Origin of the sequence: Methylophilus sp. Leaf414, from assembly GCF_001425425.1 — a bacterium.
In the GTDB taxonomy this organism is placed as follows: Bacteria; Pseudomonadota; Gammaproteobacteria; order Burkholderiales; family Methylophilaceae; genus Methylophilus.
On sequence record NZ_LMQQ01000004.1, the window covers coordinates 1 to 461373 of the forward strand.

At 48.7% G+C, this 461373-nt stretch carries 399 protein-coding genes and 1 riboswitch; of the genes, 228 read left to right on the forward strand and 171 right to left on the reverse strand.

Going from position 1 to position 461373, the window contains the following annotated elements:
* The first annotated feature begins 504 nt into the window (after positions 1–504).
* The 14 genes from ispD (at position 505) to ASG24_RS09170 (ending at position 13210) form a co-directional block, all read left to right on the forward strand.
* Positions 505–1236 carry a 2-C-methyl-D-erythritol 4-phosphate cytidylyltransferase gene (gene ispD / locus ASG24_RS09105; protein WP_055870525.1) on the forward strand — a complete coding sequence of 244 codons (732 nt, stop codon included), beginning with the start codon at positions 505–507 and terminating at the stop codon, positions 1234–1236.
* A complete protein-coding gene (gene ispF / locus ASG24_RS09110; RefSeq protein WP_055870528.1) occupies positions 1233–1718 on the forward strand; it encodes a 2-C-methyl-D-erythritol 2,4-cyclodiphosphate synthase in 486 nt (161 codons plus the stop codon). The genes ispD and ispF overlap by 4 nt, the downstream gene beginning before the upstream one ends.
* An 8-nt stretch (positions 1719–1726) precedes the next feature.
* Positions 1727–3550, forward strand: coding sequence for an ABC transporter ATP-binding protein (locus ASG24_RS09115; protein ID WP_369814183.1), 1824 nt, complete (start codon positions 1727–1729; stop codon positions 3548–3550).
* 187 nt (positions 3551–3737) lie between these two features.
* The gene (gspG, locus tag ASG24_RS09120) at positions 3738–4160 is read left to right on the forward strand and encodes a type II secretion system major pseudopilin GspG (RefSeq protein ID WP_082488064.1); all 423 of its coding nucleotides are present in this window, start codon (positions 3738–3740) and stop codon (positions 4158–4160) included.
* A gap of 5 nt (positions 4161–4165) precedes the next feature.
* The gene (locus ASG24_RS09125; protein WP_055870533.1) at positions 4166–5341 is read left to right on the forward strand and encodes a type II secretion system F family protein; all 1176 of its coding nucleotides are present in this window, start codon (positions 4166–4168) and stop codon (positions 5339–5341) included.
* The gene (locus ASG24_RS09130) at positions 5338–7023 is read left to right on the forward strand and encodes a GspE/PulE family protein (protein WP_055829979.1); all 1686 of its coding nucleotides are present in this window, start codon (positions 5338–5340) and stop codon (positions 7021–7023) included. The genes ASG24_RS09125 and ASG24_RS09130 overlap by 4 nt, the downstream gene beginning before the upstream one ends.
* Entirely contained in the window at positions 7004–7855 is an 852-nt protein-coding gene (locus ASG24_RS09135) for a hypothetical protein (protein ID WP_055870536.1), read from the forward strand. The genes ASG24_RS09130 and ASG24_RS09135 overlap by 20 nt, the downstream gene beginning before the upstream one ends.
* On the forward strand, positions 7845–8474 hold the full coding sequence (locus ASG24_RS09140; protein WP_055870541.1) for a hypothetical protein: 630 nt from the start codon (positions 7845–7847) through the stop codon (positions 8472–8474). The genes ASG24_RS09135 and ASG24_RS09140 overlap by 11 nt, the downstream gene beginning before the upstream one ends.
* The gene (locus tag ASG24_RS09145; RefSeq protein WP_055870544.1) at positions 8471–9103 is read left to right on the forward strand and encodes a hypothetical protein; all 633 of its coding nucleotides are present in this window, start codon (positions 8471–8473) and stop codon (positions 9101–9103) included. The genes ASG24_RS09140 and ASG24_RS09145 overlap by 4 nt, the downstream gene beginning before the upstream one ends.
* The gene (locus tag ASG24_RS09150; protein WP_235562370.1) at positions 9087–9743 is read left to right on the forward strand and encodes a hypothetical protein; all 657 of its coding nucleotides are present in this window, start codon (positions 9087–9089) and stop codon (positions 9741–9743) included. Before ASG24_RS09145 ends, ASG24_RS09150 begins: the two co-directional genes overlap by 17 nt.
* Positions 9744–9746: 3 nt before the next feature.
* Positions 9747–11795: a secretin N-terminal domain-containing protein gene (locus ASG24_RS09155; RefSeq protein WP_055870550.1), complete on the forward strand. Its 2049-nt coding sequence runs from the start codon at positions 9747–9749 to the stop codon at positions 11793–11795.
* Positions 11795–12319, forward strand: coding sequence for a type II secretion system protein (locus ASG24_RS09160; protein ID WP_055870553.1), 525 nt, complete (start codon positions 11795–11797; stop codon positions 12317–12319). The genes ASG24_RS09155 and ASG24_RS09160 overlap by 1 nt, the downstream gene beginning before the upstream one ends.
* Positions 12306–12704, forward strand: coding sequence for a type IV pilin protein (locus ASG24_RS09165; protein ID WP_055870556.1), 399 nt, complete (start codon positions 12306–12308; stop codon positions 12702–12704). Before ASG24_RS09160 ends, ASG24_RS09165 begins: the two co-directional genes overlap by 14 nt.
* A gap of 17 nt (positions 12705–12721) precedes the next feature.
* Entirely contained in the window at positions 12722–13210 is a 489-nt protein-coding gene (locus ASG24_RS09170) for a type II secretion system protein (RefSeq protein ID WP_055871999.1), read from the forward strand.
* A 3-nt stretch (positions 13211–13213) separates the two neighbouring features.
* Here ASG24_RS09170 and ASG24_RS09175 read toward each other — a convergent pair whose 3' ends face one another.
* Positions 13214–13852: a lytic transglycosylase domain-containing protein gene (locus ASG24_RS09175; RefSeq protein ID WP_055870559.1), complete on the reverse strand. Its 639-nt coding sequence runs from the start codon at positions 13850–13852 to the stop codon at positions 13214–13216.
* A gap of 270 nt (positions 13853–14122) precedes the next feature.
* Here ASG24_RS09175 and epsA point away from each other — a divergent pair, with 270 nt between their 5' ends.
* From epsA to ASG24_RS09200, 5 genes are all read left to right on the forward strand, one after another.
* Positions 14123–14953: an XrtB/PEP-CTERM-associated transcriptional regulator EpsA gene (gene epsA, locus ASG24_RS09180; protein ID WP_055872002.1), complete on the forward strand. Its 831-nt coding sequence runs from the start codon at positions 14123–14125 to the stop codon at positions 14951–14953.
* 262 nt (positions 14954–15215) lie between these two features.
* Positions 15216–16034 carry a PEP-CTERM sorting domain-containing protein gene (locus ASG24_RS14825; RefSeq protein WP_235562371.1) on the forward strand — a complete coding sequence of 273 codons (819 nt, stop codon included), beginning with the start codon at positions 15216–15218 and terminating at the stop codon, positions 16032–16034.
* A 71-nt stretch (positions 16035–16105) separates the two neighbouring features.
* Positions 16106–17575, forward strand: coding sequence for a hypothetical protein (locus ASG24_RS09190; RefSeq protein ID WP_235562372.1), 1470 nt, complete (start codon positions 16106–16108; stop codon positions 17573–17575).
* Between the two features lie 234 nt (positions 17576–17809).
* Positions 17810–19390, forward strand: a complete 1581-nt coding sequence (locus tag ASG24_RS09195) for a ShlB/FhaC/HecB family hemolysin secretion/activation protein (protein ID WP_235562373.1) — start codon at positions 17810–17812, stop codon at positions 19388–19390.
* A 27-nt stretch (positions 19391–19417) separates the two neighbouring features.
* Entirely contained in the window at positions 19418–29410 is a 9993-nt protein-coding gene (locus ASG24_RS09200; RefSeq protein ID WP_055870565.1) for a filamentous haemagglutinin family protein, read from the forward strand.
* 89 nt (positions 29411–29499) lie between these two features.
* On the opposite strand, the gene ASG24_RS09205 is transcribed toward ASG24_RS09200, so the two are convergent.
* Positions 29500–30573 carry an alpha/beta hydrolase gene (locus ASG24_RS09205; RefSeq protein WP_235562374.1) on the reverse strand — a complete coding sequence of 358 codons (1074 nt, stop codon included), beginning with the start codon at positions 30571–30573 and terminating at the stop codon, positions 29500–29502.
* 367 nt (positions 30574–30940) lie between these two features.
* Here ASG24_RS09205 and ASG24_RS09210 point away from each other — a divergent pair, with 367 nt between their 5' ends.
* From ASG24_RS09210 to ASG24_RS09265, 12 genes are all read left to right on the forward strand, one after another.
* Positions 30941–33982 (forward strand): ExeM/NucH family extracellular endonuclease, encoded by a 3042-nt coding sequence (locus tag ASG24_RS09210; protein ID WP_055870570.1) that lies wholly within the window; start codon positions 30941–30943, stop codon positions 33980–33982.
* Between the two features lie 104 nt (positions 33983–34086).
* Positions 34087–34854: a PEP-CTERM sorting domain-containing protein gene (locus ASG24_RS09215; protein ID WP_055870572.1), complete on the forward strand. Its 768-nt coding sequence runs from the start codon at positions 34087–34089 to the stop codon at positions 34852–34854.
* A gap of 48 nt (positions 34855–34902) precedes the next feature.
* Positions 34903–37200, forward strand: coding sequence for a 5'-nucleotidase C-terminal domain-containing protein (locus tag ASG24_RS09220; protein WP_055870576.1), 2298 nt, complete (start codon positions 34903–34905; stop codon positions 37198–37200).
* 32 nt (positions 37201–37232) lie between these two features.
* The gene (locus tag ASG24_RS09225) at positions 37233–37754 is read left to right on the forward strand and encodes a PEP-CTERM sorting domain-containing protein (RefSeq protein WP_235562375.1); all 522 of its coding nucleotides are present in this window, start codon (positions 37233–37235) and stop codon (positions 37752–37754) included.
* 179 nt (positions 37755–37933) lie between these two features.
* On the forward strand, positions 37934–39613 hold the full coding sequence (locus ASG24_RS09230) for a MotA/TolQ/ExbB proton channel family protein (protein WP_055872011.1): 1680 nt from the start codon (positions 37934–37936) through the stop codon (positions 39611–39613).
* Between the two features lie 9 nt (positions 39614–39622).
* Positions 39623–40033: a biopolymer transporter ExbD gene (locus tag ASG24_RS09235; protein ID WP_055829947.1), complete on the forward strand. Its 411-nt coding sequence runs from the start codon at positions 39623–39625 to the stop codon at positions 40031–40033.
* A gap of 2 nt (positions 40034–40035) precedes the next feature.
* A complete protein-coding gene (locus ASG24_RS09240) occupies positions 40036–40440 on the forward strand; it encodes a biopolymer transporter ExbD (protein ID WP_055829945.1) in 405 nt (134 codons plus the stop codon).
* Between the two features lie 3 nt (positions 40441–40443).
* A complete protein-coding gene (locus ASG24_RS09245; RefSeq protein WP_055870579.1) occupies positions 40444–41148 on the forward strand; it encodes a TonB C-terminal domain-containing protein in 705 nt (234 codons plus the stop codon).
* 52 nt (positions 41149–41200) lie between these two features.
* Positions 41201–42853, forward strand: coding sequence for a putative porin (locus ASG24_RS09250; RefSeq protein ID WP_055872012.1), 1653 nt, complete (start codon positions 41201–41203; stop codon positions 42851–42853).
* 9 nt (positions 42854–42862) lie between these two features.
* Positions 42863–43534, forward strand: a complete 672-nt coding sequence (locus ASG24_RS09255; protein ID WP_055870583.1) for a hypothetical protein — start codon at positions 42863–42865, stop codon at positions 43532–43534.
* Between the two features lie 48 nt (positions 43535–43582).
* Positions 43583–44269, forward strand: coding sequence for a CAAX prenyl protease-related protein (locus tag ASG24_RS09260; RefSeq protein ID WP_055870585.1), 687 nt, complete (start codon positions 43583–43585; stop codon positions 44267–44269).
* Between the two features lie 135 nt (positions 44270–44404).
* Positions 44405–45379, forward strand: coding sequence for an EpsD family peptidyl-prolyl cis-trans isomerase (locus ASG24_RS09265; protein WP_055870588.1), 975 nt, complete (start codon positions 44405–44407; stop codon positions 45377–45379).
* 199 nt (positions 45380–45578) lie between these two features.
* Here ASG24_RS09265 and ASG24_RS09270 read toward each other — a convergent pair whose 3' ends face one another.
* From ASG24_RS09270 to ASG24_RS09290, 5 genes are read right to left on the reverse strand one after another with little or no spacing between them, the layout of a single operon-like run.
* Positions 45579–47009, reverse strand: a complete 1431-nt coding sequence (locus tag ASG24_RS09270) for a DUF4350 domain-containing protein (RefSeq protein ID WP_235562376.1) — start codon at positions 47007–47009, stop codon at positions 45579–45581.
* Complete coding sequence (locus tag ASG24_RS09275) at positions 47002–47748, reverse strand: ABC transporter permease (protein WP_055870594.1); 747 nt, start codon at positions 47746–47748, stop codon at positions 47002–47004. The genes ASG24_RS09270 and ASG24_RS09275 overlap by 8 nt, the downstream gene beginning before the upstream one ends.
* A 22-nt stretch (positions 47749–47770) precedes the next feature.
* Entirely contained in the window at positions 47771–48403 is a 633-nt protein-coding gene (locus ASG24_RS09280) for a response regulator transcription factor (protein WP_055829931.1), read from the reverse strand.
* A gap of 6 nt (positions 48404–48409) precedes the next feature.
* Entirely contained in the window at positions 48410–48763 is a 354-nt protein-coding gene (locus tag ASG24_RS09285; RefSeq protein WP_055829929.1) for a hypothetical protein, read from the reverse strand.
* Entirely contained in the window at positions 48750–50189 is a 1440-nt protein-coding gene (locus tag ASG24_RS09290) for a sensor histidine kinase (RefSeq protein ID WP_082488066.1), read from the reverse strand. The genes ASG24_RS09285 and ASG24_RS09290 overlap by 14 nt, the downstream gene beginning before the upstream one ends.
* Before the next feature lie 266 nt (positions 50190–50455).
* Between ASG24_RS09290 and ASG24_RS09295 the strand changes: the two genes are divergently transcribed.
* The 17 genes from ASG24_RS09295 to ASG24_RS09375 all read left to right on the forward strand — a co-directional run bounded on the left by ASG24_RS09295 (position 50456) and on the right by ASG24_RS09375 (position 65991).
* Positions 50456–52252 carry a methanol/ethanol family PQQ-dependent dehydrogenase gene (locus tag ASG24_RS09295; RefSeq protein ID WP_055829926.1) on the forward strand — a complete coding sequence of 599 codons (1797 nt, stop codon included), beginning with the start codon at positions 50456–50458 and terminating at the stop codon, positions 52250–52252.
* Between the two features lie 94 nt (positions 52253–52346).
* Positions 52347–53189 (forward strand): methanol oxidation system protein MoxJ, encoded by an 843-nt coding sequence (gene moxJ / locus ASG24_RS09300; RefSeq protein WP_055829924.1) that lies wholly within the window; start codon positions 52347–52349, stop codon positions 53187–53189.
* Between the two features lie 20 nt (positions 53190–53209).
* Complete coding sequence (gene moxG, locus ASG24_RS09305; RefSeq protein ID WP_229006867.1) at positions 53210–53818, forward strand: cytochrome c(L), periplasmic; 609 nt, start codon at positions 53210–53212, stop codon at positions 53816–53818.
* Between the two features lie 83 nt (positions 53819–53901).
* On the forward strand, positions 53902–54177 hold the full coding sequence (locus ASG24_RS09310; RefSeq protein WP_055870596.1) for a methanol dehydrogenase [cytochrome c] subunit: 276 nt from the start codon (positions 53902–53904) through the stop codon (positions 54175–54177).
* 283 nt (positions 54178–54460) lie between these two features.
* On the forward strand, positions 54461–55480 hold the full coding sequence (locus tag ASG24_RS09315; RefSeq protein ID WP_055870599.1) for a MoxR family ATPase: 1020 nt from the start codon (positions 54461–54463) through the stop codon (positions 55478–55480).
* Between the two features lie 33 nt (positions 55481–55513).
* Positions 55514–56455: a DUF58 domain-containing protein gene (locus ASG24_RS09320; RefSeq protein WP_235562377.1), complete on the forward strand. Its 942-nt coding sequence runs from the start codon at positions 55514–55516 to the stop codon at positions 56453–56455.
* Positions 56452–57366: a hypothetical protein gene (locus ASG24_RS09325; RefSeq protein WP_055870602.1), complete on the forward strand. Its 915-nt coding sequence runs from the start codon at positions 56452–56454 to the stop codon at positions 57364–57366. Before ASG24_RS09320 ends, ASG24_RS09325 begins: the two co-directional genes overlap by 4 nt.
* A 2-nt stretch (positions 57367–57368) precedes the next feature.
* Positions 57369–58400 carry a VWA domain-containing protein gene (locus ASG24_RS09330; protein ID WP_055870605.1) on the forward strand — a complete coding sequence of 344 codons (1032 nt, stop codon included), beginning with the start codon at positions 57369–57371 and terminating at the stop codon, positions 58398–58400.
* Complete coding sequence (locus tag ASG24_RS09335; RefSeq protein WP_055870609.1) at positions 58397–58999, forward strand: hypothetical protein; 603 nt, start codon at positions 58397–58399, stop codon at positions 58997–58999. The genes ASG24_RS09330 and ASG24_RS09335 overlap by 4 nt, the downstream gene beginning before the upstream one ends.
* A complete protein-coding gene (locus tag ASG24_RS09340; protein ID WP_055870612.1) occupies positions 59000–60091 on the forward strand; it encodes a vWA domain-containing protein in 1092 nt (363 codons plus the stop codon).
* A 21-nt stretch (positions 60092–60112) separates the two neighbouring features.
* A complete protein-coding gene (locus ASG24_RS09345) occupies positions 60113–60706 on the forward strand; it encodes an SRPBCC family protein (protein ID WP_055870615.1) in 594 nt (197 codons plus the stop codon).
* Between the two features lie 9 nt (positions 60707–60715).
* A complete protein-coding gene (locus ASG24_RS09350; protein ID WP_055870618.1) occupies positions 60716–61147 on the forward strand; it encodes a hypothetical protein in 432 nt (143 codons plus the stop codon).
* Positions 61086–61484, forward strand: a complete 399-nt coding sequence (locus ASG24_RS09355) for a thioredoxin family protein (RefSeq protein ID WP_235562378.1) — start codon at positions 61086–61088, stop codon at positions 61482–61484. The genes ASG24_RS09350 and ASG24_RS09355 overlap by 62 nt, the downstream gene beginning before the upstream one ends.
* A gap of 124 nt (positions 61485–61608) precedes the next feature.
* Positions 61609–62562 carry a YncE family protein gene (locus ASG24_RS09360; RefSeq protein ID WP_235562379.1) on the forward strand — a complete coding sequence of 318 codons (954 nt, stop codon included), beginning with the start codon at positions 61609–61611 and terminating at the stop codon, positions 62560–62562.
* A gap of 219 nt (positions 62563–62781) precedes the next feature.
* A complete protein-coding gene (locus ASG24_RS09365) occupies positions 62782–63744 on the forward strand; it encodes a beta-propeller fold lactonase family protein (RefSeq protein WP_055870627.1) in 963 nt (320 codons plus the stop codon).
* Between the two features lie 232 nt (positions 63745–63976).
* A complete protein-coding gene (locus ASG24_RS09370) occupies positions 63977–65356 on the forward strand; it encodes an ATP-binding protein (protein ID WP_055870630.1) in 1380 nt (459 codons plus the stop codon).
* Positions 65353–65991, forward strand: a complete 639-nt coding sequence (locus tag ASG24_RS09375) for a response regulator transcription factor (RefSeq protein ID WP_055829898.1) — start codon at positions 65353–65355, stop codon at positions 65989–65991. The genes ASG24_RS09370 and ASG24_RS09375 overlap by 4 nt, the downstream gene beginning before the upstream one ends.
* A 54-nt stretch (positions 65992–66045) precedes the next feature.
* Here the strand turns inward: ASG24_RS09375 and ASG24_RS09380 are convergent, their stop codons facing one another.
* Entirely contained in the window at positions 66046–66942 is an 897-nt protein-coding gene (locus ASG24_RS09380) for a LysR substrate-binding domain-containing protein (protein WP_055870633.1), read from the reverse strand.
* Between the two features lie 172 nt (positions 66943–67114).
* On the opposite strand from ASG24_RS09380, the gene ASG24_RS09385 reads away from it, so the two are divergent.
* From ASG24_RS09385 to ASG24_RS09395, 3 genes are all read left to right on the forward strand, one after another.
* Positions 67115–67807: a type 1 glutamine amidotransferase domain-containing protein gene (locus tag ASG24_RS09385; protein WP_055870637.1), complete on the forward strand. Its 693-nt coding sequence runs from the start codon at positions 67115–67117 to the stop codon at positions 67805–67807.
* On the forward strand, positions 67804–68097 hold the full coding sequence (locus ASG24_RS09390) for a DUF1330 domain-containing protein (protein ID WP_055870640.1): 294 nt from the start codon (positions 67804–67806) through the stop codon (positions 68095–68097). The genes ASG24_RS09385 and ASG24_RS09390 overlap by 4 nt, the downstream gene beginning before the upstream one ends.
* Before the next feature lie 75 nt (positions 68098–68172).
* Positions 68173–69039, forward strand: coding sequence for a DMT family transporter (locus ASG24_RS09395; RefSeq protein ID WP_055870644.1), 867 nt, complete (start codon positions 68173–68175; stop codon positions 69037–69039).
* A gap of 42 nt (positions 69040–69081) precedes the next feature.
* Here the strand turns inward: ASG24_RS09395 and ASG24_RS09400 are convergent, their stop codons facing one another.
* Positions 69082–70416, reverse strand: a complete 1335-nt coding sequence (locus tag ASG24_RS09400; RefSeq protein WP_055829888.1) for a Y-family DNA polymerase — start codon at positions 70414–70416, stop codon at positions 69082–69084.
* A 133-nt stretch (positions 70417–70549) separates the two neighbouring features.
* On the opposite strand from ASG24_RS09400, the gene pqqA (ASG24_RS14440) reads away from it, so the two are divergent.
* A complete protein-coding gene (gene pqqA, locus ASG24_RS14440; protein WP_081624291.1) occupies positions 70550–70621 on the forward strand; it encodes a pyrroloquinoline quinone precursor peptide PqqA in 72 nt (23 codons plus the stop codon).
* Positions 70622–70688: 67 nt separating this feature from the next.
* Here the strand turns inward: pqqA (ASG24_RS14440) and ASG24_RS09405 are convergent, their stop codons facing one another.
* Positions 70689–71315, reverse strand: coding sequence for a LexA family transcriptional regulator (locus tag ASG24_RS09405; RefSeq protein WP_055870648.1), 627 nt, complete (start codon positions 71313–71315; stop codon positions 70689–70691).
* A 178-nt stretch (positions 71316–71493) separates the two neighbouring features.
* Between ASG24_RS09405 and ASG24_RS09410 the strand changes: the two genes are divergently transcribed.
* Positions 71494–72309 (forward strand): sulfite exporter TauE/SafE family protein, encoded by an 816-nt coding sequence (locus ASG24_RS09410; RefSeq protein ID WP_055872015.1) that lies wholly within the window; start codon positions 71494–71496, stop codon positions 72307–72309.
* An 82-nt stretch (positions 72310–72391) separates the two neighbouring features.
* Here the strand turns inward: ASG24_RS09410 and pqqA (ASG24_RS14895) are convergent, their stop codons facing one another.
* Positions 72392–72463, reverse strand: coding sequence for a pyrroloquinoline quinone precursor peptide PqqA (gene pqqA, locus ASG24_RS14895; protein WP_081624291.1), 72 nt, complete (start codon positions 72461–72463; stop codon positions 72392–72394).
* Positions 72464–72671: 208 nt separating this feature from the next.
* On the opposite strand from pqqA (ASG24_RS14895), the gene ASG24_RS09415 reads away from it, so the two are divergent.
* From ASG24_RS09415 to ASG24_RS09430, 4 genes are all read left to right on the forward strand, one after another.
* Complete coding sequence (locus tag ASG24_RS09415; RefSeq protein WP_055870651.1) at positions 72672–73328, forward strand: YoaK family protein; 657 nt, start codon at positions 72672–72674, stop codon at positions 73326–73328.
* A 91-nt stretch (positions 73329–73419) separates the two neighbouring features.
* The gene (locus ASG24_RS09420; RefSeq protein ID WP_055870654.1) at positions 73420–75054 is read left to right on the forward strand and encodes an alpha-D-glucose phosphate-specific phosphoglucomutase; all 1635 of its coding nucleotides are present in this window, start codon (positions 73420–73422) and stop codon (positions 75052–75054) included.
* 35 nt (positions 75055–75089) lie between these two features.
* Entirely contained in the window at positions 75090–76643 is a 1554-nt protein-coding gene (locus ASG24_RS09425; protein WP_055870656.1) for a M48 family metalloprotease, read from the forward strand.
* Positions 76644–76665: 22 nt separating this feature from the next.
* Positions 76666–77031, forward strand: a complete 366-nt coding sequence (locus tag ASG24_RS09430) for a putative quinol monooxygenase (RefSeq protein WP_055870661.1) — start codon at positions 76666–76668, stop codon at positions 77029–77031.
* On the opposite strand, the gene ASG24_RS09435 is transcribed toward ASG24_RS09430, so the two are convergent.
* Genes ASG24_RS09435 through iscX form a run of 3 tightly spaced genes read right to left on the reverse strand, consistent with a single transcriptional unit; the run spans position 77028 to position 79198 of the window.
* The gene (locus tag ASG24_RS09435; protein ID WP_055870664.1) at positions 77028–77576 is read right to left on the reverse strand and encodes a TIGR02281 family clan AA aspartic protease; all 549 of its coding nucleotides are present in this window, start codon (positions 77574–77576) and stop codon (positions 77028–77030) included. The two genes, ASG24_RS09430 and ASG24_RS09435, sit on opposite strands and share 4 nt — an antisense overlap.
* Positions 77577–77593: 17 nt before the next feature.
* Positions 77594–79003: a phosphomannomutase/phosphoglucomutase gene (locus ASG24_RS09440; RefSeq protein ID WP_055870667.1), complete on the reverse strand. Its 1410-nt coding sequence runs from the start codon at positions 79001–79003 to the stop codon at positions 77594–77596.
* Positions 79004–79198 carry a Fe-S cluster assembly protein IscX gene (iscX, locus tag ASG24_RS09445; protein WP_055829873.1) on the reverse strand — a complete coding sequence of 65 codons (195 nt, stop codon included), beginning with the start codon at positions 79196–79198 and terminating at the stop codon, positions 79004–79006.
* A 179-nt stretch (positions 79199–79377) separates the two neighbouring features.
* Here iscX and ASG24_RS09450 point away from each other — a divergent pair, with 179 nt between their 5' ends.
* The 8 genes from ASG24_RS09450 (at position 79378) to ASG24_RS09485 (ending at position 88001) form a co-directional block, all read left to right on the forward strand.
* Positions 79378–81453 carry an AsmA family protein gene (locus tag ASG24_RS09450; RefSeq protein WP_055870670.1) on the forward strand — a complete coding sequence of 692 codons (2076 nt, stop codon included), beginning with the start codon at positions 79378–79380 and terminating at the stop codon, positions 81451–81453.
* Between the two features lie 406 nt (positions 81454–81859).
* Positions 81860–83107: a serine hydroxymethyltransferase gene (glyA, locus tag ASG24_RS09455; RefSeq protein ID WP_055870673.1), complete on the forward strand. Its 1248-nt coding sequence runs from the start codon at positions 81860–81862 to the stop codon at positions 83105–83107.
* A gap of 27 nt (positions 83108–83134) precedes the next feature.
* Positions 83135–83584: a transcriptional regulator NrdR gene (gene nrdR, locus ASG24_RS09460; RefSeq protein ID WP_055870676.1), complete on the forward strand. Its 450-nt coding sequence runs from the start codon at positions 83135–83137 to the stop codon at positions 83582–83584.
* A gap of 31 nt (positions 83585–83615) precedes the next feature.
* Positions 83616–83993, forward strand: a complete 378-nt coding sequence (locus ASG24_RS09465; RefSeq protein ID WP_055870679.1) for a hypothetical protein — start codon at positions 83616–83618, stop codon at positions 83991–83993.
* Between the two features lie 107 nt (positions 83994–84100).
* Positions 84101–85189 (forward strand): bifunctional diaminohydroxyphosphoribosylaminopyrimidine deaminase/5-amino-6-(5-phosphoribosylamino)uracil reductase RibD, encoded by a 1089-nt coding sequence (ribD, locus tag ASG24_RS09470; RefSeq protein ID WP_055872016.1) that lies wholly within the window; start codon positions 84101–84103, stop codon positions 85187–85189.
* A gap of 29 nt (positions 85190–85218) precedes the next feature.
* Entirely contained in the window at positions 85219–86019 is an 801-nt protein-coding gene (locus ASG24_RS09475; RefSeq protein ID WP_055829863.1) for a TatD family hydrolase, read from the forward strand.
* Between the two features lie 273 nt (positions 86020–86292).
* The gene (mtnA, locus tag ASG24_RS09480; RefSeq protein ID WP_055870682.1) at positions 86293–87363 is read left to right on the forward strand and encodes an S-methyl-5-thioribose-1-phosphate isomerase; all 1071 of its coding nucleotides are present in this window, start codon (positions 86293–86295) and stop codon (positions 87361–87363) included.
* Positions 87360–88001, forward strand: coding sequence for a class II aldolase/adducin family protein (locus tag ASG24_RS09485; protein ID WP_055870684.1), 642 nt, complete (start codon positions 87360–87362; stop codon positions 87999–88001). The genes mtnA and ASG24_RS09485 overlap by 4 nt, the downstream gene beginning before the upstream one ends.
* Positions 88002–88045: 44 nt before the next feature.
* On the opposite strand, the gene ASG24_RS09490 is transcribed toward ASG24_RS09485, so the two are convergent.
* The 5 genes from ASG24_RS09490 to ASG24_RS09510 all read right to left on the reverse strand — a co-directional run bounded on the left by ASG24_RS09490 (position 88046) and on the right by ASG24_RS09510 (position 93448).
* A complete protein-coding gene (locus ASG24_RS09490; RefSeq protein WP_235562380.1) occupies positions 88046–88507 on the reverse strand; it encodes a hypothetical protein in 462 nt (153 codons plus the stop codon).
* Between the two features lie 167 nt (positions 88508–88674).
* Complete coding sequence (locus ASG24_RS09495) at positions 88675–89079, reverse strand: GNAT family N-acetyltransferase (protein ID WP_235562381.1); 405 nt, start codon at positions 89077–89079, stop codon at positions 88675–88677.
* A 143-nt stretch (positions 89080–89222) separates the two neighbouring features.
* Positions 89223–89954, reverse strand: coding sequence for an arginyltransferase (locus tag ASG24_RS09500; RefSeq protein ID WP_055870689.1), 732 nt, complete (start codon positions 89952–89954; stop codon positions 89223–89225).
* A 15-nt stretch (positions 89955–89969) separates the two neighbouring features.
* Positions 89970–90656 (reverse strand): leucyl/phenylalanyl-tRNA--protein transferase, encoded by a 687-nt coding sequence (gene aat / locus ASG24_RS09505; RefSeq protein ID WP_055870691.1) that lies wholly within the window; start codon positions 90654–90656, stop codon positions 89970–89972.
* Positions 90657–90661: 5 nt separating this feature from the next.
* Positions 90662–93448 carry an EAL domain-containing protein gene (locus ASG24_RS09510; RefSeq protein ID WP_156376547.1) on the reverse strand — a complete coding sequence of 929 codons (2787 nt, stop codon included), beginning with the start codon at positions 93446–93448 and terminating at the stop codon, positions 90662–90664.
* Positions 93449–93687: 239 nt separating this feature from the next.
* On the opposite strand from ASG24_RS09510, the gene ASG24_RS09515 reads away from it, so the two are divergent.
* The gene (locus ASG24_RS09515; RefSeq protein WP_055870693.1) at positions 93688–95874 is read left to right on the forward strand and encodes a YgiQ family radical SAM protein; all 2187 of its coding nucleotides are present in this window, start codon (positions 93688–93690) and stop codon (positions 95872–95874) included.
* 30 nt (positions 95875–95904) lie between these two features.
* Here ASG24_RS09515 and ASG24_RS09520 read toward each other — a convergent pair whose 3' ends face one another.
* Positions 95905–96948, reverse strand: coding sequence for a DUF2235 domain-containing protein (locus ASG24_RS09520; protein ID WP_055870695.1), 1044 nt, complete (start codon positions 96946–96948; stop codon positions 95905–95907).
* A 273-nt stretch (positions 96949–97221) separates the two neighbouring features.
* Here ASG24_RS09520 and ASG24_RS09525 point away from each other — a divergent pair, with 273 nt between their 5' ends.
* Positions 97222–98070: a TraB/GumN family protein gene (locus ASG24_RS09525; protein ID WP_200937003.1), complete on the forward strand. Its 849-nt coding sequence runs from the start codon at positions 97222–97224 to the stop codon at positions 98068–98070.
* Between the two features lie 14 nt (positions 98071–98084).
* Here the strand turns inward: ASG24_RS09525 and ASG24_RS09530 are convergent, their stop codons facing one another.
* The 6 genes from ASG24_RS09530 to ASG24_RS09555 all read right to left on the reverse strand — a co-directional run bounded on the left by ASG24_RS09530 (position 98085) and on the right by ASG24_RS09555 (position 102184).
* Complete coding sequence (locus ASG24_RS09530; RefSeq protein ID WP_055870701.1) at positions 98085–98564, reverse strand: hypothetical protein; 480 nt, start codon at positions 98562–98564, stop codon at positions 98085–98087.
* Positions 98564–100009: a phosphatidylserine/phosphatidylglycerophosphate/cardiolipin synthase family protein gene (locus tag ASG24_RS09535; protein ID WP_235562382.1), complete on the reverse strand. Its 1446-nt coding sequence runs from the start codon at positions 100007–100009 to the stop codon at positions 98564–98566. Before ASG24_RS09535 ends, ASG24_RS09530 begins: the two co-directional genes overlap by 1 nt.
* A gap of 46 nt (positions 100010–100055) precedes the next feature.
* Positions 100056–100436 carry a response regulator gene (locus ASG24_RS09540; protein ID WP_055829838.1) on the reverse strand — a complete coding sequence of 127 codons (381 nt, stop codon included), beginning with the start codon at positions 100434–100436 and terminating at the stop codon, positions 100056–100058.
* 160 nt (positions 100437–100596) lie between these two features.
* Positions 100597–101229: a response regulator transcription factor gene (locus ASG24_RS09545; protein WP_055829836.1), complete on the reverse strand. Its 633-nt coding sequence runs from the start codon at positions 101227–101229 to the stop codon at positions 100597–100599.
* Positions 101230–101240: 11 nt separating this feature from the next.
* Positions 101241–101744, reverse strand: coding sequence for a hypothetical protein (locus ASG24_RS09550; RefSeq protein ID WP_055829833.1), 504 nt, complete (start codon positions 101742–101744; stop codon positions 101241–101243).
* A 23-nt stretch (positions 101745–101767) separates the two neighbouring features.
* Positions 101768–102184: a hypothetical protein gene (locus tag ASG24_RS09555; RefSeq protein WP_055829831.1), complete on the reverse strand. Its 417-nt coding sequence runs from the start codon at positions 102182–102184 to the stop codon at positions 101768–101770.
* A 389-nt stretch (positions 102185–102573) separates the two neighbouring features.
* On the opposite strand from ASG24_RS09555, the gene ASG24_RS09560 reads away from it, so the two are divergent.
* The 3 genes from ASG24_RS09560 to ASG24_RS09570 all read left to right on the forward strand — a co-directional run bounded on the left by ASG24_RS09560 (position 102574) and on the right by ASG24_RS09570 (position 105223).
* Positions 102574–104004 carry a CHASE3 domain-containing protein gene (locus tag ASG24_RS09560; RefSeq protein ID WP_055872018.1) on the forward strand — a complete coding sequence of 477 codons (1431 nt, stop codon included), beginning with the start codon at positions 102574–102576 and terminating at the stop codon, positions 104002–104004.
* Between the two features lie 149 nt (positions 104005–104153).
* On the forward strand, positions 104154–104672 hold the full coding sequence (locus tag ASG24_RS09565; protein WP_055870708.1) for a BON domain-containing protein: 519 nt from the start codon (positions 104154–104156) through the stop codon (positions 104670–104672).
* Between the two features lie 143 nt (positions 104673–104815).
* Positions 104816–105223, forward strand: coding sequence for a BON domain-containing protein (locus ASG24_RS09570; RefSeq protein WP_055870711.1), 408 nt, complete (start codon positions 104816–104818; stop codon positions 105221–105223).
* Between the two features lie 45 nt (positions 105224–105268).
* Here ASG24_RS09570 and ASG24_RS09575 read toward each other — a convergent pair whose 3' ends face one another.
* Positions 105269–105796, reverse strand: a complete 528-nt coding sequence (locus ASG24_RS09575; RefSeq protein ID WP_055870714.1) for a lipocalin family protein — start codon at positions 105794–105796, stop codon at positions 105269–105271.
* A gap of 146 nt (positions 105797–105942) precedes the next feature.
* On the opposite strand from ASG24_RS09575, the gene ASG24_RS09580 reads away from it, so the two are divergent.
* On the forward strand, positions 105943–106371 hold the full coding sequence (locus ASG24_RS09580) for a glycine zipper domain-containing protein (protein ID WP_055829822.1): 429 nt from the start codon (positions 105943–105945) through the stop codon (positions 106369–106371).
* 58 nt (positions 106372–106429) lie between these two features.
* Here ASG24_RS09580 and sugE (ASG24_RS09585) read toward each other — a convergent pair whose 3' ends face one another.
* A complete protein-coding gene (gene sugE, locus ASG24_RS09585) occupies positions 106430–106744 on the reverse strand; it encodes a quaternary ammonium compound efflux SMR transporter SugE (RefSeq protein WP_055829820.1) in 315 nt (104 codons plus the stop codon).
* Positions 106745–106782: 38 nt separating this feature from the next.
* The gene (locus tag ASG24_RS09590) at positions 106783–107496 is read right to left on the reverse strand and encodes a pseudouridine synthase (protein ID WP_055870716.1); all 714 of its coding nucleotides are present in this window, start codon (positions 107494–107496) and stop codon (positions 106783–106785) included.
* 89 nt (positions 107497–107585) lie between these two features.
* On the opposite strand from ASG24_RS09590, the gene ASG24_RS09595 reads away from it, so the two are divergent.
* A complete protein-coding gene (locus ASG24_RS09595) occupies positions 107586–108377 on the forward strand; it encodes an RNA methyltransferase (RefSeq protein WP_055870720.1) in 792 nt (263 codons plus the stop codon).
* Between the two features lie 23 nt (positions 108378–108400).
* Here ASG24_RS09595 and hslO read toward each other — a convergent pair whose 3' ends face one another.
* The 4 genes from hslO to ASG24_RS09615 all read right to left on the reverse strand — a co-directional run bounded on the left by hslO (position 108401) and on the right by ASG24_RS09615 (position 112793).
* The gene (gene hslO, locus ASG24_RS09600; protein ID WP_055870723.1) at positions 108401–109261 is read right to left on the reverse strand and encodes an Hsp33 family molecular chaperone HslO; all 861 of its coding nucleotides are present in this window, start codon (positions 109259–109261) and stop codon (positions 108401–108403) included.
* Between the two features lie 84 nt (positions 109262–109345).
* Complete coding sequence (locus ASG24_RS09605) at positions 109346–111529, reverse strand: TonB-dependent siderophore receptor (RefSeq protein ID WP_235562383.1); 2184 nt, start codon at positions 111527–111529, stop codon at positions 109346–109348.
* 86 nt (positions 111530–111615) lie between these two features.
* Entirely contained in the window at positions 111616–112485 is an 870-nt protein-coding gene (gene gluQRS, locus ASG24_RS09610; RefSeq protein WP_055870728.1) for a tRNA glutamyl-Q(34) synthetase GluQRS, read from the reverse strand.
* The gene (locus ASG24_RS09615) at positions 112485–112793 is read right to left on the reverse strand and encodes a DUF3301 domain-containing protein (protein WP_055829802.1); all 309 of its coding nucleotides are present in this window, start codon (positions 112791–112793) and stop codon (positions 112485–112487) included. Before ASG24_RS09615 ends, gluQRS begins: the two co-directional genes overlap by 1 nt.
* Before the next feature lie 100 nt (positions 112794–112893).
* On the opposite strand from ASG24_RS09615, the gene ASG24_RS09620 reads away from it, so the two are divergent.
* From ASG24_RS09620 to ASG24_RS14670, 6 genes are all read left to right on the forward strand, one after another.
* A complete protein-coding gene (locus ASG24_RS09620) occupies positions 112894–113568 on the forward strand; it encodes a hypothetical protein (RefSeq protein WP_055829800.1) in 675 nt (224 codons plus the stop codon).
* Positions 113569–113767: 199 nt separating this feature from the next.
* Entirely contained in the window at positions 113768–114958 is a 1191-nt protein-coding gene (locus tag ASG24_RS09625) for an ammonium transporter (protein WP_055829798.1), read from the forward strand.
* A gap of 274 nt (positions 114959–115232) precedes the next feature.
* The gene (locus ASG24_RS09630) at positions 115233–115691 is read left to right on the forward strand and encodes a (2Fe-2S)-binding protein (RefSeq protein ID WP_055829796.1); all 459 of its coding nucleotides are present in this window, start codon (positions 115233–115235) and stop codon (positions 115689–115691) included.
* Between the two features lie 2 nt (positions 115692–115693).
* Positions 115694–117910 carry a xanthine dehydrogenase family protein molybdopterin-binding subunit gene (locus ASG24_RS09635; protein WP_055870734.1) on the forward strand — a complete coding sequence of 739 codons (2217 nt, stop codon included), beginning with the start codon at positions 115694–115696 and terminating at the stop codon, positions 117908–117910.
* A gap of 5 nt (positions 117911–117915) precedes the next feature.
* A complete protein-coding gene (locus ASG24_RS09640) occupies positions 117916–119196 on the forward strand; it encodes a cytochrome c (RefSeq protein WP_055870737.1) in 1281 nt (426 codons plus the stop codon).
* A 170-nt stretch (positions 119197–119366) separates the two neighbouring features.
* A complete protein-coding gene (locus tag ASG24_RS14670) occupies positions 119367–119510 on the forward strand; it encodes a hypothetical protein (RefSeq protein WP_156376548.1) in 144 nt (47 codons plus the stop codon).
* Positions 119511–119604: 94 nt separating this feature from the next.
* On the opposite strand, the gene ASG24_RS09645 is transcribed toward ASG24_RS14670, so the two are convergent.
* Both ASG24_RS09645 and ASG24_RS09650 read right to left on the reverse strand, forming a co-directional pair.
* On the reverse strand, positions 119605–120084 hold the full coding sequence (locus ASG24_RS09645; RefSeq protein WP_055870740.1) for an acyloxyacyl hydrolase: 480 nt from the start codon (positions 120082–120084) through the stop codon (positions 119605–119607).
* Between the two features lie 37 nt (positions 120085–120121).
* Positions 120122–120598, reverse strand: coding sequence for a CBS domain-containing protein (locus ASG24_RS09650; protein WP_055870741.1), 477 nt, complete (start codon positions 120596–120598; stop codon positions 120122–120124).
* Between the two features lie 239 nt (positions 120599–120837).
* Here ASG24_RS09650 and ASG24_RS09655 point away from each other — a divergent pair, with 239 nt between their 5' ends.
* Entirely contained in the window at positions 120838–121491 is a 654-nt protein-coding gene (locus ASG24_RS09655; RefSeq protein ID WP_055870744.1) for an HAD family phosphatase, read from the forward strand.
* Between the two features lie 28 nt (positions 121492–121519).
* Here the strand turns inward: ASG24_RS09655 and ASG24_RS09660 are convergent, their stop codons facing one another.
* From ASG24_RS09660 to ASG24_RS09675, 4 genes are read right to left on the reverse strand one after another with little or no spacing between them, the layout of a single operon-like run.
* A complete protein-coding gene (locus ASG24_RS09660; protein ID WP_055870747.1) occupies positions 121520–122377 on the reverse strand; it encodes an alpha/beta fold hydrolase in 858 nt (285 codons plus the stop codon).
* Positions 122378–122436: 59 nt separating this feature from the next.
* On the reverse strand, positions 122437–123705 hold the full coding sequence (gene fabF, locus ASG24_RS09665) for a beta-ketoacyl-ACP synthase II (protein WP_055870749.1): 1269 nt from the start codon (positions 123703–123705) through the stop codon (positions 122437–122439).
* A 37-nt stretch (positions 123706–123742) separates the two neighbouring features.
* Positions 123743–125167, reverse strand: a complete 1425-nt coding sequence (locus ASG24_RS09670) for an MFS transporter (protein WP_055870752.1) — start codon at positions 125165–125167, stop codon at positions 123743–123745.
* A gap of 57 nt (positions 125168–125224) precedes the next feature.
* Positions 125225–126130 carry an alpha/beta fold hydrolase gene (locus ASG24_RS09675; protein ID WP_055870755.1) on the reverse strand — a complete coding sequence of 302 codons (906 nt, stop codon included), beginning with the start codon at positions 126128–126130 and terminating at the stop codon, positions 125225–125227.
* A gap of 139 nt (positions 126131–126269) precedes the next feature.
* Here ASG24_RS09675 and ASG24_RS09680 point away from each other — a divergent pair, with 139 nt between their 5' ends.
* Positions 126270–126881 (forward strand): TetR/AcrR family transcriptional regulator, encoded by a 612-nt coding sequence (locus tag ASG24_RS09680; protein WP_055870758.1) that lies wholly within the window; start codon positions 126270–126272, stop codon positions 126879–126881.
* A gap of 196 nt (positions 126882–127077) precedes the next feature.
* On the opposite strand, the gene ASG24_RS09685 is transcribed toward ASG24_RS09680, so the two are convergent.
* The gene (locus ASG24_RS09685; protein WP_055870761.1) at positions 127078–128184 is read right to left on the reverse strand and encodes an NADH:flavin oxidoreductase/NADH oxidase; all 1107 of its coding nucleotides are present in this window, start codon (positions 128182–128184) and stop codon (positions 127078–127080) included.
* A 33-nt stretch (positions 128185–128217) separates the two neighbouring features.
* Positions 128218–129408, reverse strand: a complete 1191-nt coding sequence (locus ASG24_RS09690; RefSeq protein ID WP_055870763.1) for an MFS transporter — start codon at positions 129406–129408, stop codon at positions 128218–128220.
* A 91-nt stretch (positions 129409–129499) separates the two neighbouring features.
* Here ASG24_RS09690 and ASG24_RS09695 point away from each other — a divergent pair, with 91 nt between their 5' ends.
* Positions 129500–129826 (forward strand): helix-turn-helix transcriptional regulator, encoded by a 327-nt coding sequence (locus tag ASG24_RS09695; protein ID WP_055870765.1) that lies wholly within the window; start codon positions 129500–129502, stop codon positions 129824–129826.
* Between the two features lie 19 nt (positions 129827–129845).
* Here the strand turns inward: ASG24_RS09695 and ASG24_RS09700 are convergent, their stop codons facing one another.
* On the reverse strand, positions 129846–130727 hold the full coding sequence (locus ASG24_RS09700) for a LysR family transcriptional regulator (protein WP_055870767.1): 882 nt from the start codon (positions 130725–130727) through the stop codon (positions 129846–129848).
* 239 nt (positions 130728–130966) lie between these two features.
* Here ASG24_RS09700 and ASG24_RS09705 point away from each other — a divergent pair, with 239 nt between their 5' ends.
* The 5 genes from ASG24_RS09705 to msrA all read left to right on the forward strand — a co-directional run bounded on the left by ASG24_RS09705 (position 130967) and on the right by msrA (position 137316).
* Positions 130967–131626, forward strand: coding sequence for an SDR family oxidoreductase (locus ASG24_RS09705; RefSeq protein ID WP_235562384.1), 660 nt, complete (start codon positions 130967–130969; stop codon positions 131624–131626).
* A gap of 236 nt (positions 131627–131862) precedes the next feature.
* Positions 131863–132375, forward strand: a complete 513-nt coding sequence (locus ASG24_RS09710) for an RNA polymerase sigma factor (RefSeq protein ID WP_235562385.1) — start codon at positions 131863–131865, stop codon at positions 132373–132375.
* A 38-nt stretch (positions 132376–132413) separates the two neighbouring features.
* On the forward strand, positions 132414–133274 hold the full coding sequence (locus ASG24_RS09715; RefSeq protein WP_235562386.1) for a FecR family protein: 861 nt from the start codon (positions 132414–132416) through the stop codon (positions 133272–133274).
* 76 nt (positions 133275–133350) lie between these two features.
* Entirely contained in the window at positions 133351–135735 is a 2385-nt protein-coding gene (locus ASG24_RS09720; RefSeq protein ID WP_055870771.1) for a TonB-dependent receptor, read from the forward strand.
* 315 nt (positions 135736–136050) lie between these two features.
* Positions 136051–137316: a peptide-methionine (S)-S-oxide reductase MsrA gene (gene msrA, locus ASG24_RS09725; RefSeq protein WP_235562387.1), complete on the forward strand. Its 1266-nt coding sequence runs from the start codon at positions 136051–136053 to the stop codon at positions 137314–137316.
* A 9-nt stretch (positions 137317–137325) separates the two neighbouring features.
* On the opposite strand, the gene ASG24_RS09730 is transcribed toward msrA, so the two are convergent.
* From ASG24_RS09730 to ASG24_RS09820, 19 genes are all read right to left on the reverse strand, one after another.
* Entirely contained in the window at positions 137326–141510 is a 4185-nt protein-coding gene (locus ASG24_RS09730; protein ID WP_055870774.1) for a bifunctional nitrate reductase/sulfite reductase flavoprotein subunit alpha, read from the reverse strand.
* Positions 141511–141540: 30 nt separating this feature from the next.
* Complete coding sequence (gene nirD, locus ASG24_RS09735) at positions 141541–141933, reverse strand: nitrite reductase small subunit NirD (protein WP_055870777.1); 393 nt, start codon at positions 141931–141933, stop codon at positions 141541–141543.
* A gap of 16 nt (positions 141934–141949) precedes the next feature.
* Complete coding sequence (gene nirB, locus ASG24_RS09740; RefSeq protein WP_055870781.1) at positions 141950–144514, reverse strand: nitrite reductase large subunit NirB; 2565 nt, start codon at positions 144512–144514, stop codon at positions 141950–141952.
* Between the two features lie 461 nt (positions 144515–144975).
* Positions 144976–146664, reverse strand: coding sequence for a bifunctional protein-serine/threonine kinase/phosphatase (locus ASG24_RS09745; protein WP_055870784.1), 1689 nt, complete (start codon positions 146662–146664; stop codon positions 144976–144978).
* A gap of 59 nt (positions 146665–146723) precedes the next feature.
* Complete coding sequence (locus tag ASG24_RS09750) at positions 146724–147935, reverse strand: NarK/NasA family nitrate transporter (RefSeq protein ID WP_055870786.1); 1212 nt, start codon at positions 147933–147935, stop codon at positions 146724–146726.
* A gap of 61 nt (positions 147936–147996) precedes the next feature.
* The gene (gene cobA, locus ASG24_RS09755; RefSeq protein ID WP_055870789.1) at positions 147997–148776 is read right to left on the reverse strand and encodes a uroporphyrinogen-III C-methyltransferase; all 780 of its coding nucleotides are present in this window, start codon (positions 148774–148776) and stop codon (positions 147997–147999) included.
* Between the two features lie 24 nt (positions 148777–148800).
* Positions 148801–150246 carry an alginate export family protein gene (locus ASG24_RS09760; RefSeq protein ID WP_055870792.1) on the reverse strand — a complete coding sequence of 482 codons (1446 nt, stop codon included), beginning with the start codon at positions 150244–150246 and terminating at the stop codon, positions 148801–148803.
* Positions 150247–150333: 87 nt separating this feature from the next.
* Positions 150334–151143: a nitrate ABC transporter ATP-binding protein gene (locus ASG24_RS09765; protein WP_156376549.1), complete on the reverse strand. Its 810-nt coding sequence runs from the start codon at positions 151141–151143 to the stop codon at positions 150334–150336.
* A 29-nt stretch (positions 151144–151172) separates the two neighbouring features.
* Positions 151173–152099, reverse strand: a complete 927-nt coding sequence (ntrB, locus tag ASG24_RS09770; RefSeq protein WP_055870798.1) for a nitrate ABC transporter permease — start codon at positions 152097–152099, stop codon at positions 151173–151175.
* 18 nt (positions 152100–152117) lie between these two features.
* Positions 152118–153422 carry a CmpA/NrtA family ABC transporter substrate-binding protein gene (locus tag ASG24_RS09775; protein ID WP_055829741.1) on the reverse strand — a complete coding sequence of 435 codons (1305 nt, stop codon included), beginning with the start codon at positions 153420–153422 and terminating at the stop codon, positions 152118–152120.
* A 353-nt stretch (positions 153423–153775) separates the two neighbouring features.
* On the reverse strand, positions 153776–155044 hold the full coding sequence (locus ASG24_RS09780; RefSeq protein WP_055872022.1) for a nitrate regulatory protein: 1269 nt from the start codon (positions 155042–155044) through the stop codon (positions 153776–153778).
* Positions 155045–155183: 139 nt separating this feature from the next.
* Positions 155184–156638, reverse strand: coding sequence for an efflux transporter outer membrane subunit (locus ASG24_RS09785; protein WP_156376550.1), 1455 nt, complete (start codon positions 156636–156638; stop codon positions 155184–155186).
* A complete protein-coding gene (locus ASG24_RS09790) occupies positions 156631–159795 on the reverse strand; it encodes an efflux RND transporter permease subunit (RefSeq protein ID WP_055870801.1) in 3165 nt (1054 codons plus the stop codon). Before ASG24_RS09790 ends, ASG24_RS09785 begins: the two co-directional genes overlap by 8 nt.
* A gap of 56 nt (positions 159796–159851) precedes the next feature.
* On the reverse strand, positions 159852–161000 hold the full coding sequence (locus tag ASG24_RS09795; RefSeq protein ID WP_235562388.1) for an efflux RND transporter periplasmic adaptor subunit: 1149 nt from the start codon (positions 160998–161000) through the stop codon (positions 159852–159854).
* Positions 161001–161288: 288 nt separating this feature from the next.
* Positions 161289–161909 carry an ANTAR domain-containing response regulator gene (locus ASG24_RS09800; protein WP_055829736.1) on the reverse strand — a complete coding sequence of 207 codons (621 nt, stop codon included), beginning with the start codon at positions 161907–161909 and terminating at the stop codon, positions 161289–161291.
* Positions 161902–163059, reverse strand: a complete 1158-nt coding sequence (locus ASG24_RS09805; protein ID WP_055870807.1) for a transporter substrate-binding domain-containing protein — start codon at positions 163057–163059, stop codon at positions 161902–161904. The genes ASG24_RS09800 and ASG24_RS09805 overlap by 8 nt, the downstream gene beginning before the upstream one ends.
* A 58-nt stretch (positions 163060–163117) precedes the next feature.
* Complete coding sequence (locus ASG24_RS09810) at positions 163118–164137, reverse strand: aliphatic amidase (RefSeq protein WP_055829731.1); 1020 nt, start codon at positions 164135–164137, stop codon at positions 163118–163120.
* A gap of 259 nt (positions 164138–164396) precedes the next feature.
* Positions 164397–166094 carry a YbaL family putative K(+) efflux transporter gene (gene ybaL / locus ASG24_RS09815; protein ID WP_055829729.1) on the reverse strand — a complete coding sequence of 566 codons (1698 nt, stop codon included), beginning with the start codon at positions 166092–166094 and terminating at the stop codon, positions 164397–164399.
* 211 nt (positions 166095–166305) lie between these two features.
* The gene (locus ASG24_RS09820; RefSeq protein WP_055872024.1) at positions 166306–166902 is read right to left on the reverse strand and encodes a TetR family transcriptional regulator; all 597 of its coding nucleotides are present in this window, start codon (positions 166900–166902) and stop codon (positions 166306–166308) included.
* Between the two features lie 121 nt (positions 166903–167023).
* Between ASG24_RS09820 and ASG24_RS09825 the strand changes: the two genes are divergently transcribed.
* The 10 genes from ASG24_RS09825 to hflX all read left to right on the forward strand — a co-directional run bounded on the left by ASG24_RS09825 (position 167024) and on the right by hflX (position 180718).
* A complete protein-coding gene (locus ASG24_RS09825; RefSeq protein WP_055870808.1) occupies positions 167024–168208 on the forward strand; it encodes an efflux RND transporter periplasmic adaptor subunit in 1185 nt (394 codons plus the stop codon).
* Positions 168205–171315 (forward strand): multidrug efflux RND transporter permease subunit, encoded by a 3111-nt coding sequence (locus tag ASG24_RS09830; RefSeq protein WP_055870812.1) that lies wholly within the window; start codon positions 168205–168207, stop codon positions 171313–171315. Before ASG24_RS09825 ends, ASG24_RS09830 begins: the two co-directional genes overlap by 4 nt.
* Positions 171305–172699 carry an efflux transporter outer membrane subunit gene (locus ASG24_RS09835; RefSeq protein WP_055870815.1) on the forward strand — a complete coding sequence of 465 codons (1395 nt, stop codon included), beginning with the start codon at positions 171305–171307 and terminating at the stop codon, positions 172697–172699. The genes ASG24_RS09830 and ASG24_RS09835 overlap by 11 nt, the downstream gene beginning before the upstream one ends.
* Positions 172700–172925: 226 nt before the next feature.
* Positions 172926–173489: a PEP-CTERM sorting domain-containing protein gene (locus ASG24_RS09840; protein WP_055870817.1), complete on the forward strand. Its 564-nt coding sequence runs from the start codon at positions 172926–172928 to the stop codon at positions 173487–173489.
* A 321-nt stretch (positions 173490–173810) separates the two neighbouring features.
* Complete coding sequence (locus ASG24_RS09845) at positions 173811–174308, forward strand: sigma-70 family RNA polymerase sigma factor (protein WP_055870820.1); 498 nt, start codon at positions 173811–173813, stop codon at positions 174306–174308.
* Positions 174305–175273, forward strand: a complete 969-nt coding sequence (locus ASG24_RS09850) for a FecR domain-containing protein (protein WP_055870823.1) — start codon at positions 174305–174307, stop codon at positions 175271–175273. Before ASG24_RS09845 ends, ASG24_RS09850 begins: the two co-directional genes overlap by 4 nt.
* A 97-nt stretch (positions 175274–175370) precedes the next feature.
* The gene (locus ASG24_RS09855; protein ID WP_055870827.1) at positions 175371–177815 is read left to right on the forward strand and encodes a TonB-dependent receptor; all 2445 of its coding nucleotides are present in this window, start codon (positions 175371–175373) and stop codon (positions 177813–177815) included.
* Positions 177816–177850: 35 nt separating this feature from the next.
* Positions 177851–178984, forward strand: coding sequence for a PepSY domain-containing protein (locus ASG24_RS09860; RefSeq protein ID WP_055870830.1), 1134 nt, complete (start codon positions 177851–177853; stop codon positions 178982–178984).
* 8 nt (positions 178985–178992) lie between these two features.
* Positions 178993–179163 carry a hypothetical protein gene (locus tag ASG24_RS14715; RefSeq protein ID WP_162241163.1) on the forward strand — a complete coding sequence of 57 codons (171 nt, stop codon included), beginning with the start codon at positions 178993–178995 and terminating at the stop codon, positions 179161–179163.
* A 214-nt stretch (positions 179164–179377) separates the two neighbouring features.
* Positions 179378–180718, forward strand: a complete 1341-nt coding sequence (gene hflX / locus ASG24_RS09870) for a GTPase HflX (protein WP_055870836.1) — start codon at positions 179378–179380, stop codon at positions 180716–180718.
* Between the two features lie 6 nt (positions 180719–180724).
* On the opposite strand, the gene ASG24_RS09875 is transcribed toward hflX, so the two are convergent.
* Complete coding sequence (locus ASG24_RS09875) at positions 180725–181609, reverse strand: LysR family transcriptional regulator (protein ID WP_055870840.1); 885 nt, start codon at positions 181607–181609, stop codon at positions 180725–180727.
* 106 nt (positions 181610–181715) lie between these two features.
* Between ASG24_RS09875 and metE the strand changes: the two genes are divergently transcribed.
* Complete coding sequence (gene metE, locus ASG24_RS09880; RefSeq protein WP_055870843.1) at positions 181716–184007, forward strand: 5-methyltetrahydropteroyltriglutamate--homocysteine S-methyltransferase; 2292 nt, start codon at positions 181716–181718, stop codon at positions 184005–184007.
* A gap of 88 nt (positions 184008–184095) precedes the next feature.
* Here the strand turns inward: metE and ASG24_RS09885 are convergent, their stop codons facing one another.
* Positions 184096–185364: an OmpP1/FadL family transporter gene (locus ASG24_RS09885; protein WP_055870846.1), complete on the reverse strand. Its 1269-nt coding sequence runs from the start codon at positions 185362–185364 to the stop codon at positions 184096–184098.
* A gap of 409 nt (positions 185365–185773) precedes the next feature.
* A riboswitch (cobalamin riboswitch) is annotated at positions 185774–185999 on the forward strand.
* A 125-nt stretch (positions 186000–186124) separates the two neighbouring features.
* Between ASG24_RS09885 and nrdA the strand changes: the two genes are divergently transcribed.
* From nrdA to yfaE, 3 genes are all read left to right on the forward strand, one after another.
* On the forward strand, positions 186125–188404 hold the full coding sequence (gene nrdA / locus ASG24_RS09890; RefSeq protein ID WP_055870849.1) for a class 1a ribonucleoside-diphosphate reductase subunit alpha: 2280 nt from the start codon (positions 186125–186127) through the stop codon (positions 188402–188404).
* A 205-nt stretch (positions 188405–188609) separates the two neighbouring features.
* Positions 188610–189743 (forward strand): class Ia ribonucleoside-diphosphate reductase subunit beta, encoded by a 1134-nt coding sequence (nrdB, locus tag ASG24_RS09895; protein WP_055829705.1) that lies wholly within the window; start codon positions 188610–188612, stop codon positions 189741–189743.
* Between the two features lie 86 nt (positions 189744–189829).
* The gene (gene yfaE, locus ASG24_RS14900; protein ID WP_055829702.1) at positions 189830–190243 is read left to right on the forward strand and encodes a class I ribonucleotide reductase maintenance protein YfaE; all 414 of its coding nucleotides are present in this window, start codon (positions 189830–189832) and stop codon (positions 190241–190243) included.
* A gap of 96 nt (positions 190244–190339) precedes the next feature.
* On the opposite strand, the gene ASG24_RS09905 is transcribed toward yfaE, so the two are convergent.
* Complete coding sequence (locus tag ASG24_RS09905; RefSeq protein WP_235559733.1) at positions 190340–190555, reverse strand: hypothetical protein; 216 nt, start codon at positions 190553–190555, stop codon at positions 190340–190342.
* 332 nt (positions 190556–190887) lie between these two features.
* On the opposite strand from ASG24_RS09905, the gene ASG24_RS09910 reads away from it, so the two are divergent.
* From ASG24_RS09910 to ASG24_RS09940, 7 genes are all read left to right on the forward strand, one after another.
* A complete protein-coding gene (locus ASG24_RS09910) occupies positions 190888–191841 on the forward strand; it encodes an MrcB family domain-containing protein (protein ID WP_055870852.1) in 954 nt (317 codons plus the stop codon).
* Positions 191838–192992: an HNH endonuclease gene (locus tag ASG24_RS09915; RefSeq protein WP_055870855.1), complete on the forward strand. Its 1155-nt coding sequence runs from the start codon at positions 191838–191840 to the stop codon at positions 192990–192992. The genes ASG24_RS09910 and ASG24_RS09915 overlap by 4 nt, the downstream gene beginning before the upstream one ends.
* A gap of 90 nt (positions 192993–193082) precedes the next feature.
* Positions 193083–193856 (forward strand): hypothetical protein, encoded by a 774-nt coding sequence (locus ASG24_RS09920; protein ID WP_055870858.1) that lies wholly within the window; start codon positions 193083–193085, stop codon positions 193854–193856.
* Between the two features lie 15 nt (positions 193857–193871).
* Positions 193872–194789, forward strand: a complete 918-nt coding sequence (rlmF, locus tag ASG24_RS09925) for a 23S rRNA (adenine(1618)-N(6))-methyltransferase RlmF (RefSeq protein WP_055870861.1) — start codon at positions 193872–193874, stop codon at positions 194787–194789.
* A gap of 88 nt (positions 194790–194877) precedes the next feature.
* The gene (locus tag ASG24_RS09930; protein ID WP_055870864.1) at positions 194878–197070 is read left to right on the forward strand and encodes an OsmC domain/YcaO domain-containing protein; all 2193 of its coding nucleotides are present in this window, start codon (positions 194878–194880) and stop codon (positions 197068–197070) included.
* Between the two features lie 246 nt (positions 197071–197316).
* A complete protein-coding gene (locus ASG24_RS09935; protein ID WP_055870867.1) occupies positions 197317–198888 on the forward strand; it encodes a DEAD/DEAH box helicase in 1572 nt (523 codons plus the stop codon).
* Positions 198888–199337 carry a YaiI/YqxD family protein gene (locus ASG24_RS09940; RefSeq protein WP_055870870.1) on the forward strand — a complete coding sequence of 150 codons (450 nt, stop codon included), beginning with the start codon at positions 198888–198890 and terminating at the stop codon, positions 199335–199337. Before ASG24_RS09935 ends, ASG24_RS09940 begins: the two co-directional genes overlap by 1 nt.
* Here the strand turns inward: ASG24_RS09940 and ASG24_RS09945 are convergent.
* Entirely contained in the window at positions 199334–201583 is a 2250-nt protein-coding gene (locus tag ASG24_RS09945) for an EAL domain-containing protein (protein ID WP_055870873.1), read from the reverse strand. The genes ASG24_RS09940 and ASG24_RS09945 overlap by 4 nt on opposite strands.
* A gap of 373 nt (positions 201584–201956) precedes the next feature.
* Between ASG24_RS09945 and ASG24_RS09950 the strand changes: the two genes are divergently transcribed.
* Complete coding sequence (locus ASG24_RS09950) at positions 201957–202526, forward strand: hemerythrin domain-containing protein (RefSeq protein WP_055870875.1); 570 nt, start codon at positions 201957–201959, stop codon at positions 202524–202526.
* A 113-nt stretch (positions 202527–202639) separates the two neighbouring features.
* Here ASG24_RS09950 and nadD read toward each other — a convergent pair whose 3' ends face one another.
* From nadD to leuS, 5 genes are all read right to left on the reverse strand, one after another.
* Entirely contained in the window at positions 202640–203281 is a 642-nt protein-coding gene (gene nadD / locus ASG24_RS09955) for a nicotinate-nucleotide adenylyltransferase (protein ID WP_055870879.1), read from the reverse strand.
* Positions 203282–203436: 155 nt separating this feature from the next.
* Positions 203437–204693 (reverse strand): glutamate-5-semialdehyde dehydrogenase, encoded by a 1257-nt coding sequence (locus ASG24_RS09960; protein WP_055870882.1) that lies wholly within the window; start codon positions 204691–204693, stop codon positions 203437–203439.
* A gap of 38 nt (positions 204694–204731) precedes the next feature.
* The gene (holA, locus tag ASG24_RS09965; protein ID WP_055829685.1) at positions 204732–205775 is read right to left on the reverse strand and encodes a DNA polymerase III subunit delta; all 1044 of its coding nucleotides are present in this window, start codon (positions 205773–205775) and stop codon (positions 204732–204734) included.
* Positions 205776–205779: 4 nt separating this feature from the next.
* Positions 205780–206313, reverse strand: a complete 534-nt coding sequence (lptE, locus tag ASG24_RS09970; protein WP_055870885.1) for an LPS assembly lipoprotein LptE — start codon at positions 206311–206313, stop codon at positions 205780–205782.
* A 37-nt stretch (positions 206314–206350) separates the two neighbouring features.
* Positions 206351–208966, reverse strand: a complete 2616-nt coding sequence (leuS, locus tag ASG24_RS09975) for a leucine--tRNA ligase (protein WP_055870887.1) — start codon at positions 208964–208966, stop codon at positions 206351–206353.
* A gap of 288 nt (positions 208967–209254) precedes the next feature.
* Here leuS and ASG24_RS09980 point away from each other — a divergent pair, with 288 nt between their 5' ends.
* Entirely contained in the window at positions 209255–211435 is a 2181-nt protein-coding gene (locus ASG24_RS09980; protein ID WP_055870890.1) for a TonB-dependent receptor domain-containing protein, read from the forward strand.
* A gap of 73 nt (positions 211436–211508) precedes the next feature.
* Here the strand turns inward: ASG24_RS09980 and adk are convergent, their stop codons facing one another.
* The 5 genes from adk to ASG24_RS10005 form a co-directional block, all read right to left on the reverse strand.
* Positions 211509–212162, reverse strand: coding sequence for an adenylate kinase (gene adk, locus ASG24_RS09985; protein ID WP_055829676.1), 654 nt, complete (start codon positions 212160–212162; stop codon positions 211509–211511).
* Positions 212163–212258: 96 nt separating this feature from the next.
* The gene (rsmA, locus tag ASG24_RS09990; RefSeq protein WP_055870893.1) at positions 212259–213041 is read right to left on the reverse strand and encodes a 16S rRNA (adenine(1518)-N(6)/adenine(1519)-N(6))-dimethyltransferase RsmA; all 783 of its coding nucleotides are present in this window, start codon (positions 213039–213041) and stop codon (positions 212259–212261) included.
* A 47-nt stretch (positions 213042–213088) separates the two neighbouring features.
* On the reverse strand, positions 213089–214087 hold the full coding sequence (gene pdxA, locus ASG24_RS09995) for a 4-hydroxythreonine-4-phosphate dehydrogenase PdxA (protein ID WP_055870896.1): 999 nt from the start codon (positions 214085–214087) through the stop codon (positions 213089–213091).
* Between the two features lie 40 nt (positions 214088–214127).
* A complete protein-coding gene (locus ASG24_RS10000; RefSeq protein WP_082488071.1) occupies positions 214128–215447 on the reverse strand; it encodes a peptidylprolyl isomerase in 1320 nt (439 codons plus the stop codon).
* Positions 215444–217780 carry an LPS-assembly protein LptD gene (locus ASG24_RS10005; RefSeq protein ID WP_235562389.1) on the reverse strand — a complete coding sequence of 779 codons (2337 nt, stop codon included), beginning with the start codon at positions 217778–217780 and terminating at the stop codon, positions 215444–215446. Before ASG24_RS10005 ends, ASG24_RS10000 begins: the two co-directional genes overlap by 4 nt.
* Before the next feature lie 246 nt (positions 217781–218026).
* Between ASG24_RS10005 and ASG24_RS10010 the strand changes: the two genes are divergently transcribed.
* From ASG24_RS10010 to ASG24_RS10020, 3 genes are read left to right on the forward strand one after another with little or no spacing between them, the layout of a single operon-like run.
* The gene (locus ASG24_RS10010; RefSeq protein ID WP_055870906.1) at positions 218027–218998 is read left to right on the forward strand and encodes an aminoglycoside phosphotransferase family protein; all 972 of its coding nucleotides are present in this window, start codon (positions 218027–218029) and stop codon (positions 218996–218998) included.
* 2 nt (positions 218999–219000) lie between these two features.
* Positions 219001–219666, forward strand: coding sequence for an N-acetylmuramate alpha-1-phosphate uridylyltransferase MurU (murU, locus tag ASG24_RS10015; protein ID WP_055870908.1), 666 nt, complete (start codon positions 219001–219003; stop codon positions 219664–219666).
* A gap of 26 nt (positions 219667–219692) precedes the next feature.
* Positions 219693–220124, forward strand: a complete 432-nt coding sequence (locus ASG24_RS10020) for a phosphate-starvation-inducible protein PsiE (protein WP_235562390.1) — start codon at positions 219693–219695, stop codon at positions 220122–220124.
* Positions 220125–220137: 13 nt separating this feature from the next.
* Here the strand turns inward: ASG24_RS10020 and ASG24_RS10025 are convergent, their stop codons facing one another.
* The gene (locus ASG24_RS10025; protein ID WP_055870913.1) at positions 220138–221172 is read right to left on the reverse strand and encodes a GGDEF domain-containing protein; all 1035 of its coding nucleotides are present in this window, start codon (positions 221170–221172) and stop codon (positions 220138–220140) included.
* Positions 221173–221354: 182 nt separating this feature from the next.
* Between ASG24_RS10025 and ASG24_RS10030 the strand changes: the two genes are divergently transcribed.
* The 6 genes from ASG24_RS10030 to ASG24_RS10055 all read left to right on the forward strand — a co-directional run bounded on the left by ASG24_RS10030 (position 221355) and on the right by ASG24_RS10055 (position 226975).
* Positions 221355–221600 (forward strand): DUF3820 family protein, encoded by a 246-nt coding sequence (locus tag ASG24_RS10030; protein ID WP_055829661.1) that lies wholly within the window; start codon positions 221355–221357, stop codon positions 221598–221600.
* A 22-nt stretch (positions 221601–221622) separates the two neighbouring features.
* Positions 221623–222366: a DUF2927 domain-containing protein gene (locus tag ASG24_RS10035; RefSeq protein WP_235559729.1), complete on the forward strand. Its 744-nt coding sequence runs from the start codon at positions 221623–221625 to the stop codon at positions 222364–222366.
* Positions 222367–222453: 87 nt separating this feature from the next.
* Complete coding sequence (locus tag ASG24_RS10040; RefSeq protein WP_055870915.1) at positions 222454–223764, forward strand: aminopeptidase P N-terminal domain-containing protein; 1311 nt, start codon at positions 222454–222456, stop codon at positions 223762–223764.
* A gap of 30 nt (positions 223765–223794) precedes the next feature.
* Positions 223795–224979, forward strand: coding sequence for an FAD-dependent monooxygenase (locus tag ASG24_RS10045; RefSeq protein WP_055870923.1), 1185 nt, complete (start codon positions 223795–223797; stop codon positions 224977–224979).
* Entirely contained in the window at positions 224969–226195 is a 1227-nt protein-coding gene (locus ASG24_RS10050) for an FAD-dependent monooxygenase (RefSeq protein ID WP_055870925.1), read from the forward strand. The genes ASG24_RS10045 and ASG24_RS10050 overlap by 11 nt, the downstream gene beginning before the upstream one ends.
* A gap of 30 nt (positions 226196–226225) precedes the next feature.
* Positions 226226–226975, forward strand: coding sequence for a DsbC family protein (locus ASG24_RS10055; RefSeq protein ID WP_055870928.1), 750 nt, complete (start codon positions 226226–226228; stop codon positions 226973–226975).
* Between the two features lie 100 nt (positions 226976–227075).
* On the opposite strand, the gene ASG24_RS10060 is transcribed toward ASG24_RS10055, so the two are convergent.
* Positions 227076–228299, reverse strand: a complete 1224-nt coding sequence (locus ASG24_RS10060; protein ID WP_055870931.1) for a type II secretion system F family protein — start codon at positions 228297–228299, stop codon at positions 227076–227078.
* A 32-nt stretch (positions 228300–228331) separates the two neighbouring features.
* Positions 228332–230053, reverse strand: a complete 1722-nt coding sequence (gene pilB / locus ASG24_RS10065; RefSeq protein WP_055870935.1) for a type IV-A pilus assembly ATPase PilB — start codon at positions 230051–230053, stop codon at positions 228332–228334.
* A gap of 339 nt (positions 230054–230392) precedes the next feature.
* On the opposite strand from pilB, the gene ASG24_RS10070 reads away from it, so the two are divergent.
* Positions 230393–230596 carry a cold-shock protein gene (locus ASG24_RS10070; protein ID WP_015831543.1) on the forward strand — a complete coding sequence of 68 codons (204 nt, stop codon included), beginning with the start codon at positions 230393–230395 and terminating at the stop codon, positions 230594–230596.
* A gap of 103 nt (positions 230597–230699) precedes the next feature.
* On the opposite strand, the gene icd is transcribed toward ASG24_RS10070, so the two are convergent.
* The gene (gene icd / locus ASG24_RS10075; protein WP_369814178.1) at positions 230700–231935 is read right to left on the reverse strand and encodes an NADP-dependent isocitrate dehydrogenase; all 1236 of its coding nucleotides are present in this window, start codon (positions 231933–231935) and stop codon (positions 230700–230702) included.
* A gap of 10 nt (positions 231936–231945) precedes the next feature.
* On the opposite strand from icd, the gene ASG24_RS10080 reads away from it, so the two are divergent.
* Both ASG24_RS10080 and ASG24_RS10085 read left to right on the forward strand, forming a co-directional pair.
* The gene (locus ASG24_RS10080; RefSeq protein WP_055870941.1) at positions 231946–232476 is read left to right on the forward strand and encodes an rRNA large subunit pseudouridine synthase E; all 531 of its coding nucleotides are present in this window, start codon (positions 231946–231948) and stop codon (positions 232474–232476) included.
* A 45-nt stretch (positions 232477–232521) separates the two neighbouring features.
* Positions 232522–233232, forward strand: a complete 711-nt coding sequence (locus tag ASG24_RS10085) for a type 1 glutamine amidotransferase (protein WP_055829639.1) — start codon at positions 232522–232524, stop codon at positions 233230–233232.
* A 19-nt stretch (positions 233233–233251) separates the two neighbouring features.
* On the opposite strand, the gene ASG24_RS10090 is transcribed toward ASG24_RS10085, so the two are convergent.
* Entirely contained in the window at positions 233252–234133 is an 882-nt protein-coding gene (locus tag ASG24_RS10090; RefSeq protein WP_055870945.1) for a lysophospholipid acyltransferase family protein, read from the reverse strand.
* Between the two features lie 133 nt (positions 234134–234266).
* On the opposite strand from ASG24_RS10090, the gene ASG24_RS10095 reads away from it, so the two are divergent.
* From ASG24_RS10095 to ASG24_RS10140, 10 genes are all read left to right on the forward strand, one after another.
* Positions 234267–235748 (forward strand): lipopolysaccharide kinase InaA family protein, encoded by a 1482-nt coding sequence (locus ASG24_RS10095; protein WP_055870947.1) that lies wholly within the window; start codon positions 234267–234269, stop codon positions 235746–235748.
* Positions 235749–235768: 20 nt separating this feature from the next.
* Positions 235769–237487 (forward strand): carbamoyltransferase, encoded by a 1719-nt coding sequence (locus ASG24_RS10100; protein ID WP_055870950.1) that lies wholly within the window; start codon positions 235769–235771, stop codon positions 237485–237487.
* 219 nt (positions 237488–237706) lie between these two features.
* Positions 237707–239521 (forward strand): phosphogluconate dehydratase, encoded by a 1815-nt coding sequence (gene edd, locus ASG24_RS10105; protein WP_055870953.1) that lies wholly within the window; start codon positions 237707–237709, stop codon positions 239519–239521.
* Between the two features lie 156 nt (positions 239522–239677).
* A complete protein-coding gene (eda, locus tag ASG24_RS10110; protein WP_055829629.1) occupies positions 239678–240307 on the forward strand; it encodes a bifunctional 4-hydroxy-2-oxoglutarate aldolase/2-dehydro-3-deoxy-phosphogluconate aldolase in 630 nt (209 codons plus the stop codon).
* A gap of 69 nt (positions 240308–240376) precedes the next feature.
* Entirely contained in the window at positions 240377–241054 is a 678-nt protein-coding gene (locus tag ASG24_RS10115) for an HAD family hydrolase (RefSeq protein WP_055870956.1), read from the forward strand.
* Between the two features lie 52 nt (positions 241055–241106).
* Positions 241107–241925 carry a glycosyltransferase family 2 protein gene (locus ASG24_RS10120; protein ID WP_055872026.1) on the forward strand — a complete coding sequence of 273 codons (819 nt, stop codon included), beginning with the start codon at positions 241107–241109 and terminating at the stop codon, positions 241923–241925.
* A 7-nt stretch (positions 241926–241932) separates the two neighbouring features.
* Entirely contained in the window at positions 241933–243009 is a 1077-nt protein-coding gene (locus ASG24_RS10125; protein WP_055870958.1) for a glycoside hydrolase family 99-like domain-containing protein, read from the forward strand.
* Positions 243010–243314: 305 nt separating this feature from the next.
* On the forward strand, positions 243315–244052 hold the full coding sequence (locus ASG24_RS10130) for a glycosyltransferase (RefSeq protein ID WP_156376552.1): 738 nt from the start codon (positions 243315–243317) through the stop codon (positions 244050–244052).
* Between the two features lie 4 nt (positions 244053–244056).
* A complete protein-coding gene (locus tag ASG24_RS10135) occupies positions 244057–244653 on the forward strand; it encodes a class I SAM-dependent methyltransferase (RefSeq protein ID WP_157256776.1) in 597 nt (198 codons plus the stop codon).
* A complete protein-coding gene (locus ASG24_RS10140; protein ID WP_055870964.1) occupies positions 244646–246169 on the forward strand; it encodes a hypothetical protein in 1524 nt (507 codons plus the stop codon). Before ASG24_RS10135 ends, ASG24_RS10140 begins: the two co-directional genes overlap by 8 nt.
* Here ASG24_RS10140 and ASG24_RS10145 read toward each other — a convergent pair.
* The 9 genes from ASG24_RS10145 to hrcA all read right to left on the reverse strand — a co-directional run bounded on the left by ASG24_RS10145 (position 246166) and on the right by hrcA (position 254412).
* Positions 246166–246894, reverse strand: coding sequence for a hypothetical protein (locus ASG24_RS10145; protein WP_055870966.1), 729 nt, complete (start codon positions 246892–246894; stop codon positions 246166–246168). The genes ASG24_RS10140 and ASG24_RS10145 overlap by 4 nt on opposite strands.
* Positions 246891–247916 (reverse strand): lipopolysaccharide heptosyltransferase II, encoded by a 1026-nt coding sequence (gene waaF / locus ASG24_RS10150; protein WP_055870968.1) that lies wholly within the window; start codon positions 247914–247916, stop codon positions 246891–246893. The genes ASG24_RS10145 and waaF overlap by 4 nt, the downstream gene beginning before the upstream one ends.
* The gene (rfaE1, locus tag ASG24_RS10155; RefSeq protein WP_055870970.1) at positions 247913–249385 is read right to left on the reverse strand and encodes a D-glycero-beta-D-manno-heptose-7-phosphate kinase; all 1473 of its coding nucleotides are present in this window, start codon (positions 249383–249385) and stop codon (positions 247913–247915) included. Before rfaE1 ends, waaF begins: the two co-directional genes overlap by 4 nt.
* Positions 249385–249945 (reverse strand): SIS domain-containing protein, encoded by a 561-nt coding sequence (locus tag ASG24_RS10160; RefSeq protein ID WP_055870972.1) that lies wholly within the window; start codon positions 249943–249945, stop codon positions 249385–249387. The genes rfaE1 and ASG24_RS10160 overlap by 1 nt, the downstream gene beginning before the upstream one ends.
* Before the next feature lie 85 nt (positions 249946–250030).
* A complete protein-coding gene (gene rfaD / locus ASG24_RS10165; RefSeq protein WP_055829610.1) occupies positions 250031–251020 on the reverse strand; it encodes an ADP-glyceromanno-heptose 6-epimerase in 990 nt (329 codons plus the stop codon).
* Positions 251021–251159: 139 nt separating this feature from the next.
* The gene (gene hemH / locus ASG24_RS10170) at positions 251160–252266 is read right to left on the reverse strand and encodes a ferrochelatase (RefSeq protein ID WP_055870974.1); all 1107 of its coding nucleotides are present in this window, start codon (positions 252264–252266) and stop codon (positions 251160–251162) included.
* Positions 252267–252393: 127 nt separating this feature from the next.
* The gene (locus tag ASG24_RS10175; protein WP_055870976.1) at positions 252394–252891 is read right to left on the reverse strand and encodes an FxDxF family PEP-CTERM protein; all 498 of its coding nucleotides are present in this window, start codon (positions 252889–252891) and stop codon (positions 252394–252396) included.
* Between the two features lie 159 nt (positions 252892–253050).
* On the reverse strand, positions 253051–253260 hold the full coding sequence (locus ASG24_RS10180; protein WP_055829604.1) for a glycine zipper 2TM domain-containing protein: 210 nt from the start codon (positions 253258–253260) through the stop codon (positions 253051–253053).
* Positions 253261–253395: 135 nt separating this feature from the next.
* Positions 253396–254412, reverse strand: coding sequence for a heat-inducible transcriptional repressor HrcA (gene hrcA, locus ASG24_RS10185; protein WP_055870980.1), 1017 nt, complete (start codon positions 254410–254412; stop codon positions 253396–253398).
* Between the two features lie 102 nt (positions 254413–254514).
* On the opposite strand from hrcA, the gene ASG24_RS10190 reads away from it, so the two are divergent.
* The 3 genes from ASG24_RS10190 to ASG24_RS10200 are packed head-to-tail and all read left to right on the forward strand — an operon-like array spanning position 254515 to position 257505.
* Positions 254515–255384, forward strand: coding sequence for an NAD(+) kinase (locus ASG24_RS10190; RefSeq protein WP_082488073.1), 870 nt, complete (start codon positions 254515–254517; stop codon positions 255382–255384).
* Between the two features lie 19 nt (positions 255385–255403).
* Positions 255404–257065 (forward strand): DNA repair protein RecN, encoded by a 1662-nt coding sequence (gene recN, locus ASG24_RS10195; RefSeq protein WP_055870981.1) that lies wholly within the window; start codon positions 255404–255406, stop codon positions 257063–257065.
* A gap of 59 nt (positions 257066–257124) precedes the next feature.
* Complete coding sequence (locus ASG24_RS10200) at positions 257125–257505, forward strand: VOC family protein (protein WP_200937004.1); 381 nt, start codon at positions 257125–257127, stop codon at positions 257503–257505.
* Here ASG24_RS10200 and ASG24_RS10205 read toward each other — a convergent pair.
* Positions 257502–258074 carry a DNA-deoxyinosine glycosylase gene (locus tag ASG24_RS10205; protein WP_235562391.1) on the reverse strand — a complete coding sequence of 191 codons (573 nt, stop codon included), beginning with the start codon at positions 258072–258074 and terminating at the stop codon, positions 257502–257504. The two genes, ASG24_RS10200 and ASG24_RS10205, sit on opposite strands and share 4 nt — an antisense overlap.
* Before the next feature lie 12 nt (positions 258075–258086).
* Positions 258087–258506, reverse strand: a complete 420-nt coding sequence (fur, locus tag ASG24_RS10210; RefSeq protein ID WP_055829593.1) for a ferric iron uptake transcriptional regulator — start codon at positions 258504–258506, stop codon at positions 258087–258089.
* Positions 258507–258677: 171 nt separating this feature from the next.
* On the opposite strand from fur, the gene bamE reads away from it, so the two are divergent.
* The 6 genes from bamE (at position 258678) to ASG24_RS10240 (ending at position 267542) form a co-directional block, all read left to right on the forward strand.
* On the forward strand, positions 258678–260987 hold the full coding sequence (gene bamE, locus ASG24_RS10215; RefSeq protein WP_235562392.1) for an outer membrane protein assembly factor BamE: 2310 nt from the start codon (positions 258678–258680) through the stop codon (positions 260985–260987).
* A gap of 39 nt (positions 260988–261026) precedes the next feature.
* Complete coding sequence (gene dapB / locus ASG24_RS10220; RefSeq protein WP_055870990.1) at positions 261027–261830, forward strand: 4-hydroxy-tetrahydrodipicolinate reductase; 804 nt, start codon at positions 261027–261029, stop codon at positions 261828–261830.
* A 227-nt stretch (positions 261831–262057) separates the two neighbouring features.
* On the forward strand, positions 262058–263215 hold the full coding sequence (carA, locus tag ASG24_RS10225; RefSeq protein WP_055870993.1) for a glutamine-hydrolyzing carbamoyl-phosphate synthase small subunit: 1158 nt from the start codon (positions 262058–262060) through the stop codon (positions 263213–263215).
* The gene (gene carB / locus ASG24_RS10230) at positions 263215–266430 is read left to right on the forward strand and encodes a carbamoyl-phosphate synthase large subunit (RefSeq protein WP_055870996.1); all 3216 of its coding nucleotides are present in this window, start codon (positions 263215–263217) and stop codon (positions 266428–266430) included. Before carA ends, carB begins: the two co-directional genes overlap by 1 nt.
* A gap of 114 nt (positions 266431–266544) precedes the next feature.
* Positions 266545–267027 (forward strand): transcription elongation factor GreA, encoded by a 483-nt coding sequence (gene greA, locus ASG24_RS10235; RefSeq protein WP_055829578.1) that lies wholly within the window; start codon positions 266545–266547, stop codon positions 267025–267027.
* A 59-nt stretch (positions 267028–267086) separates the two neighbouring features.
* Entirely contained in the window at positions 267087–267542 is a 456-nt protein-coding gene (locus ASG24_RS10240) for a DUF4149 domain-containing protein (RefSeq protein WP_055870999.1), read from the forward strand.
* Between the two features lie 48 nt (positions 267543–267590).
* Here ASG24_RS10240 and yhbY read toward each other — a convergent pair whose 3' ends face one another.
* Positions 267591–267899: a ribosome assembly RNA-binding protein YhbY gene (gene yhbY / locus ASG24_RS10245; RefSeq protein WP_055871002.1), complete on the reverse strand. Its 309-nt coding sequence runs from the start codon at positions 267897–267899 to the stop codon at positions 267591–267593.
* Positions 267900–267953: 54 nt separating this feature from the next.
* Between yhbY and rlmE the strand changes: the two genes are divergently transcribed.
* From rlmE to ASG24_RS10270, 5 genes are all read left to right on the forward strand, one after another.
* On the forward strand, positions 267954–268574 hold the full coding sequence (gene rlmE, locus ASG24_RS10250; protein WP_055829569.1) for a 23S rRNA (uridine(2552)-2'-O)-methyltransferase RlmE: 621 nt from the start codon (positions 267954–267956) through the stop codon (positions 268572–268574).
* 145 nt (positions 268575–268719) lie between these two features.
* Positions 268720–270639, forward strand: a complete 1920-nt coding sequence (gene ftsH, locus ASG24_RS10255) for an ATP-dependent zinc metalloprotease FtsH (RefSeq protein WP_055871005.1) — start codon at positions 268720–268722, stop codon at positions 270637–270639.
* 68 nt (positions 270640–270707) lie between these two features.
* The gene (gene folP / locus ASG24_RS10260) at positions 270708–271532 is read left to right on the forward strand and encodes a dihydropteroate synthase (protein ID WP_055871009.1); all 825 of its coding nucleotides are present in this window, start codon (positions 270708–270710) and stop codon (positions 271530–271532) included.
* 52 nt (positions 271533–271584) lie between these two features.
* Positions 271585–272937 (forward strand): phosphoglucosamine mutase, encoded by a 1353-nt coding sequence (gene glmM, locus ASG24_RS10265; RefSeq protein WP_055871012.1) that lies wholly within the window; start codon positions 271585–271587, stop codon positions 272935–272937.
* 47 nt (positions 272938–272984) lie between these two features.
* Positions 272985–273470, forward strand: coding sequence for a hypothetical protein (locus tag ASG24_RS10270; RefSeq protein ID WP_055871015.1), 486 nt, complete (start codon positions 272985–272987; stop codon positions 273468–273470).
* 23 nt (positions 273471–273493) lie between these two features.
* Here ASG24_RS10270 and ASG24_RS10275 read toward each other — a convergent pair whose 3' ends face one another.
* From ASG24_RS10275 to ASG24_RS10295, 5 genes are all read right to left on the reverse strand, one after another.
* Positions 273494–274330, reverse strand: a complete 837-nt coding sequence (locus ASG24_RS10275) for a mechanosensitive ion channel family protein (RefSeq protein ID WP_055871017.1) — start codon at positions 274328–274330, stop codon at positions 273494–273496.
* 16 nt (positions 274331–274346) lie between these two features.
* Complete coding sequence (locus tag ASG24_RS10280) at positions 274347–276299, reverse strand: alpha-amylase family protein (RefSeq protein WP_055871020.1); 1953 nt, start codon at positions 276297–276299, stop codon at positions 274347–274349.
* Positions 276300–276311: 12 nt separating this feature from the next.
* Complete coding sequence (locus ASG24_RS10285) at positions 276312–278552, reverse strand: HAD-IIB family hydrolase (RefSeq protein ID WP_082488074.1); 2241 nt, start codon at positions 278550–278552, stop codon at positions 276312–276314.
* Between the two features lie 335 nt (positions 278553–278887).
* Positions 278888–279442, reverse strand: a complete 555-nt coding sequence (locus ASG24_RS10290; RefSeq protein ID WP_055871023.1) for a flavin reductase family protein — start codon at positions 279440–279442, stop codon at positions 278888–278890.
* Between the two features lie 13 nt (positions 279443–279455).
* A complete protein-coding gene (locus ASG24_RS10295) occupies positions 279456–281234 on the reverse strand; it encodes a glutamine--tRNA ligase/YqeY domain fusion protein (RefSeq protein ID WP_055871026.1) in 1779 nt (592 codons plus the stop codon).
* A gap of 168 nt (positions 281235–281402) precedes the next feature.
* On the opposite strand from ASG24_RS10295, the gene ASG24_RS10300 reads away from it, so the two are divergent.
* The 3 genes from ASG24_RS10300 to ASG24_RS10310 are packed head-to-tail and all read left to right on the forward strand — an operon-like array spanning position 281403 to position 283956.
* Positions 281403–282392 carry a biotin--[acetyl-CoA-carboxylase] ligase gene (locus tag ASG24_RS10300; RefSeq protein ID WP_055871029.1) on the forward strand — a complete coding sequence of 330 codons (990 nt, stop codon included), beginning with the start codon at positions 281403–281405 and terminating at the stop codon, positions 282390–282392.
* Positions 282389–283183, forward strand: a complete 795-nt coding sequence (locus ASG24_RS10305) for a type III pantothenate kinase (protein WP_055871032.1) — start codon at positions 282389–282391, stop codon at positions 283181–283183. The genes ASG24_RS10300 and ASG24_RS10305 overlap by 4 nt, the downstream gene beginning before the upstream one ends.
* 2 nt (positions 283184–283185) lie before the next feature.
* Positions 283186–283956 (forward strand): SPOR domain-containing protein, encoded by a 771-nt coding sequence (locus ASG24_RS10310; RefSeq protein WP_055871035.1) that lies wholly within the window; start codon positions 283186–283188, stop codon positions 283954–283956.
* Positions 283957–284021: 65 nt separating this feature from the next.
* Here the strand turns inward: ASG24_RS10310 and lpdA are convergent, their stop codons facing one another.
* Together lpdA and ASG24_RS10320 are read right to left on the reverse strand one after the other, a co-directional pair.
* On the reverse strand, positions 284022–285800 hold the full coding sequence (lpdA, locus tag ASG24_RS10315) for a dihydrolipoyl dehydrogenase (RefSeq protein ID WP_055871038.1): 1779 nt from the start codon (positions 285798–285800) through the stop codon (positions 284022–284024).
* Between the two features lie 75 nt (positions 285801–285875).
* Complete coding sequence (locus tag ASG24_RS10320) at positions 285876–286301, reverse strand: hypothetical protein (RefSeq protein ID WP_235562393.1); 426 nt, start codon at positions 286299–286301, stop codon at positions 285876–285878.
* Positions 286302–286554: 253 nt separating this feature from the next.
* Here ASG24_RS10320 and ASG24_RS10325 point away from each other — a divergent pair, with 253 nt between their 5' ends.
* The 6 genes from ASG24_RS10325 to gmtX all read left to right on the forward strand — a co-directional run bounded on the left by ASG24_RS10325 (position 286555) and on the right by gmtX (position 296610).
* Complete coding sequence (locus ASG24_RS10325; RefSeq protein WP_235562394.1) at positions 286555–288162, forward strand: hypothetical protein; 1608 nt, start codon at positions 286555–286557, stop codon at positions 288160–288162.
* A gap of 32 nt (positions 288163–288194) precedes the next feature.
* Complete coding sequence (locus ASG24_RS10330) at positions 288195–290753, forward strand: glycosyltransferase (RefSeq protein ID WP_055871048.1); 2559 nt, start codon at positions 288195–288197, stop codon at positions 290751–290753.
* A gap of 183 nt (positions 290754–290936) precedes the next feature.
* Positions 290937–291206 carry a hypothetical protein gene (locus tag ASG24_RS10335; protein WP_055871051.1) on the forward strand — a complete coding sequence of 90 codons (270 nt, stop codon included), beginning with the start codon at positions 290937–290939 and terminating at the stop codon, positions 291204–291206.
* Positions 291207–291314: 108 nt separating this feature from the next.
* Positions 291315–292700, forward strand: a complete 1386-nt coding sequence (gene gmtY, locus ASG24_RS10340) for a gamma-mobile-trio recombinase GmtY (RefSeq protein ID WP_055871054.1) — start codon at positions 291315–291317, stop codon at positions 292698–292700.
* Positions 292701–295958 carry a VPA1269 family protein gene (locus tag ASG24_RS10345; protein ID WP_055871058.1) on the forward strand — a complete coding sequence of 1086 codons (3258 nt, stop codon included), beginning with the start codon at positions 292701–292703 and terminating at the stop codon, positions 295956–295958.
* Positions 295933–296610 (forward strand): gamma-mobile-trio protein GmtX, encoded by a 678-nt coding sequence (gene gmtX / locus ASG24_RS10350; protein WP_055871061.1) that lies wholly within the window; start codon positions 295933–295935, stop codon positions 296608–296610. The genes ASG24_RS10345 and gmtX overlap by 26 nt, the downstream gene beginning before the upstream one ends.
* Before the next feature lie 150 nt (positions 296611–296760).
* Here gmtX and ASG24_RS10355 read toward each other — a convergent pair whose 3' ends face one another.
* The 4 genes from ASG24_RS10355 to ASG24_RS10370 all read right to left on the reverse strand — a co-directional run bounded on the left by ASG24_RS10355 (position 296761) and on the right by ASG24_RS10370 (position 304463).
* Positions 296761–298902: an NACHT domain-containing NTPase gene (locus ASG24_RS10355; RefSeq protein ID WP_055871064.1), complete on the reverse strand. Its 2142-nt coding sequence runs from the start codon at positions 298900–298902 to the stop codon at positions 296761–296763.
* Between the two features lie 84 nt (positions 298903–298986).
* Positions 298987–301653, reverse strand: coding sequence for a hypothetical protein (locus ASG24_RS10360; RefSeq protein ID WP_156376553.1), 2667 nt, complete (start codon positions 301651–301653; stop codon positions 298987–298989).
* A gap of 53 nt (positions 301654–301706) precedes the next feature.
* Positions 301707–302936 (reverse strand): SIR2 family protein, encoded by a 1230-nt coding sequence (locus ASG24_RS10365; RefSeq protein ID WP_055871071.1) that lies wholly within the window; start codon positions 302934–302936, stop codon positions 301707–301709.
* 105 nt (positions 302937–303041) lie between these two features.
* Positions 303042–304463, reverse strand: coding sequence for an exonuclease domain-containing protein (locus tag ASG24_RS10370; RefSeq protein WP_235562395.1), 1422 nt, complete (start codon positions 304461–304463; stop codon positions 303042–303044).
* A gap of 126 nt (positions 304464–304589) precedes the next feature.
* On the opposite strand from ASG24_RS10370, the gene ASG24_RS10375 reads away from it, so the two are divergent.
* From ASG24_RS10375 to ASG24_RS10395, 5 genes are all read left to right on the forward strand, one after another.
* On the forward strand, positions 304590–305213 hold the full coding sequence (locus tag ASG24_RS10375; RefSeq protein ID WP_055871077.1) for a LexA family transcriptional regulator: 624 nt from the start codon (positions 304590–304592) through the stop codon (positions 305211–305213).
* Complete coding sequence (locus ASG24_RS10380) at positions 305210–305674, forward strand: LexA family transcriptional regulator (protein ID WP_055871081.1); 465 nt, start codon at positions 305210–305212, stop codon at positions 305672–305674. Before ASG24_RS10375 ends, ASG24_RS10380 begins: the two co-directional genes overlap by 4 nt.
* A gap of 43 nt (positions 305675–305717) precedes the next feature.
* On the forward strand, positions 305718–306956 hold the full coding sequence (locus ASG24_RS10385) for a Y-family DNA polymerase (RefSeq protein WP_055872029.1): 1239 nt from the start codon (positions 305718–305720) through the stop codon (positions 306954–306956).
* A gap of 238 nt (positions 306957–307194) precedes the next feature.
* Positions 307195–308961 carry a sigma factor-like helix-turn-helix DNA-binding protein gene (locus ASG24_RS14885; protein ID WP_255352565.1) on the forward strand — a complete coding sequence of 589 codons (1767 nt, stop codon included), beginning with the start codon at positions 307195–307197 and terminating at the stop codon, positions 308959–308961.
* 152 nt (positions 308962–309113) lie between these two features.
* The gene (locus tag ASG24_RS10395; protein ID WP_055871087.1) at positions 309114–309368 is read left to right on the forward strand and encodes a hypothetical protein; all 255 of its coding nucleotides are present in this window, start codon (positions 309114–309116) and stop codon (positions 309366–309368) included.
* A gap of 133 nt (positions 309369–309501) precedes the next feature.
* Here ASG24_RS10395 and xth read toward each other — a convergent pair whose 3' ends face one another.
* Complete coding sequence (gene xth, locus ASG24_RS10400) at positions 309502–310287, reverse strand: exodeoxyribonuclease III (RefSeq protein ID WP_055871090.1); 786 nt, start codon at positions 310285–310287, stop codon at positions 309502–309504.
* A 30-nt stretch (positions 310288–310317) separates the two neighbouring features.
* Positions 310318–310992 carry an SOS response-associated peptidase gene (locus tag ASG24_RS10405; protein WP_055871092.1) on the reverse strand — a complete coding sequence of 225 codons (675 nt, stop codon included), beginning with the start codon at positions 310990–310992 and terminating at the stop codon, positions 310318–310320.
* 104 nt (positions 310993–311096) lie between these two features.
* Here ASG24_RS10405 and ASG24_RS10410 point away from each other — a divergent pair, with 104 nt between their 5' ends.
* Together ASG24_RS10410 and ASG24_RS10415 are read left to right on the forward strand one after the other, a co-directional pair.
* Positions 311097–311432, forward strand: coding sequence for a hypothetical protein (locus ASG24_RS10410; protein WP_055871095.1), 336 nt, complete (start codon positions 311097–311099; stop codon positions 311430–311432).
* Between the two features lie 196 nt (positions 311433–311628).
* Positions 311629–312135, forward strand: coding sequence for a hypothetical protein (locus tag ASG24_RS10415; protein ID WP_055871098.1), 507 nt, complete (start codon positions 311629–311631; stop codon positions 312133–312135).
* Between the two features lie 595 nt (positions 312136–312730).
* On the opposite strand, the gene ASG24_RS10425 is transcribed toward ASG24_RS10415, so the two are convergent.
* Positions 312731–313126 (reverse strand): hypothetical protein, encoded by a 396-nt coding sequence (locus ASG24_RS10425; protein ID WP_055871104.1) that lies wholly within the window; start codon positions 313124–313126, stop codon positions 312731–312733.
* A 265-nt stretch (positions 313127–313391) separates the two neighbouring features.
* Complete coding sequence (locus tag ASG24_RS10430) at positions 313392–313823, reverse strand: hypothetical protein (RefSeq protein ID WP_055871107.1); 432 nt, start codon at positions 313821–313823, stop codon at positions 313392–313394.
* 90 nt (positions 313824–313913) lie between these two features.
* Between ASG24_RS10430 and ASG24_RS10435 the strand changes: the two genes are divergently transcribed.
* Entirely contained in the window at positions 313914–314210 is a 297-nt protein-coding gene (locus ASG24_RS10435; RefSeq protein ID WP_055871110.1) for a helix-turn-helix transcriptional regulator, read from the forward strand.
* 43 nt (positions 314211–314253) lie between these two features.
* Here the strand turns inward: ASG24_RS10435 and ASG24_RS14960 are convergent, their stop codons facing one another.
* Positions 314254–314346 carry a hypothetical protein gene (locus ASG24_RS14960; RefSeq protein WP_369814184.1) on the reverse strand — a complete coding sequence of 31 codons (93 nt, stop codon included), beginning with the start codon at positions 314344–314346 and terminating at the stop codon, positions 314254–314256.
* Positions 314347–314386: 40 nt separating this feature from the next.
* On the opposite strand from ASG24_RS14960, the gene ASG24_RS10440 reads away from it, so the two are divergent.
* The 3 genes from ASG24_RS10440 to ASG24_RS10450 all read left to right on the forward strand — a co-directional run bounded on the left by ASG24_RS10440 (position 314387) and on the right by ASG24_RS10450 (position 316793).
* Entirely contained in the window at positions 314387–315397 is a 1011-nt protein-coding gene (locus tag ASG24_RS10440; RefSeq protein ID WP_055871114.1) for a TIR domain-containing protein, read from the forward strand.
* A 107-nt stretch (positions 315398–315504) separates the two neighbouring features.
* Positions 315505–316374, forward strand: a complete 870-nt coding sequence (locus ASG24_RS10445) for a PA0069 family radical SAM protein (protein ID WP_255352566.1) — start codon at positions 315505–315507, stop codon at positions 316372–316374.
* A gap of 8 nt (positions 316375–316382) precedes the next feature.
* Positions 316383–316793 (forward strand): gamma-glutamylcyclotransferase, encoded by a 411-nt coding sequence (locus ASG24_RS10450; protein WP_055871117.1) that lies wholly within the window; start codon positions 316383–316385, stop codon positions 316791–316793.
* A gap of 47 nt (positions 316794–316840) precedes the next feature.
* Here the strand turns inward: ASG24_RS10450 and aceF are convergent, their stop codons facing one another.
* On the reverse strand, positions 316841–318184 hold the full coding sequence (gene aceF, locus ASG24_RS10455; protein ID WP_055829517.1) for a dihydrolipoyllysine-residue acetyltransferase: 1344 nt from the start codon (positions 318182–318184) through the stop codon (positions 316841–316843).
* 58 nt (positions 318185–318242) lie between these two features.
* Positions 318243–320912: a pyruvate dehydrogenase (acetyl-transferring), homodimeric type gene (gene aceE / locus ASG24_RS10460; RefSeq protein ID WP_055871120.1), complete on the reverse strand. Its 2670-nt coding sequence runs from the start codon at positions 320910–320912 to the stop codon at positions 318243–318245.
* A 302-nt stretch (positions 320913–321214) separates the two neighbouring features.
* Here aceE and ASG24_RS10465 point away from each other — a divergent pair, with 302 nt between their 5' ends.
* Positions 321215–322666, forward strand: a complete 1452-nt coding sequence (locus ASG24_RS10465; protein WP_055871123.1) for a leucyl aminopeptidase family protein — start codon at positions 321215–321217, stop codon at positions 322664–322666.
* Between the two features lie 4 nt (positions 322667–322670).
* Here ASG24_RS10465 and ASG24_RS10470 read toward each other — a convergent pair whose 3' ends face one another.
* The 3 genes from ASG24_RS10470 to ASG24_RS10480 form a co-directional block, all read right to left on the reverse strand.
* Positions 322671–323897 carry an FAD/NAD(P)-binding oxidoreductase gene (locus ASG24_RS10470; protein WP_055871126.1) on the reverse strand — a complete coding sequence of 409 codons (1227 nt, stop codon included), beginning with the start codon at positions 323895–323897 and terminating at the stop codon, positions 322671–322673.
* A 174-nt stretch (positions 323898–324071) separates the two neighbouring features.
* Positions 324072–324494, reverse strand: coding sequence for a TIGR01244 family sulfur transferase (locus ASG24_RS10475; RefSeq protein WP_055871129.1), 423 nt, complete (start codon positions 324492–324494; stop codon positions 324072–324074).
* 17 nt (positions 324495–324511) lie between these two features.
* Positions 324512–324844: a helix-turn-helix transcriptional regulator gene (locus ASG24_RS10480; RefSeq protein ID WP_055830005.1), complete on the reverse strand. Its 333-nt coding sequence runs from the start codon at positions 324842–324844 to the stop codon at positions 324512–324514.
* Positions 324845–325086: 242 nt separating this feature from the next.
* Between ASG24_RS10480 and ASG24_RS10485 the strand changes: the two genes are divergently transcribed.
* On the forward strand, positions 325087–325749 hold the full coding sequence (locus tag ASG24_RS10485) for a Crp/Fnr family transcriptional regulator (RefSeq protein ID WP_055872030.1): 663 nt from the start codon (positions 325087–325089) through the stop codon (positions 325747–325749).
* 127 nt (positions 325750–325876) lie between these two features.
* On the forward strand, positions 325877–326503 hold the full coding sequence (locus tag ASG24_RS10490) for a glycine zipper 2TM domain-containing protein (protein ID WP_055871131.1): 627 nt from the start codon (positions 325877–325879) through the stop codon (positions 326501–326503).
* 90 nt (positions 326504–326593) lie between these two features.
* Here the strand turns inward: ASG24_RS10490 and ASG24_RS10495 are convergent, their stop codons facing one another.
* The 3 genes from ASG24_RS10495 to ASG24_RS10505 form a co-directional block, all read right to left on the reverse strand.
* Positions 326594–327142 (reverse strand): Smr/MutS family protein, encoded by a 549-nt coding sequence (locus ASG24_RS10495; protein ID WP_055871133.1) that lies wholly within the window; start codon positions 327140–327142, stop codon positions 326594–326596.
* Positions 327143–327262: 120 nt separating this feature from the next.
* Positions 327263–328213 carry a thioredoxin-disulfide reductase gene (trxB, locus tag ASG24_RS10500; RefSeq protein WP_055871137.1) on the reverse strand — a complete coding sequence of 317 codons (951 nt, stop codon included), beginning with the start codon at positions 328211–328213 and terminating at the stop codon, positions 327263–327265.
* A gap of 122 nt (positions 328214–328335) precedes the next feature.
* The gene (locus tag ASG24_RS10505; RefSeq protein ID WP_055871140.1) at positions 328336–328800 is read right to left on the reverse strand and encodes a Dps family protein; all 465 of its coding nucleotides are present in this window, start codon (positions 328798–328800) and stop codon (positions 328336–328338) included.
* Positions 328801–328909: 109 nt separating this feature from the next.
* Here ASG24_RS10505 and ASG24_RS10510 point away from each other — a divergent pair, with 109 nt between their 5' ends.
* The 4 genes from ASG24_RS10510 to serS all read left to right on the forward strand — a co-directional run bounded on the left by ASG24_RS10510 (position 328910) and on the right by serS (position 334513).
* Positions 328910–331225, forward strand: a complete 2316-nt coding sequence (locus ASG24_RS10510) for a DNA translocase FtsK (RefSeq protein ID WP_055871143.1) — start codon at positions 328910–328912, stop codon at positions 331223–331225.
* 82 nt (positions 331226–331307) lie between these two features.
* Positions 331308–331889, forward strand: a complete 582-nt coding sequence (gene lolA, locus ASG24_RS10515) for an outer membrane lipoprotein chaperone LolA (RefSeq protein ID WP_055830003.1) — start codon at positions 331308–331310, stop codon at positions 331887–331889.
* 23 nt (positions 331890–331912) lie between these two features.
* A complete protein-coding gene (locus ASG24_RS10520; RefSeq protein WP_055871146.1) occupies positions 331913–333238 on the forward strand; it encodes a replication-associated recombination protein A in 1326 nt (441 codons plus the stop codon).
* Entirely contained in the window at positions 333239–334513 is a 1275-nt protein-coding gene (gene serS / locus ASG24_RS10525; protein ID WP_055871148.1) for a serine--tRNA ligase, read from the forward strand.
* 19 nt (positions 334514–334532) lie between these two features.
* On the opposite strand, the gene mltF is transcribed toward serS, so the two are convergent.
* Both mltF and rpiA read right to left on the reverse strand, forming a co-directional pair.
* Positions 334533–336002 (reverse strand): membrane-bound lytic murein transglycosylase MltF, encoded by a 1470-nt coding sequence (mltF, locus tag ASG24_RS10530; RefSeq protein ID WP_055871152.1) that lies wholly within the window; start codon positions 336000–336002, stop codon positions 334533–334535.
* A gap of 21 nt (positions 336003–336023) precedes the next feature.
* Positions 336024–336698, reverse strand: a complete 675-nt coding sequence (gene rpiA / locus ASG24_RS10535) for a ribose-5-phosphate isomerase RpiA (RefSeq protein ID WP_055871155.1) — start codon at positions 336696–336698, stop codon at positions 336024–336026.
* A 172-nt stretch (positions 336699–336870) separates the two neighbouring features.
* Between rpiA and mfd the strand changes: the two genes are divergently transcribed.
* Positions 336871–340263, forward strand: a complete 3393-nt coding sequence (mfd, locus tag ASG24_RS10540; protein ID WP_055871159.1) for a transcription-repair coupling factor — start codon at positions 336871–336873, stop codon at positions 340261–340263.
* Positions 340263–340886 carry a DedA family protein gene (locus tag ASG24_RS10545; RefSeq protein ID WP_055871162.1) on the forward strand — a complete coding sequence of 208 codons (624 nt, stop codon included), beginning with the start codon at positions 340263–340265 and terminating at the stop codon, positions 340884–340886. Before mfd ends, ASG24_RS10545 begins: the two co-directional genes overlap by 1 nt.
* 44 nt (positions 340887–340930) lie before the next feature.
* Here the strand turns inward: ASG24_RS10545 and ASG24_RS10550 are convergent, their stop codons facing one another.
* From ASG24_RS10550 to ASG24_RS10560, 3 genes are read right to left on the reverse strand one after another with little or no spacing between them, the layout of a single operon-like run.
* Entirely contained in the window at positions 340931–341590 is a 660-nt protein-coding gene (locus ASG24_RS10550; RefSeq protein ID WP_055871165.1) for an NAD(P)H-dependent oxidoreductase, read from the reverse strand.
* A gap of 24 nt (positions 341591–341614) precedes the next feature.
* Positions 341615–345013 carry an exodeoxyribonuclease V subunit beta gene (locus ASG24_RS10555; RefSeq protein WP_055871170.1) on the reverse strand — a complete coding sequence of 1133 codons (3399 nt, stop codon included), beginning with the start codon at positions 345011–345013 and terminating at the stop codon, positions 341615–341617.
* Positions 345010–347742 (reverse strand): PD-(D/E)XK nuclease family protein, encoded by a 2733-nt coding sequence (locus tag ASG24_RS10560; protein ID WP_055871173.1) that lies wholly within the window; start codon positions 347740–347742, stop codon positions 345010–345012. Before ASG24_RS10560 ends, ASG24_RS10555 begins: the two co-directional genes overlap by 4 nt.
* Positions 347743–348033: 291 nt before the next feature.
* Between ASG24_RS10560 and ASG24_RS10565 the strand changes: the two genes are divergently transcribed.
* From ASG24_RS10565 to ASG24_RS10590, 6 genes are all read left to right on the forward strand, one after another.
* Positions 348034–348408 carry a hypothetical protein gene (locus ASG24_RS10565; RefSeq protein WP_369814181.1) on the forward strand — a complete coding sequence of 125 codons (375 nt, stop codon included), beginning with the start codon at positions 348034–348036 and terminating at the stop codon, positions 348406–348408.
* Positions 348409–348598: 190 nt separating this feature from the next.
* Positions 348599–349081, forward strand: a complete 483-nt coding sequence (greB, locus tag ASG24_RS10570; protein ID WP_055871176.1) for a transcription elongation factor GreB — start codon at positions 348599–348601, stop codon at positions 349079–349081.
* 56 nt (positions 349082–349137) lie between these two features.
* Entirely contained in the window at positions 349138–349527 is a 390-nt protein-coding gene (locus ASG24_RS10575; RefSeq protein ID WP_156376554.1) for a hypothetical protein, read from the forward strand.
* A 90-nt stretch (positions 349528–349617) separates the two neighbouring features.
* Positions 349618–350292 carry a hypothetical protein gene (locus ASG24_RS10580; protein ID WP_055871182.1) on the forward strand — a complete coding sequence of 225 codons (675 nt, stop codon included), beginning with the start codon at positions 349618–349620 and terminating at the stop codon, positions 350290–350292.
* Between the two features lie 26 nt (positions 350293–350318).
* Complete coding sequence (locus tag ASG24_RS10585) at positions 350319–350660, forward strand: heavy-metal-associated domain-containing protein (RefSeq protein WP_055871184.1); 342 nt, start codon at positions 350319–350321, stop codon at positions 350658–350660.
* Complete coding sequence (locus tag ASG24_RS10590) at positions 350660–351052, forward strand: hypothetical protein (protein WP_055871187.1); 393 nt, start codon at positions 350660–350662, stop codon at positions 351050–351052. Before ASG24_RS10585 ends, ASG24_RS10590 begins: the two co-directional genes overlap by 1 nt.
* A 125-nt stretch (positions 351053–351177) precedes the next feature.
* Here the strand turns inward: ASG24_RS10590 and ASG24_RS10595 are convergent, their stop codons facing one another.
* Positions 351178–351840 carry an OmpA family protein gene (locus tag ASG24_RS10595; RefSeq protein ID WP_055871191.1) on the reverse strand — a complete coding sequence of 221 codons (663 nt, stop codon included), beginning with the start codon at positions 351838–351840 and terminating at the stop codon, positions 351178–351180.
* A 221-nt stretch (positions 351841–352061) separates the two neighbouring features.
* Between ASG24_RS10595 and ASG24_RS10600 the strand changes: the two genes are divergently transcribed.
* The 6 genes from ASG24_RS10600 to ASG24_RS10625 all read left to right on the forward strand — a co-directional run bounded on the left by ASG24_RS10600 (position 352062) and on the right by ASG24_RS10625 (position 357302).
* Positions 352062–352961: a ZIP family metal transporter gene (locus ASG24_RS10600; protein WP_055871195.1), complete on the forward strand. Its 900-nt coding sequence runs from the start codon at positions 352062–352064 to the stop codon at positions 352959–352961.
* Positions 352962–353266: 305 nt separating this feature from the next.
* The gene (locus ASG24_RS10605) at positions 353267–353770 is read left to right on the forward strand and encodes a hypothetical protein (RefSeq protein WP_055871198.1); all 504 of its coding nucleotides are present in this window, start codon (positions 353267–353269) and stop codon (positions 353768–353770) included.
* Between the two features lie 108 nt (positions 353771–353878).
* Positions 353879–354991 carry an elongation factor P maturation arginine rhamnosyltransferase EarP gene (gene earP, locus ASG24_RS10610; protein ID WP_055871200.1) on the forward strand — a complete coding sequence of 371 codons (1113 nt, stop codon included), beginning with the start codon at positions 353879–353881 and terminating at the stop codon, positions 354989–354991.
* Between the two features lie 41 nt (positions 354992–355032).
* Entirely contained in the window at positions 355033–355593 is a 561-nt protein-coding gene (efp, locus tag ASG24_RS10615; RefSeq protein ID WP_055829430.1) for an elongation factor P, read from the forward strand.
* A 192-nt stretch (positions 355594–355785) separates the two neighbouring features.
* Positions 355786–356259: a hypothetical protein gene (locus tag ASG24_RS10620; protein WP_055871203.1), complete on the forward strand. Its 474-nt coding sequence runs from the start codon at positions 355786–355788 to the stop codon at positions 356257–356259.
* A 20-nt stretch (positions 356260–356279) separates the two neighbouring features.
* The gene (locus tag ASG24_RS10625; RefSeq protein ID WP_235562397.1) at positions 356280–357302 is read left to right on the forward strand and encodes a trypsin-like serine protease; all 1023 of its coding nucleotides are present in this window, start codon (positions 356280–356282) and stop codon (positions 357300–357302) included.
* Between the two features lie 28 nt (positions 357303–357330).
* On the opposite strand, the gene ASG24_RS10630 is transcribed toward ASG24_RS10625, so the two are convergent.
* Positions 357331–357618 (reverse strand): DUF2934 domain-containing protein, encoded by a 288-nt coding sequence (locus ASG24_RS10630; protein ID WP_235559718.1) that lies wholly within the window; start codon positions 357616–357618, stop codon positions 357331–357333.
* Between the two features lie 206 nt (positions 357619–357824).
* Between ASG24_RS10630 and ASG24_RS10635 the strand changes: the two genes are divergently transcribed.
* The gene (locus tag ASG24_RS10635) at positions 357825–358997 is read left to right on the forward strand and encodes a sugar MFS transporter (RefSeq protein ID WP_055871206.1); all 1173 of its coding nucleotides are present in this window, start codon (positions 357825–357827) and stop codon (positions 358995–358997) included.
* A gap of 11 nt (positions 358998–359008) precedes the next feature.
* On the opposite strand, the gene ASG24_RS10640 is transcribed toward ASG24_RS10635, so the two are convergent.
* The 4 genes from ASG24_RS10640 to ASG24_RS10655 form a co-directional block, all read right to left on the reverse strand.
* Positions 359009–359374: a glyoxalase/bleomycin resistance/dioxygenase family protein gene (locus ASG24_RS10640; protein ID WP_055871218.1), complete on the reverse strand. Its 366-nt coding sequence runs from the start codon at positions 359372–359374 to the stop codon at positions 359009–359011.
* 6 nt (positions 359375–359380) lie between these two features.
* Positions 359381–360820, reverse strand: a complete 1440-nt coding sequence (gene tldD / locus ASG24_RS10645) for a metalloprotease TldD (protein WP_055829415.1) — start codon at positions 360818–360820, stop codon at positions 359381–359383.
* 93 nt (positions 360821–360913) lie between these two features.
* The gene (locus tag ASG24_RS10650) at positions 360914–361771 is read right to left on the reverse strand and encodes a carbon-nitrogen hydrolase family protein (RefSeq protein WP_055871221.1); all 858 of its coding nucleotides are present in this window, start codon (positions 361769–361771) and stop codon (positions 360914–360916) included.
* A gap of 52 nt (positions 361772–361823) precedes the next feature.
* Positions 361824–365690 carry a YhdP family protein gene (locus tag ASG24_RS10655; protein ID WP_055871222.1) on the reverse strand — a complete coding sequence of 1289 codons (3867 nt, stop codon included), beginning with the start codon at positions 365688–365690 and terminating at the stop codon, positions 361824–361826.
* Between the two features lie 277 nt (positions 365691–365967).
* On the opposite strand from ASG24_RS10655, the gene ASG24_RS10660 reads away from it, so the two are divergent.
* The 12 genes from ASG24_RS10660 (at position 365968) to ASG24_RS10715 (ending at position 380851) form a co-directional block, all read left to right on the forward strand.
* Positions 365968–367872 (forward strand): ATP-binding cassette domain-containing protein, encoded by a 1905-nt coding sequence (locus ASG24_RS10660; protein ID WP_055871225.1) that lies wholly within the window; start codon positions 365968–365970, stop codon positions 367870–367872.
* Positions 367873–367915: 43 nt separating this feature from the next.
* Positions 367916–368491: a hypothetical protein gene (locus ASG24_RS10665; RefSeq protein WP_055871227.1), complete on the forward strand. Its 576-nt coding sequence runs from the start codon at positions 367916–367918 to the stop codon at positions 368489–368491.
* 168 nt (positions 368492–368659) lie between these two features.
* On the forward strand, positions 368660–369340 hold the full coding sequence (locus tag ASG24_RS10670) for a response regulator transcription factor (protein ID WP_055829398.1): 681 nt from the start codon (positions 368660–368662) through the stop codon (positions 369338–369340).
* Between the two features lie 103 nt (positions 369341–369443).
* A complete protein-coding gene (locus ASG24_RS10675) occupies positions 369444–370511 on the forward strand; it encodes a sensor histidine kinase KdpD (protein WP_235562398.1) in 1068 nt (355 codons plus the stop codon).
* Between the two features lie 75 nt (positions 370512–370586).
* The gene (gene lysS / locus ASG24_RS10680) at positions 370587–372131 is read left to right on the forward strand and encodes a lysine--tRNA ligase (RefSeq protein ID WP_055871234.1); all 1545 of its coding nucleotides are present in this window, start codon (positions 370587–370589) and stop codon (positions 372129–372131) included.
* Between the two features lie 162 nt (positions 372132–372293).
* Positions 372294–373739, forward strand: coding sequence for a porin (locus ASG24_RS10685; protein ID WP_055871236.1), 1446 nt, complete (start codon positions 372294–372296; stop codon positions 373737–373739).
* A 162-nt stretch (positions 373740–373901) separates the two neighbouring features.
* Complete coding sequence (locus ASG24_RS10690; protein WP_055829385.1) at positions 373902–374093, forward strand: YezD family protein; 192 nt, start codon at positions 373902–373904, stop codon at positions 374091–374093.
* Between the two features lie 59 nt (positions 374094–374152).
* Positions 374153–375793: an alginate export family protein gene (locus tag ASG24_RS10695; RefSeq protein WP_055871237.1), complete on the forward strand. Its 1641-nt coding sequence runs from the start codon at positions 374153–374155 to the stop codon at positions 375791–375793.
* A 12-nt stretch (positions 375794–375805) separates the two neighbouring features.
* Entirely contained in the window at positions 375806–376813 is a 1008-nt protein-coding gene (locus ASG24_RS10700) for a sulfate ABC transporter substrate-binding protein (protein ID WP_055871238.1), read from the forward strand.
* 65 nt (positions 376814–376878) lie between these two features.
* Positions 376879–377157 carry a DUF2325 domain-containing protein gene (locus ASG24_RS10705; protein ID WP_055871239.1) on the forward strand — a complete coding sequence of 93 codons (279 nt, stop codon included), beginning with the start codon at positions 376879–376881 and terminating at the stop codon, positions 377155–377157.
* Positions 377158–377333: 176 nt separating this feature from the next.
* Positions 377334–378995, forward strand: coding sequence for a bifunctional diguanylate cyclase/phosphodiesterase (locus ASG24_RS10710; RefSeq protein WP_055871240.1), 1662 nt, complete (start codon positions 377334–377336; stop codon positions 378993–378995).
* A 221-nt stretch (positions 378996–379216) separates the two neighbouring features.
* On the forward strand, positions 379217–380851 hold the full coding sequence (locus ASG24_RS10715) for a bifunctional diguanylate cyclase/phosphodiesterase (RefSeq protein WP_235562399.1): 1635 nt from the start codon (positions 379217–379219) through the stop codon (positions 380849–380851).
* Positions 380852–380854: 3 nt separating this feature from the next.
* On the opposite strand, the gene ASG24_RS10720 is transcribed toward ASG24_RS10715, so the two are convergent.
* The 4 genes from ASG24_RS10720 to epsC form a co-directional block, all read right to left on the reverse strand.
* A complete protein-coding gene (locus tag ASG24_RS10720) occupies positions 380855–382222 on the reverse strand; it encodes a TAXI family TRAP transporter solute-binding subunit (protein WP_055871241.1) in 1368 nt (455 codons plus the stop codon).
* Between the two features lie 150 nt (positions 382223–382372).
* On the reverse strand, positions 382373–384379 hold the full coding sequence (locus ASG24_RS10725) for a family 2A encapsulin nanocompartment cargo protein cysteine desulfurase (RefSeq protein WP_055871244.1): 2007 nt from the start codon (positions 384377–384379) through the stop codon (positions 382373–382375).
* Entirely contained in the window at positions 384366–385280 is a 915-nt protein-coding gene (locus ASG24_RS10730; RefSeq protein ID WP_055829363.1) for a family 2A encapsulin nanocompartment shell protein, read from the reverse strand. Before ASG24_RS10730 ends, ASG24_RS10725 begins: the two co-directional genes overlap by 14 nt.
* Before the next feature lie 47 nt (positions 385281–385327).
* Positions 385328–386230 (reverse strand): serine O-acetyltransferase EpsC, encoded by a 903-nt coding sequence (gene epsC / locus ASG24_RS10735; RefSeq protein WP_055871247.1) that lies wholly within the window; start codon positions 386228–386230, stop codon positions 385328–385330.
* A 404-nt stretch (positions 386231–386634) separates the two neighbouring features.
* Here epsC and ASG24_RS10740 point away from each other — a divergent pair, with 404 nt between their 5' ends.
* The 5 genes from ASG24_RS10740 to ASG24_RS10760 all read left to right on the forward strand — a co-directional run bounded on the left by ASG24_RS10740 (position 386635) and on the right by ASG24_RS10760 (position 391503).
* Complete coding sequence (locus ASG24_RS10740) at positions 386635–387615, forward strand: sulfate ABC transporter substrate-binding protein (RefSeq protein WP_055871248.1); 981 nt, start codon at positions 386635–386637, stop codon at positions 387613–387615.
* A 42-nt stretch (positions 387616–387657) separates the two neighbouring features.
* Entirely contained in the window at positions 387658–388527 is an 870-nt protein-coding gene (locus ASG24_RS10745; protein WP_055872033.1) for an EAL domain-containing protein, read from the forward strand.
* A gap of 231 nt (positions 388528–388758) precedes the next feature.
* The gene (gene cysT / locus ASG24_RS10750; RefSeq protein ID WP_055871251.1) at positions 388759–389589 is read left to right on the forward strand and encodes a sulfate ABC transporter permease subunit CysT; all 831 of its coding nucleotides are present in this window, start codon (positions 388759–388761) and stop codon (positions 389587–389589) included.
* 44 nt (positions 389590–389633) lie between these two features.
* On the forward strand, positions 389634–390524 hold the full coding sequence (gene cysW, locus ASG24_RS10755) for a sulfate ABC transporter permease subunit CysW (RefSeq protein ID WP_055871253.1): 891 nt from the start codon (positions 389634–389636) through the stop codon (positions 390522–390524).
* 1 nt (position 390525) lies between these two features.
* Entirely contained in the window at positions 390526–391503 is a 978-nt protein-coding gene (locus ASG24_RS10760; RefSeq protein WP_055829346.1) for a sulfate/molybdate ABC transporter ATP-binding protein, read from the forward strand.
* A 91-nt stretch (positions 391504–391594) separates the two neighbouring features.
* Here the strand turns inward: ASG24_RS10760 and ASG24_RS10765 are convergent, their stop codons facing one another.
* From ASG24_RS10765 to ribA, 6 genes are all read right to left on the reverse strand, one after another.
* On the reverse strand, positions 391595–391810 hold the full coding sequence (locus tag ASG24_RS10765; protein WP_369814185.1) for a DUF4287 domain-containing protein: 216 nt from the start codon (positions 391808–391810) through the stop codon (positions 391595–391597).
* A gap of 69 nt (positions 391811–391879) precedes the next feature.
* Positions 391880–392323: an SRPBCC domain-containing protein gene (locus ASG24_RS10770; RefSeq protein ID WP_055871259.1), complete on the reverse strand. Its 444-nt coding sequence runs from the start codon at positions 392321–392323 to the stop codon at positions 391880–391882.
* Positions 392324–392370: 47 nt separating this feature from the next.
* Positions 392371–392883 (reverse strand): superoxide dismutase family protein, encoded by a 513-nt coding sequence (sodC, locus tag ASG24_RS10775; protein WP_055871263.1) that lies wholly within the window; start codon positions 392881–392883, stop codon positions 392371–392373.
* 147 nt (positions 392884–393030) lie between these two features.
* Complete coding sequence (locus ASG24_RS14840; protein ID WP_235562400.1) at positions 393031–393258, reverse strand: MoaF C-terminal domain-containing protein; 228 nt, start codon at positions 393256–393258, stop codon at positions 393031–393033.
* A 221-nt stretch (positions 393259–393479) separates the two neighbouring features.
* Entirely contained in the window at positions 393480–394751 is a 1272-nt protein-coding gene (locus tag ASG24_RS10785) for an O-acetylhomoserine aminocarboxypropyltransferase/cysteine synthase family protein (RefSeq protein ID WP_055871266.1), read from the reverse strand.
* 143 nt (positions 394752–394894) lie between these two features.
* Complete coding sequence (gene ribA / locus ASG24_RS10790; RefSeq protein WP_055871269.1) at positions 394895–395500, reverse strand: GTP cyclohydrolase II; 606 nt, start codon at positions 395498–395500, stop codon at positions 394895–394897.
* A gap of 246 nt (positions 395501–395746) precedes the next feature.
* Here ribA and ASG24_RS10795 point away from each other — a divergent pair, with 246 nt between their 5' ends.
* The 3 genes from ASG24_RS10795 to ASG24_RS10805 are packed head-to-tail and all read left to right on the forward strand — an operon-like array spanning position 395747 to position 398054.
* Positions 395747–396049 carry a PepSY domain-containing protein gene (locus ASG24_RS10795; protein WP_055871271.1) on the forward strand — a complete coding sequence of 101 codons (303 nt, stop codon included), beginning with the start codon at positions 395747–395749 and terminating at the stop codon, positions 396047–396049.
* The gene (locus ASG24_RS10800) at positions 396049–396729 is read left to right on the forward strand and encodes a response regulator transcription factor (protein WP_055871274.1); all 681 of its coding nucleotides are present in this window, start codon (positions 396049–396051) and stop codon (positions 396727–396729) included. The genes ASG24_RS10795 and ASG24_RS10800 overlap by 1 nt, the downstream gene beginning before the upstream one ends.
* Positions 396726–398054 carry a sensor histidine kinase gene (locus ASG24_RS10805; RefSeq protein WP_055871277.1) on the forward strand — a complete coding sequence of 443 codons (1329 nt, stop codon included), beginning with the start codon at positions 396726–396728 and terminating at the stop codon, positions 398052–398054. The genes ASG24_RS10800 and ASG24_RS10805 overlap by 4 nt, the downstream gene beginning before the upstream one ends.
* A gap of 14 nt (positions 398055–398068) precedes the next feature.
* Here ASG24_RS10805 and ASG24_RS10810 read toward each other — a convergent pair whose 3' ends face one another.
* Positions 398069–398407: a PepSY domain-containing protein gene (locus ASG24_RS10810; protein ID WP_055871281.1), complete on the reverse strand. Its 339-nt coding sequence runs from the start codon at positions 398405–398407 to the stop codon at positions 398069–398071.
* Positions 398408–398625: 218 nt separating this feature from the next.
* On the opposite strand from ASG24_RS10810, the gene ASG24_RS10815 reads away from it, so the two are divergent.
* A complete protein-coding gene (locus ASG24_RS10815; RefSeq protein WP_055871283.1) occupies positions 398626–398871 on the forward strand; it encodes a hypothetical protein in 246 nt (81 codons plus the stop codon).
* Between the two features lie 25 nt (positions 398872–398896).
* On the opposite strand, the gene ASG24_RS10820 is transcribed toward ASG24_RS10815, so the two are convergent.
* The 3 genes from ASG24_RS10820 to ASG24_RS10830 are packed head-to-tail and all read right to left on the reverse strand — an operon-like array spanning position 398897 to position 402095.
* On the reverse strand, positions 398897–399349 hold the full coding sequence (locus tag ASG24_RS10820; RefSeq protein WP_055829316.1) for a response regulator: 453 nt from the start codon (positions 399347–399349) through the stop codon (positions 398897–398899).
* A complete protein-coding gene (locus ASG24_RS10825; protein WP_055872034.1) occupies positions 399346–401319 on the reverse strand; it encodes an ATP-binding protein in 1974 nt (657 codons plus the stop codon). Before ASG24_RS10825 ends, ASG24_RS10820 begins: the two co-directional genes overlap by 4 nt.
* 8 nt (positions 401320–401327) lie before the next feature.
* Entirely contained in the window at positions 401328–402095 is a 768-nt protein-coding gene (locus ASG24_RS10830) for a LuxR C-terminal-related transcriptional regulator (protein ID WP_055871286.1), read from the reverse strand.
* A 140-nt stretch (positions 402096–402235) separates the two neighbouring features.
* Here ASG24_RS10830 and ASG24_RS10835 point away from each other — a divergent pair, with 140 nt between their 5' ends.
* The 4 genes from ASG24_RS10835 (at position 402236) to ASG24_RS10850 (ending at position 405350) form a co-directional block, all read left to right on the forward strand.
* The gene (locus ASG24_RS10835; RefSeq protein ID WP_055829312.1) at positions 402236–402511 is read left to right on the forward strand and encodes a hypothetical protein; all 276 of its coding nucleotides are present in this window, start codon (positions 402236–402238) and stop codon (positions 402509–402511) included.
* A gap of 116 nt (positions 402512–402627) precedes the next feature.
* On the forward strand, positions 402628–402915 hold the full coding sequence (locus ASG24_RS10840; protein ID WP_055829309.1) for a hypothetical protein: 288 nt from the start codon (positions 402628–402630) through the stop codon (positions 402913–402915).
* A 149-nt stretch (positions 402916–403064) separates the two neighbouring features.
* Entirely contained in the window at positions 403065–404648 is a 1584-nt protein-coding gene (locus ASG24_RS10845) for a SulP family inorganic anion transporter (protein ID WP_055871290.1), read from the forward strand.
* A gap of 57 nt (positions 404649–404705) precedes the next feature.
* Positions 404706–405350 carry a carbonic anhydrase gene (locus tag ASG24_RS10850; protein WP_055829303.1) on the forward strand — a complete coding sequence of 215 codons (645 nt, stop codon included), beginning with the start codon at positions 404706–404708 and terminating at the stop codon, positions 405348–405350.
* A 67-nt stretch (positions 405351–405417) separates the two neighbouring features.
* Here ASG24_RS10850 and fdx read toward each other — a convergent pair whose 3' ends face one another.
* From fdx to cysE, 9 genes are all read right to left on the reverse strand, one after another.
* Entirely contained in the window at positions 405418–405759 is a 342-nt protein-coding gene (gene fdx / locus ASG24_RS10855; RefSeq protein WP_055829301.1) for an ISC system 2Fe-2S type ferredoxin, read from the reverse strand.
* A gap of 1 nt (position 405760) precedes the next feature.
* A complete protein-coding gene (gene hscA, locus ASG24_RS10860) occupies positions 405761–407650 on the reverse strand; it encodes a Fe-S protein assembly chaperone HscA (RefSeq protein ID WP_055871291.1) in 1890 nt (629 codons plus the stop codon).
* Between the two features lie 5 nt (positions 407651–407655).
* Complete coding sequence (gene hscB / locus ASG24_RS10865) at positions 407656–408168, reverse strand: Fe-S protein assembly co-chaperone HscB (protein ID WP_055829297.1); 513 nt, start codon at positions 408166–408168, stop codon at positions 407656–407658.
* Between the two features lie 83 nt (positions 408169–408251).
* Positions 408252–408575 carry an iron-sulfur cluster assembly protein IscA gene (gene iscA / locus ASG24_RS10870; RefSeq protein ID WP_055829295.1) on the reverse strand — a complete coding sequence of 108 codons (324 nt, stop codon included), beginning with the start codon at positions 408573–408575 and terminating at the stop codon, positions 408252–408254.
* A gap of 1 nt (position 408576) precedes the next feature.
* Positions 408577–408960: a Fe-S cluster assembly scaffold IscU gene (gene iscU / locus ASG24_RS10875; RefSeq protein WP_055829291.1), complete on the reverse strand. Its 384-nt coding sequence runs from the start codon at positions 408958–408960 to the stop codon at positions 408577–408579.
* Between the two features lie 237 nt (positions 408961–409197).
* Positions 409198–410415 carry an IscS subfamily cysteine desulfurase gene (locus ASG24_RS10880; protein ID WP_055871293.1) on the reverse strand — a complete coding sequence of 406 codons (1218 nt, stop codon included), beginning with the start codon at positions 410413–410415 and terminating at the stop codon, positions 409198–409200.
* A 23-nt stretch (positions 410416–410438) separates the two neighbouring features.
* The gene (locus ASG24_RS10885; RefSeq protein ID WP_055871296.1) at positions 410439–411584 is read right to left on the reverse strand and encodes a cysteine desulfurase family protein; all 1146 of its coding nucleotides are present in this window, start codon (positions 411582–411584) and stop codon (positions 410439–410441) included.
* A 17-nt stretch (positions 411585–411601) separates the two neighbouring features.
* A complete protein-coding gene (locus tag ASG24_RS10890; RefSeq protein ID WP_055829282.1) occupies positions 411602–412072 on the reverse strand; it encodes an Rrf2 family transcriptional regulator in 471 nt (156 codons plus the stop codon).
* A 140-nt stretch (positions 412073–412212) separates the two neighbouring features.
* Positions 412213–412947: a serine O-acetyltransferase gene (gene cysE / locus ASG24_RS10895; protein WP_055829279.1), complete on the reverse strand. Its 735-nt coding sequence runs from the start codon at positions 412945–412947 to the stop codon at positions 412213–412215.
* 134 nt (positions 412948–413081) lie between these two features.
* Between cysE and ASG24_RS14455 the strand changes: the two genes are divergently transcribed.
* Entirely contained in the window at positions 413082–413390 is a 309-nt protein-coding gene (locus tag ASG24_RS14455) for a YkgJ family cysteine cluster protein (RefSeq protein WP_082488076.1), read from the forward strand.
* 49 nt (positions 413391–413439) lie between these two features.
* Here ASG24_RS14455 and ASG24_RS10900 read toward each other — a convergent pair whose 3' ends face one another.
* Positions 413440–414177: an RNA methyltransferase gene (locus ASG24_RS10900; protein WP_055871299.1), complete on the reverse strand. Its 738-nt coding sequence runs from the start codon at positions 414175–414177 to the stop codon at positions 413440–413442.
* A gap of 113 nt (positions 414178–414290) precedes the next feature.
* Here ASG24_RS10900 and ASG24_RS10905 point away from each other — a divergent pair, with 113 nt between their 5' ends.
* From ASG24_RS10905 to ASG24_RS10915, 3 genes are all read left to right on the forward strand, one after another.
* Positions 414291–415103 carry an inositol monophosphatase family protein gene (locus ASG24_RS10905; protein ID WP_055829274.1) on the forward strand — a complete coding sequence of 271 codons (813 nt, stop codon included), beginning with the start codon at positions 414291–414293 and terminating at the stop codon, positions 415101–415103.
* A 304-nt stretch (positions 415104–415407) separates the two neighbouring features.
* A complete protein-coding gene (gene mutS / locus ASG24_RS10910; protein WP_200937005.1) occupies positions 415408–417930 on the forward strand; it encodes a DNA mismatch repair protein MutS in 2523 nt (840 codons plus the stop codon).
* Positions 417931–417942: 12 nt separating this feature from the next.
* Positions 417943–418542 carry a nitroreductase family protein gene (locus ASG24_RS10915; RefSeq protein WP_055872035.1) on the forward strand — a complete coding sequence of 200 codons (600 nt, stop codon included), beginning with the start codon at positions 417943–417945 and terminating at the stop codon, positions 418540–418542.
* 104 nt (positions 418543–418646) lie between these two features.
* Here ASG24_RS10915 and yfcF read toward each other — a convergent pair whose 3' ends face one another.
* Together yfcF and sugE (ASG24_RS10925) are read right to left on the reverse strand one after the other, a co-directional pair.
* Positions 418647–419273 (reverse strand): glutathione transferase, encoded by a 627-nt coding sequence (yfcF, locus tag ASG24_RS10920; protein WP_200934484.1) that lies wholly within the window; start codon positions 419271–419273, stop codon positions 418647–418649.
* Positions 419274–419334: 61 nt separating this feature from the next.
* Positions 419335–419655: a quaternary ammonium compound efflux SMR transporter SugE gene (gene sugE / locus ASG24_RS10925; RefSeq protein ID WP_055829266.1), complete on the reverse strand. Its 321-nt coding sequence runs from the start codon at positions 419653–419655 to the stop codon at positions 419335–419337.
* Positions 419656–419903: 248 nt separating this feature from the next.
* Between sugE (ASG24_RS10925) and ASG24_RS10930 the strand changes: the two genes are divergently transcribed.
* Entirely contained in the window at positions 419904–420275 is a 372-nt protein-coding gene (locus tag ASG24_RS10930) for a co-chaperone YbbN (RefSeq protein ID WP_055871305.1), read from the forward strand.
* A gap of 44 nt (positions 420276–420319) precedes the next feature.
* On the opposite strand, the gene ASG24_RS10935 is transcribed toward ASG24_RS10930, so the two are convergent.
* Complete coding sequence (locus ASG24_RS10935) at positions 420320–420784, reverse strand: Lrp/AsnC family transcriptional regulator (protein ID WP_055829260.1); 465 nt, start codon at positions 420782–420784, stop codon at positions 420320–420322.
* 162 nt (positions 420785–420946) lie between these two features.
* On the opposite strand from ASG24_RS10935, the gene leuA reads away from it, so the two are divergent.
* The gene (gene leuA, locus ASG24_RS10940) at positions 420947–422632 is read left to right on the forward strand and encodes a 2-isopropylmalate synthase (protein ID WP_055871306.1); all 1686 of its coding nucleotides are present in this window, start codon (positions 420947–420949) and stop codon (positions 422630–422632) included.
* 38 nt (positions 422633–422670) lie between these two features.
* On the opposite strand, the gene ASG24_RS10945 is transcribed toward leuA, so the two are convergent.
* The 11 genes from ASG24_RS10945 to purB all read right to left on the reverse strand — a co-directional run bounded on the left by ASG24_RS10945 (position 422671) and on the right by purB (position 434646).
* The gene (locus tag ASG24_RS10945) at positions 422671–423018 is read right to left on the reverse strand and encodes a hypothetical protein (RefSeq protein ID WP_055871309.1); all 348 of its coding nucleotides are present in this window, start codon (positions 423016–423018) and stop codon (positions 422671–422673) included.
* Positions 423019–423100: 82 nt separating this feature from the next.
* Entirely contained in the window at positions 423101–423979 is an 879-nt protein-coding gene (locus ASG24_RS10950) for a peptidoglycan DD-metalloendopeptidase family protein (protein WP_055871312.1), read from the reverse strand.
* Positions 423976–424650 (reverse strand): protein-L-isoaspartate(D-aspartate) O-methyltransferase, encoded by a 675-nt coding sequence (locus tag ASG24_RS10955; protein WP_055829993.1) that lies wholly within the window; start codon positions 424648–424650, stop codon positions 423976–423978. The genes ASG24_RS10950 and ASG24_RS10955 overlap by 4 nt, the downstream gene beginning before the upstream one ends.
* Before the next feature lie 5 nt (positions 424651–424655).
* On the reverse strand, positions 424656–425405 hold the full coding sequence (surE, locus tag ASG24_RS10960) for a 5'/3'-nucleotidase SurE (protein ID WP_055829249.1): 750 nt from the start codon (positions 425403–425405) through the stop codon (positions 424656–424658).
* 146 nt (positions 425406–425551) lie between these two features.
* On the reverse strand, positions 425552–425929 hold the full coding sequence (locus ASG24_RS10965) for a DUF2069 domain-containing protein (RefSeq protein ID WP_055829246.1): 378 nt from the start codon (positions 425927–425929) through the stop codon (positions 425552–425554).
* Positions 425926–426651, reverse strand: a complete 726-nt coding sequence (locus ASG24_RS10970) for a HugZ family protein (protein WP_055829244.1) — start codon at positions 426649–426651, stop codon at positions 425926–425928. Before ASG24_RS10970 ends, ASG24_RS10965 begins: the two co-directional genes overlap by 4 nt.
* Positions 426652–426671: 20 nt before the next feature.
* Complete coding sequence (gene wrbA, locus ASG24_RS10975) at positions 426672–427262, reverse strand: NAD(P)H:quinone oxidoreductase (RefSeq protein ID WP_055871315.1); 591 nt, start codon at positions 427260–427262, stop codon at positions 426672–426674.
* Positions 427259–428047: an NYN domain-containing protein gene (locus tag ASG24_RS10980; RefSeq protein WP_055871318.1), complete on the reverse strand. Its 789-nt coding sequence runs from the start codon at positions 428045–428047 to the stop codon at positions 427259–427261. The genes wrbA and ASG24_RS10980 overlap by 4 nt, the downstream gene beginning before the upstream one ends.
* A gap of 14 nt (positions 428048–428061) precedes the next feature.
* Positions 428062–431349: a translocation/assembly module TamB domain-containing protein gene (locus ASG24_RS10985; RefSeq protein WP_055871319.1), complete on the reverse strand. Its 3288-nt coding sequence runs from the start codon at positions 431347–431349 to the stop codon at positions 428062–428064.
* Positions 431349–433091: an autotransporter assembly complex family protein gene (locus ASG24_RS10990; RefSeq protein WP_082488077.1), complete on the reverse strand. Its 1743-nt coding sequence runs from the start codon at positions 433089–433091 to the stop codon at positions 431349–431351. The genes ASG24_RS10985 and ASG24_RS10990 overlap by 1 nt, the downstream gene beginning before the upstream one ends.
* Positions 433092–433275: 184 nt before the next feature.
* On the reverse strand, positions 433276–434646 hold the full coding sequence (gene purB / locus ASG24_RS10995) for an adenylosuccinate lyase (RefSeq protein WP_055871320.1): 1371 nt from the start codon (positions 434644–434646) through the stop codon (positions 433276–433278).
* 213 nt (positions 434647–434859) lie between these two features.
* Between purB and ASG24_RS11000 the strand changes: the two genes are divergently transcribed.
* The 10 genes from ASG24_RS11000 (at position 434860) to ASG24_RS14970 (ending at position 454390) form a co-directional block, all read left to right on the forward strand.
* Complete coding sequence (locus tag ASG24_RS11000; protein ID WP_055871323.1) at positions 434860–435531, forward strand: transglutaminase-like cysteine peptidase; 672 nt, start codon at positions 434860–434862, stop codon at positions 435529–435531.
* A gap of 154 nt (positions 435532–435685) precedes the next feature.
* Positions 435686–437611 carry an EAL domain-containing protein gene (locus ASG24_RS11005; RefSeq protein ID WP_055829227.1) on the forward strand — a complete coding sequence of 642 codons (1926 nt, stop codon included), beginning with the start codon at positions 435686–435688 and terminating at the stop codon, positions 437609–437611.
* Positions 437612–437748: 137 nt separating this feature from the next.
* Positions 437749–439893: a type I secretion system permease/ATPase gene (locus ASG24_RS11010; RefSeq protein ID WP_055871327.1), complete on the forward strand. Its 2145-nt coding sequence runs from the start codon at positions 437749–437751 to the stop codon at positions 439891–439893.
* 4 nt (positions 439894–439897) lie between these two features.
* Positions 439898–441310 carry an HlyD family type I secretion periplasmic adaptor subunit gene (locus tag ASG24_RS11015; protein WP_055871330.1) on the forward strand — a complete coding sequence of 471 codons (1413 nt, stop codon included), beginning with the start codon at positions 439898–439900 and terminating at the stop codon, positions 441308–441310.
* Between the two features lie 3 nt (positions 441311–441313).
* A complete protein-coding gene (locus ASG24_RS11020) occupies positions 441314–441994 on the forward strand; it encodes a response regulator transcription factor (protein WP_055871333.1) in 681 nt (226 codons plus the stop codon).
* Positions 441995–442211: 217 nt separating this feature from the next.
* Entirely contained in the window at positions 442212–444020 is a 1809-nt protein-coding gene (locus ASG24_RS11025; RefSeq protein WP_055871337.1) for a TolC family outer membrane protein, read from the forward strand.
* Between the two features lie 224 nt (positions 444021–444244).
* The gene (locus ASG24_RS11030; RefSeq protein WP_055871340.1) at positions 444245–445585 is read left to right on the forward strand and encodes a retention module-containing protein; all 1341 of its coding nucleotides are present in this window, start codon (positions 444245–444247) and stop codon (positions 445583–445585) included.
* A gap of 95 nt (positions 445586–445680) precedes the next feature.
* Positions 445681–446004 (forward strand): hypothetical protein, encoded by a 324-nt coding sequence (locus ASG24_RS11035; protein WP_055871344.1) that lies wholly within the window; start codon positions 445681–445683, stop codon positions 446002–446004.
* Between the two features lie 1886 nt (positions 446005–447890).
* A partial coding sequence (locus tag ASG24_RS14965) for a beta strand repeat-containing protein (RefSeq protein WP_369814186.1) occupies positions 447891–450279 on the forward strand: 2389 nt, incomplete at its 3' end.
* 871 nt (positions 450280–451150) lie between these two features.
* Positions 451151–454390 carry an S-layer family protein gene (locus ASG24_RS14970; RefSeq protein WP_055871354.1) on the forward strand — a complete coding sequence of 1080 codons (3240 nt, stop codon included), beginning with the start codon at positions 451151–451153 and terminating at the stop codon, positions 454388–454390.
* Positions 454391–454538: 148 nt separating this feature from the next.
* On the opposite strand, the gene ASG24_RS11060 is transcribed toward ASG24_RS14970, so the two are convergent.
* The 6 genes from ASG24_RS11060 to ASG24_RS11085 all read right to left on the reverse strand — a co-directional run bounded on the left by ASG24_RS11060 (position 454539) and on the right by ASG24_RS11085 (position 461210).
* Positions 454539–455999, reverse strand: a complete 1461-nt coding sequence (locus ASG24_RS11060; RefSeq protein ID WP_055871357.1) for a bifunctional 2-methylcitrate dehydratase/aconitate hydratase — start codon at positions 455997–455999, stop codon at positions 454539–454541.
* Positions 456000–456143: 144 nt separating this feature from the next.
* On the reverse strand, positions 456144–457310 hold the full coding sequence (gene prpC, locus ASG24_RS11065; RefSeq protein ID WP_055871360.1) for a 2-methylcitrate synthase: 1167 nt from the start codon (positions 457308–457310) through the stop codon (positions 456144–456146).
* Positions 457311–457328: 18 nt separating this feature from the next.
* Complete coding sequence (gene prpB, locus ASG24_RS11070; RefSeq protein WP_055871363.1) at positions 457329–458207, reverse strand: methylisocitrate lyase; 879 nt, start codon at positions 458205–458207, stop codon at positions 457329–457331.
* Between the two features lie 25 nt (positions 458208–458232).
* Complete coding sequence (locus tag ASG24_RS11075) at positions 458233–459231, reverse strand: CoA ester lyase (protein ID WP_055871366.1); 999 nt, start codon at positions 459229–459231, stop codon at positions 458233–458235.
* Between the two features lie 2 nt (positions 459232–459233).
* Positions 459234–460292 carry a MaoC family dehydratase gene (locus ASG24_RS11080; protein ID WP_055871369.1) on the reverse strand — a complete coding sequence of 353 codons (1059 nt, stop codon included), beginning with the start codon at positions 460290–460292 and terminating at the stop codon, positions 459234–459236.
* A 36-nt stretch (positions 460293–460328) separates the two neighbouring features.
* Positions 460329–461210, reverse strand: a complete 882-nt coding sequence (locus ASG24_RS11085; protein WP_200937006.1) for a CoA ester lyase — start codon at positions 461208–461210, stop codon at positions 460329–460331.
* Positions 461211–461373: the final 163 nt, after the last annotated feature.

Below are 461373 nucleotides of genomic sequence, written 5' to 3' on the forward strand. Positions count from 1 at the left end.
CCACCCCTTCCCATCTCGAACAGGGCCGTGAAACGAACTTGCGCCAATGATAGTGTACTCTTCGTATGCGAAAGTAGGTCATCCCCAAGCTCCTTACAAGAAAACCCCGCTAGCAATAGCGGGGTTTTTGCTTTCAAGCCAGATCGGCAGGACATAAAAAAACCCGGTGCAMGCACCGGGTTATCAATGTCTATTAAGATAACTCAAAATAGACTGCCATGAAATCTGTATTGCTGTTATTTGCGCCGTTATCCAGGCGTTTAACCGCTAGGCAGGCTGTTGTTGTGAGTCTTCTCCCTCGTTTGCTTGCATCATAAGCATCCAAAACAAGCATGTCATTGACCCATTAGGGCTAATCNCAGGCGTTTAACCGCTAGGCAGGCTGTTGTTGTGAGTCTTCTCCCTCGTTTGCTTGCATCATAAGCATCCAAAACAAGCATGTCATTGACCCATTAGGGCTAATCCGGGAACAAGTTGCTAAGCATGGCATGTTAAAATGGATGGATGGCTAAATATCATGTCTTAATTCCCAGTGCAGGGCATGGCACTCGCATGCAATCAGACACTCCTAAGCAGTATTTGATGCTGAATGGCAAACCATTATTGCGGCACGCAATTGAAGTTTTTGAAGGGATGCCCGAAATCTCAAGTATTGCCATCGTGATTTCGGAAAACGATGCATATTGGAAACCTGCACTGCTGAACGATTGTCATAAAACACGCGTAATATCAGTCGGTGGAGAAACGCGTGCGACCAGTGTACTCAATGGTTTAAAGGCAATAACAGCTTCCATAGAGGCTGACGATTGGATCCTTGTACATGATGCAGCTAGACCAGGCATCGATCAGGCAATGATTAATCGCCTGATCGATGCGATATCAGATAAAGATGTTGGTGCCATTCTCGCGTTACCACTGGCTGATACTCTGAAGCGTGCCGATGCAAATGCCTTTATCAGTGAAACCATTCCCCGTGAAAAATTATGGCAGGCACAAACGCCTCAAATGTTCAGGCATGGTCAGTTGCAACAGGCATTAACCGCTTATTTACAGCGGCATCCGACAGATGAGGCACAAGCCATGGAGTGGATGGGTTATCAACCTAAATTGGTTCTGGGCGATTTAAAAAATATGAAAATCACCTACCCACAAGATTTAAAGGTGGTTGGTGCATTGATGCAGGCTGCACATACCGAAACAGCAACTTTAAGTTTGAGCGATACAGGAAATTTATGACGCCCTTTAGAATTGGTCACGGCTTTGATGTGCATGGGCTAGTAAGCGGCCGCGATTGCATTATCGGTGGTGTAAATATTCCTCATCCACTCGGTTTGGACGGACATTCTGATGCCGATGTGCTGCTGCATGCTATTTGTGATGCGTTATTAGGGGCTGCGGCGCTCGGCGATATCGGTAAGCATTTCCCCCCATCGGACATGCGTTATAAAGGCATAGACTCACGTGAGTTATTAAGGCATGTGGTGGAATTGCTGAGTAAGAAGGGATTTCATATTGGCAATGTTGATGCAACTGTGATCTGTGAAGCTCCTAGACTCGGGCCTTATATTAATAGCATGCGAGAGAATATTGCCGGTGACTGTCAGGTCGGCATTGATTTTATTAACGTAAAAGCGACTACCACTGAAAAGCTGGGCTTTACTGGTCGTGGTGAGGGCATTGCTGCCGAAGCCGTTGTTCTGATTTATACACACCTTTAACCATGCGATTGTTTTCCAAATTTGAGGGATTGGTTTCTCCTTTCCCGCACGAAATTATTCAAAACCTGCCGACAAAATTCTGGCCATTTATGTGGGCCTGCTCATATGGCATGCGTAAGTACATCTTACTGATGACGATACTCACCGCGTGTATTGGTGCATTTGAGGCATTACTTTTCGCCCTGATGGGTAAGGTGGTGGATAAGCTGACTGCGATTGCTCCCCAACAGTTGTGGAATACACATCAACAAACGTTGACTTGGGTGATCGCTATCCTGGTGGGTAGCACCGTCATTATCCTGCTGCAAACGCTGATTAAACATCAAACATTGGCGGGCAACTTCCCCATGCGCATGCGCTGGCAATTTCATCAGCATATGCTGAATCAGAGTATGTCCTTTTATCAGGACGAGTTTGCCGGAAGGGTTTCCGCGAAGGTGATGCAAACTGCACTGGCAGTCAGAGACGTGTGGTTTATCCTGGCTGACATCATGGTGTACGTGCTGATCTATTTCACCACCATCGTGACGGTTGTCGGAAACTTTCATCCATGGATGGTGCTGCCTTTTCTCGGTTGGCTGCTTTTGTATGGCTGCGCGCTTTTTTACTTTATTCCACGCTTGGCCAAGGTGTCACAGCAACAGGCAGATGCACGCGCATTGATGGCTGGGCGAATCACCGACGCCTATACCAATATCCCCACAGTTAAATTGTTTTCGCATGCGGGACGGGAAGCAGGGTATGCGCAATCTGCCATGCAGGAGTTTTTGGATACCGTACATGGCCAGATGCGCATGGTCAGTTGCGTAGAGAGCATCAATCACTTTTTAAATATGTGCCTGATTATTGCCAGTGGCGGCATGGTGCTGTGGCTTTGGTCGCAAAGCCTGGTAGCCGCTGGCGCGGTGGCTGCTGTGATGGCAATGAGTTTAAGGTTAAATGGGATTTCTCACTGGGTGATGTGGGAGCTTACTTCCCTGTATGAGCAAATTGGTACGGTGCAGGATGGCGTAAATACCTTATCTGTCATCAATGAGGTGGTTGATCAGCCTGATGCGCCGGCACTTTCAGTGCCAAAAGGCGAGGTCAGGTTTGATCAGGTGGATTTTGCCTATGCACAACAGACACCTCTGCTACAAAGTTTTGATTTGAATATCCGGCCGGGTGAACGGGTAGGCTTAGTCGGACGTTCCGGCGCAGGTAAATCAACCATCGTTAATCTGTTAATGCGTTTCTATGATATCCAGTCCGGCCAAATACGCATTGATGGCCAGTCGATAGCTAGCGTTAAACAGAATTCTTTGCGTCAGCAGATCGGTATGGTGACGCAGGATACTTCCTTGCTGCATCGTTCAGTGCGCGAGAATATCCTCTATGGCCGCCCTGATGCGACTGAGGAAGACATGGTGGCTGCTGCCAAACGGGCGGAAGCGCACGATTTTATCCAGACACTCAGGGATGCAAAAGGTCGCACTGGCTATGATGCCCACGTAGGCGAACGCGGGGTAAAACTCTCCGGCGGCCAGCGCCAGCGTATCGCTATTGCGCGCGTGATGCTTAAAAATGCACCTATCCTGGTACTGGATGAAGCGACTAGCGCACTGGATTCAGAAGTTGAGCAGGCTATCCAGCATCATCTGTCGCAATTGATGGAAGGTAAAACCGTGATTGCCATTGCACACCGGCTTTCCACCATTGCCGCGATGGATAAACTGGTAGTCCTCGATAAAGGTCATATCGTAGAAACCGGCACCCATCATGAATTACTCAAGCTGAATGGTATTTACGCCAAACTCTGGGCGCATCAAAGTGGTGGTTTTCTAGGTGAATAGTGAGCTTCTAAATATCTTATTTCTGCAACCTGGCTAGCCAACTTTCAAAGTTAGCAACTCTCCAAATTACTCATCGCCATAATTGTTAATATAAATTTACAATTATGGCGATTTGTCACATTGCTGCCACTTTTCTGCAATCTGAACTGCTTAGTATTGTCATCAAATTTTCATGGAGAAATATTGGATGACGCTGCGTTCGGTCAGAAGCATTGCCGGGTTTACCTTACTCGAATTACTGGTGGTAATGGTCATTATCGGCTTACTGGCAGGCTATGTCGGTCCCAAGTATTTCCAGCAGATTGGCAAGTCTGAAGTAAAGACGGCCAAGGCACAAATCGCAGCGCTTGAGCAGTCATTGGACCAGTTCCGCCTGGATGTCGGCCATTATCCATCTACCGAGCAGGGGCTGAATGCGCTGATGGCGAACACCGATAATGACACGCGCTGGAGCGGGCCTTATCTGAAGAAAGGTGTGCCCAACGATCCTTGGGGCAAGCCTTACCAGTATCGTTTTCCAGGCCAGCATGGCGAGTATGATTTATTCAGCTATGGCAAAGACGGCCAGGTGGGCGGCAATGATGAGTCGCAGGATATTACCAGCTGGTAATTGACATGCGCTACCAAGCCAAAGTGTTGAACGGCTCACTATTGACGATGGTCGAGTTGCAGGCCGACGATGAGCAGGATGCTTATGCGCAGTTAAAGTCTAAGGGCTTGCTGCCAGTTTCCCTGCAATTGGATAAATCAGGTAAGACGCGCTTAAAAAAAGAAGCTTTCCCCCTGGCTTTGTTCAGTCAGGAGTTATTGGCTTTGCTGCACTCAGGACTCAATCTGGTCGAAGCGATTGAGGCACTTTCATTACGCCAGGATCACACCCGCGCCGTATTGCAGGGTATCTTGCAGTCATTGCAGCAAGGCAAGTCATTCTCTGCCGCGCTCGAACGCCAACCGGAAGTATTTCCTCCACTTTATTTTGCCACCGTTAAAGCGGCTGAGCGTACCGGTGATCTCGGCAATGCCTTATCTCGCTATATTGCTTACGACAACCAGGTCTCACTTCTTAAAAAGAAAATCATCAGCGCATCGATCTATCCCATGCTGCTGATTATCGTCGGTGGCCTGGTGATTGCCTTTTTAATGGGATTTGTAGTACCCAAATTCAGCAGCGTGTATGAAGGCACCGGCGCGGACTTACCGTGGATGTCGCAAATGATGTTGCAGTGGGGCACCCTGATTTCACAACATGGTGAAACCATGCTCGCCATATTGGTCGGTGGCATCATCGGGCTGATTCTGGTATTTAAAACACCTAGCATGCGGCAGGCCATGGTGCGGGCAATCTGGCGCATCCCGGCCGTCGGTGCCAAGTTGCAGCTCTATCAATTAGCACGCTTTTACCGCACTTTGGGTATGTTGCTGGCAGGCGGTACGCCCATCATGACGGCGATTGATTCGCTAGGCGGCTTGCTGGATAGCAGCATGGCACTTAGCCTGCAACAGGCGCAAACCATGATCAGCCAGGGGCAGCCGCTGTCGCATGCATTCAAAACTGCGGGCATGACCACACCCATTGGTGAACGCATGCTGCTGGTCGGCGAACGTGGCGGTAACGTGGCGCAAATGATGGATAGCATCGCCGGTTTTTATGATGAAGAACTGGCGCGCTGGATAGACTGGTTTACCAAATTGTTTGAGCCCTTGCTCATGTTGTTTATTGGCCTGGTGATTGGTGTTGTTGTGCTTCTGCTGTATATGCCTATCTTTGAACTGGCGGGGCAAATCCAATGAATCAGCTTTTACCAACCACAATGCAAGCGGATGTATTCGCGCAGGCACAAATGCTGGCGCAACAGCAGCAACGCCGTGTCATCGAAGTGCTAGAAGAATTACTGTCATTGGAGAGCGAAGCGCTGGTCAATGAATTGGGTAGCCTGCTGCATTACCCGGTAGCCAGCATGCGTGAAATGCGTGAATGGCAGGTCGCGTTCGATGTCATCAGCTATAACCAGGCACAACAAAAAGAATGCCTGGCTTTTTATGATGAAAACCAAGCATTGATACTGGTATTTGCTGACCCGTTCGACAAGCAATTGCCGTTATGGGCGCAGCATGCCGTGCAGCAGTCCTTTACATGGCGATTGGCACACCGGCTCGATATTAGCGCTTACCTGGCCGGTGAGGAAGAAACCATGCGTGCCATGGATGGCATGGGTCTGCACGAAGACCAGGCAAAGGAGGGCGAAGAGGAGGTTGTGATGCAACTTTCGCTCAAGTCCATCCATGAAGATGCCAACCCCATCATCAAATTGATCAACTCCACTTTATATGATGCACTGAAAACCGGCGCCAGTGATATACACCTGGAGTCGCATCCTGGGGGCCTGGCTGTGAAATACCGCATTGATGGCGTGATGGCCAGTATTGCCAATAGCCCGGGACTGGATAGTGCAGAACAGGCGATTTCGCGGATCAAGGTGATGGCGCAACTGGATATTGCCGAACGGCGTATCCCGCAAGATGGCCGATTTAAAGTACATGCGATGAACCGCCTGATCGACTTTCGTGTGTCCATTATGCCGAGTGCGTTTGGTGAAGATGCTGTATTAAGGGTATTGGACCGCAAAGCACTCACCGAGCAGGCGCAGGGCTTAAGCCTGAAGGCGCTGGGGTTTGACGACGACGTGATTGCCAGGTTCAGGAAGCTGGCCAGCGAACCATATGGCATGGTGCTGGTGACCGGACCTACCGGTAGCGGTAAAACCACTTCATTGTATGCCGCCATTTCTGAAGTGAATACCGGCTTTGACAAGATTGTCACCATCGAAGACCCGGTGGAATACCAATTGCCTGGTGTGTTGCAAATCCCCGTGAATGAAAAGAAAGGCCTGACGTTTGCGCGCGGGCTGCGCTCTATCCTGCGTCATGATCCTGACAAAATTATGGTCGGTGAAATCCGCGATGCGGAGACCGCACAGATTGCGGTGCAGGCGGCACTCACCGGTCACCTGGTGTTCTCCACCGTGCATGCCAACAGTGTGCTGGATGTGATAGGCCGCTTTATGCATATGGGCGTTGACCCGTATCACTTTGTGTCGGCCGTCAACGGCATTATTGCGCAGCGCTTGGTGCGCAGCTTGTGCCCGCATTGCGCTGAACCGTTTGTGCCGGATGCAGAGTTACTGGAAGCCTCAGGCCTGACGCCGGAACAGGCCGTCGGTATGACCTTTAAATATGCCAAAGGCTGTGGACATTGTCGCGGTACCGGTTATAAAGGCCGTAAGGCGGTGGCGGAAGTGTTGGTGCTGAATGACGAGTTACGCGAGATGATCATTGCCCGCGAACCTATCCGTCAGCTCAAAGAAGCCGCTGCAAAAAATGGCATGCGTACCATACGCGAAGCGGCAGTCAGTGCTGCGGGTGCGGGCATGACAAGTTTGCAGGAGATTAACCGTGTCACGTTTATTGCCTGATATGCTCAGCCAAATACGTTGGTGTGGCATGACGCGGATGCTGGTGACAGCTGACAGCGTGCTGGCCGAGCACTGGCCGGCTGGTATTCAATCACGCAGAGTGGTTGCCCAGGCACCCCTGGATAGTACGGAGCCTCTCGCCTTGCAGGCAGCCATAACTGCTGTCATCGCGCAACTACCCGCCACCGACTGGCAGCGTATCGAAATTTACCTGGCAGACCAGCATGTGCATTTGATGTTATTACCTGCCATTCAACAATCCGGCCAGACTACCGCTTTATCCGGTACTGAGTTGCAAGCATATGCACGAGCCATGTTGCTCAAAACCTATGGTGAGGCGGCGGTGCAATGGCCGTTGCGTATGCAGGATGTCCCGCAAAGCCATGCTTCATTGCTCGCCACCACACCAGTATTGCAAAACATAGCTGCAAAAAACCTGGTGTCGCCACGCAAATATCTGCACTTGTCAGTGCAACCGTATGCCTGCGCACTCTGGGCGCATACCAGTCTGCCAGCAGAGGGTACGGTAGTGAGTGCAGAGCCGCATATGCTGCGATTATTGCATTTGCAACAAGGCGAAGTCACCCATGTTGCCAGCCTGGTCAGTGATCTGGCCGAAGTAGATATCATGGCTGCATGGTTGCTGCGCGAGCGGACTTTACTGGGCGTGCAGGCCGCAGACTGCTACTGGTTAAGTGAACCGGCATGTGAGCCGGTGGCTGCGGTTGGTCGCCGGCTGTCGCAACACCTGGCAGGCCGCTTGACCTGGAAAAACATATATTGCGCTAATGCGATCACCTCACTGTGGCAAGAGGTCGCACATGTGGCCTAACCCGAACTACTATTTTGAGTTTGCCCAGCCTGCATTTGCCTGGCAAAAGGTGCGTTGGCCGGGGGTATTGCTGTTAGTGGTGTGTGCTTTACTGGTATTGACTGCCTGGCATGCAGATGATGAAGTCAATGCACAACTGCTGGCTATGGAACAACACAAAGCGGAGTTGTCACGAGCATTGGTACAAGCGAATGACGCAGCCAGTCAATTACAAAAAACAATCGTGGCTCAAGCACAATCTGCACGAACACCTGAAGAGGCAAAGCAGCATGCATATGCCGCGGCACAAAAGAAAGCCGCCATCGCACTGACCCAGGCACAGGAAAAAGAAGCAGAAACCATTACGCAGCAGTTAAACATCCACTGGTTCGATTTATTGCAGGCGCTGGAATCCCGGCAGATCAAGGACATTGCCTTGTTGCAATTATTGCCCGACGCTACACGTGGGCAATTCATCTTGTCCGGCGAAGCCAAGGACTACAACACTTTGCTGAAATATGTGGGTCATTTGCAGGAAGAGGCAGTGCTGACGCAAGTGCATCTGCAAAAACACCAGGTGATTGAAACACATCCGCAACGTCCGGTCAGTTTTGAAATACAGGGCGGGTGGCAGCCATGAGTGGTTTTCGCTTGCCGTCCATGACAGGGCTCTTCTGGTTTGCCAGACGCAGCGCCTGGTACCTGGGCTGGGTGCCCATGTTAGCCAGTAGCGTGCTAATCGTCGTCTGGCTATATTTGTTACAGCAACAACCGGCAAAAATGGCCCAACTTGCTTCGCTGGAACAAGAAGTCGAACGGCTGAAATTACGGTCCGCTGCCCCTGTTGAAACGAGAGTTTCCGCTGCAAAAAAGGTCGCGACAGCAAAAACGCCTGAAGAGGCCAGTGAGCCCGTCACCCTGTCGGAGCTGTGGCAGCAGTTGCCTGCCAGTAGCGAGTTATCACCGCGTATGTTGCAGGTCGCCGCTCTGGCGCAAAAGCATCATATACCTTTGAATGTGGGCGATTATCAGTGGCAGGCACATCAGGCCGCTGTCGGCCCACAGCCGATACAGCAATTTGATATGCGTTTCACCATCCAGTCGGACTATATCACTTGCCGCCGTTTTATCAGTGAAGTGCTGCGTCGTTACCCGACCATGGCGCTGACCGGGCTGGAACTGCGCAAGAACGAAACGGTGCAGCCGGTGATTGAAACGACGCTGACATTCTCCATGTTTATCCGCGGAGGGCATGAGCATGCGACTTGAGGCGGCTAACGCGCAAACATCCCGGCGGCCGCTGTTATGGATCAGCCTGCTACTGACAGTTGCGTTGGTGTATTGGCAATGGTCAGCTGAGCAGGATGCGGTGGATGACACGGTAGTTGCAGACAGCAGTTTGGCTCCTGCCCCTGCAAAAAAACAGGCATCTGTGACAGCCGCGCCAGCTATAGTCACAGTGCCGGAACCACAAACGAATAGCGCGCATGATCAGGCTGCGCAACCTGTAGTAGCAGAGATATCCAGCCCCGTCGTGCTGCCGCGAAAGTTACCGGCCAAGGTTAATCATGCCCTGTTTGATGCGCATGAGTGGTTGCCACCGCCAGTCAAACCGCCACCACCACCGCCACCGCAAGCACCGCCAGTACCCTACACCTACGTAGGCAGCATGCAGGATGTGCCCGAAGGCAGCACAGTGATTTTAATGCAGCAGAAAAAAGTATTGATGCCCAGGCTGAAGAGCCAGGTGACTGCGCAATGGCGGCTGGATAGTGAAGATGCGCAATCTGTTTATTTTACGTATCTGCCGCTTAATCAGGCAGTGGTATTGAGCAAGGCAAAAACCGCTGCAGCAGGGCAACGCCAGTCTGTGGCGGATACTGAAGACAATATTCCGTTAGAACAATAATTCATGAGTCATTCTTATATTCAATCTCATCGCTTAACCGCGCTGCCAACCCGTTTACGGACCACGCTATTCCTGGTGTGTATTGCCTTTGGTCTGGCTGCTTGCGGTTTGTTCCCGACTAAACTCACGGCCACCACGCCTGAGGGAAAAGTACATGAATTAGCTAAACTGGTGGCTGAAAAACCAGGTGATGTGGAATTACGCAATCGCTGGTATCGCGAACGGGAACAGGCAATTAATGCCCTCTCTTTCGAAGCCGAAGCGGCCAATGCCAAAGGCAATGTTGCTGAAGCAAAACAGATTTACGCGCGGATACTGACGCTGGATGCAAATCATCCCAAGGCGCTGGATTATGAGAGAGCGGGCGAGCGCGAGATTATATTGCGCAAGCAACTGGAAGCGGCGAAACAGAAGATTGATCAGCCCAAAGAAGCGCTGAAGCTGGTACGCGATATCCTGCTGGAACAACCGACCAACGAGCAGGCATTAGCACTGGAAAGGCAGTTGATTGCGCTGGAAACCCATGCACGTGCGGCGTTACCGCAGCTGCAAACCGGCTTAAGCAAACCGGTGACGCTGGAACTGCGTGATGCCAATATCAAAGTTGTATTCGAGGCATTATCCCGTGCCACTGGCGTCAACTTTATCCTGGATAAAGATATCAAGCCGGAAATGAAAGCTTCGGTCTTTCTTAAAAAAATGCCGATTGAAGATGCCATTGATATGGTGCTGACCAGTAACGGCTTGCAGAAAAAAATTCTGTCACCCAACAGCCTGCTGGTGTATCCCGCCACCCAGCAAAAGAACAAGGATTACCAGGATTTGCTGATCCGTAACTTTTACTTTGCCAATACCAGTGCCAAACAGTGCGCGGACATGCTGCGTACCATCCTTAAAATCCGCGATGTCTATGTTGATGAGCGACTGAACATGCTGGTATTGCGGGACAGGCCGGAAGTACTGGCTCTGGCGGAAAAAATGATCAAGGCGCAGGACATTGCCGACCCGGAAGTGATGCTGGAAATTGAAGTGATGGAAATCACACGCGGCAAGCTGCAAGACCTGGGAATTATCTACCCTAGCTCACTGACAGTATTGAATAGCCCGTTAACGCTGGAAGCCTTGAAGAATCTGAAGTCCTCCAATATCGGCGTCAGCCCTAATCCCAGCATACAGTTCAAGACCACCGATACGGATTTGAACCTGCTGTCCAATCCGCGTATCCGCGTCAAGAACAACGAAAAAGCCAAAGTGCTGGTCGGTAATAAAGTGCCAGTGATTACCACCAATACCACCGCGAACGTCGGCACCTCCGAAAGTGTTTCGTATGTGGATGTCGGGCTGAAGCTGGAGGTGGAGCCGCGTATCATGCTGGACGATTTCGTCAGTATCAAAGTCAACCTGGAAGTCAGTTCATTAGGCGAAGCGGTGACCCTGAGCAATAACTCCAGGGTGTTTAACATCGGCACCCGCAATGCCAGCACGATACTGCGGCTGAAACATGGCGAGACGCAAATCCTGGCGGGTCTGATCCAGGATTCCGAACGCAAGAATGCAGACAAAGTACCATTTCTGGGCGAGATCCCGATTCTGGGCAGGTTATTCTCCCGTCACAATGACGAGAAACAAAAAACGGAAATTGTGCTGGCAATCACGCCTAAAGTGATCAGCAATGTTACGCTGCCGGAAGCCACTTTCTCCGAATACTGGAGCGGTACCGAAACGGTGATTTCTGATAAGCCGCTGTTGAATACCACACCGATGACACCGGCATTGACACGTGGCCAGCAGATACGTGAGCAACAGTTACAGCGCCAGCGTGAACTGAACGAGCCGATTGACCCCCCGGTGATTGAATCTCCTGATACACCGGTGCCACCTGAGGCCAGCATACCATCACCGGATGCGCTTCCGCCGCCACCAGAGCCTGCCAGTACGTTTCCTTCTTCAAACGTTACACCCACGGTGCCGGGCATGTCCAACAATGTGAATGGCAGTGGCGTGCAGGAACAATCGCCCACCACCTTGCCATCGCCTAAGGTCATTCCGTAATGTGGTGTCAGTCTACAGCCAGGGTTTGCCGGGCTCGGCGCCTGACTCATGGCAACGGATTCACCCTGATTGAATTAATGGTTTCGCTGACGATTGTTGCGATTATGGCCAGTGTCGCCACGCCTATGGTGCAGCTTACTTTGCAGCGACAAAAAGAGCAGCAGCTACGTGAAAGTCTGCGCGAGATACGGCGTGCGATTGATGGCTACAAAAAAGCGGCGGATGACGGGCGCATCAAGAAAAATGCCGATGCCACCGGTTACCCGCCGAATTTGCAGATACTGGCGGAGGGCGTGCAGGATATGAAAGACCCTAAGCGCAAGGTGTTGCGCTTCCTGCGCAGGGTGCCGCAAGACCCTATGCTGAGAGTCCAGCAAACTGCCGGCACCAGTCCTTCTGTAGGCTGGGGATTACGCAGTTACGATAGCCCGCCTGAATCCCCGCGCTACAGCCAGGATGTTTATGATGTGTATTCCTTAAGTACCCAGACCGGAATCAATGGAGTGCCGTATGCGCAATGGTAGACATCGTATGATCAAGCGTATTGCCGGTTTCACATTAGTAGAGTTGCTGGTGGTGTTGTCTATTCTTGCCTTATTGTTGTCGCTGGCAGTACCACGCTATTTTTCCGGAGTGCAACGTGCCAAGGAGCAGGCGCTCAAGCAACAACTGGTAACTACCCGCAAGGCGCTGGATGAATTTTTTTCTGATCAGGGCCAATACCCTGATACCTTGCAGGATCTGGTAGACAAGCATTATCTCGATAAGCTGCCATGGGATGCCATTAGCGAAAGCAACGATACTTGGGTGATTACCGCACCCGAGTTGCCGCTGGTGGGCGGTGTGTATACCTTGCACAGCGGCGCCACCGGGCAGGCCACGGATGGCAGTCTGTATACGGATTGGTAACCTTGCATACATTGTTCATGCGACCGCAGCGAGGGTTCTCATATATAGGCGTGATGGTCACGCTAGTGATTGCCGCTATTGGCATGCAAGGTGCGGCGGTGATGTGGCAGCAACAGACACAGCGCGCCAACGAAGCCTTATTGCTGGAGGTTGGTGAAGCCTATCGGCTGGCGATCGGGCGTTATTACGAATCCACGCCGCAACCGGTCAAGCAGTATCCAATGACCTTGAATGAACTGGTCGAAGACAAACGTTTTCCGGTACTCAAAAGGCATCTGCGCAAACTGTATACCGATCCCTTTTTTGCCAGGCAAGGCATGACGCTGGTGTTTCGTAACGGACGCATTGTGGGCGTGCACAGCCAGTCATTGCTGCAACCTATCCGTAGTGCAGGCTACCAGGAGTTTGAATCCGGTTTTCATGGTGCCAGGCACTACCGGGAGTGGCAGTTTATCTATGAGCCGAATACACTGGCAGACCTGGAACTGGCTTGGGCTAACCGTTAACTGTTATTCCAAAGGTAATGTTTCATGCGGCAACCGGCTTTTGAATGCGCGGTAATAACTTAATACTTTAGGCACATACTGCCGGGTTTCGCGAAATGGCGGCAAGGTATTTTTCCGCATTTTTACCGCATTCGGCCCGGCATTGTAAGCGGCAAGTGCCAGCGAAATATCGCCCTCAAACAATTCCAGCATATTTTTCAGGTAGCGCGAGCCCCACAAGATTTGCTGGCGCACTGACCATTGTTTGACAGGGATGGTTGAAAACGATTGGGCAGTGGAAGGTAACACCTGCATCAATCCGTAAGCCCCTTTCCTGGATTGTGCTTGCGGATTGTAACCAGACTCGGTGGCAATCACTGCATGTATGAGGGCCGGATCGATTTGAGTGGCTTGTGCGACAGCCTGTACTTCATTCTGGTAAGGAATGCTACCGGTTTGCCAGCGTAGCTTCTTAGACACTTTTCGATCGTCAGGATTTGATTCAACCGTCATTGCCTCATCGTCGACATTGCTGATGACCAGCTCTGTATCACTGGTATCGTCGAGTAGGATTTGACCGCTTAAATGCTGGACCTCAAGTGTAGTGTCAGCAAATGCGTTGTTTATGATCGCCACTGCAAACGACACACTGCCAATCAGCAAGAGGTGAATGCATCGCCTACGGTAAAGGGGATCCAGAGCGTTCATGATGGCGGAATAATGCCATGCCCATATGACATCTAAAAGACATGTCAGGTAATTCGGCAATATTATACAAAGGTCAGTCTGGTCATATCCTGTGTTCCAATTGGGAACTAATCCTTAGGCATAATCCGCTGTCATGAATATATCAACCAAATGACACGCGGCAATCATTTTTCTGTCACAAATTCTCCGCAAACTGTGCTGCATTTATATCAATGTGGCAAACACATGAGCACAATAACAGGGACGGATCAGGCCAATGACCAATGGGCATTGGTGCTGAATGAAGAGCAGCGCGTGTTATTCATGGAGGTGATCGAAGAATCACTACGGTTACAGCATCGCTCTCATTTTTTCAACTGGCTACAACGCGGATTCCAATGTTTGCTAGCACACGAAGTGGTCATTGTGGGCGTAAGAGGAACAGAGCGCCCCACTTATGATTATGAGTATCTAACCTCCAGCCGATATTTTGGCGATACACAATTTGACCAGGTATTACATGAGACCGATGGTCTGGTGAGTCAGGCATTTGAACAATGGAGTACGCTCAGTAAACCTTTGTTTTACCATACTGAAATACCCAGCCAGCAGAACAGCCACTACGCGGTAGAACAAATAGACGCCGACAGGATGAGTGCATCCGAGCTCAAACGGTTTGTGGTACATGGCTTTGGTAATGAGCATAGCCGCATTGCCACCCTGGTTATGTTTGGCCGTCTGAGTTCACCCGTCAATGCGCAAACTGCGCATCTGTTGGAATTACTGATGCCGCATCTGCACTGTGCCATCGAAAAAGTGACTGCCAACAAATGTCCTTCAGTGTTATCCACTACCACTCGTAATGGCAGGGTCAAACCATTAAGCAGGCGAGAGCTGGAAGTGCTGGAATGGTTGCAGGCCGGCAAAACCAATTGGGAGATTGGCAGCATCATGGAGATTAGCCCGCTGACCATCAAAAACCATGTACAGAATATCTTGCGGAAAATGGATGTTGAGAATCGCAGCCAGGCAGCCAGTAAAGCCCTGAAAATGGGGCTGATTACCCGTAAGCAGTAATGTTCCTGCTTCTAACTCATTGTCATCAAAATTTATTCTGCAACACCTCTCTTTTAGTCCGTTAGGACTAGTCCTGAATTCCAAACTGTCATCTTGGGTTTTTACAATAAACAGGATTTTTATGCATGCACTCAACATGCGTTTTTGATTAGCCCGGTTGGGCTAGTCATAGCGGACTAGATTTTCAAGTCACGCTGTCATGTTGGTCAACCATAATTTTTCAGGTCGAGATTGACTGCTTTACATTAAGCATATTTGTAGTTTGAGCAGGTTTGTAGTTTGTTCTTTTTATTATTTTTGTTCGAAATTTGAGGAGAAGTTTATGAAATTCCAAGTAAAGGCTTTGATCGCTGCATTGGCTTTGACAGCATCTGGCGTGGCTAGCGCGTATGATGCTCCAAACACGGGTAATGGTTCTTTGGTGTTATCTGTATTTGACCGTACTTCCAACACTTCAGTATGGTTTGATACAGGCTTCAAATATAGCAACTTCAATGAAATCGGCAGTGATGTAGCTGATTCCAATTTTGATAGCTCAAACAGCGTTTTTACATTTGACCTGAGCACAAACGCAGCTTTCAACTCATTTATCAGTGGTGCTGATTTAAGCACTACTTACTTCAATGTGTTTGCTGGTGACTCATTAGGCACTCCAGCAGCTGCAACTGCTGGTGCGCGTGGCATGATTTCCTCTTACGATATTAGCAATCCGGAGGCGAAAAATTTCACAATCTCAAGATCCCCATTGGTGACAGCGACAGGTAACCATGACCAAATCGTTGCTATGAATAATAATCCATTGTCGTATTTTGCTTCTAATGTGAATGGTAATGTCGGTCCAACTTCTATCGCCTTGCTGGGAACTGAGATGAGTTTGTTCCAGACAGTACAAGCAGGTGGTCCTAGCTCTGGTAATAACTTCTTCTTTGACAATACTAAAGTGACCTTCAATAACGGTTTACTGACCATCTCTTCAGTACAGACAACAGTGCCAGTACCAGAGCCAGAAAGCTATGCATTGATGGCTTTAGGCTTGGGTGTTGTAGCTGCTGCTGCACGTCGTCGCAAATCTGCAAAATAATAAACAGGGGCTCTGCATGAGCCCCTCTGCTCTTTCAAGATTGCTGATTCAAAAAATTAAAGGGAACTAAGATGATGAACATCAAAAAAATCGCATTTGCACTGGCAGCTTTGTCTGTAAGTACAATGGCTGCAGCAGGTGTAACGCCAGCTCAAATCGAAACTGCACGTGGTGCAGGTACATTGGATCAAGCATGGATTGCTGGTGCTTCTGCGCCAACAAAATCCATCTACGAAGGTTGGGTAAAAGGTTGCCAGGCTGGTACAGGCTCTATCTTCACTTCACAAGCGTCTTCCAGCACAGCCGTGACTCCAGGTTCACTGGGTAACTTTGTTGCTTATGCCTGTACTCGTGGTACCCGTACCGCTGTGTTATATCAGACTTTAGATGGCGGTTCTTTGAACGCATTCACACCATTCACTAATGGTACAAAACTGGCACGTGTATCCTACGTTGGTAACGCAAGCTGCACTAAACTGGCTACTGGTTACACAGACGCAACAAACACTGCAAACAATGCTGATGTTTATAAAGGTTGTGCACAATCTGGTGCTGCTGTAGCCCTGGATGCAACAGGCGTACAAACTGCCGCAAACAAATCTGCAAACGCAGCCGCTTTGGCAGCTAACCCATTGGCTCCACAACAGACTGTTGGTGGTTTCTCTGATGTTGAGCCGGAACTGTTCCCTGCTTCCATCGGTGGCGGTAGTGTCTCTAGCTTTGGTGTACTAAGCAATGCATTCCTGGGCCAGGCTTTCGGTGTGGCAGTATCTACTCCTCTGTACCGCAAACTGCAAGAAGTGCAAGGACTGTCTGAGTCAGGGTCTTCATACTCACCAGCCCTGGCACCTTCCTTGACCAAAGGTCAGATCGCTTCTATCCTGCAAGACGGTGGTGCGGTGCAAGCTGCTGAATCTTGGGCTCCAATTTTAGGTGAGGACAGTGCTGAGAGCGTCATTATCCAACGTCGTGTTGATACTTCCGGTTCACAAGCTTCATCCAATGCGTTCTTCCTGGGTAATCCGTGTTTGGCTGGTAGTCAATTGCTACCTTCCAGAGCTTCAAGTGGCAATTATCAAGTGGTATTGAACTCCGGTTCCGGTAACGTAAAAACCAACATTACTACTGCAAGTAACGCAGCTGCTGGTTCACGTTATGCTATCGGTGTATTGTCTATGGAAAATGACCCGACTGTAGAGAATGCTGCTAACAATGGCTATCGCTACATCAAGATCGACGGTTCACATCCGGAAACTGGTGACGTATTAAATGCACGTGCAGCTGCAGCTTCCGGTACTTATCCTTTCCATATGGAAATGAAAGCGTTCGTGGCTAACTCTGCTCCAGCTGGTTTCCAGAGAACTATAGTTACAACCATCGTTAACGCCTTGAAAAACCCGACAGCTGCTGCTTGTGCAACATTGCCACGTGGTTTGACCCTGAACCCAGACAGCGGCAACACAACTTGTGAAGCTGGTGTGGTAAAAGCCAAGTTCACTAACTTCGGTAACAACTGCTCACCAGCAGTATTGTACGAGTAATAAAAAGTTAAAAATTTACTCTTAAAAAAGAGTAAACACTTAATAGACGCACCCTTCAAAAGAGGGTGCGTTTTTTCTTTTGGATTATGCGATTTCCGGACTAGTCCGTTTCATGTGGGTGACATAAAAGTTTAAGAAAATGCTGGTCTGTTGAGTGTCAACATTCGTGAATGTAAGGTGCAAGCTTTGAGTTTGAAATTGAAATTTGTCTGTGCGGGATTGATGGCATGTTGCATGTCGCAAATTGTCTTGGCTGAAGATCAGACTTATGAAGCCCCCGCTCAGGCTGATCAGGCTTCGGCACCCGCTGAAGAGTTGAAATTCAATGTGTTTGAATACCAGGTAGAGGGTAATTCAGTTCTTAAAAACGGCGAAATCGAAAAAGCTGTTTATCCCTATATGGGTGAAGAGAAAAGTATCGCAGACGTTGAGCAGGCGCGCGCGGCTCTGGAAAAAACCTATCAGGAAGCTGGCTACCTGACTGTTTCTGTAAGCATTCCCCAGCAGGAGGTGAACCAGGGAACAGTACGGTTGCTGGTTACTGAAGGTAAGGTTGAACGGTTACAGATTGTGGACTCACATTACCACACCCCTAGCGAAATAAAATCCAGGGCGCAGCAATTTGCAGAAGGCACAGTACCGCATTTTCCTACTGCGCAAAAAGAGCTGGGCACTTTGAACCGCAACCAGAACCGTCAGGTCACGCCTGTGCTTCGTCCCGGCAAATCACCGGGTACGGTTGAAGTTGATTTGCAGGTGAAAGACAAGCTGCCTGTGCATGGCAATCTTGAGTTGAATGACCGTTATTCACCCAATACCACCGAGCTACGGTTAAATGCAGGCCTGAAATATGAAAACCTGTTTCAAAAGGATCATAGCCTGGGCTTGAATATCCAGGTTTCACCAGAAGACTTTAATGAAGTAAAAGTGTTTTCCGGCACCTACATTATCCCGCGAATGAATGGCGATTACTTTGCAGCTTATGCCGTTGCTTCAGACAGTAATATTGCCGCCGTTGGCGATATTAACGTACTGGGTAAGGGTTATATTGCTGGTGCGCGTTATATCAAACCGCTGCCGCTCTCCGACGGTTTTTACCATAGCCTGACCTTTGGTCTGGACTACAAGGTTTTTAAAGAAAACCTTTTCCTGCAAGGTGCAGATACCAGTATTGATACGCCTATTTCATACTGGGCAGCTTCTTTTGGATACGATGCCAATATCCAGTCCTCTTATGGCCAAACCCAGGCTGGCTTTATTTTGAATATGGCACCGGCATTGCTGGGCAACACTGATAGTGAATTTGCCCGCAAACGCAGTGGCGCTGAAGCCAATTATGCTTATCTGCGTGTGGACGCCAAACATCTCTACACCTTCGATTCTGGCTGGGCTGTACAGGGAAAACTCGCCTGGCAGTTAGCAAGCCAGGCACTTATTTCTACTGAGCAGTTCAGTGTGGGCGGCGTGGAGTCTGTGCGTGGATATGTTGAATCCAGCCGTCTGGGTGATGACGGCATTTCCGGTTCTCTTGAAGTTCGCAGCCCGCCTTTGGCCAAATACCTAAAGCAATACCAGTTCGCAGACTATATCAAGGATATGTATGCCTATACATTTCTTGATGCCGGCCGGGTGCATATCAGGAATGCCGCAGGCCTGGAACCGCATTATGAAATATATTCTGCCGGTGTAGGCTTCAAATTGAAAACGACTACAGGCTGGTTCTCATACCTGGACTATGCGCAGGCAATGAATGATGCGCCTGAGGTCGAAAATGGTGATTACAGGCTGCACTTCCGTGTTGGCTATGAGTGGTAACAGCGTGCGAGCGAATGGAGTAAAGACATGAATCAGGGAATCTATCAACTGGTATTCAGCAAAATTCACCATGCCATGGTGGTGGTGTCTGAAGTCGCCTCATCTCGTGCCGGTGAAGGGCGCACACGCTCACGTCGCGCCGCTGGTATATGGCTGGCCCTGAGTATGCTCCCAGGACCCTGGATGGTCATGTCTGCCTGGGCAGATTTGCCGGCGGGCATCCAGATCCGTGACATTGTCAACGAGTCAACCAAGGTGATCAGCTCCACCACCAACCAGATCACTTTCCAGCAGTTAAAGCCGCAAGCCATTGTCAATTACGACAAACTCAATCTGGGAGCTGGGCAACAGTTCAATGTGAATATGCAGGCGGGCTGGTCTATGCTGAACCGCGTGCATAGTGTGGATCCCAGTGTCATCAATGGCAATGTGAATGCTGCTGGTAATATTTATTTTGTGAATGCCAATGGCGTGATTATTGGCAAAGACGCTGTTTTTAATGTCGGTTCACTGTTTGCTGGCACCCTGAATATCACCGATGAACTGTTCCAGTCCGGCTTCATTAATGATAGCGGGTATAACAGTGTGTTTGAGCTGGTGGATACGATTAACCTGACCCCGGAACAGGCCGCTAAAGTAAACAACGCTGAGGTGCGTGTAGAGGCCGGTGCGCAGATCAATGCAGCCAAAGGCGGCAAGGTCATGCTGTTTGCCCCTAATGTCAGAGTAGAAAAAAATGCTGTTATCAAGACTCCTGATGGCCAGACTATTCTGGCTGCAGGTAAGAAAATCTATCTGAAAGGTAGTCAGGATCCGGCCGGCATGCTGGTAGAAGTCGCGTCAGGCGGCACAGCCACCAACCTGGGCAAGATCGTTGCCGAACGCGGCAATATCACTATGATGGGCCTGGCTGTCAATCAAATGGGTACCGTTTCTGCCACTACATCTATACGTGCCAACGGTTCTGTCAGGCTGATCGCACAGGCGGATACGAACGTAGTGAACGGGTTGGCTGATGAGCGTCGCGACGGTATCGTGACTTTAGGAAAAGATAGCGTCACTGAAGTCACTCCTGAAATGGGTGACAAGGAAGAAGTGCTGGCGTCACTTGCCTTTAAAACCTCGGATATCAATATCCAGGGCAGCCTGGTCAATATCGATGGCCTGGTTAGCGCTAAAGGTGGCAATGTCACGGTGAGCAGCCTGTTCGATGCTGCCTCGGTATTGAACAGCTCTGTGGCACGGCGTATTCATCTGGGTGAATACGCGACCATAGATGTGTCCGGGGTCGATGCTACCACTTCTATGGACCGTTTCCAGCTGGCAGTCCAGCTGAACTCCGATGCACTCAAAGATAACCCTATCCTGCGTGGTTCAAACCTGTTTGGCAAAACGGTGTATGTGGATGCACGTAAAGGCACAGATTTATTTGATGTTCAGCCTTATATCGATTCGACACGCATGGCTACCGTTGCTGAAAAGATGACTAATGCGGGCACGGTGTCATTAACCACCTCTAACGAAATCATTGCCGAAAAAGGCTCTACCATTAATGTTTCAGGTGGATCTACTACATATACAGCTGGTTCATTAAAAGAGTCGCAGCTGGTTTATAACGGTAAGCTGGTGCCTATATCGCAAGCCAAGACCGGTGTGGCTTACAGCGAAATAGGCGACACAAAAACGGTGATTGATCCAAAATGGGGTACGACCACCACCTATACGCTAGGCAATTTAACCAATAAGGTACCAGGATTTTTTGAAGGGGCAAATGCAGGTACCGTTCGCGCACTCACTTCAACGCCTGGTACTGCATTTGTCCAGAAACTGGTACTGGATGGCACAATGATAGGAACCACCAGGATCAGCCAGCAACAGATACTAGCAAATGATATTCCTTTAGGCGCTTCTCTGGTGGCCAGTGCAATCAATCTCAATATGGAGGGTTCAGGCCAGAATTTGCCTGACAATTTTGCTTTTGGTGACGTATTGGCAGGAGGAGATGGTTTTGTCTCCCGCATCAATACCAGTTTCCTGAAACAGGGATTTAACCGGATTGATCTGCAGGATGTCCAGTCGCTAAATGTGAATTCTGCGTTGGCTTTAGATACTAATGGGTCACTGACACTGGGCCGCCTGGGCAGTACAGTGAATATCAATAAGAATATTACCGCGCAGGGTGCGGATATTAATCTGAATGCCACCCGCACCCGTATCGCTGATAATGTAAATATCTCTACCGCAGGTAATTTCGTCAATAACAAAACCGGTATCAAGGGAGCATTAACACAGCAAACGGCTGAAAATGCGGGCAACATTCAGGCTGGCATTGTGGAGTTTGGAAATAATGTAACGCTGGATGCGTCATCCGGTGCGTCTGTAGACAGTAATGGGATTTTACATACTGGCCAGGCTGGCAATATCGGGTTTACAACGGAAAAACAGTTGCCTTCAAATTTAACGCTACGTGCCTATGGGTTTGATAAAGGCGGTGAACTCAGTATTCAGTTTGGTGAAGGAACACAAACCAATCTGCATATAGGTGCCGGCAACATTGCGACGGATGCGCTGAATTTCAGCCTGTCTAACAGTTTCTTCAGCCAGGGCGGTTTCTCCAAATATAATCTGGGTGCTTTCAATATCCATGTGGGTTCAGACAGTGTGGGTGCCACCAGCATGGTCTATGGCGTTGCACAGAATCTGCAGGTGAAATCCGGATTCAATACTGCCACTAGTGCTGACAATATCTTTTCTGTGACCCGCCTGATCACTAGACCTGACTATTTACGCCAGGCTGTTTCTTTTGATTTTGCAACATACCGTGCGGGTGATGATTTGGGTGTGTTGACCGTACATGAAAATGCACACATCAAGACAGATGTCGGTGGCGACGTACAGTTGTCAGCAGGCAAGCAGGTCAATGTGCTTGGGGATATTACCGCTAAAGGCGGAGATATCACGCTAAGAATTAACGATGAAGACCCAGCCCTGCCGGAAGACTCAAGCCAAATGGTGTTTGTTGGCAGCAATTCCACGCTAGATGTATCAGGGTCAAGTTTCCTCTTGCCGAATTCACGTACCGGCCTGGAACAGAATCAAATCGTTAATGCCGGTAGCATTACAATAAACAGCGCTACAGATGAACAAAAAGGGGCTGTTGTCATCAAGCAGGGTGCATTATTAAATGTGTCCGCCGCCAATGTTGCTACGCGTACACTGACAAACCGCGGGTATATCACTGAAACACTTTATGGTGATGCTGGCGAAATCAGTTTATATGGTTATGGCAGCTTGCTGGTAGACGGAAAGTTATCGGGGCAAGCGCAAGGAACAGGCCGAGGTGGTAGCCTGAACATGTTCTTTGAATCGGTGCCTTATCCTGCTGATGACTTCAGTACCATGTATGTGAATGGCAGCGGACGTTTCCATGTAACCAATGACCTGCAATTATTAACCACGAATATCCAGGCAGGTGATGCACTAAAGGATAGTGCCCCGGTCACGTCGTCTAGTGGCCAGTTACAGCGCGCCCAGATATCTGCAGCACAAATCGAGTCCGGTGGCTTTGACAATGTGCGCATCGGTACTTTTGACCGGAATGCAACTGCTGAAACCAGCCAGATGCTGCTTGCCGGTAACCTGGATTTAACGGTGGCCGGGAATCTGCGCCTGGATAGCCCAGTGTTGCAAGTGCTGGATGATGGGCATGCCAAGCTGAGTGCAGGTCATTTGCAGTTACATAGCCGTAAAAACGATGTTGATCCGGCGGTGTTGACGGGCAGTGGCGAGCTCACAATGAATGCCAACCAGGTTTATATTGATGGCCTGGTAGCAACCAGTGGTGTCAACCGTACTAACCTGAATGTATTGCGTGACATCCATGGCCAGGGTGTAGCCACTTTTGTCCAGGTGGGGCAGTTAGCCACAGAGTCAGGACTGACTACGCAAGGTCAGCTGAACCTGACTGCCAGGCAGATTTATCCTGACTCGGGTGCAAAACTGACTTTCACGGCAGAAGGCGCTGACAGCCAGATCAACGTGAGTTCCAGTGGATTGGCACCTTCCAATATATTGTCTGGCGGTGGCATCCTGACCTTGCAGGCCAATAAAATCCAGCAGGATGGCGTACTCAAGGCACCATTCGGGCAGATACACCTGAATGCTTCCGAGAGTGTCACACTGGGTGCAGGCAGTTTAACCACTGTTTCCGGTACCGGTCAGAATATCCCTTTCGGCATGACGATGTCGGCTGGTGAGGTATTCAACCCTGGTGACGGCAAAACCCGTAACCTGGTGGAAAAAGAGATCTCGATCAACGCGCCTGACACCAAGCTGGGTGAAGGTGCCACAATCGATCTTTCCGGGGGAGGCGAGTTGTTTGCCTATGAGTGGATCAGTGGCGGGGTAGGCGGTACGCAGGATATCCTGGCACAACCGGATACCTATGCGCTGATACCCACCATGACTTCGGATTATGCCGCCACAGACCGTTTATACAACAACGGCTCTGCCGGCATAGGACAAACCATTTACATCACTGGTGTGGATGGCGTGCCGACCGGCACTTATACTTTGTTGCCTGCACGTTATGCCCTTGTGCCTGGTGCCTTTGTCGTACAGCGCAGCGATGCTTCTTTAGTACGCGGGCAGACTTCCGCCCTGCAGGATGGCAGCAAGCTGACAACCGGTTATATGGCTGACCTGAATACCGGTGCCAAAGACGCAAACTGGTCTACTTTCCGCGTGATAAACGGCAGTGTGTTCCGGCCGGCAGAAGGCGCTGTTTCGAAAGCGCCTTCCCAGTACGTAATTACCAACGCCAGCAGTTATTTCAATGATCCATTGAATACAGGCGGCGCTGATGTGAAAAATACGCAGGATGCGGGCAAACTGACATTGCAGGCACAACAACTCGCCCTGGAAGCCAGTGTCGTTGGCCGCAAGATCACCGGGGCAGATGGCCTGATGGTGGATATCAGCTCAAACAGTATCCGGGTCGTTAATCAGAAAGACAATGCTGACAGCACCAGCCTGCAATTGCAGGTGAGTCAGTTAAATGCGCTTAACGCAGAAAGTATCCTGCTCGGCGGCACACGCAGCCAAAACAATAACACCACCAACATCAATACGGTTGCCAATACGGTCAGCATAGAAAATGATGCGGGCCAGGTATTGCAGACTGGTGAATTGATGGCAACCGCAACGGACAGCGTGAACGTGGCAGCCGGTGCACAGATCGATACTGGTGCAAGAAATGCAAATGCTAAAACAGTTAATGTAAACACCAGCGGAGATGGTGCTTTTCTCGGGCTGTCATCCAATAACCAGTTGCAATATACGCGTACGGGTTCATCTATCAATGCCCAGAGCGGTAATTTGAACATCGCTGCCAACTCTCAAATCTCGGCGGGCAACTCGCTGGTCATGGATGGAAGCCAGAATGTGACGTTTGAAGGGAACATTGCCCTGGCAGATGGCGCAAGTGCGACACTCGGTTCCAACCGTATCCTGATCGGTGATGTACCTAACGGTGTTTCCGGCCTGCATGTGAGCGACCAGACACTGTCGCAACTGGATAACGTCGCTAACCTGACCTTGAACAGCTACAGTACCGTGGATACTTACGGCGATGTCACTTTCGGCAATGACAAACTGAACCTGACAGTGAATGCGGCTGGTATTGCCGGCCATCTGGCGAGTGGGGAAGTGGCTGCACCTGCCAATCAGACCGTGACAATTAACACCAAGACATTTACCCTGAAGAATACGGTAGATGCCACATACGCAGGGGCGCCGAATCCTTCAGGCAGAACATTGCAGATCAATGCAGACTCTGTACGCCTGGAAGGTGACCGTGCAAATGTACTGGAAAATAATGCGGTTGCCATTGCAGATAAAAACACCATAGGCGGTTTTGATGCCGTACAGGTCAATGCCAAATCACTGACCGTGGCTGAGGGTGGTGCATTAGACCTGCAGGTGAACCAGACGCAACTGAATGTAGGCAGGATCACTGCCGAAAGTTCAGCGAATTACACGATAGGAAGTGTCGGAACATTATCCACTACCCAGGGGAATACGGCAGGGTTGGCTGCCAATACCAATATCGGTGGCAAGCTGACGCTGCAGGCCGATCAACTTAATGTGAATAGCCGTATCGAAACGCTTTCCGGGCAAATCAACTTGCAGGCGGATACGCAGTTGAACCTTGGCAGCCAGGCAGTCGTCACGGCCGCATCAGCGACTAAAACCTATGCTGAAAAGACTGCTTATGTTGATGCCGGCAAAGTCCAGTTAAGCAGTGGCGGCGATATCGTCACCGATGCGGGCGCCGTGGTGAATGTCAGCGCGCAGGGCGATGCAGATGCCGGTAAAGTGACCGTTTCAGCCACCTCAGGCGATCTGCAGTTGCAGGGGCAGCTGGATGGACGGGCACTGGGCACAGGTAAAGGCGGTTCACTTGAGGTGGATGTCAGGGCATTGCCTTCTGTCGTCGCGGTTGACCAGCAGGCGCAGGGCTTCAGCCAAAGCCGCAGTTACCGTGTGCGTACCGGAGATGTGGCGGTTGATGGTACTGGTGCGCAATCTTTGACTGCGAAACAGGTGGCAGTGACTGCGGATCAGGGTGCCATTAATGTTTCCGGTACCATTAATGCCAACAGTGACAAGCAAGGTTCCATCAGCCTGAATGCAAACGGCGATGTCACCTTGCAGTCCAGTGCGCAACTGACTGCTAACTCCTCCAAGGCTGGCGCCGAAGGCGGCAAGGTCATGCTGGCCACACAAAATGGGGCACTTAATCTGAACCAGGGTTCTGCAATCAGTGTGGCCGGAGGTGCGAATGGGTCTGGCGGAGCAGTGCATTTACGTGCGCCGCGTACCGGCGCAGGCTCAGGAAATGGTGTTGCCGTGAACGCACTTGAAACAACGATCACCGGTGCAAAATCTGTAGTCCTGGAAGCTGTAAAAGTGTTTGATAACGTGAGTACACTCACAAGTAGTGGCGATGGCTCCGGAGGCATATTAGGTTACGACACATTGGCAAGTGATGCGAATAGCTTCATGGCAAACCAGGCGAGTATTCTGGCTGCGCTAGGCAAGGGTAGTGACAGCAGTTTCCATTTGCGCGCCGGGCAAGAGATCCGTTCGGACGCCGACATTAATGTAGATGCTGATTGGGACTTGTCTTCAGTACGTGACGGCAATGAACCTGGGGTATTGACGCTGCGCGCCGCCAACAATCTGAATGTAAATGCCACTATCAGTGATGGATTCAATGGTACCGGCACCAGTGCAGCCATTAGTGCTGGAGATTCATGGAGTTACCGGTTTGTATCTGGCGCAGATATGCATTCCGCCAACGTGATGAACACCTTGCCGTCTGTGATGGATTCGACTGGTAACAGTACGTCAGGAAATCTCACTTTGGCTGGCAATGTACTGGTGAGAACCGGAACGGGTGATATCGAGATTGCAACAGGTGGTGACCTCGTCATGAGTAACGAAAGTTCAGTGATTTACACTGCTGGTGTTGAAGCTGCAGAGCTGCCTGGCTTCACTTTGCCAGTCAGCGCTCAACGTCCTTTATATCTTGACAATGGCGGTGACATCACGCTGAATGTGCGCGGTAACATTAATGGCGCAGAGAATGATAACCGCCAGGTGATCAATCAATGGTTGTTCCGCCAGGCTGGCGGTAGCCAGTTGAAAGACGCCTCCTGGTGGATACGTAATGATCAGTTCCGCCAAAGCCTGGGTGCATTGGGCGGCGGCGATGTGACCATCAATGCGGGTGGCAATATTGCGAATTTCTCGGCATCAATACCCACATCAGCCCGGTTTGACAACTTTGGTGATGGTGCGACAGGTGCAAGTGTGGTGAATGGTGGCGGTAATCTCAGTATTTCAGCCGGTGGCGATTTGTATAGCGGGGTATATTTTGTCGGTAAAGGAGAGGGCACTATCAAGGTAGGAGGCAGTGTCGGTGTACAACCAGACAAGATGTATGGCACAGTACTGGCCATGATGGATGGCCAGTTTGATGTCAGTGCCGGTAAAGATGTGAGTATCGAGGGCACCGTCAATCCCACATTATTGCCACAATCCACGACCAATTCACCCACTACTCCTGCTGGCAGGGTCCATAACAGTTACTTTAATACCTATAGCGAAGCAGCTGCTGTAAGCCTAAATTCTCTCACCGGGAACATCCGCTATGCCACGCAGTTAGAAGCCCTGTTGACAGGGTCAACTGGCTTACGTGCAGGTATCTATGGGGGTATGGGTTTGAATCCGGGCACCGTCAATATGGCAGCACATAATGGCAGTATCACGATGGGACAGGCTTACCTGGTACCTGCCAGCAAGGGTAATCTTTCACTATTGGCAGAACAAACTGTTTCGATAGACAGACTGATGATGTCGGATGCCAATATCAGTGATTTGCCTAACATCAATCGTCCTGAGGATTCAGCATTCATAGGTGGCTTTACTATCGATAACAGCCTGCTATCGAATACGCTGCCATATTTCAATAACCATGCCACCAGCCTGTTGCATGCGAATGATTTCCAGACTTCCTTCATTGTGTCCAAATCCGGTGATGTCCGTAGTTATGACGTTGCCGTGCCTGGCCTGATCTACTTGCCGAAAGCGACACAGATCGTGGCTGGCCAGGATGTCAGCAACCTGAATATCGGGCTGCAGAATAACCGTACTAGTGATATCAGCGTGATAGCCGCCGGCCGCGATGTGAATACCAAGAATGTCGTGATTGGCGGGCCAGGAGAGTTACTGGTACAGGCCGGTAGAAATGTTGACCTGATTTATACAGATGTGACCACTATTCAGGCCACGGGCAGCACGGGTACGAAACAGGGTGATTTCCAGTTCACTCCCGCTTCGCGTGCCAATACCTTGCTGCCGGCGGCAGGATCTTCCATCAGTATGCTGGCTGGCGTAGGCGCAGGGGCCAAAGTGCAGGATTATATTGAACGCTACATTGCGCCAACCGGTGCCGGCCCTGATGTGCTGGAAGAAAATGCCAGCGCCTTGAACAGCTATAAAGCAAAAACAGCGGCTTATTTGCTGGCGTTCATGAAAAAACTGACGGGTAATGACACGCTGACAGAAGCCGAGGCATTCACCCAGTTCAATGCCCAATCTAATGCGGTAAAAACCGTATTCGTGAACCGGCATTTAACCACTGAGTTAATCAGTTCCGCGCAATCGTTTGCCAAGGCCGGCAACCATGACCGCGGCAATGATGCCCTGGCGGCGCTTTATCCGACCAAGGCCGCTGGCGATATCCTGTTGTTCAACTCGAAGATATCCACTAACAGTGGCGGGAGCATAGATCTGGTAGCCCCCGGCGGCCTGATCAATGTCGGTGTGCCAGGTCAGGGTGGGGATGATATTGGTATCATCACTGAAAAAGGCGGCGAGATCCGTGCCATTGCCGATGGTGATTTCTCGGTGAACCAGTCCAAGGTGATTACGCAATTTGGCAGTGACATCGCTATCTGGTCAACTAATGGCACTATTGATGCCGGCAGGGGCTCCAAAACAGCCACCTCTGTGCCCGAACGTATTGTACAGACAGATGTTTTCGGTAATACCATTGTTGAAGTCCGTGGCGTAGCTTCAGGCAGTGGTATCCGGGCACAGACTTACGATCCTGATGGCCCGAACGGACCGCAAAAAGCACCAACCCAGGGTAACGTATTTCTGACTGCGCCGGTGGTGGATGCCGGTGAAGCCGGTATTCAGGGGATTATCCAGATTGTTGCGCCTGTAGTATTAAATGCGGGAAATATCCAGGCAAGCGCAGGATCAACCGGGGTGCCTACAACGACAACAACTGCAGTCGCCGGCCTCAACACAACCACTAACCCTGATTCCGTGAATGCTGCTGCACAGGCTGTCGCGCAGAGTGTGGCCAATTCTGCAGTAAACAATGCGTTTACCAAGCCGGTATTGCCTTCGATCATTTCCGTGGATGTGATAGGGATTGGCCGATAGCTTAGAAACATTCATTGCTAATGAAAGTCTGGCAAGTGAAACTGGAAACGCCCACTAACCGTGGGCGTTTTTTTATGGAGCTTCAGGATTTACTTAGCTGCAAATGCCTTCCTTAACTCGCCTATCGCAAACACCTGCGCTTCCCTGGCTTTGGCAACCACATCCGCCATACCAAAAAACTCATGGGTAACACCGGTATAGTGACGGTAAGTCACTGGGATACCATCACTTTCCAGGCGTTCGGCAAACTCTTTACCTTCTTCATACAGCGGATCAATTTCTGCTGTAATCACTGTCGCTGGCGGCAGGTCTTTCAGTGAACTTGCTTTGTCCGGCAATGCATAGGAACTGTAAGCATCAATGGGTTCACTGTAATGTTTGAAGAACCAGTTCATCATTGCCGCGTTTAGCGGTTTGGCGTTGGCGTTGTCTATGTATGAAGAGTTAAACACATTGTTATTCACCACCGGATAGATCAGTAACTGGTGCAACGGCTGTGTCACATCCTTATCACGTGCCATCAATGATACGACTGCGGCCAGGTTGCCACCTGCACTCTCACCGGCAACGGCGATACGCTTGCGGTCACCATTGATTTCTTCCGCATGTGACAACAGCCACTGGTAAGCGGCAAAGGCCTCATTAGGCTGGGTAGGGAACTGGTGTTCCGGTGCCTGGTGATAATCCAGTGATACGACTATAGCCTGCACACCCTGGGCAAGCGCAATGATAGAACCTTCATAGGTTTTGGTATCAGCAATCACAAAACCACCACCATGGAAGTACAGGATTACCGGGAAAGGACCTTCGCCGTGCGGGGTATAGACCTGTGCAGGCACACTCCCCAGCGGACCGCCTGGAATACTGATTGTAGATTTGGTATACAATTGGGTTGGTGACTGGTGACCACTTTCTTTAAGTAGTTTTTTCACCGCATCGGTGGGTGTAGGTTGCTGGCGTGCTTCCTGGGGCGATAAAGTCTCAATCGGCTTACCGCCAAGTGTAGCGAGTGCGTCCAGCACTTTTTGCATGTCAGGATCAGCAGCAGGAGGCTCACCGCCCAAGGCTTTTTTGATTGCTTCAACCGGGCCTGATCCCTCAATCGCAGGGAGGATACCCGCTGCTTTATTCAGTAAAGTGTCATTGTTGGATGTTGTCGCCATAACTTTTCCTTTCATTGGCTGAGAGTAAATATGCTGAAAACATACCTTAGCCAGTTAGTCACGATGTTCCTATCAGGTATAGCGCCAAATTCATGTAGGAAAAGCTCTACAAGTTAATTTCATCCAGCTCTAGTGACGAAATACAGGGAGACAAGATTAATGGCTGCTAATAAAACCTGCAGGTGCCAGATAACTAGTCTGCAATTCTGGTCACTGACCTAAAACTGTATTAATCCCATTGCCTTTCAGACCTGTTCCATAGTCCGACCTACCTAGTTTTGTGGCAGCAAACTTAATAATTTCCCCTCGCTAAATTGCTAAATTAATCAGGCTTTTATTCAAGTAGAAAACTTGCGGAGTCTGAGAAATGAAATTAAAAAAATTACAGTGGTTGCTGGCTTTATCCGGGCTGGTTCAAATGAGCCTGACAGCCCAGGCCGGCGTTGTCATTAGCCAGATTTATGGTGGTCAGGGCAATGTCTTTAACCAGGATTATGTGGAGCTGTTCAACAACGGCAACGCTGCCGTTGATATCAGCGGCTGGTCTGTGCAATACAGCAGCGCCACCGGTACCGGTAACTTTTCTGCCAACGGCGTGACAACGCTGTCTGGTTTGTTGCAGCCTGGCCAATATTACCTGGCGGGTTTAAGAAGTGCTGCCAATGGCTCAGCACTGCCAACGCCTGATACCAGTAATAACGCGACTGATATGAGCGGCACCAACGGCAAGGTGGTGCTGGTAAACAGCAGCACAGGTTTAGCCTGTAACGGTGGTTCAACCGCTTGCAGCCCGGCACAACTGGCACAGATTGTTGACCTGGTAGGTTACGGTTCAGCTAACTTCTTTGAAGGCTCAGCCGCTCCTGCGATCAGCAGCAGCACCGCATTGTTGAGGAAAAACAATGGCTGCCAGGACAGTAATCAGAACAACAACGATTTCTCCACCGGCACACCGGCACCACGTAACAGCAGCAGCACTGTGAATGTATGTGGCGGCGGTAATCCAGGTAACCAGCCGATTGTGACCTCCTGCCCGGCAGTTACTTTGCAGGTAGGCGAAGCGGGTTCTGTATTACTTCAGGCTTCTGATGCAGACAGTATTGTTAACGCAGCGACGCTGTCTGCCACTGCACCAGCCGGTGTGACATTGAGCAATTTTATCGCAGCAGGTAGCGATGGCCAGCCAGCCAGCGCAAGCTTGCAACTGGATGGCAGCCTGCCAGCCGGGACTTACGCGGTTGACGTGAAGTTTGACAATAACGAAGCGCAAACCGCGACGTGTAGTGTGAGTGTTACGGTGCAAAGTGGCAGCATTACCCGTATCTTCCAGATCCAGGGTAGTGGTTTAGGTGTGGCTTCAGTTAGCCCGCTCAATGGTCAGAACGTGACCACAGAAGGCGTGGTGACTGCCGTGTTCCCGGGCTTGAATGGCTTCTATCTCCAGGACGAAGCAGGTGACGGTAACCCGCTGACTTCTGACGGTATTTTTGTTTACCTGGGTTCCGGTGTGACACCGACTGTCAGCAAAGGCCAGAAAGTGCGCCTGAATGCCAGTGTGACCGAGTTTAATACCATTACCGAGCTGATCAATGTCAGTGGTTTGCAGGTACTGAGCAGCAATAATGTCATTCTGCCAACTGACATTATCTTACCGGAAGTGACTGAAGGTGACCTGGAGGCCTATGAAGGCATGCTGGTACGCATTACCACACCATTGACCGCTTCCCAGAACTACTTCCAGGGTCGTTATGGTCAGGTGACTCTGTCTGCTGAAGGTCGAATGATCAAGCCGACCAATATTCACCCGGCCAACTCAACAGCTGCGGCACAACTGGCTGATGACAATGCACGTCGTCGCCTGGTGCTGGATGACGGCAGCAGCGTGCAAAACCCTAACCCGATTCCATTTATCGGTGAAGACAATACCTTGCGCGCTGGCGACATTGTGGAAAACCTGGTTGGCGTGATTGATCATGGTTTGATCACGGCTTCCAACCCGGGTCCACGTGACTACAAGTTGCATCCAACCGAGCCAGTGCAATTCAGCCGTGAAAATGTGCGTACTGCGGCCCCTGCCAGCGTAGGTGGTAATGTCAAAGTTGCCAGCTTTAACGTGCTGAACTACTTTACAACGTTCACTAACGGCGCAACAGCCAGCGGCCAAAGCGGCCAAGGTTGCCGCCTGGGTAGCAGCGTGTCTGCCTCTAACTGCCGCGGTGCCAATAACCTGGTGGAATTCAACCGTCAGCGGAACAAGATCGTACGTGCACTGACAGCGATCAATGCTGACGTGGTTGGCCTGATGGAAATCCAGAACAACGGAGCTACAGCGGCACAGGATCTGGTCAATGGCCTGAATGCAATGTTGGGAGCCAATACCTACGCCGTGATTGCTGATCCCGCCAACGGTACCGGTACCGATGCGATCAAGGTGGCCATGATTTACAAACCCGCTCGTCTGACACCTACGGCAGCAGCTTTATCTGATAACAACAGCATCAATAATCGTCCAACCCTGGCACAAACGTTCCAGGCTGCCAACGGTGAAAAGTTCTCTGTGCTGGTGAATCACCTGAAATCCAAAAGCTGCTCCGATGCAGGGGGTGCAGACGCAGATCAAGGTGATGGTCAAGGTTGCTACAACTCACAACGTCTGGCACAAGCTAACCAGTTAGTGCAATTCATCCAGACCGTGAAAAACCAGGCTAACAATCCAAACGTGATGGTGATTGGTGACTTGAACGCTTACGGCAAGGAAGACCCCGTGCTGGTGCTTGAAAATGCCGGTTTGCAGGATCAGATTGCACGCTTCAATGACCAGGCCGGTTACTCCTATGTGTTTGATGGTGAATCCGGTTACCTGGACCATGCACTGGCAAATGCTGATCTGGCCGCGAAAGTTACAGGCACTGTGCACTGGCATATCAACGCCGATGAACCCTTTGTCATTGATTACAACACCGAGTTCAAACCACAAGACTTGTACACAGACTCACCATACCGGTCATCTGACCATGATCCGGTGATCGTAGGTCTGCAACTGGTGAAATCGATACAAGGCTCTGCTCAGCGCGACACATTGATAGGTACTGCGGGTGATGACGTACTGACCGGCGGTATCGGTGCTGACACCATCACCGGCGGAGCTGGCCGCGACCTGTTCGTGTATCAGAGCATGCGTGATGCGACTGACACCATTACTGACTTTACGCCAAGTGAAGATCAGCTGGATATCCGTGAATTGCTGCAAAGCATCGGCTATCAGGGCGCACAACCGTTCGATGATGGCGTGGCACGCTGGGTCAGCGTTGCCGGCGGGACACAATTACAGATTTCAGCCAAGCCACTGGTGACCTTGAAAGGGGTGACACCGGCCAATCTGAATGCACAGCGCGACGTACGTTGGTAAGTAAGTTTGCGTTCATAAGCCGGCGTGACCCAAGTATCACGCCGGCAAACAACAAACCATGAAATAAGCGGTTATTAAAATTTACATTGAGAGAGGATTTAATCATGAAAAAAATCAGTTTAATCGTAGCACTGCTACTGTCCACACAAGCTAACGCGGCATTAAATGCCGGTGACATCCTGTTCACGTCATTCAACGCCGATGAAGATGGTCTGTCATTTGTGACTTTAGTTGATATCGCTGCCAACACCACGATCTACTTCAGCGATAACGAGTGGACCGGTAGCGCATTCAACACAGGTGAAAGCTACAACCAGTGGGTTTCCAGCAGCGTTGTGACTGCAGGTACAGTGGTGCGTTTTGCAGAATACGACAAAGCCACTTTGTCAGCCTCAACCGGCATCTTGTCTCGTGCAACCGTTAGCGGCAACAGCAACTGGGGTCTTTCCAACTCAGGTGAAACGGTTTATGCCTATGTAGGGTCTGGCGCCACTGCACCAACGACATTCCTGTCAGCCATCACTAACGGTACCTTCGCGTCGAATGGTCCGTTGACCAACACAGGCCTGATCAATGGTGTGAACGCTATTGAACTGACTGCTAAAGCCGGTGCTTCCAGCGAGCCAGACTATGCAGAATACAACGGTGTACGCAGTGGCTTGAACAATTTTGCTGATTACAAGGCGCAAGTCGCTGATGTGAATAACTGGAATGTAGACACTGTGAATAACAGCGTGTCAGCCGGTGTCGTGCCTAACACGACTGCATTCACCATTAACGCAGTGACACCAGTGCCGGAAGCAGACAGCTCAGCGATGTTGCTGGCTGGGTTGGGTTTATTGGGTCTGGTTCGTCGTCGTCAATCACGTTAATACTGAAAAAGAGTGCCGTGATTTTCGCGGCACTCCATGGAGAAGAACATGTTTAAACTGAAACAATTAACTGTATGCGTTGCGCTGGCATTCACTGCCGGTAGCGCCTTGGCAGAAGGCGTGACTGTATTACACTTAGGTGACCAGGAAAGCTGGTTATTGTCTGCACAAGGTAACTTGCGCGATGACGCCGGCCAGGCCATTTCGTTTTACGGTGGCGTTGACCGTCTTGCCTCTGTGATTAAAAATGCCGAAACAGCTGCTGTGGCGCAAAGCCGTACAGTACTGAAACTGAATGCCGGTGATGCATTTTTGCCAGGCCCTCGGTTTACGGCCAGCTTGAATAACCTGACTAACAGCTTTAGCGATGGAGGCCAGGATTTTTATGATGCGATTGCTTTACGCCAGATTGGTTTTGACGCCATGGTGTTCGGTAACCACGAATTTGACCTCGGCCCGCAAGTGGCTGCGCGTTTTGCCAAAGTATCCGGCAGCACTTATCTTTCCAGCAACCTGAATTTCAATGCCACCTCAGAATTCAGCGCATTGAAAGCCAGCGGCCAGGTAGCACCTTCCAAAGTGATCACCACCACTGCCGGTCATAAAATCGGCCTGGTAGGCGCGACGACACCATTATTGCCAAGTATCTCATCCCCGGGTGCAGTGAATGTGATTGGCTACGATGCCAGCAATACTGAAGCACAAAACCTGCAAGCGCTGATTCCTATTATCCAGGCCGAAGTCACCCGCCTGCGTAGTGAGCAAGGTGTGACGACAGTGATTTTGATGAGCCACCTGCAAAATGCAGCTAACGAGATCAATGTGGTGATTCCGGCGCTGACCGGTGTTGACCTGGTATTGTCTGGTGGCGGCCATGAGTTGATGGTGGACCCTGATGATGCGCTGATCAATGGTGGCGTAGCCGCGACGTTCACTTCACACCCGGTCAATGCTGTGGATGCGAACGGCAAAACAGTGCCGGTATTAACCAGCCACTTTGGTAACCGTTATGTGGGCCAGGTCAATTTCACGATTGATGACAGCAATGGTAAATTTGTGGCGATTGAATCCAGCAAAATGATGCGCGTGACCGGTGCCGCTGCCGATGCAGACCGCGTAGCCGGGGATGCAACGATTAAAGCACAGGTAGTGACGCCAGTGCAGAACTATATTTCTGTGCTGAATGCTCAAATCATTGGCACGACAGCGGTTAAGTTGAATGGCCCGACACACACTACTTGTGCTGCTTTGCCATGCACATTTGTGGCCGGTGTACGTAACGCAGAAACTGGCCTGGGTGACCTGGTTGCCGATGCAATGCGCTTTGCCGGTAAAACAGAAGTCGCGATCCAGAACAGTGGCGGGATTCGTACCAATATTGCTGCCGCTGGTAATGTGTCTGTTGGCGACACGTTCAATATCCTGCCATTTACCAATCTGGTCAAACGCGCACCAGCAGTGAATGCCACGCAATTGAAAGATTTGCTCGAACATGGTTATGGCGACACCAGCCCGACAGGTCGTGCCAATGGCCGTTACCCGCAAATCTCCGGTATGCAAGTGATTTACAACAGTACCAATGTTGCCAGAACGACTAAAGGCACCGGTAACCGCGTGCAACGCGTGGTGTTGGATGACGGCACTGTGCTGATTGATAACGGCGTTGTTGTCAACAACAGTCGTACCTTCTCGTTCACAACGATAGACTTCACTGCCGCTGGCGGTGATGGCTTCCCTTTCGCTGCTAACAACGTGGTATTCGAAGACAGCCCGTTCACCATCACCTACCAGGAAGCCCTGGCCAATTACATTCAATCACCAAAAGCTGAAGGTGGCCTGGGTCGCCTGAATAATGCCGATGGCGATGAAATCACTGTCAACTTCTACGGCCTGGAAAACCAGTATGACAAGGGTGGTCGTCTGATTGACCTGGCGATTGCTACTAGTACTCCTGGCGTGACACGTACTGGTACTGCCAGCCGAGATGTACTGGTGGGCACTGGCGGTGACGACATCATCAATGGCGGTTTGGGCGTAGATACGCTGACCGGCGGCGCAGGTAACGATGTATTCGTCTACAACAGCATGCGTGAAGCTGGTGACACCATCACTGACTTTACCCCATATGCCGACAAATTACAGTTAAGCGCATTGCTGGCTTCGCTGGGTGTTTCAGCCAATGCCGCGATTGCAGACGGATATATCAAGCTGCTGGATGTGACAGGAGGCGTGCAGGTGCTGGTGGATACCGATGGGGCTGCAGGCACGGCTGCCGCTAAAACACTGGTCACCCTGAAAGGCCTGACCGCCAAGCAGGTTGCACCTGCCAGAGACTTTATTCTTTAATTTTTGCCGATTAATTCTTTCTAGAGGAACATATGATGAAATCTTTAATTAAAAAAGCAGCACTGATCGCGCTAATGAGCAGCGTGTTACCTGCACAAGCGGCCATCCAGTCCTGGCAGGTATCGGGTGCAGTGGATTCCGGTCATTACAACGGTACCACTTACCAGGGCCAGTTCAGCTTTGATGATGCCGGCCTGTTGTCTTCCGGTACTGAACTGCTCAACCTGAGCAGCCTGCAATTCAACTTTGGCAGCACATTGTTTGATCTGAGCACAGCTGCACTAGCGCCAGCCACTGCAGTATTCCAGGATGGCGTGTTTACCGGTATCGAATGGTCAGTAGATGCTACCAATCCAGCGATTGGTTTCAGTTTGATTGCTGGTCTGTCAAACACCGGCGATGCATTCTTTGCTTACGATACCTCACTGGGTTTATCCGGTGCTGGCAACCTGACTTACACATTGTCAGCAGTGCCTGAGCCAACACAGTCCGGCATGATTCTGGTCGGGCTGGGTCTGATGGGCTACATTGCAGCTCGCCGCCATCCAAAATAAAAGGTTTAACCTACTTTTACTGCGACCTGTGTAACAGGCAGAATCGCCTACCTTGGCCCGGCTTTGCCGGGCTGTTTTTTTATGAAAATAAAAAAACTAGTCCGCCTAGTCCGATCTTAATTTCTCTGCAACATTCGCTCTATAGACTTGCACCTCGAATTAACTCGACTGCGATGGATATGAAGAAGTCTACCCTTGGTTTATTAACCAGCCTCTGTTTGTTGACCCTTGCTTTACCGGTGAAAGCTGCCTGGAATGCAGACTGGGCAACACAACAAAAAATCACGATTGATACCGCCAATATCAAGGAAGCCGTGAACCAGGCACCGGTGCTGGTTCGCCTGCATTCAGGTAATTTTGACTTTACCGGCGCCAATGTAGATGGCTCGGATATCCGCTTTATTGCCGCAGATGACAAAACAGAACTCAAGTTCTCATTAGAGAAGTATGACGCGGTGAATGAGCTGGCCGTGGCCTGGGTAGTGCTACCGCAATTATCTTCAGCGAATAAAGATCTGGCGATTGGTTTGTATACCGGAAATGAAAGCGCTAAAGCCACCAGTGATGTACAAGCTTTAAGTGATCCGGCACTGCTGGCCCGTTTTGCTTTTTCTGATAAAGCCTTATTGAAAGATAGTGGGCCTAGCCAACTGACAGCCAGTGGTAATGCGACTCAGCAAAAAGCAGGCTTGATCGCAGAAAGTGCAACCCTCAATAATAGTCCGCTGACGATTACTTTGCCGGCAGCACCGCAGTTAGCCAATGGCGCCACCTGGTCAGTCTGGTTGAAGCCGGCCAACCTGCCGCAAACCGCAGAAGTATTCAAGAGTGGCAACGTCAGCCTGAAACTGAATGGCAATGGCCTGGCATTACAGGCTGGCGCAGCGACTGTTAATGGCGGAGAGTTGAAACCAGGTCAATGGCAGCATATCGCACTGGTGTTCCAGGGCGGCCAGGTGGTGCTTTATATCAATGGTCAATCGGTTGGCCAGGCGGCGGCTAATGATGCCCAGGCGGCAGCAACATTGACTGTTGGTGATGCATTGAATGCCGAGATTGACGAATTGCAACTGGCTTCCACTGCACGGAGTGCCGCCTGGTTAAGCCTGGTTGCACAGTCACAAGGTGCCGATGCCAAACTGGTCAAAGTCACACCGGCTGGTGAGGGCGATGGCGAAGAAGAAGGGGAAGCCAACTATATGGGCATCCTGATCGACAGCCTGACAGTCGATGCCAAGGTGGTGATTGCCATCCTGGCGGTGATGTTCGCTATCAGTGTCTGGGTGATGTTCAGCAAGGCCCGCCTGGTCACCATTACCGACAAGGATAATGCACTGTTCCTCAAACGCTTCCAGCAAGCTTCTACCCAGGATTTGTTGAATCTGGACAAGACTGGCACTTATAAAAACTCCAACCTGTTTGGCCTGTATAAAGCCGGGCTGCGTGAAATCAAGAAGCGTGAGCATGATGGCAAAGTGTCTCTGGGTGGTGCCTCCATCGATGCGATTAAAGCTGCCGTTGATGCCGACCTGGTACGTGAAACGCAGCGCATGAACAGCATGATGGTATTACTGACCATTGCGATTTCCGGTGGCCCTTTCCTCGGCCTGCTGGGTACGGTGGTGGGTGTGATGATCACCTTTGCCGCGATTGCGGCTGCGGGTGATGTGAACGTCAACGCGATTGCGCCTGGTATTGCGGCTGCGTTGCTGGCTACAGTCGCCGGTTTGGGTGTGGCGATCCCTGCGCTGTTTGGCTACAACTACCTGGCCAGCCGTGTGAAAAACATCACCATCGCCATGCAGATTTTTGTCGATGAATTCATTACCCGTACCGCTGAACTGTACGGTAAGGAATAAGGCCGCGCGATGTCAGAAGGCGTCAAGGAAGAGAACCAGCTTTACGATGAAATCAACATCACGCCCATGCTCGACCTGGCTTATGTATTGCTGGTGATTTTTATCATTATGACCACCGCGTCAGTACAGGGCGTCAAAGTTGACATGCCACATACCGTGAACTCTGCTGCATTGGCAAAGCCGCAAATGCGTGCCATTACCGTGACCAGTGACGGCAGCGTTTACCTCGATGCTTTTCCGGTAGATATGGCGCAACTGGAACAGCGCCTGGCCGAATATAAAGGCAGCAACCCCGAGTTGCCGGTAGTGCTGAAAGGTGATGCGGCTGCGCATTATGAAAAGGTGTCTGAAGTGCTGGAAATCTGCAAGCGGCTGGATATTACTGAAGTTGGCCTCGTGACTAAGAAGGTTGTGGAGTAAGCATGCAAGTCCAAAACGACGCACAACCCTACGACACCATCAACATTACGCCCATGCTGGACTTGGCCTATGTGCTGCTTGTGATTTTTATCCTGATGACGACAGCTGGCGTGCAGGGCCTGACCATGAATCTGCCCAAACCATCCAACAAACCAAGCACCGAAAAACACGATATGAAGATCGTGCAGGTGCAGCAGGGCGGCACGCTGACCATCAACGGGGTAGGTGTCAGCATGGCAGAGCTGGAAACACAGCTGAACCAGGCCAAAGCGATGGACCCCAAGGTAAACATCATGATCAAGGGCCAGGCACAGGCACCTTATGCCGGCGTGATTTCAGTGATTGACCTGGTCAATCGTCTCGAAATTGAAAATGTCGGCCTGGTCACAGGCAAGATCGGGACCTGATCTATGGATCTGCAAGATTTAAACGTCACGTCTGACCAGGTGCAGGTGTCAACTGCGCGTGTCTGGATCACCCGCATGGCAATCGCCTTGCTGATCCTGGCAATTCTGACGGGCATCGGTTATGGCATCAAGAAATTGCTGGGTGGTGGTCCAACCCATAAAAAGCAGATCACTACTGTGAAACTGCTGCCGGATACTCCGCCTCCGCCACCACCGCCACCTCCAAAAGAACCGCCAAAGGAAACGCCAAAAGAGCAGCCCAAGGAAGCGCCTAAAGAACCAGAGCCGAAACCCGCTGAGACACCTCCGGCCGAGACTTTAAAAATGGAAGGCGCGGCCGGTGATGGGCCAAGCCCGTTTCAGTCTGGCGCTGTCAATAACGAATACAAAGGTGGCGCGGTAGCGACGATTGGGTCTGATGGAGGTGTCAAATTCCGCTGGTATGCCGGGCTGGTGAAATCACAGATTGAACGTGCCATCGAGCGCGACAAAAAACTGACCCAGGGCCAATACAAAATTGTGGTTAGCGTCTGGTTGAAACCTAACGGCCAATTTGAAAGATTGTCAGTCGACCAGTCTGATACCACGCCAGAAATCGAACAAGGGATACGTGAAGCCCTGAATGATTTACCGGCCATGCAGGACAGCCCGCCTGAAAATATGCCGATGCCTATCCGCTTGCGGATATCGGCAAAAAAAATGGGCTAATTCATGAATACACATTACCAATGTGCCAAACCAAAACACTGTGAGTGAGGATATGCAGACTCTCAATACCCCTTTAAAAAGAACGACCGTTGCCGTTTGGCTGTTTACCCACTTGCTGGCGACAGGGAGTGCGCATGCGGGCGAACGCGAGTCGCTTGAGCAACTGCGTGCTACGACGACTAACCTGATTGAATTGCTGGTGCATGAAGGCGTGTTATCCAAGCAGAAAGCGGATGCCTTGCTGCAAAAAGCGGCTGCCGATGCCAAACAGGCTACTCAGCAGGCTGAAGTGAGTGATGATGTCAAAAATGAAGTCAACAAGGCCATGGATGAAAAGACCGTGCGTGTGCAATATATTCCGCAGCACGTGAAACAAGCCATGCGTGAGGAAATCGAGCATGACGTCATGGAAAAGCTGAACTACAAGACGGGTGAACGCCTGGGTGTGCCTGAGTGGATAGACCGTATCAGCTTCCATGGGGATATCCGTTTGCGGGGTCAGGCCGATGAATTCCCTGGGGATAATGATGATTTCGTTGCTTTAAACAATGACCTGACCCGCAGCATGAATCTGCAAAATTCGAGTGAGGAACGTCGCCGCGCCCGTATCCGCGCCCGCCTGGCGGCAGATATACATTTCAATGACTGGCTGAGCGGCGGACTGCAATTCGTCACCGGACAGCAAAATACGCCAGTGACCCCGAACCAGACTGAGGGCATTGCCCAGGGGAAATACCAATTCACCTTGGACCGTGCTTTCCTGCAAGCAAGGCTAAACGATTGGTCTACCGTCACCGGTGGGCGCTTTGCTAATCCGTTCCTGTATACCGATATGCTATGGGATCCGGACTTGGCATTCGATGGTTTTGTGGCAAATGTTAATCCTAAATTCAATGACCGCTGGTCAGCCTTTGGTACTGTGGGTGCCTTCCCGATCGAAGAGGTTGAATCTTCTTCTGTCAATAAGGCCAGGGATAAGTGGTTGTATTCTGCACAGGCCGGTATTAAGTGGACTGCGCCCAACAAATCTTCTGCCAAGCTGGCTTTTGCCTATCATGATTTCAAGAATGTCGAAGGCCAGCTGAATACCGTTGGCTTGAATGACTACAACGAGACTGCGCCTGAATGGCGGCAGCGCGGCAACAACACTTTTGACATCAATGCCAACAATCTTGGCATACCTGGGCAAGGCAGTATCATCGGGCTGGCATCCAAGTTTGAATTGATCAACCTGATAGCCCAGGTTGACTTGATGAATTTTGATCCCGTACATGTTACGTTCACCGGCGATTACGTCAGGAACATCGGTTTTGATCAGAATGAGGTGCTGGAGCGAACTGGCAACCTTTATAAAAAGGAAAACGAAGGCTACAACGTCAGGATTGACGTGGGTAACAATAGTTTCCTGGGACCATACGTGCAGAATGTCAACGCCCATGAGTGGCAGGTTTCCCTTGGTTATAAATATATAGAAGCTGATGCCGTCATGGATGGTTTCACAGATTCTAATTTCAGGTTAGGCGGTACCAATGCCAAAGGTTGGTACATTTATGGAAACTATGCGATTGACAAGAATGCCTGGATCAGTGCGCGTTACATGAGTGCAGACTCTATCAGTGGTCCTCTTGATCCGATCACAGGAAGTAGCCAGCAACAGAATTTTTCTGTTGATGTGTTGCTAATTGATCTGAATGCGCGATTCTAGAGGGATACTATGAAACCTGTTTTTTCGATCATTGCTGTTATTTTATTGTTCACTTTGCACTTATCTGCTGTTGCCGCTGAGAAACAAGACAAAGCGGCCAAGCGTGCCAACATTCTGATGCAGAAAATGAAGCAGGATATGGAAGCGGAAAAGAGCGCCTTGCAAACGCAGTTCGAGCAGGAAAAGAAAAGTATGTCAGATGCCCTGAATCAGGCACAGAGTGCTCAGCGTTCGCATTCCGTACAGTTGCAAGGGCAAACCCGGCGCAACCAGCAATTGCAGTCTGAGGCACAGAAGCTGACACAGGAAAAAACTGTGCTTTCCGCTCAATTACAGCAGTTGCAGTCGCAACTCGCTGAACAAACGCAACGCCTTGAGAGCATCGAACAACAACTTAAGCTGGCCAAATCTGACCTGGACGTGAATGATCAGCAGCGCAAGAAACTGCTTGCGAATGTCAGCACTGCTCACCAGCAATTAGTCTCCTGTGAAGAAAAAAACAGCCGACTGTATGCCTATGGCAATGACCTGATTGGATTGTATGCCGATGCCAGCACTTACCAGAAAATCATGCGTGCTGAACCTTTCTTCCAGCTGAAGCGGGTTGAGCTGGAAAATATCCTGCAGGATAAACGGGCGCAACTGATTGAAAATAAAGTTGATACAATAGCGACGCCCTGATCCTGTTTCCAGGTCGGCGTCCTGGTTATTTTAAGTATTGGCTAAAGTATGTTTCCCCGACTGCTCTCATTTTTTACGCTGCATGAGCGTGCCCGCATTTATCCGTTTATCGGTTTTATCCTGTTGCTTGCCTGCGAACCTTTGCTTGCCTCAGGGCTCACGTGGCTAGGGTTGGGTGCGCAGCCAACCTACCTGTTACGCACGCTGGCAGCTGTCGCCTTGCTTCTTTATTACCATCGCCATTATGTTGAGTTTTCGCTGACGCCAACTTTCCAGCAGGCTGTCATCGCCATCCTGAGTGGACTCCTGGTGTTTGTTATCTGGATATTTCCTTATCCAGAGTGGATGGGCGGCTACAGTGCTGGTGATGGTAAAGCCATGCCCATGCACAATGCAATCGATATATTCTGGCTGGTTTGCCGCTGGGCTGGCTCTGCTCTGGTGGTGCCCATCATAGAAGAATTGTTCTGGCGCTCATATTTGATGCGCAGGCTGGAACATAGCGAGTTTATGTCTGTCTCACCAGCCCATGTGGGTACTTATGCAGTGGTGGTAAGTAGCGTATTATTTGCAATTGAACATCAGCTCTGGTTAGCAGGGTTGTTGGCAGGACTGGTATATGCCTGGTTATACCGTCGATTCCAGGTGCTCTGGATACCTGTATTGGCCCATATGATTACCAATGCCGTGCTTGGCGCATGGGTTGTGTTTGGCGGGCACTGGCAATACTGGTAAAAAGAGTGTGTTAACATGCATTGTGAATAATTGAGCATGCTTAGATGAAATGAAGATGCTCAGGTGTAGGCGGGGAGAGCCCGGTACGCCAGCAATATAAACACAATAAATACGAATTTATTTTAAAGGGTGATAATGAAAAAAATCGCATTGATCGTACCGGCTTTGATGCTGGTGATGGCAGGATGCAGCAAGCACGAAGAAGCAGGCAAGGGATCTACGCAAGTGGTTGCCAAGGTGAATGGAAATGAAATCACGGTGCATCAACTAAACTTTGCGCTGTCTAAAGCCGGTAAGATCGACCAGGCGCAACTGAAGCCAGCTTCAGAAAAAGTCTTGCAGCAAATGGTAGACATAGAGTTGCTCAAACAAAAAGCAATTGATGCGAAACTTGATCGCGACCCGAATGTGCTACAAGTGCTTGAGGCTACCAAACAGCAGATACTGGCGCAAGCCTATATGCAAAAAGTGTCCGCCAAACAGGCCGCACCTTCAAGTGACGATATCAAAAAGTTTTACGATACCCATCCTGAGCTGTTCAGTGAGCGTAATGTTTATGTAATTCAGGAATTTGTCGTTAAAGACGGCAATCAGCATGCCAGCGAGATTGAAGCCGGTATCAGTGCTGCAAAAACTGCTGACGACCTCGGTAAATGGCTGAAAGACAATAACTATGTATTTAATGCCAATGCCAGCAGAAAAGCAGCTGAACAGTTACCACTTGATTTGCTGAAAAAACTTAATACGCTTAAAACCGGCGATACACTGATTGTCAAAGGACCTGATGCGCTGGTGCTTTTGTTCCTGGCCAAAGTCGACAGACAGCCTGTAGATGTTGAAAAAGCCAAACCGGTCATCCAGCAATACCTGGTGAATTCCGGCCAGCAAACACTGATTAAAAATGAAGTGGCCGCACTACGCAAAGAAGCCAAAGTGGAATTCTATGGTGATTTCTCAAAACTGACATTGAATAACAGTGAAGCTGCTGTGCCTGGAGCGACTGCCCCAACTGCTGCGAAACCTGAGTTGCCAGTGGCTGCCCCAGCTGCTGAGCCAGCAACCGAGCCTACACACAACAAGGCGATTGAAAAAGGGTTGTCTGGTTTGTAACTGATAGTACTTGATGTCTGAAGCCCTGGTTATGCCAGGGCTTTTTCTTTGTGAAGGCGCTTGGTTAAGATAGGTGCTTAACAAATAGAGTTATAAACCAGAGTTACTGGCTTTACCAGTGTGAAAATGACCGTATAAATATTGCCGAAGTTTTACTATGCATCAAGATATTTGTTGCCACAGTAATTCATAGCAAAAGCTAGTGCTGATGCTTCCTGCGCCAGGTGAGCCAGCCTGCCAGGAATAACACTGCCGGCAGGCCAAACTGGAAACCGTTAAACAGGATCATTAGCCAGGTTTGTTGGGACGGTAGCAAAATGATGCTATCGCGCAACGGTGCTACAGGCAGGGTGATGCTGGGTTGATTATTTACGACCCATTGCAAACTCTGCATGGTAAATGCGAGATTGCCACCTCTTTGCTGCTGCGCATTGCTAAAAAATCCCGCGCTGCCTATCACCATAATTCTTTGCAGCTCGCCTGAGGGGCGCGTTTTTTCCAGGGCCAGGGCAATGGTTGCTGGGCCCTGGCTATCTGTTTCCGAGTTAAAAGCAGGTAACTTTTCGGGCTGTTCAGGATGATAGGTCTTGCTCGTCCAGCCACGTTCTGCCGCCGCAACCAGTGGCAAGGTACGCCATGAGTCTTCTGGCTGACGATAGCGCACGATGGCATGTGCCTGGTCAAAAAATGTGCGCAGGGCAAACTCCTGTGTTGGCCCTTGCCCGGAATAGCGTTGCGTACTTAAGGCATGCAAGGGGATATCGAACTGCCTGTTGGCGGGGTCTATCACCATGCCTTCACTGATATTAAGTGCCAGGCTTTCTGCTAAAGAGGCCAGTCCCTGTGTGGATGGATTATCTACAAGCCAAATCAGGCTGCCGCCTTTAGTGATATGGGATTGAATAGCTTTGACCTGAACCGGTGTGTAGGGATGTGTCGCGCCAGCGAGCACCAGTGTCGGCAGTTTTTTTATAGACAAACTTTTTGTTGCCAGCTTTGTTTCTAATGTTGAATAGTGTTCAAGACCAGCGTTGCTGATTACCTGCAATCCGGCAGCACGCATCGCCTCTGCCAGATGACTGGCACCACTGGCCGCTTCATTATCCAACGCCGTTTCGCCAAACCCGGTGGAGAACAACAATGGCGCACGCTCGCCATGTTGTAATTGCAACAGCACATTGGTAAAAGCTTCTTCGGTGTATGGCAGGTACATGCGCTTTAGTTGCCCGCGATAGCGGATGATCATTTCGCCTTCTTTTTTGACCTGATGCTCGCGCGCCAATCTCGGCGAAATGGAAGGGTCAATAAACTGCAGATGCATATCATGGTGAACATGCTGGTAGCGTTGTACCAGCGCCAGAATCGATTTCCTGAAATAGCGGCCTTTGTAAGGGCTATTGCTGCAAAAGGCGCTGATTTCTATCGTTCCTGGCAATGCTTGCAACACTTCGATACTTGCTTTGGAAAGCGTGTTGCGGCGATTGTTGGTGTGATCGGTAATGATATTAAAATGCCAGGCCAATATGCCCAGCGCCAGGGTTAGCAGTAGTAGTCCCGGCACCACAAGGCGATGCTGCCATGCCTGCGTCAGGGATTGCCTGGTTTTGGATAGTCTGGATGAATTAGCCATACAGTCGATCAGCATCTAAACGACGGATAGATAGCAGCACAAAAAACGTCGAGAACAGCACAAAAAATAACACGTCGAAACTATTCAACATGCCTAGCGCAAACTGGCGGTAATGCTTCATCAGTGAAAAGTCGTGAAACAGCACCTGGTTATTATCCGCAAAAAACTTGTCCAGCAACAGACAGATGGTGAGCGCCGACAGGCTACCAAATGCCGCCAGAATCGGGTTGGCGGTCAGGCAGGAGATATACAAGCCAAGCGCACTACTGGCGACCACTAACAGCCATAACCCGAGCGCGTGCGTGAGCAGATAAGGGATATCTATTTCAGCCCATGGCAATATCATGGCAATCATCAGCACCATCGTCACAATCAGCAGGCTCAGATAACTGACGATGCCCAGCAACTTGCCCAGAATCAACTCGCTCATTGATAACGGCGAGCTCATCAGCAAAGCCATGGTTTGGTTTTTGCGCTCTTCGCTGATCAATTTCATGGTCACCAGCGGTACGACAAATAGCATCAATACCGCCGCCACGCCAAATACACCTTCTGCCATGAATTGCGTGATGCCTATCCGTTGCACCTGCCATTGTGCGCTCTGCATGATTTCAAAATACTGGTTAAAACTCAGGCTGTAATAAGTGCCGACAATGGCCTGGAAAATAGCCAGCACCAGCCAGCCCATCGGGGTGGCGAATAGACTGCGCAGTTCTTTACGGGCAATGACCAGAATCATATGGGATATCCAGAAAAGGGCGTTACAGGCCTTTGATAATGCCGAAACGTACCGCAATATGCACCACCTGGCCGGTGGTTTCCACCCCGAGTTTTTGCCGGACATTGGTTTGAATATTGGCCACGGTTTTGTAACCGATATGCATACCCTTGGCGATGGCAGCCAGGGCTTCTCCCTGTGCAATGCGCCTGAACACTTCAAACTCGCGCGGCGACAATCTTTGAATCGGATTTTCCGGGCTTTCCAGGTGATACATGGATAAGCTTTGTGCCAGGTCGTTATTGATGTAACGTCCGCCTTTCAGTATTTTTTGCACAGCTTCCAATACGATTTCCGGTGGCTCTGTTTTAGTCACATAGCCGCGTGCACCGGCCTGGATAGCGCGGGTCGCATAGATGCAATCATCATGCATGCTGAACACCAGCACCCGCATTTGCGGTTTGCGGTGCAAGATGCGCTTGAGTGTCTCCAGCCCGCCTATGCCTGGCATATCCAGATCGAGAATTAATAGCTCGGGATGATGCTTTTCTACCAGAACGCAGGCTTCTTCGCCATTCAGCGCATCGGTGGTCACGTCGTGATTAGCCTGCTCAAGCAAGGTACGCAGACCTTGTCTGAGCATGGCATGATCATCAGCAATCATTACTTTTGCCATACGCGCTTATTTCTTGTTGGCAAAGGTGATGTTGACGCACTTGTCATTGGCGAATGTCAGTTCGGCGGTATTGAAGTACTTATTGGGTGCGTACTGGATTTTGCCGCGGTAATACCACATTTCGACATTTTCCCCATTGCCTGAAATCGCCTGGCCTTTTTCCTGCAAAATCTGGTCTGCATTGTGCGGCTTGATAGCCGTTTCTTTTTTGACCGGTTTGCCCAAATTTTCTTCTACATACTGGCGTGACCTGCCACTGTAGGCATCAAGAAAAGGGCGCTCTTCGGTTTTTAACTCTTTGGCAGAGACCATCAAAGGCAACGCCAGCGCAATCAAAGCTAACCATTTAGGATGTGGCATATTCATTTACTCCTGAGTCAGACGGTAAAGTGGCGGGTTTAAACGGTGGTTGTCTTTGCCCTTGTAACGGAATCAATCCGGTGATCAGCGTGCCGGCATCCAGACCGCTCATCAGTTTGAAGCTGCCTTGCTGTGACTCAATGCGTTCGCGCATGCCAACCAGGCCGACGCCTTCGGTAGATTGCGTGGTATCCATGCCTTTGCCGTTGTCACGAATTTCGATCTGCAGCATAGGCACTTCTTGCCGCTTGATTACCTGGATGTCTATCCATATTTCGCTGGCATGTGCATGGCGCGTGATATTGGTCAGCGCCTCTTGCACGACACGGAAGGCAACAATATTAATATCTTCGCTCAACACATGCTCGCTGGTGTCCAGTTGCACATGGCATTCCACCTGCGTATTGAGTTTTTTCCAGTCATTAATCAGGCGCTCAACTGCACTGATCAAGCCAAGTGAATCCAGTGCCGGTGGCCGCAGATGCTTGATCAGCACGCGAATGGATTGCTGCACATGCTGGGTATTCGAAGCGATCCTGACGGCAATCACATTGGCTTGCGCCGGGGTACTTTTTTGCAGAGCCAGCGCATCCATGCGTATCGCAGTCAGATACTGGCCGGTTTCATCATGGATTTCACTGGCGATGTATTTGCGTTCCTGTTCCTGTACCTGCATGGCATGGCGCGCCAGGATACGGTTTTCATTCAGGGTGCGTTCCAGATCCAGTTCTACCAGGCATTGCTCAGTCATATCGACCAGGTAACCGTGGATTGCAGCACTATTTTTTTCGCTGGTATTTCCCTCTGCCGGGACATATACAAACCGCGCACCGACATAGCAGGGCAGGCCATCAGGACGCTGGATCTGCAGTTTGCTGAAATTGATTTCCTGATGCTGCTGTAATTGGATGACAAATTCTGCCCAATCAAAGGCAAACAGGCGGCGGGCATTGCTGTCTGTGTCGAGCAAACGGCAGATACGGTCAAACGCGCGATTATGCATGCCGATATTGCCATTTAAATCCAGCACGACATTGCCGGTTAAATCACCGTCGAATAATGTTTTATACAGCAACTGGCTGTTACTTAATTGCAACTCGGTTTGCTTGCGGCGCTGGATTTCTGCATTAATTTCGCGCATGCGCCGCTGACCAAACCACACACTCAACAGCACAAATACAAATAAAGTCAACGGGATTTCATCCAGTTGAGCGTATTCATAGGTAAGTAACCACGCATTGATGCGCTCGGCCAAATCAAACTCTGAGGAGAGAAAGAACGTCAGTATCACGCCCGCGATGACGATGAGCGTGTCCTGACCTGGGCGGCCTAATGTAAACCTGCCCAATTTTGGTGTGGCGATTTTTTGTTTGCCGAATTTATGAGTGACATCAACCACAGGGATAGACCGGTTATAAGAATGCATAACTAAAGGACCAAAGACTTAAAAACTGCGCTGAGAGCATCTTGCTCCCGACTTGCGCAACTATAGACCACATCCATCGCCAGCACCCCGTGAAAAATTCCCGTTAATAGCCAGTCTTCACGAATGAATTCTTGAAGCCATCATAGGGAATCTTTCATCTATTGCCTTTGTTACAAATTATTAACAATTTCGGTCGTGAACTGCGGCATTCGGGGGGATGCCCGTGACACCACGTAAAACGCATTCTTGAGAGATTAGGAGAAAGTATGAAAGTAAAATCATCTGGCGCCATTATTGGTGCTTTGGTCGGAGGCTTGTTCGCCAGCTTTTCCGGCCTGGCCATGGCAGATGCAGACCTGGACAAGGTGGTGAATACCCCGGGTGCATGGCCGATTGCAACGGGTGGCTATTATAGCCAGCACAACAGCCCACTCGCGCAAATCAACAAATCCAACGTTAAAAACGTAAAAGCGGCGTGGTCATTCTCCACCGGTGTACTGAATGGTCACGAAGGTGCGCCATTGGTCATTGGTGACATGATGTACATCCACTCTGCGTTTCCTAACAATACATACGCATTGAATTTAAGCGACCCGGGCAAAATCGTCTGGCAGCACAAACCCAAGCAAGATGCTTCAACCAAAGCAGTGATGTGCTGTGACGTGGTTGACCGCGGCCTGGCATATGGTGCTGGTCAAATCGTGAAGAAGCAGGCCAATGGCCGCTTGCTGGCGCTGGATGCTAAAACCGGTAAAACCAACTGGGAAGTGGAAGTATGTGATCCAAAAGTAGGTTCCACACTGACACAGGCACCATTCGTCGCTAAAGATACGGTACTGATCGGTTGTTCAGGTGCTGAGCTGGGTGTTCGTGGCGCTGTGAATGCCTTTGATTTGAAAACAGGTGAGTTGAAATGGCGTGCATTTGCGACCGGTTCTGATGACTCTGTGCGTCTGGCAAAAGACTTCAACAAAGACAATCCACACTACGGTCAATTCGGCCTGGGTACAAAAACCTGGGAAGGCGATGCCTGGAAAATTGGTGGCGGTACAAACTGGGGCTGGTATGCCTATGATCCTAAATTGAACCTGTTCTACTACGGTTCAGGCAACCCCGCACCATGGAACGAAACCATGCGTCCTGGCGATAACAAATGGACCATGACGATCTGGGGCCGTGACCTGGACACCGGTATGGCTAAATGGGGCTACCAGAAAACACCTCATGACGAGTGGGATTTTGCTGGTGTGAACCAGATGGTACTGACTGACCAGCCGGTCAACGGCAAAGTGACTCCGCTGCTGAGCCACATCGACCGTAACGGTATCCTATACACATTGAACCGCGAGAACGGCAGCCTGATCGTTGCTGAAAAAGTGGATCCGGCCGTAAACGTGTTCAAGAAAGTCGACCTGAAAACCGGTACACCAGTCCGTGATCCTGAGTTTGCCACCCGTATGGACCACAAAGGTACCAACATTTGTCCATCAGCGATGGGCTTCCACAACCAGGGTGTTGATTCTTACGATCCTGAAAGCCGTACCTTGTACGCAGGCCTGAACCACATTTGTATGGATTGGGAGCCGTTCATGCTGCCATACCGTGCAGGTCAGTTCTTCGTGGGCGCAACCCTGGCGATGTACCCAGGACCTAACGGCCCGACCAAGAAAGAAATGGGCCAGATCCGCGCATTTGACCTGACCACTGGTAAAGCTAAATGGACCAAGTGGGAGAAATTCGCGGCCTGGGGCGGTACTTTGTACACCAAAGGCGGCCTGGTCTGGTACGCAACGCTGGACGGTTACCTGAAAGCGTTGGATAACAAAGACGGTAAAGAACTGTGGAACTTCAAGATGCCATCCGGTGGTATCGGTTCTCCTATGACTTACTCCTACAAAGGCAAGCAGTACGTTGGCAGCATGTATGGTGTTGGCGGCTGGCCAGGTGTTGGTCTGGTATTTGACCTGACTGACCCTAGTGCCGGTTTGGGTGCGGTTGGTGCGTTCAAAGAACTGCAAAACCACACACAAATGGGCGGTGGCCTGATGGTGTTCAGTCTGTAATCAGACAGTGAACCTGTTGATGTAGTGTACAGGATGGCCGTCAGACGCAAGGATGGCCGGTCATCCTGTTCTCTAAGTACGGAGAAGAGAGCAAATGTTTCCTGAAGTTGAAAAAAATCGTCGTACCTGGTTGAGCATTTGCCTATCAGTCACACTAAGCGTGTTTGCATTCCCAGCACATGCTGCCAGCGCACTGAATATCTGTGCCGGCAAATCCGAATTACCTTTTTCCAATGACCAGAAGCAAGGCTTTGAAAACAAGATTGCGGCGGTGATTGGCAAATCATTGAATGTCCCGGTGAATTATTTCTGGTGGACCAATCCGCTGACGCTGCAGAAAGACATGGAGGAGGGCAAATGCGATGTACTGATTGGTACCGACCCGAGTGACCCACGTGTATTGACCACTAAACCTTATTACAGCTCCGGGTATGTGTTTATCACCCGCAAAGACCGTGAGATCGATATCACTTCCTGGGACCACCCCTATTTAAAGGAAAAGAATTTCCGTATCGGTGTCATGCCGGATAGCCCTGGCAAAAACATGTTGCTGCAAATCAACCGTTTTGACGATATGTTTGATTACTTCACCGAAATCCAGAATTTCCAGTCCACGCGTAACCGTTACGTGCACGTCGAGCCATCGCGGCTGGTGAATGATGTTTCAAATATGCACCTGCATATGGCGATGTTGTGGGCGCCTGAAGCCGCACGCTACGTGCGCGCCTCTGAAGTGCCATTGAATATGGTGATGGTGGAAGACACTGCCAAAAAGACCAATGGCGAAAAAATTCCCATGCATTACAACGTCGCCATGGGCGTCAGCAAACAGCATCCTGAACTGGTAGAAACCCTCAACCGTGTCATTGACACCCAGGGCGCTGAAATTACCGCCATCCTCAAGGATGAAGGTATTCCGTTACTCAATATTAATTAATCACGTTTTTGGAGTTTGAATTGAAAGAATCTCAACAATCCCCGTCGCAAAGTTCTCAATCATGGCGCGTGAAGCAACAACTGGCGATGACGTTTGGTGTATCGGGACTGGTGATGGCGGCTTTCCTTACCGTTGCTTGCGCCAAAGATGAATCACCTGCCAAGGCAGACAGTGCTGCCAGTAAACCTGCTGCCAAAGTGGTGTTGAAAGATGGACCGGCACAGGAGTTTCGCGGCACGCTTTCTGGCGATGTGCTGGATCTTTCGCCAATGGAGGGGGAAACCTTTACGCCTGAAGCGAAACACTTTATGGCCACCGGCGATAACCCCTACCGCGGCGATGCGGAAGCAGTGAAAAAAGGCTATACGATTTTCTCCACCGCCTGTTCCGGCTGCCATGGTCATCTGGCCGAAGGCAAGCTGGGCCCGGCGCTGGCGGATGATTACTGGACTTATCCTAAAAACGAAACCGATAAGGGCATTTTTGAAACTATTTATGGTGGCGCTGCCGGCATGATGGGCCCGCAGCAAGGTCGCATGACGGTAGATGAAATCCTGCTGGTGATTGCCTGGATCCGCCACCAGGCCGAAGAAAACGTCAAAAACGGTGGCGCAGCGCCACACGGTTGATCCGATTATCGGATTGTTAGGCTGGTGGGCAATCCGTTAATAGAAAACAATACACCAGCTAATTTGTGATGAAGGAGAAAGTGATGAAACACGTATTAGCATTACTGGCAGTTGCCAGTGTGTTTGCAGTGTCCAATCAGGCTCTGGCTTATGACGGTCAAAACTGTAAAGAGCCAGGAAACTGCTGGGAAGCCAAACCTGGCTATCCGGAAAAAATTGCGGGTTCGAAATATGACCCGAAACATGATCCGGTTGAACTCAACAAGCAAGAGCAGTCGATTAAAGCGATGGATGAACGTAACGCAAAACGACTTGCAAATGCAAAATCCAGCGGTAATTTCGTGTTTGACGTGAAGTAATCTGAAGTCTCCCCCCAAAAAGGAAGTACTGGATAGTTGAGCGAACGTGCAAAGGGCAAAACGCAGCACGCAGAAGCCGGAGTGTACTTATGGCAGTTTAGATACAAGTACATGAGGGTTTTAGTGCCGCAGCAACGCTGCAATTTGCATGTGTAGCCAATTATTCAGTGTTTCCCCAGGCAACTTGCGTTATGCCTGTTGCCAGTTTCATTCATTGGTATGTGGCAAACCGGTGTCGATTGTATGCAGTCGGCAGTGGCCTGTTTCATTAGAGTTGGTGTGTATGCAAAATAAAATTGAATTACCAGCCTGGCGTGAGCGCGCACTGGCTTTTGAGCAGGCGTTGAATGCAGTGGTTGTCGGGATGCCGGCACAAATCCGTGCACTGACAATTGCCATTTTCTCGCGTGGACATGTGTTGCTGGAAGGCGATGTCGGTGTAGGCAAAACCACTTTATTGCGGGCGGCTGCGCATCTGCTGGGAGGTGGCTATCAGCGTATCGAAGGGGCCATCGATCTGATGCCCAGCGACTTTCTCTACAACGCGTTCATCAATGAGCAGGGGCAGGCCGCGGTTAAGCCGGGCCCGTTACTGCAGCATGAAGAGGCACTGGCAGTGTTTTTCTTTAACGAGATCAATCGTGCCCGGCCACAGGCGCATGCCTTGTTTTTACGGTTAATGGCTGAGCGGTCAGTCAATGCATTTAACCGTGAGTATCATTTCCCGCACCTGACTGTGTTTGCTGACCGTAACCGGCTGGAGCGTGAAGAAACGTTTGAAATCCCAGCAGCGGCGCGTGACCGTTTCCTGATGGAGATTTCAGTGCAAGCACCGGATGAGCCGGAACTGCAGCGAGCATTAATGTTTGATACCCGCTATTACGATGTCGATGCGCTCATCAGTCGCTCACCCTCAGGATTAACGCCTTATGACCAGTTGAACCTCGTCGCTGAAGCTGTGCAGGCGTCGGTACGGGCAGAAATACCATTGCAAAACTATGCAGTTGAATTATGGCGTGTACTGAAAGACCCTCTGGCAGCAGGTATCCAATTGCCCGATGTCGATATGTCGCGATTACTAGCTGGTGGTGCCAGCCCGCGCGGTATGGCGATGCTGATGCGTAGCGCACGCACACGTGCCTGGCTGGAAGGTCGCGATTACCTCACTCCGGATGATATTCGCGCGGTATGGACTGTAGTGGTCAAGCACCGTGTGTTTTTCAATGGCGCTTATGCCTTGCAACACGAGCGACTTGCGCCACTGTTCCTGCAAGCGGTGCTGGATAAAGTCTCTGCGCCTTAATCGGCTCTGGCTTGTTTACTGGCAGTTTTCCCTATGGCTATTTCCACACATTCCACGGCAGATTTTTCAGCGATGCAAAGCCATCCTGCTCGCGTACATGCTGCGTTTGAGCCACGCCAGTTTTTCTACAATATTCACTGGCGCTCACGTACCTATCACGCGGGTGCCAACCTGACTTCCCATCACGGCAATGGCAGTGACTTTGCCGGTTTTGGTAATCTGCTTGCCTGTCCTGACCCGAAGCGGATTGATATTCGCGCCAGTGTACGCAGTGTGCCCCAGCAATGGCTGGTCAGAACTTACCTGGAACGCGCTGCCGTTCGCGTATTTGCCATTGTCGATGTGTCCAGCTCGATGTTGTTTCAGGGGGAGGCCAATATGCGTCAGCAGGTCACCGAATTCGTGACTGCACTGGCTTGGTCAGCCAATCGGCAAGGGGATGCTTTTGGCATGGCTGCCGCCAATGATGATGTGCAATCGTCGTGGCAAATCCCGCCTACTTTTCAAACTGGCACCGCACAAGTCGTGGCAGAAAAAATCACGCGATACTGGCAAAGCAATCATGCCGTGTCCGGGCGCAATGCCTCAGCAATCCCTGCGGCAATTGAGGAGATAGGCCCGCAACGGGCGCTGGTGTTTTTAATCTCTGATTTTTATTGGGATACGGCGCTATTACAGCAAACACTTAAAGCCGCTCAAGCACATGATGTGATTCCTGTGGTGTTACGCGACCAGTCTGCGACGGAAGGAATGCCGGCTTTTGGCTGGGCGAGGTTACGGGATATGGAAAGCGGCGAAGAGCGTAGCTGGATGTTGCGTAAGCGCTTGCATCAACAAATCGGTGCTCACCTCATACAACAGAAACATATGCTCAATTCACAATTCATGAAAGCTGGCACGCGCTCGCCGTTATGGCTTGTGCCACAGTGGCAGGCCGAAGAGGTTAGCCGCCACCTGATGGAGACCATGGCATGAGGGTATGGATTGATTGCAAAACCGTGCAGCCATTGATTGGCGGTCTGTTGTTATGCCTGTGTTTATTCAGCAATGCACATGCTGTGGAAAGTAGCTTCCAGTTAAAGGCCGAAAGCAGCACGCGTGAAGCAGATTACACCCTGGGCAGCATCGCCAGGCAACATATCACGCTGCATGTGCCGCCAGGATTTGAACTCGACCCCGCCAGTTTGCCAGCGCCCGCCCAGAACGAGGCTATTGAGTTAAGGAGCGCACACTGGACGACCACTGACTCAAAAACCGAGCGTGTGATACACCTGGACATAGACTGGCAGATATTCGTGGCTGGTGATTCAGTCAGAATCATGCCTTTAAAAAAATTGCATCTTGAATTCAAGAAAGAACAGCAACGCCTGACCATTGATGTGCCGGCAGATAAAGTCATTGTTTCCAGTCTTTTGCCCGCGCGTATTGATCAGGCGCACGTCCAGCTTTATCCGGATTCGCCATTACCTGAATGGTCGCTAGTCAAACAATTATGGATACTGGCTGGCTGGTTAAGCCTGGCAGTGCTCAGTCTGGTCTACATCGCCTGGGTCATGGGCTGGATCCAGTTGCCACAAGAAAAAAACATGCCTTTCCGACAAGCATGGCGCGAGATTCGCAAATTAAAAGGCAATCCACAGGAAGCCGCAAAACAAGCCATGCAGCTGATCAGCCGCGCCATGGACCAGTTTGCCGGCGTCGCGGTGACCGCTGAAAATTTAACCAGGGTGACTTCTACGCATACTGTGCTCACGGCTTATCAAACCCAGTTGCAGGCATTTTACCAAGAGATACAGCAAGCTTTTTTCGCAGGCAAGCCGGTATCGGCATCGTTGGCTGATCTAAAGCAGTTGGCTAAGCAGCTGAGCCAGTTGGAGCTTTCCTGAATATGTGGGATGAAGGCTTGCAAACAGCGATACTCGCTTCCGGTTTTGGAGAGCATTGGGGCTTGATGCAGCTCTGGCCACTCATTTTGCTGCCGCTGGCAGTGTTGCCCTGGGTATTACAGGGCAAACTGAGTTTCTCTCATCCGGCTTTGCAAGGGTTACCTGCCGACCCTTTGTCCGTCTGGCTGGAGCGTTCCTGGAAAGTGGCTGCCAGCCTGTTCATCCTGGCATTGAGCATGGCACTTACGGGTCCATATCTCAAATCACAAATGATAGAGAAAGTAGGCCGCGGTGCCCACGTCATGATTGTGCTGGACCGCAGTGCCAGCATGAATGAACCATTCGTGAAAAAAGGCGATGTGCAGGCGCGCCTGCCCAAAATGCAGGTCGCCCGCAATGTATTGAAAACGCTGGTTCAGCAGGGCCACGATGATTTGATGGGCATGGTGACATTCAGTACTTCACCGATTCTGGCCGCGCCTCTGGGCACGGACAGGGCGTTTGTGCAGGCGGCGCTGGATGCAACAGAAGCCGGTGGCATGGGGTTTACTGCCGTCGCGCGTGGCCTGGGAATGGCGCTGGATTACTTTGCCGATCAGCCGGTGACCGGTGCGCGCGCGATTGTACTGGTGTCGGATGGCGGCGCGCACCTGGATGGTAAAACGCAGGATATGTTACGGGCCATGGTCATGCGGCAACAAGCTTCCCTCTACTGGATCTACCTGCGTTCTGAAAACGGAGTCAGCCTCAAGCAAAGCCTGGGCGAAGATGAAAATATTGATGCCTATCCCGAATACGCTTTGCATGAATATTTCCAGACTTTAAATGTGCCGTATCACATGTATGAAGCCGAAAACCCGGAAGCGGTACTGGCGGCGGTGAATGATATTTCCAAGTTAAAAAATAAACCTACCCGATACCTGGAGCCGGTCTCGCGACAAGACTTAAGCCAGTATGCCTACGCCATGGCGTGGCTGGTAACAGCAGTATTGCTAGGGTTGACCGGACTGGAGTTAAAGCGGTGGCAAACATGAATATTCACTGGCAAAACGGTTTGCGACGCGGCTTGCCCTGGGCGGGATTACTGTTGCTGATTGCAGTCATCATGCTGTTCAGGCAACTGATTGAAATCTACCAGGCGCAGGTGTATCGCGATAGCTTGCAACCGCACGTGCTGGTAGAAAGAAACTTGATGGATACCAACCAGACGCCACAAGCATTATTTGCCAATGCCGTGTTTTATGATCATCAGCAAAAAACTGAACAGGCGCTTTCGCAGTATGCCGCGCTTGTCGCTAAAGTGGCTGAAAATGACCCGCTCCGGAAACAGGCGTATTTCAATTCGGGGAATATCTACATGCGAACGGCTGTGCGTTTGCTGGAAGAGCGTGGTTTGCCTGCGTGGGATGAAGCAGGGCCGTTGGTCGCGCTCGCCAAAGAAAGTTACCAGAAAGCCTTGCGTATAGATCCCGGTTGGTCAGAGGCGAAATATAACTATCACCTGGCATTAAGGCTGGCACCGACTACCCATGGCATGTCTGGCCCGCAGCAATATGAAGATGAGCAATTAAAAGCAGAGGATGAGCCCAGCGGCTGGCCCGCGATGCCCGGCAATCCGAGAGGTATGCCTTAAATGCAATTCCGGTTTAATGCCTGGGCCAGGCGGTTGAGGATGCTGGTTGGCGCAGATTCCCGGCTGAATGTTTGGCGCAAACTCTCCCTGATCACTGCATTTTGCCTGCTGACCATTGCTTTGTTCAAACCGCATGCTGAATTACCTAACCGTGTGTACGACTGGTATTTCGTTGTGGATATCACGCAAAGCATGAATGTGCCTGATTACCAGGTGGCTGGCAAAAGCATCAGCCGCTTGCAGATGGCCAAGCAAAGCATACGCAAAACCTTATCGGCATTGCCATGTGGTTCGCAGGTCGCCCTGGGTATGTTTACAGAACGCAATGTGGTGAATGTGGTGGAACCGGTGGAAGTCTGTGCGCATTTCGCAGCGCTGGATCAAACAGTTGCCAGCATGGACTGGCGCATGGCCTGGGCAGCAGATTCGTTTATCGCACATGGCTTGTATAACGCGCTGGAACAGGCGCCGCAGCTAGGCAAACAGGTGAGGGTAATGTTTTTTACCGATGGCCAGCAAGCGCCACCTGCTAATCCTAAATATATGCCGACCTATGCAGGCAAGCTGAGGGATGTGGAAGGCTACCTGGTGGGCATGGGTAAAACCACGCCCAGCAAAATTCCCAAACTGGATGAAAAGAATGCAGTCGCCGGTTACTGGGAGCAGGAAGAAGTACAGCGCTTTGGTAATTTCGGCATGGCCGAGACCTTGTCAGTCTTGGCGATGGAACACGGTCAGCATGACCGCAATTCGGGTCAAGGCCCCGGTGCGGAGTTACTTAGTAATGCCCACCTGTCCGCGTTGGATGAGCAGAACCTTAACCGCCTAGCAAATGCCACTGGCCTGCATTATGTCCGTTTAGAGCAGGCTGCGCAAAGCAGCCGCTGGGCCACCGGATTGGGCATGACGGCCTGGCGCTGGGCAGATACCGATCTCAGGCCGTGGCTGGCTGCGCCAGCGATTGTGTGCGGATTGCTGTACCTGTTACTGACGTTTGCCGGAAGCACATGGTTCAAGTGGATGGCGCGACGCTGGCCTGGCACCACGCAAGCAATGCGGACGCTAAAGATTTCAAGTAAACAACATGTTTAGTTTTTTCTACAAGGAGCAACAATGAAATGGTCTTTATTACTGATTGGATTAATGAGTGCAAATGTGTGGGCGCATGGCCCGACACCACAGAAAACTGATGAGTCCATTCAGGTGAATACATCGGCAGACGCCGTATGGAAACGTATCAGCGCCCCCTGCGGCCTGGCGCAATGGCACCCGCAAGTGACAGCCTGCGAAGCCGTGAATGATAGGCAGCAAAAAATAACACTTAAGAATGGCAAGCAGTTGCTGCAAGAGATTGATGAAGTGTCCGCAGGCGATATGACGGTGTCTTACCGCTTGTCTGGCGATATCGACCTGGAAGCACTGCCTGTCAGTTCACTCAATGGCAAAATAAAAGTAAGTGCAGAGGGTGCCAATGCCAAGGTGGTATGGACCGCACGTTATTACCGCGCCTTCACCGGGAATGAACCGCCGGCAGGGCAGGATGATGAATCTGCAAAAAATGCGGTGGATACCTTTGTCAAAGACGGCTTGCAAGGCCTGAAGGATGGTCGCAAGAATACGGCAGCTAATCAAACTGGCTGGCGCAATAAAATTTGTGTGACCATGCGCCCGTTGTTCAAAAGCCTGGGTATGTCAGTCTGCGCTTAAGTGATCGCTATGCACATGCACGCTCGCCTGTTGGCTTTATGTTTCATCGGCCTCTGTGGCAGCATGCCAGCACATGCTGCCGTCCCGGAAACGGAATTGGTCACGCTGGTTGAAACAGATGACTCCCTCTGCCTGGCGCATGGCGGCATGCTGGTGACATTACAATTGACTGAAGTTGCACAAGAAGGCGCGGTTGAGGTCTGGGTAGACCGCTGGTTCATGCAAGTGCAAACCGCAGACCACACCAAACATATGTTGACCGCGGCAGAGCCCGCACATGAACTTGGATGTTCGCACAGCGTTGCCGGGCCACAGCACTGGACTATCAGTACCATTAAACATCTGCCTGCGGGCAGCCTACCACCGCAAAAGGATGATAATGAGCGCCCAAACAAACATGGTCACCACGCCAGTGACGATAGAAAGCCAGGCACAGTTTAACCAGCGCGTGACCACGCATGATTTCCTGATAGTGCTGTTTACCGCAAAATGGTGTGATCCGTGCCAGCCCTTTGCATCCGTGTTTGCCGAAGTCGCCGCCCAGTATCCGCACGCCGTGTTTGCGACGGCGGATATTGACCTCGCAGCAGACCTGGCTGCCAATTTTCGCGTCACACAAGTGCCGGCCCTGATGGCGATCCGGGAGCGGGTAGTCATTGATATGGTCAACGGCGCCATGCATGCACACGAACTGAACCATCATGTGCAGATGTGGCAAACGCTGGATATGACCACGATCACGGCACATTTTAATCAGCGTTCGTCGCCAGAACACTGATGCTTTTTGACCTCTCCCGAACTGGCGGTGAAAAATTCCCGGCAGCACGCGGGAGCAAGGCTCAATCCTTCTCTGTTGAAAAAAACTACAGTGCACACATGCATCGTCACGCACACTCAGCATTTTGCAGTTCCTTAAAGCCTTACTCTGTTTAGCTGGCTTTAGCCTGCCACTTTGCGGGCTGGCGGCTAATTATGCCTACATTACCAATCAAGGTGAACATACGGTTTCGGTGATTGATATCGAGCAACAGCAAGTGATTAAAACGCTGGCTGTGGGCAAAGCTCCAGTTGGCGTCACCATAGATCAGCAACAGCACAAAGTGTATGTGAGTAATGTAGAAGGGCGCTCGCTCTCGGTGATTGATATGCTGAGCCAGCAGGTGATAAACACGATTCCTTTATCGATTTCGCCGGTAGGTATCACGCTCAATAAAACAGGTGACCGTTTATATGTGGCTGACTGGTATCACGCGAATGTGCTGGTGATTGCCGCAGATTCCGGCAAAACGCTGGCTGAAATTGAGGTGGGCAAAGCACCTGGTGGCTTGCAGTTGAGCAGCGATGGTGCAATGTTGTATGTCGCTAACCGGGATAGCAATGACGTCAGTGTCGTGGATACGCATACCAATAAACAAATGCATCGAATCAAGGTCGGCCAGCATCCGTTCGGCCTGGGTTTGAGCCAGGATGCTCAGCAATTATTGGTCGTCAATGTCTATTCCAACAGCATTTATGTGATTGATACGCGCAGCAACCAAGTAGTGAATACGCTGGCGACCGGTAATCACCCTTATTGTGTGACAACAGATCGTAGCGGACGCTTGTTTGTGACCAATACCGGGGAGGACAGCGTGAGTGTGTTTGACCTTGCCAGTCAAAAGCTCATCCGCAAAATTCGCGTACCGGGTACGCCTGAAGGCATTGCTTACGATGCCGAGCATGAACAGGTATTGGTCGCCAGCTGGATGGACAACGTGATAGCAGTGATTGATAGCCAAAGCCTGACACTCAAAAAAGAGATTAAAGTCGGCTCGCAACCGCGCGCATTCGGCCAGTTTACAGGTAGTTTACGTTAAAAACCGACTGAATTTAATCGCTTGAAAGACTGCATAACAAGTAGTTGTCGGGAAGTTTTCCCAGTGAAATCAGGAAGCATCCCGCTATTGATGAAAAACCTGAACGCATAACATGCACTATCAATTTAAATTCTTCAATTTAATTGATTTGCATAAAGTATATCTCCATGTACAGGCCGGTTGTTGCAGCAATCGGCCAATTTTTTTAAAAGGCACTCTATGCAAAAAATACTGCAACAATCTCTCATCGCGGCCACTTTCATCAGCCTCTCTTACTCCATTTTTGCGCAGCCGTTCGCCTATGTGCCTAATGAAAAAGATGGCACGGTGTCCGTCATTGACACCACTACCGATGAAGTCATCAAACAGTTTCCTTCTAAAGGCAGGCTGGGCAAAAAAGTCCAGGCAGCCGCGATTCACCCAACTAACCAAAAACTGTATGTCGTTGTGCGGGATAAAAACGCAGTCGCCGTGGTGGATATTGCAAAAGGTAAACAAACCGCCTTGATTAAAGTGGGTGACGAACCGGAAGGCATAGATATTTCACCGGATGGAAAATTGCTGGCCGCCTGCCTGGAAGAAGAAAATGCGGTGGCGCTGGTGGATTTAAACACCAACAAGGTCAAACACACCATCGCTACCCAAGGCAAGAATCCTGAACACTGTGTATTTTCACCCGACCAGCAATGGCTGCTGGCGAGCAATGAAGAGAGTAATAATGTCGATGTGATTAATTTAAAATCACTGAAATCCGAGCATTTGATTGCCGCGACCAAACATCCACGAGGGGTTGGTTTTAGCCCGGATGGCCAGTGGGCTTATGTCGCAAACGAAGCTGCCAGCCTGCTGGAAATCGTGTCGACCTCTGACTGGAAAGTGCAGAGCAATATCAAGGTAGGCCTGCGTTCTAACGGGGTCAAGGTCAATGCCGATGGCAGTCGTATCTATGTCAGCAATGGCGGTGACCATAACGTGAGTGTGATCGATAGCACTACACGGCAAGTGATTGCGACCATTGATGTCGGGCAAAGGCCGTGGAATATGGCACTGACGCCAGACGGCAAAAAACTGTATGTTGCCAATGGGCGTAGCAATAATGTGTCGGTGATCGATACTCAAACCAATACCAGATTAAAAGAAATCGCCGTAGGTAATTTACCGTGGGGCGTGGTGATTCATTAACCCCTGCACATTCCGGGCACTTGTGCCAACATCGTGTAAGCGCTTTTTGAGGGTGTGATGGGTAAACTGACCCATCCAGTACCAGCTGCTAGCCCAGCTGGTTAATCCTTAAGCGTACTTCAAGTTCATGCCCTACCATCCTATAATAGGGTGGTTTTCTGTTCATGCCTGCGTATGAATTGGGAAAAACTCCCGATAGATTTTGGGCAATAAACTTTACAATCCGCTGAGCATGATGAAATCCTTCAGTTTACAGTTCAAACTCAACCTGACTATTACCTTGTTATTGCTTGGGTTGCTGTTCACCTGGGCGATTTCCGTGATTAAAAATGCGCGGGAAGATGTCCTGGCAGAAGTCGAGTCAACGACCAACCTGGTGATTCATTTGCTGGACGCGCAAATTGCACATTACATGACCGATTTTGGCTGGCTTGACCGCAGTGAAAAAGGCGAAATCAATATTTTCAAGCTGGAAGAGTTAATGAATATCCGGCATTTGAAAGTGGATTTTCTTGACCCTACCGGTCATTTGCGTGAGTCTAACCGCACCACGCGGCTTGAGCATGATGGCGAAGACCCACCAGCCTGGTTTGTGAAGTTGCTGGATATCTCCAGTGTGCTGAATGAGCCCAAGCGCAAAAATATTATTTTGAATGGCCGCTTTATTGGTGAGCTGGTCATCACCCCGGATCCCAGTTTTGAGCTGCGGGAAATTTGGGAAGATACTTCCGGCCTGCTGGCGATCGTCGGATTTTTTGGTTTGAGTGTGCTGTTTTTTGTTTATCTGGCGGTGCGCACCACATTTAAGCCAGTGAAGCAGATTATTCATGGTTTAAACCAGATCGAACATGGTGAATATCAAAGCCGCTTGCCCAGTTTTGAGCAGATTGAATTACGCGAGATCAGCGACAAATTCAACAAGATGGCGAGTACGCTGGAGCAGAGTATCCGCAATAATCACCGGTTGACCCAGCAGATTATTCATTTGCAGGAAGAAGAACGTAAAAAGCTGGCGCGTGACCTGCATGATGAAATCGGCCAGTACCTGACCGCGGTCCACATTGATGCCAGCGCGATGGTGGCGGCCAAGAAACTGACGGTTGCGCGTGAAAGTGCCACCGCCATTGCGCAGATCACGCGGCAGATGATGTTCACCATCCAGGATTTGCTGGCCCGTTTGCGGCCACGCGTTCTGGATGAGCTGGGATTAAGCCTGGCACTGGCAGAGTTGATTCACCACTGGCATGACCGTAACCGCAACATCATGGTGGTGAATGATATTTCCAATCACCTGATGCAGCCGGATGAATCGGTAGCGGTGACGGTATACCGCATTGTGCAGGAGTGCCTGACCAATATCAGCAAACATGCTGCGGCCAGCCGTGTCACTATTGAAGTGACTGATACTGACCAAGGTCTTTATTTATTGGTAGAAGATGATGGCCGTGGGTTTGATACCGCTGTGCCTAGTCGCGGATATGGTTTGGCAGGGATGCAGGAAAGAGTGGAAGGATTAATGGGCACCATGAACATTACCAGCACGCCTGGCCAGGGTACGCGCATAGAAGTGCGTTTTCATAAAACAGATAAATTCCAGGATATAGCGTCATGACAGTGAGAGTTGTTTTAGTGGATGATCATACTGTGGTGCGCTCAGGCTTGCGGCGGCTGTTGGAAAGCCATAAGTCGATTGAGATTGTGGCCGAAGCGGATACCGGTGAAATGGCCTATCAAATCTATGGCGAGGTAGCGCCAGATGTGGTGTTGATGGATATTTCCATGCCCGGCATGGGAGGTCTGGAAGCCGCCAAACGTATTTTGCAACGTTACCCGCAAGCCAAAATTGTGATTTTCTCCATGCATGAAGCGGTTTCGTTTGCGGCACAGGCATTGAAAACAGGCGTGAAAGGCTATGTGACTAAAACCGGTGCTGCCAATGACTTATTGCAAGCAGTGCTGGATGTCTCCAAAGGTAAAACTTTCCTCAGCCAGGATGTCGCGCAAAAAGTTGCGCTGCAAACCTTGATAGGGGAAAGTAATCCCTTGCAACAACTGACTTCGCGCGAGTTTGAAGTATTCCGCCTGTTAGCCGAAGGCAAGCGGGTTGAAGATGTTGCAGATATGCTCAAAATCAGCCAAAAGACGGTCGCCAATTACTACACATTAATCAAGCAAAAGTTGTCGGTGAACAGCCCGGTGGAAATGGTCAGGCTGGCGATGAAGCATGGTCTGATTGATACAGAGTAACTTGCCAACTTTGCACAGACTTTAAATTCTCCGATCTCTCATCGCATTTATAGCCTAAAGCGAACGCGCCACTTCTTCAATCAGCGAACGTAGCCAGCGATGTGCCGGGTCATGCCGGTACCTGACATGCCAGGCAATATCAATCGGGAAAGTGCCAAGATCTACCGGCGTGGCTAAAATTTTCAAGCGCGAGTCATTCGCCAGGCGCCGGCAAATCTGGTTTGGCAACGTGGTGCAATAATCCGTGACTGAAATCACTTCCGGCACCGACAGGAAGTGCGTGACTGACACCGCAACTTCACGCTTCAACCCTTGTCTGTCCAATGCCTGAAACAAGCCCGCACGCATGCGCCCGGGTGGCATCACATTCACATGTTTTAAATGCTCATATTGTTCTTTGGTGATTGTATCGCCTACCGTCGGGTGGTCTGCCCTCACCACGCACGCCAGGCTATCCTCCATTAAGTGCTGCACGATTAAATTATCAGGCGGGTCAATGATCCGTCCCAACACCAGTGCCGTGGTACCAGAAATGACGCCCGTTTCGGCCAGGTCATTGCCGTAAGGGATAATGCGCAATTTGATTCCTGGCGCCTGTTCCCGTAGTTTTGCCACGATAGCGGGCACCAGGACATATTCGACATAACTGTTAGGCGCGACGGTGAATAGCAGGTTGGCACTGGCCGGGTCGAATGCCTGTTGCTCCAGAACCAGTTCATCCAATTGTCCAATCGCCAGCATGATGCCCGGTGCCAATCCTTCGGCTTTCTGGGTCGGTTGCATGCCATAGCGTTCCCGGATGAACAGCGGGTCCTGGAGGATATCCCGCAGGCGGCTTAATGCATTTGATAATGCGGGTTGCGTAATCCCCAGTCGATCAGCCGCGCGCGTGGCGCTGCGTTCTTCCATTAAAACGATGAATACACGTAAAAGATTCAGGTCGTAACGCATGTCAGTTATTATATTTATGAATAACTAAAATATACATAATAAATTTCATAAATGGAATGAAAGAGATCATTATTCTTTCATGTGATTGCTTAGGTAAAAAAGAAAGCCATTACAACTCAACTTAGCTGGCATTTGAATGCCTTATTATTTTTATCCATCAAGGAGCACTTAAATGAATATATTAATTGTACTGACCTCGCATGACACCCTTGGCGACACAGGCCGTAAAACCGGATTTTGGCTGGAAGAGCTGGCCGCACCCTATTATGTTTTCAAAGCGGCAGGTGCCAAGTTGACACTCGCTTCACCAAAAGGCGGGCAGCCGCCACTGGACCCGAAAAGCAATGAGCCGGATTTCCAGACCGACGACACCAGAAGATTTGAGCAAGATGCCGAGGCCAAAGCAGCGCTGGCTAACACCGTACCCTTACATTCCGTTTCACATCAGGCGTTTGATGCGGTGTTTTATCCCGGTGGACATGGCACATTATGGGACCTGGCTGAAGATACACATTCCATCAGCTTGATTGAGACTACCCTGAATGCCGGTAAACCGGTTGCACTGGTATGCCATGCGCCAGGCGTGTTGCGCCATACCAAAAAAACCGACGGTAGCCCGCTAGTTGCAGGCAAAAAAGTGACTGGCTTTACCAATTCTGAAGAAGAGGCGGTGGGCCTGACCAATGTCGTCCCTTTCCTCGTGGAAGATGAGTTAAAAAAACTGGGTGGTGATTACGCCAAAGGCGATGACTGGCAATCATATGTGTTGCAAGATGGCTTGCTGATCACCGGACAGAATCCGGCTTCATCTGCACAGGCGGCCACTACATTGATTCAATATTTGCAGGCTAAAAGTACATCATGAGCGCCTATGTAGTCATGATCCGCGAACAAACGCTGGATCAGGTCGAGATGGATACTTATGCCAGCCAGGCCCCTCTCGCCAGGGAGGGGCATCAGGTGACGCCGCTGGTCAGGTATGGCGCATTGAGTATCCTGGAAGGCCCTGCGTTTGAAGGATGCTTGATTCATCGCTTTCCCACAGTCGAGGCCGCTGAGGCCTGGTATCACAGCCCGCAATACCAGCAGATAGTCAAACACAGGCATAAAGGCGCGCAGTATCGGGTATTCATTGTCGAAGGGGTTGACGGCTAGGGTCTTACTTTGTGAGTATGTGGCCCTTGCTGCAATGAGCATTCAGACCCTGACTTGTATATAAAGAAAAAATAAATGAGCAATAGCAAAACCTATTTAATGGCCACCATGGCTGCAATTTTCTGGGGAGCAAATTTCAATCTGGCACGTCCGGTGCTGGCTGAAATGAGCCCTTATGTTGCGGGTGCCAGCCGCTATGTTCTGGCGGCCGCGGTCATGGTATTGATTGCGCAGATGAGAAAAGAAGCCACGCCTTTAAGGCACTGGCAGGCGTATTTTACATTGGGTGTGGTGGGCGTTTTTGGTTTTAACCTGTTTTTCTTTCTGGGTATGGAGACTTCCTCAGCGATCAACGGCGCCCTGATCATGGGGTTGAATCCCTTATTGACCGCTATCCTTGGCTATTTGATTCTTGGCGATAAGCCGAGCAATCGCCAACTGGTCGCATTCCCGGTGGGGATAGCAGGGGTTGCAATAGTGGTGCTGGGCGCAGGCGCACAATTGAAGATTTCTGTAGGGGATATCTATCTTTTAATCGCCACCCTGAACTGGGCGCTCTACAATGTATTGGTGAAAAAGATGATGCCAAAGAACGTGAGTGGCATCGCGAATACCGCAGGCATTATGACCGTTGGTGCAATTGCATTGAGCATTGCCGCCTGCCTGCATGGGGATAGTGTTTCCTTGCCTGGCATCCATGCCGGTGCGGCTCTCCTGATGATGTCTTTGGGCGGCGGGGTGTTGGCTTATCTATTCTGGAACGCGAGCATCTCTCATCTCGGACCATCCAAGGCGGCGATTTTTATGAACCTGGTACCAGTGACCACCATGATCATTGCCGCTTTTGAGCATATGCCACCTACGCCTGCCCAGTTGTTTGGGGCGTTTCTGATTATTAGTGCGGTGACTTTTAGCTCTGTTTCATTATCGAAACCGGGCTGACAAAGGCGGGTGAATGAAACCGGATTAACGGCCCGTAGCTAATTAATCTACTTCCAGTAAGTCGTCCCAGCTGGTGGTGTAACGCGGACTCATCATTTCCTGTTTCATTCGCCACGGTTGCTTGATATCCAGGCCCCTGTGTTTTTGCACTCCCTCGCTGGCAAGTTTGATAGTGGCACGGCCCATTTTTTGATTGATGGTATCTATGGTCTGCATCAGCCGCACAGACTTTTCATGGACGCTGGAAGTATCAAACATGTCCTGTTGCTGCGTATGCGTTGTCGCCAGTTCGCGCAATGAAACGCCAGCTTTCATATAATCAAACCCGGGCCGGTAAATCTGCCGTAGCGCCTTGAATGCAGCCTCCACCAAGCGTAAAGTGCTGTTGGTTGGCGTGTGCAGCGGTAGGTTGAACCCATTTTCATATTGCTGCTCGATGTCGCGGAATGGGCTGGTGCGGATATACACATACACACATCCGGCAAACATCTGTCGCTGGCGTAATTTCTCGCCTGCGCGCGTGGTGAGCAGGGTGACCGCTTCTTCCAGAGTTTGCAGGTCACGCACCGTCTGGCCAAAACTGCGCGTGCTGAGGATTTGCTGGTGTGGCCCGCGAATCTGATCCAGTTCCAGGCAAGTCGTGCCATTCAGTTCTCGCACGGTTTTTTCCAGCACCACACTAAATTTTTTGCGCATGGTGGCAGCCTCGCTACGTTTCAGGTCGTAAGCGGTGTAAATTTCAAGGTCATTCATTTTTTTAGATAATCCACGGCCTATTCCCCAAACCTTGCCTACCGGAATGTCGCGCAAATTGGCATCTATATCAGCTTCAGCCATCACATTAAAATTACACACACCATTTAAAGTGAACTGTTGTTTGGCGCAGTGATTAGCCATTTTTGCCAGGGTCTTGCTGCTGCCTATACCTACACATACCGGCAGGTCGGTTCCTTGCAGAACGGTTTGCCGCAGTTTTTGCGCATATTCAGTGAGGTCAACATGCGTGAATCCGCTTAAATCCAGAAACGATTCGTCAATCGAGTAGATTTCCTGGGACGGACTGAATTGCCGCAAAATTGACATTACGCGGTTGCTCATGTCAGCGTAAAGGGCATAGTTTGATGAAAGAACAAACACATTTTCCTGCTCGATAAATTTGCGGATCTTGAACCACGGTGCACCCATCGCAATGCCCAACGCTTTGGCCTCACTGCTGCGGGAAATGACACAACCGTCGTTATTACTCAAAATAACGACTGGCCGGTTGCGTAATTTGAGGTTGAATACGCGCTCACAACTCACGTAAAAGTTATTCACGTCCACGAGGGCGATGGCTCGCGTTGCGGGCTGTTCTGGGCTGGAAGTATTTATTTGCATGAGGGGTGTTTCATGAAATTCTTTAAAGGTTGTTCATGATCTGCAATAGCATATTTTTTAAACCCCGGGCCGATAATACATTCACACCAGCCAGACATGGGGTCGGGTCGGTGAATCAAATAAGGAGATCAACATGTGGACTAAACCAGCTGCTACTGAAATGCGTTTTGGCTTTGAAGTCACTATGTACGTAATGAACAAATAAGTTTGTTTATACGTTCAAGAAACCCGGTGATCTGTTTCGGATACCGGGTTTTTTATTAGCCATACGACTACCTGAAGCGCCGGAACGAGCCAATCACTACTCCCCAGATTTGAAACTGCATAGGCTCCTGAATAATAATCGGAGCATACTTCCCGGAGGCATTGGCCGGTAACAGTTTCGGGCTGCCATCTTTTTGCGCTGCCAAGGTTTTAATGGTAAATCCGCCATCCACCATCGCCAGTACAATATCGCCAACCACTGCTACCTTTCCTTTATCAATCACGGCTTTGTCGCCCGGCATCAAGCCCACTTCAATCATGGATTCGCCCTGGATGGTTACAAAAAAAGTGGTATCCGCCTGGTCAATCAGGTATTCATTTGGGTCCAGCCGTTTATCCACATGATCATCTGCCGGAGAGGGGAAGCCGGCCGGGACTTTGGATTGAAATAGCGGTAAGCTGAGAGCCTGCAAATCCTCCGCTGGCTGATCAAATACTTCTACTGCATCCAGGTTTGCTTTCAATTGGCGCAGGCGTTGCTTTGTAGCATAAGCTTCCATCAGGTTACTCACCACCGGTTTCTGGCTGGCAGGAATGCGGATAACAATGGTTTCTTCCAGGCGCGTGGTAGATCCGGGCTTGCGTCCGGCACCCGATCTTTTACCTCCTCTTGATTTTTGGCTTTCGTTGCCCATTGATTGATTGTAACAAATAATCAATATTCACTAAGCCATATTTTTGAGGTTTACTCAAACTTAATTCTTTTAATCTTAAATCTTGCTCATATCAGCATCCCACCATTTTCATGGCTATGCATGAATAGAGTTGAGGCTAACAGTTATACTGTGTCACTTTATTTTGCTGGTGATTTACATGGAGTGGATACAACTTTTTATTGAGCAATACGCGTTGCTTTGCCTGATCGGCGTAGTCGTTGGCATCTTGTCCGGTTTGCTCGGCATCGGTGGCGGGATTGTGCTGGTACCTATGTTGCACGCCATTCTTGTCGCAAAAGGATTTTCAGCGGATGCCGCTTTTCATATGGCGCTGGCAACCTCGATGGCGTGTATTGTGTTTACCTCGCTTTCCAGTATTACTGCCCATCATAAAAACCAGAATATCGTCTGGCCATATGTGTGGTCTATGGTGCCTATGGCTTTTATAGGCTCTTTGCTGGCAACTTTGGTGGCGATTCATCTGGATGCGTTTTACCTGACATTATTTTTTGCCGCATTTACTTTTTTCGCCGCCATTCAGCTATTTCTGGATCGCAAACCAACGCAGCACAAAGTGCCTGGTAAGGTTGAAATCAGCCTGGTGTCATTATTGATAGGCATCATCTCTGCTTTGGTGTCTATTGGTGGCGGCACGCTGACAGTACCTTATCTCGCCATGCGTAATGTGTCGGTAAAGCAAGCCATCGGCACTTCAGCCGTACTAGGTTTCCCCATCGCACTGGCAAGTACTGTCAGTTATTTGCAGGATGCCCTGCGTCAATCCGAACATGCGCCGGATACTTTCGGGTTACTTTACCTGCCCGCAATCATGCTGATTGCGCCATTCAGCGTGCTATTTGCCCCGGCGGGCGTGGCGTTGACCAAACGATTGCCGGTTAAGGTGCTAAAGAGGATTTTTGCTGTCTTCCTGATGGGGGTAAGTGTGAACTTGCTCTGGTCGCAGCTGGCATAAGTATATTTTCGACAGGCAACAAAAAACCCGCTGTTTAGCGGGTTTTTTGTTCAGCCTAAACTTGTAGTGATACAAGCGCTGATTATTTGTTCATTACGTACATAGTTACTTCAAAGCCAAAACGCATTTCAGTAGCAGCTGGTTTAGTCCACATGATAATCTCCTTTGGTTGTTGATGTAAGTGCATCAATGCTGATGTACTTGTATGACTCCCACTATACTTGCTTGTTTCAAATTGATCCTGAATGGATCACGTAAAAGCGGCTCATGATTTTACGTAGTTGGGGCACAGGATTTTTGTTGTTGCCGTACGCTAGCAGCGTAGAATATGGACACAAATCATCGAAAAATGAGGGTGTGACATGATGCAGCGCTTGCCTCGCTGGGTAGAGTGGGGCGGATTTCTACTGGCCATGAATGCTGGCTTTGTGAATGCAGTCGGTGTGTTGGGCTTCCGCCACCAGGCGGTTTCGCACCTGACCGGAATTTCTACTTTTTTCTCAATTGAAATCATGCGGGGTGACAGCTTGCAAATGATGCATTTGTTGTGCGTCATGATTTTCTTTGTGCTGGGCGCGATTATTAGCGGCGTGGTGATAGGCCACGAGGCACTCAGGCTTGGCAGGCAATATCATCTTGCATTGTGGATAGAAGCCGGATTGCTGACATTATCCGTGTTATTGCTGAATCACGGCTGGCTTAGCGGGCAGTGGCTGGCTTCTGCCGCCTGTGGGTTACAGAATGCGATGACCAGTACCTTTAGCGGGGCAGTCGTGCGCACGACGCATGTGTCAGGCTTGTTTACTGATATCGGCATTGCCCTGGGCCTGCGCATACGGGGGCAAGCCGTCGATAAAAGGCGGCTTACATTATATTTAATATTGATTGGTGGTTTTGTTACTGGCGGTGTGCTGGGTGCCTGCAGTTTTATGCGTTGGCAATTCAATGCCCTATGGTGGCCTGTGTGCCATATTATCGGCTTGTCAGTGCTGTATTTCAGTCTCCGGCATCGCGCTTGATAAACGCTGGTATTGACCATCCACATAAAACTGTCACTAATTTGTAATACAATCAAGCTTAGAATTTTTAACATTTCAAGAAGCTAAGGCTATGTCGATTCAAACTGTTGCAACCCAACCATTCACTGACCAAAAGCCCGGTACCTCGGGATTACGCAAAAAAGTACGTGTATTCCAGCAGCCGCATTACCTGCAAAATTTCGTACAGAGTATTTTTGACACCCTGGAAATCCCGGCCGGTGCGACGCTGACAGTCGGAGGTGATGGGCGTTTTTATAACAAAGAAGCGATCCAGATCATCATCAACATGGCAGCAGCCAACGGCTTTGCCAAAGTACTGGTTGGTCAAAACGGCATCCTGTCTACGCCGGCTGCTTCCAATATCATCCGCAAATACCAGACCTTTGGCGGCATTATTTTATCGGCCAGCCACAATCCCGGCGGCCCTGATGATGACTTTGGGATCAAGTACAACACCAGCAATGGTGGCCCGGCACCAGAAAAAATCACGGATACGATTTTTTTGAATAGCACGCAAATCCAGGCGTATAAAATAGTCGATGACCTGCCTGAGATAGATTTGTCTTCCGTAGGTATGACCACGCTGGATGGTTTTACCGTAGAAGTCATAGACGCGGTGGCTGATTACGCAGATTTGATGGAGAGCATGTTTGACTTTGCGGCGATCAAGCGCTGGCTGGCAGATGGGCATCGCCTGAAATTTGACGCCATGCACGCAGTGACCGGCCCCTATGCCAAAGAAGTATTCGTAAACCGGCTCGGCGCGCCAGCCACCAGTTTGATGAACTGCGAAGTTTCGGAAAACTTTGGGGGCGGCCACCCTGACCCTAACCTGACTTATGCAGAAGAGCTTGTGGCCATCGCTTACGGCGAGCAAGCACCCGATTTTTCTGCTGCTTCTGACGGTGATGGCGACCGCAATATGATTCTCGGTAACCGTTTCTTTGTCACGCCCTCTGACAGCCTGGCCTTGATTGCTGCTAATGCCAAATTGATTCCAGCCTACGCCAACGGCTTGTCTGGTGTGGCGCGCTCCATGCCTACCAGCGGCGCGGTTGACCGAGTCGCGGCCAAGCTCGGCATTGATTGCTATGAAACCCCCACTGGCTGGAAGTTTTTTGGCAACCTGATGGATGCGGGCAAAGTGACCTTGTGCGGTGAAGAAAGCTTTGGTACCGGCAGCGACCATGTGCGCGAAAAAGACGGTTTGTGGGCAGTGTTGTGCTGGCTCAATCTGCTGGCGGCGACTGGCGAAAGCGTAGAGTCGCTGGTACGCAAACACTGGCAGCAATATGGGCGTAACGTGTATTCCCGCCATGATTATGAAGCCGTGCCGACCGCCCCTGCGCAAGCCGTGATGAGCCATGTAAAACAGCAGTTTGAAACTTTGCCGGGCCAGGTGTTTGGCAGTTATACCGTCCACACGGTGGATGACTTCAGCTATACCGATCCTATCGATAGTTCTATCAGCACCGGGCAAGGCTTGCGTATCCTGTTTACTTGCGGCTCGCGTGTCGTGATTCGTCTCTCTGGCACCGGGACTGAAGGCGCAACCATCCGGGTTTACCTCGAGGCATACACTCAAGACGCTGCTCAGCAACAACTGGATGCCCAGGATGCTTTGGCGGAACTGATTTCAGTCTCTAACCAGATTTCGAACTTGCCATTATTAACCGGCAGGCAACAACCCACTGTGATTACTTAGAGCAATAGCTGCGCACACGATCAGGGTGAGTAAAAATGATTAAAAAGAGCATTTTTTGGCCGGTGTTAATGTCTGTTGCATTGGTCGCTTGCGGCATCAATCCCGTGACCAAGCAACGTGAGTTCCAGTTCGTCTCGCAGGACAAGGAAATCCAGATCGGCCAGCAAAATTACAGTCCTGCCCGCCAGTCACAAGGCGGCGATTATGTCCTGGATACTGAATTGACCCGTTATGTGCAGCAAGTAGGGCAGAAGCTGGCAGCAGTGTCCGACCGTCCGGATTTACCATATGAGTTTGTGGTATTGAATGACTCTGTCCCGAATGCCTGGGCCATGCCCGGCGGCAAGATTGCATTCAACCGCGGCCTGCTTTACGAGTTGCACAGTGAGGCCGAGCTGGCTGCCGTGCTGGGACACGAGATTGTGCATGCAGCCGCCCGCCATGGTGCCCAGGGCATGGAACGCGGCATGTTTATGCAGGGGGCAATGCTGGCGGTAGGCCTGGCTACCCGCGATTCCAATTATGCCAACCTGGTGGTGGGTGGTGCGCAATTGGGCGGCCAGCTGATTACCAGCAAGTATGGTCGTGACGCCGAATCAGAAGCTGATACCTATGGCATGAAGTATATGAAACTGGCTGGGTATGATCCGGCTGCGGCTGTCACTTTGCAGGAAACTTTTGTCCGGCTGAGTGAAGGCAAGCGGCAGGACTTTATCAGTGGCCTGTTTGCCAGCCATCCGCCATCGCAAGCGCGGGTCGATGAAAACAAAAAAACACTGGCTGAGCTTGGCCCGGGCGGCGAAATGGGCAAAGAAGTCTATGCCGAGAAAGTCACCAAGTTGATGGCGACGCGTGAAGCGTATAAAGCTTACGACGAAGGCAAAGCAGCTTTACAAAAAGGCGATGCCGATAAGGCGAAATCCTTAGCCAAAAAAGCCATTAGCATAGAGCCCAAGGAAGCCCGCTTTCAGGAGTTGTTGGGCGATATTGCGCTGACGCAAAAGAACACTACCGAAGCTCTGGCTTTGTATGACAAAGCTATCAAGATGCAACCTGACTATTTCAAACCGTATGTACAAAGTGGCATTGCCCTTTTCAACGCAGGTAAAAAGGAACAGGCGGAACCTTTCCTGAAAAAAGCCAATGCCTTGCTGCCAACTGCACCCGGCTATGCCCTGCTGGGGCAAATTGCAGAAGGCCGTGGCGAATCAGCGCTGGCATTGCAACACTATCAATTGGCTGCCAGCTCAGATTCAGACATAGGCAAGGATTCAGCCGCTCGCGCCATGCGTCTTGACTTGCCACGCAATCCGGGACGCTACCTGCCTTCCGGCCCGATTGCCGATAATACCGGCCTGGTATATGCCGCCGTGCAAAACAATAGCAATGTCACCGTAGGTCGCGTCCAGGTCAGGATGCTGCAATACGATAACCGTGGCCGCCTGGTCAATCAGACGCGGTCTATGCTGATCACCGGCGGCATTCCTCCTGGCAAGCGTGGCTCGGTAGAAACAGGGATACGTATCCAGGATCAGGCCTCGTTACAGTTTTTCCGTGTGGTGGTTGAAGGGGCCGAGTTGGCACGGTAGTGCCTGCTGAGTGGGAAGATTCATGGCGACACAAGATACCTGCTGTTCAGTTGCTCCGTATTTCCAGATCCATCCGGGTAAGGCAGAAACTTTTCGCGCAATCGCTGAAAAATATGTGCAGTGGTCGGCCCGCGAGCCTGGTTGTTTATATTACGGATTCAGTTTTGATGGCGATTTTGCGCACTGTCGCGAAGGATTCCAGGATGCCAATGCCTTGTTGGCGCATCTGGATAACCTGCGACCTATTCTGCACGAGATGGGTGAAGTGTCCAGCCTGGTGAAAATAGAAATACACGGCGCGGAACAGGAGCTGGCGAAATTGCGTGCGCCTCTGGCAAATATGAATCCGCAATATTTTGTGCTGGAGTTTGGTTTCAGGCGAGGTTAGTGTTTTGCCTGAGTTTCTGTCGAAAGCGTTGTGCTGTCTTCACCATCACGGATAGTCATGACACCGCGATAGAGTCTGACATCCATGCGCCCCAGAAAGCTCATTCCCAATAATGCGTCACCTTCCAGCCCGGGCGTAATCGTCGCCGCGACATCGTTTGCCACAATGCCTCCTAACTGCACGGTTTTCAGTCTCACCAGGTAAGAAACTGCATTGCCATTGGCGGTATGGGTATTGATGGCGTCGGTGCTAGCCAACCCCAGCCGGTCTGCCACATGCTGCGAGATGGCTACACCGGTGGCACCGGTATCTACCAGCACACGTACACGCTCACCATTGATCAGCGCTTCAGCACTGTAATGCCCATCTGGCCCGCGTTTAAGTGTCGCTACATTGAGTTTGCCGACTTGCTCCAGCGTATTTGGATGCTGCACGCGGTCTACCAGTAACCAGACCAGTGCGGCCAAACCCAGCCAAAGCACTACATATAGCAGACTCTGGCCGCGGGAACGTAATCGTTGAGAAAGACGAGGGTAATTGGGCATGTTTTTTCAATGGTGACTTAAAAAGGAATTTTCAAGTCAGGGCGGGCATTCAGTAACAACTCGCGGAAGATATTTTTGATGCGCGCCAGTGCTTTTTCATTGTCTGCTTCAAAACGAAGCACTAATACAGGGGTTGTGTTCGAGGCACGGATCAAGCCAAAGCCATCTGCATACTCTACCCGCAAGCCATCGATATCAATCACTTCAACAGCTGCCGGAAACGCTGCGGTTTCTTGCAGCTGTGCAATCAAGGCATGCGGCTCGCCTTCAGCCATCACTATCTGTAATTCTGGCGTGTTAACGCTATCCGGCAAGGCTTCCAGCACTGCGCTGGCATCATGCACACGGCTGACAATTTCAAGTAAACGTGCGGCACTATAAAGGCCATCGTCAAAGCCGAACCAGCGTTGCTTGCCTTGTTTTTGATCATTGAAGAACAAGTGGCCGGATAACTCGCCACCAATCGCGGCACTGGTCTCTCGGATCTTCGCTTTCATCAAAGAATGACCTGTTTTCCAGATCACCGGTTTGCCACCATGTTTGCGCGTCCACTGGCTCAAATAGCGGGTGGATTTCACATCAAACACAACGCTGCTACCTGGTTGATGTGCTAATACATCTTCAATAAACAGCATCAGCTGACGGTCGCTACGGATGATCTGTCCCGATTTAGTCACCACGCCTAACCTGTCACCATCGCCATCAAACGCCAGTCCAAGTTCGGCATCGCCTGTTTGCAATCTCGCAATCACATCCTGCAGGTTTTTGGCTTCTACGGGGTCTGGGTGATGATTGGGGAAATTGCCATCTACCTCACAAAACAAAGGGTCAACCATGCATCCCAGTGCTTCAAACAAAGCTTGCGCATAGGCACCCGCTACGCCATTGCCGCAATCAACTACCACACGCATGGGGCGCGCCAGTTGAATGTCTTCAACAATCGTTTGCTGATAGGCTGGGTAAATGTCGTAAGTGGAGGTTTTACCAGGGTGAATACTTAAATAAAACTGCTGCTGGTCTATCTGCTGCCGTAGCGCCTGGATGGCTTCACTGCTCAATGTCTCACCGGTAAGCACCATTTTCAAGCCGTTATACTGCGGCGGGTTGTGGCTGCCAGTGATCATCACGCCGCTGGTGCTTCGCGGCAAATAGTGGGTGGCGAAATAAAGCATAGGCGTTGTGACCAGGCCAAGGGAAATAACGTCAACGCCTGTTTGTAATATGCCTTCGGCCAAGGCCCTTGCGAGTGCCGGGCTGGATAAACGACCATCATAGCCCACGCAGATGGATTGCTCGCCAATGGCCTGCGCTTGTGTGCCTAGCGCCAGGCCTATCAGCCGGACAATCTCTGCTGTCAGCGTTTCATCAACAATGCCGCGTATATCGTAGGCTTTAAAAATCGAACCGGGCAATGCAGTTGAGGTCATCTACTCGGCTTCTTCTATCCAGGCCAGTTGTATGCCTTCGAGCACTTTTTCGCCGCAACGAGAAATATCATCATCAAAGCCATCCAGCGCCATTACCCACTGCATTAAATCGGTAAAACGTATGGTTTTAGGATCAATATCGGGATACTTGTCATACAGTTCTTCGGCAATGCGCTGGCTATCGGTCCATTTCATTTTAATCACTTCCTGTTTACTGGATTACACATCATTTGATTATAACTGAGTAGTCAGGATTTAGAACTGAGGGCTTTGCTGCGGTTAACCGTGTTAAGAGTGCCTTTGACAGAATTATCCTACAGTCTTGTCAGACTTGTAGGACTGGTCATGCCAGTTGAGCGTGGCAACATACCAAGATGAATAATGAAGTGAATAACAAGGCCGTGATCGGCAATTCTCCAACACAGACTACAGGCATGCGGACACTGCGCTGGACTGGTGGTTTTTTATTGGTGCTGGTCGTGATCATTGTGTGCTGCGAACTTGCGGGCTGGCCTTTTCTTCGCCAGCCGATGCAAGACTTTACCAGCAAGACATTGCACAGGGATGTCATCATTGAGCGCCCATTTCATCTGCAATTGCTTGGCGGCATCCGCCTGCAAGTAGGCCACTTGCAGATTTCAGCGCCGCCAGAATTTAAGGTCCCTTATTTAGTGGATGCACATGGCTTGGACCTCAAGCTGCGCTACCGTGACTTGTTCCAGCTCGAAGAAGGCCAGGCCTATCGCATTAAAGCTATTCGTGCAGAACAGCTTGATGCCTATATGAAGCGCAATAGCAAGAAAAAAGCCACCTGGGATTTTGAACTGGATGATTCCGGTCCGGCACGCCCTTTCCCGTTTATTGAAGAGCTCTCTGTCAACAAGGGGCAGGCCCGTGTCGATGACGCAGTGACCAAAGCTTACCTCGCTACCAGTTTTTACACCGAAGAAGGTGCACATCTTAAAACGCCGGAATCCAGTCTAAAGGTTAAAGGCGAATTTGGTAAACGCCCTCTAGAGGGTGAACTGGTCACCCAGGGCTTCCTCCCGGTGGCTACGCAAGGTAAAGATTCTGCACCTATCAATTCCAAAGGCTGGCTGAAATATGGTGCGGTCAATCTTAAGTTTGATGGGGCTATCTATGATTTATTCGGTACCCAGCGCGTGAAAGGTAAATTGGATGTCAACGGACCTTCATTAGCAGATGTGGGTGATTTGCTAGACCTGGCTTTCCCTCGCACGCCGCCATTTAAGGTAGCCGCGAAAGTTGAAAAAAATACAGATCAATGGAAGGTCAATGTATCGGATGCGCAAATAGGACGTAGCCGCCTGGCCGGGCAGTTTGTCTACGATTATGGTGATTTAAAGCCTATGCTGACCGGCGACGTGAAAGGTCCGTTGCTTGTACTGGCCGACCTGGCGCCAGCCTTTGGTGCGCCAGCGACTAGCACTACCAGCAACAAGAAACCAGCCAAAATATTCCCCGATGAGTCGCTTGATTTTGCAACTTATGACAGGATGAATGCCAATATCAACATTCATTTTGATGCAGTTGATTTGGGGAGTATTTTTAAAGAACGTATTTCGCCACTGGATTTTCAATTAACCTTGCAGGATCGTAAACTGACGGTTGCGAAATTGAATGCCGGTACCGCTCAGGGAAGCCTCTCGGGCGCATTATTGATTGATGCGCCTGAAGCCAAAAACAAAGATGAATCTGTCAATCCACCAGCACCGAAGTGGGATATTCAACTCGCGCTGAAAAATATTCAGTTAGAAAAGTGGTTAAAGGTGAAGCCGGAGGATCAAACACCTAAAGACAAATCAAAAGATAAAAAGGATGTAGACGAAGATGCGCCTGCTTACATCACCGGCGAGTTAAATGCCAAGGCCAAGCTAAAAGGTGAGGGCAAATCAACAGCCGCCTTATTGAAATCGTTGGATGGGCAATTGGCATTGATGGTGCGTGATGGCGAAATCTCGCACTTGGTTGTTGAAGCCACAGGACTGGATATCGCGCAAAGTGTAGGCTTGTTATTAGGAGGGGACCACTCTCTCCCCATGCAGTGTGCGGCAATGGGCTTGAACGCCAAACAGGGCGTGTTAACGCCTGAAGCTGCCTTGATCGACACGCCGGTCACCACAGTCTACATTCATGGCAATATGGATTTGGGTGAAGAACAATTTAACCTTAAATTGCAGGCTAATCCGAAAAACTTCTCGCCATTCACTGTGCGCTCGCCGATTTTAGTAACTGGTCCATTTGTGAGTCCAAACGTATCAATCAGCCCTGGCCCTATCGCAGCGCGCGTCGCCGGTAGCGTCTTGCTGGCTATCGTGACACCATTTGCCGCGATTCTGCCATTCCTGGACCCTGGTAGTAGTGATCAACCTGCCAATGAAGGATGCCTGCAAACATTGCAAGAGCTGAAGTCAAAAGGTAAGCGCTAGTTTCTTCGCAAACTTTCATGAAAGCGGGGCAAAAAAAGAGCCCAACCGTAGTTGGGCTAGGGAGCGATTTTGGAGATACGCTTACGAATTCTATTTAGCATAACTTGTGCCAGTTTTATAAATTCCATTTAAATCAAATGGATAGCTTAAATTAAAATTAATTATATTGTTGCCAATTAAACAATTGCTTTGTAATGTGCACCTATTTGGTGCAGGCTGGACTAAGCTGGCGCACATCACCCGATCATCAGGCGCAACTTTATTTCAATGGTGCTAATTCAGTTGTTTGAAAAGCCTGAGTAATTTAGTCGGAAAAATACAGCTTAAAAACAAGCCAAGTCGCATCACATAGTCGCATCATGTTAAAATCCGGCTTTATTTTTATGAATACGGAAACTTGATCGTCATGTTTAGCTTTTCAAGAAACTTAAATGTTGCCGACCCGGCGTTAGCGCAAATGATTTCGTCTGAAGTCGAACGCCAGCATCAGCATATTGAATTGATCGCTTCAGAAAACTACACCAGCCCGGCAGTGATGGAAGCGCAAGGTTCACAGCTGACCAACAAATATGCCGAGGGTTACCCTGGCAAACGTTTTTACGGTGGCTGTGAGTTTGTTGATCAGGTTGAGCAACTGGCGATTGATCGCTTGCAAGCGTTGTATGGCGCCGAGTATGCCAATGTGCAGCCGCATTCAGGTTCACAGGCCAACCAGGCTGTGTATTTCTCTATCCTGAAACCGGGCGATACGGTGATGGGGATGAACCTTGGTCACGGTGGTCACCTGACACACGGTTCTCCGGCTAACTTGTCCGGTAAATTATTCAATATCGTGCCATATGGCTTAAACGATAAGGAAGAAATCGATTATGACGAGATGGAGCGTATTGCCATCGAGTGCAAGCCAAAATTGCTGATCGGTGGTGCATCCGCTTACGCCCTGCGTTTTGACTGGGCACGTATGGCTGAAATCGCCAAAAAAGTCGGTGCCTATTTCATGGTGGATATGGCGCACTACTCAGGCCTGATTGCTGCCGGCGTGTATCCTAATCCGGTACCGCATGCTGACTTCGTGACTTCTACTACCCACAAAACCTTGCGTGGTCCTCGTGGCGGTATCATTTTGGCTAAAGCTGAATTTGAGAAATCCATCAATTCCAATGTGTTCCCAAGCTTGCAAGGTGGCCCGTTGATGCACGTGATTGCCGGTAAAGCGACCGCTTTCCTGGAAGCGGCACAACCTGAGTTCAAGGTTTACCAGGAGCAGGTATTGAAAAATGCCAGCGCAATGGCTAAAACACTAGCCGAGCGTGGCCTGCGCATTATTTCCGGACGTACCGAGTCGCATGTGTTCCTGGTCGATTTGCGCCCTAAAAACCTGACTGGTAAAGCCGCGGATGCTTACCTTGGCCAGGCGCATATCACAGTCAATAAAAATGCAATTCCTAACGATCCGGAAAGTCCATTCGTCACTTCCGGTATCCGTATCGGTTCACCAGCGATTACGACACGTGGCTTTAAAGAGGCCGAAGCTGTGCAAGTCGCTAATTTAATTGCGGACGTGCTGGATAATCCTGAAAGTGCGGAAGTGATTGAAGCGACCAAGGCAAAAGTACATGCCTTGACGGATGCATTTCCTGTTTACGGTAAATAAGCAGCGCTTTGACCGCGTTGACCTGATATGAAGTGTCCGTTTTGCGGTGCTGATGATACACAGGTAGTGGATTCCCGCCTCAATGAGGAGGGGAATTCCATACGCCGTCGTCGCCGTTGCCAGGTGTGTGACAAACGCTTTACCACCTATGAAACGGCGGAATTGCATCTGCCGCAAGTGGTTAAACAGAATGGCACGCGTGAAGAGTTCAAACGGGAAAAACTGCGGGTTTCTTTCACCCGTGCTTTACACAAACGCCCGGTGCCAACCGAGTATGTGGACAAGGCGCTGGATAGAATTGTCCAGAAAATATTAGGCCTGGGCGCGCGTGAGGTGCCTGCGCGATTGCTTGGTGAAACCGTCATGCAAGAGTTGAAACAAATGGATCAGGTGGCGTATATCCGCTTTGCTTCAGTCTATCGAAGCTTTTCGGATGTGGATGATTTCCATAATGCCATCCGTGACCTGGACAATTAACCGTTAACGACACTACCCGAAAGGTAAGCGCATGAAACTGATCAGGATATCTGCGATTGTGCTGGCGGTATTTACGGTCATACTCACCATTGTATTTTTCACCTGGTGGGCATTTAAAGACCAGGCCGTGTTTGGCAGTGAAAAATTTGACCAGACGCGCTGGATAGAGTTATCCAATACCGTGCAAAAAGATTGTCGACGCGGTGATATGGCATACGACTTGAAAAGCCACATCCTGATCCGTGGTGCCAAAAAAGAAGCGGTAATGGCTTTGCTGGGCCGACCCAGCCTGGAAGATGCCAACGCGCTGGAGTATGACCTGGGTAAATGTATGCATGTGTATCACGCATTACGGATTTATTTTGACCAGGATGGCCGGCTGACGCATAGCCAGATTTCCTCACACTAATCATAAGCGCTTGAATAACGAATTGTTGTATTGCGCTTTACTAGCTGTATCACGACATGACTCAAGACAAAAACCCGCAGGCGCGGGTTTTTTTGTATCATTTGGTTATGCAATGGACAACACAAGATTTTGAATGGATGACGCAGGCGCTCAGGTTGGCCGAGCGTGGCTTGTATACAACTTCACCGAATCCACGCGTAGGCTGCGTGATTGTGAAAAATGGACAGCTGATTGGTGAAGGCGTTCATCTCAAGGCGGGAGAGCCTCATGCCGAAGTACATGCTTTGAGGCAGGCTGGTAACCATACTAAAGGCGCCACTGCGTATGTCACATTAGAACCATGTAGCCACTATGGCCGTACGCCACCCTGCGCTCACGCACTGGTTGAAGTCGGTGTCAGCCGGGTAGTGATTGCGATGCAAGACCCTAACCCGCTTGTGGCAGGCAAAGGCATTGCGTATTTGCAATCGCATGGCATAGAGGTCACTTCCGGCTTGCTGCAAACGCAGGCGCAAGCGCTTAATCCTGGTTTTATACTGCGCATGACGCAACAACGTCCTTATGTGCGTTTAAAAGTAGCCGCCAGCCTGGATGGTAAAACGGCTTTAGCGAATGGTGCCAGTCAATGGATTACTTCCGCTGCTTCACGTAAAGATGTACATCACTGGCGTGCGCGCAGCTGCGCCATGCTGACTGGCATAGGTACAGTATTGCATGATGACCCTTCGCTAACGGTACGCGAAGTAGATACGCCCCGGCAACCTTTACGCGTGATTGTCGATAGCCAATTACGTATCCCGTTAAATGCCAGGGTCTTGCATGGTGGCCATGCCGTCATCGCTTACGCACAAGCTCCGCAAGATAAGCTGGCACTATTGCAGGCACAGGGTGTCCAAACGATTGCTTTGCCCGATGCTGCCGGGCAGATAGACATCAATGCTTTACTCAAGATTTTGGCCCAACAGCAAATCAATGAAGTCATGGTTGAAGCGGGCGCCGGGCTTAACGGTGCAATGCTGCAAAGCGGGTTGGTAGACGAGTTATTAATGTATTACGCGCCCAAGTTCATGGGTAATACAGGCGCGGGTATGTTTAACTTGCCAGCTTTTGAGACGATGTCGCAGGCGTTGGATCTAAACATTATTGATGTTCGCCATTTTGGCCAGGATATTCGCATTCAGGCCAAGTGTCGCTAACGCCAAATTTAATCACTGTTAAGTACTCCATGTTAATTGACACCCACTGCCATCTGGACGCCGCAGAGTTTGATGCCGACCGTGAAGCGGTCTGGCAATCGGCGCTGGATGCCGGTGTGCGCTCCATCGTTATCCCTGGCGTGCTGGCTGATAACTTCCAGCCGATCATGCAATGGTGTGCACAACACCCTCAGGCTGCATTTGCCTTGGGCTGGCATCCATTGTTTGTAGATCAGGCAACCGATGACGCCCTGGAACATCTGCAACAGACTATCGCAAACGTATTGCAAGGACCGCAGGCGCATCAGCTAGTGGCTATTGGCGAGATCGGGCTGGATTTTTATATCACTCGCGACAACGAGGCGCACCAGATCGCGATGTTTGAAGGGCAATTGCAACTCGCCAGGCAATTTGAGTTACCGGTTATCCTGCATGTGCGCAGTTCTATAGATACAGTACTTAAGTATTTACGCAAGCACAATATTCATCAAGGCATTGCCCATGCTTTCAATGGCAGCCGTCAGCAGGCAGATGCAATGGCTGCACAGGGATTAAAAATGGGTTTTGGTGGTGCCATGACCTGGCCGCGTGCACTCAGGATTCGAAAACTGGCTGAAGAACTGCCATTGGAACATATCGTTTTAGAGACAGATGCGCCAGATATACAGCCGGTCTGGATAGGCCATCACCGTCGCAACACCCCTGATCAATTAAAAAAGATAGCTGAGGAAATAGCCTCAATTCGCCGCATTGAAATTTCGCAACTCATTGAAATGACAGGTAAAAATTCTTTGCAAGTTTTGCCTAAATTAGCCCATTTATGCACATGACTTAAAGTGACACATTAAGAATGTGTCCAAAGTGTTTCAATTATAGTGGTGCTGTTTAAGTCATTGATTTTAAACAATAAAAAAATAGATTAAAAAATGAACTTTTGGAAAAAACCCTTATAAATTGGTAAGTTACGCTTTTAAGACACAGCAATCCACAAAGTTATCCACAGTTTTTGTGGATGGAAAATTTGAGCTAGTCCTACAAAAAAATGCAAGCTGTTTTACACATATTTTTGTAAATAAAAATAAACCATACTGTTTTTGGAAATCATGAAAATCCGACACCAGCATTACCGAACAATATGGCGTGATGCGCAAACCGTATGCATCATAGATCAAACCCAATTGCCATTTGCATTGGTGATTGAACGCATCAGCACGCATCAGCAAATGTGCCACGCCATTAAGACCATGCAAGTGCGCGGTGCGCCATTAATTGGTGCTGCCGCAGCATATGGCATCGCTTTAGGTGCCCAGCGGAATGCCGATGATCACAGCCTGCACAATATAGCCAGCCAATTGATTGCTACCAGGCCGACTGCTGTGAATCTGGCCTGGGCAGCACAACGCATGACACAACAACTCTTATCCCTGCCTGATATCCAAAGAGCACATGCCGCATGGGAGTTGGCGCAGGCCATTGCGGATGAAGATGTAGAGCAAAACCATGCCATAGGCCAGCATGGCAAACTATTGATAGCCGAAATAGCCGCAGATTCCACACGGGTAATCAATATCCTTACACATTGCAATGCAGGCTGGTTAGCCACCGTAGATGGCGGCACTGCACTGGCGCCGATTTATGCGACCCATGATAGCGGTTTAAACATACATGTATGGGTGGATGAAACCAGGCCACGTAACCAGGGTGCAAGCTTAACCGCCTGGGAGCTCGCCCAGCATGGCGTGCCGCATACGGTAATCACCGACAATGCCGGCGGCTATTTAATGCAGCATGGGCAAGTGGATATGGTCATTGTCGGTGCCGACCGTGTGACTGGCAATGGTGATGTCTGCAATAAAATCGGTACTTATCTCAAGGCGCTGGCAGCTTATGACCAGCAGGTGCCGTTTTATGCGGCGGTGCCAACGCCCACCATAGACTGGAAGTTAATGCAGGGAACGGATATCGAAATTGAAATGCGTGATGCGGATGAAGTGGCCTATATGCGAGGGCAAAATGAGCAAGGGCAAGTTTGCCAGATCCGCGTTATCCCGCACGAAAGTGCGGCATTGAATCCGGCATTTGATGTCACTCCGGCGCGGCTGGTGACCGGCATGATTACCGAGCGCGGCGTTTTCCGTCCTGAACAATTACAGTCCCTGGAGTTATCGCGGTGAGTACGCCCGCACCAGCCATGCAGCTATTGGAAGCTGCCCGCAACCTGAGTGCCCTTGGCTTGAATAAGGGCACTTCCGGTAATGCCAGCATTAGGCTGTCAGATGGTTTTCTGGTCACGCCTTCAGGTGTGCCCGCCGAACAGCTGTCAGAAGATAGCATGGTGTATATGCAGTGGAATGGCACACCGGAGCCCGGTAAGAAACCTTCAAGTGAGTGGCGCATACATATGGATATTTTGCAGGCCCGGCCTGAAGTGAATGCCATTCTGCATTGCCATAGCATGTTCGCCACCACTATTGCCTGCCTGGGACGGAATGTGCCGCCGTTTCATTACATGATTGCTGCTGTTGGAGGCGATAATATTCGCTGTGCACCGTATGCGCTGTTTGGCACGCAAGCGTTATCCGATACAGCCGTTGTGGCATTACAAGATCGCAAAGCCTGTTTGCTAGCACATCACGGCATGCTGGCGCTAGGCAAGGACTTATCACAGGCCCTGGCCATCGCTGTCGAAGTGGAAAATCTATGTGAGCAGTATTGGCGCCTATTGCAATTGGGCGAACCTAAACTGTTGAGTGCGCAGCAGATGCAGGAAGTGGAAGCGCAGTTCAAAGATTATGGACAGTGGAAAAAATAACTGACTGTTATTGTTATTGTTAATCAGTGATTGGCTTGAGCGCGTTAAAGCTTGGGAAAAAGCCCTTGTGTGGTTAAGCGCAATAGTTTTCCCGGATCACAAATATATTCATGTCCAGTCGAAGTCCCCGATTCCGGCGCCGCTAAAATAGCTTCTTTTGGTGCGTAACACTTTAACAATACACCCCCAGACTCTACTGCGTTGAGGCCTTTAGCATAAGTGGTCGCAATCTCTTCATAGATCGTCCAGCAAAATCCAATCTTATCCTGGTCAAATAAAAACCAGCTTTCGCCGCGATACAAGGTCACGCCATCACCGTTATAGCCAGGTAAAGCCCTCCTAAGTACCTCAAGAATTAAGGTGTCGTCCTTGATTTTGGCGCGCAAGTCACCACCGTAAATCAGCCACAAGGACTGAATTTTTTCTTTCAAGAAGATCGATTCATCATTAACACTGGCGAGGTAAGTGAAAGTTTCGCGCCATAAGGACGCATCGGTTGCGTTCACGTATGTGCCGTTACAAAACTGCCTGGCGAGAGATTGTGGTGTGACTATCATTCAAAATAATGTATTGAGTAAACAGTTATTGAGTTAATTTCTAGCCGACTGATTGCGCCAGCATCGCTACCAAGAGTGAAACTTGGAAGGTAGGCTAAAAAATCCCAGATAACAAATTAATCTTCGACTGGTTGTTGAGGCGTGTCCAGTACAAGTTGATAAAACCCTAAATCCAGCCACCGGCCGAATTTGTATGCTGCCTGCGCGATTGTGCCCGCATGCGTGAAACCAAGCTTTTCGTGCAACATTACACTGCCGGTATTGGCAATATCAATCCCACCCACCATTACATGTACCTGGTTTGTTCTCGCTGCTGCTATCAGTTGTTGCATTAGCTGCAAACCCACACCTTTGCCTCTGTGGTGTTTATGCATGTATACCGAATGTTCGACTGTGTATTTGTAAGCTGGCCAGGCACGGAAGGTGCCATAACTGGCAAAGCCCAAGAGTGTGTCATTCGCATCTATCGTGCCAATGACTGGGAAACGATTATCGTGTTTGGTCTGAAACCAGCCTCGCATGGATGCAAGCGTGCGGGTTTGTAATCATAGAGCGCTGTTGAATGAACAATAGCTTCGTTCAGTATGTCTAGTATGGCTTGCGCATGAGAGTCAAACTGACAGTGAATGAATTGCAAATGGCTTTCCTGCGGCATCGGCGTAGATTAAATATGCACCCACTCGCCATCGATCAGTTTTTCCTGTGGCTGGAACTGTTGCTTGTAAGTCATTTTTTCGCTATCGGCAATCCAGTAGCCCAGATAAAGATAAGGCAGCCCTAGCTGCTTGGCCCAATCGATTTGCCACAGGATACTGTAAGTGCCATAACTGGCTTTATCGTTAGTGTCGTAAAAAGTGTATACCGCAGATAATCCATCAGCCACCAGGTCGACCACACTGACCATTTTGAGTACTTTTTGCTCATCCCGGAATTCGATCATGATACTTTCGACATTGGTCTGACATAAAAACTGCTGGTACTGAGAGGCTTCGTCTTCAAGTTCGCCAACATGGTCGTGGCCATTAGCGTGCCGTTGCTTCTGGTAAGCGTGGTATAGCGTAAAGTGCTCTTGCTGGTAGCTGGTTTCAATAATGGTGATTTGTAAATTGGCGTGTTTTTTAAACGCGCGTTGCTGGCTGCGGGTGGGTGTGAATTGCTCAACCGGCAAACGCACCGAAATGCAGGCATTGCATTGCTCACAATGCGGCCGGTAAGCAAACTTGCCACTGCGGCGAAAGCCCTGCTGTATCAACCCACTATATACATTTGCATCCACCAGGTTTTGCGGCGTGGCAATCAGGCTTTGTGCCAGTTTTTTTGGCAGGTACCCGCAAGGGTAGGCAGTGGTCACATAGAACTGCAGTTTCTGCAGCGAGGCATCGTTAGGCAGCGTCATGATTAAGCAATCGTGTCATATCACCAGTTGATTTAAAGTTTCTATAAAACGCGCTCTTGGGATTTCATAAGCGCCAAAACTGGCCAGTAGTGGCGTATGCATCTGACAATCAATCATACCGACTTGTTGCGTGATTAGCCATTGCACCATGTGGGCAAAAGCCACTTTGGATGCATTACTGACATGGTGAAACATGCTTTCACCATAAAACATGCGCCCGATTTTGACGCCATAGCAACCACCGACCAGAATGTCATCCTGCCAGGCTTCGACACTGTGCGCATAACCAAGTCTATGTAACTCAGAATAAGCTGCAGCCATGTGTTCGGAAATCCACGTGCCATCCTGATGTGGGCGGGCGGTACTTGCACATGCACTGATCACACTTTCAAACGCGGTATTAATACGGATTTCGAATAGTTGCTGCTGGATAACCTTGCGCAGAGAGCGGTTGATGGTGATTTCTGCCGGAAACAGTACCATGCGCGGATCAGGGCTCCACCACAGGATAGGTTCGCCGGGGCTGAACCAGGGGAAAATACCCCGTTGGTAAGCCGCAAGTAGTCGTTCCGCGGTCAGGTCACCACCAATCGCAATCAGCCCGTTAGGCTCAGCGAGGGCATGATGCAATGCCGGAAAGGGCGTGTATTGCTCAAGGATTAACACTGGCCCGCCGGGCAGCGGATAATAACTTTCTTGCATACGCGTCAATCAAACTGATACGGAGAGTGCTTGCTCATCCATTCTACAACTTTGTTGCCCGGCATGGCGCGTGCGATGCCATAACCTTGCGCATAGTCACAGCCCAGTGAACGCAAAATACGCGCTTGCTCGACTTTTTCAACGCCTTCAGCAATCACTTTGCGGCCAAATTCACGGCATAGTGTTACCACACTCCTGATCACGGCCATATCTTCCGGATTGACCAGCATATTGTGCACAAATGACTGATCAATTTTGATGATGTCTACCGGCAATCTGCGCAAATAAATAAGCGAAGAATAGCCAGTGCCAAAATCATCAATTGAAAACGAGACGCCTAGGTCATGGCATTGCTGGATCACGCGATTTACACGGGCAAAGTCAGTGATAGCTGCGCTCTCGGTAATTTCAATATGCAGTTGCTGCGGTTTAATGTCGGGATATTTTTGTAGCAAGTTGGTGATGTGATCAGCAAATTGCTTGTGCATTAAATGCAAGGCGGCAATATTGACTGAAACCTGCGTTTCAAACCCTTGTTTTTGCCACTCGTTTAACTGGCGCAAACCTTCTTCAATCACCCAGTAACCGATATCAATAATCAGGGTAGTGTGTTCGACGGACGCCAAAAAGTCGTTGGGATACAAGAGTCCGCGTAAAGGATGCTGCCATCTCAGCAGCGCTTCAAAACAGAAGATTTCACCCGTTTGCATGCATGCTTGCGGCTGGTAAACCAACCTGATGTGACTATGCTGAATGGCAACCAGCAGATCTTTCAGCAAGGTTTGTTGTTGTTGCGATTGTTGTGCTGAAGCCAGGTCGAACAGGTGGTATTGGTGCCCGCCATGTGTTTTGGCATGGTACATGGCATGATCTGCATGCCTGAGTAAGGTATCGGGCGGGTGATGGTCGAATGGATACAGGGTATAACCGATACTGGCAGAAATCGAAAACTTGAACTTATCGATGGCAAACGGTTTTTCTATTGCCGTTAACAACCGCTTGAGCAAGCGGGTATATTCTGCCTGGGTGTGGCAACCGCACAGCAGCATGGCAAATTCGTCGCCCCCCAGGCGGGCAATGGTATCAGTAGGTCTGAGCATGCCGGTGAGGCGGCTTGCTAGTTGTGTCAGCAGTTTGTCACCGTACTCATGGCCATACTGGTCATTCACGATCTTGAAATCGTCCAGATCAATGTAGCAGATAGCGATTAAAGATTGCTCACGCTCCGCTTCAATCAAGGCATGCTGCAAGCGCCGCGAGAATAGCACGCGGTTGGGAAGCTGCGTCAGTGCATCATGATAAGCCAGGTGTTCGAGTTTATTCTGCTGTTCTTTGGCATGAGTAATATCTGAGAACAAGCCAACGTAATGTTCAAAAGTACCGGCTTCATTCATCACAGGAGAGAGCTCGAGTTCGGTCAGATATTCCTGGCCGTGCCTGTGCTGGTTCCAGACTTCGCCTCGCCATTCCTGCACTCTCTGAGGTTTTTTGTAAAACGACTCGAAAAATTCAGGCTCATGACATGCCAGGCCAAATGCCTGTGGCGGTTTGCCGATCACTTCGGTTTGGCTATAACCTGTAATGGCACTAAAGGATGGGTTGCATTGCACAATCAGGCCATTGGCATCCGTAATAAAAATGGCATCGGTGGCATGTTCAAAAACGCTTGATGATATTTTCAGACGATTGGCATTCGTCTGAATCTGGCTCAGCATTTCGCGTAAACGGCGACGCATTTTTACCATGTTGGCAATCAAAGTGCCTGGCTCAGCAGTAGTATTGTCTTCGGCAAAGTCTCCACTTTCGATCCGCATCAGCATTTGTTTGGCAGTTTCAGGTTCGCCTCCCAGAGGATTTAAAACAAAACGCCGCAACCCGCTGATCAATGCGATCAATGCAACGAGCGCCACCACCAGAGTGATGATCAGTACTGGGGAAAGGGCGCCTAGCGCTGACCAGTAAGCCTCACTGGCAGGGTAAACAATATTGATGGTGAAATCCCATTCAGGCACTTCGCGCGTGACCTTTTTCCATTGATCATGTGTGTCATTGAGAGCGTTGCGTGCTTGTTGCTGGCTGACACCTGCGGTCAGGAATCGTATTTTTCCCTGATGATCGGTAATGGCGACAAAGCCTTTTTCCAGGAAGCCCCATTGCCTGATTGCCTGGTCAATCGCATTGAAATTAAGTTTATAGCCAACATACCATGCGCCTATTAGTTGCCCCTTGTGGTCATGCATGGGTTCATAACGGGAGAGGTAAGCTTCGCCCAAAATATCCACTACGCCGTAAAAGGTTTGGTCGTTGAGCAGTTGCTTGATCGCTTTGCCTTTGGTGTCAAGCTCAGTGCCAAATGCATTACTGCCATCTGCTTTTTTTACATTGGTGGCAATGCGGAAAAAATGCTGGTCGTGCTTTACAAAAATGGTGGCTGTGCCGCTGCCAATCCGGGTCACTGAATCTACCAGGATGCTTTTGCCGGTTTGCGGCGTATTCCCGAATAACAGGTTAGGTACCTGTTTATCCTCCAGCGAGGTCATGCCATTAATCGAAGGTTGGCCTTCAAGTGACGCATATTGCTGTAGTAATGCCATACTGGAGAGCACATGTTCACTCACCAACGTTTTGGCGGTAATCAGCAGGTTTGATAGTTTTTGCGTCTCTTCATTTGCTTTTGATTGAATGTTAACCAGGTGTTGATTAAAGATATAAGCAAATGAAATCAGCCCGATAGTCAGGCTGATAGTAGCCAGTGGCAATAGGATTTTTTTGAAAAGTGCGTAGTGTTTCATTGTATATTTGTGTAAATATTATTTAACAAATCCTCCTTTATTCGCATGTTTATACAGACCTTTGCTGGTTGCTGCAATACAAATATGCGCACTGGATGGTGTCTATGCGCATACTAATGATCAGGACACTAAAAGAAAGTGAGGGACGGGTAATCAAGCAGTTTTTTTGAAAAAAATGATTTCAAATCAATTGATTAACGCGTAAAATGCGCAGTCCTTAAGCATCGTCGGTCACTCGCGTGGAAACCTACACCTCCCTTACTGCAAAACCTTTCAGCAGCTATCGTCCTTATTGGGCGAAACGCTTTGGCACAGCGCCTGTGCTGCCTATGAGCCGCGCCGAGATGGATACGCTGGGTTGGGACAGCTGCGACATTATTCTGGTCAGTGGTGACGCCTATATTGATCACCCGAGTTTCGGGGCGGCACTGATTGGGCGTTTGCTGGAGGCCCAGGGTTTCAGGGTTGGTATCATTGCGCAACCAGACTGGCAGTCGGCTGAGGCATTCAAGGTATTGGGCAAACCTAACCTGTATTTTGGGGTGACAGCCGGCAATATGGATAGCATGGTTAATCGCTATACCGCCGACCGTAAAATTCGCTCTGATGATGCCTACACGCCGAATGCGGCGTCCGACAAGCGGCCAGACCGTGCGGTGCTCGTTTATTCGCAACGCTGTAAAGAAGCCTATCCATCTGCGCCATTAGTGATTGGCAGTATTGAGGCCAGCCTGCGCCGTATTGCGCATTATGATTACTGGTCGGATAAAGTCCGCCGCTCGATACTGGTAGATTCCAAAGCTGACCTGTTGCTGTATGGCAATGCAGAGCGCGCGATTATTGAATTGTCCCACAGGCTTGGTCGCGGCGAAGACATTGCCGATATCCAGGATATACGCGGTACCGCCTTTATTCGCAAACAGGTGCCGGACGAATTTGTTGAAGTGCCATCGACACGCCTGGACCGCCCAGGTGTTGTCGATAAACATGAAGATCCTTATGCCATGAAAATGGGCAAAAGTGACGCCAGTTGCGCTACGGACGATAAGGGTAGTGATGCAGCAGCTGCGCCAACCATCAGCATGCCGCTGCCACTTAAGGCCGCCAAGGTGCCGCGTGACCGCCAGGTCATCCGTATGCCTTCTTATGAAGAAGTGGTCAGCGACCCGGTGATGTATGCACATGCTTCACGCGTGCTGCATCTGGAAGCAAACCCTGGCAATGCACGTGCGCTGGTGCAGAAACACGGTAACCGCGAAGTGTGGCTGAACCCGCCGCCAATACCGCTAACGACCAAAGAAATGGACCATGTTTACGATTTGCCATATGCACGTAAACCGCATCCAGCCTACCAAGGTGCCAATATCCCGGCCTGGGAGATGATCCGTTTTTCTGTGAATATCATGCGTGGCTGTTTTGGCGGCTGCACTTTCTGTTCGATTACCGAGCACGAAGGCCGTATTATCCAGAGCCGTTCCGAAGATTCTATCCTGCGTGAAATTGAAGAAATCCGCGATAAAGTTGATGGGTTTACCGGTGTCATTTCAGATCTTGGCGGTCCGACCGCCAATATGTACCGTCTATCCTGCAAGTCGGAAGAGATTGAAAAAAGCTGCCGCAAATTATCCTGTGTTTATCCTGGTGTGTGTGAAAACCTGAATACGGATCATTCGGCCTTGATCCAGCTTTACCGCAAGGCACGTAATCTGCGCGGCGTGAAGAAAATCCTGATTGGCTCCGGTTTGCGTTATGACCTGGCGGTGAAATCGCCAGAATATGTCAAAGAGTTGGTGCAGCACCATGTTGGCGGCTACCTGAAGATTGCCCCCGAGCATTCTGAAGAAAACGTACTCAGCAAAATGATGAAGCCAGGCATGGGCGCTTATGATGAATTCAAACGTATGTTTGAAAAATTCAGCGCCGAAGCCGGTAAGAAACAGTATCTGATTCCGTATTTTATTGCGGCGCACCCAGGCTCTACCGATGAAGATGTATTAAACCTGGCGCTATGGCTGAAACGTAATGATTTCAGGCTTGACCAGGTGCAAACCTTTACTCCAACACCGATGGCGATGGCCACCGCCATGTATCACAGCGGCAAGAATCCTTTACGCAAAGTGACAAAGGATTCTGAGATGGTTCCGGTGCCCAAAGCTGGCAATGTGCGCAAATTGCATAAAGCCTTTATTCGCTATCATGACCCGCAAAACTGGCCGATGTTGCGTGAAGCCTTGAAAAAAATGGGCAGGGCCGATTTGATCGGCAATGGTAAAAAACATTTGATACCCGCCTATCAACCGGCCGTACTCACCAAAATTGTGCAGTCAGACGGCAGCCGGTTTGTGCCGAAAGTCATGCCTAAAGGCTTTAACCAGACTAAAAGCTACGCCAGCCCTAAAAAGGGTCCCGGTAGCCGCAAGCATTAATCTTAAGTGCTAAACCCTACTGGTTTCGCCTTAAGACAAATCAATCCTGGCATTTGTCAAAGTGGGGGGGCGGTAATCAGCCTGTGCCCCCCATTTTGATTTTACTGATGCATCGACAGTGACATTGACTGAACGCATATTGTTTTGTATGATTTCATAAGGTCTGAAAAAGCGGCCGTCGCCCTTGACGAACAAACCTTTGAAAAAGCCATAAATCCCATACGCAAAGTCCTTATAGGAATCAGTTGGTTTGGTTAAGTAGGCATTGGTGGGAGCTACATAAGGTTTCAGTTTTAAATTGGCATTGCGCGCTTTGTCAAGCATCCAGGCTAGTGCCAGTGTCGATAGCGGGTCCTTGCCATAGCCGCCACCGACATTGGCATGCGCACCAATAAACCAGCGTTGCTCCACATCGGTATTTTCAGGTTTCTTGATGCCATTTTCATTGGTCCACATGGCAACGTTGTAAGCTTCACGATTTTCATCCAATGCCATGGCGTGATAGGCATAGGACACGATTTTGGATAGTTCGGTGTCATGCCAGGAATAAAGCGCCTTTTCGGAAATCATGGTACCTGGAATCCCCAGTGCGCCTACCGTGTCCCATACACCAAGGAAATGCACATTTACTTCCAGGCTGTATGTGTGCCTGAATGTCTGGCATTGATCACTATCAGGATGCGCAGATTTGTCTCGATATAAATCTTCTGCCCGTTGCAATAAATTTGGCGTACTTGTTTTGAGCAAACCACATTTGCGGATCAGCCCGACCATACTCCTGGCGGTATATGCGCCACGGCTAAAACCAAATACCCAGATTTCGTCTCCTTCCTTGTAATGTCTTGCCAGCCAGTCATATCCCTTAAGCAAGTTTTCGCTCAGGCCATAACCAAACAGGCCACCACGTAATTTGTCACCAGGTGCCGTGCCTACGCCGGGTTCGTAAAAAAAGGTCTGCTTGATCTCACCGTCATATTCTTCTATCAAAGTCGATAACTGGAATACATTGGTCAGGTCAGCAGGGTCATTCCAGGTACCATCAAACAACACAATTAATCTTTCTTTTTTTCTCATCACATTGTCTCCAATCCGAATAAGTGTGAGTGAGCGATCAGCTGCTGTATGTGTCTGGGCCTGGCTTTGTTTCGATGAGGTTTTGGCATGGCAGCCTTTCTAAATTTATCGTTGATATTATTTAACACATGGTAGCGCTGTCTCATTTATGTGACAACTTCAATGTGCTGATAAGCTTACAAACCTGTAATTGAATATGAAATGTATGAGAGTATGTCGCAGGTATAGCTCGGCGCACGCTGCGCTTTGGTGATCACTGGAATGAGGAATAAGATGCGATGTTTTTGGCTATTAGCCACAGTGTTTTTACTGTTTAGTCAGCAGGGAAATACTGCTGAAAAGAGTTTATTCTGGCAGCTGGAATCGCCTGAGGGTCAGGTCAGTTACCTTTTTGGCACTATCCATACCGATGATAATCGGGTGACCAGCTTTTCGCCTTTAGTGCTGCAAGCATTGAAAAGTGTAGATACGTTTATGCTGGAGGTTGCTGACGAGCCGGCAGCCAAGCTGCTGCAATTGCCTCAAGGTGATTTAAAGCAATATTTATCTGAAGCCGAACTCGACCAGGTCGCGCAATTGGCAGATGTACATGTGATGCCGCTGGACAGGGTGCTGAAAATGAAGCCATGGTTATTGGCGGTGCTGTTTGACCTGCCGAAACCGCAAACGCCATTTGCCCAGGATTTTTTATTGAAAGCCAAGGCAGAAGAGATGGACAAGCGGGTCGTTGGCCTGGAAAATCCGCAAGAACATTTCGGCGTGATGGACAGCCTGACCTTGGACGAGCAGTTGTTAATGCTGCATGCGGTACTTAAGCGTACCCAAAAACAAAAAGAAAAGGATTTTGAGCAGTTGATGAAAGCATATCTGGCAGGCAACCCTGACCAGGTAGCAAACATGGACGATGAGATGACGCGCGGCGTGTTACCGGCAGAAGTATGGCAGCGCATGCGGGTCAAACTGCTGGACGAGCGCAATGTGAAAATGGCTGAGCGTGGTCTTGAGCAGGCAAAACAGGGCAGGGTGTTTATCGCCGTTGGGGCCGCGCACCTGGCAGGGAAAACTGGATTGATTCAGGCTTTCAAACAGGCCGGTTTTAAACTGACACCGTTAAAAAAGTAATGTATTAAAAAGCATTAAACACGGACTTGTGCGACTTCCTGTGCGATGCGGGTGATGTGCGTAACAAAATCTGCATCTTCGCCAACCAGCAGTCTCGGCAAATGCTGGCGAAAATCTTCCCGCTGGCACCACTCACGCATGTAATCCTCCCATGACATCCAGCGGCGCAGGCGTTTGCCGCGCATATCCGGATCATAGGCCAGCAGATAGGCCCGCTCAAATAATGAAATCAGGATTTCGAACATGACCAGTTTTCGTTCTTCCTGCTCGGCTGACATGGCTAGCGGGCCGCTATGCGAACGCAGTTGCAAGTCAGGGTTGGCCATCACCAGCTTGAGGAAATCGGTATAGTTGTCGGCAAGCAGTTGATAGACTTCCTCATCTTCGTTCTCGCGCTCTTTACGTTGCTCAAGCATAAAGGTCATGATTGCCAATGGCAGACCAATGACCGTGACGACATAACTCAGTAACTCCCAGGTGTCTTTGCTTATCACTAAAGAATATCCTCAAAAATACGCGCTGATTGCTGCTTAAGCCTTTGCCATAATGAGCGTTTCTGCCACTCTTGCAACTCAATCTTTTTAGCATTTTTCAAGTCTTCCTGAAAGCGGTTTTCAAGATTTTTGGCGGTTTGATTATCTAAAATGACCACGTCAATTTCAGCATTGATGCCCGCGCTGCGGTAATCAAAATTGGAACTGCCAATCACCGACCACACACCATCAATCGAGATCATTTTGGCATGTAATATCTGATCCTGCATCTCGTAAATTTCTACGCCATGCTTTAACAGGCGCGCATAGTGCGACCGCTGGACATTAATCGCCAGTATTGAGTCACTCATGCTGGGAACTAGCAAGGATATTTTTACGCCACGCTCTGCGGCAGCAACAAGCGCGTCTTCCTGCGCTTCTGTAGGCACAAAGTAAGCCGAGTTCAGGACAATATGGCTTTCTGCATTTTCAATGGCAGCAACCAGGGTCAGGTAATACGGTGAGTCTGTATTTTTACGCTTGGTAGCCGGCGTGGCGATCACCCGCACAAACTGCTCTCCCTGTTTGGAAAGCGGCGGGAAGAAACTTGCCTGGTCAAGTGGTTGTGCCGCGTCCCAATGTTCCAGAAATACTTGTTGAATATTTGCCACCACCGGGCCTGTTATCTGAATATCGGTATCTCGCCAGTCGACCTGGTTGAGTTCAGGTAATTTTTGCTTGCTGAAAAAGCGTAATGAACCTTTGCTTTGGTAGGTTTTGCTTAAATTCACACCACCGAGAATGGCTACATTGCCATCGACAACCATAATTTTTCGATGATCGCGCTGGTTAATTAAAGTAATGCTGTCGGCGTTGACAGGATGAAAAACCGTAATCTTTGCACCGGCTTTTTTTAGTGTATCGAATAGTTCAGGAGGCGTGCTAATTGAGCCTATTGCGTCATAGATAATGTGCACATTGACACCTTTTGACAGCCTGTCCAACAGCAGCGCCTTCAGCGTAATACCGCCAAGATCTACATCTTCAAATGTGAAGTACTCAAGATGAATGTGCTGTTTTGCGCTTTCCAGCGCGCTACGCATTCTTGAAAAAGTATCCTCACCGTTGAACAGCAATGTGACTTTGTTATCGGCATATAAACTATTTCCGGCAATGGCTTGCTCTATGCGGAGATGTTCCGCCAGTGATGTGCGAATTCGCTCATCAGGCGATAAATTTTTTAAGACTTTGTTGATTTTTCCGCGGGGCAGGGGTTTCTTAGCGCCAACAACTTCTATAGTCTGTGCTTGTGCATTGAGTTCTTCAAGCGTCTGCTTTGAATCCGGGATAGAGGCACAGCCTGTAAGCCATATGGCTATAAAAAATATAGATAGCAGAGACCATTGATTGCAGAACAGATAAAGCGGTTTTTTAATATAAATGGCTGCCCCAAATGGTGGGTGCATACAGATCTTTGTGGGCATGTTGTCCACTATCGCCATTTCAGGATAGTTAGGAAGGTTGGCTTGCGTGCTGTTGTATTACATCCATACATTCATCAAACTGCAATGACTTATCGAAGAAATAATCAACGCCCATATCCTTTGCCAAGTTGCGATAGTAGTTATTACCATGATTAGTCAGCATGACAATATCCGGCATTTTAAAAGGATAATTTTTTTGTTTTGCATGACGAACCACATCGAAGCCCGTACCTTGGGCTAGCTCTATATCCAGCACGATCATGTCATATTCCGAGGCGTTCAGGAAATCGATAGCTTCATCGCTAGTCGTGGCAATGTCTTCAATTTCCAATTGATCACAGTCTTGGAGCATCTCAAGGATGACATCACGAATCAGTGCAGAGTCTTCAACTAACAATAATTTATACATGATCATTTAACCAATCACTAGCCCGCGATATTGTATAAAAAGTTTCGAAGTCTGACTGTAGAGTGAAATCCTACATTGCCCTACCTGATGAGGTTGATGGTCAAACAGAAAGTCATTTTTTCCAGAAGACTCAACGCTAAAAAACTTTGTTGCGTAAAAACTAGTTGAGTAAACCATATTTGATCGCATAGTAAGTTAAATCAGCATTTGATTTCATCGCCATCTTTTCCAAGATGCGGCTGCGATAAGTGCTCACCGTTTTGATACTGATAAATAATTCGTCTGCGATTGCGGTGGGAGTCTGTCCGGCTGCCAGTTTTACAAATACCTGGAATTCGCGGTCAGACAGGGTTTCATGTAATTGCTTTTCAGAAGGATGACTCAATTCGTTGGTCATCAACTCAGCTAGCTCGGCGGAAATATAGCGCTTGCCAGCGGCTACCGTGCGGATAGCCTGAATGATCTCGTCAGAATCCGCATTTTTCGAGAGGTAACCTTTACAGCCATTGCGCATCAGGTTGAGCGCATACTGATCTTCAGCATAACCACTCAAAACCAGCACAGGTAAGGTAGGGGAAACATGTTTTAATTCATGCAGAGTGTCCACACCATTTTTGTCAGGCATGGAAATGTCCAGCACCATGGCGTCAAATTCCTTATCGCGCACCAGTTGGATTGCTTCAGCCCCGGAACTGGCTTCACCAGTCACTTGTAAATCAGATTCCAATTCAATCAAATTGCGCAAACCATCGCGCACGATACTGTGATCATCGACCAGAAGAATTCTTTTCATTATATTTCTCGTTATCGGGTAGCAGAGCGTATGGTATCAGTATTTGGTGATGTATTTGATTCAGGCGCAGGTTGATCTTCTGTCGGCTGCTCATTCACCATTTCAGTCCTGAATAAATTCCAATCGCTGCTAATCATGGAAATTGAATCTGCAAACAAAGTCTTTTTTTTCCAAACTTTACGCACAGCAAAAAAGGCGATGACGCCGATTAGTATTGGTATTGACATTGCAACACCTAATATCACTGTACGGTTAGGGTGTTCCCACAATAGTGAAAACAACCACATTAGCCCTAATAGGCCAGTAAAGATGAACATTGAGAAGACCACCAGTATCCCGATGACACTGGTGGCTAAACGCTCGGTTTCCCCCAAAAAATCCTGCTTGATCTGGTTGGCACGTTCTTCCGTGTAGTCTGCAACCTGATGACGCATGGTCAGCAAATTATCTGTCAATGAGGATATTTTGCGATTGAAAAATAACATAGCAGTAAATTTTAGGAGGTTAACCCACATACATATCCCTTGTTAGTCAGGAGTTAATCGCGGCGTTTATTGCCCAATAGGTATCCTAACAGCAAACCTACACCAGCGGCTGCCAAAACAGTACCCAATGGGTGCTCTTGTACTGTATCTGAAGTTCTTTCTTTCACAGTCTGATAGCCATGGCTAAGCTCTTCCTGTACTTGACCTTTAACTCGGCTAGCACTGGCGCTGATTTTTGAAGCGATAGATGCTGCGGTTTCATCATTGGTTAAACGATCAATATTGGTTTTCAATGTGCGAATCAACTCTTTAGCTTTGTCTTGAGTTGTATCAGCAGTATCTTGAACTGCATCCAACAAATCATTTGCAGTTGTTTTAACCTGAGCTGCAATCTCTTCAATTGCCTGGTCAGATTGTTGGGCTAAACGGTCAGTTGTTTGTTCAACATTGTCTTTTGAAAAATTAAACATTATTAACTCCTTAATTGATGGTGATCGGAAATTAAAAAACACATTATTACCAAAAGCGTTGTACTTCATTTAACTAAACGCTAAAGATTAGAAAGCCAAGCATCTACAAGGTTTCAGATTTATGCTAACTGATTTTTTGTTATCCAGTTTAGCACCATGTGTTTTCAACATGGAGTCATGGTACCCACGGGCGTATTACATCCCTATCGGTTACACACCTATATGAAAGTCAGAATCGTCTGACAAAGCGCCTGAATGCTGGATGGGCAAATCTTATGCATTGCTGATAACTGATAACACCGCTATGATGCGGTTAATACTTTTTAAATATGTACAACGCAAAAAGGCTCCTGTTGATTGCTGATTGCAACACTGGCAATTATCACACCATGCAAAATCTTAGAACACATCTTCTTGCACTGCTGGATCGAATGGAAAAGGTCGGTGAAACCTTTGGCGGTAATACTGTCGCCCTGTTAACCGTGAGCCTGATTCTGGCCGCCGCTATGCTGGTATTTAATGACCGCCTTATTGTTAATACCAGTGAAAAAACAGATGCGTTGTCCACATTGGACCGATTAATCATGGAAACCTGGCAGACGCGGGCACATCTCGCAATTGCGGAAAGTGCCCAGCGCGGTTACCTGCTTACGCGATCAGATACTTATTTCAGGCCTTATGACGAATCCACCAGTCAGATTACAGCGCATTTGCATAACATCAATAAATTGCTTGATCGTAGTAACCTGACCAGGCATCCGGCGATTCGCACCATCATGACAGAAATGGTAAATAGTATTGCCAAAAAATCTGCCGAGATGAGCGTTACCATTGATCTAGCCAAAAAACGCCAATTTGACAAAGCATTAGCTGTTGTCAAGCTGGACTCAGGCATGAAGGAAAGCCGTAATATAGAAAAGCTGGCACATCAATTTGAAAAGCAGGTAATGGAATACCGGGCAGAGCTCGCAGAAACCCGCAATAATACGCGGCGCATGATGCGCTGGTTTGTGATGGCTTGTCCGCTGATTTTTGTTTCACTCGTGGTATTGGTGATCAAACGCTTGCTGCGGGAACTGGCTGAAAAAGCAAAATTGCATGATCGCCTGACCGATGAAAACACCGAATACGAACGCAATGTTCAAACTTTGCGTCATAAGCTGCAAGGCGAGGCATTACTAGCACAAACCAATGTCGAAAGGGAACGCTATAAGCTATCCAGGGAGCTGCATGATGAGCTCGGGTCATTGCTCACTGCCATCAAAATGGATATATCCTGGGCGGTTAAACACCTGAAAGACGATTTTCCGCAAGTCACAGAAAAACTCAAAAAAACCAATCAATACCTTGATCGCAGTATTAACTTCAAGCGCGAGATTGTGCAAAACCTGCACCCATCGATGATCAAGACCTTTGGCCTGAATGCCTCACTGCAGAATCTGCTCAATGAAGCAGAGAACAGAAACCAATGGCAAATGGATGTTATTCTGCCTGAACAAGATCTGCAGATTAACGAGACCTTGAGTTTGATTATTTACCGGCTGGTGCAAGAAAGCCTGAATAACTGCAGTAAATATGCCGAGGCTACAAAGGTTTCAGTACATTTACTTAATGACGAACAGAATATCAAAGTCGAAATTGCCGATAACGGCATTGGCTTCGACACCAGTAAATTAAAAAGTGCTTCAACCGGCATCAGCGGTTTGCGTAATCGTGTGGAATCTATTGGTGGTCATTACGAAATTTTCAGTTCTCCCTTGCAAGGCGCAAGCACACGCGTGCTTTTACCTTATCTGAGAGACCTATCTGCCTCTTCCTGATCTTCTTCAGGCATCCATTGTAGTCATATTCTGACATCGAATTCAGTCATCAGACGACTGACCGAATATCTCCTGGTCTCTATTATGGTCACACATAAACCAGAGCTGTGGCTCACTTAAACTAAAAATAGAAAGTAATAGGAGGCAATATGTCTATAACAACATTTAAACATGCAATAATTTTCGGTGGCTTGCTGGCTACAACAATTACATTAAATGCATTTGCATTTGATTTGGATGAAGTTCAAAACGGAGATAAACCTTATCTTCAACAGTTCAATAGCCTGGATAAAAACGCTAACGAGACACTTACATGGTCCGAAGCTAAAGCTGACAAAGGTGTGAAGCATAAAGACTTTAAAACTTTTGATGGCGACAATGACGGCAGCTTAACTTATGAAGAATATGCGGAGCTAAAAACCAAAACTGGTCAAAAAGCAATCAAATCCGCCATGTCAGATAGCTGGATTACTACTAAAGTAAAAGCGCGTCTGCTGGAAGAGGAAGCATTGAAATCACTGAAAATCAGTGTAGAAACCCATAAAGGCCAGGTGTTATTGAGCGGGTTTGTATCTGATGCCAGTCTCAAATCTAAAGCTGAAGAATTGGTTTCTGGCGTTGAAGGTGTGAAATCCGTTAAAAACGCAATTGTAGTGAAAGAAAGTTAATTGGAAACACCCTTTGCAAGCTATGTATCCTCTCCCAAAGAAGTAGCTTGCTCTTTTTTTTCGGTGAGTTGCCCAAATAAATATTGCGCACGATTATCCTCTGCAGCATGGGCAGTTTGCCAAATTACGAAAGGACTTAAATCATGAAAAAAACTAATTTTTATCTGACTACAGGTTTATTAATGGCTTCTTTACTAGGTGCCAGTGCTACTGCAACTGCGGCTGATGTAGTGAACAGAAATGAAGCAATGTACAAGTTTTTGCCTAGCGACACTGTCGTGCAAAACGTTAAAACCAGCTTGCAAAGTCATGGTATCGACACTTCAACTTTACAAGTGGATTCTGATGCTAAAGGTGTCGTGCAATTATCTGGTTTGGTAGGTTCCAAACAGGACGCCGAAGTGGCGACTCAAATTGCAAAAGAGTCAGATGGCGTCTATGCGGTGTTAGGTCAATGGCGTTATGAGTTGGCTGCTGTACCAGCAGACTCAGAAGCAGCAATGGAAAAGTCAGCACCTGCTGCCACCGGTTCTGTAGAATCACAGCAATGAACAGATCGGGAGGGACAACCCTCCCGAAGTTCTTCCAAGCAGGAGTTAATGTTGCTGGGGCATCACATGTCGACCGGATTCGTACTCGGCCTGGTTGGCTTGTCGGATGAACAATAGCTTTTCAGTCGCAAATCCAAGCTCTTTTGCCTTCGCTATTAAATGTTGTTTGATTGGATAGGTGAGTTGGGGTGTGCGTGACAAAATCCATAGATATTCACTGCCGCTACTTACCAGCGCGTAGTTGTAATATGGCTTATCTAGGATAAGAATATTGTAATCGCCATAAAAAGGCCCAAAGAAAGATACTTTCAAGCGGCCAGTTCGGCTGCCATCTGCATTGGCCGGATCAATAAATTTGGCTTTGCCTACTGCTTCGCTCCAGTCTTTCTTTTGCGGGTCAAACCCACGATTCACTACTTTAATTGAGCCATCATCCTGCAAGGTATAATTTGCGGTGACCTGTTCGAGGCCCTTTTCAAATCTATTATCCAATCTCGCTATTTCATACCAGGTTCCCAAATATTGGGCTGGGTCAAAACTGCGCACAATAGTTTGTTCCGCTAGTGGCGACATGGGGTCTGAGCAACCGCTCAAATTGATCAATATAAACACACAAGCTAAAAAATTATTAACAGTCATAAAGCATTATAAAAACCAATAAGTGAAAATAAGTTACAGTTTAAAATAATACACATTGAAACAGGCGATAAGGGATAAAAATGAAACTTACAACGGTATGCATCATCGCACTACTGTCATCACCAGCAATGGCTGGTAACGTTGAAACCGGGCTTGGCGGCGGATTAGGTGCGGCGGCGGGAACCGCAGTAGGCAGTGTACTTGGTGGTAGCACCGGTGAGATTGTGGGTGGTGCAGTTGGCGGTGGATTAGGTGGTGCAGTGACTACAGGCCGTGGTGGTAAAACTGGCGCTATTATTGGTGGGGCCGCGGGTGGTGCAACCGGCGCTGCGGTTGGGCGTACAGTAAGTGGTACAACCGCAGGTGCAGTGGTAGGCGCAGGTTTAGGCGGTGCAGGTGGAGCTGTGATTGGCAAAGAGATCGATGAGCCTGATCCACATGGGAAACGCTATCGTGGTAAAAAGGGCAAGAGACACGGGCATCATGGCCGAGGTCACCGGCATGATTAAGATTTAATTTGCGCAATCAAGGTCGCCAGATCAAGGCGGCCAATCAATCTAATCTTAATCAGCTAGCCAGCTTAAGGCCTATCATCCCGGCAATAATCAGCAGCAAGCTGATAATCCGCAACGCAGACACTGGCTCGTTAAATAACAAAATACCTAGAATGACCGTGCCGACGGCACCGATACCGACCCAGATAGCGTAAGCAGTGCCTACCGGTAAAGTTTTAACGCAAAGCCCCAATAACCAGACGCTAATCACCATCGCCACGATAGTCCACAGCGATGGCCAGAAACGTGAAAAGCCATCGGTATATTTCAACCCAATCGCCCAGGCCGTTTCAAATAAACCGGCAACTATCAATATTAACCAGGTCATAAAGCGCTTTCATATATTAATTTGCTGAGATTTATAGATTAAGGTTTAAGTGCGTCAAGGTCTTGTTCAGTTAACCAGCGCCATTCACCAGGCTGTAAATTCTGTGGTAATTCAAGGCGTCCAATTTTGATACGCTTCAAGTAATCTACCCGGTTTCCAATCGCAGCAATCATACGTTTAACCTGGTGATACTTACCTTCTGCCAGAGTCATGTGAATAATCGATTCTGTCACGCGTGTAATTTCGAGTGCGGCAATCGTTTGATCTTCGTCTATCAGCTTTACGCCTGCCAGTAATCCTTGCAGGTCTTCGTCACTGATGGGATGTTTGCAAGTCACTTCATAGATTTTTGGTACATGGTGCTTGGGTGAACTGATCTTGTGAATAAACTGGCCGTCATCCGAGAGTAAAATCAAACCCGTGGTATCTTCGTCCAGCCGGCCTATGCACTGAATGCCACGCTCAACCAGTGGTAGTGGCAGCAAAGAATAGATGGTGGGGTGAAATTGCGTTTTGTGCGAGCATTCGTGATGTGCCGGTTTGTGCATCATCAGATAGCTGTGCTCGCGGTATTCCCAAGGTTCGCCCTCGATGGTGAATTGCAGGTTTTCGAGTTCAAAAGTGGCGTCCGGGTCATTGCACAATTTCCCATTCACGGTCACTTCTTCATTAATAATCAGGATGCGACACATTTTACGTGTGCCGAAGCCTTGACGTTGCAGAATACGTTCTAAATCAAGTTTCTTAGCCATGGCCTGAATTATACGCGAATCCTGAGGCGACTTTCCTGTAGGTGTGCCTGCTTCTGTCACTCCATGCGTGACTCACGTACAATGCCGGCATGGCATTTAAACATATCACCTCCCGCGATAATCCCGTCTACAAACACTTGCGCAAGCTGGCTGATAATGCACGCGAACGTAAAAGCAGTGGCTTAACATTACTGGAAGGTGTGCATCTGATCGAAGGCTACCTGCAAACACTGGGTGAGCCGCAGTTGATGATTATTCCTGAAGGGAAAAGCAGCCTGGAAGCATCCAACCTGATGCAGCACCTGGTAGATGTAGACACCATCATGCTACCGACGCTGATGTTTGCCGATCTGACGCCGGTTTCCAGCAGCAGCGGCATCATGGCATTAGTACCTGTACCGGAGATCGCGTTGCCGGAAACAATAAATTTTGCCCTGTTAATTGAAAATATCCAGGATCCCGGTAACCTCGGCAGTATATTGCGTACCGCTGCCGCTGCCGGGGTGCAGGCTGCTTATCTGACGAAAGGCTGTACCGATGCCTGGTCACCAAAAGCCTTACGTGGTGGCCAGGGTGCGCAATTGGTATTACCGTTAGTCGAAAACGTGGATGCTGTGGAAGTGGCCCGGCAGTTCGCCGGTAAAACACTCGCATTGACTATGCAGGGAGAAAACCTCTACGATCAAGCGTTAAGCGGGCCAGTCCTGTTTGCAGTAGGTAATGAAGGCGCCGGTATTTCGGAGGCATTGCAGAATACGGTGAATGTATGTGTCAGTATCCCGATGGCGCATCAAGGCGTACTGGCATTGGAATCACTGAATGCCGCCGCGGCAACGGCAGTTGCCTTGTTCGAGTGCCAGCGTCAGCGAATGCCAGGTTGAACTAAATCATCCGGTGCGCTGATTTAATGCGTCACTCCGTGGTCATCGTTGTCATCAAATAAAGCGAGCGCTTCCTGCTCATCGACCACATATTGCTTGTTGCAAAAGTCGCATTGAATCTGAATGCTGCCTTGTTCATCCAGAACGCTGCGTACTTCCGCCAGACCCAGTAACTGCAACATATTGGCCACATTGGCTTGTGAGCAACTGCAAAAAGCACGGATATCACGCGCTTCAAACAAACGGATATCCTCCTCAACAAAAAGGCGCTGTAACAGCGTTTCAGTGTCTAAATCCAGTAACTCGCGATTGGTCACCGTATTAGCCAAATGCTGCACCCGGTTCCAGTGATCGAGGTCATGCTCTTGTTGTTGCGGCAGTTTTTGCACCAGTAAACCAGCAGCTCTGTCACCTTCGGCCGTCAGCCACAATTTGGTGTCGATTTGCTGCGAACGGAGCATGTAGTTTTCAAGCATACTGGCAATGCTGTCACCTTCAATTGGCACAATACCCTGATAGGGCTCGCCTTCCTCCGGCATCAGCGTAATCACTAAATGCCCTTGCTCAAGCCAGTTGCTCAGCGTGTCGCCGTGTAACTCTTCATGCACTTTAGCCGTGGCACGTATATCAAGCTCAGAAGTACATTCAACCACCAGTAACTGCAATGCACCCTGGCTTTGCAATTGCAAAATTAACTTGCCTTGCATTTTTAACGTAGACGTTAATAGCACGCTGGCCGCCATGAACTCGCCGATCACTTTTTTCAAGGCGGGTGGTAGTGGTTGGTGTTCAAGCGCATTAAACAGGCTTTGATCAAGGTGCACACAGTTGCCGCGCACCGCGGAGTGATCAAAAATAAAGGGATGCAATAGGTCTTGTTTCATAGGTATTATTTTAACATTGAAGCCATGCCATTCTAAGGTGCAAATAAAAAAGCCCGCTCGAAAGCGGGCTAAAAATGGATTTAATCAGAAGTGGTAATTAAGTGTCGCCCGTGCATTCAACGGCGCGCCCGGAGTAATGTTATTGTTGTTGTGTGCAAAAAGTGCATAGTCTTTGTTAGTGATATTCTCAATATTGATCTGCGCATCCCATTGTGGGTTTATTTTTGCAAAAATAGCAGCGTCAAACCGCGTGTACCCCGGCAGGATAGTGCTATTACCTGCTGTAGGTGTTGCTGCATACATTTCTGAGCGACTGACTACACCCAGTGCCACTGCCCACATGTCGTTGATCTGGTACTTGTTCCACAGAGAAAAAGTGCGTGTCGGCGTCATGGCAAGTTGTGCACCTTTGTTAATCACATTGGCGGCATCTGTATTCGCAAGTGTTTCGGTGATCTCGCCATTCTGCAAAGTAAATCCACCCATGACTTGCCACTGATCGGTAATTTTGCCAGAAGCGCCAAGTTCCAATCCGGTGGTTTCCTGACCGTCCAGCAGAATCGAGTTTCCGGTATTGCTAGGATCAACAGCCAGTACATTTTCCCTTTCCAACTTATATACGGCCGCAGTCAGGGAAAGATTTTGCGTGATATCCCATTTTGCGCCGATTTCTTTATTGATGAATTTTTCAGGTTTAAAAGTTGCAGAGGTTACGTTAAGGCCAATCAGCTGGTCGCCAGCACGTGGGACATAGGATGTACTGTAGTTGGCATATATTGAGCTATTCTCTGTTGGCTTGTAAATCAGCCCTGCACGTGGAGATAACAGGCTGTTCGATATATCCAGGTTGGTGCCGTTGCGCAAATCCGTATAACGAGTCTCAAGGTGGTCATGCCTTAATCCGACTATGGCCTGCCATTGAGGATTAAATACAATTTGGTCCTGCAGATAGAACGCAGCTACCGTGAAGTCGCTAGTCTGGTCTCTGGAAGTTGTATTGAATGCAACATTGGATGTCGTTGGATTCGCTACTGAAAAATTTCCAGGAAGGTTTTCACCACCAGCAGGAGTCAGACGCTTGTTGTCGGTATTCTGTGCGGCGAATTCAGCACCTGCCAATAGTTTGTGCTCAATGTTGCCGGTGTTTGCTGAATAAGTGATATCGGTCTGGTTAATCAGGTTTTCGCGTTTTGTATTATCCCGGTAAGCACCTAACTGAACAGTACCGCCCGTGGTCACACTGCTCCTGGCATATACGTTTTGATAATACTTGTCGTAATAGGCCAGGCGCGTGCTGTTCTTAACCTGTACGCCATTGTCAAAAGCATGTGTGATGGCGGCATTGAATGCTACCGTTTCAGTTTCAGTCGGGCTTAATCTTGCATTGCCAAAAAACTTGTCATAATCGCTGATACGGTAGGGCCGATTATTCAGGTTGCTACCATCGGCGCCTATAAACGAAGCTACACCACGATCAGCAATCCGCTCATCTTTAAAGTATTCAGCACTCAGTTCAATCTGTGTCTTGTCGCCAGGTCTGATGGTAAAAGTCGGCGTGAAACCGTAGCGTCTGAGTTCAACCCCATCACGGTAAGAGTTTGAATTTTCGTAGACTGCATTCAGCCTGAACGCCAGTTCATCGGAAAGGCCTTGTCCATAATCTGCTGCAATGCGGCGATGCTCAAAACTGCCGTAACTTACACTGATATCCCTGACAGGGTCCCAACCGGCTTTTTTGCTGACACGGTTAACCACGCCACCTGCACCGCCGCGTCCGAAAATCATGCCGTTCGCGCCTTTGAGTACTTCGATGCGGTCTGTATTGTAGAGGTCGCGGTAGGTCTGAATGTCATCTCTCAAGCCATCTACGAACAAATCTCCGGTGGTCTGGTTACCGCGCAGCACCAACTGGTCGCGGTTTCCTTCGCCTTGCGCCGCCTGAACGCCAGGAACATAACGTACAGCATCCGCGATGCTTTGCATGGATTGATCCTGGATAAAATCACGTGTGATAACGGTAATGGCTTGAGGGACATCTACAAGCTCGGAATCGGTACGGGTTGCAGTTGTAGAGCGTTTGGCCTGGTAACCTTTAACCGGTTTAGTATCACTTTCTTTTTCTGCGGTGACTTCCACTTCCTTTAATTCCTGAGGGCTAGTTTCCGCTGCGGCCAGACTCGATATTGAAAGAATAGATGAGCTTAAAAGCAAACCTAATGCATTGAGGACTTGCTGAGGAGTTAGCTTAAGCGATGAGGGTGTTTTCATTGTTGTGATCATTTTAAAAAATTATCGAAATAATAATTAAGTTGATAACAATTATCAATCATTAGTGAGCGGTTGGTAATGCTAAGTCACCATACGCTATCAAAAGGTTGCCAGTTATCCAGTGCCCATTGCCACAAATTGGGAAGCGTTTTAAAGGCTGGGGGATGTGTGGGGAGGTTAGGCAAAAAACGGAAAGCTTTCAGCAACGTTGCAATGACTTCATCTTTGGGCAATGAATCAGCGAGCGTCTGCTTGCTCAATTTTTGCCCATCAGCATTCAATACCAGCGGGATATGCGCGTACACTGGTGTTGGATAGCCTAGCAGTTGTTGCAGATAAATCTGACGGGTGGTGGAATTGAGAAGATCAGCACCGCGTACCACATGCGTGACACCTTGCAGTGCATCATCGACTACGACGGCAAGCTGGTAGCTGTATAAACCATCGGAACGTTTGATGACAAAATCACCAATTTCCCAGGCCATATTGTGCTGAACTCTGCCTTGAACAAGGTCTTGAAAACTAATCAGTGATTCGGTTGTTTTCAGACGCCATGCTGCCGTGGAGTCATGTTTTATCGGGTGTGACAAGCATGTGCCGGGATAAATGGCTCCTTCAATACCATGTATGCTGCTGGAATCCGCAATTTCCTTGCGGGAACAGGTGCAGGGGTAAGCCAGGTCTTTGTGACGAAGCTGGTTTAGCGCTGCTTCATATAATGCGGTTCGCTGGCTTTGATAGGTAATTTCGTCATCCCATACAAACCCATAATGCTCAAGGGTATGGATGATCTCTTCACTGGCACCTGCCATTTTGCGGGTTTGGTCTACATCCTCAATCCGCAACAGCCATTTCCCGCCACGGCTTTTGGCATCGCAATAGCTCGCGACCGCTGCGACCAGCGAGCCGAAATGCAAAGGGCCGGTAGGTGAGGGTGCAAAGCGTCCTACAATCATTATTGGGTTGCGTATGGCGGAATATGCCAGGCAACCAGCTGACCGCCGCGTAGTTGTAAATGACAGGCCATGCGTTCAATCCCATGGCTGGAGACATCAAAAGTATAAGTGCGTAGTATCTGTACGCGGCCATTGGTGTCGCGGGCGAAGCCAACACGTGAGCCTGCAACGGTTTCATCGAGAAATTGCAAGTTGCAGCGATCAGCCAGTTGACGGCCGATTTTCAGGGCAATTTCCCGTTTGGAAACAGAGTCCATCCAGAACCAGGCGCCAGCGACTATGAGTGCCAGCAGTGACCATTCAGCCATTCGATTTCTCCTGAGAGCCGGAGCCGCATTTGGGTGTATGATACAAGTGAGTCAGTTCCAAAATCTTCTTTCCTTATCCTCAAATTCACTACAGTTTGCTATGAGTTCATCACGCGAAACAGACGCTATCCAGGCTTATTATAATTTATTGCATGCCAAGGGAGCAGATGAAGCCATCATGGCACAACGCGATGCCATATTGAGTGAATTGTGCCCAATGCTGGAAAATCAAGAGTCTACCAGTGCGGTTTACCGCAAAGCGGTTGACGATTTTCTAGAAGATCAACCTGCACAGCGTTGGCCTGAGCTGCTTACCATTATCCGCGAGTTTTATCCTTTCTGGCGTGGCGATGTTAAAGCGGTCATGCAGTATGCGGATACTGTTGGCTTTGAGTTACATCTTATCGGCTGGCAACCGGCTGTCATTGATCTGCAATCGGTATGGCCTGCTTTGCAAGCCGAAAAATTTGCCACTTCAGAACTATGGGCACTGAATGGTTACGTTAAAGCGCTTAAATCCATGGAGCAGAAACAGGATATGGATATTGAAGTGCGTACACGTATGGCCAAGTTAATGTTGCTGAGGTTGCGTGATGCGCCATTGTCAGAGAAAAATGCATTTCGAATTACGGCAGATGCTACTTTGCCCTTATTTAACCTCAAGCATACCCGACATTTATTTTTGAATGCGGTGCGTGAGTTCTATTATTTCTGGGCCGCACACCCAGATGCCGAAGAGATGTTCAAGCAGCTTCAACCTTCCGAAATCATGTAATCCAAAATGGCACTAAAAAAGTGCAATGCACTTTATAAGGTGCAATATTGGTGCATTTTTCAAGTGAGCCTAAAACTTTATTCTTTAAAATCAACCATGTAATAATGGTCTGATAATTGCTTATCCACTGCGAATTTTTGAAAAAGGCGTGCCAAAAGGCAAAACGTCATCTTTATATAATTAAATTCGGAGAGCGAAAATGGAAGCATTAGTGTCCGCTAATGACGTCTTGTTTGTATTACTGGGGGCCATCATGGTGCTGGCGATGCATGCCGGTTTTGCATTTTTGGAAGTAGGTACAGTGCGTCAAAAAAACCAGGTCAACGCACTGGTCAAAATCATGGTGGATTTTTGTGTTTCCACCATTGCCTACTTTTTCATTGGCTACAGCATCGCCTATGGCATCAATTTCTTTAGTGGCGCTGATGTCCTGGCAGCTAAAAGTGGTTATGACCTCGTTAAATTCTTTTTCCTGCTGACCTTTGCAGCAGCCATTCCGGCGATTGTTTCCGGTGGCATTGCCGAGCGCGCCAAGTTTAATCCGCAAATGGCAGCAACCTTCCTGATTGTCGGTTTTGTCTATCCCTTTTTTGAAGGGATCGCCTGGAACAACCATTTTGGTTTCCAGGAGTGGTTAAAGTCCAGCTTTGGCGCCAGCTTCCATGACTTTGCAGGTTCGATTGTCGTACACGCGATGGGCGGCTGGATTGCTCTGGCGGCAGTGATGCTATTAGGCGCCCGCAGTGGACGCTATACTAAAGAAGGCAGATTGCATGCTTATCCACCTTCCAATATTCCTTTCCTCGCATTAGGCGCATGGATACTGACCGTCGGCTGGTTTGGCTTTAATGTGATGTCCGCGCAAGCTATCCAGAACATTTCTGGCCTGGTAGCCGTCAATTCCCTGATGGCCTTGGCCGGCGGCACTCTGGCTGCACTCGTACTCGGTAAAAATGACCCTGGCTTTGTGCACAACGGCCCTTTGGCTGGCCTGGTTGCTGTCTGTGCCGGTTCAGATGTGATGCATCCGCTTGGCGCCTTGGTCACCGGTGGTGTAGCTGGTGTTATCTTCGTCTGGGCGTTTACCATGACACAAAATCGCCTGAAAATTGATGATGTATTAGGTGTATGGCCGTTGCATGGTTTATGCGGTGCCTGGGGTGGTATAGCAGCCGGTATTTTCGGCAGTGCCAGTTTAGGCGGGTTGGGTGGCGTCAGCCTGGTAAGCCAGTTGCTCGGTACTATTGCTGGTATCACTGTCGCATTCATTGGCGGCGGTATTGTGTATGGTTTGCTGAAAAAACTTGTCGGCATCCGCCTGGATGCAGAGGCTGAGTTTGATGGCGCCGATTTAAGTATTCATAAAATTCCATCAGTCTCAGCCGATTAAGTGTTTACCCGCAAACACCTAAATTCTTACTAGACTAATAACTGCTCGCCTTCCATCTTGTCTCTTCTGGACAGGAGAGATAATTCAAACTTAATTCGAGTTCCTGCCTCTATCAATTAAGACTGATAGAGTCAGGAATATTGTTTTAGGCAATGATTTAATAAATTTTTGCTTGATTCGACGTTTGAATTAATCCACTCTAATGTTGTAAATAAAATCAGATTTAATATAAGACATCACTCAGTGATGCACTTCTTTCAAGGAAGATCCGACTATGGCGACACTGAATATTAATGGCACCACCCACCAGGTGGATGCGCCAGATGACATGCCTCTCCTTTGGGTGATCAGAGATATCATCGGTCTGACAGGGACCAAGTTTGGCTGTGGTATCGCGCAATGTGGCGCATGCACCGTTCATATCGATGGGCAGGCGGCCCGCTCTTGTGTACTGCCTATCTCAGCAATCGGTGACAAGAAAATCACCACCATAGAAGCGGTGGGTGAAACTTCTGCTGGTAAATCTATCCAGAAAGCCTGGCTCGACCTCGAGGTCATGCAGTGCGGTTATTGCCAGTCCGGCCAGATCATGTCTGCATGTTCTTTACTCGGACAACATCCTCATCCCAATGATGAACAGATAGACACCGCGATGGCAGGCAACATTTGCCGGTGCGGGACTTATCCACGCATACGTGCCGCAATCAAAGTTGCCGCGAAAGAAGGAGCCTGATTATGTCGCAAGGATTAATTCAGGGCCTGGCCGATAAATATATTGTTGCCAATCCTCCACGCAGAAATTTCCTCAAGTTTGCCGCCTCGGTTAGTGCCACAACAGCGGGTGGTATGGTGCTCAGTATCAGTATGCCCGCCTTGAGCCAGGGTAAACAAACACAGTCGTATGATGAGCTTGAGGCTGGCAAGAATTTGTTAGCGCCGAATGCCTTCATCAAGATTGATACTAATGGTGAAGTCACCATGATCATGCCCAAGGTTGAAATGGGCCAGGGTGTCTATACCTCACTGCCCATGTTGCTGGCTGAGGAGCTTGAAGTCGATGTGCAAACGGTGAAGCTGGAGCATGCCCCGCCGAATGACAAGCTTTATGGAGATGCGATGCTGGGCGCACAAGTCACAGGCGGGTCAACTTCTATCCGTGCAATGTGGGATCCGCTGCGCCAGGCTGGGGCTGTTTGCCGCTCACTGCTGGTGACTGCTGCCGCCCAGAAATGGAAAGTAGATGAATCTACCTGCCAAGCCAGGTCAGGTGTGATCTATCATGAAGCGTCAGGTCGAAAATTGGGTTATGGTGAACTGGTAAAAGTTGCCAGTGCATTACCTGTCCCCACTAAAGTTGCTCTCAAAGACCCCAAAGATTTCAAAGTCATCGGTACCTCGGCCAAAAGATTAGATACCCCCGATAAAGTAAATGGTCTGGCCAAATTTGGTATTGATGCGCATCCGGACAAAGTGAAGTACGCAGTAATCGCCACCAGCCCGGTGTTCGGTGGAAAGCTGATTAGCGTGGATGATAGTCGTGCCTTGAAGATGCCTGGAGTCCTTCAGGTGGTCAAGGTGGATAATGCTGTTGCCGTGATTGGCATTCATACCTGGGCGGCCAAGCGCGGCTTAGGTGCGCTAGAAATCAAATGGGATGAAGGTAAAAGCACTGCAGTGAAAACGGGTGATCTGATCCAGGATTTGCGGGATGCATCCAAAAAACCAGGCGCGGTTGCCAAAAAAGAAGGTAATGCCGCCAGTGCATTTAAAAAAGCCGATAAAACCCTGAGTGTGGAATATGAGCAACCATTTCTGGCACATGCCACGATGGAACCCATGAACTGCACGGTAGAAGTCGGCGCTTCAGGTTGCGACATCTGGGTAGGCACCCAGATACCGACTTTTGCGCAGGGAATGGCTGCAAAAACGCTAGGTATTCCCGTTGAAAAAGTCAGACTGCATAACTTCCTGATTGGGGGCGGTTTTGGCAGAAGGCTGGAGTTCGATGGTGTCGTGCAAGCTGTCAAAATCGCCAAGCAAGTCAAAGGGCCAGTCAAGGTCATCTGGACACGCGAAGAAGATATCCAGCACGATATGTTCCGGCCCTATTACTTTGATCGTATTTCAGCGGGCCTGGACGCGAAAGGCAAACCCGTTTCCTGGTCGCACCGGATTGTAGGTTCTTCAGTCATGGCGAGATTTGCACCGCCAGCAGTCAAAAATGGTGTGGATCCTGATGCAGTAGAAGTGTCTGCTGACCCTCCTTATGAATTGCCTAATCTGTATGTCGATTATGTGCGTGTTGAACCCCGCGACGTACCCACGGCATTCTGGCGGGGCGTAGGCCCTACCCGGGGTACTTTTGTGGTCGAGAGTTTTATCGATGAACTGGCAGCCTTGGCTAAAGTCGACCCGGTCAAATACCGTCTTGAACTGTTGAATAAAACTCCAAGGCTGAAAAACGCTTTGCAACTTGCTGTAAGCAAAAGTGACTGGGGCAAGCCGTTGGCAAAAGGAAAAGGTCGTGGCGTTTCTGTCATGCACGCCTTCGGCAGCTACCTGGCGATGATAGTAGAAATCACTGTAAACCCACAGGGTGAAGTCAAAGTAGATAAAGTGGTATGCGCGGTGGATTGCGGGTTGACGGTTAATCCCAATACGGTATTAGCCCAAATTGAAGGCGGCGTGATATTTGGTCTCAGTGCTGTGCTCTACAACGAAATCACCATCAAAAATGGACGTGTGGAACAAACCAACTTTAATGACTATCGTGTAATGCGCATCAATGAAGCGCCCGTGTTTGATATCCATTTGATTAAAAGCGCCGAAGCGCCTGGTGGCATCGGTGAACCAGGTACGGCGGCTATTGGTGCTGCCTTGGCAAATGCGGTGTTCTCGGCAACCGGAAAACGCATCCGTAAACTGCCAATTGGCAACCAACTACAAGCATAGGAGCCATGATGAAGATAACATCAGGTTTGATGAACATATGCGCCACCATCATCGCTTTCAGTTTTTCCCTGAATGTCTTTGCCATCAGTCCGGCAGATATAAAAAGGGGAGAATACCTTGCGCGGGTGGGCGACTGTGTATCCTGCCATACAGCCCCACATGGTAAAGACTTTGCCGGAGGGCTACCCATGCTTACCCCGGTTGGCGCCATTTACACTACGAATATCACTCCAGACCCTGAAACCGGCATAGGTAAATATACGGAATCTGATTTTGCCAAAGCGCTACGTCGTGGTGTGGCAAAAGATGGCCACCATCTGTATCCGGCCATGCCGTATCCTTCTTATGCCAAAGTCAGTGATACTGACATTCATTACCTGTATCTGTACTTTAAACATGGCGTCAAACCTGTGCGGCAGGCAAACAAAGCCAGTGAAATTCCATGGCCCTTGAATTACCGGTTTCCGTTGGCAATCTGGAATGCAATTTTTCTGGATAAAGAGACATACAAACCTGATCCTGACAAGGATGCAAACTGGAATCGTGGAGCTTATCTTGTGCAGGGGTTAGGACATTGTGGCGCTTGCCATACTCCCCGTGGCTTGGCATTTCAGGAAAAAGGGCTTACCCATGAATCAGGTAAATTTTTAAGTGGTGAAACACTCGAAGGCTGGTCTGCGACCAACTTACGCGGCGACCATAACACCGGCCTAGGCCGATGGTCAGAAAGCGACATTGTTGTTTACCTCAAATCAGGCGCTAATCAGCATAGTTCAGCTTTTGGTACCATGACCCCCGTGATCAATAACAGTACAGAAGGCATGACGCTTCAAGACTTAACCGGAATGGCCAGCTATTTGAAAACAATAAAAGGCTCAGATGATAAAGGCCAAAAGCCTTATAAATACGACCCCTCTGCTACGCTAGCGCAATTCAAAGAGCCAGAAAAGTATCCCGGTGCCAAGTTATATCAACAATATTGTGCTGCCTGTCATAGCCAGAATGGTCAGGGTGTCGCTCCTTATTTATCACCGCTTGCCGGAAATCCGGCAGTGATGGATCCGGACCCATCTTCATTGATTAATGTCATCCTGAACGGCTCGCCCCAGCTAAAACCGCAGGGTGTTGCAGCTCCGTACAATATGCCAAAATTCCGCCATATACTGAATGATACAGAGGTTGCCCAGTTGGTGACTTTTATGCAAAAGGGTTGGAATCACAATCTGGATGCGACTGATGCCAAACAGGTGGCCAAAATTCGTAAGATGCCACCTTCTGCCCATTGATGATGACTTTGCTTGAATGAATAAAGCTCAGTGTCGCAAAGGTATGGGGGAGGCATAATCAAGGATGATTCTTACGCGCTTATCAGACTTTTTCTGATAAGCAGCTAACAGAAACTTCCATATCCTGTGTGTTAGGGGAAAACCTCTGACCAATAACCTAGGAGTTAAATATGGCTAATCCAGATATTCTGAATCCAGAAATTATTAATAACCAGGATGGATCTGATTCTAACCTCTTGAGCCCAGAGGTGATCAATAACCCGGATCTGAAATCTACAGCAGACCAGGACAGTGATGATGTCAATACAGATTAAGCTGAAATCAATCATCTGATGAAAAAGCCCCGGGAAACCGGGGCTTTTTGCTTATGAACTGAAAGGTGAAAATTTCTACTTAGAGCGCTTGGGCTTAGAAGTTGTAGTGCCAGTACAAGCTCAGCACTTCTACACCAGGATTTCTATCATCCAAATCGGCGTTGGACAAGTGGCTGACTGCCAAACCTAGGCTATTTTGTGCATTGATATCTTTTGCAATCTCGAGCTGTGAACGGAACTCAACCGGATGCCCCAAGTCGAGATCACTGCTTCCGCGACTGTAATACCCCACACCCAAACCAGGCTTCAGGTGCCAGGTATCAGCAAACTGCCAATCATACAACACGCCGCCGCCTAGCCACAGCGAACCATCGGTGGTCGCTTGCACGCCTAGCCATGGTTTTAAATGATCGACGATGACTGAAGTATCATATTCATAATCAACACGAAAATCAGTCGAAGAACGGGATCCATCGAAATCATAACTACCTACCGCAAAACCCAGGGTGTCAGCATTAGTATTAAAAGAATTGGTAAGTACAAAAGCGAGTGCGAATAGAGTGATTTTTTTCATTATTTTTTAACTCAGGTTTAAGTGTTAATCAATAAGTCTAGGCCTGAACCAGGTTCTGGTAATTTTTATGGGTACTAGGTTTTTGCCATTGAGACGTGACAACTTCTATAGGGGCTTTATTTTTGATACTAAAGGAACCTGTGATCTTGTTGGAGATATCCAGGTCTTCGAGGCAGACGATGCCAACTAATTCGTAATCCCTGTCTAATACCAGCAAACTTTTGAGCTGCTGCTCAATCATAAAGTTGATGACATACGACGTGGCCTGATCAGCAAACACATATTTCGCCTCAACAGCCATGCACTGCGCAACTTTAGTTTCTTCGAGGGATCGTCCGTTGGCAATTGCTTTCATCGCGATATCTCTGATTGAAAGCATGCCAACCAAACGGCCGTTTTCACAAACGGGTATCGCATCGAAATCATTTTCTTCCATGAGTTGTGCAGCAAATTTGAGAGAATCTTGAGGGGAGGCGGTAGCAACCTGAGAGGTCATCCATTGGCTAATCATCATTTTTTTAGTCCTTTTACTATGATATTAATCTGGGCGTACTGTGGACATGGATGCGGTAGCTCCTCAGGAACTACCGCGGTGCCGGTAACCAAACACGGGAATCCTATATAGCTTCCACTTTCGGTCCCAACGGTTGCAGAATAATCAAACAGGATTATTAAATTTATCAGGCATTCACTGCTATTGATGTAGGATTTGTCGGACTTAGATCTTTAGCGGATTGATGGGAAATGAAGGCAATGAAAGCATTAAAATTAGTCATCTTTGATTGTGATGGTGTACTGGTGGACAGCGAGCCCATCACTAATCAAATATTTTTAGATATCTTGCAAGGTTATGGTCTATCAATTCCACACGAAGAGTTTGTCGCCAAATATGTAGGCAGTGGCATGAGCGTAGTCAAAGCGCTTTTATATCAGCATCACAATTTCACACTCCCGGATGACTTTTTCAAATCATTCAATGCCATGAGTATAGAGGCGCTGGAGCGAGATTTGAAAGCAATCAAAAATGTTGAAAAAGCGATTGATGATCTCAATGTACCATTCTGCCTGGCTTCAAATAGCTCACCAGAAAAAGTACGTTTGATGCTCAAAAAGACAACACTTTTTAACAGGTTTGATGGAAAGATTTTTACTTCCAGCCTGGTTGCCGCACCGAAACCAGCGCCCGATATTTACTTGCATGCAGCCAAAGCGAATGGCGTGTCTCCCGAGAATGTTCTGGTCATAGAAGACACGCATATAGGCGTCACTGCCGCAGTGGCTGCGGGAATGAATGTGTTCGGTTATACCGGCACTTTCCCTGCAGAGAAACTCATCAATGCCGGCGCGTCAAAAACATTCGGCGATATGAATGATTTAAAAGGGTTAATTGAACAAACATATGGCTGAGCGGCTTAGCCAACAGCCAATTTAACACTTATTTGAAAACCAATTTAAGCGCCTCCGGGTTATCAATGCTGAGAAAATGCCCGGCACCGGCAATTGTCTGCAATGTGGCAGCAGGTAACTGATTTAATGTACGCGATCTTTCCTGCTGGGTTGACCAATCAAACTCGCCATATACCAAAATGACCGGGCATTTCACCTGCGCGTAAAGCTCAGATGCTTTAGACCAGCTTCGCCAGTTTTTCAGGATATTTCTGCCAAGAAACTTATAACCTGGCCTGTGACCTGTCTGATCAAATAGTTTCATTAGCCAGGTCGGTATTCTCTTGATATTGGTCACGCCACCATTCATCACCAGGCTCAAGAAAAAGCGGTTTTCTAACGCAGCAAAGATGGCACCATGCACAGGAATGGAATAATTCCACAATATGAAGTTAGCAATAAAGTTGCCACGACGGATGCCATCGGCATACCGGGTTTCATAGTCATAAGTATTGACGGCAAACACCTGCTTGATTTTCTCCGGCAGGGTGGCTGCGATGGTGAGTGCGAGCGTTGCACCGATAGACTCGCCGACCAGCGTCAGGTTGTTTAGTCCTAACTGGTTGATGACTTCAATCAATGCATTCCTCAAATAAGGTTCATCATAATTGATGGATTTGTTAATGGATGACAGGCCGTGCCCAGGCAAGTCGACGGCATAAACAGTGTAGTTATTTGCATAAAATGGGATCATCTCGCTAAAAAACTCAATCTGCGTGCGTATGGTGTGCATCAGTAACAGCGGCGCGCCCTGGCCGGTTTTTATCACACGTACGGTTTCTCCATTAGCCAGCTTGATGAAGCGTTCTTCACCATTAAATTTCAAGTCTTTTGGTGCGTAGTTCATTTAGTTTCCCCTATTGATTGGTTGGTTAATTGCCACGTTGTTGGTAAAGCGTGCGACTGTTAAAAATAGAAGCGTTTGAAAATCACTGACGCATTGACGCCGCCGAAGCCAAAGCCATTGGATAAGGCATAGTCAATGTTCTTGACTAGAGGTTGTTGGCCGACAATAGTCAGTCCACTGGCGCGTTCGTCAGCTTTCTCAAGATTAATAGTTGGCGGGCAGTATTGGGTTTGAATGGCTTTAATGGTGAAGATAGCTTCCAGCCCGCCCGCTGCACCCAGTAAGTGACCTGTAGAAGATTTGGTGGCACTGATCACTGGGGCATCCTGAGTTCCAAATACACGCTTGATCGCTGCCAGTTCACCTGCATCACCGACAGGGGTAGAGGTGGCATGCGCATTGATGTGATCAATTGCAGCGGGTGTTAATCCTGCCTGATTCAAGGCTATCGACATTGCCCGCGCCGCACCGGAACCATCTTCCGGGCTGGAGGTGATGTGGTAGGCATCCGAAGTGGTGCCGTAACCGACCAATTCGGCAATTGGCGTGGCACCTCTTGCCATGGCATGTTCATAGGATTCAATCACCAGAATACCGGCGCCTTCGCCCATGACGAATCCATCCCGGTCCTGATCAAATGGCCTTGAGGCTTGCTCGGGGGTATCTGCATACCGGCTACTCAGCGCTTTGGCTGCAGCAAAGCCGCCCAGGCTTACTTTGTCGATACAGGCTTCGGCACCACCGCAAATGACAATGTCAGCTTCATTCGCATGGATTAGCCTGGCAGCATCGCCAATCGCCTGCACGCCTGCTGCACACGCGGTGACCGGTGCGCCCAGCGGCCCCTTGAATTGATGTTTTAGCGCTATCTGGCCAGCGGCGAGGTTCACCAGGAATGACGGAATGGTAAAAGGGGATAAGCGCTCAACGCCTTCCTGCTCGCCTTTGCGGACTGCCTGTGCGATGGCCGGAAAGCCGCCAATGCCCGAGGCGATAATCGTGGCGGTGCGTTCGCTTTCAGCATCATTCTTTGGATGCCATTGTGCCTGATGAACCGCTTCTTCTGCCGCGATCAGCGCAAACTGAATAAACCTGTCTATCCTGCGCAACTCCTTGGCGCTGATATGCTGTGATAAATCCAGCCCAAAAACCGGATCAGTCTCTAATGGTTTTACCCAGCCGGCAATATTGACCGGGCTGCCTTCTGCCAAGATATCTGGCAACGTTGAGATGCCGGATTTTCCTTCCAGTAAATGCTTCCAGGCTAATTCAACACCTGTGCCTAGCGGGCTGACCACGCCCATTCCGGTAATAACAATTCTTTTCATAATAATGACCTTAATAACTTTTCAACATTAACGGGTGTCAAATAGTGCCGCTTGTTTTCACTAGTAATTGTTTTGGATGCGTATTGATCGGAAAACACAGTAAGCCGGTGATCAGCGCCAGCGTGATATGAATGGCATAAATGTGGTGAAAGTCCGCAATCTGTAATTCTGCTTTGGCTAGTAACAGCACGGTGAGCGAAACGCCAATGACTGTGCCTATCTGGCGCACGGCATGATTAATGGCGCTACCTACTGCATAATCTTTGGCGGGTAAACCAAATACGGAGGCTGCGGATAACGAAGGGATCACCAGGCCTACCGATAAGCCGCTCAATATTAATCCTGGTAACCACTCAGTCAGGTAGTCAGGGCTGGCATCTGGTACCAGCATGAACCACAAGCCACTCAAGGCATAGGTGATGGTGCCGGTAATCAATAAAGGTCTATGGCCGATTTTTGAGGCAAGCTTGCCTGAAAGAATCGCAGTCGGTACCACCGTTAATGGGCCTGGCATGATAGAAGTGCCAGCCATCGACTGGCTAAAGTGCCAGATATTCTTCATCCAGAAAAAGAATGAAAAAAACATAATGGCAAAGGCGATGGCAAATATAAACCCGGCAATATTGGCAAACAGGAAGGTGTCGCTCTTGAGCAGGCCTAACTCGAATAATGGCTCAGGGTTAGACTTTGCCCAAGGGATGTAACTGAGTAACAGGGCCATGCCGAGAACTACAATACTAAGCAGTTCTACAGCAGACCAGTGAATAGAGTTAAGCTCGACAAGGCCGAAAGCAATCGCACCGACGCCCGTCATCAGTTGCAGTATGCCTACCCAATCCAGGCGTAATTTATCCCTGGGCTGGATCGACTCTTGCAACGAAGAGGCGCTTTGCCAGATACAAAATAGGCCAATCGGGATATTGATAAAAAATGCCCACTGCCAGCCGCCTATGTCAATAATCAATGAACCTATCCCTGGACCCAGGGCCGCTGCCAAAGCGCCCACCGCCCCCCAGGCGCCCATGACGACCATGCGTTTTTCCCTTGGGAAAGCCTCAAGCACAATGGCCAGCGCAGCGGGGGATAGCAAACATGCGCCTATGGATTGCACTATCCGGGCAACGATCAGAAAGCCGACATTGGGTGAGGCGCCGCAGGCAAATGAGGCGCTGACAAACAGCAACACACCCAGCATAAATATTTTTTTCCTGCCGAATTTATCTGCGATCCCCCCGGCTGGAATGAGCATGGCCGCATATACAATCGAGTAGGCATTCATCGCCCAGGATAAATCGGCGGCGGTTGCGCCCGGGAAGCTACGCAGGATATTGCTGAAGCCTGCATACAGAATGGTGGTATCCAGCGACACCATAAAAATGGCGATACAGGCAATCGCAAACACGCGCCATCCATTATGCGTGGCTTTGTCCGGCGGGCTGTATGTTGCTTCAGTGGTCGTCATATTTTTCTCGTATCCATCATGAATGAAACAAGCCACCACTGCTGGTGGCTTTTGTAACTAATGACTCAGGAAATAGTTGGCTGTGTTAACGAAGCTGTCGTGATACTGAAAAATAGAGCCGTGGTTTGAGTCCGGGTAAAGCACTAATTGCGCATTTTTAATGTGTTTGTAGAGTGTGATCGAACCTGCAGTGTCCAACATGGTGTCATTGCTTCCGGTCACCACCAGTACCGGTTGCTGGATGGCGGTAAGTGTTTTGTATTCCGGATCCGGCGTGCTGGTCCATACGATCAGCGCTTTGCCATGCGCATCGGCAATGTCTTTACCACTCTCAGGGTCACGGTCTTTGGTCCTGGCATAAACACGGGACAAAAATTCAGCGCCCGCTTTTTTGCCGGCATCGCTTTGCGAGAAGAACAGGTAATCACGCGGGTCAGGTGCGTTAGCTCTCGAAAATGCCTCGTTAAGCACCTTCATGAGATTGTTACCACCGCCTTGATGTGTCGTTCCGGCAAGAATGACTTTATGGATGAGTTCCGGATGTTGCGCAGCCAGTTCTTGTGCAACGAACCCGCCCAGTGAAAATCCCAACAGGTCTACTTTTTTGTAACCGAGCGCCTGGATAAACGCATAACCGTCAGTGGTCATTTGTGCGACATTATCAGCAACGACACCATTAGTAGCGCCCACACCCCGGTTATTAAAGACCACTACCGGCCTTGTTTTTGCAAAGGCATTCACCACAGCCGGATCCCATGCGTCCATGGTGCCGGTAAAGTGTTGCAGGAATACTAAAGGCGTTCCTGTTTTAGGGCCTAATGCGCGATAGGAGAATTTAACGCCATTGGTTTCTAAAAATTGGGTAGGAGCAGTTTCAAGTTTGTCTGCTGCCGAGGCAATGCCAGGCTCTACAATTGAAAATGTAGTGGCAATTAATAATAATGATTTGATAAATTTGTGCATAAACAGCTCCTTTTTTAATACGATTTGGATAAAAGTTTTTATTTAATACCGTTTGGTATATAAATAATATTCAGCAACACTTGCCTTGTCAATCTTTTTTTGTAACAATTGGTATATTATTTATTTGAAAGGCTTAAGTATGACTACCGAGACCAAGAAATTACGAGGGCGTCCACGGGTGTTTGATATGGATGAGGCACTTGATAAGGCCCTGCAGATTTTCTGGCAAAGAGGTTATGAAGGTGCATCGCTCGCTGAACTGACTGAAGCTTTAGGCGTCAATAAGCCCAGTTTGTATGCAGCCTTCGGTAATAAAGAAGAGTTGTTTATGAAGGCATTATCAAAATACACCACCGGCCCGGTGGCGTTTGTGAGGGATGTAATCAATGAACCTACCTCGTATGCCGTGGCTAAGCGTTTTCTATATGAAGCAGCTGATTTTTTAACCCAGCCTTCTCATCCCAAAGGTTGCATGATTGTGCAGGGCGCGTTATCCGGCGGCGAAAGTGCCGAGATGGTGAAAAAAGTGCTTATACAATATAGAAACGCTTATGAAAACTTGCTGACCAAACGTTTTGAGCAGGCTAAACTGGATGGTGACTTATTAAGTGACGCCGACCCGCATGCGTTGGCGAAGTATCTTGCAACCTTGCACCAGGGCATGTCGGTGCAGGCGACCAGTGGCGCTTCTAATGACGAGTTAAAGGCAATTGCTGACTTGGCTTTAAGTGCCTGGCCAAAAGCAAAGTAATTACATCAATATATGAATCTTCGAAGGTCTGATTAAGTAAATAACCACACCGCTGATGCGAATAATAATAAATACAGCCAGGTAGCTACAGAGCCATGATCAGGCTTGAAGGTTGAGAAATCTAAATGAGCTTGATACCCGGAAAAAATAAACCTGCCGAATGGCAGGTTTATTAAACAAGAACTGAGAGTGTGTATTAAGACTCAGTCGGGCTTCTGTAACGAGCCAGCCAGTGCGCATATGGTGCAGGCAATACCCAGGCTGCGTTTTCCTGATTCAATGCTTTTGCCGCAAAATAAGGCCAATGCGGGTTTTCCAGATGCGCGCGGCCTATCATGGCTAAATCCAGTTCTTCATTGCGAATCGCATTATCTGCCAATGTGGGCGCACCAAAACCCCAGGCGGATGACACCGGAATACCGGCTTCATTACGCACGCGCTGCGCAACCGGTGCCAGGAATGCCGGTCCCCAGGGAATATTCGTTTCCGGAATGGTGAAGCCTACACTGACACTCAGCATATCCAGTCCGCGCTGTTTCCAGGCTTTGACCAGTTGAATGGATTCGCTCAGGGTTTCTTCATCTTTACCATCATATTCAATCACACCAAATCGTGCGGTGAGTGGCAGGTTTTCCGGCCAGACTTCACGAATGGCTTCCAGTGTTTCAATAGTAAAGCGTGAACGGTTTTCAAAACTGCCGCCGTAAATATCCGTGCGCTGGTTAGAGTGTGCTGAAGTAAAGCTTTGTCCCAGGTAACCATGGGCAAAATGGATTTCCAGCCATTCAAATCCTGCATCCAGCGCACGTTTGGCAGCAGCAGCAAAGTCGTTCTTTACTCGGGTAATGTCAGCGATGGTCATTTCTTTAGGCACCCGTGGCAGGTCACCGCCAAAGGCAATCGGCGAAGCACCTATGGTTTGCCATGCGCGCGGGTCGTTTTCAGGAATATGGTCGTCGCCTTCCCACGGTTTGTTGGCACTGGCTTTACGTCCGGCATGCGCAATCTGGATGCCGGGCACTGCGCCAGCCGCCTTGATAGCTGCCGCGATCTCGCGCAGTTTTTCTGCCTGGGCATCATTCCAGATGCCTAAACATCCCGGCGTGATGCGGCCTTCCGGCGCGACGCCGGTAGCTTCTACAATCACCAGGCCACTACCACCGCGTGCCAGGCTGGTGTAATGGGCAAGGTGCCAGTCATTCACTACACCATCTTCAGCCATGTACTGGCACATCGGCGGGATGGCAATGCGGTTTCTGAGCGTTACGTCTTTTAACTGGTAGCTTGAAAATAAGTCAGCCATAGGAGTCCTTTTACTTAAGTTTTTAAATGATGTTTATGCTGGTGTTGAATATGTTTTGCCTGAGACTAATTGCATTTCGATCACTGCCAATACCAGCCCAACGAATACGATGCTGGCAGCAATCCAGCCAATTGAGGTCAGCCCCAGGCCGTGTGAAATCACCAGTCCGCCTACCCATGCACCGGCGGCATTACCGATATTGAATGCCCCTATATTCATGGCAGAAGCCAATGTTGGCGCGCCGCTGGCTTTTTCCAGGATCTTGATTTGTAACGAAGGCACCGCAGCAAAACCGGCAACACCCAGCAGACCGACCAGGGTGACTACCGCAATCTGATTGTGCGCGAATAATGAAAACGAAGCCAAAATGGCGATGATGAATATCAATGCACCTATCAGTGTTTTATCAAGATGAATATCGGCAAGCTTGGCACCCAGGATATTGCCGATCACCATGCCAACGCCGAATAACAGAAAAACTGGTGAAATAGCGGTGGATGAAAAAAGGGCTACATCGGTCAGTATCGGGGCCAGGTAAGTCAGCACTGCGAAGAGGCCAGTATCAGCAATAATAGTCAGTAACAGTCCCGCAATGACCTGCGGTTGCAGCAGGGTAGTTATCTCTGATTTCACATTCACTTTTTCAGCATGATGATCTTTAGGCAGCAGGTAATACAGCGCTGCCAAAGCTATAGGACCGATCATGGTCACCGCCCAGAACGTTGATCGCCAGCCCATCATCTGGCCTAACCAGGTGCCTGCCGGCACACCAACCACATTTGCCACCGTCAGTCCGGTAAACATCAGTGCCAGCGCAAACGCGCGTTTTTCTTTTGGGACGAGGTCGGTCGCTACAATGGCGCCTATGCCAAAGAAAGTACCATGTGCAAATGAGGTGACTACCCTGGCTACCATGAGCGTGGTGTAGTCAGGAGCGATTGCACAAATCAAATTGCCCAAGGTAAATATCCCCATCAGCCACAGCAGCGAATTCTTGCGTGAGAATTTAGCCATTAATATCGACATAATCGGGGCGCCCACAGCAACACCAAGGGCATAACCGGTAATTAATAATCCTGCCATTGGAATGCTGACCATCAGGTCCCGGCTGACTTCCGGCAACAATCCCATAATGACGAATTCGGTAGTGCCTATACCAAACGCGCCCGCCATCAATGCATAGAGGGCGAGGGGAATGCCCTGTGAGGATTTTTCTTTTTTCATATTGCCTGTTTAAAAATGCTTGGATGAAATTCTATTGTTCGAATATAATCGAACAATAGAATAATATCAAGTACTGTGATAAATTTTAGTCATGCGACAAATCAAACAGCCAAGTTTGGATCAAGTTGAACTGACGGACATCATGTATGCGCTGTCGGACCCGACACGCCTGGAGATTGTCGGGCGACTGGCAAGTGCAGGTCGCAAGATGACCTGCGGCGAGTTTGACCTGAATCGTCCGAAATCCAGCATGTCACATCACTTTAAAATCCTGCGTGCAGCCGGGTTGGTTGAAACCCTGATTGAAGGGACCGAGCATTTGAATGCACTGAGGGTGAAAGAAATAGAGCAGAAGTTTCCCGGGGTGCTGCAATCGGTGCTCAAGGTCCTAAGTCCCGCCGCTGATACTACGACTTAAGATTTTTGCAGTTTGAGGCTTATGCCAGGTGTGCGATCAGGTAATCTACAAAAGATGCCAGCTTGGGCGTCGTCTGGCGTTCTTTCGGATAAATAGCGTTTACCGGTCTCGGTGACGGCTTGAAGTCCTGAAGCACCTCTTCCAGGGCACCGCTTTTGATATCCTGATCGAGCAATAGCCTGGGAGAAAGAATCAAACCCAAGCCCTTGATCGCGGCGGTGCGCAGTGACTGGGCATGGTTCGCATCAAAGCGTGAATTTGCCTGCAGGGTGCTATCCAGATGTTTGCTCAGCAGTTTCCACCCGCCATCATGTTTCCAGTTGGTGAAATTCAGGCACTGAAATTTTTTTAAATCATCCGGGTGCTGTGGTGTGCCATATCTTTCCAGGTAAGCAGGCGAAGCGCAGGTAGCCACTTCAAACTCGGTAAGTTTTCTCGCCACATAGGTTGAGTCATCCAGCTCGCCTATCCTGATCGCTACATCAAAGCCTTCATCAATAATATCCACAAACCGGTCCGCTAAAGTCAGCTCTATCGATACTTCCGGGTATTCAAGCAGGAAATCGGCGATCAAGGGTGTCAATGTAATTGATCCAAACCAGATAGGCGCGCTTACCCTGAGTTGGCCTCTGGGCTTGCCGCGCAATATTTCTGCGCCGGCTTCAGCTTCATTGATTTGCTTAAGAATCTCTTTGCAGTTCTCGTAATAATTACTTCCGATTTCGGTAAGCTTTAATGTACGGGTGGTTCTCTTTAACAAAGTAGAGCCAAGCCGCTTTTCCAATGCATTGATGTGTTTGCTGATCATGGAGGGCGAGAGCCGGCATTCAGTCGCTGCCGCAGTAAAGCTCCCAAGCTCTACTACCCTGGTAAACACTTCCATGCTTTCAACTCTATCCATATTGAACACTATAGGTAAATAATATTTTTAATAATAAGCTATTTATCACTTTTGGTGAATAAACCACAATGTCTGTCATCACTTATTTCAAAGGTGAAAAAACGGATTGGGTTGAGCTAATACCAACCTGTGATGTCGATAAGAAATGCATGCATGAAAGCTATCAATCGCTGATGTGTTTCTTTATCAACTGCAATGATGCTTTGAATTAAACCTACAATTTATAAATGACTGGAGCAATGATGAAAACATTCTTAAGTATTGGTAGTGGCCCTGGCATTGGTTTCGCAACGGCTGAACGTTTTGCCAAAGAGGGATTCCACGTAGTGTTAAGTGCGCGTACCGCAGAAAAAACAAGTGCCTTGGTGGAGAAACTCAAGGCCAAAGGCTATTCAGCGGAAGCGAAAACGGTGGATGCCGGTAATCCTGCCAGCATAACAGCGCTGGTGAGCGCAGTCGAAAAGCAACAGGGTGCGATTGACGTGCTGCATTACAACGCAGCATTTATACGTCAGGCGACGATTGCTACACAACCTGTCGAAAGCTTTAATAGCGATCTGGCCGTGAATATTGGCGGCTCGCTGGCCGCTACCCAAGCGGCTGCACCAGGCATGATCAAGCACGGTTCAGGCACAGTATTATTAACCGGCGGTGGTTTTGCGCTGTCGCCGCATCCTGACTACCTTTCGATCAGTATCGGGAAAGCGGGGATACGCGCCCAGGCGCTGGCATTGTTCGAATCCTTAAAAGAGCAGGGCATCCATATAGCCAGTGTGACGGTAGCCACATTCGTCAATCCGGATTCCAAAGAGGCGACCGATATCGGTGAGGAATTCTGGAAACTGTATTCCCAGCCCAAAAATACCTGGACAGCTGAAGTGGTTTACCCGCAAAGCTAAGTTTCCATTCACCTTCAACCAGCACCCTCAGTCAGTCACTCCCTGAAAGTGGCTGCTGGGGTGTTTGCTGTCTTTTAGCCAGCCAATGGTTAGCATGCATTCGAGGATTGCAGCGCATATTGATGAGTGCAGCACAAAGTTAAAGTTTGTTGGATTGCAGCAAGTCAGGTTGTCAATGAGAATCATTATCAATATAATTGATTGTCTTTCAACCGTTCGTTCACAGAAGTATCTCTTTGCAGATTGATCTCACAAAAAGTAGGCTGCTGTCATCACTGGTCTTGCATTACGGTGAGTTAGTCAATCACGTTAATCATCATTTTGGCAGCCGCCATTTTGCCGAAGACGTCGTGCACGATGTCTGCATCCAGCTCATGGAGAATCCCCCAACTGCCGAGATCAGGACGCCATTGAGCTACCTGAGAACAATAAGCATGAACAGGGCGCTGGACCGCAGCCGGCATGAAAAGGTAGGTGCGAACTACATTGCAAATCTGCCTGTTGAAGGCGATAGCCATTTTTATGATGGCGCTGCCGCACTGGAGTTTGCGCAAAAAATTGAGCAGATCCGGCAAATGATTGATGCCTTGCCGAAAAAGCAACGGCAGGTATTTTTATTGCATCAGTTGTACGAAATTTCGCAGCATGAAATTGCGGTCGAAATGGGAATATCCGCCAATATGGTGTCACGGCATTTCAATAAGGCGCTGGTAAATATCACCATAGCCAGGAAACAGCTATCCATTTAGAATAAATAAGCTGTCAACCCACTCCCACTTCTAACCAGATGAATACTTCCAAACAACCGCAGCCGCATCAGCCTCCAGACACCGAGTCTACTATTTCGGATTTGTTGCCTTATATCAAGGCGGCTAGAGATAAGTTTCCATCGAAAGAGGAATTATTTTCTGAGGTGAACCGGGATAGAGATAACCGCAAAAAAGTCCTTAAAACGGTGCAATATACCGCAGCGCTGGTTTTCTGTGCTTTGGGGGTGTGGACGGTCAATCCAACCATTTCAACGGATAATTATTCCACTCGATACGCCGAGAATGCAGAATACACATTGGCTGATGGCAGTCGTGTGCATTTAAATTCCAATACGACATTGCTGACCAGATTCAGGTTGCATTCCCGCGAATTGACGCTGGATAAAGGTGAAGCTTCCTTTACGGTCAAGCATGAGTGGCGGCCATTCACGGTTGCGGTGGATACATCCAAAGTGGTGGATATCGGTACGGTATTTAATATCTCGAAATGGGAACAATCATTTGTTACCACTGTTTTGGAAGGTGAAGTGGAGTTACACACTGGTGACCAGCAGACCAGGTTGATTGCCAGTCAATCGATTGTAGTGTCTGCCGGGAAGGCTGGTACACCATATCTGGCAGATATGGATGCGGTAACGGCCTGGCATAGCGGGAAAATCCTGTTTAACAAAACGCCATTAAAAGACGCGATAGCCAGCATCCAGCGCTATAGAAAAGCGCCTATCCAGCTGGACCCCCGAGTAGAAAATATGCTGATCACCGGTATTTATGACGTCAGCAAGGTTGAGCAATTGCTGGATAGCATGGATACCATGTTCCCGGTAAAAGTGACTCGTTTGAATAATGGCGAAATAAATATTCAAAAAATGCATTCATGACGTGCTAGTTTCATCGACGTTAATCGCCTTAAGGGTATAGCGGCAAATGTAGTCGCAAATATTTTTAAGGGAAACCATGACAGCACGTACCAATTTTCAGCTTAGCCGTCGTACTAAGTTGAAACAGTTATCTATCGCCGCATTACTTTCAATCAGCCTGCATGTGCATGCAGCCACTGCCAATATAGATATTGCCGCGCAATCACTAGATCAGGCTATCCTGTCGCTGGGCAAGCAAAGTGGTGAAAATATTGCCTTCCCATCAGATTTGGCCAGCACACTGAAAGCGCCTGCTGTGAAAGGTAATTACAGTGTTCAGCAGGCTTTGGAGTTGCTTTTAAAAGGCACCGGCTTAACCACCCAGAAAACCCCGGCCGGGTATTCAGTCGTTAAACAGGTCGAAAATAAAACTGAGACGCTGCCTGAGGTGCAAATCAAGGATAAAGCGATTAAAGATATCACCGCTGAATATGCAGGTGGCCAGGTTGCACGCGGTGGTAAAGTAGGTTTGCTGGGCAATAAGGATTTGATGGATACGCCTTTCAGCGCCACACAATACACGTCCAAATTAATCGAAGACCAGCAGGCACAAAACCTTGGCGATGTGCTGGTGAACGACCCTTCCATCCGAAATACCTATTCGCGTGGCTCAGGCCGTGACGAATTCAATATCCGTGGCTTTACGCTATTCAATTACGATGCCATGTTCAATGGCTTGTACGGTATTTCGCCGCGTGACTCCAGTTCAATGATAGGTATCGAACGTGTTGAAGTGCTAAGGGGCCCGAATGCGCTGTTAAACGGAATCGCGCCCGGCGGCTCAGTAGGTGGTGCAATCAATCTGGTCCCTAAACGTGCCGGCTATCAACCGCTTAAGCGTATGACCTTATCTTATATTGACGATAGCCAGCTGGCGGCCCATGCGGATGTGGCAAGACGTTTTGGCGCAGACCAGCAATTGGGCGTGCGTGTGAATGCGATTAAAAGTTCTGGCGACACGCCTATGGATGGCTCCAAGGAAAGGTTGGATGCCATTGCCATCGGAGTCGACTTCCAAGGGGAAGGATTCCGTCTTGAAGGTGACCTGAATTATCAAAACCGCCTGACTTACGCGCGCAGTGGCCTGCTGTTTGTTGCGCCTGGTGTTCAGATTGGATCAGCGCCGGATGCCAGGAAAAACTATTTTCCTAGTTGGACTTACTGGGATAGTAACCAGATTTCAGGTGCCGCACGCGCTGAATTTGATCTGACACAGAACTGGATGGTATATGGTGCTTTAGGCAGTTCTGAATATGATTTTAGCAGCCTGCAGACCAGCTGGCAGTTGCTCAGTCAGCAGGGAGATATGAGAACCAGACCAACACGCACCAAACAATATGTTAAAACCTTGTCTGGCGAAGTTGGTGTCAGAGGTAAATTCGCCACCGGTGCCTTGAATCACGAGCCAGTGTTGAGTGTGACCAGTTATTTTATGGAATCTGGGTTTTTATCAAACAGGACTGGCGCATTTAGTTTTTCAAATCTCTACGCCTCGCCAGATCTAGCAAAGCCAGGTATTTCACTGGTTGGGAATGTCCCGAAAAGTGCCGAAACCAGATTGCGCAGTATTGCTCTGGCCGATACCTTCTCTATCCTGGATAAACAAGTGCAACTCACACTGGGTGTGAGGCATCAAGAGGTCATTAGTAATAACTTTGATTCGGCATCAGGTAACAGGGTAGTTGAAGAGCATTATGATGAATCTAAATTGACACCAGTTGTGGCCTTGGTAATTCGTCCGATAGAACAATTGTCTTTTTATGCAAATTATATCGAGGGCCTTAACCAAGGACAAATCGCGCCAAATGATCCGATTAATAGAGGAAAAGTATTCCCGCCAGAAGTGTCCAAGCAAAAGGAGGCTGGTTTGAAGTACGACTTTGGCCGCTTTGCAACCACGATCAGCGTGTTTGAAATTGAACGGCCAAGTGGCATCACGGATCCTTCTACCGGTATTTTTTCAGTCAATGGAAAACAACGTAACCGCGGCATTGAATTTTTAACTCAAGGTGAAGTGGTCGAGCATGTGCGTTTGTTGGGTGGCCTGGCTTTGACTGACGGTGAATTGGTCAAGACAGAAGGAAATACCAATAACGGTAATACCGCACCCGCTGTACCAAAACAGCAATTCAATCTGGCAGCCGAATGGGATACCCCCATGCTGCCTGGTTTGACAATCACTGCGCGCATGCTGCATACCGGCGAACAGTATCTGGATGCAGGTAATACGCAAAAAATCTCTTCATGGAACCGCTATGACCTGGGGGCGCGTTATGCGTTTATCACCGGAAAAGTACCTGTCACTGTGAGAGGGTCTATCGAAAACCTGTTTGATAAAAACTACTGGCTTTCCGCTGCGCGTGAAGGATTGTCAGTCGGTGCACCAAGAACAGTTCTGCTCTCTGTGACTGCTGATTTTTAAGTTAATTGCATCAGCCTAAACAGGGCTTATCTACTTGATCGGGAAGGCTTAATGCCTTCCCTTTTCATTTTTTATGAGATACCCATCTGAAAGGCATTTATACGGTGTAGTAAACAGAATCTTTCAGAGAGTATTTAGTCATTTTCGTCCCTCACTGTAACCAAATCCAGAGTGGCAGCGTACTAGTAAGTGAATAATGTGAATATTGCATCGAAAAATGCGATGGTAATACTCACGTTACAATCAAACTGGATATGACGGAATGTCTCTCGTTGTGATAAACAGGCATAGACATTCAGGCGCGAGGAGATGACGATGTTAATCAAAAGAATTCAGGCAGCAGCGCTATGTTTGCTTGCATGTGTTGCCATGTCTGCAAGTGCAGAAAACGCGACGGCATCTGACACTATTGTTTTAGGCATGGGTTGCTTTTGGGGTGCAGAAAAGCGGATAGCAGAAACCCCCGGGGTTATCCGCACTGAAGTGGGTTACGCGGGCGGCAATACCAAGTCGCCGACTTATGAAACCGTATCCAGAGAAGGGCACGCAAACAAAGCAGAAACCCATGCTGAAGTTGTCAAAGTGACCTACGATAAAAATGCAGGTACGCTGGAGAAAGTGTTAGCTGCGTTCTGGCAAAACCATAACCCAACCCAGGGTAACCGGCAGGGCAATGATGTTGGTTCAAATTATCGCAGTGCTATTTTTTATAGTTCTGATAGCCAGCAGCAAGCCGCTCTGCAAACTAGGGAAATCTACCAGCAGGCCCTGACCAAGGCCGGGTTGGGTAAGATCACCACTGAAATCACGCCGCTGAAAACGTTTTACCAGGCTGAAGGTTATCACCAGCAATACCTGAAGAAAAATCCCAACGGTTATTGTGGATTAGGTGGTACTGGCGTTGCGTTTCCTGGGACCACGCAAGTGACGCCAGTCGCGACAGCACCACTGGATGGCAAGAAACTTGCGAACAGGCAATTGGTGGTTTTCGAGTCTGAAACCTGCCATTTCTGCAAAGCGTTCGAGAAGGACATCATGAGTCAGTGGAAGTCTGAACTCGCTATCGCTAAAACCTACTCTACCCAGGCGCCGGCTGGCTGGGCACTGAAAGATTCTTTATGGGCAACGCCTACTATTGTCTTGTTTGAAGATGGTAAAGAAGCGTCGCGCTACACCGGTTATGACGGTAATAAACAGCGTTTCTGGCGCTGGCTTGGGGTGCAGACCTTAAGCGCTGAGCAAAGGAAAATCGCGTTTGAAAAAGGTACCGAGATGCCTTTCAGCGGTTCGCTGCTCGATAATCATGCATCAGGTTATTATGTGGACCCGGTTTCCGGCGAGCGACTGTTCAGGAGCGATAAGAAATTTAACAGCAAAACCGGCTGGCCCAGCTTTTTTGACCCATTGCCAGGTGCGCTGGTGATGAAAGAAGATTCAAGCCAAGGCATGCGCCGCACAGAGGTACTCAGCGCCAGTTCCGGTATTCATTTAGGCCATGTGTTTGACGATGGTCCGCCCCCGACTGGCAAGCGTTACTGCATTAATAGTGCTGTATTGAAGTTTGTGGCTGATAAAATATAAGCATATGAATTAGTACACATCACGCACATACCGTTTTTCTAGGGCCATGTTTGAAACGTAGTCAGCCGCCTGTTCTGCAGTCATGTTGCCATGCGTCTGGATAATGGTTTTCAAGGTGGCATCCACATCTTTCGCCATTCGGCTGGCATCACCACATACGCAGAAGTGTGCGCCCTGTTGCAGCCATTGCCACAACTCTGCACCTTGCTCCAGCATGCGATGTTGCACATAGATCTTTTCTTTCTGGTCGCGTGAGAAAGCAGTATCCAGCTTGTGCAGCACACCTGTTTTTTGTAGAGAATCCAGCTCTTCTTTATAGTAAAAATCAGTGGCGGCATGTTGTTCGCCAAAAAACAACCAGTTTTTACCTTTGGCGGCGATTGCCTGGCGTTCCTGTAAAAAGGCGATGAATGGGGCAATGCCAGTGCCAGGGCCCACCATGATTAGCGGCGCATCAGGGTTTTTTGGTGGGCGAAAGTGTGCAGAGCGTTGCAAGAAAATAGAGACTTCTGCCTCTTGTGCGCGGTCTGCCATAAACGTAGAGCATACGCCACCACGTGCCAGGTCTTTTCCGTAACGTACTGTGGATACCGTTAAATGCACCTGGTCCGGATAAACTTTAGGGCTGGACGAAATGGAGTACAAACGCGGCTGCAAACGCTTTAATACGGCCAGCCATTTGCTAGCTTCGACTTTAAACGGGAAGGCCAGTAAAAGATCGATGATTTGTTTTCCCCATAGCCAGTCTTTGAGGCGTTCGTCATCTTCCATCAATAATGCCAGTGCAGGGCTGGCGCTATGCTCCTGCACAAATTTCACCAAGTCCGGGGTAATCCGTGCGATTTCGTAGTGATGTAGCAAAGCATCGCCTAGTGCAAGCTCACCATGCTCTTTGACGGTGACCGTGGTCGAAGCGGAAAGCTTTAATGCGCGCAACATTTCACTGACCAACTCCGGGTTGTTTGTTGGCCACACACCCAGCGCATCGCCAGCTTCATATTTGAACCCGCTATTGTTCAAATCAAAGCCAAACTGGCGGATTTCTTTTTCAGCACCTTCCGCGTTCAGGCGCTGGTTGATGATCAGCCTGGTTTTTAGCGGATGTTGACGTGTGTATGCGGGCGCTGCAGGGTATGCTGCAATATCGCTGGCTGCTTCATCGATTAAATCCGCCATTGCCAGCACCGGTTGGTTGATGGGGGCAGACACAGCCGCCAAAGCCGCCACTGTTTTCTCTAGCCAGGCATTGGCTGGTTCCTCAAAATCCGGTTCGCAGTCAACGCGGTCAAGCAGGCGTTGCGCGCCTAGCGCTTCCAGTCTGGCATCCAGTTTGCGGCCAAAGCCGCAGAACTGGGCATAGCTGGAGTCGCCAAAGGCCAGCACGGCAAAACGGGTATTTTCAAGTGATGGCGCATTCTCTGCCTGCAGGCCACTCCAGAACTGGCTGGCATTGTCTGGCGGGTCACCGTCACCAAAGGTACTGGTCAGCAGCAAGACTTGTGCGTATTTAGCCAGGTCTGCCATGTTGATACTATCCATGGCCTTGACTGACGTTTGCAGACCGCCTGATCTGATACGCTCGGCACATTTCTCGGCAAAGCCTTCGGCATTGCCGGTTTGTGATGCCCATAGAATAGCCACAGTAGCGGCAGCCGTTGCCGGGTTGGCCGAAAAATCCGGCAAGCCGCTGGGAAACTGGTCGCCATGCGGTAACCAGCTACGCGCAAATAATCCCGCCAGCATGCCATTGACCAGTAGGTGTTTGGCCGGAGCCAGTGGTGCGCTTTCCGGCAGCATGGGTACACCGCCCATTTTGCGTGATTCTTCGCTACGTAAACCACTAATAAAACCTTGCAGATAAAGCTGTTCCTGCGCCTCGAGGACAATTTCGGGTGCGGTATCCAGGCCAAGTAACCTGGCCAAAGCATCGATATCTCTCATGTCGAGTTCCTTGTTATTCTTGCTTGCCTCACCGGTGGCGATCAGGGCAAGCTCTTCTGCGTCCTGACTAAGCGGGGCAGGCGCGCTGGCAACGCGTGTCATGGTCACGGCGCAAAATTTGAATTCGGGTTGTTGCGAGATAGGGTCAATCGCATCGCTGGTCACGGCATTGATTGTCAGGTCGTCGCCATACACATCATTCCAGTGGAAGGGGGCGAAGCAGTTGCCAGGGCGTACGCGGTCGGTCACCACGGCGGGTAACACCGCACGGCCGCGTCGTGAGCGGATTTCAACCTGGTCCTTGTCTTTAATCCCTAAGGCGGCGGCATCTTCAGGATGCATTTCAACAAACGGTCCCGGGTTGAGTTTATTCAGGGTAGCGATCTTGCCGGTTTTGGTCATGGTGTGCCACTGGTGCTGCAAGCGACCGGTGTTGAGCACAAACGGGAAGCTGTTGTCGGGCAGTTCGGCAGGGTCCATATGCGGGCGGGCAAAGAACACGCCTTTGCCACTCGCTGTCGCAAATGCAATACGTGGCCGGCTGCCGTCTGCACGTATTTTTAAAACCTGGTTGATGCCATCGTTAAGGTAGCGAATCGGGTTTCTGTCATTCTGGCTATCCGGTGAACAAGGCCATTGCAGCGATGTTTCGCGTAACTTTCCATGGCTGACGCCACGGATGTCATAGCCGGTGTTGAGATTGGTCGTGCGCGTAATTTCTTCAAATACTTCGGCACCACTGTTGTAACTGAATCCATCGCTAAAACCCATCTCGCAAGCGACTCTGGCGATAATTTCCCAGTCTGCCATGCCTTCGCCAGGCGGGTTCACCGCCTGTTGCATCAGCGTCATATTGCGTTCGGAGTTGATCATCACGCCTTCTGCTTCGGCCCACAAGGCGCCTGGTAGCAGAATGTCGGCATAGCGGTTGGTTTCGGTGTCGAGGAAGGCATCCTGGGCAATGACCAGCTCGGCTTTCTCGAGGCCGGCAATCACATTTTTGCGGTTGGCCATGCTGGCGACCGGGTTTGTGCAGATCACCCAGCAGGCTTTGATCTTGCCTGCCATCATCTGCTCGAACATGGCTACGGTGCCGCCGCCGAGACGGGTATGCAGGGTGCCTTCCGGCACTTTCCAAAGCTGTTCGATAAACTGTCTGTCCTGTTCGACCAGCACAGAACGCTGACCGGGTAAGCCCGGGCCCATATAGCCCATTTCACGTCCGCCCATGGCATTCGGTTGCCCGGTCAGTGAAAACGGGCCGCTACCCGGACGGCAAATCGCGCCGGTAGCCAAGTGCAGGTTACAAATCGCATTGGTATTCCAGGTGCCATGCGTGCTTTGGTTCAGGCCCATGGTCCAGCAACTCATCCAGTTTTTGCTGGTGCCTATCCATTCAGCCGCCTGGAGGATATCCGCGATATTCAGGCCGGTGATCTCGGCCACTTTTTCCGGCGAGTAATCTTCCAGAAAGGCCGGCATCACTTCCCAGCCTTCGGTAAATTCGGCGATGAATTCGGCATCTGTATGGCCGTTTTTCACCAGCAGGTGCAGCAGGCCATTCAGCAAGGCGAGGTCGGTTCCCGGCTTGATCTGCATAAACAGGTTGGCCTTGTCCGCGGTGGTATTTCGTCTGGGATCCACCACAATCAGCTTGGCCCCAGCCTTGACCCTGTCCATCATGCGCAGGAACAGGATAGGGTGGCAATCGGCCATATTGGCGCCGGTCACAAAAAACAGGTCGGTCTGGTCAAAGTCCTGGTAAGAACCCGGTGGACCATCTGCGCCTAACGACAGTTTATAACCGCTGCCGGCACTGGCCATACACAGGCGGGAATTAGATTCAATGTTGTTGCTACCGAGGTAGCCTTTGACCAGCTTGTTGGCCAGGTACTGGGATTCAATCGACATCTGGCCGGAAACATACAAGGCAATGGCGTCCGGGCCATGCTCGTCGAGAATGCCACGCAATCGGCGTGCGGTTTCCTTGATGGCTTCGTCCATGCCGGTCCGCACGGACTCCTGCCCACGTTCAGGGCGCACATAGGCATATTCGAGGCGCCCGGATTCAGCAATGGCTTGTATGCAGGTGCTGCCTTTTGTGCACAAGCGGCCATAGTTGGTCGGATGCTGCTTGTCACCGTAGACCTTGATCACGCGCCGGGTCTTGGTTGCTAAGTCATCCTCCACTTCCATGACAATGCCACAACCTACGCCACAATACGGGCAAACTGATTTAACCTGCTTCACCATTGTTGCTGGTCCCGATTCTATCCAGTCAGCCTATACCTGTACCCAGACTGCGCCATCGCGCAGTTCCACCCGGTAGGTTTGCAGGCGGATATCCGTATCTTCCACGCAGATGCCGGTACTCAACTGGTAATGGTGCTTGTAAATGGGGGACGCGACCACACGTTCGCCACCCAGGTCACCGACAATGCCACGTGATATGACGTTGGCATCACTGTGCGGATCGTAGTTGTCGATGGCGTACAGCAGGTCATCCTGCAAGCGGAAAATCGCCACCTGGCGACCCTCTACCAGGGCACATACGCCGGTGTTGGGCCAGATATCATCCAGTGCGCACACTGCATGCCAGGTGCCTGAAGTGGCAGTGGAAATCGCCGCCTGATTGGCTGTACTGTCTGATACGGCTGCTTGTTGTAATTGACTCATCGTTCTACTCCACTCATTACTCGGTCGTTGCCAGGATAGGGATGACCTTTGCCTGCTTCTTTTCTTCTACTGTTGCCGGGCGCATCTGGTCGCGTTCCTTGACGAAGACGATGTTATTGTCGCCAGCTACGCTGTTGACGAAGCTGCGGAAACGTTTACGCACTTCAGGATCATTGACGGCGGTTTTCCACTCATCCTGGTAGTTATCCACCACATGCTGCATCTGCGCTTCCAGCTCTGCGCCCAGGCCCAGGGTATCGTTGATGACCACGTCTTTCAGGTAGTCGAGGCCACCTTCCAGGTTGTCACGCCAGGTACTGGTGCGTTGCAAGCGGTCAGCAGTGCGGATGTAGAACATCAGGAAGCGGTCTATCATGCGGATCGCGTCTTCTTTGCTGAGGTCGCTGGCGATCAGTTCGGCGTGGCGCGGTTTCATACCGCCGTTACCGCATACGTACAGGTTCCAGCCGCTTTCGGTCGCGATCAGACCCACATCCTTCCCTTGTGCTTCGGCGCATTCACGTGTGCAACCGGAAACACCAAACTTGATCTTGTGCGGGGCGCGCAAACCTTTGTAGCGGTTCTCCAGCTGTACCGCCAGGCCGACACTGTCGTCCACGCCATAGCGGCACCAGGTGGAACCGACGCAGCTTTTTACGGTGCGTAGCGATTTGCCGTAGGCATGGCCGGACTCAAAACCGGCAGCGATCAGCTCTTCCCAGATATTAGGTAATTGCTCGACGCGGGCACCAAACATATCCACTCGTGCACCACCAGTCACTTTGGTATACAGCTTGTATTTCTTGGCGATCTGGCCGATGGCGATCAGTCCATCCGGTGTGACTTCGCCACCCGGCATGCGTGGTACCACGGAATAACTACCATCTTTCTGGATATTGCCGAGGAAGTAGTCGTTGGAGTCCTGCAATGAAGCCAGGTCTTTCTTCAGGATAAAATCATTCCAGACTGAAGCCAGTACACTGGCGGCAGTCGGCTTGCAGATATCGCAGCCCAGGCCTTTACCATGCTTGTGCACCAGTTCGTCAAAGGTCCTGATCTGCTCTACGCGCACCAGGTGGTAAAGCTCCTGGCGCGAGTAAGGAAAGTGTTCGCACAGGTGGTTGTTGACGGTCATGCCCAGCTTGACCATTTGCGCTTTCATCACTTGCGTCACTAAAGGTACGCAGCCGCCGCAGGCCGTACCCGCCTTGGTGCAGGATTTGATGGCGCCTATGCTGCAATTGCCGGCAGCCACCGCTTCGCCAATCTCGCCTTTGTTGACGTTGTTGCAAGAACATAGCACTGCCGTGTCTGGCAAGGCATCCACACCCAGGCCAGGTTTTTCCTTGCCATCGCTGGCAGGCAGGATCAGGAATTCAGGATTTTCCGGCAAGGCCATGTCGTTGACGGTCATTTGCTGCAAGGTGCCGTATTCATCGGCATTGCCGATCAGCACCGCGCCCAGCAGTTTCTTGCCATCTTCGCTAACGACGATTTTTTTGTAGATGTTGCGTACTTCATCTGTGTACTGGTAGCTACGGCAGCCATGGGTCTTGCCGTGCGCATCGCCGACACTGGCGACATCAACGCCCATCAGCTTGAGCTTGGTGCTCATATCGGCACCCTTGAAAGTTGACGCGGTTTCACCTGCCAGGTGCGCGCAGGCCGTGCGGGCCATGTCATAGCCAGGCGCTACCAGGCCGAACATCTCATCGTTCCAGCTGGCACATTCGCCGATGGCGTAAATGTCGTGGTCGCTGGAGCGTGAGAAATCGTCAATCGCGATACCGCCGCGTGCACCTATCGCCAGGCCGGATTCACGTGCCAGTTCATCACGCGGCCGGATACCGGCAGAGAACACGATCATGTCGGTTTCCAGCCAGGTTTCATCAAAAAACACCATGCGGTGGCGCGCAGTGGCGCCATCGACAATCGCGGTGGTATTGCGGCTGGTATGTACATGCACACCAAGCTCCTCAATCTTGCTGCGCAGCACACGGCCACCGGCTTCGTCCACTTGCACGGCCATGAGGCGCGGGGCGAATTCCACCACGTGGGTATCCAGGCCCATGTCACGCAATGCCTTGGCGCATTCCAGGCCCAGCAGGCCACCGCCGACCACCACGCCGCTCTTGGAGGTTTTACCTGCCGCGGTCATCGCTTCCAGGTCTTCAATGGTGCGGTACACAAAGCAGTTTTCGCGGTCACGCCCGGCCACCGATGGCACGAACGGTACCGAGCCGGTGGCCAGTACCAGTTTGTCGTATGGCAGCAGTGTGCCATCTGTCAGGGTCACCAGATGCTGATGGCGATCAATATGGCTCACACGCGCATTCAGGCGCAATTCCAGGCCAGGGCGGTCATAAAAACCAGGCTCAACCAGTGACAGGTCTTCAGCTGTGCTGCCGGAGAAAAAGCTGGAAAGATGCACACGGTCATAAGCCGGGCGTGGTTCTTCGCCCAATACCGTCACTTGCAGGTTGGCGGCCGCCAGGTCAGGGTGGCGCTTGACCAGTTCCTGCATAAAGTAATGTCCCACCATGCCGTTGCCGACAACTACTATGCGGGTGTGTTGATTCATCGTAATGTTCCCCATCAGATGCAAGCATGTGACACGTTATTTCATTGATCATGCATTGCTGTTTACTAAGCTAAAAACGAAAAAAGGCGTCCATAGCTTATCTATCGACTACCGGTGGCAGTTCGAAAAACAAGCTATGGACGCCGTTGTCCATAAAAACTAATCGTTAATAAAACGAGATTTAATATCTATTGAGCAATTAGCAAGCGACATGCCAATCTGGATATAGAGTATTGATAAAATCTGAAAATTTTTTAAGTGATTGTTTTATTGATGTTTAATTCCGGTTTGTGAAAAGTCTGGATATATTTTTGTAAGGGTGGCATGGCTGGAAAAACCATCTGAGCGCACGGGAATGATGCAAATTAGAGCGGTTGCACCAGAATGGGTCTTGATTGAAGGTAAGCGTTTCAATCTGAACCCAGAGATGTTTTTAATTCTTTACGAGAAGGGTTGTCTAGTCAGGTAATAAACAACAAGTAGATCAGGATAAGATTGGCCAGCAAAGAGCAGATAGCCAGCCACTGCCATTTGACAAGCCTGGCGCGCGCAATCAGTGGCATGCGTGGGATCACTACCGGCTTCAATTCGCCATGCTCCATGGCGAGCAGCATTTCTTCGGCCGTTTCAAAACGGTCTTCCGCTTTCCTGGCGATTGCTTTAAGAATCACGTTTTCCAGCCAGGCGGGGATTTCTGGCCGGTAGCGGCTGGGTTTGATCGGCTCGCCAAAACGCGGTGACTGGAAAGGCTCTATCTCGCCGTAGGGATATTTGCGGGTGAGCAAATGATAAAGTGTCACGCCGGCGGCATAAATGTCTGCCTGCCGGTCAGCCACTTTACCGTCAAACAACTCGGGTGCCATAAAACTGGGTGTGCCCGGGTTTTCCATCTGCTCTGGCATCGGCAGGGTAGGGTTTAGTGCAACACCCAGATCAAGAATCCGCAGGCGGGTGTCACTACCGATATGGATATTGGCTGGTTTGATATCGCGGTGCACAATATTCAGGCGGTGCAACATGCTCAAACCGCGCAATAAATCCTGGCCGATATTGGCAACGCCATTCATGGTGAAATGGTGGCCGGCATCCAGCCGTTGCTGCAAGGTTGAGCCTTCGTGCCAGGTCATCACATAATAAAGTGCGCTGCGCTGTTCCAGCGTCAGCGGCAATATCTGCGGCACACATTGCGAGACGACGCGCTTGGCTAGCCACTCTTCATTCAGTAAAGCTTCGCAACTTTCCTTGTCGTCCGCACGTGAGGGTTGCAGGGTTTTTAATACAAACAGTTGCCCGGCTGGATTTTTCACCTGGTAGAGGATGCTCAGGCGCGAATCGTGAAGCACCCTGGTCACGGTGAAACCATCGATCTGGTCGCCGACAGAAAGTTTAGGCGGCAACGGCAGGCTGAGCGCATCGGCCAGCATATCGGTCAGATGGTCCTGGCCGACGCTTTCAATATTAACGATCACCGCGGAAGCATTATCCTGGCCGCCTTTTTCGATCGCCAGTGCAGTCAGGTATTCAGCCACCATTTGCGGGGAGTGGTAGAGCATCAACGCGCGGTGAATTTCCGCATCGCCCACTGCATCCCATACCCCATCACTGAGGATGGCATACACATCACCGGGTTGCAGCAAGCCTTCAGCATAATCCACCGTTAGCTGGTCATCCAGCCCGATCGCACGTTTAAGCACATGCCGCATGTCCGGTCTGTCCCAAACGTGATCCGTAGTCAGGCACTGCAATGATTGCTCGCGCAGGCGGTAAATACGCGTGTCGCCCACATGTGCCAGCACATAGCGCTGACCGCGCAATACCAGCATGGACAAGGTCGTTGCCATGCCCGCCATCTTGCTGTTCTTGCGCGCTTGCGACAGTACCCACAGGTTGGCTGCCTGCACGACCTTGTCCAGCGCATGCTGCACCGTCCAGGTTTCCGGGGTGGCGTAATAATCCGCCGAAATACTCCTGGCAGTCATTTCCGACGCTTCAGCACCACCGGCACCACCGCTGACACCATCGGCGACCAGCATCAAGGCGCCTTTGATTGCCAACTGCGAGGCAGCGGGGGTGACCACGGTCACATAGTCTTCGTTACGCAGCCTGGGACCGGTTACGCTATGTTCACCGACTGTAAAAACGAGACTCATAAGCCAGCCATTTAAAGGTTTTTGGAATTATACGGTGGCTAGTCTATCTATTGGCCGGTTTATACCTTGGCCGCCGTCACGCTCGCTGCACCCCAGGTAGTACGCCAGCGGTTTTTAACACCAGTCAAACCTACCAGTGCCAGGATAGCTAATCCGGCAAAAATAATTAAGCCCAGCTGATAGCTACCGGTGATCTGCTTGGAGTAACCCAGGCTGGAAGCCAGGTAGAAACCGCCGATACCACCAGCCATCCCTACCAGGCCAGTCATCACCCCTATCTCTTTGCGGAAGCGTTGTGGCACCAGTTGGAACACTGCGCCATTGCCCATACCAAGTGCCGCCATCGCCAGAATGACTATGCCCAGGCCAGCCAGTTGCGTGCTCATGCCGAAACTCAGGGTAAACAGGAATATAGCCGCCAGTGTATACATAGTACTTAAGGTACGGATACCACCGATACGGTCAGCCAGCAGGCCGCCGAACGGACGCACCAGTGAACCGGCAAATACGCAGGCTGCGGTAAAGTAACCGGCATGCACCGGGTCCAGGCCGTACTGGTCGTGGAAGTAAATGGTCAGTGAAGAAGCCATGCCGACAAAACCGCCGAAAGTCACGCAGTAAAACAGCATAAACCACCATGCGTCCTTGTCTTTAAGTACAGACAGGTATTGCGCCAGCGATTTCGGTGCCGGCGTATCCGGCGCATCTTTGGCAAACACTGTATATACAATCAATGCCAGCAATAATGGGATCAGGGCCAGGCCAAACACATTGTTCCAGCCAAACGCCACGGCCAGGCCAGGCGCGAATAATGCCGCCAATGCCGTGCCAGAGTTACCTGCACCTGCAATGCCTAAAGCGGTGCCTTGGTGTTCAGGTGGATACCAGCGTGAAGCCAATGGCAAGGCGACGGCAAAAGCGGCACCGGCAAAACCAAGAAACACGCCTAACAATAACGCTTGCTGATAAGTATGTATGCCATGCAACCAGGCAATCAACAAAGCAGCCAGCACAATCACCTGGCCAATCAGGCCGGCTTTTTTAGGCTTAAGCTGGTCTACCAGCACGCCCATCACGATGCGTAATAATGCGCCGGTGAGTACCGGTGTTGCCACCATCAGGCCTTTTTGTGCCGGGTTTAATTGCAAGTCGGCGGCGATCTGCACAGCCAGCGGCCCCAGCATGACCCACACCATAAAGCTAAGGTCAAAATAAAAGAACGCTGAAAACAGCGTAGGCTTGTGGCCTACCTCCCAAAAACTCTTTTTCATGTTAAATCTCCGTTTATTTCAAAAACATTCTATTCTTGACGCGTGTGAATGAGGTCTTTTTCTAGTTGCCATTCACCGCTTGTAAATATTCAACCTGGCCCAGCATTTCCAAAGTCTTGGCACTATTCGCGATTGTCACCACTTCACCGACGACTATCATGGCCGGGCTTTTCATCTGGTGCTGGTGGCTCAGCATAGGCATGGCTTCAATGGTGCTGACCAGTGCGCGCTCATCCGCGCGGGTGGCGCTTTCTACAATCATGCAGGGCATATTTGTTGACATACCGGCAGCGATCAATTCACGGCTGATGTCGGCCAGGTGTTGCATGCCCATATAAATCACCAGTGTGGTGTTGCTTTCAACCAGTGCACGCCAAGGTAATGGCCCGCCATCCTGCGTATGACCGGTTACCAGCGTGACGCCAAGGTTTAAACCGCGATGCGTGGCCGGTACATCCATACTGGCGCAGGCGCTGAGGCCGCTGGTCATGCCGGGGATAATCTCATAGGCAACACCTGCTGCACGCATAGCCAGCATTTCTTCACCACCACGGCCAAACACAAACGGGTCGCCACCTTTCAGGCGCACGACTGTTTGCCCCTGCTCGGCCAGCGCAATCATCATGCGGTTGATAAAGTGTTGCGGGGTAGACTTGCAGCCGCCACGCTTGCCCACGTGCACGATGCGTGCCTGCGGGCAATGCGTGAGCAGGTCCGGGTTGACCAGGTCATCGACCAGCACGACTTCGGCTTGCTGCAAGGCCTTGATGGCCTTGAGCGTAATGAGGTCGGGGTCACCGGGTCCGGCACCTACTAAAAAAACTTTTCCGGCTGTAGTCATCGCGTCTTCCTTACATTCAAACAATCAAAAGGTGTACATGGCGGTCAGCCATAATTTCTCGGTATCTTGAAAACGTGCACGATTGGTCGCGCCATTGGTCACGGCATTAGGGCCTGCAGCGTACTGGTCATCTTCGGTATATTTGCCGTATTCAAATTTGGTCATCCAGTTCTTGTCGATATTCCAGGTGACGGCAGCATTCCACTCGCGACCATAGCGGTTACCATTGGCAGTTGCACCGCCATTGACGGTGAAGAAATCCTCATCGGAACTGATGTCGTGGTAATCGACAAAAAACAGAAAGTCGCCATATTTATAAGTGGCAGTAATGAAAGAGTCCTTGATGCCCTGGCGTGGCGTCACCAGGAATTTGTCTACCCAGCCCTGGAATAAATGGTTGGTACCAAACGGCGTCTGGAATGCATACTGGCCGTCATTACTGGAGAGCAGTTCCTGGTCCACGCGCAGGTTGAAGTTATCTATGCCGAAGCCGCCGCCCACTTTGTAGTAATGGGCATCAATGCGGTTGTCACCGCCTTTGTAATCAGTCTGTTTGGCATATTCAGCCGTGTAATGTGCACGGTAGTTAGGCGTGAACGGGTGTGTGCCATCCAGGCGCACGCCTAAGATTTTGTTGGATTGGTCGGCCAGTAAATTATTGAACGTGTTGTTCAATGCGCCTTGTCCAAACCAGGCATTGCCCAGTCCCAGGTTTTCGAAGTTGGAGAAATAGCCGTAACCGACCAGGAATTCGGTAGGTGAGATGCGGTAGCGGGCATTGGCGATTTCAAGGTCGCCGCTGCGGTGCGTGGTGAATATCTGTCTGACGCGGTCAAAGTGGGCTAAGTAGATCTCGGTATCCGGCAAGGTTTTATTGAAAACCGACACACCGTCAAATACCTGAGTGTTCTGGCGGAAGGCGATGTCGCCTATGAAACGTACGTTATCCAGGTTGATCGCCTGACGGCCTGCACGGACACGGGTGTTCTTGATACCGGTCCAGTCCACAAACAACTGGTTGATATCAGTATAGTCGGGGTCTACCACTTTGGCATAGTTAATCCTGTCGCTTTCGTTTGACGCGCCATTGGTCCTGACCGTATTGGTACTGTCATTAAAATCATCCTTGAGTTTGCTGACATTGGTGATTTGTGCGGCAAAACTCCAGTTTTTGTAAGGTGCAGTTTGCCAGCCGATCAGGCTGCGCAAAGTGACCGCGTTGGCATTGTCCAGCTCACGGTTTGCGGTCGGGTTGGCAGAGCCATTGGCAAAGGTTGCCGGCTGTAGGCCATCCTGGTCAACATGCTCGTAACGTAATCTGAAACTGGTCATATTCTTGCCGGTTTTAATGGCATCCATAAATGTGTATTCAGGTAAAACTTCTTCTTCAGCCACCACTTGCATGCTCATTGCTGCCATCAATACAGCCAATGAGACTTGACGCAATCGTTGGTAAGAGTTAGCTTTCATGTTGTTGCTCCTTTGCTTAAGTGGGTAACCATACTTCGATGAGGTATGCGGTGCTGGTGGGTTGCCGCCCGTCAGCACCACTTTTATTTATGCCGCCTTTTTGGCGTGTCTTTCATATAAAAACTTCAATACTTCGCTACGCAGGTGCGTGTAAGCAGCGTCTTCCACCAGCTCCAGACGGTGACGTGGACGTGGTAGGTCGACTTCCAGGATTTCGCCTATGGTGGCTGCCGGGCCATTGGTCATCATCACGATGCGGTCAGACAGCAACACTGCTTCATCCACATCGTGGGTGACCATCACCGCAGTACAACCCGAACGTGCCATGATGTTCATCAGTTCATCCTGCAATCCGGCGCGGGTCAGTGCATCCAGCGCGCCAAAAGGTTCATCCAGCAACAAGACTTTGGGTTCCATGGACAGGGCACGGGCGATACCCACACGCTGCTTCATGCCGCCCGAGATTTCATTCGGGCGCTTTTCCATGGCATGGCTTAAGCCGACCAGCTCCAGTGCCGCGCTGGTGCGCTCTGCCAGTTGCGTTTTAGTTTCACTGTCAGCAAAAACACGTTCTACTGCCAGGTACACGTTTTCAAAACAGGTCAGCCATGGCAGCAGGGAATGGTTCTGGAACACTACTGCACGCTCAGGGCCGGGCTTGGCGATTTCACGACCGGCACAGAACAGGTAGCCATCAGTCGGTTGCAGCAGCCCGGCAATCAGGTTAAGCACGGTGGATTTGCCACACCCCGAGTGGCCGATGATGGAGATAAATTCGCCTTCGCGGATATCGAGGTTGATATCTTTCAAGGCCTGGAAGCTGCCTTTTTTTGTTTGAAACGTCATATTGACGTTTTCGATCAGGACATAACGGTCTTGCAGTGCGGTTGTCATCATGAATTCCTTTATGGGTTTATTGTGATGGCTTATTCGTAGCTGTAGCGTTTAGCTGCCAGTACCAGCAATTGTTCCAGCAACAAGCCGACAATGCCGACGATAAAAATGGCGATGATGATGTGCTCTACATTCAGGTTATTCCACTCATCCCATACCCAGAAACCAATGCCCACACCGCCGGTCAGCATTTCTGCTGCCACAATCACCAGCCAGGCGGCACCGATGGACAGGCGTACACCGGTCATCATGTAGGGCATGACATAAGGCAGCAGGATTTTGGTGACCACTTTCCATTCCGACAGGTTGAGCACCTTGGCTACGTTCATATAATCCTGTGGCACTTTGCTGACGCCGACGGCAGTGTTGATAATCATGGGCCAGACTGCGGTGATGAAAATCACCCAGATCGCCGCAGGGTCAGCGGCTTTGAATACCAACAGGCCGATTGGTAACCAGGCTAGTGGTGATACCGGTTTCAGCAGGCTGATGATGGGTGCTGCCATGCGCGACATGAATGCGTAACGGCCAATCACAAAGCCCATGGGGATGCCGACAATCGCAGCCAGCGCAAAACCGGTCGCCACGCGTTTGAGCGAGCTGAGGATGTTCCAGCCTATGCCCATGTCGTTCGGGTTATTGATATAAAACGGATCGCTAAACAGCTCGACTGCCGACTGCCAGGTTTTCACCGGGCCAGGCAAGCCTTGCGTCAGGGCTGCCACAGTCGCCCAAATGGCGCCGAATACCAGTAAGCCAATCACAGGCGGCAACAACCATTCAAACACAGGTTTGGTGGTTGCCGCCCATGCGCTCCGCCGCTGCAACGACGGAGTGGCTACTGCAGCTGTGGTCGAGAGAGGGATAACCACAGCAACAACAGGTTGTGCAGGCGCTGCTTGCACAGAATCCTCGCTTGTCTGTATCATTTTTTCCTTGTTAAAGCTGACGACACTCATGGTGACTCTCCTTAAGAATTAAGCTTTAACCTTGAAGCTGTTGGCATAGGCTTTCGGGTCTTTACCATCCCAGACGACGCCATCAATCAGCTTGCTGCTGCGCATTGGGTCTGCGGGGACGTTAATGCCAAGCGCTTTCGCCGCTTCGGTGTAAATATCAATCCGGTTCACTTTCTTCGCCACGCCCAAGTAATCCGGGTCAGACTTCAGCAGTCCCCAGCGTTTGTGCTGTGTCAGGAACCACATACCGTCAGACAGGTAAGGGAAGTTGACCTTGCCGTCGTTGAAGAACTTCATGTAGTTAGGGTCTTCCCATTTTTTGCCGATGCCATTGTCGTAATGGCCGAGGAAGCGGCCTTCAATCACTTCTTCAGGCGCATTGACATAGGCTTTACCGGCAATCAGCTTGGCGACTTCAGGGCGGTTTTTGGTGGCGTCTATGTAGCGGCAGGCTTCCAGGATTGCTTTGGTCAATGCCAGTGCAGTATTCGGGTTCTTCGTAGCAAAGTCTGCAGTAGTACCCAATACTTTTTCCGGATGATCGGTCCAGATATCCTGGGTGGTCGCCACGGTAAAACCGATCTTGTCGTAGATCGCACGTGCGTTCCACGGCTCGCCAACACAGTAGCCATCCATATTGCCGATACGCATATTGGCGACCATTTGTGGTGGAGGCACGACGATGGTTTTCACGTCTTTCATCGGGTTGATACCGTAGTTGGCCAGCCAGTAATACAGCCACATGGCGTGGGTGCCGGTCGGAAAAGTCTGTGCGAACGTGAAGTCACGGTTTTCGTTGTCCAGCAGGCGTTTCAGGGTACCGCCGCTGGTCACGCCTTTTTCTTTCAACTGGTTGGCAAGCGTGATGCCCTGGCCATTATGGTTGAGCGTCATCAGTACATTCATGTCTTTTTGCTGGCCACCGATGCCCATTTGCACGCCATACACCAGGCCGTACAACACATGTGCAGCATGCAGTTCACCGTTTACCATCTTGTCACGCACGCCAGCCCAGGAAGCTTCTTTCGAAGGCACAATCTTGATGCCGTATTTTTTATCAAAACCCATTTGCGCGGCGACTACGATAGGCGCACAGTCTGTCAGTGGGATAAAGCCGACTTTCACTTCGGTGATTTCAGGTGCATCAGAACCGGCTGCCCATGCCTGGCTGCGGATCGCAGACGGCACCATGTTCATCATGGCGGCGGCTCCAAATGCACCGGCTAGGGTATGCATAAAGAAATGGCGGCGCTGGTTATCTACCTGCTCAGGTTGACTGTCTGCCGCAGGAAGAATGACTGTTTTCTTATCTGAACTGCTCATTGCTGCTCCTTGATATGATTAATCTGGATAATGATGAATTGGGAAACGTAAAACGAAAAAAGGCGTCCTGAGTGCAAACGAGGGTTCGTTTACACTCAGGACGCCTTTGTCCTCAATCTTTAAAAACTGCTTACGATGAGTGGCCTGATTTTTATCAAGCTCGCAATTTCAACTTACTCTACTCGTATCCAACCGCCGTTAGTTGAGTACTTAAAACTTGTTCAGCAATTGTTATGCCAAAAATAGTGTTGGGTTTAAGTGTTTGTTCTATTTAGGTTTTTTGTAATATTCTTTAAAGAAGTGAGCGATGTGCATCGCACCATACAAGTGCGGATGCACCAAGGAAAGCGTGATTAACCGGTGTTTTTGTGCAGGGTGAGGATATTCTCGGCGACATCAATCACCTTGCGGTTTTGTTCCATCGCCATGCTGCGCAGAGACTTGTAAGCCTCCATTTCATTGATGCCCAGTGTACTCATCAGCAAGCCTTTCGCACGCTCAATCTGCTTGCGTTCAACCAGGGCTTTGCGGGTATCCGCCAGCTCGCTTTCCATATCTGCGATCTGCTGTGATTGTTGCTGCAACAGGCTGATCATCGAGGCGATCGGGTAAGTCTGGATTGTGTCTTGCGCCTGGAAATTCAAGGCACTTTCCACCGGGATTGCCAGGTTGAAAAACGTGCTATCCAAGGTTGAAGAGCGCTTGGCCGCAATCGTATTTAAATATTCCTGCGTTTGTTCCAGATCGTGCCTGGCCTGGTGTGCCAGCGCTTTCAGCATGCTATGCATTTTCTCGATTAACTGGCATTGAATCTGCCAGATTTCAGTTTGCAGTTGCGTGCATAAATCAAACCAGATATCTGCATCACTGGATTTCAGCGGCTGCTGGTCCAGGGCGGAGGTCAGTTTATGACGATATTTCAGGTGCTGCCGGTGCAGGCTGGTTGCTTGCAATGCAGTCCAGGCTTGTCTTAACTCATCACCGCCCAGTTGGCTGAATAATTCAAAATGCCGCTCTTGCTGGGCGACCAGTTCCAGTAGTTTTTGCTGGTGCGGCAGTTGCAAGCTACCTGAACCAAAGATATAAGAACCGACCGCGCGTTCCTGGCCTGCAAACTCCTTACCTTGAATCAAGTTGTACAGCGTGAGTAAACAGGTGGAAATCTTATTGTTTACCGAACTATCCGTGATTTCAAAAATGAGCGAAATCAGGCTGGCAATCAGGCGGCTGAATGACTCAATGCAATCGGTAAAAGAAATCTTTTGCAGGGTGATCTGGTGGCGCAACGATGTTTGCTGGTCCAGGCCTAGCAGTATCCAGGAAATTAAAGTCAGCTGCTTAGCATCTGCCAGTGCGTTCTGATCAAGATGCTGCGTTAACGCCTGTTTGAAGCGTGTTTCCAGCGCAAGATTTTTGCTGATGATCTCTGCGCGTTCGGAAGCAAAGCGCTTGCCCGCAGAAGCCAGGTACAGGGAGCTTGCCCCACGTTCAGCCTGCATCTGGTGCACCATCTGGCCTATGCTTTCGACAAATTGAATGCAGGTATCCAGGCGTTCAAGCTCTTCGATATGCCTGATTTTGGCCAGGATAATGGTTTGTTCGGGGGAAATATCTGTACTCATTACTGAAAACCTAAGCAAAAAATGTGCACGTTCCCGATGCACATTCATTTTTGTATAAAACGGAATTAAAGCAGGCTTAATGAAAGAGGAACCTGATACGGATGACGCGGCAGCGAAGCAGTCGTGAACCAGGAGTCCACTAATGCCAGCCACCACCCAATACTTTGTATAAGGTCAGTTGGCTGGCGGCATCGCTTAACTGCAAAGTCACCAGTGTTTGCTCGGCAGTATAAAGCGTTCTTTGCGCATCGAGAACGACCAGGTAACTATCGACGCCATTTTTAAAACGGGCATCGGCCAGTCTGAATGCTTCAGCGGCGGCGCCATTTAATGACTGTTGTGCTTCCAGCTGTGCCTGCAAACCTTCGCGCTGTACCAGTACATCTGCCACTTCCCTGAAAGCAGTTTGTACGGTTTTTTCATATTGCGCGAGCAGAATCTGCTGGTTTTTTTCACCAATTTCCAGGTTAGAGCGGTTACGACCGGCATTGAAAATTGGCAGGCTGATTTGTGGCACAAAAGTCCAGATGCGGGAGCCCGGACCAAACAAGCCATCCAGCTCGGTGCTGGCCGTACCGATGGTGGTGGTCAGGCTGATGGTTGGGAAGAACGCAGCACGCAGCGCGCCAATGTTGGCGTTGGCACCTTCCAGCAAGTGTTCGGCTGCACGTACATCAGGCCGTTGCTGCAAAGTCGTGGAGGTGACGCCACGCGGCAATGCTGTAGTAAGTGCCACGCTGGAAAGAGCGCTATCCGGCAAAAAGGTTGAAGGCACCATACTGCCAGCCAGCAGGTTGAGGGCGTTGATATCCTGCTTGATCTGGATATTGTAAGTGGCGACGGCGACGCGCGCATTATCAACACTGGTTTGCAACTGCCTTAAGGTCAGGGCGTTGGCGACGCCGAGCTCAAACATTTTCTGGTTGATCTCGTAAGTATTTTGCTGGCTTTTCAATGTTTGCTGGGCGATTTCCAGCCGCCGTTTATCGGCAGCCAGCGTCAGCCAGGCTGTGGCGACTTCGGCGACCAGGCTGATTTGCGTACTTTTGCGGTTTTCCTCCTGTGAATAAAACGTCTGCAAGGCCTGCGCATTTAGATTACGGATACGGCCAAACAGGTCCAGTTCATAAGCACTAAAACCAACCGTGGCGCGGTAAACATGCGATACGTTCCCGCTGTTATTATTACTTGCGGCGACAGTGCCTGCAGAGACATTGCCATTGTTGCCAACGTTAGAAAGACCTTTAGAGGCAGTTTCTGACAAGGTTGCGGCTACGGTGGGAAACAAATCTGCGCGCTGTACCTGATATTGCGCCCTGGCTTTTTCTATATTCAGCGAGGCCACCCGCAAATCGCGGTTATTTTTTAATGAAAGATCCACCACTTGCTGCAAACGTTTATCGGTAATAAACGATTGCCAGCCAAGTTCGGTCAGCGCTTTCTGATCATTGTCGACTGTGCCAAAGGTGGCAGGCACCGGTGCTTCAGGCGGGCTGAAAAACGGCGCCAGGTTGATGCAGGCAGTCAGTAATAGTGAGCACGTGATTAACGCAGCCTGTTTAAAATATTGGCTCATGGCATGCAGCTTACTCATGTTCTGCCTTACTGTGCTGTGATACTTCGGCTGAAACACTTTCGACCTGATAAGGGAACAAAGTACGTATCAACACATAAAATAAAGGCACGAAAAATATACCAAGGAAAGTCGCCGTCAGCATACCGCCGAGTACGCCGGTACCAATCGCCTGGCGGCTGACGGCACCTGCGCCTTCACTGAAAGCCAGCGGCAATACGCCGAAAATAAACGCCAGCGAAGTCATCAAAATAGGCCGCAGGCGCAATTGCACCGCTTCCAGTGTTGCTTCAATCAGCGGCTTGCCCTGTTCTTGCAGGTGCTTGGCGAACTCCACAATCAGGATCGCATTTTTGGCGGCGAGGCCTATGGTGGTCAGCAAGCCGACCTGGAAGTAAACGTCAGCCGTCAATCCGCGCAAAGTGGTGGCCAGTACGGCACCCAAAATACCCAGCGGTACGACCAGAATGACCGAGAAGGGCACCGCCCAGCTTTCATACAAGGCAGCCAGGCACAGGAAGACGAAGATGATGGAGACGGCATAGAGTAACGGTGCCTGCGAGCCGGATAAACGCTCCTGGTAAGATTGCGCACTCCATTCATAACCTATGCCATCCGGTAATTGTTTAATGATGTCTTCGGCAATCTGCATGGCTTCACCAGTACTGATGCCTTTGGCCGGTTCGCCAACAATTTCCATAGAGGAAATGCCGTTAAAGCGTTCAAGCAAAGGCGAGCCGGACACCCATTTCGTGCTGGAGAAAGCCGAGAACGGCACCATATCATTCGTGGTGTTGCGAACGTACCAGCGTTCGATATCTTCAGGTTGCATGCGGAACGGCGCGTCACCTTGCAGATAGACTCTTTTCACGCGACCTTTATTAATGAAATCATTCACATAGGTACCACCCATGGCAATCGAGAGCGTGGAGTTAATGCTGGCAGTTGTCAGGTTGTAAATGCCGGTTTTCTGGTCATCGATATTTACCCTGAACATAGGCGTGTCATCCAGCCCGCTCGGGCGCACCCGGTTCAATTTTGCGTTTTGTGACGCCAGTTCAATAAAGCGGTTCCTGGCCGCCATCAAGCCATCATGGCCCAACCCCCCTACATCTTTCAATTCCAGCGTAAAGCCGGAACCCTGGCCCAGGCCGCGCACCGGTGCTGGCTGCGTCACAAATAGCTTTGCATCGCGTATCCCGGATAAAGCTTTGGTCGCCCTGTCAGCCAGTGACGCGGCATCCTCGCCTTCGCCACGTACCGACCAGTCTTTAAGACGGATAAATGCGCGCCCCGAGTTCTGGCTGCCCCCACCACCTTGTCCCTGCCCTGCAATCGTTAAAAACTGGTCTATCACCGCATCCTGGCTATTCAGGTATTTTTCAACCTGTTTCAGCACTTGTTGCATACGTGCATCAGTCGCGCCTACCGGCAGCTGGATTTGTGCGCTCAGTGTGCCCTGGTCTTCGGTCGGCAGAAAAGAGCTGGGCAGTCTAGCGAATAACACTGCCAGCACTATGATGATGACGCCATATACCAGCATGGTCAGCGTCTTTCTACGCAGTATGGTTGCCACCGAGGCATGGTATCGGGCTGACATCGTATCGAACGCCGGGTTAAACCAGCGGAAGAACCAGCCAAACATGCCCCCCGAGGTGGATTTTTCATGCGAGACCGGTTTGAGCAAGGTTGCACACAGCGCTGGTGTCAGCGTTAATGCGACCAGCACGGACAGCAGCATGGCTGAGACGATGGTAATGGAGAACTGGCGGTAAATCACGCCCGTGGCACCACCAAAGAAAGCCATCGGGATAAATACCGCAGACAACACCAGTGAAATACCGACCAGCGCGCTGGTGATCTCGGTCATGGATTTGCGGGTGGCCTCCTTGGGACTCAGGCCTTCTTCACGCATGATACGCTCCACGTTTTCAACCACTACGATGGCGTCATCCACCAGCAGGCCAATGGCTAGTACCAGGCCAAACATGGTCAACGTGTTAATGGAGAAGCCAAATGCCGCCAGTACGCCGAAAGTACCCAGCAAGACCACCGGCACCGCAATCGCCGGGATCAGGGTCGCACGCAGGTTCTGCAGGAACACGTACATGATGATCACCACCAGTAAAATCGCCTCCACCAGCGATTTCACCACTTCCTTGATTGAAAGCCGCACGAATGGCGTGGTGTCATAAGGAATATATACGCTAAGCTTCAACTCAGCGGGGAAGTAGGGTTCAAGTTCGACCAGTTTGTCTTTCACTGCCTGCGCAGTCGCCAGCGCATTGGCACCGGAAGCCAGCCTTACCCCAAAAGCGGCCGAGGTTTTACCATTGAGCCTGGCGACCGGCGTATAACTCTCAGCGCCCAGTTCTACTCTGGCAACATCAGATAAATGTACCAGGAAACCGTCAGCCCCGGATTTGACGATGATCTTCTTGAACTGGTCTACCGTCTGTAATTTGCTGCGTGCGGTGATTGGCGCGTTCAGTTCCTGGCTGTTCACGGCAGGTAATGCGCCCAGCTGGCCGGAGGAGACTTCGGTATTCTGTGCCTGCACCGCGGCTGAAATGTCTGAAGGGATCAGATTGTATTTTTGCAGTTTGGCCGGATCCAGCCAGATACGCATGGCGTAGCCCGAGCCCAGTGTTTGCACATCACCCACGCCATCCAGGCGGCTGATCTGGTCTATCAGGTTGCTGGAAATATAATCACCGATATCAATTGCGCTTACGCTGCTGTTATCAGACATCAGCGATACCACCATCAGGAAATCGATACCGGTTTTAGCGACTGTCACACCCTGGCTCTGGACAATCTGGGGCAACCTTGGCATGGCCTGCTGCAATTTGTTTTGCACCTGCATCTGTGCCACATCGGGGTTGGTGCCGGCATCAAACGTCAGACTGATACTGGCCGTGCCGGAAGAGGTGCTGCTGGCCGACATATAGGTCAGGTTATCGATACCTTTCATGTACTGCTCAATCACCTGGGTGACCGAGTTCTCGATCGTATCGGCTGCAGCACCGGTGTAAGTAGCGTTAATCGATACGCGTGGCGGGGCAATATCAGGGTATTGCTCCAGTGGCAGCCATTCGATGGCGCCTATCCCGGCCAGCATGATGACGATGGCAATCACCCAGGCAAAGATCGGACGTTGAATAAAAAAGGCAGCCATGAAGTTAGTCTTTATCGTATTGGATAGGTACGCTGTGAATGAGTTTTGGCAATCTCTTAACGCGGTTGGCTATTCGTTGTAGCCGCGGGAGTAATAACAGTCCCCGGTGCAGCGCCAGTCGCTTTGTCAAATGGCACCGGCTTGACTATCGTGCCAACGCTGATTTTCTGGACACCATCCATTACCACACGTTCACCGGCCTGCAAGCCTTTGCTGACTCGCCATTCATCCCCGTATGTACCATTGGTTTCTATGTTTCTCTGTTGCACCTTTTGCCCGGCGTCTACTACGAGTACCGTAGGTTCGCCACGCGTATTACGCGTCACTGCCCGTTGCGGCACCATAATGGCATCCTTATCCTGCGCCACGTCAATCAGGGCGTGTACATACATGCCTGGCAGCAATACGCCATCAGGGTTAGGCACGACAGCTCGTAGCGTCACTGCACCGGATGCAGTATTCACACTCACGCCACTGAATTTGAGTTTTCCGGCATGTTTGTAAATAGAACCATCCTCCAGCACGACCCGCACCGGCACTTCTTTTTGCGTATTGCCGGTCAGTTTGCCGGCAGCAATATCGCGTTTCAGTTTTAGAAGATCACTACTCGACTGAATGACATCCACATAAATCGGATCCAGCTGTTGGACTGTGGTTAAAGCCGTTTCCTGGTTGGCCGTCACCAGTGCGCCCGGGGTGAAGGTGGAGGTGGAAACAAAGCCGGTAATCGGTGACACCAGTTTGGTGAAATCCAGGTTGATTTTGGCGGTGCTGAGTGCCGCCCTGGCCGCCGCCACATCTGCTTCGCCTTGTTGCAGCGCGGCTTGGGTATCATCGTTATCCTGCCGGCTGATCGCGTTGATTTTGACCAATTCTTTATAACGGTCTGCTTTAAGTTTCAGGGTGACCAGGGTGGCTTCGGTTTTTTGCAGCGCTGCTGCAGCACTTTGATAACTCGCCAGATACGGTGCAGGTTCAATCTGGTAGAGCAGGTCGCCCGCTTTGACCAGTGCGCCTTCAGTAAAAGTGCGTTGGCGAATGATGCCGCTCACCTGCGGGCGAATTTCGGCAATCAGGTAAGCATTGGTCCGCCCGGGCAGATCGGCCACGATAGGCTGGGTAACCTTCTGCACAGTCATGACCCCAACTTCCGGGATTTTTGGGACAGGTTTATTGTCGCCCTTGCCCGAGGTGCAGGCGGTCATTGTCAGGCCAATGCCGCATATCAGCCACAGGCAGTGCTTGAAAAAGACGCAGGAAGTGTTCATAGAAGTACCAATGAGGAAGTCATTATTCTTGTCTGACAAAATTGTACTGCGTTTGATTGCATGCAGGTGTAACGATACGTATCTGCATGTGTACAAGTTGAAGGGTGTGGTTAGTTGGACGTCAGGAAAAGATGAGATCGAGGCTATTTGTGAAGGAAGGAACGATTATTATCGCCATGGTTGAACATGAGCTGTAGCAGGGTTTCTTGCATACACAAGCATGCATTAATTGAATAAAGTCCCTTCGGCATGCACAATCGCTCGCGCAATTTCTTCCACTGTCACGCGCTTGAGCATGGCTTGTTCGCGCATGAGCTTGTAGGCTGCGATGGCGCTGATACCGCGTGCACGGGCCAGAATCGCCTGTGCGGCGCTGATTTCATTTGCTGCCTGCAGTTTTTGCTCCAGGCGCTGGTTCCGCTTTTGTAAGGTCCTGACTTCATGAAAATGGTGAATCGCCATAATAAGAGTAGACAGGATGCCATGTGGTTGCGTCGGACTGACCAGAATGCCATGACAGCCGAGTGTTGTAGCCGTATCGAGAATGGTCGGGTTTTCATACTCAATCATGCCAATCAGCGGAATTGGCGAGTCAGGCATTAACCAGGGCAGTTTTTTTCTATTACTGGCCTCCGCATTCAACAGAAAAATCACCAGATCTGTTTTTTCGGGCAGTTCAGCAGTGGGTGGCCACAGTGACACGGTCTGGCAGCCTATGCGCTCTAGTTGCTGTATCAATGTACTGCATTTTTCATCGCGTGGATGAAAAATGGTCATGCGTGACTGTCGTAGCTGGCGGAATAGCTCCAGGGTTGAGCGTGAGCCTGTTGCACCTTTGTTAGCCAATTTGCGGCTCCGGCATCATGGACTGACGCCAAGTCTCATTGGTATGCGTGACAAGATATGGATCCGGGCTCACGCCGGCTGACTCGGCCACAATGTCGAACTGACCATGGTGATTGACGCGACCTATACGAGGATGCAGTAAAGTGTGATGGTTGGCGGGGTTAATCGCCACACGACCCTGCAGTGCCTGATGTTCACGACCGAGTATATGGGGCAACAACACATCGTAGGTATCGTCGCCTGCTGCACGCATGGCTTCAGCGAATAAGTGTGTTTGAAAGTAAGCGGCTTCCCAGCACATGTTAGGCTCAATCTCGTCGCCATATTGTTCACGGAACTTGCGTAGGCAGGCCTGGTTTTCTGCAGTCTGAATCGACTGGAAGTAGGGCGCTGACGTGAAATGTCCAGCCGCAATCCTGCTGCCCATTTCAGCGGCTTCCGCTTCACAAGTGGTCAGGCTTGCAATCGGTGTTTTCATGGCATCCATGCCAATGTCAGCGTAGGCCTGGTACAACATGCGGGTGGCTTTGCCAACCACAGTGGAGAATACAAAGTCAGGAGATTTTGCCTTGATGTCGCGCGCAATCGGCAAAAAGTCTTTTTCCGTGGCATCCAGTGGCAAATAGCGCTCGGCCAGCTTTTTGCCACCAGGGACCTCGAGGATAAAGTCACTCATGATACGGTTGGACTCATAGGGATAGATATAATCACAGCCAATCAGGTAAACACGCGCACCAAAGTGACGGGTCATATAATCCGCCAGTTGTGCACTATTCTGGTTAGGTGCGGCGCCTGTGTAAATCACATGTGGCGAAAACTCAAAACCCTCATAAGGGGTTGGGTAAAACAACAACTTGCGCCATTTCTCAACTACCGGGATCACCGCTTTGCGCGTGCTGGACATGTAGCAGCCAAAAATCACATTGACTTTGTCCTCACGGATCATGCGTTCAGCCAATGCTTGATATTGTTGCGAAATGCCTTGCGGATTGTAATGTACTGGCAACAGTTCGCGGCCACAAATGCCGCCAGCCGCGTTGATTTCGTTGATGGCGAAAAAGGTCGCAAATGCCTGTGAGCGTTCTATGGTTGCAGTGGCGCCGCTGGTCGAAAACAGGACGCCGACCGGAATCGGGTCGGTATTTGCCATGATGCTGTTCCTTGCGGCATCCCGTGTGGCCTGGATGCCGGATTGCGGTGGATTCGCTTTAGTTTGGTATGCCGTCTATCGGTGCTTCTTTGGTGCCCAAGGTCGGGCGTGTAAACGATTCTACCATGTCGCGTGCGGCTGCCGGGTCTTGTATCCACTTGCTGTAAAAGCTGTAAGGGCACTGTGCGATGCCTTGGTCACCATCGCCAGAGTTAAGCACCCCGGTATAACCGCGGTGCAGCAACTTGAATAAGTGATTTTCAGATTGACCATGTTTGCGGAAGTCGCGGATCAAGTGCTTGCTCAGTGCTGCATACTGCACGCCATTTTCCTCTTCGCCACATTCGCCCAGGGTCCGGCCGTCAAAACCGATAATCGCAGAGTGACCGAAGTAGGAATAGACGCCATCAAAGCCGGCAGCATTGGACACCGCGACATAGGTGTTATTGGCAAACGCCATGGCCTTGCTGATCAGGATTTGCTGCTCTTTGGCCGGATACATATAGCCCTGGCAACGTACAATCAGCTCCGCACCTTTCATGGCGCAGTCACGCCAGATTTCAGGGTAGTTGCCGTCATCACAGATAATCAGGCTGACCTTGAGTCCTTTGGGCCCCTCGCTGATAAAGGTTTCTTTGCCGGGGTACCAGCCTTCGATTGGCACCCAAGGCATAATCTTGCGGTATTTCTGAACAATCTCGCCTTTGTCATTCATCAGAATCAAGGTGTTGTAAGGCGCTTTGTTCGGATGCTCTTCGTGCTGCTCGCCAGTAATGGAAAACACGCCCCAGACTTTCGCCTTGCGACAGGCTTCGGCAAAAATGTCCGTCTCGGGGCCGGGGACCGTCGTCGCATTATCATACATCTCCTGGCCATCATACATAATGCCGTGCGTACTGTATTCCGGGAAAATCACCAGGTCCATGCCAGGCAGGCCAGCTTTCATGTTGACCACCATGTCTGCAATGTTGCGGCAGTTGTCCAGTATTTCTGCTTTAGTATGTAGTCGTGGCATTTTGTAGTTCACCACAGCGACGCCGACGGTATCGTTACTGCTTGAAATATCACCATGTATCATGTGCTTCTCCTGAATAAAAGTAAGTGAAATGAATGAATCACGCTGGCAACAGACGAAAAAAAAGCTCACCTGCCGTTTTAAAACGGTGGGTGAGCTTTTTTGCTCTGCTCATCGCCGGCTCTGTTGACGGCGTGAGAAATATGTCAGGTGCCTGTAACGGCAGTCTTCATTCGTGAAGCTAGTTTAAGCGGCGGTGTGGCAAACAGCTATGCGTTATTTGACGTAAATTGCCGCCCGGACTTTAGTTTTTATACGCGTATCAGAGTACATGGCGTTCAAAGCGTTTTAGCACGTGTGCTGACATACCTTTGGCCAATTCTTCCTCACCAAAAAATACCGTATCGCCGACTTCTTTTTGCAGGCGCTGGTATTCGTCTTCGTGATGCGTGCGGATCACCACTTCGATATCGGGCTTCAACTGCTTGGCGATATCGACAATTTTACGGATATCCATGGAGTCCGGCGTGGCAATAATCAGCATGGCAGCGTTAGCAATGTGAGCCTGTATCAGTACCATGGGGTCAGCTGCATTACCTGATACCGCAGGCTGGCCTTTTTTACGCAGTTTTTCTACCAGTTCCCGGTTTTGCTCAGCCACCACAAATGGGATGCTGGAAGCTTCCAATGACATGGCAATGCGTTTACCAACACGGCCATAACCCACGAGTACCACCTGGCCTTCCAGGAATTTTCTTTCGGTAGTCATTGGTAATTCGCCGTAGGGGTCTATGCGTTGGGAAAGGCGACGCGCGACATCAGACTTATTCACCACCCAGTTGGCAAACGGTTTGATCGAGGCAAACACTAACGGATTAAGTGCAATTGAAATCAATGCCCCTGCCAGTACCAGGCTCATTGCGTCCTGGGAGAGTAAGCCCAGCGAAACGCCCAGCCCTGCCAGAATGAACGAAAATTCACCAATTTGCGCCAGGCTGGCAGCAACAGTTAAGGCGGTATTCAACGGATAGCGAAGCGCAAGTACGATAGCAACCGCTGCCAGCGATTTACCGACCACAATAATGCCCACTACGGCCAGCACCTGGTACGGTTGCTTGATCAGGATGCTTGGGTCAAACAGCATCCCGACAGCCACAAAGAACAGGACTGCGAATGCATCGCGGAATGGCAGGGAATCTTCTGCCGCGCGATGACTGTATTCTGATTCGCGCATGATCATACCGGCAAAGAATGCCCCCAGCGCAAAAGAGACGTTAAATAAGGACGATGCAAAAAAGGCAACACCAATCGCAACTGCGATCACGGTTAGGGTAAATAATTCACGTGAACCAGTGCCTGCGACATACCACAAAAGCCATGGCAATACACGTCGGCCAACCACCAGCATGACTGCGACAAAACCGGCAATTTCCAGCATAGTCATGCCTATGGTTTCCCAAATGGCACCGGCATTGGCAACCTCACCCTGACCGCCTAATGCGCCAGCCAGTGCGGGCATCAACACCAGTACCAGCACGGTAATCATATCTTCCACCACCAGCCAGCCTACGGCAATTTTGCCGTTCATGCTTTCGAGGATGCGTCTGGATTCCAAGGCCTTCAGTAACACCACGGTACTGGCGCACGAAAGGGATAAGCCGAACACCAGGCCATGACCCACGCTCCAGCCCCAATAATGGGCGACCAACATGCCCAGCAGGGTGGCCAATGCCATTTGTACGAGTGCGCCGGGCAAGGCAATCCGCTTGACTGACATCAGATCCTGGATGGAGAAATGCAAGCCGACGCCAAACATCAGCAGCATGACGCCTAACTCTGACAATTGAGATGCGATTTCAATATCTGCCACGAAGCCGGGTGTAGCCGGTCCGATTAATATTCCGGCAAATAAATAACCAATCAGGGCCGGTAATTTTAGTTTTTCGGCAATTAATCCAAAAATCAGCGAAAGCGCAAAGGCTGCGGCAATGGTAGTAATGAGGGAAAGGTTGTGATCCATAAGGCGTGTTTTTCTTCTGGCAGATTGATTAGGTTTTGTAAAAGCTGTTTTTATAAGTTGAATGAATGACCATGTTCATACTAAAAAGTTGAACATTTATAAATTTACATAAATGGATTCAACCCTTATCTTGCAGGAAGCCAAGGCCAGTCGTCAATGTTTAATGCATGAAAAACCAGCCCATTTGCATATCCAGACAATGCCTGTTTTTCTAGGTCGAAAGCCGTTGAAGGCCATATTCACATAGCTGTTCGGCTTTATGCCAGCGTTGTGTTTCCGGCAAATTGCCAAAATGCACAATGCTGAATACCCCTTCAATGATAGATTGACAATACAGGCTCATCAGCTCGAAATCTGCATCTGGTTTCAACTCGCCAACAGTGATCGCTTGTTTGAGTAAAGCATTAATCTGTGTAATCCGTTTTTTTTCCCACGCATAGCGGTGTTGCAATAGTTCAGGCGAATCATCAATGCCGACATACAGAAAAAACAATACTTTCTGTATAGAGCTGGGTTCAATGTAACTGCGGATTTCCTGCAGGCAATAGTGTTTCAGATTGAGTAGAGGGCTCAGGTTTTCATCCCCATGAAAAGGTGCGACTTGTTCAATCACGCGTTCAGCCATTGCAGTTGCCAGTTCCAGCTTGCTTTTGTAATGGCCATAGACGGCACCGCGCGAAAGTGCGGCGGATTCCGCAATGTCTGACATGGTGGTGAGCGTAAATCCCTTGCTGTAAAACACGGTTTCCGCAGCATCCATAATCTGGTCGCGGGTTTTTTGGGCATCCTCTTTGGTTTTTCTGGCCATGGCTAATGACATGCTTAAGAAATGAATGGCTTCATCATAGCAAAAAATAATTAATCAGTCACGATTGATTAATTAAATGGCAGCGGATAGAATGGAGGCAATCCGCATTTAAGGCATGTGTATGTCGCTATTCCGTTCAGTATCCATTTCCTTGTTTTTATTATTGTTTTTGGCTGCCTGCAGCAAAACTGAAGAGGCAGCCGTTGACAAGACTGGCGCGCCCGAAGTTGAGGTGGTTCAGGTGCAATATACAGAAATACCTACGGAAGTGGAGCTGCCAGGTCGGGTAGAGGCTTTCCGGATTGCTGAAGTACGGGCACGCGTCACCGGTATTGTCGCCAAGCGTTTGTACCACGAAGGGCAAGTTGTCAAAGCCGGGACAATCTTGTTTGCGCTGAATCCCGAACAATTACAGGCTTCCAAGCTGGAAGCCGAAGCTGAGTTAGCCAGGACAGAAGCCAACCTGGTGAATGCCAATGACAAATTGCAACGCTACCAGGCATTAGTGAGCGACCAATCGGTGAGCCAGCGCGATTTTCGTGCGGCGCAAGCCGAAGTGCAGCTGGCAAAAGCCGAAGTGGCTGCTGCCCATGCCAAACTCAATCGCGCCAAACTGGATGTTGGCTATGCCAATGTGGCAGCACCTATTGATGGGGTGGCAAGACGTGCGCTGGTGACTGAAGGTGCGCTGGTGGGGAAGGATGAAGCCACGCATATGACCACGGTGGAGCAGGTAAATCCGGTCTACGTGAACTTCGCGCAATCCTCTTCTGAAGTATTTGCCTTGCGCAAAGCACTGCGGGACGGGCAACTCAAGGGTAGCGATGGCAAATTTAAAATCGAATTGATTCTTCCAGACGGATCAGCTTACCCAAGCGCTGGAAAACTGTCATTCTCGGATGTGTCTGTCAACCAGACCACAGACTCAGTGGTGATGCGCGCCATTTTTGAAAACCCGCAGCAAGAGTTGATGCCAGGCGCGTATGTGCGCCTGAAGATACGCCAGGCAACAAACCCGAAAGCTATTTTGATCCCGCGTGATGCCTTGCTTCGAGATCAGTTTTCAGCAAGGGTTTGGGTAGTGAATGCACAGCAAGCGCTTGAATCACGTGAAGTGCAAACCGGCAGCCTGTCGGGCAAACAATGGGTGATTGAGCAGGGCTTGCAACCCGGCGAAAAGGTAGTGATCACCAATGCGGCTACACAAGTGGCGGGTACAAAAGTGACACCGAAAGTGGTCGGCGTAAATGATAAAGACGCTAGCAAAAGCGACACCACCGAAAAAACAACGAAAGCCGCTTCATGAGCAGATTCTTTATTGATCGCCCGATATTTGCATGGGTGATCGCTATCCTGATTGTGCTGGCCGGTATCCTGGCGATTAAACAATTGCCGATTGCACAATATCCTGACATCGCACCGCCAGTGGTCAATATCGCGGCGACTTATCCCGGCGCGTCAGCGAAAGTGGTCGAAGAAACCGTCACCTCGATTATTGAGCGCGAGATGAATGGTATGCCAGGCCTGATGTATGTATCGGCCACCAGCAATGTGGGCATGGCGTCCATCAGCGTGACATTCCGCCAGGGCACCAACCCTGACCTGGCGGCGGTGGATGTACAGAACCGCCTCAAGAGTGTGGAAGTGCGCTTGCCGGAAATCGTCCGCCGTAGCGGCATCATGGTCGAAAAATCTGCTGACAGCTTCCAGCTGATTGTGTCGCTGACTTCTGAAGATAACCGCTACAGCGAAATTGACCTTGGAGAGTTGTCTTCTGCCACTGTGATGCCTACGCTTAAACGCGTGCAGGGCGTGGGTAAGGTGCAATCTTTCAGCCCGGAATATGCCATGCGTATCTGGCCTGACCCGCAGAAGATGGCAGGCCTGAATGTTAGCGTGTCGGAAATTTCCAATGTTTTGCGTAGTTACAATACCCGCCTGACCCTGGGCCAGGTGGGTGCCAGCGGTGTGCCGGATGGCACGCCACTCAGTGTGTCACTGGAAGCAGATGCCACGCTTAAAACCGCGGAAGATTTCGCCAATGTGCCTATCCGCACGCAGCCGGACGGCTCAGCGTTGCTGGTCAAGGACGTCGCGCGCGTCGAAATGGGCAGCAGCGACTATACCTACAGCTCAAAAGTGAATGGTAAGAATGCAGCCGGTATGGCGATCAAACTGGCACCGGGTTCAAATGCGGTAGAAACGATCAAGCGAGTGAAGGTTGCCATGGAACAGATGCAGCCATACTTCCCGCCGAATGTAGTGTTCCAGCTGTCGTATGACTCCTCTGCCTTTGTATCTATTTCGATCAAAAAAGTGATCCAGACGCTGATTGAGGCGGTGGTGCTGGTGTTTTTGGTCATGTACCTATTTATGCAAAACCTGCGCGCAACGCTGATCCCGACCATTGTGGTGCCGATTGCGCTGATGGGTACGTTTGCCGTGATGTACTGGCTGGGTTACTCGATTAATGTACTCACGATGTTTGGTGTGGTGCTGGCGATTGGTATCCTGGTCGATGACGCGATTGTGGTGGTGGAAAACGTAGAACGCCTGATTGTTGATGAAGGCTTGTCACCCTACGATGCTACCGTGAAAGCCATGTCGCAGATCAGTGGCGCAGTGGTTGGGATTACTGCAGTGCTGGTATCGGTGTTTATCCCGATGGCATTTTTCAGCGGTGCTGTGGGTAATATCTACCGCCAGTTTTCGCTGGCATTATCCGTCTCGATCAGTTTCTCTGCATTCCTCGCATTGTCGCTGACGCCTGCGTTGTGCGTGACCTTGTTACGCCATGAATCCGGGGCAAAAGCCGGTTTCTTTGTCTGGTTTAACCGCAGCTTTCAACACTTGACCGAGCGCTATACGCGATTGACTGGCGGCTTGCTCAAAAAACCATTGCGCTGGCTGGTAGTATTCACACTGATTGTGACCTTGGTCGGCTGGTTGTTTATGCGGTTGCCAGGCGCTTTCCTGCCGGAAGAAGACCAGGGAAACTTTATGGTGATGGTGTCATTGCCACAAGGTGCGACCCTGGCGGAAACCGCACAAGTGCTGGGCGATATGAGCAGCTATATCCAGAAGAACGAACCGGTGGATATTATTTTTGAAGTCAGCGGCTTCAGCTTTTACGGTACGAGCACCAATAGCGGCATGCTGTTTATCACGCTCAAAGACTGGGCAGAGCGGCCTGAGGCTGAACAGCAGGTGCAGGCAATCGTCAACCGCGTCAACCAGCATTTCTATGGCCGCCCCAACTTGACGATTTTCGCCATGAATGCGCCACCGTTGCCTGAGTTGGGTAGCGTAGGCGGATTTGACCTCAAGCTGGTGGACCGGGCGAGTGTCGGCATAGAAACGCTGATGAAAGCGCGTGACCAACTGATTTCCGAATCGGCCAAACATCCTGAATTAGCCAATGTTTTGTTCGCAGGTTTGTACGATACACCGGTGGTTAATATGCAACTTAACCGCACTAAAGCCAATGCGCTGGGGGTGTCGCTGGATGAGATCAATGAGACGCTGGCGACGCTGTTGGGATCCAATTACCTGGGGGATTTTGTCTATGGCAACCAGGTGCGCCGGGTACTGATTCAGGCTGATGGCAAACAACGCCAGACGCTGGAAGATATCAAGAAAATCCGCCTGAAAGCGGCGGATGGCAGCCTGGTACCGCTTTCTTCCATCATGACGCTGGATTGGGCCATGGGCACGCCGCAACGCACCCGTTTTAACGGTTTTCCTTCCTTTAATATCAATGGCGGGCCGGCGCCTGGTTACAGCAGTGGCGATGCCATGAAAAAAGTTGAGACGGTAGTGCAGGGCCTGGGCAAAGGCATAGGCTTTGAATGGGCCGGTCAATCGCTGGAAGAAAAGCAATCCGGCAGCCAGGCCGCTTTGTTGTTCGGTTTATCTATCCTGGTGGTGTTCCTGGTGCTGGCTGCCTTGTATGAAAGCTGGGCGATCCCGTTCGCGGTGATGCTGGTAGTGCCTTTGGGGGTATTGGGCGCCGTATTAGGTGTAACCATACGCGGATTGCCGAATGACATTTATTTCAAAGTGGGCCTGATTGCTACCATAGGCCTCTCTGCGAAGAACGCCATCCTGATTGTGGAATTTGCGCGTGAACACGTATTGCAGGGCATGCCATTAATTGAGGCCAGCCTGCTGGCCGCCAAAGAGCGTTTACGTCCGATTGTCATGACATCTCTGGCGTTTGGGGTTGGCGTGATCCCGCTGGCTTTCTCTACCGGTGCAGCATCTGGTGCCCAGGTGGCCATCGGTACCAGCGTGCTCGGCGGTATTATCACTGCCACCTTGCTGGCTATCTTTTTTGTTCCCTTGTTTTTTATGGTGGTCGGGCGCTGGATGCGCAAGCCGGAAACTCAACAAAAGGTGTCCCATGAAGTGTAGTCGTATCAAAGGCCAACTGGCAGCAGGCATTGCGCTGGTGGTCGTGCTCAGCAGCTGCTCGCTGGTCCCTGAATATTTCAGGCCCGCAGCACCGGTGCCTGAAGCATATCCCGGACAACCCGCCAGTGATGCCGTGACCGAGGTGCCGCCATTAACCTGGCAAAGTTACTTCCCGGATACCGATTTACAAAAGCTGATTCAGGTAGCTTTAGAGCATAACCGCGACCTGAAAACGGCGGTGTTGCGTATGGATGAGGCCAAAGCCACTTACGGCATCCAGAAAGCCGACCGGTTACCAACCATACAAGGCAACCTCGCTTACGACCGCAGCAGAACCGTATTCAGTTCCAGCCAGGCCTTTGAAGCAGAGTTATTCCGGGTAGGCGTTGGTATCTCCGAGTACGAAGTGGATATATTCGGTCGTGTCAAAAGTTTATCTCAGGCCGCACTGGAACAATATCTGGCTGTCGCGGAAAACAGGCAGGCGATACAGGCGTCACTCGTCACCGAAATCGCCACGCAATACGTCAACCTGTTAAGCATACACGCGCAACTCAAACTGGCGCAGCAAACGCTGGATGACAGAAAACAGACCTTGCAGCGCACCCAACGCCGTTTTGATGCAGGCTTAGACCAGATACTTGATGTGAAAGCCGCACAGATTCAGGTAGAGCAAGTGCAGGCGCAATATGCGCAATGGCAACGTCAACTGGAAACCACCAAGAATGCGCTTTATTTATTGTTAGGCGAACCCTCACAGCGCACGGCGTTGACCGTCAAGCCACTGGAAGCACTCAGGCTATGTACCACACCGGCCGGATTGCCTTCAATGCTGTTAACCAGAAGAGCCGATATCCGCGCAGCCGAGCATCAGTTGAAAGCCGCTAATGCCAATATCGCTGCTGCCCGGGCTGCGTTTTATCCGCGTCTGCAACTGACCACCAACGTCGGCCTGGTCAATTCTGACTTTTCCAAACTGTTTACCCAGACCGGCAGCAATTACTGGGCATTCAGTCCGCAACTGGTGATCCCGATCTTTAACTACGGCAGAAACAAAGCCAACCTGAACCTGGCAGAAGCGCGCCAGCACATCGAAGTCGTTAATTATGAAAAAACCATACAGACTGCATTTAAAGAAGTGATGGATGTGCTCTCTACTCGCACCGCAATTGAAGAAGAGTCCGCCGCTAGGACTCGCTTGAATGACCTGGAAAGCAGTCGCCTGCAACTGGTCAAACGCAAACTGGATCAGGGGCTGGTGACCTATTTGGAATTATTGGATGCCCAACGTAGTGTGTTGGATGCGCAGGCACAGGCATTGCAAATCAGGCAGCTGGCACTACAGAATCAAGTGAGCCTGTATAAAGCGCTTGGTGGCAATTAAAAGATAGAAAAGTCAGTGGAGATATTTAATCTTGCGTTAAGTGTTGAGTTAACAAAAATTTTCACCTGAATTCATTTGCAACAATGGAAAGTTAATTGCAAATTTCATTGATGAATGTATATTCAAATCAAATATTAGAAAATATAAATAATATAGTTTCAGGGCGATTTCCCAGTTTTTTAAGCGTTTTTTGAAGTTCTTATTATTTCTAATTGAGGAGACCCATATGAAACAACTTAGTAAATTTGCAGTTGCATTAAGCTTGGCTTTCGGATGCTCGCAGGCTTTTGCTGCGGCTTCTATTTTTGTGACAGAACCCGGTGGCGATGGATTCAATATCGAAACTGGTGGTTTCAATGGTTCAAGCTACGAAATCACCAAAATCGTTTTTGATTTCAGTAATACTATAACAGCGGATGGAAGTAGTCTGATCATCGATGGAACCCCAACATCCGTGACGAATCCATCAGGCGGCACAGCTACATTCTTCGGTAGCGGTTCCGTTTTCGGTTTTGATTTCACAAGTTTCAATACTTTTGAGACATTCAGCTTCAAATGGGATCCAGATTCAGCCTTGAATGGCTCTTATGGTGCTACAGGTGTTGATTTCATAGGTGGCATTGTCACGGCTTACACAACAAACGGCCTGTATTCAGGCAGCTTTCAGTTAGTAGGCGGTGGTCCGGATGTGGCAGCAGCACTTACACCAGTACCAGAACCAGTAACTAGCGCAAGCTTCCTTGCTGGCTTGGGTCTTTTGGGGTTGATCGCAGCTCGCCGTCGTTCATAGTTCGATCTGCATATAAAAAGCCCGTCACAATGTGATGGGCTTTTTTTTTATTTTTTATTAAAGCACAAACTTAGGTTTAGCATTTATCAGACATATCTTTTCACGAACGCTGGACTGGACATGACCGTCAAATCGCTTTCTGTTTTTAGGAGTAAGGTCATTACGAGGATATTACGGAAAATTTGTTAATAAACATCAGGTTTTTTTTCCAGTAACGCAATATTTATGGGCTTGTATTAAGTTACACAGGGTTTGCTATTGTCGGGTTTATATACGTTAGGTATCATTGATAATGATTCTTATTAATAATCCATTATGTCAATGCCAGACCCAGCTGTACAACAGCAATTTCACCATTTGTATAGCACTCATCATCGCTGGTTGAAAGCCTGGTTGCGAAAAAAAATGTCCTGTCACCATACTGCGGCGGATCTTGCACAAGATACCTTCCTGCGGTTAATTGTTTCAGATAAAAAGCCGTTGCCAGAGCAGTCCCGTGCTTATCTCACGCAAATAGCCAAAGGTTTGATGATTGATCTTTACCGACGTCAGCGTCTGGAATTGGCTTATCAGGAATGGCTGATGCAATTGCCAGCAGTTGAGACGCCATCCCCCGAGCAGCAAGTGATAGTGTTGCAAACTTTGATCCAGTTCGACAAAGTGCTGGATCAATTGCCTTCAAATGTACGCGAGACGTTTATCCTTTCACGCTTCGAGCATCTTACCTACAGTGAAATTGCTAATCGACTAGGTATTTCTGTAGCCGCCGTTCGTAAATATATGCTGAAAGCCACACAAGCCTGTATGGAGTTGGTATGAGCCGACCGCGTGCCATGAATCCCTCAGCTGATTATGCACATGCCCAGCAACAGGCATTGGAGTGGCAGGTCGTATTGTGGTCTGGCGAAGTGACTGCCGATGAGCAGCAATTGTTTGAGGAGTGGCTGACTTCGAGTGATGTGAATCAACAGGCCTGGCGTGAAATCGGCGTGATGCAGAAAAAGCTGCAATTAGTGCCTGACCGCGCGGTTGAGTTACTAAAAGAAAAGATCCATTCGGCCAAAAGACGCCGATTGCTGCAGTTGCTGGGGCTGGCTGCTGTAACGGGTGGCACAGTGCCTATCGTACGTAAGAGTGAAAGCTGGCAAACGCTGGCTGCCGATTACCGTACGCATACCGGCCAGCAAGAAAAAGTTGTGCTGGCTGATGGCAGCCAGTTGGTGATGAATACAGCAACGTCAGTGGATATCGCCTACAGTGACCATGAGCGTAGACTCATCTTGCACCAGGGGGAAATTTATATCAGCACCGCGCCAGATGCGAGTCAGGCGAGGCCGTTCTTGGTACAAACGCGACATGGCACTGCCCAGGCACTGGGTACACAATTCAATGTCCGACTCAAACCGCATGAAACCAGGGTAGCTGTGCATCAGGGGCAAGTAAAGTTGAGACCGGAAAATGAGATGTATAGCCTGGTGATTGCCAGTGGCCAGCAGGCCGGATTCTCCAATGATGCTGTGACTGCTTTATCGCCCAACACTAATGAAAGCGCCTGGCTCGATGGGCAACTGGTGGCAGAGCAAATGCGCCTGGGTGCTTTCCTGGATGAGCTCAACCGTTACCGTTCCGGTGTGATTCGCTATGATCAGGTCGTGGCCAATATGGTGGTTTCCGGTGTGTTCCCCTTGCTGGATACGGACAGGGTATTGCAATCTTTATTACAGGCTTTGCCATTGCGGATAGATTATTTTTCCAGATATTGGGTAACTGTACATGCCACTTAAATGTGACTCGATGAAAAAAATACTGCTTCAGGTGTAGCATTTTTATTTTCTCGTTCGGGATAGGAGAGAAGACTACTTTTTCAACGAGGAAATTTCCATGTCCCACTCAGTTCAACATCAGGCGAAATTGCCTGTGTTCCGACTCCGCCAGCTAGCTGGTTTACTATTGCTCTCCGGTATGGTGTCTATGGCTTATATGCCACGCGCCTATGCAGAAGTATCGCAACATGCGAATACCGCCGTCCAGTCATTCGATATTGCGCCTGCATCTTTGGATCAGGTGCTGAACACCTATGCCAAACAAACTGGCATATTGCTGGTGATTGATGCCAAGTTAACCCAAGGCAAGCAAAGCCGCGGATTGCATGGGCAATATGAAGTATTGCCAGGCTTGAATGCCATCCTAGGAGGCAGTGGCCTGCAAGCAGTCACGCAGGAGAATGGTAGCTATAAATTACAGAAGGCTGTACAACCATTACCCGCATCTTCCAGCAGCGTGGATACATTACCTGAGGTGGTAGTGGCTGATGCAAAAGTGAAGGAAGAAAATAAAGTCTATGCCGGGTCGCAAGTAGCACGTCAGGGTAAGGCGGGCATATTGGGGCAACGCGATTTTATGGATGTTCCGTTTAATGTCACTAACTACACTGAAGAGGTTATCGCTAATCAGCAGGCACGCAGTATTGGTGATGTGCTGCAAAACGATCCTTCAGTCCGGCAGACCAGTGCACGTACCAATATCAATGAAGACTTTTCCATCCGCGGCTTCACGGTAGCCAGTCAGGATATTGCATTAAATGGCATGTATGGGTTAATGCCGTACTTCAGAGTGCCTGTTGAAATGGCCGAGCGCGTTGAAGTGCTGAAAGGCCCAAGCGCTTTACTCAATGGCATGCCACCCAGCGGTAACGTCGGCGGCAGTATCAATATTGTTCCCAAACGTGCAGCTGATGAGGCGTTAAGCCGTTTCGGCGTGACTTATATGGGTGATTCCGTATTTGGCGGGACTGCTGATCTTGGTCGTCGCTTTGGTGAAAACAATGCATTTGGTGTGCGTTTGAATGGCATGTATCGCAAAGGGGATACCACCATTGATCAACAGAGGCTGGAAGAGTTTATGGGCAGCCTGGCGCTGGATTATCGCGGCGAACGTTTACGTGTCACGGCTGATTTCATTAATCAGCAGGAGACGATTAATAAAGTAGTCCGCCAGTTTACTGTAGATGTTGGATTAACCAGCATGCCAAGAGCGCCAGATAACAAACTCAATTACCCAGGATACGGACGCTCGCAAATGAAAGACCTCTCCATGGTATTGCGAGGTGAGTATGACATCACTGATGCAATCATGGTATATGCAGGTGTTGGTAGCCGTAATAGCCAGATGGATGCAGTAGCAGGCAACCCTGTGCTGACGAGTGCTAATGGTAACTTTAACTCTACAGCCATGTGGCAACTGTTTGAGGTGAAGTCAGAATCCTTTGAGGCCGGTAGCCGCGTCAAATTCAGCACAGGCCCGGTGGGTCATCAAGTCAGTGCTGGTGTCACCAAGGTGAACCAAAACACTAATATTCATTTCGTGCCTGTCTCCGGCAATATCGACAACAATATTTTTGCACCGGTGTATATCAGCACACCAAGCACCTCAGGCCTGAATGACAACATGGTTAGGTTTGGTGCAACATCGCTGACCAGTTATGCCTTAGCAGATACACTATCTTTCCTGGACGAAACACTCCAAATCACACTAGGTGCAAGGCATCAGAGCGTAGAGCAACAGGCGTATAACCTTCCCCTTGGAAACAAGGCAGGAGCCAAATATAGTCAGGGTGCACTCACGCCAGTGGCTGGCATCGTCTTTAAGCCATGGGAACGCGTCTCTTTGTATGCCAACTATATTGAAGGCTTAAGTCAGGGCCAGGTCGCACCAGTTGGTACCACCAATGCCGGGCAAACATTCTCTCCCTATAAAACCAAACAAAAAGAAGCCGGCGTCAAAATGGACTGGGGCAAAATTGCAACGACAGTCAGTGTGTTTGAAATTGAACGTCCTAGCGCGGTCACTGTAAATAATACTTTCAGTGTGAGCGGTGAACAGAGAAATCGTGGTGTGGAGTTCAATGTCTTTGGCGAAGTTGCTGATGGTCTACGCTTGCTAGGCGGTGGCGCCTATACACACGGTGAGCTGGTTAAAAATCAGGATAGTGTTTTAAATGGCAATACTGCAATTGGCGTGCCTGACTGGCAAGTAAGCCTGGGTGGCGAATGGGATCCAGTGGCTGCCAGTGGTTTGACATTGACTTCCAAGGTCATCTACACCAGCAAGCAATACGTGGATCAGGCTAATAATCTTTCCATCCCAAGTATCACTCGGTTTGATATAGGCGCCCGTTATAAAGCTAAGTTGAATGACACGCCTGTGACGTTACGAGCCAATATCGAAAACCTGTTTAACCGCGATTACTGGAATACTTCCAATGAAGGTTATCTCTATCTCGGCATGCCACGTACTTTGTTGCTGTCGGCAACGGCTGATTTTTAGTCACTCGGCGATAGGTTAGATAAAAAAGTAATCTTATGACTATCCGCAAGTGGTATCTGATTCACAAGTGGACCAGCCTGATTTGCACAGCATTTTTACTGATGCTGTGCATCACTGGGTTGCCTTTGATCTTTCATGAAGAAATCGAGCATTTGGTTGGCGTGGTGGAAGCCCCAGCCATGCCGGAAAACACGCCCAATATCAGCCTGGACAAAGTGGCCGAGGCTGCGAGAAAGCAGCGGCCTCAGGATGTGATCCGTTTCATGTTCTGGGAACAGGATGAGCACCCGAATGTGACCTTGGTTTCCATGGCGAAAACGATGGATGCCTCCCCGGATGATTCCAATATCGTGCTCATAGATACCCGCACGGCCAAAGTGCTTGATGCACCGCCACCTGAGCGTGGTTTTATGTATGTCATGCTGAAATTACATGTGGATATGTTTGCCGGCATGCCCGGTATGCTGTTTTTAGGATTGATGGGGTTGCTGTTCGTGGCCGCAATCGTTTCGGGTATTGTGCTCTATCACCCGTTTATGCGGCGACTGGACTTCGGCACTATTCGTCGGGAGAAACAGGCCAGGCTCAAATGGCTGGATATCCATAACCTGCTGGGTGTGGCTACCTTGATCTGGGCATTGGTAGTGGGGCTGACTGGCACAATTAATACCCTGAGCCAGATTGTTATTTTTGTCTGGCAAAGTGACCAAATGGCAGAAATGATTGCGCCTTACAAAGGGCTGCCGCCGCCCACCCAATTGGGTTCCCTGCAGGACTCAATAGAGACCGCCAAAAAAGCGGTTCCGGATATGCATGTCAGCTTTGTCGCATTTCCGGGCAGTATGTTTTCCAGCCCGCATCATTACACGGTATTTATGAAAGGCAATACGCCTGTCACTTCACGTTTACTGCGCCCAGCCTTGGTGGATGCGCAAACTGCAAAATTAACCGATACCAGGGAAATGCCCTGGTATGTGAAAACCCTGCTGCTTTCGCAACCACTGCATTTTGGTGATTATGGTGGCTTGCCGCTGAAAGTGCTGTGGACCTTATTGGACCTGGTGACGATTGTGGTACTGGGTAGCGGCTTGTATCTATGGATCAAACGGCGACAGCATACCGAGCAACGGATAAGCGAACTGGAGCAGAAGCATGCGCAACGGGTTTAACAGGAGACATGATGAATAAGCGCTTTGTCGGTATATGGGGTTGGCCGATGTTGCTCGCAATACTGACGGCATTCGGGTTGCTGTCCGCATTATTAGGGACAGGTATCTGGCACTGGCTCTCGTGGGTTGCAATAGCTATCCCATTGTTGATGATTGGTTATTATTGGCTAATCAAATGAGACTCAAAAAAGACGCGATGATCACGCGTCTTTTTTGTTTCATCGTTTATATTGCATGCTTTCAAGTGAATGAGCTTAACAATTCCTGTTTTTTGCCTGTCAAAACATACACATGAGATTCAGTCTTTCAGACTTTATCTAAGTCTGCATAGTGGTGCAGCTTGCATTTAAAGGTACTATCTACCCTCACCAATCCAAGAGATAAAACTCCCTAATGCAAAGTGAAGTAAAAGAGCCCATCAGATACGCCGTAGTTGCGGCTGTTCAGCTACCCAATGTGAGTGATATCGAGTTTGAAGCCTCTTTGAACGAGCTGCGCGAACTGGCAAAAACGCTGGGCTACAAAATCGTAAACACATTTGTGCAAAAGCGCACCAGCTTTGATACCACCGGCTATCTTGGGATAGGTAAGCGCGAGGAAATTCGTGATTACGTCAGCATTGAGTCTACCGAGGATGAATCTCAGTCGCTGGATGCCCAGTTACCCACTATTGAGGCCGTCCTGGTTGACCACGAAATTTCGCCGGCCCAGGCGCGTAACCTGGAAATTGAAGTGGGCTGCGAGGTGATGGATCGCACCATGGTCATCCTCGAAATCTTTCATCGCAATGCCCGCTCACGCGCCGCACGCGCCCAGGTAGAGATTGCCCGTCTTGGCTATATGGCGCCACGTTTGCGCGAGGCAGCGAAACTGGCTGGTCCACAAGGCCGTCAGCGCAGTGGGGCGGGTGGCCGCGGGGCAGGTGAGTCGCACACCGAGCTGGACAGGCGCAAGATTCGCGACCGCATTGCCGATCTGCAGCAGGAAATTATCGTGATGGATGGCGAGCGCAGGACACAACGCGCCCGCCGTCAGGAGCGCCAGACGATGGCGAGTGTCGCCCTGGTCGGTTATACCAACGCCGGTAAATCTACCTTGATGCGCGCACTCACTGGCAGCGAGGTGCTGGTGGCGAATAAGCTTTTCGCCACACTGGACACCACGGTGCGGGCCCTGTACCCCGAGAGTGTGCCACGCGTGCTGGTCAGTGATACGGTCGGCTTTATCAAGAACCTGCCGCATGGCCTGGTCGCCTCTTTCAAGTCCACGCTGGATGAGGCGCTGGATGCGTCATTGCTGCTGCATGTGATTGATGCAAGCGATCCCGGCTTTGAGCGCCAGCTTGAAGTGACAGATAAAGTACTGGAAGAAATCGAAGCGGACGATGTGCCGCGTATCAGGGTGTTTAACAAGATAGACTATGTTGGCGATGCCACGGCGCAAGCCGAGTGCGAGGCTGCCCTGCGCCTGAAATACCCGGATTGCATAGTGATGAGTGCCCGCCGCCCGGATGAAGTGGCGGCGCTCCGCCAGAAGCTGGTCGACTTCTTCCAGCAGGACCTGGTTGAAGCCGAGATTTTTGTGCCCTGGTCAGCACAACAACTGCGCGGCAAAATTTACAGTACCTGTCAGGTAGTGAGAGAGCGCTCGGAGGATGACGGCACTTTTTTCACTGTGCGTGGCGAAGTCAACGATATCGATAGCCTGCGTGAACAGTTAACACAGTTAGAGTGATGACAGTCACTTCCGACCCTGAGCCAATTCAATAAACGCCTGCACATAATCAATCTGGGTATCGGTCTCGCGGATACCCAGGTAGATCTGTTTGGCGATGCCCTGTTTGCCTAGTTTCACCGGCGTCACATCAAACCTGCTTTGATATTCCTCCACCAGCCAGCGCGGTAAAGCGGCTACCCCACGGCCACTGGCCACCATTTGCAGCATGATGTCAGTGGTTTCAATCGGTTTATGCACGTGCGGGCTGATGCCCGCCGGTTGCAGAAACTGGTTATAGATATCCAGCCGGTCTATCTCGACCGGGTAGGTGATCAGCGTTTCGTTGCTTAACTGTTCAGGCACGACATAGGCCGATTTTGCCAATGGATGCTGATGATTCACCACTAGCACTTGTTCATAATCAAATACCGGTTGAAATACCAGGCCAGGTTTGTATAACGGGTCCGGCGTGACCAGCATATCGATCTCGTAGCCAAACAACGCGCCTATGCCACCAAACTGGAACTTCTGTTTTACGTCCACATCCACATCCGGCCAGTCGGCCAGGTAGGGTGACACTACTTTCAGCAACCACTGGTAGCAAGGATGGCATTCCATACCTATGCGTAAGGTGCCACGCTCTCCCTGGGCAAACTGGCGCAGGCGCTCTTCGGCCAGCGATAACTGTGGCAGCAAACGGTTGGCAACGGCCAGCATATATTGCCCGGCCTGGGTCAGGCGCAAACTGCGACCCTCGCGTAGCCAGATATCCGTGCCCAGTTGCTGCTCCAGTTTTTTGATGGAGTGGCTCAGAGCAGATTGCGTGAGAAATAATTTTTCAGCCGCTGCTGTCAGCGAGCCTTGCCGTTCAACCTCACGAATAATCGCCAAATGGATACGTTCAATCATCGTTTATGTATGAATAAAATTAATCGATAGTTGAAATAATACCATTTTACTTCATAGATTGTGTTTTCTAGAATGCGTGTTCTTAACGATTACAGGCGAGACAACCATGGTCACCACACACAATCTAGGATTTCCGCGCATAGGCGCAAAACGTGAACTGAAATTTGCCCTTGAGGCGTACTGGAAAGGGCAGTCTTCACTAGAGGCTTTAAAGCAGATCGGCAAAGATTTACGCCAGGGTAACTGGGCGTTGCAGGCTAGTTTGGATTTAGCGCCTGTAGGTGACTTTGCATTTTATGACCAGGTGCTGGACATGAGTTTTACCCTGGGTAATTTGCCAGCACGTGTGCAGGACTTTCATGGCGACCAACTGGATAATTACTTCCGTGTCGCGCGTGGCCGTTCCACAGCGTCTGGCGAAGAGCATGCACATTGCTGCGGCGGGGTTACTGCCGGGGAAATGACCAAGTGGTTTGATACCAACTACCACTATATCGTGCCTGAATTCACCGCTGAGACCCAATTCAAGCTGGATGCGACTCGTCTGCTCGAACAATTAGCCGAAGCTAAAGCGCAAAACGTCAAAGCGAAACCAGTGCTGGTTGGCCCTGTGACTTACCTGGCGATTGGTAAAGTCAAGGATGACTCAAACCGGCTAGCCTTGTTGCCACAATTGCTGCAAGTGTATACAGAGTTGCTGGAGACATTGGCCGCGCAAGATGTGGAATGGGTGCAGATTGACGAACCACTCCTGGTAACCGAGCTGGATGCGGAATGGCAGCATGCATTTAACCTAGCCTACCACCAGTTAAAGAGCTGCCGCGTCAAGTTGATGGTCGCCACTTACTTTGGCCAACTTGCCGATAACCAATACCTGGCCGCCAATTTGCCGGTGGCTGGCCTGCATATGGACGCCATCAACGCACGTAGTGAAGTCGTGTCTTTGATTGGCATGTTGCCTGCGCATAAAGTGCTTTCAGTCGGCGTCATCAATGGGCGCAATATCTGGAAAACGGATTTGAATGCCACACTGGACTGGATGGAACCGATTGCAGAACGCCTCGGTGACCGCTTGTGGTTGGCGCCTTCTTGTTCTTTGTTGCATGTCCCTGTGGATCTGGAGAGTGAGCAAAAGCTGGATAGCGAGATTAAATCCTGGCTGGCGTTTGCCACCCAGAAACTGCAAGAATTAAATATTCTGGCTACCGCCTTGAATCATGGTCGAGCCGCAGTCAAAGACCAGTTGGCAGACAATCAGGCCGCGATTGAAGCACGTCGCAGTTCACAACGCGTCCATCTTCCGCTGGTGAAAGCTGCGTTGCAAAAACTGACGCCACGATTAGGTCAGCGCAAGAGTGCTTATGCGCAACGTGCGGCCAAACAGGCGGCATTGCTCAAGCTGCCTAAATACCCGACCACCACCATTGGTTCTTTCCCGCAAACTGCTGAGATTCGTCATGCCCGCAGTGAGTTCAAGGCAGGGCGCCTGGATGAGGCTGGCTACAAAAAAGCCATGGAAGTTGAAATTGCCCGTAGCGTCAAAGAACAGGAAACCCTGGGGCTGGACGTATTGGTGCATGGCGAAGCCGAGCGCAATGACATGGTGGAATATTTCGGTGAGCAGCTGGATGGCTATGCGTTTAGCCAGTTCGGCTGGGTGCAGTCTTACGGTTCACGTTGTGTGAAACCACCTATTTTGTTTGGTGATATCAGTCGTCCTCAAGCGATGACCGTGGAATGGATCAAGTATGCCCAATCACTGACCAACAAACCGATGAAAGGCATGCTGACCGGCCCGGTGACGATACTGAACTGGTCATTTGTACGCGATGACCAGCCGCGTTCTGTCTCATGCTACCAGCTGGCATTGGCAATACGCCAGGAAGTGCTGGACCTGGAAAAAGCCGGCATCAGTGTGATCCAGATCGACGAAGCGGCTTTGCGGGAAGGGTTGCCATTGCGCAAGTCGCAATGGAATGAATACCTGCAATGGGCAGTGGAGTCATTTCGCATCACCGCCAATGGCGTCGCCGATGAAACACAGATTCATACCCATATGTGTTATTCGGAATTCAACGATATCATCCAATCGATTGCAGACATGGATGCCGATGTGATTACCATTGAAACCTCGCGTTCAGATATGGAGCTGTTGGATGCATTTGATGGCTTCAACTACCCGAACGAGATCGGGCCTGGCGTTTACGATATCCACTCACCGAATATCCCTAGCGAGGCACATATTGTGCAGTTGATGCAAAAGGCCGCCGAGCGTATACCTGCGGAGCGTTTATGGGTCAATCCGGATTGCGGCTTGAAAACACGCCAATGGGCGGAAGTGTTGCCGGCGCTGAAGAATATGGTGGCAGCGGCTAAAACGTTGCGGGCAAACGCTTAGTGAGTCTGTTTTAAGCGTATTTTTGGCTAAAAAGCGCTGATATCCGTAATAGATATCAGCGTTTTCTTTTTATAGCTGGTCATTAAACCTACCAGCGGCGGCTCAGCATAAAGTGCAGCACAATCGCCTCATTACGGATTTCCGAGTCGCCTAGCAATGCACTGTTGTATTTTACGCTGACCGGCAGCATCCACTCCACGCCACCGGTTGCAAGCCAGTTCTGGTCTATCTTGCGCGCGGCACCGAACGTCAGGTGATGCTCTAAAATGCCAGCCAGTAACGGGTTGGTAGTCTCACGTGGAATCGGGTTTTTGCCATAGTTGTGGCCCGCATAAATGGTCGTGCGGTCATCCCAGTTGTAAGCAACGCCGGTGGCGACCACCCACTGGTTTTTCCAGTCGGCAGGGTTGGTTGAACCATACACAGCAGGTGCTAAAGAATTGTTAGGGTTGGTGGCGCGTAATTTCACGTCATTGATCGCATCATCCCAGTTAAGCCAGTTTAGCTTGAATGAAAGCAGCCAGGCATCCGCCGGTTTGAACGCCAAACCGACAGCGACTTCACGAGGCAATGCGAAGCCTTTGACTGAGGCATCGGAATACTTCACCTTACCTAATCCTGCGCCGGTGAAATCAGCTACTAATGAGCCGCCAGTAAGTGGTAATTCAGTCTTTTCGCTATAAGCGGCAGCCAGGGTTAATGTTGGCGTGACACGATATTGCATGCCTAGCTTGAACCCTGTGCGTATCGCCGATGCATCTTCTAACTTATAGCCAATAAAGGGCGCAGCAGGGACTGAGGTATTGGCAAAAAAATCCTGCTCTATGCTTGCATAGACAAAGTTCAAGCTGGCCCCGATTGAAAGTTTCTCGTTCACTTCGCAGCCAATGCCGGGAATAACCTTAGCGATACCGAACAGTGATGATAAATCATCGCGATTGCCAAACGGGGTACGGATTTTATCGAATACACCACCGGCACCACCTTGTGCAAAGAAACCTACACCCGCCGTGCATGATGTGTCTTCAATCGGGCGCGCATAACCACCGCCGCCTAGAGGCGTGTAACGGTTAGAGGCATGTTCTTCGTTGCGGGGGTCTTTATGCACCAAGTCGGTGGTGCGCAGTATCGAGCCGAACATGTCCAGCAGCGGTGCCTTGATCTGCGTCAGCCCGGCCGGATTGGTATTCAGCGCGCTGGTGTCGCGTGCAACTGCTACATCAGCACCGGCCATCAGGCTGGATTCAGCACCAAAGCCGATCAGGTTGATGCCGTTGGTGGCATGTGCAGCACTGCCAGTGATAGCCAAAGTCAGGGCGGTTGCCAGGCGAATCGTGGAGAAATTGAAGTAAGTCATTGCGAGTGTGGTTTTCGTTAGTGGCTTATAGTTTTACATAAACAGGCAAAACAGTATCGCGATAATAGAGCGGCAATTGCACTGCATTTTTAACCTGGAAAAGAGTTTTCTAGCAGGTTCATTTTGCCGATTTTGTCACTGATAGCATAGTCTCATATTGTTGGCGATCACCACTTACAAGACTTGCGTTTTTATCGCCTATTCCTGTTTTAAGCACCCTGATTAAAAATGTTTCAGCTTTGTAACATTCAATGCGTAATTCAATCAAAAATGCAATGCATTTTCTCAAAATTTTATTAAAAAAATTCTTAAAACATATTCTTTAATAGAAACAATACCTTGTATATGAAAGCTAGACTTTACAACTATATCTTGTGTTTTGTCTGATTGAAAAGCCATAGATATTGTTTTATAGTCGCATCCATACGGTTTGCAGGAGAAACACTTCTTCTGCATTTAAAAGGGAATCTGGTGCGTGAAACACTGCACGGTATTCATCAAGCCAGGGCTGCCCCCGCAACTGTGATCAGCGAGTTGTTTGCGAACACTTTAAGCCACTGAAGTAATTCGGGAAGGCGACAGCAAATAATCATGACCTGAGAGCCAGGAGACCGACCGTCAGTTTTTTTACTTGTTAACGTTTGAGGCGGGGTGTCCTCGGCAGTTGCAGTGCATTTATCATGATATCGGGTGTTGCCCGGTGTGCAATGTTTGCGTTTGCGTCTTCTATAGTCCCCGCTGCCAGAATTGGGAGCCATCAATGTCACAATACGAATCCATGCAGGCCACAAAAAGAGATGGTCGCAAGGAACCTATCAATCTCGACAAAATCCACCGCGTGATTGATTGGGCAGCACAAGGCCTGAATAATGTGTCGGTGTCGCAGGTAGAGTTGCGCTCCCATATCCAGTTCTATGATGGCATCCGCACTGATGCCATTCATGAGACCATCATCAAATCCGCGGCGGACCTGATTTCTGAAGAAACACCGGATTACCAGTACCTGGCAGCCCGCCTGTCGATTTTCCACTTGCGCAAGATCGCCTATGGCCAGTTTGAGCCACCGCACCTGTTTGACCATGTGACCGGCCTGACCGAGCTCGGCAAATATGACCAGCACTTGTTGCGTGATTACAGCCGTGAAGAATTCGATGTGCTCAATGGCTATATCGACCACTGGCGTGACCTGAATTTCTCTTACGCGGCGGTCAAGCAGCTAGAAGGTAAATACCTGGTACAAAACCGCGTCACCAAGAAAATCTACGAGAGCCCGCAGTTCCTGTACATCCTGGTGGCCATGTGCCTGTTTGCCAACTACAAAGGCCAGGCGCGTCTGGACCTGATCAAGCGTTTTTACGACGCTGTTTCCACGTTCAAGATTTCTCTGCCTACGCCTATCATGTCCGGCGTGCGTACGCCTACCCGCCAGTTCAGCTCTTGTGTGCTGATAGAGTGTGATGACAGCCTGGATAGCATCAACGCCACTTCCAGCGCCATCGTGAAATACGTCTCGCAACGTGCGGGTATCGGCGTCAACGCTGGCCGCATCCGTGCGCTGGGTAGTGAAATCCGTGGCGGCGAAGCGCAACATACCGGTTGCCTGCCGTTCTACAAACTGTTCCAGTCTGCGGTGAAATCCTGCTCGCAGGGCGGTGTGCGTGGTGGTGCGGCGACCTTGTTCTACCCGCTGTGGCACCTGGAAGTGGAGTCATTGCTGGTGTTGAAAAACAACCGTGGTGTGGAAGAAAACCGCGTTCGTCACCTCGACTACGGCGTACAGATCAACCGCCTGATGTACCAGCGCCTGATCAAGAGCCAGAACATTACCCTGTTCTCGCCACATGATATCCCGGGTTTGTACGATGCCTTCTTTGCCGACCAGGATGAGTTCGAACGCCTGTATACGCAATACGAAAACGATGACAGCATCCGCAAGCGGACTATCCCGGCGGTGGAGTTGTTCTCGCTGATGATGCAGGAACGCGCCGGTACCGGCCGTATCTACATCCAGAACGTAGACCACTGCAACACGCACAGCCCGTTTGACCCGGCTGTCGCGCCAGTGCGCCAGTCCAACCTGTGTATGGAAATCGCGCTGCCAACCAAGGCATTGAATGACATCAATGATGAAGAAGGCGAAATCGCACTGTGCACCCTGTCTGCCTTCAACCTCGGTGCGCTGGAATCACTGGATGAGCTGGAAGGCCTGTCTGACCTGGTGGTGCGTGCGCTGGATGCCTTGCTGGAATACCAGGATTACCCGGTCAAAGCTGCCTCCAACGCGACCGACAAGCGCCGCTCACTGGGTGTGGGTGTGATCAACTATGCGTATTATCTGGCGAAAAACGGTACCAGCTATACCGACGATGCAGCGCTGGGCCTGACCCACCGTACGTTTGAGGCGATCCAGTATTACCTGTTGAAAGCTTCGGTACAGTTGTCACGTGAATTCGGTCCATGCCAGGCGTTTAACGAAACCACTTACGCCAAGGGCATTCTGCCGATTGATACCTATAAAAAGGATCTGGATAGCGTGACGACGGAACCTTTGCTGCTGGACTGGGAAAGCCTGCGCAAAGAGATCCAGAAAGATGGCTTGCGTAACTCCACCCTGACCGCGCTGATGCCATCAGAAACTTCCAGCCAGATCGCCAACGCGACTAACGGTATTGAGCCACCGCGCGGTCTGGTCACCGTCAAGCAATCCAAAGACGGTATCCTGCGCCAGGTCGTGCCGGAGATCGACCGCCTGCGTGACCAGTACCAGTTGCTGTGGAAAATGCCGAACAATGATGGCTACCTCAAGCTGGTGGGCATCATGCAGAAGTTTGTTGACCAGTCGATTTCTGCCAACACCAACTACGACCCGACCCGCTTTGAAGGTGGCCGTGTCCCGATGAAGCAGTTGCTGAAAGACTTGCTGCAAGTGTACAAACTGGGCATCAAAACGCTGTACTACCATAACACGCGTGACGGAGCCACCGAAGGCGGCACCGAGGCGGAGGATGATGGTTGTGCCGGTGGTGCCTGCAAAATCTAAATAATAAGTGGCTGCGCCGGCGAATTGCGGCGTTGCGCGGTACTCACAACCTCGCCGTACTATTTGTACTGTCTCGGTTGTTGCGTTCCGGGCGCCTTGCACTTCATCCGGCTCGCTCACTTATTTGGTATGTCTTGCAGTGAAGTAGTAAATACATTTTAAAAAGCAGTTTGAGTCTTGAAACTTAAACATTAGGAACACGGCCATGGCCTACAGCATCTTTACCAAAACAGACAACGATCAACTCAAAGAACCCATGTTCTTCGGTCAGCCCGTCAACGTGGCGCGTTATGACCAGCAGAAATATCCGGTATTCGAGCGGCTGATCGAGAAGCAGCTTTCTTTCTTCTGGCGTCCGGAAGAGGTGGATGTGTCGCAGGACCGTTCTGATTACCAGAACCTGCCCGAGCATGAAAAGCACATTTTCCTCAGCAACCTGAAGTACCAGACGCTGCTGGATTCCATCCAGGGTCGCAGCCCCAACGTGGCTTTGCTGCCGCTGGTGTCACTGCCGGAGCTGGAAACCTGGATCGAGACCTGGGCGTTTTCCGAGACTATCCACTCGCGCTCATACACCCATATCATCCGCAACATCGTCAATGATCCTTCCATCATTTTTGATGACATCGTTCGCAACGACAACATCACTGCCCGTGCATCGGATATCGCGCATTATTACGATGAGCTGATCCAGCAGACCATGTTGTATTCGCAGCTGGGTGAGGGCGATCACGTCATCAATGGCGAGAAAAAAGTCGTCAATCGCCGCGAGCTGAAAAAGTTGTTGTACCGCTGCCTGATGAACGTGAACATTCTCGAAGCGATCCGTTTCTATGTCAGCTTTGCCTGCTCATTCGCCTTTGCCGAGCGCAAGGTGATGGAAGGCAACGCCAAGATCATCCGCCTGATTGCACGTGACGAAGCCCTGCACCTCACCGGCACCCAGCATATGCTCAACATCATGCGTTCCGGTCAGGACGATGCCGAGTTCGCCGAGATCGCCGCCGAGTTGCACCAGGAATGTTTCGAGATGTTTAAAACTGCCGCCGAGCAGGAAAAACAATGGGCAGAATACCTGTTTAAAGATGGCTCCATGATAGGCCTCAACAAAGACATCCTCTGCCAGTATGTCGAATACATCACCAACACCCGCATGGCCTCGGTAGGCCTGCCACCGGCTTTCCCAAACGCCAAAAGCAACCCGATTCCATGGATCAACACCTGGCTGGCGTCAGACACCGTGCAAGTCGCCCCGCAAGAGGTGGAATTAAGTTCTTACCTGATTGGTCAGATTGATTCGGAGATGTCGGCAGATGATCTCAACGACTTTGAACTCTAATAAGTGGCTGCGCGGGTAAATTGCGGCGTTGCACTGATCCCTCGCGCACTTATTCAAATTGACTTTTTAATTGAACACCACCCCACGTGAGCGTTGTACAAAGCCAGCACATCCGCTTTAACCTTATCCCGCAGGAAACCCTGCTCGAAGGCCTTGAGCGCACCGGGCACGAAGTAGAGTATCAATGCCGGAGCGGTTATTGCGGCGGGTGCCGCGTGCGTTTGCTGGCGGGGGAAGTGGAATACCTTGAACAACCGCTGGCATTTATCGGTGCCGACGAAATCCTGCCTTGTTGCTGCGTACCCAAATCAGATATCCGCGTCGATTGCGAGCTCAGGCTCGACGTGCAAAAAGCCCAGATGCAAAACGATATGTTCCCTGCGCAACAATCCCTGTTTGATGAGCCTATGCTCACCCCCAAACATGCGCCAGTGAAAAAGCCAGCGAGAAAAAGGGCAGCCAAAAACAATACACGGGCAAACAACCTGTCATTGTTCTAATTTGCAAAGTACCAATAAAAAAGGCGCCTGTATCAACAAGCGCCTTTAGAGTCGGCAATCAGGGCTGGTTCTTAACGCCAGCCTGTCCTCCCCATGTTAGGGGCGTACCCACTGCATTTTTATATGTGGTGTACGTGCTTTCGAATCTTTCTTTACAACAATATCGCAACTGATAATTTCACAGCGCCAGTACATCTGGCGGATTTTCTCATCTGCTTCGGTGCGAGACTTGCCAAACACCTGCAAATTCTCAACCAGCACCCCATTCGCACTGCGTATGGTGTACAAATACTTTCCTGATATGTCCATCATTAAATAAACACCCCGAGTATTGATCGGTGTAAAACACCGTAATTTTTCTGATGTTTGCTACATTAACAGACAATTTTGTGTATGTATACACTGTAAAGATACTGTTTTGCTAGTCAATTCAATGCTTTAAGGGGTGTTTTGCATAAATTAACTTCGATTTCAGCGCTAACTGATGTTATAAAATCGTTTACAGTTAATTGGGGTTGCAAAAATGTGGGCGCTTCACTATAAAAATTCAAATAGTTTTGAGTGACGGACTGTTAATTCGCCGCTTAAAAAATTGCAAATTTTGATTTGACGATAAAAATGTGGGTTGATGCAAGGAATTGAGAATGAGTTTGCATAAGTCGATTAAATACATATTAGATAACTACAAATCAGCAAAAGAAAACGATGATTTTGCAGAACATGCTGTTGCTGAATTTGTAAGGCATGACTTTGTTTCAAATGTGCAAGCCTGTGTACCTAATAGTGATCAATATGTTTTCAAAGGTAGTGCAGGGCAGGGAGTGTGGGTGTTGGGACCTTGGCTAGGAATTTTTAATCCAATAGTCACAGATAGTGCTTCAAAAGGATATTACGTATGCTACTTATTTAGTGAGGATACAGAACGTGTTTATTTAAGCCTTAATCAAGCAATGACAGAGGCTAAGAAATTGTATAGAGCGGATGCTGCTACAGCATTAAAAGCTAGAGCAAAAAATTTTAGAGCAATACTCGGTGGCGGACTAAATAATTTAAATTTTAAAGAAATTGATTTAAAACCATCAAATAAACGAAACAATACATACTATTATCAAGCTGGAAATATATTGGCGAAGGAGTACCGAAAAAATAACCTACCTTCAGATGCTCAGCTAATAGAGGATTTACGAGCTGCTTTAGCACTTTATGAAAAATTAATCATTTCTGAGGCTGCTATTGAGGTTAAACAGTTCATTGATGGAGATGAGCCTGGAAATACTTTAATCGAGGATGCTACAAAACTTAGAATTCATAAACGTATTGAACGAAACCCCAAATTAGTAAAACAAGCAAAGCAAATTCATGGATTTGTTTGTCAAGCTTGTGGATTTAATTTTGAGTCGGTGTATGGGGATATAGGTAAAGGTTATATTGAGGCGCACCATTTGGAACCGATTTCTAAATTAAAAGGAACTAAGGTTTCACGGGATCCGAAGAAAGACTTTGCTGTACTTTGTTCTAATTGTCACAGAATGATTCACAAAAGCGATTTTGTTGGCGATGTTGGTTCTTTCAAAAAAATATTGAAGGGGGAGCTATGAGCATTCAAGATTTTGATTGGGTACCATTTTTTGAGCAGATGGCATTGAAACTACTTGCTTTTGAAAACAAGCAGATGGCTTTGATACAGTTCTTAAAAGATGCAAATGTGAACGGGCTCGATGATAAAGAAAAGAATGGTCGTAAAACACCTCTGAAAGAAATCGATCCTTTTACATTCGTAGGACTTATATGTAAGCATAGCTCGGAAGACAGCTTAAAAAGAATACTAAAAGTTCTAAAAGAGAAACTTAACATAAGGGCTAAAGTTCAAGCCTCCTTTCATGGAATTCCAATTGCTAATGGTCAACAGACATGGTTATTTTCATACAAAGCCGAAAGAAAAAATGATGATGTAAAGAAGTTGTGGACGTTGTTTAAACAATCAATGAAAGGTTTAGATTCGATTGAGCCTGAGACATTTCTTGATGCCATAGACGTAAAATGCTCAGGAACAGCTAAGCTTACTCAAGCTTTGTTTAGAGCTAGACCATCAATTTTCTTACCAGTTGATAGCCAAACGAGTCGTTACCTAGCCAGGCGAGGATTACGATATAAATTCTATAATTTGAAAGAATATCTTGAGGTAATTGAAAGTCTAAGTAGCATAACCACTAAAGACTTTTTTAGAGTTTCATACGAAGCATACTTAGAGAATAAAGAAATTACCGATATTGAAAGCTTCAATATAAGTAATATTAAGCAAGCGTCAAAAAGCAGTAATACATTTAATGATAAGCCCGGGCCTGAAAAAAAGCCGATTTTGAAAGCAAGGACTACCATATATAAATATGCTAGGAATTCAGGGAAATCAGCACATGCAATAAGAAAAGCTGATTTTAAATGTGAATTAGATCCCCACCATAAAACTTTTAATTCTAAAGCTGCTAATAAACCATATGTAGAGGCACATCACTTAATTCCATTAGGGGCGCACTATGAATTTGAGAATAATTTAGACGTTGTCGATAATATCGTATCTCTTTGCCCCAATTGCCATAGGTTATTACATCACTCAATAAAGGAAGAGAAGCAGGAAAAGATACGAATTTTGTTTGAAAAAAGAAGGGTCGCACTAGAAAGCAAAGGATTAGCTATAACCTTCAGAAGCTTATTTAAATATTATGGTGATGACTTATTCGATGACCTTTGAATTTTGATAATAAGCATTCTGCTTCAGAGGTTCGTGATTTATTCTGGATATCAAAATACTTTTCATTCATATAGAAATGGGTAATTTGAAATGAATTTTATTGATTTACTTAAAAACGAGTATCTATCAGTTGTATTCGGTGGCTTGAGTGGATTGCTTGTTTCGTGGCTGAGTCATAAAGTTATAAATAAGCGAGGGGTGTTTAGATACTATTTAACTAATAATCGAATAGGAATTTCTGCTCAAGATTCTGTTTTTGGGAATGTGGAAATTAGATGGAACGATGTACCTAATAGGAATTTATTTATATCTACGATTGAGTTGAAGAATGAGAGTCTTATTGATTACGAAAATATCATAATTAATACATACACAAATAATACAAAACTTCTAACTGAAGCAACTCATGTTTTAGACTCACCAAATATATTGAATTTAACTCAAGCGTACAAAGACAAAATTACCGTACCAACTGGAGAGGAGCCCAGTGAAGCTCAGAAAAATATTTTTCATGGTCAACGAGAATATAATTTGCCGGTTTTTAATCGAGGCCAGGTAGTAAAGTTCGAGTATCTGAATTCAGCGGTTACTGAAGAGGAGCCTGCAATTTGGCTGTCAGCAACTGTAAAAGGAGTTAAGGTAATATTTCAACCTCCACAAGTGATTGTATTTGACGTACCAAGGAATAAAGCTGCCATTTATGGTGCTGTAATAGGGCTGATTGCACTTATACCTCTTACGCGCTATACAAATACAGCATGGATTATTGGATTGATTGCGCTTATCTATGGATATTTTGTAATAGTCCCAGGTGCATATTTTATAAAAAGTGTACGAAAAATTAGAGACATAGTAGGTGGGTAGCAAAAGCTTATTTTAATGAAATCTGAACTATCTTATTCAACCTTTCATCCACGTAACTTACACCTCGCCGGCTATGATTTTTCTGTGTTGGTGCAAGCACACCCAACACTCTCTCAATACGTCCGCCCAAATGCTTATGGCGATGACTCGATAGACTTTGCAAACCCGCAAGCAGTGAAAGCTTTAAATCACGCTTTGCTTAAGCACTATTACGACGTGGTGGTGTGGGATATTCCAAAGAATTACTTATGTCCGCCTATCCCAGGGCGGGCGGATTATGTGCATTATCTGGCGGATTTATTGGCAGAGAGCATTCCAGATTTAAACCATGAAAAAGTGCGTTTGCTGGATATTGGCACCGGTGCGAATCTGGTTTATCCCTTAATTGCTGCAAATGCTTATGGCTGGCAATGTGTGGGTGTGGATATTGATAATAAGGCCTTGCGTAATGCGCAGCAGATTATTGAGGCGAATGGGTTGCAACAGCAGATTAGTGTGCGTCAGCAACCTAAGCCGGAGTCTATCTTCAGCGGTGTGATTTTGCCGGGCGAGCAGTTTACGCTCACTTTATGTAACCCGCCTTTTCATGCATCCGCCGCTGAAGCGTTGGCGGGTACGCAGCGCAAATGGCGCGGATTGGGTAAAAAGCCGCCACAGGCTCTGAATTTTGGCGGGCAGTCTAATGAGCTGTTTTGTGCGGGTGGTGAGGGGGCGTTTTTAACCACCATGATCAGCGAGAGCAGGCAGTTTGCCCGGCAGTGTGGGTGGTTTACCACGCTGGTCTCCAAAGCGTCTAATTTGCCGTTGGTGTACCGCGAAATCAAAAAGGCGCAGGCGGTGACAGTGAAAACGGTGGAGATGGCACAAGGGCAGAAACAAACCCGGTTTGTGGCATGGACGTTTCAGCCTGAATTATCTAAAAAGCGCATTTAATCAGCAGCTTGCAAATAATCTTTAGGCGGCTTAAGCGTTGTGAGGGATAATAGCGCCCTTATCTTTTTGCAGCAGTCGGAGTTTCCCCATGGAAGTCAAAGTCAACTTTCTCGATAAGTTACGTCTTGAGGCCAAGTTTGATGACTTCACGGTGATTGCCGACCAGCCTATCCGTTATAAAGGCGATGGCTCGGCGCCTGGGCCGTTCGATTACTTTCTGGCTTCATCCGCCTTATGTGCGGCTTATTTTGTGAAGCTGTATTGCAGCACGCGCAATATCCCCACTGACAATATCCGCCTGTCGCACAACAATATCGTGGACCCGGAAAACCGCTACAAGCAGATTTTCAAAATTCAGATCGAGTTGCCGACCGATATCTCTGAAAAAGACCGTATTGGTATTTTGCGTTCGATTGACCGCTGTACAGTGAAAAAAGTGGTGCAGGCAGGGCCGGATTTCATCATTGAAGAAGTGGCTAGCCTGGATGCCGATGCGCAGGCGTTGCTGACTGTAAACACCGCAGCAGACTCACAGACGTATATCACCGGCAAAGACTTGCCGCTGGAGCAGACCATCGCCAATATGACCAGCGTGCTGGCCGGGCTGGGCATCAAGATCGAGATCGCTTCGTGGCGGAATATTGTGCCTAATGTATGGTCGCTGCATATCCGCGATGCGCATTCGCCGATGTGCTTTACCAACGGCAAAGGTTCTACCAAGGAAAGCGCGCTGGCGTCGGCGCTGGGCGAGTATATCGAGCGGCTGAGTAACAACCATTTTTATGCAGGCTCGTACTGGGGCGAAGAGATCGCCAATGCAGAATTTGTGCATTACCCGAACGAGCGCTGGTTCAAGCCAGGCCGTAAGGACGCACTGCCGAAAGAGATACTAGATGAATACACGCTGGAGATTTACAACCCGGATGGCGAGCTGCGCGGCTCGCACCTGATAGATACCAATTCCGGCAATGCCGCGCGCGGTATCTGTTCGCTGCCGTTTGTGCGGCAATCTGATGGCGAGACGGTGTACTTCCCGACCAACCTGGTGGAAAACCTGTTTGTCAGCAATGGCATGAGTGCGGGCAATACGCTGGTGGAAGCGCAGGTGCAATGTTTATCTGAGATTTTTGAGCGTGCAGTCAAACGCGAAATCATTGAAGGCGAAATCGCCTTGCCGGATGTGCCGCAGGAAGTACTGGCAAAATACCCTGGCGTGGTGGCGGGGATCAAAGGGCTGGAAGAGCAGGGTTTCCCGGTATTAGTCAAAGATGCCTCATTGGGCGGTGAATATCCGGTCATGTGTGTGACTTTGATGAACCCGCGCACCGGCGGCGTGTTTGCCTCGTTTGGCGCGCACCCGACCATGGAAGTCGCGCTGGAACGCAGCCTGACCGAATTGCTGCAAGGCCGCAGTTTTGAAGGCCTCAATGATTTGCCGCAACCTACCTTTGCCAGCGAAGCGGTGACCGAGCCGAACAACTTTGTTGAACACTTTATTGACTCCAGCGGTATTGTGTCGTGGCGTTTCTTCAGTGCCAAAGCGGATTACGAATTCGTGGAGTGGGATTTCTCAGGTGAGGGCGATGATGCCAATGCTGAAGAAGCCGCGACCATGTTTGGCATGCTGGCCGAGATGGGTAAAGAAGCTTACGTTGCCGTGTATGACCAGCTGGGCGCTACTGCATGCCGTATATTGGTACCGGGTTATTCGGAAATTTACCCGGTAGAAGACCTGGTGTGGGATAACACCAACAAGTCTCTGTTGTTCCGCGAAGATATCCTGAACCTGCATACTCTGGATGACGCCAGCCTGGAAGCATTGCTGGACCGCCTGGAGAATAACGAGCTGGATGATTACGGCGATATCGGCACCCTGATCGGGATTCAGTTTGATGAGAATACTGACTGGGGCCAGCTCACCGTGCTGGAATTAAAGTTATTGATCAACCTGGCCTTGCAGCAATTTGAAGAGGCGCAAGAGCTGGTTGGCGCCTTTTTGCAGTACAACGACAACACGCTGGAACGCGGCTTGTTCTACCAGGCCTTGAATGTGGTGCTGGAAGTGATGCTGGATGATGAGCTGGAGCTGGCCGATTATGAAACCAATTTCCGCCGTATGTTTGGCGATGCGCGCATGGATGCTGTGATCGGTTCAGTCAATGGCAGCGTGCGCTTCTATGGCTTAACGCCAACCAGCATGAAGCTGGAAGGGTTCGACAGGCATCAGCGCCTGATTGATAGCTACAGGAAGCTGCATGGGGCGCGGGCCAAGGCTGCTTAGATGATTTGCTACTTGATTTAACAGGCCGCGAAAGCTGAAATATATTGCAATCATTAGAAAACGTTGAATAGGGCGTATAATAGCCTCACCCTGTGACCTTCCAATCATCACAGCGGCCTAGCAAACCTCTATAAATATAATCTTCGTTTGTCCAGATTGGTGTTGCGATTCGCAACAGACCAGCGCCCAATAATTTGTTGTGTGGCCTTTTCATGTGCGCCACACACGCTCTATAAGTGAATTACTTTGTCCATAGAAAACAATACCCCTGCAAACGTGACGTTTGCTGATTTAAATTTATGCGAGCCGGTGCAACGTGCGATTGCCGATGCCGGCTATACCATCCCTACGCCTATACAGGCACAGGCGATCCCTTATGTATTACGCGGTGGTGATCTGCTGGCTGGTGCACAAACCGGTACCGGCAAAACGGCTGGTTTTACGTTACCGATTTTGCATCGCCTGACTGAACATCCTTTAAACACACCTGCCGGAAAACCACGTTGCCTGATTCTTTCACCGACGCGCGAGCTGGCGGCGCAAATTGGTGAGTCTGTCACTACTTACGGCAAATATCTGCCACTGAAAAGCATGGTGGTGTTTGGCGGTGTGGGCGTGAATCCGCAAATCAACCGCTTGCGCAAACCGGTGGATATCCTGGTGGCAACCCCTGGACGTTTGCTGGACCTGGTGCAACAGAAAGCACTGGATTTATCCGGCATCGAAATCCTAGTGCTGGATGAAGCCGACCGTATGCTGGACATGGGCTTTATCCATGACATTAAAAAAGTGCTGGCTTTGCTGCCGAAGAAACGCCAGAGCCTGCTGTTCTCGGCCACCTTCTCGGACGACATCAAGAAATTGGCGGATAACTTGCTGAATACGCCTGACCTGGTGGAAGTGGCACGTCGCAATGCGTCGAACGCGCTGATTGAACAGAGTGTGCACATGGTGCCGCAAGCGCATAAACGCGCCATGGTCAGCCACCTGATCAAACAGCACCAGTGGACGCAGGTGTTGATTTTTACCCGCACCAAACATGGTGCCAACCGCCTGGCTGAGAAACTGGTGAAAGATGGCATACCCGCCATGGCGATTCACGGCAACAAGAGCCAGAATGCGCGCACCGCGGCATTGGCCGAGTTTAAAGCAGGCACGATTCCGGCGCTGGTGGCGACCGATATTGCTGCACGCGGGCTGGACATTGACCAGTTGCCGCAAGTGGTCAACTTTGAGTTACCGAATGTGCCGGAAGATTATGTACACCGCATTGGCCGCACCGGGCGTGCAGGCAGTAGCGGCGCGGCGATTTCACTGGTAGATCGCGAAGAGCTCGGCATGTTGAAAGACATTGAGAAGTTGATTAAACGTGAAATCCCACGTGTGGCGGTGGAAGGCTTTGTTGCGCCGGAAAAAGGCAGTGAAGAGCCGGATCGCCCGCCACGCGGACAGAATCCGCGCGGGCAAAATAACGGTCGTTCCAAACAAGGGCAGCCACAGAAATCCGCTGGCAATGCGAATAACCAGAAATCTCCTCAACAGCGCCAGTCACAGCCTAATGGCCAGCGTGCGGCGCAGGTGGATGGCAACAGGCCTGCGCAGGGTAATGCTGGTCAGCGCAATGGCAACCAGGCGAATAAGCCTGCACAACATCGCCAGGGCGCTAATGCTCAGGGTGGTAACCAGGGCGCTGGTCAATCACAAGGCAATAGACCTCAAGGGGCAAATAGGTCTCAAAATGGCAATAAGCCACAAGGTGCGTTGTTTACACCTAAGCCAGGAGCTAACGCTAACAGGCAAACCCCGAAAGCGCGTTAATGCAGATTTGGGTGGATGCTGACGCGTGCCCGGTGGTGATTAAGGAAATCCTGTTCCGCGCCGCCGACCGCGCAAAAATCTCCACCATTTTTGTTGCCAATAAATTGCTGCGGGTGCCACCATCGCCTTATTTGCGGGCGATGCAAGTGGCGAAAGGCTTTGATGTTGCCGACAACGTGATTGTCGCGGCACTGGAAGCCGGGGATTTGGTGATTACGGCTGACATCCCCTTTGCTGCGCAAGTGATTGAAAAGGGCGGTCACGCACTGAACCCGCGCGGGGAGTTTTATTCGCGTGAAAACATCAAGGAATGTTTATCCATGCGCGATTTTATGGAGTCATTGCGCGCCAGTGGGGTGGAAACCTCAGGCCCGAGTGCCATGCAATCTTCCGATCGCCACGCGTTCGCCAAACAGCTGGACCAGTTTCTGGCGCGGCTTCCGCGTTAGACTTCTTCTAAACCCACCTGTGACATATCCCTGATGGTGATTGGCCTGGCCCGGTAAAAGCCTTGTGAGTAGTCACAGGCCATTTCTTTCAGCAGATTCTCCTGCGCCAGCGTTTCTACCCCTTCTGCTATCAGCCTGATATTGAGTTGTTTCCCCATATAAATAATGGTTTTGCACAAGGCCAGGTCGTTGGCATTTTCCGTGATGTTGCTGATAAATGATCTATCAATCTTCACGTAATCAATCTTGAACTTGTTTAGGTAAGCCAGTGATGAGTAGCCGGTGCCAAAATCATCCAGTGCCAGCCGGATACCGTGATCATTGATCTTGCTCAGGTTATCCAGCACATGGTTGGAAGGTTCCAATAACAGGCCTTCGGTGATTTCAAAACAAAAATGTGCGCCAGGGATATTGCGGCTGGTGATATTGGCGATAAATTGATGTATGGATTCTGACTGTGCAAATTGAATGGGTGACAGATTGATGCAGATTTCGATGTCGCCAAAGTGTTGAGTCAGGGTTGTGAAATCACTAAGCACCTGCTGGAACACCCATTCGCCAAGCTCGATAATACTGCCGTTTTCTTCGGCGATGCCGATAAATACGTTGGGCGGTACGGTGCCGAATTCGGGGTGGTACCAGCGCAGTAATGCTTCAACTTTTTCGCAGCGCTGGTTATGCAGGTTAAAGATCGGCTGGTATTGCAGGTAGAGCTGGTGTCGTTCCACCGCATGGCGCAACTCGTTGCCTAGCTGGGTGCGTTTGGTAAACACCTCATGCATGTTTTCATTAAACAGGATGAATTTATTCTTGCCTGTCCTTTTTGCCTGATACATGGCCTCATCGGCAAACATGATCAGTTCTTCCACATTGCGGCTGTTATCCGGGAACAGCGAGGCGCCCATGCTGATGGAGACCAGGAATGACTTTTGCTGAACCTTGAACGGTGCCTCCATGAGCTCGATCAGCCTTGCGCAGAAAGTATTCAACGCCTGATGATCAGAGTTTTCCTGCATCAGGATCAAAAACTCATCACCACCAAAGCGGGCAATGATGTTGGGCGGCGCAATAATGGACTTGAGGCGGTCTGCCACCTTGATCAGCACTTCATCGCCGATGGCATGGCCGGCGGTATCGTTGATTTCCTTGAAATTATCCAGGTCGATAATGATAACGCCAATTTTAGCCAGGCTGATTTCAGACTGGTTTAAAGCCTCTGACAGCTTGGTTTTCAGGAGGTAACGGTTAGGCAACTCTGTCAGGAAATCGTGATTGGCCTGAAAGCGGATTTTCTCTTCGGCTTCCATCGCCTGTTTTTTGCTCGATTTATACAACTTGATCAGCTGGAACAACAGCACGATCGCAAAAAACGAGATGGTCGCGATCAGGTATTGGATAAACGGATTCTCGGGCTTCTTTTGCCAGGTATCCAGTATATCGGGCGGATTGGTGCCGATCTGCAATACCGCTTTATTGAGGATGCTTCGCAGCAACGGGTGTTCGTCGCTGACCGCCATAAACACTTTGCTGGTGATGGGCGTGGTGCCGCCTTTACTGATGGATTTTATTTTGTGGTAATCAATGTGGTAGTCCAGCACCAGTTCGTTGCCGATATAAGCATCTACCGCATGCGCATCCAGTTGCTCAAAGGCATCGTCAGCGATGTCGAATAATTTGAGGTCTATATCCGGGACTGCTGCTTTCAGTTCCTGCCCGACCAGCCCGCTTTTAAATACCGCCACTTTTTTTTGCGAGAGCTGGTTGAGGTTGGTTTGGCCTGGATTGAACCCGCTGTTAGCGGCAACATAAATGGCATTGGTGACATCCAGGTAAGGTGTGGCAACCAGGTGGAAACCCTGTGACAGGCGTTTGTTGCGAATGCCGGTGATCACCTCGGCTTCATTGCCATTGATATTGGGATGGTAGTCAACAATGGTAAACGTCAAGCCCGTAAGCAGGCTGATTTGGTGCAGGTAATCAACCGAAATGCCAGCGTGCTTTTGATTCTCCAGTTGAAACTCAATCGGCATCCAGCCACTCTTGACGGCAACCCTGATGCTGGGGTGCTCTTTGATCCATGCTTTTTCCTGCACTGAGAGTGGAAGAGGGGTAAGCAGGGTGACTTCAGGAAGATGGTTAGGCAGCACTTCTTCAGCGAAAGCCAACATGGAGACAAATGTACCAATGACTAATGCCAACTGTTTAAGCCTGCGTAAACGAGATGCGATTAAGCGGTCTGATCCCATATTCTTTTAAGTCCTTGGCATTGCGGTGATTTCAATCAGGCTGTGTTGATGTCAATGCCTAAAGAGAATGGATAAGCGCATGGGTTGTTTGTATATTGATCATTATATTTATTTTTATCTGAGAACGACCATATTTCACTGCACTCTTTTTAAGTTGCAAATATGAATTGAGCGTATGGATAAAAACCATTTGATGAAGAAGACGTTGGTTTTATAAACGCAGGTTGAGTCCGTGCGATTCTTCCTACAGTAAATTCAGAAGAAAAGGCATAGTACGTTTGCAGGTAAGTCCGCATGATTGAGCCTAATAAAACAAAGTCATTCGATAGGCGGATGACTGAATTTAAAATTGCTACTTACCAGGAGATTTACCATGAGAACCGTATCAGATGCGCCATCAAAAAAAGCTACCCCAGTGACTACCGTTAAGCACGACGTGATTGTGCTGCTGAAAAATGACCATGACGAGGTCAAAAAAATGTTCAAGCAGTTTGATAAGCTTGCTGAAAAAGGTGATACCAAAGGTAAGGTCAGCATTGCCAATAAAATCTGTTTAGAACTGATTGCACATACCATTGCCGAAGAAGAAATTTTCTATCCTGGTGCTCGTGCCGCTACCGAAGATGACGCGATGATCAATGAAGGTATTGTTGAGCATGAAAGCGCCAAAGAGCTGATTGCTCAAATCCAGGAAATGGACCCTGAAGATGAAATGTACGATGCAAAAGTCACCGTGCTTGGTGAGTACATTAATCACCATGTGGATGAAGAAGAGGAAGAAATGTTTCCTGAGGTAAGGAAATCCAAGGAATTGGATTTACGTGGACTGGCAGTGACCTTTACCGCACGCAAGGAAGAAATACTGAGCAAATTGAATGGTGACAACGGTGAAATTAACGTCCAGGAATTGAAAACACTAGTTGGCGTGCCATCAAAACACTAATGCTTTTTGAGTAGGCAAACGCCTGCTTTTAGAGTTGTTTAGAAAAGACCCGGGAATTGTTTCCCGGGTCTTTTTCTTTGCATAGTCTATTAGTGTTAGAAAACGCGGAAAATCTATGATTGGTATAAATGATTAGCTTTGATGTAATACAGCACTTTTTCGGGTATTCCAGGGACGGACGCAACCTCTAGCTGGCCCAACGATTCTCGAATGCGCGTGGATGAAATATCCGGCGGGGTGACAGGCAAGTAACTGATAAAGCCGTGCGCATTCTCGGTAAATTGCTCTGCTGCATGAGCAATCTCCACCAGCCTGTTTTCGTGTTCGGTATGCAGCTGTAACTTTTGTTCAGCATCAGCTCTATGTACGACCAGTAAATGGCAGTAATCAAGTAGCTCCAGCCAGCGGTGCCAGGTGGGCAGTTTGAGGTAACTGTCTTGTCCCATGATCAGACACAGTGCTTGATCCGGCAGGCGCTTGCGCAATAAGTGCAATGTTTCTATCGTATAGGATGGACCCTGGCGGTCAAGTTCGCAGGTATCCAGGATAAATTCAGGATGATCCGCAATCGCCAACTGGACCATATTGGCTCTATGCTGTGCAGTGACTGCCGGTATGGCTTTGTGAGGAGGAATGGCCGCCGGAATAAAACGTATCTGGCTGCAGTGCAAGGTATCAAGTACGGTTTTCGCCAGCACCAGATGCCCGCTATGGATGGGGTTAAAGGTGCCGCCGAACAGTCCGATGATTTCCATTTTTAATGATTCTTCCGGCCATCAATCAATAATCAAATTGCATCAATCGAGTGCCAGCACAAGGCGCACGGAGCGCAGAAACCGGAATGTACAGATAGTACATGAGGATTTCGAGCACCGCGCAACGCCGTGAAGCGCTCGATTCATGCAATTGCTTAAGCGCGAACGTGGCCGTCACCGAGGACGATGTATTTCAGCGACGTCAACCCATCCAGACCCACCGGCCCGCGCGCATGCAGTTTATCGGTAGAAATACCAATCTCCGCGCCAAAACCGTATTCAAAGCCATCGGCAAAGCGGGTGGAGGCGTTGACCATCACACTGCTGGAATCCACTTCACGCAAGAACTGGCGTGCTTTGGTATAGTTCTCGGTCACAATCGCTTCGGTATGCTGGCTGGAGTGCTGGTTGATATGTGTGATCGCCTGTTCGAGGCCGCTGACCACTTTGCAGGAAATAATTGCATCCAGGTATTCGGTGTAATAGTCTTCTTCCGTCGCAGCAACCGCTTGTGGTACCAGTGCAAGTGTCTCTTCGCAACCCCGGATTTCAATGCCTTTGCTAATGAGCATTTCGGCTAATTTAGGCAGGGCGGTTGGCGCAATGCTACGCGCCACCAGTAGTGACTCGGCAGTGTTGCAAGTCCCCAGTCGCTGGGTTTTGGAATTTTCCAGAATACGCAGAGCTTTATCCAGGTCGGCTTCGTCATCCACATAGACGTGACAATTGCCATCCAGATGTTTGATCACTGGAATGCGTGCCTCATTGCTGATACGCTCGATCAGGCCTTTGCCGCCACGTGGTACGATCACATCCACATATTGTTTCATGGTGATCAGTTCGCCAACTGCCGCGCGGTCAGTGGTTTCGACCACCAGTACCGCAGCTTGTGGCAGGCCGGCTTGCGCCAGGCCCTGATGAACTAATTTAGCCAGCGCCTGGTTGCAATGGATGGCTTCAGAACCGCCACGCAAAATACAGGCATTGCCGGATTTGATACACAAACCGGCCGCATCCACCGTTACGTTTGGACGTGCTTCGTAAATAATGCCGATCACGCCTAGCGGTACCCGCATCTGGCCGATCTGGATACCGGAAGGGCGGTATTTGAAATTGCTCATTTCGCCGATAGGGTCAGCCAGGCTGGCGATTTGTTCCAGGCCTTCTGCCATGGTGGCGATAGATTTTTCGCTCAGCGCCAGGCGATCCAGCATCGCGGCTTCCATGCCATTGGCTTTTGCGGCGTCCAGATCTTGCTGGTTGGCGGCGAGCAGGGCTTTTTCATGATGGCGGATCAGGGCAGCGATATTGCGCAATGCCTGGTTCTTGGTATTGGTATCCGCCTTCGCCATCAAACGGGAGGCGGCACGCGCCTGCTCTCCCAATTCTTTCATGTAGTGTTTAATATCCATAGCCTGTTATTTTATCCTAAACCCACTTCAGCCAAAAATTAGCGTGTTCTTGTTGCACCGGCTCTAGCCGATTTACTTGCTGCCATCCTGGCGATGCCGGTACACAGCCTGGATAATTCCAGCCAGGCATCCCCATCGCCTACACCTTTGGCAATGCGGTCAATGTCTGACAGTTTTTGCAGTGCAGCTTCGATATGTTTTTGCGGTAAAAATTCCAATGCGCGTTTAACTAATTGCTGGCGGTCGCCAAACAGCCTGGCCTGGGTCAGTGCATTTTGCATGGATTGCCCGCTTTGCATGGCCAGCCGGACTTGCAATAGCGGGCGGAATAACCATACCAGCGGGTTCATCACGGTGACAGCGGTTTCGCCTTCTTCACGCAGGCCTTCAATGATACGCAGGATACGGCTCTGGTCGCCGTGCAACATCGCTTCGCCCAATTGAGAAACATCGAAACGCGCGACATTCAGTACACATTGCCGGATAGCCTCTTCAGTTAAGGCACCGGCAGGATACAACAATCCCAGTTTCTGTATTTCCTGGTGGGCTGCCAGCAAATTACCTTCAACCTGCTCGGCAATGAAACGGCGGGACACTTCATCTGCAGTCTGTTGTTGTAAAGCCAGCCGCTGGCCTATCCAGTCAGGCAATTGCGCTAGTGGCACCTGGTTGTGGATTAATACCACCCCTTGTTGTAACAGCGCTTCGTACCAGGCACTGTTAGTCATGTCCCGGTCTGGCGCGGGTAGGGTGATGATAATGGTAGTGTCTGCTGCAGGTAATCCAGCTAATTCCTGCAAGGCTTTGCCACCCTCAACACCGGGCTTTCCGGTGGGAATATTGATTTCGAGAATACGTTGCTCGGCAAACAGCGAGAAGCTTTGCAAGAACTGGCTGACCTGGCCCCAGTTGAAATAGCGCTCTACGGTAAAGCTGGCGCGCTCCTGGGCGCCATGCTGGCGTGCCGCAGCGCGGATTTTATCTATGGATTCGGTAATTGAAAGCGGCTCATCACCTGCCAGCACATATAAATGCTGTTTGGGTGGCAGGTGTTGTGCCAGTTGCGCAGCCTGGATGCGCATAAACCTACTCGGCTTTTTTCAGTGCTGACAGGCGACGCAAAATACCGTTTAGCACGTCAGTTTGCATGCTTTCGGTCAGCAGTTTTTGTTCTTGCTGTTTAGCGAGCAAATTGGCATCGTTATAGGTATAGTCGCGACGGCCTTCCATCACCAGTGGCAGGCCCCAGACAGGTTCACCCGCTACCTTGGTACGGTATTGCACACGGTAGTACAGTTCATACTCACGCACCACACCGGTACCGCTCAGGGATAGAATGCGTTGCTCGTTTTCTTCCTTTAATAACTCTAGCTGTAACTCGGCATCTTCAGCGCTTTCGACCAGTTTGATCCCTTGCTCAGTCAGCGCTTTGCGTAAAGGCGTCGAGATGGTGGAGCTGCCAGAAATGAACATAGTCTTGAACGCAATTGGCGATGGCTGGCGCAATTGAAAACCGCAGGAGGTTAACGCTGCCACTAATACCAGCCAGCCACAATTTTTCACAATACTGGTTAGTGAAAACCGGTTCAGCGAAAATGGTGTCAGGCGGGAAAGCAGCATGGTCATCCTTTCTAAAAAATTCAACGCTAATATTTAGCTAAGCGACAACGATGTTAATCAATTTATTTGGCACGACAATGATCTTTTTGACGCTGCCTTCATTGAGGAATTTTTGTACAAAGTCCTGGTTGACGGCCGTGGCTTCAATCTGTTCTTTAGCCATACTTTTGGGAATGTTGATGCTGCCGCGCAACTTGCCATTCACTTGCACGACATATTCCACCTCGTCCTGCACCAGTGCCGAATTGGCAGGTTCAGGCCATTTCGCAGCCAGGATATCTTCTCCCAGGTTCAACGTTTGCCACATGACTTGTGCGATATGCGGTGCGATGGGTGACAGTACACGTAACAGAATGCTGTAGCCTTCAAAAGCCACTGCCTGCCAGTCTTTTTCTGCGTCTTTCTGTACTTTTTCCAGCGTGTTGAGTATTTTCATGCATGCTGAAGCCACGGTGTTGAATTGCAGTTTTGCCAGGTCAACATTGGCTTGTTTTAACACAGTATGAATTTCGCGGCGATGGTTAGCCAGTTCGCCAGTCAGCTTGTTTGGCATTTCACCTGGCTGAGTTTCAGACAGCACATAACCATAATTCCAGACACGTTTCAGGAAGCGGTGCGAGCCTTCAACACCGCTATCAGACCATTCCAGCGTTTGCTCAGGTGGTGCGGCAAACATCATGAAAAAGCGCGCGGTATCTGCACCGTATTGTTCAATCAGTGATTGTGGGTCGACGCCGTTACGCTTGGATTTGGACATGGTGCCTATGCCCTGGTAATCAATCGCCGAGCCATCAGCAACCAGTTTGGCACCGGTGATCTTGCTGTTCTCATCCTGCACCAGTTCGACTTCTTCAGGTGCAAAGTACTCAATGCCGCCTTTTGCGGTACGGCGCGAGAAAATATGGTTGAGCACCATGCCTTGGGTCAGCAGGTTGGCAAACGGTTCATCGTAATTGACCAGGCCAAGGTCACGCATGACCTTGCTCCAGAAACGTGAGTACAGCAGATGCAAAATCGCATGCTCAATGCCGCCGATGTACTGATCTACCGGCATCCAGTGATTGGTTTGTGCATCGACCATTGCATCTGCGCGGAACCCAGACGCATAACGTGCGTAATACCAGCTGGAATCGACAAAGGTATCCATAGTATCGGTTTCGCGCTTGGCTGGTTTGCCGCAGCTCGGGCAAGTACAATTCAGGAAATCCTCACGCTTGTTTAGCGGGTTGCCTGAACCATCCGGCACGCAGTCTTCCGGCAATTTGACCGGTAACTGGTCGTCTGGTACCGGAACGCTACCACAGCTTTCGCAATGGATAATCGGGATCGGGCAGCCCCAGTAGCGTTGACGGGAAATGCCCCAGTCACGCAGGCGCCAGTTGGTCTGTTTGCCGCCCAGGTCTTTTTCGGCCAGGTCAGCGGCCACAGCATCTACCGCTTGCGTATAGTTCAGATCGTTGTATTTGCCGGAGTAAATGCAAAGCCCTTTGCTTTTCTCGCCGTACCATTCCTGCCAGGCGCTGTTGTCAAAGGATTGATCCAACACGCTAATGACCTGCTTGATGGGCAGGCTATATTTCTTGGCAAAGCCAAAATCGCGTTCGTCGTGCGCAGGCACAGCCATCACCGCACCTTCGCCATAAGTCATCAGCACATAGTTACCTACCCAAACTGGCACCTGTTCACCAGTCAGCGGATGGGTGACAGTCAGCCCGGTATCCATGCCTTCTTTTTCCATGGTCGCCATGTCGGCTTCCATGACGGAACCTTGCTTGCATTTATCAATAAAGGCTTGCAGGGCAGGATTGTTTTGCGCGGCATGCGTGGCCAGCGGATGCTCGGCAGCCACCGCGCAGAAGGTTACGCCCATGATAGTGTCGGCGCGAGTGGTGAATACCCACAGTTTTCCGTCATCGATCAGCTTGCCATCATTATTTTGGATGGTATGCGGAAATGCAAAACGCACGCCCACACTTTTACCTATCCAGTTGGCTTGCATGGTTTTCACACGCTCTGGCCAGCCTGGCAATTTATCCAGGTCATCCAGCAGTTGCTGGGCGTGGCCGGTGATGTTCAGGTAATAGCCGGGGATCTCTCGTTTCTCAACCAGTGCACCCGTGCGCCAGCCGCGGCCATCAATCACCTGCTCATTGGCCAGTACGGTTTGATCGACCGGATCCCAGTTCACGACCTGGGTTTTTTTGTAAGCAATGCCTTTTTCCAGCATGCGCAGGAACAGCCACTGGTTCCATTTGTAATATTCAGGCTGGCAGGTTGCCAGTTCACGGCTCCAGTCAATAGCAAAGCCGAGGGACTGTAATTGTTTGCGCATATAGGCAATGTTGTCATAGGTCCATTGCGCAGGCGGAACCTTGTTCTGGATGGCAGCATTTTCGGCCGGCAGGCCAAACGCATCCCAACCCATAGGTTGCAATACGTTAAAACCTTTCATGTGATGGTAGCGGCTAAGTACGTCGCCAATGGTGTAATTGCGAACATGACCCATATGCAACTTACCGCTTGGGTAAGGAAACATGGATAAACAGTAGTACTTGGGTTTGCTGCTTTCAGGCTTGGCTAAAAAGCTTTGTCTGGCGCCCCAGAATTGCTGTGCCTGTTGTTCGACTTCTTTAAATGGATACTGCTGTTGCATGTGATTGGGACGCGATTACTAAAAAAGTAATTATACCTGAGAACCCTGCAGCTTGTGGTTTGTGAGAGATATGACAGGCAACGGCCAATCCACTTAATGGTTGATATAAACCGATTGAAACTGATATCGGTTTTTATCAACCGACCTCTCCGCCCGGCATGGATCAGGCAGCATTAGCGAAATATCTCATTTATGTAAATTAATCAACGAGATAATTATTGTTGAAGTTTTTTGGTGTGGATGTTGCTAAACAAGGTACACAGTTTTACAACGAGAGGATGAAGAGGAATGCACAAACCTAATAAAAAAATCATGGTCGCGGCTACAAGTTTAGCGATTAGTGTGAATATTTTAAACGCACTGGCTGATCAGACAAATAGCCTGGATGTTGGCCCTGTCATGGTGAAAGGCATTTTGCCAGATAGGCTGGAAACAGTACCAGGATCTTATTCAGTTGTGGATGAAAAATCACTTAACGAGCGTAGACCGTTTTCAATTCAGGAAGCGATTAATAATGTGCCGGGCGTGCATATTGTGGGTGAAAACACTTTTGGCCTGGGCGTCAATATCGGGATAAGAGGCATGGATCCAAGACGCACATCCCGCACATTGTTGATGGAAGATGGTATGCCATTGTTCCTGGGGCCCTATGGCGATCCTTCCGCACATTACACGACACCTATCGAACGTGTACAACGCATTGAAGTCGTCAAGGGTTCAGGCCAGATTTTGTATGGCCCACAGACGGTTGGCGGCATGATTAACTTTGTGACCAAGCCAGTACCGAAAAATGGGTTTGAAGGTAGTGTCACCGGTATGGTGGGTAACAATGACTTTACCGGTTTTGCCGCAAACTTGGGTGTGGGCGGTGAGCAGGGCGGCATCATGATCGATGCGATTCAGAAAAAAGGTGATGGCATCCGCAAGAACCATGACTTTGAAATGCGCGAGTTGATGGTAAAAGGCCAATTGAACCTGACTGAGAGTCAAAGAATCATAGCGAAAGTCGGTTACTACGAAGAGGATTCGCATGTCTCTGAAACCGGCTTGGGTGCAGTGGAATATGCGCAAGATAAATACCAGGCGCCAACTGGCAAGAATGACAGGTTTGAATATCAGCGCAAGTCATTGCAACTGCAGCATATATTTGATATCAATCCTAACGCTACCTTAACCACCAATGCCTATTATGTTGATGCATTCAGGACCTCATTCAGGCAAATCAATGCGCCGGGGACTTTAAATGATGACACGCAAACTGGTGTTTCAGTCATGGATCGATGTGAGGGTTTAGGCCCGGCTACTGTGGCGAATGCTGCTCAATGTGGTGGCCGTCATCGTCCAAGAAGTTACGACTACTATGGTTTTGAACCACGTCTGGATATCAAACACAGTCTGTTTGGCATTGAAAGCAGTGCTGTGGTTGGTTTTAGATACCATGAAGAGGGTAACAAACGTCAACAGTTCCGCGATGGCGATCCGCGAGCACAAAGCTTATCGTATGCCAAAGCATTTGGTTCTTTCAGGGAAGATATCCGCATTGATATTGAAGCCAAATCCTACTATGCGCAAAACACCTTTTATCTGGGTGACTGGACATTGACGCCAGGCCTGCGTGTTGAAGATTATAAAAAGAAAATCAATGTGTTACAGGCAGAAGGTGACCCGCAAGGATTTGCTAAAACAAATAGCCAGACCGTATGGTTGCCAGGCATAGGTACCACCTGGAACGGTATTGCAAACACCACCCTGTTTGCCGGTATTCACAGGGGCTTTGCACCGCCTCGTCCTTCACGTGATATCAACTTTGATGATCTGGCAGGCTTGGATGCAATCAGTAGTACACGTGCTGAAGAAAGTACAAATACTGAAGTCGGTGTGCGTTCCTCTTATTTCAAAGGCGTTGGTCTTGAAGCCACATTGTTCAATATCAATTTTGATGAGATTGTGATTCAAAGAAACGCGGGTGATTTTATCAATGCCGGTAAATCACAGCAAACAGGCTTGGAGCTGGCAGCACGTGTAGATTTTGGCAGGATCTATGACAGCCCGCATAATTTCTATATTGCCGGTAATTATACAAACCTGTTTACTGCCAAGTTTAAGAAGAGCACAGACGAAACGACAAGCGGCAATCGCTTGCCTTATGCGCCACGCGATATTGCTTCCATCAATTTTGGTTATCAGCATCCAGTCGGCATTAACGCACGCATTGGGGTGGATTACGTGAGCCAGCAATATGTGGATCCGGATAATACTACCATTGAAAGTCTGGATGGCCAGGAAGGTAAAATCCCTGCGTATACTCTGCTAAATGCTTCTATCAACTTTAGAGCAGTCGGGTCCAAGCTGACTTACTTTATCAGTGGTCATAACCTGGCTGATAAAGAGTACTTGATTAGCCGTGTTGACGGTAAAGTGGCAGGGCGTCAGCGTCAGGTATTTGGCGGTATTCGCTACGACTTCTAGATATGTGAGAACAATCTCATTTCTCAATAAAATAAAAGCCCGCTAAATGCGGGCTTTTTAATTCAAGTTAAGCTTATTTCAATGCAGCAAAGATTTCTTCTTTAATGGTATTCAACTCACCAAGGCCATTGACCTTGACGTATTGTGGTGCGCCAGCGACACCGGACTTTGCCCAGTCTGAGTAGTAACCAATCAGCTGTTCTGTCTGGTCGTGATACACCTGCAAGCGTTTGAGCACGACCTCTTCTTTATCATCATCACGTTGTACCAGCTCTTCGCCGGTGACATCGTCTTTACCCTCAGCTTTAGGCGGGTTGAATTTGACATGGTAAGTACGGCCTGAAGCAGGGTGGCTGCGGCGGCCGCTCATGCGTTCAACAATCGCTTCATCAGGGACATCGATTTCCACGACATAATCAATCGCAACGCCAGCATTTTTCATTGCTTCTGCTTGCGGTATGGTGCGTGGAAAACCATCAAACAGGAAACCATTGGCGCAATCTGCATCTTTAATGCGCTCTTTCACCAGGCCGATGATCACTTCATCAGGCACCAGGCCGCCTGCATCCATGAATTTTTTGGCTTCCAGGCCAAGCTGAGTGCCTGCTTTTACGGCTGCACGTAACATATCACCAGTAGAAATTTGCGGAATGTTGTATTTTTCTTTGATGAAAGTGGCCTGAGTACCTTTACCGGCACCAGGTGCACCCAGCAGAATCAAACGCATGTCATGCTCCAGAAGATTGTTTTTGAGGAAAAAGGGATTATATCAGGCTAGAAAAAGCTGACCTATACTCTATTGACTAAACTTGATTTCTAAAACTTAAAGAAAGATTGGGTTAGCAGCCACAAAATTGCTGATAGTCACAAACTCTGCCACGCTAAGATTTTCCGCCCTCAATTGTGAGTCTATATCCAGCGCAATAAAGCCGGCGTCATCCAGCAAGCCTTTGAGTGTGTTACGTAATGTTTTACGGCGCTGGCCAAATGCGGCCATTACCACTTTTGCAAACAATGCTTCATCGGTTGCAGGGTAAGGTAATTGTGCAAATGGCACACAGCGTACGAAAGCAGACTCTACTTTAGGCGCTGGTTCAAATGCTTCTGGTGGCACAGTGATCAGGTATTCCATCTGCAAACGGTATTGCAACATGACAGAGAGCCTGCCATATTCAGAAGTGGAGGGCGCGGCTACCATACGTTCTACGACCTCTTTTTGCAGCATGAAGTGCATGTCGATTATTTGCGACGTATTTTCGAGCAGCTTGAACAGGATAGGGCTGGAGATGTTGTAGGGCAAATTACCTACCACTCGAATACGCTCGCCCAATGTCCTGAAATCAAATTTCAGGACATCTGAATTATGAATGCTGATTTTTTCGGCAGGGTAAAAAAACTGCATCCATTGAATAATGTCGCGGTCGATTTCCACCACGTGCAAATGACGCAGTTGTTTGAGCAAAGGTTGCGTCATGGCGCCCAGGCCGGGGCCGATTTCAACCATCAGGTCATCAGGCGTGGGTTGAATCGCAGTGATCAGGCTACCGATAATGCCCTGGTCCGTGAGAAAGTTTTGGCCGAAGCGCTTTTTTGCTAGGTGTTTCATTTACATTCTTAAAGTGGCTTTATACCAGTTGAGAGATTCAAAGGTATTTATTCTTGGGCTGCAGCACGTTTTTGTGTAATTTCGATAGCCAGGTGGATGGCACTCAGCATGCTGCCTACATCCGCTTGCCCGGTCCCGGCAATATCCAGCGCCGTGCCGTGATCGACCGACGTGCGGATAATTGGCAAGCCTAATGTGACATTCACGCCCTCACCAAAACTGGCGTGTTTGAGCACAGTCAGGCCCTGGTCATGATACATCGCCAGAAACGCATCGGCCTTAGCCAGGTTTTTCTGTGAAAACATGGTGTCCGCTGGCAATGCGCCTATCAAATGCATACCCTCTGCGCGCAACGCATCCAGCACCGGATTAATGGTGTTGATTTCCTCATCGCCCAGATAGCCATTTTCACCAGCATGTGGATTGAGGCCGGCAACGTATATAGTAGGTTCTGGAATACCAAATTTTCGGATCAGATCTTGATGCAAAATACGCAATGTTGTAGTCAATGATTCCTGGGTAATCGCTCTGCTTATCTGTGTGAGGGGCAAGTGTGTAGTGGCTAATGCTACACGCATACCGCCGCCGACCAGCATCATCACGACCTGGCTAGTATGGGTGGTTTCTGCCAGGTATTCTGTATGTCCGGTAAATGAAATGCCGGCGTCATTAATAATGCCTTTATGTACAGGTGCGGTGACCATGGCATCAAATTCATTGGCGATACAACCATCGCGTGCGCGATCCAGCATTGTTAATACATACTGACTATTGCTGGCTTCCAGGCTGCCAGCTGTCACCGCTGTGCTGCATGGTACGGGTAAAACGCACAAACTGCCATCTCCTGCATGCTCTGGCGCAGTGCCATGATACATATGCAGCATTAAAGGGAGATTTAATTCAGCAGCCCTGGCTTCCAAAGCATGTGGGTCGGACAATACTACCAGCGAGGCTGGCAGAGGTTTGTGTGCAAGTTTGACGCAGATATCCAGCCCTATCCCGGCAGGCTCACCAGAGGTAATCGCAATGCGGGGGAGTGTGGTCATCCGGTTAGAGTTTTTTGGAATTGAAACTTGTCTTTACGCTTTAAAATTTGTCTTCTAAACGCAACTCGACAAACGCTTTGTCACGCAATTCATGTATCCATTCGCTGTAAGCTTCTTCAGCTTTGCGGGCACGAATTTCCTGGCGTGCTTTCAGGCGTTTGGACTCTTTGGACATGTCCTGTTTGCGACGTTCTATCACCTGGATGATATGCCAGCCAAACTGGCTGCGTACCGGCGAGCTCACCTCATTAGGTGCAAGTTCGGCCATTGCTTTTTCGAACACCGGCACAGTGTCGCCAGGGTTGATCCAGCCCAGATCACCACCATTGGATGCACTGCCATCGTCGGAGTATTGACGTGCCATGTCCTGGAAAGGCGTGCCGTGATCAATACGCTCCTTGATGGATTCAATTTTTTGCTGCGCTTCTTTGTCGGACAGTACTTCATTCGGCTTCAGCAAAATGTGGCGTACGTGCGTTTGGTCAACGATCAAAGTGCTGGAGCCCGCGCGTCTTTCTTTCAATTTGAAAATATGGACGCCCGTACCGCTACGGATAGGGCGTGACACACCGCCCACATCCAGTGTCTTGATCAACTCTACAAACTGGGGTGGCATTTGCTGACCACTGCGCCAGCCAAGGTCGCCCCCTTCAAGGGCATTAGGTGCGTCAGAAAAGTTTGCAGAGGCTTTCTCAAAACTCATGCCTTCTGACATGGCTTTAATCGCCTGTTCGGTGCGGATCCTGGCTTTCTGGATATCTTCAGGTGAGCTGTCTTCAGGCAGGCGGATCAGAATTTGGGAAATGTTAAATTCATCCAGGTCACCTTCCTTTTCCTGTGAGCTCAGGTAGTTATCAATTTCCGCTTCGGAGATATTGATTTTATTATCGACATCACGCTCTCTCAAGCGGGTAAGGATAATGTCATTGCGGATATCTTCACGAAACTTGTAAAACTTGGTGCCGTCTTCTTCCAGCGCTTTTTTAAATGCTGGCATGGTCAATTTGTTCTGCTCGGCAATACGCTCTATGGTTTTGTCCAGTTGCGCATCATCTACCTTAATCCCGGTTTGTGCGGCCAGTTGCAATTGCAAACTATCAACAATCAAGCGTTCCAGGATTTGCTTTTGTAACACATCATCCGGCGGTAATTCCACGCCCTTTTTGATCATTTGCGTGCGAACAGACTCAATACGGTCCAGCATTTCGCGTTCGGTAATAACAGATTGATCAACGACGGCAATAATCCTGTCCATTTTTTCGATGGAGGGTTTGTCAGCCGCGTGAATATTCGCTGAGGTGCCTAGCAAAATCGCAACACACACCGCAGAGTGTAAAAATGGTGATAAGTATTTCATCATTGGGTATTTTGGTCTCTGTAAATTCCCGGTATGTCATTGGTGCGCATGTAAGTCGGGATATTGCGCTTGATGACGTTTAATGGGTTGGCGCCGATCGAAGTCAGCCCACCCAGTTCGAGTTGAAAAAACATGGCATAGTTCGCGTCAGCAGTTGCTGTTTGCACGCGTTGCATGACTGCTCGGCCTTGCCAGCATCCCGCATCATACTCTAGGCCAGCAAGCATTTGTACCGCATTGCCATCACGAATGGAGTAGTTCAGGCGGCCAACACCGTACCACCTGTTACCCAACGGCCATTGGCCGGCCGTATCAATTTGCTCAAGTACGCTTGCCGTGTAACGGTAACCAAAACTGAATGATTTTCCAGGCTCGGGATTATAACGCAGCAAGTAATTATTACGCTCCATATTGCCGCGATCTGGGTCATATTGCCAGTAGGTGTCCAGGTTGAGGCGGCTGGAAAGGCGTGCCGTAAATGCTGCCAGAATATCAGACGACTTACGCGTATCAGGCGAAGTTGTTGGCATGTACACTTGTTGATCATCAAAATAAAAGCGCTGGCCCAGTGTACCGCTGAGGCGTTCTATACCGGTTTCACTATCAATCAGACGGCTAGTCACAGCCAATGTGACCTGGTTGGCGTTATTGATGCGGTCATCGCCACTGAACTGGTTTTCGTAAAAAATAGAATTCTGATTCAGTGTGTTTAATGAGGTATCAAAAATAGGGATCTTGGTTTGGTCACGATATGGGATATACACATAGTAAGCACGCGGTTCCAGGGTGTGCGTGTAACTGGTATCAAACAGGTTGGTTTGCCGATCAAAATACAGGCCTGAATCCAGGCTGACAATAGGTAACGTTCTGTTCAACTGGTTGTATTCTTCGGTGTAACCCAGAGGCACATTACCAGTCAGGTTGTATTGGGTGGTTTGCACCCCGACTTTGGGTGTGACAAAACCATACGAATTCTTCATCGGATAAGAAATCGACGGGTATAAGCTAAATCGGCTACCACTAGGCGCCGTGGTCATTTCTTTCATGGCGTCAAAATAGACATATTGGGCACCGGTATTGGTGGTAAACCCTTTCCAATCATTGGTGTAGCTTGCTGTCAGTTGCGGCAATCGCTGGTATACAAATGACAGATTATCCAGGTTCTGATAGCGCTGAACGGTACCATTGAATGTCCAGTGCTCATCCGCATAATTCACATAAGCAGTTTGCCCAAGATTAACCCTAGAAGTCACTTGAATCCTGGTCGCCATCTCGGAGAAGTATTTATCATCCGAGACTTTTTCCAGGCTATAACCGCCAGACCAGTGGTCACTAAACTGGTGGCGATGCGCCAGCTTGGCATAAAACCGGTCTTGGCCGGTCATGCTGTCATTATCCAGGTACTCGAAGTTATTCGAGCCCATGTAGTTCTCACCCAGGTAGCGAAATTCGCCTTGAAATTGTATGCCTCGCTTGCTTAATACGCGGGTGGCAAGTGTGGCATCTTTATCCGGGCTGATATTAATGTAGAAGGGGGTCAGCAGCTCGAAACCACTGCGTGAAGTCGTCCCCCATAACGGAGCTAGCAAGCCTGTTTTACGCTGGTTGTTATAGGAAAAACTCATCCATGGCGTATACAGGATGGGCACACCCTTAAATTCTACATAGGCATTGGTTGCTTCGCCGGTGCGGGTGTAATCATTTAATTCCAGGCTGCCGGTTTTGATATACCAGTCATCGACATCAGCAGCACAAGAAGTGTAACTTGCACTTTTCAGGCGCTTGATATTCTGCCCTTCGAAAAACACCTGTTTGGCTGATGCGCGGATATTATCGAAAGTACTCTTTTTTTCCTGATTGCTGAATGAAGCGTTGTCATCAACATATCTTTTAGGATCACTGACGAGGATGGCCTGGTCATCGAGTAAGGTATTGGTGTCCTGATTGCTTGGTCTTGGCGGAGCACTCTTAAACTCTATCGTGACATCGCGCATTTCGCCAATATTCTCACTCAGTCGCATGCGCAACATCGGGCCTTTAATCGTAGTTGTTCCCGCTGAAATTACCGCATTACCGTCTACCTGTAGCTCATCATTTTGCATGTCATAACGGATTTCGTCACCGGTGACTTGTTGACCATCTTTGCGGATCACGGCATTGCCGGTGGCCCACATCTGGCGATCCATACGCAGTTTTAGCGTGTCACCTTCTATTTCGACTGCGCCAGGCAATGCGGCGTTTTCGGCGACTACTACAGGCGGCGTGGTCGTCTCATCGGCACGTGCATGCATGGCCGCAAGTGAACCGGTGGCGACCAGGGCTAATATAATGCGCATGCCGCGTTCGCGAGAAGTGGAGGAATAAACTTGCAAGTTAGTCAAAGAGTGATAATTTCAGTAGGCTCTGCGGGTCGCAGAGTGGTTATATGCTTGCAATTTTTTCCACCTTGCGATTTGCCCCATTCATTTGGGCTATATTATTCATGAAAACGCTTAAAAAGTCATTTTTCACTTAAAATGTGAGCCGCATTTTACCAGCAAGCGCACAAGCTTGAATCGCTTATTAATGATCCGGGAAAATTTGTGGATAGAACACAACAACTTCAACAATGGCTGGCACAAGTAATAGACCAGCCTTTTACGCTGACAACTGCCTCTGCAGACGCCAGCTTCAGGCGATATTTTCGCGTACATTTGCCGCAAGAAACCTTGATTGCCATGGATGCGCCGCCGCCGCAGGAAGACTGCCGGCCTTTCGTGAATGTGGCTGAGATATTGCTCGCCGCCGGTTTGAATGCTCCCAAAGTGAGGGCCCAGGATCTCGAACAGGGGTTTTTGCTATTAAATGATCTGGGCAATGATACCTATCTGTCCAAATTGACTGCTGAAAATGCCAAAACTTTATATGGCGACGCCTGCCAGGCACTTATCAAAATGCAACTGGCAACAGATCCGCAGGCTTTGCCTCCGTATGATGCCGCTTTGCTGATGCGGGAGTTGCAGCTGTTCCCGGAATGGTATGTGGCTAAACATTTAGGTAAAACCCTGACTGTGGAACAGCAGGCAGTAATGGATCAAACCTTTGCATTGCTCATCGACAATATTCTGCAACAACCGCAAGTGACGGTGCACAGGGATTACCATTCCCGCAACCTGATGGTTACTTCAGAGAATAATCCTGGTGTGCTGGATTTCCAGGATGCGGTGATAGGCGCAATCACCTATGACCTGGCTTCATTATTTAAGGATGCCTACATCCGTTGGGATGAAGACCATCTGATGGATTGGGTAGTGCGCTACTGGCAGGCCGCTAAAAAAGCCGGTTTGCCTGTCAACGAAGACTTCGGCGAGTTTTATAAAGACTTTGAGTGGATGGGCGTCCAGCGCCACATCAAGGTGTTGGGCATTTTTGCGCGCCTGTATCATAGGGACGGCAAGGACGGCTACCTGAAGGATATGCCGTTGGTGATGCAATATTTACAGGCTGCCTGTGAGCGTTATGTAGAGTTGCGTCCGTTTTTCAAGTTATTGCTGGCGCTGGAAAAGGCTGATTAAACATGCGGGCCATGATACTGGCAGCGGGACGAGGCGCCCGCATGCGTCCGTTGACCGACCATACGCCCAAACCTTTACTCGAAGTAGGCGGCAAGCCGCTGATTGTCTGGCATATCGAGCGCCTGGCACAGGCGGGCATTGCCGAGCTGGTGATTAACCATGCTTACCTTGGCCAGCAAATTGAGGATAGGCTTGGCGATGGCACCCAGTGGCATGTACATATCCAATATAGTGCTGAACAAACCGCGCTAGAGACCGCAGGGGGTATTGCCAAAGCTTTGCCATTATTAGGTGACGAGTCTTTTCTGGTGGTAAATGGAGATGTGTTTACCGATATCGACTATGCCGCCACAAGTTTACCTGTTGGCAAGCTGGCACATCTGGTCATGGTGGATAATCCGCAGCAACATGCTGAAGGCGATTTTGCATTGCAGGATGGCCTGCTTAAACAGGCAGCCGACAATAGACTGACTTTTTCGGGTATTGGCGTTTATCATCCAGACCTGTTTAAATCAGTTCAAAGCGGTGAGGCCGCCAAATTGGCGCCACTGTTGATTTCTGCCATGCAGCAGGGCTTGGTCAGCGGTCAACACCACACTGGCATATGGCATGATATAGGCACGCCAGAGCGTTTAGCGCAGCTCGATCATTGGTTAAAAACAAGATAATCTATAAAAAAACAAAATCAGGGGGAATGATGAAACCACCATACGAGCATAAAACTGACAAGATTGCGCATCAGGCCTTAATGTGGATAGAGCGGCTGGGCTTGGGATTAGTCACGATCGCGACGTTTTTCTCCCTTGCGCACGAATTGGCCAGGATGTGGCAGGCCGGTATGGTCGGTTTGGGTGATTTGTTGCAGCTGTTTTTATATCTGGAAGTCTTTTCCATGATCAACAGCTATTTTGGCACCGGAAAATTGCCCATGCGCTACCCTATTTACATCGCCATGGTGGCTTTGGCGCGCTATTTGTTGCTGGATATGAAAGAAATGACCGAGACACATATGCTGGCGGTGTCTGCGGCAATTCTGGTGCTGGCAATTTCAGTACTGGTGATGCGTTTCGGGCATTCCCGCTATCCGTATGAGGATATTCCTGAACAGAAGCGCGACATGCTTTAAATATTACAGCTGCTTAGGCTGCAGCCAGTGCCTCATCGGCAATCAGGGTGACTTGGTTACGCCCATTTGCCTTGGCTGTATACAGGGCTTGGTCAGCGCGATTCAAAAAGCTTTCGGCCGTTTCGCCTGGTTGATAGGCAGTCAGCCCCAGCGAAATTGTGACATTCGAAATCAGTTTGCTGGTGACATTGTTTTTAATGCTGATATTGGCGACATGCTGGCGGATACTTTCAGCGACTTCCCTGGCGGTATCCAGCGACGTATGAGGTAGCAGCATTACAAATTCTTCGCCACCATAGCGCGCTGAGGTATACAGGTCACCTGAAACGGTTTTCATGATTCTGGCGACCGCTTGAATCACTTTATCGCCGAATAAATGACCGTAACTGTCGTTCACGCGTTTGAAGAAATCTATATCACCAATGATCAGGCAGGTATCTACATAAGGTGTGGTTGATTCAAGTGTTTTTTTCAAGGCAACATCGAAGCCTCTGCGATTCATCAAGCCCGTCAGGCCATCTGAAATCGCTTCTTGCCTAGCTTTTACGATTTCGTTTTTTAAACTGGCAATTTCGTGCAGGCTGGTTTCCAGATGCTGCTGCAACGTATGCATAGATTGCTGAATATTGGCGGTCTGGGATAATAAATCGCCCATATGGCGCGATACTTCTCCATCCAGTTGCTGGAGTTCGCCCGACCATGCATCCAGGGTTTTGCGGAATTGCGTGGTGTCTTGACCCGCTTTCTCAGTGGTGGAGCTGATATCCGACACCATATTATTAAACCGATCAACGATATTCTGTGCGCTGTCGGCATCCAGGCTGGCGATATGTTTGTTAAATAACTGGGCGGTACTTTTTTCGTTGAGTTTTTTCTCTTTTTCAATAAGCGTGTTTACTTCATCAATCAGGTGCGCATGCTCGCCGGACGAATATTCGTACCAGACAGCGTAACTGACGGGATGGAATGCAGTATCCTGCATAGACATATGCTGGATGGCCTGTCGCAGATACTCTGCACTTTTTTCTTTACTGATTTCGTATTGCATCGTGCCTCTTAAGCGATGGTAAAATTCACCGCAAATTATTTTTGTCATGGCTATCTATTAACCATCTAATGGTGTTAACGGATGCCCGTAGGATTTTTTAAGAGCGCCAAATGATAATTTTTATAAATTATTTTTATGATTAAGTAAGTTTCTGAATTCGCATTTCTTTCCGAATGATGTCCATGAATAAAAATGATCTGATACAACTGGTGACTCTCAAAATGCCTTATGGAAAATACAAAGATCGCCTGATTGCCGATTTGCCCGGACACTACCTCAACTGGTTCGCGAGAGAAGGTTTTCCTAAGGGGGAGTTGGGACGGTTATTGCAGTTGATGCAAGAGATTGATCACAACGGATTAAAGGACTTGCTGTTGCCTTTGCGTCACTTTTCCGGAGAAAACCAGGGCGGAGCAAAGTATGATTAACTTTTGCCGGTTGGGGCTGGGCATGCTTTTTTTTTCGATGCTCGCATCTGCACAGGAACCATGGCAATCGACCGAATATTTGCAGCAGGCGTTTACAGAGATTGCCTTGCACAATGAATACACGCCTGGTGAACAACCGGTACGCAAATGGATGCAACCCGTCAAAGTATGGCTGGAGCATCATACAGACCAGCAGGAACAGCATGCGCTGCTGACCAAATACCATTTTCAGCATCTAGCCAAAATCACCGGTCATTCCATCAGTTTTGCCAGATCCCGCCAGGAAGCCAATTTTATTGTGGTGTTTTCGCACTTGCAGCTTTGGCGTAATGATATTGCTTTGGTTAGCGGTAATTTATTAATTAAGCCTCCTGATGACGCGGCCTGCATGTTTGGACTGGGTCTCGATGCAAAGAATGCGATCACAAAAGCCTGGGTGGTGATTCCGGTTGATTTTGCGCAGGAACACCGGCAATTACTGTCCTGTATAGTTGAAGAAACCACGCAGGCGATGGGACTGCCTAGCGATTCTGACAAAGTATTCCCTTCTATATTTAATGACCACACCCCTGAATCGTTATTGACCGGCCTGGATGCCTTGTTGTTGAAAATGCTTTATCAGCCAGCGATCAAACCCGGCATGCGTGCAGCCCAGGTTAAACCTGTACTGGCAAACATTTTGCAAAAATGGCAGGCGGATGGCACAGTTCTGGATGCCGAGAAAAATGTCAGGCAATCTGAGCTATATGAAATGATGGGCTTTTAAAGCCGGTCTAGCCGTGAACCATTCCTGCAAATGCGCACCAAATAGGCTAAAATGCTTAACCATTCAGGATTACCTTTGAGTTTTTCCATGCACGAATTTCCCCTGCAAGAATTTAGCCGTCGCCGTCAGCAATTGATGTCCACTATGCAGGCAGGGATTGCCATTATTCCTACTGCTCCGGAGGTAACGCGTAACCGCGACAGCCATTATCCCTATCGCTTTGACAGCTACTTTTATTACCTGACCGGGTTTAAAGAGCCTGAAGCCGTCTTGGTTTTGGTCGCAGGCTCAGAAAATAAAAGCATTCTGTTTTGTCGCGATAGGGATATTGAGCGCGAAATCTGGGACGGTTTCCGTCATGGTCCCGCAGCAGCGCGCGCTGAGTTTGGTTTTGATGAAGCCTACTCGATTACTCAGCTGGATGAATTATTGCCAAAACTGATGGCCAATCAGTTGGCACTCTTTTACAGCCTGGGCACAGATGCCGGTTGGGATACTAAAATCACTGGCTGGTTGAATACAGTTCGTGCGCAAACACGCAGCGGGATACAGGCGCCAGCCACAGTGGTTGATGTGCGTCAACATATTGATAACTTGCGCCTGGTTAAATCCCCCTGGGAAATCGACCTGATGCGGCATTCGGCAGAGATTGCCGCCAGCGCCCATAATCGGGCTGTCCGTGTGACAAAACCAGGGAAATGGGAATATGAACTGGAAGCCGAATTCTTGCATGAGTTTTATAGGCAGGGTGCTCAGGCGCCAGCGTATACCAGCATTGTTGCCGGGGGTGCCAACGCATGTACCCTGCATTACAACGCCAATAATGCAGAATTGAAAGACGGAGATTTACTCTTGATAGATGCAGGTTGCGAGCTGGATGGCTATGCTTCAGATATCACACGGACTTTCCCTGTCAATGGCCGCTTCAGCTCGCCACAAAAGGATTTATATGAACTGGTGCTGGCTGCGCAGACAGCTGCGATCGCCAGTGTCAGTTCACAGCATCACTGGAATGCACCGCATGAAGCCGCACTTAATGTGCTTGTAGATGGCTTTATTCATTATGGGCTATGTCAGGGGACCCGTGATGAAGTGCTGGAAAACGGTAGCTATCGCCAGTTTTACATGCACAGAACCGGCCACTGGCTGGGGCTGGATGTGCATGATGCCGGCGAATACAAAACTCCGGCCGGCGATTGGGTGATGTTACAGGCCGGGAATGTGCTGACCGTTGAACCAGGCTGTTATGTGCGCCCGGCAGATAATGTACCGGCGCATTTCTGGAATATTGGAATTCGCATTGAAGATGACGTCTTGGTAACAGAGAGCGGCCGTGAAGTGATTACTTCTGCCGCGATTAAATCAGTTGCTGATATTGAAGCGTTAATGCGAGGCTAATGACATGAACAGCTACAGAAGGCAGCAAGGTTGAAGCAAACTCTGACACATCCGGTGGTAGTTGGCGGCGGTCCGGTAGGCTTGGTGCTGGCGTTATCGTTGCAACAGTCCGGTGTGCCGGTGACTGTGCTGGAGGCACAGCCACCTGGCGCCATGTATGGCGATGGCCGTGCGCTGGCGTTGTCATCCGGAACGCGACAAGTGCTGGAACAACTCGGCGTCTGGAACGCTCTGGAGTCAAAAGTGACTGCGATTGACACTATCCATGTGTCGCAACAAAAAGGCTTTGGCCGCGCCTTGCTTAAAGCGGGCGAACATCAATTGCCAGCACTTGGTTATGTCGTTTCTTATGGCTCGCTGATGCAGGCATTGGATGCTCGCATCGCTGAATCTTCTTCTGGCCTGGAGATTCAATATCAGGTGCCGGTGCAAAACCTGCATGTGGATGCAAACGCCGCTGAAATCACCTTTCAAACGGCTGGTGCTACCGATACACAAAGCACTGATGTGATTGCCACTCCGCTGGCAATTATCGCCGATGGCGGGCGCAGTCTTGAATCGATTCCCGGCCTGGTCAGGGAAACCAAACACTATGGCCATGATGCTCTGGTCGGACTGGTACAGACTGAGCTGCCACACCGCAATATTGCTTATGAAAGATTTACCCCGTTCGGCCCGATGGCACTGCTGCCGAATGGTGAGCATTTTTCCCTGGTCTGGACCGGTGAACAAACATATATCGACCAGATTGCCGCACTAGACGATGCCGCTTTTTTGCATGCTTTACATCAGGCATTTGGTGATCGCGTAGGCAAGTTTTTGCATATCGGTAAACGTGGCAGATTTCCACTCAAATTAAGTAAGCTGGAACAGACTTTTCCTGCACATTGCGTGGTGATCGGCAATGCAGCACAAACTATGCACCCGGTGGCCGGGCAGGGGTTCAATGTCGGCATTCGAGATGCGATGGCTTTGGCCAAAAATATTGTTGCAAACTCGGTTGCTGAGTGGGGCGGCGCGCACAGGTTGGCTGAATATCATCAGTCACGCGCCCGCGATACCGGCCGTGGGTTGATATTTACAGACTTTCTGGTGAATGTGTTTTCCAATGACCTTATAGGCGTCGGTTTGTTGCGTGGTGCGGGTTTGGGTGCGCTCAGCATGCTGCCGTTTGCACGCCGGTTGCTAGTGAATAAAATGAGTTATGGTAGTTAGTAAACCCCTAATCACTAGCAAAACCATACTCAATAGTGATGTGGTTATTGTCGGCGCCGGGTTGGTAGGCCTGACTGCGGCTATTGCTTTATCCAGGCTGGGTAAACATGTCGTATTGACTGACGCGCAAGCTTTACCCGCATTTTCCCTTGGCTGGATTGAAGATACCGCACACTGGGATGCGCGCATTTATGCCTTAACCAATGAGACTGTGCATTGGTTAACAGAAATCGGCGTCTGGCAGCATGTTCCAACCAATCGGGTAAATGCCATGACTGCGATGCATTTGTGGTCACCCACCGATATGCATTCCAAACCAAGTCTGAGTCTGGATGCCGCAGATGCGCATTTGACACAAATGGGTTTTATTGTCGAAAGCCAGGCCTTGGTATATGCGTGCTGGCAGGTATTGGCCAGCACTGACGTGACCATCATCACCGACGCCCCGGCTCAAGCACTGCAACATGCTGGTCATAAAGTACAGTTAACGTTGCCGCAGCATGAAATTGAAGCACAATTGCTGCTAGGCGCTGATGGCGGTAGTTCATGGGTACGTGAGCAGTGTAGCGTTAGTGTCACTACCGTGGATTTTGAACAAACAGCGCTGGTGACGAATTACATCGCGGAAAAACCGCATGGCAATATTGCCCGGCAATGGTTTGGCGAACACGAAACATTGGCACTGTTGCCACTGCCGCAGCAACAAGTGTCATTGGTGTGGGCCTTGTCTCAAGACCAGGCTAGCGTAAAACAGAATTTGTCGCCAGAAGCATTGGCAGCCGAAGTGGAGCAGCGCTGCGGATATGCGTTAGGCAAGCTGACACCAGCTGGCGCAGTACTAGGGTTTCCACTGGTCCAGAAAACAGCAGAGACAATGGCATTGCCTTCCGTATTGCTGTTGGGGGATGCCGCACATCAGGTGCACCCAATGGCCGGGCAAGGTGTCAATCTGGGATTCCAGGATGTGCAGGCGTTGTGCCGCGAATTAGGTCATTTGCCAGCCTTGCGTCCGCTGGGGGATGCAAGTTTTTTGCGTCATGTCATGCGAACCCGGCAATTGGATATCCTGAAAATGCATACCCTGACACGCGGCCTGGATAAATTGTTTTCGCGCCCTGAGCCCGCATGGACACATGCGGCTATCCTGGGCTTACGCGGGGTTGAAAACAGTGCTATGCTAAAACGTTTTTTAATTCGCACAGCCACGCAAGGCTAAGTACTGTGCAAGCTTGAGAAAGAGTGATTGATGAAAAAAAGTATTTGGAGTTCTGCAACTCGCTGGGTCAGTTTGTCAGTGTTGCTAAGTGTTGGTTTGTTAGGCGCAGTGACCAGTGTTGCAGATGAAGCTTCTGTTAAAAAAGCCATTGAAGCGGCTTACCCGAAAATCAAAGTCGATAGTGTCACTAAAACCAACTACGCCGGTTTGTACGAAATTTTCATGGGTGGTCAGATTATTTATACCGATGAAAAATTTAGTTTCCTGATTGCCGAAGGCCGCCTGGTTGATCCTAAAACTAAAAAAGACATCACCGGCGATCGCCTGGATGAACTCACTAAAATTGACTTCAATAGTCTGCCACTGGACCAGGCAATTAAAGTTGTTAAGGGTAACGGCAGTCGCAAGCTGGTCGTGTTTTCAGATGTGGATTGCCCGTTCTGCAAGCGCCTGGAACAGAATGAATTGACCAAGATCAATGATGTGACTATCTATACTTTCTTGTATCCGATTGAGCAATTACACCCTGATGCCGCTAACAAATCGCGCAGTATTTGGTGCGCCAGCAATCGTGTAAAAGCCTGGCAGGAATGGATTTTCAATAACAAATTGCCATTGTCTACCGCTAAATGTGAAGTGCCGCTGGAAAAAGTCGGTGAACTTGCCCACAAGATTGGGGTAAACAGTACGCCGACCATGTTCTTTGAAAACGGCAAGCGTATGCTTGGCGCACAGCCTTCTGACGAAATTGAAAAAGCGTTGCAGACAGCGAAAAAATAGTGCTTCAGTGTTAATAAACAAAAAGGCCGGAATTTCCGGCCTTTTTGTTTTAGTGACTTTTAATCAAAGTCGTTTGAGTAATGAAAGTTTCCAGCGCGAATTAACCACCGCCGCTAACGACTTTGCCCATTTTGAAGATAGGCATATACATTGCCACTACCAGGCCGCCAATTAACACGCCCAGCACCACCATAATCACCGGTTCCATCAGGCTGGAGATTGCTGCGACGGCATCATCCACTTCACCCTCATAAAAGTCAGCCACTTTGGTCAGCATCGAATCCAGTGAGCCCGATTCCTCACCAATCGCTGTCATCTGGATCACCATATTCGGGAACACATTGGCATTTTGCATGGAGACGGTGAGGCTGGTACCGGTACTTACTTCACTCTGTATTTTTTTCGTGGCGTCATAATAGACTTTATTTCCTGATGCACCAGCCACTGAATCCAGCGCTTCCACCAACGGTACGCCGGCAGCAAACATGGTGGATAGCGTCCGGGCAAAGCGGGCGATAGTGGCTTTACGAATCAATTCGCCAAAGATCGGTAAGCGTAGCAATAACCTGTCCATAGACGCCTGCAATTTTTCCGAACGTTTCCAGGTGTACAGGAAAAACCAAATACCAAAACCTAGCGTGCCGAAAATGGCCCACCACCATTTCACAAAGAAATCGGAAAGATTGATAACTACGACTGTGGGCCCTGGAAGATCGGCGCCAAAACTGCTGAAAAGATCCTTAAAAGCCGGGACTACAAAGATCATAATCACAGCAGTAATGACAAACGCCACCACAATAATCGACACCGGGTATACCAGCGCGGATTTGATTTTGCTTTTAATCGCCTGAATTTTTTCTTTATATGTTGCCAGCCGGTCCAGCAAGGCATCCAGAATACCGGCTTGTTCACCGGCCGCGACCAGGTTGCAAAACAGGTTGTCAAAATACAAAGGATACTTGCGGAAGCCTGCACTCAGGCTGCTACCGGTTTCGACATCGGCCTTGATATCCGCCAGCAACTTTGAAACGGCCGGGTTATGATGACCTTTGCCGACAATATCAAATGCCTGCAATAGTGGCACACCCGCTTTCATCATGGTCGCCAGTTGGCGCGTGAATAAGGTAATGTCTTTATCCGTGACCTTGCCTTTAATCCTTAAGGAGCTTTGCTTTTTGACCTTGGTGACTGCAATGCCCTGGCGGCGCAGGGTGGCGTTGACAACGGCTTCGCCATTGGCACGCATTTCACCTTTGACGACCTTGCCTTTACGGTCTTTGCCTTCCCACAGGAAAACGGATTGTTTTACATTTGCAGTTGCCATAATTTTCTATCTAATGACTCATTGATTGTGCATTATTCATTGGTAACAGCTTCAACTTCCTCAATAGAAGTCAGGCCTTGTTTTACTTTAAGCAAACCTGACTCCCGCAAGTCTTTGACGCCTTCGCGTTTAGCCTGGGCGGCAATATCCATGGCATTGCCGCTAGCCATGATAATCCGTGCCATTTCTTCGCTGACCGGCATCACCTGATAAATACCGACGCGGCCTTTGTAGCCATTGTTGCAATGTTCACAGCCACCTTCTTTGGCATCATATAACTGCCAACTGCCATCCAGGTCCACTTCCTTAAAACCTACGCTAAGCAGCGCTTCTTTGGGCACATCGAGCGGTACCTTGCAATGCTTGCATAAGCGTCTTGCAAGACGTTGTGCTGTAATTAACGTCACCGCCGAGGCAATATTGAAGGGCGCGACACCCATATTCACTAATCGGGACAATGTTGTCGGCGCATCATTGGTATGTAGTGTTGACAAAACCATATGGCCGGTCGAGGCAGCTTTGATCGCCATGTCAGCGGTTTCCAGGTCACGGATCTCACCAATCATGATGATGTCGGGGTCTTGCCGCAGAAACGATTTCAGCGCTGCAGCAAACGTCAGGCCCTGTTTATCATTGACGTTTACCTGGTTAATGCCTGCCAGCGGGATTTCTGCAGGGTCTTCAGCCGTAGAAATATTTACGCCTGGGTCATTAAGCAGGTTCAAACAGGTATATAGCGAAACCGTTTTACCCGACCCGGTTGGGCCTGTTACTAGTACCAAGCCGTAAGGTCGTTGAACAGCTTTTAGCAATGCTTCTTTTTGCTCAGGCTCGTATCCCAATGCTTCAATGCCAAGTGTGGCGCTAGTCGGGTCCAGAATCCTCATCACAATTTTTTCGCCATAAATGAGTGGCAAAGTGCTGACGCGGAAATCGATTGAGCGGGTTTTAGATAGCAGCAACTTCATGCGGCCATCTTGCGGAATTCTTTTTTCAGAAATATCCAGGTTGGAGATAACTTTAATGCGCGAAGCAAGTTTGTCCTTGATTGCCAGGGGCGGCTGCGCCATATCCCTGAGCACGCCGTCAATGCGGAAACGGATGCGGTAGAACTTTTCGTAGGGCTCGAAATGCAAGTCAGATGCACCCATATTGATTGCATCCATCAGTATTTTTTGCAGGAATTTTACGACAGGCGCATCGTCCACTTCCTGCGCGAGTTCAGTTTCCTGTTCTGTTGCGGTATCTTCGAGGCCCAGATCAAAGTCATCACCACCGACACTAAGTGAAGCCATGCTGGTGTCTTTGGACTCTACGATCTTGTCTATCCATTTTCCGAGTTTGTCATCTTCCACAACCAGCGGGGACAATGTCGCACCCATCTGAAACTGAATGGTATCCAGTGCATGGAGGTTGGTCGGGTCGGAGACCGCAATATAGGCAATGTTGTTTTTTTGTTGCAGTAACAACACGCGTTGAGACTGCATGAGTTTGATATCGATGGACTTGTCAGGTAACGAATCCTGATCTAGTGCGTCCAGATCAAAAAATGGAAATCCAAAGGCGTCGGAAGCTGCTTGCGCAATATGGCGCGATGAAATTTTTTTCTGGGCGATGATCGCCGCCACAAAACTGATCTTTTGCGTATGGGCTTTTTCCTGCAGCACACCCGCCTCATCTTCGCTAATAAGCGCAGATTGCACCAAAGTACGTGCCATGCCACCAAGTTTATGCGTACTGCCAAGCGTTGCCATAAAGTAATACCAGGGCTCGAGTTAATCCGGTTAATGTATTGAAACAACAATACTTTTTACGTGAGTATACGGGAAATGGCTTTTATTCAAATCAAGGAAAAGACGCACACTCGTGCAGCATTTATACAAATTTTAACCAGATTTACGTCAATTCGTTAAAAGATGAAAAATTACACTTGACATTTAAATAATGCTGAATGTATAAAGCCCTTAAGGCGTTTGCGTTCAGGTTTTTTGTAGCCGTCTTTAAGTAAAGCAAAGCTTGTTTATTGCGACTTAAGTACTTGAGACAAACTTTTGGGGCGCCTCCCTGCATAAGTAAAAAAGTAAGGAAGTAAAATGGCAACAGGTACCGTGAAGTGGTTTAACGATTCTAAGGGTTTTGGATTCATTACTCCTGATGATGGCGGTGACGATTTGTTCGCGCACTTTTCCGCAATCGTTGAGTCTGGTTACAAAAGCTTAAAAGAAGGCCAGCGTGTCAGCTTTGATCTGACAGAAGGCCCTAAAGGCAAGCAAGCAAGCAATATCCAAAAAGCATAAAGATTGTTTAGGGGCACCAAATGCAAACGGCTCACACATTGGTGAGCCGTTTTTTGTTTCGCCGTTTTTAATGGCTGTGCTTTAGCGATTTTCGCTAAGTAGCCTACATGTTTTTGATGATTTCATCACCAAATTCAGCCGTGCTGACCTGGGTCGCACTTTCCATCTGGCTGGAGAAGTCTCCGGTCACGCGTTTGCTGGCAATCGCTTTGCCTACCCCGTTAAGCACAAGGTCTGCGGCTTCAATCCAGCCCATATGACGCAGCATCATTTCTGCTGATAGAATCAATGAACTCGGGTTGGCCAGGTTTTTACCGGCGATTTTTGGCGCAGTCCCATGCGTCGCTTCAAACATAGCAATGGTATCGCTCAGATTGGCGCCTGGCGCAATCCCAATGCCACCGACCTGGGCAGCCAATGCATCGCTGATGTAATCGCCATTCAGGTTTAGCGCGGCAACCACATCATAATCTTCCGGATGCAACAGGATCTCCTGCAGGAATGCATCAGCGATACAGTCTTTAATCACGATGCCGTTAGGCAGTTTGCACCATGGACCGCCATCAATCAGTTCCGCACCAAACTCTTCTTTGGCCAGCTGGTAACCCCAATCACGGAAGCCACCTTCGGTGAACTTCATGATATTGCCTTTGTGGGTAATAGTCACCGATTTGCGTTTGTTATCAATCGCATATTGAATGGCTTTGCGTATCAGGCGCTTACTGCCATCGATAGAAACTGGCTTGATACCGATCGCAGAAGCTTCAGGGAAGCGGATTTTTTTACGCACGCCCATGTCACTCAAGAAGTTAATGACTTTCTTCACTTCCTCTGTGCCGGCTGCCCATTCGATACCCGCATAAATATCTTCAGTATTTTCGCGGAAAATCACCATGTCGGTTTTTTCAGGATGTTTTACCGGACTAGGTACGCCATCAAAATATTGAATCGGACGCAGGCAAACGTATAAATCCAGTTCCTGGCGCAACGTGACGTTCAGCGAGCGGATACCGCCACCGACCGGCGTAGTCAATGGGCCTTTGATTGAAATGACATAGTCTTTCAGCACTGCCATGGTCTCATCAGATAACCAGTTATCTTTACCATACACGGTCGTCGACTTTTCACCGGCGTATACTTCCATCCATGAAATCTTGCGTTTACCGCCATACGCTTTTTCAACAGCAGCATCGACTACTTTTATCATCGGCGGCGTAATGTCTATGCCAATGCCATCGCCTTCGATAAAAGGGATAATAGGTTGGTCTGGGACATTTAGGGTATTATCGGCATTAACGATGATTTTGCTGCCAGTTGCTGGCACATTGATTTTTGACATAGTGCTTTCCATGTTGTTACTGTTTAACAAACCTTTTAACGTCGTCTGCCAGTTTACTCCTCATGAGAAACATGCGACGCTTAAAGACTATATTCCGATTCCCAACGTATATGCGGCCGGGCGGCTGGATACCGATTCTGAAGGATTGCTTATTTTAACCGATGACGGTGCTTTGCAACATCGTTTAAGCCATCCCAAATACAAAGAAGTTAAAACCTATTGGGCTCAGGTAGAAGGTGCTGCTACAGAAGCAGATTTGATGCCATTGCAGCAAGGTGTTGATTTAGGTGATTTTGTAACTCGGCCAGCACAAGTGCGTATCATCGATGAACCTGCCCATTTGTGGCAGCGAAACCCGCCCATCCGTGAAAGAAAAGCCATCCCCACTACCTGGCTGGAGCTGAAAATCAGCGAAGGTAAAAACCGCCAGGTGCGCAGAATGACGGCCCATATAGGCTTCCCGACCTTGCGACTGGTGCGTTATGCAATCGGGCCTTACAATCTGGACGGAATCTTGCTTGGTAAATACAAAACACTTTAGTTAATGCAAATGACAGTTTCAAGCAAAGGAAGCGAAAAGGTTAGTATGAAACCGGTAGTTGTTTTCAGGCACGCCTGCTGCGAAGGTGCAGGTTATTTAGGCACTTTTTTAGCGCAACATGCTATTCCATGGTGCGAAGTGCGGATTGATAAGGGTGAAGCTGTTCCTTCCTCACTCGACGCTTATAGCGGCATTGTGCTAATGGGCGGACCTATGAGTGTCAATGATGATTTGCCGTGGATTCCTCCGTTGTTGAGTCTGATCCGTCATGCGGTGGATCAGGATGTACCCTTGTTAGGCCATTGCCTTGGCGGCCAGTTGATCAGTAAAGCCCTGGGCGGTACCGTGAGCAAAAACCCGGTGAAAGAAATTGGCTGGGGACAAGTCTCTGTGCTAGATAACCAGCTAGCGAAAGAATGGTTTGGCGATCTGCCAGCCTTTAATAGTTTTCACTGGCATGGCGAAACGTTTACCGTTCCTGAGGGCGCAACCCATGTGCTAGCCAGCCCATATTGCGAAAATCAGGCATACGCCTTTGGAAAACATATCGGATTTCAATGCCACATTGAAATGATGCCGGAAATGGTCAGGATGTGGACGGATAAATGGAAGGCAGACATTGCCGAGGCCTCATCTAGCCCAGCCGTGCAATCTGCAGAGGTGATGCTGGCTGACGTGGATGCTGGTTGCGAAACATTACACACAGTTGCTGATAAAGTATATAGCCGCTGGATCCAGGGCTTGGTGCACAATTAAATTTTACTGGAATTCTTAGTTAATCTGGCTGGTTTGTTTTTGTCGTAGAAGTGTGCTGTTCAAGTTTATGCATGGCATAGCGGCGCTGTTTAAAACGATTGTACTGCCATAAATATTGTTCCGGGCATTGCGCGATCTGCCGTTCTATCGCCTGGTTCAGCAGGGTGGGGGTGCTGATGTCGTCTACCGGTTTCAGGTGAATATCAAATCCCCTGCCATCCGGCAAACGCTGACCAAATGCCATCACGACCACCGCGTTGGTTTTGCTGGCCAGTTTGCTGGCGAGGCTCATGGTATAAGCCGGTTTGCCAAAAAAATCCGCCCATTCACCTTCACCGCTACGGGGAATCTGGTCAGGCAATATACCGACGGCTTGCCCGCTTTTAAGTGCTTGTAATAATTTCCTGACGCCACTGGCATTGGCTGGCGCCATCTCCACTTTACCTTTTTGTCTTCCGCTAACCACCAGATTGCTAAGCGATTGCATTTTGGGCGGACGGTAAAGCACGGTAATCGGATATTGCGAGCCGTAGTAAATGGAAGTGATTTCAAAACAGCCCAGGTGTGGTGTCAGAAAAATAAGGCCTTTACCATTCTTTTGCGCTTCAGTGACTGTTTCCCATCCGTGCACTTGCTGAATGAGCGGTAATAATCGCTCCGCCGATTGACCCCAGATAAAAAATGTTTCAAGTAAGGCTTTGCCGGCTTCCAGTCTGCTGCGCTTCATTAATTGTTGGACTTGTAAGGGGCTCTCAGCCAAACGGCTTTGCAGAATATTATTGAATGCAATCTGGTTACTTTTGCGATCCAGGCAGTATGAAAGCCAGCCTAATCCAGCGCCCAAGCGGTGTAACAGACTTAATGGCAGCCAGGCGATAAATTTACAAAAGTAGAGCAGCATGAATATAAACAGTCATTGAAAAGTAATGAGCATCTTAACAAACTCTTGTACGCAGCCAGCGCATGGCGGTCAAGTTTTTATGCTGCGCGTCGGATTGCAGTAAAATAGCAAAAATCCTGAAACTTGAATCTGCATGTCTAATCTGGAAACCACAAATACGCTGACCGAGAACATTTATCCGCTGCCTTCAGTATGTCCGGTGGTTGAGAATAATGCAGTGACATTGTCAGATGGCAGTGTATTGACCACATTGCAGGTGCATCGAATGTTACCCGGTCGCCGTTGGGTATTCAGTGGCATGTGGCAAGGCCTGTCGGTTTTCGCCAAGGTTTTTATGGGTGCCCAAGCAGGTAAATATGCCAACCGGGATGCGCAAGGCGCGGTGTTGCTTGCTGAGGCAGGCTTAAAAACGCCCGCGTTATTATGGCAAGGTCTTACTCAAAATGCACAGGCAAGCGTATTGATTTATGCTGCGATTCCAAATGCCGAAAATGCGCATCAGGTGTATGCGCAAAGCGACACTGCACAAAAATTCACACTAATTGAAAAAATAGTACGCGTGCTGGCGCAGCAACATGCTGCCGGTCTCGTGCAGACTGACTTGCACTTGAAAAATTTTGTGCTTGCTGATGATGCCGTGTGGTCAATTGATGGCGATGGCATACGCAAAAAGGATTTATCCCGCAAAGCTTGTTACCAGCAACTTGCCGAGTTAGTAGCCAAGCTTGCTATCCTGGATCAGCAAGCATGGGCATTGGCTTTGCTTGCCGCTTATCAACAACAGCGCCAATGGTCGGATTCGTTTAGCTCACAACAGATAATCGCTTGGGCTAAGCGCCATAAAGCGCAAGAAGTGCGTGAGTATGTGGAGCGCAAAATTTTCCGTAATTGTACCGATGTCGTCTGGCAGCAGGCCACCACATTTGTATTGGCGCACAATGCACATGTGGCCTTGCCTGAATTGACTCCCGATGTACTTGAATCGGCCATGCAAGCGGGGGATATGCTGAAAGATGGTAATACCAGTACCGTGGTGCGTACCCATCTCGCACAGCTGGGTGCAGTGATCAAACGGTATAACATCAAGAATATATTCCATGCAATTGGGCGGAGTTGGCGACCGAGTAGGGCAGCTATTTCGTGGTCTAACGCACATCGTTTGCAATATTATGGAATCCTGACGCCTAAACCATTGGCGATGCTGGAAAAGCGTTTTCTTGGATTGCGTGGCGAGGCATATTTTGTCTCTGCTATTAGTGCATTGCCTGATGCATTCACTTTTTTCAAAACCATCAGCGATGATGCACTGCGTACGGAAGCGCTCAGGCAGCTTGTATTAACCTGCTACCAGTTTTACCTGCTGCAAATTTCGCATGGCGATATGAAAGCCACAAATTTACATGTGAATGCTCAAGGCCAGATTGTTATCTTGGATTTAGACAGCATGCAGCAGCACCGTTGTGCTAAACGTGCGTTGCGTGCGCATGTCAAAGACATCCGCCGATTGCTGCAAAATTGGAAAGACGATACTTCGCTGTATAATGCGCTGTTGCAAAGTTTTCACGCGGTGTATGTGGATCATACGCCTCTGAAGCTGGCAGGCATTTCCATTTAAATCAATTGACGAGTCACTGAATGATTGTATTAGGGTTATCTGGCGCATTGGGTCACGATGCTTCTGCGGCTATTCTGGTGGATGGCAAAATTATTGCCGCCGCCGAAGAGGAGCGCTTTATACGCGATAAGCACGCCAAAAATCATTGGCCGTATGAGGCCGCCAAGTTCTGCCTGACACAGGCAGGTGTGACGGCTGACCAGGTTGATATCGTCGCTTTTCCCTATGCTGAAATTTCCCTGGCTTCGCCTGCTCGCTGGCATTACGCCAGGCGTTATTGGTATGCGCCAGACCGTGCGTTGGACGCGATTTTTAATGGTAATCGCCGCTTCAGACGCAACCGCGATAAATCGCTTCAATTAATGCAAGATTTGGGATTGAAAAATGCCGAATTTGTGCCAGTGGAACACCATTTGGCACATGCTTCTAGTGCTTATCATTTAAGCGGTTTTAAAGAAAAAACTGCCATTGTCGGCATTGATGGTAAGGGCGAATATGCCACCACCTTCTTCGGTTACGGTGAAAATGGCAAAATTCATAAAATTAAAGAATTCTATGATCCAGATTCGCTAGGCGGCCTATATGGTGCCATCACTGAATACCTGGGTTTTGAAATGCTGGATGGCGAATTCAAGGTCATGGGCATGGCCCCGTATGGCGATGCAAAGAAATATGATTTAAGCCGCCTGGCCAAATTTGAGAATGGCGAACTGCTGATTAACACCGAGTACGTCAATGTGGTGGGTTTGCGCCGCTACAAAGAAAACGGCAAAGGCTTTTATTTCACGCCAAAACTGATCGAATGGTTAGGCCCCAAGCGTTCCGGCGATGAGATCGATGATCCTTATATCCATTACGCAGCAAGCGTTCAGCAATTGCTGGAAGACCTGGCGCTGCAAATGATTGAGTATTACCTGGGTGACATCATCCGCGAAACCGGCAAGATCGTGATGGCTGGTGGTGTAGCGTTGAATGTGAAGCTTAACCAGCGCATTATTTCCTTGCCGCATGTGAAAGAGTTATTCGTGCAACCGGCAGCCGGCGACAACGGCACCAGTCTCGGTGCTGCGACTTATGCTGCGCACCAAGCTGGCGAGACCGTTCATAAAATGGAACATGCTTATCTGGGGCCTGCCTTCAGTAATGAAGAATGTATCGCTGCCTGTGAAGCGCATCCGGAAAAACCGAAATTTATACGTGTTGAAAATGGCCCGCAAAAAGCAGCCGAGTTATTGGCAGCCGGCAATCCGCTGGCCTGGTTCCAGGGCCGTATGGAATTTGGTCCGCGTTCATTAGGCTGCCGCAGTATTCTCGGCGACCCTAGCTTTCCTGGCGTGGCCGACCGTATCAATGCGCAAATCAAATACCGCGAGCGCTGGCGGCCGTTCTGCCCGAGCATGCTGGATCGCGTAGCGGAAGATATTTTGCAAACCAATCATCCGGCGCCTTACATGACGTTTACTTTTGATGTAAATCCGGCCTGGAAGTCTCGAATACCGGAAGTTGTGCATGAAGATGGCACCGCACGCGCGCAAGTCGTTACCAAGGCAACCAACCCGCGCTACTATGCGCTGATCGAACATCTGGAAAGCCTTCGCGGCAATGGGGTGGTATTGAATACTTCATTGAACCGTCGTGGCGAACCGATGATCTGTAGCCCGACAGATGCATTGAATATGTTTTATGGCTGTGATCTGGAGTATCTGATGCTGGAAGATGTGCTGGTGACGAAAAGCTAGATTCATAATTTATATTATTCCGATTTAAGTGATTGGAATCATTCAAAAAAATCCATTTGGACGCGCTTTTGGTTTGACTGATTCCAGTTGTTTAGCGATAATCGGGAATAGAGTCCAGTTTGGACTCATATACAATAAATCCCAAAACTGTGATTAAAAGTAAGTCAAAGCAGTTCATCAGGATAGTTCAGTAGTTAAAACACAGTTGAGCGATAGTCAATGAAACAATCTCACATTGAAGTAACAGAACGCATCATCGAGCGCAGTCGACCGACCCGCAAGGCTTATTTGCAGCGTATTGATGATTATCTCAACCGTGACAAAGGCCCGGATCGCCTGGGCTGTGCCAACGTGGCACACGCATTCGCGGCCATGCCACAGAATGATAAATTCAAGATTTATGCTGAAAAGCCAACTCATATCGGCATTGTCACTGCATACAACGAAATGTTGTCTGCACACCAGCCCTATGTGAATTATCCGGACATCATCCGTGATGAAGCCCGCAAGCATGGGGCAACCGTACAGGTTGCTGGCGGCGTGCCAGCCATGTGTGATGGCATTACACAAGGTGAGCCTGGCATGGAGCTGAGCCTGTTCAGCCGCGATACCATTGCAATGAGCACAGCTGTGGCGCTGTCACACGATGTATTTGATGCTGCGTTGTTGCTAGGCGTCTGTGACAAGATTGTGCCGGGCTTACTGATTGGTGCTTTGCACTTCGGCCACTTGCCATGTGTATTCGTGCCGGCCGGCCCGATGAGTACCGGTATTGATAACACCTCCAAATCGAAAGTGCGTGAGCAATATGCGCAAGGCCTGGTAGGCCGTGAAGAGTTGCTGGCAAGTGAGTCTGCTGCTTACCATGGCGCGGGTACCTGCACTTTCTACGGTACCGCTAACAGCAACCAGATGTTGCTGGAAGCCATGGGTTTACATGTACCGGGTGCTGCATTCATCCATCCGCACGATGGCATGCGTGAAGACTTTACCCGCGAAGCGGTACGCATGGTGATACAAAATACCCAGAAAAACAGGTTCGTGCCGATTGGCCGCCTGGTTGATGAGCACGTTATCGTCAATGCGATGGTGGCTTTGCTCGCCACCGGAGGGTCCACCAATCACCTTATTCACTGGGTTGCTGTGGCGCGTGCTGCCGGTATTGTGATTGACTGGACTGATTTCCACTACCTGGCGAGAGGGACGCCGCTGCTGGCAAGCGTGTACCCGAATGGTAAAGCCGATGTGAATGAATTCCAGGAAGCCGGTGGTCCAGGTTTCGTGATTCGCGAATTGATCGAAGGCGGTTACATGTATCCTGATGTATACACCGTCAGTGGCGGTGGCATGCGTGATTACGGTAAAAAGCCTGAAAAAGAAGCGGACAAGCTGGTATGGAAAGACTACCCGGCTGAAAGTGGTGATGAAACCATCGTCCGTACTGCTGCGCATCCATTTAATGAATCTGGTGGCCTGCGTTTGCTGAAGGGTAATCTGGGCCGCAGTGTGATCAAGATTTCTGCCGTGCCGGAAGACCGTCATATTATCGAAGCACCGGCCATTGTGTTTGATGCACAAGAAGAATTGCTGGCAGCCTTTGACCGTGGTGAACTGGAAAAAGACTTTATTGCCGTGGTGCGTTTCCAGGGCCCTAAAGCGAATGGTATGCCTGAATTGCATAAACTGACACCGCCACTCGCCGTGTTACAGAACAAAGGTTTCCGCGTGGCGATTGTGACTGATGGCCGCATGAGTGGTGCATCCGGCAAAATCCCGGCAGCGATTCACTTGAGTCCAGAAGCCAGTGCTGGCGGCCCGATTGCCAAGATCCGTAATGGCGACATTATCCGGTTGAATGGAACAGTTGGTCAGTTGAATGTGCTGGTTGACGAAGATACCTGGAATGAACGCGAGACTGAAGAGCTGAGCGATGCCAAACGTCACCACAATGCCCACGGACTGGGTCGTGAGTTGTTTGGCGGGATGCGCAAGAATGTACTTTCAGCCGAAGAAGGCGCAATCACGTGGTTGTAATCAAAGCTTCGTCGCAATACGTTGTTGCAGTCGCTTGCCGGACTAATCGTACTGTCTTCACTCCTGCGCCTAGTCTTGCTTAGAACTTTTAATTACAGAGATACTAAAAGTTTATTTCTTTAGAATTTAATTATTAATTAGGTAAATATTCATAACATGAGCACATTAGATTTAGCGAACCATGGCCCGGTCATCCCGGTAATTGTCATCAACAAGGTGGAAGATGCTGTGCCTATGGCAGAAGCACTACTGGCGGGTGGCGTGAAGGTGCTGGAGGTGACTCTGCGCTCACCGGTTGCTTTGCAGGCCATGGAGCAAATTGCCAAGCATGTACCGGATGCGATTCTTGGTTCAGGCACCGTGCGTAACCTGAAAGATGCGCAAGCTTCTAAAGATGTAGGTTGCCAATTCGCGGTCAGCCCTGGTTACACCAGCGAGCTGGGCCAATTTGCCCGTAAAATCGGCCTGCCATTATTGCCAGGCGTGTCTACCGGTTCTGAAATCATGATGGCGAATGCCGATGATTACTACTTCCTGAAGTTGTTCCCGGCTGTAGCTGTTGGAGGTATCAACCTGCTGAAAGGTTTTGCCGGCCCATTTGCTGATGTGAAATTTTGTCCTACCGGTGGCGTGAGTGTTGAAAGTGCACCTCAATTCCTGGCACTGCCAAACGTAGTGGTATGTGGTGGTACCTGGTTAACCCCTAACGACGCTGTCGAGCGTAAAGACTGGGCACATATCACCAAACTGGCGAAAGAAGCTTCAGCAATCGTCGCAGCCAAATAATTCAATAAGGAAAATCAGCTATCATTAAAGGCTTGTAGTCTTACAGGCCTTTTTTATTGCCAGCCGCTTATGACAAATCCCTTGAATCTCGAAAAATACAAAACCATCGTGCTGGATTGTGATGGAGTCGTGCTCAATAGTAACCAGACCAAGGTGGATGCTTATTACAATACGGCCAAACGTACCGGTGGTACCGATGCGCAGGCACAGGCATTTGTGGATTACCATATCAAGCTCGGCAGCATTCCGCGTAATGACAAAATCCGTTACTACATCAGCGATATCCTTAAACAGCCATTCACTGAAGAATTTTTCCAGACATTGATGGATACCTTCACCGAGATTCTGGAGGAAACGCTGATGCAATGTGAGGTTGCGCCGGAACTGGAGAAATTGAAGCAAAAAACTTCACAAGCCAAATGGATGCTGATGTCAGGCGGTGACCAGGAGGAGTTGCGTAAAATATTCCCGCGCCGTGGTCTCGACAATCTGTTTGAATTAGGGATTTACGGTGGCCCGACAAAAAAGAACGAGCATCTGGCAACCATGATTGCGGATGGCACGATTCAGTTTCCTGCATTGTTTATTGGTGATAGCCGCTTCGACCACCAGGCTTCTACCGGCGCCGGCTTAGACTTTGTGTTTGTCTCCGACTGGACAGATATGCCGGACTGGCAAAGTTATTGCAAACAACATCAGGTGACCGTCAGCCATCACCTGGAGTTGCAGCCTTACACCGACTTTTAAGTGGTTAGCTATCCTTTTGAGTCAACGATTACACTAGCCTATAATGCCGGTCATGACGACAGACAATAAACAAGTCACCATTCTGGTGCCTAATTATAAAACGCCGGAAATCACCAAAATCTGTATGCGTTTGTTGCGCAAATATACTGATTTCAATCAGGTTGAAGTGATTGCGATTGATAACAACTCGCAGGATGCATCAGTGGAGTATTTGCGCTCCTTGCCTTGGGTCAGATTGATTGAACGCAAGCCGGCAGCTGATGACACTGTGCCACTTTCACATTCGCGTGCGCTGGATCTCGCGCTCTCTGAGGTCAAGACGCCGTACGTACTTTCTATCCACACCGATACCTTTGTTAAACGGTCGGATTGGTTGCAGATGCTTTTGCAGCCCTTCAACGATAATCCCAAGCTGGCTGGTATAGGTTCCTGGAAACTGGAATCCAAGACCACATTGCAGCGCTGGGGAATCCGTTTCGAACAATCATGGAAAAAAGTGTTACACCAATGGTTCGGTTATCGCGGCTATAACCCCAATCGATTGGATGAGAGTAAATACTATTTACGTAGTCACTGCGCAATGTACCGCACTGATATCATCCGTGCACTCAATACATTTTTTTCGGATGGGAGCCAGACCGCAGGCATGGTAATGCATCAGAAAATGATTGCCGCTGGCTATGAGATGCGCTTTCTTGACTCGGTGCAATTGGGCCAATACGTAGATCACCTTAACCATGCCACGCTGATATTTAATCCTCAACTGGGCACCAGTGAAAAAAATATGCGTGAGGGTGCAAAACGTATCAATGCCAAATTGCGAGGCATCGATGGTGAAGCCATTCTTGCAAACTATAGTTTGGACAAGTAATACACACATGACAAACCGTTTGCTTAGCCTTGCATACTACCTGCCGCAATTCCACGAGATTGAAGAAAACAATCGCTGGTGGGGGCCAGGCTTCACCGAGTGGCAGCAGCTGAATACTGCGAAGACTTATTTTGACTGGCAGCACATACAAAAACCTAAAACCCCCTTCGGTGATTACAATCTGCTCAATTCTGCCGTGTTTGAATGGCAGCAAACTGTTGCGCAAACACATGGAATTGATGGTTTTCTGGTGTTTGACTACTGGTTTGGAGAAGGTAAAAAATTACTCGAAAAGCCTATGCAAATGGTGCTGGATCACCAGCTGGATTTTAAATATGCCTTCTGCTGGGCCAACCATACCTGGTATAACAAACGCGAAAATATCACGCTGCAATTGCAGCAATATCTAGGGGCAGGGGATTACACAGCTTATTTCGAGCAGTTATTGCCGCACTTTCATTCTGCCAATTACATCAAAGTTGAAGGCAAGCCGGTTTTTTCAATTTTCAGTCCAAAAGAAATTCCGGACCTCGAAGTGTTTATCCAAACCTTTAATAAGTGCGCTGCTGAACATGGTTTTGCCGGCATTTACTGGCTGGCAGACAACACCGAGCCGCATCAGCCCTGGAAAAAGTATTTTGATGGTTACAATAAATCCGGCAGCATTTTTAAATGGCGTAAGCGTGATAGCTGGTGGTCTTATATACGTGAAAAGCTGGCCAGAACGTTTCATTACAAACAGCTAGGGCCTTTTGTATATAACTATCATGGACTGGTGATTGATAACGATCCGTTAACTGAAGATCCTCATCAAATCCCGATTGTATTTACAGGTTGGGATACCACGCCACGGCACTTGCGTCGCGGTACCATATTAAAAGGATTTAATCCGCAATCTTTTGCCAGGCATTTGGAGCAGATTTACCTGCAATTGAGTAAAAGGAAACAGCATTTGCCAACCCAGGTGGTTGTGATCAAATCATGGAATGAGTGGGCGGAGGGCAATGTGATTGAGCCTGATACACTGTGGGGTGATGCACTATTGAATCAATTTTTGCTGTTTACTCAAAAGTTTACAAAATGACGCGGTTTTCATGGCCGAAGGCTATCAATAATATCATCTTCAAATGTCGGAAATTCAGGTATCAAGCCAGGGATGAGCATTCTGAGCATGCGTTGACTTTGACTTATCTGTGCCCGAACGCCAAAAAAGCATCAGGTGGCGTCAAGGTGATTTACCGGCATGTTTCTCTTATTAATAATATGCAAATAGCAGGAGTCAAAGCACAAGTTTTTCATCCAAAAGATGTAAATTTCCGTTGTGAAACGCCATTCTCCAATTTGAATTTTAAGAAAAACTTCGTCTTTAATAAAAAGCATGAAGTATTCGTGATCCATGAAATGTGGGCGGCACGAGAAGCCAAAATCGCGCGTGACAAAGGCATCCGATATATCATCCAAGTCCAGGGTGGCTATGATGTTTTTCGCAAAGCAGACGTTGACTCCGTGTATTCCGCTTATCAACATGCGGAATTGATTACCTGCGTATCAGATGATATTTATGCATGTCTGGTTTTCCTGTTTCCCGAATTTGAGCAGAAAATTTACCGTCTGCATTTGTCTGTTGAAGAAGATTTGTTCAAGCCAGCCGAGCATAAAGAGAACATCATTACTTACATGCCACGTAAGCTGGAGAAACATTCGACACTGGTGCTGAATTTTATTGCCAGGAAATTGCCTTCTTCCTGGAAGATTTTTCCTATCCAGAACATGAACCAGCAGGGAGTGGCTGAAACGTTGTCCAAGTCAAAAATCTTCCTGTCATTTAGCGAACTTGAAGGTTTGGGCTTGCCACCGATTGAAGCTGCTTTAGCGGGTAACCTGGTGATTGGGTATACAGGGCAAGCAGGAAAAGAGTATTGGGTGGATGGGCAGTTTCATGAGGTGAATTGTGGCGATATCCGCACTTTTTCAGAAACGATATTAAGTAAAATTAAGGAAATTGATAACGGATATTTTGATTTTATCGAGATAAAAGAAAATATTACTACCTTGCAGAACAAATATTCTCCTGCAAAGGAGCTGGATGGTTTGCGCGGATTGGTAGATCAACTCAGGAAGGGTTAAACAAGTGCGAGCAGCTAGACATCATCTCGATTTGGGCTGCGGTGCTAAGCCAAGAAATCCTTTTTCTTATGAAGTAGTGTGCGGCATTGATCTGGTTGCACATTCAATCCCGGAACAGGGTGTGGAAATTAAAACAGCAAATCTGTCTATTGATCCCATTCCTTATCCGGATAGTACTTTTGATGCTGTTTCTGCATTTGATTTTATAGAGCATATTCCTCGGATTCTCAGTGGTGGCGTATATGGCACACGCTTCCCGTTTATTGAGTTAATGAATGAGATCTGGCGCGTGCTAAAGCATGATGGAATGTTTTATGCCTTAACCCCTGGGTATCCCAGCAAAGAGGCTTTTATCGATCCGACACATGTGAACTTCATTACTGACGGTACACATAGCTATTTCTGTGAGGGTCGCTGCTATGGCAAAAACTACGGATTTACCGGTATGTTCAAGGCCAGGCGTGTGGCTTGGGTCTATCCTAGATTGCATTACCATGCCAATGATGATTTTTCTACCAAATTTAAAACGATCTTCAGAAAATTAAAACTCAAACCGCAAACTCATATTTTATGGGAGTTGCAAGCGATTAAACATGATTAACCACCGCAAACACTTACCACTCTATCTGGCCTTCGCCCTGGCATTTGTTACCTGTATTCGCATCATCGTGATTCAGCATGGCTGGGTTACCAATGACTCCATTCTATACATAGAGATGGCCCGCCATTTTTCTATGGGCGACCCACATCCCTTTGAAGGTTACAGCTGGGGCTTTTACCCTGCGTTGATTGCATGCTTGCACACGATCAGTGGGCTGGGGTTACAAGCCTCGGCAAATGTGCTGATCGTGTTTTTCTTTATGCTACTTGTATGGGGGCTGATGCGAATGGTCAGCATTGCCGGGGGTAATGACTGGACACAATTTTATGCAGTAGTGTTGTTATTGGGCTCCGGTTACATTGTGGGCAACATATTGCCTATGGCCAGCCGTGACCTAGGTTACTGGGCCATGATGGTACACGCAGTTAACCAACTCATTTTGTTCTATCAGCAAGGGCGCTGGAAGCAAGTCATCTACTGGCAAATTTTTGCATTATTGGCCACGCTTTTCAGGATAGAAGGCGCTGTACAGTGGCTGGTGTTACCGCTTGCGGGCTTTTTTATTGCTCATCAGGCCTCTGGCAGGCTGAAAAAAATTGCTGCACCTTATTCCCTGCTTATCATTGGCAGTATGCTGGCGCCGGTTATTCTAATGTTTATGCACATCAGTCTGGAAGATCTTGGGCGGGTCAAAGAGCTATTTACCGGGTTTCAGGATATCAAGCTGAATGTCACCCAACAGATTACACATCGCGTGGATGTGATGCGTGATGAGGTGATTGGCGAGCCATTCCAGGAGTATGCCTGGTTTGCATTCCTGCTTGTGTATATTGCGATTCCGACATTGAAGTGTCTGGGAGTTGCTGGTTGGGGTCCGACCTTATTCGTTGCGGCTGAAAAACATACCATCAAAAAAAACATCCAGCCTGTGGCATATCAAGTGCTGTTGTTCTGGTTATTTGTGTCGTGGGTCATCGGCTGTTTAATCACTTTCAAAGTCAACCTGCTGTCCGCCCGCTATGTGGCATTGTTTGGCTTTGTTTTAATTGTATTTTCAAGTTTTGCAGTGCAGAAATTATTACATCATCCAAAAACGAAAGTTACTCCTGTAAAAAGGTTGTTGTTAATCATAGCTGCGCTTATCGTATTGGCGGGGTTTGTCAATAACGTTAAACCTAAAGGTGCGGATTTTTATTATGAAATTGATGCGGTCAAATATGTGAAGTCCAGATTGCCGGACGGTCAGCAGGCACTCTATGCTTCTGCCAAGCAAAGGTTTTATGCAGATGTGCCTTATGATGGCAGAAGCGATTATGAATGGGATGATCTGTCAAAACGCATTGCTGACGGGCGTATCCAGCAATATGCTTATCTGGTGATTAAACTTGGCGACACGCCTGAAGAAAATGCCAAGTTAAAAGCGTTACATCAGCAACTGACTGGCTTTGAATTGGAAAAGACGTTTTACGGACATAAGAACCGAAAACAATTGCTAGTTTTTAAACGTGTCAGCTAGTGTGGAGGATGCAGCAGATATTGCTGCATTTTCTCTCTGAGCGTATTTATTTCAGATGCACTTAATTTTGCATGTTCAAAGTAGCTATCAAGCAATATTGCCCAGTTAGATAAGCCAAAAGGCGCATTGATCCTGGCATAGCGTGTCAAATGTCGAAAGCTGCGTAGCCTTGTCCTGAACCACAGTGACCACGGGTAAATCTTCATGTCAGCAATATCAATCAAGCCCATCTTGCCTTCGGTCGTGAGCACAATATTCCCCAAATGTAATGACCGGAAATGAACACCTTTTTTATGTAGCTCGGCAATAAAAGCGCCTAGCTGTACAACATGGTGTGTTTGTAATTGCTGCTGATCCAGCAAGGTTTTTAGTGTTTCGCCGGCCAAGGGTGCGTAATGAACAGCAAAAGTATGGCTTGAAGCCTCTAAATCTTCAGCCTTTTTATGCCCATTAACTGACAGTGGGTAATCAAGCAGGCTGGCATTTTTTACTTCATAGCAATCGATCACTTTAACTGTAGGAATGCCTAATTTAACGAGCTTAAATGCGTTCTTTGAAAAGCGTTGCGCATAACCCTGAAAACGGGCCCAGCTAAAGCGGTGGCGCAGGCGAAACACTTTCAGGTAATCGCCGTTCGGCAACTGCACCACTTTAATCCCTCGCGGGTCACGCTCGATCACGCGTGCATCGCTCAGGTGTTGCGCTGTCAGGAGAGGATAAGTCATGCCTTAATCGCTTGCGCGCTTAATGAAAGATGCTTTATCACCCGTGCCGGCGGTATTTGCTTCAAGCAATTAAGGTGTCCCAGTGGGCAAACACGTTCAAAGCACGGGCTGCAGGACAATCCCAGATACTCAATGATTGCTTGTGGATGCATAGGTGGTGTATGGCTAGGGTCGGATGAGCCATAGATGGCGACCAGTTGTTTATCAAGCGCCGCTGCAACGTGCATGAGGCCAGAGTCATTACTGATGATGGTATGGCAGGCAGACATTAAATCAATCGCTTCACCCAGCTTGGTTTTACCGGCCAGGTCTACGCAGCGTTGTTGTGTGTGACTCTGAATTTCTGTCGTAACCGTCTTGTCTTTATCCGACCCAAACAGCCAGACTTGCCAGCCGTGGTTTAAGGCCGCATTAGCCACCTCGGCATAATATTCAATAGGCCAGCGCTTGGCTTCGCCGTATTCTGCTCCTGGACATAAGCCAAGCACAGGTTTGCCCGTAGATGTAATAGCATGCTGCTGCATTAATGCAGGAATGCTGTCACGATTGGCATTCAATGCGGGCAACCGTAATTCAACGGGCAAATCAGTGTGCTTTGGGCGACCAAGTGCAACAAAACGCTCCACAGTTTTTTTTAGGATGGATTTGTCTAATGGCCGCATATCGTTAATCAGGCCATAACGCATTTCGCCTTTAAAACCGGTGCGGATAGGGATGTTGGCAGCCCATGGCAAGATTGCCGATTTCAGGCTGTTAGTGAGCAAAATGGCATGGTTGTAGCCATGTGTGGATAGTTGTTTACCAAATCGATAACGCTCGCCTATGGCTAAATCGCCGTGTTTAAAAGGCAACGCAATTGCCTGCGACACTTCCGGCATTCTTTCCAGCAATGGTAAGGTCCATGCAGGGGCGGCGACATCAATCTGGCAATCCGGCTGGTCAATTTTGAGTTGCTTGAACATGCTTTGCGCCAGCACCATGTCACCCACCCATGATGGGCCCATCACCAGAATCTTGTTCATGCGTGCATTTTTTTAATCAGGTTGCTGGTACTGCGGCCTTCCACCAAGTCAATCAGCGCGATTTCACCGCCCCAGGCTAATACTTCCTGCCCACCAACCACCTGGTCAGCCGTGTAATCACTGCCTTTGGCGATTACATCCGGGCGGATGGCATTAATCAAGTTGAGCGGCGTATCTTCGTCAAACAAGATCACGGCATCGACAGATTCCAGTGCCGCCAGAACCCGGGCACGGTCATTTTCATTCACTACAGGGCGGGTGGGGCCTTTAAGAGCAGACACCGAGCGGTCGGTATTCAGGCCAAGCACCAGCTTGTCACCGCGTTTTTTTGCACCTTCAAGGTAAGTCACATGGCCCGCATGCAATAAATCAAAGCAGCCATTGGTGAAAACGATTTTTTGGCCTTGCTGTTTCCAGGCAGAAACTTTTTGTAGCAGTTCGGGTAACTCGCTGACTTTATGCGCCTGGGCACTACCTTGAGCACTTGCAATTGCATAAACCAGGTCAGCCTTGGTAATGGGTACCGTGCCCACTTGACCAACTACCACGCCGGCGGCAATGTTGGCCAGTGATAAGCTTTCCAGTGCCGACAAGCCATGTATCAGGCCAGCGGCCAGTGTGGCAATCACGGTATCTCCAGCACCGGAAACATCAAATACTTGTTTGGCGGTCGCGCTGAGATGTTCTATGCGCTCGGTGATGAGGCTAATGCCTTCTTCACCACGCGTGACGGCCAGAAAATCAAGGGATAAGCCGGCTTTTAAGGTACTCGCCTTTTCAATCAGGGCAGAATCATTAACCTGGGTATCACAAGCCTCAGCCGTTTCTTTCTTGTTAGGTGTAAGAGCAGTTGCGCCACGATATTTATGGTAATTGCGTCCCTTGGGGTCAACCAATACGGGAATTTTGTGCGCACGGCAATAATGAATCACATGCTGGCAAATATCTTCGGTCAGCAAACCTTTGGCATAGTCTGACAGAATGACCAGTGCTGGCTGCTGCTCAAGTGCAGCCTGGATGGCTTTGGTGACATGACTTACTTCACTGGCAGATAATTCAGCTGTGATTTCCTGATCCAGTCGCATCATTTGTTGATGCCCACCCATAATACGGGTTTTTGCAATGGTCGGCCGCGCTGCAGTTTTAATCATCGCTTGCGTATCTATGCCATGGCTGTGCATGGCATTTACTAAGAGCGAGGCTTCATTATCTTCGCCTATCAGGCCGATCATGCGCGTGTGTATACCCAGCAAAGCCAGGTTTGCCGCTACGTTTGCGGCACCACCTGCACAATGTTGTTCGGATTTAATGAGTAACACCGGCACCGGCGCTTCTGGCGAAATGCGGTTTACCTCGCCGATTAGATAGCGATCCAGCATCACATCCCCAATCACCAGTACCTGTTGATTGTTTTCACCAAAGTGTTGAACCAGTGTTGCCAGGCTGGTAGTCGTGTGCGTGCCAGCCATCAGGATTCCAGAATCTCGCACAGACTGTGGCCGATGAAAATATGGGCTTCTTGGATGCGCGCAGTCACATTCGAGGGCACCACAATATTGTATTTGCAGAGTGCATTCAATTTGCCGCCACTACCGCCTGTCAAACCAACAGTGGTCGCGCCGATCTCATTCGCAGCTTCAATTGCACGCACCACGTTAGCGCTGTTGCCGCTGGTGGTCAGGCCGATCAGTATATCTTCCGGGCGACATAAGGCCTCTACCTGCCGCGCAAAAATGTAATCGTAGCCGTAATCGTTGCCTACCGAGGTGAGGATTGAGGTGTCAGTGGTCAACGCAATCGAGGGCAAACCTTTGCGCTCTTTTTTAAAGCGGCCAACGATTTCAGCAGCAATATGCTGGCTATCGGCCGCACTACCACCATTACCACAGAGCAGTATTTTCCCGCCCTGCTGAATACATTGACGCATCGCCAATCCCACTTCACTGATCAGCGGAAAGCTGGCTTTCAACGCTTCAAACATGATCATATGTGCCGCATGTTCGCCTTCCAGATATTCAATATAGCTCATGATACCGCCCTTAAGTAGGTGGATGTATACGCATCAAATGCGGGCAATTGAGTGAAATTACAACTAGGGAATAAAAGGCGCATGGTTAGCAATAGGGATCGTCTTGCATTAAATATTGTTGCACATAATCTTTCACACCTTCTTCCAGGCTGGTGAAAGGTTTTTTGTAGCCGGCATGACGCAACTTCTGCATCTCTGCCTGTGTGAAATACTGGTATTTACCCTGTAAATCCTGTGGCATATCAATGTAGGTAATGTGGGGTTCACGCGCCATGCTGGTCATGACATTGGTTGCCAGATCTTTGAAGCTGCGTGCCTGGCCGGTGCCTATATTATAAATGGCGCTGGTGGCCGGTTTTTGCTTCAGGGCTGCTTCCAGGAAAAACCCCATCACATCAGCGACATCTTTAACATAGACAAAATCGCGTAGCTGCATACCATCTTCAATGCCTTCTTTAGTGCCTTTGAACAGGCGCATGGTGCCGGTTTCGCTGAACTGATTAAAGGTATGGTAAGCAACACTAGCCATGCGTTCCTTATGATATTCATTTGGACCATAGACGTTAAAGAACTTGAATCCTGCCCAGGCAGGCGGGGTGATCTGTTTTTGCGCCACCTGCTGTAACACCCACTGGTCAAAAAAATGTTTGGAGTAACCATAGCCATTCAAAGGGCGTAGGTTCTCAATGCTGGCATCGTCGTAACCTTGCTCACCACCGCCATACGTTGCCGCAGAACTCGCATAAAAGAAAGGTACTTCATATTCAGCACACCACGACCACAAGTCCTGCGAATAATGCATGTTATCAGCCACCAGCTTGTTAAAGTCACGCTCGGTGGTCGCGCTGATGGCACCCATATGAATCACTGCAGTGATGTCATCGTTATCTTCGAGGAAATCGAACAACTGGTCTTTGTCCAGGTATTCTGCATAGTGCCTATGTACCAGATTTTGCCACTGGTTTTCATGCGTGATGCGGTCAACAATCACCAGGTCTTGTCTGCCAAGCTTGTTATTTAAATGCCAGGCCATGATAGAGCCTATCATGCCTGCGCCACCGGTGATAATGATCATATGGAGCGATTAAAACGTTAAAACGCGATTATAACGCGTAATGGGCGAGGGCTGGCATAGAATGGCGTGTTAACGCATCACACCGTTCTATGCCAAATCAAAGGGATGGAGAGCCTGCGTATAGCGCATAGTGGGACATTTATTTTTCAGCGCCCAGTGCTAAAGCCCGCGCTTTACTATCTTGCGCCTCTGCTTCTGCATTTACTGAGTCAAACTCGTCACTAACCCAGCCCTGCAAATGCTCCAGGGCAATATCACGCATGGCCTCAATCCACACCGCTTCGCTGTTAAGTGCCGGTATGTAGTGATAATCCCCGCCGCCAACAGACTGGAACAAATGTTTGCCTTCCATGGCGATCTCTTCCAGGGTTTCCAGGCAATCGCTGCTGAAGCCGGGACAGACGACATCTATACGCTTGAGTTGTTGTTTACCTAAGGCATCCAGCGTATTGGCGAGATAGGGTTGCAGCCATTCCTGGCGGCCAAAGCGGGATTGAAAGGCGATTTGATATTGCTCTTTGCTTAAGCCTAAAGCCTCTGCCAGCAAGCGTGCTGTTTTGTGGCATTCGCAATGGTAGGGGTCGCCTTTAAGCAGGTGAAATTTAGGCACACCGTGAAAGCTCATGACCAGTTTTTCTGGCTGGCCATGTTGTTGCCAGTAGGCTTGGATATGGCTGGCAAGCGCTTGAATATACAGCGGGTGATCGTGGTAGTGCTTGATAGTGCGGATAGCCGGCACATTGCGCATTTTGAGCAGTACTCGCCACACTGCATCCAGTGCGGCAGCCGTACTACTGGCGGCATATTGCGGGTATAGCGGAAAAACCAGGATACGGTCACAGCCTTGTGCCTTAAGGGATTCAATGGCGCTTTTCATGCTGGGGTTGCCATAGGTCATCCCCAGTTCGACAGCAAAAGGCGAATGTATTTTTTGGGTCAGGTAGCCTTGCAGCAGTTTTTTCTGTTGTTGCGCATACACCATCAGCGGTGAGCCTTGGTCTGTCCAGACACTGGCATATTTTTCTGCCGATTTTTTTGGGCGAATCACCAGAATGATGCAGTGTAAAATCCAGCACCAGATAAAGCGTGGGATTTCTACCACGCGCCTGTCCATCAGAAATTGCTGTAAATAAGGACGGAGGGCTTTGGCTGTAGGAGCTTCGGGCGTACCCAGATTGGCTAGCAGTATACCCACTTTTGGTTTACTGCCGTGGATGTAAGCAGGTTCTGGCTGATAATAGGTCATATGCTTATTCTATGCGATTCAGGCTGTCAAAGGTAATAGCTTCAATGAATACAGTTGATTATTCAAAGATAATAAAAAATCCCCGCAGAAGCGGGGATTTAACTGAACTCAAAAACAGTGAGTTAGTTTAGGCACCAAGACTTTTTTTACGACCCATTAAGCCCATCAAGCCCAGACCCGCTAGAAATAAAGCATATGTTTCTGGTTCTGGTACTGCAGCAGCAGTGAATGTGGTGATAGTGCCATTGTAACCGGTGGTTGCACCAACACTAGTGCCAACGACATGCAGGAAAAAATTCCCGTACTGTGCGCTTTCAAGGTAGCCAAAAGATACTTTCGGAGTGCCATTTAAAACAGAACCGGTCGCAACAAGATTCTTATTGGCATCAAGTAGATTAAATGTTTCAAAGGTGAATGCGGTGCTACTGGAGCCTGAGATACTGGCTACGATATTCTGTAAGCCTTCCGTGTTAAATCTTATATAGTCATTGAAACTGGTATTACCAGAAAATGAACTGCTGAATTGATAGCCATCACCTGACAAAGTCGCATCATAAGTTGCGGCATACGCAGTATTCAAGACAGTGCTTAGCCCGAACGCGAGTAATAATAAAGACTTTTTCATACTTAAACTCCTAACAACGATTAAAAAACGGATCAATACAAAATATCTAGGCTATCCAATGCCCTTGCAAAAAGAAAAAAGCCATAGCCTGCAAATTCATGGATGGTTTGAATGTTTGGAGGACTCAAATCCAAGACTGAGTCCCTTGGGTATGTTTGTTTACTTTTTATTAATTTGATTACCAACTACACCACCCACTGCCGCGCCACCCACAGTGCCAATTGCACTACCGCCGGTAAGCACTGCGCCGCCCACTGCGCCTATGCCTGCACCAATAGCGGTACTTTTGCCACGTGAACTCATAGAACCACAGCCTGAAGTACCCAGTGCAATTACTAAAAATAAGGAACAAACTAATGGCTTTTTCATTTAACCACCTCATTGGACACAAATTGAAGATGGATGAATTATGAAAACTAATTTAACTGATGCTAAGAGGTATGGAACTGATTGTCCTGTCGGACGATTCAGACATTTGAGAAAAATTTGTAAAGTTATAAAAAACTATTGATTGGATAGCGCGTTTGAAAGAAGTTTAGCAGTGATATCGACAATCGGAATAATGCGTTCGTAAGCCATCCGTGTAGGGCCGATCACACCAAGTGTTCCTACTACCTGTCCATCCGCCTCATAGGGGGCAGTGATCAGGCTACATTCATCCAGAGGCAGATAACCGCTTTCGCCTCCGATAAAAATCTGGATACCGTCGGCACGTTGACTGTGGTCCAGCAATTGCATGAGTGCCGTGCGGCGCTCAAAAATTTCAAAAAGTTTACGCAGGCTGGTGACATTGGTAGAAAGCTCATCTACCTGCAATAAGTTGCGCTCGCCTGAAATGACTACAGTTTCTTTGGCGGATTGTTCAGGTTGACCAGCAGCATCCAGCGCGGCAGACATGAGCCGGTTAATATCGGCCTGCATCTGTTGTAGTTCTTGCTTTAACTTATTCTGCAATTCATCCAGTGTTAATCCCTGGCAATGACTATTGACATAATTGCTGGCCGCAATCAGTTCGCTGGCGCTAAATGCCTTCTCGGCCATCAAAATACGGTTTTGTACCTGACCATCCTCAGTGACTAATATCACCAGGATTTTCTTTTCACTCAGATGCAGGAATTCCATATGCTTGAGCACATTGCGAACGCGCTTGGGCGTCATGACCAGCCCGGCAAATTGCGTCAGTTGCGACAGCATATCTGCCGCACTACTGATCAGTTCCTGCTGATTGGGGGAGGAAAGTCCGGTTTTGAGTTGCGCGACAGACTGGTGATCCAGCGGTTGTACAGTCATTAATGAGTCAACAAACAGCCGGTAACCCTTTTTGGTCGGGACTCTGCCTGAAGAAGTATGCGGACTGGCTATAAAACCCAGTTGTTCCAGGTCACTCATGACATTGCGGATAGTAGCAGGGCTGACATCCAGTCCGGAATGTTGCAACAAAGTGCGTGAACCTATCGGTTGACCGGCACTAATATAATGCTCGACCAGGGTTTTAAGTAAAATTTGCGCGCGTTTATCCAATTTTTACAGCCTTAATAACATAGGGGGATTTTGCCCGATTTATGCTCAGGATAACAGCCCCCTGTGCTTTTCAGTTCAGGGCTTCTGTGCTTTAATGCGCGCATGCTTCCTTACTTTCGCTCGGTTGCCATTGTCGGCAAATACATGGATGAGTCAGCACTGCAACACATGTGTGATGACTTGACGCGTTTGGTTCAGCATCTCTTGTCTCAGGAACTGCATGTCTGTGTAGAAGAACAAACCGCCCGTTATGTAAAATATGAAGGTTTTCAGCTGGCGAGCCTGGAAAATATCGGCAACAAAGCGGATTTGGTAGTGGTAATGGGCGGTGACGGCACGATGTTGAGTGTGGCGCGCTCACTACGCAAAACCAATGTACCTTTGATTGGTATCAACCGTGGCCGCCTGGGTTTCCTCACTGATTTGCAAACTGACAATATGCTGGGCGAAATTGATAAAATTCTGCAGGGGGAGTACCAGCTTGAGTCGCGCATGCTGCTGCAATCTGAGGTGTCGCGTGCAAATACCCAATTGCAACAGACCGTTGCGTTAAATGATGTCGTGATTAAAAGTGCATTTCGCCTGATCGAGCTGGAAGTGCATGTAGATGGAAAGTTTGTCTCGCGCCAACGGGCTGATGGCCTGATTCTGGCGACACCTACGGGCACCACTGCTTATGGGCTATCCGCAGGCGGGCCTATCATGCACCCGGACCTGCATGCGATTTCAATTGTGCCGATTAGTCCGCACACGCTCAGTAACCGGCCGATTACTGTCCCGGCGGATAGTGTAATTGAGGTGGTTATGGTGAATACCGGTGATGCACAGATCAGTTTCGATGGTCAAGGTCAGCATGCATTACTTGAAGGCGACCACATCCGTATCGCGCGTGCCGAGCAAGAAATCCAATTAGTACACCCTAAAACTTACTGTTACTTCGACATGTTGCGTAACAAACTAAATTGGGGATAAAACCGGTCTTCTAAAATATATGTTACAAGCCCTTTCTATTCGTGATTTTGTGATTGTTGAGTCGCTGGAACTTGAGTTTTCGGCAGGCTACACCGCATTGACCGGGGAAACCGGTGCCGGTAAATCCATCCTGATTGATGCGCTTTCGCTCAGTTTGGGCGCCCGCAATGAAGGTGATGTCACCCGCAAAGGCCATGATAAAGCCGAAATCTCCACTACCTTTGATATCTCTCACAATCAGGCAGCCCAAGACTGGCTTCAGGCGCAGGAAATCGAGCTCGACGATACGTTAGTGTTGCGACGCGTCATTTATGCTGACGGCCGCAGCCGTGCTTTTATCAATGGCGTGTCTGCCACAGTAGGGCAATTGCGGGATATTGGCGAAACCTTGATTGATATCTACAGCCAGAATGCCCACCACTCTTTATTGAAAGTGGCTACCCAGCGCGAGATTCTGGATGCGTATGCGCAGGCGACTCCGCTGGCAAAAGAGGTGAGTCAATTATTTAAAGCCTGGTCACAATTGCATCAGCAACAATTGACCTATGAAGAAAACGCCAGCCAGTTTGCCGATGAGTTGGCCGAACTGCGGGATAGCACTCGTGAACTCAAACAATTAGCATTCGCAGTTGAAGAATGGCAAACGCTGCAACAGGAGCATGTGCGCCTGAGTAATGGTGCCAGTTTGCTCAGTGGCATGGAAAGTTGTTTACAATGGATGAGTGAAGATGGCGAAGTGAATGCACTTGAGCTGCTTGCACAAGTGCAAGCCAAACTTAGCGAGCTGCAAGCGATGGATGCCGGGTTGCAGCCGATCGCGGAAATCCTGGATTCTTCCGTGATTCAGCTGGAGGAAGCAAGTCGTGAGCTTAACCGCCATTTGCAAAAAAGTGAACTTGATCCGGAAAAGTTAGCGGAAATCGAAGCGCGCATCCAGGATATTCACGGCGCAGCCCGCAAGTATCGCGTGAAACCGGAAGAGTTGCCTGAATTACTGGGTCAGCAATTGATTCGTATGCAAGAACTCGAAGGGTTTGCCGATGATGGTGCGTTAGCCAAGCAGGTGCAAAGCGCCTGGCAAGGATATCAGCAAGCCGCAGGACAACTTTCAACGCAACGCCAGCAAGCTGCCAAAAAACTGGCACAAACCATCACAGAAGAAATGCAAACGCTGTCACTCAAAGGCGGAAAATTCGCCATCTCACTGATGCCATGCGAGGCAGCCGCTTATGGCATGGAGCAAGTCGAGTTCCTGGTCGCCGGGCATGCCGGTGTCGAGCCAAGACCTTTGAATAAAGTAGCTTCGGGCGGTGAATTGTCGCGTATTAGTCTGGCTTTGCAAGTAACGACTGCCTCGTTAGGTAGCGTACCGTGCATGATTTTTGACGAGGTGGATGTCGGTATCGGTGGCGGGGTGGCTGAAGTGGTTGGGCGCCTACTCAATCAATTAGGCCAGCAACGGCAAGTGCTGGTGATTACCCATCTGGCGCAAGTTGCCGCGCAAGCGCAGCAACATTTGCAAGTGAGCAAGTCAGAACATAATGGTGCTACGCTGAGCCAAATTCGAGGTTTGGCTGCCGATGAGCGTGTAGAGGAAATAGCCCGCATGATAGGTGGTTTGCAGCTTACTGAAGCTACCCGTAATCATGCACGGGAAATGTTGAAGCTGGCGACGCATTAATGCCAGGCGCTGCTTGTAGTTTTTAATACTTAAGCTAGTTGTTTTCCTTTGAAAAAATCATGACTATGCCGGCTGTATTAACTACCATCATTATTTACGCGCGTAATATCCATAAAACGGTCGCTTTTTACAGCCACTATTTCGGGTTTGAAACGACAGGTGCAATCACAGAAGGTCTGGTCGAGTTAAAGGCCAGTCAGGGCGGTATCAATATTCTGGTGCACCAGGCTGCCAAATCGGTCAAGCTTGGACAGGCCGGCGTAAAACTATCTTTTGATGTAGAGGATATCGCAGCATTTGTGCTCGCTGCACAAGCGCAAGGCCTGGCGTTTGGCACTATCCACCAAGCTAACGGCTACCAGTTTGCCAATACCAAAGATCCGGATAACAATTCAATCAGCATTTCTAGCCGCGCTTTCAGGAATAACTCAACTGTTTAATCCCGAAACGCCAGTATTTGTGACCATTTTTCCAGCTTTGTAGCATAAGGAGTTCCGGCGTTTGCCGGGCTCGTGGATGGCAGAATGACAGTCGCGACCGGTCGTGACAGCTGTATATGTTTCTTGAATAGACTGGCGGCTGCATTACCATTGAAGGCCACCAGTTTTAAGGATGGATGTTCTTTCAGCAAGCCATTTATATCATTTGCAACCACAGTATTTTGTGTGATGGCGCTGTCCAGACTGCCGGGGCGATAAGCGGAGTGGCACACATCCCAGATTGCCAGTTTCGCTGCTTTTGCCTGTTCGCAACGTGTCGCATAATCTGCGTTGGCAGGAATTTGAAACAGCGCTTCCAGCACACGCCAGAATGCATTTTGTCTATGCGCGTAGTATTGTTGTTGTGTGATGGAAGCGATGCCGGGCAACGAACCCAATATCAGAATATCCGGATCCTCACCGAGGATAGGTGGAAAACCAACTGAGTGATGGCTGACGGAGAATTCCGACAAAGTCTGGGAGAGAAATTCTGCTAGGTTGAAAAACGGGTTAGCATATTGTGATGCCAACCCTTAAACTAATTATTCGTTACAAGGCTGGTCTTTGCAGACACCGTAAATAGTCAGTGAGTGATCCTGCATGGTAAAGCCATATTTTTGTGCAGCATCCTTCTGTCTTTTTTCGATTTCTTCGTCATAAAACTCTTCGACGCGGCCGCATTTGATACAGACAATATGATCATGGTGGCTGCCTTCGTTTAATTCGAATACCGCTTTACCACTCTCAAAATGATGGCGCACCAGCAAGCCGGCTTGTTCAAATTGGGTTAATACCCGGTAGACGGTTGCCAAACCTACATCTTCGCCGTTACCAATCATGACCTTATAAATATCTTCAGCGGACAAGTGACGCTGTTGACTACGCTCAAACAATTCCAGGATTTTCAAGCGTGGCAGAGTTGCTTTCAAGCCGGCATTTTTGAGATCTTTTGAGTCATGCATAGTGTTTTGTCCATTGTTGTGTAGTCCGGCATATTTGATTGCGAAACTACGTGGTATATTAATGTTTGTGTTCAATATACCGATTATAAAGTGAATCCAATGCGTAATTCTATCTTTTTTGTGTTGGTTGTAGCATCTCTTGGGAGTGGGTGTGGTGCAAAGCTTCCATCAATGAAGCCTTTCAAGATGGAAGTGCAACAGGGGAATGTCGTTACATCGAAAATGCTATTGCAGTTACGCCCTGGGATGACGCGCTCGCAAGTGCGCTACATCATGGGGACACCACTAGTTGTAGATAGTTTCCGTGATAACCGCTGGGATTATTTCTACGAGTTGCGCAAGCAAGGTGCAGTGGTGGAAAAGCGCAGGGTGATTCTCGACTTTGATAAAGATAGTTTAGTAACAGTACGTGGAGATGTCATTCCATCCGCAGAAAACCCGGAAATCAAAACGATTGCCGAAACACCTAAACAAAAAGTGGCCGAGGCGCAAGATCAAAGCTGGTCAGATAAACTCAAATTCTGGAAGAGCGATGAGGCGGCTGGTGCCGCTGCTACAGGAGCAGTTGCTGGCGCAGCAACTGCTGAGTCTGCTAAAAATTCTGCAAATGAGCCACAGCCATCCAATGCAGATCAACCAAAGTCCCAGTTGACTACTACACCTGAAGTGCCTGCGACCGCAAAAGCTGCTGAAGTACCTAAAACGCCTGAAGTAGCCAAAGTACCAGAACCTCAACCTGCCAATGCTGCTGACAATGAAGTTGTGCCATACATTCCTGAAGGTGAGTATTCGGCAGCACCTACCCCGCAAGATATGGCGAAAGGTAACCTGGATGCTTCTGCTAACCAGGTGGCAGATGCTAGCGCACATGCCGTGACCGAAAAAGGGGTGGCACCTAAACCTTCTGAAGTAGTTGAGCCACCGCCGGTCTTTGAGCAAGAGGCAGTGGCTGCACCTGCACTAGCTGAGCCTGAGCCAGTATTGCCTCCGCCTGTGAAAGCTTCTCCGCCTTCGGCAGTTGGCAAAAGTGTAGAAGCGCCAGTGACATCGGCTGCAATTGCTACCCCCGCGTTAGTTGCAGTGGCCAAGGATGCTCCTTCAAAATCTACAGAGACTAAAAAAGTTGAAACCAAGCCTGCTGCGACCAAGCCAGCAGTCACGCAAGCCCCTGCGACTAAAAAGAATGAGCCAACAATCGTCAAAACACAGCCAACCTCGCCCGACGATGACGAGGTGATCCCTTATATCCCTGAAGGAGAATATGTAGAGCAAGTCATCCCGACTGAAGGGGAGATGATAAAGGGCAATATGGCTGAAGCCAACGCACCGGCTATTGATGCGCAAGCGCACCAAGTGACAGAAAAAGGCGTTGCACCCAAAGTAACTGATGAATCAAACCCTACGTTTATCGCCGAGCAATTGCCGGAACCAGAGCCTGAGCCAGAATTGCCGCCACCACCGCCTAAGCCTGTTGCTAAGCAGAATATTCCACCGGCAGCCATAGCTGCTGCAGCTGAAGCGGCAACCGAAGCTAAGCCCCCTGTTGTTAAACAGGCCGCCGTACCGGTTGCAGAACCAACTGCACAGGCATCAGCCACTAGCGATGCTGGTGTCAATCAATCTGTGGCGGCCTGGGCGCAAGCTTGGAGAAGCAAAGATGTGAATGCCTATTTTGCAGCTTATGCGCCAGAGTTTGTGCCTGATGGTATTGCAAGCAGGAAAGTCTGGGAGGCGCAACGCAGACAACGCCTTTCGTCCAAACAAGGCGAAATCACCCTGGTATTGAATAACTTGCAGGTACAGCGTGATGGCGGTGAAGCCGTTGTACAGTTTGAGCAGAAATATGCTGCAAAAACTTACAAGGACGAACTGTTGAAAACGCTGGAATTGCGTTATGAGCCAGCGCAAAAACGCTGGTTAATTACACGTGAGCGTACTGCAGCAATAGGGTCTTCTCCAGTGCCTGAAGTGGTAGCCTTGCCTAACAAGGCAGAGGTGGCAGTCCCTGCCGCTACCGCTGCAAAAGTGGAAATTCCTGTTGCAACCGAGCCAACTGTTGAAGCCGCGATTGAAACCTGGGCACAAGCCTGGCGCACCAAAAACATTAAAGCCTATCTGGCAGCCTATTCTCCAGATTTTAAACCTGAAGGATTGCCTAGCAAGAGTGCATGGGAAGCACAGCGTAAAAAACGTCTCGCCCCAAGTCAAGGCAACATTAGCCTGGAAGTTGATGCGGTGAACGTTGAGCGTAACGGCGATAGGGCAGTGGCCACCTTTAACCAGAAGTATTCAGCCAAGGCTTACCGTGATGTGATGGTTAAAAAACTGGAGTTTAAACTGGACCCTGCAACACAGACATGGTTAATCGTACGTGAAACTGCTACTTCTGCCACTGAGTTGCCGGCAGCTAAGCAACAGGTGACAACCCCTGAAAACAGCCCGGAGCAGTCAGAGCCTGCGGCTGAACAAATCGGGTTTTAAACAAACCCCGTGTAATTTTAAGAATGTATTGAGCGAGTTATGTTAAAAGTAGTGATTGCAGGCGTGTCAGGCCGTATGGGACATGCCCTGCTGGATGGTGTGTTTTCCGATAGTAGTTTGCAATTGCATGCTGCATTGGATAGAGCTGGCAGTGGAATGATAGGCCGTGATGCTGGTGAGCAATTTGGTAAAGTCAGCGGTGTAAACATTACTTCAGATATTTCTGCGGCCTTGCATGGTGCGGACGTGCTGGTTGATTTCACCCGGCCTGAAGCCAGTCTGCAATATTTGCAAGCGTGCCAGCAAGCCAAGGTTAAGTTGGTGATTGGCACAACCGGTTTCAACGAGACTGAAAAAACAGCGATTGAACATGCGGCGCAGCAGACAGGTATTGTGTTTGCCCCGAATATGAGTGTGGGCGTGACCTTGCTGATTAACCTGGTTGAGCAGGCGGCACGCGTATTGAATGATGGTTACGATATTGAAGTGGTTGAAATGCATCACCGTCACAAAGTAGATGCGCCATCCGGAACCGCGTTGCGCTTAGGTGAAGCAGCTGCCAAGGGAATCGATAAAGCATTGAATGATTGTGCGGTCTACGCACGTGAAGGTGTGACTGGCGAACGTGAAGCCGGCACCATTGGCTTTGCTACCCTGCGTGGTGGCGATGTGGTGGGCGACCACACAGTTGTGCTGGCGGGTACGGGAGAGCGGGTAGAGTTAACCCATAAAGCTTCCAGCCGTGCTACCTTTGCGCAAGGCGCATTGCGTGCTGCCAAATTTCTGGCAGATAAGCCGAGCGGCTTGTTTGATATGCGCGATGTCCTCGGTTTTGCTAAATAGATTTTGCGGTGATGTCAGGCAGGTTTTAGCAAAACTAAGTAATTTACGTATCTAGCTGCTCTTGAGTGAGTGGTCTTAATAGGCTATAATGCTGCAATTCTGAAACGGGAAGAGTCCAAAAAGCTTTTCCCGTTTTGCACATCTATTCACCGGAGCTTGAATCACCTTCAACCCTCAGGCTGAACCCTCTAAAGGATGTGTTTCGTATCAAACTTAAGGAGCTAAAGGTGTCAAAAACAATTCCAGCGATTTTAGTCTTGGCAGATGGAACTGTTTTTAAGGGCATTAGCATTGGCGCTTCAGGTCATACGACCGGTGAAGTAGTGTTTAACACTTCTATCACTGGTTATCAGGAAATTCTTACCGATCCTTCGTATACCGAACAAATTGTGACACTGACTTATCCGCACATTGGTAACTATGGTACCAATAGTGAAGATGTAGAGTCAGGCAAAGTCTATGCTGCAGGTCTGATCATCCGTGACTTGCCCTTATTGGAAAGCAATTTCCGCAGTGAACAAAATCTTTCAGATTATTTGAAAACTAACAATGTGGTCGCGATTGCGGATATTGACACCCGCAAACTGACGCGCATATTGCGTGAAAAAGGTGCGCAGGCGGGCTGTATTATGGCTGGCGAATCTGTTGATGAAGCGCAAGCGCTCTCATTCGCCACAGGGTTCCCTGGTTTAGCAGGCATGGACCTGGCCAAAGTGGTGAGCTGTAAAGAAACTTACGAATTCACCGAGCCTGAATGGCATTTGGGTAAAGGCTTCAGCAAGACTACTGAGCAGAAGTTTCATGTGGTGGCGTTTGACTACGGCGTTAAACGCAATATCTTGCGCATGCTGGTTTCTCGTGGCTGTAAAGTCACGGTACTGCCAGCTCAGGCGACTGCTGAAGAAGCGCTGGCTTACAAACCTGACGGTATCTTCCTGACCAATGGTCCCGGCGATCCGGAACCATGTGATTATGCGGTTAAAGCGATTAAAACATTGGTTGATAGTGGTATTCCCACATTTGGTATCTGTTTGGGACACCAGTTGCTGGCTTTAGCCAGTGGTGCCAAAACATTGAAGATGAAATTTGGCCACCATGGTGCAAACCATCCGGTGCAAGACGTTGAAACCAAGCGTGTATATATCACCAGCCAAAACCATGGCTTTGCGGCCGATCCATCTACTTTGCCTGCCAATATTAAAGTGACGCATATCTCATTGTTCGACGGCAGCCTGCAAGGTATAGCACGCACAGACAAGCCAGCGTTCAGCTTCCAGGGCCATCCTGAAGCCAGCCCTGGCCCGCAAGAAATGAGCGTGTTGTTTGACCGCTTCATACAGTTAATGCAAGACAGCAAATCAACGCTAGAAAGAAAGTCCAGCTAATGGCAAAGAGAATTGATATTAAAAGTATTCTGATCATCGGCGCCGGTCCGATTGTCATTGGCCAGGCCTGTGAGTTTGACTACTCTGGTGCGCAGGCCTGTAAGGCTCTGCGTGAAGAAGGTTACCGTGTGATTCTGGTGAACTCGAATCCGGCAACTATCATGACCGATCCGGAAATGGCGGATGCGACTTACATCGAGCCGATTACCTGGCAAATCGTCGAGAAAATCATTGAAAAAGAGCGTCCTGATGCGCTGTTGCCTACCATGGGCGGCCAAACCGCTTTGAATTGTGCATTAGACCTGGACAAGTACGGGGTACTGGAGAAATACAAAGTTGAATTGATCGGTGCTTCAAAAGAAGCGATCGATAAAGCTGAAGACCGTCAAAAATTTAAAGAAGCCATGACCAAAATTGGTCTGGGTTCGGCGCGCTCTGCGATTGCGCATAGCCTGGAAGAAGCACTGCAAGTGCAGGCGACAATTGGTTATCCAGCGATTATCCGTCCTTCCTTCACCATGGGCGGTAGTGGCGGCGGTATTGCCTACAATCGTGAAGAATTTATTGCCATCTGCGAACGTGGCCTGGATGCCTCACCCACTAACGAATTACTGATTGAAGAGTCGTTATTGGGTTGGAAAGAATATGAGATGGAAGTGGTACGCGACAAGGCGGACAACTGCATCATTATCTGTTCGATTGAAAACCTGGACCCGATGGGTGTGCATACCGGTGACAGCATTACAGTTGCGCCAGCGCAAACATTGAGCGATAAAGAGTACCAGATCATGCGTAACGCCTCGTTGGCGGTACTGCGTGAAATCGGTGTTGATACCGGTGGTTCCAACGTACAGTTTGCGATTAATCCAGATGATGGCCGCATGATTGTGATTGAGATGAACCCGCGTGTCTCACGTTCATCTGCATTGGCTTCCAAAGCCACTGGTTTCCCGATTGCAAAAGTGGCTGCCAAGCTGGCAGTCGGCTTTACATTGGATGAGTTACGTAACGAAATTACAGGTGGCCAGACGCCTGCATCGTTTGAGCCTTCTATTGATTATGTTGTAACCAAAGTGCCGCGTTTCGCCTTTGAGAAATTTCCGCAAGCCGATAGCCGCCTCACCACTCAGATGAAATCTGTAGGTGAAGTGATGGCGATGGGCCGCAGTTTCCAGGAATCTTTCCAGAAGGCATTGCGTGGCCTGGAAGTGGGCGTCGATGGTTTGGACAGCTTGACTGATGACAAGGATCGTATCGTTAAGGAAATGGGTGAGCCAGGTCCTGAGCGTATCTGGTATGTGGCTGATGCATTCCGTTTAGGCATGACTACCAACGAGATTTTTGATATCACCAAAATAGACCGTTGGTTCCTGGTGCAAATTGAAGAAATTATCAAGCTGGAGCAGTCGCTGATAGGCAAACATATTGCCGATCTGAGCAGGGAAACGGTATTCAGGTTGAAACGCAAAGGTTTCTCTGACCGTCGTCTGGCCAAGTTGCTGGATACTGACCAGCACGCAGTGCGCGCTTTCCGGCAGGCTTTGGGTGTGCGTCCGGTTTACAAGCGTGTGGATACTTGTGCGGCTGAATTTGCGACTAATACCGCTTATATGTATTCAACCTATGAGGAAGAATGCGAGTCCAACCCGACTGACAAGAAAAAAATCATGGTATTGGGCGGTGGCCCGAACCGTATAGGTCAGGGTATTGAGTTTGATTATTGCTGCGTACATGCGGCATTCGCGATGCGTGAAGATGGTTACGAAACCATTATGGTTAACTGTAACCCGGAAACCGTGTCTACTGATTACGATACTTCCGACCGCCTGTATTTTGAACCGGTGACGCTGGAAGACGTGCTTGAAATCGTTAATATTGAGAAGCCGGTAGGCGTGATCGTGCAATACGGTGGCCAAACGCCATTGAAATTGGCGCGTGACCTGGAAAAAGCCGGTGTGCCTATCATTGGTACTACTCCAGATGCGATTGACCGTGCCGAAGACCGTGAGCGCTTCCAGCAAATGTTGCACAAGCTCAACCTCAAACAACCACCAAACCGTACTGCGCGTGCGCCTGAAGAAGCGATACGCCTGGCGATGGAAATCGGTTACCCATTAGTGGTACGTCCATCGTATGTGTTGGGCGGCCGCGCGATGGAAATCGTGCATGAGCAAAGTCAGCTTGAGCGTTATATGCGCGAAGCGGTGAAAGTGTCTAACGAATCACCGGTATTGCTGGATCGTTTCCTCAATGACGCGATTGAAGTAGATGTGGATGCGCTAAGCGATGGCGAAGATGTATTGATCGGCGGCATTATGCAGCACGTGGAGCAAGCAGGGGTGCACTCCGGTGACTCAGCCTGTTCATTGCCACCTTACAGTTTGAGCGACGAATTGCAGGATGAATTGCGTAGCCAAACTGTCCAGATGGCGAAAGCATTAGGCGTGAAAGGCCTGATGAACGTGCAGTTTGCCGTGCAGAACACTGAGCAGGGTGAAGTGGTGTATGTGCTGGAAGTGAACCCGCGTGCTTCACGTACCGTACCGTTCGTCTCCAAGGCTTGTGGTTTGCAACTGGCAAAAATTGCAGCGCGCTGTATGGCTGGTCAATCACTGAAGTCACAAGGGGTGACCAAAGAGGTGATTCCGCCTTACTACTCAGTGAAAGAGGCGGTATTCCCATTCATCAAATTCCCAGGTGTAGATACCATCCTCGGGCCTGAGATGAAATCGACTGGTGAAGTGATGGGTGTAGGCAACACGTTTGCCGAAGCATTCGTCAAATCACAATTAGGTGCTTCAGTGAAAATGCCTACCGGTGGCCGTGCATTCATCAGTGTGCGTAATGAAGATCACCGTAAGGTTATTGATATCGCCAAAGATCTGGTTAGCCTGGGCTTTACCATCGTGGCGACCAAAGGGACTGCGCGGGCTTTGTCCGAGCAGGGTCTGGATGTGACGCCGGTGAACAAGGTAGCCGAAGGTCGTCCGCATATTGTTGACATGATCAAGAACAATGAAATCAGCCTGATTGTGAATGTGACCGAAGACAAAAAAGCAATCACCGATTCATATGAGATCCGTCGTAGTGCCTTGCAAAACAAGGTTACCTACTACACCACATTGGCTGGCGCCCGCGCTGCCTGTATCGGTATGGCACAAAGCAAGGACATGGATGTGTATTCGGTGCAAGACTTGCACAAACGTCTGGCATAACTTACACTGAGGTCATTGCATTAAGAAATATTGCACTGACTGTTATTGAAATAAGCCACGCTCGACCGGGTGTGGTTTATTTTTTTTATACTAATTTTTTTCAAGGTTTTCGTTATGGCAGTAAATCAATTTCCTGTGACCGTGCTTGGTGCAGAATTATTAAAAGAAGAATTACAACGTCTTCGCGCGGTTGATCGCCCGAATATTATTCAAGCAATTGCTGAGGCGCGTGCGCAGGGTGATTTGTCAGAAAATGCAGAATACGAAGCGGCTAAAGAACGCCAAAGCTTTATTGAGGGTCGCATTTCCGAATTGGAAGCCAAACTTTCCAACCTGCAGATTATTGACCCGGCGACATTAAATGCAGAAGGCCGCGTGGTATTCGGGGCGACCGTACGTTTTGAAGACCTGGACTCAGGCGACAGCAAAATCTACCAAATTGTGGGTGAAGATGAAGCGGATATCAAAAACGGCAAAATCTCAGTGAGTTCACCGATTGCACGTGGCCTGATCGGTAAATCCGAAGGCGAAGTGGCGGAAGTGCAATCTCCAGGTGGGATTAAAGAGTACGAAATTATAGAAGTACTTTATAAATAGTGTTTATTTAAAATACTCATCCAACTTAGTAAGTTTCTTTCAACACAAGGGAAGCGCAAATGGCATCTAAAGCTGGATTTACCGGATGGTTAACTCCGGTGCTGCTCACATTATGGGTAGGTGCGTTGTGGATGACGGGTATCACTGCCAGTGTGCTGTTCCAGAATATTGTTGATCGGCAACTGGCCGGGCTGGTTGCAGGCAAGCTGTTTACCATTGTCAGTTATATCGGTATTGTCAGCGGTTTGTGGTTGCTGGTGCAACGTCTGGCAGCAGATGGCTTTTCAGCTTTCAAGCAAAGCCTGTTCTGGATAGTGCTGATTATGTGGGTGCTGGTATTGGTAGGTGAGTTCGGTATTCAACCATTGTTAGCACAACTGAAAGCCCGCGCCTTGCCTAAAGATGTCATGCAGAGTGTATTTGCCAGTCGCTTTAAAACCTGGCATGGCATTGCAAGTGTTGCTTACCTGGCAGAGTGTGTGCTCGGTTTGTGGCTGGTCATTAAATCCAGATAACAAAAAACGCGCAATAAATGCGCGTTTTTTAATCAGACAATCAGCTTGTTATAATTTTGGGATAACAATTTTCGCTGACGCTTTAACGGTGTCGCTAGCACGATAAAACACCAATTGTTTACCGATATGATGCACCACAACTGCATTCACCTTGCTGGCGATTTCATCCAGCATAGATTTACGTAACGCGCGGTCATCACCTGAAACCTGCACCTTAATTAATTCATGCGCATTCAGGTTGAGGTCAATCTCTTTTAATACAGACTCAGTCAGACCGTTGTTGCCAATCATGACCACTGGATTAAGCGTATGGGCCAGCCCACGTAAATGCGCGATTTGTTTACTATTTAATTGCATAAAAGCATTCCTTCAAGACAACCTCTATTTTAGCACGAAGCCAATACTCACCCTATGAAACCTTCTAAAACCAGCAAGGCATGGATGCAAGAGCATCTGAATGACGAATATGTCAAACGCGCACAAAAAGAAGGCTACAGGGCGCGTGCAGCTTATAAACTGCTGGAAATCGATGACAAAGATAAATTAATAAAACCGGGTATGACCATCGTGGACCTCGGTTCAACCCCGGGCAGCTGGTCTCAGGTCGCCGTGCAACGCCTGAAAGGGCAGGGGCGGGTGATTGCACTCGATATTCTGGAAATGCATCCTATTCCTGGCGTGGAGTTTATTTGCGGTGATTTCCGTGAGGAAACCGTACTCAAACAACTGGAAGCAAGTCTGAATAATAAGTTGGTCGATTTAGTGATTGCAGATATGGCCCCGAATATGAGCGGCCTTAAAGATGTCGATCAGGCAGGCGCCACTTACCTGACTGAACTGGCATTGGAATTTTGTAAAGATTGGTTGAAACCGGGCGGACATATTCTGGTCAAAGTGTTCATCGGCAGCGGATTTGATGAATTAATCAAACAGATGCGCAGCCAGTTTGAAAAAGTCGTCACCCGCAAACCCAAAGCTTCACGAGATCGCAGTAGTGAAGTCTATTTGCTGGGATTACATCGAAAACCTTGAAATGCAATGGTTTTCGGTGTTTAGTTTCGTCGCAAAACCAAAAAATTGTGTATACAATACAATTAAGGCTTGAATTTTTTGGCTTTGCCTCCATAGTCACTTGTAGGGATATTCCCGGCCTTCTGTTTTTAGTTAAGGAACCATCTTGAACAATCTATTGAAGAATATCGCGATTTGGGTAGCTATCGCCTTGTTATTGATGACGGTATTTAATCAATTCAACGGCACCAGCAAGAATAGCGGTCAGGTGGTTTACTCACAATTTATGCAAGAGGTGAGAGATGGCCGCGTGGCAAAAGTCCAGATTGATGGGCGTAATTTGCATGTGACTACCAATGAAGGTAAAAATTATGACACCTTCACGCCTTCCGACCCATGGTTGGTCTCAGATTTATTAAAAAATAACGTCATTGTTGACGCTAAACCAGAAGAACGCGAATCTATGCTCATGAGCATTTTCGTATCCTGGTTCCCGATGATTTTGCTGATTGGCGTCTGGATTTTCTTTATGCGCCAAATGCAGGGCGGTGGTAAGGGCGGTGGTCCATTCTCCTTTGGTAAGAGCAAAGCGCGTCAATTGGACGAGTCCAATAACAGCACTACCTTTGCAGATGTGGCTGGATGCGACGAAGCCAAAGAAGAAGTCTCGGAACTGGTTGAGTTTCTTAAAGATCCTAGCAAGTTCCAGAAACTGGGTGGCCGTATTCCCCGTGGTGTATTAATGGTCGGCCCTCCAGGCACTGGTAAAACCTTATTGGCACGTGCCATTGCCGGTGAAGCGAAAGTTCCATTTTTCAGCATTTCAGGGTCTGACTTTGTTGAAATGTTTGTCGGTGTAGGTGCTGCGCGTGTACGTGACATGTTTGAAAATGCCAAGAAAAATGCGCCTTGTATCATCTTTATTGATGAAATTGATGCAGTTGGTCGTCATCGTGGTGCCGGTACTGGCGGTGGTAACGATGAACGTGAACAGACACTGAACCAGATGCTGGTTGAGATGGATGGTTTTGAAGCTAACTCCGGTGTGATCGTGATCGCTGCGACTAACCGTGCGGATGTACTAGATAAAGCATTGTTACGTCCGGGTCGTTTTGACCGCCAGGTAATGGTTGGCTTGCCAGACATTAAAGGCCGTGAGCAGATTCTGAACGTACATATGCGCAAAGTGCCGATTGATCCGGATGTTAAGGCTGATATCCTGGCCCGTGGTACGCCTGGCTTCAGTGGTGCAGATCTGGCTAACCTGGTGAATGAAGCAGCATTATTTGCAGCTCGCCGTAACAAGCGCACTGTAGACATGCAAGACTTTGAAGATGCCAAAGATAAAATCTTCATGGGTCCTGAGCGTAAATCTATGGTCATGCGTGAAGAAGAGCGTTTGAACACGGCTTACCATGAGTCTGGTCATGCGGTTGTTGCCAAGTTGTTGCCTACTGCTGATCCTGTGCATAAAGTCACCATCATGCCGCGTGGCTGGGCTTTGGGCTTAACCTGGCAACTGCCTGAGCATGATCGTATCAGCAACTACAAAGACAAAATGTTGCATGATATTTCGATTCTGTTCGGTGGCCGTATTGCTGAAGAAATTTTCATGCATCAGATGTCAACCGGTGCTTCAAACGACTTTGAACGTGCAACCAAACTGGCGCGTGATATGGTGACCAAATACGGTATGTCTGATAGCTTGGGGACTATGGTCTATGCAGGTAGCGAGCAGGATTCATGGATGGGCAGCATGTCTTCCCGCACCGTGTCTGAAGCTACCCAGCAAAAAGTGGATGCTGAAATCCGCCGTATTCTGGATGAGCAATATGCACTTGCCCGCAAACTGCTTGAAGACAACCGCGATAAAGTGGAAGCCATGACCAAAGCATTAATGGAAATGGAAACCATCGATGCAGACCAGATAAACGACATCATGGCTGGGTTGCCAGTGCGTCCAGCGAAGCCAAAAAATGGCCCAACTGTGACGACAAGTGGTGGTAGTGGAACTGGTGGTGCTGTGGTAAATACGTCGCCACAACCTACTGCAAAAACTGAGGAAACTGATTTAAAACATCAATAGACTCTGGGCTTAAGTTAGAATGTAAAGGCTGGCTTTGCCAGCCTTTATTTTTTTATAGAATTGTTTATATGCACTTTCGTTGCGGCGCATTTACATTAGATCTTAACACCCCCCAGGTGATGGGTATCATCAATGTCACACCGGATTCTTTCTCGGATGGTGGACAATATTCGCAGACAAATTCCGCTGTAACGCATGCCCTTAAGCTGATTGAAGACGGCGCTGCCGTGCTGGACATAGGCGGTGAATCTACCCGCCCCAATGCCATGCCGGTGCCATTTGAAGAAGAATTGCAGCGTGTGATTCCGGTCATTGAGGCATTAGTCTCAGAAAATATTCCGGTGCCGATTTCAATCGATACCTATAAACCTGCCGTTATGAAGGCTGCAATTGATGCCGGTGCCAGTATTGTTAATGATGTGCGTGCTTTATTAGAACCCGATGCATTGCAGATTGTTGCAGGCAGCAACGCTGGCGTGTGCCTGATGCATATGCAGGGCACCCCCCAGACCATGCAGGAAAATCCACATTATGAAAATGTGGTTGCTGAAGTCAAAGCGTTTTTACGCCTCCGACGCGATGCCTGCCTGGTAGCTGGCATTCCACAGGATCGCATTTTGCTCGACCCTGGATTTGGTTTTGGTAAAACGCGCGCGCATAATATTACCTTGGCTAAATCCCTGGCCGATTTGCTGGATCTGGATTGCCCGCTTTTAGTTGGGTTATCGCGCAAATCGGTATTAGGGCAGGTGACCGGCAATGATGTCGATGCTCGTTTGTATGCAAGCATCGCTGCGGCAGTTGCCAGCGCGATGCAGGGCGCACATCTGCTGCGCGTGCATGATGTCAAGGCCACTGTAGAGGCCTTAAAAGTTGTCACAGCGCTAAAATAAACCAAAAACAAACTTAGCATAAACCGAGAGTAAAACAGGGAAATTATTAAGTATGAGTAAACAGTATTTCGGCACCGACGGTATCCGTGGACGCGTAGGTGAATCGGTCATCAATCCCGAATTCGTTATGAAGCTTGGTTATGCGGCAGGGCGCGTATTGGCTAGCCAGGAGCAACTGCCTAATGGGCAACGTCCCACCGTGTTGATAGGCAAGGACACGCGTATTTCCGGTTATATGCTGGAAGCGGCGCTGGAAGCGGGATTATCTGCGGCAGGCGTTGATGTGCTGTTGACCGGGCCTATGCCCACGCCGGCCGTTGCGTATCTAACCAGGGCCTTACGCGCTCAGGCCGGTATTGTGATCTCTGCTTCGCACAACCCCTATTACGACAACGGGATCAAGTTTTTCTCAGCCCAGGGCACAAAACTGGCAGATGATGTTGAATACGCGATTGAAGCTGAAATAGCCAAACCGATGCAGGTGATGGAATCAGCCAATCTGGGGAAAGCCAAACGTGTCGATGATGCGGCCGGGCGCTATGTTGAGTTCTGTAAAAGCACTTTCCCTAGCCACCTCGATTTGCGAGGCCTGAAAATTGTACTCGATTGCGCACACGGCGCTACCTACCATGTGGCACCTGATGTGTTTCATGAACTGGGCGCTGAAGTCATTGCCATAGGCAACCAGCCGGATGGCCTCAATATTAACGAGCAAGTAGGCTCTACTCATCCTCAAGCCTTGCAAAAAGCCGTGGTTGAACAGCAGGCTGATCTTGGCATCGCTTTTGATGGCGACGGTGACCGCGTCATGATGGTCGATGGTGCCGGCAATTTGCTGGATGGTGACCAGTTGCTCTATATCATTGCCATGGGGCTATATGCCAAAGGAAAACTCAAAGGTGGCGTGGCGGGCACACTCATGACCAACCTGGCATTGGAACATGCACTGCAAAAACACCAGATCCCGTTTGGACGCGCTAAAGTCGGTGACCGCTATGTGCTCGAACTACTGCAAAGCAAAAACTGGAAACTGGGCGGGGAAAATTCCGGCCATATCCTGACCCTGGATAAACACAGCAGTGGGGACGCCATCATTGCATCTTTACAGGTATTGCATTCCCTACGTGAAAGTGGCAAAACGCTACTGGAGCTGGGCGCTTGTCTTGCCCTGTACCCGCAAGTATTAATCAATGTGACAACCATGCAGAAGCTCGATCTGGAGCAAGCTGCGGTGCAGCAAGCCGTTAAGCAGGCAGAAAATGCACTTAATGGTGAAGGCCGAGTCCTACTACGGGCTTCCGGCACTGAGCCGAAAATTCGCGTCATGGTCGAGGGCTTAAACCATGCCTTGGTACAAGCGCAAGCTGAAACACTCGCTTCGGTTATCCGCCAGCTGGCTGCTTAATTTCAGAGGTCTGATTTTAAAAAGTTTGATTTCAGAGGAAAACATGCATGGATACTTTTAGTCACGCGCTATGGGGCTACGGCCTGTTTGGTATTCGCAAATACCCTAAATTTGCGGCACTAATGGGTGCCATGCCAGACCTGATTTCATTTGGCGCCCTCATGCTCACTCGTGTGATTGATGGGACTTATCGATGGGGAAAGCCAGCGCTGGCAACATTACCTGCCTGGATATATCCGGCGTATACCATAGGCCATAGTTTCGTGATTGCTTTTACTGTGATTGGCCTGGTGGCCATCTGGCGCAAGCATATTGCGTTCGCGATGCTGGGCTGGCCGTTTCATATCACGCTGGATTTCCCGTTCCATAGCCTGGAGTATTTCCCCACTCCCATGTTCTGGCCGATTTCAGATTACAAGATTGATGGTATTCCCTGGTCAAACTGGTATATCTGGTTCCCAAATGTGGCTGGCATTATCTTATTGCTGGCTTACCGTCAGCGTCAGAAGAAAAAACGCCTGACCGGACTTTAAGTTGTCCGTCAGGGCATTTTCATCTAAGAATTAGGTTTTAATTCGATCTGTTGCTGGTTAAAGGCAGTTTTAATACGTTTGAAGTATTCGCGCTTGACGACTACTTTCTCCTGCGGCAACACCTCAAAGCGGCAACGAATGACGACTGCTGAATCGGTCAGCTTATCCAGATCGGTGATCTCTGCCGGCGCAATAATCTTGTTTTTAAATACAGGATCCTGGTACAGATTATCGGCGACTTCCTGCATGATCTGAAATGCCTCAGGAATGTTTGCATCGTAATCCAGGATTACTTCAACCACTGCATAAGAAAAGTCGCGTGAACGGTTGGTCACTGTCAGAATCTGCCCGTTTGGCACATAATGCACATTACCGTCGTCGTCGCGCATTTTAATGTAGCGCAGCGTAATGGCTTCCACCTGACCGGATTTACCCGCTACCTCAATCACATCATCTTTACGAATCTGGTTTTCCAGCAACAGGAAGAAACCGGTGAAATAATCCTTGACCAGGCTTTGCGCACCGAAACCAATCGCCAGTCCAACCACACCAGCTGCCGCTAATACCGGGGCAATCGAAATACCCAATTCATGCAGCACTTCAACAATAGTGATGGCAATGATGACTGTGGTGATAATGTAGCGAAGCACCATGGTCACTGTATTGATACGCTTCACTTCTTCCACATGATTCACCGCTTTATTGCTCAGGCTTTCACGCAAGGCATCTAACGCCCGTCTGCTAACGCGATTGAGGAAATAGGCAATTGCAATAATGAGTGTGATACGCAGCAGGGTTTTGGTCAGTATCAGGGCTTCTGCCGGATTGGCGATTCCAAAATATGTAAACCATTCAGTCATTGAGTGTCTTTCTGTATTAAGCAGCCAGCCAGTAAGCTGTCAGTTTAGGCAGGACAATGGCGTCATCTTCAATCTGCACGGCCTGGCCACTGCATAAATCTATCAATCTGCCTTCAGCTTTGTGCAACCCTTTTTGTTTGAACAAGTGCAACGCAGCGCGTTGGGGATGCACATCAAAGTTGGCAATCACCGCTACGCTAGGATTCATGCCGGTTTGTACGTAACGATGGAAGGCAAATAAATGCGGGTTAATCATATCGATCAGGTCGCGGTTATTTAAGTCGGCAAATGCAGAAATCTCTTTACGGATAGCGATCATCTGCTTGATCTGGCTGAACAGGCGTTGTTGCACCGTACCCGGTTCGTTCCTGAGCGCCATCATGTCCCAATCCAGTGTTGGGCGATGCACCCAGCGGTTATCATGCATTTTGGAAGAATCTTGCAGGTAACCGTCATTGTTCAGGGTACCTACAGAGTCGCCATAATAAATCAGTGGAATCCCTCCGAATGACATGATCAGGTTGTGTAGCAGGACAATAGTGAGGATGGCATTATCGACTGCCGGCTGGTCGTTATTCGCCAGCGCGGTTTCAAGCCCGGCCAGGGACGCCAGAGCGCCGGAAATACGCGCATCACCGGTTTTACGGTTCACACCAAACGCAAAGCCTCGCGCATTGGAATCAGGGTATTGACCGGTGTAGTAATCGACCAGAAAACGACGATGTGAAACCGGGTCAAAACCGGAAGCGATAATCGCTTGGTCGCTAAAGCCAAGACCGATATCGTCATGGCAACGTACATAATTCAACCAGGTCGCCCGGTCCAGTTTCTCCGGCAGATCTTTAACACCGTTGGTCAGTAATACCGTATTTTTGGTCGCAACTGCATCCCATAACAGGGCCATAAAGGTAGCGTTATAGGCGATTTCACATTCCTTGGCATTGACCGCATCCTCACCAAAGTATTTGATGATTTCAAGCGGGGCCACAATCGCTTCTGCAATAAAGATCACACCCGGTGCAGTGACCTGGCAACAGTCTTTGAGCAGTTGCAGGATTAAGTGCGCTTCACGTTCATTCTGGCTGGTGCTGCCTATTTTTTTCCACAGGAAAGCGACCGCATCCAGCCGCAGGATATCGACCCCTTTATTAGCCCAGAACAGGATGATGTCGACCATTTCAATCAGTACTGCCGGATTGGTGTAGTTCAGGTCCCATTGGTAATTATTGAATACCGTCATTACCCATTTGCCGGTTTCCTCGTTATAGGTAAAACTACCAGGCGCATGCTCGGGAAACACTTCCGGCATGGATGCTTCAAACATATCCGGTATCGTGCGGTCAGGATACATATAGTAATAATCCTGGTAATGCTGATCGCCACTCTTCGCTTTCAAGGCCCACGCATGTTCGTCAGAAGTATGGTTCACCACGACATCGAGGGTCAGCAAGGTATCGCATTGCTGCATGGCAGTGATTAATTGCTCCAAGTCCTCCATAGTCCCGTAGCGAGGATCTACTTTGCGGAAATCACGCACTGCATAACCACCATCATTGGCCTGTTCAGGGCAATCGCAAATGGGCAGGATATGGACCAGGTTTACACCTAACTCCTGAAAATAGGCCAGCTTGTCTTTCATATTCGCCAGGTCACCGGCAAAACCTTCGCAATACAAGGCCATACCAACCAGCTTTTGCTGCATGAACCAGTCGTGATTTTTTTCACGTTCCAGATCTTTTGCTTTTAAATGTGGTGCACGGTTGGCATATTGCTCAGAAAGTACCGAGACCAGGTTTGCAAGCTGAGCTTTGAAATCCTCCCGCTGACCATATAAATGTTGAAATAAAGAATAGATGGCGTAAAAGTTAGCGCCGAGGCGAGTATAAAAATGTTGCCCATCGCTGGCAGCCGGTTGTTTATGTTGCGTCATGATGTCATTCAATAAAGAATGCGAAATTTGTTCGTACATGATGAGTGCTCCCTAAGTCACTTTTTCAACGTTATCGGACGTTTTCTTGGTTGTGGGTTTCCGTTTTATAGGGTGTTCCTCTTTGTGCTTCCCATTCGCTGGCATACCAAACTTGTAATGTTGCATGCCTTCCAGAATGCCGTGCGCATAGCTTGCCTCTGCAAAATAAATCCGGTTAACGCCCTTTAGGTGATTGAGTTCTTCACTATGATTACCAACAACCACCGCCATGGTATCGCCCATCAACATTTCAATGTCATTGCCGGAGTCACCCGAAACCAGGAAGTTAGCCAGTGGTATGCCCCATTTATAGGATAAATAGCGGATGGCATGACCTTTTGAAGCACGCATTGGCAATAAATCCAGAAACTCACCATGCGAATAAATGACTTGCGCGTGCAAATGCTCTTTGCGTAAATGCGCATGAATTTCATCTAACGATGGCATTTTTTTGTCATCGACAATATAAGAGATTTTGAATTCACGCTGGTTTTCAGCGGATTGCAATTTAATGCCGGGTATCTTCTTCATCGCTTCCAGTAAATAGTCGCGACGCCATAAATGACGAATATGATTTGCCCAGCCTACATCGGGGATGCTGCGTAAACCGTAATGGATTTCCGAGCCTACAGAAGTGATTAATACATCAGGAATCGGAATACGGTTTTTGCGTAGAATTTCAATGGCGCTTTCCAGAGGCCTGCCAGTCGCGATACCGAATATGTTATAGCCGGAGTTAGCCCGTAACCAGGCTACCAGCGCTTCATGCCCTTCACGGTTGCCCAATAAAGTGTTATCTATATCGGTAATAAAAGCATACTGTGCTAATGGAATTTGGGATTTGCCGTTATGGGCAGCAATCTGTTTCCTGCGCAGACTTTTGCGCTGTTTGCGTAATAGATTGCGTACTTCTTTAATGTATTTATCGACATGTCCGGCCCAGGTATAGTGGCGTTTTACGTTAAGCACGCCACTTTTGGACCATTTACTCCAGCGAGGTTTATCAGTCAGCGCAGAAAGTAAAGTTTCGCCTATCGTATTGCTATCGAGGGTATTTACCAGCAAACCGTGATGGCAGTTGCCTAAAATATCACGTGGACCGCCATCATCCGGTGCAATCACGGGCAGGCCACAAGCCGCTGCTTCAAGCAGCGTTAAACCAAATGGCTCGGTAAACGCCGCATTAATAAAAACGCCACGACTTTTTGCTGCCATGCGATAGATTTCCGGGACATCTTCCTGCGCATGGTTTTTTGGAATCGCTACTTTTCCCCATAAATCATAAGTATCTATATCCAATAACAAGTCAGTCAGCACGGCCGCTTGCGATTTATCCAGATCACGAATGTTTTCCCTGCTACCTGCAATCAGCACCAGATTGGCACGCCGTTGCAACGCCGGGTTATTGCCGTAAGCTGCGATTAAACCCTTAATGTTTTTGCGCACCTCTGGTCGGCAAATGCACAGAATCATCGGCTTTTTAGGATTATCCAAAAAACGGTTAATGCTTTGTTCAACATGAGGGGCAATCGGACGTCTGCCCGGTGGCAAAAATTTAGAGGTATCAGTGCCAGGCGGAATGACGCGGAAACGTTTGGGGTCCGGACGAGTATACATGCCATATTGCAACTCTACTTCCTGCCGGGTGCTCGTCACAATCAGCGAGGCATGTTGCACCAGGGCTTCTTCCTCAGTAATACGTTTTTCAAAGTTGAATTGCTTTTCGATTTTTTCCGCTTTGCGGCCACTGGAAAGCAAACGCTCCTGTTTGGGTTTGCCAAGCGAATGGCCGGTATGAATTTGCGGAATCCCCAATAACATCGAGAGCTGGCGACCCACATAGCCAGCATCGGCATAATGTGAATGAATCACATCAGGCAAGCGGCCTTGCTGGCGTAAATAATGCAGGCAACGATCTACCATCTGGTCCAGATGCGGCCACAGCGCTTCTTTACGCATATACCGTTTTGGTCCGCAAGGTACGCGGATAATACGTGCTTTATCGCTGATTTTCTCCTCAGGTTGCGCATAGTCGTCGCTCACGTCAGGGTCTTCAATCAAGCGAGTCAATAAATCCACCTTGCCCACTTGTGGGTGTTCAGCCAACGCATTGGCGAGGTCTAGCACATAAGTACACTGGCCACCGGTATCCGCGTCTACACCAAGCTCCAGATCCTCGCCACGGATCAAGCCATGGACGCTGATAAGTAGTACATATAAAGGATCATTTTTTTGTTGAGGTTGTGCACGCATACATTCCTTACTGCTAACTCTATAAAACCTGGACGACAATCAGCTCGCGGAATGGCTGATTGTCTAAATGCTTATTACTGGCTAGTGGTTTGGAGGAGGGATGCAATGCCAACACATTTGCTTGTTTGAATGCAGCAGCATCCGATTTCAAAGCTATCAAGTAGAAAGCCCGTGTCACTAACCAGCAAAATTAATAGTTCATTTAAACTGACATTAGCGTACCGCAGAAGTTTAGGTTTGGTCTGTAGGAATCGTCTGAAATTAAAAAGCCCCGCGAGTGATTCGCAGGGCTTCGGTTAAGGCATTGAAGGAAATTAGTTTGTAAGCATAGTTGATTAATATTCGTGACCGGTGGCAAAAAATACACCGCCCGCAACATGATGGATAGTACGCAAGTCATCATGCCCATTAAAATGCCAGTGACCATCGCTAAACACGCGTTCATCCGCATGCGCAGCAATCACTTCAGCAATAAATAAATCGTAAGTGTTCTGGTTATGCGGCTCGGAGATGATTTTGCACTCCAGCCAGGCCACACAATCTTTCACCAAAGGTGCACTGATTTCCCGTGCGGCGAATGTGTCGATGTTGTATTCCTTGAATTTGTCGGAGTCTGGAAAGTCGCGTCCGCTGATACTACCTACTTTTTTCACCATCTCGATTTGTGTTACGCAAGGCAGGTTAATCGCGAATGTGCCTTCCGCTTCTATCAGCTCGCGGGTGTAGGTTTTGCTATCAATCACTACGGTGACTTTGGGCGGGTTAAAGTCCAAAGCGCACACCCATGCGGCCGCCATGATATTTTGTTTTCCCGCATGGGCCGAAGTAATCAGGGTTGTTGGGCCATGATTTAGTAACCTGAACGCTTTAGTAAGCTCGACTGGATGCATGATCGCTATTGGCTTATTTCTGCCAAGTGTCCTTCAAAGTCACCGTTCTATTAAACACAGGTTTGCCTGGCACGCTGTCTTTGCGGTCAGCCACAAAATAGCCATGGCGTTCAAACTGGTAAATATCACCTGCATTGGCTTCTTGAGCGCTTTGCTCTAATTGAGCGGTGATTGATCTGACTGAGTCCGGATTAATGTCATCCAGAAAGTCTTTGTCGCCGCTACCCGGATGCGCGTCTTTAAACAGACGGTCGTAAAGACGGATTTCAGCCTCATAAGCATGTGCTGCACTGACCCAGTGAATATTGCCTTTAACTTTGACGCTGTCTGAACCTGGCGTACCCGATTTGGTATCTGGCAGGTATTCGCAATGGACAACGGTGACATTGCCAGCGGCGTCTTTCTCACAACTAATGCATTTCACTACGTAGCCGTAACGCAAGCGCACCATGTTACCGGGGAACAGGCGGAAGTAGCCCTTGGCAGGTTCTTCCATAAAGTCTTCACGTTCGATCCAGAGTTCTTTAGATAGTTTGACTACGCGTTTGCCCAAGTCCGGTTTTTGTGGATGGTTGGGTGCGTAACAGTCTTCATCCTGGTTTTCAGGGTAGTTATCAATCACCAGTTTGATCGGGTCGAGCACTGCGATTTTACGTGGTGCGGATTCGTTGAGCACTTCCCGCATGCAGTCTTCAAGAATGCTGTAATCAATCCACGAATCTGCTTTGGAAACACCTATACGGTCAGTAAACAGTTTAAAACCTTCTGGCGTGTAACCACGGCGGCGCGCACCGGCCAGGGTTGGCAGGCGCGGGTCATCCCAGCCGCTGACGTGTTTTTCTTCTACCAGTTGTATCAGTTTGCGCTTGGAAAGCACGACGTAGGTCAGGTTGAGTCGTGCAAACTCATATTGGTAAGGCACCGGGTTTGCCAGCAAACCGGCTTCAACCAATCTTGCCATTAACCAGTCATAGAACGGGCGTTGGTCCTCAAATTCCAGCGTACAGATGGAATGGGTGATCTGCTCCAGCGCATCCTCAATCGGGTGGGCAAAGGTATACATCGGATAGATGCACCATTGGTCACCGGTATTGTGATGATGTGCGCGGCGAATACGGTAAATGGCCGGGTCGCGCATATTGATGTTAGGCGACGCCATGTCAATTTTGGCGCGTAACAACATGCTGCCATCGGTGTGTTTGCCATCACGCATCTCGCGGAAAATACGCAGATTGTCCTCGACACTGCGATTGCGGAAAGGCGAGTCTTTACCCGGCTCAGTCAATGTGCCGCGGTTAATACGCACTTCTTCAGCAGTTTGTTCATCTACATAAGCGTGACCATGTGTGATAAGCGCTTCAGCGGCCTGGTACATGACATCAAAATAATCTGAAGCAAAATACAGATTGGTTTCGGGACCATTTGGGGTGCTATTGTTCCAGCCAAAACCCAGCCATTGCACCATGTCTGAAATGCTGTCTACGTACTCTTGGCTTTCTTTTTCCGGGTTGGTGTCGTCAAAACGCAAATGGCAGACGCCGTTGTAATCACGTGCCAGGCCAAAATTGAGGAAAATGGATTTGGCGTGACCGATATGCAAGTAGCCATTCGGCTCGGGCGGAAAGCGGGTACGGATCTTGGCGAAGTCTACCTGGCCGGTGGACTGGTGTGCAGCGTCACCTGGCGAGCCAGCCCAATGTTTATTGGCATATTTCTGTTCAGCCAGGTCTTTTTCAATAATGGCGCGAATAAAGTTGGAGGCGGCTGGGGTGGGTTCTTTTTCTGTAGACATGGCAAATCTTGAGGTTTCTAAAGTGTGGTTATTTTACACGGTTCGTCGTGCGACCCAAAACGGTTAATACATATGGCCGCGGCCTTCAAGCTACGGGCTTGGCGGGGCGATTATGCTAAACTGCGGGCTAATATAAACGCACCTGAAGATTCGCTAAACAATCATTCCATGAACAAACTGGCATTTCCGATTTTGGCGGTGTTGGCCGACGGCAAGTTTCACTCCGGTGAGGCTCTGGCACGGCAGTTTGGGGTCACGCGTGCCACGGTTTATAACGCCATCCAGGCTGCACAGACCCTGGGAATTACCGTATTTTCAGTGCGTGGCCGCGGCTATCGTTTGCCTAAACCGGTCACGGTACTGGATGCGGATGCTATTCTGCAAGCCTGTGGCGAGTATGCACCCTGGTTCCACTTGCAGGTGCTGGCGCAGGTTGATTCGACCAATCGTTATCTGATGCAAGAGAGTGCGCGTGGTGTTGCCCATGGCACTTGCGCCGTGGCGCAAATTCAAACAGCCGGTCGCGGCCGTCGCGGTCGTACATGGTTATCCCAGTTAGGCGGTAGCCTGACCTTTTCATTGTTGTGGCGTTTTCAATGTGGCGCGGCCGGGCTTTCTGGCTTAAGCCTGATAATAGGCTTGGCACTCTTGCGAGCCTTGCATGAAATCGGCTTGACCGAGGTGCAACTGAAATGGCCCAATGATCTGGTGGTGATGTATCAGGGGCAATGGCATAAGTTAGGTGGCATCCTGATTGAGCTGCAAGGGGATATGGAAGGCCCGAGCGCGGCGGTGATTGGCATAGGACTGAATCTGGAAATTGAGCAGGCCATGCGCCAGCAGATTGAGCAGCCAGTGCTGGGCCTGAATCAATTATCCGGTCAAGCCTTAAATGCGAATGAGTTGCTAGGCCGTTGCCTCGCAGCACTGGCGTTACATTTGAACCAGTTTGCCGAGCATGGTTTTATCTATTTCCAGGAATCGTGGATGGCGCATCACGCTTTCCATCAGCAGGCGGTCAATCTCTTAATGGCGAATGGCCAAGTGGTGGCGGGACAAGTGATCGGTGTGGCGGAAGAGGGTAGTCTGCTGGTGGAAACTGCGCATGGGCGCCAACGTTTCAATGCTGGCGAGATTAGTGTAAGGAGTGCCGCATGAAACTATTGATTGATGCGGGTAACACGCGTACCAAATGGGCATGGTTTCCCGACAGGCCATGGGCGCTGGATATGCACTTGCAGATGTTCGCGCTTGAAAATCAGCAATGGCTGAATGACAGCAGATGTGCGGATAGCCAGGCGTTGCATGCGGCCATTGTGCAAGCGGATGAGGTTTGGGTAAGCAATGTGGCTGGTGCTGAATGGCAGCAGTCACTGGATGCGGTGAAAGAAAAAGTCACGCTGATCAAAGCGTCACCGGGCGCATTGGGTTTAAATAACAGTTACGGTATGCCGGCGCAATTAGGCAGCGACCGCTGGTGCAGTTTGCTGGCTGTTTGGCGATTGCATAAACAGGATGCACTGGTGGTCACTGCAGGCACGGCAATGACGATGGATGCCCTGGTTATCCAACCTGATGCTGAAGAACGCACTGCCACTTTTGCAGGAGGCAGCATACAGCCGGGATTAAATCTGATGTGGCAAAGTTTACAGCAAGGCACTGCGCAGCTGGATTATGAATATCCGCACAATACCGCGCTAGCGAATGGCTTCGCCCGCAATAGCCAGCAGGCAATGTGGGCCGGTTGCGTGCAGGCATTGATTGCGCCGATGACCAGCCAGTTTATAGAGTTGCAATCCATGACCGACGGGCGTCAGCCCGCATTGGTATTAAGTGGTGGCGATGCGGTGATCTTGCAGAGATATTTACCAGATGCATTGTCATTGAATGCCATTATTGTGGATAATCTCGTATTAAAGGGGCTGGCCTGTTTGGCTGAAAGTACATAACAATGAAAAGACTATTCTGGATACTGCTGGTGCTAAATCTGGTCGTGTTTGCCTATTTCAAGCGCGATGCCTTGTCACCTGCAGTGAGTAGCCTAAAGCCTGAGGTTCATCCCGAACAAATCAAGCTGCTAAGCGCCAGCGCGCTGGAATCTTACCCGAAGCGCACGGTTGCGCCAGCGCAAGACACTTCATTGGTTGCCAGCCCCCCACCTACTGAAGCCGGCACTCCCGCTGCACCTGTAACTGAATCCAAAGTTGCTGATAAAAAAGATCCGGTCAAAACAGCCGAAACACGCCCCGCAGCTCCAGGCGTCTGTTATGAATGGAGCAGCTTTAATACGGCGAGAGTCAACGAAGCCGTTAATCTGGCGCAACAGTTAAATATCAAAACCCAGGTCGGCCAGACGGTATACGGTCCTGAAAATATCCGCTACTGGATTTATAAGCCACCAATGGCTACCGCCGAAGCGGCGCAAACTAAAGCGGATGAGCTACGTAAACTGGGCGTGGAAGACTTCTTTATCGTTCAGGATGACCCGAAATGGCGTAACGCCATTTCTTTCGGCGTGTTCCGCGATGAGAAACTGGCTGACAAATTGATGGAAGACCTGAAAGCCAAAGGTGTGAGGTTGCTGATCAAATCTACTCGCAATGGCGGGCAAGGACAGGCCGCTATTAAACTGCAACATGTGAATGCCCAGCAATTTTCCAGTTTGCAGAAATCACAATCGCAGTTCCCGGATGCCGTATTGAAGGAAATACCTTGTCAGTAATTCTTTAACGGATTCAACAAAAAGCCCGCATTCGCGGGCTTTTTGTTGTGTGAAAACTTGAACTGTTAACGCTTTTTAGGCGGTAACATATCCGTAATTGTGCCTTCTTTAAGCTCAGCAGCAAAACATACGGTTTCAGATAAGGTAGGGTGTGCGTGAATGGTTAAACCCAAATCATGCGCATCAGCTCCCATCTCAATCGCCAGCACTGCTTCAGCCAATAATTCCCCCGCATTGATACCGACAATGCCGGCGCCAATCACACGATGTGTGTCTTTATCAAAGATCAGCTTGGTTGCGCCTTCGGTACGTGCAATGGATAAAGCACGGCCACTGGCCGCCCATGGGAAACTGGCTTTTTCGTATTCTATGCCTTTGGCTTTGGCGTCGGTCTCGGTCAATCCGACCCAGGCGATTTCCGGGTCGGTGTAAGCGACGGATGGAATCACGCTGGCAACAAATTCAACTTTGTGGCCGGCAATGACTTCGGCCGCCACTTTCGCTTCATGCGTTGCCTTGTGGGCGAGCATAGGTTGACCAACGATATCGCCAATGGCAAAAATATGGGGTACATTGGTACGCATTTGTTTGTCCACAGCGATAAAGCCACGCTCATCGACTGCAACGCCTGCATGTTCAGCGCCTATATTTTTACCATTTGGACGGCGGCCGATAGATACCAGCACGCGGTCATATTTCTGGGTTTCTTTAGGGGCGTTGGCGCCTTCGAAGTCTACATAAATGCCATCGGCTTTGGCCTCAAGTTTTGAGACCTTGGTCGATACCATAATACTTTCAAAGCGTTTTTCCATACGCTTCTGTAATGGACGGATCAAGTCTCGGTCAGCGCCAGGAATCAGGCCATCCATAAATTCAACGATGCTGACTTTGGTGCCGAGCGCGTCATAAACAGTGCCCATTTCGAGGCCGATAATGCCACCGCCAACTACCAGCATCCGGCCTGGAATATCTGCCAGTGCCAATGCGCCAGTGGAATCCATAATACGTTCGTCATCCGGCGCGCCAGGGAATTTAGTTGCTTGTGAGCCTGCGGCGATAATGGCGTTTTCAAAACCGACCAGTGTCACTTTGCCATCTTCCGCAGTCACTGCAATCTGGTTAGGGCTGGTAAATTTACCCAAGCCGGTAATGACAGTCACGCCGCGCGCTTTTGCCATTTGTGCCAAGCCGCCGGTCAGTTTGTTAACCACGTCATTGGATTTCCAGTCACGCAGCTTGTCCAAGTCAATATTCGGTTTGCCGAAGCTCAGGCCGTGGTGTTCTGTTTCTTCCGCTTCGGTGATGACTTTAGCGGTGTGAAGCAATGCTTTGGAAGGGATACATCCTACATTGAGACATACGCCGCCCAAGGTTGGATAACGCTCAACCAGCACCACATTTATTCCAAGGTCGGCCGCGCGGAAAGCGGCTGTATAGCCGCCTGGGCCTGAGCCAAGTACCATCACCTGGCAGGTAACATCATGATTGCCAGTAACAACGGCAGGTTGTGGAGCAGGCGTCTTGTTTTCAGTTGCCGCTGGAGCAGTTGCAGGAGCTGATACCGGTGCAGGGGCTGCCGGTTTTGTTTCTGCTGCAGCCTCAGCGGCAGTTTCTACTAACAAAATCAGGCTGCCTTTGGCGACTTTATCGCCAACCGCAATTTTCAGTTCCTTGACAACACCCGCGTGGGATGAGGGAATATCCATGGAAGCTTTGTCAGACTCAACTGTGACCAGTGAATCTTCTTTAGCGATGGTGTCGCCGACCGCAACTAACACTTCGATGACATCGACGCTGTCAAAATTGCCGATATCCGGCACCACTACTTCAACCATTTGACTCATGAAAACCTTACGTTCAAAAGAATTCTGCTATTTTAACACCAAAAAAAGATATCAGTTTTAGCGTGTTCTGCTGGCTTAACGGTTAGTCACCGGAATTTTCCCATTCGCAGGTGCTGAAAGCAGGAGTGGTTTTTGCGTGCAGATTTCATGACCGTAATTACCGCCGGTATCATCAGGCTCATAATAGTCATTCTTGAATGACCAGAGCTTGCCTGCTTTGGTGAATTGGCCAAGGCCGGTAGAGAATTCTGCAAACTTCGCATCAGACAGTTTAAATGTCATGGCAAGTTGTTTATTGCGAGTAATCGCTTGCCCGGTGTAGCTTTGTTTGTTTTCGGTATGAGTGGCCAGATCATACACTGCGATTTGTGAAGTGCTGTTGCGCCGGTTCTTTTTCAGGTAGATGGTCACTTCATAATCGCCGACAGTGATGTTGTTACCTTTGCAAAGGTATTCACCACTGTAATCGATTGTCGGGGCAAGGGCCGCCGAAGCAGGCATTGAAAAAGCGGATAGCAAACAAAGTGCTGTCAAACAGGATTTAACGTTCATATGACTTCTGAGATAATTATTTGGCGAGAAAGTGTTTAAAAGTATGCAGTTTAAACCATACTTTTTGAATATCGTTTCATCATAATTCCAATTGCCCAAATTACCAAGTCTCTTTTGCCAATCCCGGGTGATCGCTTAATCGCGTGTAAGGCGCATGCTCGGGATATTTGTGAGAGAATACAGGCTCTTTCTCAAGAATTAATTGTCAGAATCCACTATGGTGCAACGTTCGTTTTTCCGTATTCCAGCGTTATTTTGGACAAGCCTGTTTCTGATTGGAACACTTATCTATATATGGCGCCTGCAACAACCACAGCCATTGATCGAAGTGCCTTCAGACGTTCTGCCGTTGCAATGTGTTTCGTATGCACCTTATTACAAGCCTGGCATGAACCCTACGCTCAAAGGTACCTTTGTCGATCCGGTGCAGATTGAACAAGATCTGCAAGCGTTGTCAAAAGTCACCCAATGTGTGCGTACTTATTCCGTTTCCCAAGGGCTGGATTATGTGCCCAAGGCCGCGCAGAAGTTTGGGATGCAGGTGATTCTTGGCGCCTGGGTTGGCTGGATTGATGCCGACAATATGAAAGAGCTTGAGCTGGCAGTGCAACAGGCAAATCAATACCCTGACACGGTGCGTGGTCTGGTGGTCGGTAACGAGGTGTTATTGCGTGGTGAGCAGACTGAAGCCAAGATGCATGAATACCTGCAATGGGCAAAACAGCGTACCAAAGTGCCTTTAACCTATGCGGATGTATGGGAGTTCTGGTTGAAGTATCCGACACTAGAACAAGAAGTCGATTTCGTGACAGTACATATCCTGCCTTACTGGGAAGATAAACCGGTGGCGATTGACCAGGCGGTTGCGCATACTGCATCGGTGATGGGGCATTTAGGCACTGTGTTCAAAAAACCGTTATTGATCGGCGAAACTGGTTGGCCTTCACAAGGGCGTCAACGTTTCCGTGCCAAACCGAGTGTGGTAAACCAGGTGCTGTACGTACGCGGATTTTTGCACGCCGCCAAACAAACCGGTTGGCAATACAATATTATTGAAGCCATGGATCAACCCTGGAAGCGCGAACTGGAAGGTACGGTAGGTGGTTTCTGGGGTATTTTTAATGACCAGTTGCAACCAAAATTCAATTTGCAAGGTCCAGTATCAGAACGCTCTGATGGCTGGGTGCCTTATATCATCGCCCTGGTTTTAGCGGCCGGTGCTGTAGGTTGGGGATTTCACAAACAATTGCCGAATAGCCAGAAAACCTTGTTAGGCGTGGTGGCTGCCGGTTTAGGCCTGCACGGTTTTTTACAAGTCGATTATGTGCAACTGGCCGCACGCAACACATTAGAGTTTGCTGCTTTGGGCGGGTTTGTACTGCTGGGCTGGGCGTTAGTGTTACTGCAACTGCGTCATTGGTTAGGCTTAACCCCAAAGTCATGTATTGAGCAATGCCTGTTACGGCTATTTGCGATAGGCTTGTTTGTGACCAGTGCCGGATTGGCTTTTAATGGACGCTATCTTGATTTCCCGTTAATTCTGTCATGGTTACCTTTGATAGCCTTGCTGATCTCGCTGCTCACTGTAGAAGAACCTGATACGACTTTTGTACCTGGGCGCCAGACTGGTATCTGGTTCACCGTGGTGATGGTACTGCTCGCAGCAAATCTGTCTGTGGCTGTGGCGATGATGGAGCCCGGTAACCTCACCGCCTGGTGGTGGAGTGCCGTGTGCGGTCTGGCCTTGTTTGTATTACCGGCCAAAAGCATGCAGCTGGGCCACAAAGCCGACTGCGCTAGATCCGTTTAAAGAACAAATTGTTTAAGAAGGTGTAATAAGTGATGGTGTCTTGGTTTAAAAAACTGGTTCCTGGCCTGGTATTTGCCATTCTGTTTTCTGCATTGCACTTTGGGCTTTGGGCGCTGACTAACCGCGCGTTACCACTGATCAATGTCAAGCCCGCTGTCAATGGCTTCGCCTACAGTGGCTACCGAGGCAATCAGAGTCCACTGGATGGGCAACATCCGAACACTGCCGAACTGGCAGAAGATCTGGACCTGATGTCAAAACATACGAAACATATTCGTATGTATTCTTCGCTCGATTTGAATGAGACGATTCCACTCGCTTCCAGACGGAATATGAAGGTCATTGCCGGGGCCTGGATTGATACCGATGGTGCTAAAAACACGCGTGAAGTATCAGCATTACTGGAGAAGATCGAAAACTACAGCAATATTGATCGTGTGATTGTCGGTAACGAGTCTTTACTGCGTAATGATTTACCTACGGAAGCATTGATCAAATACCTGGATTTTGTCAGGGAACACAGTACGGTCCCTGTCTCAACCGCTGAGCCTTGGCACGTATGGCTCAAACACCCGGAACTGGTTAAACACGTGGATTATATTGCAGTGCATTTGCTGCCCTACCACGAAGGCGTCCCCGTTGAAGGTGCTGTGCAATACACCATCGAGCGTTATAACCAGTTGATGGCGGCTTTCCCACGTAAGAAAATCGTGATCACCGAGGTGGGCTGGCCTAGCCGTGGGCCTTCTATCGGTGCTTCTGTTGCCAGCGAGGTGAATCAGGCGCGCTTTATCCGTGAATTCCTGGCACGTAATTCGATTGAAGACCTCGATTTTTATCTGATGGAAGCTTTCGACCAGCCATGGAAAGTGGCGCTTGAAGGGTGGGCGGGTGCCTATTGGGGCATGTATAACGCTGACCGCCATCAAAAATATTCCTTACAAGGCGCAGTCCCGCCAAACACGCGCTGGATTGCCAAGGCAACCTGGTCAACCGTGCTGGCATTTATTCCAATGATGTTTATCGCCTGGCGCTTCAAGCACTGGGGCATTGGTGGTGTATTGTCGATGGCGATATTGTTCCAGGCGTGTATCACCACGCTGACCATCGCGTGGAACCTGCCGGGTGATTACTACTATACCCTGCGCGATTTTGTGGTGCTTATTGGCTTGATTCTTGCCATTGCGCTTACTTCGATGGTGCTGATGATTTATGCCGCAGAGTTTAGTGAAGTGATGTTCAAACCGCAATGGCGGCGCCTGTTCAAACGCGCCACGCCTTTGCCAGCGGATGAAGAGCTGTTCGTTTCTATCCATTTGGCCTGCTATAACGAACCGCCGGATATGGTGATTGCCACCATCGAAAGTCTGCGCAACTTGCATTACACACAATATGAAGTGATTGTGGTTGATAACAATACCAAAGACGAAGCCAAGTGGAAGCCAATTGAAGCGTATATGGCAAACCTGCCGGACAACTTCCATTTTTACCATTTACCCTCGTGGCCAGGCTTTAAAGCCGGTGCCCTGAATTTCGCATTGGATAAAACACATCCGGATGCCCAGGTTGTCGGCGTAGTCGATGCAGATTATGTGGTAACCACTGACTGGTTGTCTGACCTGGTACCGCATTTCCGCGAGACACAAGTTGCTGTAGTGCAGGCACCGCAGGCGCACCGTGAATGGGAAAACCAGTTCTTCCACCGCATGTGTAACTGGGAGTTCGAAGGCTTTTTCCGTATCGGCATGCATCACCGCCATGAGCGTAATGCGCTGATCCAGCACGGTACGATGACGCTGATCCGCCGTGAATCATTGCAAACGCTTGGCGGCTGGTCTGAATGGTGTATTTGTGAAGATACCGAACTCGGTTTGCGTTTGCTCGAAAACAAAATGGAGTTGCGCTATATCGATGAGACGTTTGGCCGTGGCCTGACGCCTGCTAACTTCAAGGCACTCAAGTCACAGCGCAACCGCTGGGCTTTCGGCGCCATGCAGATCCTCAAGCACCATATGCCCAAGTTGCTGGGTAAATCAACCCTGGATTTCAGCCAGCGCTATCACTTCCTCACCGGCTGGTTTGGATGGTTTGGTGAAGCGTTGCAGCTGATATTTACCCTTGGTTCCGTGTTATGGACGGTTGCCATGCTGGTATTCCCGAAACACTTCAGTCTGCCGGTAGTCGTCATGATTGTGCCTATCCTGTGTTTCCTGGCCATCAAGGCAATTCTGGGGCCGGTGCTTTACCGTAAAACCATGCATTGCAGCTGGACCGATATTTTTGGTGCTTCACTGGCCAGCCTCGGTTTATCTCATGCCATTGCCAGGGGGATTATCGGTGGCCTCACTCACAAAGCAGGCGTGTTCGTGGTTACCAACAAAACCAAGGGTAAACTCAGCAACTGGCAATTGATTGATCCAATTAAAGAAGAATTACTGATCCTTATCCTGCTGGTTTTAAGCGGTTCAGCCATGTTGTACGCACGTGGATTCAGTAATCTGGATGCCCAATTATGGGTTTCCATGCTGGCATTGCAATCGTTACCTTACTGGAGTGCGGTCGCTTGTCAGTGGATTTCAGAAAAGCGTTAGGAATACCGAAGCACGCTAGCAGTTGCAGTCAAACGCTGATTAATTCAGAAACATGCGTGACTTCAGAATTAACGTTAATCGATTCTAGAATCGATTAACGTTCTATTTAACTTAAGGTTTTGGCAGGTTAAAAACAACAACGAATAGCATTTTGTCAGAGGCCTTTTTTCAGGATGATGTTTGATGAATGAAAAACCGCTTATCTACAAAGGCCGCGCGGCGAGCAGTAACCAGGTTAGCCGCTTTGACCCGCACACCCGCGAATCGCTCGATGATGGCTGGGGCAGCCTGGATGAAGAGCCGCCACCGTTACGCACTGAAGTGATGCTGGACGCGGCCAAGTCAGTCATTAACTACATTCAATCGCCAGACTTACCTTTTGACCGCACCCTGAATCCTTACCGTGTTATTACCCCCAATAATTGGTACATAGTTTTCGACATTCTTGTCTAAATTCATGCAAAACTCCAGAATAATTTAAAGTTTTTGGATATCAGTAAATTGTTATTACCCCTTATTTGACATATTATGAATTGGAAATATGTAAATTAGGGGCTGGTAATGCCATTCGTGATTGTTAACGGAAAAGTTATAACTGATGACACTGGCACTTCTATGATGATGCCAGTACTCCTTTCTCAAGGAGGACCTTTACTTCCCCTAATTGATTATTGCCTGACTGTTCGACGAAGCATCAGTTGGCAAAATAAACTTCTTAGGGCAGTTAAAATATTTCTAGAGTATTCCGAATCAAATGCTAGCGTTGATGAAGAGGAGTGGAAACAATTTCGCAACTTTTCAAATGCCCTTCGATTTGGAACGATAGATAAAAATACTAAGGAGGATCCCAGTCAATTATATTGGCCTGCATTTGGAGTAAATGAAGTTAAAGTAATCATTACTATGTTGTCAGATTTTTTTGATTGGTTAGGCAGGAATGACTATCCTCGTGCAACCAAATTTAACCCGCAGTATTCTGGAAGTACTTACGATCAGCTTATAGATCGTCAAGCTTACCTTTTCAGGCGAGATAAAGCATTTTTAGGTCACGTTTGGAGCGCAGAGTCTCCGCGAACTGGAAGGGCAATTCGCGGAGAGAAATCCCCTAAAGTACTTCCCAAGCGTCCCCCTGCTTTTCCGGAAAACAAAATTGAAGAGCTTCTCTTCAAAGGTTTCAAAGTTGCCGGAAAGTTTGACTATCGTGGGATGGCAATTACCTGCTTGTTATTAGGGGGAGGTTTGCGTGTTTCCGAACCGTTTCATATGTACTTGGCAGATGTAAATCCTCATTGGGATGATCCAACAATTCCATTTGTTGCTGTACATCATCCATCTATGGGTCTAGCCCCAAACAATTGGAAAAATCAATCTGGTCGTCGAGGCTCTAGAGCAGAGTATTTGTCTTCAGTTTTCGGATTAACTCCACGAAATCTAATTCGAGGCAAATTGCACGCCGGTTGGAAAAACCCAGCCCTTGATGAACGCTGGTATATGCAAGTTTACTGGTTTCCAAAGGAGTTTTATGGTCGATTATTTTATCAACTTTGGCAACGCTACCTGGAGCAAGTGGCATTAATAGATAGATCTCACCCTTTTGCTTGGGTCAATTTAGACAGAGAGCCAATCGGTGGGATTTACACTATTAGCCAATATCAAAAAGCACTTCAGGCAGCCGTCGAGCGAGTTGGGCTGACATTCGGAAAAATATACGGTACTACCGCCCATGGTCCTCGTCATGCTTATGGTCAAAGAGCGAAAAGTGCACAAATGAATGAAATCATCATTCAACGCCTGATGCACCATTTTTCTCCCGACAGTCAATTGGTCTATACACAACCAGAGATTAAAGAGATAACAAACGCAATTTTAATTGGCTCAGAAAAACTCGCCCAGCATTCAAACGCACCGACACATTCCAGAAGTTTAGTTCTTCCGGAGGGCTTTTGAATGGTTAATACTCTGAATCGAAAAGGAAGAGTAAATTTATCAAGGGAGGAAATTGCAGAAATTAAAATTCGGGAAGCGAATGGTGAAACTAAAGCTGCCATTAGTAGAGCACTAAATATCTCACGACATATTATTTATAAACATACAAAACTAAAAGTTAAACAAGATCCTGATTCGGTCAAGGCAAAAGCCCTTGAATTGATAGAAAAAGGATTTTCAAGAGTTCAGATAAGCAAATCCCTTGGTGTTAGTAAGACTTGGTTAAGAGCCCTAATCCCAGTACCTGGAAAAAAAATTCCATCCGTACCCGAAAATGTCAAAGAGGAACTTTTGAGCAGGGTAAAGAGTGGAGAAATTGCAGCACATGTTGCAAGAGATTTGGGCATTCATCCTCAAACTGCATCTCAAATCATTAAGGCGGATGCAGAATTGCCCAACGAAGAAATAATCGTTCAAATCAAAGAACAAAAAAGTTTGGGGAAAACGTATTTAGAAATTTCAAAAAATTTCCAAATACCTGTGTTCGTACTCAGAAGGGTATTATCGGATAAAAGACCTAAATGTAGAAAATATACTGACACTGAGTTGTTAGGCATTTCACAACTATACAGTCAAGGTCTTTCTGCTAGGGAGGTATGTATTGAATTTGATTGCTCAGAAGGCATCGTAAATCAAATTTATAAAGCTATGTTAAAACAGGGTTTAGTAGAGCCTCGGATCGAGCTAGCAATGGAGGATGATCGTGAACTCACAAAAATTTTAAGACGGTATCCCCAGCTTGCTGAGTGGCAAATTTATGCTGTCCAATGGTTGAAGATTGTACTTGGAAATTACTTGACTGCATGCGTTACAGTTCACAAATTTCTAGAATATGTCATTGATCACTCGTTGTTTCTAAAACCAGCGGACTTCTTTCTAAAAACCAATGCAAAGTTCATTCCTAATTATTTTGATGTGGTATGCCCTAAATCAGATCATGGAGCTAATTTAAATAACTTACTAATGGATTTTTTCGATTGGGTGCTTGTACAACCTGAATTCGCAGATGTTACAGAAGAAGGGTTTCCTACTACTTTTCCAATGTTCAGGAATCCACTTAATCGAGTAAGTCGCGGTGAATTCAGGGCGGTTCGTTCAGCTGAGTCAACAAAAAAAGTCATGCCCTACTGGATGATTCACGATTTACGTAGAAGAATTGCAGAAGGTCCTAATTTCGGAGATTGGAAATGGACCCAAAAAACGGCAGGCCTATATCCAGATTCTAGCGAATTTGTCGGAAGGGATTGGTTTGAGGTCCCAGAGGAACGAATTGATAAATCCGATCCAGATTGTGTTTGGAGACTTCGGCCAAGATTAGATGGAGTTGGAATTTTTGAGATGTGGAGCCCAGTTAGGTGGGTTGCTTGTCTCATTAAATTACAAACGACCGGCCGCATGGGACAAATAAGGATGTTGGATAGTGGTGAGGCCGACACATTCATTTACAAGAATGGTATTTTTGTTCTCAACCAAAGTTCTTTAGCCTTAGGGACCGTGAGGAAACCAAGAAGACAGGGAGCATTACGGCAAGCCGAGGAGAATTCGGTGTGTTTGTATTTCAATACTAATAAAACAGCAGATACAAAAAACACTGGCCCAGATAAGGGAATGGAATGCCCATGGCCGAGTTTCCCTGATTATCAGGATAATCCGTATTATTGGATTGAGAAGCTTAGAGACTGGCAGGCTAAATACAATCCAGTAGAATCGGCGATCTCATGGAGCGACGTCCCTTCTTCAAGACGTTTAAAGGGGAAGTCAGAGATAGCTTCTTCCACTTATCCTGACGCGGTTTTTCTATTTAGAACACCTGAATCAGAAGGGAAAAATAAGCAATTCCCAGTTGCATCATTCCTATGTGATAGAGCTTGGCAAGTGATCATGGCTGGGTATGAACAATTACTTGATCTTGAGGGCAAAACAAATCCAGATTTTAGTAAGATCATATTTATGAGTAATGGGAGGTCGCAAATCTCGTTGCATGGCTTACGAGTAAGTCTGATAACACATCTAATCTTAGATGGTGGAGTTCCCCCAATTCTAATGATGAAAATTGTGGGACACGCTCGTTTTATTATGACTCTCTATTATACAAAACCGGGCTTGCAACGGATTGAAGACGCATTGGTTGAGGCTGCTTCGAAACTCGACGCAACTAAAGACGAAACATTGGTAAGAGATTTGAAAACGAGATCAGCTGAGCAAATCCGTGACCATGTTGTTTTTAATGCTAATGATGTTTTGGATGTTCTTCCACTGAACACGGCGGATAGAAATCCTATTGGATGGCTACCTATGCATGATGGTATTTGTTTGGCAGGAGGGAACACAGCGGCACTCGGGAAAGACTCTAGATATCCTGGGTGCCATAATGGAGGGGCGTTGATAGATGAAACTAGAACATTGTATGGTCCAGCCCCAGGCGGAATACGAAATTGTTCTCGTTGTCGGTGGAAGTGTGCGGGCAAGCAGCATGCATTGGGGCTTCAAGCTACATTTAATAACCGACAATATCATCTGCACAAAGCAAGCGAATTAGCAATTAATGCGGAGCGTGAACGTAATTTAATCCTAAAAGATAAAGCATCCATCGAGTCTTTTGGGCAACCGTTCACCAGAGCTAATGATTTGCGTGCGGCTGAGCGAAAATATGAGTTGGCGATGCATAAGATGCAAGAGTTAGCACTCGATGTAACTGCTATTTTTAAAATGATTGAAAGAATAAAGGCACTTCCAGAAAATCCGGATGGCCCAACAGCACTAGCTGCACAAGGAGATTTAAATTCTCTGCAATCTGTCATGGAAGATACAGATTCGGAACTATTAGTATTAGCTGGGGTATGTGCCGAGGTTGAGCTGTTTCCTGATCTTGAGGCTGGAACGGCCATCTTCGAGTATGCACAATTGCTTGATCAGGCATTTGAACGTGAGGGCCAACCATTGATTCTAGCCCGCATGTCTGAACAAGAGATATTAGCTGCATCGAACGCAATTATGCGAGAACTTGAGAGGTATGCATATCCTGAGAGTTCATTTCTTGGACGCCGAAAGGTTGTTGAGATAATGGACCGAGGTGAGAGCTTGGAACGCTCATTAGGAATTAGCCTAAAGAATGTCATTCATAATGCAAACATTATTGACAGCAACCAACCCACACTTCGCATTGTTGCAAAAAAAATGGAGATACCAAAAGATGGACAGTACCCAGCATCCAGATAGCGTATTGGAAGCTTTAATTGCGAAGGGAAATCGTCGCGATAAAGAGCAAAAGTTGCGTAAGTTGCACGAATTATGTGCATTTGAATACAATCGACACAGTCAGGGAGCTCGAGATTTAAGTTTAGCTAATATTTCAAAGCTTGCTGATAGTCACGGACTTTTCAAAGCTCGAACTATATACAACGCTCAATCAAGCGATTATGTTGTGTTGATTAGTGCATGGGAGTCTTACAACGGCCCAAAGAAGGTGAAGCAAAGTACAAAGATTAATTCGAAAGACGATAAAAAATATGCTTTTTTGGAAAAGATTGAAGATCCATCAGTCCGCAGTTTATGTCAAATTGCGCTTATTGAACGCGATAAACTCAAAGCTGAATTAAATTTATTGAAGTCACAAACCCAAGTCGTAGTGGATATGCGACCTTTAGGAGCAGAGATTGTTAAAGGAGCGGCAAACGTAGCTGTGATAGAAACGGCAGCCCAGTTAACGGAAAGTGAACGAATTGCACTTGCCGAGGCGGTTGACCCAAAAAACTTGGAACTACGAAAATGGAGTCTTGGGCATACAGGTGAGATTATGGATGACAAAGGTCGATTTATTTTTAAACCGGGTTTCGCTACCGCAATTAGGAACATCCTGAAGCAAAATTAAGTTGAATTTGAGTTGTCACATTCTGAAATTTCTTGAGCTTCTGTTTCAGAATTTACTCATCAACCCCAAGTCGGTTAATGCATTTTTATGATAGTAACAGACTCCAACCAATTATATCTATTCCAGATTCAAGTAATAGCTAGGTTGGCCTCAATTCTTGCGTTTCCTTTGAACCCCCTGCAATGTGTAGTTACGCCCTTTAAATAGTGGTTCTGTTGAATATATACGTTTCAAATATCCATAATACTGATCCATCAGACCCCAGCTATCATTAGAATTTTTCTGTAAGTCCTCGAAGTGCATTTCAAGAGCATGACCATGATGCACTTGAATTGGCACCGCACGAACAAAATTCATCGGTGTTGCTTTAAGAGAACCCATAAATAAATCGATTCCTAAAACAGTCCCCTCTATGCTCAGTTCTGTTGAGTAAAATTTTGTCAAACCTATGTGTTCACTAATTCTAGGCCCTCTAGGTAACCACATATGAAAGCAAATATTTTTCTTGGTCGAGTCAGAATCAGACAACCAATACAAAACTCTAGAATCAAGACTCTGTAGTTTTCTATTCAATGACAAAATTTCAATAAAGGTTTTTATTTCAAACAATTTTGGTGTAACCCAATCTCGGTCCTCCAGATCTTTCCAATGATCAATTCCTCGATTCACTGAATATGGTTCAAGATCGCTTGATGAGAATTCTGTAGTATCAATGTATTGATAAATACTGCCAGATGCGAAATCGTAAACTCTGGATGTATTTCCAATGGTCAATATTTTGCTACTAAACTTCCTCCAGGATGCTGGAAAGTCACTTGCGTTACTGAGCTTATTTTGTAAGACTGATTTAGCCCATGCTTCGTTTATATTCCCGGAATCAAGAGTCTTTGGGGGTAATGGGAAAATTGATGTTTCACGTAGATCCAAATTGAAAATTTCTTGTTCCCGAGTTTTTGAAATTTTATTAGCATGCCCGCAGTTGATAAATAATTCACACATCATGTCAGTCCATTTGTATTTGGCTGCTTCATCGTTTCCATCGATAAAATCCAATACAAAGAAGTATTCCATTATTGATCTATGAGCGAATTTGTAATTTCCCTCTGAATCACGATTCAAAAGTGAGCGAGAACGAAATTGCCAACTTTCAATTCCATGCTTGGTGAAATCATCTTTAAACACTGTATTCAAATCATTGATATTAATTCTTTCTGTTCCTCGTGAAGCCCTATTGGAAAAGATGTCAAATGCTAAAGACTTTGAAATGCTTATGAGTTCTTTTTTGCCAATCCAGCCTTTCTCACGTTCAGCCCATTGCGAAACCATGAACTCATAAAGATCCCAAATATTATCGATTTGGATTTTTCGTGAAGCAATTTCAGGTATTAGATTTAGCAGCATTGGCCTTGCTGCAAGCTCAGGAATTTTTCTTACCAATGCTTTTGCTTTTTTTCTTGTACCCCAGTTGTAAAATGGAATCACTGAATATATGAATTTTGAAATTTGCTCCTCATTGAAAGGCAGTAAATAAATTTTTTGCCATTCATAAAATCCAGATTGACCGGCTCGCTTGGGGCCAGACTTTGGCAAAACAGTCTCAAGAGGTATTTCTGAGTCTTGTATAAAGAATTGAGTTCGGCAAGTCATAATTACGTTGCTGAAGTTTTGAGCTGACTCAAGAATCTCAGAAATTCTTGTCTGAATGTCGTCGATGGCTTTGGTATCTTCATCAAAAGCATCTAATAATAGTATAGTATCTCTTTGATTTTGAACTTTAGCAATTTGAGCTAGTGCATTAGTTCTACTTAAAGAAACTAGAGAAATTCTTTTTCTTTGCCCAAATTTTCTCAAGGCATAATTTAATAGGAACGTGGTCTTTCCCATGCCTGAGTCTGCTAAAATGAGAATCAGCTTTTTACTTATAGTGTTGTTAATTGCATCATCAATAGCAGCCATGATAGGTTGCTTAACCGGCACTAAAGCTCTTAGATCGTCATAATTTGATGGATCAATACTGGCACCATTAGGCTCAATGTAATTTTTACCTGCCTCCTCAAAATCCTTGTCAGAAAATGACTCACATAATTTCCTAGATTCGTGCGATTTTAGAATTTGTTGTTTACAAAAGCGAAAGACTCTAATCATAGATTTGATTACAGCGACGATTGCCCCTGAAATTATTACAAGTCCAATCATCACTTGTTCATCTTTCAATGAAGCAAGCATAGAGAGGAAATCGCAGATTTGTTGGGAAAAATCTTGAGTTGCACAAAATTGAATTAATTGATTCATATTAGGATTTATCTTTAGGTTTGGCTTCTAAAATATGTACATTACTCTACTGCCAATAACGCCGGGTACCTTTATCATAATGACTCAATTTCGACGAGCTTGGGTTGCAAGTCTACGGAAAATGAAGTTACTCTCTAATTTGGGAGAAACACTTTTTAAATGTTGCAAAACTTGGGGTAGTTCATGAGGAATTACTGCTACTTCTGAAGTGCCTATGGTTAGATCAAGTAGTTTTAATAAAGCATTTGCTTTAGAGACCGAATTAATGAGAGAGATCTTGGGCTTTCCATTAATGGTGCCATATAGTCCATAATCGAGCATTGACCAGCAGGAAAAAGGAACAAGAAAGCGTTCGATCAAGGATACAGCCTTGATAAAATCTTTACCCGCAGCTTGAGGGAGCTTAGCTAAAATTTTACTTGATGCAGGAGTTGCAAATGATCGCTCTTGGGGCCAAACCTCGTTCAAAAATGGCACTATAGCTTTGCGAAACTTCTTTTCCGGGGTGTCTTGGCCGTCTTCACTCTTGTACTGAATGTACCCAATAATCGTTTGGAGGCCATGAGCTCTGCTTTCATCATCTAGATTTCTGATCAACTGTTGGATTTGATCATAAGAAATCACAGGCTCTATTTCGCGATACTGGGCATTTAGACATTCTAATATTAAGCTAAATAGTAAATTATTACGACTTGAGCGATCTAGCCTATCATCAAGCACTCTTTGCAGAACCTCGACTCCAATGTGTTTCAAAACAGGAGCGTGCAGTGTTTTGCGAGCAATTGCGCGCCATAAGGGTAACGAAGTGGCGCTGTTTTCTTTCAATGAGGTAACTAAGTTCTCCTCAGCCCAAGCAGGATCAAGTCTTAAAAAATAACCGATATGCTCAATCATGCGATGTTTGCCTATTAGGCCAGCCCGCCCGGGTGCTGAGAATATTTGATCGGCAAGTATCCGCAAATTACTATTTGGGCGAAGGTTATGCGGACCAGGGTGTTCTAGATTGGGGCATAAAGAGATGAATAGATCCAGCATTCTTCCAGCCGGAGTATTAAGAGTATCTAGGTCTTGTGGCTCTGAGACTTTAGAAATAGCAATTGTATTTAGGTCTGGCACCTCATCGTTTTTTTGCAAAGCATTAGTTGCTTGAACTGCAATGGGCCACATTTTGCCCCAAAAACTTAATATTCTAGGCTCATCTTTGATTTTATTGCTCCAACAACGAACCCATTCACTCAATCCATCAATTGCTTTACGAACTGTTTCAGATTTCAATTCCATCAGCATGCTGACAACTTGATGAGCTTCATTTGAAAGATTTCTAGGATGCTCAACTCCTGAGTCTTCATCAAAATTCGGCTTATGAATCCAACCAAACCGCTCCCATACATTCGGAAAAGAATTGCCATATTCTCTATGATTAAATAAATCCTGAAGCACTAACAAGTAGTTGAAGTTCTCGTTGATCCACGCAAACGCGTTACTAGATGTTTTGTCACTCCAACTGCTTCGTACAGTTGAAAGAGCATTTTCTAATGCTGAAAGTCGCTCTTGTCCTTGTAGCAAAAAAAATCTGTTATCAGGCGGTTGATTTGGAATTGGTCTAGCCTTCGGGGTTTTGTAAAAGTCTCCTTCCACAGAGGTGATGTCCACGATATCAGCGTACTTTGATTGCAATTCTTTTAACCAAGGTTTAAGTTGATCAGGTAACCAGCCGGCAAGGTCTATACGATGAAATTCAGTAGCTACGGTGTGAAGGGTATATTCTTTGACTTTATCAGGAGTAAGTTTTTTTGACCAAAAGCTGCGTGGAGGACCTTTTTGAAGTCTCTTTATCATACGTTTTGAGTGTTGGAAATCGAGGGCGTTGAATCTTTTAGCTCTCAGTTCTGCAACTTCTGGAAAGTTTGATTTATCCCAAAAATAATCATCCTTCAGAGATAACAAAAATTCTGAGACTTCTAGGTCAGAGCATATTAGTGGGTTTCTAGCCATAGCTGCCCAGAGACGGCGATAAACAGGAGAGTCTAGAGATTTCCATCTCTGAACTATTGATTTACCTGAATTCAGATCCAATTCTGCAAGCCTAGTCACTATTGTGAAAAGCAACTTAACGGCTGGTGCGATACCGTTACTAAACTCATCAGGCTCATGGTCATGGGGCCTTTCACTTTCAGGCACGTAATAAACGCGATTGAGACCACCAAGCTTCCATAAGTATTCAGAATTCCAACCTAAACGCCTGGCGATATCCAACCCATTCGTAACGGCTGCATCTAAAGATTGTGCTAATGAAAATAAGAATGAGGCGTCATTTAAAGAATCGAATCCGAATTGATCAAGTTCTCTAAGCTCGCCACTCGCTAAAGAGACCTTGAAAAGATCTTCAATCTTACTCACTCGTTTAGGCAGAGGCGTGTACTTCAAGGTGATTTCAGAAAACTTTTCTATCTTTAATTTGGGTGCAACGAAATCGGTAATTGCATTTACAAGCGATCCTGACCTGTCACCATTTTGCAGGCGGTTTCTTAATGTGTAATCTCCAAGATCAATGCTCTCATCATGTAGCGTTGAATCCCAAAACTCTTCAATCAAACGCCAAGCCAGATTCCAAGGCTCCTTTAGTTGAGGTCCATTAAGTTCGTTTAACGTATTAAGAACAGCTAGCTTTGTAACATCATCGTTGCGATGGATATTCAGGGCCCACCATACAGTGTCGCGCTCTTCCAACCTACCACGGAGAAATGCCATCAATGTAGCATGCACTGATCTGCTTTTGGCATCGGTAGGTATGCGCCTACTAATCATTCTCTAACCTTGATTTCGAGCTCGTTTGCCACTTCATTGATCGCCTCTAGCCAGCTTATGTCAGCTGAGGCTTTAGAGGCTAGCGCAGCTAGTCGAATACGTTCGTTGGTATCACTTCTTCTAAAAAAATGGTCAAAGAGATCGCGGTCAGCGTCTGTAGATGCTGACCTTTTTCTTTTAACGATTCTTGTGATCTCGGTATCGACTAATTCCTGTTTGCCATTAACAGCAGACAATTCTGCCCATCGATTCAGAGTGTTGAGTAACACCTTGTGCTTCTTCAAAGACTCGTAGCAAATAGGTGTGATTCCTCGGCCCTTCCAGTCCTCAATAGCAACGGAGTCAATTTGACTAGACCCGAAGAATGTAAAGCGTTCTTTAAGATCATCAAATCTATTACCATCGGCAGCAACAGCATTGAGAAGGTATCTCATCGGAGGGTCATTTGCACTGTATCCAATCAGTACTAAATGAAATAGCCTGGCTGCATCGTAGATAAAGTCTGGTACTACCCGGCGTCGTAGATAAAACTCCCCAAAATCTTGATCCGACAATATAAGGTCAGATACACGCGCAGGATTAATATCTAATACTCCATGAATGTGAAGAATCCCAGAAAAGTCCAAATTTCGACCTGGCCGTGGTATTCCGCCCAGTGAATAAGTCTGTATATCAGGGACTGGAGCCTTTGTAGCGGCCTCAAGTAGTAAATCAAAATTCGTCGTTATTAGTGTAGTTGTTCCACCCCTATCCGCTAATTTTGCAAGTGCATGATGTATAGGTGCGGGCTTCAGTCGAGGTTTTCTTAGTTCCTTAGCAACAGCTAGTCTCACTTTGCTATTCGGACCTGCCTTGCCATCGATCCTGCGCTCGAGCATACCCAAAACTACGTCAAAGTCACCCATTACAAATCGCTTAACTTCAGCTGCTTGTTGATGAGTCAATGTAGTTACATTTGAGGACCATTGATTGCAGGCCTGGCTTGGAATATCTTTGAGAACTATATGGACTGCTGGGTCGAGTCTTTCGTAAACCTTTAATGTCAAACCTTTGAAATCTGGAAGACCTGCGGGTAAAGAAATACCTGCGCCTGCGATAAAAAGCACCTGTCCCTTGGAGTGCGCAAGTAACAATCGTTCCGGAATCGGAACTGTATCTCTACCAAGTGAGATGACACGTTCAGAAGAGGATGTGCTCGATTTAAGAAGTAATGTTGGCGATACCATTCAAATTTATTATTTAAGTTTATTGGAGGCTGCTAACTAAAGCTCATAGCCCATAATCTCCCACATTTCCTATGGTTGAGCTAATACATATTGTGATGTATTGAATCAGAATTTTATAATATCTAGCGAACTCTTTAATGCTTTTGCCAGCAGTTTATACGTATCTAAATCAAAGTTTAATTCAAATCTACTTTGCCGAGCTTCGTCCATTTGAATTTCATCATCTACAGTTGCTATGTGACACCACTGATCGAATATTTGTACTTGAGTTTTGCCTGTCGCTTTATCAACTTCTCGAATCCCGATACGACCTTTATACGGCCATGACTTCAGGCGAATGCTTATCAATGCTTGTGTGAGCCGTAAGTAATGAATCTCAGGCGGCTCCTTTCCAGCACATACGCCTGTGCAGCGTTTAAGCTGATATGCGAAACATGCACCTTTTCCAGACTCAATTCCCAACAGTCTTGGACACAGTTGATGTTCAATCGCAAGTTGCCTGATAACTTTTTCAGCTGATTTCTTTGTCCGGAACATGCCATACATCAGGTCGAAGTTAGCAGGATCAAATTGATCAGCTGAAATATAAGTTAACCATGGTGTTTGATTAAGTGTCTCTGCAAGCCTAATAGATTGCAGCTGCCGACTACGGCGAAGCATTCTGTTGTAAATCGGCTGGCGGTCTTTAATCAACTTGGACTCCAACAGCAGAGCGCCAAGCTCACCGGCAGTCTGAATGTACTCAATATGTTTAACTTCCTGTGCAATCCTCATTTCTTTTGCTGACGAATGATCACTGCTGAAATGATTCAGTATCCGGGAGCGGAGTTTGACGCTCTTGCCAATGTAGATGGGCAAGTCAGTCTCTCCGAAAAACATATACACGCCTGGGCTATCCGGAATTCTATCAACGACTCCTTGCTCAAGGCCAACAGGCAGGCTTGGGCCTTGGGACAGATATTTAATATGCTCTATGACGCATACCGAGCCCAGAGCCAGTCTAGCTTTCTCTAAATACTCAAGAACAAGTATTACATCGCCCATCGCCCTGTGTCGAGCAGTGGTGGTCAAGCCATGACGCCGTATGATGGCATCCAAACCATGCCCCTTATGTTCGGGAAACATTCTGCGAGAAAGTCTTACCGTACAGAGTGTTCTGAGGTGCAAGGTAGCTTCAATTCGTTGGTACTCCGCTTTCAGAAACCCATAGTCAAAGCGCACGTTATGGGCAGCAAGTGGGACTCCCTCAAGGTATTGATAAAGCGTTGCTGCAATTTCAGCAAAGGTAGGTGCATTCTTCACCATCTCATCGGTGATACCAGTGAGATGAGTGATAGTCATTGGTATGGATCGTCCAGGATTAATCAGCGACTGCCAAGTATCTACTATCTCGCCGCCTTCAATACGGACCAAAGCGATCTCTGTGATTCGATCAAACAGATGTGAGCCACCAGTTGTTTCGATGTCCAGTATCACCATGTCTGGCAGCCAATGATATTCTGGCAAATGCATTAATTCTTTAAGCAACTAGATACTCCACGCCGATAATTATTAACGGGACATTTTTAAAAAGAGATGACGCTAAAAATTAAATAATTTTTTAAAATTTGATTAATGTTACATTAAAAACCGATTATTGTTACAATATTAACCATGAAAAATGAAGACAAAAAAAGTGGTGGCAAAAGAGAAGGTTCTGGACGAAAGCCTGGCAGCGGTCCCTTCCGTGAAGACACTACCGTCATTCGTGTGCCCATTAGCCAGAAGCCAGTAATCAGTGATTTTTTAGAGGCATACGCCAAGAAGCAGCGTTTGACCGAGCTCAAGAACAACTTGGATGGTGTTGAAGAGTTTACCCAGATTTCAGAACAGCTCCAGGAAGTAAGTTTGCCTCTGTTTCAATCTAAAGTACCAGCTGGTTTGCCATCCCCTGCGGATAGTGAGGTAGAGGAACATATGGACCCAAACAAATACCTTATAGGCAAGGAAGAAAGCACCTTCATCGTCACAATCCAAGGTGAATCTATGATTGAGGCTGGTTTATTACCAGGTGATAAGGCAATCGTGAGCAAAACTCACTCTGCATCCATTGGAGATGTTGTATTAGCCATGATTGATGGAGAGTTCACGATCAAAACTTTGGCCAAACAGAAAAATGGCGCTCCATTGTTGCTGCCGGCAAATTCATCTGGAAAATACCAGCCGATTCCCATATTGAAACAAATGCAGTTTGAAATTACGGGCGTGGTAACTGGATCATTCAGGAGATTCAAATGAGTAATGAGATTTCTCTAATTACTAAACTTGAGCTTAGCCCTTCACCGATTATCATCCCTTTCTACGAAGGCAAGGTTAATGCAGGTCAATCGAGGTTTGTATCGGCGGCTCAAGATTATGAAATGAAGGATCTTGATCTCCAGGAGTTTCTGATTAAAGATCCGCCAGCTACCTTTATCGTTCACGTCGCCAGGGATGCTGACTCGATGGTTGATGCTGGCATCCATCCAGAATGCAGGCTGATTGTGAATCGCGCCTTAGCACCAAGAGCAAGATCATCTAACATTGTCGTAGCCGTTGTGAACGGTGAATTCCTTGTTAAGCGTTTATATAAACGATTGAAATCCGTGCGCTTGCTATCCGAAAACAAGGCAAAAGCTTACCCGCCCATAGATTTTACTGAGGATCAGGAATTGGAAATCTGGGGTGTGGTACAACATGCAATTATTTCATTCTCTTAAACGAGTATTCAGGCGGGTATTTGCACTCGCTGACGTTAACTCCATGTATGCCTCCTGCGAGGAGGTATTCCGTCCGGATATTCGCGGGCGACCAGTTGTAGTTCTATCAAACAACGATGGGTGCGTGATCGCACAAAATAAACTCGCCAAAGCCACATTAGAAATCTACATGGCTAAACCTTGGTTTGAGATTAAGGAAGCCGCTGAGAAGCTTGGCACAGTCGTGTTCTCATCCAACTACGAGCTATACGCAAATATGAGCAATCGGTTTGCAGCTGTGATGTCCAAATACTCACCTAGAATGGAGAAGTATTCCATCGATGAGGTTTTCCTGGAGATGACTGGTATTCACGTCAATTTCACTGAGTACGGCCAGACCATCAAGAATGATGTAAAAAACTCTACAGGCCTTCCTATCTGTGTGGGCTTTGGTTACAGCAAGACTTTATCCAAACTGGCTAACCATTGCGCCAAAAAGCAAGATCACTGGAATGGCGTGTGTGATTTCACATCCATGACAGAAGAAGAGATCGATGCCATCCTTGCAACGTTGCCGGTTGATAAAGTCTGGGGTGTAGGAAGTAGGCTTGCTGGCAGACTGAACAAGCTGGGCGTGCATACTGTTCTGCGATTGAAGTATGCTGATCCGAAACGTATTCGTGATGAGTTTGGTGTTCTGCTAGAGCGTACAGTCAGGGAACTCAATGGTGAAGTCTGGATTGAGATGGAGGATGAGCTGCCAGAAGCTAAACAGGTAATGAGCTCTCGTTCATTTGGCGTGCGTGCCTCTACTATGGAAGATTTGAGCCAGGCCGTTGCTTTCCACGCTGGCATTGCAGCTGAACGAATGCGAGGAAAAGAGTTATATGCAAATGGGGTATACGTCTTTGCTCAGAACAGTCCACACGATCAGGCGGAGTATTATTCAGGTCAGTTGTCTGTTGGCCTTCCCGCAGCGACCAATTCAACGACCAAGATCACTAAAACTGCATTGTGGCTCCTGAAGAAGATATACCGACCAGGCGTTTATTACCAAAAGTGTGGCGTGATGTTGCTGGAAACTGTTTCGAGCAGTGGCTTGCAAAGCGATATGTTTGGCTTTACTGAGGGTGATCAAAAGTCTGAAGCTTTAATGGATGTCATGGACCGGATCAAACAGAAGTACCCGAATAATCCTGTTAAGTCAGCGGCTGAAGGGAAGGTTCAAGAGTGGAAGATGCAGCGTAATTACCTTAGTCCAAATTACACGGGAAACTGGTCTGAATTGCTACAAGTGAAATAGCGGGCTGAACAAAACCGTAGATGAAAATTAAGCAACTAACTTGAACAAGCGGCCAAAGCAGCTTACGACAATGGCTGCGAGATTACCAAAGATGCCCGGTTGCTTTTTAAGTCCCATCCTTAACTTGGCATTTAGACCAGAACGGAAGCATAATCTGGCGGTGAGACGGTATCATAACTTCATAAAAGAATAAATTCAGTCTTCAAATGTGTCCCACTTAATGCCCCTAATAAAATTTATGAAAAACAAACCTGCACATCCTACTCAAGAAGTTAGAGAAATGCTGGCCAAGAGGATTAAGACTAGGCGCAAATATCTTGGAAAATCGATCACGGATTTTCTTAAGTCAACCGGAGCATCATGGGTTTTGTATCGCACTTGGGAAAAACGGATTCCCCTTAAATATTACCCTGAGCTAGAGCGGGCTTTCACAGACTGGTTAGAAGTGCCTAATGGTTGGCTGCGAAATCTAAACATTGTGGTTGAAGAAGCTGATACGTCGGTGAATCTTTGCCATTCAGCTAAAACCATATCTGGAGAAATTCGTGCGATAAGCAGTTGGCTTTCGACTAAGAATTTAGGGCAGCGCACCGTCAACCATGAGCAATTAACAGAAAAGGACTTTCGGTGGGCGTCCATTTTTGCTGAGAGGTTTGGAGTGCTTGGTGAAGAGGCTTCCACGCTCCAAAGCGTTGGCGATCGATATGGCCTTACTCGTGAGCGTGTCAGGCAAATTACTGAAAAAATGCTGGAACGAGCTAGTGCTATACCGGTTAAAACGCCTCTAATGGACACATTTGTAAAAGAGATTGAGAAGTCGCTGCCAGCCAAGGTTAATGAATTAAACCATATTTATAGAGATTTCCTTGGTGAGAATTTATCGGTATACACTTTGGATCAATTCTGTCGTCAGATTCTGGGGAAAAGATTTTTGGAATTTTCAGATAGTCCTGCAGGAATGGTCGTCGCTTGGGATTTAGTGGCTTATACTCCTAATGAAAATATGGCTAAAGACTTGCGAGCAATTCGTGAGTCAATCAAGAGGATGATCACAAGTTGCGGGGTCGCACAGATCTCATGGGTAGTAGGAGAAACTTCAGCATCTCTTGGAATGCCTTTATCAAGGGAGGAGGTTCTCAAGAAGGCTAAGCTGATTGGTGAGTTTGAATGGATTCATGAAGATGCCGGATGGTTTTGGCTTGGTGAAAACTACCAGAATCGCAATAAATTACTTTCCATCGTTCGCAAGATTATGAGTGTTAGTCAAGAGGCTGTGGACGTTTCATTGATTGGACATGCCTTATTGAACTCACGCAGAGAGCATTATGGGGAGGATAATCCGCGGAGGCTATTGCATATAGAGCCATCGGTTTTAGTGATAACAGAGGTGCTTAAAAAGATTTCCTGGCTCGACTTTAAGCAAAGTGATGACTTCTACTCTAAAGTTACATTAAACCCTAAGGAGATCTTATCTGATATCGAATGGAAGGTTTATGATTTTCTAAGCCAGAACGGTGGCATTGCTTCGCGCTACAGTTTAACTGAGGCTATAAATCAGCATGGAGATCATACACCGGCATTAGCTTTCATGTTGAACGAGTCCCCTATCATTACAAAGGTTGGACGTGGGGTTTACATGTTGATAGGTTGGCCTCTGGACATGGTTGCTCTTAACAAAGCAATCAGCTCAGTCGGGGGTATTACTGAGCCTACATATGACGTAGACGAGGATGGCTTTATCATTTTCAAATATGAACTATCTGAATACCGCAATCGCGTGCGTATCTTTGATGTGTCTAATTCGGTTTCCCGACTGCTAAAGCTGGGTGCATACACAATGCAGGGCTTTGATGAGCCTGTAATACTAACACGATACGAAAATGGGAGCTGTAGGTTGAATCAATTTGTTACCAAGCTCAAAAAGCTAGGAATGAAGGTTGGAGATATTTTTTTGACCAAGATGCATCCCGTGCTCATGAAAATAGAAGTGGTGAAGTTAGCTTAATAACTTTTACTTCAAAAGGGATTTCGATAGGTCAGGTGTCAGCTAGCTATTCGAGCAGAAAGCTAGTTTCTGACCAAATGGAACTAGGGAAAATGACTGAGTGGATTCGCACTCTCAAAGCGCTCACATAACTCCTATGGGCTTATCTCAGTATGAAACACTATCTTGAAATATTTTTGATTGGTGCAATTCTCCATCCATGCATTTTGAAAGCTACAGAGGTCACATATTGTTTCGATAAAGCATGGGCACATCCTGATAATGGTCGACTGGGTTTGAAAGGTGGTCCTGCGATTGTATTTTGCCAGGCAGCTAAAAATGCAACTGAAGTATTAACTTGTTTCAATATCGCTTACAAGCATCCAGATAAGGATGGTTTAGGTTTAAACCTTGGACGAGCTAGATGAAGTTAAAAAGCTTACTGATAGGGCCAAATTTGAGAAGCTAATTATTAATGACTGGGCTAAGCCAAAAGGTTTCTTATAGCTTCTGAAAAGCGACTAGCTAGGAACTTCCTGCGCAGCAACTTGAAGCAATTATTCAGGATTCAGGCTCCCAATCAAACTCCACCCATGTTGGCGCGTGGTCACTAGCACCTTTTATGCCTCTATAATCCTTATCCACATTTGCATTTCGAAGACCTGCGGCCAATACCGGGCTCAGTAACAAGTGGTCGATTCTCAATCCGGCATTTCGAGACCAGCGATTTCGTTTGTAGTCCCAATATGTGTAAATGCTTTCATTGGGATGACATGACCTCAATGCATCAGTCCAGCCTTGCTTAACCAGATTTGCGAATGCTGTACGACTTTCAGGCTGTAAAAGGGCATCGTCGTCCCATGAAGTGGTTTTGTATATATCTAGATCGGTTGGAACAACGTTATAGTCGCCAGCGAGAACCACTGGCAAACCGGTATCTAAAAGCTCTTTAGCATGAACGTTCAACCGCTGAAACCAGGCTAATTTATAATCAAATTTTGGGCCTGGTTGGGGATTGCCGTTAGGCAAATATAAACTGGCCAGAATCAATCCATTTACAGCCGCTTCAATATACCTTGCTTGTTTGTCAGCAGGGTCTCCGGGTAAGCTGCGGCGTATTAAAAGTGGTTCAGTATCTCTACTAAGGATAGCTACCCCATTCCACGCTTTTTGCCCTTGCCACAAGGCACCATATCCCGCTTTTTCAATAGCTTTGATAGGAAATTTAATTGTTTCTGACTTAAGCTCCTGCAGGCACACAGCGTCAGGCTCGGTTTCGTCTAACCACTCTAATAATCTCTCAATACGATTATTGATCCCATTAATGTTGTAAGTGGCAATCTTCATAGGGTTATCCACCTAACTTAATGACAATATTTAAAAGATGGATAGCTGGTTACTATTCGGCTCAGAAAGGTCTGCATCTAGATAACCATCTGGGCTTAATTTCAGGATATCTCTGGCTTCCTCATGAGTAGCATTAAGCCAATGATGTAAGTTGGCGTTTTCAACCACTACAACCGAGCGTTTTTCATCATCAGGTTTATGGAAATGGCTCATAAAAGGATGCGTGTCAGCATTGACTGTGAGCATGGAAAATGACCTAATTATTTCTCCGGTGACTTGATCAGTGAAGCTTTCCCAGATTGAAGCAATTGCAGTTGGCTCCCCGTCAGATCGAGATATAGCAGTAGGCTTTGATTGCTTTCCAGACCTGTCATACAGCGGCTCGTAAAAACAATCAGCCAAGACTAGTCCAAATTTTCTTCTTTTCCAGGGCGCCTTATAGGACTTTCGTATTTCAACTGTTTCTGTCCTGGCGTTATAAGTTTTTTGCGCGAGTGCAGCGCGCTCTTCTGGGTCAGTCCACGGGGGTATCAGGCCAAAGTGCCCTAGTTCGCATCTGACAACGCCGTCCTCAAAAAATACGAATGGTGCCAAATAGTAACTAAAGACATGTGGCTTCCACTCAACTTGGGGAAGTTCACATCCCAGTTTTTCTTTTGCCCAACTAGATTGGGAAAGTTTGATCGGTTCAAAGTTACTGCACATTGAGTAAATGTTTCAAAAGTCGAATAGTTAACAAATGTTAGCAAATAGGATAATATGCTTAATGAGGAAAGACCTAAATAATAATACCAATTAGGGTGTGCAAAATGAATCAGAGCAATCTGTATGCAACACTTAGCAAAGCCGGTTTCAAAATCATCACATTTGAAGACTATCCGACAAACCAGGGTAGCTGGCGTGCAAGTTTCATGAAATCTTGCATGTATTGTGAAATATCCTGCAATCGTTACGATGGCTATCTGTCTCTGCAAGCCAAGAGAGCGGGCGTGGTCATTAATAAATCAGTGATTAATAGCCTGAAGTTTCTAACGGATGAGGCTGAATTAAATGCAGTGATATCTTGGTTAAGATTTTTACAAAACAATTCAAAAACAAATAACAACAAGGTATTTATAAGTCGTGAAATGGCATCCACTTATTAGGCACGTTAAAATTCAGATTTTAGTTGTTTCAACGTCAATTCTGATTAAAAACCTACATGGCTATGGTACAAAAGCCAAAGCTCAACTTTTATTATGCTGATACTTTTGGTTTTTGCATTAGCGTTCATCTTAAAAGCTCATGCGATAGCCATTTTCATTACAAAGCCTACTCAAGATTAAAAACACGTGGTTTTCAATGAATATTCGAGTAATCACAGTGTTGTTTTTGCTAATTCTAGTGGGGAGCTATGCTAGGAAAAGCGAAGCAGACCCTGCAAACCAACTCTCGGAAAGGCTGCTTGAGGCAGGTCTAATCAAGGCTTTATCCTTAGGCTCAGAAAAAGAGCGAAAGGCAGAATCAGGCCCCGCACTAGTTGCGTACATAAAACAAGGTTACTTACGAAGAAAGCCAGACATCCAACAAGATTACAACGATTATCGCTTTCCATTAAAGTTAATACACTTGCTTGGGCACAAAGTCTTGTTGATTGATGAAGAGAACATTACAAAATATATTGGATGCTGTGTAAATGAAGGGCTAGGCATTACTGTCGATTCAGAAGGACCCGATCTAGATTCATTTGCAAAGAATAATGGATGCTCAATCCGAAACAATCCTTATCTTCCTAATGAAGTAAAAGAGCGGTTACCAAAAAACGGTTGGTTTACCCTCAGTTGCAAAGCGAACGACGCTGAATTGTAGACTTTATGAACTTGGTAAAATTGATTTGCTTATTAATATTTTGTTCCTTAGGGTTACTAAGTCTTTCAGCGAAGTCGGAAATCGTCGTACCTCGTATTTGCACTGCAAAATTTCCGGCGATGTATGAGGCTGCTGTTGACGCAGTTAAATATTTCGACGAAATCACGGCCAGGAAAGAAAGACTCAAAGAGCAAGGGATCGTTCGGAGAGAATTCTCCTGTGCCGGAATTGGAATTCATGATGAGAAAAGCCAATTGCATGGTACCCCCTTATTTTGAAGCTTCGAATCGAAAACTCATCAGCATATGTGGATTTGGATCCTACATATCTATAGCCAACATTGATCCAAACAAATGTGGGGAAATATGTCCACCTATGGAGTGGAGAAATAACAATTGTGACGCTAAATATATAGAGTTCCAAAAAAACACAAGATAAAAATTCATACCACCAATTTGAGTAATTCAAATATCTAAGGTGAAACCAATAACACATCAAATTTCTTTTTGCCCCTTAGCCAGCATATTCACAGAATTGTCAGATTCAGGATGAGGATCTGTACTGAAATCGAGAATGCCATTTTCACCTCACTAACTCATAGTATTTCTTTTCCAACTGGGTGCCCAAAAGACATGCGTTCATGTTTGTTTTCTTCAGTTACACCTAAAATTAAATCTCGGAGTGTGTAATCATTTCCAACTGATGGTTTATTCCCGGCTTCTTCACTAAACAAACCCTTTAGCACTCCCAATGTAATACTGTTGGGAAGCCGCTGAGCAACATTAGCCCAGTGCTCGGAAGTAGACATTTCATCGTCTTTGGGATGTGAAATTTCAAGCACTTCTTTGAACATCACAAGTGAACGATGAATTAAATCCTCTATTGAAGTAGCACCGACAATTGTCATCATCGAAGTTGCTGTTTCCAGGCTTACTGAATATTCAGTGTCTTCTTCAAATTCAACAGTGATTTGGTTATCGTTATCTTCCATCACTTAACTCCTTCAGATCAGATGTTTTTCTCTTAAGGGATATGCGACTAATTAGCTTGTAGGTATCACCTTTGTTTCAGCGGCCAAATTCCGCAGTAATATCTGAACAAATCTGCAACTGAATTTGATTCCATGAGTCGTACGAGCTGTATGCGGTTTCGAGACACACTGTGGTTAGGGTATCAGTTTCAAAACTGATAGTGATTTCTTTAATAGCGGCTTAATTCATGGAATCTGCCAATGCTAGTCATTGGTAACAGTTGTTCTAACCGAATTGCAAAATCGTTTCAAAAGTAAGTTCATATTTACCTTTGTTCAACCCGCTAATGTCGTGTTCTATAACCTGGCCCGTATCGGTTTCAAAACGATAGACAATGCTCTTGTAGTCCTCATCCTGATAAGTTGCAGAAGAGATAGACTTTAATCTAGTCAGAGACCAGTTTTCCTGATTGATTAAATGGCCTGGGCTGATCACATATGTCTTATCAATTTTGTGACTTACCGCAAAATTTGCCAAATCATCAATGTCACCAATCAGATGCGTTGTAGTACAAACTGCTTCTTCTGAATCATCCTCGAATTCTGGTACTTCACATATGAACCAAGGCATAAAAGCAGATAGCTCAATCTTGTTAAGGCTGAAAATTTCACCGTCAAAAAATGCTTTTCGCAAATCAATTTGGCTGGCAAGGAACATTATTTCAATCCAATACAATAAATGTGTCCTTTAGATTATAGTCCTTTAGGGCACATGATGGCTATATAAAGTCCTTTATGAGGGCTTAGTATGGAATTTCAAAAAGCTTTAGGGGCTGCAATCCGCGATATCAGAATTTCTCGAGAATTGAGTCAAGAATTTTTCAGTGAAATATCTAGCAGAACTTACATGTCAGTACTGGAGCATGGCAGAAAGCGACCCACCGTTTCAAAGGTGAATGACCTTTCAGAAGCAATGGGAGTGCATCCTCTTACAATATTAACTTTAGCGTACTTAAAAACTGATGAACATTTAACTTTTAGTCAGCTTCAACAAACTGTCATACAGGAGCTATCGTTCATATTTGAAGGGAATGTTTCGAACTAGATAGTAAAAAATGTACTTTAATTTTTAATATTCTGAGTGAGGGCTAATTAGTAACGTTTGTTTTACCAATTGGTGAAAGAGTAAGTCCTGCAACCTTGAGGTTTTGAATACCAAAAGGCATAAAGATAATGGTAATGAGGAGCGCAGATTAAAGGTAGTCTGCGGAGAATAATAAAATGGCTATAGCAAAAAAAAATATTTATGCGTTCTATTCTTGGCAGAGTGACTCTCCGAAAGAAACTAACTTGAACGCTATTAGGGATGCAATTAAAAAGGCGGGTAAAAATATTGGAGCTATATATACAGATAAAAAAATCATCCTGGATGATGCCACCAGAGACACCGCGGGAAGCCCAGATATCGTCAAAACCCTTTTAGAAAAGATTTCCAAAGCAGATATTTTTATTGCAGACATAACGACAATTACTGATCCGGAAGCCAAAAAGGCATCACCTAATCCAAATGTAATGTTCGAACTAGGTTATGCTGCCGCCCAACTTGGTTGGGACAGAATCATCCTTTTGTTCAATGAAAGTATTGGAAATTTTGATAAAGACTTACCCTTCGATATAGGTAAGCATAGAACTGGCAGATACAATTTAACGAAACCAGTTGATCACAATGACAAAGAAGGGTTAGATAAGCTGCTTCAACATGCAATCAAACTAATTATTGATAAAGATCCAAAGCGACCCGCAGAGCTTGTTGGAAAATCTAGGGCTCAAATTGAGCATGAGTATGATGTAGAGAACTTGAGGGGTTTGATGTCTACAATTCATTTACCCATTATAGATAAGTTCATTTCCGAAATGCCGCACACACTTATTGATGAGGCATTTTTCTTTTGGGATTATTTCAAAATGATTTATACAGGAAGCACATTTCATATTTTTGATCCAACAATTAATAGGGAAATAGACGCATTTGCTCAAGCTTGGTCAAAAGCCTTAAGCCATCCTAGTTATTATGATCGATTACCTAATGATAATTACATCTTCGTTAGGCGTGGAAGGCCATTTGAGAAGGATGTAAAAGTTGCATGGGAAGAAATCGAAAATGCCTGCGATAAAATGAGAAATTCGCTTGATTTGATTTTGACGTATTTACGAAATAATTTTATTGAAGTCGATTTAAAGAAAGCAGATCAAGACGCATGGAAATTTTATGTGAAAATCAATTCTGCTTGATTTTAAAGGAATGCATAATACATATTTTTCACCGTAACTTAACTAATTGATTTTGATGAGCATCTCTTGAAATTTTTTAAATGTATGTATTTTAGGGGGTTTCAGACATGGGTTGTGAGCATGGCTGCATTTATTGTTACGCCCGTCCTACCCATGCTTTTTTAGGCATGTCACCAGGGCTCGATTTCGAATCAAAATTACTGATGAAACCGGATGTGGTAGATCTGCTTAAAAAGGAATTGGCCCATCCCAAATACAAATGTGCACCGATTGCCCTGGCGATGAATACCGATGGCTACCAGCCGATTGAACGGGAATATCAGCTTACGCGCCAGGTGATAAAAGTGCTTAGTGAAGCGAATCATCCTTTCAGCATGGTCACTAAATCGTCATTAGTCGAACGCGATATTGATTTAATAGCGCCTATGGCTGCCAAAGGCCTGGCCACTATTTACCTCAGCATTACGACTTTAGACAGGCAGATTGCGCGCCGTCTGGAACCACGTGCTGCTGCGCCTGAACGACGCTTTGAAACCTTGCGCAAATTAAGCGAGGCGGGAATACCTACAGGTGTCATGGTCGCACCGGTGATTCCGGCATTGACTGATAGTCACATGGAGCAAATCCTCGAAAAAGCGTATCAGGCTGGCGCAAGAAAAGCAGGTTATGTTTTCCTGCGTTTGCCGCACGAACTGACTAATTTGTTTGAAGAATGGTTACAACAGTACTTTCCGTTAAAAGCGCAGCATGTCATGAGCCTGGTTAAGCAAAGCCGTGGTGGTAAGAGTTATCAAAGTGATTTTGGCAAGCGTATGCGTGGCGAAGGGATTTTTGCGGATTTGCTGGCGAACAGATTCAAGCTAAGTTGCCAGAAACTGGGCATGTCCGGCGAGCGGACCGGTTTTCGTACAGATCTGTTTAAAGTGCCAGAATCCTGGCGTCATAAACCCACTAGCGCACAGTTGGTGCTGTTTTAGAGTTTTATATGTCTGATTTGCTATTTGTTTACGGAACGCTGCGTAAAGGTCATTCGAATAAGATGGCAGAATATCTTTCCGTGCACGCTGAATTTTTAACGGATGGCTGGTTTCAGGGGTATATGTACCAGATCAGCTATTATCCGGGAGTGATTGCCTCTGATGATATCAATGACCGTGCATATGGTGAGCTTTACAGGTTAAATGATCCGGAAACCGCATTGGCGTTATTAGATGATTATGAAGAGTGCAGTGCGCAGCATGTGCAACCTGCTGAATACAAGCGTATCACCACACCTATTAGCACCATAGACGGGAACATATTCGAACAGGTCTGGATTTATCTTTATCAATGGCCAATCACTGACAAGCTACTTATCAAAGAAGGTGATTTTATGAAACTGCTTGCAGAAGCTTAAAAAATAAAGGGCGCTGAATGCGCCCTTTATTTTGTCCTGTCAAAGAATTACAGCAACAAACGTCTTACATCGCTGAGCATCACACGCAGGTGGCTGGTGAATCTTGCGCCATCAGCCCCATCAATCACACGGTGATCGTATGACAGTGACAATGGCATGATCAGGCGTGGGTCAAACCCGCCTGAATCTTTGTTATAGACTGGTTGCATCGCAGCACGTGAAACCCCCAGGATCGCTACTTCAGGGCAGTTGATGATAGGGGTGAACATGGTGCCGCCGATACCGCCCAGGCTGGAAATGGTAAAGCAGCCGCCTTGCATTTCTTCAACCTTCAGCTTGCGCTCACGGGCTTTGGCTGACAGGTCAGCCAGGTCGCGTGCAATATCCATCACATCTTTCTGGTTCACGTCACGTACCACTGGCACGACCAAACCATCCGGCGTGTCGCAGGCAAAGCCGATGTTGTAATATTGCTTGAGGATCAGGCTATCACCTTCGGGCGACAGGGAAGCGTTGAAGTTAGGGTATGTGCGCAATGCATTAACCACTGCCTTCATCAGGAAAGCCAGCAATGTCAGCTTCACGCCGCGCTTTTCAGCTTCGACCAGCATAGATTTGCGGAAATCTTCCAGATCGGTGATGTCAGCTTCGTCAAATTGGGTGACGTGCGGAGCGGTGACCCAGTTACGGTGCAAGTTAGCGCCAGACAGTTTTTTGATACGTGACAAAGGTTTGTTTTCGATTGCGCCAAACTGGCTGAAATCGATTACCGGCATAGGCAATGTGCTTAGGCCTGTACCAATACCCATATTTTCACTGCGCGGCTTGGATAGCTCGCCTTTGACATAGGCTTGCACGTCACTTTGCACAATACGGTTCTTGGGGCCAGTTGCCTTAACCAATGACAGGTTCACACCCAGTTCACGCGCAAATTTGCGTACGGAAGGGCTGGCATGTGCCAGCTTGCCTGTTGCACCTACGCTGGATTCAGCAACAGGATTTGGTGTGGATTGCGGTTGCACGACCTGGGGCGCTTCAGCGATAGGGCGGCTAGGCTCTGGAATCGCGACTGTTTTTTCATCTACCTTAACCGTGGCCACTACAGGCGTAGCGGTTGGTTGTGGTGCCGGTTTCTCAGCCGGAGCCGCTTCGCCAGCGGTATCCAAGGTAATGATCAACGCGCCTTGCTTGGTTTTATCGCCCACATTGATGTGGATTTCTTTGACGACACCAGCAAGAGATGAGGGGATATCCATCGAGGCTTTGTCAGACTCAACGGTGATCAGAGAGTCTTCTTTTGCCACCGTGTCACCCACGCTGACCAGGACTTCAATGACGTCTACACTGTCAAAGTTGCCAATATCTGGCACGAGAACTTCTTTTAAGCTCATGTGTTAAACCTTTTATAAAAACGCGGTACTGCAACTAAGCAGCACCGATAATGGCAAATTAAATCGTTGTCGGGTTAGCGCGGCTGATATCAATATTGTATTTCTTGATCGCCTCAGTGGCTTTTGTCGCTGGCAATTTGCCGTCGTCAGCCAGGGCTTTCAACGCGGCCAATACGACATAGTAGCGGTCAACTTCAAAGAAACTGCGCAAAGCTTCACGGGAGTCAGAACGACCGTAACCATCTGTACCCAGTGTTACAAAACGGTTGCTAACGTAGTTGCGGATCTGGTCGGCAAATGAGCGCATGTAGTCGGTAGACGCAATCACCGGTCCTTCTGCATTAGCCAGTGACTGTGCCACGTAGCTTAGTTTTGGCTTGGCTTCAGGATTCAGCAGGTTTTGACGCTCGGCATCAATACCGTCTCTACGCAATTCAGTGAAGCTGGTTACGCTCCAGATATCGGCAGACACGCCCCAGTCTTTTTCCAGTAATTCGGCCGCAGCAATCACTTCACGCAGGATCACGCCCGAACCCATCAGTTGTACTTTTGGGCCTTTGGCTTTGGATTTACTGAAGCTGTACATGCCTTTAAGGATGCCTTCGGCACTGCCTTCCGGCATCGCTGGATGGCTGTAGTTCTCGTTCATCAGGGTGATGTAGTAATACACATCTTCCTGGTTTTGCACCATGCGGCGCATGCCTTCCTGGATGATCACGGCCAGTTCGTAAGCAAAGGTCGGGTCATAGCTGATGCAGTTCGGGATTGTCGCTGACATCAGGTGGCTATGACCATCTTCATGCTGCAAGCCTTCGCCGTTCAATGTGGTGCGACCTGCGGTTGCACCTAGCAGGAAGCCACGTGCACGGCTGTCACCAGCGGCCCAGGCAAAGTCGCCAATACGCTGGAAACCGAACATGGAGTAGTAAATGTAGAACGGGATCATCTGGGTGCCGGTGACGCTGTAAGACGTTGCAGCTGCCAGCCAGCTGGCGAATGAACCAGCCTCGTTAATGCCTTCTTCCAGGATCTGTCCGCTTTGTGATTCCTTGTAGAACATCACCTGGTCAGAATCCTGTGGTTCGTACAACTGGCCGACAGAAGAGTAAATACCCAGTTGGCGGAACATGCCTTCCATACCAAAGGTACGGGCTTCATCCGGCACAATAGGCACTACGTATTTGCCAACCTGCTTGTCTCTCACCAAAGTAGACAGGATACGCACAAACGCCATGGTGGTAGAAATTTCACGCTCACCGGTAGCGCCTAGCATATTTTCAAAGGCAGATAGCTCAGGCACGGTCAGTTCGTTACCTTTACGGCGACGGGCCGGTACAAAGCCACCCAATGCCGCGCGACGTTCCATCATGTACTTGATTTCCGGGCTATCTTCGCCTGGATGGTAGTAAGACAAGCTTTCTACCTGTTCATCAGTCAATGCCAGGTCAAAGCGGTCACGGAAAGCTTTCAGTGAAGAAATGTCCATGCTTTTTTGCTGGTGAGTAGTGTTCTGGCCTTCACCGGCGTCGCCCATGCCATAACCCTTCACGGTTTTCGCCAGGATGACGGTTGGTTGACCTTTGTGGTTTACCGCTGCGTGATAGGCAGAATAGACTTTATGCGGATCATGACCGCCACGGTTCAGGCGCCAGATGTCTGCATCAGACATCGCAGCCACCATTTCGCGCAGCTCAGGGTACTTGCCAAAGAAGTGTTCACGCGTATACGCGCCACCTTTTTGCTTGAAGTTCTGGTATTCGCCATCCACGCATTCTTCCATGCGTTTGCGCAGAAGACCATCTTTGTCCATGGCCAGCAAAGGATCCCAGTAAGAACCCCAGATGACTTTAATCGCATTCCAACCCGCACCACGGAAGTTTGATTCCAGTTCCTGGATAATCTTGCCGTTACCACGTACCGGGCCATCCAGGCGTTGCAAGTTACAGTTAATGACGAAAATCAGGTTATCCAGGCCTTCACGCGCGGCGAGTGAAATAGCGCCTTGTGATTCCGGCTCATCCATCTCGCCATCGCCGCAGAATACCCATACTTTACGGTCAGCAGTGTCGGCAATGCCGCGGTTATGCAGATATTTGAGGAAGCGTGCCTGGTAAATACCAGCCAATGGGCCTAGCCCCATAGACACCGTTGGGAACTGCCAGAAATCAGGCATCAACCATGGGTGAGGATAGCTGGAAAGACCATTGCCGCCGGTTTCCTGGCGGAAGTTATCCATTTGCTCTGCTGTAATACGTCCTTCCAGGAAAGCACGTGCATACACGCCTGGGGACGAGTGGCCCTGGAAATACACACAGTCGCCACCGAAACTTTCATTTGCCGCGCGGAAAAAATGGTTAAAAGCTACGTCATACAAAGTTGCCGCTGACTGGAAGCTGGCGATATGACCACCAATGCCTGGTGATTTTTCATTTGCGCGCAGCACGGTCATGATTGAATTCCAGCGGATCAGCGCGCGAATGCGGCGCTCCATCTCCGGGTCGCCAGGTAGTTTGCTCTGTTGATGCGTTGGAATCGTGTTGACGTATGATGTCGTTGCTTTATACGGCAAATGGCCGCCTGAACGGCGGGCCTGATCAATCATTGCTTCCAGCAGGAAGTGGGCACGTTCTGGCCCTTCATTCTCAATAACTGCGCTGAGTGCGTCTAACCATTCCTGGGTTTCTTGAGCATCAGTTTCATTGAGGTGTGCTTGCGAATGCGTTGCCATGCGTGAGGATTCTCCGAGTTTTAAGTCGCTGTGCGTATAATCCAGGTCTGTACTTACCAAGTATCAGTGCCTGGAGTTGAGCAATTGTTGATTACCAAGAAGGGGTTCCGAAGTCGGATACTTGTTATTTTAATGGTATCACGTTGCGCGCCGCCATGGTGATGACGAGGCCAACCTTTCAATCAGCCATAAGTGTCTCTTTTTTAGTGCTTTTGGTCAAGTTTTGCTTGAATTAACAATGCCTAACTACAGGTATTTGCTACGTTTATTTGATATTTTATATAAGAGTGTTTTCTGACTGTATGCATATTAACTGGTCCCATTATTTAGCCTTGAACGAATCATCCATACTGGATTTTTCGCAGCATGTATTACTGGTATTTGTTGATGCATTGCCAGCAACCATGCCATTTCACACCTCGCTGGAAAATAAACTCAAACGCAGCCAATCCACGTTGAAGGATATAGAGGAGAAGCCTGTTTCTTTAGAATTGGCTGATGGCGCATTGATCAGTATGGTGCAGCTTAAAACTGCACAGTCAGTTTTTGAGCAGCAGACTTTGCTCAGGCAAGCACTTAAACCGCTGCTGGCCGAACGACCAACCAGACTTGCAATGGCTGTTTACGGGCAAGCCATAGATTCAGTTGCAAAGTTGGCCGCATATGTCGCGCTAGTGAATGCTCAGAATTTACCTGCGTTGAAGCGCGACGCTAAATTAGCCGGGTTAAAAGATATCTGCATATTTGGCATTGATGCATTGCCGTGGATGACTGAAGTAGAAGCTACTGCCGCCGCTAACACTTTATGCCGCACACTTACGCTAACACCGCCCAATCAGCAGACGCCAAAGTTATACAGGGAGCGCTTGCAGGCATTAGCCAGCGAGCAAAACTGGCAGTATGCCGAATGGAATGTCGAACAACTGAAAGCCATGGGCGCTGGCGCTTTTGTGGCGGTCGCACAAGGGTCTGAGCCGCAAGATGCCGCCATCGTAAAACTGTCTTACCGTCATGCACAAGCATCGAAAACCCTGGCATTGGTAGGCAAAGGTATTTGCTTCGATACTGGCGGCCATAACCTCAAGTCTTCAAAATATATGCAGGGTATGCACCAGGATATGAATGGCAGTGCGGTGGCAGTCAGCATTTTGCAAGCCATTAGCACCCAACAATTGCCGGTTAATGTGGATTGCTGGCTGGCCCTCGCGCAAAACCATATCGGGCCTAATGCTTATAAGCAAAACGATGTGGTGACGGCGCTCAATGGCATGACCATTGAAATTGTGCATACGGATGCCGAAGGGCGCATGGTGCTGGCAGATACCTTAACACTAGCCAGCCGTGAAAAGCCGGATGCGATCCTGGATTTCGCAACCCTGACCGGCAGCATGCAAACAGCTTTGGGCACGCGTATGAGTGGCATTATAGCCAATTCACAGGCCTTGGCGTCTCAAGTAGCTGAGGCGGGTATCGTCAGCGGCGAGCGCGTAGTTGTTTTTCCGTATGCCGAGGATTACGACAGCGAGCTGGATAGCGAGATTGCCGATATCAAGCAATGCACTATGGAAAGCGATGCTGATCACATCATTGCCGCACGCTTTCTGGGCAAGTTTTTAGAAGGCAACATCTCATGGTGTCACGTCGATTTGTCTTCTTATGCGCACAAAGACGGGCTAGGTGCGGTAGCAAGTGAGGTCAATGGTTTTGGCGTTGCATTGACTTTGCAATGGTTAAAAACCTTTCTTGCCGAATAGTCTTTTAACCGCAGGCGCCGCAACGGGCCAGCCATTCGCGTCCCTTAAGCATAAGGTTCCAGTATAGCCATGGTAAAACATACTTCTTCAGCAACCAGGCAGAGCGGCGCGGTTTGGTGGAATCCCAGGGGAACGTAGGCACAATCTTGCCACCATACCCGAATTCGGCGAGGATGATTTTGCCTTTTTCTACCGTCAGCGGGCACGAACCATAACCGTCGTAGCGCGAAGGCAACGCTTTTCCTTCACGTTGCGCCAGCAGGTTTTCGGCAGCGATCACCACTTGCTTGCGCGCAGCTGCGGCGGTTTTGGCATTAGGTGTGCTGGTGCAATCGCCTACGCCAAATACTTCAGGGTAACGGACATGCTGCAAGCTGTGCTGATCCACTTCCACCCAGCCATCCGCATTTACTAACGGGCTTTGCTTCAAGAAATCCAGTGCTGTTTGTGGTGGCACTACATGCAGTAAATCAAACGGTTTGCTGATACGGGTCACATTGCCATCCGCATCTTTAACATTGAACCAGGCCGTTTTGCCTGGTCCATCTACTTCTACCAATGTGCTATTGAGATTAAGGTTAACTTTATAACGGCGGATATATTGCATTAAAGGCTCAACGTACTCTTTTACGCCAAACAACGCCGGTGTTGAGCTATAGAATGAAGCTTTAATATGACCCAAGCGGTTTTTGCCTTGCCATTCTGCGCATGAAAGATAAAGTGCTTTTTGTGGTGCACCCGCGCATTTGATCGGCATGGGTGGTTGAGTGAAAATCGCCTCACCTGATTGCAGTTGCTGTACCAGTTGCCAGGTATAAGGTGCCAGATCAAACCGGTAATTTGAAGTAACGCCATTTTTGCCTAACGTCTCAGTCAGGCCTTTAATGCCTTCCCAGTTCAGTTTCAAGCCCGCCGCAACCACCAGTTGTGTGTATTGGATAGTGCCTAGCTTGTCTGTAATCACTTGTTTCTCAGCCGGCTGAAATTCCATCACCGCTGCCTGTAACCAGGTAATACCGTCGGGAATAGCCTCAGACATTGGCCTGACGGTTTTGTTGACATCAAATTCGCCTGCGCCTACCAGCGTCCAGGCGGGTTGGTAATAGTGTTTATCGGAAGGTTCGATGATGGCAATGGTGAGTGATGGCGCGCGCTTTTTTACACTTGCCGCAAGTGCGCTGCCAGCGCTGCCGCCTCCCACAATGACAATGTCATAGGATATGTGACTCATAATATTTTTCCCTAAGTAATGAGGTCAGAATTCAAGATAAACGGAATAAGTGTCTGTGCGAGCGAATTGCCGTTGCACGGTACTCGAAACCTTTATATATATTTCAAGTATGCCGGTTTCTGCATTCCGTGCGCCTGGCACTTCATTTTGCGGGACGACTTATTCAGTGAATCATTAACGTTTTAGCCAGCCTAGCACCCGTGAGGACAGGTTCTGTCCGTCACCGCCTTGCTGGCTGCAACAGTCTGGTTTGTTCATGGCGTCAGACTGTAATGTTTGCTGATAAACGTTATTGGCCCGGTTGCCGGTACGGCAAAAGCCAAGCGCTGACCCTTGATGCTGGCTGAGCAGGGCGCGTAACTGATTGACATGCTCAGGTTGAATCTGGTTGGGAATCACAGGTATATAGGCATAAGCCAGCCCTAATGCTTTGGCTTTTTCGGCAAGCGCTGCATTGGTTGGTTGTGCCTCTCCACCTTCATTATCCGGGCGGAAATTGATCACTAATTTGAAACCCTGACTGGCGACGGTTTCCAAATCGGCTTCAGTTAATTGACCGCTGGTACTAAAGCGTTGATCAATTTTTTTGATATCCATACTGGCTCCTGGCATTCTTAAAACTGGATTGCGACGGCTTTTTGGCAAAACTCACGGTGCAGTACCTGTATGACAGACAGCGCAGCGGGGCTGCTGATACTGTAATACATATTTTTGCCTTCACGGCGGGTAGTCACCAGTTGCGCTTCACGCAAGACGGTTAATTGTTGTGACAGGCTGGGTTGGCGTAAATTCAAACTTGTTTCCAGTGCACTGACAGACTTCTCACCTTGCGACAGCTGGCACAACAGCATCAACCTGTCGCTGTTCGCCATCACTTTCAAAAGACTGCTGGCTTGGTCGGCCGACGCTCTCAACTGCTCAAAAATATTTGCTGCAATTTCCGACATCTGCGTAATACCCCTATTGAAGATCATTATTTTTATATTATGTGAATGGATTCATTGATTCCCAGATCAATAGCCAGTGATGCGAATCAATAAGGACAAGCAGAATATGTCCTGATGATTGTCACTACTTTGATAGCTGATGACTCAATTATGATAAAGTTTATCGCATAAAAGTGTGTCGTTGGAAGTTCTGCGTTAACGTGCAGACTCAAAATAAAAAACAAACTGGGGAACTGGATATTATGCAATCACTGTCATGGATGAGTCTGTTTCCCGAGCTGGAAGCACTTGAAGACTCGAATAAGAAATTATTATTGCAATATGCCCGTATCGTAGAAGCGCCGGTGGGCACGATTGGTTACCAGGAGGGCGATCACTGTAGTGGCTATGTTTTACGCCTGAAGGGCCGTTCACGAGTTTACAAAATGTCTGCCAGCGGACGCGAAATCCTGCTTTACCGCGTAGGCGCCGGTGAAACTTGCGTCATTACCACCACCTGCCTGTTAGGCAATAGCCAATATCCAGCTTCCACCATTGTGGAGGAGGAGATCCAGGATGTGATTGTGCCGGATGCGATTTTTCAGCGCCTGATGATAGATTCCGCGGTATTTAGGCAATATGTGATGCAGAATTACGGGGCATTAATCAGCGACCTGATTGTGCTGCTGGACGAAGTGGCTTTTCAGACGCTGGATGCGCGGCTCGCTAAATGTCTGCTCGATGTAGGCAATAACACCATTCAACGGACGCATCAGCAGATTGCCGATGAACTTGGCACCGCGCGCGAAGTCATCAGCCGCCAGTTAAAACGGCTGGAACAAAAAGGCTGGCTTTCAATGGGCCGCGGCGTGATTGAAATACAGCAGCGCGGCGAATTACTCAAACTCGCCAATAGCAGTCAGTAAAAAAAATCTGTATCTGCATCGATACAAATCCGCCACAGACCGATACATCCAGCAGTCGTCTCTCATGATTGAATGCACGTTATGCAAATAACTGCATCAAGCAGGTTTTGTTGAGAGGAAAAAGTGAATGCGAAGACTCATATCAGTAAGTGTTGTATTAATGGCAACCAGCCAGATGGCGTTTGCTGACCAAACGTTTATTGACAGGGCGCGCGTGCTGTCGGTCAGTCCGCAAGTGCAGCGTGTCAACCAGCCCCGCCAGGAATGTCAAACTGCCTATGTGCGCGAAAGTGTGTATGCGCAACCTCAGCGTTCTAACACTGGTGCCATTATCGGAGGGGTGGCCGGTGGTTTATTAGGCAGTACGATTGGTAAAGGCGGTGGGCGCGTCGCTGCGGCTGCAGTCGGTGCAGGTGTTGGCGCGATTGTGGGTGATCGGGTCGGTAACCAGAATGTATATAGCCAGGAGCGTGTAGTGACACGCCCGGTTGAACAGTGTGTAGTGGTTGACCAATGGCAAATGGTGACGACTGGCTATATGGTCAATTATGAGTATCAGGGCCGTCAATACAGTACTTTAATGGATAGGGATCCTGGTCCGGTGATGGATGTGACTGTTAGGATGAGGCCGCATTACACCCAGATTCAACCTGTACCGGTGATTTATCGTCCTGTGGCCTACGGTGCTTCGGATTTTCATCCAAGACCTGGCAAAGGGCATGGAGCACATAAGCCACGTCGCTATTGGGAGTAAAGCGGTAATTCGTGATGTGAGCGAAAGTTTTACCCTGAATGGATAGCGCTCTGAAATGAAAAACGCGATCCCCGATAACGGGATCGCGTTTTAAGCTTTAAGCAACACAATTACCGCGCCACTGCCACCATCTGTCTGCCTGGCCTGCGCATAAGCAATCACTTCGTCTTTTTGCATCAGCCAGTTTCTCAACTTGTGTTTAAGCACCGGCTCTTTATTTCTAGAGCCTAATCCTTTGCCGTGTACGATGCGTACGCAACGCAAACCACGCTTTTTACAGTCAGCGATAAATTCAGATACATAAAGTCTTGCTTCATCACTGATTAATCCGTGCAAGTCGATATGTGCCTGCACTACCCAGTGACCACGGCGAAGTTTGCTTAAGATGACAGGCGATTGCCCATCACGCAAATAAAGTAATTCTTCGCCACTCTCCAGTTCATGCGCAGGAATATAGTGATCACTTAATGAATCCATTAGGGCCTGTTGCTCATCACGAATCAATTGCCGTGGAATAGGTTTTGGTTTTTTTGGTGCATGCAGGATACGCTTGGGCTCTACCGGGCGTGCGCCTTTGACTGCTTCAAGGAACAGGTGAATGTCGTCGTCATCCTCTGTGTTTGGCAGGTCGCTGGTCATGGCGATATATTTTACTAGCTCAAGGCTGCATTCTAAAAGAAAAAAGCGCACCCTAGTTATATTAGCTTGGGGTGCGCTTTTTATTGGCTGCGTATTTGTGACTAAATATCCGGGCCGAACTTATTCCAGGTTTGTCAGATAGCGCTCAGCATCCAGTGCGGCCATACAACCGGTACCTGCGCTGGTCACGGCTTGACGGTAGATATGGTCCTGCACATCGCCTGCCGCAAATACACCTGGCACGCTGGTCGCAGTAAAGTTACCCTGGCGTCCAGCCTGGGTAACGATATAGCCACCTTCCATATCCAGCTGTCCTTCAAATATCTGGGTATTCGGCTGGTGACCAATGGCAATAAACACGCCTTTAAGCGGCACATCCTTTGTCGTGCTGGAATTCACATCCTTCAGGCGCATGCCGGTCACACCGGTGTTGTCGCCCAAGACTTCGTCCAGGGTATGAAAAGTTTCCAGCACTACTTTGCCTTCTTTGACGCGTTCCATTAACTTATCAACCAGGATCGCTTCAGCTTTGAATTTGTCGCGCCTGTGGACCAAAGTCACTTTGCTGGCGATGTTGGACAGATAAAGGGTCTCTTCGACAGCAGTGTTACCGCCACCAATGACGGCCACTTCCTGGTTGCGGTAGAAAAAGCCATCACAAGTAGCACAGGCAGAAACGCCCTTACCTGCAAACGCTTCTTCACTTGGCAGGCCCAGGTATTTGGCTGAGGCGCCGGTCGCAATAATCAGCGCATCACAAGTATATTCACCATTATCACCCACTAGACGGATAGGCTTTTCTTTCAGGTGCGTGGTGTGGATATGGTCAAAAATCATTTCGGTATTAAAACGCTCAGCGTGTTTCTGAAAACGCTCCATCAATTCCGGCCCCATCACGCCGTCAGCATCTGCAGGCCAGTTATCCACTTCAGTCGTCGTCATTAATTGACCGCCTTGCGCCAGGCCGGTGATAAGGACCGGACTTAAGTTGGCGCGGGCCGCATAGACGGCTGCACTGTAACCGGCAGGACCGGAGCCTAGAATCAATAAACGCGCATGCTTGGTAGCCATACTTTTCTTTCTTTTTTGGTTTAATCTGTTCAATAAAATGGGGATGAAATCACTTGTTGCAAGGTTTCATCCCCAGATTTAATAGCTAATTAAATTGCACCGCCTTTGCAATGCAATAAAGGTTATTTCTCTAACAAGCTACGTAACATCCATGCTGTTTTTTCATGCACTTGTAAACGCTGTGTCAGCAAATCAGCAGTCGCTTCATCAGCGGCTTTTTCTGCGGCTGGGAATACACTACGTGCTGTACGACAGACAGCTTCGTGACCGGCAACCAGTTCGCTGATCATGTCCTGTGCTTTTGGCACATCCACAGTTTCCTCGATAGAGGTCAATTTAGAGAACTGTGCGTAAGTACCTGGCGCATATACACCCAGCGAACGAATACGTTCGGCAATTGCATCAACCGCCAGTGCTAGTTCTGTATATTGTGTTTCAAACATCAGGTGCAATGTATTGAACATTGGCCCGGTGACATTCCAATGGAAGTAGTGGGTTTTCAGGTACAAAGTGTATGTATCTGCCAACAGTTTTGATACGCCCTCTGCAATTTCGTGGCGGTCTTTATTATTAATACCAATATCCATGATGTCTCCTTGTTGTCGTTGAATGTATTTTAAAAGCTAGAGTGCCTGTGTGCAATTTGATTTTGTTATAATCATTTAAGTTCACTTGCGTAAAGAAAGAGATAACGCATTGTTTTTTAATAAAAAAAATGTATCCAATGCACGTTTGGAAAAAGTGTCGACAGAAAAACAGCTGCGCGACGCCAAATTGCTGCGCGAAGTCAGCTGGATTGCATTGGCTGCGCTTGGCGTATTTCTGGCAGTGATCCTTGCATCATACTCGCATGAAGACCCGGGATGGACTCATGCGATCGGCGAGAATGACATTATTCATAATGCCGGTGGCACAGTCGGTGCGTGGATTGCCGATGTGCTGCTCTCTTTATTTGGTTTCTCTTCATGGTGGTTTGTGGTGCTGGCCTTTTATGTGGTGTGGTTGATGTATGAGCGACTGCATCTGGATGCCATTGAAAGACAGGACTGGTGGTTAAATGGCGTCGGTTTTGCGTTGCTGATATTGGCTTCTGCCGCGCTTGAATCCGGCCACCTGGTCAGCTTTCCTGCTGACTTCCCTTTAAAGCAGGGTGGTGTGATTGGCAGCGGCATAGATCACCTGTTGCGCAATATGTTTGGCTTTGCCGGTTCTACTATGCTACTGCTGGTACTGTTTGCAACGGCTTTCAGTTTATTCACAGGCTGGTCCCTGATCACAATGAGCGAGCGTCTGGGTGAATGGGTGATTCAATTTCACCAATGGAGCACACTGAAGTTTCAGGATTGGCAAGACCGCAAAGTCGGGCGCCAGGCTTTGCAGGCGCGTGAAGAGTTTGTCGAGTCTGAACGTAAACGCGTTGAAGACCGTAAACCTGTAGAAATTGCCGTGCCTGAAGTACTTGTAGTGCCCAGTGAACGTGTGATTAAAGAAAAACAAACCGTTTTGTTTGAAGCCATTGAGCAGGAAGGCTTGCCAGCACTGCATTTGCTGGATGCCCCTAATCAATCTGTGGAATTACAATCGGCAGAAACCCTGGATTTCACTTCACGCCTGATCGAACGCAAGCTGATGGATTTCGGTATCGAAGTCAAAGTCGTGCTCGCCCAGCCTGGCCCCGTGATTACGCGCTATGAGCTGGACCCTGCACCTGGCGTAAAAGGTAGCCAGATCACCAATTTGTCCAAAGACCTGGCGCGGGCATTGTCAGTGATCAGCGTGAGGGTTGTCGAAACCATTCCCGGCAAGAGTTATATGGGTCTGGAAATTCCTAACCCCAAACGTCAGATTGTTTCCCTGTCTGAAATCATGGGCAGCCAGGCGTATGCCGATATGAATTCACCTATCGCGATTGCCATGGGTAAAGATATTGCCGGTAAGCCGATTGTGGCCGACCTGGCAAAAATGCCGCATGTGCTGGTCGCGGGTACGACCGGTTCCGGTAAATCGGTTGCGATTAATGCGCTGATCCTGAGCCTGCTCTACAAGTCAGAGTCCAATCGTGTGCGAATGATCCTGATTGACCCGAAAATGCTGGAGTTGTCCGTGTATGAGGGCATTCCGCATTTGCTGGCACCAGTAGTGACGGATATGCGCCAGGCCGCTAATGCATTGAACTGGTGCGTGGCCGAGATGGAACGCCGTTACAAACTAATGTCTACTTTAGGCGTACGTAACCTGGCCGGTTATAACCAGAAAATCCAGGAAGCCAAAAAGCAAGGCACTTCGATTCCGCACCCGTTCAGCCTGACACCGGATGAGCCGGAGCCGTTGGACGAAATGCCATTGATTGTTGTCGTGATCGATGAGTTGGCCGACCTGATGATGGTCGTCGGCAAGAAAGTAGAAGAGCTCATTGCCCGCCTGGCACAAAAAGCGCGTGCATCCGGTATACATCTTGTATTGGCAACGCAACGCCCTTCAGTAGATGTGATTACCGGTTTGATTAAAGCCAACGTGCCGACCCGGGTGGCTTTCCAGGTTTCGAGCAAAATTGACTCACGCACGATTCTTGACCAGATGGGCGCTGAAACGCTTTTGGGTCAAGGCGATATGCTCTACCTGCCGCCAGGTAGCGGTTATCCGCAGCGTATCCATGGAGCCTTCGTCAGCGATGGAGAAGTGCATAATGTGGTTAACTTCCTTAAGGCGCAGGGTGAACCTAATTACATTGAAGGCATTCTGACCAATGAGACCGAAGGTGGCGACATCGATGGCGTGCTGGGTGGTAGCGAGGATGCCGGTGGCGAAAAAGACCCGCTGTACGATGAAGCGGTTGCGATAGTGCTGAAAACCCGCCGCGCGTCTATTTCCTCTGTGCAACGCCAGTTGCGCATAGGCTATAACAGGGCGGCAAGATTAATTGAAGATATGGAGCGTGCAGGTTTGGTATCCGCGATGCAAAGTAATGGTAACCGTGAAGTATTGGTAAAAGCTGGAGGTGACCATGAGTAATCTTTTTAATAACCAAAAGTCAGGCGCTGCAGTTTTTTCACGGATACGTGCGCTATTCGGCGCTGCTCTATTGGTGATAAGTATGATTCCGCCATTGACAGCGTACGCCGATGGTGTAGATGATTTAAAGCAGTTTTACCAATCTACGCAATCGATGCGTGCCAAATTCACACAAACTGTATTCGACCAGAAGGGTCGCAAGCTGCAGGAAGTGAACGGTAATATGCTGCTGCAACGGCCAAATAAATTCCGCTGGGATTACCAAAAGCCTTTTGAGCAGCAAATCATCAGCGACGGCCACCAGGTATTTTTATTTGATGTCGATTTGCAACAGGTCAGCGTTCGTACCCTGGATAAAGTGTTAGGCACCAGTCCGGCTGCCTTATTGGCCGGTGGACCAAATGTGGAGGAAAGTTTCCGTCTGACGCGTCTGGTGGATTATGAAGGCTTGCAACGCGTGCAAGCCAAGCCAAAACAAAAAGACAGTGGTTTCCAGGTGGTGATTATCTCGTTTGACCATGGCAAGCTCGCAGAAATGCGGCTGGTGGATGCCTTTAGCCAGAGTACGCATATTGTGTTTTCAAATGTTGAAGTCAATCCGTCATTAAACACTTCACAGTTCCTGTTTACCGTGCCAAAAGGGGTGGATGTGGTGGGTGAGTAAATCTTCACCACCGCATACGTAATATGTCTTCCCTGTTTGAGCCGGCAACGCCTTCTTCAGTACCGCTAGCCGAGCAACTGCGCCCCAAAACACTGAACGAAGTGGTTGGGCAAACGCATTTGCTGGGTGAAGGTAAACCTCTGCGTCGCGCGTTTGAATCCGGCAAATTGCCCTCCATGATTTTGTGGGGCCCGCCGGGCGTCGGTAAAACTACCCTGGCGCGTTTGATTGCACAGACTGCCGATGCGGAATTCGTACCTTTATCTGCGGTATTGTCCGGTATCAAGGATATACGTGAAGCGGTAGAGCGTGCCGAGCTGACATTGCAGCAAAGCGGCCGCAATACTATTCTGTTTGTGGATGAGGTGCACCGCTTTAACAAAGGCCAGCAGGATGCGTTTCTGCCATTTGTTGAAAGCGGACTCATCACTTTTATCGGCGCAACAACCGAAAACCCTTCATTTGAAGTAAATAGCGCGTTGCTAAGTCGTTCACAGGTGTTTGTGCTGTCCGCGTTGAGTGAAGATGAGCTGGCTGAATTACTTGAACGTGCACGCCTCAAAATGGCGCCAAAGGTTACCCTTAATAATAAGGTCAAAGAACAGGTATTAGATTACGCCGATGGCGATGCCAGGCGCTTGCTTAACTTTGCAGAAGGGCTGTTCAACGGCGCCCTCACTGCCAATATAAATACCATTGACGAGGCATTTTTGCAGTCCAGCATGGCCAGCAAATTGCGTCGGTTTGACAAAGGCGGCGAAGCGTTTTATGACCAGATTTCCGCTTTGCATAAATCAGTACGCGGTTCTAACCCTGATGCAGCTCTGTACTGGTTTGTACGCATGCTTGATGGCGGCGCAGACCCCTTATACCTCGCACGACGTATCGTTCGCATGGCGGTGGAGGATATCGGCCTGGCTGATCCTAAAGCACAAACGATGGCGCTGGAAGCCATCCAGATTTATGAGCGCCTTGGTTCGCCAGAAGGCGAGTTAGCACTCAGCAATGCAGTGATTTACCTGGCTGTGGCAGCGAAAAGTAATGCTGCCTATATGGCGTATAACCAAGCCAAAGCGTTTGTCTCGCAAGATAAGTCGCGGGCCGTGCCATTACATTTGCGTAACGCACCCACCAAACTGATGAAATCGCTGGATTACGGCAAAGAATATCGCTATGCGCACAATGAACCGAATGCCTATGCCGCTGGCGAGCAATACTTTCCCGACGATTTGCCAGCGCAGACATTTTACGAACCCACACCACGTGGATTGGAAGGTAAAATAAGCGAAAAGCTCAACCACTTACAAGAACTTGACCAGCAATACTTGAACAGCAAAGCGAAAAAATAAATGTTAGATATTCAACAACTTAGAAACGACTTGGATAATGTGACTGCGCGCCTGAAAGCGCGCAAGTTTGATTTTCCAGCTGATGCTTTTAAAGCCATGGAAGCCGAGCGTAAAACCATCCAGACCAATACCGAAAACCTGCAGGCCAAGCGTAACGCTGCTTCCAAGCAGATTGGCATTGCAAAATCCAAAGGCGAAGATGCCAGTGCAATTCTGGCAGAAGTTGCTGGACTAGGTGATGAGTTAAAAGCGGCTGAAGCGCAATTGAATGAAATTCAGGCCAATTTGCAAGCCTTGATGCTGAATGTGCCTAACTTGCCGCATGAAAGCGTGCCGGTGGGTAATGATGAAACGCAAAATGTAGAAGCCCGTCGCTGGGGTACGCCACGTAGTTTTGACTTTGAAATCAAAGACCATGCCGATGTGGGTGCACCATTAGGCCTGGATTTTGATACTGGTGCTAAATTGTCAGGCGCACGTTTTACACTAATGAAAGGCCAGATTGCCAGATTGCATCGCGCGATTGCGCAATTCATGCTGGATACGCAAACTGAAAAACATGGTTACACCGAGTGTTATACACCTTATATGGTGAATCGCGAGACTCTTGTCGGCACCGGCCAGTTGCCCAAGTTTGAAGAAGACCTGTTTGTTACGCCACATAACGATAGCAAGTTGTACCTGATTCCAACTTCTGAAGTGACTTTGACCAATACTGTGCGTGACGAGATCGTCGCGCTGGAATCACTGCCGATTAAACTTACAGCACATACGCCATGTTTCCGCTCTGAAGCTGGTTCTTATGGCCGTGATACCAAAGGCATGATCCGTCAGCACCAGTTTGATAAAGTGGAAATGGTGCAGATCGTGCACCCTGAAAACAGTTACCAGGCGCTGGAAGAAATGGTTACCCATGCCGAAAAAGTATTGCAGGCGTTGGAATTGCCTTATCGCGTTGTGTCATTGTGTACTGGCGATATGGGCTTTGGCGCTGCAAAGACGTATGACCTGGAAGTGTGGTTGCCTGCGCAAAACACTTACCGTGAGATTTCTTCTGTGTCTAACTGTGAAGCTTTTCAGGCGCGTCGTTTGCAGGCACGATTCAGGAATGCCAATGGCAAGCCCGAGTTGCTCCACACCTTGAACGGGTCCGGTCTGGCAGTAGGGCGTACGCTGGTGGCAGTTTTGGAGAATAACCAGAACGCTGATGGCAGCGTGACAATACCAAAAGTACTGCAGCCTTATATGGGTGGCAAAACGGCTATTACAGTTTAGTTAACTTACAGCTTTTAAACTAATCTGCCTTGGCTATCAGCCAGGGCATTTTTGTATCGGCAATCCGGTAGGGATCCAGGTTAGGTTCATAGACGGGATAGTATTTCTGCATGATCTGGTAATAGCTGCGCACCAGTTCAGTGTAAATCACCGGCGCGCCACAGCTGCAGTAGCCATGTTTGGCATTCACGTAATGCGCAGGGTCATTCAGGAGTTGATAGCCGCGTTTGACATCCGCCCAGCTGTCCGGATTCAACCCCAGCCGTTGCGCAATAATGCGCGCATCTTCCAGATGGCCGACGCCATTGTTATAAGCTGCCAGTGTCATAAAGGTGCGGTCGGGTTCGGGAATGCGCGATGGCAGCCTGTCTTTCAGCCATAGCATAAATTTAGCTCCTGCCATAATGCTTTGCTGGGGGTCCAGCCGGTTGGTCACATTCATCATGTTAGAGGTTTGCTCGGTCAGCATCATCAAGCCGCGCACATTGGTCGGTGATGTGCTGTAATTGTCCCAGTGTGACTCCTGGTAACTCAGTGCTGCCAGCAATCTCCAGTCTATGTCGGTGATTTCCTGGGCGCTTTTAAACAGTCGCACATATCTGGGTAGCAAAGTATTGGATTTACTTAAAAAAGTCGCTACATCCACCTGTTTAAGGCGTTTGGTATGGCCATAGTAACGATCAAGCAGGTTACGCAAGGTGCCATCTTTCTCTATCTTCTTGAAAAAGGCCTGTACCTGTTTCAGTTTTTCTTCGCCAGAAAATTTATTCAGCGCCCAGGCAATTTTATCCACCGGGCCCAGCATCAGCCCGGCATCCAGTTGCGGATAAAGATATTGCATGATGGCCAGCAGGTGATTATCGGCTACCGTGAAATCAATTTCATTGCGAGCCACGGCTTCTATCAATTGTTCTGAACTGAGCTTTTCCGTTTCGCGCCAGGTCAGTTGCGGATGCTGAGACTGTAGTTCGCGCATGCGTTCGACAAAGCTGGTGCTTTTCGGCAATACAATTCTTTTATTGAATAGCGCATCTGGCTTGACTGGTTCACTGTTGTGGTCACGGTTGTAAACCACCATAGACTGCACCTGGTTAAAGGCAGGCCCAAACAGGAACTGGCGTTTGCGCGAAGCGGTAATGCTGATATCTGCCGCAGCAATATCGGCCTCGCCGCGCATCAGGGCAGGGAAAACCTTATCAAAGCTCTCAACGACAATAAATTCAAGCTTGTATGGCGATCCGAGGAAGTCAACAAAACGTTTGGCCAGGTCATATTCCAGCCCGGCATAATTATTCTGGCTATCAATGAAATAGGTATCAGGGCTGTTGATGGTGACGAAGCGGATGGTGTAGGGATCTGGCTTGGATTTTTCTAACGTGCGTTGCTTGGGCGAGTTGGCGTCGTTGCAGGCGAATAGCACCCCGCATAAACAGGCAATAAAAGCCCATTGCCATGCGTGACGTGCGGGAATACAGGGTAGAGAACGCATGCGATAGCGCGAAAAAAGCGATTAAGACCGCGTTTCGACCTTGCCCTGGTCGGCAATCAGTATTTTGCTTGCCAGCTTGGCGAAAATACCGTGCTCAACCACACCGGGAATATTGTTGAGCAAAGCATTCAACTGATGGCTATCGATATTGGCATCAAAGCGCATATCCAGCACCAAGCTGCCATGACTGGTAATACAGAGGCCATCTTTGGCCGCGTTAGGGCGTAAATCACCAGTGCCGCCAATCGCTTCAATACTGCGTTTGGCTGCTTGCCATGCAAACGGGATTACTTCAATCGGGATAGGGAAGTTTTCGCCGATACGGCCGACCAGTTTGCTTTTGTCGGCCACGACAATAAATTCTTTTGCTGCCTTTGCCAGCAGTTTTTCCATGACCAGGTCATAACCACGACCCTTGAGCAGGCTGTTATCGGCGGTGATTTCGTCGGCACCATCGACATACAAGTCAATCTGGCTTAACTGCGCCAAACTCAACACCGTTAATCCAACCGATTGTGCCTTGATCATGCTGATATTGGAGCTGGCAACTGTGGTGATGCGCAGGTTTTCCTCTTGCTGGCGGGCAGCCAGTGCCTCAATAAAGTAATTGGCTGTGGAACCTGTGCCCAACCCCACAATCATATCGTTCTTGACGTAGCTGGCTGCTTCCAGCGCGACGGCCTGTTTATCGTTCATATGGTTTCTCCGTGCCGGAAATGTGCCTAGATTATAGTCTAGGCAACGTTATCGCTCGAGCGCCTCATTATAATGCCGGTACAGCCAGCGGACGCTTGCAGTTATAATAGCAAACTCGGCAGATTCGCCAAGAACTACTCACCTAACCTGAGCAATAAGATTTTATTCTTTTATGGCAGTTTCACTTCCCGTCGTCGGACATCCCCAGCGTTTTTCTTTCCATAGTCAGGGATTAGATAGTAAAGCATTGGCCGAATTGGCCTGTGGTTTAAAAGCAACACAATCACCGCTGGTGATTTTAACTGCCAATGCGTTTGAAGCGCAGCGCTTGATGGATGAGATTCCCTATTTTGCCAAAGACATCGAAGCCCATTTGCTGCCGGATTGGGAGACACTGCCTTATGATGTGTTCTCGCCGCACCCTGATTTGATCTCAGAGCGTTTGTCTACGCTATACCAGTTAAGCCAAAACCAGAGTGATGTGGTGATTGTTCCACTTGCAACGGCTTTATTACGCCTGCCATCGGTGGCTTATCTGGCGGCACATACCTTTATGCTGAAAAAAGGCCAAAGGCTTGATGTAGACGCTCTGCGCAATCAATGTGCGCAGGCCGGTTACCATCATGTCAGCCAGGTCATGAGCCCGGGTGAATTCAGTGTGCGTGGCGGCCTGGTGGATTTATATCCCATGGGCAGTACACTGCCTTACCGTATTGATTTGTTCGATGACGAGATCGAAACCATACGCACGTTTGATATCGATACGCAGCGTAGTGTATATCCCGTCACCGAAATACGTATGCTGCCGGCCCGTGAATTCCCTATGGATGATGCTGGAATTACATTGTTTCGCAGCCAGTTCCGGGAATATTTTGAGGGCGACCCGCAACGAGCAAAAATTTACAAAGATGTGAGTAAAGGCACGGCCAGTGGCGGTGTGGAGTGGTATCTGCCATTATTTTTTGAGCAAACCGCCAGCCTGTTTGACTACCTGCCCAGACAAACCGTATTGTGCCTGCATGGCGACCTGGATAAAGCCGCGCAAACCTTCTGGGCCGATGCCAACAGCCGTTATCGGCTGATGGCTTACGATGCCGAAAAACCGATTTTGCGGCCGGAAACCCTGCTGCAAAAAACCGATGAGTTTTTCAAACAGACGCATGCATTTGCGCTGGTGCATCAGCAGATACAAAACGTGACGACGCTATCGCCGGTGGAAGTCGACCGTCGTGCTGAACAGCCATTGCATAAGCTACAGGGATTTATCAGCCAGTTTGACGGCCGCGTGTTAGTCGCGGCTGAAAGCCTGGGTCGCCGCGAAACCATTGCACAGCTGTTCAGCGAACACGGTCTCACTTTTTCACTGGCTGAGGACTGGGCCGGGTTTGAGAAAAGCCAGTTTCCGGTCATGCTGGGCGTATCCCCTTTACACCAGGGCTTTATTGATGGCGAATTAGCCGTCGTTACCGAAGCCGAGCTTTATGCCAGCACTGTGCGCCAGCAACGACGCCGTAACCAGGAAAAAGCCCGCAATACCGAGGGCATGCTCAAAGACCTCTCCGAGCTGCGGCTGGATGACCCGGTCGTGCACGAACAGCATGGGGTAGGGCGTTATAAAGGCCTGGTCAATATCGATTTTGGCGAAGGCGAAACCGAGCTGTTGCTGATTGAGTATTTCGGTGAAGACAAATTATATGTGCCGGTATCGCAACTGTTCCTGATTTCGCGCTATTCCGGCGGCCCGCCTGAAAGCGCACCGCTCCATCGTCTAGGTAGTGGCCAGTGGGAAAAAGCCAAGAAAAAAGCACTCAAGCAGATCCGTGATACTGCGGCCGAATTGCTGAATTTGTATGCGCAACGTGCCGCGCGCCGTGGACACGCCTTTACCCTGAGCCTGCAAGATTACGAAGCTTTCTGCGAAGGCTTCCCGTTTGAAGAAACGCCGGATCAGCTGGAAGCGATTGAGAACGTCATTAAAGACATGCAATCCGGCCGCCCGATGGACAGGCTGGTATGTGGCGACGTTGGCTTTGGTAAAACCGAGGTTGCGCTGCGTGCTGCCTTTGTCGCGGTGATGGGTGGCCGCCAGGTGTCAGTATTGGTGCCAACCACGTTATTGGCCGAACAGCATTACCAGAACTTTGTTGATCGCTTTGCCGAATGGCCGATCAAGATTGCCGAGATTTCCCGTTTCCGCAGCGCCAAAGAGCAGGCTGAAGCGTTGAAAGGCCTGGAGAATGGCAGCATAGACATCATCATCGGTACCCACAGACTGATCCAGAAAGACGTGAAATTCAAGAATCTTGGCCTGGCGATTCTGGATGAAGAGCACCGTTTCGGCGTGCGCCAGAAAGAACAGATGAAAGCTTTGCGAGCAGAAGTGGATGTGCTCACCCTGACCGCGACGCCGATTCCGCGCACCTTGAGCATGGCGATGGAAGGCTTGCGAGAATTCTCGGTTATTTCTACCCCGCCGCAAAAACGGCTGGCGATTAAAACCTTCCATACCGAATATTCCGAAGGCATTATCCGCGAAGCGGTGATGCGCGAATTCAAACGCGGCGGCCAGGTGTATTTCCTGCATAACGAAGTGGATACCATCTATGTGATGAAGGAAAAACTGGAGAAGTTTTTACCTGAAGCGCGGATTGCGATTGGCCATGGTCAATTGCGTGAACGCGAACTGGAACACGTGATGCGTGATTTCTACCAGCAACGCACCAATTTATTGCTGTGTACCACCATTGTCGAAACCGGCATTGATGTGCCTACTGCCAACACCATGATTATCAACCGCGCGGATATGTTCGGCCTGGCGCAATTACACCAGCTACGTGGCCGCGTGGGCCGTAGCCATCACCAGGCTTATGCCTATTTGCTGACAGACCCGCACCGTACAATCACTCCCCAAGCACAAAAGCGTCTGGATGCGATCCAGTTGCTGGAAGACCTGGGCGCCGGTTTCCACCTCGCCATGCATGACCTCGAAATCCGTGGCGCAGGCGAGTTGCTAGGTGATAGCCAAAGCGGCGAGATGCAGGAGATTGGTTTTACCCTGTATTCCGATATGCTGAATCATGCGGTGAAACAGTTGAAAGCCGGCAAAGAGCCTGACCTAGATGCACCATTAGGTGTGACGACAGAAATCAACCTGCATACTCCAGCCTTGTTACCCAGCAACTATTGCCCGGATGTACATGAGCGCCTGGTGCTGTACAAACGCCTCGCCAACTGTGAAGACGACGAAGCTTTGGATGTGATGCAAGAAGAGCTGATAGATCGATTCGGGTTACTGCCGGAACCGGGCGAAGCACTGATTGCCTGCCACCGCTTGCGTATTGCTGCCAAACCGCTAGGTATCATCAAGATTGATGCATCCGATGCCGCCATCCAGTTACAATTTAATATCAAGGCCGATCTTGATCCTATGAAACTGGTGAGCTTGTTACAACGTGACAAACGCTGCCGCATGAATGGGCCGGATAAATTACGTGTTACAGTACAGCTGGGAAATTTGAATCACCGGGTCGAATTGGTAAAAACGCTTTTGAAGGAATTCAGTTAATGTTAGAAAAACTATTAGCCGCCATCGCCACCTGGATCATGGGTGTGATTTCCACCATGGGTTACGGCGGTATTGTATTGCTGATGGCGATTGAATCTGCCTGCATTCCGTTACCTTCAGAAATCATCATGCCGTTTGCGGGGTTCTTGGTCTCCAAAGGTGAAATGACCTTGTGGGCGATTGCGCTGGCGGGTGCGATTGGCTGCGTGCTCGGGTCGATTCCTGCCTATTACCTCGGGATGTATGGTGGCCGTCCGCTGGTAGAGAAGTACGGTAAATATGTGCTGATCAGCAAACGGGACCTGGATATGGCGGACCGCTGGTTTGCTAATCATGGCGAGATCATTATCTTTATTGCACGCCTGTTGCCAGCGGTGCGTACCTTCATTGCTTTTCCCGCAGGTGTGGCGCGCATGAACATGACACGTTTTATTGTATACACTTTTGTCGGTTCACTGATCTGGTGCTGGGTACTGGGTTACATCGGTATGAAAGCCGGCCAGCATTGGGAAGACCTGAAAGTCTATTTCCATGAATCACATTACGTGATTGCCGCGCTGGGCGTGATATTTGTCGTCTGGTATGTGCGCCGGCATTTTAAGAACGAGCACGAAGTATCATAATAAAAAAGCTGCCAACCGGCAGCTTTTTTATTACAGGCATCAGGCTATTTCCATGTGACTACCTGGTTAATATCGCGACGCGTTTTTGGCCTTGGATCCACTTTACGGTAACCAAAAGCGACCATATAGGCCAGGCCATATTCTTCCAGGTTCACGCCGAATTGTTCGGCCAGCAGCGCATCGGTTTCTTTCTGTTTAAAACCTTCAATCGGGCACGAGTCTATGCCACGCATGGCGGCTACTGTCATCATGTTGGCCAGCGGGATATAGCATTGCTTGCTGGCCCAGTCGAACAGTTTGCGGTCATCGGTAAGGTCAAAATCTGATTGCTGAAACTGGCTGTAAAAGCCCAATCGCATGTCAGCCACTTCTTGCGGATGCTGCTGCACTTCGCGCATAAATGTAGGCAGGTAAGAACCTTTAGGATCAAGAAACGGTGACTTCATCGCCAGGCACAGGACAAAGTGGCTGGCGGTATCCAGTTTCAGCGGTGCGCCCCAGGCATGCTGTTTGAGGCTTTCACGCAAAGCTTTGTCTTGCACCACAATAAAGTGCCAAGGCTCAAAGCCGAATGAGCTGGGCGAAAGCCGGGCGGATTCAAGAATTAACTCAAATTCTTCAGCGGGGATTTGTTTGCTGGCATCAAACTCTTTGCAGGCATGGCGAAACTGGAACGCATCCAGGATAGCTTGTTGTTCAATCATATTTAATCCTTGTTTATTTAACGCTTATTCGATGACGACTAGTTTACCGACACTTAAGAATAAAATGGCTGTTTTGACAGGCAGGCCTTCCTGCTGGAATAACTGTGCGTAGGACGACAATTGCTGGGTAAATAGCCCAGCCAGGCTGTGCAAATCTTGCTGTTCAGTGACCGGCATGGATTTGTAATCCACGATCCAGCGTACACCATCGGCGACAAAGGTACGGTCTATGACCTTTTTACTATCCGCCAGTTGTTCAATCGCCAGCTCGGAAGCGGCGTGAGTGTGTGCTTGCAGCACCCATTGCCCGTCGTCAGACTGCACAGTCGTGGTTAATAATCTGGCCGCTTTGGCTGTGGCTGTCGTTGCGTCATTGTCTGTGTAACCGCGCTGTTTAAACCAGCGCTGCATGGCAGCAGTGTGCATCAGGAATTGGTTATTTACACTATCGCCCCAGCGGGCAAGGCCTTGCTCGGCAATCAGCTGCAGGTACAGATGGGCGAGGGTGCCGGTATCGGCTTCCAGTGCCGCCACTGTCGCATCCTCAGTAATTTGTCTATAAGCTGGGGTTGCCAGAGTATCGGCAACTTGCAATACAGCCGGTGTCAGGGCTTGACATACGCGGATGAGTTTAGGCACGAATTGCTGAATATCGGCGTCAGTTTGCGTATTTGTCGCGCGCGCCACAATGTCATTTTCAGGGGTAAACTGCGCATTCACAGCTGGCCATAACAGATGCAGGAAGGTGTTTTTACGAGGTTGGGGGTCACCGTTTTTATCCGGTTTTGCAGCGCCTAATAAATGTAATTGCCGTTCAGCACGCGTGGCAGCTACATACAGCACACGCGCATCTTCATAAGCGGCGCGGGTTTTGTCGAGGTCGTTCAAGTAATCATAAGCCGTGACGGTAGAAGCACTAGCCTGCTGGCGCTTGCGGGCCGCGGGCACATATGGCGCAGCGACGAGCTCGGTGGAGCCGTCAGCCAGCGTCACTTCTTCCCATATCACCAGCTTCGCATCATCTGGCGGGTTGCCGCCATCCAGGCCGGGCAGAATCACGGTATCAAATTCCAGGCCTTTGGATTTATGTATGGTCATGAATTGCAGAGTGGCATCGGCTTTTGCATCGGGTGCGGCGTAGAGTTTTTTCACATCTTCAGCCAGTGCTTGCGGGCTGAACTGGTTGTGCTGCTCCAGCGCTGCGATGCGCGCAAAAAATGCCTGTACGTCCTGCACATCATTTTCATTCCACAGGCATTGCGCACCGCCCAATCTTAACCAGGTGTTGTGCACCCAGCGGCTGACGCTAGAGCGGCCACGAAAGTCCAGCGCAGATTGCATGACTTCGCAGACATGGCGTGCGCGCTGTTGACCATCTGCGCTTAGCCTGGCAAGCACAGCCTCATCGGAAAGCAAATGCATCACACTGCGATGACTGTCCAGGCCGATCAGCGCATGCAGGTCAGCCAGAGTCAGGCCACACCAGGGCGCACGCAGTAAAGCCAGCCAGTGCACACGGTCGGCGCGCTGATGCAGCGCATAGGTCAATGTCAGCAAATCCTGCACAATCTGGCGGTTGGCGAGTTCTTCAATCTCAACTGCCTGGAAACTCAATTCACTGTGGTTACGGCGCATTTCGCTGACCAGGGCGTGCAGATGCCTGCGTGCGCGCACCAGCACGGCGATGGTGGCATTTGGTTTATTTGCGCGCGTATCCTGGATGATGCGTATGATCTGTTCAGCTTCCAGATGGCGGATATCGGCAGGTTCTTCATCCGCTTCAGTTACGGGGATTAATAGCGGATGTACAAATATCCCTGCACCTTCTGTATCAGCACGGGTAGCGACAAACGGCCGGTAAGCAATAGCGCCTTGCTGCGGCGCGTCTCTCGCGGGCAGCATGCCTTTAAATGTCTGGTTGATCCATTCCACCACCGGTGGCCGGGAACGATTGTTACGCCAGAGTTTAAGCGGTGTCAGCTGGATGTCGCCAATGCCATACACAGCGGCATTGAGGAACAAACCGACATTGGCTTTGCGGAAGCGGTAAATCGACTGCATGGGGTCGCCGACCGCAAACAGGGTGCGGCCATCGCCTGGCAGCCAGCCGCGCGTGAGTGCCTTAAGCAGGTCAATCTGCATCGGGCTGGTATCCTGGAACTCATCGACTAACAGATGCTGAATGCGGTAATCGAGGCGCATCGCCAGTTCTGTGGAAACGCCACCTTCAACCAGTGCGGCCAATGCGCGCTGGGCTATCTCGACAAAATCCACTTCATTCTGCGACTGGAAGCATAGCCATAATTGCGCGGCGGCAATGTTCAGTAGCTGGCTGAGCGCCTGGATGATGGCATCATCTTCACTATCCGGGTCGGGAAACATGCGGATGCGGGCAATGCTGGTTTCACTGTCACCCTGTTGCGCCAGCCCATCCAGTATGTCTGTTAATGCTTCTTTGTAGGGTTTTGCTTCATCGGTGGCGGGCAAGCCCATGTTTTTATCCAGCCGTTTGCGCAGGCCACCGCTGGCGGTCAGTAACAAATCGGCCAGTGCACGCCAGCCGGGTAAGTCTTCAATAGTGGCTGAAAGCGGTGCTTGCCAATCGAGTAAACCAGATATTGCATGATCAGGTGGAAGCTGGCTGGCAGCATAACGCGCAATGGGCATTAGCGCAGATTGCAAGCGGGCGGGTAAAGCCTGTGCCGCCTGCTGTAACTCACTTTCAATCAGATGTAACAATGCCAGCCGGGCAACTTCGCTTTGATTTATCTGATTGGGATCGCCGCCTGTTTGACTTAAATGCAACCATTGCTCACGTTTAGAGAGCATTGCCATCAACAGGCCTTCAAGGCGCGCCTGGTCGTTATCCATGTAGCGAAGCACTAGTCGCACAGGCGCTCCCAGTTGCGGGTCATCCATGGTTTGCAGCGCTTGACCGGCCGCTTCACGATAATATGCCCAGGCATCTTCAGTCACGGCCGGTTGCGTACCGAAACGGCTTAATAAGGGCATTTGCCTTGCCAGGTTGGCGCACAGTGAATCAATGGTATAAATGCGTAATCTTGCAGGTGTTTCCAGCAAATGCCAGTTCAGCTCAGCTGAGCGCTGCAAGGCCTGCCGGCCTAGTTCAAAGGTGATCTGTTTATGAGGCGCTTCCGGCGTCGCACCTGCCGCTGCCAGTTGCAGGCTATCAAGAATGCGCGCACGCATTTCTGATGCAGCTTTATTGGTGAAAGTAATCGCAATGATTTCTTCGGGTGCCTGCACGGTTTGGAGTAACTTGAGCACACGTTGCGTCAGCAGTTCGGTTTTGCCCGCACCCGCTGGCGCTTCGACAATAAAGGATGCTATATCCAGTGCGCGCTGGCGGTTAGCGGTGTCGTTAGCCAGCGCTTGTTGCAAGTCGAATTCAGAGATCGTCATGACTGCTTACCCAGGTGCTGGTGCTCAAACTGCAATTGCCGCTCAGGCAACCGTAACAATGGCAACACATCGCAATAATCCAGATCTTTTTCGGATTCAAATACCACAGCGGCATCGCCTGCTTTTAAAGCCTGGGCGGTATGGGTAATCTGCCGGCGCCAGTGCTGCAGTATCGAAGGCCAGTCGGGAAATGCTTCCGGATCGAATAATTTGTTTTTTTCGTGGTTGAACGCCTTGATACCCGAAACGATGTCATCTTCAGCGGCGACGCCGGTGAACCCGCCATCGGTCAGGCGCAACTTGCCAAAACAGACTGCGGCAATGTCTGCATCCTGCAAGATAAAGGCGGCATAAATCGGCAATTGCGGCTCGGTGATTTTGTCGCTGGCCCAGTTTTTATAATCGGGCGCGCTGCCGGTTTTGTAGTCAATCACCACCAGGCGGCCATCTGCCAACGTATCCACACGGTCTATCACCAGCTTGACCTGTATGCCTTCAATCAGGGGATTGAATTTTTTCTCTACCATGCTGACGCTGAAGGCTTGCGGGCGTTCGCGTTCGACTTCCCATAACCAGGTCAACGCCAGCTTGCTTAAGCGTTCAGTTTCCAGCTGGCAAAACACTTCGGAAAAAGGTTGCGAGAATTCCTGGTTAAACTCGCTGATGACTTGCGCTGATACCTGGTCCAGCTGACTTTTTAGTGTGGCTGGTTGAACAGCAGGCCAGTCCAGAGCCGGTTGTTGTAACCAGAATGCTGCCATGACTCGGTGGATTAGATCGCCGCGCTGCATGGCATCCAGGCCATTGTGCGGAGTTTCCAGTTTGCGGGCTTTTAATCGGTATTGATAAAACGCCCAGGCCGGACACAGCGCTTGCGCACGCAACAAGCCGGTACCGCCACTGACATGCTCACCGTCTTCAACCGGTGGCGCCTGGTGGTCGTCCAGCCATTGCCAGTCTTGTGCATTGTTGTGTGCTAGCGTTTCGGCAAGGGTGGCTGCGCCTGGCGTAGCAGCCGTCTCCCGTATCGCGTAAATCAGCGGACTCAGGCGTAATAGCCGATCCCCCTCTTTGTTTGCATAAGAAAAAATTACCTGCCTGGCTGAACGCAACAGACGTTGGTGAATCTGGTTGGCAAAGTCAATTTGAACTTCGCTGCTGGCGTTGGGCGTGGCTGCCTGGCGTTGCAGTTCTGCAGGAATCAGCGCGTTGGTGCGCGACAAGGGGGGCCACAAATGGTCATTCATGCCCATCACCCATACGCCATCCAGGGGTTGTGCGGAGGCTTCCAGCATGCCCATCAGCGTGATATTGGGTGCGCGTATCGTTTGCGGCTGGAAAATCTGCGCCTGGCATAATTGCGATAAACGGTGCAGGGCAGACATGGCATCAATCGCACCCAGCCACGCATCCAGCGCTGCCAACTGGCCGAGTACACGCTGAAACGATTGCTGGCATTGATATTCGTAACTGGATAAACTGCGCTCGCCGGGCCAATGCGTAGCTTCAAGTAACTGGTTAAAACTGGCGACCCAGGCAGAAGGTGCTTGTTTGCGGGGTGTCTGTTTTGCCAGTGTGAGCAGTGCGCTCAGATCAGCTGTCAGTGCCGGACAAGTAATTGGGTGTATATCTTGCTGTTTACGCTCAACAAACCGCAAAAAAGTTGAAGCTTTTACCTGCAAAGGCAATTGCCTGCGCATCTCGGCATCCAGCGCTGCGCGTGGGTCGGCTTCGTGTTGCGCTTGTGACCAGTAGACGTTGCCAAGAAGGGCTGAAAGCTCGGTTTGCGTGAAAGGTGACTGTTGAAACGCTAGTCTCAGCAAGCTGAGTGCGGTATCCACAAGTGGCCAGCGGCTAAGCGGCAATCCTAGCGAAAACTCGTAACAACGCGGTGTTTCAGCATGCGCAGGGTGCATTGCCTCCGGGTGAAATACATCGTCTAACAAATTTGCCAGTGTGTCACGCAAGTTGTCGAGTTCCGGCACTACTATCGCCAGCCTGGCCAGAGGGTTGGCGGCTAAGTGCTGTTGTGCCCAGTGCACCGCGGCCCGGCATTCGTCCATCGCTTCCGCGAATGCCATTCGCTGGACAACATCAGCGGTGATACCCGTTTCATAAGTAGCTACGCTGACGCCTTGTTTCTGGAATTCATTTATAAATGCCTGTAAATGCGGGTTGATACGGTCAAACCCGGCTAATTGTATTTCGGCTGGTAATGAATAAGGGTGTTGCTGCAATTGTCGCAGCTGCCATGCCTGGTAACGTACACTTTCGAGGTAACCACTTTGTTTGCACAACAACTGGAATTGCTGGCGCCATTGCATAAACTGGCGTGTTTCCTCAGTTGCCGTCGACATGTCCAGGCTGATGCTCCATTCGATCAGGTAGCGGTTGGCTTCCATTGCAGCACTGGCCAGGCCACTGGTATTAAACAGCGTAGCCGCTTCATGACGGCTAAGGCTATGCTGGATCGCCTGTTCCCATAGCATGGCTTCCTGGGTGGCGGAGAGCATGCCGAGTGGTGCATCGGCCACATCAATCTGCCCACTTAAAATCGCGTGTTCGGTGAGCTGGTCAAGCCAGTCTTGTAACGGAAAAACCTCGGGCGTTCGCCATTGTGACAAGGCTTTTTGCTGGAATTGTGCGTGCAGGGTTTGGCGTATTCCCTGCGCCAGGCGCGCGGATGCACATAGAATAATGCGCTTGTTTTCAATGGGCTGGGAATGCATCCGGTAGATAATAAGTTTATGAGAATGAGTGGGTGAGCATTGTTACAGGCGGATTAAACTATAAATCAGCTTGCATGGCATATTGTCGCGCTTAAATATGATGCAGGCAAATGAACTGTATGCGGCTTGGGATTAATCCGCATTATTTACCGATAATATCTCCAAGAGAAACTTGATGAACATGACTGGAATATAAAACTGGTTTCATTGCTTCGCCCGATGATTTTCTCAGGTAATATCAACCTTTACTGCTCGCTGATTTTAACAACTTTAATTAGGTGAATATCAAACATGGGGAAATTTATAAAAATAATATTTTGGCTGATCTTGTTTCCAGTGGTTTTTTTGACGCTCTACACCTGGGCATCCCTGAACTGGGTATATTCCTACGGCGAGCGGATCGGTTATGTGCAAAAGCTATCCAATAAAGGCTGGGTATGCAAAACCTGGGAAGGTGAGTTGGTGCTGGTGACGATACCGGGCACGCAGGCTGAAAAGTTTCATTTTACGGTGCGTGATCCGGCGGTGGTATTGAAAGTAAATCAGCTGGCAGGCGAGCGTGCAAGGCTGCTATACAAAGAACACAGAGGCGTGCCTTCTAACTGTTTCGGTGAAACCAGTTACTTTGTCTATGACGCACAACCTATTGAAGATGAAAAGCAGTAATTATTTCAACGGTTAAAAATGGCCGTTCAACACTCGATGCTGCTCTGGATTGGTCGTTTTGCAGCGCCTCGCAACACATAATTTTTAAGCCGTGTCTTAAAGGCTTTGCTGGAAGAAATCTTGAACGGTTGTATGATGCGCAAGGATCGAATGAACAAGAGCAGGGAAACCTGAATAGAGTTGGTAATCAATGGCAGAGTACAAAAATTACATTACGCCGGAAGGCTACGCGGCAATGGAGAAAGAGTTTCAATACCTTATTAAGGTTGATAGACCGGAAGTGGTGCGCGTAGTAAGTTGGGCGGCGGGTAATGGCGACCGTAGTGAGAATGGCGACTATATCTATGGCAAGAAACGCCTGCGCCAGATCGATTCGCGCATACGCTTTCTGACCAAGCGTATGGATGCGGCCGAGATTGTGTATAGCCGTACGCAAACCAACACCGAGAAAGTATTTTTTGGTGCCTGGGTGACATTGTTCAATCTTGAAGATGAGAGTGAGATCATCATCCGTATTGTCGGGCAGGATGAGCTGGATCCCGCGCAAGGGTATATTTCCTGGGTATCGCCTATGGCGAAAGCATTGTTAGGTAAAAATCTGGGCGATACTATACGGGTAGTCACGCCTGCTGCGGAAACAGAATACGAAATTATTGATATCCGCTATGAATAACAGCACACTGATGGTTTTTTGAACTAATATTGCCAGGTTGCTCTCTTAAAATTACCATGAAAAAACGTCTTTGCATTTTCCTGATTTGCTGGTTGCCATGCTTTGTCATGGCCGCTAACGTCATGGCGATGCAAATGTTGCTTGCACAGGCAAATTCTGTTTCACAACAGTTGCATGACACACATGCCAGTCACGAAATTAACGCGATGAGTGAAATGCCTTGTCATGAGCACGAAGCTGCCCATGATTCTGCTACAACGACATCGAGCAAAGCGCACCATTGCGATGTATGCGGATTTTGCGCTACCAGCGGCGGCGTTGCGCATTTTCACGCCGTTCCCGTTTTAGCCATAACTGCTTCACGTTCGGCCACGCCATTATTTATGGCCGCGCCTGTCCATTCCCAAACCTACCCCCCCGCTATCAAACCGCCCATATTCAGCTAGCAGGCAGGACAAATCCGTCTATCGGTTTGTCCGCTTTGTAGATCACACTTTGTTCTAAAGCGTTTTTGCCAAGTTGAATATGGAGGGCTTATGTCCAAGCAATACACCATTGCACCTTTTTCCGTTTTCTCACTGGGCGCCTTGTTTTTAAGCCAGTTAGTTGTGCCGGCTCATGCCGCTGCACTGATGGGGTTTGAAGATAGCGCCATGCTGATGACCGAAATTGGTCGCTATAACCAGGAATGGATGTTGAACTACTCGCCCGCACTCGGGCATGCCATCGGCGTAGAGCAGATGCGCATGTCAGGTAAAGGCGAGCAGGCCACCACCATTACTGGCATCAATTACACCGGCTTGATCAAACGCTGGAATCTGCCAGCCGCACAAGCCAACATCTGGTTTAACGGCAGCGTCGGCGAAGCCAAAGGGCAATATGATGGCTTTGCCTACACGCCAAGCGTGCAGTTTGATATGGAATCCACACGATTGTATTTTCTTGCTAAAGCCCGCATGATCCGTGCGCCCGGCATGAACTACGACACCGCTGCAGTCCAGGCCGGGTTTTCATTTTATGAAGCCGGCTTTGACGACACGCAGCCATGGTTCGTGATTGAAGCCAAAACCATGCGCAACAATGATCCCGGCTTACAGGTGACGCCTGCAATACGCCTGATCAACAAAAATTATTTTCTCGAATTTGGTGTAACCAATCCATGGCAGGGTGAGGGCTTCGCGCCGCGCCTGAACGCCATGTTTGTGTTTTAACCACTCTATTTTTAAAGGATTTTAAAATGAAAAAATTATTGATTACCCTGATGTTAACCGCCATGACACCTGCTGCATTTGCGGTCACTACGCTAAAAGCAGAAGTCAATGGCATGGTGTGCGCCTTTTGTGCCAAGGGCATAGAGAAAAAACTCAAAGCCCTGCCGGAAGGGCAGGCGGCATTTGTCGATTTAAAAAGCCGTGTAGTGGCTTTTCAGCTAAAAGATGGGCAAACACTGACTGATGAAAAGTTTAATAAAGTCATTCAGGATGCAGGATACTCGGTCACTAAAGTCGAGCGCGTCAACCAAACTGTTGCAGACATCCAGGCGCAACTGAGTAAGTCCGGCAAAGAAGGTAGCAAGTGATGGCTAGCGAAATCAATCATTTGCAAACGACAAAACGGTTGAATCTACTCTCTCTGTTTACCAGTGGATCAACACTGATTTGTTGTGCATTGCCTGCAACGCTGGTGGCGATTGGTTCGGTGGCTACACTCACCAGCCTCGTCAGCCAGTTTCCGCAATTGATCTGGATTAGCGAGCACAAGGCCCTTGTATTCGGCCTTGCCGCTGTCATGCTGTTATTGGCAGGCTGGTTGCAATGGCGTGCAAGATCATTACCTTGCCCGACTGATCCTCAACTCGCTATGCTTTGTATGAAGACGCGCCGGCAAAGCCTGTGGGTTTACTGGATATCTGTAACATTGTTTCTGATTGGTTCTTTTTTTGCGTTTGTGGCACCGCTGTTGATTGAGTAAATTGTCACCTAAGGCCTATCGTTTTAATTAAGGATGGGATTTCAGCAACATTAAAAAAGCCGACGCGAAGTCGGCTTTTTTATCAGCTGCGTATCCTGAAATTGCTACTTCAGGATTATAAGAAATTATTTAGGTGCGGCTGGATCCGGCTCAGCAACAAAAATCTCTACGCGGCGGTTTTTTGCCCGGTTAGCTTCTGTGTCATTTGCCGCAACCGGCTCATGTGAACCGCGTCCATCAATAGTGATGCGACTGGTAGCAATGCCGCGCTCGGACAGGTATTTACGGGCACTGGCAGCGCGATTAACTGATAACGGGTCATTGACGGCATCAGAGCCACTGCTATCAGTGTGTCCAATGATGTTGATACGTGCTGCCGGATTGTTTTGCAAACCGCTGGCAAATTTATCCAGGATAGGGCGGAAATTCGGTTTGATATCAGCTTTGCCTTTATCGAAGGATATGTCACTTGGAATCTCAAGTTTCAGCTGGTTGTCGCCGGTTTTGGTCACGGCAACACCAGTACCTGCAGTGGCTTGTTCCATTTCCTGCTTTTGTGCTTCCATTTTTTTGGACCAGATATTACCGGCAATGGCACCCGCACCAGCACCTATCGCTGCACCAATGGCGGCACCCTTACCACCACCAGCAACTGCACCGACTACACCACCGGCTGCAGCACCAATACCGGCACCTTTGGCTGTTCCTTTTTGCGTTTCGCTCATATTCGCGCAGCCCGACATGCTGATTGCAGCCGTTAACACTGACACAGTGATTATTTTATGCATTTGTTTTTCTCCCGTAAAAGTTTTTGTAACTCCCGTTGGTCACAAATCTGCAAGACTAAGTTCAGTCATTCCGCCACTTACAACGAATTTTTTTAACTGTTTCGAGTCACACTTTTATGCTGTTAACTGCATTATTAATGTTAATGATTCTTATTTGTGGTGATTGAATAGTGATTTTCTACTTCAGGCTGAGCTTGAATTCTGTGATCGAAAGGTATTAGATGCACACCAACGCTGAGAAAAATGGTTCCAGACTTGCCGTGAGCTATGGGCGGATATTGGGTTATCTGTTTTGTGCAGTTGGCATTGTGTTTCTATTCAATGAAGCCTGGCAGTTAATTTCAAGCAAGCCAACCTTACGTATTGCGTTAGGTTCTGGTTCGATAGCAGCATTGGCAACTGCCTTAGGTGTTATACCTATGCTGGTTACCCGTGAACCAGGACGCCGTGTGCAAGATACTTTGATGGGATTTGGTGCGGGCGTTATGCTTGCAGCCTCCTGTTTCTCTTTAATTGTGCCATCGCTAGATATCGCTCAAACCCAAGGTATGGACCGCTGGGGTGCTTCGATGCTGACCGGCGCTGGCATATTGATGGGGGCAGGCTGTTTAATGCTGCTGGAACGTAAGTTGCCACACCAGCATTTTTTTGGAGGGGCGGGCACAGAAAGTGCGCAACGCATCCGCAGACTATGGTTATTTGTATTTGCGATTGTGTTGCATAATATTCCCGAAGGGCTGGCGATAGGCGTTTCTGCCGCAGGTAATGATGCTGCACGTGCCGCCGCATTGGCAACCGGTATCGCCATCCAGGATGTGCCGGAAGGACTGGTAGTGGCCCTCGCGCTGAGCAGTGTCGGCATGGGCAAATGGAAATCTGCATTATTGGGTGCAGCTTCTGGCCTGGTTGAACCACTTGCCGCCGTGCTGGGTGCTGCGGTATTGATCTACAGCCAACCGATGCTGCCATGGGGTTTGGCATTTGCAGCGGGCGCTATGCTGTTCGTCGTCAGTCACGAAGTGATTCCTGAATCCCATCGGCAAGGACATGAGCTATTTGCAACGACAGGCCTGCTGGTGGGTTTTGTACTGATGATGATCCTGGACACCGCACTGGCGTAAAGCCAAATGATTTCTGCCATACTGATATTTGCAGGGCCTGGAAAGCGATAACGCACGCAGGCAATGTACATCTATCAGAGGCTTAACTGCAAGCACTCACAAACTCGCATGATTGATTGTCGTGAGAAAAACTTGCGCAAAAAATGATAAGCGATTGAAAATGCATGGTTTTTAGGCAATCAAACCATATGTCCTCGCGTATAATCCCAGGTTTACTAAGCAAACGTTGAGTTAAAGTGTGTCATCGCACTCTCTGCGTGACATAGTGTTTCGACACAAGATTTGCAAATATAAAAAAGCCACACATGACTCCCCCCATTATTCTGGATATTGAAGCCTCCGGCTTTGGCGTAGGCAGCTACCCGATTGAAATCGGGTATGTTGACGCCAGCGGGGCAACTTGGAGCGCGCTGGTGCAGCCGCAAGCGGGCTGGGTGCATTGGGATGACAAAGCTGAAAAACTACATCAACAATCCCGTCAGGCATTAGTTGAAAATGGGCAAACGCCACATGCGATTGCCACTCACCTGAACCTTACATTCAATGGACAAACGCTGTATACCGATGGCTGGTATCAGGATTTTGTCTGGCTGCACAGTTTGTATGATGCAGCAGGCTTGAATCCTTTTTTCAAGCTGGAAGATTTAAGCGTATTGCTGACGATTGAGCAACAATCCGCCTGGCATGATACCGAGCAAACTATCCGCAACACGTTTGCATTACCTGAGCATCGTGCTGCGATGGATGCAAAAGCATTGCAACTGACCTGGTTGAAAACTGCTGAGCCAATGCCCGCCCTAGTGGGTTAATTGTCTGATGGGCTAATCTTCGTCGTAGGCTAAGTTTATTAGTTGGTAGCAGCATTTCGCTGTTCAGGTACACTACCTCGATTTTTCGAGCTTCTTTAAAAACACTTCATGTCGTCTTTTATTTCTAAACGCTGGGATATGTTCTGCCAGGTCGTCGATAATTTTGGCGATATCGGTGTCAGTTGGCGCCTGGCCTGTCAGTTGGCGGATGAACACAACGTGACTGTCACTTTATGGATAGAGGATTTAACCGTTGCAAAGAAAATTATCCGGGCAGGGCATTCCAAAGTAAAGGTGCAGCACTGGCATGCCCACGCAGATTTCCCGGAAATTGCTCCCGTTGTCATTGAAACCTTTAGCTGTGGATTGCCGGAGGGCTATCAGCAAGCGATGTCACCACAAACCCTCTGGTTGAATGTGGATTACTTATCCGCCGAAGATTGGGTAGAAGGATTTCATGGTCGGCCATCACCGCAGGCTAATGGCCTGGTTCGCTATTTTATTTACCCGGGGTTCAGCACGCAGACAGGCGGATTGCTGCGTGAGAGGTTTTTACCGGCACTGAAAAAACAGGCTGAACAATCCACACCATCGGCATGGCAGCAGTTGGGCTTGGCGCCAGCACCGAGTGTGATTAATCTTTCACTGTTTTGCTATGCGCATGCGCCAATCAGAGAATTACTGGATAGCCTGGCTGCATCACCATACCGAAGCAGGCTGATTGTGCCTGAAAGTGTGGCAACTGCCGTTTCACAAGCACTCAAGTTAGACGCGATTAAATCTGGTCAAAGTGTACAGCACCAAAATTGTGAGATAACCGTTATTCCTTTCCTGTCGCAAATCGACTATGACCTGTTGTTAGCGCTATGTGATGTGAATTTCGTCCGAGGGGAAGATAGCTGGATTCGTGCCATCTGGGCAGCAAAACCCATGGTTTGGTTACCCTATCAGCAATCTGAAAATACCCACCTGCAAAAACTGGATGCTTTTCTAAAGCATTACCTGGTGCTAGCGGATGGTGAAGTGAAAGCGCAGGTGACATCTGTGATGCAGGCTTGGGCCACAGGTGCATGGTCTGACGAGCGTTGGCGCGCTTTTGTAAGTCATTGCGAGCACATCACGCGACATGCGCAAGCCTATGCCTGCCAGTTGGCGCAGCAGCCAGACCTTGCCACTAACTTGGTGATTTTTATTGAGAAATTGCAAAAAAATCGGGTATAATGCGCGGCTTTATTATTCCCACATTCAATTAAAGGCATTGTATGAAAATTGCTCAGGACTTACGCGTAGGCAACGTGATCATGATTGGTAATGATCCTATGGTAGTTGTGAAAGCCGAATATAACAAATCCGGCCGTAACTCAGCAGTGGTCAAAATGAAGATGAAAAACTTGCTGACTGAAGCGCCTAGCGAGAACGTTTATGCGGCACAGGACAAGTTTGACGTGATCGTACTGGAAAAGAAAGAAGTGACTTTTTCTTACTTTGCTGACCCAACCTATGTATTCATGGATGCCGAATACAACCAATACGATGTAGATGCTGAGTTTATGGAAGATGCATTGCCATACCTAGAAGACGGTATGCCATGTGAGGTGCGTTTCTATGAAGGTAAAGCGATTTCTATCGAATTGCCAACCACAGTAGTGCGCGAAATCACTTACACAGAGCCAGCGGTAAAAGGCGATACTTCTGGTAAAGTGATGAAGCCTGCAAAAATTGCTTCCGGTTTTGAAATTCCAGTGCCACTGTTCGTTAGCCAGGGTGACAAAATCGAAATCGATACCCGCACTGGTGAGTACCGTAACCGTGTGATGAAATAATCGCAACGCTTACCCAGAGTTAAAAAGAAAACCCCAGGCTTGCCTGGGGTTTTTGTTATTCATAAGTCTATGTTTTGTGAATGCTTAGGGAAATGTTTATCTTAATCTTGGGAATGATTCACTATTGGTTATGATTTTTTTCACTGACAATCGCTGACAGCTTTACATCATCTCATCTTAAGGAGGGTTGCAATGCGTCATCAGCAGGTCAGCTATAAGCGAATCATTGTTATGTGTCTGTTGGGCTGGACGGTGCTCTCTATCAATGCAGCACTCGCGGCTGAAGCATCGCGTTCCCTCAAACACCCCTTGGTCGGTTACTGGGAGTCAAAAATTCCCGAGACCGGTTGCCTGGAATCTTACTGGTTTAAAGAAGATGGCACAGCGGTGTTTACCAGTGGCGATGAACAGCTCGAAGCCCGCTATGAAATAACCCCACAACCGGACGTGCAGGGATTTTTCAAACTTACTCACCGTGTGACCTTAAGCAATAAAGGACTGGACTGCACCCGCCAGACTTCCGAAATCAACACCGAGCAAACCAGCTATGTGCTTTTCCAGCCGGATGGCTACAGTTTCATTTCCTGTGACGATGATAACCCATCGTTGGAGGCCTGCTTTGGCCCGATTGAATTAAAGAATAATGCGACCAGAAGTTTGCCCTGAGATCTAAGGGCTTAAGCTGCATGTGGCAATCGGTATTACTGCTGCTCAGGCGTACCATGCCAGTGATGGTGGCCAGTGTCGGGTTAACCCTAGGCCATTCTTCCCAGGCGCTGATTCATGGATTGACGTTTCCCGGCATGGCGATTTCCACCGTAAAACTGAGTATCAAGCATGCTCATTTTTTGCAGTCCGTAGAAAAATGGGAATATTACGATTCCCTCTGTAGCGGAGTCATTGTTGGACGCAAACCGCTGACACTGATCACGGCAGCCCATTGCCTGAAAGAAGTGCAATTGAATGGCCCTAAAGGGCTGCCTGTATTATCGATCGTCCAACCGGAATTACTCGGTATTGAGGATATCCGGCTGCAACAAGCATTCTACCGGCCATTTGCAGCCGTGGCTGAGGATTTAACCCAGGACATTGCAGTGCTGGTGTTTGAGGCTAATATCAAAAGCCCGATACAAGCTCTGCGCATCCGCCTGGATGATCGTTTGCCGGAGAGCATCGTGATTTGTGGTTATGGCCGAGGATACGGCGAGGCTGATACAAGGCATCCCAGATGTGGTGAACGCAAACCCTTGCCTGACCTGTCAGACTTTTTTCAGGTACTGCCCAGGGCCTACCGCGAAATGGACGAAATGCTGCATTTGCAGGCGCAGACACAGTTCGCTTATACCCAGGAGTTGGTACATGCCGAAAAAGCACTGCTGGCGGTAAATCGCCTGAATGACAGCGATCAATACGACCACACAATTCCCATGCCTACAGTTGGCGATTCCGGTGGTCCCTGGCTGGTGCTGAATGCATGGGGACAATACGAGTTGCTGGCGATCACCAGTCTGGTAGAGCGCTTTTATAATCCAAGCGCACATTGGCCTTTTTTCCAGAAACAGGTGCCATTATCAGAATACCCCTATATCGCTTACGGCTTGCGCTTGAGTCATCCTGAAGTATTGGGGTTTTTACGCTACACACAGCATAGCGGTGCCGACATACAATTCACTTCGGCACCGCTGTATCCTTTTATCGACCAGCACTAACTTGAGTACTGGGCCGGGCTAAAACGCCTTAAGCGTTCAGTTTGCTATCGATCTGTTTTTCTGCTGCCAGCCAATGGTCAGTACTCGGGCCATGGAAACCATGTTTTTCGGCGATGTAGTATGCGGCTTCTTCAATCATCTGCAAGCGTTTAGCGCTGGTAACTATCGCAGGTGAACGGGTTTTCTTGCTAGTGCTCGTGGTCTTGCTGGCAGTCTTTTTGGCAGCGGGCTTGGAAGCCGCTGTTTTTGTTGTCACTTCTTTTTTGGCGGCGGGTTTTTTGCTGCCGTTTTCGGTACTTTTGCTGGTGGCCATCATATCTCCTTGATCTAGAGTGAAATAAAAGTGCGAGGCTTGTGACCTCATGTGAATCATCTTATAAAAATGTAACACTTGCCGTCAAGCCGTTAAATGAGCAGACTCTGAATTTGATGGGGAGTTCGCAGCTTTATTTCGGAATATTTCCTTTTCAAGCCCGGCTATTTATGATGTAGTGCATGCGCACCCGTAATTAAAGGAAATCCATGTATAAAAAGGCCCTGACGTCACTCACCATCCTGTTTTTCATGATGGGGTTTATTACTTGTCTGAACGATATTCTGGTGCCATACCTGAAAGCCATTTTTTCCCTCAGCTATAGCCAGGCGGCATTGGTTCAGTTCTGTTTCTTTGGCGCTTACGGGCTGACTTCTATACCATTTAGCAAGCTGATTGAACGTGTTGGCTACCAGAAAGGCATGGTGATCGGTTTTGCGCTGGCGGCAGTGGGGTGCTTGCTGTTTTACCCGGCAGTGATATTACATACCTATCCACTATTTCTAGGTGCCTTGTTTGTGCTGGCATCCGGCATTGTGTTGTTGCAGGTAGCCGCAAACCCTTGCGTGTCTGTTATTGGGCCGAAAGAAACGGCTTCTTCGCGCCTGACCATGGCGCAGGCCTTTAACTCACTGGGCACTTTTATTGCCCCGTTGTTTGGTGCCTATTTCATCCTGTCCGCACTTAAAAACTCGACGCATGCTGAAGGTGTTGTCTATCCTTATTTCTTTATTGCTTCTGTGTTGATCATCATCGCTGTGGTGCTTTCGCGCATCAATCTTACCGGCCTGGAAACCACCCAAGCCGATGAAAGCCGCTGGACTGAGGTCATCAAAGAAAAAAGCTTGTTACTTGGCGTAATAGGGATATTTGCTTACGTAGGGGCTGAAGTGGCGATTGGCAGTTTCCTGGTCAATTATGTGATGGACATCAGCCAGGTCACAGAAACGCAAGCTGCGCCATTAGTCGCTTTCTATTGGGGTGGCGCGATGGTAGGGCGCTTTCTCGGCATATTCACCCTGAAAGCGTTTGCGCCAGCCAGGGTATTGATGACCCACGCCTTGCTGGCAGTGATCCTGATTATTATCTCGATGCAGGCTACAGGCACGCTGGCGATTGGCAGTATGGTGCTGGTTGGTTTGTGTAACTCTATTATGTTTCCCACGATTTTTACCTTGGGGATCAAAGACCTTAAAGCCGGGCAGGAAAAGAAAGGTTCTGGATTGCTGGCAACTGCGATTCTTGGAGGGGCGATTGTGCCCTTGTTGACCGGCTTACTGGCTGATCGTATGGGGCTGCATCATGCATTTATCTTGCCAGTGATCTGCTATGTTTACATCGCGTGGTTTGGTTTTAAAGCGTTGGCTGGCAAAGCGCATTAAATCATTTTTTGTTAATCAGAAGCCAGCCCACGCAAGCCAATACAATTTCCCCATGGATCTTGAAGCTGGCAAATGGCATAACCATTTTCAATGTGCAACGGGCCACGATAGAGCTTGGCGCCGATAATTTGGGCATGTGCCAAGGCTAAGTTTAGCTTGGGAACAAACCAATAAACGACAGAGCCGGCAGGGCCCGAAGACACTTTCTCATCAGCGTGGACGAATTCCAGTGAGATGCCATCGAGAGACAGGTATTCAAAATTGTCTGCTGCCAGGCGCTGCCGCTGAGCATTAGGAAATAATTGCTGATACCAGTTCAAAGCCTCCGAAACCGAGGATACATGAATCATCACGGCTGCAATTGGTTGCGCTTGCATTGAGGCCTAAGCGGATGTTCCACCCACGGTTAAACCATCAATCTTCAATGTAGGTTGACCGACACCCACCGGTACGCTCTGGCCTTCTTTACCGCAGGTACCTACGCCGCTATCCAATGCCATATCGTTACCAATCATGCTGACTTTGGTCAGCACATCAGGGCCGTTGCCAATTAAGGTCGCGCCTTTGACCGGGTACGTGATTTTGCCATCTTCAATCATGTAGGCTTCAGCTGCGCTGAATACAAATTTACCGCTGGTGATATCTACCTGGCCGCCGCCAAAGTTAGCTGCATAAAGGCCTTTTTTTACTGACTTGATAATCTCTTGCGGGTCTTTATCGCCATTCAGCATATAAGTATTGGTCATGCGTGGCATGGGGATATGCGCATAGCTTTCGCGGCGCGCATTGCCGGTCAATCCCATGCCCATCAGGCGGGCATTCAGCGTATCCTGGATATAACCTCGCAGGATGCCATCTTCAATCAGCACGGTGTTTTGTGGTGCATTACCTTCATCGTCCATAGTTAATGAACCCCGGCGATTGGCAATAGTGCCATCATCGACAATGGTGATGCCTTTGGCAGCTACCTGCTGGCCTATCATGTTAGAAAACGCAGAACTGCCTTTACGGTTGAAGTCGCCTTCAAGACCGTGGCCAATCGCTTCGTGCAGCAGGATGCCTGGCCAGCCACTGCCTAATACCACGGTCATACTGCCGGCCGGGGCAGGGCGTGCATCGAGATTCACCAATGCCTGGTGTACGGCTTTTTGTGCGTAATCCTGCAATACCTCATCGGTAAAGAAGCTGTAATCAAACCGGCCACCGCCACCACTGCTACCTTGTTCGCGACGGCCATTGTGTTCGGCAATCACTTGCAGCGAGAGGCGCACAAGCGGGCGAACATCGCCAGCCATCACGCCATCACTGCGGGCTACCATCACCACTTCATATTCGGCAGCAATCGAGGCCATTACTTGCGTCACGCGTGGGTCTTGCGCTTTTGCGTATCGCTCGAGTTTTTCCAGTAACTTGACCTTGGCATCGGCGCTCAGGCTGGCAATCGGGTCTTGCGGTAGGTAGAGTGGGGCGTGGCTACGGGTGAGTATGCTATGGCCGGTTTTTTCCTGGCCCAGATTAGCAATCGCACGCGTGGCATTGGCCGCCTCTTGCAAGGCATCCAGGTGAATATCATCGGAATAGGCAAACGCGGTTTTTTCCCCACTCACTGCCCGTACGCCTACACCCTGGTCAATATTGAAGCTGCCGGATTTAACCTGTCCTTCTTCCAGCCCCCACGACTCACTGCGGCTGTACTGAAAGTACAAATCGGCATAGTCAATATTGTGCGTCATCATGCCAGACAAAACTTTGCTTAAAGCTTCCTGGTCCAGCCCGGCCGGGCGGAGTAGCGTATCGTTGGCAGTGGTAAGTAGCGTTTGCATATGGGTCAACTTAATAAAGAGTCGTTCGGCTGGTTAAGACTAATAGTTGGAATAAATTTGATGAAAAGAGTGCCGTAGCGCGGCTCAGCATTTTCATGAAATAGCGGTAATTGTTTTGTGTTTCAAAGCCGGCAGGCTCTGACGCAGGTTCTTAATATAATTGCGGTTGATGTTGGCAATTACAATCCCTGATCCACGTGGTAGTCTGTCCAGCACCACGCCCCAGGGGTCGACTATCATGCTGTTACCGTGGGTTTCACGGCCTGAAAGGTGGTAACCGCCCTGGGCAGAGGCGACCACATAGCAGATATTTTCAATGGCGCGGGCACGCACCAGCGTTTCCCAGTGGGCTTTGCCGGTGGTTTCTGTAAACGCTGATGGCAGAACAATCATATCGACTTCACCCATGGCGCGGAATAATTCAGGGAAGCGCAGGTCATAACAAATAGCCAAGCCTATGCGGCCAAAAGGCGTGTCAATCGCAACCACGCTATCGCCAGGCTCTATCGTGTTTTCTTCGTGGTAGTGCTCGGTACCCATGTCCAGGCCAAACAGGTGGATCTTGTCATAACGGGCAACCTGATCACCTTTTTCGCTATACACCAGGCAGCTGTTGCGGATTTTCTTTGGCTGATTGCTTTGCATGGGTACCGACCCGGCAACAATCCATATCTTGAAAGCTTTGGCAGTTTTACTCAGAAAGTGCTGGATAGGCCCGTCATTCTGTTTCTCGCTGATAGCCACTTTGTCTGTATCTTTCAGGCCCATGATGCAGAAGTATTCGGGCAACACCACCAGCCTTGCGCCTTGTTCGACGGCCATCTCAATCAATCGCTTGGCCTCTACCAGATTTGCGGCCACGCTAGGGCTGGATGCCATCTGGATGGCGGCAACCTTGATAATATCGTCTTTAGCTGCGGATTTCAGTTTTTTAGTTTTATTGTCTGCCATGGCATCTTTTCCGTTGGTACTAAATAAATTCAGAATTTAAGTCAGTTTGACATCACTGAGCATTTTTCAAGGGTTGAACAGGCGTCTTAGTCGGCGCTGTTTTATCAATTTCAACTTCTTGTGGATTATCCCAGGTTCCCGTAATCATATATTCACTGGCGCTGATTTTGTTGAGTGGGTCTTTCAGCAGTTTTTGCGCGACAAATGCTGCAACACCGACAATCGGACCCGCTGCCAATGCAGCCAGGGAGACGGAGTCAGTGATATGCGGAGTTACTTTGACTTTAAGACGCTGGGTTTCGGTTTTTAAATTGGTTTCACCTTTCAGTCTGGCTTCGGCAGCCGGTCCGGTCATAAACAAGTCGTCACTGCGCAAAATGCCATCGCGGATGTTGGCGGTAGAGGTGATCTTGTCAAACGCAAAGCCCTGGCTGAATAAATCACGGAAATCCAGCGTTAACCGGCGTGGCAAGCTTTGCAAGCTTAACAACCCAAGCAACCGGCCCACCCCTGGCTGCACTTTAAGGATTTGGCCTTTTTCAAGTTGCATGCTGAAATTACCATCCAGGCGCTCAACGGCAAATTGATGCGGGCTACCAGGCCAGCCAACTTGTCCGGCCATATTACCGGTGCCACCTTTGACCATTTCACCGCTAGGCTGGAAGCGTTGCAAGGTCTTGCCCAGGTTGTTTGAAGTCAAATTGAATTTAAGTGACGTTTGCGGGTTGCGTACGGAGTTACGCCAGGTGCCATCAGCGGTAAGCTGGCTATCAGGGCTATTAAGGTTCATTTTCTGGATTACCCAGTTTTCACCGCTGTTAAAGGCTTTGATATCCAGGCTGCCCAGCTGTTTGTCGCCAAACTGGAAATCCTGTGCTGAAATTTCCACTTCGGGATAGGTCATGTTCAGGCGACGCACCTCAGTGGTTGCCGAAGTTGTTTCATCTGTATCCATACTCCTCGGCACTTTTAAATAACTTAATTTTGCGATCAACTTGTTATTCGGTTTGACGGATATCCAGTCTACATCACCAGCCAGTTCCTGGCTCTGGATCGTCATTTTCAGCCGGTCCTGGTCAGGCGTGACATTCAGTTTGATCTGGTGCAAGTTGCGATCAAACACATGCAATGTACCGGCATTGAGTTCAATACGGTTTAGCGGGATATCTGGAGTTCGAGCAACGTCAGTGTTTGAACCAGAGCCCTGACTGGTGTAAGCCAGCCACTCATCGACATCCAGTTTCTCGAAATCCGCACGCAAGTTGATGCCATCGGTGGATGGCATACGCGGTGGCGTATTAACCGAAATTTCGCCAGCACTGATTTGCGACTCCGAGCCGCTGGTAGTACGCAAGAAGTTGGCATGCAACCAGTCGTTATAATGAATGGCAATTTTGTCAGGCTGGTTGTTTTCCTGACGTAAGCGGATGGTTAAATTGGCCGGTGTTTCAACCGTTTTTTTCATCGGCTCGGGTAAATCAACCGCCATGCCAATCAACTGCGAACGGATATCCAGGCGGACATTGTTAGGTGGTTGGATCAGGATATTACTTTTCCAGTCGGTGGTGCCATGTAAGGCTTTAGTCAGCAAGTTGGTATCCATTTTTTTGAGCGCAACATCGGTGATGCGCCCGCTGCCTTGGATAATCACTGACTTATCACTTTGAGTGTTCAGGCTGATGGTTGCCGGGTTGTCAAACATCGATAATTGTACAGCCTGCGCCTGCAGGCCTTTTTCAGTAAATTTCAGGTGGCCGTTGATGTTGTTCATCTCCGGTAATGTGATCTGAGCATTTGCCGCGATGCGACCATTTTTAATCGCATAATCCCCTTGAAACCGGCTGGCATCCACATCGTTCAAGGGGATTTGTAAGGCCAGTTTCAACTCGGCATCACCGTTGGCTTTCAGGTAGTCGGTAAAGCCCATCGTTACCTCTCGTACAGGGCTGGTGTTCACAAATTTAACCCCTTGCTCGACACTGCCAACTACTGTTGCCTTCACATTGAGCATGGGCCAATCAGCATCAAGTTGTGGAATTTCAACATGCGCCTGTGTGATGTGCTGGCCTACCGTAGTGCCGTTTTTCACCGAGATATCCATACGTTTGCCTTCAAACTTAAGCCAGGCATCTACGTTCTGGACCAAAGGCCAGCCAGTACCGTATTCCAGGCTGGCATGATCTACCTGGGCGGTGACTTTGAATATTCCCAGTGCGGGGTCTGCCTGGTGCGCTGCATTCACAAACGGAAAGTCTTTCATACGGCCTTTGATCAGTACTTCACCACGGCGGATTTGTCCGGAGAGAATCGAGGTATCCAGCCAATGCAGCGTAGATTCACCAAGAATAAGCGGGTAATAGAATGGCGCGTGTTTGGCATCACCACGCTCAATCTGGCTTTGCAATTGAATAGTGTCACCCCCGGCAGCACCGAGTTGATATTCCAGGTTGGTGCGAACGGCAATGTGCGGGTTTGAAAATTGCAGATTGTGAGTGCTGATTAATAGCTTCTTGCCGTTGTTGTCCCACTCGATGTTGCCCTGCAAACGGTCAATCGGTACCGGCCAACGTAGAATTTTTGCTAAGTCGATACTGGCATTCTGCGTGTCGAGGTCAATGCTGCCTGCATTCGGATGCAGCGATAATCGCCCTGACCAATTCTTCAGGCCCGGCAACTGTTCATAAGCTTTGGTATGCACGGCATTCAGGTTAGCTTCAACCGCATAGTCTTGCCATTTATCCTGCTGATAAAGCCAGCGTAGCTTGATTTGACCAGCATTAAAAGCAGGAGCGATTTGTTCAAGATAGTTAGCGGCTTCAGATTGCGAATCCAGCCATTTTGCAAATAACGCTCCCTGCTCAAGTGCGACTTTTTTCACGGTCAGCACGCCTTCATGACCATGGGCGTCCCATTGTAACTCGCCATTCGCATCATCAAGCTTCAGACCGGGCTGGATGTCGGCAGAAATGTGTTTCAGATAGATCATGTGGCGTTGCTCTACGCGCTGCCAGCGGAACTCACCACTCATGCTATCGGCCAGAAAAGTTTCTGTTGTATTGGGCGGGGTAACGGAAACTGACTTTAAATTGATTTGTGCGGCCATACGTTGCAGTTGCATCGCTTTAAAGGCCAGTGTCGAGGTCATGCTGCCTTGTCCTGTATGCACTTTTAACGGCAAGTCCAGCCAAGGGCTCCAGGCCGCCAAGTCGATTTGCGGCAAGCGCAGAGATATTTCGCCGTGCCATGCCTCAGGCTTTGTCACGTCATCACCGACCAGCACAGAATCCAGCGTAATACGTTGTTTAGTGCCGTTAGAAACCAGGCTATCCATATGCACCGTATGCCGGTTTAGCAGGCGCTGCCAGACTGGCGTCAGTATTTCTATATTCAGGTCTTCCAGCAGCAAAGGCGGTGCCTGGCGCTGTTCATCTACCCAGGTCACCGTAGCGTGGGTGATCTTGATACGCCTTTGTTCCAGCAACCAGTTGGAAAATGCCGGGTCGCCCTTGCCGGACATGGAAATCCCTGCCAGGAAAAGCTCCCCGTCGGCGGTGCGCCGGATAATCAGGTTAGGCGCATCAATGCGCAGGCTGATGAGTGAGGGTGACAACAGCACCAGGCTGCTCCAGGACAAGCGGGTGGTGATTCTTGAAAGTTCAAGGGCAGGGCGCTTTTGCGTGTCGAATATGGTGACATCTCCAAGCGATACCTGTGGCGCCAAGCCCCGCCAGCGAATGCCTATGTGCGCAATCGTGACTTCCTGCTTCATCGATTGGCTTAGTTTCTGCGCAATGCGATCTTTGTAATCATCAATATGGGGGAAAACATAAAACTGGATCACCGCGATCATGCCTGCCAGGACTACCAATATGACAATAAGCAGAGTGAGTAGCCAGCGTTTAATTTTTTGCAGGGGCATGAGCAGAGGCGGGTCTTGAATGCAGGGGTTTATCAACTGACTATTTTACTCGAAAACAGTTGCAGCACTGTAGCGGATGCTGGCGTAAAGGGAGAATTATGCAGTCTGATGCAGGCGAATCGTTTAAAATGCCGAATTTGCAGGGTTCCGGCCCGTCGCGGGATCAGTATTTTAAGGTTTAAGCGCGGTTGGGCAATTATCGCGCGTTAGTTCAGGGTCAGGTCAAGGAAATGAAAAGTCACACAATACGCATCAGGTTAAGTGAAAGTGGTCAGCAGTGATTCAGTTTAAGCAACTGACTTTTTCAAGAGCCGGCAAAGCACTGGTGGAAGATGCCAGTTTTCAATTGCATCCCGGCCATCGGGTTGGTTTAACAGGTGCCAATGGCGCTGGTAAATCTACTTTATTTGCGCTGCTTCGCGGTGAACTGGTCGCTGATGCAGGCGATTTGTTGATTCCTGCACATTGGGTGATCGCGCATGTTGCCCAGGAAACCCCTGCACTGTCACAATCCGCACTGGACTATGCGCTGGATGGTGATGAAGAATTGCGTACATTGCAGGCACATCTGGCAAAAGCACATTCTGCTGATGACCATGATAATGCTGATCCATTATTAGTCGCCGAATGGCATCAACGCCTTGCCGATATCGATGGTTACAGTGCTGAATCAAGAGCAAGCACTTTATTAGCCGGCCTAGGCTTTTCCCAAGCACAGTTATCACAGGCTGTGAGTGATTTCTCCGGTGGCTGGCGCATGCGCTTGAATCTGGCACGTGCCCTTATGTGCCGTTCTGATTTGCTGCTGCTGGATGAGCCCACCAATCACCTGGATATTGAGGCAGTGATTTGGCTGGAAAGCTGGCTTAATGCTTATCAGGGAACTTTGTTATTGATCTCGCATGATCGTGAATTTCTTGATAATACAGTCAACCATATTTTGCATATTGAGCAGCGCAGGTTGGATTTATACCATGGTGGCTACAGCGATTTTGAACGGCAACGGGCTGAAAAGCTGGCATTGCAGCAGGCCAGTTACCACAAGCAGCAACAACAGGTTGCGCACTTGCAAAAGTATATTGACCGTTTCCGCGCGCAAGCGACCAAGGCCAGACAGGCGCAAAGCCGTATAAAAGCACTTGAACGCATGGAGCGCATCAGTGCCGCGCATGTTGATTCGCCATTTAGCTTTGGTTTCAGGGAACTGGGGTCTGCACCTGACCCGTTGCTGGTTTTAAACCAAGCCAAACTGGGCTATAACGACAAAGTGCTGGTCAGTTTCGCACATCTGGCGATCCGCCCAGGTGAGCGCATAGGATTGTTAGGTAAAAACGGAGCCGGTAAATCGACGTTGATTAAAACGCTGGCACAGTCGGAGACTTTGTTGTCCGGTGAGCGCATTGAAGGCAAGGATTTGCGCATCGGTTATTTTGCCCAGCATCAGTTGGAGCAACTGGTTGCAACCAACTCGCCATTGCAACATTTGCAACGGCTGGACGCGACAGCGCGCGAACAGGAGTTGCTGGATTTTCTCGGCAGTTTTGATTTTCGCGGGGAAATGGCTAAAACCGCCTGCGGTCCGTTTTCAGGAGGGGAGAAATCCAGGCTGGCATTAGCCATGCTGATCTGGAAGCGGCCTAACCTGATTTTGCTGGATGAGCCCACCAATCACCTGGATATAGAAATGCGGCACGCATTATCGTTGGCACTGCAGGCGTATGAAGGCGGAATGGTGATGGTCTCTCATGATCGTACTTTGCTGGCAACCTGTTGCGAAAAGTTCTTGCTGGTGGCCGATGGCAAAGCGGAAGTATTTGATGGTGACCTCGAAGATTACAAGCAACACTTACAAACGCAAGGTCAAACATCCGTTGCCAGTGAGAGCCCATCTACTCCCAAGCAAAACAGTTATCATCAACAAAAAGCTGACCGCCAGGCCAGGCTGAACGAGCGGCGCCCTTTGGTTAAAGTGTTAGCCATTCTGGAAACACAATTAGCAAAGCTGGAAACTGAGAAAAATTTATTAGAAAGTCAGCTGGCTGATAGTGATATTTACAACGTTGATCAAAAAGCTACTTTACAAAAAGTGCTGATGGCGCAGGCAGAGAACAAAAAACAATTGGAAATAATAGAAGTCCAGTGGCTGGAGTGTCAGGAAAAACTCGAAGCGTTACCTGAGTAATTCATGATTCACCGTAAAGAGATTACTAGAAGAAAGATCAAACATGGAAATGACCTACACCGAGCGTGTGAAATTATTGCATCAGTTATGCCAGGTAGAAACCAGGCAGGCGACAGGGCGTTCAGAAGACGAAGCCAGGGCTGCATTTGCGAATGCAGATGTTGAACAAGCAACTTATTATATTGCCAGTTTCGTTACTTTCAGGGCTATTCAAGCCGCCGAGCGGCACCCCGGTGAAGAGTTACAAAGCGACTTTGAAATGTTGGGTGTCTACCAATGTTTTGCCTTGATGGTATATGCGTTTCTGTTTATGCCACTGATACAGGAGGATCATCAGCCGGATTATGATGAAGCTCAAGTGGTGATCGGTAGTACTTTATTTGAAGGAATTGCACCGGAGTTGCTGGCTGAAATTATTGAGTCCGGTTTTCACAAATTCAAATTGATTGCAGAAGCTGATGCTGAACACTGGCTGGAATATCGGGAAAATCTTGATAAAGTCACCATTAGTTATATAGTTGCCGCCACCGATGATGAAAGTCCGCATGACGCTGCCGAAGTGTTGCCATTGTTTGGGCAACTCCTTAGTCAATTATGCGAAGCTTTCAGTGCAATTTAAATATATTGATCTAAATTACTTACATGTATAATTTAATATTGTTAACAATTTTGACATACTTTGAAAACTTTAGTAAATTTATTGCTTAACGCATGTTAATCAATATGTTTCTTCGATAAGATCCCACGGTTTAGGTCCTAGCCTTCAATTAATCAGTAAGAGGATAAAATGAGCAAACTGCTGTTGATTGACGATGATGTCGAATTAGCTAACATGCTGAAGGAGTTTCTGACGCAAGAAGGTTTTGGCGTCACCACTGCCCACGATGGATTAACCGGTGAGCAATATGTGCTGGCTGGCAAATTTGAGCTGGTGATTCTTGACGTCATGATGCCAGGTCAAGATGGTATGCAAACTTTAAAAAATATCAGACAGCATTCAGATATTCCTGTACTGATGCTGACGGCAAAAGATGATAACGAAGGCCGTATCGAAGGTCTTGAAGGCGGCGCTGACGACTATGTGCAAAAGCCCTGTCTGCCGCGTGAGCTAGTTGCCCGTATTCGTGCCATTCTGCGTCGCCAGAATAGCGATGGCCCTAAAGGTAACGATATCGTGGTGGGACAATTAATTGTTTCCGGCGAGCGCAGAAAAGTATTTTGGGGCGACCAGCCGATTGTATTTACCAGCACCGAATTCAGTTTGATCGAGATTCTTGCCAAACATGCCGGTACTATCGTCAGCAAAGAAGATTTATCTATAAAAGCTTTAGGCCGCTCATTGGTTAAATATGACCGTAGCATTGATGTACACTTGAGCAGTATCCGTCAAAAAATCTCAGAAGCTTCAGGTGGCGTAAACGTGATCCAGACTATTTATCGCGTCGGATACCAGTTAGTCCGGGACTAATTATTAAGACTTGATAGCGGGGGCTATGGGGCGCCTTTTCTGGAAGCTGTTTGCAGCGTTATTTCTGGCTTTGATCTCAACCGTCATTACGGTAGGGAACATAGTGCAGTGGGAACTGCACCAGAAACATCCGCACATGCAGAAAGTGCCCTCGCAATCATGGTCAGCTGCAAATCGTTCTACACCTGCGCCTAGCTCTCAAAACCAGACCGGTTACGTCCACTCTTCCAATGAGCTCAATTATGTTGAGCTGTTATTAAATTTCCCTTTTTCCGCGCTGGTTTTTTGTTTAATCACCAGTGCCATTTTTGCCGGCATACTGGCCTGGTCAATTTCTCACCCGATTAAACTGCTGCTTGAACATTTGAAGACTGCCGCTGATGGCAATCTCCTCATTCGCGTCAGCCCTAAAATCAAGGTGAGCCATGATGAGTTTGCCGAGCTAGGTGCTGCGTTTGATTTGATGGCCTTGCGTTTGAACAGCATGATCAAAAGCCAATCCAATATGCTACATCATGTATCGCATGAACTGCGTTCGCCACTGGCGCGCATTCAAATGGCCGTTGGACTGGTGATGCAAAACCCCAAGAAAATGCAAAGCTCATTGCAACGTGTAGAACTTGAGGCGGTGCGGATGGAAAAGATGATTGCCGAATTGCTGGAGATTTTTCGCCTGGAATCCGGCATGCAAAAACTGCAAAAAACTGATCTCGATTTAAAGGGATTGCTTGCTGGAATTGTGGGGGATGTGCAGTTTGAAAAGCAGGATGCGCGTATTCACCTGGATATGCCTGACAAAGTGATTTTGATAAATGGCCAACTGGAGTTATTGCAGCGTGCGATTGAAAATGTGGTCCGCAACGCAGTGAAATATGGCCCTGCATTGGGTAAGGTTGCGATTGAGTTACAGCGTAGCGAGCGTACCGGCGAAGTCATTATTGAAGTGCAGGATCAAGGCAATGGCGTGGAGCAGCAAGAGCTTGAGCAGATTTTCAAGCCATTTATCCGCGGGCGCAGTGCTTCACAAATTGATGGTCATGGTATTGGCCTGGCGATGACCAAACACATTGTCGAAGCCCATGGCGGTTATGTGAAAGCCTCGAACTTATCCCCGATTGGTTTTATGGTGCGCATACATTTGCCATTGGCCAACAAGTCTTCTGCTGGCTGAATTCACACGTATTCACCTGCAACAATGTTAAAATAAGCGGTTTTAAAGATCACTCAGGCGAAAAGCCGGATAACTATGACAGTACAACCATCCAATCAATCTTCAACAGCAACAAATGAAGTGGCCATTGACGAAAACCATGTCATCGCAGAACGCAGGGAAAAATTGCGCCTGATGCGCGAACAGGCAGCAGCTACCCAGTCAGCAGTTTTCCCAAATGATTTCAGGCCTAAACATAAAGCAGCTGATTTGCAAGCCAAGTATGGCGAAGTCGATAAAGAGACGCTGGACCCACAGGAGATTCCGGCAGTAGTTGCTGGCCGGATGATGTTGAAACGAGTGATGGGCAAAGCCAGTTTTGCGACGATTCAAGATAGCAGCGCCAGGATTCAGTTGTATATAGCGCGCGATGAGATCGGCGAAGAGCTTTACGAAAGCTTTAAACACTGGGACATGGGTGATTTTCTGGGCGCTCGAGGCCGGCTGTTTAAAACCCGTACCGGTGAATTATCCCTGCATGTGACCGAATTACGCCTGTTGACCAAATCCTTGCGTCCGTTACCAGAAAAATTCCATGGATTGCAAGATCAGGAAACCAAATATCGTCAGCGTTATGTAGACCTAATCACCTCTGAAGAAACCCGCGAAACTTTTAAAGCACGTTCAAAAGTGGTGAATGCGATTCGCCAGTTTATGAATGAAAATGAGTTCCTCGAAGTAGAAACGCCCATGCTGCATCCAATCCCCGGCGGTGCTTCAGCCAAGCCATTTATTACCCACCATAATGCGCTGGATATGCAGATGTTTATGCGTATTGCGCCTGAGCTTTATCTGAAGCGATTGATTGTCGGCGGTTTTGAACGTGTGTTCGAGATTAACCGTAATTTCCGTAATGAAGGTTTAAGTGTTCGCCATAACCCAGAATTTACCATGATGGAATTTTATGCGGCTTACACTGATTATCATTGGTTGATGGATTTTACCGAGCAATGTATTCGCGCTGCCGCACTGGCCGCACGCGGTACCGCAGTGCTGAGTTATGCGGATAAAGAGGTAGATTTGAGCAAACCGTTTGAGCGCCTGACGATTATCGGTGCCATCCAGAAATATGCGCCGCAATACACACTCGAGCAGTTAAATGATGCAGACTTCCTGCGTAAGGAATTGCTCAAGCTGGGTGTGAAAGCGTTTGACCACGCGGGCTTAGGCTCACTGCAATTATCCCTGTTTGAAGAAACGGCCGAGAGTCAGCTGTGGCAACCTACTTATATTATTGATTACCCGGTTGAAGTGTCCCCATTGGCGCGTGCTTCAGATAAGCAGCCTGAAATCACTGAACGCTTTGAGCTATTTATCACTGGTCGTGAAATGGCCAACGGCTTTAGTGAGCTGAATGACGCTGAAGACCAGGCAGCACGTTTCCAGGCGCAAGTGAAAGCCAAAGAAGCAGGTGACCAGGAGGCAATGTATTACGATGCCGATTTTATTCGTGCACTTGAATACGGCATGCCTCCAACTGGCGGCTGTGGTATCGGAATTGATCGTTTGGTCATGTTGATCACAGATAGCCAAAGTATACGAGATGTTATCCTGTTCCCGCACATGCGTGCTGAACAATAGTTTAAACACCGAAAAAGCCACCGTAGGGTGGCTTTTTTTATGCCTATAAACGGACTAGTTATTCTTTAGTACCAAGACATATGGTTGTCATCAAATTGTCATATTACCTGTTCAAAATACGCCCCGTTGTTTCAATAAATATATTCTAAACAGGGAAAAAATATGAATTCAAAATTGCATCGCATCGTGTTGGCCACGGTGGCGGGCAGTATGCTTGCCGGATTATCATTTTCTGCTATAGCTGACTCAACTGTCGATCTGGTTCAAGCATTGGTTTCCAAAGGCGTGCTGACTGAAGAAGAAGGTGCCTTGTTAACCAAAGGTCGTAGCACTGAGGTCGAAGTCCAAAAGAAAAAAGAAAGCAAAAGCTGGACTAGCCGCGTAAACTTGCGTGGTTATGTACAGGTACGGAATACCACGATGCTGGGCGGTGATGATGGTATTAACTTATGGTCCGACCGTTCTGTCGGCGATGACAAATCCTTAGGCGATGCGGATAAAAACTTTCTGATTCGTCGTGCACGTTTGATTATTTTTGGTGACTATGGGGATCATTTGAGTTATTACATCCAGCCAGATTTTGCGAGTACAGCTGGTACAGGTAACAACAATTTTGCGCAGCTGCGTGATGCTTATGGTGATGTGTATATTGATAAAACACGTGTGCATCGCGTTCGTGTGGGTCAATCCAAAGTTCCATATGGCTTTGAGAACCTGCAATCTAGCTCCAACCGTTTAGCATTGGATCGTAATGATGCGTTAAACAGTGCGGTACGTGATGAACGTGATTTGGGTGCTTTCTACTACTACACGCCTACAGACATTCAAGCGTTGTTTGAAGACATCAACAAGCAAGGTTTGAAACACTCAGGTAACTACGGTATGTTCGCGTTGGGTCTTTACAACGGTCAAGGGGCGAACCGACCAGAGCAAAACGATAATTACCATGTGGTTTCCCGTTTTACTTACCCATGGAAAACAGAAAGCGGTCAGATTTACGAGGCCGGTATCCAGGCCTACCGTGGCGAATATGTTTCATCAGTAAATACTTATAGTCGCCGTAACGCTGCTGGAGCTCTCGTGGCAGCTACTCCAACATTAGGTACTGGTACACCGTCGTCAGGTAGAAACGGTATTGAAGATGAACGTGTAGGTATCAGCTTTATTATGTATCCTCAACCTTTTGGTATTCAGGCCGAATGGAACTGGGGTAACACACCAGGTCTAGATATCGCCAAAAACGTGATTGAGAAGAAAAGCCTGAACGGTGGTTATGTACAGGCGATGTACAAGATCGATAACTTTCAATTCTTGAGTACAAATGGTACTTTGATACCATTCATCAAATGGCAATATTTCGATGGTTACAACAAGGCAGAAACTAACTCTCCAGAAAATCATGTGAATGACTGGGAGGTTGGTGTTGAATGGCAATTGGCACCAGAGGTTGAAATTGCGATGGTGTATCACCGTATGAACCGCACTAATCTAGTAACTGGCAGCCGTGTAGCTTCTGCTGCAAACACAGCAAGCAATTTGCAGCCAAGAGAAGATTACGAAAACTTCAAGGCAGAAGCGTTGCGCGTACAACTGCAATACAACTTCTAATAATCAAATAATAAGTTCTTAATTGAATCCCGCCACTTGGCGGGATTTTTTTATTTCATATATAACAAATTAGAATATAAAAATAATAAATAATTATTTTTTAAAATATGCGTATTCTGAAATAATCCCGCTCATTCATTAACACTACAAGCGAGAAACGCAATGTCGTCAACACTGACCAAGCCGGAGATAGATTATGACGAAGCTGTGCTGGCTGCTGTGAATGCAGCCATTGTTGCTGTGCAGCGTGATACCGGTTATGGCTCTATTGAGGTTACAGTACATGACGGACGTGTGACTCAAATTGAACGGCGCGAAAAAGTACGTTTCGAATCAAGTAAACCGAAAAGGTAATGATTGTTTTTATGGCTCTGACCAGACGGCTGGAAGCTTTATTCACTAGGGAGATTTAAATGCAGTTCAAAAAAATAACGCTCGCAATGGCAGCGACCGGGCTATGGTGGGCAAGTGGTGTCGTCGGGGTTTCGCAAGCATACGCAGCGGAAGAGACCACTGAAGCTCAGGTTGAAGATGCTGAGCAGAAGAAAAAAATAGAGGCGCGTCTGGCCGAGATCAAGGCTGAAGAAAAGGCCGCTGCCAAAGCTGCCAACGGCTTTTACGTTGAGCGCCGAAGCTACGGTACACAAAAAGAAACTGAGCCGCCACGCTATGTAAGACAGCTAAATAAAACTTGGTTAAAAGAGTATGACACGTTTGCAGATGTCGATTGGCTCGATATAGGTCTGGAATATCGTGCTCGTTATGAACACCGTGATAACGATTTCCGTAGATCTCAACAAAATATTGATGACCCTTTGTTATTACGCACACGAGCTTATTTAGGGCTGAAGAATATTCTGGACCCATTCCGTTTTGCTGTAGAGGTTCAAGATTCTCGTCGCAATCATGGAGATTATCCTAGAGCCTATGATACTCGGGATGTTAATCAAGCCGATTTTTTACAGGCTTATTTAGAGCTTTACTATAAAGATACTATCTTTGGTAAAGACGACTTAGGCAATAGCCGTCCATTTTGGATTCGTGGTGGACGACTTGCTTGGGAAAGTCTGGACCGCCGCCTAATAGCACGAAATGAATGGCGTAACACTACCAATACTTTTCAAGGTATACGTGCAAACATCGGTGAAAAGAAAAATGATTGGCAATTAGAAGTTTTTGGGGTGCAGCCCGTACAGCGATTCACAAAAAGATTAGATGAGGTAGATCATTCTCAGAACTTTTATGGTGTTATAGGTGATTGGCGTCGTTGGTCTGAATATGTAACGCTACAACCTTATTATTTCTTATTGAAACAGGATGGCAGCAAAGTCGAATATGATTCAAACGGTCTGCCAGCAGCATTGAATACTCAAATTAGTCGTGAAATTCACACCGGTGGATTGCGGGCTTACGGTGTAATTCCTGGCACACAATGGGACTATGATGCCAGCTATGTAAAACAGTGGGGACATCAAGATCAAAAAAATGCTACAGGACGTGTAACTGCAGAGTTGGACCATGATGCCTATGCTTACAATGCAGAAATTGGTTATAGCCCTGCGCACCCTTGGAAACCAAGATTTAGTGCGTCTTACGGTGTTGCGTCTGGTGATAAAAATCCAAATGATGGAAAGAATGAACGATTTGAGCGTTTATTTGGATTTGCCCGTCCATGGTCTAACGACGACTACATTCAAATGGAGAATATTCGCACACCAAAAATACGTGTTGAATTTGATCCCAAAGTGCCTTACCTTGAAAATGTAAAGGTAGATACCGGTTTCAGTTGGTATCGTCTGGATAGTGCTACTGACCGTTGGCAAGCGGGTGCCAATTTGCGCGACACGACAGGTAATTCTGGTAAAGACCTTGGTAAAGAATTTGACTTGCGAGTGCGCTTTCCGCTCAATCAGTATGCTGGTCTTAATATTGGATATGCTTATTTCTGGGCCGGTGATTTTGTAAAAGACAGGTCCAGACTTGTTGCAGGTCAATCAGATCGCGATGGTAATTCAAAATTTTTCTACACAGAATTAACCCTTTATGGCTTCTAACAGAGGATAAATATGAAATTCCACCAAACAATTAGAAAGGCATTATTGATCGCCGCTCTCGCCTCGCCGTTCGCGGCCTGGGCAGCGGATGTTAACCTGCTGAATGTGTCATACGATCCGACTCGCGAGTTGTATCAGGACTATAACGTAGCGTTTGCCAATTACTGGAAAGCCAAAACCGGTGACAATGTGATCATCAAGCAGTCACATGGCGGTTCCGGCAAGCAGGCACGTTCTGTAATTGATGGCTTGCAGGCAGATGTGGTGACGTTGGCTTTGTCTTATGACATCGATGAAGTCGGCAGCAAAGGCAAGCTTTTTGGTCCAGACTGGCAAAAGCGTTTGCCGCACAACAGCTCGCCTTACACGTCTACAATTGTTTTCCTGGTGCGTAAAGGTAACCCGAAAAATATCAAGGATTGGGGTGATTTGGTTAAACCTGGCACTTCAGTGATTACGCCCAACCCTAAAACTTCAGGCGGCGCGCGCTGGAATTACCTGGCTGCTTATGCTTACGCACTCAAGCAAAATAACCAAGATGAAACCAAAGCCAAAGACTACCTGAAAAAACTGTTTAAAAATGTGCCGGTGCTGGATAGTGGCGCACGTGGATCCACAACTACTTTTGTAGAGCGCGGTATTGGTGATGTGTTGCTGGCCTGGGAAAACGAAGCGTTTCTTGCACAGAAAGAATTGGGGCCAGACAAGTTTGATATTGTGGTGCCTTCGTTATCTATTCTGGCCGAACCGCCAGTGACTGTGGTGGATAAGAATGTAAAGCGCCACAATACCCAGGCAGTTGCTGAGGCTTATCTACAGTATTTATACAGTGAAGAAGGTCAGGAAATTGCAGCGAAAAACTATTACCGTCCAACGCTGGAATCCGTTGCCAAGAAGTATGAAAAACAGTTTCCAAAGGTCAATTTGATCAAGATTGATGAAACGTTTGGCGGCTGGCAGAAAGCGCAAAAAACACATTTTGCCGATGGCGGCGTGTTTGATGAGGTTTACCAAAAATAAGCTGTGATTCTAGAAAAAGGCATTTACCCAATGCCTTTTTCTTTTTCTCTTATAAGGAGAGTGTTATGTCAAAAGCATTAGTCATTGGTGGTGACCGTATTGAAGGGATTAAACAGGTATTGCACGCGCAAGGGATCGACAAAATTGATCACTGGACTGGCCGTAAACCCGGCGATGTAAAGCGTGAATTGCCTGCCAATGTAAACGTGATTGTACTGGTGACAGGATGGTTAAATCACTCCATGATGTATCGTATCAAGCATGTTGCAAACAAACGTGGATTGAAAGTTGTGTACACGCGGAATAGTGCAGATGGCATGCAGCGTGTGCTTGAAGCGGCATAACTAGAAGTTGTTTGGTATCAAATATATATTGTTTACATTTTTATATTTAATTTAGTCTAAATTTATCCTCCTTATTAACCGATAAACACTTAGAGTTTTGAGGTTAAATGGCATAGCTCATCAGCATTCTGTGCAAAATGCACAGAATGGCGATAATGAGTTCATAAGGGTAAATAATGAGTCAAACCGGGATTGGCGGCAAAACAGCGCCACTCAACGAAAATGCTACGCAGCGCCAGTTTATGCGCCATCGTCTTGTACGCAAAGTACAGGATAATACGCATTTTTTGGCCATGACCAGCATGGTTTGTGGCCTGTTAGGCTTTCCCCATTATTTGCTGGATGTCGACAACAATGTCTGGCTGGCACAGCTACTCACTTATCTCACTTTCATACTGGTGAGCTACAACCTGCTACTGGAAAATGGCCGCACTAATCTGGCAATGCTGACCATGTCCTTGGTGACAATCAGTTTGTTCGTCGTCCAGCTTTCGCCGTATGCGGCAGATTTTAATGACACTGCACACGTGCTGAGAATGACCAGTGATATGCAGGCGCATCATTTCTCACAAGTGCTTGAATATGCGGCCGGAGCTTTGCTGGCCTGCCTGATTGCCACTTCTTACTTATTCCAGCGTTCCGGGTGGTTAGCCACCAGCCAGGCGATTTTATACGTGGCAGTGATGATTCCATTGATTCCGCTGTTAGGTTTTTTCTGCGGCGTTGCGCAACCATACGGCATCATGTCGCCACTGACTACCTTGAGTGGCTTGTTGTGCGCTTTCAGTTTACTTGCCAAGCATGCCTCTCACCCACCCATGAGCTATCTGCTGCTAATGGACGATAACGGCAAACAGATACGCTTCAGCATTGTGTTTCTGAGTTTTTTTGCCATTTTGCTGGCCAGGGCCGGGGTGGAGTTTGGTGACAATATGCTACGCGCGCTTCCGGTCGTGGTGGTGGTGTCGATTCTGGCAATTATTTACACCATGACGGCTACTTACTACCGCAAAGGGCAAACCAGTGAACAGATTGTGTTGCCCGCCGCCGATATGGACTTTGCCAGCCAGGTTGAGACCGCGCTGGATAACCAGCAGTTTTTTATGGTGTATCAACCGCAAATCGATTTCAATACCGGAAAACTGAAAGGCGTAGAAGCATTGATCCGCTGGCAGCATCCAGTGAAAGGGATTATCTCGCCAGAAAAATTCATACGCATGGCTGAACTGACCGGGCTCATTGTGCCATTAGGCAAATGGGTGATGCGTACCGCTTGTACAGATGCAGCCAAATGGAATGATGACCCGGTGCTCGGTAAAATTGAAGTGGCTGTGAATGTCTCAGCGCTACAACTGAAATCCGGCACGCTGGTTGAAGATATCTTGCAGATACTGGAAGAAACGGGCCTGGCACCTGAGCGTTTGGTCGTTGAGCTGACTGAAAGCGCATTCGTACAAGATGATGGCCAAAATGCCAGCACCATGCACCAATTGAAAGAGGCGGGAATCAAGCTGGCCATTGATGATTTTGGTACTGGTTACTCTTGCCTGTCTTACCTGCGTGATATTCCTGGCGACTATCTTAAAGTAGACCGTTCATTTGTAATGGAGCTGCCTGGGAATGAAAAAGCAGAAGCGGTGATCAAGGCGATTGTCAGCCTGGGCAAAAGCCTGGGCTACCGGATTATTGCCGAAGGCGTTGAAACAGAAGCGCAAGCCAGGTTTCTTAAAGATATCGATAGCGATATTGCCCAAGGCTTTCTTTATTCAAGACCGCTGGAGGCAGAAGCTTTGCAACATTGGGCGATAGAAAATCTACCGGCTCAAACCCCTCAATAGTGATATCTCATAAACCGATTGATTCTCATTTTTTTATATGAACTGAGGTCTATAGGTGAACCATTTTATTGATAAAAATTAAATTTTATAGATATCAATCATATGAAAAGGAATATAAATCTGGTGTTACTCCGTCAGTAACTCTTTTTCCTGAGCGCCTATAGTGTAAAAAACCACCGTTCAAACGGGGATAATAATAGTCAGGGTTAAGGGGGCATCATATGTCAGTTTCCAGTGTCGACTGGTTAGCTGTGAATGTTCAAGAGTGCGCAACGCAACGCCAGTATATGCGGCATCGTTTTTTGCGCAGCGTACAAAAGCAGGCACCATGGCTGGCGATTGCCAGCATCATTGCAGTATTCCTGACATTCCCTTTTATTACCTTTCCTGATGAATATGGCTTATGTATCGCGTTAAGCCTCGGTTATATTATTTTTATCATAGTGAGTCTGCGTACCATGCTGGAAACATGGCGTGAAACCCGATTCAGCAAGATAGTCACCACTTCAGTAATACTTTTATTCCTTTCTGAAATATTCCTGGTCATCGGCGATCATCGTCATATCGATGTGGAGATTGCCAATACTACTTTCGCCACTGTCTTGAATAATGACCAGTTGCTGACCGATTTATTAATGGCTTTCTTGGTCTTGCTCGCCTCTATTCTCTGCCATATACAATGGAGCAAATGCAGCCAGGCGCTGCTGTGTGTGGTCATTATGCTGCCGGTGAATGGCTGGCTGGCTTACTTGTATGGTATCCCGGATGCTTATGGTCAACTTTCAATGCTGGCCAGTCTGGGTGGCTTGTTGTGTGCAGCGGCAATGCTCGCCAAGCAGATCTCGAATACTTCGATGAGCTATTTGTTACTGCTGGATGATTCAGGCAGGCATCTTCGCTGGATAGTATGCATTTTATTTCTATGTGCCATCACGATTGGTGGCATGGGCGTATTTTTCAAGCATGATCCGCGTGTCACGCCAATCCTTGTGACGTTGGCGCTGATTTCAATTGTCAGCATCATGACCATCACTTACTACCGCAAAGGTGTGGTCCATGAGCAGGTTTTGCCGCCAGAAGACCTGGCTTTTGCTAGCGAGCTCGAGGCAGCGATTGCCCACGAGGAGTTTTATCTGGTTTATCAACCACAAATTGATTTCAATAGTGGCAAGCTGGTCGGCGTGGAAGCGTTGATCCGCTGGCAACATCCGCAACACGGGGTAGTCCCGCCTAATAAATTTATTGGTGTGGCGGAGTTGACCGGTTTGATCGTCCCCATGGGCGCCTGGGTGCTCAAAGCCGCCTGCCAGCAGGTTGCCGGATGGAAAGACCAAGAACTAGCAAATGCCAAGGTTTCCGTAAATGTGTCGCCCATGCAGCTGAATGCAGAAGGCTTTACCGATTATGTGGTGCAGGTATTGCGTGAAACCGGGCTGGTAGCGGAACGCCTGGTGATCGAGCTCACCGAAAGTGCATTCGTGCATTCAGAGTGCAAGAGCATGGAAAACCTGCAGGCACTCAAGCGTGTTGGCGTCAAACTGGCAATTGATGATTTCGGGACCGGATATTCCTGCCTGGCCTATCTGCGGGATATTCCGGGTGATTACCTGAAAGTAGATCGCTCCTTTGTCAACGATGTTCCCGGCAAAGAGCGCTCGGAGGCAGTCACTAGTGCAATCGTCGTGCTAGGAAAAAACCTGCATTACCAGATAGTAGCCGAAGGTGTGGAAACAGAAGCGCAGGCCGAATATCTAAAAGGCCTGGGCTGTGATTTCGTGCAGGGATTTTTATATGCCAAGCCGATGACAGCACGTGCGCTTCAAGAGTGGGTGCAAGTACGGGCTAGCGCAAAGTAGCTTTTAAGATTGGTACGATTTGGGATCAGCCGCTGTCACGGGATCAGGCGAGTCGTATTTGCGATGCTGCAGCTTTGACCTGACCAATTCAATATGGGCGCGTAACTCATACGCGTACTGAGAAAATGGCACAGGTAACTGAACATTTATTACCTTCAGCTCAATCTCGTTCAACTTCTCTAGAAATAATCGCTGGTCTTCAGAGGTTTTGATTTCCTTGAGTTGCGTATCCAAATAGCGCAACTCGCCGTAATAGCGAAATAATTTTCGCTTTACAAGCCAGACATAAATCATCGGAATGATTTTAGTCAATGGGATTAATAGTGCCAGCAAGGGCAAAATTACGATCAAAGTACGATTCACAAATGTAGCAGCCCAGAATGGCAAATATTTATCGATGAATGGCAAGCCGGATTTATAGAAATTCAAGGCCTGGGTACTCAATGGGAAATCAGTATCCTTGGCCGATGGAAACTCATCCTTGGTATTAAACAAACCGGCGCCGCTATGCACTTGCCGGATAACCTTCATCATCAGATACACCAGCGCCGGATGCATGTTTTCCTTCACTACTAAAGTTGCTGTTGGCGCCACCATATGCACATCATGCGGTGGCGTATTGTTAACCAGGTCCATCGCACCTTCGGGCAGCACCAGGTGATGCAGGAACGAGAATTTTCGTGAAAACGCTTCCGCAGTGTCCATGCTAAGTAGACTCAGTCGTTTATCTTCGATCATGCTGCGAATCACATAGGAGGTTGGCACATCTACGAAGAATGCAGCTTCCAGTTTGCCATTACGCAAGGCTTCTGCGGCTTCTTCGCCACCTGTTTCGATCAACTGGCTGTTTTCTGCGGTGACACCGCTTTCAGCTAACAGAGTGCTTACCAAAGTATTGGTGCCATTGCCGGTGTAACCAATGGCAATTTTTTTACCTTTGAGTGCGGAGAGATGCGTGGTTTCCAATTTGCAACGACAGAAAATCCACACCGGTTGGTAATACAAACTACCCAGTGAGAGCAAAGTACCAGCACCCTCGGCATGTGCTTCCCCATCCTGGATAAATGCGATGTCCACATCAGATTCCGGGTCTTTCAGCAGACGCAGATTTTCTTTATCACCAGACGTTGATCTGGTTTCTAAGGTAATGCCTTCCTGTTTAAGGAATACGCCATAAATGGCCGCAAAAGCATTGTAATTGAGGTCGTTATTACCGGTGGCAATCACGATTTTGCGCGGTGGGGCAGGATCTATAAATTTGTAGGCAACAAACAGGGCCAGGCAGATCAGTATGATCGAGGGCAGCATGGCTCCAAGTATTTCACCGGTGAAGATAGCCGTAAATTTGTTATTACGTGGGTCAAATTTCATCTGGAATGGTAGTTCATCTTAAAAACGGATGAATTATTTTGTTGTCAGGATGAACTTGATTTTACAGAGGCTGGGACAGAATGTCACAACAGAAGAGGGAAGTGACATGGAAAGAAAAAATGCAACCAGGAAACCTGGCTGCATTCTTAATCAGGGCTGACGCGCTGAAAGGCGTTGTAATACGATAATCATGCGATCAATTTCTTCATAGGTGTTGTAAAACGCCACTGAAGGACGCACGGTCGTTTCTACGCCAAAGCGACGCAGAATCGGTTGCGCGCAATGATGACCGGAACGCACGGCAATGCCTTCCTCGTTCAGTGCAGCTCCTACTTCTTCGCTCTGGTAGCCTCTAAGTGCAAAAGACAATACGCTGGCTTTGTTTTTAGCCGTACCAATCAAACGCAAATGCCGGATATCGCACATGGCACCAGTCGCATACTCCAGTAAAGCATGCTCATAATTGGCAATATTTTCTATACCAATCCGCTCCACATATTTCAGCGCTGCGCCCAGTCCAACAGCATCTGCAATATTGCCGGTACCTGCTTCAAACTTGGCTGGCGCCGCATGATAGACGGTTTTTTCAAACGTCACGTCTTGAATCATGTTGCCACCGCCTTGCCAGGCTGGCATGTCTTGTAGTGCATCGGCTTTGCCATAAACCACACCGATACCGGTAGGCCCAAATATCTTGTGACCGGAGAACACGAAAAAATCTGCATCCAGGGCTTGTATATCGATACGCATATGCGAGATCGACTGCGCGCCATCCAGCAAAACCTTGGCACCAGCACGATGCGCCATCGCAATCATTTCCTGTGCTGGCGTCACTGTGCCCAGCGCGTTAGATACTTGCGTAAACGATACCAGTTTGGTCTTCGGTGTCAGTAGTCTTTGGTACTCTTCAAGCAGAATCTGACCGCTGTCGTCGACAGGAATCACTTTCAAAACCGCACCGGTTTCCTGACACAACTGCTGCCAAGGCACGATATTGGCGTGGTGCTCAAGGTTGGAAACGACGATTTCATCGCCTGCGGCTATGTGTTTTTTGCCCCAGGTTTTGGCGACCAGGTTAATACCTTCAGTCGTGCCACGCACAAAAATCACCTGATTCACCGATGGTGCATTGATAAAGCGACGCACGGTTTCGCGGGCATCTTCATATGCATCAGTCGCACGTGCGGCCAATTCATGTGCAGCACGGTGAATGTTGGAGTTTTCATGCTGATAGAAGTAGCTGACTCTATCAATGACTACCTGTGGTTTTTGCGTAGTTGCCGCATTATCAAACCAGACTAACGGCCTGCCATTGACTTTCTCATTCAGGATGGGAAAGTCACGGCGAACGCTCAGCACATCAAATGCCGGATGCGCAGAAGCAGGTAAACTTTCATTAATCGAGGGCTGCTCAGCTTGCAGGAAGTAGAATGACTGGCTGTTGGATGATGCTTTAGCGGGTGGTACATTGCCCGGCGTTCCTAGACCTTGGGTTCCTTGAGTGTGAGTACCATGGTTACGACTTCCATGATTCAAAGCTCCGTGACTTGGATTTCCGAACCCTGAATGTCCAAAACCTGGCACTTGGGTTTGTGGTGTCGGATTCGATGGGTTTGACTGCCCCAGCCAACGATTCAATTCCTGTTGATAAGGAATTTCAATGCCCAAGCTCGCAAACTGTCCTGGTACGAGATAGTCCGGATCAGTATGGAGTACGTCAACATGGTTAGGGTCACTAGCCAATGTTTCAACACCCGGCGCATGCGTTAACTGCTGTGCTTGTGCTTCCATAATGGCAGGTTGAAAAGTGGATTGCACATAACTGGGTGAAGAAACACCGCCGGTGGCATGCCCTAAGTGAGTAGTCAATGAGTCAGTCGCCGGTATGGCTGCCTGTGGCGGCTTGGGTGTGCTCAGCGATTGGGCAAAGTCTGCCGCATGAAAAGGCGCTGTCGCCGGAAAACCTTCGGCATATAACTCATTGGCCAGGCGGTTGAGTGTGTCTACATCCAATCCGCCAGTTTGCTCAAGTTGTCTGCCCACACCTAGCGCAGCTGCCATTTTTGGATGTTCGCCCGGAAGTGAACCCAAAATGGCTTCCGGCTCGAAGCTAGCCAAATCCAGTACCTGATGAGTGTTTGGATTACTTGTAGTCATAATAGTGGTCAACTCCGACATCTTCCAGCACGGCAATCGCATCTTCAGTTAACACTGCCAGTGAGCAGTAGAGTGAAACCAGATAAGAGGCAATCGCTTTGTGGTTAATGCCCATGAAGCGCACAGACAAGCCCATGTTTTGTTGACCAGGTAAATTCGGTTGATACAAGCCAATCACACCTTGTTTGCTTTCGCCTACGCGTAACAACAGGATTTTTGATTTGCCATTCGCGATAGGCAATTTGTCACTTGGGATTAGTGGAATACCGCGCCAAGTGATGAATTGTGAACCGAACAGGGATACTGTTGGTGGAGGCACACCACGGCGGGTACATTCGCGGCCAAATGCGGCAATCGCTTTCGGGTGAGCCAGGAAGAATGCTGGTTCTTTCCAGACTTTGCTCAGCAACTCGTCTAGGTCGTCAGGTGTAGGGTAGCCATTACGTGTTTTCACGATTTGTGATTTGGCTACGTTATTCAGTAAACCGTATTCTTTGTTATTGATCAGTTCGCTTTCCTGACGCTCTTTCACAACTTCAATCGTCAGGCGCAACTGCTCTTTAATCTGGTTATGCGGACTGCTGTACAGGTCAGAAACGCGTGTATGTACATCCACCACGGTGTTCACCGCATTCAGCACATATTCACGACCCCACTCTTCGTAATCAACGAAGGTAGCAGGCAGCTCTTTTTCGTCCTTATTAGAGCAGTCAACGGTAATAGCCGCTGGATCTTTCGCCTTGTTAACGCGGTAAATACCTGCTTCTACCGGTACCCAGTTCAGTAAATGCACCAGCCAGCGTGGGCTGATAGTACTGAGCATAGGTACCGATTTGGTTGCATTGGCAAGCGTCCGTGCGGCGACATCGCCTAATGCGGTCTGAGATGGCTGTTGTGACATATGTTCTCCTTATTCGTATGAATTCAAATGGCTATAAAACAAAAAAATCAAGCAGCGGCCGAAATGGGCTTAGCATCCGAATGTGCTTGTGTAACATGGCTGTTGGCTGGCACGTTGCGGGTCACCCACACGTTACCGCCAATGACGGAATGTTTTCCTATGGTAATGCGGCCTAGAATCGTGGCACCGGCATATACCACCACATAATCCTCTAAAATAGGGTGGCGTTCGAATTTCTTCACAAGGTGGCCATTGGCATCTTTAGGGAAGTTTTTGGCTCCCAATGTAACGGCCTGGTACAAGCGCACATGGTTACCAATGATGGCAGTCTCTCCGATCACAACACCTGTGCCATGATCTATAAAGAAGTGATCGCCGATATGCGCACCGGGGTGTATATCTATCCCGGTCTGTGAATGCGCAATTTCTGTCATCAAGCGCGCAATGATGGTTAACCCCAAGCCATGTAATACATGGGCAATGCGATAGTGAATCAGCGCCAGAATGCCAGGGTAGCTGACCAGGATTTCATCGACACTATCTGCGGCGGGGTCCCCTTGATAAGCGGCCTCGAGGTCGGTATCAAGTTGTATGCGGATACGCGGCAGATGCTCGGAAAACTGCCCGGTCAGGGTATGCGCTTGTGAATGGAACTGATTGGCCACTTCACTGGGCGCTTTAAATGCCAGTTCAAGGCGGATCTGGTGCTGTAGTTCGCGCAGGGCTTTATCCAGGGTGGTGCCAACGTAAAAGTTAATCGCATTCGCCTGGATATCAGGTTCACCAAGACGGTTGGGGAATAAAGCCGCTGCTAGCCACTCCACGCATTGCCCCAAGGCTTTACGCGAGGGCAACTTGGGCGGTTGCGATAAGCGCTGCCGCTGTTGCAAAGCACTTTCCCTTATGTTGGCCAGTTCTTGCACGATATGCTCAATCGCAATCTCTTGCATGGTAAATTGTCCTGTCAGTATTGCATTCGCTGATTAAAAAAAGAAAAGCCAGATGCACTTTGTGTGTGCATCTGGCCTCTAGTCATCTAGTCAGCTTTTTGTATGCGCACACTATAAAATAAAGTTTTGTAACTGACCAGAGTTAAAGTTAAATAATTTTTAATTATTTACTTATTCTATTTGGTTATTAGTTAAGAAGTTTTAAAAAATCAGTCTTCGCCTATTGGAGTAAATCTATTCAAGCTATTAAACTACTCCTTCAAATCAAGGTTTGCAATGAAATCTATATGAAATAAATAAGGCAATTTAATATACTTAATAAGTATAAACATATTATTTTTTATTCTTTTTAAAAATATGTATACCTCTGTATAGTGCAGCCCATTCATCTTAAGGAGTTATGTATGTCGTCTATTTTGCGCAGTGTCTTGCTGGTTGCATTATTCAGCAGTGTGTCATTGCAAGCTGCCGAATTGTTAAACGCTTCTTATGATGTGACCAGGGAGTTTTATAAAGACTTTAACCCGGCGTTTATTCAATATTGGAAAGAAAAAACAGGCGAGACTATCACCATCAACCAATCACACGGAGGCTCTACAAAACAGGCGCGCTCGGTAGTGGATGGTTTGCCAGCTGATGTGATTACGATGAACCGTAGCGCGGATATTGATATCCTGGCGCAAAAAGGCAAATTGATTCCTGCCAACTGGCAAACACGTTTACCAAACAACAGCGTGCCTAGCGCTTCGCCAACTGTGTTTCTGGTACGTAAGGGCAATCCTAAACGTATTAAAGACTGGGATGATTTGATTCGTCCCGGTGTGGCATCTGTGATCCCCAACCCGAAAACTTCCGGTAATGGTAAATATAGTTACCTGGCTGCCTGGGGATATATCACGCAAAAAGGCGGTGATGCGGCCAAAGCCCGCCAGTTCGTCACCGAATTGTTCAAACACGTGCCGGTGCTGGATACCGGTGGTCGTGGCGCCACCACAACCTTCGCACAACGCGAAATCGGTGATGTACTGGTGACATTTGAGAATGAAGTGTATCTGCTGCAAAAAGAACTTGGCGAAGACAAATATGAAGTTGTTTATCCTTCAGTCACCGTGCTGGCGGAAAACCCGGTAGCCGTGGTAGACAAAGTGGTCGATAAAAAAGGCACACGCAAGCAGGCACAAGCCTATCTTGAATTCCATTTCTCGCAGCAAGGCCAGGCCATCGCCGCGAAACATTATTTGCGTCCGCAAATCAGTGAAGCATCCCAGCCAGCGTTTAAAAAGATTCATACCTTTACTGTGAAAGAGGTATTTGGTAGTTGGACTGATGCCGAAAATACACACTTCAGTGATGGTGGCATCTTTGACCAGATTTACCAGAAATAAACGTTTCAACGTTTAATGTAGCAACGAACAGAGGAGGGGATGATGACCCAGCGACAACCACATCAGGAACCAGAACATGTAGTGCAATTACGTGCCGAATTAAAACAGGTGCTATCGCTAGATCTGGAAGAGTTAGGGCTGATTGAAGCCAACACCGGAGAGTATGAAAGTACTTTTATCGGCGTACATTTGAAAACGGCTTTCCAGCCTATTTATGATGCCAAACAAGGGGATATTTACGGCTATGAAGCTTTGATTCGTCCTTCGCTATTTGGCACGCTGGGCAGTACACCGGAATTTGCATTTACCTATGCAGAGCAATCCGGAAAACTGGTGCAATTCGACCGAGTATGCCGCTCACAGCATGTGCTTAACTTCCGTGCGATTCACCAGGAAAACGGTCTGCTGTTTTTGAATGTCCATCCCAAACTGTTACTGGAAGTCAGCGCACACGGTAAGGTATTCGAGCAAATACTGCACCAGTACTCGGTGCCAACGGATCGCGTGGTACTTGAAATTAATGAGTCGTTGATAGACCAGGACAAACACCTAATTGCGGCGATTGAAAACTACCGTTCACTGGGCTACAGAATCGCGTTTGACCATGTGGGCAATCACCATAGCAAGTTATACCGCTTGTGGGGTGTGCAGCATGACTTTATCAAGTTTGATATTTCTGTGATCCACCAGGCAGCAAAACAGCCGTCACTGGCCAGAGCCTTGAGTGGATTGGTGCATGCAGTACAGGATCTGGGCAGTACACCGGTGATTGTTGGTGTTGAAACCCAGCAGCAGTTGGATATCGCAATTGCTTCAGGTGCGACTATACTGCAAGGCAATTTCCTGGCTGAACCTGTCGTCGCCAAGGTGTTGAATGACCAGTTGCATCATCGGTCCCCGAAAGTGGCCTGATCTTCTTTTTCTGTAAATTAAAACGCATGGTATTGGCAGCTTAAGTGCCTAAGGGTCAAGAAATCCTTATCACTTAAGCAGCCTTATTCATTAAAATAAAAACTCCAACAAAGGAATTTAATCATCAAATGTACTGATATAACAGTCAGTTATAAATTAATGATTAATCATTCTTTTGTGAATAATAAGAATCCGGCTACATTAGCCCCTGTTTAAAACGGCACGAGCCATATGACAACTAAAAAAAAACATTTATTGCCCGGCTTTGGTCTGTCGCTTGGCTATACATTGGTGTATTTAAGCCTGATCGTATTAATTCCCCTGGCAGCTGTTTTTCTTCGCACTACCGAATTAAGTTTTAGCGAATTCTGGGCCATTGTGACCACGCCGCGTGTATTGGCCACTTACCGCTTAACATTTGGCGCTTCATTACTTGCTGCAGTGATCAATCTGGTATTTGGCTTGCTGACCGCCTGGGTGTTGGTGCGCTACCAGTTTTTTGGAAAAAAAATCCTGGATGCACTGGTTGATTTGCCATTTGCCTTACCTACTGCGGTAGCCGGTATTTCCCTGACCGCCATTTATGCCCCCAATGGATGGCTTGGTCAATGGCTGGAGCCTCACGGTATTAAAGTCGCCTTTACGCCATTGGGCGTGGTTGTCGCCCTCACCTTTATCGGTTTGCCTTTTGTGGTGCGTACGGTGCAACCTGTGCTGGAGGATTTCAGTACTGAGTTGGAAGAAGCCGCCGCCAGCCTGGGCGCCAACCGCTGGCAGACATTTTTCAAGGTTATTCTCCCGGCTATCTGGCCGGCGTTACTGACTGGTTTCTCGTTATCGTTTGCCCGCGCAGTCGGCGAGTATGGTTCGGTGATTTTTATCGCCGGTAACATGCCGATGATTTCAGAAATTACGCCATTGATGATTATCACCAAGCTTGAGCAATATGATTACGCAGGCGCCACAGCGATTGCAGTAGTGATGCTGGTCATTTCCTTTGCCTTGCTGCTGTTGATTAACCTGTTGCAGTGGTGGAGCAGCCACCGTCATGGCGGCAAGTAGAGGTTTTACATGACTCGCTCACTGAATCTAACTAAACGAAAAATATGCATACAACACAATTAGAACAATACCAGGGCAAAGTGGCTTATAAACGTGCCACTTCCGAACCTCCATGGGTGCGCTGGACACTGATAGGCATTGCATTAGTATTCCTCGCTCTGTTCCTGCTGATTCCGCTGGCGGCGGTGTTCGCAGAAGCACTGCGCAAAGGCTGGGGAGTGTACCTGGCGGCGATTACTGAGGCTGATGCTTTGTCTGCAATGAAGCTGACGTTGATTGCCTCATTGGTAGCCGTACCTCTCAACCTGGTGTTTGGCGTGGCTGCTGCCTGGGCGATTACCAAGTTTGATTTCCGCGGCAAAAGTTTCCTGATTACCTTGATCGATTTGCCATTTGCGGTTTCGCCCGTGATCGCCGGTTTGATTTTTGTGCTGATATTTGGTCTGCAAGGCTGGTTTGGCGAGTGGCTGATTGATCATGATTACAAAGTGGTATTTGCGGTTCCCGGCATTATCCTGGCGACCATTTTTATTACTTTCCCGTTTGTTGCCCGCGAGTTGATTCCGCTGATGCAAGCGCAAGGTAAGGAAGAGGAAGAAGCCGCATTAGTGCTCGGCGCTTCCGGTTGGAAAATGTTATGGCATGTGACCTTGCCAAATGTGAAGTGGGGCTTGATCTATGGCGTGATTCTTACCAACGCCAGGGCGATGGGTGAGTTTGGCGCGGTATCTGTGGTGTCGGGACATATCCGTGGTATGACCAATACCATGCCACTGCATGTGGAAATTTTATATAACGAATATAACTATGCAGCAGCGTTTGCAGTGGCCTCACTGCTGACTTTGCTGGCATTGGTAACCCTGGTTTTGAAAACCTATGTCGAATGGCGGGCATCACACGATGCAGCTATTCAGGAAAAGGAAGTGACGGTTTAATATGGGCATCACCATACAACAAATTAGCAAGGGTTTTGGTCAATTCAGCGCGCTGCGCGACATTGATCTGGAAGTGCCAAGTGGCGAGCTGGTTGCTTTGTTGGGACCATCCGGTTGCGGTAAAACCACATTGTTGCGCATTATTGCCGGACTGGAATCGCCTGATAAAGGTCAGGTATTGTTTGATGGCGTCGATACTACCCATGCAGATGTGCGTGAGCGCCAGGTTGGCTTTGTATTTCAGCATTACGCGCTGTTCAGGCACATGACGGTGTTTGAAAATGTAGCGTTTGGTCTGCGTGTGCGTCCAAAAGAGACACGTCCTTCAAACGCCGAAATTAAAAAGCGTGTACACGACTTGCTGAAGCTGGTGCAACTGGACTGGCTGGCAGACCGTTACCCGCCACAGCTTTCCGGTGGGCAGCGCCAGCGTATTGCCCTGGCACGTGCACTGGCGGTTGAGCCAAAAGTATTATTACTGGATGAGCCATTTGGCGCACTGGATGCCAAGGTGCGTAAAGATCTGCGTCGCTGGTTGCGCCGCCTGCATGACGAATTGCATGTGACCAGCGTATTTGTGACCCACGACCAGGAAGAAGCCCTTGAAGTGGCTGACACCATTGTCGTGATGAATCACGGCCAGATCGAGCAGGTGGGTTCGCCGCAAGCCGTGTATGACGACCCGGCCACGCCATTTGTATACGAGTTCCTTGGCAATGTAAACGCGTTTGAAACCCCGCAAGGAAAAGGCTTTGTGCGCCCTTACGAGATTGCAGTTAGCCGCGAACCAGCATTGAATACAATTGCCGGCGCACTGACTTATGTGCACTCGGTCGGTTCATTGGTGCGCCTGGAAATCAAACGTACAGACAATGAGCAATATGTCGATGTGGAATTGGGCCGCGATGTGTTTAATCAGCTCAATTTCAAGCAGGGCGAAACGGTATATATCAAACCCACGCAATTGCGCGTGTTTTAATCTGTATTCTAACTTAGGCTGATAAAATAAAAAGGCGTAACGGGGAATCGTTACGCTTTTTTGTTTAAAGTACAGTATGGCATAGCTGTTCCTATGCCTTATTTTTTGCCAGGTGATGCGCAACCAGGGCATTGGCATGACCATGTCCCAATCCATGTGCCGATTTGAGCAGGTTGACCAGCTCCATATGTTTAAGACCACCAGCCTGGCGCAAGATATCAAACCAGTGTTCAACCGGATGGCCGTACTTTGCTTCTATAGACGGGAAGTAAGAGGCCGGGCCTTTGATTTTCTCGGTGTCTGCCATCATGCTTCTGAAGTAATCGAATAAGTCACTCTATAAAAAAAGGACTTGCTGGTAAAACCAGTAAGGGAGTTATTGGGGACTGGCAATCTTGCTGAGCACCTGCATCAGCCTGTCAATGTTCTGTTCATTTGCTGACCCCACAATCTGTTTGATGGCTTGCGCAGTCTGCGCATCATCGAAAACCTGCTGCCAGCTTAAATGCGTGTCATCGCTGACAGGCGTAAGCTCTACCGTCAGCGTGAAAAACGGCTGGCAGGCATGATAGATGACGATTTTGGCATCCTTGACCAGCTCCTTGAAGGTGCTTTCGTTCGCATAATGCTTGCCGTCAGGGCCATGCATGACAAACTTCCAGCGTCCACCTGTCTTGAACTCAAAAATCTCGAAGGTATTGGTAAAACCATCCGGCCCCCACCATGCTGCCAGCAGCTCAGCGGATGCAAAGGCGTCATAGATTTCCCTGGGTGTGTAGGGCAGCGTTCGTGACGTGCCTAGTGTTCTTTCTTCGCTCATCAAGTGATTTCCTGGGTTATCAGTTGATTAGTATGAGGCAATAGTGACTATTTAATCACACCACAGGCAAACCGCGCACCACCACCGCCCAGCGCTGCAGGATGATCAGAATGATTGTCTCCCCCGACATGTACCATCAGGGCGCGGCCACTGATATCACTCAGCTTCAGTCTGGGAGCCAGTACCGGCTGGTTAGATGTGCCATTGGCGTTCACATACAGGGCTGGCAAGTCACCCAGGTGGCCATCACCCCATGGTGCATCGTGCTTGTTGCTATTGTCAGGGTCATAATGACCACCCGCTGCACCAGCAGCCGTCATTTTTCCATCTTTCTCTTTTGGGTCACAGCTAGGGTTCTGGTGAATATGAAACCCATGTGTCCCTGCAGGCAGGCCTTGCAATTCCGGCGTAAACACCAGGCCATATTTGGTTTCAGAAATCGTGACTTTCCCGGCGTTTGCACCCGTGCCTTTTTCATCCACCACTTGTAGCGGTACGACAATATTTGCGAGGGCGGCGTTTGAAACAAGTGCCAGAGTGAGCGCAATCAAGGTTTTCATGCTTTTTCTCCAAGGATAATGCATCGTAAGGGCATGTTAGCAGACACGGCTTTTTAAAGTGCCTGAACAGTCAACAATCAAAGCCTGTCATCAATCTGATGACAGCAAGACAATAAAAGTTCTAGGCCATCATCTGGCATGTGCAAGTTATTTCTCACTGACGATATTGCCCGTCACGACATAGCGCTCTTCGCCTTCAATAATGGTTGAGTAAACTTTCAAGGTGTTCAGATTAATCACCTGCGATACCTGAGTTCCGGTTTTTTCTACCCAGCTGACAAAGTAAATCTTGTCTGCTACTTTAAAACGCTCAGGGTTTTCTATGCCTTTCGCACCTTTTTCCGGGCCTTTGATGCATTCCCATGACAGCGACATGGCAGCCTTCACAATCACGCGTTAGACGCTGCCGCCTTCGTAATTGAAAAGAAACTGGCCGATATATGACTCTGAAGCACAAGCGACGGTAGCAAAAGTCAGCAACAGTATGCTGGTGATAAACGAACGCACAGGCAGCAATTGTTTTCCCTCTATATTGTATTAGCAGAAACACTATGCCGAAATCAGGTGTTCGTCAAAGCGTCATGCGTTATCTATGTTTATACCTGTGACAGTGCCTGCTCCAGGTCGGCAATCAGGTCATCAATATGTTCCAGGCCAGCCGAAAGCCTGACCAGGTCTTCGCTGACACCTGCTTTTGCCAGTTCTTCAGGATTCAGTTGACGGTGCGTGGTTGTCGCCGGATGGCAAGCCAGACTTTTGGCATCGCCAATATTCACCAGGCGGGTGAACAATTGCAGCGCATCTATAAATTTGGTACCGCCTTCTTTACCGCCCTGCACACCAAAGGAAAGGATGCCGGAAGCCAGGCCATTCAGGTATTTTTTGACCAGCGGGTAATCCCTGTGATCTTCCAGCCCGGCATAGTTGACCCACTTCACTTTTGGATGCTGCTTAAGGTAATGCGCAATCGCCAGGGCATTGCTGCTATGACGTTCCATGCGTAGCGGTAATGTTTCCAGCCCTTGCAGGATAAGGAAGCTATTAAAAGGGCTGATGGCTGCGCCGGTATTGCGTAAGGGTACGACACGGGCGCGCGCGATGAAAGCAGCCGGCCCCAATGCTTCAACATAGTTAACGCCGTGATAGCTAGGGTCAGGTGTATTCAAACTAGGGAAGCGCGCTGCGTGCTCTCCCCACGGAAATTTGCCGCTATCGACAATAATCCCGCCAATCGAGTTGCCGTGGCCGCCTATATATTTTGTGAGTGAGTGCACAACAATATCTACGCCATGTTCAAACGGCTTGGACAGAATCGGAGTCGCAACCGTGTTGTCTACAATCACCGGTACGCCATGTTTGTGTGCGGCTTCACTGATGGCGGCCAGGTCAACCACATTACCCAGTGGATTACCTATGGTTTCTGCGAACACCAGTTTGGTACGGCTATCGATCAGTTTCTCAAGCGAAGCCGGGTCGCGGTAATCAAAGAACCGGACCTCAATGCCTTGCTTGGGCAATGTGTGCGCAAACAGGTTATAAGTGCCGCCATACAGCGTTGATACCGAAACGATGTTGTCGCCAGCTTCGGCAATGGTCTGGATAGCGTAAGTGATGGCAGCCATGCCTGATGCCAGCGCAAGTCCGCCAATGCCGCCTTCAAGCTGGGTGATGCGCTCTTCAAGCACCGCGGTGGTCGGGTTCATGATGCGCGTATAGATATTGCCCTGAACCTTGAGATCGAACAGGTCGGCGCCATGCTGGGTATTGTCAAACGCGTAAGAAGTGGTTTGATAAATGGGGACGGCGACCGCTTTGGTCGTGGCTTCTGGTGAATAGCCGCCATGGATGGAGATCGTCTCAGGTTTCATCTTGCTGCTCCTTGTGATTGCGTGACAAGCGTGCAGTATAAACCTGGCGTTTGGCCATGGTTATAACATTTAATTCAATGCTTATAACCGCAAGAAATCGGTCGCGTTTTGAACTGAAAGCGCTCAAGCGTGCTTGCCGCGACTTACCCCATCAGGTCAGGAATAATATGACCAAGTTTTGCGGATTTGGTTTGCAGGTATCTCAGGTTTTCTAAAGTAGGTTCGGTCAGCAAAGGTACTTGCTGGTGCACAGTGACCCCTAGCATTTCCAGTGCGGAACGTTTGCCAGAGTTGTTGGTAAGCAGGCGCACAGAATTAATTTCAAAGAATGCCAGCATCTCTGAAGCCGCTTCGTAGCTGCGACTATCCACCGGCAGCCCAAGTGCTTCGTTGGCTTCTACTGTGTCCAGTCCCTGGTCCTGCAAGGCATAGGCGCGCATTTTATTGCTGAGGCCTATGCCGCGTCCCTCATGGTTTTTCAGGTAAAGCACCAGGCCGTGGCCATGTTCCTGAATCAGCCGCTGGGCATGATGCAACTGTTCACCGCAATCGCAGCGCGTAGAAGAAAACACATCCCCGGTGAGGCATTCGGAATGCACGCGTACCAGCGGATTCTGTGAACGGGTGATGTCGCCGCAGGTCAGCGCGACATGTTCAACATTGGTCCGGTTATCATGAAATACGTGCAGATCAAAATCACCATACTGGGTAGGTAACCTTGCGCTGGAACTATGGGTAAGAAATTGCATGTGTTTGACTGGAAAATAATTTAAATCTTCAAGCCATTATTGTAACGTTTACATGCAGGTTCGTATGTATTTTTTGCTTTAAACCTTGTGTGTGTTGCAGTCAAAACCCGCGTGAATAAACGAACCGATTCAGCTTGGATTAATCCTAATGCTGTTACACTTTTAGCCAGTGACAGTTGGTAGCCGCTGTTAGCGGCAATGTTATTGAGGAGTGATATGCGCAGGTCGACGACCTTTTCTCGAGTAATGACGGTGTGCCTGGTGTGTTGCAGCCTGGCTGCTACCGGCTGGCTGTTACCAATTGCCGGTTCTGGCGAAAGCCCTGCTATTGCCGGGCAACTTGCTGCCAAAGGTCAGATTTTGAGCCTAGAGAAAATATCCAGGCTGGCAAAGTCACATAAGCCAGGTGAAATTCTCGAAGTTGAACTGGAGAAAAAACATGGCCGCTATCTTTATGAGGTGGAAATCCTCGATGCGCGCAGCCAGGTATGGGAACTCAAGCTGGACGCCAAGACCGGCCAGCTGCTGAAAATGGAGCTGGATGACTGATGCGTTTGCTGCTGGTCGAAGATGATGCCTTGCTCGGTGCCAGCGTGCAGCAGGGGCTGAAAGCTGCCGGTTATGCCAGCGACTGGATACAGGAAGGTAACGAGGCCAGAATACAGGGTAGCCTGGAGCCTTATGACGTGGCTATCCTGGATATTGGTTTGCCGGGGCTAAATGGGCTGCAAGTATTGGCCGCCTGGCGTGAGGAAGGGCGGAGTATGCCGGTGATCGTATTGACGGCCCGCAGTAGCTGGCAGGAAAAAGTGGAAGCCTTTAACCTGGGCGCAGATGATTATGTGACCAAGCCATTCCATATTGAAGAACTGCTGGCGCGCATTAGTGCGGTACACAAACGCAGCGTTGGCTTGGTCAGTGGCGAATTGAGTATGCAAGGATTACGTCTGGACGAGCATACGCAAACGGTCTGGCAGGGCGCTGATTCTTACAGTTTGACGGGTACTGAATTCCGCCTGTTGCGTTATTTCATGCTTCATCCCGGGCGCATACTCTCTAAAAGCGAGCTTACCGAACATGTGTATGCTTATGATGAAGATAAAGATAGCAATGTGATCGAGGTGTATGTCAATCGCTTGCGCCAAAAAGTCGGGATGGACAAAATCCAGACCCGACGCGGACAAGGCTATGTATTCGGCCAGCTTCATCCAGAAAGTCACTCTGCATGAAGTCATTGCGCAAGCAGCTCACCCTTGGCCTGACGTTAAGCCTGGTAGGGCTGTTAACGTTGCAATGGGCGGTGGTCACATTCACGATTGACCACCTGATCCAGTCTCAGATGACAGAGCGCATGCAGCAGGAAGCAGAAGCGCTGCTGGCGGGTGTAACCGTTAATAGCCGAGGCCAGCCCGTAGTAGAAGAGCGGTTGATCACTGCAAGTTACCAGCGTCCTTTCTCCGGACGTTATTTTATCGTCATGATTGATGAAGCGCATAAACTCCAGTCGCGTTCAGCTTGGGATGTGAATTTGCCAGTGATGCCGCTAGCGGTGGGGCAGCAGCAGGCGACCCATATCACCGGACCTGAGGATCAACCTTTATTATTGTGGGGGCATGGTTACCGCAAGCAGCAACGGGATATCACTATCTATATCGCCGAAAGCCTGGTCGATTTGCAGCACAGTTTACGCGTGTTTCATGGTATCTACGGTGCGCTATCTTTATTAGGCCTGATTGCTTTATTAGCCCTGCAACGCTGGATTGTACTGAATAGCCTGAACCCATTGCAGCAAATCAAGGAAAATCTGGCACGGGTTGCCAGCGGTGAATTACAGCAGATTAATGCCAATGGCCCGGCGGAAGTCATGCCGCTGGTGAATGAATTCAACCGCATACTCAAAAGCGCCAGCCAGAAAACCAAACGGTCGCGCCTGTCTATCGGCAACCTGGCGCATGCGCTTAAAACGCGGCTGGCGCATTTGCAACTGCTGTTCGATAACGACTCACGGATAGGCATTTCGCAGTTGCGCCTAACTATGAAAGCCTGTGCAGAAGAAATACATCAGGATGTCGAGCGTGAGCTCAAACGCGCCCGTCTGATGGGTGATGTGTACACCAGTCAGCAGACCGATTTAGAGATTGAAGTGCCTAAACTCGTGGCAACCTTGCAAAAGATTTACAGTGAAAAACAGGTGGCATTCGCCTGGCAACATGATGCCCAGACCAAGCTGATGGTTGACCGCGAAGATATGCTCGAGCTGTTGGGGAATGTACTGGATAACGCTTTTAAATGGTGCCGTGGCCAGGTACAACTCAATATCTCGGTACAGGATGGAATTACCGTGATGGTAGAGGATGATGGCCCAGGCAGTAGCGCACCTGAACTGGATACATTATTACAGCGTGGAATGCGCATGGATGAATCCAAACCGGGCAGCGGCCTGGGGCTGGCGATTGTGCAGGATATTGTGCAGCATTATCATGGGGATATTTCCCTCGATCACTCTGCCCGGTTAGGTGGGTTACGTGTGCAGTTGTGCTTAAAGCCTGCATGAAGCAGGCTTTATATTTAGAACCAGTCGCGGTTCACGCTATTCACTTTGCCGGTTTTCGCATCAATATACACTTCCCATTCAGCGCCCTCGGCATCCACAATTTCCACTTCGTAATCCCAGCCGGATTTGAATTTGCGGCGTTCCAGTTCGACTTCTTTAACGACACCTGGCTTGGCGGCCAGTGCTTTACTTTGTGCGTCTTCCCATGAAATAAAGCCGAATGCTTTTGCCGTTTCGGTCATTTTCTGAATATCGTCCCCATCATCGTCTGCCATGGCTGGTTGATTGGCCAGCACGCCGCAAAGCAGGCTGATCATCAACACACTGCCTGAAGTTTGCATAAAGTTTTTCATCGTGATTCTCCTAATAATTGTTGTCGAATTATCAAGATAGTCTGCACGCCTTAATTCAAGCTGAATAATTGTTGGTAATACTGTAAGGCTACTGAAATATTCACGAAAGCTTTTTGTAAGGCTGGCGCGCTACAGTGAGTCACATCAAATCCGTCATCTATATATGGCGGTGTTACGCAAGGTTATATCTCTAAAATATTATTTTGAAGGAGCGAACGATGAAAAAAGTGAAAGCGTATCAAGTGATGGGATTAGCTGCATTAGTCTTTTCCGGATCGGTATTGGCAGAGCAAGCCAATGCCACCCAAAATATCGCCAGAAGAGCAGTGACTGCGCAACCTGTCAGTGCGAATGCAGATCAGGCATGGGAAGGGACCAGTTTGCAGTTGAATGCAGCCCAGCAAAAACAGCAGGCAGCTAAACCGTTCAGCTTGCAATATGTGAGCAGACGCTCGACTATCTGATCCAAGAAGGCAAGGCGCTGTAAATTTACGAGTAATTCGGCATTTGTAAATTAGGCTGATGTTGTTTGAGCTGGGTAAATAACCAGCGTGTCTCCAGCAATATCCAGACCCGCAGCATGGCTTCCATTGGGTCAAATGGCTTGGTTAGAAAGTCTTTTGCGCCCAGTGCCAGCGCCTTGCGTCGTGTAGCAATCGTGGCATCAGCTGTCAGCACCAGTACTGGCAGATACTCATTCGGCCCGACATGATGCGATAACTGGTCTAGCACGGCAAAGCCATCCAGCACCGGCATCATTAAATCCAGCAAAATCAGGTCAGGCTGGAAAGCGTTCACCAGGTCCATGGTTTTGGTAGAATCGGTGGTGCTGATGACTTGCTCAAAGCCTTCTTTGGTCAGCAGCTCTTCCAGCAGCCTCAGGTTGGCTTCAGCATCATCAATAATCAGGATTTTAGAGGCTCGCAGCTGTTCAATATTCATGGTGTCGGTTCTGGTAATAGTTTTAACAATAACTGGTTAAACGTGGCGACATTTAACGGTTTGGTGAAGTAGTGGGTGATGCCTAGCGCCTGCAAACGCTGGATGGTTTCTGGCAGTGCGTCGGCACTCAGGATCACTAGCGGGATGTCACGCAGATTATCGCGGTCAGACTGTATATGCTGAATCAGTAATTCTCCCGAGCCATCGGGCAGATTTAGATCGAGTAATAATAAGTCAGGCGTCATGTCGCGCAGCCAAACCATGCTGCCTTGCAGGCTGGCAGTGACGTGCAGTTTGATATGGCGATGCTTGCTGATAATTGCTTCCATTAATGCCTGATTGCTGAGGTTGTCTTCTACATACAGGATATGACGCTTGCGCGGAGTTGCAGAAATGGTGGCTGGCATTTGCACATCAAGCTCTTCTGCGGTTTCTGAGGCGGCCTGCATTTGAATATCTTCTTCACAGGCTGGCAGGCTAAACCAGAACATGCTTTTATCTTCCGCCACGCCGATCTGCCCGCCCATAGCGTCCATGAGTTGTTTACTTAACACCAGACCTAACCCAGTACCTTCGGTCACTGTGCGTTCTGCACCCAGGCGGTCAAATGGCGTAAACAGGCGTGATCGATGTTCTGCGGGAATACCTTTGCCCTGGTCTTGTACTTCTACCCGGATATGGCCTTGCTGGCGGTATGCACTGATGGTGACCAGGGTATTTTCCGGCCCATATTTCAGTGCATTCGCCAGCAGGTTTAAAATCACTTGCAATAACCGCTGCCGGTCAGCTCGCACTTTCAACCGCGGTTCAAAGCGGGTTTCTATGCTCATGTCGCGTACTTTTTCCAGCGGCTTGAGGTAATGATAGGCTTCTTCCAATAGAGGATTCAGCGCGATGACTTCCATAGACATGCCAATATCACCACTTTCGATACGTGAGATATCCAGTACTTCATTGATCAGTTTCAGTAAGTGCTGTCCCGCATTATGGATTAACGTCGCACTGTCTTTCTGGCGGCCATCGGGCAAATCGTTTTCCAGGATTTGCGCAAATCCTAAAATCGCATTGAGCGGCGTGCGGAGTTCGTGACTGGTACGTGACAGGAAATTACTTTTTGCAGCGCTGGCTTCTTCCGCTTCAACTCTTGCCTGATGGGCTTCGTGTGCACTTTTTTTCAGTAATTGTGAGGCATGCTCTAGCTCCATCGTCAGTTCGCCCAATTCATCCTGGCTGATACTGGGTAACGCCAGCGGCTCACTTTTTACCAGGTGAATGGCGCTGTCACGGATAGTCCTGACACGGGCGACGATTGTTTGCGTAAATACCCAAACGCCAATCAGAGAACCGAATACGCCTGCGATCACCGCCATCAACGTAATACGCAGGTTGCGTTTACGCTCAAAAATCACTTCTTTTTTATCCTGATCGACAATCCGGGATTCCCGCAGACTCATTTCGTCCAGGTGTGAACGTAACTGATTAAGCGCAGCGCCCTGGGAGCTGAACTTGCGTATCAACTCTTCATCGGCTTCTTTTTCAGTATTGCTGGCCAACACTGCCAAGTCGTTAAGGTTTTTTTGTACCAGCGGATGTATCACCAGCAGCAATTTCTGTTGTGCCTGGTCATCCAGGCGCAGTTCCAGTGAATCCAGTAACTGCGGCATGGCTTGTTTGGCACTTTCATATCCAGACAAAAATTGACTGTTGTCGGTAAGCAGGTAATCGCGTACGCCGGTAGAAGCTTCGAGCAACTGCGTTTGCAGGGTTTGAATATCCTGCTGGATTTGTAGCGCATTTTGCACGCGGCGTTCCAGTAACGCCGCCTGTTGCTCACTTTCAAAAATCAGGGCCAGTGACGCCAGCAAAACGGTCAGTGGCAAGGTGTTCAGGATAATGCCTTTGATCGTTAAAGGCGCGTCTTGCCAAAGTTGGTTTAAATAGCTGAATAGTTGCAGGTTGCGAAAAGGCATATCAGGTATCACAATCCATCGCTTTTGAACCCAGCCTCCACTGCCTTGACCGCGGCCTGGGTACGGTCATTGAGGTCCAGTTTGCTGAGGATACGTTCTATATGAATTTTGACCGTACCGGGTGAAATGCCCAGCTTACTCGCTAGTAAAGCATTGCTTGCACCGGAAGGCAGCAGGGCAAACACTTCGCGCTCCCGTGGCGTAAGCTTTTGCACGTAGCTGTCATCAATCATGGTGCTTGACTGGGCTTGACCGTATAAGGCAAAACCCAGCATGCCGCACAGGCTATATAAAATCTGCAAGCTGTTATGGTTTAAAGGGTTGCCTGTGATCAATGCCAGTAAACCGACAGGGCGTTGCTGGCATGCAATGGGCAAGTGATAACAATGCACATTTGCCTCGGTGGTGGCAGGCAATGTCCATAAGCTAGACACGTATTGCTGATGCACTTCAAAGCGGATGGGTTCTTTTAACCATTGCCCCAATACACCCAGCATGGGAATACGCGCACCGACCGGGTAGCTCCTGCCACGCAATGCCAGAATCTTTAGCGCACCGCCATGTTGCTGGCTGATCAGGCCGTGCTGTGCGCCGAATTGCATGCATATTTCATCCAGCAACCATTGCAATAACTCGGTGGACCAGCCGGAAACAAATAATTGCTGGCCAAATTTTTCAAATAATTTGTCTTGTGCAATTTGCGCCTGGTTTTGTTTCAAGGCGCTGCGCAGGGCAAACGCGCTCTCGGCTTCAGGGGTGGGGCTGTCATTCGGCATATGCCGTTAAGTATATACCGAACTACCTATATTGGTAGATTTTTTGTTGCCAGCTACGGTGCAAAATGCAAACCATGATGAATCAATTAAAACCCCAACGAACAATGAATGTCCAACAAACAATGAATAGGAGAAATAATATGCGTAACGTTTATACAGCAATGTTAATGGTGTTTGGTTTGGTAGCGGCTTTGCCGGTGAATGCCCAAGACCAAAATGAAGAAGTGACCATAGAATCCAAAATCCATCACCACCAGTCCCTGAGCAGAAGACCTTACCAGGCACCAGTAGTGATAGCGAACAAGCCTGCTGCCGAACAAGGCTGGGAAGGTGCGTCCATGACAGCCGGCCAGGAGCAGAAAGAAAGACACCTGCAATTATTGAGAATGCATTCCATTGGTAAGCGTCCACTTTAAGTCAGGGTCAAATTAGCGAGTCAGAATTGCGTAAGGATACTGGCACATAATATTGCCAGGCCTTGGCTAGAATGCTTGAAGGCTGCCTGACGTTTATATGATAAAGGAGTATGAAAATGAGCAAATTATTATTGGTAGTTTTGGTGTCATTCGGAGTGATGGCAAATGTTCATGCGGATGAAACACAAGCGCAGGATAATGATGTACGTACTTTACATCATAAGAACTTTAGCAGCCGTCCTTACAGTAAAGCTCCAGTGGCTAAACAGCAGAGTGCTGAAGATAAATGGGAAGGTGCAGGTATTGTGACCGATAGTCCAGATAAAGGATTTGATAAACACGATCAACTGCGTTTAAACTTTATTGGTAGACGTCCTTACGTAGCTGATACTCCAAGAGACTAATGAATACTGCATATAGTCTTTAGCGTTCAAACCACCCCGCATGCGTGCGGGGTTTTGTGTATTGTGTATATGGCATAATCATATAATCTAATTATAATTAACGATAATAATATAACGAAAAATTGTTTCACTTGTGAAGGAAAAACACTATGTCCGCTACACCATCACGGTCGGATTTTTTCGACCTGTTTAAGCATTTGAATCGGGATTTACCGGCTTCAATCGTTGTTTTCTTTGTAGCTTTGCCGCTTTGCCTGGGCATCGCACTAGCCTCAGGGGCACCACTCTTCTCAGGCGTCATCGCCGGGATTGTCGGCGGTATCGTCGTTGGCCTGGCCAGTGGATCGCAGCAGGGGGTTAGTGGCCCGGCAGCCGGCTTGGCTGTGATTGTGATGGCCGCCATCAGCAACCTGGGATCTTATGAAGTATTTTTAGCCGCTGTAGTATTGGCCGGTGTTTTTCAATTTCTACTTGGCCAGTTTAAAGCAGGTTTCATTGCTTACTTTGTGCCTTCTTCAGTGATTACCGGCATGCTGACCGGTATCGGTTTGCTGATTATACTGAAACAGATTCCGCATGCATTTGGTTACGATGCCGACTATGAAGGTGATGAATCGTTTGGTTTTGACGGCCACAATACCTTCAGCGATATTTTGCAGGCATGGGACTTATTGACGCCAGGAGCTGTGTTGATTGCCGCAGTTTCTTTTGCGATCCTGCTTCTGTGGGATACTGTGCTGACTAAAAAACATAGAGTGTTCCAGTTATTGCAAGGGCCGATTGTGGTGGTATTGGTGGGGATTTTGTTCAATATTGCCTTTATGCGCGGCTGGTTAAATTTTTCGCTGGCTGAAGACCAGATTGTACGATTGCCGGTAGCGGGTAGCCTGGGTGAATTTACCAGCTTTTTTACCCACCCGGATTTTAGCCAGGTTGCACAGCCTGCAGTGATTAAAACCGCGTTGGTGATGGCGATTGTCGCCAGCCTGGAAACATTGTTATGCGTAGAGGCAACCGACAAACTGGACACCCTGAAACGGGTGACGCCGACCAACAGGGAGCTCAAAGCGCAGGGGTTAGGCAATATCGTGTCCGGTTTAATCGGTGGTTTACCTGTGACCCAGGTGATTGTACGCAGTAGTGCGAATATCACGTTTGGCGCACAAACTAAAATATCTGCAATTTTGCATGGTTTCTGGTTACTGCTCAGCGCCATTACCATTGCCAGCTTCTTGAATCTTATTCCCCTGGCCAGCCTGGCCACTATCCTGATCATGGTGGGCTATAAACTGGCTAAACCGAGTTTATTTAAACAACAGTTCGCCCTGGGCTGGGAACAGTTTATCCCGTTTATTGTGACTATTATCGCCATTGTATTTACCGATTTGCTGACGGGTATCGGCCTCGGATTAGTGGTAGCGATCTTTTTCACTTTGCATCATAGCTACCGTAACTCTCATTACATCAAGCAAACACGCAGCACCAAGGATGGACAGGAAGTGTTTGAACTGGTGTTGGCGGAAGAAGTGTCTTTCTTCAACAAGGCCAGCATCCTGGAGGTATTGGAGTCGATCCCGCGCAACAGCAAAGTGGTGATCGATTGCACCCACAGCAAAGCGATTGCCTATGATGTGGTGGAGTTTATTCATGGCTACCAGCAGCATGCCAAACTGAAAAACATTACTGTAGAAACCATTGCGTTTAACCCGCCCAAGCATTTGCTGGGGCATTAATCAAAAGCGGGGCTGAATAGCCTTGCTAAAACAATAATTTACTAGAGGATTATTTGTATGTATAAACACCCATTACTTGATCGTGACAAAATGACGCCGCGTGAGGCACTGGATATTTTGATCGAGGGTAACCAACGTTTCACTTCAGAGGTGGAAGAGGAAAAAGACTTCAAGGCACTGATTCAAATCACCAAGGACAAACAGCATCCGTTTGCGTCTTTCCTGAGTTGCAGTGATTCTCGCGCACCGGTTGAGTTACTGTTTGACCAGGCTCTGGGCGATATTTTCAGTGTGCGCCTGGCCGGTAATATCGCTTCCGACAAAGCGATGGGCAGCCTGGAATTCGCCAGCAAATACCTGGGCAGCAAACTGATTGTGGTGATGGGGCATACTTCCTGTGGTGCGGTGAAAGCGGCTTGTGATGACTTTAAAGATGGCCATATCGGAGAAATCATTAACCTGATCAAACCTGCTATCCGTCATGAAAAAACGGTGAGTGATGCGGCACAGCGTAATTCCAAGAATGCTGATTTTGTTGAAAAGATTAATGAATTGAATGTCAGGTATCAGATAGATACGATTATCCGTAGCAGTGATATTGTCGATGACATGATACACAGCAAGCAAATTGCGATTGTTGGTGCGATATACGACATTTCTAACGGTAAGGTGAACTTCCTGAATGATACTTACGTCGGCTAATCAATCCGTGGTGTATTAAATAAAAAAGCCGATGTTACAACATCGGCTTTTTTATTATTGATTTTTATTATTGATGGCCTTCTTTAGCCAGGTTGATACTGTATTTAGGGATTTCCACCGTCACATCGGCCTCTTGTAAAATGGCCTGGCAAGAGAGTCTCGAGAAGGGCTGCAAGCCCCAGGCGCGATCCAGCATATCTTCTTCATCTTCTTCAATCTCGTTCAAGGTTTTAAAGCCTTCTCGCACGACCACATGACAAGTGGTACAGGCACAGACGCCGCCGCAGGCGCTGTCAATGTCGATCTCGTTATTATGCAATGCATCACAGATGGAGGTACCTTTTTCTGCTTCAATCACAGCGCCTTTCGGGCAAAGTTCAGCATGGGGGAGGATGGTGATTTTAGGCATATTACAGTTCCAGAGAGTCCAGGTTTTTACCCGCTAGGGCTTTTTGTACAGAAGCATCCATGCGTTTGGCCGCAAAGTTTTCTGTCGCATGATTCAATGCTTCAGTGCCATGCTTGATGGCTTGGCTATCTGTGCCCTGGCACAAGGTGTGCAAGGCCTCCAGATGCGCTTGTATGGTATCGCGCTCGTCCTGCGCGAGTAAGGTTGCGCCATCCTCAGCCAGTGCTGCCTGAATCGCTTCAATCAGGCGTTGCGCATCCACAGTGGCTTCACGCAGCATACGGGCTGCTTTGTCGCTTTCAGCCGCGCCAAATGAATCTTTGAGCATGGTGGTAATCTGGTCTTCGCTCAGGCCATAAGATGGTTTCACGGTAATATTGGATTCAACGCCGCTGGTTTGTTCACGTGCCGTCACCGAAAGCAGGCCATCGGCATCTACCTGGAAAGTCACACGAATACGCGCAGCGCCTGCGGCCATAGGCGGAATACCGCGTAGCTCAAAACGGGCCAGTGAGCGACAGTCGGCCACCAGTTCGCGCTCGCCTTGAACCACATGGATAGCCATCGCTGTCTGGCCGTCTTTGTAGGTAGTAAAGTCTTGCGCGCGCGCAATCGGTAAAGTCGAATTGCGAGGAATGACTTTTTCAACCAGTCCGCCCATGGTTTCCAAGCCAAGAGACAATGGCGTCACATCCAGCAGCAATAAATCTTCTTCGCTACGATTGCCAACCAGCACATTGGCCTGGATGGCTGCACCCAGTGCAACTACTTTGTCCGGGTCCAGATTGGTTAACGGTTCCTGCTTGAAAAATGCCTGCACTGCATGGCGGATATGCGGCATGCGGGTGGCGCCACCAACCAGTACAACACCATTGATATCTTCCATGCTCAAGCCGGCATCGCGCATGGCTTTGCGGGTTGGACTTAAAGTCTTGCTAACCAGGTTTTCAGTCAGGCTGACAAACTGCTGAACTGTCAGCGTTTCATCAACCAGTGCGCCATTGCTGAGCTTGCACAGAATATTGGCTTCGTGGTTATCGGTCAGCCATTCTTTGGCCTGACGCGATTTGGTCAACAGCAGGCGGGTATCGGCTTCGGTCAATGGCTTGAAGTCTGCCGTTTTACTACGCACCTGATCCAGTACCCAGCAATAGATGCGGTGATCAAAGTCATCACCGCCAAGGGCCGAGTCACCGTTAGTCGCCAATACCTCAAAAATGCCTTTACTCAAGCGTAGAATCGAAATATCAAATGTGCCACCGCCAAGGTCATAAATGACATACACCCCTTCAGAGGCATTATCCAGGCCATAAGCGACTGCAGCGGCAGTTGGCTCATTCAGTAAGCGTAAAACGTTCAGGCCAGCCAATCTGGCAGCATCTTTGGTGGCCTGGCGCTGGGCATCGTCAAAATAAGCAGGGACGGTCACCACGACGCCCATGAGTTCGCCACCAAGTGCTTTTTCAGCACGTATTTTTAATGCTTTTAGAATATCCGCAGAAATCTCAACGGGGCTTTTTAAGCCGGCGCGCGTTTTGAGTTCTAAAATGCCTTCTGAAGATGCATTTTCAACAAAGTGGTAGGGGATATGTGCACGGTCGGTAATGTCGGTTAAGGCGCGCCCCATAAAGCGTTTGACTGAGACGATGGTATTGACCGGATCCTGGCTTTGTGCGGCTTGCGCTTCATGACCAACCACAATTTCATTTTCAAGATAACGCACAACAGAAGGCAATAAGGCATGGCCATGTTCATCATGCAATACTGTACTCATGCCACTGCGTACTGTAGCCACCAGTGAGTTGGTCGTACCCAGATCTATGCCTACCGCCAGCTTGTGCTGGTGTGGGGCAGGGGACATACCTGGTTCGGATATCTGTAATAGCGCCATGAAACTTAGTCTTCCAATTGAGCGATCAGCTGGTTCACATCTTCGCTCACTTTATCTATAAACCGCAGCTTGCGAACAGTCATTGCCGCTTGTGTCGGCGCTTGCGTAATTTCTTCTGCCACTTGCTGTTGCAGGATGTTGGCTTGTGCGCGCATATCAATTAAAAGCGCATCCAGTGCTGCGATATCTTTGGCAAATTTGGCGTCGTCTATTGCTTCTCGCCATTCCATTTGTGCCATCAGGAAATCGGCAGGCATCGCCGTATTGTTTTCTTCTTCAGTCTCAATACCTGCTAATTGCAATAAATATCTTGCCCGCGATGTGGGCTGTTTGAGAATTTGATAGGCTTCATTAGCCAGTGTCGCTTTTTGCATGGATTGCATGCGTTCTGCAGATGAGGCATTCACAAACTTGTCCGGGTGAACTTCGGCCAGCAGTTTGCGGTAATTGCTATCTAACACTGCCAACTCAATGTTGAATTGTTGCGGTAGCTGGAATAAAGCGAAATAGTTTTGCATAGTAGAAATTAAAACCTATGCAAAACTAATAGAAATTAACATCAAGTAGAGCATAAAGTAAGCAGCTTTAAAACACAGTCAAATCATACCGTGAATGACTCGCCGCAACCGCACTCATCCTTAACGTTAGGGTTATTAAACTTAAACCCTTCGTTTAATCCTTCTTTGGTGAAGTCCAGCTCGGTGCCGTCGATATACACCAGACTTTTCGGGTCCACAATGACTTTGACGCCATAGCTCTCAAATATGCTGTCTTCAGGCAACATGTCATCGACAAATTCCAGTGTGTAAGCCATGCCGGAACAGCCGGTGGTTTTCACACCCAAACGCAGACCAATCCCCTTGCCACGGTTGGCCAGGAATTTTTCTACGCGTTGAGCTGCGGTTTCTGTCAGGGTGATCGCCATCTTATTTACCTTGTTTGGATTTCAGGTCAGCAATCGCAGATTTAATTGCATCTTCAGCCAGCACTGAACAGTGAATTTTCACTGGCGGCAGGGCCAACTCTTCCGCAATCGCAGAGTTCTTGATTTCCTGTGCCTGGTCCAGTGTTTTGCCTTTCAACCATTCGGTGACTAGCGAGCTTGAAGCAATCGCTGAACCACAACCATAGGTCTTGAACTTGGCATCTTCAATCACGCCAGCTGTATTGACCTTGATTTGCAGTTTCATCACGTCACCGCAAGCAGGCGCACCCACCATACCGGTGCCGACTGTCGGGTCGTTTTTATCCATAGAACCTACGTTACGTGGATTTTCGTAGTGGTCCAGTACCTTATCGCTATATGCCATCTCTATACTCCTCGAAAATTAAAATGCTTCACAAACTCTGTGTTGGATCGGCTTGCCATACTTACGAACTGTCTTCGCCTCACCGCCTTGAGTTTGTTTTGCCTTTTAATTTTTAGTTAAACTTCCATTCTTTAAAAAAATAAAGATTTGATTGTCTGGCAAGGCAGAGGATGGCGCCGTTTAGTGTTTCTAAACAAGCTATCCGACAACGCCGCCAGGCGGTCAAAGATCAATTTTTTAATGTTCTGCCCATTCAACTTTGGACAGATCAATGCCATCCTTGAACATCTCCCACAATGGCGAGAGCTCTCGTAATTTGTCGATCTTGCTCTTCAACAGGTCAATTGTGTAATCGACATCTGCTTCAGTAGTGAAACGGCCAATGCTGAAACGGATAGAGCTATGTGCCAGCTCGTCTGAACGGCCTAAAGCACGCAACACGTAGCTTGGTTCCAGGCTGGCAGATGTACATGCAGATCCGGAAGAAACTGCAATGCCTTTAATCGCCATGATCAATGACTCACCTTCAACAAAGTTGAAGCTGACGTTCAGATTATGCGGCACACGATGGTCCAGATCACCATTGACATAGGTTTCTTCAATATCCAGCAGGCCGTGAAGTAAACGGTCACGCAACATGCGGATACGCTCGTTTTCGCTGGCCATTTCTTCACGCGCAATACGGAAAGCTTCGCCCATACCGGCAATCTGATGCGTAGCGAGCGTGCCTGAACGCATACCGCGCTCATGACCACCACCGTGCATTTGCGCTTCAATACGGATACGTGGTTTACGGCGCACATACAATGCACCAACCCCTTTAGGGCCGTAAGTTTTATGTGCAGAGAAGCTCATCAGATCAACTGGCAGTTTTTCCAGGTCAATCACGACCTTACCAGTAGCTTGTGCGGCATCCACATGAAAAATCACATTATTGGCACGGCAAATATTGCCCAGTGCTTCAATATCCTGGATCACGCCGATTTCGTTATTCACCAGCATGATAGAAGCCAGCACGGTGTCTGGACGGATGGCAGCCTTGAAGGTCTCGATATTGATCAGGCCATCGGCTTCCGGCTGCAGATAAGTCGCTTCGTAACCTTCGCGCTCCAGTTCACGGAATGTATCCAGGACTGCTTTATGTTCAGTCGCTGCCGTGATGATGTGCTTGCCTTTACTTTCGGCATAAAAGTGCGCAGCCCCTTTGATCGCGAGGTTGTTAGACTCGGTCGCGCCTGATGTCCATACGATTTCACGTGGATCGGCATTGACCAGTTTGGCAACTTCTTCGCGTGCATTTTCAACCGCTTTTTCGGCTGTCCAACCGTATGGATGGCTGCGTGAAGCAGGGTTGCCATAGTCTTCGGTCAAAAAAGGGATCATTTTTTGCGCAACACGTGGGTCCACCGGTGTAGTCGCAGAGTAATCCAGGTAAATCGGCTTTCTTTCAGACATGTTCATACTCTTTCAATAAAAACTTATGCCGCAACGGCATTTAATCCTTTTAAGCGTTTCACTTCTTGTTGCAACGCTTTTAAAAAACCCTGTACTTCAGCTTCACTATTGCTTTCGCCTAAACTGACGCGGACTGCACTGCGGGCGAGGTCAGGTTCAATGCCCATTGCCAATAAAACATGGCTAGGTTCTGTGCTGTCACTTGAACACGCTGAACCGCTTGCTACCGCGTATCCTGCTTTATCCAGTGCCGTTACCAATGTTTCCCCTTCAATATTGGGGATAGCAAAAAAACTGGTATTTGGCAGGCGCTCTGCCTGTTGGCCAAAAATAACTGCATTCAAATTCTGCAAACCAGTTTCAAGCTGGTCACGACACTTAGTTTGGGCCATACTGCGCATTTTCAATGTTGCCACAGCCATCTTGCATGCTTTGGCAAATCCTACGATGCCAGCGACATTCTCAGTACCGCTGCGCAAACCACGTTCCTGTCCGCCACCATGCAGCAAAGGAGCGATATCTACACGCTTATCCAATATCAACGCACCTACACCGACCGGGCCACCAATTTTATGACTGGAAATCGTCATCGCATTCACACTCAGTGCACCGAAATCGACTTCCAGTTTGCCAAATGCCTGTACTGCATCAGTATGTAGCAAAGCACCTTTAGCTTTGGTTAATGCAGCCAGCTCAGCAATGGGCTGGATGGCGCCAGTTTCGTTATTCGCCAGCATGGCTGAAACCAGGCCGGTATGTGTGTTCAGCTTTTGTTCAGCATCCGCCAGATCAATCACGCCTTGTGTATTGACCTCCAGGGTTTGCACTTTCCAATCGTGCCAAGCAAGTGATTGTGCCGGACGCGATACACAAGGATGCTCAATCGCACTTACTAAAATTTGGCTAGGCGTCAAATTCGTAGTGATGCCTTTGACCGCAAAATTATTGGCTTCAGTGCCGCCAGAGGTAAATACCACCTGCGAGGCTTGCACACCTACACATTCAGCAATTTCTTTCCGTGCAGTTTCAACGGCGTCTCGCACATTGCGACCGTAAATATGACGGCTGGTCGCATTGCCGGCTGTTTGTGACAACCACGGCAACATGGCTTGTAAAACCTCAGGCTTTAAAGCGGTAGTGCTGTTATGGTCGAAATAAACCGTATTCATGCGCTTTAAAAAAAATCTTAAGCTGCAAGCGTGGCGTCAGAACCACATTTACGTGGTGAAAAATGCACTGTGCCAGCGCCTTTTTTCTTTTGCATATCCACCATGTCGGCCAAACTCACACCAGACAGATAATCCAGTATTTTGCCATTGAGTGAAGCCCACAATTCATGCGTCATGCAACGGCCTTCATCGTGACAGTCTTCATTGCCACCACATTGGGTCGCATCAATCTGTTCATCTACAGCCGTGATAATGTCAGATACTGAAATTTCTGAATGGGCTTTAGCGATTCGATAACCGCCACCTGGTCCACGCACACTGGATACCAGGCCCTGTTTGCGCAGGCGGCTAAATAGTTGTTCCAGATAGGAAAGAGAGATACTTTGACGCTCGCTGATGCCAGCCAAAGTAATTGGCTTATCAGCCTCGTAGAGGGCAATGTCCAGCATTGCTGTCACTGCAAAACGTCCTTTAGTGGTTAATCGCATCTATGAAACACCTTTAAAACAGACTCAAATTTTATAATAACCTACTAATTTAGTCAATTATTATGGTAAAAAGTTTCTGTATAAAAATGGCTTAAACCCGGATGAATGCTGGTATTGGGAATGGTTCTTATTCAGGCTTGCTATTCAGGCTTTTTGGCAAAAGCGTCGCCAACATCTGATTCAGTTTCGGCGTCGCTCAGTTTGGCTAACTTGGCTTTGAGTTCAGCAATATCCAATTCCTGCTTGTGCGCATGATCCAGCAATCCGTTGATAGCTTTGATCATGGGATCATTCTCATCGTTACCCACTGCATAAGCGCTGAAACCCATTTTTTGTGCTGCGCTTTGCCGCTGTTTAGTTTTTTCTTCCTCCAGGATACGCGCAGGGATACCGACCGCTGTTGCACCTTCAGGAACATCTTTAACGACCACGGCATTAGAGCCGATTTTGGCATTTTTACTGATCGTAATCGGGCCTAGTACTTTGGCACCAGCCCCTATCACAACGCCAGACTCCAGCGTAGGGTGACGTTTACCTTTATTCCAGCTGGTGCCGCCCAGCGTTACACCGTGGTACAGGGTACAGTCATCGCCGATAATGGCGGTCTCGCCAATCACCACGCCCATGCCATGATCGATAAATACGCGATGGCCGATCACTGCACCCGGGTGGATTTCGATACCGGTGATCCAGCGACCAAAATGCGATAGCATACGGCCAAACCAGTACAAACGATGTGTCCACAGCCAGTGGCTAACACGGTGGATAATCAGCGCGTGAACGCCAGGATAAGTCGTCAGGATTTCAAAGTGCGTGCGCGCCGCAGGGTCGCGGTCAAACACGATAGAGATATCTTCTTTGAGGTGATCAAACATGCGCGCATTATGCCACAAGTTAAGAGGGTGTCAGAAAATCACGACCTTAAAGACTGGCTAAAGATATTGGTAGGTATCTGGTAAGGAATTGGCGCGCAAAGCTACAATGATGCTTTCATTTCATCTTTAAATATATGTCGGACCCTTGCCAGTCGTGTGGTGCCTGTTGTGCCAGTTTCAGAGTGTCGTTCTATTGGGCTGAAAGCGATGCTCATCCACAAGGCACCGTGCCGGCAAACCTGACACAGAAAGTGAACGATCATTATGTTTGCATGCAAGGCACCGGGCAGTTTCCCGTGCGGTGTGTGGCTTTGCAGGGGGAGTTGGGACGGTCAGTAGGTTGCAGCATTTACCCATTACGCTCCAGTACATGTCGCGAATTCGAGGCCGGCTCCGAGAGTTGCAACCTGGCGCGCCAGTCTATCGGGCTGCCTACAATGTAGGTCTGTTGATATAAGGAAACTGGGAGTTAGGAGTTAAGGCTAATGCGGCCTAGTACTTGCTGTGTTTCTTAGGGTTCACACTCAGGGTTAGAATCCCGCGCAATAAATTCACTTCCTCTTTCTCCAGCCGTGTACGGCCATACAACCGGCGCAGACGTTCGAACAGTTTCTTGGGTGCCCGCGGGTTGATATAACCGATATGTTCCAGCACTTCACGCATATGTTCGTAAAAACGCTCCAGATCATCTTGTGAGGCGAGTTCAACCGGTTTTTCATGGTAATGTAATTCTCCAGTCGTCATCGCCATGCGGATTTCATAGCACATGATCTGCACCGCCTGTGCCAGGTTAAGTGAAGTATATTCCGGGTTAGCGGGAATGGTCGCCAGCACATGGCAGAGATCAGCTTCAGCGTTACTCAGGCCGCTCATTTCGGTGCCGAATACCAGCGCAACCTGGCTGTGTCCGGCGGTGTTTTTTACTTCTTGCGCCGCTTCACGCACAGTCATCACTTGTTGTGACAAAGAGCGTTCTTTGCCGCTCACACCAATGACAAACTGGCAATCGGCCAAAGCTTCTTCCAATGTTTGTGTCACCACTGCATGATCAAGCACACCGGCCGCATTCACTGCCAGTGAAGTGGCTTCGGGATCTGGGAAGTACTTGGGCCTTACCAGGTAAAGACGATCCAGGCCCATGGTTTTCATGGCGCGGGCAGTGGAGCCAATATTGCCGGGATGGCTGGTCTGGCAAAGGACTACGCGGATATTATTGAAGAGTGTTGTCATGTGAATCACTGATGGCGCTCACAAAATGACTGAGATAAAAGAGCATTTCATTTTGTGAACGCATGATAAAACGTTAAAATGCTATTTTATCAGTTGATCCTCCCAAACACAGCATGCATCCAACCTTAAATGTCGCCATTCGCGCCGCGCGTGAAGCCGGCAAAATCATTAACCGTGCCGCCCAGGATATTGGCGCTTTAAAAATTGAACAAAAGGATACCAACGACTTTGTCAGCGAAGTCGACCGCGGTGCTGAGCAAGCGATTATCTCTATTCTTAAAGAAGCTTATCCAAAACATGGTTTTTTTGGTGAAGAAAGCGGCAAAACAAATTCAGAAGCAGATAGCATCTGGATCATCGATCCGCTGGACGGTACAACCAACTTTTTGCATGGTTTCCCGGCTTACTGTATCTCAATCGCCTTGCAGGAAAAAGGTGTGCTGACACAGGCTGTCATTTATGACCCGGTGCGTAATGATTTATTTACGGCTACAAGAGGCAGTGGTGCATTTTTGAATAACCGCCGTATCCGCGTGACACAGCGTGCCAAATTGCAAGAAGCCTTGCTTTCCACTGGTTTCCCGTTTAAAGATTTCAGCTATTTGGAAACCTATATCAATATTTTCCGCGACATGGCTAAGAAAACCTCGGGTTTGCGCCGTCCAGGCTCCGCTGCGCTTGATCTTGCCTATGTAGCGGCAGGCTATTCTGATGGATTTTTTGAAATCAACCTGTCACCTTGGGATATTGCTGCTGGCGCTTTGCTGGTACAGGAAGCAGGCGGGATAGTGGGTGATTTTGAAGGTAATGAAAGCTGGTTGAGGACTGGGAACATTGTCGCGGCAAACCCAAAGGTGTTTGGGCAAATGTTGCAGGTGATTGCACCACATTTGACCGAGCGAATTAAGACTCCGACGTTGGCATAAAAATAAAGATTTAAATAATGAATAAACCCGGGCAGTCTTGTCCGGGTTTATTTTTTTAGCGACTATTGATCACAAGTAAGAAGGTCATTCTTTTGGTATTTTTTGCCTACAGTCGAAACACAATCGAACTAAAAACCTTCAACGCCTCGAGTCTTGAAGAATGTTTTTTTACATGCTCTTATTTCCAAGCTGACCCAATAATCTTACGTCGAGAAATACCGCTTTTGTTGTAAGATACAAAAGCTTTTCTACTCATTATTTTTATAAGTCTTTCCTTCCGATGGCCTTCGAAAACCACACTCCCATGATGCGTCAATACCTGGCGCTAAAAGCACAGTATCCCGATATGCTGCTGTTTTACCGTATGGGCGATTTTTACGAACTGTTTTTTGAAGATGCCGAAAAAGCATCCCGATTATTAGGGATTACACTTACCCGTCGTGGCGCCAGCAATGGCGAACCGATCAAAATGGCTGGCTTGCCATATCATGCGGCCGAACAATATCTGGCCAAGCTGGCAAAAATGGGCGAAGCTGTCGCCATCTGCGAACAGGTTGGTGATCCAGCCACTTCCAAAGGGCCGGTAGCACGTGAGGTGACAAGGATTTTAACACCCGGTACGCTGACCGATGCAGCTTTGCTGGATGAGACACGCGATAACACTTTGCTATGTATTGCCAAAGGTGATGGCGTACTGGGTTTGGCCCGGCTGAACCTGACTTCCGGCGAGTTTGTATTAAGCGAAATTGCACCCGGGCATTTGTCGCAAGAGTTGGAGCGGATTCATCCGGCCGAGTTGATTACCGGCGATGATCATATCTCAGACATCTTGCAACAGGCTCGATGCGCCAAGAAACGTCTGGCACCTTGGCAATTTGATCTGGAGTCAGCACAGCGTAGCTTGAGTCAGCAGTTTAATACCCATGACCTGGCAGGGTTTGGTTGTGCCGAAATGCCTGTCGCCGTGGCAGCTGCGGGTGCTTTGCTTGACTATGTCAAAAATACCCAGCGAACCGCTTTACCGCATATTTCCGGTTTGCGTGTAGAGCAGACAAACCACTATTTGCAACTGGATGCGGCCACCCGTCGTAATCTGGAAATTGATACCACTATCCGAGGTGAGTCCAGCCCGACTCTGTATTCTTTACTGAATTCAACACGAACCGCGATGGGTGCACGGTTGTTACGGCATTGGTTGCATCATCCCTTACGTAATCAGTTGGAGATACAGCAACGCCATCTGGCGGTGGCTGAATTTCTGGAGCAATCGCTGGAAAGTGGATTACAACGGGCGCTGCACCCGATTGGTGATATTGAACGCATGACTGCCCGGGTAGCGCTTAGAAGTGCGCGCCCACGGGATTTGTCGGGTTTGCGGGATAGCCTGTTGCAACTGCCTTCACTGGTTCAAACACTGCCCCATATTCAGTCTGAGTTAATAAAAAGTTTGCTATCAGAGTTGCAAGTCCCTTCAGAAGCTTTACGTTTGCTGGTCCAAACCATTCAGGCCGAACCTTCAGCGATTTTGCGTGAAGGTGGCGTGATTGCTTCGGGTTTCGATGCGGAACTGGATGAGTTGCGTGCCTTGCAGACTGACCACGGCGACTTTCTGTTGCAGTTTGAAGCGGCTGAAAAAGCGCGTACCGGTATTGCCAATCTTAAAGTCGAATATAACAGTGTGCATGGTTTTTACATTGAGATCAGCCGCTTGCAGGCTGAAAGTGCGCCAGCTGAATATCGTCGTCGCCAGACTCTGAAAAATGTAGAACGGTTTATCACGCCGGAGCTAAAGACATTTGAAGATAAAGTATTGAGTGCCAACGAGCGTGCACTGGCTCGGGAAAAAATGCTGTATGAGCAGGTACTGGATGCACTGTTACCACATATTACAACCTTGCAACGTATCGCCACTGCGGTTGCGACTTTGGATGTGCTGGCCTGTTTTGCTGAGCGCGCGCGGGCGCTGAATTATGTACAACCCCAGTTCCGTGCCGAAATTGGCCTGGATATCCAGTACGGTCGCCATCCGGTAGTCGAGAGCATTGCCCAGCCTTATGTGGCAAATAATGTCGCATTGAATCCTTATCGCCAGTTGCTATTGATTACCGGCCCGAATATGGGTGGTAAATCCACTTTTATGCGGCAGACGGCATTGATTGTACTGCTCGCTTACTGCGGTAGTTTCGTGCCGGCGCAAAACGCTATCATTGGTGAAGTTGACCGTATATTCACACGCATAGGTGCTTCGGATGACCTGGCAGGTGGTCGCTCAACCTTTATGGTAGAAATGACTGAAACCGCCAATATCTTGAATAATGCCAGCGCCAACAGTCTGGTGCTGCTGGATGAGATTGGCCGGGGTACAAGTACTTTTGACGGCTTAAGCCTGGCCTGGGCAGTCGCCAAGCAATTGCTTGAAAAAAACAAATCCCTCACCTTGTTTGCCACGCATTATTTTGAGCTGACGCGGATTATTGATGAGGCCAAGCATGCTGCCAATGTGCATCTGGATGCGGTCGAGCACGGCAAAGGCATTGTATTCCTGCACAAGGTGGAAGAGGGTGCTGCGACCATGAGTTACGGTATACAGGTAGCGCAATTGGCCGGGATTCCAAAATCGGTGGTGCAACTGGCAAAGCGTAAGCTCCTGCAACTGGAGAACCAGACTCTTGCCGCCACGCCACAAAATGACTTGTTTGCAATCGATGCCGAGCCGGAAGAACCACCTTTGCATCCTGTGGTCGCAGAATTAGAGCGCATTCAACCCGATGATTTAACGCCCAAGCAGGCTTTAGAGCTGCTATACACTTTGAAAAAACAACTGTGAGGATTTATGACCATACAAAAGCCAGCCATTACGCAACAGCCTATCCATGAAGTGATTGCTAACCGCTGGAGCGGTCGCGCTTACGACGCCAATAAACCGGTGAGTAAGGAGCAGATCATTAGCTTGCTGGAAGCCGCGCGCTGGGCGCCTTCGTGCTTTGGTGATGAGCCATGGCGCTATGTGGTCTGTAACAAGGCCGATAATATGCAGGCCTGGCAGGCTGCATTTGATTGCCTGGTTCCTGGCAATCAGGGCTGGGCGGTGAATGCGCCGGTATTGTTACTTATCTGCGCAGATACGGTATTCCGTAGCAATGGCAAGCCAAATAAATGGGCGCCTTACGACACTGGTGCCTCGACGGAAAATCTCTGCCTGCAAGCCACAGCACTAGGGTTAATGGCGCACCAGATGGGTGGCTTTGATGCCGATAAAGCGCGTACCACTTTCAAAGTGCCGGAACGTTTCCAGATATTGCCGATGGTCACTGTGGGTTACCAGGCTGCCGTTGAAGGATTGCCTGACGATGTGAAAGAGCGTGAATTAGCTGCACGTAACCGCCAACCACTGGGTGAATTGTTTTTTGATGGTGTGTGGGATAACTCGATTGTTTAAAACCCAGCATCCACTTAACGAATATTAAGCTGGTTTTTAAAAAATTAGAAAAATGCGGTTGGTGAAAGCCAGTCGCATTTTTATTTTTAAAATTAAAGTGACCGCTAAGTGATTGCCCTGGGCAAATTCACCCATTCCTGCACGCTTGGACGCTGCCATTGGCGCTCTGCGTAATCCATTAAATGCTCGGGTACCGGGTCACCAGCCAATACAAGGCGGTTGATCATCACTGCGAGATCAGTATCTGCAATACTCCAGTCACCAAACAAATGTGTCTGGCCGGGCTGTAGCAGCTGGGCTGCAGCATGAAATAGTTTATTCGCCGCTGCTTGCGCCTGAGCAGACAAAGGTGGCGGCGAACGTGTCAGGAATACTACTTCGGTTGACCGTTCCTCACGTATGGGTAGCAGGTCACTTCTCAGCCAGGCTTGCAATTCCCTGGCTTTGGCTTTGGACTGAATATCCGACGGATAAAGTTGCACGCCGCTATATTGCTCATCAATATATTCACTAATTGCTGATGATTCAGACAAATTGAAGTTTTGTTCGCTATCGACCAGGGTGGGCACACGCTGGGTGTTGGAGAAAGCAGCGAATTCCGGCAAAGCCTGCTCCCGTTTGCGCAAATCGACAAGCCGTAGTTCAAATTTTAAACCCTTTTCACGCAGCGCGATATAAGCGGACATGGCGTAAGGTGAAAGATAATTGGCATCGACGTAAAGAATCATCATCAGTCCCTTCTGTGCTATTTTTCTTAAGGGAGCAGGTGCTTATTAACCTGCTTTATTGCAACTACATGAGCGCCGCGAGCTTAAGACCAATAATGCCCGCCACAATCAGTACCAGGCTGCCAATGCGTAACATGGTGACTGGCTCGCCAAACAATACCATTCCCAGTATCACGGTGCCTATCGCACCCACGCCTACCCAGATGGCATAAGCAGTACCGACAGGCAAGGTTTTCATGGCAACGCCCAGCAAGCCGAGGCTGATGATCATGGCCAGCACTGTACCAACGGTCGGCCATAATTTACTAAAGCCTTCGGTATATTTCAATCCTATCGCCCAACCCACTTCAAATAGTCCCGCAATCACAAGAATAAACCAGGCCATATTTCGTTCCTATCTTTTTTCAGGGTCGTCCCTGCAAAAATATTGGAGCGGTGGGGTCGTCCTCACTTCCTGCTGCATCCATGATACAACAGGTGAGCGCTTATTCAAGTGCAAGAGCGCCATGCGCGCATTGCCATGTCGCATTGTCTATTCAGCGTAAAGCAATCATGTATTGAGTTTGGCATGGGCAGTGGCTTCCTCTGCTACAATAACGCCACAAAAATTAATCTACAGGAACAGGAAATATCATGGCAGTGTTGACGCTGACTAAAGCGAATTTTAAAGAAACCATTGAAAATAACGAATTTGTCATTGTGGATTTTTGGGCGCCGTGGTGTGATCCATGTGTGGCATTTACGCCAACATTTGAGGCTGCTGCTGAAAAGAATCCGGATATCGTATTTGGCATGGTGAATACTGAGACTGACCCGGAAATTTCAGATTATTTTGATGTAAAACAGATACCAGGATTGCTGGTCATTCGCGAGTGTGCTGGTATTCATGCCCAGGTTGGCGAAATTGGTGCGCCAGCCTTTGATGAAATCATTAAATGGGCACGTGATTTCGATATGACCGCCATACGCAAGCACTACGCAGAAGAAGACGCCAAGAAAAAATAATTGGTAGTGATAAAAAGGCCATGCAATGCATGGCCTTTTTATTTTTAAACGACAGGCAACCTCGCCCTTGCAATGACATTACGTAATACAAAACTGGTATGCACACCGGTGACACCGGTAATTTTGGTGATCTTATGCAGTAACAGATGCTGGTAATCATCCATATCTTTGACCACTACTTTTAGTAAGTAATCTGATTGCTGGCCTGTGATCAGCAGACATTCCAGCACTTCGGGCACATTGACGATGCTTGCTTCAAAATTGGCAAACCGTTCCGGCGTGTGTTGGTCCATGGAAATACCGATTAATGCCATCAGGCTCAATCCAAGTTTTTTTGCGTCCACCAGTGCCTGGTAGCCGGTAATCAGGCCATTTTGCTCAAGCGCTTTTACCCTGCGCAAACATGGCGCAGGCGAGAGGCCTATCCGCTCGGCGAGCTCCTGATTACTGATGTGTCCATCAGTTTGCAGAATGTCGAGAATAGCTTTGTCAAACTTGTCTAATTTCATATATTTTTAACTATTCATTTAAAATTGAAATAATATTACATTTATTTTTTATTAATTGAAATTTAATTTCATAATTAAATTTTAAAGCACACATTTCGCAATAATATTTTTTATAAAAGCTCTATTATGTGTGGTATCGAATCAATGTTTACGGAGCACGACATGCACGCACAACCATCACAAAAATATCAGCCGTTTCCACCGGTCAATCTTAAAGACCGTCAATGGCCGAACGCAGTGATTAGCCAGCCTCCTATTTGGCTGAGTACCGATCTGCGCGACGGGAACCAATCTTTGTTTGAACCGATGGATGCCGACAAGAAGATGCGCATGTTTAAAATGCTGTGCCAGATTGGTTTTAAAGAGATTGAAGTGGCGTTTCCCTCTGCCTCGCAAACCGATTTTAATTTTGTGCGCACACTGATTGAGCAGGATCATATCCCTGCTGATGTGACGATAGAAGTACTGACACAAGCGCGTGAGCACCTGATCCGTCGCACGATGGAATCAGTGCGCGGTGCGCGGCGTGTGATCGTGCATATTTATAATGCGACCTCACCGACCTTCCGCGAAGTGGTGTTCAATATGAGCAGAGAGGAAGTCAAAGCAATGGCAGTCGACTCGGTCAGGCTGGTGAAAGCGCTGGCTGCAGAAATGCCGGAAACGGAAGTCATCATGCAATATAGCCCGGAAACTTTTACCGCCACCGAGCTTGAGTTTGCCAAAGAGGTTTGTGATGCGGTGACCGAAGCCTGGGACGCAACGCCGCAGCGTAAAGTAATTATTAATTGCCCGGCGACCGTGGAAGTGGCTACCCCCAATATTTATGCTGACCAGATTGAATGGATGCATCGTCATCTGGCGCGGCGTGACAGCGTGATTCTGAGCCTGCATCCGCATAATGATCGCGGCACTGCGGTGGCGGCGACTGAGCTGGGTATGATGGCTGGGGCTGACCGTGTTGAAGGCTGCCTGTTTGGGCATGGTGAGCGTACCGGTAATGTGGATCTGGTCACGGTGGCGCTGAATATGTATACCCAGGGCGTGCATCCAGGGCTGGATTTTTCTGATATGAATGCAGTGGGGCGTACGGTAGAGGAGTGCACCCAGATTGATATCCATCCGCGCCATCCTTATGCCGGTGATCTGGTGTTTACCGCGTTTTCCGGTTCACACCAGGATGCGATTAAGAAAGGCTTCGCCAGCCAGCAGGAAGATGCGCGCTGGAGTGTGCCTTATCTTCCGATCGACCCTAAAGATCTGGGACGCAGCTACGACTCGATTATTCGCGTCAATAGCCAATCCGGTAAAGGTGGCGTCGCTTACCTGATGGAAAGCCAGTATGGCGTGGTGATGCCGCGTCGCCTGCAAGTGGAGTTTTCCGGTGTGGTGCAGCAATTCACTGACACGCATGGCAGCGAGGTGATAGCGAAAGATATCTGGCAGCTTTTTAACCACACTTATATCGAGCCAGCGGCACCGTTTAGCTTTAAGGATTACCAGCTGCAATCGGAAGAGGGTGGCCAGGCCATCCGTATGACGGTTGAGGTGGATGGCGTTGCCACTATCCTGAGCGGGCACGGTAATGGCCCGGTGGATGCGGCGATTCATGCATTGCAAGGGATAGGTGTGTTTGCCCAGGTGCGTAGTTTTGAGGAGCGCTCGATTGGCGCCAGTGCATCAGCGGGTGAGGCTTCGGCGTGTGCGTTTGTGGAAGTCGTATGTGCGGGTAAGGTGTGTTACGGTGTGGGGATCAACCCAGATATTGTGACCGCTTCAATCGAGGCGATTATTAGTGGTATCAACCGCAGCGGGTTTGTTTTAACCGCAATAGCAAAAACTGCTTGATTATGCTGGCCGGTATTTTTTAAAGGTATCGGTCCAGCTTACCAGTGTCCGGTAGTCAGCAGTCTGTAAGTAAAATATACGCCTACCAGCATCATGATATACACGGGAAGGTTGCTGGCATTCCGTCGTTGCTGGTTGCTGATATGGCTGTTGTAGCGGTGGAAAACAATCACGACCACCACTGCCAGGATAGCCAAAGCCGCATTCATCGGTGAGGCGGTGATCCAGTACCACCAGTCGAATGGCGTGGTTTTGGAGCCAAACATATGCACCGCAATGCCAATGAGTCCGCAAATAATCAGGGCAACCGTTACTAAAGCCTGCAAGGTTTGCCAGCCGCTATCCGGACGGATGTCACGATTCTTGTCGAATTGTTTAGGATCCATACAGCTTTCCTTTCTCAAACATCATGCACATGGTGCGATTTGACTGCTTGATACATCCTCGGCGAAGGCCTGCTATGTTTAGCTAGCTATTACCGTTATTTGCTGCTGCATTGCCAGGCAAGTAGCTGACTGGATCAACCGGCTTACCTTTTTGCCTGATCTCAAAATGTAACATAGGCGGTTTGCTGTTAGCCGCCGCTGGCAATATTGCCAGTTTTTCACCCTGCGACACGAAAGAACCTTCTTTCACCAGAGAGTTTCCCTGATGTGCATAGACTGACAGCAGGTTGCTGTTGTGCTTGATGATAATCAGCTTGCCATAACCGCGCACATCCATGCCGCTATAAATTACTTTGCCAGCGCCAGCCGCATTCACTGTTTGCCCTGCATTGCCCGTAATATTCAATCCCTTGTTCAACTGCGGGTCGAATCCGGCACTGACTTTACCAGCCAGTGGCCATTGCCATTGAATATCATTGTCGGCAACCGCGTCAATATCTTGCCCGTCTGCAGGTGCTTTCGCGCCGTCTGTTGCAGCGGCTGCGTTAGCAGCACCGCCACTGGTGGCATCACCGGCAGGCGCCAGTTCAGGGCGGGTAATGGCAGAAGTCACCACTTCTGCATCGTCCGTAGAGGCAGTGTCATTGGCTTTATTATTGGTTGTACCAGTCGCCGCTTTTATGTTTAAAACTTGGCCGACGTGAATTTCATAAGGCGTTTGTAACTGATTGATTTCAGCAAGTTTCAGGTGAGGGATGCCGAACTTTCTGCCGATGTTGTACAGATTGTCACCTTTTTGCACCATGTACTGGTTAGGGCCAACGGATACCGGGGCTGCAGGTTTGTTATCCGGTGTTTTAGTGGTGCTGCTAACGGGTGCGCGCGGCATGGGGGAGTTTAGCGCACACGCTGCCAATGTTGCAGCAGTCAATCCGGTAATGAGAAGCGAGCGTAATCTCATGATAAAGCAGTTCCCCCTAATAATGGCACAAACTTGACCGGTTCCAGGGCGGTTTTCTGCACGCCTTGCGCGGTCCTTTCAATCAGATGCAATACTTGTTCAGCAGTGCCCACCGGAATCACCATACGGCCACCGACGGCCAGTTGATCTACCAATTCCTGTGGCACATGGCTGGAAGCAGCGGTGACCATGATGGCATCAAACGGACCGTAGTCTTTCAGGCCGATACTGCCATCCGCGTGATCCAGTTTGACATTGGTGCACTTTAATGTACGCAAATGTGTCCTGGCTTTCATTACCAGCGGGCGGATACGTTCGAGTGAGAACACTTCATTGCTGACGCGTGATAATACAGCGGTCTGGTAGCCACAACCGGTGCCAATTTCGAGCACTTTGTTCAGCTGTTTACCGTTACGCAAAATCTGCGTCATTTTCGCCACAATATACGGCTGTGAAATGGTCTGGCCATAACCTATCGGTAAAGACACATCTTCATAAGCACGAATGGATAAAGCTTCATCAACAAAAATGTGGCGGGGAATCTCTGCCATCACGTTAATCACCACTTCATCCTGTATGCCTTGCTCGCGCAAACGCGTCAACATACGCTCGCGTGTGCGGGAGGAGGTCATGCCAATGCCGGTTTTACTGGTGTTTCTTGGAATCGCCATCTTGCTTAATTCGTGTTCTGCAACCATTGTTGCAAGTGTTTGATTTGTGAATGCTTGGTCAGGTCTACCTGAATCGGCGAAATCGATACATATCCCTGGGATACGGCATAAAAATCAGTGCCTTCGCCGCCATCATTCGGTTGACCGGCCGCACCTACCCAATAAACAGTTTCGCCACGCGGGGTTTTCAGTTGAATCACTGGCTCGGCTTTGTGACGCTTGCCTAAACGGGTCACCTGGCGGCCTTTGATTTCGCTAAAGGGGATATCCGGTACATTGACGTTCAACAAGGTCGGTTCGAGGATTTCGCTATGATTGAATTGCTTGACCAGGTCGACAATCACGCGCGCTGCCGTCTCAAAATGTGCAGGTTGGTGTTGTGACATAGAAACTGCAATAGACGGAATGCCTAATAAGTAACCTTCTGTGGCAGCAGCAACTGTGCCTGAATAAATGGTGTCATCACCCATATTGGCGCCGTCATTAATGCCGCTGATGACCATATCCGGCATTTCTTGCATCAATCCGGTCAGCGCAATGTGCACACAGTCAGTCGGGGTGCCGTTCACATAAAAAAAGCCATTAGCGGCCTGTTTTACGCTTAACGGTCTATCCAGCGTGAGGGAATTGCTGGCGCCACTTCGATTGCGTTCCGGTGCGACTACGGTAATATCGGCCACTTTACTCAGGTGTTGCGCCAGTGCAGCCAGGCCTGGGGCCAGGTAGCCATCGTCGTTGGATAACAGAATTTTCATGCCGGATATTATATAAGGTTTACTGACCTTGTTTATGCCATACCCTGAAAGAATTTAGCATGAGAATAAGTATTTTTTCCTGCTAATGGCTGCAATACATACAGTGCATTCCGCCAGTATTTTAATCTTAATCGCTGTGAGTGGTTTCACGCTGCATTTTGCAAAGACGTTTGGTAGCGCTGCCCGGTATATTTGGCATAAGCAATCGCGCTGGCAAAAAATACTATGCTTAATAATATCTCTGACCATGCCAGCAGGCGTGTGACACCAGTCTCAGACCAGGCCCTGACCGCGCCTTCGGTAAAGTAAAACAGGATAAGCATGCCTGCCCATTGATAGGTATAGCGTTTACCGCGCAGGATACCAAATAGCGGTGCCAGCAACGGCAAACTTTTCAGGAATAGCAAACTGCCACCGCTACGCAAGGGCGCCCAGAAAATTTCCCAGCCCAGGCACAATACGATTAAACCAATCAGGCTGATACTCGCGCCCAGGCGGCTCCATTTCAGAATAGCCGGGATCATGAGCGGCCAGCTTGTGCCAGAGCCACTAAAGCCTTGCGTGCATCCATCGCGTTGAGTACGGGTTGGTCAAAATTAAAACGCAACTGGCCATACACTTCTTCGCCATGCATATATTTCACATCAAAGCCATCGGCATCCAGCCCTATCATTTCCGCCTGATCGGCCGTAACGCCATGCACGTGCTGACAATATTCCAGCATGCTGTCTATGTGGTCTTCATTCATATGCGAAACGATGCCGGATTCCTGCGAGGCCAGCATGCTATCTGCCAAATCTTCATTCAGTGAATCACCCTCAAACCAGTCTAGCCTGCCAAGGCCTGCGATGTAACGCACATGCTCGACGCGTATGCGATACAGGTGAAACTCTTCCAGGTCAAAATAAGTCACTGCATCAGGGAAGTAGCGCAGATAGCGTGCGCGTAAATCCGAGTCATTTTTATCAGAGGGCAATGCCTCGCCTATCAATGTCAGTTGTGCGTGCGCATGCTGGTTTTGTGCTTCCGAAAATACCAGTAAGGATACTTTGGCGTTTTCATGCATATTTTTGGCATGTTCAGCATTGGCATTCACCAAAATGATAGGCTCAGCCTGCTGGCTACAGATAAATGGCGCAATGGCGCCAAAGGGATAGCCAGGGTATTTCATGGAGTAGGTGGACAACACGGCATGGCGTGTGGCAAACAGAAATTGGCGTGCTTCGCGGGTGAGGGCGGCAGACATACAGGTTTCCTAAATAACAGTTATTGCAATTTGAGTGCAGTTTCGGCCAGGCGTTTCCCTAACGCCATGCACAATTTTTTTTCATCATCGGAAATTGGCTGGTCATCCATCGCACCGCCGATATGGCTGGCACCGTATGGAGTACCGCCGGTTTTGGTAGTGCCCAGTTGCGGCTCGGAATAGGGCAGGCCAACCATCAGCATGCCGTGATGCATTAACGGAATCATCATGGTCAACAATGTCATCTCGTTACCACCATGCAGGGAACCGGTTGAGGTAAACACAGCTGCCGGTTTACCGATTAATGCGCCTTTAAGCCAGAGACCTGAGGTGCCGTCGAGAAAGTATTTCACCGGTGCGGCCATATTGCCGAAACGCGTAGGACTGCCCAGCGCAAGGCCGGCACATTGTTCGAGGTCCTGCAAAGTCGCGTAAGGTGCGCCGGAGGCTGGAATGTCCGATTCAGTCGCCTCTGAGTTGGCAGAGACTTTCGGCACGGTGCGCACTCTGGCTTTGGCGCCATTCACGCTTTCCACACCACGCGCAATCAGTTGCGCCATGTCTTTGACGGCGCCGCCTTGTGAATAATAAAGAATAAGGATTTCAGTCATTTTTTTCGTTTGTCGCGTAATTTCTGTTTTTGGTCATCTAACTCAAACAAGCCGATGGCATTTACCAGTTCACTGAATTTTGTATAACCGTAATTGCGTGAGTCAAAGGCGGAAAAGTTTTTAACGATATGGTTTTTGACTGCGCCCATGGCGGCAAAACCCGTCTCGTCAGACAGCCCTTCAATGGCTGAGCGGATCAATGATACCAATTTGGCATCATTCGCTAATTGCTGTTTGGTTTTTTTACCAATAGGCACAAGCCTAATTTGTTCTTCATCCGACTTGGGTTTGGTCGTGGCTTCCACTTGGGCAGAAGATTCCTCCACGTTTTTTTCCTGGAGCAGGATTTCAAAATAAACAAACTGGTTGCAGGCCGCCCTCAGGGATTCCGGCGTTTTATTCTCGCCAAAGCCATACACAAATTTGCCTGCTTCACGCAAACGAATCGCCAGCCGCGTAAAGTCACTGTCGCTCGATACGATACAGAAACCATCGAGCGGAGCAGTGTAAAGCAAATCCATAGCATCAATGATCAATGCGCTATCAGTAGCATTTTTACCTTTCGTATTAGCGTACTGCTGAATCGGCTGAATGGCATGTTTAGGCAGCACAGGCTTCCATTGCTTGACATGATCAGAAGTCCAGTCGGCATAAATACGCCTGACACTGATATCGCCGAACTTGGACATTTCTTCAAACAGCTCATCAATGATAGGAATGACCTTGAAGGTATTGTCAGCATCAATCAAGACTGCCAGTCGTGGATTTTTATTATCCTGTTGCATGCCATCCTCCTGGGTTAATCAAAGCTGAAACCGTAAAATATATCCAGCGCGTTATCCGAGCCAGTCCTGGTTTCAATCGAAATCCGGTTGGTCAGCTGGTAGGTGAGTTTACCAACATTTAATAGCCCGACAATGCTTTTTTCGTAGCCTACCACCAGGCGGCTGTTGATGCGTTTGCCAACGCTGACTGCGTAATTGGTCGACCCTGAGCCGCGCACGTCTATACTATCCAGGCCTATGGTTTGGGCGATTCTGGTTTGCAGTGAAACTGAATCGCCTTGCGACAGTAACGCGCTGGCCGCGACTGATAACATCGCCATATCACTGCTGCCGACTGCTGACATCGGTTGCCCAAGCACCAATAACGAGATTTTGTTTTCATTGCTGGTTTCAGGGGTGGAGACCAGTTTCAGTTGTGGTGTTTGCAGGCTGCCGTTGATTTGTATACCGACTTTGGTGTTTTCCACCTGCCGCGTCGCCAGTACATCCAGGCCAATATTAGGGATTTTGCCACTGAAAATAAGACGGCCGGTTTCGATATTAAGCGATTGGCCATAAGCCAGATAGGTGCCGGTCACTTCCAAAGTGCCACTGGCAGCGAGATCATCCAGCATGCCGTCAAGACGCATTTTCCCGCTCAAAGCACCATTCAGGCCTTGACCGCGCAGCATGAATTGTTCTGACTCCTTAAAAGGGAGGCCGGGTTTATCACCAAAATCGAGACCGAAATCCTGGAAGCTTATCTGGGATTTTTTAGCGGGCGCTGTATTTTCAGGCGATTGAATGATGACGTCGCTATCCAGCTGCGGTTTATCGCCTTTGGGCAATTCAAATAGCCCTTTGTGGATTTTAAGGTTGCCGCTGATGCTGGTGTTTGCACTGGTCAGTTTTAACTTGGTGTCGCCACTCAGTTGTACCCAGCGGTCCACGCGGGAAAGTGCCTGCAATTGATTGAGTTTGGCAGATAAATCCAGTTGCCAGTCAGGCTGCTTTAAAGACAAGCCCCCAGTGGCATCCAGCTCACCGCTCTTGCCGGCAAAATGAATCTGGTTGAAAGTCACCTGATCGCCAGCCATGGTCGCATTCAGGCGGCCTTGTTCCAGCCATACCCCTTGCGAAGGTATTTGCAGTGCGAGCGCCTCGCCTGTCATCGAGCCTTTTAACTGTGGCTTGGACATCACACCGCTGACCTGCGCATCGATCGCCAGCCTGCCGGCAGGTTGAATATCCGAGAATAATCTGGAAAACCAGTTTAGCTGCCGGACATCCGCTTTCAGGCTGGCAGATACCGGCGCCGAATTTTTGATCACAAATCCAGTTGCTGTAGGTGTGACGAGTGTGTTTGCTGACAATTGCAGGTTAATCGCATCAGCGGAGTTGATGGTGCTTTCAACACTTACCTTGTCATTATCTGCTTTAACATTTGCAGTGAGTGTTTGTAGACCCAGGCCCTGCCATTTGGCATTGTTGATGTCATATACCTGCCAGTCACCCTGGCTGCGTTGTAGTTGCAGAAATCCGTTGAGGCGCTGGTCTAGCTGCAAATCCCACTGTGCAGATAATCGCAGATGATCTGCCGGTAACGGGGCTGATTGCTCAGGCACCAGCCACGCCATTAATGCTTGCAATGGAAAGTCCTTGAGCGTACCGCGAGTCTGTAATTGCATCATTTCTGCCGGTTGCGCCGAGAGGGTGCCTGCAGGTTTAGCCGGGCGGTAATGTAGCCGGGCCACTTGCATCTGGCCTTCGTATACATTTAATGCCAGTTGTTGCAGATCGAAACCTTGCGAAGCGCCCCAGGACATGTTCGCCGGATTGGCTAACCGGAACACTTTTCCGCTGGCATCCTGTAATTGCGTTAGCTGGGCTTGCCAGCGGTCATTCTGCCATGCGCCGTTAAGCGCTAATTGTATGTTGCGTTGTAATGAAGGATCAGAGTCTTTGATTTGCAACGCGAGTTGATGCTGTGCCAATGAGCCCTTTAAATTGAGTTCAGCCTCAATGGGCGGACTATCTGTGCCCTGGGCGTTTTGTTGCGACAAACCGTGTAGCTTGATCTGGTGGTCTAAAGCGGCCTGCACATTGTCAGAAGCTTGTCCCTGCACTTCAAACCCGGCTAATGCCAGACCTTGTGGTAATTGCAGTTGTTGACCTGATAAACGGTAGCTTGCATGGAAGCCATCTGACAGGTGCTGGAGCGTGCCTTCGCCTTTCACCTGGCCGGAAAAGCCCGGCATAAACTGCGCCAGGTTTGGCAAATTGGCCTGCCATGAGAGCTGGGTTGCCTGAGGTGTAGCGGCTTGCGTACTACGGATTGTGAATGTGTTTTTATCCAGTTGCGCCAGCAAATCCAGAGCGGTTAATTGCTGGCCTTGCAATGTGGCCGTCCCGCGGACTATCAACGGCTGCGTTTGCAGGCGGCTGTCTCCTGCATCCACTTTTACCTGGATAATGCCGGTGTCGGTCAGGCTGCCATCGGCGGTCACTTTTAAATCCATATGTCCAGCCAGTTGCGGATGCACATGCCTGGCCTGGAATTGTTGCAGGTGAAACAGGAGATTGCTGTTGCGGGTGTCATCCAGGCCTATGGTGGCTTTCAATAACACCATATCTTCACCAGGCTGTGTGGCAGGCACAATAGCAAACGGTTTACTCTCTGGCTGATAGTGGTGGCTGGCGGCAATATCGACTTTAGTCAGGTCGCCATGTAATTCAGTGCGCAGGTGGTAGGGCAGATCACCTTGTGGTTGCTTGATATCCATCCAGCCATTTAATGGAAACGGTGCTGCATTCTGCATCTGGAAATGGGTGCTGATCTCCCCCCATGGGCTGTGCGCCTGCGCGATACGGAATTGCATGGCTTTATTGTCAGCATCCAGGTCAAACTTGATCTTGTCTATATGGTAAGTGCTTGGCCCTTGGATAATGGTTAGCCGTTCAATGTTACCGGACAGCAAATGGAAAGGTAGCGGGATATTGATGCGGTTCGGCAAAGGCCCGCTTGCCGTTTTCGCGCCTGGGGCTGGCGTCACTGGCTGCGATTTAAACTGTAAAGTCACCTGTTTGGCCACAAAACTTGATACGGTCAATTCACCGCGTGGCGTGACGCCTAATCGCATATCCGATGCAATACCTTCGACCTTGAGGGTGGCATTACCCAGGTCAGTTTCAAATTCTTTCAGGCTGGTGACCACCATGACATTGGCTGCCCATACCATTTGTGGTGTGATGACCAGACTAAAACAAAGCGTAGTCACCAGTAATAAACGGCATAATCTTGAGAGTGTGTATATGAATAACATTAGAAATTCACTCCCAGGTTAAAGTGCAAACGGTATTCCTTGGTTTCTTCTCCATAGGCAATATCCACTCCTACCGGCCCGATCGGGCTACGGAAACGTGCACCCACACCATAACCCAGCACCGGGTCATAATCTTTCCAGCTGTTAGCAGCATTACCAAAATCCACAAACACTGCTGCACCCCAGGAGGGCGTCAGCCATTGCACTACCTCACTGCTGCCTGTCAGTAACACGCGGCCACCAATCGTTGCGCCACCTTCATTCACCCCTAATGACTGGAAGGCATAACCGCGCACAGACTGATCACCACCGGCACGGAATAAATAAGTGGCAGGAACGTTGTTGGCAGAACCGGTGACACTGCCGACTTCAAGTCTGCCTAGCCATTGGGTAGAGCTTGTTAGCGGGTAAAACACCTGCGCTCTGGCTTGTGATTGCAAAAAGCGCCCGTCAGAAATCTGTTCAAACGGTGAAAGCTGGAATTGGGTATTTAATATCCAGCCTTTGGTCGGTGCCTGCTGGTGGTCGAGATCGCGCAGGTTAAAACCGTAAGTGACCGTAAGCGCTTTATTGAATTGTGAAGTAACGTCATCCACTTGCAGATATTCATACAGCAGGTTGGCGCCAATGAACTGTTCAAACTTGCGCGGTTGGCCCCAATAGCGACGCACCCCGTTTTGCAATGCAGTGGTGACTTGTCCTTCCAGGTCGGTGCGGGTAAGGCTGTTCTGTATGCTATCCCGGTAACCTTTTGCATCCATCAGGAAGTTGATATTCGAAGTAGCTGCCTGTAAGCGTTGCTCAAGACGGATGCTGCTGTCCCACAGTAATCCGCGATCAAACAAATTGCGATCCGTGTAGTTAAACACAATGCGCGCACCTGTATTGGTGCTGGCGCCAACGCCTATACGGAAAGATTTTTCTTCCATCTCACGCACAGTGACATCTACATCAGCCGTGCGGTCCGGGTTCAATGCCTGGGTGTTGGCGACGACATCCACCTGGCTGAATTTGCCGGTGCTCATAAAACTGTTCTGTAAAAGCAGTAAGTCCGATTGACGGTATGGGTCACCGGCTTTAATGGTATTCAGCGGACGGATCAAGGTTTCCGGATAATGCTTCAAGCCGTGGATATTCACTTTGCCAAAACGCACTGCCGGGCCGGAGTCTACTGCAATGTTAATAGAGACTTGCTGTGTTTGCGGTTGGACCATCGCTTGTGATTGCGTGATTTTCGCATTGGGGAATTCTACCTGCAGCAATGAGGCTAACAGGTCACGTTTTGCTGCTGCCCAAGCCTGCTGGGTAAAAACATTATTCTCTTTTAAAGGCCAGCTTTTGTTGGCGTTTTCCAGAATCTCTTTATAGGCGGGCTGCTGTATTTCACCTGTCAGCAGCACAGAGACTTTGCTGACTTTTGCTTGCGGCGGCAAGTGGATGCGAAATTCAATGACATGGGCGGAAGGCTGGTAGGCCACCGTTTTTACTTTGAAATAGCCTTCTGTAGCCAGCAGGTCAGCGATTTCCTGTGGCGTTTTCTGGATCAGCCGCCGCCATTCACCTTCGTTCATGCGCGGGTTTTGCATAGCTTCATGTAACGTCAGGTGTTTTTCGAGCAACTCGCGCAACTGCGCTTTATTTTCAGGTGCTGATTCGTTATCTAATGAAAAGCGGGTTTGGTAAGTCTTGCCTTCCTTGATCTGGAACCAATCGCTATCTTTTGCCTTAGCGACAGGCGTCATAATGATTGTTGTCGTAAGCAATACACAAAAAAATATGAAGTACTGCGAAGAATGAGGTTTTAGAGAAATCAGGCGTAGCAGCCAGGGCAGTCCGCCCTGACTAACAAAAGAAATGAAACCAAAAGCGGGCTGCCTTAATGCAGTGTGTGAGAAATTAAAAACAGAACAATCCCTGAACAAGTCACTAAATATGTTTTACCAATTGACTCGCCTTACCGGTATAAGTTGCAGGTGTCATTGCCAGTAACGTCTGTTTGGCTTCGGCCGGGATTTGCAGCGTTTCAATAAAGGCATGCAGCGATTGCTGATTAATGCCGCCTTTGCCGCGAGTCAGTTCTTTTAACTGCTCATACGGGTTTTCAATGCCGTAACGACGCATCACGGTCTGGATAGGTTCGGCCAGCACTTCCCAGCTATTGTCCAGGTCTTCCTGCAAACGTTGTGGATTGATCTCAAGCTTGTTAAGGCCGCGCAGGCAGGAGTCATAAGCCAGCAGCGAGTAGCCAAGAGCGACACCCATATTACGCAACACGGTTGAGTCTGTCAGGTCACGCTGCCAGCGGGAAATCGGCAGTTTTTCTGCCAGGTGACGCAGGATGGCATTGGCCAGGCCCAGATTACCTTCAGAATTTTCAAAATCAATCGGGTTAACTTTATGCGGCATGGTAGAAGAGCCGATTTCGCCAGCCTTGACCTTTTGCTTGAAGTAACCGACCGAGATATAACCCCATATGTCACGATTCAGGTCGATCAGGATAGTGTTGATGCGGGACAGCGTGTCATACAACTCAGCCATATAGTCATGTGGTTCGATCTGGATAGTCATCGGGTTGTAGGTCAAGCCTAATGATTCAACAAAGGTTTTGGCGAAGTTTTCCCAGTCTATATCAGGATAGGCGGACAAATGCGCATTGAAGTTACCCACTGCGCCGTTGATTTTCCCCAATATTTCATTGGCTTGCAGTTGTTTGAGCTGGCGTTGCAGGCGATACACTACATTGGCCAGCTCCTTACCCATGGTAGTCGGACTGGCTGTCTGGCCATGTGTTCGCGACAGCATTGGTTGCTCGGCCAGTGCATGCGCAAGCTCGGTTAAGCGGGTAACGACTGAAGAAAGGTTAGGCAGGATCACGCTGTCACGTGCAGATTTAAGCATCAAAGCATGTGACAGGTTATTGATATCTTCTGAAGTACAGGCAAAATGAATAAATTCACTGGCTTTTTTGATGTCGTGATTGCCGTCAAACTTTTCCTTGAGCCAGTACTCTAGCGCTTTAACGTCATGATTGGTACGTGATTCAATCGCTTTTACCTGCATGGCGTCATCTTCACTGAAAGCCTTGATGGCTGTATCCAGCTCAGCAATAGTGTCGGCACTGAAAGGCGCGATTTCTGCCAGTTTTGGTTCCGCGCTCAGTGCTTTTAACCATTCTACTTCCACCAGGGCTCGATGCTTGATCAGCGCATATTCGCTAAAAAATGGGCGCAGCGAATCAAGTTTAGTGTGATAACGGCCGTCTAAAGGGGAGAGTGCATTGAGGGTGGTAAGAGACATGAGTTTAAAGCGGTGTGGATTTGAAAGTCGACATTTTACCCAATCCGGCAGCGCTTGTCTTTTTCTATTCTTGTGCGGTTATGTGCCTTTTCACCCTAGGCATGGGTTAGAGTACCGTTACAGATGAGCGAATTTGCAGATGAAAACCACTTTGTTTGGCAAATTATGCTTGCCAGTGCCGTGACATAATCGCTCACTGGAAATCTATTGCACATGAGACGCCACTCTCCATCCTTCATTAGTATTGCGGCAGGCTTTTGCCTGTCGCTGTGTCTGCTATGGTCGCAGATACTGGCGGATGATTACGTGCTGGCGATGCTGGAGAAGGTCCGGCAACGTTACGGGGAAGAGGCATATCAAAATGTCATGCGTTTGAACGAGCTGTATAGCCAGCTGGCAAATGCCAGCGAAATGACCAAGATCGGCATGGTCAATGATTTCACCAACCAGCATGTATTATTTGTCGATGATATCAATTTATGGGGCGTAGACGATTACTGGGCAAGCCCGCTGGAAACCTTCGGTAAAGGCGCGGGCGACTGTGAAGATTTCAGTATCGCAAAATATACCTTACTCAAAAAACTTGGCATTCCGCAAGATAAGCTACGACTGACCTACGTCCGCGCGCGCATGGCCAGCGGCAACATCCGTCCGCACATGGTACTGGCCTATTACGCCATGCCGACCAGCGACCCGCTCATTCTGGATAACCTGAATTTCGAAATATTGCCGGCTTCCAGGCGCGGCGATTTATTCCCTGTGTTCAGCTTTAACGAAAAAGGCCTGTTTGTGGCCAATAACCCGAATATGCGTGCCGGGTCACCGAATAATATTTCCAAGTGGCGCGATGTGCTGACACGCATGCGGCAGGATGGACTGGAATAACGAGAATGCTTAGATACCTGAACCAACTGGAATAGTTTAAAACCTTGGCTAAGATATGGTTAACGTGGAAAGTTAATGCTAGGCTTATGATTAAAGCCTGCATGAGAGCCGGGTTGTCGATGAGTTTACCCCAAGATAAAAGAGGGCTTAGAACATGTCATTAATAAAACAAATACGCATAGCGATTTCTGTCATTATCCTGATGGTGGCAGCGGGGTGCCTGTTTCTGGGGGTGTACGATGACCACCGCTTTATGGCCGAGCAATTGCAGAAAAAAAATAACGATAATGCCAATGGGCTGGCGATTACCTTGTCCAATATCCAGAAAGATAATGTCACGGTAGAACTGATTATCAGCGCCCAGTTTGATATGGGCCATTACCGTCGCATCGCGATTATCTCGCCTGATAACAAAACCATGATTGAACGCGTCAACCGCAATCCGCACTCTGTGGCACCGGCCTGGTTTCAATCGCTTTTCTCCGTCAACATTCAGCCAGGTATCGCCAACATCCAATCCGGTTGGCAGCAGTATGGCACGCTGGAACTGGAGAGCGAACCTTCGCTGGCCTATGACCAATTATGGGAAACTTCACGCCATGCGGTACTGTGGACACTGATCGTCGCCTTTATGAGTTATGTGGTTTCCGGCTTCTGGTTGAAGAAAATCCTCAAACCACTGGATGATGTGATTGCGCAGGCAGAGTCTCTAGGTGAACGTAAATACATTACGATTGAAGAGCCACAAACAGAAGAATTCCAGAAGCTGGTGCGCACCATGAACACGCTGTCTGACCGTGTGAAATCAATGGTGACTGACGAATCTGAGCGCTTGAATGTGTTGAACCAGCAGATCAACTATGACGAAGTCACCGGTTTGATGAACCAATCGCACTTTACCAATACTGCGTCAGTCGCATTGAAAAACGACAGTTTTGTTGAGGGTATGTTGACCCTGGTGCAGTTGCGCAATCTGTCAGATATAGACAAACAGCTTGGCTATAGCGTGACGAATCAACTCATTAAAAAAGTAGGTGATGCGCTGGAACAACAGATGGCGCATTACCCTGATGTGGTTTGTGGCAGGCTCTCCGGCAGCGAGTTTGGTATTTTCAGTCGTCAACCGCTGGATGATTTCAGTGTGGCTTCAGAACTCAAATTGGTCCTTGAAAAACTGAATGCAGCGCAACAGATCGTTCAATTCCAGTTCGTAGTCACCCATACCAAAACCAAAAAAGGTGATGATTTTGTCGATATCCACCGTGTGATGCAGTTTATCCTCGACCTGGCTGGTGACCAGGCCGCCTTGCCGATGCGTGTGATGAATGCAAACAGTATTGTGACTTCGAGAAAGAATTACCTCAGCCAGTGGAAAGAACAGTTCCTGCATGCCATCGAGCATAAACAGATCAAGCTCGCGCGCTACCCGGTCATGCAAAAAGACAAACAGTTGCTGCATTATGAGTGCCCATTACGCCTGCATATCGATGAAGGCGATCAATGGCTGGCAGCGGGTGCCTTTATTGACTGGGCCAGCCAGCTCGATATGATAAAAACGCTGGATGGCCTGGCGCTGGAGTATGCTGTCGATATGCTGGATAAAAATAATGCTAACTTGAGTGTGAATGTCTCTGCTGCCGCAATGCGTAGCGATGAATATAAAGACAAACTGCAAAGTTTGATCCTCAACGTCAAGCAGCCTGCCAGATTGAGTTTCGAAGTATCTGAAGAAGCGGCGTTTAGTGATTTTGTCCAATTCAAGCAATTTGTGCATTTGGTGAAATCGCTGGGCTGTGTGGTTGGTATGGAGCACGTGGCGACGCGTCTGGCGCAACTGGGCGACTTGCATGAGCTGGGCTTAGACTTCGTTAAATTTGATGCTTCACTGATACGCGATATTCATTTGCGTCCACAGCAGCAATCATTGTTACGCGGCTTGTGCATGATGGTGCGCACCATGGGCATCATGCCGATAGCAGAAGGGGTGCAAGATCAGCAAGAGCTGGATAGCTTAAATTCTGTAGGTATTGCAGCAGTGACAGGCCCATTTGTGCAGGAAAATCTGCAATTTGGGGAGTGATGAACATTGTCAATCTTTGTAATTCGCAGGATTTTTACCATATACTCAACGGATTGAGTGGGGTTGACACTACATATAATCGAAGCTGCTTAATATTAAGTATGAGCCGTTGATAAGGACAGTAAAAAGCCAAAGCCATGGAAACGACGCAATATTTTAATCAAACTGACAAAGACGTTTTACTCGAGTGTCTGCTTTACATCTGCCGTCATAATCGACTGGCTACCACTCGGGATGCGTTAACCTCCGGCTTGCCTCTTGAAGATGGCAAGCTCAATCCTGAATTGTTCAAACGCTCTGCCGAACGGCTACGTCTCGACGTCACTGTCCAGCAAGCTGCAATCACGGCCCTGAACCAGCCGCAAACAGATATCACCCTGTTGCTGAAAAATCATCGCGCCTGCCAGCTCTTAAAAGTCGATGACAGCCATCATTTTGCACAAGTGGTTTTCCCTGACTTGTCACCAGAGCCTGTGACCATGAGCCTGGCCGATCTCGCTGCAGAATATACGGGCTACGCGCTGGTCACCAAACAAAACTATATTTTTGATGCGCGCACACCAGAGGTCGGCAGGGTGAAGATCCGGCACTGGTTCTGGGGCACGATTGCCGAGAATAAAGGCATTTATCGCGATGTGATGGTCGCAGCCTTGCTGATCAATATCTTTGCGCTGGCGATGCCGCTGTTTACCATGAATGTGTATGACCGCGTAGTCCCTAACAAAGCAGTGGAAACCTTGTGGGTATTGGGCATTGGTGTAGGCCTGATTGTGCTGGGTGATTTGCTGTTGCGTTCCATGCGCGCCTATTTCCTGGACTGGGCCAGTGCACGTATCGATGTGAAGCTCAGTGGGCAGATCATGGAGAAGGTACTGGGTACACGCTATGATGCCAAGCCAACATCAGTCGGCTCCTTCGCTTCCAACCTGCGTTCATTCGAAAGCGTGCGTGACTTTATCACCTCGGCCACGGTAGTGACGCTGATCGATTTGCCATTCGGAATTATTTTCCTGATTGTGATTGCCTGGATCAGTCCGTTTATGGTGTTGCCAGCCCTGATCGGCGGCGCAGTGGTATTGATCTACTCACTCAGCGTGCAAAGCAAAATGCATGACTTGTCCGAGACCATGTACCGGGCCAGTGCACAACGTAATGCGACACTGATTGAAAGCCTGGTCGGCCTGGAAACGGTGAAATCCATGGGAATCGAAGGACAGATGCAGGGCAAATGGGAGCGTAGCGCGCTCTTCCTGTCTGAAGTCGGCAGCAAGCTCAAATTATTGTCTTCCTCAATCACCAATGGCTCTTATGCCTTACAGCAAATTATCAGCGTAGCCATCATTATCCTCGGTGTATACCTGATTTCAAACGGCGACCTGACCATGGGTGGCCTGATTGCCTGTTCACAATTGACCAGCCGCGCATTAGCGCCGATTTCACAGATCGCCAGCCTGTTTACGCAATACCATACTGCTGCGACTTCACTGAAGTCGTTAGAGGCGATCATGGAAAAACCGGTCGAGCGCGGTAAAGATGTGAGCTTTCTCTCTCGTCCCGCTTTTAAAGGCGAAATCGAATTTAAAAATGTATCTTTTAAATATCCCGGTACAGATGAGTTGGCATTAAATGGGATTTCTTTCAGGATTCGTCCGGGCGAGCATGTGGGGCTTATTGGGCGTATGGGCTCAGGCAAGACGACGATTAACAAGTTAATTCTTGGTTTGTATCAACCTACTGAAGGCGCGATTCTGATTGACGGCATTGATGCGCGGCAGATTGATCCGGCCGAATTACGCCGTAGTATTGGCTATGTGCAGCAGGATAACCACCTCTTTTATGGCACATTGCGAGACAATATTACGTTGCGTCATCAACATGCAGACGATAATGCTGTGTTGAATGCGGCACAAGTGGGCGGGATTGCCGAGTTTGTAAATGCGCATCCGAAAGGCTTTGACCTGGAAGTGGGTGAGCGCGGCGATACGCTATCCGGTGGCCAGCGCCAGGGTGTGGGTATTGCGCGTGCTTTTGTGACCAGTCCGCAGATTGTGTTGCTGGATGAGCCCACCAGTGCGATGGATCACTCGGGCGAAGAAAACGTTAAAAACAGGATTGCTGAAGCATCCGCCAATAAAACCCTGATTGTGATTAGTCATCGTAACGGTATGCTGGAGTTGGCAGAGCGCTTAATCGTGATTGATTCCGGGCAGATTGTAGCTGACGGCTCCAAAGAAGATGTCACCGCTGCGTTGCGTGCGGGTAAAGTGGGTAAGGCAAGGTAACATCATGGCAAAAAAAATATTCGATAAGTTTGGTGACGTTACTAAAAATGACAGCATTTGGATGCGCATGGGCAAACCTGTGCATCTATTGGTCGACAAAATAATTAAAACAGATACATCAGAAAACCGGTCATGGTCTGAGCAGGCGCATGATGTGATGGTTGAAGATAGCATGTTGCATGCAAAATTAATCATGTACGCGATCCTGATTATTCTCGTGGTATTGCTGGTGTGGGCCAACCTGGCTGAAGTTGATGAGGTGACTCGTGGTGAAGGCCGCGTGATTCCATCGCGTCAGATCCAGCTTGTGCAATCACTGGACGGTGGTATCGTGACAGATATCATGGTTAAGCTGGGAGATACCGTAAAACGTGGGCAACCGTTGATTAAAATCGATGAGACCAGGGCGATTTCTTCTCTGAAAGAAAATGAAAGCCAGTATTTGTCACTGAAAGCCAAGGAGTCACGCTTAAAGGCATTAGCCAATGGCGGTCCCTATAATCCGCCAAGTGAAGTGCAGCAAAAAGTCCCTGATACTTATTTGCAAGAACTGCAGTTATTTAATGCTGCGCGCGCCGAGCTGGATTCACAAGTCAATATTGCCAGGGATCAATTGTCTCAAAGAGAGCGTGAGCTTTCAGAAGTGCAATTTAAAAAAGAGGTGGCAATCAAGACTTACGACTCCAATAGCCGCGAACTGGCTGCGAATCGCCCTCTGTTGAACAGTGGCGCCGTCTCTGAAATTGAAATCCTGCGTCTGGAGCGTGAAGCCAATCGAGCCAAGGGTGATATAGACCAGGCCTCAGCGCAAATGAGCCGGTTGACGGCTGCTATTTCCGAAGCACGTCGCAAAGTGTCGGAAGCACAGCAGACTTTTATGAGTAAGGTACGGACCGACCTGAACGAGACTACCGCCAAAATCAACAGCCTGACGCAGTCCAGCCTGGCGTTATCCGATAAGGTGAAACAGTCAACACTACTTTCTCCTGTAAATGGCAAAATCAGTAAGCTATATTACAACACTGTTGGCGGCGTCATTCAGGCGGGCAAGGAAGTGATGGAAGTGGTGCCATCCGATGATGCACTGGTGATTGAAGCTAAAATCCAAACCAAGGATATTGCATTCATTCGCCCCAAACAGCCTGCGATCGTGAAGCTTACTGCTTATGATTACAGTATTTACGGCAGCCTGGATGGTGAAGTGCAAGATATTGCAGCAGATTCGACGATTGACGATAAAGGAAATGCTTTTTATGTCGTTAAAGTAAGAACAATAAAGAATAATATCGGCGACCATCTGCCAATTATTCCTGGTATGGTGGCACAGGTAGATATTTTGACGGGTAAGAAAACGGTAATGTCCTACTTGCTTAAACCTGTGCTTAAGGCTAAATCGTATGCATTAACCGAGCGCTAATCTATGAAACATATTTTTATTACTTCATTAAAGCAGCCTGTAGAAGCCTGGCTGAAAGCATTTCCTAAATTGGTCACCAGTGCGGAAGTAGTTTCTGCCGATGTAGCTGGTGCAACTGTAGTATGGGTACATGCGCAATTGGAAAGCAGCAACCAGTGGCGTACTCAGGTGCAACAAGTGTTGTCCTTGATTCCATCTGCGAAAGTCATTGTACTGTCTAACAACCCCGAGCAGGCTGAAGCTATGCAAGCGCTGGAGCTAGGCGTCGTAGGTTATTTGCATGCTTATGCGCATCATCAAGTCATGAAAGAAGTTTACAGTGTCGTTTCCCATGGCGGTATCTGGCTGGGGCGTGATTTGTTAAAACACCTGATCACATTAACTGCGCGTGGCTCACGCCAGAATGTGGATGTGCTTGATGAGGTATTGGAAGGCCTTACCAAACGTGAGCGTGAGGTGGCACTGGAAGCAGCCAAAGGAAACAGCAATAAGGAAATCGCTCGTACACTTTCAATTTCTGAGCGCACCGTTAAAGCCCATTTGACCTCTGTCTTTGATACTTTAAAAGTGAGGGACCGTTTGCATTTGGCGCTGGTGTTACAAGGTCAGTCTCCTCAAGGACATTTCGAACTGGATAAAGCTGTCAAAACCGGCTCCTCAAATAAGTCCCACTTGAATTCATAAAATTGATGCTTTAAATTTGTATCAATTTTATGAAAATAAACAGATTTTAGGGATTTTTCTTTATGCACAATAGTCTCAAAGTTCAGATTTGTGACTTTTTCCCCTAAACCCCTTAATTAAAACCACTTTTATGGGGTGGGATACTCTTGTGCCTTAACAATACTGTAGTTATACTGACTTCAGGATAAATCTTTAATAACTTGTTAAGAGTCTGCACATGAAACTAAAAAAAATTGCCTCTGCACTAATAATAGGAGTGTTTTCCTACTCATCTGTGTCCTGGGGAGCAAGTCCGGAAACTTTGGAGAAAATCATCGAGAAAGCGGTGTCTGAGAACCCTGAGGTTCAAGCCCGCTTTCATGCATATAAAGGTGCTGAATTTGATGAGGCTGCTGCTAAAGGTAGATACCTGCCAAATGTGACAGTTGATCAAGTATTTAGAAATCAGGAGCGTGTGGTTCCTGTAAATATTAATAATACTAACTCTCCAAACCAGCAATCCACTTTAACATTACGTCAAATGATTTTTGATGGTTTGGCGACCCCGGCAGAGGTTGGACGTCTTGACCACGTGGCCAAGTCCCGTTTTTATGATTTGCAAGGGCAGATGCAAAGTATTGCATTGGATACCGCCACCGCTTACTATGATTTGCTGCGTTATCGCCGTCTGGTTTCTTACGCTGAAGACAACTATGTTGTACACAAGCAAGTGCACGAAAAAATCAAGTCTCGTGTAGATGCGGGTGTGGGCAAGAAAGTCGACCTTGAACAAGCCACTGGCCGTTTGGCACTGGCTGAAGCTAATCTTCTGACAGAAACAACCAACCTGTATGACGTTTCTGCAAGATTTCAGCGTCTGGTAGGTGAACTGCCTCCAGCTAACGTTGTTGAAGTGCAGATGACAGGCGATGGCTTGTCCGAGAGTTCTGATCAGGTGCTTGATGCGGCGTACAAACAAAACCCTAACATCCTGGCTTCAATTGAAAACATTGTTGCTGTAGAGAAATCTGTGTCCGGACGTAAGGCCCCTTTTATGCCACGTTTGGATTTGCAGGGCCGTAAAGTCCTTGATGTGAATGATGCAAGCAGAAACAGCATACTGGCTGCAGATACACTTGAAGTTACCGCTAGCTGGAATATTTTCAACGGGTTCACTGATAAGAACAACCTGGATTCTGCTTCGGAAGAGCTTAATCGTGCGCACGATTTACGCGATAAGGCGTGTATCGATACTCGTCAGCTGGTATCTATTGCATACAACAATATCAAACAATTAAATGAGCAGGTCGCTTATCGAAAGCAGCATCAGGACTCTATCGAGAACGCGCGTTTAGCCTATCGCAAACAGTATGATATTGGTCAGCGTACATTGCTTGACCTGTTGGATACAGAGAACGAATATTTTCAATCCCGCCGTAATTTCACAAATGCTGAAATGGATCTAAGTACTTCATATGCGAGAGCATATGCAGGTCAGGGTCTGTTGTTGCGTAAACTCGGTGTCAGTCGTGCGGACGTTGGTGAATATGCGCGTGAAGAGTATCTGGATCGTGAAAATGTATGTAAGGCTATGGCTCCAGCACAACTTGTCGTAGATAAAGCAGCTTTGCTGGCGAATGCCAAACCTTGGGAAGGTGAAGCATTTAAACCAAAAGGTCCAGAAAAAGCGACCATGAAGTTCACGCCACGCATTTTGTTCCAGGCGAATAGCGCTATTATCTTGCCAGAATCGTATGCTGATCTGGATATCGTTTATGATGTTGTGAAAGAGTGGGGCAACGATAAGATTGAGATCGCTGGCCACACAGACAAACGCAATACCTCAAAAGAGAAGTATAACCTTTTACTCTCCGAGAAGCGCGCGAAGGCTGTAGCAGACTACTTGATCAAAAAAGGATTGGATGGAAGTCGTATAGTAGTTAAAGGTTATGGTTATTCTCAACCTATTGCTGAAAATGATCCAATTAATGGTAATGACGCAAACCGTCGCGTTGAAGTTATTCGTTTTCAATCAGTAGCTGAATAAACAAATAACAAAAACCTAGTTGTATTAATAAAAAGCGAAGCCAGAAATGGCTTCGCTTTTTTTATGGGTTTTTGAATTTTCGTGATTGGTAAAGTTGTTTTTAAAATCATTCGAAAACCCGTATTGAATGCTCAATATTGTACTTCAGTACAATAGATTTTCTGTTTGTATTCGCGTTAAATACGACACTATCAAAACTCTCTCAACCTTTATTGGGGAAAAAAATGGCTACAGTGATTGGTACTGTTACGAATGTTCAAGGTATGGCAATTGTGGTGGATGCAAATGGCAACCGTCATATGTTACAGGTAGGCGAAGTGCTTCATGCTGGTGATAAGGTAATCACGGCAAGTGGAGCGACAGTGACTGTCAAACTTGCAAACGGTGAAACAGTAAATTTTGCTGAAGCGCAAACAATTAAGATTACTGACAATTTGGCGCAAGTCGATGTGTCAGATGTAACAGAAAATGCGGTGAATCAGGCTGTATTTGATGCAGTTTTAACTGCATTGAACGAAGGCCGTGATATTACAGAAGTTCTCGATGCGCCTGCTGCAGGTGAGGCTGGTAGTGATGGTAACGCCAGTTTTGTTAACCTGGATCGTATTTCTGAAAGTGTGGCTGGCGCAACCTATGATGGTGGAAGCGGTTTCGTGGAAACGCCTCCTTTATCAGTTTTGCCTAACTATCAGTATTTTCCTGAAGACCCCACTATTGATTTCGTTACTCCAAGTAACCCAGCCATTCCCGGTAACGACCGTGTGATTGAAGGTAGCTCAATGGTATTTACCGTTGGCTTAAGCACTCCTACTCAAGCACCAGCAACTTATACGTTTGCAATAGGTGGTGGAACGGCTTCCAGCGCAGACTATGGTACTCCTGTGTTCAGCAATGGCGTGGTATTGAATGCCAACGGCACTATTACTGTGCCAGCCGGTGTTAGCAGCTTCACTGTGACAGTACCAACTGTCGATGACACCGATGTTGAGCCTAACGAGACTTTGCCAATCAACGTAGGTGGTGTGGTTGGCGTAGGTGTCATTGTTGATAACGACACAGAAGTTGTGACCGTAGAACCAGGTCAGCCAGGCACGGGGGACGACAGCGTAATCGAAGGTGCGGCTTTGGTATACAACGTCACATTGAGTAATACTACCAATGTAATTACGACGTTTACTTACAGCCTAGGTGGCGGTACAGCCTCCACCGCTGATTACGGCACCGCCGTATTTAGCAACGGTGTGGTATTAAATGCCAATGGCACAATCACAGTGCCTGCTGGTGTAAGCAGTTTCACCGTGACAGTGCCAACTGTGGATGACTCCATCGTTGAGCTGAACGAAACCTTGCCACTGACTATCGGTGGTGCAACTGGTACAGGCATCATTGTCGATAACGACAGAGCTACTGTAGTGACTGTAGAGCCAGGCACTCCCGACCCCAATGATGACAGCGTCGTTGAAGGTAACAATCTGGTGTACACAGTGACTCTGAGTGCTACCACCAACGCACCTACTACCTACGCTTACAGCCTGGGTGGCGGTACAGCGTCAACTGCTCTCTGAGTGCTACCACCAACGCACCTACTACCTACGCTTACAGCCTGGGTGGCGGTACAGCGTCAACTGCTGACTATGGTACAGCCGTATTCAGCAATGGCGTGGTATTAAATGCCAACGGCACTATTACCGTACCGGCAGGTGTCAGCAGCTTCACTGTGACAGTGCCAACTGTGGATGACACCATTGTTGAACAAAACGAAACCTTGCCACTGACTATCGGTGGAGCAACCGGTACAGGCATCATTGTCGATAACGACAGAGCTACTGTAGTGACTGTAGAGCCAGGCACTCCCGACCCCAATGATGACAGCGACGTTGAAGGTAACAATCTGGTGTACACAGTGACTCTGAGTGCTACCACCAACGCACCTACTACCTACGCTTACAGCCTGGGTGGCGGTACAGCGTCAACTGCTGTCTGAGTGCTACCACCAACGCACCTACTACCTACGCTTACAGCCTGGGTGGCGGTACAGCGTCAACTGCTGACTATGGTACAGCCGTATTCAGCAATGGCGTGGTATTGAATGCCAACGGCACGATTACCGTGCCAGCTGGTGTGAGCAGCTTCACCGTAACAGTGCCAACCGTAGATGACACCATTGTTGAGCCAAACGAAACCTTGCCACTGACTATCGGTGGTGCAACTGGTACAGGCATCATTGTCGATAACGACAGAGCGACTGTGGACACTGTAACTGCAGGTCCAAATGGTGGATCAGTGGTTGAAGGTAACAACCTGGTTTACACAGTAACTTTAAGTGCGACAACAAACGCAGAAACTACATACAGCTTTACACTTGGTGGCGGTACAGCATCAGCTGCGGATTATGTAACTCCTCCAACATTCAGCAATGGCGTGACATACAACTCAGCTAACAACACCATTACAGTACCTGCTGGCGTTAAAGATTTCACAGTGACTGTACCTACAGTGGATGACACCATTGTTGAACCAAACGAAACATTGCCGATTAATGTTGGTGGCGTGGCCGCTATCGGCACAATCGTGGATAACGATAGAGCGACTGTAGACACTGTGACTGCCGGCCCGAATGGTGGCTCAGTGGTTGAAGGTAACAATCTGGTCTATACAGTGACTTTGAGCGCTGAAACAAACGCATCCACTACCTATAGCTTTACACTGGGTGGTGGTACTGCCTCTGCCGCGGATTATGTAACACCTCCAACATTCAGCGATGGCGTGACTTACAACGCAGCCAATAATACGATCACCGTGCCTCCTGGCGTTACCAGCTTCACAGTGACTGTGCCTACAGTAGATGACACACTGGTTGAGTCAAATGAAACCTTGCCAATCAATGTTGGTGGTAAAACAGCAACAGGAATCATCATTGATAACGATGGCGGTATCACTACTGTAAACGGCAGCAAGTTTGCTGTTTCCGAAGAAGGTCTGCCAGGTGGTATTAAGGACAGTACAGGCAGCAACGACACAACAGACTCAGCTGAAGCGACAGGTACATTCAGTCTAAATGGTAGCAGTGCCGGAGCAGTGTGGACATTAACCGCACCAACAACAACTCTGACCTCTGGTGGCGTAACTGTAACCTGGACATTGTCTGCTGATGGCAAAACATTGACCGGTTCAGCCGGTAACGAAAAAGTATTGACTGTCACTATCAACGATAGCGGTGAGTACAAGGTTGTGCTGAATGGTCAAGTCGACCATCCAATAGCAAACGTTGAAGATACTGTACTTGCAAATGTAGGTGTCAAAGTTGTTGTGAACGGTGTTACACAAACCACTACTTTACCAGTAACGATTGAAGATGATGCGCCAGTTGCAAACGGCGGATCAGTGACCGTGACTAACGCAAATACCGCTAACGTTGCACCTGTTGCAGCGATTGCTAATACTGGCAATCTGTTAGGGTTGGTAGGCCTCTCGGCATTGAACCTGATTGACCTGAGTACACGCTCGGCCTTCGGTGCAACCGATGCAAACAACAACATCAGCAAAGTTGAGTTGAACTATCAATCGCTGATATCACTGGGTGGCCGTCAATTCACAGTATCTCAAGCACTGGCAGCGGAATTGGGTCTCAAGGTAGTCATCACTAATGACCCGGGTTTCCTGACCCTGATTGGCCCATCTTCTCATGTAGTAATCACTTCACTAGATGGTGGTCCTATTGATAACCTGGCTGTCAACGAATTACTGGCAACTGCCCGCCTGAGTGGCGGTGCAATTGGCGCTGAAGTACTGAATGGCACTTCAATTACTGTGACTGACTCACAGGGTGCAAGCTCCTCAGCTGCTCTCAGCACATTGGTTGATGCAACTGTGCTAAGCAACGCTACTGCCAATCCTAACCTTAAAGAAGGTGATGGAAACGGCAATACACTGACTGGTACAGCTGGTGATGACCAAATTTACGGTTACGGTGGCAATGACACACTGAATGGCGGCGCAGGTAATGATATCTTGCGTGGTGGTTCAGGCAATGACACTCTGGATGGTGGTATTGGTAATGACATCCTGGTGGGCGGTTCTGGCAATGACAGTCTCACTGGTGGTGCCGGTCGTGACATCTTCCGTTGGGAAAAAGGTGACGAAGGTACTGCAGGTAGTCCAGCTGTAGATACTGTCACTGATTTTACCTTGAATGCAGATGTGATCGACTTGAGATCCGTGTTGCAAGGTGAAAGCCTGGCAAACCTGTCAAACTATGTACGTGTCACCGTTGAAAATGGCAACACTGTCTTGCATATCAGCAGTACAGGTGGGTTCAGTGGTGGCTTTAATGCTGGTGCTGAGAATCAAACTATCGTGTTGCAAGGTGTAAACCTGCAAACCGCTTACGGCACAACCGATAGTGCACAAATCCTGACCAATCTGGTTAACAGCGGCAACCTGGCTATTGATCCCGCTGCTTCCACAGCGTCTGGCAGCCTGGGTGCATTTGGTGCAGATGGCGGACATGTACAAAGTATCGTTGTCGGTGGTGTTACTTACACTTACAACGCAACAAACAATACTGTGAGTGCAAGTGGTAACTCGCCAGCGGTAACCGGGTATGGATACAATGCAAACAGCCATCAATTAACTGTGACCACCGCTAAAGGTGAAACCATCACTGTAAACGTTGAAACAGGTGCCTACCTTTACAATGGTAGCCGTCCGCTTGTTGCCGGTGAAACTACCAGTGTAGGTTTCACACTGATTGATAATGACGGTGATACATCTACATCTTCACTGCAATTTAACGGTACAGGTCAACCAATCATTACTACAGTAGAGCCGGGTCAACCTGGTACGGGTGATGACAGCGTAGTTGAAGGTACTTCGCTCGTTTATACCGTGACCTTGAGCACCGCTCCTAACGCACCTGCTACATACACATACAATCTTGGTGGAGGTACAGCCTCGACTGCAGACTACGGAACAGCCGTATTCAGCAATGGCGTAGTGTTGAATGCCAACGGCACAATCACTGTGCCAGCGGGTGTGACCAGCTTCACTGTGACAGTTCCTACAGTGGATGACACTATTGTTGAACTGAACGAGACGTTGCCACTCACTATTGGTGGTGCGACAGGTACAGGCATTATCGTTGATAACGACAGAGCCACAGTAGACACTGTGACTGCTGGCCCAGCTGGTGGCTCAGTGATTGAAGGTAACAACCTGGTTTACACCGTAACTCTAAGTGCTACAACCAATGTACCAACTACATATAGCTTCAACTTGGGTGGAGGTACTGCCTCTGCGGCTGATTATGTCACTCCTCCGACATTCAGCAATGGTGTGACATACAACGCAGCTAATAACACCATTACAGTTCCTGCTGGCGTAAAAGACTTCACAGTCACTGTGCCTACAGTGGATGACACCATTGTTGAGCCAAACGAGACCCTGCCATTAAATGTTGGTGGTGTAGTTGCCGTTGGTACGATTGTAGATAACGATAGAGCGACAGTAGTGACGGTAGAGCCAGGTCAGCCTGGTACTGGTGATGACAGTGTAATCGAGGGCACTTCACTGGTTTATACAGTGACCCTGAGTGCAACAACCAATGCTCCAACTACTTACAGCTACAGCCTGGGTGGCGGTACAGCTTCAGTTGCTGACTACGGCACAGCAGTATTCAGCAACGGCGTTACTTACAATGCAGTTACTGGCACGATCACAGTACCAGCTGGTGTAAGCAGCTTTACTGTGACAGTACCAACTGTGGATGACACGCTGGTTGAACTGAACGAGACTCTGCCACTGACTATTGGTGGTGCGACAGGTACAGGTATCATTGTTGATAACGACAGGGCAACAGTTGTAACAGTTGAGCCAGGTCAACCTGGACCAGGTGATGACAGCGTTGTTGAAGGTAACAACCTGGTTTACACAGTGACTCTAAGTACAGCTACCAATGCCCCAACTACCTATACATACAGTTTGGGCGGTGGTACAGCCTCATCCGCTGACTACGGCACAGCAGTATTTAGCAATGGCGTGGTATTGAATGCCAACGGAACGATTACTGTTCCAGCAGGTGTGAGCAGCTTTACTGTGACAGTTCCTACAGTGGATGACACTATCGTTGAATTGAACGAGACGCTGCCACTGACTATTGGTGGTGCGACTGGTACTGGTGTGATTGTTGATAACGACAAAGCGACTGTTGTGACTGTAGAACCAGGTCAGCCTGGCCCAGGTGACGACAGCGTTGTTGAAGNACAAAGCGACTGTTGTGACTGTAGAACCAGGTCAGCCTGGCCCAGGTGACGACAGCGTTGTTGAAGGTAACAACCTGGTTTACACCGTGACCTTGAGCGCAACAACGAACGTACCGACAACCTATACCTACACATTGGGTGGTGGTACAGCCTCGACTGCAGACTACGGAACAGCCGTATTCAGCAATGGCGTAGTGTTGAATGCCAACGGTACAATCACTGTTCCTGCTGGTGTGAGCAGCTTCACTGTGACAGTTCCTACAGTAGATGACACTATTGTTGAACTGAACGAGACACTGCCACTGACTATCGGTGGTGCGACTGGTACGGGTGTGATTGTTGATAACGACAAAGCGACTGTTGTGACTGTAGAACCAGGTCAGCCTGGCCCAGGTGACGACAGCGTTGTTGAAGGTAACAACCTGGTTTACACCACAAAGCGACTGTTGTGACTGTAGAACCAGGTCAGCCTGGCCCAGGTGACGACAGCGTTGTTGAAGGTAACAACCTGGTTTACACCGTGACCTTGAGCGCAACAACGAACGTACCAACAACCTATACCTACACATTGGGTGGTGGTACAGCCTCGACTGCTGACTACGGTACAGCAGTATTTAGCAATGGCGTGGTATTGAATGCCAACGGAACGATTACTGTTCCAGCAGGTGTAAGCAGCTTTACAGTGACAGTACCAACAGTGGATGACGCTATTGTTGAACTGAACGAGACGCTGCCACTGACTATCGGTGGTGCGACTGGTACTGGTGTGATTGTTGATAACGACAAAGCGACTGTTGTGACTGTAGAACCAGGTCAGCCTGGCCCAGGTGACGACAGCGTTGTTGAAGNGGTGGTGCGACTGGTACTGGTGTGATTGTTGATAACGACAAAGCGACTGTTGTGACTGTAGAACCAGGTCAGCCTGGCCCAGGTGACGACAGCGTTGTTGAAGGCACATCTCTGGTTTATACAGTGACCCTGAGTGCAACTACCAACGTTCCTACTACATATACTTACAACCTGGGTGGTGGAACTGCGTCAACTGCCGATTATGGTACTGCCGTATTTAGCAATGGCGTTACCTACAATCCGGCTACCGGAACGATCACTGTACCAGCAGGCGTAAGCAGCTTCACTGTGACAGTACCGACAGTAGATGACACTATCGTTGAACTGAACGAGACGTTGCCACTGACTATCGGTGGTGCGACTGGTACTGGTGTGATTGTTGATAATGACAGGGCTACGATAGACACTATCACTGCTGGTCCAAACGGTGGATCTGTTGTGGAAGGCAATAACCTAGTCTATACAGTTACTTTAAGCACTACCACGAATGCACCGACAACCTATAGCTATACCCTGGGTGGCGGTACAGCTTCCAGCGCAGATTATGGCTCCGCCGTGTTCAGCAATGGCGTTACTTACAATGCCGTTACCGGAACTATCACCGTTCCTGCAGGTGTGAGCAGCTTCACTGTAACTGTGCCTACTATTGATGACACATTGATTGAGCCAAACGAAACCCTGCCATTGAGCATTGGTGGCAAATCAGCAACCGGTATCATCATTGACAACGATAGTGGTATCACAGTTGTGAATGGCAGCAAGTTCACTGTCTCTGAAGAAGGTTTGTCTGGCGGTATCAAAGATAATGCTGGCAACACTGATACTACTGATTCAGCCGTAGCCACAGGTTCGTTCAGCTTGAATGCTAGTAACAGTAGCGGTGCTGTATGGACGCTGACTGCGCCAACGGCAGGCACACTAACTTCCGGTGGCGTGAATGTGACATGGTCATTGTCTGCAGATGGCAAAACATTGACAGGTTTTGCAGGTAGCGAGAAAGTACTGACTGCAACGATCAACAACAGTGGTGCCTATAACGTTACATTAAGCAAACCAATTGATCATCCTAATACGACGACCGAAGACACTCTGAAAACTGAGATTGGTGTCAAAGTCGTTGCCAATGGTGTGACACAAGTCACAACCCTGCCGGTAACGATTGAGGATGATTCCCCTGTTGCAAACAACCAGACTGTTTATGCAACTAACTCCGCAAACACCAATGTCATGATTACATTGGACGTTTCCGGCAGTATGGGTGGAAGAGATGGTGTGGGCGGCCAGACTCGTTTGGCAAGTGCTATTCAGTCAATCAAAACGCTGTTGGCAAGCTATGATGATCTGGGTGATGTGAAAGTTGCCTTGGTTGTGTTTGCTGGCGATGCGCAAACCAGACAATTAGGGACAACCTGGTTGACTGTTGCTGAAGCTAACACTCTCTTGAACACTTTGTCTGCCAACGGCAATACAAACTATGATTCAGCCCTTGAAACAGCAATCAATGCTTATGGTTCTCCTGGCAAATTAGATAATGCACAGACTGTGTCTTACTTCTTTACAGATGGTGAGCCTAACCGTGGGTTGGGCGGTACTAGTGACCTAAGCGGTAACGAGAATGCATCTTCTGCTGACGCTGGTATCCAAGCGGCTGAAGAAAGAGCATGGATTCAATTCCTGGAAACTTATAACATCAAGTCATATGCGCTTGGTTTAGGCCAAAACACCTCTACATCACAGCTGGACCCAATTGCATACGATGGTCAGGCTGGTGTGAATACCGGTGGTGTCAAAGTGACTAATTTTGACCAGCTCGATGGTGTGTTGAGCCAAACAGTGGCAGCTTCTATTTCTGGCAGCTTGGTGACTAACGGTGGTTTCGGTGCAGATGGTGGCTATGTGAAATCAGTGGTAGTGGATGGTAGTACTTACACATTCAATGCAACGACAGGTGCAATTGCTGTAAACGGTACTAACAACAGTACTTATGATTCTACAAGTCACAAACTGACAATTACCACCAGCAAAGGGTCATTGGTTTTAGACATGGATGATGGCACGTTTGTCTTCACACCTAAAAACACCAGTGTTTCCGGTGTGGCCGACTTCAAGTACACATTGAGTGACAGAGATGGTGATACCAGCTCTGCTACATTGAGCATTAATGTGACCAAGATTAATGCCGTTCCACAAGTTGCGCCTGATGTAAGCACCGGTATCAATTCTGCTGGTTTGTTGACCATCCCAGGCTTGTTGAATGTTGATCTGCTGAACTTCTCCAGCAGACAAGGATTCAGTGCCAGCGATGTGAATAACAACATCAATAATGTCACTATTACTTACAGCGCATTGATTGCACTGAGTGGCGCTTTCCTGAACTACTCTTCTGCTGTTGCAAGTGAGCTAGGCTTGAAAGTGACTTATGCACAAGATAATGGCTTCCTTAATGTACTAGGAGGCAGTGGTAAGCTGGAAGTGACTGCTCTAGATGGCGGTACCATCGATAACCTGAAGCTGAATGAATTCTTGTCTACCATCAGAACAGATAACACTATTGGTGTGAATGTGCTGGATAGCTTCAAGATTAGTGCGACAGACAGCACCAATCTAAGTGACAGTGCATCTTCAGCCAACCTGATCAATATTGATCTGTTGACTAGCGGTAATAGCGGAATCATTAGTGGCACCAGCGGAAATGATACCCAGCTTAACGGTACTTCAGGAAACGATATCATTTACGGTTTAGGTGGTAACGATACACTGAACGGCGGTGCTGGTAACGATATCCTGCGCGGTGGTGCCGGTAACGATACCTTGAATGGCGGTGACGGTAACGACATCCTGATTGGTGGTAAAGGTAACGATACTCTGACTGGCGGTGCAGGCGTGGATGTCTTCAAATGGGATCGTGGTGATGATGGGGTAGCGGGCAACCCTGCACGTGACACTATCACTGATTTCAACAAGGCAGCCCCGTCACAAGGTGGTGATGTGCTGGATATCCGTGATTTGTTACAAGGCGAGAATCCGGGCAATCTGCAGAACTACCTGCACTTTGAAAAATCAGGTAGCGATACCATTGTTCATATCAGTTCGAATGGTGGTTTTGCCAATGATGCACACAATGTGTCAGGAAGCTTTAGCAGCGGCAATACTACTCAGCAGATCGTGTTGAATGGTGTAGATATTACGACCGGTCAAAGCAGTGATGCAGCGATTATCAATAGCCTGTTAGCACAACAAAAGTTGATTGTTGATCAGTAATTAACGTAGTTGAATAAAAAAGCGACCTTCGGGTCGCTTTTTTATTTCTGAATATTATGTTTTTGGAATAACAATATTCCAAAAAGAAGCGTTGATCGAATAAGAAAAGGGCACAAATGTGCCCTGGTTAAATTAAATGCAGTTGAGTCTAAAGTGCCAGCATATCTACAAATTGGTGAACGGAGGTTTTTTCCAGTGCTTTCTGGTCCTGGCAAAGCGTTAATATTTCCGATTGTTTTTTTTCGTCAAACCGACGAGCCAGATTCACTTTGAATTTCTTTACTAATTCGGGGATACCTTCTTCACGGCGGCGACGATGACCAATCGGGTACTCAACGGCAATATTGCTGGATTGAGTACCGTCTTTAAAAAAGATCTGGATGGCATTGGCGATTGAGCGTTTTTCCGGGTCCAGGTAATCGCGCGTGTATTCAGTTTTTTCCACACAAGTCATTTTATTGCGCAAGGCATCGATACGAGGATCAGCAGCTGCTTCATCTTCGTAGTCCAGAGCTGTCAGTTTACCTTTCAACAAGCCAACTGCAGCCATGTACTGGATGCAGTGGTCGCGGTCAGCAGGGTTATTCATCGGTCCCGATTTATCAATGATGCGTATGGCTGATTCATGCGTGGTGATGACGATTTTTTCAATATTACTGATATCGTCCAGGGATTGCAGACGGTTTCCAACTTCTTTATTTAACTGGAAAGCACTTTCCACAGCGGTTTGTGCATGAAATTCTGCTGGAAAAGAAATCTTGAACAGCACTTGCTCCATGACATAGCTCCCGTATGGACGCTGGAATTTAAAAGCATTACCTTTAAACAACACATCATAGAAACCCCAGGTTTTGGCGGTGAGCGCACTTGGATAGCCCATTTCACCTTGCAGCGTCATCCAGGCCAGGCGCACCGCACGAGAGGTGGCATCACCGGCAGCCCAGGATTTACGAGAGCCTGTATTCGGGCTATGTCTGTAAGTGCGCAGGCTCTGGCCATCGACAAACGCGTTGGAAACAGCATTGATGATATCTTGCTTGTTACCACCAAGCAGTTTGGTGACCACAGCGGTAGAAGCAATCTTGACCAGGATAACGTGGTCCAGCCCTACGCGGTTAAAGCTGTTTTCCAGCGCCAGTACACCCTGGATTTCGTGCGCCTTAATCATTGCTGTCAGCACCTCCTTCATGGTTAGCGGAGCCTTGCCTTCAGCTACATTTTTGCGTGAAATATAATCTGCTGAGGCCAGTATGCCGCCTAGATTATCGGAAGGATGTCCCCACTCGGCGGCCAGCCAGGTATCATTGAAATCCAGCCAGCGGATCATGGCGCCAATATTGAATGCCGCCAGAATCGGGTCCAACTGGTAGGACGTGCCTGGTACTTTTGCACCGTTAGGTACTATTGTGCCGGTAATCACTGGCCCCAGCAATTTGGTACACGCTGGATAATCTAATGCTTCAAACCCGCAACCCAGTGTATCCATCAGGCAGTTACGCGCTGTATCGTAAGCTTCGGCAGAGTCAATCTCAAAATCTGCCACGTAATTGGCGATATCGACAATCACCTGATCCGGATCCGGGCGTACATTAGAAATATGGGCTGACATAGTTATTACCTTTATCAATAGGTTAAAAGTGAATCAATTGCTGCTTGTGATTCGTTAATATTTAAATTTTGACGCACCTTGGTCTTGATGCTTTATGTGTTAAAGCAACGGGAAGAACTAAAGATGCAGGTCAAAAGTGCGTGATTAACGCTGTTTAATAGGAATAAAAGGCCTGTTATCCGGCCCGTTATATTCCGCATTAGGGCGAATAATTTTGTTATCGATACGCTGTTCAATGGCGTGTGCAACCCAACCGGTGGTGCGTGAGATCACAAAGATAGGCGTAAACATGCCGGTAGGAATGCCCATCATGTGATAGCTGGAAGCGCTGTACCAGTCCAGGTTGGGGAACATTTTCTTTTCACGCCACATGGTTTCTTCAATGCGGGCAGAAATATCGAACAGTTTCAGATTGCCAGCGTCTTCTCCCAGTGAGCGGCTGACTTCCTTGATGGATTCATTCCTTGGGTCGGCAATGGTATAGACCGGATGCCCAAAACCAATAATGATTTCCTTACGCGCCATGCGCGCCATGATGTCAGCCTCGGCTTCATCCGGATTGTTGTAGCGCTCGATGATTTCCATTGCCGCTTCATTGGCACCGCCATGCTTGGGCCCACGCAAGGCGCCAATCGCACCCGTGACACAGGAATACAGGTCAGACAAGGTGCCGGCAATCACCCGCGCGGTAAATGTGGAAGCATTGAACTCATGTTCCGCATACAGTACCAGGGATGTATTCATGGCTTTAATATGCAGTTCAGAAGGTTTTTTTCCGTGCAGGATATGCAGGAAATGTGCGGCAATCGAGTCATCATCGGTTTCTACCTCAATGCGTGTACCGCTCTGGCTGAAGTGGTACCAGTACACCAGAATAGAACCGAAACAGGCAATCAGCCTGTCGCCAAGTGCTTGTGCGCCTTCGATATTCCGGTCTGTAGCTTCCGGTTCCAGCGTGCCTAGCATTGAGCAGCCGGTGCGCATGACATCCATAGGGTGCGCATCGGCAGGAATCTGTTCCAGTACGGCTTTCAGTGCACTGGGCAGGCCGCGCAGCTTTTTGAGCTTTTGATGATATTGCGTGAGTTGTGCCTGGGTGGGCAGCTCGCCGTAAATCAGCAAGTAGGCGACTTCTTCAAAAGTAGCATGTGTTGCCAGCTCGATAATATCGTAACCGCGGTAGTGCAAGTCATTGCCACTATGGCCAACGGTGCAAATAGCTGTTGTGCCAGCCGCGACACCTGCCAGGGCAACACCTTTCTTGCGTTTGGGTGCTTCCGTAGATGTGTTTAAATCAGTAGGTGTATTCATCATGATCTCCAAGAGCCCTTATTGCTTGAAAAGGGCGTCGAGTTTTTCTTCAAAGGCGTGATAGCCGAGATGGTTATACAGGTCGGCGCGCGTTTGCATCAGGTCCAGTACGTTTTTCTGTGTGCCATCCTTGCGCACACCCTGATAGACGGTGAGGGCTGCCTGGTTCATGGCGCGAAAAGCAGAGAGCGGATATAGCACCATGTCCACGCCTGCCGTTGCCAATTCATCTACCGTAAACAATGGCGTCGCGCCAAATTCGGTGATATTCGCCAGTACCGGCACTTTGACCGCTTCAACGAATTGCTGGTACATCTTCAAGTCGGTCATGGCTTCCGGAAAAATCATATCGGCACCGGCTTCTACACAAGCACTCGCGCGATCTATGGCTGATTGCAGCCCTTCCACCGCTAAAGCATCGGTACGCGCCATCACCACAAAATCATCATAAGGTTTGGCATCCACTGCTGCTTTTACGCGGTCTACCATTTCATCCAGGCTGACGATGGCCTTGTTGGGCCTGTGTCCGCAGCGTTTGGCGCTGACCTGGTCTTCAATATGCACTGCAGCCGCACCGGCTTTAGCCACGCTTTTAATGGTACGGGCAATATTGAAAGCACCGCCAAACCCGGTATCAATATCTACCAATAATGGCGTCTCCACCGCGTCAGTGATACGACGGACATCAATCAGCACATCTTCCAGCGTGGAAATGCCTAAATCCGGCAAACCAAGCGAACCGGCCGCTACACCGCCACCAGACAGGTAAATGGCTTTAAAGCCGCTCTGGGTCGCCAGCATGGCGTGATATGCATTAATGGCACCTATGATTTGTAACGGCTGTTCTGTCGCCAGCGCAGCACGGAAGCGTGCACCTGGCGTAAGAGATTGAATCATGATCAAGTTTTCCTGTTTGCCGGGGTTAGAAAAAAGCTGTTTCAGCTTCAGCTGGCATAGCTACGCCGGTTTGCTTGGCTTTCTGCAACACCTCCCAGAAGTATCGGTAGGTGGCGCGGTCGTGTAATTCCCCGGCGTACTGAATCGGGCCCCAATCAGCGGCTTGTGCCGTAAGCAGGATATTGGCCGCATCACTGACTTCATCAAAGTTAGGTTTCATGGCATCGACAATGGCCTGGATCTGCGTCGGGTAAATACTCCACATGCGCATGAACCCGAATTCATTGCGGGCGCGGTAGGCATCGCTGTAAGTCACTTCCGCATTTTTTAAATCAAGGGTGACGTTATGCGCAGGCACTATCCCATTTGCCAGCGCGGCGGAAACGACTTCGCTTTTGGCGCGAGCTAGCAATTGATGGTCAAACTGCCCCGGACTACGCATGGCGGTGGCCGGAATCGCACCGTGATGGGCACTGACAAAATCCATTAAGCCAAAATCCAGCACCTGCAACCACGGTAGTTGCGCTATCTCATGCACCTGGCGTAGGGCACCATGTGTTTCAATCAGCAAATGTACGGGAATTTCGCGCTCTATGCCGTGCTGTTTGGCAACCTGCTGAATATAGGCAATCATTTCCTGTGCCTGGGAGATATCCGTGCATTTGGGAATCGTCAGATAGCTCAATACCTGGCCGGCACCACCAACCAGGATATCAATATCTTTTTTCCAGTGCGGATGCGTGTAGTCATGGATACGCGCGCCTGCCATCTTGTGCTGGTTGGCTTCAGAATTCAGGATACGCACTATCATTTCTGCATGTGCCTGTTCCTGGCCACTGGCAGCGCCATCTTCGCAATCGCAAGTGATATCGAATACCGGGCCTGCGCCATTTGGGTTCGCCGGGTCCTGCAAGGACAATGCTTTTAAAATCAGTTTTTCACTGCCGGCAAAATGTTCACAGGCCGGGATCACGGGAAAGGGTTTTTCACCGCCAAACAAAGCCTGATTTGGATGGACCGCCATCATCAATTTCCTTTTCGTGGAATAAGTATCGTGTAATCGAGATCGAGCACCACATGCGGGTGATAGCCCTGCGTGGTTTTAATATTTTCCAAAGTGGTCGGCGGCATGTTTTTAACACCCACCATACGCAAGCGTAATGCACCCAGTTCCGGATGGGGCAGGGGCCATTTGTCCAATACCTTGGTCAGGCAGTAAATGGTGTCACCGGCATAACTCGGATTGGCATGAGTACCGCCATTGATCGCCAGAATGGAAATGGCATTTTCCAGGCCCTCATAACTGAGCGCGCGGCATGCGGAAATCACCACGCCACCATAGACCAGACGTTTGCCTTGTGGCGTGCTTTTCATCAGGTGTGCGTCAAAATGCAGGCGGGCATTATTCTGGTATAAGTGCGTGGCCAGGGTATGGTCGGTCTCATTGATAGTCAGGCCGGAAGGATGGCGCATACATTCTCCCACCTCGTAGTCATCCCACCAGTATTTGCCACCGGTGGCGACGCCCAGGTCATTTTGCAACTTGAAGTTAGTGGGCAAAGCCAATGATTCAGCGGCGACAAATTCCGGTAATTCTGGAATAGTGGTTTCCGGGGCAGGGGCCTCATGATTCTTTTTTTGTACCATGACCCAGCGTACCCAGCTGAGCACAGGTTGTTGATGCTGGTTGACAGTAGTGGAACGTACCCAGACCACGCCATTTTTACCGCTGGAATTTTGTTTCAGGCCTATCACCTCGCTGGAAGTTGCGAGTGTGTCACCTACATAGACTGGCTGCAGAAAGCGGACATCAGCATAGCCCAGATTGGCAACCGCATTGACTGACACATCCGGCACTGTTTTACCAAAGGCGATATGAAAAGCCAGTAAGTCATCAATCGGCGTGGTCGGATAGCCTAATGCCTGCGCCAGTGGCTCACAGCAATGCAGCGGGTTGCGCGCACCGGTCAGCGCGATATAAAGCGCGCTATCTCCTGCAGTAATAGTGCGAGGGGTCGCGTGCTGGATGACTTCGTGCAGTTTGAAGTCTTCGAAGAAACGGCCTGCAGAAATTTTGCTTTGCATGGTGTCCTCCTTAAAACTTTTCAGTAGGGTTAAGCATTAAATAAACTCTTCTTCCAGTTCGCTGATGGCTTCTGCCAGCTGAATTAATCGTTGGGCTGCTTTGATATGGTGATGCTCAACCAGTTTATCGTTAACTACCACGGTACCTCGGCCCGCTTCATTGGCTTCTTTCAAGGCTTTAATAATCAGGCGCGCATGTTCGACTTCGCTGCGTTGTGGTGTGTAAGCGTCATTGCAATAAGCTATCTGCGCCGGGTGTACCAGGGACTTGCCATCCATGCCGATATCCCGGCCTATGCGACAGGCGTATTCAAATGAATGCATATTCTTGAAATCGCTGGTAATGCCATCAATGACGCCTTTACCATAAGCACGTGCGGCAAGGATTACCAGTGATAATGAAGTCAGGATAGCAGAGCGTTCGTGCGTGACACGTGCATGTAACTGCGAAATCAGGTCTGAGGTGGCCATCACCATGCAGATCACACGTTCGGAAGCAGCGGCGATTTCCTTGGCATTCAATACCGCCAGCGGGCTTTCTATCATCACCATCATGGGCACGTCTTTGCCACCGGCGGCGTCCAGTAATTGTTGCGCCCGCAATACATCTTCACGGGATTCTATATTAGGAAACAGGATGGCATCGGCACCAACATTAGCCACGGCCTGGATGTCATCGTGACCCCAGATTGAATCCAGGTCGTTGACGCGGATGACGACTTCTCGTTTGCCGTAACCACCCTGTTTGACAGCCTGAACCACATTATCACGCGATTGCAGTTTGGCATCGATCAGGATCGGGTCGCCCAGGTCCAGGATGACTGAATCCGCCGCCAGTGTGCGTGCACGTTCCAGGTAGTGCGTATTGCAACCTGGCACATACAGCATGGAGCGTCTGGGTCTGAGTGGATAGGGCATTATTTTTCCTTGTTAAGGAGATTTCACTGAATTATTGATGATAAAATTTTGCCTGTCAATGAATATCTTATGTCTTATATAAGATATAAAACAGTGGACATCTGAGTTTTGTCTGTGGTATAAATTAATTAAGCATGGCGGAATGAAGTTTTTCGCATATCAG

What these genes read in the sequence shown, in the direction of transcription:
- ASG24_RS09660 (WP_055870747.1), bottom strand. Translation starts at nt 122,377, where the DNA reads ATGAACTACGCACCAAAAGACTTGAAATTTAATGGTGAAGAACGCTTC.
- ASG24_RS10475 (WP_055871129.1), bottom strand. Translation starts at nt 324,494, where the DNA reads ATGGATATCAAAAAAATTGATCAACGCTTTAGTACCAGCGGTCAATTA.
- ASG24_RS10965 (WP_055829246.1), bottom strand. Translation starts at nt 425,929, where the DNA reads ATGATCCCGGCTATTCTGAAATGGAGCCGCCTGGGCGCGAGTATCAGC.
- ASG24_RS09205 (WP_235562374.1), bottom strand. Translation starts at nt 30,573, where the DNA reads ATGGCGACAACATCCAACAATGACACTTTACTGAATAAAGCAGCGGGT.
- rlmE (WP_055829569.1), top strand. Translation starts at nt 267,954, where the DNA reads ATGAAACCTTCTAAAACCAGCAAGGCATGGATGCAAGAGCATCTGAAT.
- ASG24_RS10445 (WP_255352566.1), top strand. Translation starts at nt 315,505, where the DNA reads ATGGGTTGTGAGCATGGCTGCATTTATTGTTACGCCCGTCCTACCCAT.
- hscA (WP_055871291.1), bottom strand. Translation starts at nt 407,650, where the DNA reads ATGGCGCTATTACAGATATCCGAACCAGGTATGTCCCCTGCCCCACAC.
- ASG24_RS10710 (WP_055871240.1), top strand. Translation starts at nt 377,334, where the DNA reads ATGAGTCAAACCGGGATTGGCGGCAAAACAGCGCCACTCAACGAAAAT.
- nrdB (WP_055829705.1), top strand. Translation starts at nt 188,610, where the DNA reads ATGGCCTACAGCATCTTTACCAAAACAGACAACGATCAACTCAAAGAA.
- ASG24_RS09330 (WP_055870605.1), top strand. Translation starts at nt 57,369, where the DNA reads ATGTGGGATGAAGGCTTGCAAACAGCGATACTCGCTTCCGGTTTTGGA.
- ASG24_RS14885 (WP_255352565.1), top strand. Translation starts at nt 307,195, where the DNA reads ATGAAAAACAAACCTGCACATCCTACTCAAGAAGTTAGAGAAATGCTG.
- ASG24_RS10945 (WP_055871309.1), bottom strand. Translation starts at nt 423,018, where the DNA reads ATGGATCCTAAACAATTCGACAAGAATCGTGACATCCGTCCGGATAGC.
- ASG24_RS10330 (WP_055871048.1), top strand. Translation starts at nt 288,195, where the DNA reads ATGGTGTCTTGGTTTAAAAAACTGGTTCCTGGCCTGGTATTTGCCATT.
- ASG24_RS10100 (WP_055870950.1), top strand. Translation starts at nt 235,769, where the DNA reads ATGATTGTATTAGGGTTATCTGGCGCATTGGGTCACGATGCTTCTGCG.
- ASG24_RS14840 (WP_235562400.1), bottom strand. Translation starts at nt 393,258, where the DNA reads ATGTCGCTGTCATGGGAATGCATCAAAGGCCCGGAAAAAGGTGCGAAA.
- ASG24_RS09125 (WP_055870533.1), top strand. Translation starts at nt 4,166, where the DNA reads ATGCGCTACCAAGCCAAAGTGTTGAACGGCTCACTATTGACGATGGTC.
- fur (WP_055829593.1), bottom strand. Translation starts at nt 258,506, where the DNA reads ATGCATGACTCAAAAGATCTCAAAAATGCCGGCTTGAAAGCAACTCTG.
- ASG24_RS10070 (WP_015831543.1), top strand. Translation starts at nt 230,393, where the DNA reads ATGGCAACAGGTACCGTGAAGTGGTTTAACGATTCTAAGGGTTTTGGA.
- ASG24_RS09875 (WP_055870840.1), bottom strand. Translation starts at nt 181,609, where the DNA reads ATGATTGAACGTATCCATTTGGCGATTATTCGTGAGGTTGAACGGCAA.
- ASG24_RS09840 (WP_055870817.1), top strand. Translation starts at nt 172,926, where the DNA reads ATGAAACAACTTAGTAAATTTGCAGTTGCATTAAGCTTGGCTTTCGGA.
- ASG24_RS10480 (WP_055830005.1), bottom strand. Translation starts at nt 324,844, where the DNA reads ATGTCGGAAATTGCAGCAAATATTTTTGAGCAGTTGAGAGCGTCGGCC.
- ASG24_RS10295 (WP_055871026.1), bottom strand. Translation starts at nt 281,234, where the DNA reads ATGTCTACAGAAAAAGAACCCACCCCAGCCGCCTCCAACTTTATTCGC.
- nrdA (WP_055870849.1), top strand. Translation starts at nt 186,125, where the DNA reads ATGTCACAATACGAATCCATGCAGGCCACAAAAAGAGATGGTCGCAAG.
- ASG24_RS10285 (WP_082488074.1), bottom strand. Translation starts at nt 278,552, where the DNA reads ATGCGTGCACAACCTCAACAAAAAAATGATCCTTTATATGTACTACTT.
- ASG24_RS09345 (WP_055870615.1), top strand. Translation starts at nt 60,113, where the DNA reads ATGAAATGGTCTTTATTACTGATTGGATTAATGAGTGCAAATGTGTGG.
- ASG24_RS11015 (WP_055871330.1), top strand. Translation starts at nt 439,898, where the DNA reads ATGGCAAAAAAAATATTCGATAAGTTTGGTGACGTTACTAAAAATGAC.
- recN (WP_055870981.1), top strand. Translation starts at nt 255,404, where the DNA reads ATGTTACAAGCCCTTTCTATTCGTGATTTTGTGATTGTTGAGTCGCTG.
- rlmF (WP_055870861.1), top strand. Translation starts at nt 193,872, where the DNA reads ATGAAATCTGAACTATCTTATTCAACCTTTCATCCACGTAACTTACAC.
- ASG24_RS10200 (WP_200937004.1), top strand. Translation starts at nt 257,125, where the DNA reads ATGACTATGCCGGCTGTATTAACTACCATCATTATTTACGCGCGTAAT.
- ASG24_RS09780 (WP_055872022.1), bottom strand. Translation starts at nt 155,044, where the DNA reads ATGAGTACAGATATTTCCCCCGAACAAACCATTATCCTGGCCAAAATC.
- moxJ (WP_055829924.1), top strand. Translation starts at nt 52,347, where the DNA reads ATGTTTCCTGAAGTTGAAAAAAATCGTCGTACCTGGTTGAGCATTTGC.
- purB (WP_055871320.1), bottom strand. Translation starts at nt 434,646, where the DNA reads ATGTCTCTTACCACCCTCAATGCACTCTCCCCTTTAGACGGCCGTTAT.
- ASG24_RS09695 (WP_055870765.1), top strand. Translation starts at nt 129,500, where the DNA reads ATGCGACAAATCAAACAGCCAAGTTTGGATCAAGTTGAACTGACGGAC.
- ASG24_RS09380 (WP_055870633.1), bottom strand. Translation starts at nt 66,942, where the DNA reads ATGCGTTACGACCTGAATCTTTTACGTGTATTCATCGTTTTAATGGAA.
- ASG24_RS09920 (WP_055870858.1), top strand. Translation starts at nt 193,083, where the DNA reads ATGAATTTTATTGATTTACTTAAAAACGAGTATCTATCAGTTGTATTC.
- ASG24_RS09700 (WP_055870767.1), bottom strand. Translation starts at nt 130,727, where the DNA reads ATGGATAGAGTTGAAAGCATGGAAGTGTTTACCAGGGTAGTAGAGCTT.
- ASG24_RS09520 (WP_055870695.1), bottom strand. Translation starts at nt 96,948, where the DNA reads ATGAGAAAAAAAGAAAGATTAATTGTGTTGTTTGATGGTACCTGGAAT.
- mutS (WP_200937005.1), top strand. Translation starts at nt 415,408, where the DNA reads ATGATGCGTCAATACCTGGCGCTAAAAGCACAGTATCCCGATATGCTG.
- ASG24_RS10145 (WP_055870966.1), bottom strand. Translation starts at nt 246,894, where the DNA reads ATGACTTATCCTCTCCTGACAGCGCAACACCTGAGCGATGCACGCGTG.
- ASG24_RS10575 (WP_156376554.1), top strand. Translation starts at nt 349,138, where the DNA reads ATGAAAAAACGTCTTTGCATTTTCCTGATTTGCTGGTTGCCATGCTTT.
- ASG24_RS09475 (WP_055829863.1), top strand. Translation starts at nt 85,219, where the DNA reads ATGTTAATTGACACCCACTGCCATCTGGACGCCGCAGAGTTTGATGCC.
- ASG24_RS09565 (WP_055870708.1), top strand. Translation starts at nt 104,154, where the DNA reads ATGTCTATAACAACATTTAAACATGCAATAATTTTCGGTGGCTTGCTG.
- ASG24_RS10745 (WP_055872033.1), top strand. Translation starts at nt 387,658, where the DNA reads ATGACCCAGCGACAACCACATCAGGAACCAGAACATGTAGTGCAATTA.
- ASG24_RS09685 (WP_055870761.1), bottom strand. Translation starts at nt 128,184, where the DNA reads ATGGCTGACTTATTTTCAAGCTACCAGTTAAAAGACGTAACGCTCAGA.
- waaF (WP_055870968.1), bottom strand. Translation starts at nt 247,916, where the DNA reads ATGAACAAGATTCTGGTGATGGGCCCATCATGGGTGGGTGACATGGTG.
- ASG24_RS09885 (WP_055870846.1), bottom strand. Translation starts at nt 185,364, where the DNA reads ATGACTTACTTCAATTTCTCCACGATTCGCCTGGCAACCGCCCTGACT.
- ASG24_RS09570 (WP_055870711.1), top strand. Translation starts at nt 104,816, where the DNA reads ATGAAAAAAACTAATTTTTATCTGACTACAGGTTTATTAATGGCTTCT.
- ASG24_RS09945 (WP_055870873.1), bottom strand. Translation starts at nt 201,583, where the DNA reads ATGGGATCAGACCGCTTAATCGCATCTCGTTTACGCAGGCTTAAACAG.
- ASG24_RS10625 (WP_235562397.1), top strand. Translation starts at nt 356,280, where the DNA reads ATGTGGCAATCGGTATTACTGCTGCTCAGGCGTACCATGCCAGTGATG.
- ASG24_RS09245 (WP_055870579.1), top strand. Translation starts at nt 40,444, where the DNA reads ATGGATCTGCAAGATTTAAACGTCACGTCTGACCAGGTGCAGGTGTCA.
- ASG24_RS09155 (WP_055870550.1), top strand. Translation starts at nt 9,747, where the DNA reads ATGAGTCATTCTTATATTCAATCTCATCGCTTAACCGCGCTGCCAACC.
- gmtY (WP_055871054.1), top strand. Translation starts at nt 291,315, where the DNA reads ATGCCATTCGTGATTGTTAACGGAAAAGTTATAACTGATGACACTGGC.
- ASG24_RS10095 (WP_055870947.1), top strand. Translation starts at nt 234,267, where the DNA reads ATGTCTAATCTGGAAACCACAAATACGCTGACCGAGAACATTTATCCG.
- ASG24_RS09795 (WP_235562388.1), bottom strand. Translation starts at nt 161,000, where the DNA reads ATGACCGCCTGCACCTCGGGCAAGGGCGACAATAAACCTGTCCCAAAA.
- glmM (WP_055871012.1), top strand. Translation starts at nt 271,585, where the DNA reads ATGAGTAAACAGTATTTCGGCACCGACGGTATCCGTGGACGCGTAGGT.
- ASG24_RS09365 (WP_055870627.1), top strand. Translation starts at nt 62,782, where the DNA reads ATGCAAAAAATACTGCAACAATCTCTCATCGCGGCCACTTTCATCAGC.
- ASG24_RS10705 (WP_055871239.1), top strand. Translation starts at nt 376,879, where the DNA reads ATGTCAAAAGCATTAGTCATTGGTGGTGACCGTATTGAAGGGATTAAA.
- sodC (WP_055871263.1), bottom strand. Translation starts at nt 392,883, where the DNA reads ATGAAAACCTTGATTGCGCTCACTCTGGCACTTGTTTCAAACGCCGCC.
- hemH (WP_055870974.1), bottom strand. Translation starts at nt 252,266, where the DNA reads ATGACCTATTATCAGCCAGAACCTGCTTACATCCACGGCAGTAAACCA.
- ASG24_RS09500 (WP_055870689.1), bottom strand. Translation starts at nt 89,954, where the DNA reads ATGACGCTGCCTAACGATGCCTCGCTGCAGAAACTGCAGTTCTATGTG.
- cysE (WP_055829279.1), bottom strand. Translation starts at nt 412,947, where the DNA reads ATGTTTGATCACCTCAAAGAAGATATCTCTATCGTGTTTGACCGCGAC.
- ASG24_RS11005 (WP_055829227.1), top strand. Translation starts at nt 435,686, where the DNA reads ATGTCATTAATAAAACAAATACGCATAGCGATTTCTGTCATTATCCTG.
- murU (WP_055870908.1), top strand. Translation starts at nt 219,001, where the DNA reads ATGCGGGCCATGATACTGGCAGCGGGACGAGGCGCCCGCATGCGTCCG.
- ASG24_RS09145 (WP_055870544.1), top strand. Translation starts at nt 8,471, where the DNA reads ATGAGTGGTTTTCGCTTGCCGTCCATGACAGGGCTCTTCTGGTTTGCC.
- iscU (WP_055829291.1), bottom strand. Translation starts at nt 408,960, where the DNA reads ATGGCATATAGCGATAAGGTACTGGACCACTACGAAAATCCACGTAAC.
- ASG24_RS10320 (WP_235562393.1), bottom strand. Translation starts at nt 286,301, where the DNA reads ATGCCTGCTTCGGCGGCCCTTGCCCCGACAATCGATTACAGTGGTGAA.
- ASG24_RS09645 (WP_055870740.1), bottom strand. Translation starts at nt 120,084, where the DNA reads ATGAAAAAAATCACTCTATTCGCACTCGCTTTTGTACTTACCAATTCT.
- ntrB (WP_055870798.1), bottom strand. Translation starts at nt 152,099, where the DNA reads ATGAGTGTCGTCAGCTTTAACAAGGAAAAAATGATACAGACAAGCGAG.
- eda (WP_055829629.1), top strand. Translation starts at nt 239,678, where the DNA reads ATGAGCACATTAGATTTAGCGAACCATGGCCCGGTCATCCCGGTAATT.
- pdxA (WP_055870896.1), bottom strand. Translation starts at nt 214,087, where the DNA reads ATGACCACACTCCCCCGCATTGCGATTACCTCTGGTGAGCCTGCCGGG.
- ASG24_RS10725 (WP_055871244.1), bottom strand. Translation starts at nt 384,379, where the DNA reads ATGACTACAAGTAATCCAAACACTCATCAGGTACTGGATTTGGCTAGC.
- lysS (WP_055871234.1), top strand. Translation starts at nt 370,587, where the DNA reads ATGACAGTACAACCATCCAATCAATCTTCAACAGCAACAAATGAAGTG.
- ASG24_RS09435 (WP_055870664.1), bottom strand. Translation starts at nt 77,576, where the DNA reads ATGCCCAATTACCCTCGTCTTTCTCAACGATTACGTTCCCGCGGCCAG.
- ASG24_RS09150 (WP_235562370.1), top strand. Translation starts at nt 9,087, where the DNA reads ATGAGCATGCGACTTGAGGCGGCTAACGCGCAAACATCCCGGCGGCCG.
- ASG24_RS09315 (WP_055870599.1), top strand. Translation starts at nt 54,461, where the DNA reads ATGCAAAATAAAATTGAATTACCAGCCTGGCGTGAGCGCGCACTGGCT.
- ASG24_RS09510 (WP_156376547.1), bottom strand. Translation starts at nt 93,448, where the DNA reads ATGAAACACTACGCACTTTTCAAAAAAATCCTATTGCCACTGGCTACT.
- glyA (WP_055870673.1), top strand. Translation starts at nt 81,860, where the DNA reads ATGTTTAGCTTTTCAAGAAACTTAAATGTTGCCGACCCGGCGTTAGCG.
- ASG24_RS10730 (WP_055829363.1), bottom strand. Translation starts at nt 385,280, where the DNA reads ATGTCACAACAGCCATCTCAGACCGCATTAGGCGATGTCGCCGCACGG.
- ASG24_RS10060 (WP_055870931.1), bottom strand. Translation starts at nt 228,299, where the DNA reads ATGGCAACTGCAAATGTAAAACAATCCGTTTTCCTGTGGGAAGGCAAA.
- cysW (WP_055871253.1), top strand. Translation starts at nt 389,634, where the DNA reads ATGCATACAACACAATTAGAACAATACCAGGGCAAAGTGGCTTATAAA.
- rfaE1 (WP_055870970.1), bottom strand. Translation starts at nt 249,385, where the DNA reads ATGGCTGGCACGCACACGACTACCAGCCTGGCAACACTGGTTCAACAC.
- mfd (WP_055871159.1), top strand. Translation starts at nt 336,871, where the DNA reads ATGGCAGTTTCACTTCCCGTCGTCGGACATCCCCAGCGTTTTTCTTTC.
- ribA (WP_055871269.1), bottom strand. Translation starts at nt 395,500, where the DNA reads ATGCAATTTCTTACCCATAGTTCCAGCGCAAGGTTACCTACCCAGTAT.
- ASG24_RS14670 (WP_156376548.1), top strand. Translation starts at nt 119,367, where the DNA reads ATGGCTAATCCAGATATTCTGAATCCAGAAATTATTAATAACCAGGAT.
- ASG24_RS10050 (WP_055870925.1), top strand. Translation starts at nt 224,969, where the DNA reads ATGGTAGTTAGTAAACCCCTAATCACTAGCAAAACCATACTCAATAGT.
- iscX (WP_055829873.1), bottom strand. Translation starts at nt 79,198, where the DNA reads ATGAAATGGACCGATAGCCAGCGCATTGCCGAAGAACTGTATGACAAG.
- ASG24_RS09190 (WP_235562372.1), top strand. Translation starts at nt 16,106, where the DNA reads ATGATGAACATCAAAAAAATCGCATTTGCACTGGCAGCTTTGTCTGTA.
- ASG24_RS10740 (WP_055871248.1), top strand. Translation starts at nt 386,635, where the DNA reads ATGTCGTCTATTTTGCGCAGTGTCTTGCTGGTTGCATTATTCAGCAGT.
- ASG24_RS10815 (WP_055871283.1), top strand. Translation starts at nt 398,626, where the DNA reads ATGAAAAAAGTGAAAGCGTATCAAGTGATGGGATTAGCTGCATTAGTC.
- cysT (WP_055871251.1), top strand. Translation starts at nt 388,759, where the DNA reads ATGACAACTAAAAAAAAACATTTATTGCCCGGCTTTGGTCTGTCGCTT.
- ASG24_RS10440 (WP_055871114.1), top strand. Translation starts at nt 314,387, where the DNA reads ATGGCTATAGCAAAAAAAAATATTTATGCGTTCTATTCTTGGCAGAGT.
- ASG24_RS09130 (WP_055829979.1), top strand. Translation starts at nt 5,338, where the DNA reads ATGAATCAGCTTTTACCAACCACAATGCAAGCGGATGTATTCGCGCAG.
- ASG24_RS09495 (WP_235562381.1), bottom strand. Translation starts at nt 89,079, where the DNA reads ATGCGAGGCTGGTTTCAGACCAAACACGATAATCGTTTCCCAGTCATT.
- ASG24_RS09400 (WP_055829888.1), bottom strand. Translation starts at nt 70,416, where the DNA reads ATGCAAATAAATACTTCCAGCCCAGAACAGCCCGCAACGCGAGCCATC.
- ASG24_RS09545 (WP_055829836.1), bottom strand. Translation starts at nt 101,229, where the DNA reads ATGAAAAGAATTCTTCTGGTCGATGATCACAGTATCGTGCGCGATGGT.
- ASG24_RS10495 (WP_055871133.1), bottom strand. Translation starts at nt 327,142, where the DNA reads ATGACCAGCGACCTGCCAAACACAGAGGATGACGACGACATTCACCTG.
- ASG24_RS09860 (WP_055870830.1), top strand. Translation starts at nt 177,851, where the DNA reads ATGACTATCCGCAAGTGGTATCTGATTCACAAGTGGACCAGCCTGATT.
- ASG24_RS10720 (WP_055871241.1), bottom strand. Translation starts at nt 382,222, where the DNA reads ATGAAATTTGACCCACGTAATAACAAATTTACGGCTATCTTCACCGGT.
- ASG24_RS10765 (WP_369814185.1), bottom strand. Translation starts at nt 391,810, where the DNA reads ATGGCAGACACCGAGAAAATCAAAGGCCCGGCCTCTTACTTCCCGTCT.
- aceF (WP_055829517.1), bottom strand. Translation starts at nt 318,184, where the DNA reads ATGAGCTTAAAAGAAGTTCTCGTGCCAGATATTGGCAACTTTGACAGT.
- ASG24_RS09285 (WP_055829929.1), bottom strand. Translation starts at nt 48,763, where the DNA reads ATGCCACATCCTAAATGGTTAGCTTTGATTGCGCTGGCGTTGCCTTTG.
- ASG24_RS10685 (WP_055871236.1), top strand. Translation starts at nt 372,294, where the DNA reads ATGAATTCAAAATTGCATCGCATCGTGTTGGCCACGGTGGCGGGCAGT.
- ASG24_RS10125 (WP_055870958.1), top strand. Translation starts at nt 241,933, where the DNA reads ATGACAAACCGTTTGCTTAGCCTTGCATACTACCTGCCGCAATTCCAC.
- ASG24_RS09370 (WP_055870630.1), top strand. Translation starts at nt 63,977, where the DNA reads ATGATGAAATCCTTCAGTTTACAGTTCAAACTCAACCTGACTATTACC.
- holA (WP_055829685.1), bottom strand. Translation starts at nt 205,775, where the DNA reads ATGCGCATCCAGGCTGCGCAACTGGCACAACACCTGCCACCCAAACAG.
- ASG24_RS11020 (WP_055871333.1), top strand. Translation starts at nt 441,314, where the DNA reads ATGAAACATATTTTTATTACTTCATTAAAGCAGCCTGTAGAAGCCTGG.
- ASG24_RS09160 (WP_055870553.1), top strand. Translation starts at nt 11,795, where the DNA reads ATGTGGTGTCAGTCTACAGCCAGGGTTTGCCGGGCTCGGCGCCTGACT.
- ASG24_RS09845 (WP_055870820.1), top strand. Translation starts at nt 173,811, where the DNA reads ATGCCAGACCCAGCTGTACAACAGCAATTTCACCATTTGTATAGCACT.
- ASG24_RS09575 (WP_055870714.1), bottom strand. Translation starts at nt 105,796, where the DNA reads ATGTCGCCACTAGCGGAACAAACTATTGTGCGCAGTTTTGACCCAGCC.
- ASG24_RS10190 (WP_082488073.1), top strand. Translation starts at nt 254,515, where the DNA reads ATGCTTCCTTACTTTCGCTCGGTTGCCATTGTCGGCAAATACATGGAT.
- ASG24_RS10280 (WP_055871020.1), bottom strand. Translation starts at nt 276,299, where the DNA reads ATGTACGAACAAATTTCGCATTCTTTATTGAATGACATCATGACGCAA.
- wrbA (WP_055871315.1), bottom strand. Translation starts at nt 427,262, where the DNA reads ATGACTGAAATCCTTATTCTTTATTATTCACAAGGCGGCGCCGTCAAA.
- ASG24_RS10935 (WP_055829260.1), bottom strand. Translation starts at nt 420,784, where the DNA reads ATGAAATTAGACAAGTTTGACAAAGCTATTCTCGACATTCTGCAAACT.
- ASG24_RS09430 (WP_055870661.1), top strand. Translation starts at nt 76,666, where the DNA reads ATGGCGACACAAGATACCTGCTGTTCAGTTGCTCCGTATTTCCAGATC.
- ASG24_RS10410 (WP_055871095.1), top strand. Translation starts at nt 311,097, where the DNA reads ATGAATCAGAGCAATCTGTATGCAACACTTAGCAAAGCCGGTTTCAAA.
- ASG24_RS09235 (WP_055829947.1), top strand. Translation starts at nt 39,623, where the DNA reads ATGTCAGAAGGCGTCAAGGAAGAGAACCAGCTTTACGATGAAATCAAC.
- ASG24_RS09525 (WP_200937003.1), top strand. Translation starts at nt 97,222, where the DNA reads ATGCGATGTTTTTGGCTATTAGCCACAGTGTTTTTACTGTTTAGTCAG.
- ASG24_RS09590 (WP_055870716.1), bottom strand. Translation starts at nt 107,496, where the DNA reads ATGGCTAAGAAACTTGATTTAGAACGTATTCTGCAACGTCAAGGCTTC.
- ASG24_RS09720 (WP_055870771.1), top strand. Translation starts at nt 133,351, where the DNA reads ATGACAGCACGTACCAATTTTCAGCTTAGCCGTCGTACTAAGTTGAAA.
- ASG24_RS10850 (WP_055829303.1), top strand. Translation starts at nt 404,706, where the DNA reads ATGTATAAACACCCATTACTTGATCGTGACAAAATGACGCCGCGTGAG.
- nadD (WP_055870879.1), bottom strand. Translation starts at nt 203,281, where the DNA reads ATGGAAATCATCGGACTGTTCGGCGGCACCTTTAACCCCATCCATAGC.
- ASG24_RS10465 (WP_055871123.1), top strand. Translation starts at nt 321,215, where the DNA reads ATGCATATTAACTGGTCCCATTATTTAGCCTTGAACGAATCATCCATA.
- ASG24_RS10890 (WP_055829282.1), bottom strand. Translation starts at nt 412,072, where the DNA reads ATGCGATTAACCACTAAAGGACGTTTTGCAGTGACAGCAATGCTGGAC.
- ASG24_RS10425 (WP_055871104.1), bottom strand. Translation starts at nt 313,126, where the DNA reads ATGGAAGATAACGATAACCAAATCACTGTTGAATTTGAAGAAGACACT.
- ASG24_RS10800 (WP_055871274.1), top strand. Translation starts at nt 396,049, where the DNA reads ATGCGTTTGCTGCTGGTCGAAGATGATGCCTTGCTCGGTGCCAGCGTG.
- ASG24_RS09595 (WP_055870720.1), top strand. Translation starts at nt 107,586, where the DNA reads ATGGCATTTAAACATATCACCTCCCGCGATAATCCCGTCTACAAACAC.
- ASG24_RS11030 (WP_055871340.1), top strand. Translation starts at nt 444,245, where the DNA reads ATGGCTACAGTGATTGGTACTGTTACGAATGTTCAAGGTATGGCAATT.
- ASG24_RS10590 (WP_055871187.1), top strand. Translation starts at nt 350,660, where the DNA reads ATGGCTAGCGAAATCAATCATTTGCAAACGACAAAACGGTTGAATCTA.
- ASG24_RS09340 (WP_055870612.1), top strand. Translation starts at nt 59,000, where the DNA reads ATGCAATTCCGGTTTAATGCCTGGGCCAGGCGGTTGAGGATGCTGGTT.
- ASG24_RS09785 (WP_156376550.1), bottom strand. Translation starts at nt 156,638, where the DNA reads ATGAGTAAGCTGCATGCCATGAGCCAATATTTTAAACAGGCTGCGTTA.
- ASG24_RS09830 (WP_055870812.1), top strand. Translation starts at nt 168,205, where the DNA reads ATGAGCAGATTCTTTATTGATCGCCCGATATTTGCATGGGTGATCGCT.
- yfcF (WP_200934484.1), bottom strand. Translation starts at nt 419,273, where the DNA reads ATGATGATTCTTTACGTCGATGCCAATTATCTTTCACCTTACGCCATG.
- ASG24_RS10700 (WP_055871238.1), top strand. Translation starts at nt 375,806, where the DNA reads ATGAAATTCCACCAAACAATTAGAAAGGCATTATTGATCGCCGCTCTC.
- ASG24_RS09195 (WP_235562373.1), top strand. Translation starts at nt 17,810, where the DNA reads ATGTCGCAAATTGTCTTGGCTGAAGATCAGACTTATGAAGCCCCCGCT.
- hscB (WP_055829297.1), bottom strand. Translation starts at nt 408,168, where the DNA reads ATGCAAAACTATTTCGCTTTATTCCAGCTACCGCAACAATTCAACATT.
- ASG24_RS10435 (WP_055871110.1), top strand. Translation starts at nt 313,914, where the DNA reads ATGGAATTTCAAAAAGCTTTAGGGGCTGCAATCCGCGATATCAGAATT.
- ASG24_RS09680 (WP_055870758.1), top strand. Translation starts at nt 126,270, where the DNA reads ATGACTACCGAGACCAAGAAATTACGAGGGCGTCCACGGGTGTTTGAT.
- ASG24_RS10970 (WP_055829244.1), bottom strand. Translation starts at nt 426,651, where the DNA reads ATGTCTGCCGCCCTCACCCGCGAAGCACGCCAATTTCTGTTTGCCACA.
- ASG24_RS10770 (WP_055871259.1), bottom strand. Translation starts at nt 392,323, where the DNA reads ATGAGCGAAGAAAGAACACTAGGCACGTCACGAACGCTGCCCTACACA.
- ASG24_RS10430 (WP_055871107.1), bottom strand. Translation starts at nt 313,823, where the DNA reads ATGTTCCTTGCCAGCCAAATTGATTTGCGAAAAGCATTTTTTGACGGT.
- ASG24_RS10305 (WP_055871032.1), top strand. Translation starts at nt 282,389, where the DNA reads ATGAAACTATTGATTGATGCGGGTAACACGCGTACCAAATGGGCATGG.
- ASG24_RS10810 (WP_055871281.1), bottom strand. Translation starts at nt 398,407, where the DNA reads ATGAAAAACTTTATGCAAACTTCAGGCAGTGTGTTGATGATCAGCCTG.
- aat (WP_055870691.1), bottom strand. Translation starts at nt 90,656, where the DNA reads ATGCAAGAAAGTTATTATCCGCTGCCCGGCGGGCCAGTGTTAATCCTT.
- ASG24_RS09930 (WP_055870864.1), top strand. Translation starts at nt 194,878, where the DNA reads ATGGAAGTCAAAGTCAACTTTCTCGATAAGTTACGTCTTGAGGCCAAG.
- ASG24_RS09620 (WP_055829800.1), top strand. Translation starts at nt 112,894, where the DNA reads ATGAGTTCATCACGCGAAACAGACGCTATCCAGGCTTATTATAATTTA.
- ASG24_RS10990 (WP_082488077.1), bottom strand. Translation starts at nt 433,091, where the DNA reads ATGACGCCTGTCGCTAAGGCAAAAGATAGCGATTGGTTCCAGATCAAG.
- ASG24_RS10055 (WP_055870928.1), top strand. Translation starts at nt 226,226, where the DNA reads ATGAAAAAAAGTATTTGGAGTTCTGCAACTCGCTGGGTCAGTTTGTCA.
- lpdA (WP_055871038.1), bottom strand. Translation starts at nt 285,800, where the DNA reads ATGAGTCAAATGGTTGAAGTAGTGGTGCCGGATATCGGCAATTTTGAC.
- ASG24_RS09295 (WP_055829926.1), top strand. Translation starts at nt 50,456, where the DNA reads ATGAAAGTAAAATCATCTGGCGCCATTATTGGTGCTTTGGTCGGAGGC.
- ASG24_RS09765 (WP_156376549.1), bottom strand. Translation starts at nt 151,143, where the DNA reads ATGATGACAACCGCACTGCAAGACCGTTATGTCCTGATCGAAAACGTC.
- ASG24_RS10605 (WP_055871198.1), top strand. Translation starts at nt 353,267, where the DNA reads ATGACTCCCCCCATTATTCTGGATATTGAAGCCTCCGGCTTTGGCGTA.
- ASG24_RS11080 (WP_055871369.1), bottom strand. Translation starts at nt 460,292, where the DNA reads ATGCAAAGCAAAATTTCTGCAGGCCGTTTCTTCGAAGACTTCAAACTG.
- ASG24_RS09905 (WP_235559733.1), bottom strand. Translation starts at nt 190,555, where the DNA reads ATGATGGACATATCAGGAAAGTATTTGTACACCATACGCAGTGCGAAT.
- ASG24_RS09410 (WP_055872015.1), top strand. Translation starts at nt 71,494, where the DNA reads ATGGAGTGGATACAACTTTTTATTGAGCAATACGCGTTGCTTTGCCTG.
- ASG24_RS09405 (WP_055870648.1), bottom strand. Translation starts at nt 71,315, where the DNA reads ATGGGCAACGAAAGCCAAAAATCAAGAGGAGGTAAAAGATCGGGTGCC.
- ASG24_RS10630 (WP_235559718.1), bottom strand. Translation starts at nt 357,618, where the DNA reads ATGATGGCCACCAGCAAAAGTACCGAAAACGGCAGCAAAAAACCCGCC.
- ASG24_RS10785 (WP_055871266.1), bottom strand. Translation starts at nt 394,751, where the DNA reads ATGAAACCTGAGACGATCTCCATCCATGGCGGCTATTCACCAGAAGCC.
- ASG24_RS10335 (WP_055871051.1), top strand. Translation starts at nt 290,937, where the DNA reads ATGAATGAAAAACCGCTTATCTACAAAGGCCGCGCGGCGAGCAGTAAC.
- ASG24_RS10580 (WP_055871182.1), top strand. Translation starts at nt 349,618, where the DNA reads ATGTCCAAGCAATACACCATTGCACCTTTTTCCGTTTTCTCACTGGGC.
- ASG24_RS10825 (WP_055872034.1), bottom strand. Translation starts at nt 401,319, where the DNA reads ATGCCTTTTCGCAACCTGCAACTATTCAGCTATTTAAACCAACTTTGG.
- ASG24_RS09350 (WP_055870618.1), top strand. Translation starts at nt 60,716, where the DNA reads ATGCACATGCACGCTCGCCTGTTGGCTTTATGTTTCATCGGCCTCTGT.
- ASG24_RS09705 (WP_235562384.1), top strand. Translation starts at nt 130,967, where the DNA reads ATGATGAAAACATTCTTAAGTATTGGTAGTGGCCCTGGCATTGGTTTC.
- ASG24_RS10360 (WP_156376553.1), bottom strand. Translation starts at nt 301,653, where the DNA reads ATGGCATTTCTCCGTGGTAGGTTGGAAGAGCGCGACACTGTATGGTGG.
- icd (WP_369814178.1), bottom strand. Translation starts at nt 231,935, where the DNA reads ATGTCAAAAATCAATGTGCCAGCAACTGGCAGCAAAATCATCGTTAAT.
- ASG24_RS09375 (WP_055829898.1), top strand. Translation starts at nt 65,353, where the DNA reads ATGACAGTGAGAGTTGTTTTAGTGGATGATCATACTGTGGTGCGCTCA.
- ASG24_RS09640 (WP_055870737.1), top strand. Translation starts at nt 117,916, where the DNA reads ATGATGAAGATAACATCAGGTTTGATGAACATATGCGCCACCATCATC.
- ASG24_RS10905 (WP_055829274.1), top strand. Translation starts at nt 414,291, where the DNA reads ATGCATCCAACCTTAAATGTCGCCATTCGCGCCGCGCGTGAAGCCGGC.
- ASG24_RS10845 (WP_055871290.1), top strand. Translation starts at nt 403,065, where the DNA reads ATGTCCGCTACACCATCACGGTCGGATTTTTTCGACCTGTTTAAGCAT.
- ASG24_RS10470 (WP_055871126.1), bottom strand. Translation starts at nt 323,897, where the DNA reads ATGAGTCACATATCCTATGACATTGTCATTGTGGGAGGCGGCAGCGCT.
- ASG24_RS10715 (WP_235562399.1), top strand. Translation starts at nt 379,217, where the DNA reads ATGTCAGTTTCCAGTGTCGACTGGTTAGCTGTGAATGTTCAAGAGTGC.
- yhbY (WP_055871002.1), bottom strand. Translation starts at nt 267,899, where the DNA reads ATGCAATTAAATAGTAAACAAATCGCGCATTTACGTGGGCTGGCCCAT.
- ASG24_RS10835 (WP_055829312.1), top strand. Translation starts at nt 402,236, where the DNA reads ATGCGTAACGTTTATACAGCAATGTTAATGGTGTTTGGTTTGGTAGCG.
- ASG24_RS10085 (WP_055829639.1), top strand. Translation starts at nt 232,522, where the DNA reads ATGAAACCGGTAGTTGTTTTCAGGCACGCCTGCTGCGAAGGTGCAGGT.
- ASG24_RS09775 (WP_055829741.1), bottom strand. Translation starts at nt 153,422, where the DNA reads ATGAGCAGTTCAGATAAGAAAACAGTCATTCTTCCTGCGGCAGACAGT.
- ASG24_RS10980 (WP_055871318.1), bottom strand. Translation starts at nt 428,047, where the DNA reads ATGCAACAGGATAATAAAAATCCACGACTGGCAGTCTTGATTGATGCT.
- ASG24_RS09960 (WP_055870882.1), bottom strand. Translation starts at nt 204,693, where the DNA reads ATGGATATTAAACACTACATGAAAGAATTGGGAGAGCAGGCGCGTGCC.
- ASG24_RS09730 (WP_055870774.1), bottom strand. Translation starts at nt 141,510, where the DNA reads ATGGTGAAGCAGGTTAAATCAGTTTGCCCGTATTGTGGCGTAGGTTGT.
- ASG24_RS10120 (WP_055872026.1), top strand. Translation starts at nt 241,107, where the DNA reads ATGACGACAGACAATAAACAAGTCACCATTCTGGTGCCTAATTATAAA.
- ASG24_RS09555 (WP_055829831.1), bottom strand. Translation starts at nt 102,184, where the DNA reads ATGTTTAATTTTTCAAAAGACAATGTTGAACAAACAACTGACCGTTTA.
- ASG24_RS10415 (WP_055871098.1), top strand. Translation starts at nt 311,629, where the DNA reads ATGAATATTCGAGTAATCACAGTGTTGTTTTTGCTAATTCTAGTGGGG.
- ASG24_RS09855 (WP_055870827.1), top strand. Translation starts at nt 175,371, where the DNA reads ATGTCCCACTCAGTTCAACATCAGGCGAAATTGCCTGTGTTCCGACTC.
- sugE (WP_055829820.1), bottom strand. Translation starts at nt 106,744, where the DNA reads ATGACCTGGTTAATATTGATAGTTGCCGGTTTATTTGAAACGGCCTGG.
- ASG24_RS10300 (WP_055871029.1), top strand. Translation starts at nt 281,403, where the DNA reads ATGAACAAACTGGCATTTCCGATTTTGGCGGTGTTGGCCGACGGCAAG.
- ASG24_RS09140 (WP_055870541.1), top strand. Translation starts at nt 7,845, where the DNA reads ATGTGGCCTAACCCGAACTACTATTTTGAGTTTGCCCAGCCTGCATTT.
- ASG24_RS09395 (WP_055870644.1), top strand. Translation starts at nt 68,173, where the DNA reads ATGAGCAATAGCAAAACCTATTTAATGGCCACCATGGCTGCAATTTTC.
- ASG24_RS10585 (WP_055871184.1), top strand. Translation starts at nt 350,319, where the DNA reads ATGAAAAAATTATTGATTACCCTGATGTTAACCGCCATGACACCTGCT.
- ASG24_RS10180 (WP_055829604.1), bottom strand. Translation starts at nt 253,260, where the DNA reads ATGAAAAAGCCATTAGTTTGTTCCTTATTTTTAGTAATTGCACTGGGT.
- ASG24_RS09230 (WP_055872011.1), top strand. Translation starts at nt 37,934, where the DNA reads ATGAAGAAGTCTACCCTTGGTTTATTAACCAGCCTCTGTTTGTTGACC.
- ASG24_RS10560 (WP_055871173.1), bottom strand. Translation starts at nt 347,742, where the DNA reads ATGCATTCCCAGCCCATTGAAAACAAGCGCATTATTCTATGTGCATCC.
- edd (WP_055870953.1), top strand. Translation starts at nt 237,707, where the DNA reads ATGAAACAATCTCACATTGAAGTAACAGAACGCATCATCGAGCGCAGT.
- ASG24_RS10030 (WP_055829661.1), top strand. Translation starts at nt 221,355, where the DNA reads ATGAATAAAAATGATCTGATACAACTGGTGACTCTCAAAATGCCTTAT.
- ASG24_RS09625 (WP_055829798.1), top strand. Translation starts at nt 113,768, where the DNA reads ATGGAAGCATTAGTGTCCGCTAATGACGTCTTGTTTGTATTACTGGGG.
- ispD (WP_055870525.1), top strand. Translation starts at nt 505, where the DNA reads ATGGCTAAATATCATGTCTTAATTCCCAGTGCAGGGCATGGCACTCGC.
- sugE (WP_055829266.1), bottom strand. Translation starts at nt 419,655, where the DNA reads ATGGCCTGGTTTATTCTTGTGATTGCGGGACTATTTGAAGTGGGTTGG.
- ASG24_RS10275 (WP_055871017.1), bottom strand. Translation starts at nt 274,330, where the DNA reads ATGACTGAATGGTTTACATATTTTGGAATCGCCAATCCGGCAGAAGCC.
- ASG24_RS10160 (WP_055870972.1), bottom strand. Translation starts at nt 249,945, where the DNA reads ATGAGCTATATTGAATATCTGGAAGGCGAACATGCGGCACATATGATC.
- adk (WP_055829676.1), bottom strand. Translation starts at nt 212,162, where the DNA reads ATGCGTTTGATTCTGCTGGGTGCACCTGGTGCCGGTAAAGGTACTCAG.
- nrdR (WP_055870676.1), top strand. Translation starts at nt 83,135, where the DNA reads ATGAAGTGTCCGTTTTGCGGTGCTGATGATACACAGGTAGTGGATTCC.
- rsmA (WP_055870893.1), bottom strand. Translation starts at nt 213,041, where the DNA reads ATGAAACACCTAGCAAAAAAGCGCTTCGGCCAAAACTTTCTCACGGAC.
- earP (WP_055871200.1), top strand. Translation starts at nt 353,879, where the DNA reads ATGTCGTCTTTTATTTCTAAACGCTGGGATATGTTCTGCCAGGTCGTC.
- ASG24_RS09580 (WP_055829822.1), top strand. Translation starts at nt 105,943, where the DNA reads ATGAAACTTACAACGGTATGCATCATCGCACTACTGTCATCACCAGCA.
- ASG24_RS10485 (WP_055872030.1), top strand. Translation starts at nt 325,087, where the DNA reads ATGCAATCACTGTCATGGATGAGTCTGTTTCCCGAGCTGGAAGCACTT.
- dapB (WP_055870990.1), top strand. Translation starts at nt 261,027, where the DNA reads ATGTTAAAAGTAGTGATTGCAGGCGTGTCAGGCCGTATGGGACATGCC.
- ASG24_RS09655 (WP_055870744.1), top strand. Translation starts at nt 120,838, where the DNA reads ATGAAAGCATTAAAATTAGTCATCTTTGATTGTGATGGTGTACTGGTG.
- cobA (WP_055870789.1), bottom strand. Translation starts at nt 148,776, where the DNA reads ATGACTACAGCCGGAAAAGTTTTTTTAGTAGGTGCCGGACCCGGTGAC.
- ASG24_RS09420 (WP_055870654.1), top strand. Translation starts at nt 73,420, where the DNA reads ATGTCGATTCAAACTGTTGCAACCCAACCATTCACTGACCAAAAGCCC.
- ASG24_RS09275 (WP_055870594.1), bottom strand. Translation starts at nt 47,748, where the DNA reads ATGATTCTGGTCATTGCCCGTAAAGAACTGCGCAGTCTATTCGCCACC.
- ASG24_RS09760 (WP_055870792.1), bottom strand. Translation starts at nt 150,246, where the DNA reads ATGAAAGCTAACTCTTACCAACGATTGCGTCAAGTCTCATTGGCTGTA.
- ASG24_RS10000 (WP_082488071.1), bottom strand. Translation starts at nt 215,447, where the DNA reads ATGATGAAATACTTATCACCATTTTTACACTCTGCGGTGTGTGTTGCG.
- ASG24_RS09835 (WP_055870815.1), top strand. Translation starts at nt 171,305, where the DNA reads ATGAAGTGTAGTCGTATCAAAGGCCAACTGGCAGCAGGCATTGCGCTG.
- ASG24_RS09220 (WP_055870576.1), top strand. Translation starts at nt 34,903, where the DNA reads ATGTTTAAACTGAAACAATTAACTGTATGCGTTGCGCTGGCATTCACT.
- ASG24_RS11025 (WP_055871337.1), top strand. Translation starts at nt 442,212, where the DNA reads ATGAAACTAAAAAAAATTGCCTCTGCACTAATAATAGGAGTGTTTTCC.
- ASG24_RS10035 (WP_235559729.1), top strand. Translation starts at nt 221,623, where the DNA reads ATGCTTTTTTTTTCGATGCTCGCATCTGCACAGGAACCATGGCAATCG.
- ASG24_RS09560 (WP_055872018.1), top strand. Translation starts at nt 102,574, where the DNA reads ATGCAAAATCTTAGAACACATCTTCTTGCACTGCTGGATCGAATGGAA.
- ASG24_RS10345 (WP_055871058.1), top strand. Translation starts at nt 292,701, where the DNA reads ATGGTTAATACTCTGAATCGAAAAGGAAGAGTAAATTTATCAAGGGAG.
- ASG24_RS11085 (WP_200937006.1), bottom strand. Translation starts at nt 461,210, where the DNA reads ATGCCCTATCCACTCAGACCCAGACGCTCCATGCTGTATGTGCCAGGT.
- ASG24_RS10840 (WP_055829309.1), top strand. Translation starts at nt 402,628, where the DNA reads ATGAGCAAATTATTATTGGTAGTTTTGGTGTCATTCGGAGTGATGGCA.
- ASG24_RS09325 (WP_055870602.1), top strand. Translation starts at nt 56,452, where the DNA reads ATGAGGGTATGGATTGATTGCAAAACCGTGCAGCCATTGATTGGCGGT.
- ASG24_RS09335 (WP_055870609.1), top strand. Translation starts at nt 58,397, where the DNA reads ATGAATATTCACTGGCAAAACGGTTTGCGACGCGGCTTGCCCTGGGCG.
- aceE (WP_055871120.1), bottom strand. Translation starts at nt 320,912, where the DNA reads ATGGCAACGCATTCGCAAGCACACCTCAATGAAACTGATGCTCAAGAA.
- ribD (WP_055872016.1), top strand. Translation starts at nt 84,101, where the DNA reads ATGCAATGGACAACACAAGATTTTGAATGGATGACGCAGGCGCTCAGG.
- ASG24_RS10640 (WP_055871218.1), bottom strand. Translation starts at nt 359,374, where the DNA reads ATGCAAGCGCAACCAATTGCAGCCGTGATGATTCATGTATCCTCGGTT.
- ASG24_RS11075 (WP_055871366.1), bottom strand. Translation starts at nt 459,231, where the DNA reads ATGGCGGTCCATCCAAATCAGGCTTTGTTTGGCGGTGAAAAACCCTTT.
- ASG24_RS09390 (WP_055870640.1), top strand. Translation starts at nt 67,804, where the DNA reads ATGAGCGCCTATGTAGTCATGATCCGCGAACAAACGCTGGATCAGGTC.
- ASG24_RS10985 (WP_055871319.1), bottom strand. Translation starts at nt 431,349, where the DNA reads ATGTTATTCATATACACACTCTCAAGATTATGCCGTTTATTACTGGTG.
- rpiA (WP_055871155.1), bottom strand. Translation starts at nt 336,698, where the DNA reads ATGAACGATAAACAGGCCGTCGCGCTGGAAGCAGCCAGCTACGTCAAG.
- ASG24_RS10545 (WP_055871162.1), top strand. Translation starts at nt 340,263, where the DNA reads ATGTTAGAAAAACTATTAGCCGCCATCGCCACCTGGATCATGGGTGTG.
- ASG24_RS10505 (WP_055871140.1), bottom strand. Translation starts at nt 328,800, where the DNA reads ATGGATATTGGTATTAATAATAAAGACCGCCACGAAATTGCAGAGGGC.
- greA (WP_055829578.1), top strand. Translation starts at nt 266,545, where the DNA reads ATGGCAGTAAATCAATTTCCTGTGACCGTGCTTGGTGCAGAATTATTA.
- ASG24_RS09385 (WP_055870637.1), top strand. Translation starts at nt 67,115, where the DNA reads ATGAATATATTAATTGTACTGACCTCGCATGACACCCTTGGCGACACA.
- trxB (WP_055871137.1), bottom strand. Translation starts at nt 328,213, where the DNA reads ATGGCTACCAAGCATGCGCGTTTATTGATTCTAGGCTCCGGTCCTGCC.
- ASG24_RS10385 (WP_055872029.1), top strand. Translation starts at nt 305,718, where the DNA reads ATGTATGCCTCCTGCGAGGAGGTATTCCGTCCGGATATTCGCGGGCGA.
- efp (WP_055829430.1), top strand. Translation starts at nt 355,033, where the DNA reads ATGAAAATTGCTCAGGACTTACGCGTAGGCAACGTGATCATGATTGGT.
- leuS (WP_055870887.1), bottom strand. Translation starts at nt 208,966, where the DNA reads ATGCAACAGCAGTATCCATTTAAAGAAGTCGAACAACAGGCACAGCAA.
- ASG24_RS11000 (WP_055871323.1), top strand. Translation starts at nt 434,860, where the DNA reads ATGAGACGCCACTCTCCATCCTTCATTAGTATTGCGGCAGGCTTTTGC.
- ASG24_RS09210 (WP_055870570.1), top strand. Translation starts at nt 30,941, where the DNA reads ATGAAATTAAAAAAATTACAGTGGTTGCTGGCTTTATCCGGGCTGGTT.
- ASG24_RS09240 (WP_055829945.1), top strand. Translation starts at nt 40,036, where the DNA reads ATGCAAGTCCAAAACGACGCACAACCCTACGACACCATCAACATTACG.
- ASG24_RS10395 (WP_055871087.1), top strand. Translation starts at nt 309,114, where the DNA reads ATGAAACACTATCTTGAAATATTTTTGATTGGTGCAATTCTCCATCCA.
- ASG24_RS14715 (WP_162241163.1), top strand. Translation starts at nt 178,993, where the DNA reads ATGATGAATAAGCGCTTTGTCGGTATATGGGGTTGGCCGATGTTGCTC.
- ispF (WP_055870528.1), top strand. Translation starts at nt 1,233, where the DNA reads ATGACGCCCTTTAGAATTGGTCACGGCTTTGATGTGCATGGGCTAGTA.
- prpC (WP_055871360.1), bottom strand. Translation starts at nt 457,310, where the DNA reads ATGAATACACCTACTGATTTAAACACATCTACGGAAGCACCCAAACGC.
- msrA (WP_235562387.1), top strand. Translation starts at nt 136,051, where the DNA reads ATGTTAATCAAAAGAATTCAGGCAGCAGCGCTATGTTTGCTTGCATGT.
- ASG24_RS09820 (WP_055872024.1), bottom strand. Translation starts at nt 166,902, where the DNA reads ATGGCCAGAAAAACCAAAGAGGATGCCCAAAAAACCCGCGACCAGATT.
- fabF (WP_055870749.1), bottom strand. Translation starts at nt 123,705, where the DNA reads ATGAAAAGAATTGTTATTACCGGAATGGGCGTGGTCAGCCCGCTAGGC.
- ASG24_RS10620 (WP_055871203.1), top strand. Translation starts at nt 355,786, where the DNA reads ATGCGTCATCAGCAGGTCAGCTATAAGCGAATCATTGTTATGTGTCTG.
- ASG24_RS09825 (WP_055870808.1), top strand. Translation starts at nt 167,024, where the DNA reads ATGTCGCTATTCCGTTCAGTATCCATTTCCTTGTTTTTATTATTGTTT.
- ASG24_RS10365 (WP_055871071.1), bottom strand. Translation starts at nt 302,936, where the DNA reads ATGGTATCGCCAACATTACTTCTTAAATCGAGCACATCCTCTTCTGAA.
- ASG24_RS10080 (WP_055870941.1), top strand. Translation starts at nt 231,946, where the DNA reads ATGTTGTTACTGTTTAACAAACCTTTTAACGTCGTCTGCCAGTTTACT.
- ASG24_RS09790 (WP_055870801.1), bottom strand. Translation starts at nt 159,795, where the DNA reads ATGGCTGCCTTTTTTATTCAACGTCCGATCTTTGCCTGGGTGATTGCC.
- epsA (WP_055872002.1), top strand. Translation starts at nt 14,123, where the DNA reads ATGAGCACAATAACAGGGACGGATCAGGCCAATGACCAATGGGCATTG.
- carB (WP_055870996.1), top strand. Translation starts at nt 263,215, where the DNA reads ATGGCAAAGAGAATTGATATTAAAAGTATTCTGATCATCGGCGCCGGT.
- ASG24_RS09910 (WP_055870852.1), top strand. Translation starts at nt 190,888, where the DNA reads ATGAGTTTGCATAAGTCGATTAAATACATATTAGATAACTACAAATCA.
- ASG24_RS10240 (WP_055870999.1), top strand. Translation starts at nt 267,087, where the DNA reads ATGGCATCTAAAGCTGGATTTACCGGATGGTTAACTCCGGTGCTGCTC.
- ASG24_RS09615 (WP_055829802.1), bottom strand. Translation starts at nt 112,793, where the DNA reads ATGGCTGAATGGTCACTGCTGGCACTCATAGTCGCTGGCGCCTGGTTC.
- ASG24_RS10565 (WP_369814181.1), top strand. Translation starts at nt 348,034, where the DNA reads ATGGGGAAATTTATAAAAATAATATTTTGGCTGATCTTGTTTCCAGTG.
- leuA (WP_055871306.1), top strand. Translation starts at nt 420,947, where the DNA reads ATGCACGCACAACCATCACAAAAATATCAGCCGTTTCCACCGGTCAAT.
- ASG24_RS11010 (WP_055871327.1), top strand. Translation starts at nt 437,749, where the DNA reads ATGGAAACGACGCAATATTTTAATCAAACTGACAAAGACGTTTTACTC.
- ASG24_RS09255 (WP_055870583.1), top strand. Translation starts at nt 42,863, where the DNA reads ATGAAACCTGTTTTTTCGATCATTGCTGTTATTTTATTGTTCACTTTG.
- ASG24_RS10025 (WP_055870913.1), bottom strand. Translation starts at nt 221,172, where the DNA reads ATGCAATACGAAATCAGTAAAGAAAAAAGTGCAGAGTATCTGCGACAG.
- mltF (WP_055871152.1), bottom strand. Translation starts at nt 336,002, where the DNA reads ATGCGTTCTCTACCCTGTATTCCCGCACGTCACGCATGGCAATGGGCT.
- gluQRS (WP_055870728.1), bottom strand. Translation starts at nt 112,485, where the DNA reads ATGATTGTAGGACGCTTTGCACCCTCACCTACCGGCCCTTTGCATTTC.
- ASG24_RS09950 (WP_055870875.1), top strand. Translation starts at nt 201,957, where the DNA reads ATGAGAACCGTATCAGATGCGCCATCAAAAAAAGCTACCCCAGTGACT.
- nirD (WP_055870777.1), bottom strand. Translation starts at nt 141,933, where the DNA reads ATGAGTCAATTACAACAAGCAGCCGTATCAGACAGTACAGCCAATCAG.
- xth (WP_055871090.1), bottom strand. Translation starts at nt 310,287, where the DNA reads ATGAAGATTGCCACTTACAACATTAATGGGATCAATAATCGTATTGAG.
- ASG24_RS10405 (WP_055871092.1), bottom strand. Translation starts at nt 310,992, where the DNA reads ATGTGCAGTAACTTTGAACCGATCAAACTTTCCCAATCTAGTTGGGCA.
- serS (WP_055871148.1), top strand. Translation starts at nt 333,239, where the DNA reads ATGTTAGATATTCAACAACTTAGAAACGACTTGGATAATGTGACTGCG.
- prpB (WP_055871363.1), bottom strand. Translation starts at nt 458,207, where the DNA reads ATGATTCAATCTCTTACGCCAGGTGCACGCTTCCGTGCTGCGCTGGCG.
- ASG24_RS09425 (WP_055870656.1), top strand. Translation starts at nt 75,090, where the DNA reads ATGATTAAAAAGAGCATTTTTTGGCCGGTGTTAATGTCTGTTGCATTG.
- ASG24_RS10650 (WP_055871221.1), bottom strand. Translation starts at nt 361,771, where the DNA reads ATGGCAGACAATAAAACTAAAAAACTGAAATCCGCAGCTAAAGACGAT.
- ASG24_RS09165 (WP_055870556.1), top strand. Translation starts at nt 12,306, where the DNA reads ATGCGCAATGGTAGACATCGTATGATCAAGCGTATTGCCGGTTTCACA.
- ASG24_RS10880 (WP_055871293.1), bottom strand. Translation starts at nt 410,415, where the DNA reads ATGTCTGAAAGAAAGCCGATTTACCTGGATTACTCTGCGACTACACCG.
- ASG24_RS09260 (WP_055870585.1), top strand. Translation starts at nt 43,583, where the DNA reads ATGTTTCCCCGACTGCTCTCATTTTTTACGCTGCATGAGCGTGCCCGC.
- ASG24_RS10670 (WP_055829398.1), top strand. Translation starts at nt 368,660, where the DNA reads ATGAGCAAACTGCTGTTGATTGACGATGATGTCGAATTAGCTAACATG.
- ASG24_RS09650 (WP_055870741.1), bottom strand. Translation starts at nt 120,598, where the DNA reads ATGATGATTAGCCAATGGATGACCTCTCAGGTTGCTACCGCCTCCCCT.
- bamE (WP_235562392.1), top strand. Translation starts at nt 258,678, where the DNA reads ATGAAGCCTTTCAAGATGGAAGTGCAACAGGGGAATGTCGTTACATCG.
- ASG24_RS10375 (WP_055871077.1), top strand. Translation starts at nt 304,590, where the DNA reads ATGAAAAATGAAGACAAAAAAAGTGGTGGCAAAAGAGAAGGTTCTGGA.
- ASG24_RS10355 (WP_055871064.1), bottom strand. Translation starts at nt 298,902, where the DNA reads ATGAATCAATTAATTCAATTTTGTGCAACTCAAGATTTTTCCCAACAA.
- ASG24_RS09450 (WP_055870670.1), top strand. Translation starts at nt 79,378, where the DNA reads ATGAATAATGAAGTGAATAACAAGGCCGTGATCGGCAATTCTCCAACA.
- ASG24_RS10520 (WP_055871146.1), top strand. Translation starts at nt 331,913, where the DNA reads ATGTCTTCCCTGTTTGAGCCGGCAACGCCTTCTTCAGTACCGCTAGCC.
- ASG24_RS10665 (WP_055871227.1), top strand. Translation starts at nt 367,916, where the DNA reads ATGGAAATGACCTACACCGAGCGTGTGAAATTATTGCATCAGTTATGC.
- ASG24_RS10115 (WP_055870956.1), top strand. Translation starts at nt 240,377, where the DNA reads ATGACAAATCCCTTGAATCTCGAAAAATACAAAACCATCGTGCTGGAT.
- ASG24_RS09715 (WP_235562386.1), top strand. Translation starts at nt 132,414, where the DNA reads ATGAATACTTCCAAACAACCGCAGCCGCATCAGCCTCCAGACACCGAG.
- ASG24_RS09980 (WP_055870890.1), top strand. Translation starts at nt 209,255, where the DNA reads ATGCACAAACCTAATAAAAAAATCATGGTCGCGGCTACAAGTTTAGCG.
- ASG24_RS10690 (WP_055829385.1), top strand. Translation starts at nt 373,902, where the DNA reads ATGTCGTCAACACTGACCAAGCCGGAGATAGATTATGACGAAGCTGTG.
- ASG24_RS09750 (WP_055870786.1), bottom strand. Translation starts at nt 147,935, where the DNA reads ATGAAAAAGAGTTTTTGGGAGGTAGGCCACAAGCCTACGCTGTTTTCA.
- ASG24_RS10820 (WP_055829316.1), bottom strand. Translation starts at nt 399,349, where the DNA reads ATGAATATTGAACAGCTGCGAGCCTCTAAAATCCTGATTATTGATGAT.
- ASG24_RS09670 (WP_055870752.1), bottom strand. Translation starts at nt 125,167, where the DNA reads ATGACGACCACTGAAGCAACATACAGCCCGCCGGACAAAGCCACGCAT.
- ASG24_RS09465 (WP_055870679.1), top strand. Translation starts at nt 83,616, where the DNA reads ATGAAACTGATCAGGATATCTGCGATTGTGCTGGCGGTATTTACGGTC.
- ASG24_RS10005 (WP_235562389.1), bottom strand. Translation starts at nt 217,780, where the DNA reads ATGCGCATTATATTAGCCCTGGTCGCCACCGGTTCACTTGCGGCCATG.
- mtnA (WP_055870682.1), top strand. Translation starts at nt 86,293, where the DNA reads ATGAAAATCCGACACCAGCATTACCGAACAATATGGCGTGATGCGCAA.
- ASG24_RS09940 (WP_055870870.1), top strand. Translation starts at nt 198,888, where the DNA reads ATGCAGATTTGGGTGGATGCTGACGCGTGCCCGGTGGTGATTAAGGAA.
- ASG24_RS10635 (WP_055871206.1), top strand. Translation starts at nt 357,825, where the DNA reads ATGTATAAAAAGGCCCTGACGTCACTCACCATCCTGTTTTTCATGATG.
- ASG24_RS09540 (WP_055829838.1), bottom strand. Translation starts at nt 100,436, where the DNA reads ATGTATAAATTATTGTTAGTTGAAGACTCTGCACTGATTCGTGATGTC.
- ASG24_RS10310 (WP_055871035.1), top strand. Translation starts at nt 283,186, where the DNA reads ATGAAAAGACTATTCTGGATACTGCTGGTGCTAAATCTGGTCGTGTTT.
- ASG24_RS10040 (WP_055870915.1), top strand. Translation starts at nt 222,454, where the DNA reads ATGCACGAATTTCCCCTGCAAGAATTTAGCCGTCGCCGTCAGCAATTG.
- ASG24_RS10555 (WP_055871170.1), bottom strand. Translation starts at nt 345,013, where the DNA reads ATGACGATCTCTGAATTCGACTTGCAACAAGCGCTGGCTAACGACACC.
- ASG24_RS10090 (WP_055870945.1), bottom strand. Translation starts at nt 234,133, where the DNA reads ATGCTGCTCTACTTTTGTAAATTTATCGCCTGGCTGCCATTAAGTCTG.
- gspG (WP_082488064.1), top strand. Translation starts at nt 3,738, where the DNA reads ATGACGCTGCGTTCGGTCAGAAGCATTGCCGGGTTTACCTTACTCGAA.
- ASG24_RS10695 (WP_055871237.1), top strand. Translation starts at nt 374,153, where the DNA reads ATGCAGTTCAAAAAAATAACGCTCGCAATGGCAGCGACCGGGCTATGG.
- ASG24_RS10955 (WP_055829993.1), bottom strand. Translation starts at nt 424,650, where the DNA reads ATGGCGATTCCAAGAAACACCAGTAAAACCGGCATTGGCATGACCTCC.
- ASG24_RS09690 (WP_055870763.1), bottom strand. Translation starts at nt 129,408, where the DNA reads ATGAAAAAAGAAAAATCCTCACAGGGCATTCCCCTCGCCCTCTATGCA.
- ASG24_RS10020 (WP_235562390.1), top strand. Translation starts at nt 219,693, where the DNA reads ATGATGAAACCACCATACGAGCATAAAACTGACAAGATTGCGCATCAG.
- ASG24_RS10175 (WP_055870976.1), bottom strand. Translation starts at nt 252,891, where the DNA reads ATGAAAAAGTCTTTATTATTACTCGCGTTCGGGCTAAGCACTGTCTTG.
- ASG24_RS09675 (WP_055870755.1), bottom strand. Translation starts at nt 126,130, where the DNA reads ATGCACAAATTTATCAAATCATTATTATTAATTGCCACTACATTTTCA.
- ASG24_RS10900 (WP_055871299.1), bottom strand. Translation starts at nt 414,177, where the DNA reads ATGACAACACTCTTCAATAATATCCGCGTAGTCCTTTGCCAGACCAGC.
- ASG24_RS10550 (WP_055871165.1), bottom strand. Translation starts at nt 341,590, where the DNA reads ATGATTGAACAACAAGCTATCCTGGATGCGTTCCAGTTTCGCCATGCC.
- ASG24_RS09745 (WP_055870784.1), bottom strand. Translation starts at nt 146,664, where the DNA reads ATGAGTCTCGTTTTTACAGTCGGTGAACATAGCGTAACCGGTCCCAGG.
- ASG24_RS09270 (WP_235562376.1), bottom strand. Translation starts at nt 47,009, where the DNA reads ATGGCTAATTCATCCAGACTATCCAAAACCAGGCAATCCCTGACGCAG.
- ASG24_RS09810 (WP_055829731.1), bottom strand. Translation starts at nt 164,137, where the DNA reads ATGATACATGGTGATATTTCAAGCAGTAACGATACCGTCGGCGTCGCT.
- ASG24_RS09440 (WP_055870667.1), bottom strand. Translation starts at nt 79,003, where the DNA reads ATGACCTCAACTGCATTGCCCGGTTCGATTTTTAAAGCCTACGATATA.
- ASG24_RS09320 (WP_235562377.1), top strand. Translation starts at nt 55,514, where the DNA reads ATGGCTATTTCCACACATTCCACGGCAGATTTTTCAGCGATGCAAAGC.
- metE (WP_055870843.1), top strand. Translation starts at nt 181,716, where the DNA reads ATGGTCACCACACACAATCTAGGATTTCCGCGCATAGGCGCAAAACGT.
- ASG24_RS10830 (WP_055871286.1), bottom strand. Translation starts at nt 402,095, where the DNA reads ATGCCGAATGACAGCCCCACCCCTGAAGCCGAGAGCGCGTTTGCCCTG.
- ASG24_RS09265 (WP_055870588.1), top strand. Translation starts at nt 44,405, where the DNA reads ATGAAAAAAATCGCATTGATCGTACCGGCTTTGATGCTGGTGATGGCA.
- ASG24_RS09290 (WP_082488066.1), bottom strand. Translation starts at nt 50,189, where the DNA reads ATGCATTCTTATAACCGGTCTATCCCTGTGGTTGATGTCACTCATAAA.
- epsC (WP_055871247.1), bottom strand. Translation starts at nt 386,230, where the DNA reads ATGCAAGAGATTGCGATTGAGCATATCGTGCAAGAACTGGCCAACATA.
- ASG24_RS10290 (WP_055871023.1), bottom strand. Translation starts at nt 279,442, where the DNA reads ATGCATCCAGTCGAGCTTACTAAAGCGTTCAGGTTACTAAATCATGGC.
- ASG24_RS10950 (WP_055871312.1), bottom strand. Translation starts at nt 423,979, where the DNA reads ATGAGATTACGCTCGCTTCTCATTACCGGATTGACTGCTGCAACATTG.
- ASG24_RS10795 (WP_055871271.1), top strand. Translation starts at nt 395,747, where the DNA reads ATGACGGTGTGCCTGGTGTGTTGCAGCCTGGCTGCTACCGGCTGGCTG.
- ASG24_RS10655 (WP_055871222.1), bottom strand. Translation starts at nt 365,690, where the DNA reads ATGCCCCTGCAAAAAATTAAACGCTGGCTACTCACTCTGCTTATTGTC.
- ASG24_RS10805 (WP_055871277.1), top strand. Translation starts at nt 396,726, where the DNA reads ATGAAGTCATTGCGCAAGCAGCTCACCCTTGGCCTGACGTTAAGCCTG.
- ASG24_RS09550 (WP_055829833.1), bottom strand. Translation starts at nt 101,744, where the DNA reads ATGTGGGTTAACCTCCTAAAATTTACTGCTATGTTATTTTTCAATCGC.
- ASG24_RS09630 (WP_055829796.1), top strand. Translation starts at nt 115,233, where the DNA reads ATGGCGACACTGAATATTAATGGCACCACCCACCAGGTGGATGCGCCA.
- ASG24_RS11060 (WP_055871357.1), bottom strand. Translation starts at nt 455,999, where the DNA reads ATGTCAGCCCATATTTCTAATGTACGCCCGGATCCGGATCAGGTGATT.
- ASG24_RS09200 (WP_055870565.1), top strand. Translation starts at nt 19,418, where the DNA reads ATGAATCAGGGAATCTATCAACTGGTATTCAGCAAAATTCACCATGCC.
- ASG24_RS09605 (WP_235562383.1), bottom strand. Translation starts at nt 111,529, where the DNA reads ATGAAAACACCCTCATCGCTTAAGCTAACTCCTCAGCAAGTCCTCAAT.
- ASG24_RS10930 (WP_055871305.1), top strand. Translation starts at nt 419,904, where the DNA reads ATGGCAGTGTTGACGCTGACTAAAGCGAATTTTAAAGAAACCATTGAA.
- ASG24_RS09355 (WP_235562378.1), top strand. Translation starts at nt 61,086, where the DNA reads ATGAGCGCCCAAACAAACATGGTCACCACGCCAGTGACGATAGAAAGC.
- rfaD (WP_055829610.1), bottom strand. Translation starts at nt 251,020, where the DNA reads ATGATCATTATCACCGGTGGCGCAGGCATGATAGGCTCTATCATGGCC.
- folP (WP_055871009.1), top strand. Translation starts at nt 270,708, where the DNA reads ATGCACTTTCGTTGCGGCGCATTTACATTAGATCTTAACACCCCCCAG.
- ASG24_RS10450 (WP_055871117.1), top strand. Translation starts at nt 316,383, where the DNA reads ATGTCTGATTTGCTATTTGTTTACGGAACGCTGCGTAAAGGTCATTCG.
- hslO (WP_055870723.1), bottom strand. Translation starts at nt 109,261, where the DNA reads ATGAAACAAGACCTATTGCATCCCTTTATTTTTGATCACTCCGCGGTG.
- tldD (WP_055829415.1), bottom strand. Translation starts at nt 360,820, where the DNA reads ATGCAAACGCTACTTACCACTGCCAACGATACGCTACTCCGCCCGGCC.
- ASG24_RS09250 (WP_055872012.1), top strand. Translation starts at nt 41,201, where the DNA reads ATGCAGACTCTCAATACCCCTTTAAAAAGAACGACCGTTGCCGTTTGG.
- ASG24_RS09215 (WP_055870572.1), top strand. Translation starts at nt 34,087, where the DNA reads ATGAAAAAAATCAGTTTAATCGTAGCACTGCTACTGTCCACACAAGCT.
- ASG24_RS09310 (WP_055870596.1), top strand. Translation starts at nt 53,902, where the DNA reads ATGAAACACGTATTAGCATTACTGGCAGTTGCCAGTGTGTTTGCAGTG.
- ASG24_RS09915 (WP_055870855.1), top strand. Translation starts at nt 191,838, where the DNA reads ATGAGCATTCAAGATTTTGATTGGGTACCATTTTTTGAGCAGATGGCA.
- ASG24_RS09850 (WP_055870823.1), top strand. Translation starts at nt 174,305, where the DNA reads ATGAGCCGACCGCGTGCCATGAATCCCTCAGCTGATTATGCACATGCC.
- ASG24_RS10140 (WP_055870964.1), top strand. Translation starts at nt 244,646, where the DNA reads ATGATTAACCACCGCAAACACTTACCACTCTATCTGGCCTTCGCCCTG.
- ASG24_RS09170 (WP_055871999.1), top strand. Translation starts at nt 12,722, where the DNA reads ATGCGACCGCAGCGAGGGTTCTCATATATAGGCGTGATGGTCACGCTA.
- ASG24_RS10490 (WP_055871131.1), top strand. Translation starts at nt 325,877, where the DNA reads ATGCGAAGACTCATATCAGTAAGTGTTGTATTAATGGCAACCAGCCAG.
- iscA (WP_055829295.1), bottom strand. Translation starts at nt 408,575, where the DNA reads ATGGCGATCACCCTGACAGAAACCGCAGCTCAACGCGTAGAAAAATTC.
- lolA (WP_055830003.1), top strand. Translation starts at nt 331,308, where the DNA reads ATGATTCCGCCATTGACAGCGTACGCCGATGGTGTAGATGATTTAAAG.
- ASG24_RS10600 (WP_055871195.1), top strand. Translation starts at nt 352,062, where the DNA reads ATGCACACCAACGCTGAGAAAAATGGTTCCAGACTTGCCGTGAGCTAT.
- surE (WP_055829249.1), bottom strand. Translation starts at nt 425,405, where the DNA reads ATGAAAATTCTGTTATCCAACGACGATGGCTACCTGGCCCCAGGCCTG.
- gmtX (WP_055871061.1), top strand. Translation starts at nt 295,933, where the DNA reads ATGGACAGTACCCAGCATCCAGATAGCGTATTGGAAGCTTTAATTGCG.
- hflX (WP_055870836.1), top strand. Translation starts at nt 179,378, where the DNA reads ATGCAAAGTGAAGTAAAAGAGCCCATCAGATACGCCGTAGTTGCGGCT.
- ASG24_RS10380 (WP_055871081.1), top strand. Translation starts at nt 305,210, where the DNA reads ATGAGTAATGAGATTTCTCTAATTACTAAACTTGAGCTTAGCCCTTCA.
- ASG24_RS09635 (WP_055870734.1), top strand. Translation starts at nt 115,694, where the DNA reads ATGTCGCAAGGATTAATTCAGGGCCTGGCCGATAAATATATTGTTGCC.
- ASG24_RS14455 (WP_082488076.1), top strand. Translation starts at nt 413,082, where the DNA reads ATGTCGGACCCTTGCCAGTCGTGTGGTGCCTGTTGTGCCAGTTTCAGA.
- ASG24_RS09225 (WP_235562375.1), top strand. Translation starts at nt 37,233, where the DNA reads ATGATGAAATCTTTAATTAAAAAAGCAGCACTGATCGCGCTAATGAGC.
- nirB (WP_055870781.1), bottom strand. Translation starts at nt 144,514, where the DNA reads ATGAATCAACACACCCGCATAGTAGTTGTCGGCAACGGCATGGTGGGA.
- ASG24_RS10760 (WP_055829346.1), top strand. Translation starts at nt 390,526, where the DNA reads ATGGGCATCACCATACAACAAATTAGCAAGGGTTTTGGTCAATTCAGC.
- ASG24_RS10885 (WP_055871296.1), bottom strand. Translation starts at nt 411,584, where the DNA reads ATGAATACGGTTTATTTCGACCATAACAGCACTACCGCTTTAAAGCCT.
- fdx (WP_055829301.1), bottom strand. Translation starts at nt 405,759, where the DNA reads ATGCCTAAAATCACCATCCTCCCCCATGCTGAACTTTGCCCGAAAGGC.
- ASG24_RS09535 (WP_235562382.1), bottom strand. Translation starts at nt 100,009, where the DNA reads ATGCACCCACCATTTGGGGCAGCCATTTATATTAAAAAACCGCTTTAT.
- ASG24_RS09280 (WP_055829931.1), bottom strand. Translation starts at nt 48,403, where the DNA reads ATGGCAAAAGTAATGATTGCTGATGATCATGCCATGCTCAGACAAGGT.
- ybaL (WP_055829729.1), bottom strand. Translation starts at nt 166,094, where the DNA reads ATGGATCACAACCTTTCCCTCATTACTACCATTGCCGCAGCCTTTGCG.
- ASG24_RS09415 (WP_055870651.1), top strand. Translation starts at nt 72,672, where the DNA reads ATGATGCAGCGCTTGCCTCGCTGGGTAGAGTGGGGCGGATTTCTACTG.
- pilB (WP_055870935.1), bottom strand. Translation starts at nt 230,053, where the DNA reads ATGGCAACGCTTGGCAGTACGCATAAACTTGGTGGCATGGCACGTACT.
- ASG24_RS09805 (WP_055870807.1), bottom strand. Translation starts at nt 163,059, where the DNA reads ATGGCAAATACCGACCCGATTCCGGTCGGCGTCCTGTTTTCGACCAGC.
- ASG24_RS10595 (WP_055871191.1), bottom strand. Translation starts at nt 351,840, where the DNA reads ATGCATAAAATAATCACTGTGTCAGTGTTAACGGCTGCAATCAGCATG.
- greB (WP_055871176.1), top strand. Translation starts at nt 348,599, where the DNA reads ATGGCAGAGTACAAAAATTACATTACGCCGGAAGGCTACGCGGCAATG.
- lptE (WP_055870885.1), bottom strand. Translation starts at nt 206,313, where the DNA reads ATGCTGCTTTCCCGCCTGACACCATTTTCGCTGAACCGGTTTTCACTA.
- ASG24_RS10270 (WP_055871015.1), top strand. Translation starts at nt 272,985, where the DNA reads ATGGATACTTTTAGTCACGCGCTATGGGGCTACGGCCTGTTTGGTATT.